Here is a 453,151-nt window from a genome sequence, read left to right as displayed (position 1 = left end):
AAGGTAGTTGGCCGGAACGAAATCAATCCATTCCTGAGGGGTGAGATCAAAGCCGTACTGCCGGGCCCACTCTCCCTCAACCTTCGCCTCAAGCAAATACTCACCCTCCGCGCTGCGGGTCAGTTGGAACGTGTCGAAATCCTGTACGATCTCAACATCAAGCGTGTCCAGCGCCATCGGCGCACGAATACCGTAGCTGCCGAAACCGAGGTCGCAAAGCCACTGTCGGCTATCTACCTCAGCAACGATCGCCATGTGGGTTTTCGGCCGCCGCGCGGGGTAGAACATCGGGCGCGCCGCCACGAAGCGGTAAGGGATCCCTAACGCCTCCAGCGCCATGGCAAAAAGCCCGTTTACCTCATAGCAGTAGCCGCCGCGCCCCTGCGTTAACACCTTATCGGCGATATCGTCTGGCGCCAGCGAGACAACTTTGCCCGCCTGTACGTCCAGATTTTCAAAGGGAACGGAAAAGAGCTGATGGCGCATGAGTGCATGCAGGGTGACCGTATCGGCACCCGCCGGTCCGGTATAGTTTATGCGTTTGAAATAGGTGGAAATGTTGAAGTTATCGCTTTGCATAATGCCTCCTTGTCCTGAACATGCCGGACACTATAGATGGCGCGCATCAATGGCTGTATAGTCAGTTTTATCGAAAATTAGCCTGAACAGTTACCCATGTCTGCCCCGTCCCGGTCCTCTCCTCACTATCGCCGTATTGCGAATATGCTGCGTCTTACCATTACGTCCGGCGCGCTGCGCGCCGGTGACAGGATGATCTCCGCGCGCAAACTGGCCGAACGCGAGCGCGTTAGCCTTCCGACGGCGCTGGAGGCCCTCCGCTGCCTTGAGGCTGAAGGGCTGATCGTTGCACGCCCGCGTTCAGGCTATTACATCCGTCTGACCAGCCAGCCTCCGCGCGCGGAGCCCGCGCGCTTCACGCCTGGCCCGGTCCCCGTCACCCTGTCCGCCGTGGCCCGGTCGCTGTTCAGCTGTGCAGAAGCCCGGCTGATCCCGCTGGGCGCCGCCCTGCCCGATCCCGCGTGGCTGCCGGGAGATGCGCTGCAGCGGGCGTTGCACTCTGCGGGCCGTCGTCTGGACGCGCATGGACAGAGCTACAGCCTGCCTCCGGGAAGGCGGGATTTGCGAAGCAAGATTGCCGCGCGCTCTGCCCAGTGGGGAGCCCGGTTCGGCGCGGACGATCTCATTATTACCGCAGGCGCGACGCAGGCGCTGCGCCTGGCACTTCGGGCCGTGTGCCAGCCGGGTGATGTCGTGGCGATTGAGCAGCCAGCCTACTTTGGTACGCTCCTGCTGCTGGAGGATTTAGGCCTGAAGGCTTTAGCGATCCCCACCGACCCTGTAGAAGGCCTGCTGCTGGAACCGCTGGCGGACGCTATTCGCTGCCACCGCCCCGCGGCCGTTCTGGCCTCGCCCACGGTGCAAAATCCTTTGGGTGCCAGCATGCCCGTCGCGCGCAAGCAGGAACTGGTTGCCCTGCTTGAAGAGGCTGAAATTCCTTTAATTGAGGACGATGTTTACGGTGATCTGGTCGGCGAGGGGCAACGCCCTCCGGCCTGCAAGGCGTTCGACCTGAGCGGGAATGTGATCTACTGCAGTTCCCTGTCTAAAACGCTTGCGCCCGGATGGCGAATCGGCTGGATCGCCGCCGGACGCTACTCCCCGCAGGTCTTACAGGCCCGCATGGCCGGAGAATGGGCTGGCGCCCCGCTGCTGGAAGCGGCGACGAGCGATGTTCTGGCGAGCGGCGACTACGATCGCCATCTGCGGCGGCTGAAGCGCCGGATCTCAGAGGGCGTTCGCGCCGTCGTGGCGCAGGTCAAGGCGAGCTTTCCGCCCGGTACGCGCGTTAACGTACCCGCTGCCGGTTTCCTGCTGTGGGTTGAACTGCCTCAGCGGGTCAACGCGCTGGAGGTGCATCGTCGCGCGCTGGCGCTGGGCATTGGCGTCAGCCCTGGCCCCCTGTTTTCCCCTGCCGCGGAGTTAACGCACTTTCTGCGGCTGAACTGCGCAAACGAACCCACGCTCCGCCTGCTGAACGCCGTGGAACAGATTGGCGCGCTGTGTCACGAGCTGGCCGCTTTCACACCAGACTCTCCAGCCACTCGGTAAAGACCCGTACCTTCCGGGAGAGGTGGCGGTGTGGATAGAGCAGTGACAGCTTGCGGTCCGGCGAGCGATAGTCCGGCAGGACTTCAACCAGAAGACCACGGTCTATGTAAGGCTGAAGAAAGAGATTCATCCCCTGCATTAACCCCAGCCCGGCAAGGCCTGCCGCGATGTAGGCCTCGGAGTTATCCACGACAAGCTTACCGGGCAAGGTAATTTCCGCGATGCCTTCTGGCGTGGTAAACGTCCACGGATGAATTTGTCTGCTGCGGTTATTAATCCAGTTGATGGCCTGATGTTTGCGTAAATCATCCGGCGTTTCTGGCGTACCGTGTTTTGCCAGCCAGTCCGGGCTGGCGCAGGTCGTGATTTTGATGTTCCCGATTTTACGCGCGATGTAGCCCTGGTGGGAGCGAAGCTGCAAAATGTGACATGTTAAAAAAATTGAAGTTTAACCCATCAAAACAATCAGATTGATGCTCAAAAGGATCTCAAGAGGATCCTTTTGATTTTACTGACCGTTATGCCCTACCAGTTGCCATACGGATAGATTTTCCCTTTGATGAAATCGGGTGTCTTTCCGTAATAAATATATCCGTTAGGATGTTTCGTTACCCCTTTGCATATCAGCATATCCTCCCCTGTCAGAGTGAGTTGCCGCGCAGGATGCTGAAGCACAACAGGATCGCCGTTATTCTCCAGCCAGACCCGCACCGTTCCACCCGGTGCCAGTCCGATAATCATATTATCCCGGTAATACGTCTTTCCCGGCTTATAGGTATCAGGATAGGCTGTGAGCATCTGCTGCCATGTCTCCCGACTGAACCAGATCTCCGTTTCGTACGCCTTTTTATCGATAACCGAGTCCCAGCACACCGTCATCCTGACAGGCAGCGCCTTGCCGATATTAAAATTGGCTGAAAAACCACCCACGCGCTGGCTCCATGTCCCCACGCTGCTCTGGCTCGGTTCCGTGGGGTCCAGTCGCCGGAAAATACTTTCCCGGATATCCCCATCCTCCAGATACACCATGGTCACCAGTGCCGGCAGGTTGACGGGATAGAAAAAATTAAACTGCCAGTGATCGTAAGGCAGTTTCTGCCCCCACTGTTCTACACCATCCCCTGACAATGACTTCACACCCTCCCGGCGATCGTGGCAACCGGCGAGCAATACGACACCCAACATGACCGCTACCAGCGGTAATCGTTTCATCCCTGCCTCCTCAGAAAAGTCCGTCCAGCGCGTCCGCATTCGCCCGCGCCCTGTCTTCCCACTGCTGCTGGTCGTCCATCCGCCATACCGTCCGCACCCACCCTTTGCCAGGAGCCATCGGCCACACGAACGAGCGCTCGTCCGTTGGCGCATAGTGGTTTCTCAGAAAAACTTCTCCTGAGGACGGACTCACCCACAGGCTCAGATCCGAATCGATGTTCCAGTTCGCCGAACAGTGCAGGTAACGCCCGATGGTCCGCATCTCATCTGCCGTGAAGCTCTCCTGCTCCGTACCGCGTCGGACTGCGCGCCCCTGCGCTATCGCTTTGTCACACAGGGAAACAAGCTCAGCGGGAAGAGCCATGTCAGTATTTTGCGGATCAATATCACCGAATATCACCCCGGCATCCTGTGCCGCATCGAGCATCACCCGCATACTCACCTTTTCCCAGTCGTTCGGCACCGCCCGGCGAGTCATAAATACCGCCGCGCCGGCTTTCTTCTCCAAAATAAACGCCCGTGCCTTATCCCGGTTAACCAGTGGCCACGAAATCATTTTCGTCTCTACCTTACCGTGCGGCATCAGGTATTTCAGCGCCGGCAGCGAATATAGCGTCTGACGCATCTTCTCCGCCTTACGATATACTGCCGTCTGCATTTCATCCGAGCTTTCCGGTATCACTTCAAAGTCCGGCATCGTCAGCAGGGATATTTCATCCTCTCCCGCGTTGTAGCCTCCGCCGATATCCGAGTGCGCACCCGGCAGCGCCAGCTCCGGCCACATCCCCGCTATGCTGTTCAGGCTGAAGTTATATCTGCACTCGTGCATTGCGCTTATCTGAAACACCTTCTGCGCCACCGAGGGACGCAGTTCGAGGTTGACGCCGGGGTTGCTGCGCCCGTTGATGCCGTAGAAGTTCAGCAGACTCCCGATGGCCGCCACCGTGTCAAACAGCCCCAGAAAGCGTACCTCTCCCGCCGCTTTTCCATGGTGCCCTGTCAGGTCTAATCCTTTGTCTATCGCCACCGCTATCTCCGCGTCCTGGTTCATCACCCGGTTGGCGAAGTGCCGCGCTGCCGCTGCCCCGCGGCTAAAACCGAACACATCAAACTGCACCTTCGCTATCGCCACTTTGTCACGGTTAAGTTTGATAAAGCGGCTCAGCTCTGCGCTGATTTTGTCAAGCGCCTCGTCTGTCTTCGTCACCACCCCTTCAAACTGCCGGATAAGGCTGCTGCCCAGCGCCGCTCCCAGCATAGAATCGCTTTCACCGTCCGCCGTCCCGATGCCGCTGACGTAGATTTTTACCTGCGCCTCTGTCTCACTGTCGTTGAGTTCATCACTAGACTGATAAAGGTCAAACAGTCGCGAAATATTAGTGATGCCGCCCTGCCAGCTGGCGTTCCCTAACTCTGCTCTGGCATGCTTTTCATACTTCTCGCACGCCCTGGCACGATCCTCGCCAACCAGATTAGCGCAGTGCGCATATGCCAGCCGCAGATCGTCTGAATTCGCCCGGTTATTCCCAGTGCCGTCAAAGAACACACCTACGGTCAGCGCGATCCCCCTGACTGGCACCCGCCGGCACTGAACGGTTTTTACAGTCCCGACAGCGCTGGTTCGCAGAGTGCAGTCCCCGATAACTTCATACCGATAATAACCGGTATCTTCCGGTGTGGTCTTTTCGTTTGTGCTCATGGAAAATCCTTTTAGTTTTGAGGGTTAATAAATATCCCATCATACCTTAACCAAAATTACCGCTCTATCTTCAGTAGATGATGCACATGCTCAAATGTATCGAGGGGATTGTATCCGCCTGTTCCTGCATACCCGGTAAAGAGCCATTTTTACTCAGTTCCAGTTCAAAAAAAGCCAGATGTCGCATTTTGCAGCTTCGCTCCCACTAGGCCATATAGTCGCCGTCGCCCAGTTCGCCCACCCACAGCACACAGTCAAGGCAGCACCAGAACATATCCCGGCGGTGTTCAGAGCTGCTCGGAATGATATCGATTTCAGGATGCTGACGATAAAAATCAGGCATGCCGGGCATCACCCGCAATGCCGCAAAAGAGATAGGAATATCCGCAGCGTGAAAAGCGTGGCCGAGGTTGTGAATGCGTTAACGGTTGAGTAAGCACCCGGCGTCCTGGCCTGCACCAGGACGCCCAGGCTCATCAGGGAATAATCCGCGCGGCTCTCATCTGCGCGAACAGGCTGAAAAACATCTCATCGGTCGCCTGCATTTGCGTGAAGCCCGATCGCCGGAGTTTGCTCCCGTCACCAAACATGTCGTAGTCCCAGCTAAAGACAAAATCGGCAAACCGCCCGTCGCTCAGCTGCAGAATATCCGCTTCCACCAGCCGCTCTTCGGCAAGCTCGCGCCATACGCCGTGATAGTCGTTAAACAGCTGATGAAATGACAGCCTCACCGGCGGCGCAGAGTCCAGTTCAAACCAGCGTGCGATGCGCGGCCACAGCTCGCTCCAGCGCCAGATATCGCCATTGTTTACGTTGAACGCCTGATTCTGTGCCGCAGGTGACGCGGCGGCCCACACCGTGGCCTCGGCCAGCAGCCCGGCGTCGGTATGGTCAACGATGCTGTGCCAGGCCTGTTCCGAACCGGGAAAACGCAGCGGTAACCCCAGCGCCTTGCACAGGGAGGCGTACAGGGCGATGCTCAGCGCAAGGTTCATGGCATTACCCGGTACCGCGCTCCCCACCACGCCCGGCCTGATAGCATTCCAGTGCCAGCGTTTTCCCCGCTGAAACTGGCTGAGCCACGCTAGCTGCGCGGCGTTAAATTCGGCACCCGGCACGCCGGGATCGCTTTCCCGCGCCGGGGTTTTAAACGGTCCCAGATGCGCACCATAGACTTTGTACCCCTGCATCAGGCTTACCGTCTGCAAAGGCGCCGTTTTTTCGAGGGTGCTGACCAGATTACGCAGCATGGTGACGTTCGGCTCAACCATGTCCGTCCAATTCGCCGCATTCGCCCAGGCGCTGTAAAAGATGTGGGTGACACCGTTCAGGGCGTGCAGCGCCCGTGCGGTATCCTTCGCATCCAGTAAATCGACGTTCACCACGGGAATGCCGTCCGGATGGGTTACCTCGCGGCGACTGAGGCCAATCACCTCCCACTGATGGTGCAGGAGCGTATTGACCAGCTGTCTGCCGACAATGCCGCTGGCCCCCGCGACCAGGGCGACGTTGTGTTGCTGCATCTTATTCATGGTGTTTCTCCGGAAAGGGTGACAGACGCAGTGTGATCTATTATTTTTTCTGGAGATATCCCCTGACACCGATGGCACTTATAAGCAGAATCATTAAATGAATAATAAGCTCACCGCCATTTCTACCTTTCTACGCGTCGCTGAAGCGGGCTCGTTTTCAGCGGCCGCCCGTCAGACCGGTATTAAGCAGTCCGCCGTCAGTCAACAGATCGCGGCGCTTGAGGATGAGCTTGGCGTGGTGCTGCTGCACCGTACGACGCGTACGATGAAGCTGACCGAACAGGGTGAACGTTACCGGCGAGATATGCAGCTTGTGCTGGACGCTATGGGGGAAGCGGAAAGGCGTTTACATCCTGCCGATCATCGCGTTCAGGGACGCGTCCATGTCCAGTTGCCGAGCGGCCTGGGGCAGATCATTTTGCCGCATCTGCTGGCGCTACAGCGCCTGCATCCCGAACTGCAGCTGATGATTTCCCTGGATGACCGCCTTGCCGATCTGGTGACGGAGGGCGTGGATGTCGCGATACGGCTGAGCAGCGAGCCTCCGCAGGCGCACGCGGCTCGCGTGCTGGCGCGTATTGAAGCCGCGCTGTTTGCCGCTCCCGGTTCTCAGGCGGTACACACCGTCAGCGAACTGACCACGCTGCCACACGTACGGTTCAGCGGTATTCCGCTGGATGCCCCCCTGCGCCTGATTTCTGACGAGGAAACGGTCGAGATCAACGTGAATACCGTTTTCCGTGCCAACACCAGCGACGCACTGCTGCAGGCGCTGGAGTCAGGCATCGGTATCGGCGGCATGCAGCGACCGCTCGTGGCCAGGGCGCTGCAGGCGGGCACGCTGGTACCGGTGCTGCCCGACTGGCGGTTACCCGATCGCTTCCTCTATGCCGTCTATCCTGACGCCCGCTTTATTCCGCAGCGCGTCAGAAAGGTCGTCAGCGTGATTGAGCAGTTGCTGCCTGAAATACTGAAGAAAAACTGATTGTTTCCGCCGTAAATGACGTGCATTTTTCAACCGCCAGGAATAGAGTATTTTTACCGTATCCTCCTCTTTCTGGAGCACTTATGCCGGATTATCGTTTTTTCCAAAAAGGCCCGAACCTGATTGCGATCGAGAGCGCAAACACCGATGCGGCCGCTCAGCTCATCGCTCAGGGGTTTGAAAAACAGTTTGAGGAGATTGGCGCAGCGGATGAAAAAGAGGCGCTTACCCGCCTTGCCGATATCCGTAAAAATAATGAGATCGATCGCTATAACTTCCTGGCCGGAGCGGGCGAAATGCCGCTGATCGGCGCGCTGGCGGCTGCGGCAACCTGGTTGGTGCAAAAGAAATAACGCAACCATCTTCTACTTCGCCACCGGCAAATCGGCGTACCGCGTCGTATAGGCCGGTGACAGCATCTCACGCTTCATCGCCCAGGATTTCTCAATACCCTGTCCGGCGAACCATATCTTCCCTTTACCGGAATGATTTACGCTGTCCATCATCTCCATCAGCGCCGCGCTGTTGGCGCGCAGACGATTATCGTCAAACAAATTAAGCTGGGCGACGCCGCTGCTGAAAAAGTCCGCCAGCATGACCCCGGCTTTCATATAGCGATAGCCGTCGAGCCATATGCGCCCCAGCGCCTCCGTGGCGGCGCGGATGATATCGCGCGAGTCATTGGTGGGCGTCATCAGGGTGACAGAAGCCTGATTGCCGTAATAAATTTCGTTGTCCGCATGCGGGCTGGTGCGAACAAATACGCTGATAAAACGACAGTATTGATGCTCGCCGCGCAGTTTTTCCGCAGCGCGTTCCGCGTAGGCGCAAATAGCCTGGTGCATCTCCTCGTACTGCGTAATACGGTGTCCAAACGAACGGCTACAGATGATTTGCTGCTTCGTGGGGGTGAACTCCTCCAGATCAAGACAGGGCTCACCGCGCAGCTCGCGGGCCGTACGTTCCAGTACCACGTTGAAATGTTTGCGGATGACCCAGGACGACGCTTCCGCCAGCTCCAGCGCCGTGGTGATCCCCATAGCGTTGAGCTTTTTCGTGATGCGCCGCCCTACCCCCCACACCTCCTCTACCGGAACCTTTTCCAGCAGCTTACGCTGCCGCTCGCGGCCTGAGAGATCGACCACGCCGCCAGTGCCGGACCACCGTTTCGCCGCATAGTTGGCCAGCTTTGCAAGGGTTTTGGTCGGGGCAATACCGACGCCAACGGTTAGGCCCGTATTTTTAAAGACCTCTGTGCGCATCTGGTGACCGAACGCTTCCAGCGACAGGCAGTGGCTGACCCCTGAAACGTTCACGAACGCCTCATCGATAGAGTAAATCTCGATTGCCGGGGCGAGATCGGTCAGCGTCTGCATTACCCGACTGCTGAGATCGGCATACAGCGCATAGTTCGAGCTAAAGACGTAAACTTTTGACGGGTATAGCTTTTCTTTGAATTTAAAATACGGCTCACCCATTTTTATGCCGAACTGCTTTGCCTCCCGCGACAGCGAAATAATGCAGCCGTCGTTATTGGACACCACCACGATGGGTTTCCCCTCCAGATCGGGGCGGAATACCTTCTCGCAGGAGGCGTAAAAGCTATTCACATCAACCAGCGCGAACATGTTTATGCGTTTTGAGAGTGTGGGTGACGACGCCGAAGATCTGCAGCTCCTCTTCGGACTGAAAGGTAATCGGCTGATAGCGGGCATTATGCGGCAGAAGTCTCAGAACCGGGCGGGTCTGTAGCTCTTTCACCGTAAACTCACCGGCGACCGACGCCACGACGATATCCCCGTGTTCGGCATTTAACGAACGATCGACCACCAGCAGATCGCCGTCGCCGATCCCCGCCCCAATCATGGAGTCTCCACTCACCTTGATAAAATAGGTCGCACTGGGGTGTCTGACTGCCAGCCGGTTAAGATCGAGACGATCCTCCACATAATCCTGCGCCGGGCTGGGAAAACCACAGGCCACGCGCTCTAAAAACAAAGGTAATTCAATGTCTTGTTTTGGGTGATAAGAAAAGAGAGTGTCCATAATGCCTTTCTCGCCAGATACTGTATATAAATACAGTATTACGAATTATGGACAAGGATCAAGGTCATTTCCAAAGGCGAACCCAAACGCGTTGAAGTTTGAGCGGTTTTAATTTAGCAACGTTGCCCGCCGATAACCCTCCCCATGGTTCTCCCCGGAATGCATTAAGAGACGCGCTAATATAAGTCATTAAAAAGTCATATAGCAAATACTTCATAATGACTTATTTGGAAATTTAATCACTATCAAATCACTGCATGTTGACTTTTTAAGTCAGATAAAAGCATATTTTACCGAACGAATTAACAAGACTTACTGGAGAATATTTTCAATGCCAGCCCGTGACTATCCAGACAAGCGTGTTGCACGCGGTCTGGCAAAGGAGGCCGATCTCAGGATGTTGAGCGCCCGCATCGATCCCGATCTGATGGAGTACATCAGAACCACCGCCTTTGAGACGCGTAAGAGCAAGCAGGAGATTGTGGCGGAAGCATTAGCGCTGCACAGGCAGAAAAGTCAGACAGGAGCCTAAGCGCGCAAAGCCGGAAGCATCCTTCAGGCTTTGCGCGTGTCACCTTTAATCCATCAGCGAATTCAGCGTTTCCAGTGCTTCAGGCGGCAACCGCAGCTCCCCCGCCGCGAGGTTTTGCCGTAAATGCGCTACGGAAGAGGTGCCAGGGATCAGCAGAATATTCGGGGAACGCTGAAGCAGCCATGCCAGCGCAACCTGCATTGGCGTGGCGCCCAGTGAATCCGCGACGGTCTTCAGCCCGGAAGATTGCAGTGGCGTAAAGCCGCCCAGCGGGAAGAACGGCACATACGCGATCCCCTGCTGCGCCAGCAGATCCACCAGCGCGTCGTCACCCCGGTTCACAATGTTGTACATGTTCTGTACGCACACCACCGGCACCATCTTCTGGGCTTCCGCAACCTGGGTTGCCGTGACGTTGCTCAGGCCAATATGACGCACCAGACCCTGCTGCTGTAATTCGGCCAGGGTGGAGAGCGGTTCCGTAATCGACCCTTCCGCCGGCCCGTGTGCGCTAAACATGATCCGCAGATTCACCACGTCCAGCACGTCCAGCTGCAGATTACGCAGGTTGTCATGCACCGCCTGCGTCAGTTCCTGCGCGGAAAAGGCCGGCAGCCAGGCACCTTTGTCGTTGCGGCGGGCACCAATCTTGGTGACGAGCGTCAGATCGTCCCGGTACGGGTGAAGCGCCTCGCGGATCAGCTGGTTAGTGACATGAGGACCATAAAAATCACTGGTATCAATGTGGTTCACCCCCGCCGCCACCGCTTCGCGCAGCACGTCCAGCGCGGCCTGCTTATCCTTCGGTGGGCCAAAGACGCCCGGCCCGGCGAGCTGCATCGCACCGTAGCCCAGTCGTTTTACCGTCCGCGTCCCGAGCGCGTACGTCCCGCTTTTATCAATGCTGCTCATGTTAACCTTCCTCATAAAAATGATCCGGATTTACAACAGGTTCCTTACCGGAGCCCTTAGTTAAGCGCGAGTTAAATTAAAGTTTAAATTCTATACGACGATAGTATTGGTGTACCTCTGCATCCTTTCTAACGGACGACCGCTATGCTGAAAAATTTGCACGTGATTACCGGTATTATCTTTGCCCTCACCATATTCTGTCTGCTGCAAGTTGTCACGGGAGGGTTGTTCTACTCTGCCGTCAGCAACGATCGCCATAATTTCCAGAATTCCGGCGTGCTCAATGCCCAGCAGGAGAGCCTGAGCGACAGCGTAAACACGCTGGTGAAAACGCGCGTCACCGTCACCCGCGTGGCGATCCGCTACCTGAAAAACCAGCGCGACCCGGCTTCCCTTGCAGCGATCAATAAACTGCTTGGCACCGCAGCCGACTCGCTGGCAAAAGCCGAAGCCTATAACAAAGAGTGGCAGAAGCTGCCGCAGGTTAACGGCCAGGAGGCGGCATTAACCGACGAGATGCAGAAGTCCTGGAACCAGATGCACGAAGTGATGCGCTTATCGATTGAGTATCTGCGTGCCGACAACTACCAGGCCTATGGCGATCTGGACGCGCAGCAGGCGCAGGACGAGATGGAAGCGGTCTATAACCGCTGGCGCGCCGAAAACAACACCCTGCTGAAGGCCGCAACCGAAGAGAACCAGAGCAGCTTCACGCAGATGCAGTGGACGCTGGCGGCTATTCTGCTGGCCGTTATCGCGGTTCTGGTGGTCATCTGGCAGGGTTTACAACATCTGCTGTTAAAACCCCTCCACTCCATTATGAACCATATTCGCGCCATTGCAGGGGGCGACCTGACGCAGGAGATCGCTATCTCCGGTCGCAATGAGATGGGCCAGCTGGCCGCCGGCCTGCATGAGATGCAGCAGTCGCTGGTGACCACCGTCAGCGCCGTACGGGGAAGTACGGATTCCATCTACACCGGCGCAGGCGAAATTGCCGCAGGGAGCAACGATCTTTCCGCCCGCACCGAGCAGCAGGCCGCCTCGCTCGAAGAGACCGCCGCCAGCATGGAAGAGCTGACCGCGACGGTTAAGCAGAACTCCGATAACGCCCGTCAGGCCACGCTGCTGGCGAAAAACGCCTCTGAAACGGCCGCGCGCGGCGGTCACGTCGTGGATAACGTGGTTCGCACCATGAACGAAATCGCCGACAGTTCGCAGCAAATTGCGCATATTACCGGCGTGATCGACAGCATCGCGTTCCAGACCAACATTCTGGCGCTTAACGCCGCGGTGGAAGCGGCACGCGCCGGGGAACAGGGCCGTGGTTTTGCGGTTGTTGCAGGTGAAGTCCGTACGCTGGCGAGCCGCAGCGCGCAGGCGGCGAAAGAGATCAAAGGGCTTATCGAGAACTCCGTCAGCCGGGTGAATACCGGTTCTGAGCAGGTCAGCGAGGCTGGTACCACCATGAAGGAAATTGTCGCCGCCGTGACCCGCGTGACCGATATTATGGGTGAGATTTCATCTGCCTCTGACGAGCAGAGCCGCGGTATTGAGCAGGTGAGCCTGGCCGTTTCGCAGATGGACAGCGTGACGCAGCAAAACGCCGCGCTGGTGCAGGAGTCCGCCACGGCGGCTGCGGCACTGGAAGATCAGTCCGAGCAGCTGCGCCAGGCGGTAGCGGCGTTTCGTCTGAACGGCAAAGAAAAAGCGGTCGCCCCGCGCCCGGTCAATCTGAAAACGCCACAGCTGCTGCGCCCGGCAACAACAACCGCCTCTACCGACAGCAACTGGGAAACGTTCTGAGTCACCGGCGGGCGAGGAGATCGCCCGCTAGCGGCTGCGCTTGGCGTGCCGCTCCCAGTTTTCCTGTTTTGCCTCATCCGATTTTCGCAGTGAAACATAACATGCCCCGCTGCCGCCGTGATGCGGCAGCGCCACGCAGAAGGCCTGCACTTCCTCGAACTCGGTTAACCAGCGCGCAAGATAGCTACGCACCACATTGGGATGCGAGTTCTGCTCGCGCCCTTTCCCGTGAATGATAATCAGATTGCGTAACCCGTCGCGTCCGGCCTGGCGAATAAAAGAATAGAGCATCTGACGGCAGCGTTCGGCGGGCTGACGCAGGAGGTTTAAGCTGGCCTGGCGGGCGTATTTACCCGTGCGCAGCTTATCAATAACGCCCTGCTGTACCCCTTCGCGCTGGAACGCCAGCGGTTCTTCCAGGGGAAGCACGTCAAGAAAATCCAGCGTCAGGAAGTTATCCAGCTGTTCGCTATCCACCTCCTCGCGCGTCCGCGTATTGCGGCTGGGCTGCCAGTGAATATCCGCGCAGCGCTTCAGGGGCTGGACATCTTCCATGGCGTCAAGAAAAAATGATTTGTCGTCAGGGTTCATGGACATCCTCCGGCTACATCTGAGGACTGTACTATACCTGCGCCAGAGACCGGCCTCAATCACCGTTACAGGGCGATGCGTGGCAATAATATTAACCTGATGAATATATATAGTAATTATTAAATAAACTTAAATCAGACTTAACTAAAATTTCAGCAAAGGTAAAATACGTGATTTATGTTAAAATTTCGTGAAATCAATCACTCGCCCGCCTTTCATTTTTCGGGAAAGGTGTTATACCTAAATATACCTGCCTCATGGAAATAATACTCAGGATTGGCGAAAGGACGTACTGCTGTGTGTACTATAGGGTCTGTCTGATGTCGGGCAGATCCTGTTTTTTTAATCTGTATTTCACGCGACGACTATTTTCCTCACCTCCCTTCTGAACTGCGTAATTAATGACTCAGCAAGGGGAGTCTGACGTGAATCACGACGCTGAATTAAATAATAGGTTGCTTTAGGAAGCGATTCGACAACCGGCAGCATGACCAGACGGTGTGCCAGCAGCGGGTCACAGCCTAGCTCCTGCGGCAATATGCTTAAAAAATCACTTTGCGCGACCAGGCTAATACAGGAAGAAAATGTTTCGCAAACCACACCAATTCGCGGTATTTGCGAACGATCGCTAAATACCTCCTCTAATTGCTTATAATAACTTCCCCGCGGCGTCGGCATTGTCCAGTTATAATGCAGAAGTTCATTAATTGACGTTGCCCCCATTGCCGGGTGACCTTCCCGACAAAATACCGCAAACGGTTTTTCGAAGAGCTTTTCAAACGTAAATTCCTGGTCGTAAGGCCCCTGATAATAGGTATTGATGGTGAAGTCCAGCTCGCCCTGGCGTAATTCATTGATCATCGACACCAGCTGCCCTTCCATAATCCGCACCTTGACCTGCGGATGCTGCGCATGAAAGCGGGTGATAACGGCGGGCATCAGCGTGCGTGAAACGCTGGCCCCCATCCCGATGTTGATCTGCCCGGCCAGCTCCCCCTGCCGCTGACGGATATCATCCTGCGCCGCGCGCAGCTCTTCCAGAATCAACCTGGCGCGCTGGTAAAAGCCCTCACCGCATTCGGTCAACGCGACGCCTTTACTCCTGCGCACGAAAAGCTGCGCCGCCATGCCCTCCTCCAGCTCTTTGATGGATTTGGTCAGCGCCGGCTGGGAAAGATTCAGCGTCCTGCTGGCGCCGCGAATGCTGCCCTGACGCGCAACCTCAACAAACGCCCGGATTTGATGAAATTTAATCTGGAATGTCATAGCCCGACCGATAACCGTTGTTTATCAGAGTAAAGAAACTGTCATCTACTTTAATGGAAAGGGATGTGCGAGGGTAATTCCTGAACGGTTAAAACTGTGAAAAATCGGTTAGTGATAAGTAAAAACTATCACAGCTTGAAGCAGTTCACATATTTTAATGATGACAGGAACAGATATGGACACACTGGCGCAGTACATCCAGACATTATCCCCGCAGCTGAGCGCATGGCGTCGCGATTTTCACCATTTCGCGGAATCCGGCTGGGTAGAGTTTCGAACGGCCGCGAAAGTCGCGGAAATCCTCGATTCGCTGGGTTACGAACTGGCGATGGGCCGCGACGTCGTCGATGCCGAAAGCCGGATGGGGCTGCCCGATGCCGCCACCCTGGCGCAAGAGTTTGCCCGCGCGCGGGCGCAGGGCGCGCCAGAGAAATGGCTGGCGCCGTTTGAGGGCGGGTTTACCGGCATTGTGGCGACCCTCAATACCGGACGTCCTGGACCGACCCTGGCGTTTCGCGTCGACATGGATGCCCTTGATTTAAGCGAAGCGCTGGATGAAAGCCATCGCCCGTTCCGCGACGGGTTTGCCTCCTGCAACGCGGGCATGATGCACGCCTGCGCGCACGATGGACACACCGCTATTGGTCTGGGGCTGGCGCAGGTGCTTAAGCAGAATGACGCGCAGCTCAACGGCACCATCAAGCTGATCTTCCAGCCTGCTGAAGAAGGCACCCGCGGCGCGCGCGCCATGGTTGCCGCCGGGGCGCTGGACGACGTGGACTATTTCACGGCCATCCATATTGGTACCGGCGTCCCTGCCGGAACGGTGATTTGCGGCAGCGATAACTTTATGGCCACCACCAAGTTTGACGTGAACTTTACCGGCGTTGCCGCACACGCGGGCGGTAAACCGGAGGACGGACGTAACGCCCTGCTCGCCGCCGCGCAGGCCGCCCTCGCCCTGCACAGCATCGCCCCGCACAGCGACGGCGCCTCCCGGGTGAACGTCGGAGTGATGCAGGCGGGCAGCGGACGCAACGTGGTGCCCGCGAATGCCCTGATAAAGGTTGAAACGCGCGGCGAAAGCGAAGCGATTAATCAGTATGTCTTTGAACGCGCGCAGGCGGTTATTACCGGCGCAGCGGCGCTCTACGGCGTGAGCGCCGAGATGCGCCTGATGGGCGCCGCAACCTCCAGCGCGCCGACACCGGCGTGGGTTGATTATCTGCGCGAACAGGCGAGCCGGGTTTCCAGGATTATTCACGCCATCGATAAGGTGAAGGCGCCAGCGGGTTCCGAAGACGCCACGCTGATGATGGCCCGCGTGCAGGAGAACGGCGGCATGGCGTCCTATATGGTGTTCGGCACGGATTTGAGCGCCGGACATCACAACGAAAAATTCGACTTCGATGAGCAGGTCATGGCGATTGCCATTGAAACGCTGGCGCGAACTGCGCTCAATTTCCCGTGGACGCGAGGTGTGTAATGCAGGAGAACTACGCTTTTATTGCCGATGCGATCGACACGCGATGTCGGACGTTAACCGATATTGCCGACGCGATCTGGGATCGTCCTGAAACCCGCTTCGAAGAGTTCTGGTCCGCCGAACGGCTGGCCAGCGAGCTGGAGGCCGAGGGCTTCACGCTGACGCGCGAGGCCGGCGGTATTCCAAATGCCTTTATCGCCAGCTTCGGCAGCGGGAAACCGGTCATTGCCCTGCTGGGCGAATACGACGCGCTGGCCGGGCTAAGCCAGCAGGCGCACTACGCGACGGCGCAATCCGCCACGCCGGGGGCCAACGGCCACGGCTGCGGGCATAACCTCTTAGGCACCGCGGCGCTTGCGGGCGCAGTGGCGGTGAAAAGCTGGCTGGAGCAGCACGGCGGCAGCGGAACGGTGCGTTTTTATGGCTGTCCCGGCGAGGAAGGTGGCTCCGGGAAAACCTTTATGGTGCGCGAAGGTCTGTTTGATGACGTCGATGCCGCCGTCACCTGGCACCCGGAAGCCTTCGCCGGGATGTTTAACGTCAGCACGCTGGCGAATATTCAGGCCGCCTGGCGTTTTCACGGCGTAGCGGCACACGCGGCCAACTCCCCTCATCTGGGACGCAGCGCGCTGGACGCCGTGACGCTGATGACTACCGGCACCAACTTCCTCAACGAACACATCATTGAGAAAGCGCGCGTCCATTACGCCATTACCGATACCGGCGGGATTTCACCCAACGTGGTGCAGGCGCAGGCCGAGGTGCTGTACCTGATCCGCGCCCCGGAGATGGCCGATGCGCAGCAGATCTACGAACGCATCGAGAAAATCGCCCAGGGCGCGGCGATGATGACCGAAACCACCGTCGAGTGTCGCTTTGATAAAGCCTGCTCCAGCTACCTGCCAAACCGCACGCTCGAAGCGGCGATGTATCGCGCCCTGCAGCACTACGGCACGCCGCTCTGGACGGAGGAAGAACGCGCCTTCGCCCGCGAGATCCGCGCCACCCTGACGCCCAACGATCTGCAAAACAGTCTGAAAAATATTGCCGCGACGGGCGGTGATGCGGGTAAAGCCTTTGCCCGGCGTCATCAGGAGACGCTGCTGGTCGATGAAGTCGCTCCCTATGCCATCACCGACAACGTGCTGGCGGGTTCAACCGACGTGGGCGACGTCAGCTGGAAAATGCCGGTCGCCCAGTGCTTCAGCCCCTGCTTTACCGTCGGCACGCCGCTGCACACCTGGCAGCTGGTGGCGCAGGGACGTACCTCCATTGCCCACAAAGGCATGCTGCTGGCCGGAAAAGTGATGGGCGCAACCGCGCTTAACCTGCTGCAGGACGCGGCGCTGCTGAAAAAATGCCGTGAAGAGTTCGAACAACAAATACAAGAAAAACCGTACGTGTGTCCGATCCCACAGGGCGTGACACCGTCACCTTTAAAATAAAAAAACACAACACAACAACACTCCCGAGGAACGTCCATGAGTATGTCTTCCATACCTTCGCATTCCCCATCCGGTAAGCTCTATGGCTGGGTTGAAAGGATCGGCAATAAAGTGCCGCACCCTTTCCTGCTGTTTATCTATCTGATTGTGATTTTAATGGTCGCCACCGCCGTGCTCTCCGCCTTTGACGTGAGCGTGCGCAGCCCGGCTGACGGCAGCCTGATGGCGGTAAAAAACCTGCTCAGCGTTGACGGGCTGCACTGGTTTTTACCCAACGTGATTAAAAACTTCAGCGGCTTCGCCCCGCTCGGCGCCATTCTGGCGCTGGTGCTGGGCGCCGGGCTGGCTGAACGGGTGGGCTTGCTGCCTGCATTAATGGTGAAGATGGCTTCTCACGTCAGCGCGCGTTACGCCAGCTATATGGTGCTGTTTATCGCCTTCTTCAGCCATATCTCCTCCGACGCCGCGCTGGTGATCATGCCGCCGATGGGGGCGCTGATTTTCCTCGCCGTCGGGCGTCACCCCGTGGCGGGCCTGCTGTCGGCGATTGCGGGCGTGGGCTGCGGATTTACCGCTAACCTGCTGATCGTCACCACCGACGTGCTGCTCTCTGGCATCAGCACGGAGGCGGCAAAGACCATTGATGCGGCAATGCACGTCAGCGTGATCGACAACTGGTACTTTATGGCCAGCTCGGTGATTGTCCTGACGATTGTCGGCGGGCTGATTACCGATAAAATCATCGAGCCGCGGCTGGGTAAATGGGAAGGCCGTAGCGATGAAAAGCTGGAGACCCTGAGCAAAGAGCAGCGCTTCGGCCTGCGCGTGGCGGGCGTGGTCTCGCTGGCCTTTATCGCGCTGGTGGCGCTGATGGTGGTGCCGGAAAACGGCATATTGCGCGATCCGGTTAAACATACCGTCCTGCCCTCGCCGTTTATTCAGGGCATCGTGCCGCTGATTATTCTGTTTTTCTTTGTCGTCTCGCTCGCCTACGGTATCGCTACCGGCAAAATCCGCCGTCAGGGCGATCTGCCGCAGCTGATGATCGAGCCGATGAAAGAGATGGCGGGCTTTATCGTGATGGTGTTCCCGCTGGCGCAGTTTGTGGCGATGTTTAACTGGAGCAACATGGGCAAGTTTATGGCAGTGGGTCTGACCGACGCGCTGGAGGCGGCCGGGCTAAGCGGCGTACCGGCGTTTGTCGGCCTCGCGCTGCTGTCATCCCTGTTGTGCATGTTTATCGCCAGCGGCTCCGCCATCTGGTCGATTCTGGCCCCGATCTTCGTACCGATGTTTATGATGCTGGGCTTCCACCCGGCTTTCGCGCAGATCCTGTTCCGCATCGCGGACTCCTCGGTGATTCCGCTGGCGCCGGTTTCGCCGTTTGTTCCGCTGTTTTTAGGCTTCCTGCAGCGCTATAAACCCGAGGCCAAACTGGGTACCTACTATTCGCTGGTTTTACCCTACCCGCTTATCTTTTTAGGGGTATGGCTGGTGATGCTGGTGGCATGGTATCTTGTCGGCCTGCCGATTGGGCCGGGGATTTACCCGAGGCTGAACTAAAGGAATGAGGATGCTGAGATTACTCGAAGATAAGATTGCGACGCCGCTCGGGCCGCTGTGGGTGATCGCGGACGAGCAGTTCTGCCTGCGCGCCGTCGAATGGGAAGAGCACAGCGACCGCATGGAAGAACTGCTCCATGTTCACTACCGCTCACAGGGGTATGAACGTATCCGCGCCACCAACCCGGGCGGGCTGAGCGACAAGCTTACGGCCTACTTCGAAGGCGATCTCAGCATCATCGATACTCTGCCGACCGCCACGGCAGGCACGCCTTTTCAGCGCGAAGTGTGGCAGGCGCTGCGGTCCATTCCCTGCGGGCAGGTCATGCATTACGGCCAGCTCGCGGAACAGCTAGGCCGCGCGGGCGCCGCACGCGCGGTGGGTGCCGCTAACGGCTCTAACCCGGTCAGCATCGTGGTGCCCTGCCATCGCGTCATTGGCCGCAACGGCACCATGACAGGCTATGCCGGCGGCGTGCAGCGCAAAGAGTGGTTGCTGCGTCACGAAGGGTATCTCCTGCTCTAGCTTCCAGGCTTTTTGTGCTTAATTTTCTTCCGGTTAGGCTAAAAATCCATAATCAAGCTGTGGAATTTCAAGAAGATGGCGACACAATGTCGCCACTTGCCCTTATTGAGGGTTTGTCAGGCTTACGTACTTACCAAAAAGATGTTAAAATTGACCAATATCAATTAAGGCTTGAGCAAACCTATGATCCCGGAAAAGCGAATTATACGACGCATTCAGTCTGGCGGTTGTGCTATCCATTGCCAGGATTGCAGCATCAGCCAGCTCTGTATCCCGTTTACCCTGAATGAGCATGAACTCGATCAGCTTGATAATATCATCGAGCGCAAAAAGCCTATTCAGAAAGGGCAGACGCTGTTTAAAGCGGGAGACGAACTGAAATCGCTCTATGCTATCCGTTCTGGCACCATCAAGAGCTACACCATCACCGAACAGGGTGATGAGCAGATCACCGGCTTCCATCTGGCGGGCGACCTGGTGGGCTTTGATGCCATCGGCACGGGCCATCACCCGAGCTTTGCTCAGGCACTCGAAACCTCTATGGTTTGCGAAATCCCGTTTGAAACCCTGGACGATCTGTCCGGCAAGATGCCTAACCTGCGTCAGCAGATGATGCGTCTGATGAGCGGTGAGATCAAAGGCGATCAGGACATGATTCTGCTGCTTTCTAAAAAGAACGCAGAAGAGCGCCTGGCCGCATTTATCTACAACCTCTCCCGCCGCTTCGCCGAGCGTGGCTTCTCGCCGCGTGAGTTCCGTCTGACGATGACGCGTGGCGATATCGGTAACTACCTGGGCCTGACCGTGGAAACCATCAGCCGTCTGCTGGGCCGTTTCCAGAAAAGCGGGATGCTGGCCGTTAAAGGTAAATACATCACTATCGAAAACGGTGAGGCGCTGGCCGTTCTTGCCGGGCACGCCCGCAACGTGGCGTAACTCTCCGCATATCGATCACCAGACCGATAAATCTTGTGATTTATTGGTCTGGTATAATCACTTCCGTTTCAAGATATTTTCACCGTAGCACGTCCCCACACAGCACCCAAAAGGTTCTCGTTGAGGTTATGAATTGAGAGAAAGTTTGTTTTTCGTTTCAGTCGTGATTGCCTCTGTGACCTTTCTCTTCATCTGGATCATGCTTGTCGGCCCGATGAAGGGGGAGGAAAAAACCTACATTCAGGACTCCACGACCTTTGCGATAGCGGTGATGGTGCTGTTGTTTATTGCGTTTATCGCGGTGACGACGACGGTGCTTTTCCTCTGATAAATTTTCATGAATTATTGATCTGGCAAAACCTCCCCTCTGTTTCATTCAGGATATATAGGTTACTCTTTTAATTACAGACTGTGGTGACAGTAGTAAGGAGACCTGTATGGCCAAGTATCAAAACATGCTGGTAGCTATCGATCCGAATCAGGACGATCAGCCGGCATTACGACGTGCTGTGTATTTACATCAACGGATTGGTGGCAAAATCAAAGCGTTTTTGCCGATCTATGACTTCTCGTATGAGATGACCACCCTTCTGTCGCCTGACGAGCGCACCGCTATGCGTCAGGGCGTCATCAGCCAGCGTACCGCGTGGATCCGTGAACAGGCGAAGTATTATCTGGAAGCGGGCGTGCCCATTGATATTAAAGTGGTCTGGCATAACCGACCTTTCGAAGCCATCATCCAGGAAATTGTCGCCGGCGGGCACGACCTGCTGCTGAAGATGGCGCACCAGCACGACAAGCTGGAATCCGTGATCTTCACCCCGACCGACTGGCACCTGCTGCGCAAATGTCCTTGCCCGGTCTGGATGGTGAAAGACCAGCCGTGGCCTGAAGGCGGGAAAGCCGTTGTGGCGGTAAACCTCGCGAGCGAAGAGGATTACCACAACTCGCTGAACGAGAAGCTGGTGAAGGAGACCATCCAGCTTGCCGAACAGGTGAATCATACCGAAGTGCATCTGGTTGGCGCCTATCCGGTCACGCCGATCAATATCGCCATTGAGCTGCCTGAATTTGACCCGAGCGTGTACAACGACGCGATCCGGGGTCAGCATCTGCTGGCCATGAAAACGCTGCGTCAGAAATTCAGCATCGATGAGAAAATGACCCACGTGGAAAAAGGGCTGCCTGAAGAGGTGATCCCGGACCTGGCGGAACACCTGCAGGCGGGGATTGTGGTGCTGGGCACCATTGGCCGAACCGGTATTTCTGCCGCGTTCCTCGGCAATACCGCCGAACAGGTGATCGACCATCTGCGCTGCGACCTGCTGGTCATTAAGCCGGATGATTACCAGACGCCGGTTGAGCTGGACGATCCGGAAGACGATTAACGCCTGACGCCCGGCGGCACAGGCTTGCCGGGCCTACAAAACCGTAGGCCGGGTACGCGTCAGCGCCACCCGGCAATAAAAAAACCGCCGAATTCGGCGGTTTTTTCGTTTCAGCGCAACTTACAGCGCTTTCAGAATCGCATCCACGCTGGCTTTAGCATCGCCGAACAGCATATGGGTGTTCTCTTTGAAGAACAGCGGGTTCTGAACCCCGGCATAGCCGGTATTCATGGAGCGTTTGAACACAATCACGTTCTGCGCCTTCCACACTTCCAGAACAGGCATACCGGCGATTGGGCTACCCGGGTCGTCCTGTGCAGCAGGGTTAACGGTATCGTTGGCGCCAATGACCAGCACGGTGTCGGTGTCGGCGAAATCATCGTTGATCTCATCCATTTCCAGCACGATGTCGTAAGGCACTTTCGCTTCCGCCAGCAGCACGTTCATGTGGCCCGGCAGACGCCCTGCCACCGGGTGAATACCAAAGCGAACCTTGATGCCGCGCGCGCGCAGCTTCTCGGTGATTTCCGCAACCGGATATTGCGCCTGCGCCACCGCCATGCCGTAGCCCGGAGTGATGATCACGGAGTGCGAATTTTTCAGCATGTCTGCGGTATCTTCCGCAGAAATTTCACGGTGCTCACCCACTTCTTCATCCGCACTGGAAGAAGACCCATCGGTCCCGAAACCACCGGCGATAACGCTGATGAACGAGCGGTTCATCGCCTTACACATGATGTAAGACAGGATCGCACCGGAAGAGCCCACCAGCGCACCGGTGACGATCAGCAGGTCGTTGCTCAGCATAAAGCCTGCCGCCGCTGCCGCCCAACCGGAGTAGGAGTTCAGCATCGAGACAACCACCGGCATATCCGCACCGCCGATGGACGCCACCAGGTGCCAGCCAAACGCCAGCGCGATGATGGTCATCACCAGCAACGCCAGTACCTGCAGGCCCACGCTTTCGGTACGCACGAAGACCACCAGCAGAACAAACGACACCACCAGCGCCGCGAGGTTCAGCTTATGACGGTTTGGCAGCATCAGCGGTTTAGAGGAGATCTTCCCGCGCAGCTTGCCGAACGCGACAATGGAGCCGGTGAAGGTCACCGCACCGATGAAGATACCGAGGAACACTTCCGTCAGGTGGATATTCACCAGAATCGGTTCCAGGCCCGGTTCGTGATACAGGTAGCTGTTGAAGCCCACCAGCACCGCCGCCAGACCCACGAAGCTGTGCAGAATGGCAACCAGCTCCGGCATCTCGGTCATTTCAACGCGTTTTGCCAGGCGAATACCAATCGCGCCGCCGATGATCATCGCCACCAGGATCCACGCCACGTTGCCGGTATCCGGCCCGAAGATGGTGGCAATCAGCGCAATCGCCATCCCGGCGATACCAAAGTTATTTCCCTGCTGAGACGTTTCGTGTTTGGAAAGCCCCGCCAGACTGAAAATAAACAGGATTGCAGCAACAATGTATGCGGCTGTCACTAATCCTCCAGACATATGCTACCCCTTAGCCTTTACGAAACATTTTCAGCATGCGCTGAGTCACGGTGAAACCACCGAAAATATTGATACTGGCGATCAGCACCGCGATAAAGCTCAGGAAGCTGATCCAGCCGCCGTGACCAATCTGCAGTAACGCCCCCACCACGATGATCCCCGAGATGGCGTTGGTTACCGACATCAGCGGCGTATGCAGCGCATGGGAGACGTTCCACACCACGTAGTAGCCCACGACGCAGGAGAGCGCGAAGACGGTAAAGTGGCCGAGGAACTCTTTTGGTGCGACGTCAGCCAGCCAGCCGAACAGAATAATCACCAGCGCCATGATCGCGTATTTGCGCCACGGAGAAGCCGGTTTGGCGGGTTCTTTTGGCTCAGGTGCCGCTTTCGTTGCCGCCTGAGGCTGAGCAGAAACCTGAATAGGCGGCGCAGGCCAGGTAATTTCACCTTCACGAACCACCGTGACGCCGCGCACAACAACATCGTCGAAATCAACGGTGACGTTGCCGTCTTTCTCTTTGCAAAGCAGCTTCAGCAGGTTGACGAGGTTGGTGCCATAGAGCTGAGAAGACTGCGTAGGCAGGCGGCCCGGCAGATCGGTATAGCCGATCACTTTTACGCCGTTAGCGGTCGTGGTTACCTGATTTGGAACGGTATATTCACAGTTACCGCCGTTTTGGGCGGCCAGGTCGACAATCACGCTGCCCGGCTTCATGGAGTCAACCATCTCACGGGTAATCAGCTTCGGCGCCGGTTTACCCGGGATAAGCGCGGTGGTGACAATAATGTCGACATCTTTCGCCTGGGCGGCGAAGAGTTCCATTTCGGCTTTGATAAAGGCTTCGGACATCACCTTCGCGTAACCGTCGCCGCTGCCTGCTTCTTCCTTGAAATCCAGCTCAAGGAATTCGGCGCCCATACTCTGGACCTGTTCCTTTACTTCAGGACGGGTGTCAAAGGCGCGTACGATAGCGCCCAGGCTGTTTGCCGCACCGATTGCGGCAAGGCCCGCCACGCCTGCGCCAATCACCATCACTTTCGCCGGAGGGACTTTACCCGCGGCGGTGATTTGACCGGTAAAGAAGCGACCAAACTCGTGGGCCGCTTCAACAATAGCGCGGTAGCCGGCAATGTTTGCCATGGAGCTTAAGGCATCCAGCGACTGCGCGCGCGAAATGCGCGGCACGGAGTCCATCGCCATCACGGTCACGCCGCGGGCCGCCAGCTTCTCCATCAGCTCCGGGTTTTGCGCAGGCCAGATGAAGCTCACCAGGGTCGTTCCCGGATTGAGCAGCGCAATCTCACTCTCTTCCGGTGCGTTGACCTTCAGAATCACCGGCGACTGCCAGACGTCAGCACCGTCCACCACTTCCGCGCCGGCCTGGATAAAGGCCTCGTCATCGAAACTCGCCAGTTTGCCCGCGCCGCTTTCAACCGCGACCGTAAAACCCAGTTTAAGCAGTTGCTCCACCGTTTTCGGTGTTGCCGCTACGCGGGTTTCATTGGCTAACCGTTCTTTTGGTACCCCAATACGCATAGTTTTCCCTTCCATCGGTTTTTGATGATGGTTTATCGATAAATGCCCGCGGTTTGTATCAATTTTCGCCATCGCGCAAGCGACGAGAGATGATTAACCCCGGAAAATAAAACAGTAACAAACTGTCTATAACCTACTGAAAATAGCGCCCGTGATCTACCGCCAGAAAACACTATTTCTTACTTTATCTGTGAAAAATAAGCGATCGGCGTCACTGACAGTGATATTTACCTTAAATTCACTGCCAGAACCGATAAAACGCGCAAGCGAAGCGGTAAAAACATGATATAGCGCCATAAGAGAACAACTTGTTAACATTAAATTAACTTGTAAAAGTCATATGCTTTATCAGTTTTACTTGTCAAACGCGTGTTTTTTCAACATATCACTAAATGTTATCGAATTCGGTGATTCAGTAAGCACAGGCAGTGAAAAATGGCGCAGACAGCGACGGGTTTTAAATGCAATAATCGGGACCGTCTCAAATTAACAACAATACCAGTACATGGTTTGCGCAAGGCGAAGGATCATTTTTATGAAGCTTAAGAACACACTCCTGGCGTCCGCACTTCTTTCCGCGACCGCCCTGTCTGCGAATGCCGCAACAGAGTTAACGCCGGAGCAAGCGGCAGCGTTAAAACCTTTTGACCATACGGTCATTGTGGGTCGTTATAATTCTATTGGCGACGCCGTCGCCGCTGCATCAAAAGCCGCAGATAAAAACGGAGCGGCCTCGTTTTATGTGGTTGACCAGTCCGATTACGGCAACAGCGGTAACCAGCGCGTGACCATTGCGCTGTTCAAAGACAATGCGCCGAAAGCTGACGCACCAAAAAACCGCGTGATCAACGGTGTTGTTGAACTGCCGAAAGATCAGGCGATTGAGCTGGAACCTTACGACACCGTCACCGTTCAGGGCTTCTATCGCAGCCAGCCTGAAGTGAACGATGCCATTACCAAAGCCGCGAAAGAGAAAGGGGCCTACTCTTTCTTCATCGTGCGTCAGGTCGATGCTAACCAGGGTGGCAACCAGCGTATTACCGCGTTCATCTATAAAAAAGATGCGAAAAAACGTGTTCTGCAGAGCCCGGATGCCATCCCGGCGAATTCAGAAGCAGGTCGCGCGGCGCTAGCTAAAGGCGGCGAAGAAGCGAAGAAAGTTGAAATTCCAGGCGTAGCAACGACGGCTGCTCCAAGCGCTGAAGTGGGCCGTTTCTTCGAAACTCAGTCCACGAAAGGTGGCCGTTATTCCGTTACGCTGCCGGACGGTACCAAAATTGAAGAGTTGAACAACGCCACTGCAGCGCAGATGGTGCCGTTCGACAGCATCAAGTTTACCGGCAACTACGGCAACATGACGGAAGTCTCTTACCAGGTCGCGAAGCGTGCGGCGAAGAAAGGGGCGAAGTACTACCACATCACCCGTCAGTGGCAGGAACGTGGTAACAACGTGACCATCAGCGCCGATCTGTACAAGTAACAACATCGTTTACGAAAGGCGGCGCAATGCCGCCTTTTTTTGTTACTTTTTTTGAATTTCTGCCTCACGTCATTGCATGCATTCGTTACACTCCGTAAAATCCCGCGCCTTAGTGTGATCCACCATTTTTATGCGCCTGAGCGAAATAATTATTCTGGATTTTGACCTTTCATAACAGGAAGCCAATGGAAAAGAAACTTGGCCTGAGTGCTCTGACTGCACTCGTTTTAAGCTCAATGCTGGGTGCAGGCGTATTCAGTTTGCCGCAAAATATGGCCGCCGTCGCCAGCCCTTCCGCGCTCATCATTGGCTGGGGCATTACGGGTGTCGGCATACTGCTGCTGGCCTTCGCGATGCTGCTGCTCACCCGCATTCGCCCGGATCTTGACGGCGGCATTTTCACCTATGCGCGTGAAGGTTTCGGCGAGCTGATTGGCTTCTGTTCCGCATGGGGATACTGGCTGTGTGCCGTTATCGCCAACGTCTCTTATCTTGTAATCGTCTTCTCGGCGCTCAGTTTCTTTACCGATACGCCTGAGCTGCGCCTCTTTGGCGACGGGAATACCTGGCAGTCTATTGTGGGCGCCTCGGTGTTGCTGTGGTTCGTCCACTGGCTGGTGTTGCGTGGCGTACAAACGGCCGCCAGCATCAACCTTGTGGCGACGCTGGCGAAACTGGTTCCGCTCGGCCTGTTTATCGTTCTGGCCTTTATTGCGTTCCGTCTGGACGTTTTCAAGCTTGATTTCAGCGGCGTTGCGCTGGGCGTTCCCGTCTGGGAGCAGGTGAAAAACACGATGCTGATTACCCTGTGGGTGTTCATCGGCGTAGAAGGCGCGGTCGTGGTTTCTGCCCGGGCCAGGAATAAACGCGATGTGGGCCGCGCCACGCTGCTGGCCGTACTGGCCGCGCTGGGGGTCTATTTGCTGGTGACGCTGCTGTCGCTGGGCGTGGTGGCGCGTCCTGAACTGGCTGAAATGCGTAACCCGTCAATGGCAGGCCTGATGGTGAAAATGCTCGGTCCCTGGGGCGACGTGGTGATTGCCGCAGGGCTGATCGTCTCCGTCTGCGGCGCTTACCTGAGCTGGACCATCATGGCGGCTGAAGTGCCGTTCCTGGCCGCGACGCACAAGGCGTTTCCACGCCTGTTCGCCCGTCAAAACCAAAACAGCGCGCCGTCGGCATCGCTCTGGCTGACCAACATCAGCGTTCAGGTCTGTCTGGTGCTGATCTGGCTCACAGGTTCTGACTATAACACCCTGCTGACCATCGCCTCGGAGATGATTCTGGTACCCTATTTCTTAGTGGGTGCGTATCTGTTAAAAATTGCCACACGCCCGGCGCATTATGTCGTGGGTGTCGGAGCCTGTATTTACGGCCTGTGGTTGTTGTATGCTTCCGGGCCTATGCATCTGCTGCTGTCGGTGGTGCTGTACGCACCGGGTCTGCTGGTGTTTATCTACGCCCGCCGTACGCATCAGCTGGAGAACGCGCTGAAACGCCGTGAAATGGCATTAATTGGACTGTTACTGGTTGCTGCCCTGCCGGCAACCTGGATGTTAATGGGTTAGCATCGCCTTTCCCATTGTTGAACTGTAAAGGAGAATACGATGGGAAATGCACCGCTTCGCCCAATACTGATTACCGGTGGAGGCCGCCGTATCGGCCTCGCCCTCGCCCATCACTTTCTCAACCTTCGCCATCCGGTCATTGTCAGCTACCGTACGGAATACCCGTCGATTGAAGGGTTACGCAAAGCCGGGGCGGTCTGCATTCAGGCTGATTTTTCGACCGATGAAGGCATTCTGTCTTTCGCGGAAAAGGTAAAAGCCGCCACGACGGGACTGCGCGCCGTGATCCATAACGCCAGCGCATGGCGAGCCGAAAAACCCGGTACGTCACTCAGCGAAACGCTCTCCGCCATGCTGCAGATCCACGTCAATGCCCCTTATCTGCTTAACCACGCTCTGCAGGATCTGCTCCGCGGTCATGGGCACGCGGCGGGCGACATTATTCACTTTACCGATTATGTGGTTGAGCGAGGCAGCGACAAGCACATCGCCTACGCGGCCAGCAAAGCCGCGCTGGATAATATGACACGCTCGTTTGCCCGCAAGCTCGCGCCCGAGGTGAAGGTGAACGCCATCGCCCCGGCGATGATTTTGTTTAACGAAAACGATGATGCAGAGTATCGTCAGCAGGCGCTGAATAAGTCGCTCATGAAAATCGCCCCGGGCGAGAAAGAGGTCATCGATCTTGTGGATTATCTGCTCACCAGCTGCTACGTCACCGGCAGAACCTTTGCCGTGGACGGCGGCCGACCGCTGCGCTAGTGAAAGCGGCTCCAGAAGAAAATTAACACCCAGGCGCTGAGTCCCCAGCAGACCACCGCCCCGCTCAGCGCCAGGGGAAGACGCAGAAAACCGGTGAAATACCACAGCGAAAGCAGGTAGAGAAAATACGGAATGATAGACCACATGCCAAACACGATGGTTGTGCGTAACGCTTCCGTGCCCCGCTCAGAAGCCACGATATAGTGGGCAATCAGCGCAAAGGTCGGGAACAGCGGGATTAGCCCGGCAATGTAGTAGTTTTTCGTTTTTGCCAGAATGCCAATCATTAACACCACCAGCGCGCCCAGCGCGGCTTTGATCGCCAGCCCCATACTTTTTCCTATAACAATCAAATAACATTAAGAGCCAGAATAACGGAACCGGCGTTAATTTTGAAAGATTAATGGAAGGTTAAGGTTCCGCGGTGTATGTTGGCTTTTTTCACGAAAACAGACGCTGTATGAATAAGATTGTTTATGTTGAAGACGAACCCGAGGTCGGGCAACTGATCGCCGCCTATCTGGGTAAACATGATATGGACGTCATTGTTGAACCTCGCGGCGATCGTGCCGAAGAGGTGGTCGTCCGTGAAAACCCGGATCTGGTGCTGCTGGATATCATGCTGCCAGGCAAAGACGGCATGACGCTCTGCCGTGACCTGCGCGCCCGGTGGGAGGGCCCTATCGTCCTGCTCACCTCACTGGACAGCGATATGAACCACATTTTGTCGCTGGAGATGGGCGCAAATGACTACATTCTGAAAACCACACCGCCTGCCGTCCTGCTTGCCCGCCTGCGCCTGCATTTGCGCCAGCACGCCAGCATCGAACGCGAAGCGCCCGCGCCGTCTCTGACGCCGCACAAAGCGATGCGCTTCGGTACGCTGTCTATCGACCCTATTAACCGCCAGGTGCTGCTCTCCGGCGAGCTTATCGCCCTCTCCACCGCAGACTTTGACCTGCTGTGGGAGCTGGCAACGCACGCCGGGCAAATCATGGACCGCGACGCGCTGCTGAAAAACCTGCGTGGCGTGAGCTATGACGGAATGGACCGCAGCGTTGACGTGGCGATTTCGCGTCTGCGCAAAAAGCTGCAGGATAACGCTACCGAGCCCTACCGCATTAAAACCGTGCGTAACAAGGGTTATCTGTTTGCCCCGCACGCCTGGGAAACCTGACTCCGTTATCCGGTTAGCATAACCTGCGCGAAATGAAGGGATTAAACACCGATGCCCTCTCTTTCGCGCGTTTATTTATCCGTTTGCGCAACAATTGACTTGCTAAGCACGCGAACTATTCCATAATTAAGTCTCCCACTCTCCTTTCTTCAGCTCGCCCCGACTGCATGTAGACTCGCTTTCACCGCGAAGCGTTACGATATCTCTCCCATACAATCTTGAAATGAGGATTTAAGCCTATGGCATATGTATAGCTACAATCAGGTAGAAGCCATCAAAACCAATCTCGAGTGGATTGTTAATCAGGCAGCCCTAAGGCGCGCCTCTCTCTCGCGCTCCGATCAAAAAGCGCTTTTTGACCTGTTGGAACTTATCCAGTCTTTCGAAATACTCCTGGATTTAATTAACGAATTCGGTACCGATGTGATTGATACGCACATTGCAGAAGGCCTGGCCGTGACGGAAAAACTCATCGCCAAGGTAAAAAACAGCGCGAAAGCCATGTAACACGCGCGACAGACGTGAAAAACGCGAAGGGTTTTCATGTATATTCTGCACATAGCGTTTTTTCGGTGAGACCCAATGAAAAAGCTGTTTGTGCAGTTTTATCTTTTACTGTTTGTCTGCTTCCTGGTCATGACCATGCTGGTCGGGCTGGTCTATAAATTCACCGCCGAACGTGCGGGCAGGCAGTCGCTGGACGATCTGATGAAAAGCTCGCTCTACCTGATGCGCAGCGAGCTCAGAGAGATCCCGCCGCACGACTGGGCGAAAACCCTCAAAGAGCTGGACCTGAATCTGTCGTTCGATTTACGCATCGAGCCGTTGAAAGATTTCGATCTGGATCCGCCCGCCATGCAGCGTCTGCGCGACGGGGACATCGTCGCGCTGGATGAGAAATATACCTTTATCCAGCGCATACCGCGCAGCCATTACGTGCTGGCCGTCGGGCCGGTGCCCTATCTCTACTATCTCCACCAGATGCGTCTGCTGGACATGGCGCTGATGGCCTTTATCGCCATTTCGCTCGCGTTTCCGGTCTTTATCTGGATGCGCCCGCACTGGCAGGACATGCTGAAGCTGGAATCCGCCGCGCAGCGTTTTGGCGAGGGGCACTTTACCGAGCGTATTCACTTCGACAGCGGTTCCAGCTTTGAACGCCTGGGCGTGGCCTTTAATCAGATGGCCGATAATATCAATGCCCTTATCGCCAGCAAGAAACAGCTGATCGACGGCATTGCGCACGAGCTGCGCACGCCGCTGGTTCGCCTGCGCTATCGTCTGGAGATGAGCGAGAATCTGACTGACGCGGAGTCTCAGGCGCTTAACCGCGACATCGGCCAGCTTGAGGCGCTGATTGAGGAGCTGCTGACCTACGCGCGCCTCGATCGCCCGCAAAACGAACTGAACCTCAGCACGCCGGACCTGCCCGCATGGCTGCAAACCCACATCGATGACGTTCAGAGCGTGAACCCGCAGCGCACGCTGTTAACGCGCGTCACGCCGGGTGATTACGGCGCGCTCGATATGCGCCTGATGGAGCGCGTGCTGGACAATCTGATGAACAACGCCATGCGCTACAGCGAAAGTACGCTACAGATCGGACTGGATTTGCAGGGCAATCAGGCCAGCCTGACGGTGGAGGATGACGGTCCGGGGATTGCCCCGGAAGCGCGAGAAACCGTGTTTGAACCGTTTGTCCGCCTCGACCCCAGCCGCGATCGCGCCACTGGCGGATGCGGCCTGGGGCTGGCGATTGTTTACTCTATCGCGCAGGCGATGGGCGGCACGGTGCATTGCGAAGAGAGCGAGCTCGGCGGCGCGCGCTTCTGCTTTAGCTGGCCGGTGTATCATAACATCGCCCTTCCCGTCCCTGCCTGACCTTAACCGCACGCTGGCCTGACCCGGCGTGCTGTGCTATATGATAAGTATGTTGTAACTAACGAGAGTGCTTATGGCGACCTACGATCTCCTCGAACGGCTGAACAGCACGTTTCGGGAAATAGAACACGAGCTCCTGACCCTGACCGAACGTTTGCAGAGCTGCCGCCTGCTGGCCGCGCGCGTCTTTACCCTGCCCGAGGTGGCTAAAGGGGCCGAGCACGACCCGCTGGACACCATCGCGGTTGAACAGCACATCGGCAGCGCCGCCCTTGAGCTGGCGCTGAAGCACTATCGCCGCCTGTTTATCCAGCAGCAGTCAGAAAACCGCAGCAGTAAGGCCGCCGTGCGTCTGCCTGGCGTGATCTGCCTGCAAACCGATGCGACAACGCGCGACGCGCTGGAAAGCCAGATTACCCATATCAACACCCTGAAAGCGGCCTTTGAAAAGATCGTTACCGAAGAGTCCGGCCTCGCCCCTGCCGCCCGGTTTGAATGGGTGCACCGTCAGCTTCCGGGGCTAATTACCCTGAACGCCTATCGCACGCTGACGGTACTGCGTCACCCCGCCACGCTGCGCTTCGGCTGGGCGAATAAGCACATCATTAAAAACTTCACCCGGGATGAAATTCTGGCGCAGCTGGAAAAAAGCCTGAAGACGCCGCGCACCGTCGCGCCGTGGTCGCGCGAGCAGTGGGTTGAGCGCCTGGAGCAGGAGTACCACAGCATCGCCTCGCTTCCGGCGGACGCGCGCCTCAAGATAAAGCGCCCGGTGAAGGTGCAGCCTATCGCCCGCGTCTGGTATTCCGGCCAGCAAAAACAGGTTCAGCATGCCTGCCCTACGCCGCTGATTGCGCTCTATGATGCCGAGCGGGGAGCTATCGTGCCGGATATTGGTGAGTTGCTGAATTACGATGCTGAAAATGTCCAGCACCGTTACCGACCTCAGGCGCAGCCGCTGCAGCTGATTATTCCGCGGCTGCACCTGTACGTGGCGGGATGACTATTTCAGGCTGCCGACCATCGCCTCAGGGCGCACCCAGGTATCGAAATCCTCCTCCGTGAGATAGCCCAGCGCCAGGGCGGAGGCTTTCAGCGTCAGCCCCTCTTTGTGCGCTTTTTTAGCGATCTCGGCGGCCTTGTCGTAGCCGATATGGGTATTCAGCGCCGTCACCAGCATCAGGGATTCATTGAGCAACTGGCTGATACGCTCGCGATTCGGCTCAATCCCTACCGCACAGTGCTCGTTAAAGCTCTCCATCCCGTCCGCCAGCAGACGAATTGATTGCAGAACGTTATGGATCACCATCGGACGATAGACGTTCAGCTCGAAGTTGCCGGACGCACCGCCCAGGTTGACGGCCACGTCGTTGCCCAACACCTGACAGCAGAGCATGGTCATGGCTTCGCACTGGGTCGGGTTCACTTTACCCGGCATGATGGAGCTGCCCGGCTCGTTTTCCGGAATACTGATTTCACCGATGCCGCAGCGCGGACCCGAGGCCAGCCAGCGCACGTCGTTGGCGATTTTCATCAGCGAGGCCGCCAGCCCTTTCAGCGCGCCGTGGGTGTGGACCAGCGCATCGCAGGTCGCCAGCGCTTCGAACTTATTGGGCGACGTGACGAACGGCTGCCCGGTGATGTTTGCCAGCTCCTCCGCCACGCGCACCGCGTATTCTGGATGGGTGTTTAACCCGGTCCCGACCGCCGTTCCGCCGAGCGCCAGCTCCGCCAGGTGCGGCAGGCTGTAATCAATATGCTTCAGGTTATGTTCCAGCATCGCCACCCAGCCGGAAATCTCCTGGCCGAGCGTCAGCGGCGTGGCGTCCTGCAGGTGCGTACGGCCAATTTTGACGATGTCGCGGAAGGCCTGCGCTTTCTCGTTGAGCGTGGCTTTCAGGACGTTGAGCTGCGGGATAAGCTGCTCGCGTATAGCGATGACCGCCGCCACGTGCATCGCCGTCGGAAAGACGTCGTTAGAACTCTGGCTTTTGTTGACGTCATCGTTCGGATGGACCTTACGCTCCATGCCGCGCACGCCGCCCAGCAGTTCGCTGGCCCGGTTCGCCAGCACTTCGTTCATGTTCATGTTGCTCTGGGTGCCGGAACCGGTCTGCCAGATGGCGAGGGGGAATTCGTCGGGATGCTTACCCGCCAGCACTTCGTCGGCGGCGTTGATGATGGCGGTCGCTTTGTCTGCCGTCAGCAGGCCTAAATCCTGGTTCACTTTAGCGGCGGCGCGTTTGGTGAGCGCCAGCGCCTGAATCAGCGAGACGGGCATTTTTTCGGTCGAAATACGGAAGTGCTCCAGCGAACGCTGGGTTTGCGCGCCCCATAGCTTATCGGCCGGGACGTCGATGGCGCCCATCGAATCTTTCTCATGGCGTACCGTGGTCATTACTTTCTCCTTGATAACAAAAGAGGGATTGCTCACATGCTTAAGGGATAAGTATTGATGACTTCTGAGAAACGATATGGCGCTTTGTGCGCTCTTTTTGATGTCGGGTGGCGCTGACGCTTACCCGACCTACCAGACTCGTAGGCCGGGTAAGGCGCAGCCGCCACCCGACAATTTACAGAATTACTTCACGCACGCCGAACACTGGGACGACTGGATCTGCTTGAAGAAGTCGTTGCCTTTGTCATCCACCAGGATAAACGCCGGGAAGTCTTCCACTTCAATTTTCCAGATCGCTTCCATACCCAGTTCCGGGTACTCCACGCACTCCAGGCTCTTAATGCTGCCCTGCGCCAGAACCGCAGCCGGGCCGCCGATGCTGCCGAGGTAGAAGCCGCCGTGCTTGTGGCAGGCGTCCGTCACCTGCTGGCTGCGGTTGCCTTTCGCGAGCATGATCATGCTGCCGCCGTTGGCCTGCAGCTGGTCAACGTACGAGTCCATGCGCCCTGCGGTGGTTGGGCCTAACGAGCCGGACGCGTAGCCTTCAGGCGTTTTCGCCGGGCCGGCGTAGTAGATCGGGTGATCTTTAATGTACTGCGGCAGCCCTTCGCCGTTGTCCAGACGCTCTTTCAGCTTCGCGTGCGCGATGTCGCGGCCCACGATGATCGTTCCGTTCAGGGAGAGACGGGTCGAGACCGGATACTGCGAAAGCTGCGCCAGAATCTCTTTCATCGGACGGTTCAGGTCAACGCGAACCGCTTCACCCTCACCCGCTTTGCGCAGCTCTTCCGGAATGTATTTGCCCGGGTTGTTTTCCAGTTTTTCGATCCACACGCCTTCGCGGTTAATCTTCGCCTTGATGTTGCGATCCGCAGAGCAGGACACGCCCATCCCGACCGGACAGGAGGCGCCGTGACGCGGCAGACGGATCACGCGCACGTCGTGGGCAAAGTATTTGCCGCCAAACTGCGCGCCGAGGCCCAGATTGCGCGCCTCTTCCAGCAGTTCCTGCTCAAGCTGCACGTCGCGGAACGCCTGGCCGTGCTCGTTACCTTCGGTAGGCAGGCCGTCGTAGTATTTGGTTGAGGCCAGCTTGACGGTTTTCAGCGTGCTTTCCGCCGACGTACCGCCAATCACAAACGCGATATGGTACGGCGGGCACGCCGCGGTGCCGAGGGTGCGCATCTTTTCAACCAGGTAGTTCTTCAGCTTGCCCGGGGTGAGCAGCGCCTTGGTTTCCTGGTAGAGATAGGTTTTGTTGGCTGAACCGCCGCCTTTGGCGATGCAGAGGAATTTGTACTCGTCACCGTCGACGCTGTAGAGATCGATCTGTGCTGGCAGGTTGGTGCCGGTGTTGACCTCTTTATACATATCCAGCGCCGCGTTTTGCGAATAGCGCAGGTTATCTTCGGTGTACGTGTTGTAGACGCCGTGCGCCAGGGCCGCTTCGTCACCGCCGCCGGTCCAGACGCGCTGGCCTTTTTTACCGACGATGATCGCCGTGCCGGTGTCCTGACAGGTAGGCAGAATACCTTTCGCGGCGATGTCTGAGTTACGCAGGAACTGCAGGGCAACGTATTTATCGTTTTCGCTGGCCTGCGGGTCGCTCAGGATATCGGCAACCTGCTGCTGGTGCGCAGGACGCAGCATAAACGAGGCGTCGTGGAAAGCGTGCTGCGCCAGCAGCGTCAGCGCCTGCGGATCCACCTTAAGGATCTCTTGTCCTTCAAACTCAGAGACGGAGACGTGATCGCGGGTTAACAGGTAATACTCGGTCCGATCCTTACTGAGGGGGAAAGGATCCTGATAATGGAAGGGTTTATTCGACATTGGTCTCTCACTTACTGCTTCGGTCTGTTTATTCAGGGCAGATGTTCCGCTGCCCGGCTTAAAAGCGAGTCAGCTTATCCTACACAATTTTTTAACAAAAACTGAGACTAGTACGACTTTTTACATCCACAGGTTACTTCCATGAGGTTTATTGCTTTAATACCCGGAGTTAATTCCACAATTGAATCAGGGCTTGATAATGCAAAAACTCATTAACTCAGTGCAAAACTACGCCTGGGGAAGTAAAACTGCGTTAACGGATCTCTACGGTATCGCGAACCCGAACAACCTGCCGATGGCAGAACTGTGGATGGGGGCACACCCGAAGAGCAGCTCAAAAATTGAAGACGCCAGCGGCCAGGTACGCAGCCTGCGTGACGTGATTGATGCCGATAAAGCCGCGCTGCTGGGCGACAAGGTGGCTCATCGCTTCGGCGAACTGCCGTTCCTGTTCAAGGTGCTGTGCGCCGACCAGCCGCTCTCCATCCAGGTTCACCCAAACAAGAAAGCCTCTGAAATCGGTTTTGCGAAAGAGAACGCGGCGGGTATTCCGTTGGACGCCGCCGAGCGTAACTACAAAGATCCTAACCACAAGCCGGAGCTGGTGTTCGCGCTGACGCCGTTCCTGGCGATGAACGCGTTCCGCGAGTTTTCAGAGATCGTTTCCCTGCTGCAACCGGTCGCGGGTGCCCACAAGGCTATCGCCCACTTCCTTGAAAACCCGAACGCGGACGCGCTGAGCCAGCTGTTTGCCAGCCTGCTGAATATGCAGGGTGAAGAGAAATCCCACGCGCTGGCGGTACTGAAAGCGGCTCTGGGCAGCCAGCAGGGTGAACCGTGGGAGACTATCCGTCTGATCTCCGAATTCTACCCGGACGACAGCGGCCTGTTCTCCCCTCTGCTGCTGAACGTGGTGAAGCTGAACCCGGGCGAAGCGATGTTCCTGTTTGCCGAAACCCCGCACGCCTACCTACAGGGCGTGGCGCTGGAGGTAATGGCCAACTCCGATAATGTGCTGCGCGCGGGCCTGACGCCGAAATACATCGATATTCCTGAGCTGGTTGCCAACGTGAAGTTTGTGGCGAAACCTGCCGCGGAGCTGCTGACTCAGCCGGTGAAAAACGGCGCAGAGCTGGACTTCCCGATTCCGGTTGAAGATTTTGCTTTCTCCCTGCACGACCTGAGCCAGGCCGAAACCGCCATCGCGCAGGAAAGCGCGGCGATTCTGTTCTGCGCCGAGGGCGAAGCAACGCTGCGCAAAGGCGAACAGCGTCTGGTGCTTAAGCCCGGTGAGTCAGCATTTGTTCCAGCCAATGAGTCTCCGGTCAGCGTAAGCGGCACCGGTCGTCTGGCGCGCGTTTTCAATAAGCTTTAAGCACTTACTGAATTTTTTAACAACTCTTGCTAAGCTAGTTGCAGGCTTAATATCTCCAGGCGGTTTTTACCGCCTGGTTTCATTTTAGGGATAGTCGCAATGAAAAAATCGGTCGTAGCGGTTGGAGTGATTGTAGCGTTAGGCGTGGTCTGGACGGGTGCCTCCTGGTTTACCGGGAAACAGCTGGAAGGCCGTCTGGCTGAGATGGTGGCGCAAGCTAACGGAGAGATTAAGCGCAGCGCGCCGGAGGCGGGCCTTGAGCTGAGCTACCAGAATTATCATCGCGGCGTGTTTACCAGCCGTATGCAGCTGGTGGTGAAGCCGGTTGCCGGTGCTGAAAACGGCTGGCTGAAACCGGGCCAGAGCGTGGTGCTGGATGAGGTGGTGAGCCACGGTCCGCTGCCGCTGGCGCAGCTGAAGTCCTTTAACCTGATCCCGTCGATGGCGTCCGTTCATACCGTGCTGGTGAATAACGACGTCACCAAACCGCTGTTTGACCTGGCGAAGAATGAATCGCCTTTCGACATTAATACCCGAATTAGCTATGCCGGTGACACGAGTTCCAATATTGCCCTGAAAGCGCTGAACTACGAGAAAGAGAATGAGAAAGTCGCCTTTAGCGGCGGCCACTTCAAACTCGATGCCGACCGCGACGGAAATGTGTTCTCCCTGACGGGTGAAGCGGAAAGCGGCCTGGTCAATGCCGTGAACGAATATAACCAAAAGGTTCAGCTCACCTTCAACAACCTGAAAGCCGACGGCAACAGCCGAATGACCGATTTCCAGGAGCGTATCGGCGATCAGAAACTCTCTCTCGACAAGGTAGCCATTGCGGTTGAAGGAAAAGAGATGGCCGTGCTGGAAGGCATGGACGTCAACGGCAAATCCGACGTTTCCAAAGACGGTAAAAGCATCAACACGCAGCTGGATTACACGCTGAAGAGCCTGAAGGTGCAGAATCAGGATCTGGGCACCGGCAAGCTGTCGCTGAAGATCGGCAATATCGACGGTCAGGCGTGGCACGAGTTTAGCCAGAAATACAGCAAAGAGAGCCAGGCGCTGCTGACCGATGCCGCACTCCAGCAGAACCCTGAGGTGTATCAGCAGCAGGCGATGGCGGTACTGTTCAACAACCTGCCTGTCCTGCTGAAAGGCGAGCCGGTGATCACCGTTGCGCCGCTGAGCTGGAAAAACAGCAAAGGCGAAACCAGCTTTAACCTGTCGCTGTTCCTGAAAGATCCGGCAACCGCAACGGGTGCACCGCAGACGCTGGCGCAGGAAGTGGATCGCAGCGTGAAGTCGCTCGACAGCAAGCTGACCATCCCGATGGATATGGCGACCGAGTTTATGACCCAGATTGCGAAGCTGGAAGGCTACGGCGATGAAGACGCCGGCAAGCTGGCGAACCAGCAGGTGAAAGGTCTGGCGGCCATGGGCCAGATGTTCCGCATCACCAAAGTGGAAAACAACACGATCTCCACCAGCCTGCAGTACGCCAACGGCCAGGTAACGCTCAACGGCGACAAGATGCCGCTGGAAGAGTTCGTCGGCATGTTTGGTATGCCGACGCTGGGGATGCCGGAACCGGCTGAACCGGCAGCGCCGCAGCAGTAAACAGCAAAACCCCTCGCATGAGGGGTTTTTTATTGCCCGCTAACTTTTCCATCCCGCCAGGAAATCCAGCAGAAGCGCGTTCACTTTCTCTGGCTGCTCCTCCTGCGGCAGATGGCCGCACTCATCAATCCCCTGCGCCCGCAGGTTATCCGCCATTTCGGCCCAGACGCTTTCCATATCGAAAAGCTTGCCGACCGCATGAAAATCATTACCCCACAGCGACATTACCGGGCAGGTGATTTTCACCTCAGCGTCAGCCATATCCTGCGCCACATCCTCTGCGTTGGCACGATAGTCAGCCATTGCGCCACGCACCGCACCCGGCGCCTGATACGCCCTAACATAGGTATCAAACGCCTCGCCGCTGATGGTCGACGGATTGTAGGTCCAGTCCGAGAAAAAGTGGCGCAGCCAGATATGCTCCCGACCCGCAATCAGCGCTTCCGGCAGGTCTGGCACAAGATGAAACAGGAAGAACCAGTACGCACGCGCAATCGACGCATTCAGATCGCGCGCCACAATACGCGTTGGCACGTTATCCATCACCACCAGTCGATCCACCAGCTCAGGGTAATCTTTTGCAAACCGCGTCGCGACGCGCGCCCCGCGATCGTGCCCCACCAGCACCACTTTCTGTAAACCCAGGACACGCATCAGCTCCCGGATGTCCCGCGCCATGTTGCGCTTATCATAGCCAGAAGCAGGTTTATCCGTTTCGCCATACCCGCGTAAATCCGGTGCAATCACGCGGTAGTGCCGGGACAGTACGGGTATCTGGTAGCGCCAGGCATAGTTTGTTTCAGGAAAACCATGCAGGAGAATAACCGGTGCACCTTCACCCTCTTCGACCACAAACTGACGAATACCGTTTGCCGTTACGGTGTAACTTTTCATGCTCGTCACCTCACTTTATTTCAGCAGAGGCACGTTGGCCGCACGTTGATAAGGACCGTAATTGACAGGATTCCAGCTATAGCCCTGCTGCCAGGCGGTGATATGCCCAATACCGGGGAAAGGCAGATGCGCTGCGGCCATCCACTCACCGTCTTTTGCCAGCGCGTTAAACTCCTGCGCCCTGGATGAGATGGCTTTTTTCGGATCGACATCAAAGCGAATAGACACTTCAGGGTGCGGGAACTGGACGGCAGGAGCATGAATCAAATCCCCAATGAAGTTGATAGCCGTCCCCTGCGACGCGAAGCGATAAACGGTACTGCCTGGCGTATGCCCTATGGCATATGCCGTCTGGACTTCCGGGACAGGCGAAGCTGGCGGGACGAAGGTTTTAAGGTGCCCGGCGGCTTTATACGCGGACAGCGCATTCCTGGCGATAGCGAAATACTCCCTCGCATTAGCCGGCGCGCTCGCTTCTTTTGCGGGATCAAGCCAGTAGTCGGCCTCCCCCTGCGGTACGTAGACGGTGGCATTGGGGAACAACGCCTTACCCTCTGCATCGCTCAGGCCGCACACGTGGTCAAGATGCAGGTGGGTCAGGAAAATGGTATCAACCTGCTCGGGACGGTACCCTGATGCATTCATATTGCTGACCAGCTGGCCGGCCGTTTCCGCCATGCAGTGGCCACCCCCGCTGTCAATCATGACCAGGTGTTTACCGGTATTCACCAGAAAGGCGTTAAAGGCGGTAGGCATGCGTTCGGCATCAATTTTGTGTTGAGCCAGCAGTTCGCGAACCTTTTCGCCTGAGAGCCCGTGTAGTAAGGCAGGCGAAAGATCGTTATAGCCGTCGAACAGCGCCGTCACCTCATATTCCCCGACCGCCAGACGATAATAGCCCGGAACCTGCTGTTTCACCTGCGCCGGGGCATCTGCCCACGATGTGCCTGCCAGGAGCAGGCCGCTGAGCGCCAGAACCGTTTTCAACTTTTTCATCTTCACTCCAGATTGATATTTTTCAGGTTGTGAAGAGACTATGGCAGCGTAACGATAAATAATGTAGATATGTAATTTGATAAGTCAGCATAACGAAAATCGATACAATGAAACTGGAAGACGTTGAAGTGTTTGTCGAAGCCGTCAAGGCGGGTAGCCTGGCGGGCGCCGCGCGTCGGCTCTCTGTGAGCGCCATGGCGGCATCACGGTCTCTTAATAATCTTGAGGCTGAACTTGGGGTCAGGCTGGTGCACCGCACCACGCGTTCCCTCTCACCCACCAGCGATGGGGCCGTTTTTTTGCCCCATGCGCAGGCGTTGCTGGAAGATAAAAATAACGCGCTGGCCGATCTGTTTCCCGAGGGGACGCACCTTTCCGGACGACTGCGCATTACCGCCTCAGCGGGGTTTGGTCGTAAGATCGTTGCTCCCATGCTGACCCGGTTCATGCAGCAACATCCCGCCCTGCAGGTCGATTTACTCGCCACCGACGAACAGGTTGATATTGTCGGAAAAGGCATAGACGTGGCGTTACGCATTGCGCCGCTGCGCGATAACCGGCTGGTTGCCCATCGCCTGTGTCACAACCCTCGCGATCTCTGCGCCAGCGCTGCGTATCTTGCCGCGAATGGCTATCCAAAATCGTTTAACGATCTGGCGGCACACAGCTGTCTGACCACGTCAGATACCGTCCACTGGTCATTCGAACAGGGTGAACAGCGCTACAAACAAAAGGTGTCGGGCCGATTCTCCGCGAACTCTATTGAGGCCATTTTCGAAGCCTGCCTGGGAGGGTTAGGGATCGCCAATTTATCCCGCTGGTACGTAGAGCCGGCGTTCAGAGAGGGTAAACTCGTGCGGATCGTCCTGGAGGATGCCCACCCGGAATCGCTGGCCGTTTGGGCGGTTTACCCGACCTCCCGGCTGATCCCGGCTAAAGTACGAAAGTTTGTGGAAGCGCTGGAAGCCGAACTGTTGCTCAATCCGCTAACGCAACCCGCCTGATATTATTTCACCGTCACCAGCCGCGCCGCCACAATCTGGTGTCCGGCCTGAACGTCCGTGTTGTCGATGCGCTGCATGATCCTGTCCGCCAGCGTGTAGCCCATCTCCCGCGCAGGGGTGGTAGCCCAGACGATCGGCAGATCGTCTAGCGCGTTTTCACCGACGTCGGCGAACGCCCCCAGCGCCACCTGATGGCCGAAGAAGGTTTCCACCCCGCCCTCGCCGCTCTGACGCCCGGCGCGGATCAGGCCAAACCAGGCGCCCATGGCAATCACATCGTTGTAGCAAATCACGGCGCTGATCGTCGGACTGCTGCGCAGCAGCGCGCCTATCGCCTCCGCCGCTTTCTTCTGGCTGGATTCACACTCCACGACCCATTCGCTGTGGAACGGCAGGCCGTATTTAATCAGCGTCGCGCAGTAGCCGCCGACCCGCTCGGCGCGGGTCAGGGACGAGCTTTTCCCGCCGAGCCACGCAATGCGCTGGTGTCCGCGACGAATAAGATGCTCGGTCAGCATTTGCGCGGCCTGCATGTTATCCGGGCGCAGCGTATCGGCCTCGTCGAGGTAGCTGGCGCGCGAAGCAAACACCAGCGGCACGCCTTTTTCGGCGGCGCGCTCGCACAGCTCGCTGCCCACGCCCGACGCTCCGGCGACGATTACCCCGTCAACACCCTGATTCAGCAGCATATCGAGCCGGGAAAGAAGCTGATCGGCCTCGCGACCGCCGTGCAGAAGAAAGACCATCCGCCCCTGCGCTTCAAGCGCTTCGGTTAACCCGGCGGTCAGCTCCGCATAGAAAGGTGACGTCAGGTCGCGAACAATCAGGCCAATCACCCCGCTTTGACCGCCGCGCAGCGCCGACGCCTGACGGTTACGCACAAAACCCAGCTGCTCAACCGCCTCGTTAACCCGCTGACCGGTCGCAGGAGAGATGCGCCCTTTTCCGCTTAGCACCAGAGAAACGGTGCTGACGGAAACGCCCGCCGCCAGCGCGACATCGTTGATGGTGATTTTTTTCGCTACAGCCATGTGTTGGCGTGACTCCCTGAAATGAGATCGGTAAAACGTTTTATCAATACGTTATCTTTATACTACCAGTCAAAGCCTGAGAATGTGATTTAGCGCGCACTAAACTTTGATAAAACGTTTTATCTTCTCGCAGCATTGAAGCAGGCAAACTGATTTTAACAATAAAGGAGTCGTTTTATGACGGCGAAAGCAGCACAAAAAATATCGCTGTGGGAATTTTTCCAGCAACTGGGTAAAACCTTTATGCTGCCCGTGGCACTCCTCTCGTTCTGCGGGATCATGCTCGGGATCGGCAGCTCGCTGAGCAGTAAAGACGTCATCACGCTGATCCCGTTCCTCGGTACCCCGGTGCTGCAGGCGATCTTCATCTGGATGAGTAAAGTCGGCTCCTTTGCGTTTAGCTTCCTGCCCGTGATGTTCTGTATTGCTATCCCGCTGGGCCTGGCGCGCGAAAATAAAGGCGTCGCGGCGTTTGCCGGGTTTGTGGGTTACGCCGTGATGAACCTGGCGGTTAACTTCTGGCTGACCGCGAAAGGCATTCTGCCGACCACCGACGCCGCCGTGCTGAAAGCCAACAACATTCAGAGCGTGATCGGCATCCAGTCTATTGATACCGGGATCCTCGGGGCAGTGATCGCGGGTGTGATTATCTGGATGCTGCACGAGCGCTTCCACAATATCCGTCTGCCGGATGCCCTGGCCTTCTTCGGCGGTACCCGCTTCGTGCCGATTGTTACCCTGGTGGTGATGGGCCTGTTTGGTCTGATCATTCCGCTGATCTGGCCGGTCTTTGCGATGGGCATCAACGGCATTGGCCGCATCATCAACGGCGCGGGAGATTTCGGTCCGATGATCTTCGGCACCGGCGAGCGTCTGCTCCTGCCGTTTGGCCTGCAGCATATCCTGGTGGCCCTGATTCGCTTCACCGAAGCGGGCGGTACGATGGAGGTATGCGGTCACGACGTGAGCGGCGCGCTGACCATCTTCCAGGCGCAGCTGAGCTGTCCGACCACCCACGGCTTCTCGGAAAGCGCCACCCGCTTCCTGTCTCAGGGTAAAATGCCTGCCTTCCTCGGCGGCCTGCCGGGTGCCGCGCTGGCGATGTACCACTGCGCGCGCCCGGAAAACCGTCATAAAATTAAAGGCCTGCTCATTTCCGGCGTGATCGCCTGCGTCGTGGGCGGAACCACCGAGCCAATCGAATTCCTGTTCCTGTTCGTCGCACCGGTGCTGTACCTCATCCACGCGGTGCTGACCGGTCTGGGCTTTACCGTGATGGCGGTGCTGGGCGTTACCATCGGCAACACCGACGGCAACGTGATCGACTTCGTGGTGTTCGGGATCCTGCACGGCCTGTCCACCAAGTGGTACCTGGTGCCGGTCGTGGCGGCTATCTGGTTTGCGGTTTACTACGGCATCTTCCGCTTCGCCATCACCCGCTTTAACCTGAAAACGCCTGGCCGCGATACCGATACGGCGAGCAGCGTTGAACAGGCGGTTGCCGGGACCGTGGGCAAATCCGGCTACAATACACCGGCCATTCTGGCGGCGCTGGGCGGTGCGGATAACATCACCTCGCTCGATAACTGCATCACCCGCCTGCGTCTGTCGGTGGCGGATATGTCAAAAGTGGATACCAACGCCCTGAAAGCCAACCGGGCCATCGGCGTGGTACAGTTAAATCAGCACAATTTGCAGGTGGTTATCGGCCCGCAGGTCCAGTCGGTGAAGGATGAGCTGGCAACCCTGATGCGAACAGTTGAAGCCTGATGCCTCAGCCCCCTCTCATGAGGGGGTTTTACTTTAAGGACTCACGTCATGTTTGATTTTTCTACCGTCGTGGATCGACACGGCACCTGGTGTACGCAGTGGGACTACGTCGCCGACCGCTTTGGCGCGGCCGATCTGCTGCCCTTCACCATCTCGGATATGGATTTCGCCACCGCGCCCTGCATTACCGACGCGCTGCATCAGCGCATTAATCACGGCGTGCTGGGCTACAGCCGCTGGAAGAACGATGAGTTTCTCGCTGCCGTCGCGCACTGGTTCCAGCAGCGCTTTAACAGCACGATTGATACGGAAACCGTCGTTTATGGTCCTTCCGTTATCTACATGGTGTCAGAGCTGATTCGTCTCTGGTCACACCCCGGCGACGGCGTAGTGGTTCACACCCCGGCATACGACGCGTTTTACAAAGCTATTGAAGGGAATGCGCGTCATGTAGTGCCCGTGGAGATGGAAAAGCATGCCGCAGGCTGGCAGGGAAATATGGCGGCGCTGGAAGCGGCCCTGGCAAAACCTGAAAACAAAATTTTGCTGCTGTGCAGCCCGCAAAACCCGACCGGCAAGGTCTGGACGAGGGACGAGCTGACGCAGATGGCTGAACTGTGCGCACGCAATGACGTGGCGGTTATCAGCGATGAAATTCATATGGACATGGTGTGGGGAGAACATCGTCACACGCCGTGGAGCGCGGTGGCGCGCGGCAAATGGGCGCTTCTCACCTCCGGCTCGAAAAGCTTTAATATTCCGGCGCTGACGGGCGCTTACGGCCTTATTGGTGATGAGGAGAGCCGTAACGGTTATCTCAGCGCACTAAAAGGCCGGGACGGGCTCTCTTCTCCTTCCGTGCTGGCGCTAACGGCGCATATCGCCGCCTATCAGCAGGGAGGGCCGTGGCTGGATGCCCTGCGGGGATATCTGGAAGAGAATCTGTTGTATATCGCGCAGGAAGTAAACCGCGCCTTTCCGAAACTGAACTGGCAGTCGCCCGAAGCGACCTACCTGGCCTGGATTGACCTGCGCCCGCTGAACATTGACGATCGGGCGCTGCAAAAAGTGCTGATCGAGCAGCAAAAAGTCGCCATCATGCCGGGATATACCTACGGCAAAGAGGGAAACGGCTTTGTTCGCCTGAACGCCGGCTGTCCACGCAGCAAGCTGGAACAAGGGGTGCAACGCCTCATTGCCGGGATTAACACGCTCCTGTAATCAATTTGCGCAACGGAATATTCCCTTGCGCAAATAGCTTTTTACCCCGTTTTGTTTTTATAATATGGCGCACTTTAACCAGAAAAGAGTGCGACCATGATTGATACACGCCTGCCTTTAACTGATATTCATCGTCACCTTGACGGTAACATTCGTGCCCAAACCATCCTCGATCTTGGCCGCCAGTTCAATTTAACGCTTCCTGCGCAGACGCTTGAGTCGCTGATCCCTCACGTACAGGTGACCTCCAATGAACCGGACCTGGTCAGCTTCCTGAGCAAACTCGACTGGGGCGTGAAGATGCTGGCCTCGCTGGATGCCTGCCGCCGCGTGGCGTTTGAGAACATTGAAGATGCGGCCCGTAACGGCCTGCATTACGTCGAGCTGCGCTTCTCGCCGGGCTATATGGCGATGACCCACAACCTGCCCGTTGCAGGCGTGGTGGAAGCCGTGATTGAAGGCGTCCGCGAAGGATGTAAAACCTTCGACGTTCAGGCCCGTCTGATTGGCATTATGAGCCGTACGTTCGGCGAAGCCGCCTGCCTGCAGGAGCTGGAAGCGCTGCTGGCCCATCGCGATGCCATCACCGCCGTCGATCTCGCCGGTGACGAGCTGGGCTTCCCGGGCAGTCTGTTCCTCTCCCACTTCAACCGCGCGCGCGATGCCGGCTGGCACATTACCGTGCATGCGGGTGAAGCGGCTGGCCCGGAAAGCATCTGGCAGGCCATCCGCGAGCTGGGCGCCGAGCGTATCGGTCACGGCGTGAAGGCGGTAGAAGATCGCGCCCTGATGGATTTCCTGGCGGAGCAGCGCATCGGGATTGAGTCGTGCCTGACGTCTAACATTCAGACCAGCACCGTCGCAACGCTGGCGCATCATCCGCTGAAAACGTTCCTTGAACACGGCGTGCTGGCCTCGCTGAACACGGACGATCCGGCAGTACAGGGCGTGGATATCATCCACGAGTACAACATCGCCGCACCGCAGGCGGGGCTGAGCCGCGAGCAGATCCGTCAGGCGCAGATCAACGGGCTGGAGATCGCTTTCCTGACGCCTGAAGAGAAGCAGGCGCTTAAAGATAAAGTGGCTCGCGGTTGAGCATTTGCCGGGTGACGGCTACGCCTTACCCGGCCTACAAAAATATTTAAAATTATGCCAGACAGAGCGTGGCGCGATGTTTGGCAGATTCAATACCCAGCTCAATCAGTTCCATAATCTGAATCGCCTGGCTGGCCGGAACCGGATTTTCGCCCGTGCCGCTCAGCGCATCGCGGATGCCCGCGTAATAGGCCGGATAGTTGCCCGGGATCGTCAGCAAGGTCTCCTCTACCAGTTCCTCACCTTCCACCCGCGTTACCACGCCGTCGCGCATATCATAGCCCCAGTCTTCCTGCGGCAAACGTTCACCGCTTTTCAGCCGGTCCTCCTGCGGATCGAGGCCAAACTTCACGTAGCTCCCGCGCGTGCCGTGAATAATGTAGCGGGCCGATTCCGCGGCCGCGACCATCGTGCCGTGCAGCACAATCCGCCGCTGCGGGTAGCTGAGCACCGCGTGGAAGTAATCGGTCGTCTGCGCTCCGGGCCGGAGCTGGGCCAGATCGACCGTCATGCTCACCGGCAGACCAAAAAGATTGACCGCCTGATCCAGCAGATGCGGGGCTAAATCGTACCAGATGCCGCTGCCTGGACCAGCCTGCTCGCGCCAGCGGTTTCGTACCTGCGGACGGAAGCGGTCAAAGTGCGATTCAAAGAAGAGGATCTCCCCTAGCGTGCCTTCACTGAGAAGCCTTTTTACCGTCAGAAAGTCGCTGTCCCAGCGGCGGTTATGAAACACCGACAGCAGCCTGCCGAGACTCTTTGCCAGCGCATCCAGCTCGCGAGCCTGAGACAGCGTGACGGTAAAGGGCTTATCGACCACCACGTGTTTACCGGCCTCCAGCGCGGCCTTTGCCAGCGGAAAGTGGGTGTCGTTCGGGGTGGGGATAACGATTAAATCGATATTCGGATCGTTGAAAAGGTGTTTTGGCTCAGAGACAACCGGCACGGAAGGCCAGTCGGCATGGACTTTAGCGGCATCGCTGCTGGATACCGCAGCCAGGGTCATCCCCGGCGTTCCGGCTATCAGAGGCGCATGAAACGTTTTGCTTGCATACCCGTAGCCGATAAGCCCAACGCGTATATTATCACTCATAGTGCCGTCCTCTTTTATGACGTTCTTATTTCACACTGGCTAGCCTGGCATTACCACAGATTAATAATGTGCCATATGACTTAAAATAGCAGGTTGTACGGGTTGTTTTTGTTACATAGTATTAACCCACTGATTTTGTTTAAGGGAACCGTTCCCAAAGCGCTTGCCGTCGGGGAAACGTCGCTGTAACATTTGCGACCTGTATTTATGGATAAAGTACAACTACGAATCATGACGTCAATTATTAATCGAATCATTGAATTAGCGGGATGGATTGTTCTTGGGGTTTCGGTCATTTTGCTGGGTGTTGCCAGCCATATCGATAACTACCAGCCGCCGGAGCCTGTCACAGTCGCCCAACCTAAGTAACCGGTTACTGCAATAAAGAGTGACATAATATGTCAGTTACTTATTGCCAGCCCTGGTGAACACGGTTAACCTTCTCTTCCAGGCATCGTCTGATGCCTGAATTTCAGCAAAGAAAACTCCTAATTTCGTCGCGTTACCTGAGTGGGCTGTTTACGTCTTTATTAATCCGTTTATTATTCGAACGAATTACCTTAACTGGTATTACTCACTTTTATATGGAAACTTATTAATATGACAGTTCAGGACTATTTATTAAAATTTCGCAAGATCAATTCGCTTGAGAGCCTGGAAAAACTGTTTGACCATCTGAACTACACCCTGTCGGATAATCAGGACATCATTAATATGTATCGCGCCGCTGACCATCGCCGTGCGGAGCTGGTTTCCGGAGGTCGTTTGTTCAACGTGGGTGAAGTGCCTAAGTCCGTATGGCGTTACGTTTTATAAGAAAGTAGCCATCCGCGCGAAATGTTATATACTCTCCGCCCTGCAAACTGGCTGTACAACATTTCGCGCAGATTATGGGAGAGTTCATGACCGCAACGCCTGGAGAACGCATTGGAGGCTGGTTAATCGCCCCACTGGCATGGCTGCTGGTTGCCTTATTAAGCGCATCGCTTGCGCTGCTGCTGTATACCACCGCACTGATTACCCCTCACGCCATCCAGACACTGATGTCGCAAAGCGTGCTGAATATTGCGATGTGGTTTGTGTCGTTCGTTTTCGCAATTGGAATGTGGTACTACACCCTGTGGTTGACCATCGCTTTCTTTAAGCGCCGCAAAAGTGTACCTAAACACTACATTATCTGGCTGCTGATTTCGGTTCTGCTGGCGGTGAAAGCCTTTGCTTTTTCGCCCGTATCAGACGCTCTGGCCGTTCGTCAGCTGCTTTTCCCGTTACTGGCCGCCGCGCTGCTGGTCCCCTATTTCAAGCGTTCGACGCGGGTAAAAAACACCTTCGTGAACCCGTAATAACCTTACAGATAACCTGTTGTCGCCTGCGTGAGTTTGTCCGATAATAGGCGGCTTTTTTATTTCAGGCTAAATAATGACCGATTACTTACTGCTCTTTGTCGGCACCGTGCTGGTTAACAACTTCGTTCTGGTGAAGTTCCTTGGCCTGTGTCCGTTTATGGGCGTGTCCAAAAAGCTGGAAACGGCGATGGGCATGGGGCTGGCGACAACCTTCGTCATGACGATGGCGTCCATCTGCGCGTGGTTGATTGATACCTGGATCCTCATCCCGCTGGGGTTAATCTATCTTCGTACGCTGGCTTTTATTCTGGTCATTGCGGTTGTTGTGCAATTTACTGAAATGGTGGTGCGTAAAACCAGCCCGGCCCTCTATCGCCTGCTGGGTATCTTCCTGCCGCTGATCACCACCAACTGTGCCGTTCTCGGCGTTGCGCTGCTGAACATCAACCTTGGCCATAACTTCATGCAGTCGGCGCTGTACGGTTTTTCCGCCGCCGTCGGTTTCTCATTTGTTATGGTCCTCTTCGCGTCGATTCGCGAGCGTCTGGCGGCAGCGGATATCCCTGCTCCCTTCCGCGGTAACGCGATTGCGCTGGTGACCGCTGGTTTAATGTCTCTGGCCTTTATGGGCTTTAGTGGTCTGGTGAAGTTGTAATGAATGCTATCTGGATTGCCATCGCCTCTATCAGCGTCCTGGGGTTGGTGTTTGGCCTTATCCTGGGTTACGCCTCCCGCCGTTTCGCGGTAGAGGACGATCCTGTTGTTGAAAAAATTGATGAGTTGCTGCCGCAAAGCCAGTGCGGGCAGTGCGGCTACCCGGGCTGCCGTCCCTACGCTGAAGCGGTAGGCATTCAGGGTGAAAAAATTAACCGCTGCGCCCCCGGCGGCGAAGCGGTGATGCTGAAAATCGCGGCCCTGCTTAACGTCGATCCGCAGCCCGTTGATGGCGATGCGGAGGTACAGGAGCCGGTTCGCGCCCTCGCCGTGATCGACGAGGCAAACTGCATCGGCTGTACCAAATGTATTCAGGCCTGCCCGGTTGACGCCATTGTTGGCGCCACCCGCGCCATGCACACCGTCGTGGCGGATCTGTGCACCGGCTGTAACCTCTGCGTGGCCCCCTGCCCGACGCAATGTATTGAGCTGCGCCCGGTTGAAACGACTACCGAAAGCTGGAAGTGGGATCTTCAAACCATTCCGGTTCGCATCATTCCTGTGGAACAACATGCTTAAGTTATTTTCTGCTTTCAGAAAAGAGAAGATTTGGGACTTTGACGGCGGTATCCATCCGCCGGAGATGAAAACCCAGTCCAACGGCACGCCGCTGCGTCAAATTCCGCTGGCGACGCGTTACGTCATGCCGCTCAAACAGCATATTGGCGCTGAGGGCGAGCTGTGCGTGAAAGAAGGCGATACGGTTCTTCGCGGTCAGCCGCTGACCTTTGGCCGTGGACGCATGCTGCCGATACACGCCCCTACCTCCGGTAAAGTGGTGGCGATTGCCCCTCATACGGTGCCCCATCCGTCCGCTCTATCGGAGCTGAGCGTGATCATTGAAGCCGACGGCGAAGACCGCTGGATTGAACGTGACGGCTGGAGCGATTACCGCAGCCAGAGCCGCGAAGCGCTTATCGAGCGTATTCATCAGTTCGGCGTCGCCGGGCTGGGCGGTGCGGGCTTCCCGACCGGCGTCAAGCTGCGCGGCGGTGGCGATAATATCCAGACGTTGATTATCAACGCCGCCGAGTGCGAGCCCTATATCACCGCCGACGATCGTCTGATGCAGGATTGCGCCGCTCAGGTGGTGGAAGGCATCCGCATCCTGGCGCATATTCTTAAGCCGCGGGAAGTGTTGATTGGTATCGAAGACAATAAACCGCAGGCCATCTCGATGCTGCGCGCCGTGCTGGCGGGCAGTCACGATATTAGCCTGCGCGTTATCCCGACCAAGTACCCTTCTGGCGGCGCAAAACAGCTGACGCAAATTCTCACCGGTAAGCAGGTGCCGCACGGCGGACGCTCTTCGGATATCGGCGTGCTGATGCAAAACGTCGGCACCGCCTATGCGGTGAAACGCGCGGTGATTGACGGCGAGCCGTTGACCGAGCGCGTGGTGACGCTGACCGGCGAGTCGGTTTCCCGTCCGGGCAACGTCTGGGCGCGTCTGGGTACGCCGGTGCGCCATCTGCTGGAACAGGCTGAATTTTGCCCGACCAGCGACCAGATGGTGATCATGGGCGGCCCCCTGATGGGCTTTACCCTGCCGTGGCTCGATGTACCGGTGGTCAAAATCACCAACTGTCTGCTCGCCCCTTCCCCAACCGAAATGGGTGAAGAACAGGAAGAGAAAGGTTGCATCCGCTGCAGCGCCTGTGCCGATGCCTGCCCGGCGGATCTGCTCCCGCAGCAGCTGTACTGGTACAGCAAAGGCCAGCTGCACGACAAGGCAAAATCCCATAACTTGGCCGACTGCATTGAATGCGGCGCCTGCGCCTGGGTCTGCCCAAGCAACATTCCGCTGGTGCAATACTTCCGTCAGGAGAAGGCCGAGATTTATGCCATTTCCATGGAAGAAAAACGCGCCGCGGAAGCCAGGGCACGTTTCGAAGCGCGTCAGGCGCGACTGGAGCGCGAAAAAATCGCCCGTCAGGAACGCCATAAGCAGGCCGCCGTTCAGCCTGCCGGGAAAGATCAGGATGCGATCAACGCCGCACTGGCGCGCGTTCGTGAGAAAAAAGCCGATGCCGCCCAGACGGTAGTGATCCAGGCCGGGGAAAAACCGGATAACAGCGAAGCGATTGCCGCTCGCGAAGCGCGAAAGGCTGCGGCTCGCGCGCGTCAGGCGGAAAAAGCGCAAACGGTTCAGGCAGATACTGAGATCGACCCGCGTAAAGCGGCCGTTGAAGCGGCGATTGCGCGCGCCAAAGCCCGCAAATCGGGTGAGCAAAGCGTGGTCATCGAGCAGGATGCGGTCGATCCGCGCAAAGCCGCCGTTGAAGCGGCGATAGCCCGGGCCAAAGCCCGTAAGGCTGCGCAGCAGGCGCCAGAGGCAGTATCAGAAGCAGAAGCACCACCGGTCGACCCGCGTAAAGCCGCCGTTGAAGCGGCGATTGCACGGGCTAAAGCCCGTAAGGCAGCGCAGCAGGCACCAACGGTAGTATCAGAAGCAGAAGCACCACCGGTCGACCCGCGTAAAGCCGCCGTTGAAGCAGCGATTGCCCGCGCCAAAGCCCGTAAGGCAGCGCAGCAGGAAGAGCAGCCGCAGGCCGCCAACGATGACCCGCGCAAGGCCGCCGTCGCCGCCGCCATTGCGCGCGTTCAGGCGAAGAAAGCCGCACAGCAAGCCGTAAACGAGGATTAAATGGTTTTCAGAATCGCAAGTTCCCCCTACACCCACAACCAGCGTCAGACATCACGCATTATGATGCTGGTCTGCCTGGCCGCGCTGCCGGGCATTGCCGTTCAGTGCTGGTTTTTCGGCTGGGGAACCCTGTTCCAGATAGCCCTGGGCTGCGCCAGCGCCGTCGCGGCGGAAGCACTCGTCCTGAAGCTGCGTAAGATGGCGGTGTCACGCATTCTGGCTGACAACTCCGCGCTGCTGACCGGCCTGCTGCTCGCCATCAGTATTCCGCCGTTTGCCCCGTGGTGGATGGTCGTGCTCGGTACCGTGTTTGCCGTGATCATTGCCAAACAGCTGTACGGCGGGCTCGGCCATAACCCGTTTAACCCGGCGATGATTGGCTACGTGGTGCTGCTGATCTCCTTCCCGGTGCAGATGACCAGCTGGCTGCCGCCGCACGAGATTGCGGCCACGGTTCCGGGCTTTATGGATGCCCTGCACGTTATCTTTACTGGCCATACGGCGCTGGGCGCTGACATGAGCGCGCTGCGTATGGGCGTGGACGGCATCAGCCAGGCCACGCCTCTCGATACCTTTAAAACGTCCCTGCATGCCGGGCACAGCGTTGAGCAGATTATGAAATCCGCGATTTACAGCGGCATGCTGGCGGGTGCAGGCTGGCAGTGGGTCAACCTGGCGTATCTGCTGGGCGGCCTGTTCCTGCTGCAGCAGAAAGCCATTCGCTGGCATATTCCGGTCAGCTTCCTCGTGACGCTGGCGGTCTGCGCGACGCTGGGATGGGTATTCTCTCCTGAATCACTCGCCAGCCCGCAGATGCACCTGCTCTCCGGGGCGACCATGCTGGGTGCCTTCTTTATCCTGACGGACCCGGTTACAGCGTCAACGACTAACCGCGGCCGCCTGATCTTCGGCGCGCTGGCAGGCCTGCTCGTATGGCTGATCCGCAGCTTTGGCGGTTACCCGGACGGCGTCGCGTTTGCCGTCCTGCTCGCCAACATTACCGTTCCGCTCATCGACTATTACACGCGCCCGCGCGTGTACGGCCATCGCTAAGGGTTTCGCCATGTTAAAAACGATGCAAAAACACGGCGTCACGCTTGCTGTATTCGCCGCGGTCCTGACCGGGCTGACGGCCCTGGTTAACTCGTTAACCAAAACGACCATCGAAGAGCAGGCTTCAAAGCAGCAAAAGGCGCTGTTCGATCAGGTGATCCCATCAGATTTCTACGATAATGACCTGCAAAAGAGCTGCTTTGTGGTAGACGCACCGCAGCTTGGGAAAGGCTCTCACCGCCTCTTTATTGCCCGCAAAGGGGATAAACCGGTAGGCGCGGTGATGGAAGCGACGGCGCCCGACGGCTATTCCGGCGCCATTCAACTGCTCGTCGGCAGCGATTTCTCCGGCACAATACTGGGTACCCGCGTGACGCAGCATCATGAAACGCCGGGCCTGGGCGATAAAATTGAAACCCGTCTGAGCGACTGGATTTTGCACTTCGCCGGTAAAGTTATCCATGGCGAAGGGGATACCGCGTTTGCGGTGAAGAAAGATGGCGGCGAGTTCGACCAGTTCACCGGCGCGACCATCACGCCGCGCGCCGTGGTGAACGCCGTAAAACGAGCCGGGCTGTATGCCGAAACGCTGCCCGCGCAAATCAACAATCTTCCGGCCTGTGGGGAGTAATCATGAGCCAGGTTAAAGAGGTTATTGTCCAGGGGTTGTGGAAGAACAACTCCGCGCTGGTCCAGCTTCTGGGGATGTGCCCACTGCTGGCGGTAACGTCCACCGCCACCAACGCGCTCGGTCTGGGTCTGGCAACCACGCTGGTGCTGACCCTGACCAACCTCTCCATCTCCGCCCTGCGCCGCTGGACGCCGTCGGAAATTCGTATTCCGATTTACGTCATGATCATTGCGTCTGTTGTTAGCGTCGTACAAATGCTCATCAACGCTTACGCATTCGGCCTGTACCAGTCGCTCGGGATCTTTATTCCCCTTATCGTCACCAACTGTATCGTCGTTGGCCGTGCGGAAGCGTTCGCGGTGAAAAACAGCCCCGCCATGTCGGCGCTGGATGGTTTTTCCATTGGAATGGGCGCCACCTGCGCCATGTTCGTGCTGGGCTCGCTGCGCGAGATCCTCGGTAACGGTACGCTGTTTGACGGCGCCGATGCGCTGCTGGGCGGCTGGGCCAAAGCGCTGCGCGTTGAAGTGTTCCACACCGATACGCCATTCCTGCTGGCAATGCTGCCCCCTGGCGCGTTTATTGGCCTTGGCATGATGCTGGCGATAAAATATCTGATTGATGAGAAACGTAAGCGCCGCGCGGCTGAGCGTAGCGTTCTGGAAGGGACACCCGAGAAGGCTTCATGAATAAAGAAAAGCGCATTGCGATCCTGACCCGTCTGCGGGACGAGAACCCGCACCCGACGACGGAGCTGAATTTTACCTCCCCGTTTGAGCTGCTGATCGCGGTGTTGCTCTCTGCGCAGGCGACCGATGTGAGCGTCAATAAAGCCACTGCCCTGCTCTATCCGGTCGCCAATACGCCGAAAGCCATGCTGGAGCTGGGCGTGGAAGGCGTGAAGTCCTATATCAAAACCATCGGCCTGTTTAACAGCAAAGCCGAGAACGTCATTAAGACCTGCCGGATCCTGCTGGAACAGCACGGAGGTGAAGTACCGGAAGATCGCGCCGCGCTGGAAGCCTTACCGGGCGTTGGGCGTAAGACCGCAAACGTGGTGCTCAACACCGCGTTTGGCTGGCCGACCATCGCCGTGGATACGCATATTTTCCGCGTGTCTAACCGGACTAACTTCGCGCCGGGGAAAAATGTTGAGCAGGTCGAAGAGAAGCTGTTAAAGGTGGTTCCGGCCGAATTTAAGGTTGATTGCCATCACTGGCTGATTCTGCACGGTCGCTATACCTGTATTGCCCGTAAGCCTCGCTGCGGCTCCTGCATTATTGAAGATCTCTGCGAATACAAAGAAAAAGTGTATCCCTGATCGTCACAATCCCTTACCAAAAGAAGGGCTACCAGGCACCCTTCTTTTGGCCGTTATTTGTCCGTCTTTCGTTCCCTCTGACCTGTCACTTGTTCGGTTGTTTAACGCTCAAACAGGTTAATACTTTTTTCATAGCCAAAAATTTCTATACATCTGTGATCGCGATCACCCTGATAACTTCATGTTGAATTTTTGTTGTCAAAACCCGCCTAAACCCTTTGTCTGACAAGATACTCTCCTTCCATTGCCGAAGATAAGACCAGCTATTTTTCAGAATATGGGCTATATCACTGCGATAAGCGGCAAATAGCAGAACATATCGCCAAAGGCCGGTTGAAGTGGGTTATTGCCAGTCGAAAAAACTACCTTTAATCATCGTATGAAATTTAACGCTGAATAACATTTATATAAACCGACGATTATACCACTTCAGATATATGTAACAGATTATTACAAACGTATTGCCAGATGGGGCAGGATAGTGAACATTACCCGCCGTTTCTCCTCCCAATATAACTATAAGGCGTATGGACTACGGCCATCACGCTATGAACACCCCCGTTAATATGGGATGTAAAAAAAGAGGTATATGTGTCTACTGCAAACAATAAACCAACAGATGAAAGCGTAAGTCTTAACGCTTTTAAACAGCCTAAAGCGTTCTATCTCATCTTCTCTATCGAGTTATGGGAGCGTTTTGGTTATTACGGCCTGCAAGGGATCATGGCGGTTTACCTGGTAAAACAGCTGGGTATGTCCGAAGCCGATTCCATCACGCTGTTCTCTTCCTTCAGTGCTCTGGTGTACGGTCTGGTCGCAATTGGCGGCTGGCTGGGTGATAAAGTCCTCGGGACTAAACGTGTCATCATGCTGGGCGCCATTGTCCTGGCGATTGGCTATGGTCTGGTTGCATGGTCAGGGCACGATGCCGCTGTCGTGTATATGGGTATGGCGACGATTGCCGTCGGTAACGGTCTGTTCAAAGCAAACCCGTCTTCCCTGCTCTCTACCTGCTACAGCAAAGACGATCCGCGTCTGGACGGTGCATTTACCATGTACTACATGTCCATCAACATCGGTTCGTTCTTCTCGATGCTGGCAACCCCATGGCTCGCAGCTAAGTTCGGCTGGAGCGTGGCGTTCGCGCTGAGCTTCGTCGGTATGCTGATCACCGTGGTGAACTTCCTGTTCTGCCGCAGCTGGGTGAAAGACTACGGTTCAAAACCTGACTTCGAGCCTGTACACATGGGCAAACTGCTGGCGACTATCGTGGGCGTTGTTGTCCTCGCGGCAATCGCCACCTGGCTGCTGCACAACCAGGGTATTGCTCGCGCCGTTCTGGGCGTGGTTGCACTGGGTATCGTGGTTATCTTTGCGAAAGAAGCGTTCGCCATGCAGGGTGCTGCCCGCCGCAAGATGATTGTGGCGTTCATTCTGATGCTGGAAGCGATTATCTTCTTCGTGCTGTACAGCCAGATGCCAACCTCTCTGAACTTCTTCGCCATTCGTAACGTTGAGCACTCTATTCTGGGCATCGCGTTCGAGCCGGAGCAGTATCAGGCGCTGAACCCGTTCTGGATCATGATTGGTAGCCCGATTCTGGCCGCTATCTATAACAAGATGGGTGACCGTCTGCCAATGCCGCACAAGTTCGCAATCGGTATGGTGCTGTGCTCCGGCGCGTTCCTGGTGCTGCCGCTGGGTACCAAATTTGCCACCGACGCGGGTATCGTGTCCGTTAACTGGCTGATCCTGAGCTACGCGCTGCAGTCTATCGGTGAGCTGATGATCTCCGGTCTGGGTCTGGCGATGGTTGCACAGCTGGTGCCGCAGCGTCTGATGGGCTTCATTATGGGTAGCTGGTTCCTGACCACTGCCGGTGCGGCAATCATTGCGGGTAAAATTGCGAACCTGATGGCTGTGCCTGAAAACGTCACTGACCCACTCGTCTCCCTGAACGTCTACGGTACCGTATTCATGCAGATTGGTATTGCGACAGCGGTGATTGCGGCGCTGATGCTGCTGACCGCGCCGAAACTGAATCGTATGACTCAGGACGACGACAAGACGGCTGAAGCGACCAAAACCGCTACTGCGTAAGATTATTGAGAAACGACTGAACAGAAGCCGCTAATGCATTAGCGGCTTTTTTTTTGCCCGTTCGCGCACTAACATAGCTGAAACCTCAGCAAAAAGGAGTTACCGATGAAACTGTTCTACAAACCGGGCGCGTGCTCTCTTGCTTCCCATATCACCCTGCGCGAGAGCGGCAAAGATTTCACGCTGGATGGCGTTGATCTGATGAAAAAGCGTCTGGAAAATAGCGATGATTTTCTTGCCATTAACCCCAAGGGACAAGTTCCGGCTCTCCTGCTGGATGACGGTACTCTGCTGACCGAAGGCGTGGCGATTATGCAGTTCCTGGCCGATAGCGTGCCCGATCGCCAGCTGCTGGCACCGGTCAGTACCATTTCTCGCTATAAAACGCTGGAGTGGCTGAACTACATTGCCACCGAGCTGCACAAAGGCTTTACCCCCCTGTTCCGCCCGGATACGCCGGAAGAGTTTAAGCCTACCCTGCGCGCCCTGCTGGAGAAAAAGCTGCAGTACGTTAACGAATCGCTGAAAGACGAACAGTGGATTGGCGGGTCGCGCTTCACGATTGCCGATGCGTATCTGTTCACCGTGCTGCGCTGGGCTCGTGCGGTTAAGCTGAATCTGGAAGGGTTAGACCACATTGCATCGTATATGAAACGCGTGTCAGAGCGTCCTGCGGTGGTTGCGGCGCTGAAAGCGGAAGGGTTGAACTAACCGAGCGGCTTGTGTTGCCGGGTGGCGCTGACGCTCACCCGGCCTACAATTTTTGGCCGGTTATAACCGGGTTGCGCTGAAATAGTGCTCCGGCTTCGCGATACGATCCTGTGCCGCAACCACCTGCAGTTCATATTCCTGCATCTCTTTCGTCGCAATCATGATTTCGTACACCGCCGCGGTAACGTGCTCCAGCGCGTCGCGCATCGTCGCCCCCTGCAGCAATTTCACCAGCAGCAGACCGCTGGTGACATCCCCGACCCCAACCGGCTGGCGCAGGCCGAAATCCACCAGCGGACGGCTGATATGCCAGGCGTCATCTTTCGTCACCAGAAGCATCTCAAAACGGTCCTGGCTCAGCCCTGCGCGCGCAAGGTGTTTTACCAGCACAACTTCCGGCCCCTGAGCGATCAGCTCACGAGACGCGCTTACCGCCTCTTCAACGCTGTTAACCGGATGCTCGCAGAGAATTTCGAGTTCGACCAGGTTTGGCGCAATGATATCGCTGGCGGGCAGCGCGTGGCGGACGTGGAATTCTGCTACGCCTGGCGCCACGATACAGCCTTTCTCCGGATGGCCCATAACGGGGTCGCAGAAGTATTTTGCCGACGGGTTGGCGGCCTTTACCTGACGCACGATGCCGAGGATATGTTCCCCCTGCTCCGCTGAACCAAGATAACCGCTCAATACGGCGTCACAGCGCTTGAGCTGGTCGATATCGGCAATGCCCTGCACAACCTCGGTGAGGTGCGAAGGCGGCATTACGCAGCCGGTCCATTTGCCGTATTGCGTGTGGTTAGAGAACTGTACGGTATTAAGGGGCCAGACGTTGACGCCGAGGCGGCGCATCGGGAATTCCGCAGCGCTGTTGCCAGCATGTCCAAAAACAACGTGGGACTGAATGGCGAGGATGTTCTTCATTTTATGCTTACCAAACCCTGAAAAAACAAAAGGGGCGTGGTTTCCCACGCCCCTCGAAACTGTTAATTATTTCCAGCAAACAAGGCAGTAGTTTTTCTTACCGCGACGCAGCAGGGTGTAGCGGCCATACAGACGGTCGCCATCAACAAAGGTGTATTCCGGGTCGGCCTGTTTCTCACCGTTGATGGTGATCGCGTTTGAGGCGATGGTTTTACGCGCCTGACCGCGGGAAGGCTGCAGCTCAGAATCCACCAGCGCCTGCATCAGGTCAGCCCCTTTTTCCATCTCAACCATCGGCACGCCGTCCTGCGCCAGCTGTTCGAAGTCCGCTTCGCTCAGATCGCTCAGGGTACCGTTGAACAGGCTAGCGGTAATGCGTTTTGCCGCGGCCAGACCTTCTTCACCGTGAACCAGTTTGGTCACTTCGTCCGCCAGCACGTACTGCGCGCGCGGCGCTTTACCGCTGTTCTTGTCTTCTTCTTCCAGAGCATTGATCTCTGCGATATCCATGAAGGTGAAGAACTTCAGGAAGCGATAAACATCGGCATCCGCCGTGTTGATCCAGAACTGGTAGAACTTGTACGGGCTGGTTTTCTTCGGATCGAGCCATACTGCGCCGCCCTCAGTCTTACCGAATTTGGTGCCGTCGGCTTTGGTGATCAGCGGAACGGTCAGACCGAAGACCTGGTTCTGGTGCAGACGACGGGTCAGGTCGATACCGGAGGTGATGTTACCCCACTGATCGGAACCGCCAATCTGCAGGGAAACGCCGTGCAGCTTGTTCAGGCAGGCAAAGTCATAACCCTGCAGCAGGTTGTAGGAGAACTCGGTAAAGGAGATACCCTGGTCGTCACGGTTCAGACGCTGCTTAACGGCCTCTTTGTTAATCATCTGGTTAACAGAGAAGTGCTTGCCGATGTCGCGCAGGAAGGTCAGCACGTTCATGCTGCCAAACCAGTCGTAGTTGTTCGCGGCAATGGCAGAGTTATCACCACAGTTGAAGTCGAGGAACGGTGCAACCTGTTTGCGGATCTTATCCACCCACTCCTGCACGGTATCTTCGGTGTTCAGTTTACGCTCAGCGGCTTTAAAGCTTGGGTCACCAATCAGGCCGGTCGCGCCGCCCACCAGCGCAACAGGCTTATGGCCCGCCATCTGGAAGCGTTTCAGGCATAACAATGGAACAAGATGCCCCAAATGCAAGCTGTCAGCGGTGGGATCGAAGCCGCAATAGAGCGCGATCGGGCCTTGCGCCAGTCGCTCTGCTAACGCTTCCTCGTCCGTCACCTGGGCCACGAGGCCCCGCTCTTGCAATTGTTTAATCAAGTTACTGCTTGCCATCAAATTCTCCATGTATAAACGACTGCACCTTTGCCGGTACACGACTTTTCGCCTGATGCGAAAGGAACATAGAATAAAGCGCAAGCGCGGTGTGCGCTAGCGCTTAAATCAACAAATTTCGGGGATTATGGTGCCAGTCTGTCGATTTTCCAGCCGCCATTCTCGCGCTGGTATAAAAAGCGGTCGTGCAGGCGATGTTCGCCCCCCTGCCAGAACTCTATTTGCTCAATCGGGATGCGGAACCCGCCCCAGAAACTTGGCAGAGGAATTTCACCCTGCTGGAACTTCTGTTTCAGCTCCAGGAATTTACTTTCCAGCACGCCGCGGGCGGAAATTCGGCTGGACTGTTTTGATACCCAGGCGCCAATCTGGCTGTCGCGCGGGCGGCTGTGGAAATACTTCACAACTTCCAGCGTCGAGAGACGTTCCGCTTTGCCGGTGACCATTACCTGACGTTCCAGCATATGCCAGGGGAACAGCAGGCTAATACGCGGATTGTTTTCTAAATGGTGCGCCTTGCGGCTGCCGAGGTTGGTATAGAACACCAGCCCTTTCTCGTCATAATGCTTGAGCAATACGATGCGCTGATACGGTTGACCGTTTTCATCCACCGTTGCGACGACCATGGCCGTGGGGTCGGCGAGTTTCGCTTCGCAGGCCTGTTTCAGCCAGCGTTCAAAAAGCACGAGGGGTTCAGCGGGAAGATCCTGGCGACGCAGGCCGCCTTTAGTGTATTCACGGCGCAGATGCGCAATTTGCTGCAGTTCGTCGTTATCTGACATGGCGTTAGCTGACATTGAGAGTGGGTGGCGCTATTGTGCGCCGCCCCTGTAAAAATCTCAACGCTTCGGATTTTCGAGCTGGCAATTGTTCAGCACAATGCGGTCGCGTTTGTAGACCGTGGCGCTGTCGCCTTTCGACCAGAAGACGTAGATACCGTCGGAATAACGCGCGCCGGAGGCTGACATCCCCTGCTTCAACGTTAGCAATTTATTGTCATAAACAAAACTGGCTTCCTGGCGTGGATTGTTCAGCTTTACGGTCAGCGGTTTTTCGTCACAGCGATACTCCAGCGTATCGGTCTGCATGCGCTCAAGGAGCTGGTTGTAGACGCTGCATCCTGACAGCAACAAAGGAGCGGCAATAAGAAGAAGTTTTTTCATGGGCGTATTCCGAAGACTTTCCTGGTCCTGGAGGGCTTGGCTGCCCTCCTGTTTCGTTCCATTCTAACGACGACGCGCCGCGCTGAATTTCAGTTAACTCTGATTATGACGAGGATTTGCCGGGAAAATCGCCCCGAGGACGCTCGCCTCAAGCGCGCCGGTTACCGACGGCAAGTTGCCCGGCAGTCCCGCAATGGTGCGCCAGGCAAGCCAGGCGAAGGCCAGCGCCTCCATATCATCCCCGCTGATGCCGGCCTCATCGGTCGTGGTCACTTCGGTACCCGGCAGTAGCCCCGCAAGACGCGCCATCACCAGCGGGTTGCGGCTTCCTCCGCCGCACACCAGCAGGCGTTCACATCCGCCGCTGAGCAGAACCTGTTCGGAGATCGACACGGCCGTCAGCTCGGCAAGCGTCGCCTGGACATCCTGCGGCGCGAGCGCCGGGAATGGCGCCAACTGGCGCTCAAGCCAGCCCAGGTTGAAGTATTCACGCCCCGTGCTCTTAGGTGCCGGCAGGGCAAAATATGGATCGCTCAGCATCGACTGCAGCAGCGGAATAATCACTTTCCCCCCGCTCGCCCACTCGGCGTTTTTATCATACGGTTGTCCGCACTGCCGCCAGATCCAGGCATCCATTAACATATTGCCCGGGCCGGTATCATAGCCGCGGACGGGCTGCCCCGGGATGAGCATCGACAGGTTGGCAATCCCACCAATGTTGAGCACCATACGCCGTTCTGAAGGGTGCGCCAGTAACGCCTGATGGAACGCGGGTACCAGCGGCGCGCCCTGCCCGCCAAGGGCGATATCGCGACGACGGAAATCGCCAACCACCGTCACGCCCGTCTTCGCCACAATCTGGTTGTTATCGCCGATTTGCAGTGTATGCGGGGCATCGCCGCCGGGCTCATGCCAGACCGTTTGTCCGTGACACCCGATGGCCACCACGTCCTGCGGGCGAAGATGTTCTTTTTGCATCAAAGCCTGCACCGCATCCGCAAACAGCGCCCCCAGGCGAACATCAAGCTGTCCAAGCTGGGAGAGGGTAAGCTGCTGCCCCTGACAGATACTCAGAATATCCTCTTTCAGCGAAATGGGGATTGGCCAGGTCAGGCTCGCCTGCTGTGCCACCATGTTTTCGTCAATGGCGGCCAGAACGACATCTACCCCATCCAGACTGGTGCCTGACATCACACCAATGTAGCGACCCGATTTCATGCGCTTTCCTTACGTTGCGTGGGCTAAGGATATCCACTCAACCATAAACGGCGCAGCTTTGCCATCCGGCGATAATATTTTTTAACAATGTCAGACGGGTAACGCGGGCGGATCCTGTTTATGTCTCGTTAAGTCAAATTCAAGTACAATTCTCTTATTGTTAGTGCAAAGATATGAACTATGGCCCCTTATGCCATATAATTTAGCCATAACGGATGCCCCCAATCGGGCGTTTTTGGTGAACAGGAGATTCAAATGATTTTACGTGTACTGGGCGTTTCGCTGATTGGTTTAACTCTGGCTGGCTGTGTGAATGACAGTTCACTTTCTGGCGACGTTTACAGCGCTTCTGAAGCGAAACAGGTTCAGAACGTGACTTACGGTACCGTTGTTAACGCACGTCCTGTACAGATCCAGGGTGGTGATGAAAACAACGTGATGGGCGCCATCGGCGGTGCCGTCCTGGGTGGTTTCCTGGGTAATACCGTCGGCGGCGGTACGGGCCGTTCTCTGGCAACAGCCGCAGGCGCCGTTGCGGGTGGCGTAGCCGGCCAGGGCGTTCAGGGTGCGATGAACAAAACCCAGGGCGTAGAGCTGGAAATTCGTAAAGACGACGGCAGCACGATCATGGTTGTACAGAAACAAGGCAGCACTCGCTTCTCTGCAGGCCAGCGCGTTGTGCTGGCAAGCAACGGTAGTCAGGTGACCGTTTCTCCACGTTAATTAAAAATGGATGTGGCCATCGTGCCACATCCATTTACAATACATATCATTCCCACAAATATATTTACAAAATATATTCACCACGCCTATTATTTACCACGGCATATATTGTTTCTGCGCAAAGTATTTAGCGCGCTAATTGATTAAACTCTTCGCATCTCTTTATTCATTATAAATTTGTAAAAATCTATGCTTGCGAATTGTCTCTCCCAAAAGAGCCGTTATATCGCGTTCTGTCTCGGTTGCCTTTTTGTAATCGGGATATTACACGCGCTGTTTTTAAAACTCGTTGAATGGGTTCCGTCCTTTTCACCGCTTTTATTCCCTACGCTCACTATTTTTCTTCTGGTGTTTCACCTGTTTATTGCCTGTTTTATGGCAATGAAATACTGGTGTGACAAAAGACGGTTGTATCTGCTTGCAATCGCCTTTGCCTTTGCCGGGTCGGCATCGCTGATGGTCGGAACGCTGTCCAGCTTTCCCGCCTGGCTGGATCTCTATCAGTTCAATGTGGTGAACTACAACGATGCGATGATCTTCTATATGTTCCGCCATCTCCTAATCGCGGTGCTTTTTATCGTTTCGGCAATACTCTTTACCACGCGCAATTGTCCCCTTTCACGGCTGGCGCATATCGCTATTGTCAGCGCCGAGTTTCTCTTTACCGCCTTTGTCGTCGGGGTGGCCTGGATGTATTCCAGTCATTCTTCCTTTTTATCCATCGATCTTGTGGATAATGAAACTCGTGAGTTTATGGTTCTCTGGAGCCACTTTATTAATATTGCATTGATTGCACTCTGGGTGGTCACATTAGCCACGCTGATGTTTATTACGCGTATACGCAATTTATTCTGGGTGGGCGGTAATTTTCTGTGCGTCTGCTATATCGTCACGCTCTCAATGCTGGTAGCGGGTGGACATGTCGAAGGGATATCCTGGTACCGCGCGCGATTATTTGAAACTGTCGCCACGCTGCTGATCATTTTTGTTCTGCTCTACGATGTTTTCAGGCTGTATCGCGACTCGCACATAAAGTATGAGCAGTCCTATCAGAACTCAATTCGCGACCCGCTCACGCGCCTGTATAACCGCAGTTATTTTTATGACACATTAAAGCAGGCGCTGGATATCGCCAGACCCAGCCGTCCGGTTTCCGTCATCGTCAGCGATCTCGATCGCTTCAAGCGTATCAACGACACGTACGGACATCTTCAGGGCGACAAGGTCCTGCAGTTTGTTGCTAATCTGCTGATGGATTCCGTGCGCCCCCAGGACATCGCGGCCCGTATCGGTGGTGAGGAGTTTGTTCTGATGCTGGCCAACACCTCATCAGACGCGGCGTACCAGGTGGCGGAACGCATTCGGTTAAATCTGAGCAGCTTCGATAACGCCAGCAGCGGCGGTCAACTACCGGAGCCAATCACCATCAGCATGGGGGTGTTTACGGCGACGTCAGCCGCAGTAGCCGCAGAAACGTGCGTGGAAAATGCCGACAAAGCGATGTATGAAGCGAAGGAGACCGGCCGTAACCGCGTTGTGGTCTTTAAATAAAAAAAGGCCTTGCTGCTGCAAGGCCTTGTTGTTTGTCAGTCGCGCGACTGCAGCTCATGGATGTTTTGCTCGAGGCGCCCAATGAGGCTGATGAGCATTTCCAGCTCCGCCGGTGAAACGCCTGACAGGATCTCACCGCGCGTCTTCGTAATCACGGCTTCCATTTCCGTGATGATAGGCGCCGCTTTCTCGGTGAGTTTAATCCGCTTGGCGCGACGATCGCTGGCGCAGGTTTGCCGCGAGATCAACCCCTTCTCTTCCAGCTGGTCAAGCGTGCGCACCAGCGACGGCTGCTCAATGCCTATCGCTTTTGCCAGTTGAATTTGCGACTGATCGGGCGGCAGCTGGTGAATGTTGTGCAGCGTGACCCAATGCGTCTGTGTGAGTTCCAGAGGTTTCAGGCGATGGTCAATCAGAGCACGCCAGACGCGTACCAACCTTGCCAGATCAGAACCTAATGGCGATTCCAATTTCATCTCCTTATAATTAGCTTGCTAAGTTATTATACTGATTTTAGAATAGTGTGCAGCATTTGTATTGCCAAAACAAATGCAATACTGCATTCATCCAACTTAAAAGTATGACTTACACTGAATTGTGATGCTTCATCATACTAAGACAAGCCGACGCGGCATTCTGTTCACTGCAAAGGATTTCTGCCCGTGACGTTTTTTCATCGCTCAGAGGGTTTACCCCTTCAGGACCTGATCTTCGGTGCGTCAGTCTATTTTCCTCCCCTGTTTAAGGCCGTTCTGGTCGGCTTTATGCTCTGGCTCATCGCGCATCGCCTGCTCCGCGACTGGATGTACTCCGGCGAAATCTGGCATCCCATGCTGATGGATCTTTCCCTGTTTGCCCTTTCCGTATGCCTGGGCCTTGCCGTTTTGACTGTGTGGTGAATATGTCCCTTAAAACGCTAAAGTACTTTTCCACCCTGCTTGTCCTTGCCCTTGCGCTGGTGGCGGGCTGGTGGATGTGGAATTTTTATATGCAATCGCCCTGGACGCGTGACGGCAAAGTTCGCGCTGAGCAGGTCAGCATTACCCCTCAGGTGTCGGGAAGTATTACGGCGCTGTTGGTTAAGGATAACCAGTTCGTCAAAAAGGGAGACATTTTATTCCGCATCGACGACACCCCGTACCACATTGCGATCCTGAACGCCCAGGCGCAGCTGGCGAAAGCCCAGTCGGATCTGGCAAAGGCTAACAACGTGGCCAACCGCCGCCGCCACCTGTCGCAAAACTACATCTCAGCGGAAGATTTAGACACCGCCAACATCACCGTAAAGGCCATGCAGGCGAGCGTCAACGTAGCCGAAGCCACGCTGAAGCAGGCCCAGTGGGAGTTGACCCAAACGGTGATTACCGCGCCGGTTGACGGGTGGGTAACCAACCTTTCCGCTCGCGTGGGGAATTATGCCACCACGGGACAACCCGTTTTTGCCCTCGTCGACAGCCACTCCTTCTACGTGGTGGGCTATTTTGAAGAGACCAAGCTTCGCCATATTCGCGAGGGATCGCCTGCCGCCATTACGCTTTACAGCGGCTCGCAGAAGTTACAGGGTCACGTATCCAGCATTGGCCGCGCCATTTACGATCAAAGCGTCGAAACGGATTCCGGTCTGGTGCCGGACATAAAGCCGAACGTCCCCTGGGTGCGTCTGGCCCAGCGCGTTCCGGTTCGCGTGGAGTTTGACCGTTTACCGCAGGACATTACCCTTGTGTCCGGCACCACCTGCACTGTCTCCATCGGCAACCGGTGATGAAGCTGCAGAGCCTCTCCTGGCAAAACACACCGTGGATGAAAGCGACGCGTCCCCAGTGGCGCTACGCGCTGCGTAACGGCATTGCCATGTGTCTTGCGCTAACTGTGGCTTATTACCTGAACCTGGATGAGCCCTACTGGGCGATGACGTCTGCGGCGGTGGTCAGTTTTCCGACGGTCGGCGGAGTGATCAGTAAAAGTCTTGGCCGCATCGCAGGCAGCCTGCTGGGCGCCACCGCGGCGCTAATTATCGCCGGCCATACGCTGAACGATCCGTGGCTGTTCCTGCTGAGCATGGCCGCATGGCTGGGGTGCTGTACCTGGGCCTGCGCCCATTTTACCAATAACGTCGCCTACGCATTCCAGCTGGCGGGCTATACCGCCGCCATCATCGCCTTTCCGGTGGTTAACGTGCTCGACACCACCGAGCTGTGGGATATTGCCCAGGCGCGCGTTTGTGAAGTGATTGTCGGGATCCTCAGCGGCGGCTTCATGATGATGATCCTCCCCAGCACATCCGACGGCACCGCGCTTATCACCGCGCTCAAAACCATGCATACCCGGTTACTGGAACACGCGAGTCTGCTGTGGCAACCGGATACCAGCGATGACATCCGCCTCGCGCATGAAAAGGTTATCGGACAGATCCTGACCATGAATCTGTTGCGCATTCAGGCGTTCTGGAGCCACTACCGCTTTCGCCGCCAGAACACACTTCTTAACTATCTGCTGCACCAGCAGCTGCGCATGACCAGCGCCATCTCCAGCCTTCGCCGGATGCTGCTCAACTGGCCGACGCCGCCTGAAAACACCCGTGCCGTGATTGAAACGCTGCTCGCGGCCCTTGCGCGCCCGGATGCGGACATTTACACCGTAGCGCGGATTATCGCCCCGCTTGCTCCGGTTGATGAGTACGACTACCGCCATCGCGCCTTCTGGCAGCGCCTGAACTACTTTTGTCGGCTGTACCTGCGCAGCAGCCGCTGGATTACGGCCGTCGAAAACGCGACCCCATTGACGGAGTTTAACGTCCCCGGCAGCCCGGCACTCGCGCGCCATACCGACTATCTGGAAGCGCTGTGGAGCGGTTTTCGCACCTTCTGCGCGCTGATGCTGGTGGGGGCATGGAGCATTACCACGCAGTGGGAGTCCGGTACGGCAGCCCTGACGCTTGCCGCCATCAGCTGCGTGCTTTATTCCGTAGCGGCCTCGCCGTTCAACTCGCTTACGCTCCTGCTGCGCACGCTGTTGCTGCTGTCGCTGTTCAGCTTCGTGGTGAAGTTTGGCCTGATGGTGCAGATAAGCGATCTGTGGCAGTTCCTGCTGTTCCTGTTTCCCCTGTTAACCACCATGCAGCTTCTGAAGCTGCAAATGCCTAAGCTGGCGGGCCTCTGGGGACAGCTGATTGTCTTTATGGGCTCGTTTATCTCCGTGACGAATCCGCCGGTTTATGATTACGCCGATTTTCTCAATGATAACCTGGCGAAGATCCTCGGCGTGGGGCTGGCGTGGCTGGCTTTCGCGGTGTTACGTCCCGGCTCCGATGCACGCAAGAGCCGCAGGCATATTCGGGAGTTACGCAGAGGGTTTGTCGACCAGCTCAGCCGTAAACCGCATCTGGGTGAAAACGAGTATGAATCGCTGGTCTATCATCACGTCAGTCAGCTGAATAACAGCCAGGACGCGCTGTCCCGGCGCTGGCTGCTGCGCTGGGGCGTGGTGCTGTTGAACTGCTCGCACGTGGTCTGGCAGCTTCGCGCGTGGGAAACGCGTTCCGATCCGCTGTCGCAGGTTCGGGATGTTTGCATCTCACTGCTGCGCGATGTAATGAGCGAGCGCGGTGTCCAGCAGCGGCCGCTCGAAGCCACGCTGAATGAACTGCAGCGAATCTGCGATACGCTGGCACAGCATCATCTGCCCGCAGCCCGTGATTTGGCTTCGATAATCTGGCGGCTGCACTGCTCGCTCTCGCAGCTTGAACAGGCACCGCCGCCGGGAACGATTGGGGATCAGATCACGCCGCACGCATAGCGTGCCCCGCCGCCGCCGAGCGGTTTAGGGCTATCGGACATATTGTCGCCGCCGACGTGGATCATCAGCGCTTTGCCTTTCACCTCATCCAGCTTTTTCAGTCGCGGCGCGACGACAGGATCGGTGGCTTTACCGTCGTTATTCACCACCAGCACTGGCAGATCGCCTAAATGCCCCATTCCATCCGGGCCTTCATGTTTGCCGGAATGCTGCGGATCGAGGTGGCCTCCTGCCGCTTCTGCAGCAGACGGTTTACCTTCTTTTAAAGCTGGCTGACAGCTGCCTTTGGCATGAACATGGAAACCATGTTCACCGGGAGGGAGAGCTTTGAGGTTGGGGGCAAACTCCAGTCCTTTATCGGTTTCACTGATTTTCACCGTTCCGATGGACTGACCCACACCCTGTGGGGTGACGAGATTCATTTCCACTTCGTCACTGGCTGCCTGCGCCCCTGCGCAAACAACCAGCGTGACCAGTGCAAGAGCAAAACGCTTCATATGACCTCCGCGGGTTATTTTTTGCCCCTTAAGTGTATACCAGGGGCAAAGATTTCACCGGAAAGTCACCTTCAGGCGGTTTATGGTACGTCGTAACCCAGCGCGGCCTTACGGATGCGGAACCACTGCTGACGGGTCATCTCCAGCTCTTCAGCGGCCAGCGCAGAACGCACGCGTTCTATTTTGCCGGAGCCGATAATAGGCAGAGGTTTTGACGGCAGGCGCAGGATCCATGCGTAAACAACCTGTTCGATGCTCTCCGCGTTCAGTTCGCGGACGATGGTTTCAAGCTCGTTGCGCAGCGGCTGGAATTCATCATCATTAAACAAGCGTCCGCCCCCCAGGCAGGACCACGCCATCGGGCGAATGCGCAGCTGCTGCAGCTGATCGAGCGTGCCATCCAGCAGCAGCGGCTGGTGTACCGGGGAGATCTCAACCTGGTTGGTGGCCAGAGTAAACGGCAGACGAGACTGAAGCAGCGCAAACTGTGCCGGGGTAAAGTTAGAGACGCCGAAGTGACGCACTTTCCCACTCTGATGCAGGTTCAGGAAGGCTTCCGCCACCTCATCGGCATCCATCAGCGGGTCGGGGCGGTGGATTAACAGCAGGTCGATACGATCGGTCGCCAGATTGACCAGCGACTGCTCGGCGCTCTTGATGATATGCGCGCTGTCGGTGATGTAATGACCGAGGGCGTGTTCAGATTTTGCCGTGGTGGCAATCCCACACTTCGTGACGATCTCCATGCGATCGCGCAGCGCAGGAACCAGCTTAAGCGCCTCGCCGAACGCGGCCTCGCACTGATATCCACCGTAAATATCCGCATGATCGACCGTGGTGATACCTAAATCAAGGTGCTCTTCAATAAAGCTCGCCAGCTGGAGGGGGGACATATTCCAGTCCATCAGGCGCCAGTAGCCCATGACAAAACGGGAGAATTCTGGCCCCTGGGGGGCAAGGGTAATTCGCTGAACCATAACATTTTCCTCAAGGACGTAATGCCATGAGTATACGCAATTACCGTGTTAAAAAAGTGAAGGTTGCTGGGGTTCTTCGGTTTCACCCGCTTTGTTTGCGCGTATTTTGCGCAGAAGACGCTGTCGGCAGAGGCGTAACACCTCCTGTTTTTGCGTGTCGCTAAAGTTTTGCCAGTTAAAACGCTCATCGCGGGTACGCATGCACCCGCGGCAATATCCGCGTTCATCGACCTGACAAATACCCCGGCACGGGCTCTGGATGGGGAAAAACTCCAGCTGCTCTGCCACACTCACCTCCCGAAAGCTCCTCTCACCTACAGTGAAGACGTTAATCGCATCACGTGCAAGGCCTATATCACAGATTTGTGGCATTAAGGTTTCACTAATCTTCCCTCTCTATACTCGGCCCATCATGACAATAACGGGTTTACCGATCGATGTGGTTAATCAAAAAGTTACAATGTAACGACATTAAATTTACTCTGGGCTGTGCACTCTTTTTTACTCTGCTGAACGGACTGTTTATCCAGCGCAGCTGGGCCATTATCGGCCCAGTTCATCTGCACGACTTCCTCTTTGCCGCCTCCGTACCGCTGGTGCTGTTTTGCGGCTGGGTGATTGTCTTTAGCCTGCTTAACATCCCGTATCTCCGCAAGCCGCTGCTGATTGTACTGACGATCGGATGCGCCGCGGCAACCTACTTTATGTACACCTATGGCGCGGTGATCGATCAGAACATGATTGTGAACGTGTTCGAAACCAACTCTCAGGAAGCGACCGCCCTGTTGACCCCGCAGATGATTCTGTGGATTGTTATAGCCGGCATCGTTCCCTCCGTGGTGCTGGTGTTCACCCGGATTCGTACCGGAAAATGGTGGTACGCACTGCTGACGCGCGTTGCCGCGATGCTCGGCGCTCTGCTGGTGATTATCCTGATTGCCGCGCTGTTTTATAAAGATTACGCGTCACTGTTCCGCAATAACAAAAGCATCGTCAAAATGGTCACCCCGGCGAACTATGTCAGCGCCGTTGTGAAGTACAGTAAAATGCGCTGGTTTGCCGGCGATCAAACGCTGGTGCGCATTGGTGAAGATGCCCATAAAGGGTCACTGATTACCGGTCAACAGAAGAAAACCGTTCTGGTGCTTGTCGTCGGCGAAGCCTCTCGCGCGGCAAACTACTCCCTGAACGGTTACGAACGCGAAACCAACCCGGAGCTGAAAAAGCAGGACGTGATTAACTTCCCGCAGGCCTCCTCGTGTGGTACCGAAACCGCGGTTTCCGTTCCCTGCATGTTCTCCGGCATGACGCGCAGCAAATACGATGCCGACCTGGCTCACCATCGCGAGGGACTGCTCGACGTGCTTAAGCATGCGGGTATCAACCTGCTGTGGCGCGACAACGACGGCGGCTGTAAAGGCGCCTGCGATCGCGTGCCCCATACCGATATGACGCAGTGGAATCTGGATCAGTTCTGCAAAGACAAATCCTGTATTGATGATGTGAATTTCTACCGTCTGGACAACGTTCTGGATGGCGTGAAGCAAGATACGGTGCTGGTTATCCACCTGATGGGGAGTCATGGACCGGCGTACTATCATCGTTACCCGGACAATTTCCGTAAATTCACCCCAACCTGCGACACCAATGAAATTCAGGATTGCGATCATCAGGTGCTGATCAATACCTATGACAACACCATCCTCTATACCGACAGCATGGTCAGCAAAACCATTGATGCGCTGAAGGCGCGCCAGTCGAGCATGAACACCGCGCTGATTTATCTCTCAGATCACGGTGAATCGCTGGGCGAAAGCGGTATTTATCTGCACGGTACGCCTTATATGCTGGCGCCGGAGCAGCAAACGCATATTCCGTTTATGTTCTGGCTGTCACCGGATTACGCGAAAAACTTTGGCATCAACGAACAGTGTTTGCGTGACCATGCAGCAAAAAATGCGGTTTCCCAGGACAATTTATTCTCAACCGTATTGGGTATGATGGACGTGAAATCAACGGTTTATCAACCGCAGCTGGATATACTGAGCGCATGTCGCCAGTAAACTCGCTTGCATTAGACCGAACGGTCTATTAGAGTGCGGCCATGAGCAGAAATACTGAACACGATACCCGCGAACATTTACTGGCAACCGGCGAGCGACTTTGCATGCATCGCGGGTTTACCGGTATGGGGTTGAGCGAGCTGTTAAAAACCGCTGAGGTACCGAAGGGGTCGTTTTATCACTACTTCCGGTCCAAGGAGGCTTTTGGCGTAGCGATGCTGGAGCGTCATTATGCTGGCTACCACCAGCGTCTGGCGACCCACTTTGCGTCGGGTGAAGGTAACTACCGGGATCGTGTTCTGAACTACTATCAGGAAACGCTGAACCAGTTCTGTCAGCAGGGCATTATTAGCGGATGCCTGACCGTTAAACTGTCTGCAGAAGTGTGCGATCTTTCTGAAGATATGCGCACGGCGATGGATAAAGGTGCCCGCGGCGTTATCGCCCTGCTGGCCCAGGCGCTGGAGAAAGGCCGCGATGAAAAAACGCTGGCCTTTTCCGGCGAACCGTTAACCCAGGCGCAGGTGTTATATGCGCTCTGGCTAGGCGCTAACCTGCAGGCAAAAATTTCGCGCAGTGCCGTGCCGCTGGAAAGCGCGCTGGCACATGTGAAAAACAGCATTACTGCGCCTGGCATTTAACAGGCGTTTTTATTTACCCAACTACTAGTCGACTGGTCTACTCAGGAGTCTTTATGTCAGCTGAAAAATTATTTACCCCCTTAAAAGTGGGTGCCGTCACTGCGCCAAACCGCGTGTTTATGGCTCCGCTTACCCGTCTGCGCAGTATTGAGCCGGGCGACATCCCAACTCCACTGATGGGTGAATACTATCGTCAGCGCGCAAGCTCTGGCCTGATCATCACGGAAGCCACGCAGATTTCCGCTCAGGCTAAAGGTTATGCGGGTGCGCCGGGTCTTCACAGCCCGGAACAGATCGCCGCATGGCAGAAAATCACCGCGGGCGTTCACGCTGAAGAGGGCCGCATTGCGGTCCAGCTGTGGCATACCGGTCGTATCTCCCATAGCAGCATTCAGCCTGGCGGCCAGGCTCCGGTCTCCGCTTCGGCCCTGAGCGCAAATACCCGTACGTCCCTGCGTGATGAAAACGGCAATGCGATCCGCGTGGATACCTCTATGCCGCGCGCGCTTGAGCTGGATGAAATTCCGGGTATCGTGAACGACTTCCGCCAGGCCGTGGCCAACGCCCGTGAAGCCGGTTTTGACCTGATTGAGCTGCACTCCGCGCATGGCTACCTGCTGCACCAGTTCCTGTCACCGTCGTCTAACCATCGCACCGACCAGTACGGCGGCAGCGTTGAAAACCGCGCTCGACTGGTGCTGGAAGTGGTTGACGCCGTATGCCAGGAGTGGAGCCCGGATCGTATCGGGATCCGCGTCTCTCCAATCGGTTCTTTCCAGAACGTCGACAACGGTCCGAACGAAGAAGCCGATGCCCTGTACCTGATCGAAGAACTGGCTAAACGCGGCATCGCCTATCTGCACATGTCCGAGCCGGACTGGGCTGGCGGTAAGCCTTACACGGACGCTTTCCGTCAGAAAGTGCGCGAGCGTTTCCACGGGGTGATCATCGGTGCGGGGGCTTATACCCCGGAGAAAGCCGAAGATCTGATCGGCAAAGGGCTGATCGATGCCGTCGCGTTTGGCCGCGACTATATCGCCAACCCGGATCTGGTTGCCCGTCTGCAGAAAAAAGCGGCCCTGAACCCGCAGCGCCCGGAAAGCTTCTACGGCGGCGGCGCGGAAGGCTACACCGACTACCCTTCTCTGTAATCTCGCCGTTGTTCATTGATAGCGGCGATACTTCGCCGCTATACTAAAACATCGTTTCTGTTCAAAAAGACAGTCTATTCCATTGGTTAATGAGGAAATTATGCGCCTACTTCACACCATGCTGCGCGTTGGCGACCTGCAACGTTCCATTGATTTCTACACTAACGTCCTGGGCATGAAGCTGCTGCGCACCAGCGAAAACCCGGAATACAAATACTCGCTGGCGTTTGTGGGTTACGGCCCGGAAACGGATGAAGCGGTGATCGAGCTGACCTACAACTGGGGCGTAGACAGCTATGAGCTGGGCACCGCCTACGGCCACATCGCGCTGGAAGTGGACAACGCGGCCGAAGCGTGTGAGCGCATTCGCAGCAACGGCGGTAACGTTACGCGCGAAGCGGGCCCGGTAAAAGGTGGCACCACCGTAATTGCGTTCGTGGAAGACCCGGACGGTTACAAAATCGAGCTGATTGAAGCCAAAGACGCGGGTCGCGGTCTGGGCAACTGATCCCTCAGGGCGCAACATGCGCCCGTAGTTTTACTGCATCACCCTGCAAAATTTGCCATAATGCGCTCTGCTTTTTTCCCCTGGTAAGAGACCCTGATGTCCGATAACGCTCAATTTAGCGGTCTGTGCGACCGTTTTCGTGGTTTTTATCCCGTTGTCATTGATGTAGAAACAGCCGGATTTAACGCTAAAACCGATGCGCTGCTCGAAATTGCCGCCATCACGCTGAAGATGGATGAACAGGGCTGGCTTACACCGGACACCACGCTGCATTTCCACGTTGAACCTTTCGAAGGGGCAAACTTACAGCCGGAAGCGCTGGCGTTTAACGGTATCGACCCGCATAACCCGCTTCGTGGTGCAGTCAGTGAATATGATGCGCTGCACGCCATTTTCAAAATGGTGCGTAAAGGCATGAAAGAGAGTAACTGCAGCCGCGCCATTATGGTGGCCCATAACGCCACCTTCGATCACAGCTTTACTATGGCCGCCGCCGAGCGCGCCGCGCTTAAACGTAACCCCTTCCATCCTTTTGTGACCTTCGACACCGCCGCGCTGAGCGGCCTGGCCCTGGGACAAACGGTGTTATCAAAAGCCTGCATCACAGCGGGTATACCTTTTGACGGTACGCAGGCGCATTCCGCTTTATACGACACGGAGCGCACCGCAGAGCTGTTCTGTGAGATCGTCAACCGCTGGAAGCGTCTGGGCGGCTGGCCGCTGCCGATGGGCGACAGCGAAGAATAAAAAAAAGCGACCTTATCAGGTCGCTTTTTTATTTGCGCAGAAAATTACTCTGCGTCCGGCTCTTCGGTTTTGTACTTCGCCGCCGTCTCTTTGATCAGCTGCTGCAGTTCGCCGCGCTGATACATTTCAATCAGGATATCGCAGCCGCCAACCAGCTCACCGTCAACCCACAGCTGTGGGAAAGTCGGCCAGTTAGCGTACTTAGGCAGCTCAGCGCGGATGTCCGGATTCTGCAGGATATCAACGTAAGCAAAACGCTCACCACAGGCTGACAGCGCCTGAACCGCTTGTGCGGAGAAGCCGCAGCTTGGCAGCTTCGGAGAACCTTTCATATACAGCAGAATCGGGTTTTCAGCGATCTGGCGCTGGATTTTTTCAATAGTGGTGCTCATGTCTTGCTTCCTTTAACTTCTGTTACGGCATTCGTCTGACATTGTAGCGGTTCAGACTGGCATCGGAAAATAACATTTTTGTCACGTTTATACATTCTACCCCGAGTCACGAAAAGTTGCATTGCAAATGGTGTTTACCCCTGCGGCGGTCAGGGTTTTGCTTAGGGAGTGGGTAAATGTGCGACAGAACGATGAATTTTTTTGCACTTGCTAACGAAACACGATTGTAGATTGAAAAATGCTATTAACTTTCTGGGTTTTTATAGATTAGAATCGACGGGCTTTGTAAATCACACGCGGGTATTATTGATGACCTGCATTTATCAGGGGACTGCCCAGTGGCGCGGATAAATAAAATCTCGATCACGCTCTGTGCTTTACTGTTTACTTCACTCACTTTCACGCCAGTGGCAAACGCCTCTCAGCAGGCGCGGCATTCTGCTGTACAAAAAAACCATCTGGTGAAAGCCACAGAACGTAAGAAAAAAACCACCGCTAAGAACGACAAGAAAAAAACACCGGCTCAGACGAAACAGACCGCTTCCAGCAAGACGAAAACAAAACCTTCCCGCACTGCCCACTCCGCTAAAAGTAAAGCTTCGCAAACCGCCGCTAACCTCGTTACTGAAAAATGCATCACGCGTAAAGGCCACAAGGCGAAATGCACGAAGGTCACGAAAATAGCGGAAGTGCATAAAGTGCGTGTACAGAAAGCGCAAAAAACCGCGATGAACAAACTGATGGGGCAGATTGGCAAACCTTATCACTGGGGTGGCAGTTCGCCGCGTACCGGGTTTGACTGCAGCGGCCTCGTCTATTACGCCTATAAAGATCTTGTCAAATTCCGCATTCCTCGTACCGCCAATGAGATGTACCACCTGCGCGATGCCTCACCGGTTGACCGCGGTGAGCTGGAAAACGGCGATCTGGTGTTCTTCCGCACTCAGGGTCGCGGCACGGCTGACCACGTTGGCGTGTATGTCGGCAACGGGAAGTTCATCCAGTCTCCACGTAGCGGCCAGGATATTCAGATCACCTCTCTCAGTGAAGACTACTGGGTACGCCACTACGTCGGCGCGCGTCGCGTGATGACGCCGAAAACCATTCGCTAACCCCTGCCCTGCCACATCCGTGGCAGGGTAAGTTCCTCTTTTGCATACCCTTTCAATTTGCTATCCTGTCCCTGTTGTCTGTGTGGTTATTGGCAACGCAAAATACAATAAGGAGAGAAGCAATGTCGTTCGAATTACCTGCACTACCGTATGCAAAAGACGCCCTGGCACCGCACATTTCTGCGGAAACCCTGGAATATCATTACGGCAAGCATCACCAGACGTACGTCACCAACCTGAACAATCTGATCAAGGGCACCGATTTTGAAGGCAAAACGCTGGAAGAGATCGTCCGCAGCTCAGAGGGTGGCGTCTTTAACAACGCGGCTCAGGTGTGGAACCACACCTTCTACTGGCACTGCCTGGCGCCGAATGCCGGCGGTGAACCTGCCGGTGAACTGGCTACCGCTATCAACGCCGCATTTGGCAGCTTCGCGGATTTCAAAGCGAAATTTACCGATGCAGCCATCAAGAACTTCGGTTCTGGCTGGACGTGGCTGGTTAAAGAGGCGGATGGCAAACTGGCTATCGTGTCCACCTCTAACGCGGGTACCCCGCTGACTACCAGCGCTAAGCCGCTGATGACAGTGGACGTATGGGAACACGCTTACTACATTGACTACCGCAACGCGCGTCCGAACTACCTGGAGCACTTCTGGGCACTGGTTAACTGGGACTTTGTCGCGAAGAACTTCGCCGCGTAAGAGACACGCAGAAGGGTTCGCCCTTCTGCGTTTTTGGTTTATTCCGCAGCGCAGGCTGCTTCAGGCTGTTTACGACCCGACATCATCACCAGCAGCAGGCCGAGCGCGGCAATAATCGCCCCCATCACCGGCACAAAGCTGTATCCCAGACCACCTGAAATCACGGCCCCACCGGCCGCGGCGCCCAGGGCATTACCCAGGTTAAACGCACCGATATTCACGGAAGATGAAAGTCCCGGCGCCTCGTGCGCGACACGCATCACGCGCATCTGCAGCGGCGGCACCACGGCGAAAGTGGCGGCTCCCCAGACGACCATCGCAATCGCGGCCCCAAACTCATTGCGCGCCAGCCACGGAATGGCAACCATGATGACTATCAGCAGGGTTAAGAAGCCCTTAAGCGTCCCGCTCACGGAACGGTCGGCAAATTTCCCGCCGAGAAAGTTGCCGATCGAGAAGCCCACGCCAATCAGCACCAGCATCGCGGTCACAAAGAGAGGGGTTGCGTGGGTGATGTCATGCAATACAGGTGAAATATAGGTGTAGAGGGTAAACATCGCCCCTGCCCCCAGCACGGTGGTCAGCAGCGCGGAGAGCACCTGCGGGCGCATCAGCACAGCCAGCTCTTTACGCACTTCCGGACGTTCTCCGGCGCTGCCTTTCGGCAGGGAGAAGAACAGCGCCACCATCGCAATCACGCCCAGTCCGGCCGTCGCCAGGAAGGACATTCGCCAGCCAATAACCTCGCCCAGCCAGGTTGCCGCAGGCACCCCGCCGATGTTGGCAATCGTTAGCCCCATAAACATGGTCGCCACGGCGCTCGCCTGCTTGTGTTTTGGCACCACGCTGGCTGCCACGACCGATCCCAACCCAAAGAACGCGCCGTGGTTAAGGCTGGTCAGAATACGCGATAGCATCAGAGTGGTGTAGTCCGGCGAAATGGCCGAAAGCACGTTGCCCAGGGTGAAAATCGCCATCAGGAAAATCAGCGCATTGCGGCGCGCGCGGTGCGAAAGCAGAAGCGTCATCAGCGGCGCACCGACCATCACGCCGATAGCGTAGGCGCTAATTAACATCCCTGCCGCAGGGATAGAGACATCTACGCCCCGGGCAATAACAGGCAGTAACCCCATCGGGGAGAATTCAGTGGTGCCAATCCCAAAAGCGCCAATCGCCAGGGCCAGCAGGGGAAAATTGATTTTCATGCGTCAACTCCGGATGCCGTGTCATTTGGTGACACAGAACAAAGAAGCGGAAAGCATGACATCAATCACAAAAAATGAGAAGTTAACAAAATGGCAAAAGATTTTTGCCAGAGAAGTAACAATCCGGGGAGTCGGGAGGGAGAAGGCTCTCCCTCCGCGTAAATCAGTGCAGCGCAGCCGTCAGACCGGCCGCAACAATCAGAGCCAGCACAACAACGGTGGTGAACAGCGAAAACTTAAGATCGGAACTCATCAATTTTTCTCCTTTTAATCCCCACACGAAAAGTGAGCTTGCTCATTTTTGCACAGATTACGTCAAAAATCTTCCTGGATTTATACTGATAACCACTTTACCTCTTCCCCTTTTCATCAAGATAGGACAAAATTCCACGCTAAATTTATTAGCGTACCGGCCATTGACCCCCTCCTGACGTCCCGTGTCGTTTTCCCGGCGTGCCGCAATTCAACATTGCGAGATAAGGGTGAGAGAAGGCAAACGTTTACCTTCAAGTTTTTCAGGAGCTTAGGATATGGTCTGGAGTGACATTTAATGGCAACAATTAAAGACGTAGCAAAACGCGCAAACGTTTCCACTACAACCGTATCACATGTAATTAACAAAACCCGCTTTGTGGCGGAAGAGACGCGCAACGCCGTCTGGGCAGCGATCAAAGAGCTGCACTATTCGCCAAGTGCGGTTGCGCGCAGCCTCAAGGTTAATCACACCAAGTCCATTGGATTGCTGGCGACCAGCAGTGAAGCGGCCTATTTTGCCGAGATCATTGAAGCGGTCGAAAAGAACTGCTTCCAGAAAGGCTATACCCTGATTCTGGGCAACGCGTGGAACAGCATTGAAAAACAGCGTGCCTACCTGTCGATGATGGCGCAAAAGCGCGTTGATGGCCTGCTGGTAATGTGCTCCGAGTATCCGGAGTCAGTGCTGTCGATGCTGGAAGAGTATCGCCATATTCCAATGGTGGTGATGGACTGGGGCGAAGCGCGCGCAGACTTCACCGATTCTGTTATCGATAACGCCTTTGAAGGCGGCTATATGGCCGGTCGTTATTTGATCGAACGCGGTCACCGCGAGATTGGCGTGATCCCCGGTCCGCTGGAGCGCAACACCGGCGCGGGCCGTCTGGCCGGTTTTATGAAAGCGATGGAAGAAGCGTTGATCAACGTGCCGGAAAACTGGATTGTGCAGGGCGACTTTGAGCCGGAATCGGGCTACCGCGCGATGCAGCAGATCGTCTCCCAGCCGCACCGTCCGACCGCCGTGTTCTGCGGAGGCGACATCATGGCCATGGGCGCGCTCTGCGCTGCCGACGAGCTGGGCCTGCGCGTACCGCAGGATATTTCCGTGATCGGGTATGACAACGTGCGTAACGCGCGCTTCTTCACCCCGGCGCTGACCACCATTCACCAGCCAAAAGACTCGCTGGGCGAAACGGCCTTTAACATGCTGATGGACAGAATCGTCAACAAGCGTGAAGAGTCGCAGTCCATTGAAGTTCACCCGCGTCTTATCGAACGCCGTTCCGTTGCGGATGGTCCGTTCCGCGACTACCGTCGTTAATCGCTTTACGGGGGCCAGCTACGCTGGCTCCCGTAACCATTCCCGGTTCAGCGTTTCGCTGTCTCCCAGATAATCCAGCAGCCAGGCCATCGCAGGCGAGACATCATTTTGCTGCCATGTCAGGCAGCAGGCCGCATCCGGGAACGGATTCTCCAGCGTCAGCTCAACCCACTCTCCGGTATCGATGCGCGGACGCGCGAAATGAACGGGCACCATCGCGACGCACAGCCCGGCGCTGAGGCACGTCGCCGACGATTCCCAGTCAGGGGCCACCACCCGCCGCTGGTTGTCGAGAAGCCAGGTGATACGCTTGGGCAATGAACGGGACGTATCTTCCAGCACCAGCGACGGCCAGTTGCGCAGCGTGTCATCGCTCAGCGGCCCTTCCATCGCCGCCAGCGGATGGTCGCTTGCCACCACGCATTTCCAGCTCAGCATTCCCATATCGCGAAAGGCGTAACGTCCCCCGACCGGGATCGCCTGCGTGGCCCCAATCGCCATCTCTGCCCTGCCGTCCGCCAGCGCATCCCAGACGCCGTTAAACACCTCCTGCGAGACCCGCAGCTCGACGTCAGAAAAATGACGATAGAAATCGACGATCATCTGCCGGGTGCGCTCGGGTTTAACGATGTTGTCCACCGCGATGGAAAGATGTCCCCGCCAGCCGTTAGCGATCTGCTGACACTGTTCGCGGGTGATCTGCATTTTTTTGATAACAGAACGCCCTTCTTTCAAAAACCACGCGCCTGCGGGCGTTAATTCCACATCACGATGCCGCCGTTCAAACAGCGGAACCGCCAGCCACTCCTCAAGCTGACGCACCGTGTAGCTGATTGCCGAAGGGACGCGGTGCAGCTCCTGCGCCGCACCGCTAAAGCTGCCGTTACGCGCAACAGCATCGACCACTTCAAGAGAATAATCTGACCACATTTTCTGCCTGCAAAATTTTTGAATGCACCCGCCAAATATTAGCGTTTCACAAGCGGCTTTGCACTCCCTACACTCAGCGCCAATGTATACCTGCCTCCTCAGGAGAATAAAATAATGCAACCCAGGAACAGTTTTTTAGTCTGGCTCGGCGGCTTGAGCGTGCTGGGCTTTTTGGCCACCGATATGTACCTGCCGGCGTTTGCCGCCATGCAGGAAGATTTACAAACGCCTGCTGCCGCCATCAGCGCCAGCCTGAGTTTATTCCTCGCCGGTTTTGCCTTCGCTCAGCTGCTCTGGGGACCGCTCTCGGATCGCTTTGGTCGTAAACCGGTACTGTTGCTGGGCCTGGCCATTTTTGCGGTGGGCTGCCTGGGAATGTTATGGGTACGCGATGCCACCTGGCTGCTGGTGCTGCGGTTTATTCAGGCCGTGGGCGTCTGTGCCGCGGCCGTGACCTGGCAGGCGCTGGTCACCGACTATTACCCGGCTAACCGCACAAACCGTATTTTCGCCACCATTATGCCGCTGGTGGGTCTCTCACCTGCCCTCGCTCCCCTGCTGGGCAGCTGGATCCTCGCGCATTTCGACTGGCAGGCCATTTTCGCCACGCTGTTTGCCATTACTCTGGTACTGATGCTGCCGGCGTTCGCCCTCAAGCCCGCGCATAAAAAAGAAGCGCATACTGACGCGAAGCCGATTACCTTTACTTCCCTGCTCAGCGCCAAAGCGTATCGCGGGAATGTCCTGATCTATGCCGCCTGCTCGGCAAGCTTCTTCGCGTGGCTCACCGGCTCGCCGTTCATTCTGCACGATATGGGTTACAGCCCGGCAGCCATCGGCCTGAGCTATGTTCCGCAGACCATCGCGTTCCTGGTAGGCGGGTACGGCTGTCGCGCGGCGCTGCAGAAGTGGGAAGGTCAGCAGATGCTGCCGTGGCTGCTGGTGCTGTATGCGCTGAGCGTTATCGGGACCTGGGCCGTTGGCTTTATTCCCGGTGCCGGTCTGGCTGAAATTTTGATCCCATTCTGCGTGATGGCCGTCGCGAACGGGGCGATTTACCCTATCGTTGTAGCCCAGGCGCTGCGTCCCTTCCCGCAGGCGACAGGCCGCGCCGCCGCGCTGCAGAACACCCTGCAGCTGGGGCTGTGCTTCCTGGCAAGCCTGGTGGTCTCGGCGCTGATTGCCACGCCGCTCCTGACCACCACCAGCGTGATGCTGGTGACCGTTGCGCTGGCGGTGTTGGGCTATCGCATGCAGGCAGCCGCGCAGCGTGAGCAGGCTAACCGCGCACAGGTTGAAACGTCGCATGCATAATCGCGCCGGAAATCATGTTAATTTTCAGTGATTAGGTTGCTAACAATTTTCTATTGAATCACCAAATTTTGAGGCCTATACTAAATTTGGTTCGATTAAATACGATAAATATTAAGTGTTAACGGGAGCCGGAGTGCTCCCGTTTTACCATGGAAGGCATTTCGGCAAGGGTTATCTCCCTTCCTCTGTTCTACGTCGGATATTAGCCTCGCGGTATTTACCGTGAGATTTCTCACAAACCAAAAAAAGCGTCTACGCTGTTTTAAGGTTCTGATCACAGTAGGGTGATGGAGAAGCTATGAGTTCATCGTGTATAGAAGAAGTCAGCGTTCCGGACGACAACTGGTCCCGGATCGTCAGTGAACTGTTAGGTCGAGCAGGCATCACTATCAATGGATCATCGCCATCCGATCCTCAGGTTAAACATCCCGACTTTTTTAAACGCGTGTTGCGGGAGGGATCGTTAGGCCTGGGAGAAAGCTATATGGACGGCTGGTGGGAGTGCGAACGTCTGGATACCTTTTTCGCCAGCGTGCTGCGTGCCGGTCTTGAAAATCAACTCCCTCGCAATCTGAAAGACACCCTGCGCGTCGCCTCTGCCCGACTGTTTAATCTGCAAAGTAAAAAACGCGCGTGGATCGTCGGCAAAGAACACTACGATCTGGGCAACGACCTGTTCAGCCGTATGCTGGACCCTTTCATGCAATACTCCTGCGCCTACTGGAAAGACGCGTCGACGCTTGAAGAGGCCCAGCAGGCCAAGCTGCGTCTGATCAGCGAAAAGCTCCAGCTCCAGCCCGGCATGCGCGTGCTGGATATCGGCTGCGGCTGGGGCGGGCTGGCGTATTTTATGGCGAAACACTATGGCGTCAGCGTGGTCGGTGTGACGATCTCAGCGGAACAGCAAAAAATGGCGCGGGAGCGCTGTGAGGGTCTTGACGTGGATATCCGGCTGCAGGATTACCGTGACCTGAACGAGCAGTTTGACCGGATCGTCTCCGTCGGCATGTTCGAGCACGTGGGGCCGAAAAACTACGCTACCTATTTTGAGGTGGTGGATCGGAATCTGAAACCGGACGGCATCTTCCTGCTGCACACCATCGGCTCTAAGCGAACCGACAATAACGTCGACCCGTGGATCAACAAATACATCTTTCCGAATGGCTGTTTGCCTTCCGTCCGCCAGATTGCCAACGCCAGTGAACCCCATTTCGTGATGGAAGACTGGCATAACTTTGGCGCGGATTACGACACCACGTTGATGGCATGGCATGCGCGTTTTCAGGAGACCTGGCCTGAGATTGCGGACAACTATTCTGAACGATTCAGGCGGATGTTTAGCTATTATCTGAATGCCTGCGCGGGGGCGTTTCGCGCACGGGATATTCAGCTCTGGCAGGTGGTATTCAGCCGTGGGATTGAACACGGACTACGTGTCGCACGCTAAAAAAATAACCCCGGATGCCCGGGGTTATTTTTTATTCTTCTTCTGCGGCGGTCTTTATTATTGCCGCTTCTTTTGCTGCCAGCACGCGCTCAACCGTATCCACCACCGCCTGGGTTTGCGGATCGATTTCAATATTCACGCGGTGCCCCAGTTTTTTGGCACCCAGCGTGGTGCGCTGCAGCGTTTCAGGAATTAAATGCACGCAAAAACGCGTTGGCGTTACTTCACCTACCGTCAGGCTAATCCCATCGATGCCAATAAATCCTTTATAGAGGATGTATTTCATTAATGAAGGATCCTGCATTTTAAACCAGATTTGACGGTTATTTTCCGAGGTCACGATTTTTGCCACTTCAGCGGTGGTCATGATGTGCCCGGACATCAGGTGGCCGCCAATCTCATCGCTAAACTTCGCCGCACGCTCAACGTTGACGGTATCTCCTACCGCCAGCTCGCCCAGGTTGGTGATGCGCAGCGTCTCTTTCATTAAATCAAAGCTAATCTGGTTGCCGTTAATTTCGGTAACGGTCAGGCAGCAGCCGTTGTGAGCAATCGACGCGCCGGTTTCAATACCCTCAAGCATATATTCCGGCAGCTCAACAACATGAGTACGGAAATTAGGTTTTTCATCAATGGACACCACTTTGGCGGTGCCCTGCACAATACCAGTAAACATGCTTACAACTCCTGTTTTTTCCGGACGGTGGTGACACCGTTTAATCCCACCACAATAACAGTTGGAAAAAGAGGTTGCCAGCGGAGCGCATTTTCTGGCGATTTTTTCACTAGATAAATAGCTAAAGCCCGCTACAATAGCTGGCACCCCCCTGCATTTTCTTCTTGCTGCCCGTTTCGGCGGCTTTTTTAGTCTCTCAAATAACTACAAAATAAAGGTGTTCACGTGCAGAAGTACATGAATGAAGCGCGCCAGCTATTGGCACTGGCTATACCAGTGATCGTCGCGCAAGTGGCCCAGACCGCAATGGGATTTGTGGATACGGTAATGGCAGGTGGCTACAGCGCCACCGATATGGCGGCCGTGGCTATCGGCACGTCAATCTGGCTTCCGGCCATCCTGTTCGGCCACGGTCTGCTGCTCGCGCTCACGCCGGTTATCGCTCAGCTCAATGGCTCGGGTCGTCGCGAGCGCATTGCCCATCAGGTCCGTCAGGGCTTCTGGCTGGCAGGGTTTGTCTCGGTGCTGATCATGGTCGTGCTCTGGAACGCGGGCCACATCATTCGCGCTATGCATAACATTGACCCGGCACTGGCTGATAAAGCCGTGGGCTATCTGCGCGCCTTGCTCTGGGGTGCGCCCGGTTACCTCTTTTTCCAGGTGGCGCGTAACCAGTGTGAGGGCCTGGCGAAAACCAAGCCCGGGATGGTGATGGGCTTTATCGGCCTGCTGGTCAACATTCCGGTGAACTATGTCTTTATTTACGGTCATTTCGGGATGCCGGAGCTCGGCGGCGTCGGGTGCGGCGTGGCGACGGCAGCCGTTTACTGGGTGATGTTCTTCTCCATGATCGCCTTTGTAAAACGCGCCCGCTCCATGCGCGACATTCGTAACGAGAAAAGATTTAGCACGCCGGACTGGAACATCATGATGCGTCTGGTGCAGTTAGGGTTACCGATCGCCCTCGCCCTGTTCTTTGAGGTGACCCTGTTTGCCGTGGTTGCCCTGCTGGTCTCCCCGCTGGGCATTGTGAACGTGGCCGGGCACCAGATTGCGCTGAACTTCAGCTCCCTGATGTTCGTCCTGCCGATGTCGCTGGCGGCGGCGGTGACGATTCGCGTCGGCTTCCGCCTGGGCCAGGGCTCAACGCTGGATGCGCAAACGGCCGCCCGGACCGGGCTGGGCGTCGGCGTCTGCATGGCTGTCTGTACGGCGCTCTTTACCGTTGCATTACGCGAGCAGATTGCCCTGCTCTATAACGACAACCCGGAAGTGGTCACGCTGGCATCGCACCTGATGCTGCTGGCCGCGATTTACCAGATCTCTGACTCCATCCAGGTGATTGGCAGCGGCGTGCTGCGTGGATATAAAGACACGCGCTCCATCTTCTTTATCACCTTCATCGCCTACTGGGTGCTGGGTCTGCCGTGTGGCTATATTCTGGCCCTGACGGACTTAGTGGTTGAGCGCATGGGGCCGGCAGGGTTCTGGATGGGCTTTATCATCGGCCTGACGTCGGCGGCGATTATGATGATGATGCGAATGCGCTTCCTGCAGCGCCAGCCATCAACTGTCATTTTGCAGCGCGCGGCACGTTAACGACGCGGTAGCCGCCGCCCGGCGGCTACTTTCTCTTCACTTTGCGCGGTAATGAAGCAATCGCGTGAAATCAGAGAGAAAAATGCATTTTCCCTCTTGCCACCTCGGTGCTGTGCCGCTAATATTCGTCCCCGTTGTCAGCGACAACACGTTGCGTTCATAGCTCAGTTGGTTAGAGCACCACCTTGACATGGTGGGGGTCGTTGGTTCGAGTCCAATTGAACGCACCATTCTGCGTCCGTAGCTCAGTTGGTTAGAGCACCACCTTGACATGGTGGGGGTCGGTGGTTCGAGTCCACTCGGACGCACCATTTCATTCCTGAAATGGTGCAAATCCTCTTCTGATATCCTGAATTTTCCTAATCCCTTATTTTCATCATTATTCTCCTGCTACGCTTTTCTTATGGAAAAACACAGGAAACGTGTTGATGAAGAAGATCGCGATTATCGGCTCCGGCCCCACAGGGATTTACACCTTTTATCACCTCCTCAAGAACAGCACGCCGCTCTCCGTTTCCGTTTTCGAACAATCCGAAGACGCTGGCGTGGGTATGCCCTATAACGACGACGATAATTCCCGGCTGATGCTGGCGAACATTGCGAGCATTGAAATCCCGCCCATTTTTATCACCTATCTCGACTGGCTCAAGGAACAGAGTGACGCCCATCTTGCGCGCTTTAAGGTTGATAAAACCCGCCTGCATGACCGGCAGTTCCTGCCCCGGCTTCTGCTGGGTCAATATTTCCGCGACAGCTTTCTTTCCATCGTAACAGAGGCAAAAAGGTTGGGATTCAACGTTGATGTCCATGAATCTGCGAAGATCACAGACATCATTCCCGCGACAACCGGCGTTACGCTTTCCGTCAACGGCAGCGTCTTGCCTGAACAATTCGACCTTGCGGTTATCGCCACCGGCCACGTCTGGCCAGACGAGGACGAATCCACGCGCACGTTCTTCCCAAGCCCCTGGTCCGGTCTGATGGACGCCAGTATCCCTCCCTGCCGCGTCGGTATCATGGGGACATCGTTAAGCGGTCTCGACGCGGCCATGGCGGTGGTGATGCAGCACGGTGAATTTCGTGATGATAAATTCGTGCTGGATAAAGGCAGCGACGCGTTGAAGATTGTCCTGATGTCCCGAACGGGTATTCTGCCGGAAGCCGATTTTTACTGCCCTATTCCTTACGAACCGCTGTCGGTATTGACCGAAGGCGCGGCTGAAAGCGAGATTGCCCAAGGATCGGATGGCCTGCTCGACCGTATATTTACCCTGATGGTCAAAGAGCTTCAGCTGGCTGACCCGACGTGGTGCGAGAAAATATCGCTGCATAAGCAGAATGCGGACAGCATTCGTGAGGCCTGGTTTGAGGATCGTAAACGGCACGGCCCCTTTACCTGGGCGGAAGAAAATCTCAACGAGGTTGAGCGGAACAAACGCGAGCGGCGCACTGTAGCCTGGCGCTATACCGTGCTTCGGCTGCATGAGGTGGTTCAGGAGATTGTTCCCCACCTCAACGAACGGGACAGAAAGCGCTTTAAGCAAGGCCTCGCCCGCGTATTCATCGACAACTATGCGGCCATCCCTCCGCAGTCTATCCGCAGGCTGCTCGCGCTTCGCGAAGCCGGCATCATCAGCGTGGCGACGCTCGGCGACGATTACGCGCTGGATATTGGCAGCGATCGAACGGTAATCACTACACAAGAGACCGTTTACCGTTTCGACGTGTTCATTGATGCGCGCGGGCAGAAGCCGCTCAAAACGAAGGATCTGCCCTTTCCGACGCTGCGCAAACAGCTGGAAGCCACGGGCGAAGAGATACCGGACGTCGGTGAGGATTACACCTTAAATGCGCCTGACGCCGTTCGCGGGCGCATTGCCTTCGGCGCGATACCGTGGCTGATGCACGATCGTCCCTTCGTTCAGGGGCTGGCGGAGTGTGCAGAGATTGCGGAAGCAATGGCGAAGGCGGCGGAAAAACCCGCGTCTCGATCGCGGCGCAGATTACCGTATATCGAGAACTGACAGGGCTTCCATGCCCTGCTGTCGAGGATTACTCGAAGAAGACTTCCGGATTTTCTGACAGCGAAACGAAGGTTTTCGTCGCTTTATCCAGGGCAAGAATTTTGCCGCTTTCAATGTCGTATACCCAGCCGTGCAGTCGGATGGAGTTATTACGCAGGCCCACCGCGACGGACGGGTGGGTCTTAATGTTGCTCAGCTGCGCAAACACGTTCTCCTGCACCATCGCATTGACCTTATCGATCGGCTTATCCCAGGTTTTCTTCTCAACCACGGCTTTCGCCGCGTCTGAATAGCGCAGCCAGTGTGACACAGCAGGCATTGGCTCCAGGTTCGCGTTATCGGCAATCGCCTTCATCGCGCCACAGTTGGAGTGACCGCAAATCACGATATCCGTGACGCCCAGCGCCACCACGGCGTATTCGATAGTGGCGGACACGCCGCCAGGCTCCGGCCCGAAAGGCGGTACGATGTTGCCAGCATTACGAATGACAAAGAGTTGTCCTGGCTCTTGCTGGGTGACCAGTTCCGGGACCAGACGGCTGTCGGAGCATGAGATGAACAGCGCTTTGGGATTCTGGCTGGACGCTAAACTGCGGAAGAGTTCTTTACGTTGCGGGAAAATCTCTTTTTGAAAGCTGAGAAAACCTTCAATGATATGTTGCATAGCAATGTCTCTTTTATCTGTTTTAGTTTAGGCATGATCGAGATCACACTCGTAAAGTTTACCCATCGTGGTTTACTTCAGACAAGCAATATATTTCTGGCCCGACCGCTGCACAATCTCGTCCGCACTGGCCTGGATGTTCTGCCCTTCAAACGCGCCGTAAAGACGTTCAAAGGTTTTGCCTTCGAGATGACTCACCACCGACGCCACGGTGCGGGCCGGCAGCGGAAGATAATTCGGATAGCTCCACATAAACGAGACGGCGTCTTTACCCGGCGTGACCTGCAGAATATCGCCCACCAGCAATACCCCACCCCCCTCCTGCCAGTGCAGCACCGTTCCACCGGCAAAATGCCCGCCCAGACGCAGCAGGGTGACCGACGGGAAAATATCCAGCGCATCCCCCTCCCAGAAATGAATGGCCGGGCTGTCGCGCATGACCCACTCTTTGTCGCTGGCGTGCAGATACACCGGCGCATCAAACGCCGCAGCCCACTCCTGCATGGTGGTGTAATAGTGCGGATGTGAAATAGCAATCGCGCTGATGCCGCCGAGGGCGGTAACGAGCGCTTTGGTTGCGGGGTCGAGGTTGGCGATGAAGTCCCAGAGGATATTCCCGTGGGGCGTTTGCAGGAACAGCGCCCGCTGGTTTATCGCAAACGCGGGCACCGTTTTGATCCCAAACAGCCGCGGCTCCAGCTGCTGCCATTTATTGCTATGCGTGGCGGTGACGGTGTCGAGATCGGTCCATGCCTGGCCCGTGGCGGGCACGTACTGGCGTTCATCCTCACAAATTGGGCATCTGTCCGGGCGGGCATCGTAGGCGGTTCCGCAGGTTTTACAGAGTGTAATCATGTGCTCTCCTCAGCGATAAAGCACTGAGTATGGCAGGGATTATCCTTATGTGCTGCGAGGTACATTGCTGGCTTTTTTTGCCCTATACTGTGCCAGTATCAAAAACTGAACAGAGCAGGTGCCACATGGAAATTGATCTCGATAACTTAGTCTTTAACGGTCTGGATGAAGCCGAAGAGCGTAATGCGGAACGTCTGGACGATGCAGACAAAAAAGCGCAGGCGATTGTCGCCGACGACGACTGCGGCGACGCCTGCAAAATCTAATAAAAAAGCACCGGGAAGCCGGTGCTTTTTTATTTCACTCGTTACACGTCACGCACAGCTCGTTCCAGTACGTTTCGCGCGTGCGGCGCAGTTCAGCGTGACGTTTTATCATGGAACCACTCCGGGTCAATGTTGGCGACGTCGACGCCATACAGGCTGGCGACAGGCAGGATTGACTCAAGAACACGTTGCGCGCTGTTCTCCGCATTCACTGGTCGGGTCGCAAAAAACCGCCGTAACGTGCTGATCCATTTTTTCATCGTCTTACCCTCTCTCGCCGTGTCTGATCTCAGTTAAGCACTCAAATGCCGCGCGGGGGAAATACCAAAATCCACTGTCGATGTGCAGGAACTGCAAATAGCCTCCCGTTCTTTTCACCCTTCATTAACACCTTGTTTACTAATGCTTTTTTGCCCATAGCAAAGAACGATTTCTTATTTGGCGATAGCTTTCGCTTATGGGAGCGTAGCGGGGTAAAACAAAAACAACGGGATGGCGAATGACTATGGCAGCAAACATGAAAGGGTTTACAAAACGGACACTGGTTCTGGGATTACTGGCGGCGGGCAGCCTGCTTTCAGCGCAGGCACAGGCCGATCAGCTGGCGGATATTAAGGCCGCAGGGGTGGTGAAAGTGGCCACGTTTGACGCCAACCCGCCGTTTGGCTCTATTGATGCCAAAACGCACGAGATCGTCGGATATGACGTGGACTTCGCCAAAGCGCTGGCAAAATCGCTCGGCGTGAAGCTTGAACTGGTTGCCACCAATCCGGCTAACCGTATTCCGCTGCTGCAGTCCGGAAAAGCCGATCTGATCGTGGCGGATATCACTATCACCCCGGAACGCGCGCAGGTGATTGATTTCTCGACGCCTTACTTTGTCACCGGCCAGCAGTTCCTCGTGCCGGCTAAATCACCGGACAAGCTTGATGACTATAGCCGGGCGCGTATTGGCGCGGTCAAAGGAACGACGGGCGAGCAGGCGCTTCACCAGCGTTTCCCGCAGTCACGCGTGCTCTCTTATGACGATATTCCGCTGGCGCTGACGGCACTGCGCAACGGTAACGTACAGGCCATCACCCAGGACAGCACCATTCTGGCCGGTCTGCTGGCGCAGGCGCCGGATAAAGCGAACTTTAAAATCCTGCCCGACCTGCTCAGCAAAGAAGAGATTGGCGTTGGGGTGAAAAAAGGCGAAACGGCGCTGCAGAAGGCCGTTATCGACGAGCTGGTTAACCTCGAGAAGAACGGTCAGGCAGCAAAAATCTACGATGTCTGGTTTGGCCCAAACACGCCTTCCCCACAGCCTCGCGCCTTTAAAATAGAAGCCAGATAATTATGCTCTCAGGTTTATTTTCACACTCCGCGGCCGGTGCCGCGGATTTTTCACATCTGGAACAGGCCAGCGTCGAGTTTCGTCACGTGGACAAACGCTACGGTGACCATCAGGTTTTAAACGACATTAACCTCACCATCACGCCCGGTGAAGTGGTCGCCATCCTCGGCCCTTCAGGTTCCGGTAAATCCACCCTGATCCGTCTCATCAACCAGCTTGAAACCCTGAGCGGCGGAGAGATTCTGGTCGACAACAAGCCTACCGCAAAGCTCTCCGGTACCGGGCTGCGCCAGCTGCGCAGCCGCGTGGGGTTTGTGTTCCAGCAGTTCAATCTTTACGCCCACCTCACCGCCAGCCAGAACATCACCCTGGCGCTGGAGCAGGTTCACGGCTGGAAGCCGCAGCCTGCCCAGGAGCGCGCGCTGGCCCTGCTGGAGAAGGTCGGGATGCTGGAAAAAGCCCACCATTTCCCGGCAGAACTTTCCGGTGGACAGCAGCAGCGCGTCGCGATTGCCCGCGCCCTGGCCTCCTCACCGCAAATCATTCTGTTCGATGAACCCACCTCCGCGCTGGATCCGGAGATGATTGGTGAAGTGCTGTACGTGATGAAAGCCCTCGCCCACAGCGGGATCACGATGATCGTGGTGACCCACGAGATGCAGTTTGCCCGGGAAATTGCCGACCGGATTGTCTTTATCGACGGCGGGCAAATTCTGGAAACCGCGCCGCCGGCGCAGTTTTTCAGCCAGCCGTCGCATCCGCGCGCGCAGCGGTTCCTGCAAAAGGTGCTCAACCCGCTGCATCAGGAGCATCTGTAATGCCCGCGCTCGACTGGCAGGGGGTACTGACCGGACAGCCTCTGCAGTGGATACTCTCCGGATTCCTCACCACCCTGTGGATCACGCTTGCCGGGATGCTGCTGGCCAGCCTGCTCGCACTGTTTTTTATGCTCCTGCGCCTTTCCGGCGGACGCCCCGGGAACGCGGTCGTCAGCAGCTGGGTGTCGCTGTTTCGCAATACGCCGCTGCTGGTGCAGCTGCTGTTCTGGTATTTTGCCGCCTGGAACGGGCTACCGCAGGCGTTCCGCGACGCGGTGAACGCGGATCACAGCTGGTCAATTCTACCCGGTAACGTCTGGTGGTTTACGCCCGAATTTTTATGTTCTGCCTGGGGGTTGGGCGTCTTTACCTCGGCGTTTTTAATCGAAGAGGTGGAATCGGGCTTACGTTCCGTGCCTGCCGGACAGCGGGAGGCGGCGCTCGCGCAGGGATTCTCCGCGTGGCGTCTGTTTCGTTACATCCTTCTGCCGCAGGGGCTGGCCAACGCCTGGCAGCCCGTTGTGGGGCAGTATCTTAATCTGATGAAGCTCTCCTCGCTCGCCAGCGGGATTGGCTTCGCCGAGCTGACCTATCAGGTCAGGCAGATCGAGAGCTATAACGCGCACGCGCTGGAGGCGTTTACCCTCGGAACCGCACTCTATCTGCTGACCGGCCTGGTCATGGGGATAGTGCTGGTTCGCATCGGGCCTGACGCGAAACGTAAACGCCCAGGCGCCGCCGCCACTCGGAGTGAAAAACATGATTGCCGGACTTAACGTCATCACCGATAACCTCGACTATCTGCTGTGGGGACGCGCGGCAACGGGTGAACCGGGAGGCGTATTGCTGTCGTTGATGATGGCTGCCGGGGCCGCCGTTATCGCTCTGCCCGGAGGGATAGTGCTCGCATGTCTGGCCTGGCGCTTTACCGGGCTCGTGCGAAAGGTCCTCTTTTTATGGGCAGAGCTGATTCGCGGTATCCCGCTCATCTTCGTAATTTTCTGGATGTGGTATCTTCTGCCGCTTATGACCGGGGGCGATCTGCCGGGAGCGTTGACCGTCACGCTGGCCCTGGCCTGGTTTACCGCGGCAACCGTAATGCACTCGGTACTGGCCGGGCTTAACGCGCTACCGTCCGGGCAGTACGAGGCCGCACTGTCACAGGGATTCAGCACGCAGCAAACACTCCTGCGCGTGCTGCTGCCGCAGGCGCTGAGGAATATTCTGCCGTCGCTGGTGGGAATTTTTATCAGCCTGCTGAAGGATACGTCGCTGGCGTTTATCGTGAACGTACCGGAGCTGACCACGGTGGCGGGACAGGTCAACAACCGGGTGCAAATCTACCCGGCGGCCATTTTTATCTTTACGGGCGTGGTCTACTACCTGCTCTGCTGCTCGCTCGAACAGCTTGCGAAACGCTGGCGCATTACCCGGCCAGCGCTTTAACCACCGTTTCCATCGCTTCGGTTGTCAGTTCACTGCGTTTCACGCGCTGGTTCGCCAGCGCGGTACGCAGGACTCCGGCAATGACAATATGCTTTGGCTCCTGCCCTAAATCACGCATCTCAAGCACCACCTTTCCGACCACCCGGCACATCTCCTGGTAGAGCGCATCATCTTTGGTCACGTTACCCATCGTCATCACTCCATTGCCTTTTAAACGTTGAGCTTAAATGATTCTCCTGCCGGATACAAAAAAGAAGCCCGGCGAGAGACTCGCCGGGCTTCATCTGTAAAATCAGTAAATTAGTTGTTTACTGGGATGACCGCGCCTTTGTACCTGGTGCGGATCCAGTCCTGAATCTCTTTCGAGTGCAGCACGTTCACCAGCGCAACGATATCTTTCTTCTTCTCGTCACCGCGATGCACGGTAATGATGTTGGCGTACGGGTTGTTTTCACCGCTCTCTACCGCAATCGGGTCGTGAACCGGATCCAGACCCGCGTCAATCGCGTAGTTGGCGTTAATCACCACCGCATCGCCTTCGTTGTTGTTGTACATCTGCGGCAGCAGAGAGGCTTCCACGTTCGGCGTGAACTTCAGCTTTTTAGGGTTCTCAACGATGTCGCTGATGCGCGCGGTCACTTTATCGATGCCCGGCTTCAGCTTGATCACGCCCTCTTTCTCGAAAATGGAGAGAATACGCCCCTCTTCAGAAACCGCGTCACGCATGATGATCTTGCCGCCTTCAGGCAGGTCTTTCAGAGACTTGTATTTTTTTGAGTAGATGCCGATTGGCTCAATGTGGATCGCGCCCGCACTGACGAAATCGTAGTCTTTATCGCCCGCATGATCCTTCAGCACGCTGTTCAGGTAAGGAATGTGCTGGAAATAGTTCGCGTCGATGTCATGACCCGCCAGCGCGGTGTTCGGCAGAATGTAGTCCTGGAACGGTTTGATCTCCAGGTCGATACCCTGCTTCGCCAGAATTGGCTTTGCCTGCTCCAGAATTTCGGCGTGCGGCGTGTTGGATGCGCCCACGGTCAGGGTGTCGGCCCAGGAAGCGAAGCTCAGGGCGCTCAGGGTTGCGGCGGCGATCAGTGTCAGTGTTTTTTTCATGATGTGGTTCCTGTGTGTATTTATTAGCGTTTATCTAACAGTGAAGTAATGACATCGCCGCAGAACTGGATAATGAAAACGATGATCAGAATGGTCACCGTTGCCACCAGCGTGACGTCACCATGGTTGCGCTGGAATCCTTCCAGATAAGCCAGATTTCCCAAACCGCCGGCGCCAATCACCCCCGCCATTGCGCTGTAGCTCACCAGCGCAATGAGCGTCACCGTAATACCCGATACCAGTGCGGGTGATGATTCCGGCAGTAAAACCCGAAACACTAACGTGCTCAGTCGTGCGCCCATCGAGCGCGTTGCTTCGATGACGCCTTTATCCACTTCACGCAGGGCGATCTCCACCAGGCGTGCGTAGAACGGTGCCGCGCCCACAATCAGCGCCGGCAGCGCCGCGTTGGCGCCAAGAATGGTGCCGACGACGGTCTTGGTGAACGGGATCAGCAGGACAATCAAAATGATGAACGGAATAGAGCGGAACACGTTCACCACAATCGAAATCACGCTGTAAACCGTGCGGTTGTGGAACAGCCCGCCGCGTGCGGTTAAAAACAGCGCCAGCCCCAGCACGATGCCCAGCACAAAGGTCGCCACGCCGGACAGCGCGGTCATGTACAGCGTCTCCAGCGTCGCCGCCCAGAGCTGATCCCACTTGAGATGCGGAAAGAGATTCTCAGCCATGTTTAATCACCTCGCCTTCAATATCGCTGTGCTGCAGGTCGGCGAGGATATTGTTCAGTTGTTCATCGGATGCCACGACATGTACCCAGAGCTGACCAAACACACCGTGGGCGGTTTGCGTCATTTTCCCGTGCAGGATGTTAAACGGCAGGCCGTAGCGCAGGGTCAGTTCACCCACAATCGGCTTATGGGTGCTGTGCCCGGTAAAGGTCAGCCTGATGACCGTGCCTTCCAGATCCTTTGCCAGTTCGGTATTGAAAGTTTCCTCTTCGGCGTACTGGCTCACCTGGCGGACAAACTGCTGCGTAATCGGCTGCTGCGGATGGGTAAAGACGCTCAGCACGTCGCCTTCTTCAACCACTTTACCGTTCTCCATCACCGCCACGCGGTCGCAGATTTTGCGCACTACGTGCATCTCGTGGGTGATCAGCACGATGGTCAGCCTGAAGCGGCGGTTAATATCCAGCAGCAGATCGAGGATCTGATCGGTGGTCTGCGGGTCGAGCGCGGACGTGGCTTCATCGCAGAGCAGCACGTCAGGGCTGTTCGCCAAAGCGCGCGCAATACCCACGCGCTGCTTTTGCCCGCCGCTCAGCTGGGACGGGTACGCATTCTCGCGCCCCTTCAGGCCGACCAGCTCCACCAGCTCGGCGACGCGCGCCTTGATGCTGGCTTTTGGCACACCGGCGATTTGCATCGAGAAAGCGATGTTCTCGCTCACCGTGCGCGACCACAGCAGGTTGAAGTGCTGGAACACCATGCTGATTTTCAGGCGCGCCTGGCGCAGCGCTTCACCCTTTGCCGCAGAGATATCCTGCCCGTTAATGGTGACGCTTCCGGCGCTGGGTTTTTCCAGACCGTTCAGCAGACGAATCAGCGTGCTTTTCCCGGCCCCGCTGTAGCCAATAATTCCGTAAATCTGTCCTTGCTCTATCGTCAAGTTGACGTTATCAACGGCAGTCAGCGCGACCTTTCCGTTGTCAAAAACCTTCGAAATATTCCTGAGTACGATCATTCTTATTCTTTATCCGTTTCGCGCATGGCTGTTTAGCAGTATGGATGTCCAAACGATAGTAAACAGGCGTTATCAGCTTTCAAATGAACAAAAAAGAATGTGTTATAACTTTCGGAAATAAACAGCGGATTTACAGGGTGGGAAGCATTTAGACCAATTTCAGCAATGATTATCTGCCGGATGCATATCTGCTGGCAGACCCCCGCTAAAAACGGTCATTTTTGCAGCATTTCATCCCGATATAGCCATCCCCACATCCAGACAACTTTACGTCTTGCTGTCCTGACATCCAAAAATGGCATTTATATTCCGTTCTGTTCTAAAAGGCAGTGAATGGTTCTTTATTGCGAAAATTTCGCCGCTCTATCATCCCGTCATGACATCCAGAAAGGAAAACATCATGACGATTTACCACTCCGTCACTGAACTGATTGGCCGTACCCCGCTTATCCAGCTGCACAAGCTTGATACCGGCCCCTGCTCGCTGTTCCTGAAGCTGGAAAACCAGAATCCGGGCGGCTCTATTAAGGATCGCGTTGCGCTGTCGATGATTAACGAAGCGGAGCGTACCGGCCAGCTGCAGCCGGGCGGCACGATTATTGAGGCGACGGCGGGGAATACCGGTCTCGGCCTGGCCCTGATTGCCGCCCAGAAAGGCTACTCGCTGATCCTGGTGGTGCCGGACAAAATGAGCCGCGAGAAGATTTTCCACCTGCGCGCGCTGGGTGCCCAGGTGGTGCTGACCCGCTCCGACGTCAACAAGGGCCATCCCGCCTATTACCAGGATTACGCCCAGCGCCTGGCCAACGAGCTGCCCGGCGCGTTTTACATCGACCAGTTCAATAACGAGGCCAACCCGCTGGCGCACCGCACCACCACGGCACCGGAACTGTACGAGCAGCTTGACGGCCAGATCGACGCCATCGTGGTGGGCGTCGGCTCAGGCGGTACCCTGGGCGGCCTGCAGGCGTGGTTCGCCGAGCACTCTCCGCACACGGAGTTCGTCCTGGCAGACCCGGCCGGATCGGTTCTGGCCGACCAGGTGGAAACCGGACGCTATCACGACGCGGGCTCCTGGCTGGTTGAAGGTATTGGCGAAGACTTTATTCCGCCGCTGGCCCACATCGAAGGGGTGAATCGCGCCTGGCGCATCACCGACCGAGAGGCCTTCACCACCGCGCGCGACCTGCTGAAAACGGAAGGCATTCTGGCGGGCTCTTCCAGCGGCACGCTGCTGGCGGCCGCGCTGAAATATTGCCAGGCGCAGACCACACCGAAACGCGTGGTGACCTTCGCCTGCGACAGCGGCAATAAGTATCTCTCGAAGATGTTCAACGACGACTGGATGCGACAGCAGGGGCTCATCACGCGTCCTCAGGCCGGCGATCTCTCCGACTATATCGCCCTGCGCCACGATGAAGGCGCCACCGTTACCGCCGCCCCGGATGACACGCTTTCCACCGTTCTGGCACGCATGCGTCTGTATGACATCTCCCAGCTGCCGGTGCTTGAGAACGGCAAGGTGGTGGGCATTATTGACGAGTGGGACCTCCTGCGGCATATCGGCGGCGACGGCGACCGCTTCGCGCTTCCGGTGACGGCAGCCATGACGCGTCAGGTGGAGTTCCTTGATAAACACGCCCCGGAAAGCGCCCTGAACGCCATCTTCGACCGCGGTCTGGTGGCCGTGATTAATGACAACGACCGTTTTCTCGGTCTGATTACGCGCAGCGACGTTCTGACCGCCTGGCGCAACCGTCTTCAGCAATAAAGGAATCGATGATGAAAAACCTGGCTACCCTGAGCGTACACAGCGGCGAGTTCAACGACCAGCACGGCGCCGTCATGCCGCCGATTTACGCCACCTCGACGTTTGCGCAACCGTCACCCGGCGAGCATACCGGCTATGAATATTCCCGCAGCGGCAACCCTACACGCCATGCGCTGGAAACCGCCATCGCCGAACTGGAAGGCGGCACGCGCGGCTACGCCTTCGCCTCCGGTCTGGCGGCCATCTCCACGGTGCTCGAACTGCTGGATAAAGACAGCCATATTGTCGCCATTGATGACGTTTACGGCGGGACGTACCGCCTGATTGAAAACGTGCGCAAGCGCAGCACCGGCCTGCAGGTCAGCTGGGTTAAACCGGACGACTTAGCCGCTCTTGAGGACGTCATCCGCCCGCATACCCGCATGGTGTGGGTCGAAACGCCAACCAATCCGCTGCTGAAGCTGGCGGATCTGGCGGCCATTGCGGCGATCGCCCGCCGTCATAACGTCATCAGCGTGGCGGATAACACCTTCGCGTCGCCGGTGATCCACCGTCCGCTGGAGTCGGGTTTCGATATCGTGGTGCACTCCGCCACCAAATACCTGAACGGCCACTCTGACGTGGTGGCCGGGCTGGCGATTGTCGGGGACAACAGGGAACTGGCGGATAAGCTGGGCTATCTGCAAAACGCGGTAGGCGGCGTACTGGATCCGTTCAGCAGCTTCCTGACGCTGCGCGGTATTCGCACGCTGGCGTTGAGGGTAGAAAAGCACAGCACCAACGCGCTGGCGATTGCGCAATGGCTGGATCAGCACCCTCTGGTCGAAAAAGTGTTCTATCCCGGCCTGGAATCGCATCCGCAATATCAGCTTGCCCGCACGCAGATGGCCCTGCCCGGTGGGATGATTTCCGTCGTGGTAAAAGGCGATGCGCAACGCGCCACCGAGGTGATTCGCAACCTGAAGTTGTTCACCCTCGCGGAAAGCCTCGGCGGTGTGGAAAGTCTGGTGAGCCAGCCTTACAGCATGACGCACGCCTCGATTCCGCTGGAGCAACGCCTGGCAAACGGCATTGTGCCGCAGCTTATCCGTCTGTCAGTCGGGATTGAAGATCCGAAAGACCTGATTGCCGATCTCAGCCAGGCGCTGCAAAAATAAGCAAAACGCGGCAGGTCAATCGCCTGCCGTCATAAGTTGTCATCATGGCTTAACGCCTTGATAACAATATTATGTGAAACTGCACAGATTATTTCTGAAACACCGTTTCCATTTTCCTTTTATCTTAAAATCAGCGTATAATGCGCGCCTAATCCCTGGTGAATGGTTTCAGCGCTTGGAATACAAAAAACAACGTACAACTTCTCCCCTCCTTCGTTGGGCTGTCACTCAGGCACACTTTCTTCTGCACGCTCATTTGATGTCTCCTATCCTTAGTGCGTGTCATATACTCTTTTGCAACACAGGTTTGAATCCGCGGCGGTGCGCCCCCGGAGCGAGATTTCCATATCCTTCCCAACTTAAAGACTAAGACTGTCATGAAAAAGACGAAAATTGTTTGTACTATCGGCCCGAAAACCGAATCTGAAGAGATGCTGACCAAAATGCTGGACGCCGGCATGAACGTGATGCGTCTGAACTTCTCCCACGGTGATTACGCAGAACACGGCCAGCGTATCCAGAACTTGCGCAACGTGATGAGCAAGACCGGTAAAAAAGCTGCCATCCTGCTGGACACCAAAGGTCCAGAAATCCGTACCATCAAACTGGAAGGCGGTAACGACGTCTCTCTGAAAGCGGGCCAGACCTTCACCTTCACCACCGACAAATCCGTTGTCGGCAACAGCGAAATCGTTGCAGTGACCTACGAAGGCTTCACCAACGACCTGTCCGTCGGTAACACCGTGCTGGTAGACGATGGTCTGATCGGTATGGAAGTCACCGCTATCGAAGGCAACAAGGTTATCTGTAAAGTGCTGAACAACGGCGACCTGGGCGAAAACAAAGGCGTTAACCTGCCGGGCGTTTCTATCGCGCTGCCTGCGCTGGCTGAAAAAGACAAACAGGACCTGATCTTCGGTTGCGAACAAGGCGTTGACTTTGTTGCGGCCTCCTTCATCCGTAAGCGCTCAGACGTGGTTGAAATCCGCGAGCACCTGAAAGCGCACGGCGGCGAGAAGATCCAGATCATCTCCAAAATTGAAAACCAGGAAGGCCTGAACAACTTCGACGAAATCCTCGAAGCGTCTGACGGCATTATGGTTGCTCGCGGCGACCTGGGCGTTGAAATCCCGGTTGAAGAAGTGATCTTCGCGCAGAAGATGATGATCGAGAAATGTGTACGCGCGCGTAAAGTGGTTATCACCGCAACGCAGATGCTGGACTCCATGATCAAAAACCCGCGCCCAACCCGCGCTGAAGCAGGCGACGTGGCAAACGCCATCCTCGACGGTACTGATGCGGTTATGCTGTCCGGCGAATCCGCGAAGGGTAAATACCCGCTGGAAGCGGTGACCATCATGGCTACCATCTGCGAACGTACCGACCGCGTAATGAAAAGCCGTCTGGACTACAACAACGACAGCCGCAAGCTGCGCATCACCGAAGCGGTATGCCGCGGTGCGGTAGAAACGGCTGAGAAACTGGAAGCACCACTGATCGTGGTTGCCACCCAGGGCGGTAAATCAGCTCGCGCGGTGCGTAAATACTTCCCGGATGCAACTATCCTGGCGCTGACTACCAACGAAACCACAGCTCGTCAGCTGGTGCTGAGCAAAGGCGTGATCCCTCACCTGGTGAAAGAGATCGCGTCTACGGATGATTTCTACCGTCTGGGTAAAGAAGTAGCTCTGGAGCTGGTGGATCGCGGTCTGGCACAGAAAGGTGACGTTGTGGTCATGGTTTCTGGCGCACTGGTACCAAGCGGCACAACCAATACCGCATCTGTTCACGTGCTGTAATAATTCCCGAACCAATTAATTTGGATAAAAAGCGCCCTCCGGGCGCTTTTTTTATTCCTCGTATTAGCCAAAGTCATTCAAAATGCAAATCGGGTTTTTCTATTTAATTGCGATTTATCTAAGATGAATCCGATGATAAATGCCTTTTTTTCCTTAGATTTTTGCCCGAAAAGGGCTGATTCGATGCTTCTTTGAGCGAACGATCAAAAATAGGTGTATTCCCATCAAAAAAATATTCTCAACCCAAAAAACTTTGTGTAATACTTGTAACGCTACATGGAGATTAACTCAATCTAGAGGGTATTAATAATGAATCGTACTAAACTGGTACTGGGCGCGGTAATCCTGGGTTCTACTCTGCTGGCTGGTTGCTCCAGCAACGCTAAAATCGATCAGCTGTCTTCTGACGTTCAGACTCTGAACGCTAAAGTTGACCAGCTGAGCAACGACGTGAACGCAATGCGTTCCGACGTTCAGGCTGCTAAAGACGACGCAGCTCGCGCTAACCAGCGTCTGGACAACCAGGCTACTAAATACCGTAAGTAATAGTACCTGTTAATAAAATGGCGCACATTGTGCGCCATTTTTTTTGCCTGAGTCAAACGGCTACTGCGTCACCTTCTCCCCTTCATCTTCCGCTACCGCAGCAGACACCCGGCTGTTCTGCACCGACAATACGCTATTGCTGGCTGACGGACCGCTTCCCGACGACACGATAACCGGGATGCCCGCACGACGTGCCAGGGCTTTCTCAATCAGCGCCTTATCGCTTCCCGCCTGAGAAACAAAAGTCGCAAAGTCCGCGGAATGGGCAATTGGCGAGACCTGCGGATTTTCCCCCTCAACCTGCGCCAGCGGACGGTGGACCTCAATATAGCGTTTACCATCCGGCTCCACGGAGAATTTCACGGGTTCATTGATAATCTGTACCCGCGTGCCAACCCGCACCTGTTCGAACAGCGCTTTGATATCCGGGGCGTTCATCCGCATACAGCCGGAGCTGACCCGCAGGCCAACGCTGTCCGGCGCGCTGGTACCGTGGATAAGATATTCCCCATTGCCCACGCCCAGACGCAGTGCGAAGCGTCCCAGCGGGTTATTTGGCCCGGCAGGCACCACCGGAGGCAATTTAATGCCCTGCTCCAGAGAGCGTGCTCTGATGCCCGGCGTGGGTGTCCAGGTGGGATTCGGGATCTTCTGGCTCACCCGCGTGGTCGTCACCGGCGTTTCCAGCCCCAGCTGTCCGATGCCGAGCGGAAAAACCTGAACGATGTTCTCTCCCGGCGGGAAGTAGTACAGCCGAAGCTCTGCGAGATTCACCACAATCCCCTCGCGCGGCGTGTCCGGCAGCAGCATCTGCGACGGAATGGTAATGACGGTTCCCGGCGCAGGGTTTACCGGCGCAATGGTATTGTTCGTTTCCAGGATCACCTGCGCCGCGGTATTAAACCGGCGGGCGATGGTCTGCAGCTTATTATCCCCTTCCTGTATCGTGTAGGTTTGATTTTGCCCAATCAGGCGGCTGCCTGCGGGCGGCAACGGATAGTCCATCGCGCGGGCCGAATTAAGTGCGCCGAGCGAACTGAGGAGTAATAGAGTTATTAGAGACGCGCGCTTCATGCTGAGATTCCTTATTCACTGGCAGGACGCCAGAAAGCTGAAAAACCAGCGAGGCGGGAACCACCTCGCGAAACAGAATGAATGCTGTTCTGTAAGTCTAGCTAAGGATTGCAGCTTTGGCGCGGATCGCGCGAATCATCGCTTCCAGTCCCTGGGAACGAGACGGGGTGAGGTGTTGGGTCAGGGCCATTTTTTCAAACCACGGGCGGACATCAAACGCGACAATATCCTGCGCCGACATCCGGTGGTAAAGAATAAAGACGACCGCAATAAGCCCTTTTACAATGGCCGCATCGCTGTCGCCGTGCAGTGCTATCGTGCCGTCGTCAGACTGTTCCATCACAATCCACACCTGGCTCTGACAGCCCTGAATACTGTTTTCCGGGTTATGCGCCTCTTCACCGAGCGGCGGCAGACGCTGCCCCAGCTCGATGATATAAAGGTACTTCTCTTCCCAGTTTGCGCAACGCCCAAAGTTGCGCAGCAATTTGTCTCTGTCCGGCAGTTCTGCCATCTTTTGCCTCTCCGTTAGCCCAGCAGCTGATGAATGCGCTTAAGCCCCGCCACCAGCCTGTCGACCTCTTCCGTTGTGTTGTACATCACCAGCGACGCGCGGCACATTGCCGGCACCTGGTAAAACGCCATCAGCGGCATGGCGCAGTGGTGCCCGGTACGGACCGCCAAGCCGTAGTTATCGAGGAAACTGCCCACATCATAGGCGTGATGTTTCCCGAGATTGAACGCGATCACCCCTTGCCGGTCGGCAGGCCCGTAGAGGGTCAGATCCGGCACGCTGGCAAGCTCGGCAAGCGCATAGTGCATCAGCAGCTGTTCGTACTCCTGAATGCTATCAAGGCCGATTGCGGAGACGTAGGAAACCGCCGCCCCCAGCCCGATAATCCCGCCGGTGTTGGGCGTACCCGCCTCAAAACGCCACGGCGCGCGCGCGTAGGTGGTGCCTTCCGTCAGGCTGACTGTGGCGATCATCGAGCCGCCCCCTTCCCATGGCGGCATCGCCTGCAGAATGTCTTCCTTCACGTAGAGCACGCCGATCCCGGTCGGCCCATAGAGCTTGTGGCCTGAGAAGACGTAGAAATCGCAGTCCAGCGCCTGAACGTCAACCGCGTGGTGCATTACCGCCTGGGCGCCGTCAATCAGCACCTTCGCGCCGGCCTGATGGGCTTTTTCGACAATCTCTGCCACCGGGTTTTCAGTCCCGAGCACGTTAGAGACCTGGGTGACCGCCACCAGCCGCGTGCGGTCATCCAGCAATGCGTCGAGCTGCTCTAGCTGCAGCGTCCCGTCAACGTTGAGCGGAATGACCCGCAATTGCGCGCCAACGCGCTCGCAGAGCATCTGCCACGGCACGATATTGGCGTGGTGCTCCATCTGGGTGATGATGATGTTATCCCCCGCGTGGACCTGCGCGTTGCCCCAGCTGTTAGCGACAAGGTTGATTCCTTCGGTGGTTCCGCGCACGAAGACCAGCTCCTCAGGTGATTTTGCATTGAGGAAGGCGGCAATTTGCGTGCGCACGTTTTCCATACGCTGGGTCGCCTCGGCGCTCAGGGTATGAATACCGCGATGCACGGCGGCGTAGCCGTGGCGATAAAACTCGGCTTCCGCATCCACGACCGGGTTCGGCTTCTGCGCGCTGGCCGCGCTGTCCAGATAGGCCAGAGGAAGACCGTTCACTTCACGGGTCAGAACCGGAAAATCTGCCCGTACTTTCTCGACGGGAAAACTCATGCTTCGCCTCCAGGCAGGCGCTTACCGATACGCGCCAGCACCTGCTGTTTTAACTGACCATCTTGCAGCGCTTCCGTCAGTTCGGCGGCAAACGCGTAGATAATCATTTTCTGCGCCGCCTGCTGGTCGATGCCGCGGGAACGCAGGTAGAACATCTGCTCGTCGTCGATCCGCCCGACCGTTGCACCGTGGCTGCACTTCACGTCGTCGGCGTAGATCTCCAGCTGCGGTTTGGTGTCCACCTCCGCCAGGCGCCCTAACAGCAGATTGTTGTTGGTCATCTGCCCGTCGGTTTTAATGGCGTGCTGCGCCACGTTAATCAGGCCGTTAAACACCGCGCGACCTCTGTCACTCACGATAGTTTTGTGCAGCTGGCGGCTGTTGCAGTAGCCCTTGTTGTGCTCCAGCCAGGTGCGCGTGTCGCACACCTCTGATTTAACCGGCATCGCCAGACTGTTGATGCGCAGCGTGGTATTTTCACCGTTAAGCTGCGTGCTGGTATTGTGACGCAGCACAGACCCGCCGAGCAGGAAGCTGTGGCTGTAGGCTGCGGCATCTTGCCCAAGTAAAATGTCGTTATGGGCAAAGTGGTGGCTCTGCGGGTTCTCGAACGCCAGCTTGACGTGGTGAAGCTGGGCATTGGCCGCCACATTCATCGTCAAACGCGAGCCGGTAAAATGGCGCGTCTCGTTGAGGCTGACGTAATGTTCAATCACCGTGGCCTCAGCCCCCTCCGCCAGCTCAAGATGGTGGCGATAGTGCGCGGTGTTGATTTCGTCGCCGTCCAGACCCTGGGTGATGTGCATCAGCAGCAGCGGCTTTGCCGGACGCTGGTTACGCTTCACGCCGATATGCGTCACGCTGCGGGCCAGGCTCTCGGTCAGGTGCAGGAACACCTCAGGCTGAACCGGGGCGCTCAGGCTCTGGCGATCGTCGTTTATCTCAATATCAAATCCGCTCCCCTGAAGGGCGTCGCTCAGTTCCGGACGGAACTCACCGTCGACAAACACCAGGCGCACGGCATCAACATGCAATGCCAGCGCGTCGCGCTGCGCCGGAGTGAGATCCGCCAGGCGGGTCACGAACTCGGCGTTCAGCAGGCCATCAAGCGGGGTGTATTTCCAGTTCTCGTGCTTACGCGTCGGCAGGCCGAGACGCAGCATCTGCTGAAGATGCTGCTGCGCCTGCTCGGAGCGCGTGCCGCCCTGGGCTTCAAACAGCCGGTGCCACTGCTGGAGCGCATTACTGCTGTTCGGTAAGCCAGCCATAACCCTGCTCCTCCAGTTGTTTAACCAGCGTGAAATCTCCGGATTTCACAATACGCCCCTGGTAAAGCACATGGACGTAATCCGGCTTGATGTAGTCCAGAATGCGCTGGTAGTGGGTGACGATAATGAATGAACGCTTGCCGTCGCGCAGGGAGTTCACCCCGTCAGCGACAATCTTCAGGGCGTCGATATCCAGACCGGAGTCGGTCTCATCCAGAATGCACAGCTCGGGCTCCAGAACGGCCATCTGCAGAATGTCATTACGCTTTTTCTCGCCGCCGGAAAAACCGACGTTCACCGAGCGGGTGAGCAAATCTTCCGGCATTTTCAGCAGCTTGATTTTCTCTTCCATTAAATCCTGGAAGTCGAAGCGGTCGAGCGCCTCCAGCCCCCGGTATTTTCGCACCGCGTTGAGCGCGGTTTGCAGGAAGAACTGGTTGCTGACGCCCGGAATTTCAACCGGGTACTGGAAGGCCATAAAGATGCCCTCTCCCGCGCGATCTTCCGGTGACATTTCCAGCAGATCTTTGCCGTTGAACTCGACCGAGCCGTGGGTCACCTCATAATCTTCGCGCCCCGCCAGCGTCGCGGAAAGCGTACTTTTCCCGGAACCGTTCGGCCCCATGATAGCGTGGACTTCCCCCGGCTTGACGTCAAAATTGAGGCCACGCAGGATGGCTTTGTCTTCTACGCTGACCTGTAAATCTTTAATGCTTAACATGTGCTTTCCTTAACCGACGCTGTGTTCAAGACTAATGGCGAGGAGTTTCTGGGCTTCAACGGCAAATTCCAGCGGCAGTTCAGAGAACACATCCTTACAGAAGCCGTTAACGATCATCGAGATGGCGTCTTCTTCGCTGATCCCCCGCTGCAGGCAATAGAAGAGCTGATCTTCCCCAATCCGCGACGTCGTCGCCTCGTGCTCAAGCTGGGCCGTATTATTACGGCACTCAACGTACGGGAAGGTGTGCGCCCCGCAGTCTGCGCCAATCAGCATCGAATCACACTGGGTAAAGTTTCGCGCATTGGTGGCCGTCGGCATGATTTTCACCAGCCCGCGATAGCTGTTCTGGCTGTGCCCGGCGGAGATGCCTTTCGAGATAATGGTCGACCTGGTGTTTTTACCTATGTGGATCATCTTGGTGCCGGTATCGGCCTGCTGGTGGCCGCTGGTCAGCGCCACGGAGTAAAACTCACCGATGGAGTTATCCCCGCGCAGGATGCAGCTCGGGTATTTCCAGGTGATGGCCGAGCCGGTTTCAGACTGGGTCCACGACATCTTGCTGTTTTCGCCTTCGCACAGCGCGCGCTTGGTGACGAAGTTCAGGATACCGCCGGTATTGCCGTCGCCCGGGAACCAGTTTTGCACCGTGGAGTATTTCACCTCGGCGTCTTTATGGATGATGACCTCCACCACCGCCGCGTGCAGCTGATAGCTGTCGCGGACCGGGGCGGAGCACCCTTCGATGTAGCTGACGTAGCTGCCTTCATCCGCGACCAGAATCGTGCGTTCGAACTGGCCGGTTTTTTCGGCATTAATACGGAAATAGGTGGATAGCTCCATCGGACAGCGCACGCCTTTCGGTACGTAAATAAAGGTACCGTCCGAGGCCACCGCCGCGTTAAGAGCCGCAAAGAAGTTATCGTTTGAAGGCACCACGGTCCCAATGTACTTTTTCACCAGTTCCGGATGATCGTGAATCGCTTCGCCGAAGGAGCAGAAAATGATCCCCTGCTCTGCCAGCTTCTCGCGGTAGGTGGTGGCCACCGAGACGGAGTCGAAAATGGCGTCTACCGCCACCTCTTTCCCTTCGCGAACGGGCACGCCAAGCTGGTTAAAGGCCTCTTCCACCTCTTTGCTGAGGAAGCTGTTTTCAGCGCCAGTTTGCTGCACCGCGCCGGGCTGCGAGGCGCAGGTATCGTCACAGCTGCCGCAGGAGGGCGCAGAATAGTAGCTGTAATCCTGATAGTTTAGCTTGTCGTAGTGCGCTTTCAGCCAGTGCGGCTCTTCCATCTCCAGCCAGGCACGGAAGGCGCTCAGACGGAACTCCAGCATCCACTCGGGCTCGTTGCGTTTCGCCGAGATCGCCCGCACGACATCTTCGTTAATGCCTTTCGCCAGCTCATCTGTCTGGAGCTGGGTGAAGAACCCCTCTTTATAGTTGAGGTGCCCACCGCTCCAGGTATTTACATCACTCGTTGCTTCAGTATTACGAGACATAGTACCGCCTATACCCCAAAGCTTTCGCCACAGCCGCATTCGTTCTGGGCTTTCGGGTTATGAAATTTGAATAACTGGTTTAAGCCTTCGCGGACGTAGTCCACTTCGGTGCCGTCGATAAAGGGCATAGCCTGCAGCGCAACGTACAGCTTCGCGCCGTCTGTCTCGAACACCAGGTCATCTTTCTCAGGTTCGGTGACGGTGTCGAGCACGTAGCCGAAACCTGCGCAGCCGGTCTGTTTGACACCCAGGCGCACGCCGAGGATCTCGGGCTTTTTCGCCACCAGCTCGTGAATATGTGCCGCCGCCGCTGGCGTGAGCGTTAAGCCGCGCCAGGCGAAATCGGCAGGATTAAAGGTTTCTGAATGCAGTTCCATAGGTCCACCTCATCTGATAAGCCATCAGGGCATAACACCATGTTAGTGATAACGATTATCACTTCAACCCTCTGTCAGCAGGGGCATTCGGCTAAAGCGCCCTTTTTGCCTGGTTTTATTAAGCATAGACCCTGTGAGAGGATGCAGTCAGGATGGATGTATTTGTTCAATGCATTGATTAATAATGCATTTCGTCGCGGCATTCATAACGAAGAGAAGAAAAGTAAAATATGCATCGGAAATGCCTATTTTTGAGATAGATTTTGCACAGAAAATGACAAAAACAAAAAAGGCCCTTAAGGCCTCTTAATACTCAATGATGAAATGCGACAGCAAATCCCTGTTCACGCCAGTGGTCAAGCTGTTCCTGCTGGCGAGGCGTTGGGGATTTCCCCGTCCAGACGAAGATTTTTTGCCCGGGGAACAGTTCAGGACGCGGCGAATCGATGGGTTCCGCCAGGACGTCAATGTGCCAGCCCTTCTGCGCCAGGCGCGCGGCTTCCAGCCACAGGTGGGTGCGGTCATCGCATTCCCAGCCAATCAACAGTGCGTCTTTACCGGCTTTCTTGCGGGACTCCGCCAGGCTTGCAATCGCGAATTCAATCAGAACTCCGTCTAACAGGCTTGCCATGTGACGCACGGTATTTTGGTCCTGGTTCATGCGCTGACGGACGGGAGAAATAATATTGTCAATCAGCGCGTCTATCGCGTGATCGCGGCGGAACTCGCCAATTTTGGCACGCAGCTTTGCCGGGCTGGCGTAACGCAGAACGGTCATCATCTCTTCCTGGAATGAAGCCCAGTTGCCCTGCGTCAAAACTTCTTTGTTTTCCAGCAAGGCTTTGACTTTTCCGACCGAGACGCCGCTTTTCATCAGGCGTTTGATCTCTTCGATACGCAGGATATCTTCATCGTCAAACTGACGATGGCCCCCTTCGCTGCGCTGCGGCTTCAACAATCCATAACGGCGCTGCCAGGCACGCAGCGTAACGGGGTTGATACCGCATCGTTCGGCCACTTCGCCGATACTGTAATAGGCCATTAACTCCCTCACGCTCAGAACTTCCATACCTAACTGCACCAACTTTATCAGATTGTACACACTATTTGTATAACTAAGACCGCATTTTGAACCGGTGAACGGGGTTCTTTTCCATCCACCTGTTAATACATTGTTGTATAAAATTTGCCGTTCGTACAGTTAACTCTGCCGGATTGTGTACAGCTTTATCAGAATTCGAATTTTTTCTCCGGCCAAGCAATCGCGGGAATACCGCCGTGTCGCGGGCTGGCAAAAAGATGCCCCTGGAACTGGGATATTCCCGCTGACTCCAGCCACATCCACTCTTCAGCCTTCTCTACCCCCACCGCGCAGAACTGGATCTCAAGCGAGGCACAGCATTTGATAATCGCCTGGATAATGGCCTGTCGGGGACCACTTTTGTGCACGTTTGCGACCAGATCGCGATTAATCTTAATTCTGTCCGGCTGGAACTGAGCCAGCAGCTGTAACCCGGCAAATCCGGCACCAAAGTGATCGATCGTCACGCTGATGCCCGCGCTTTTTAACTGCCTGACCGAATCCGTGAATTCATCGAATCGGGAAATGGCTTCGCTCTCGGTAAACTCCACCACAATTTGCTCGGGTACAAACCCATTTTCTTCAATGGCGGTGAGCAGGAAATCCACGGCGTTGGGAATGTTGACCAGCGTCATCGGCAGCAGGTTAAGGGATAACGTCTGGTCCTGTAGCCCCAGCGCGCTGGCCATTGAGAGCGCAACCTGCTTGCTTTGTAAATCCGAGGCATACACGTCGTCACGCGGCAGACTGGCGAAGTAAACTCCCGGCGCGCCGCCGTCAGGCGTGCGGAGAAGCGCCTCCCAGGAGACGACCTGCTGCATAAACGGATCGACTATCGGCTGGAACGCGAAGCTGCAATCCGCCCCTTTCGCGACCACCTCGGGCTGCGCGGACAAGCGCGTCTCTTCGCGCACAAATTCCCAGGAATCCGCAGGGGGCAGTTCAAAATAGTTCGCTTTTTCCGTGGCCTCGACAAAGGTGCGGAAAAACTGCAGCGGGCGGTCGTTGTACGTCAGCTGATAGCGCGTCGTCCCCCTGTTGAGCACCTCTTGCAGCACCTCGTCCCTGTCGAAGTGTCGCAAATCAAAAAGCTCCATGCCCACGTTGCCAAAACGACGGACAGGTCCGTGATCGCGCATCAGCTCCACTACGTTGTGGTGGCGAGGGTCGTTGCAAATCTGCTCATAGATGGCAGAAACGTGTTCCACTGGCCCTTCAAGCAGCTGAAAAAAATGTGTGCCATTAAACAGCAGGATCCCCGTGATATTGGATTGCTGGTTTTTACTATTTGCAGCAGCAACCATGACTTCCAGCGCTTTCACTGGTACGTCCTCGCAGATATGACTGCGGTAAATGATGGTGGTGAGCATGCGATTCCTGGGGTTAGGGGTTTGGCCACAAAAGAGGTGGATAAGGTTCATTTATAGCACATTAATTGCCTGACAAATAATTTACATCTCAACCGTTTACGGCAATTTAAGAAACGTTTTTCCTGGCTGTACAACTTAACAGCCCTCGACCATTTTGTACAATATATCCTGTAATATCACCTCTCCACCACACAAACACAACTAACTGAATATAAAGAACTTTATAAAATATATCGAAGAAACATTAAAAATCTGTACATTTTTAATGTACAGATTTGGAAATTATGTATACCTTAAATGTAACGTTACTGATTACAAAATTTTACAGGAGCGAAACATGCAGCAGAAAGGTTACGTCGCAGATTCCGCAGCAGCAATCGCACAGTACTTCGAAAAAGCCGTGCTTCCTACCCAGCAGGAGACGCTGGGCCAGGTGGTTGTTGAAATTCTCAGCGACGGGCGAAATCTGAATCGCAAATCGCTTTGTACAAAATTGCTCAGCCGCCTCGAAAAGGCCGATGGCCCGGAAGAGGAAGAGCATTACCACAAGCTGCTTGGTCTGCTCTTCGAACGGTAAGGATATGAAGAGCAGTAACGCAGACAAACTGATCGACACGCTTATCGGTGAAGCCGTTCTCTCTCTTTTGAAAGAGCGGGGACCGGTAACAACCGAAGGATTGCTTCAGCGTCTGCGGATCATGAAAGAACATGAAAAGGATCCCCGGCGGCGGGAGACACTTGCGGTGGTGATTGCCGAGATCGGCTCAAACAGCACCGCCTTTACACGTCGCAGAACCGCGCAAGGACGAACGAAAAGAGAGGGACCTCTCAACGATAACCGGGACAATGTTGTGCCGTTGTTTGGAAGTGGAAAACCGTCCGATCCAAAGAAAATACATTGACTGCAATTAACAGCTACGGTGAGAACAAATGAGACAAAATATTCAGCTTCAACCCGAATATCATTCTGCTTTTTTAGACAGTGCGCTGTCGGAATACTTCCGTCACGCAGGCGATCGTTTTGCTGAAGAGTCCGCTGTTTTTTCTACTGCAGTACGCTGTGTTCTGGCCTCCGAAGGTCATCTGTCCAATAAAGCGATTATCCTCTGGCTCATTCAGACGCTGGAAGCCACTCACGACGTGGTTCAGGCGGATGTGATTCGCAAGACGCTGGAAATTGTCGTGGGCTACACCATGGACGACCTGTAAATTCACGGCCATTAATCCTGCTTTCGTGTCATCGTCAAAACTGACGAATGTTTTGACGATGACACGCGCCTTCCCCGCTTAACACCCTGTTAAACCAGCAAAGCCAACCTGGCACGGTTCCTGCTTACCTCTGCTTACGGGACTGGGTTTTCCAGTCAACTTTGCTTCATTTCTTAACAGGTCTGTTATTGATGAAAAAGATCGCCAGCGTCTGCCCCTACTGCGGTGCAGGCTGTAAATTAAACCTTGTCGTTGAAAATAACCGTATCATCCGTGCCGAAGCCGCAGAAGGCGTCACAAACCAGGGCACCCTGTGTCTGAAAGGCTTTTACGGCTGGGACTTCCTCAACGATACCCGTCTGCTCACCCCGCGACTGACCCAGCCGATGATCCGCTACCATAAAGGCGAGGCATTCACCCCCGTTACCTGGCAAGAGGCTATCCGCTACACCGCGCACAAACTCAGCAGCATTAAAGCTCAGCACGGGCCGCGGTCGATCATGACCACCGGATCCTCTCGCGGAACCGGCAATGAAACAAACTATGTGATGCAAAAATTTGCCCGCGCGGTGCTAAACACCAACAACGTGGACTGCTGTGCGCGCGTCTGTCACGGCCCTTCCGTGGCCGGTTTACAGGAGACGCTCGGCAACGGCGCGATGAGCAACTCAATCAACGATATTGAAAACTCAAAATGCCTGCTGGTGTTTGGCTATAACTGCGCGGACTCCCACCCCATCGTCGCCCGGCGCGTGCTGAAAGCGCGTGAAAACGGCGCAAAAATTATCGTCTGCGATCCGCGGCGCATTGAAACGGCGCGCATTGCCGACCAGCATCTGCAGCTGAAAAACGGCAGCAACATGGCGCTGGTAAACGCCTTTGGCTACGTGCTGCTGGAAGAGGAGCTCTACGACAAAAGCTACGTGGCGCGCTTTACCGAGGGGCTTGAGGCCTATCGCCAGACGGTGAAAGACTATGCGCCAGAGACAGTTGAGCATCTTACCGGCATTCCCGCCCGCGACGTTCGCCAGGCGATGCGCACCTTCGCGGCGGCACCTTCCGCCACCGTGATGTGGGGGATGGGCGTGACCCAGTTTGGTCAGGCCGTGGATGTGGTCAAAGGGCTTTCCAGCCTGGCGCTGCTGACCGGCAACCTCGGCCGCCCTGCCGTCGGCGTCGGGCCGGTACGCGGACAAAACAACGTTCAGGGCGCCTGCGATATGGGCGTTCTGCCGAATATGTTCCCGGGCTATCAGGATGTGACCGATCCGGCGGTCAGGCAGAAGTTTGCCGATGCCTGGGGAATTGACGTCAATAAAACGGACGATCGGGTCGGAACGCGCATTACCGAGGTGCCCCATCTGGCGCTGGAAGGCAAGGTCAAGGCCTACTACATCATGGGGGAAGATCCGCTTCAGACCGAAGCCGATCTCGGTCTCGTTCGCAGCGGTTTTGAGGCGCTCGACTTTGTGGTGGTTCAGGACATCTTTATGACCAAAACGGCAGAAGTGGCGGACGTCCTGCTTCCTGCCACCTCCTGGGGTGAACACGGCGGCGTCTTTACCTGTGCCGATCGCGGGTTCCAGCGTTTTGGCAAAGCCATTGAGGCCAGCGGCAACGTGAAGCGCGACTGGGAAATCATCAGCCTGCTCGCCACTGAGATGGGCTACCCGATGCATTATGACGATAACCAGCAGATCTGGGATGAGATGCGCGAGCTGTGCCCGCTCTTCTACGGCGTGACGTATGAAAAAATGGGCGAGATGGGCCACGTGCAGTGGCCGTGCCCGACGCTGGATCATCCGGGAACGCCTTACCTGTATAAAGACAATCAGTTCGACACCCCAACCGGTAAAGGGCAGCTCTTTGCCGCCCCGTGGCGCGCGCCGGCGGAAACTCCGGACGCGGATTTCCCGCTGGTGCTGTGTACGGTTCGTGAAGTGGGACACTACTCCTGCCGCTCGATGACCGGGAACTGCGCCGCGCTGCAAAGCCTGGCCGATGAGCCGGGCCGGGTGCAAATGAACCCAGCCGATGCGGAAAAGCTGGGCATCGCGGAGGGCCAGCTGGTCTGGGTGCGTTCGCGTCGCGGCAAAGTGATTACCCGCGCCAGCATTAGCGAGCGTATCAACGCCGGGGCGGTCTACATGACCTATCAATGGTGGATTGGCGCCTGCAACGAGCTAACCCAGGATAATCTCGATCCCATCTCCAAAACGCCGGAAACGAAGTACTGCGCGGTGCAGCTTGAGGCGATTGAGGACCAGCGCTGGGCGGAGGATTTTGCGGCGTCTGCGTATCAGTCCATGAAGTCGCGGCTGATCAACGCCGTCAATGTCTGAGGAAAATATCGGGTGGCGTCACCGCCGCCCGATACTGAATTTCAGACACAAAAAAGGCCGCACTCGCGGCCCTTTTACTCTCATGTACTCAATGGACGTGAACGCCCAACCGCCAGGCAAAGTAGATCTCTTCTTTCAGTTCATTCGAAGAGAGCGCCAGCAAATCTGTAAATTCCAGCTCAAGCTGTTTCAGCTTTTTCAGGTACTGCGCCGGAGACAGGTTGCTCTTATCGCGACGTAAATATTCAATTGCCAGCTGTGTTGGGGTTATTTCAGTATCCATGATGTCCTCGCTTATGTACAAAACCTGACCAGTATATCACAACGGACTGGCTAGTTTTTGACCAAAGGCAAAACATCTAAAAACTTTACACAACCGCCGTGGTCAGCCGCGACGAGCAGCACAGGCGATCCTGCTCATCGAGAATATCTATCTGCCACACCTGATGGCGGCTTCCGGCGTGCAGTGCGCGGCAAACACCGCGCACGCGCCCGCTGCGCACCGAGCGAATGTGGTTAGCATTCACCTCGAGTCCGACAACCTTCTGCTCCCCTTCGGTACAGAGATACCCCGCCACCGAGCCCAGCGTTTCGGCCAGCACGACGGAGGCCCCGCCGTGCAATAAACCAAACGGCTGGTGGGTGCGACTATCGACCGGCATGGTGGCCTCAATTTCATCGTCGCCAATGCGGATGAACTGGATATCCAGCAGCCCCACCATATTCCCCTCGCCCATGGCGTTCAGCGCCTGCAGCGTGACGGCACGTTTCCAGATCATCCAATTATCTCCAGTAAAGCCTGCAATGGGTGACGCACACCGTTACCTTCTACCCGTTTTACCTGGCTGCGGCAGGAGTAGCCTGTCGCCAGACAGCGGTTTCGCGGCAAACGCTGCATCGCCTGATGCCAGGACAGCTCATAGATGCCGAGCGAGTTGGCGTGGTTTTTCACTTCGTGTCCGTAGGTTCCGGCCATCCCGCAGCAGCCTACGTTGACGCTCTCCAGCTTCGCACCGAAGCGGGCAAAAACGGACGCCCACTGCGCGGGGGCACCCGGCAGCGCGGTCACTTCCGTGCAGTGGCCGAACAGATACCACGGTTCACCGCTGACGTCCTGAACGGCCTTATCTGCCAGCGCCACCGGAAGCCACTCGTGCACCAGCATGACGTTAAAATCGCCGCGCTTATCGCCCAGCGTCTGCTTATATTCATCGCGATAGCAAAGCACCAGCGCCGGATCGACGCCGACCATCGGTATCCCGAGTTGCGCCACGCGGTTTAAGAAGTCAGACGTTTTCTGCGCGGTCTTCGCAAATCGCTTCAGGAAACCCTTAATGTGCTGCGCCTTGCCGTTGGGAGAGAACGGCAGAACCACCGGCTGGTAACCCACCTTCTCCGCCAGACGGACGAAATCGGCCACAACCTGCGCATCGTAGTAGCTGGTGAACGGATCCTGCACCACCAGCACCACATTCGCTTTTTGCTCCGGAGCGAGCGCCTCCAGCTGTTCGAGGGTCATGTTCGCCGAACGGTGGCCGACAAGCTGGCGCTGCAGAGACGGGACCGACAGCAGCGGGAGATCGACCATGCCGATGTGTTTTTCGGAGAGCTTGCGCACCAGCGGCTGGTTGATAAAGAAGTTGAAGGTCTTTGGCGCCCGCGCCATCAGCGGCGCGTAGCTTTCCACCGTCGCCACCAGATGGTCGCGCACCGGGCGGAGGTATCGGGTGTGGTAAAGCTGGAGGAAACGCGAGCGGAATTCCGGCACGTCGATTTTAATCGGGCACTGGGTGGAGCAGGCTTTACAGGCCAGACAGCCGGACATCGCCTCTTTCACCTCATGGGAAAAATCATACTCGCCCTTGTTGGCATGCCAGCTGTTGCGGGTGCGCTCAATCAGCGAGCGCAGGCTGGCCCGTTTTTCCGGGAGCTGCTGCTCCAGCCTGAGCGGATCAACCCCGCGATCGGCCAGCAGACGCAGCCACTCGCGCACCAGCGTCGCCCGCCCTTTCGGCGAGTGGATACGGTTGCTGGTAATTTTCATCGACGGGCACATCGGGCTTTTCACATCAAAGTTAAAGCACAGGCCGTTGCCGTTGCACTCCATCGCGCCGCGCCAGGACGAGCGCACCGCAATCGGGATCTGCCTGTCGTAGGTGCCGCGCTTGACGGCATCCACCTGCAGCATTGGCGCGTCTACGCCTTCAGGCGGGCAGATTTTACCCGGGTTGAGGCGGTTGTGCGGGTCGAACGCCGCTTTCACCTTACGCAACTCCGCGTAGAGCTGTTCGCCAAAGAATGCCGGGCTGTACTCCGCGCGGAACCCTTTCCCGTGCTCCCCCCACAGCAGACCGCCATATTTAGCGGTTAAAGCCACCACGTCGTCGGAGATCTGCTTCATCAGGATCTCCTGCTGCGGGTCGCACATGTCCAGCGCCGGACGCACGTGCAGTACCCCGGCGTCGACGTGGCCGAACATGCCATAGCTCAGGCCGTGGCTGTCCAGCAGGGCGCGAAACTCCACGATGTAATCCGCCAGATGCTCGGGCGGCACGCAGGTATCTTCGGCAAAGGGAATGGGCTTCGCCGCCCCTTTCGCATTGCCGAGCAGGCCCACGGCTTTTTTACGCATCGCATAGATACGCTCAATCCCGGCCAGATCGTTACAGAGCTGCCAGCCGATCACGCCGCCTTCCCCCTGCGCAATCAGCTCATCCAGCCGCTGGCAGAGCGTGGTGACCTGCCGCTCAATCAGCTCCGCATCATCGCCGGCAAATTCCACGATGTTGAGACCGAGCATCTCTTTGTCCGGCACGTCGGTAATGAGGTCACTCACGGAGTGCCAGACAATATCTTCCCGGGCAAGATTGAGTACCTTAGAGTCGACGGTTTCCACCGACAGCGCCTGCGCTTGCACCATAAACGGCGCATTGCGCAGCGCGGAGTCGAAGGAGTCATATTTGACGTTCACCAGACGGCGCACTTTCGGCAACCGGGTGATATCCAGCCGCGCTTCGGTAATAAACGCCAGCGTTCCCTCGGAGCCGGTCAGCACGCGGGTTAAATCAAACTGGGTCAGGTCATCGTTGAAGACGTGACGCAGATCGTACCCGGTCAGGAAGCGGTTCAGCTTGGGGAATTTATCGAGAATAAGCTGGCGGTTGTCGCGACAGCGTTCCAGCACGGTGCGATAGATACGACCGCTGGCGGTGTTGTCTTTGCCCAGCGTTTCCGCCAGTTCAACCGGCATCGGCTGGGTATCGAGAATATCGCCGCCCAGCAGCACCGCACGCACGCCCAGCACGTGATCGGAGGTTTTACCGTAGACCAGCGAGCCCTGCCCGGAGGCATCCGTGTTAATCATCCCGCCAAGGGTCGCGCGGTTGCTGGTGGAAAGCTCAGGGGCAAAAAAGTAGCCGTACGGCTTGAGATACTGATTAAGCTGATCTTTGATGACGCCCGCTTCGACCCGCACCCACCCCTCCTCCGGGTTGATCTCAATGATGCGGTTCATATAGCGCGACATATCAACAATGATGCCCTGGTTTAGCGCCTGACCGTTGGTCCCGGTGCCGCCGCCGCGCGGCGTAAAGACCAGCGAGGCAAACCGCTCCTGCGTGGCGAGCCGGGCGATAAGCGCGACGTCGGCCGTTGAACGAGGGAAAACCACGGCATCGGGAAGAAGCTGGTAGATACTGTTATCGGTCGCCATCGTCAGCCTGTCGGCATAGTTCGTGGCGGTATCACCTGTAAAACCCTGTTGCTCCAGTGCTTGCAAAAAATTAAGCACCAGCTGAACGACGCCAGGTGCCTGAGAAATCTGTGGGATCATGACTGTCGACCCTAATTAGAGTTGTATGAAATCGTTTGCGTGTATCTTAAAAGTTTTATCACATTTTTTTCTTATAATCTCTGCTGAATTACAGGCAGAATTCGCCTGTTAAAAACCGCTGAGATCATTAATGATTAAAGAGACGCGGTTTTCCGTTCCCGCCAGTCGTACTGGCGTTCTTTTAAGGAAAGTTTCATTTATGGTCAATCTTCGCCAGCCCAGGGATGTTGCGCAAATATTGCTGTCGGTGCTGTTTCTGGCCCTCATGATTATTGCGTGTCTGTGGATTGTTCAACCCTTTATTCTCGGCTTTGCGTGGGCTGCGACCGTAGTCGTTGCCACGTGGCCTTTGCTGCTGCGCTTGCAGAAGCTGCTGTTTGGCCGCCGCGGGCTCGCCGTACTGGTCATGACGCTCCTGCTGTTCTTGCTGTTTATTATTCCGATCGCCCTGCTGGTGAATAGCCTGGTGGATTCCAGTGGCCCGGTTATTCGCGCCATTAGCAGCGGTGACCTGACGCTGCCGGATCTCGCCTGGCTGAACAGCATTCCGGTGGTGGGCTCAAAACTCTACAGCGGCTGGCATAGCCTGCTGGAGATGGGCGGCAGCGCGCTGATGGCAAAAGTCCGCCCGTATATTGGCACCACTACCACCTGGTTTGTCGGTCAGGCGGCGCATATCGGCCGCTTTATGATGCACTGTACCCTGATGCTGCTCTTCAGCGCCCTGCTCTACTGGCGCGGCGAGCAGGTGGCTTTAGGCGTTCGTCACTTTGCCACCCGCCTGGCGGGCAAACGCGGTGACGCCGCGGTACTGCTGGCCGCACAGGCCGTGCGCGCGGTTGCGCTGGGGGTGGTGGTCACCGCGCTGGTGCAGGCGGTGCTGGGCGGGATCGGTCTGGCAATTTCCGGCGTACCGTACGCCACCGTGTTCACCGTTGTCATGCTGATGACCTGTCTTGCGCAACTGGGACCGTTGCTGGTGCTGGTCCCCAGCATTATCTGGCTCTACTGGACGGGCGATACCACGTGGGGAACGGTGCTGCTGGTCTGGAGCTGCGTGGTCGGCACCATGGATAACGTGATTCGTCCGATCCTCATCCGCATGGGCGCAGACCTGCCGCTGATCCTGATCCTCTCCGGGGTCATTGGCGGATTGATTGCCTTTGGCATGATTGGCCTGTTTATTGGCCCGGTGCTGCTCGCCGTCACCTGGCGTCTGTTCTCTGCCTGGGTGCATGAAATTCCGCCGCCGGGAACTGACCCGGACGTGATTTTGAGCGAACTGGAAGAGCTGGAAGAGAAGAACATGCATTAAGGTATGCTGCCGGGTGGCGTTAACGCTCACCCGGCCTACACTCTCCCGCATGATACTTAAACGTTGCTAAAGTATTTATTCATTGCTCACTGGTCAGACCCGTCTTTTCAGCAGTAAGTCTACTAATAACCTCAAGAATTCTTTACGTCTCTTTAACTATTGAGACGAATCCGATCGACGCTAAATAACACAATGCCTACTATTAGCACACGGTTATAAATCAACACCTTGATTTATAAGCATGGAAATCCCCTGAGTGAAACAACGAATTGCTGTGTGTAGTCTTTGCCCATCTCCCACGATGGGCTTTTTTTTATCCTGACTACGCGCGTCTGACCTCACAGGTACTGAGCATTCGCCACTCAGCAGGCAGCACCCGCGTTTCTCCTGTCGCATTGACCGTCACCGCCTCGCGGATATCCGCCGACGATGCGCCAACCTGCAGCTCAAACTCGCCCGGCTCAACGATGCGTTTTCCGTCGCGACGGGTGAAGTTGAACATCTCAACCGGCAGCGTAAAGGTGAGCGTGGCGGTTTCGCCCGGTGAGAGCGTGACGCGCTGGAAGGCCTTCAGCTCCTGAAGCGGCCGCACTTGGGTGGCGACCTTATCCCTGACGTAAACCTGCACCACCTCGCTGCCGCTGCGCTCCCCGGTATTGGTGATATCTACGCTCAGCGTCACCTCTCCCTCGACCGGCACGCTGCTTTCGGCGACGCGGGCTGCACCCCAGCTAAACTGCGTCCAGCCGAGGCCGAAGCCAAACGGGTAACGCGAACCGAAATGGAACGCAAACGGCGTACCGCCGCTTTTGAGCTTGTGATTGTAGTAATACGGCATCGCGCCGGCGCTTTTCGGCACGCTCACTACCAGACGCCCCTGCGGCTCCGCGCGTCCGGTTAACACGTCCGCAATCGCCCAGCCCCCTTCCTGCCCCGGCGCCCAGGCCATCATCAGCGCCGCGACCTTGTCTTCCAGACCCTGCAGGTTGTATGGACGCCCCCCGGTCATCACCACAATCACCGGTTTACCGGTGGCGACCAGCGCTTCCAGCAGCTGTTGCTGCACGCCCGGCAGGTTCAGGGAGTCGGTATCGGAACCTTCCCCCACGGTACCGCTCTGGAACAGCCCGGCGAGATCGCCCACGCAGGCCACCACCACGTCACTCTCCTGCGCGGCGTTCACGGCCTCGGGGATTAGAGTGGTACTTTGCGATACCGGCGACTGCTGCATCGGTTTGCCGCCGCTGTCGCCCGGGAAGACCGGCGCGCCCGCCATCCGTTTTTCGATGATGTGGCACCCTTTGGCATAGCGGACGTTCGAAGCACCGAGATACTGCTCCAGCGCCGCGCGCGGGGTCGTGACCTGCGAGGTCTCTTCCACCATATCGCTGATGATCAAATGCACCGGGAAGCTGTAGCCGCTGAGTAACGCCAGCGGATCGTCTGCCGTCGGCCCCACTACCGCGACCCGAGGTTTGCCGCCTAGCGGTAAAATGCCGTTATTTTCCAGCAGCGTGAGCGATTTCGTCGCCACCTCCCGCGCGGCCCGGCGGGTCATATCGTTTTGCAGGTCGATACCGTTTTCATCCGCGTACGGGTTTTCAAACAGGCCAAGGCGGAATTTTTCCGTCAGCGTACGCGCCACGATCTCATCGACCTTCGCCATAGAGATCAGCCCGCGCTCTACCGCTTCCGCCAGATGCCGCGCGCAGTCGTCTTTCGGCAGCTCAACGTCCAGCCCGGCGTTGAACGCCAGCGCGGCAGATTCGGCCGCGTCGTGGGAAATCCCGTGGTGCTGGTGCAGCAGGCTGACGCCGCCGTAGTCCGCCACAATAATACCGTCGAATCCCCACTGCTCGCGCAGGACGGTGGTCAGCAGGAAGCTGTCGCTGTGCCCCGGCTGGTTATCAATATCGTGGTACGCGGGCATAACCGAACCGGCGTTTGCCAGCTTGACCGCCATTTCAAACGGCAGCAGGAAGGTGTCGTTCAGCTCGCTGAACCCCAGATGGACCGGCGCATGGTTGCGCGCTCCTTCGCTGAACGAGTGACCCACGTAATGTTTCAGGGTTGCCAGCAGGTCGCGCTTATCGCCCTGTAAACCCTTCACGTAGGCGGTCGCCATCACGCCCACCAGCCAGGGATCTTCTCCGAAGGTCTCTTCGGTTCGCCCCCAGCGCACGTCTCGGGACACGTCCAGCACCGGCGCAAGCCCCTGTTGGCAGCCGACGGAGCGCGCCTCTTTGCCGATCTGCTCTGCCGCCCTCTGCACCAGCTCCGAATCCCAGGTCGAACCGTAGTTCAATGACGACGGGAACAGGGTGGCGTCTTTGCACAGCAGCCCCACCAGACACTCTTCATGGAACAGCGCCGGAATGCCGAGCCGCGTCTCTTCCATCATCATGCGCTGCAGGCGATTCGCCGCGCGCACGCCGGTTTTCGCGTCAACGATGTGGGTGCCCAGCGGACGCGTGATCTGCCCGACGCCCAGCTTAAGCCGTTCGCTGAGCGCAGCCTGCTCGCTCACGCCGGCGAATTCGTCACTCAGATCGCTGCGCTCGCGGTGGTTACCGTTTTCATCGAGGATCAGCCAGTACGCGTGCATCTGGGCGAACTTCTCTTCCGGGGTCATGCGCGCCAGTAAGTCAGCGACGCGCTCGTGCACGGGACGTCCCGCGTCCTTATAGATAGTCGTCATGTTTTACTCCTGTAGTGCGGAAGGGGTTGCCGGGCTGAGCTGCCCCGCTTCGGGTCTGACTTCACGCTTGCTGGCCAGCTCCCGGGCGATGGAATCCACCAGCCGGCTGTTTAGCTTGTAGATGGCAAGCAGCGCGACCATGCAGAGGAACAGCGCGCACGGGATAAGGGTGAAAAGCGCGTTGATGGTCGAGAGAACGCCTGGCGCCTGGGTTGCCTGGCCCGGGGCGTAATCCACCATGCCAAGCACCCAGCCGACGACCGCCCCGCCCAGCGCCAGGCCAAACTTGATGGCAAACAGCGCGGTGGAGAAAACCAGCCCGTCCAGACGACGGCCGCTGCGGTGCTCTTCGTAGTCGACCACATCGGAGAACATGGTCCACTGCAGCGGCGTGGTAAGGTTTTGAATAAAGCTAAAGACGATGTTAAGGCCAAAGATTAGCCACACCTGTGAAGGAGGCAGGAAGAAAATCAGCGCGCCGAAGATAACGAAGGAGATAATCGTCCACTGGTAGGCGCGCACGCGGTCAAATTTCCCCAGCAGTCGTTCAGATAATAATGCGCCGCTTAAGGAGGCCACCATGCCGGAAACAATAAAGGCAAAAACCAGATCCGGACGCAGCAGCACATAGTTCACGTAATACATGGTGGCGGAACCGCGCGTCACCACCGCCGTTAACAGCAAAATATTAAACAGGAACACAATACGCCACTGGCTGTTCCCGGCCAGCAGTTTTAAATCGGTGAGCATGGAGCCGGAGGTATCATTGCGCGGAGAATAACGCTCGCGGGTCATCAGGAAACAGCAGAAAAACAGAACGATTCCCAGCAGCCCCATCAGGCTCATGGCATAGAAATAGCCTTTCTGCACATTGCCCTGGCCTAACAGTGAGACCAGCGGCAGGGCAATCACCGTCACGATCAATCCGCCGATAAACGACAGGCCAAAGCGCCACGACTGCAGAGAGTGGCGCTCGCGCGGATCCAGCGTCAGCGCGCCGGGCATGGCACAGTAAGGCACGTTAATCGCGGAGTAAATCAGGCTTAAGATGGCGTAGGTTATGCAGGCGTAAATGATTTTTGCCGTCGGCCCAACGTCCGGCACATAGAAGGTAATGAGGCAGCTCACGCCAAACGGGATAGCAAACCACAGCAGCCAGGGACGGAAACGTCCGTGACGCGTCCGGGTGCGGTCAACCAGGGCGCCAATGCACGGATCGACAAACGCATCGACCACGCGCACCACTAAAAACATGGTGCCCATAATCGCGGCGGGTAGCCCAAATACGTCTGTATAAAAATAAGCGAGAAATAAGGTTGCCGTTTGCCAGACCAGCGCGCTGGCCATATCGCCTAAGCCATAACCTATTTTATCTTTGGTACGCAATACAGAGGAGAGTGTCATTGTTATTTGCCTTTTTATCAGGTTAAAACGTATTTCAACCAGTTGCGCATCTTCTTAAGGGAAATGCGCAGTAAGGCTCAAGTATTAGCAACGGTTTGCGCGCTAACAATTGTCTAAATTGACAGACAAATTATGATATTTGGTTTTTTACTTTATTTGTGATGGGGAGCAAATAAGAAATGAAATAAAAAAGGCGAGGAATAATATCCTCGCCTTTTCGGGTCAGCGTGGCGTTACTTGTTCAGTTCCGCCAGGCTCAGCCAGGTTTGCACCACGGTGTCCGGGTTCAGGGACAGGCTATCGATCCCCTCTTCCATCAGCCATGCGGCAAAGTCTTCATGGTCAGATGGACCCTGACCGCAGATCCCGACGTATTTACCCTGCTTCTTCGCCGCGCGGATGGACATGGAGAGCAGCGCTTTCACCGCCTCGTTGCGCTCGTCGAACAGCTCGGAGACCACGCCGGAGTCGCGGTCCAGACCCAGCGTCAGCTGCGTCATGTCGTTCGAGCCGATAGAGAAGCCGTCGAAGTGCTCGAGGAACTGCTCGGCAAGCAGGGCGTTGGACGGGATTTCGCACATCATGATGATCTTCAGCCCGTTCTCGCCGCGCTTCAGACCCTGACGCGCCAGCTCGTCCACAACGGCTTTCGCCTGATCCACGGTACGCACGAACGGGATCATGATTTCGACGTTGGTCAGTCCCATGTCGTTGCGCACGCGTTTCACCGCTTCACACTCCAGCGCGAAGCAGTCGCGGAAGCTGTCGGACACGTAGCGTCCGGCCCCGCGGAAGCCCAGCATCGGGTTCTCTTCTTCCGGCTCGTAGCGCTCGCCGCCGACCAGGTTGGCGTACTCGTTAGACTTAAAGTCAGACAGACGCACGATCACGCGTTTTGGATAGAAGGCAGCGCCCAGCGTCGCGATCCCTTCGGTCAGACGGCCGACGTAGAACTCTTTCGGCGAGTCGTAGCCTTTCATCATCTCGCGGATTTCGTTCTGCAGCTTCGGCTCCTGGTCGTCAAACTCCAGCAGCGCGCGCGGGTGAACGCCGATCATACGGTTGATGATAAATTCCAGACGCGCCAGGCCAACGCCTTCGTTCGGCAGGCAGGCGAAGTCAAACGCGCGGTCCGGGTTGCCGACGTTCATCATGATCTTCAGCGGCAGGTCCGGCATGGTATCCACGCTTGAGCTCTTCACGCTGAAGTCGAGGATATCGGCGTAGACGTAGCCGGTATCGCCTTCGGCACAGGAGACGGTCACGTTCTGTCCGTCCTTCATGCGCTCGGTGGCGTCACCGCAGCCGACAACCGCAGGAATACCCAGCTCGCGGGCAATGATCGCCGCGTGGCAGGTACGACCGCCGCGGTTGGTGACGATAGCCGCCGCTTTCTTCATGATCGGTTCCCAGTCCGGGTCGGTCATGTCGGTTACCAGCACGTCGCCTGGCTCAATACGGTTCATCTCGCTGATGTCGTGGATCACTTTGACCGGACCGGCACCGATGCGGTGACCGATGGCGCGGCCTTCCGCCACGATTTTACCCTGCGCGTGCAGCGTATAACGCTCCATCACCTGACCGCGCGAGCGGACGGTTTCCGGACGCGCCTGCACGATAAACAGCTTGCCGGTGTTACCGTCTTTTGCCCATTCGATGTCCATCGGACGGCCGTAGTGTTTTTCGATCTGCACCGCCTGCTTCGCCAGTTCCTGCACTTCGGCGTCGGTCAGGGAGAAGCGGTCGCGCTGCTCCTGCGGTACATCTTCAATTTTAACCTGCTTGCCATGCTCCTGGGTCGGGGCATAGATCATGCGGATTTTTTTCGAGCCCATGGTGCGGCGCACCACCGCCGGACGGCCAGCGGCCAGCGTTGGCTTGTGGACATAGAATTCGTCAGGGTTTACCGCACCCTGCACCACCATCTCACCCAGACCCCACGCGGAGGTGATAAACACCACCTGGTCGAAGCCGGATTCGGTATCAATGGAGAACATCACGCCGGATGAGCCCACGTCCGAGCGCACCATGCGCTGCACGCCAGCGGAGAGCGCCACGCCGCGATGGTCGTAGCCCTGGTGCACGCGATAGGAGATGGCGCGGTCGTTGAACAGGGAAGCAAACACGTGCTTCACCGCCACCAGCACCGCATCGTAACCCTGGACGTTCAGGAAGGTTTCCTGCTGTCCGGCAAACGAGGCGTCCGGCATATCTTCTGCGGTCGCAGAGGAACGTACGGCAAAGGAGGCCTGCGCGTCGTCAGCAGAGAGCTGGTTGTACGCGTCGTGAATGGCTTTTTCCAGTTCCGGCTGGAAAGGTGTGTCGATGATCCACTGGCGGATCTGCGCCCCGGCTTTGGCAAGCTCGGTGACGTCATCAATATCCGTTTTATCCAGCAGGTCGTAAATGCGCTGGTTAACACCGCTCTGGTCTAAAAACAGGTTAAAGGCATCGGCGGTGGTGGCAAACCCGTTCGGTACGGAGACACCCATACCTGACAGATTTGTAATCATTTCACCCAGGGAGGCATTTTTGCCCCCAACTCTGTCTACATCATTCATGCCGAGTTGGTTATACCAAAGCACCAGCGGTGACGAGCCATTGTTGGACATCGAAACAATCCTTTTGTGATATTTGATCGGAGTAAGTAACACCTGACTACGTATTTATACTGGCATATTTATTTCCGCTAAAAAAACGGTGAATCGTGTAAGCAATTTAAAATTTCAACTTTTCGGATACTTTCCCATCAACGATTAACCCGATGATTCCTCTATATTCAGCCAGAAACCCCAAAAATAAAGTCGCTATTTGAAAAATGAAATCCACTTTTCAGGAAAATCAAAAACAGCGTTTCATTCATAATTAGGATAAGTTCTTTGCTGTGTAATTTACTTTTTTAATTTATGCTTTCAGACAATTAGGTCTGATATTCAGGGTGAGTAAAATGGATAGTGCTGTCGATCGCCACGTTTTTTATATTTCTGATGGTACGGCGATCACCGCCGAGGTGCTGGGCCACGCGGTGATGTCGCAGTTTCCCGTCTCGATTAACAGCATCACGCTGCCGTTTGTTGAAAACGAGAGCCGCGCCAAAGCGGTGAAGGACCAGATTGACGCCATCTACCAGCAGACCGGCGTCCGCCCGCTGGTGTTCTACTCTATCGTGATCCCGGAGATTCGCTCCATCATTCTGCAAAGTGAAGGCTTCTGCCAGGATATCGTACAGGCGCTGGTGGCTCCGCTGCAAAGCGAGCTGAAGCTCGACCCGACCCCGATTGCCCACCGTACCCACGGGCTGAACCCCGGCAACCTGACCAAGTACGACGCGCGTATCGCCGCTATCGACTACACCCTCGCCCACGACGACGGTATTTCGCTGCGAAATCTCGACCAGGCGCAGGTGATCCTGCTTGGCGTGTCGCGCTGCGGCAAAACCCCGACCAGCCTTTATCTGGCGATGCAGTTTGGCATTCGCGCCGCAAACTACCCGTTTATCGCCGACGACATGGATAACCTGGTGCTGCCCGCCGCCCTTAAGCCGCTGCAGCACAAGCTGTTCGGCCTGACGATCAACCCGGAACGCCTTGCTGCCATCCGCGAGGAGCGCCGCGAGAACAGCCGCTACGCCTCCATGCGCCAGTGCCGGATGGAGGTCTCGGAAGTGGAAGCGCTGTACCGCAAAAACCAGATCCCGTGGCTGAACAGCACCAACTATTCGGTTGAAGAAATTGCCACCAAAATTCTGGACATCATGGGGCTTAATCGCCGCATGTACTAATATGCTAGTACATTAGCTCAGATTCAGGTATTATCATCTGCAACCACGGGGCGGTGTCGCCCCGAACTTGAAATCAGCAGGGATTGGTTTAAGGTGATGCCCATCACTTCCCGGTAGTCTGCCGATGAAGCAAAAATTTTCTGAGACATTCCATGAATAAAACCGATGAACTCCGCACTGCGCGCATTGACAGCCTGGTCACGCCGGCTGAACTGGCACAGCGGCATCCCGTTTCCGCCGCCGTCGCGGAACATGTGACGGCCTCCCGCCGCCGCATTGAAAAAATCCTGAACGGTGAAGACAAACGTCTTCTGGTAGTGATTGGGCCTTGCTCTATCCACGATCTGGATGCCGCGATGGATTATGCAAAACGACTTCAGGGACTGCGGGATAAGTACCAGCATCGCCTTGAGATCGTGATGCGCACCTACTTTGAAAAACCGCGTACCGTAGTCGGCTGGAAGGGGCTGATTTCGGATCCTGACCTGAACGGCAGCTATCGCGTTAACCACGGCATCGAGCTGGCGCGGAAGCTGCTTTTACAGGTCAACGAGCTGGGCGTTCCGACGGCGACCGAGTTTCTCGATATGGTGACCGGGCAGTTTATCGCCGATCTGATCAGCTGGGGCGCGATTGGCGCGCGCACCACCGAAAGCCAGATCCACCGTGAGATGGCCTCCGCCCTCTCATGCCCGGTCGGCTTCAAAAACGGGACCGATGGCAACACCCGTATCGCGGTTGATGCCATCCGCGCTGCCCGTGCCAGCCACATGTTCCTGTCGCCGGATAAGAGCGGTCATATGACCATCTACCAGACCAGCGGTAACCCTTACGGGCATATCATTATGCGCGGCGGAAAGAAGCCCAATTACCATGCCCAAGATATTGCGGCGGCCTGCGAAACGCTGGCCGAGTTCGACCTGCCGGAACATCTGGTGGTGGATTTCAGCCACGGCAACTGCCAGAAGCAGCATCGCCGCCAGCTGGACGTCTGCGATGAGATCTGCCAGCAGATCCGCAGCGGCTCGACCGCCGTTGCAGGGATTATGGCTGAGAGCTTTATCAAAGAAGGCACGCAGAAAATCGTTGCCGGACAGCAGATGGTTTACGGCCAGTCGATCACCGACCCGTGCCTGAGCTGGGAAGACAGCGAACTGCTGCTGGAGAAGCTGGCAGCTGCGGTAGATTCTCGCTTCTGATGTTATTGTCGGGTGGCGCTGCGCTTACCCGACCTACGATTGTGCCCTTCTCCCTCTCCCAGTGGGAGAGGGTCGGAGTGAGGGCATCAGACCGCACCTCACCCCCAAATTTGATCCCCTCACCCTTTTTTCACAAAAACGCTTGCCGTCAATTTGCAGTTTATTGATAATGATTATCATTGTTACATTGATTGTTATTTATATACATTATGTCACGTACGGATAACAGCGCGGCAACGCCAGCAAAAACAGACACAGCACCAGCCCTTACCGAGCGTCGCATTGACAGCAAAACCCTCCTCGGCGATGAGGGACGGGTCATTATCGAGCATGACGGACAGCGCTATCTTCTGCGCCAGACCCATGCCGGAAAACTGATCCTCACAAAATAAACAACACCTAAAAATACGCCAGCCACCCAGGTGATACCCAGGCAGCCAGCGCTTTTCACTTCTTATGGAGAGTTGCTATGCCACACCTGCCTTCCGCATCTTTACGTCCGTCATTTCTGGCGCTGGCGATTGTTAGCGCCCTGCCGGGCATCGCGTTCGCCGCCACAGACGACATTACCGTCACCGCCACGGGCAACGCCCGCAGCGCCTTTGAAGCGCCCATGATGGTAAGCGTGATTGACGCCAGCGCGCCGGAGAAACAAACCGCCAGCTCGGCGGCCGATCTGCTGCGTAACGTGCCTGGTCTGACGCTGGACGGCACTGGGCGCACCAACGGGCAGGACGTCAACCTGCGCGGCTATGACCGCCGCGGCGTGCTGGTGCTGGTTGACGGCGTGCGCCAGGGAACCGATACCGGCCACCTGAACAGCACCTTCCTCGATCCCGCGCTAATCAAACGTATCGAGGTGGTCCGCGGCCCGTCGGCCCTGCTGTACGGCAGCGGCGCGCTGGGCGGCGTGATCTCTTATGACACCGCCGATGCCAACGATCTGCTCGAACCGGGTAAAAACAGCGGCTACCGCGTGTTTGGAACGGGCGCGACGGGCGATCATAGCCTCGGGATGGGTGCCAGCGCCTATGGCCGCACCGATACGCTGGACGGTCTGGTCTCCTGGTCCAGCCGGGATCGCGGTGACATCCGCCAGAGCGACGGTGCTACCGCGCCTAACGACGAATCCATCAACAACATGCTGGCGAAAGGCAGCTGGAAAATCGACCCGGCCCAGACCCTGAGCGGCTCCCTGCGCTACTACAACAACGCCGCCCAGGAGCCAAAAAATCCGCAAACCACCGGGGCGGACAGCAGTAACCCGATGACCGACCGCTCCACCATCCAGCGCGATGCGCAGGTTGGCTACCACATTGCACCGGAAGGGTACGACTGGCTGGACGCCGACGCGAAGGTCTACTGGTCCGAAGCGCGCATTAATGCCCAGAACGTCGACGGCAGCGGTGAGTTTCGCAAGCAAACGACCAAAGGCGGCAAGGTGGAAAACCGCACCCGTCTGTTCAGCGACACCTTTGCAGCACACCTTCTGACCTACGGCGGGGAATACTATCGTCAGGAGCAGCATCCGGGCGGGGCAACCACCGGCTTCCCGGACGCGAAAATCGACTTCAGCTCCGGCTGGCTGCAGGATGAGATCACCCTGCGCGATCTGCCTGTTACCCTGCTGGGCGGCACGCGCTATGACAACTACCGCGGCAGCAGCGACGGCTACAAGGATGTGGATGCCGATAAGTGGTCATCCCGCGCCGGGTTAACCGTCAGCCCAACCGACTGGCTGATGCTGTTTGGCTCTTACGCGCAGGCCTTCCGCGCGCCGACCATGGGCGAGATGTATAACGACGCCAAACACTTCTCCATTGGCCGCTTCTATACCAACTACTGGGTGCCAAACCCGAACCTGCGCCCGGAAACCAACGAAACGCAGGAGTTTGGTTTTGGCCTGCGCTTTGACGATCTGATGCTTGCCAACGATGCGCTGGAGTTTAAAGCCAGCTATTTCGATACCAAAGCCAAAGACTATATCTCCACCACCGTCGATTTTGCCGCCGCGACCACCATGTCGTACAACGTCCCGAACGCCAAAATCTGGGGTTGGGATATGATGGCAAAATATTCGGCCGATCTCTTCAGCCTCGATCTGGCCTATAACCGCACGCGCGGGAAAGACACCGATACGGGCGAGTACATCTCCAGCATTAATCCGGACACCGTCACCAGCAGGCTGGATATCCCGGTGGCGCAAAGCGGGTTCTCCGTCGGCTGGATCGGCACCTTTGCCGATCGCTCAACCCACGTCAGCAGCAGCTACAGCAAGCAGCCGGGCTATGCGGTCAACGATTTCTACGTCAGCTATAAAGGCCAGGAGCAGCTCAAGGGCGTGACCACCACGCTGGTGCTGGGCAACGCCTTTGACAAAGCGTACTGGTCACCTCAGGGCATTCCGCAGGACGGTCGTAACGGCAAGATTTTCGTAAGCTATCAGTGGTAATTCCCTTCGGGGCAACTATTCAGAAGGAAGAGACAATGAATCACTACACGCGCTGGCTTGAGCTAAAAGAAGCCAATCCGGGTAAGTACGCGCGCGACGTCGCGGGGTTAATGAACATCAGTGAAGCAGAGCTGACCTTTGCCCGCGTAGGTCACGACGCCTGGCGACTGCGCGGTGAAATCCGCGAGATCCTGGGTGCGCTGGAGGCGGTGGGCGAAACCAAATGTATCTGCCGCAACGAATACGCCGTTCACGAGCAGGTCGGGAGATTTACCAACCAGCACCTGAACGGCCACGCCGGGCTGGTGCTGAACCCGCGCGCGCTGGATCTGCGCCTGTTCCTCAACCAGTGGGCGAGCGCGTTTCACATCAGTGAAGCCACCGCCCGCGGCGAGCGGCAGAGCATTCAGTTCTTCGACCATCAGGGCGATGCCCTGCTGAAGGTCTACGCCACGGATAATACCGACGTTTCAGCCTGGGGCGGCGTGCTGACCCGCTTTATCTTTGCCGAGAATCCTCCGCTGGCGTTGAAGATGGCCGATGCCCCGGCTCATGCAGAAAACGCAAATGCTGCTCTCGTGGATAGCGAGTGGCGCGCCATGACCGACGTTCATCAGTTCTTCAGCCTGCTCAAGCGCCATAACCTCAGCCGCCAGCAGGCGTTTCGCCTGGTGGGTGACGATCTGGCCTGCCGGGTAGAAAACACCGCGCTGGCGCAGCTCCTGGAGACGGCGCGTCGGGACGGTAACGAAATCATGGTCTTCGTCGGCAACCGCGGCTGCGTGCAGATCTTCACCGGCGCGGTGGAAAAGCTGGTGCCAATGAAAGGCTGGCTGAACGTCTTTAACCCAACCTTTACCCTGCATCTGCTTGAAGGATCCATTGCGGAAACGTGGGTCACGCGCAAGCCGACGGCTGACGGGCATGTCACCAGCCTGGAGCTGTTTGCCGCCGATGGAACGCAAATCGCCCAGCTGTACGGCCAGCGTACGGAAGGCGAACCGGAGCAGAGCCAGTGGCGCAGCCAGATTGACGCCTTAACGGCGAAAGGGCTGGCCGCATGAAACGGTGGCTTGCCCTGCTCAGCGCCCTGCCCCTGCTGGCGTTTGCTGCGCCGCAGGAGAAAATCGTTACCCTCGGCGGCGACGTCACCGAGATTGTCTACGCCCTCGGCGCGGCGTCTTCCCTGGTGGCTCGCGACAGCACCAGCCAGTGGCCGCAGGCGGCGAATTCACTGCCTGACGTGGGCTATCTGCGCCAGCTCAATGCGGAAGGGATCTTGTCCATGCGCCCCACGCTGGTGCTGGCCAGCGCTCAGGCGCAGCCGTCTCTGGCGCTAAAGCAGGTTGAGCAAAGCCACGTCAGGGTGATCGCTGTTCCTGCCAGTAACGACCTGAACGTCATTGACGAAAAGGTGCGGATCGTCGCTGAAGCGACGCACCGCGAGGCCGAGGGGGAGGTCCTGCGCAGCACCCTGCGCCAGGCGCTGTCGGCGCTTCCCGCGTCGCCGCTCAATAAGCGGGTGCTGTTTATTCTCAACCACGGCGGGATGACCGCCATGGCCGCCGGACAACAGACCGGCGCGGATGCGGCCATTCGTGCGGCGGGACTGCAGAACGCGATGCAGGGGTTTACCCGCTATCAGCCGCTGTCTCAGGAAGGCACGATCGCCAGCCGACCCGATCTGGTGGTGATTTCTCAGGACGGTCTCAACGCCCTGGGCGGTGAAGCAAATCTGTGGACGCTGCCCGGCCTGGCGCAAACCCCGGCGGGACGGAACAAGCAGGTGCTGGCGATTGACGATATGGCGCTGCTGGGCTTCAGCGTGCGAACGCCGGAAGCCATCCAGCAGCTGCGGGCCAAAGCGGAGCAACTGCCCTGATGTCCCGGCGAGTCGCCCTGTCATTATGGATGCTGGCCGCTCTGCTGGTCGTCACGACGCTGACGGCCAGCGGTATTGGCGCGCTGCGCCTGCCGATCGGCCTGCTGTGGAACGGCACCGACGAGGCGCTGCGTCAAATCTGGCTGACGATCCGCCTGCCTCGCGTGCTGCTGGCGCTGGCTATCGGCGGTTCACTGGCGCTGGCGGGCTGCGTGATGCAGGGGCTGTTTCGAAATCCGCTGGCGGACCCGGGACTGCTCGGCATCAGCAGCGGCGCGGCGCTCGCCGTTGCGCTGTGGGTGGTTCTTCCGCTCTCGCTGCCTGCACTGGTGATGCTGTATGCCCCGATGCTGGCGGCGTTTCTCGGCGCGCTGGCCGCCACCTTCGTGATTTTCCTGCTCAGCCGACAGCGTGACGCTTCCCTGTCGCGCCTGCTGCTGGTGGGAATTGCCATCAACGCCCTGTGCGGCGCGGCCGTCGGGGTGCTGTCATGGCTCAGCAATGATGCCCAGCTTCGCCAGCTTTCGCTCTGGGGAATGGGCAGCCTCGGCCAGGCGCAGTGGTCAACGCTGCTGGCCGTCGCGTCGCTGATGGTTCCCACCGCGCTCGCGATCTGGCGTCTGGCAGGCGCCCTCAACCTGCTGCAGCTGGGCGACGAAGAGGCACATTACCTCGGCGTGGAGGTTGCCGCCGTGCAGCGGATCCTGCTGTTGTGCAGCGCCCTGCTGGTGGCCGCTGCCGTTGCGGTCAGCGGCGTAATCGGCTTTGTCGGCCTGGTGGTGCCGCACCTGGTGCGCATGTGGCTGGGAGCCGACCACCGGGCCGTGCTCCCCGGCTCGGTGCTGGCCGGCGCGTTGCTTCTGCTGGTTGCCGATACGCTGGCGCGCAGCCTGGTCGCCCCGGCGGAAATGCCGGTCGGCTTACTGACCAGTCTTCTCGGCGCGCCGTGGTTTCTGTGGCTTATCTTTCGTCGCGGAGGTGCGCATGGCTGAACGCTATTGTGCTGAAAACCTTGTTTTTCGCGCCGGGCAACGCACGCTGATTAGCGACGTGTCGCTGACCTTATCTCAGGGCGAGCTGGTGGCGCTGATTGGCCCCAACGGCGCCGGAAAATCGACGCTGTTGCGGCTGCTGACCGGCTACCTTAAACCTGCGGGCGGACGATGCAGCCTGGCGGGCACACCGCTTGCGGCCTGGCAGCCTGAAACGCTCTCCCGCTACCGGGCGGTGATGCGCCAGAGCACACAGCTCGCATTTGACTGGCCGGTTGAGGCGGTCGTCGGTATGGGGCGAGCGCCCTGGACCCACACGCCCGAGGCGTCGGTTATTGAGGAGGTCATGGACGTCACCGGCTGTTTACCGCTGGCGGGCAGGCGGTTTGCCGCGCTCTCCGGCGGCGAGCAGCAGCGCGTTCAGCTCGCCCGCGCGCTGGCTCAGCTCTGGTGCGACGGCGCGCCGCGCGGCTGGCTGTTTCTTGATGAACCGACGTCTGCGCTCGATCTCTATCACCAGCAGCATCTGCTGCGCCTGCTGAAATCCCTGACCAGCCGGGGACATCTGCACGTGTGCGCGGTGCTGCACGACCTCAATTTAGCGGCGCTGTGGGCGGATCGCATCCTGCTGCTGCACGGCGGTAAAATCGTCTCCCAGGGGGAACCGGAAACCGTTTTGCAGGCCGATACGCTGGCGCGCTGGTACGGCGCGCAGGTTATCGTCGGCAGGCATCCGGCTCACGCCGCGCCGCAGGTGTTTCTCGCCCCCTGATTGGGCTGGTAAAAATCCTTCAGCGTTTCCAGCAGGGCATGCGCCGCCTTAGAGAGCTGCGTATGCCCCGGATGGATCGCCCCGATGCACTTTTCAATCGGCGGGTTATCAAGCGGGATACAGACCGCGCCCAGCGCCGTCATCTGCGCCTCGCAGAGCGCCGGGACGGCGCTGCCGCCCAGTCCGCTCGCAACCATTCGCCCGACCGTCACCAGTTGATGACTCTCCAGCGCCACGTCCAGCTTTCTGCCGCTTCGCGCCAGCTCCTCCTCCATCATCAGACGTACCGCCGACGGGCGCTGCAGGGTGATGAAATCCAGCGTCAGCAGATCTTCCCATGACAGGCGCTTCTTGCCTGCCAGCGGGGAATCTTTCGGCACAATAGCAACAAACCTGTCGAGGCCCAGCGGGGTAAACAGCAGGTTGTGCGTTGGCGCGGGCTCAAAGGCGATGCCCATCTCGACCCGCCCTTCCCGCACCATCTCTATCACCTGCTCGTTAATGACATCATGCACGGTGACGTTGATCCCGGCGTGGCGATCGCGAAACGCTTTTAGCACCTCGGGCAGGACATTCGCGGCAAACGACGGCATGGCCGCGACCGAGATTTTACCGCGCTGCAGGGTAAAGCACTGGTGCATCGCCTCTTCGACGTTATCCCAGTCGGCAAGCAGCTGACGCGCCATCGGCAAAAACGTCTCGCCCTCCTGCGTCAGCGCGACCTTACGCGTGCTCCGCTGCAGCAGCGGCCCGCCGAGCGCATCCTCCAGCGCTTTAATCGTCAGGCTCAGGGCCGGCTGGGAAAGATTCAGCCGTTCGCTGGCGTGCGCGAAATTGAGAGTGTGAGCTACCGCTAAAAACGCGCGTAACTGTTTGACACTCATTCTCATTTTTCATCCTGTTAACTAATTGAAAAAATTTAGTTAACAGGAAATTAATAAAAAAACCAAATGAGTGGGTCACAAATTCAAAATTAACAAATGAGTCGCCGCCCCTAATGATACCGCCACGGTTAAGAGGAGGAATGACGATGGCGGGACTGGATAAGCGCGTCGGCAGCTATGCGCAGGCGCTGGATGGGCTGACGGACGGAATGACCTTGCTGGCGGGCGGCTTCGGCCTGTGCGGGATTCCGGAGAACCTGATTGCAGAGGTCAGACGCCGTCGGGTGAAAGATCTGACGGTGGTATCAAACAACTGCGGCGTGGACGGTTTCGGTCTCGGGATACTGCTCGAAACGCGGCAGGTTCGCAAAGTGGTGGCCTCTTACGTCGGCGAGAACGCCCTGTTCGAGCGGCAGGTGCTGAGCGGCGAACTGGAGATTGAACTCACGCCTCAGGGCACGCTGGCGGAAAAGGTGCGCGCGGGCGGCGCGGGCATTCCGGCATTTTACACGGCCACCGGCTACGGCACGCCCGTGGCTGTCGGCAAAGACGTGCGCCAGTTTGCGGGAAAGCACTACATCCTCGAGGAGGCGATTACCGGTGATTTCGCGCTCATTAAGGGCTGGAAAGCGGACTGGTACGGCAACGTTGTCTATCGCCATACCGCGCAAAATTTCAATCCGCTGATGGCAACGGCGGGCCGGATAACGGTCGTCGAGGTGGAAGAGATAGTTCCCCCGGGCGAGCTGCCCCCGTCAGCCATTCATACCCCGGGAATTTACGTCGACAGGCTGATTGTCGGCCAGTTTGAAAAACGCATTGAACAGCGCACCCTGCGCGCGGAAGGAGTCTGACGATGTTAACCCGTGAACAGATGGCCATGCGCGTCGCCCGCGAGCTGCGCGACGGGTATTACGTCAACCTGGGGATCGGCATCCCTACCCTGGTGGCGAACTACATTCCGGACGGGATGGACGTGATGCTTCAGTCCGAAAACGGGCTGCTGGGGATGGGGGCTTTTCCTGACGAGCGGAGCCTTGACGCCGACATGATCAACGCCGGTAAACAAACCGTGACCGCGCGCACCGGCGCGGCCATTTTCGACTCGGCCCAGTCGTTTGCCATGATCCGCGGGGGTCATGTGGATCTGACCGTGCTGGGCGCGTTTGAAGTGGACGTCGAAGGCAATATTGCCTCGTGGATGATCCCCGGAAAGATGGTGAAGGGCATGGGCGGCGCGATGGATCTCGTGGCCGGGGCGCGGAACATCATTGTGGTGATGACCCACGCGTCGAAAAGCGGTGAATCAAAGCTGCTGCCGCGCTGCACGCTGCCGCTCACGGGCGCGGGCTGTATCCGTCGGGTCTTAACCGACCTCGCACTGCTGGAGATCGAGGACGGCGCGTTCATCCTGCGGGAATACGCCCCCGGCGTCAGTATCGACGAAATTGCGGCTAAGACGGCCGGGAAAATGATTGTGGCGGACGACGTTCGCGAGATGCGCTTCAACTGAGGACTCACGATGAAAGAAGTCATGATTGTCGGGGCAACGCGAACCCCCATTGGCAGTTTTCGCGGATCGCTATCGTCCCTTTCAGCGGTTGAGCTGGGGGCCGTAGCGGTGCGGCACCTGCTGGAGAACAGCGATCTTCGCGAAGAACAGGTAGATGAACTGATTTTCGGACAGGTGCTGACGGCGGGATGCGGACAAAACCCGGCGCGTCAGACGGCCATCGCCGCCGGATTACCCGTCAGCACGCCGGCGACAACGGTCAACCTGGTGTGCGGCGCGGGCCTAAAAGCGGTGCAGCTCGCCGCGCAGGCGATCCGCTGCGGCGACGCGGACGTGGCTATCGCTGGCGGTCAGGAGAGCATGAGCAACGCCCCCTATCTGCTGGACGGCGCGCGTTCAGGGCTGCGTTTTGGCCATACGGGCCTGCAGGACAGCATGATTACCGACGGCCTGTGGGACGCGTTCAACGATTACCACATGGGGATCACCGCTGAAAACGTCGCCCGGGAGAATGCCATTTCCCGCGAGCAGCAGGACGCCTTCGCCGCCCGGTCGCAGCACAAAGCGGCCTTTGCCATCGAAGCGGGTCGCTTTGACGCCGAGATAGCGCCGGTGACGGTAAAACAGGGCAAAAAACCGCCGCTTATCGTCAGCCGTGACGAACAGCCCCGGCCTGGCAGCACCGCTGAGCAGCTGGCGCAGCTGCGCCCCGCCTTTCTGCAGGCGGAAGGCACGGTTACGGCCGGAAATGCGTCAACGCTCAACGACGGTGCCGCCGCGGTGCTGCTGATGAGCGGCGAAAAGGCGCGGGAGAGCGGTTTGCCGATCCTCGGTCGCATCGTGAGCTACGCCGTGACGGGCGTTGACCCGTCGGTGATGGGCATCGGACCGGTCAGCGCCTGCCGGACGGCGCTGGCGCGGGCGGGCTGGACGCTCGATGACGTGGACCTCATTGAAGCCAATGAAGCCTTTGCCGCCCAGGCGCTGGCGGTGGGCAAGCAGCTCGGCTGGGATGAGCGTAGGGTGAACGTTAACGGCGGCGCTATCGCCCTGGGTCATCCGATTGGCGCCTCCGGCTGCCGCATCCTCGTGACGCTGCTGTACGAAATGCAGCGCCGTGACGTCAAAAAAGGGCTCGTCACCCTGTGCGTGGGCGGCGGGCAAGGCATTGCTCTGACCGTCGAGCGTTAAGCATCTCGTTGATACCCGAATAATAATTAAAGTGAGGAGTCGTAATGAGTGTGTTAATTGCCCTGGCGGCGCTGGCGCTGCTGATGCTGGCGGCCTATCGCGGATATAGCGTTATTTTATTTGCGCCGATTGCGGCGCTCGGCGCCGTGCTGCTGACCGATCCGGGTGCCGTCGGCCCGACGTTTACCGGTCTGTTTATGGAAAAGATGGTCGGCTTTGTTAAGCTCTACTTCCCGGTGTTCCTGCTGGGAGCCGTTTTCGGCAAGCTGATTGAGCTTTCCGGTTTCTCACGCTCCATCGTCGCCGCCGCGATTCAGATCCTCGGTCGTCGCCACGCTATTCCGGTGATCGTCCTGGTGTGTGCGCTGTTAACCTACGGCGGCGTGTCGCTGTTCGTGGTGGCGTTTGCGGTTTACCCTTTTGCCGCGGAGCTGTACCGCCAGAGCGGCATCCCTAAGCGGCTGATCCCGGCCACCGTGGCGCTGGGGGCGTTTTCGTTTACCATGGACGCCCTGCCCGGCACGCCGCAGATCCAGAATATCATCCCCACCAGCTTCTTTGGCACGAACGCCTGGGCAGCGCCGTGGCTGGGGCTTATCGGCTCTCTGTTTATTATCATCTTTGGCCTGCTCTGGCTGGAACGCCAGCGTCGTAAGGCGTTCAATAACAACGAGGGCTACGGCACGGATCTGAAAAATGAACCCGAGACGCCGGATAACATTAACCTTCCGCACCCGCTGATTGCTATCTCCCCGCTGCTTGTGGTGGGCATACTGAACCTGCTGTTTACCCGCTGGATCCCCGGCTGGTACGGCACGACCCACGAGCTGACTCTGCCAGGCCTGGCGAAACCTGTTGTGACCGAGGTGGGCAAGATCACCGCCATCTGGGCCGTCGAGGCGGCGCTGATCTCCGGTATCGTGCTGGTGCTGATTTTTGGCTTTCGCAATATCCGGGGGCGTCTGGCTGAAGGCAGCCGGACCGCGGTGAGCGGTGCCATTCTGGCGGCGATGAATACCGCCTCGGAATACGGTTTCGGCGCGGTGATCGCCGCCCTGCCCGGGTTCCTGGTGTTATCCAAAGCGCTGGCGGCTATCCCGAATCCGCTGCTGAATGAGGCCATCAGCGTGACGGTGCTTGCGGGGATCACCGGCTCTGCGTCGGGCGGGATGAGTATTGCCCTCGCCGCCATGTCCGACTCGTTTGTCGCCGCCGCCCACGCCGCCAATATCCCTCTTGAGGTGCTGCACCGCGTGGCCTCGATGGCGAGCGGCGGGATGGATACGCTGCCCCATAACGGCGCGGTGATTACCCTGCTGGCGATTACCGGCCTGAGCCATCGTCAGGCCTACGGCGGCATTTTCGCTATCACCCTCATTAAAAGTCTGGCAGTGCTTTTTGTCATTGCCGTGTTCTATCTGACCGGCATTGTGTAAGGAGAGAAAGATGAATCTGAACGGTAAGACCGCGCTGGTGACGGGCTCGACCAGCGGCATTGGACTTGGGATCGCCCGCGTGCTGGCGAAGGCCGGGGCGCAGCTGATCCTCAACGGTTTCGGCGACAGCGAATCAGCAAGAGAAGAGATTGCGCAGCTGGGCAAAAAGCCGGGCTATCACGATGCGGACCTGCGTGACGTGCTGCAAATTGAAGCCATGATGCGCTACGCCGAATCGCAGTTTGGCGGCGTGGACATTCTTGTCAACAACGCCGGGATACAGCATGTCGCCCCGGTTGATGCGTTTCCGGTGGAGAAATGGAACGACATTATCGCCATTAATCTCTCGTCGGTGTTTCACACCAGCCGGCTGGCGCTGCCTTCCATGCGCGAGAAAAACTGGGGGCGCATCATCAATATCGCCTCCGTTCACGGGCTGGTCGCGTCAAAAGAGAAGTCAGCCTACGTGGCCGCCAAGCATGGCGTAGTGGGCTTTACGAAATCGCTGGCACTGGAAACCGCGCGCACCGGCATTACCGCCAATACGATTTGTCCCGGCTGGGTGCTGACCCCGCTGGTGCAGCAGCAAATCGACAAACGTATCGCTGAGGGCATCCCGCCGGAGCAGGCTCGCGATAGGCTTCTGGCAGAGAAACAGCCTTCGGGCGAGTTTGTCACCCCGGAGCAGCTGGGTGAACTGGCGCTGTTTTTGTGCAGCGAGGGCGCCGTGAACGTTCGTGGCGCCGCGTGGAATATGGATGGCGGCTGGGTTGCGCAGTAATTTTTGCCGGGTAAGGCGACGCCGCCACCCGGCAAAATCTCTAACTTGAGCAGCTGACCTCCAGCCGCTTGCCCCAGTCAGGCGGGCGGCTGACGTAGTCATCATCCCGGTCGGCAAACGGCGTGCGCAGCGCCACATGCAGGCGGTGTAGCTCGTCGTATTCACCCTGCTCAGCCTGTTCAATCGCCCGCTGCGCCAGCCAGTTGCGCAACACCATTGCGGGGTTCGTCGCGTTCATCTGCGTCTGGCGAGTCGCGTCATCCACCTGTTCCTGCCGCAGCCGCGCGCGGTACGATGCAAACCAGTCGTCAAACGCCTGTCTGTCAATAAACTCATCGCGCAGCGGCGAGGCGGCGCTGTGCTGCTCCGTCTGTCCTAGCATCCGGAAGGTGCGGGTATAATCGCTGCCCTCGCGCGCCATGAGGGCAAACAGGCTATTGAGGATGTCGTTATCGCCCCTCTCCTGGGTCACCAGCCCCAGCTTGTTGCGCATCAGCGTGCCATATTCCCGCAGAAAAATGTCCTGATAGCTGTCGAGCGCATCATTGAGGGCATCTACGTCGATGAACGGCGACAGGGTTTGCGCAAGCCGCTGCAGGTTCCACAGGCCGACCGCTGGCTGATTATCAAAGCTGTAACGTCCCTGATAGTCGGAGTGGTTGCAGATATAGCCAGGCTGATAATCGTCCAGGAAACCAAACGGACCGTAATCAAAGGTCAGCCCGAGGATCGACATGTTGTCCGTATTCATGACGCCATGCGCAAAGCCCACCGTTTGCCAGCGGGCAATCAGGCTTGCGGTACGGGCAACCACATCCCTGAACCAGAGAACGTATTTGTCCGCTTCGTCCTGCAAATGCGTCCAGTGGTGACGAATGGCAAAGTCAGCCAGCTGGCGAACCTTGTCCGGCTCGCGGCGATAGTAAAAGTGCTCAAAATGGCCGAAGCGCAAATGACTTTGCGCGATACGCATCAGCATTGCCCCTTTTTCCACCGTTTCGCGCGCTACCGGCGTATCGCTGGTGATAATCGACAGCGCGCGCGTAGTGGGAATCCCCAGGGCATGCATCGCTTCGGACGCCAGGCACTCGCGAATCGTTGAACGCAGCACCGCGCGCCCGTCGCCCATTCGCGAATAGGGAGTAAGGCCTGCGCCTTTCAGGTGCCAGTCAACCGTTCCCCCGTTAGGAAGCCGTTGTTCGCCGAGCAGGATCCCCCTGCCGTCGCCCAGCTGTCCCGCCCAGACGCCAAACTGGTGGCCGCTATAGACCTGAGCCAGAGGTTGCATCCCGGCGAGAAGCGTTTCCCCGCCCCAGACGCCTGCGACTTCTGAACGCTGAAACAGCTCAGGCGGAATGGCCAGCTCTTCTGCCAGCAAATCGTTATGCCAGATAAGGCGTGAATTTTGTAACGGTGTTGGTTTGAGTGCGGTGTAAAAGCCAGGCAACTCGTCATGCCAGTGAGCAGTAAAAGACAGGGTCATAAGTCCTCCTGCTTTTAGTGTAGAGGGTTTATCCGGACTTAAACACGGGCGAAAGAAAGGGTTATCGCTGCTGAACCAGCGATGTAACGTGCTCCGCAGAGACGGCTGGCCAGAGTGCGCCCTGCATGGCGCCAACATTAAAGGACAAAACGCGTTGCAACAGGCCGTGGTCGTCAATGCCTGAGACAATCACTGACTGGCAGTGCGGTGTGATTTGCCAGAGGATGGCGCGCATAAAAGGCTCAAAAGAGAGCTCCGGGGCACGCTGCTGAATGAAGCCTTTGTCGAGAATAACCCGTTTAAATAATCCATCATAGACCGCTTTGAGCGATGCGGCGCCTGCGCCAAAGTTTGCCAGGACCAACGGGAAATGGATTGCCATTCTCGCCAGCTGCAGATCGTCCTTTCCGTTATTTAAACCTGGATAATTCTCATTAACAGTAAACTCAAGAAACGGGTAACGCTCAAGGATTGAAACAGCGTTTCCATTACTTAATAAAAACTCAACTATTGCAGGTGTAATATTGATCCATGCAATTAACTGATGCTGAATAAAAAACAGTTTACAGGTATCAAGCAATTGCAATTTTTCGTTAAACAGCACTAACTCTTCAGCTGCTGAAAGCCGAGGGATAACAAGCTCAGTGGGGATCCGCACATCGCTGCCGACGCCAGTAAAGTTAACCAGAACCTCTAAACCTTTAAGCTCCCCTGCGCTATTACGAGCAGGCAGAAGCAGCAGTTCAGACTGGTAAGCATTATCTAGCGTAATAATCATTGCACTCGCTCCACATTAAAGATGAGAGAGGACATCCTGGAGCAATTGCCGACACAATTCCACTGTCTTGATTTTAATAAGATTAATTTCATTAGTTCCGTATTTATTTTCAGATTTATCCCTGAATCTAAATTAATTTTATCCTGGTTGTCGAATAATAGCCAGTTTTAGATAAAACAGACACATGCAGGATTCGCTAATTTTAGATAAATTTAACTTTAAGCATCTTATTTGAGAAAAAACGGCATGATTTATTAGATACCATGCCGTCATAAGAGAAGTGTCTGACAAAGACTATATACGTCGAGCCTGCCAGAAATTTTTACGCCAGTAAACATTATCAAGAGAAGAGCGCATCACGCCGCGGCTTGTCGAGGCGTGAATGAACTGATTGTCTGTATCATATATCCCCACATGAAGACCGCTTTCACCCGATCCGGTTTTGAAGAAAACCAGGTCCCCGGGCAGAAGATCGTCTTTATCAATTTCAGTGCCTATTTCTGCCTGTTTGCGCGTTTCGCGCGGGAGCTGTAAATCAAACTTATCGCGAAACGTCATCAGCACGAAGCCGGAGCAATCCACGCCGCCGCGGCTCATGCCGCCGTAGCGATAAGGCGTGCCGCGCCAGTTGCTCAGCTGATCGTTGAGGCTGGCAATGACGGTGATCGAATCTGAAAGCCGTGGGTTAGGCGGCGGCGCACGATGGCTACTGCATCCCGCAAGAAAAAGTGCGGCCATCAGGAGAAACCAGAATCGCATTTTCAGACGAATCCTCTGCTTTTTTTGTTCTTTTCGTAATTTAGCGTGCAATTGTGCGAAGAGGCAAGAAACGGTTACGTCTGCCCGGTAGAAATCAGCATCTTATGTCCCTCAATATCCAGCCTGCGGAACGACATGTTGTACGCGCGGGCAAGATGGGGCGGCGTAAGAACCCGATCCCGCGCGCCGCTGGCGATCATCTTTCCCTGCGACAGCAGCCACACCCGGTGGGCATGACGCAGGGTGTGGTTGAGGTCATGACTGCTCATCACCACGGCGATACCTTTTCGGCTCAGGGTGCTTAACAGCGTATCCAGTGCCGCCTGCTGCGCCACGTCCAGACCGCTCATGGGTTCATCGAGAAGCAGCATTCGCCCGTAAGGATTACCTGCCGGGTGGATCTGAAGAATGACCGCCGCCAGACGTACCCGCTGCCACTCTCCGCCGGAAAGCTGGCTGGCATGCCGGGACAGTTTATCTTCCAGCCCCAGGGCCGCGGCAACGTCCGTCAGCAGTGCCGTCTGTTGTTTGTCGTGCAAATGCAGCATCAGATAGTGCCAGACCGGCATCGCAAAGGGCGGCACCTGCTGCTGCACGAGGTAACTGCGCCGATGCGCCAGCGAGACCGGTGACCAGTCGGCGAGCGTATGCTCCAGCAGCGTTATCTGCCCTTCTCCGTCGGTCATGCCTGCCATCCGTGCCAGCAGCGTGCTCTTCCCTGCTCCGTTTGGCCCGACAAGATGCAGAATTTCTCCCGCATTGATGGTACCGGTTATCGGCTCCAGACGTCCCCTCTCGGCAACGTCCGTGAGCTGCATCAGCAACGACATTATTTCGCCAGCGCCAGCTTGATCGATTCCATAACGATCGGATCCTCAGGGGTCATATCCGGCGAAAAACGCTGAACGACCTGGCCGTCGCGGCCAATCAGGAATTTTTCAAAATTCCACAGGATATCGTCCGGGTAAAGCGGCGCGCGGCCTTTGCTGGCCATGCGTTCATAAAAACCGCTTCCTTCCGGCGCAACGGCCTTCGGCGCGGCAGCGATCAGCTTCGCATACAGCGGATGGCGGTCTTCGCCGTTGACATCGATTTTGCTGAACATCGGGAACGTCACGCCATAGGTGGTGCTGCAGAAGGTTTTAATCTCCTCTTCGCTGCCCGGCTCCTGCCCCAGGAACTGATTGCACGGGAAGCCCAGCACGGTGAAACCGTCTTTCTCCCAGGCCTTCTGAATGTTCTCCAGCTGCTCGTACTGCGGCGTCAGGCCACATTTCGATGCCACGTTGACGATAAGCAGCACGTTGCCTTTGTAGCCTTCCAGCGTGGTGTTATCGCCATCAATGGTGGTCACTTCAGTATTCAGGATATCTGACTGCATAGCATTCCCTCAGGTTGTCTTACGGCTTGTTGATTTAACGTCCAGCTTTTAATAGTAGCCAGATAAACACCGGCGCGCCCAGCGTAGCGGTCACCACGCCAATCGGCAGCTCTGCGGCCGTCAGGGCAAGCCGGGCGATGATATCGGCCACCAGCAGCGTGACGGCACCGGCAATCGCCGCGCCCGGAAGCAGGGTCCGATGGTCCGTGAGGCCACACAGGCGCAGCATATGCGGAATAACCAGCCCGATGAAGCCGATCGCGCCCGCCAGAGCCACGCTGACGCCGACCAGCCAGCCAATGGCTATTACCAGCACATTACGCCAGAACCCAATCGGCATGCCGAGCTGGCGGGCAGAGGTTTCACCCAGCGCGAGCATATTCAGCGGCTGCGCCTGCAGGGTAGCCCACACGATAACCGGTACCAGCAGCACCATCAGCCAGCCCTGGTGCCAGTCAACGCCTCCAAAGCCGCCCATCATCCAGTACATCAGCTGACGCAGGTCAAAGGATGTTGAGAAGTAGACCGCCCAGGTCATCAGCGCGCTGCAGATAATCCCCAGCGCCACGCCGGCAAGCAGCAGACGGCTGGTCGATAAGTGCCGTCTGGCGAAACGAAGAAGGATCGCGGTGATTAGCAGCGCGCCGAGGATAGCGCTCAGGCTAATACTCCATCCGGAGAGTTCTCCTCCGCCGAGCATTACCGCCGCAATCAGGCCTACGCCTGCGCCGTTTGACACGCCGAGCAGCCCGGGCTCCGCCAGAGGGTTATCAAACAACGCCTGCATTATGGTACCGCACAGCGCCAGCGCGGCGCCGACCAGAACCACCGCGACGGTGCGCGGCAGGCGAATTTGCCAGACGAAGAGCTGCCCGTCCGGCCCCCACCAGCTTTCAGGCCCGATCCATCTGTCGCCCGCGCAGAGGCTCACGCCTGCGGCGACAATGAGCAACAGCACCAGCAAAAACAGGCGACGCTTATCGGAACGGTGCTGGCGATGGGCATAATCAAGCATGTGTACGGTTTTAGTAGCGTGAGATGTAATTGATTTTACGGCGGGTTTGCCGGAGAGCGCAAAGAAAAAAGGCCGCGTGGGCGGCCTTTTTAGTTAGTTCATATTACTCTGCTTTGGGCGTTGCGTTTTCGACACGGCTTTTTAACTTCTGGCCGGGTCTGAAGGTCACCACGCGGCGGGCTGTAATGGGAATATCTTCCCCCGTCTTCGGGTTGCGGCCCGGACGTTGGTTTTTGTCTCGCAAATCAAAATTGCCAAAACCGGAGAGTTTTACCTGCTCACCATTTTCCAGAGCACGACGGATCTCTTCGAAAAACAGCTCTACCAGCTCTTTGGCATCCCGTTTGCTAAGCCCAAGCTTATCAAACAGATATTCTGACATTTCAGCTTTTGTAAGCGCCATAGGTTCAATCCCTCAATGATGCCTGGAATCGCTCTTTTAATGCCTCTACACATTTGGCGACGGTAGCGGCAATCTCCTCTTCTTCGAGTGTACGGCTGGTATCCTGAAGGATAAGGCTAATAGCGAGGCTCTTGAAACCTTCTGCTACGCCCTTGCCGCGGTACACGTCAAATAAGTTTACGCCAACTACCTGATTTACGCCAACTTTCTTACATTCGGCCAAAATATCTGCTGCAGGCACATTTTCCGCGACCACAACCGCGATATCACGGCGGTTTGCCGGGAAGCGGGAGACGTCCTGAGCCTGAGGAATAACGCGGTCAGCCACCGGGTTCCATTCCAGCTCGAACACGATGGTACGGCCGTTCAGGTCCAGCTTACGCTCCAGCTCAGGGTGAACAACCCCAATAAAACCAACGCGTTTGCCGTCTAAATAGATAGCTGCGCTCTGGCCAGGATGCAGGGCCGGGATAGCTTCTGCGCGGAATTCAATTTCAGATAATTTACCGGTCAGATCCAGAATCGCTTCCAGTTCGCCCTTCATATCGTAGAAATCAACCGTGCCTTTTGCCAGGTCCCAGTGCTCTTCATAGCGGTTGCCGCTGATGGCGCCAGCCAGCATGAGATCCTGACGGATGCCTAAATTTGCCTGATTATCCGGTACAAAGCGCAAACCGCTTTCGAAAATTCGCACGCGGTTTTGCTGGCGATTCTGGTTATAAACGACAGTGCCCAGCAGGCCCGTCCACAGAGACAGACGCATCGCGGACATTTCGCTGGAGATTGGGCTTGGCAGGATCAGCGCCTCCTGACCTGGGTGGATCAGCTGCTGCAGCTTTGGATCAACGAAGCTGTAGGTGATCACTTCCTGGTAGCCTTTGTCGTTCAGCATGGTTTTCACCCGCTTCAGGGACAGGTCGGCTTCACGGTGGGTGCCCATTACCAGACCCGCCTGGACAGGCTCGTCAGGGATGTTGTTGTAGCCGTAAACGCGGGCCACTTCTTCCACCAGATCTTCTTCAATTTCCATGTCGAAACGCCATGATGGCGCAACGGCTTTCCACTCGTCCTGGCCTTCGGTCACTTCACAGCCCAGACGTTTCAGGATGTCGGTTACCTGCGCATCGGCAACGTGATGGCCAATCAGGCGATCCAGCTTGCTGCGGCGCAGGGTGATGCTCGCACGCTTCGGCAGGGTCGCTTCGTTGGTGACGTCAATAACCGGGCCCGCTTCACCGCCGCAGATGTCGATCAGCAGGCGGGTCGCACGTTCCATCGCTTTATACTGCAGAGCAGGGTCAACGCCGCGCTCGTAGCGGTGAGAGGCATCGGTATGCAGGCCGTGACGGCGTGCGCGACCGGTGATGGAGAGCGGGCTGAAGAACGCGCATTCCAGCAGGACGTTTTGCGTCTCGTCGTTGACGCCTGAGTGCTCGCCACCGAAGATACCGCCCATTGCCAGCGCTTTGCTGTGGTCCGCAATCACCAGGGTGTCGGCGTTCAGTTTGGCTTCGCTGCCGTCCAGCAGAACCAGGGTTTCGCCCTCTTTCGCCATGCGCACAACGATGCCGCCGTCGATACGGTCTTTATCGAACGCGTGCATTGGCTGGCCCAGCTCCAGCAGAACGTAGTTGGTCACGTCGACCACTGCGTCGATAGAGCGAATACCGCAGCGGCGCAGCTTCTCTTTCATCCACAGCGGGGTTGGCGCTTTCACGTTAATGCCTTTCACGACGCGACCGAGGTAGCGCGGGCAAGCATCCGCAGCGTCAACCTGAATAGGCAGCACGTCACTGATGGTCGCTTCAACCGGCGCGATTTCCGGCGCGTTCAGTTCGGTCTGGTTCAGCACGGCCACGTCGCGCGCCACGCCGATGATACCTAAGCAGTCGGCACGGTTTGGCGTGACGCTGATTTCAATGGTGTTGTCATCAAGCTTCAGGTATTCACGGATATCGGTGCCGACTGGCGCATCCAGCGGCAGCTCAATGATGCCGTTATGATCGTCGGAAATACCCAGCTCGGAGAAGGAGCACAGCATGCCTTCAGACGGCTCGCCGCGCAGCTTAGCCGCTTTAATTTTGAAATCGCCCGGCAGCACTGCGCCGACGGTCGCCACGGCCACCTTCAGGCCCTGACGGCAGTTTGGCGCACCGCAGACGATATCCAGCAGACGGTCACCGCCCACGTTTACTTTTGTTACGCGCAGTTTGTCAGCGTTAGGGTGCTGACCGCACTCGACTACTTCGCCGACGACCACGCCGTTGAAGGTTCCGGAAACCGGCTCAACACCGTCCACTTCCAGACCCGCCATGGTGATCTGGTTAGAAAGCGCGTCGCTGTCCAGCGTGGTGTTCACCCACTCGCGTAACCACAGTTCACTGAATTTCATTGTTCTGTCCTGCCCTTATTTAAACTGTTTGAGGAAACGCAGATCGTTTTCGAAGAATGCACGTAAGTCGGTCACGCCGTAGCGCAGCATAGTCAGGCGCTCCATGCCCATGCCGAAGGCAAAGCCGGAGTAAACTTCCGGATCGATACCCACGTTGCGCAGCACGTTTGGATGCACCATGCCGCAGCCCAGCACTTCCAGCCATTTGCCGTTTTTACCCATCACGTCAACTTCCGCAGACGGTTCGGTAAACGGGAAGTAGGACGGGCGGAAACGAACCTGCAGATCTTCCTCAAAGAAGTTGTTCAGGAAATCGTGCAGCGTGCCCTTCAGGTTGGTGAAGCTGATGTTTTTATCAACAATCAGACCTTCCATCTGGTGGAACATTGGAGTGTGGGTCTGATCGTAATCGTTACGATAGACGCGGCCCGGCGCGATAATGCGGATTGGCGGCTCCTGATCCTTCATGGTACGGATCTGAACGCCGGAGGTCTGAGTACGCAGCAGACGCGTAGCGTCGAACCAGAAAGTGTCGTGGTCAGCGCGTGCCGGATGATGGCCAGGAATGTTCAGGGCGTCGAAGTTATGGTAATCATCTTCGATTTCCGGGCCAGTCGCCACGGTAAAGCCGAGCTCACCGAAGAAACTTTCAATGCGATCGATGGTGCGGGTAACCGGATGCAGACCACCGTTTTCGATACGACGACCCGGCAGAGAAACGTCGATCGTCTCTGCGGCCAGACGCGCATTCAGCACCGCGCTTTCCAGCTCGGCTTTGCGCGCGTTCAGCGCCTGCTGTACCTGCTCTTTGGCTTCGTTAATCACCGCACCCGCTGCCGGGCGTTCTTCTGCCGGCAGCTCACGCAGGGTTGTCATCTGAAGGGTCAGGTACCCTTTCTTCCCAAGATATTCGACGCGGACATTGTCTAACGCGGCAACATCTGAGGCCTGATTAATGGCGACTGTTGCACTGGCAACCAGCTCTGCGAGATGTGACATGATTTTCCTCATTATGTCGGTGCAGACACCGATTTGGTGGAGTTATTCTCTCAAATTCAGGCACAAAAAAAGCCTCCATCGGGAGGCTTATCTGGCGCTGTTTTTCGTTTCATCTTTCACGCGCTAGCCTCCTGAAATCAGGTGCTAAAGTAAAAGAAGAAGCGGAAAATAGCAGCATTCATGCTTGCGTTACCTTGTCTGGTAAAAACCGTTAAGACCTTATTGAAAAGCCTGGACGGATAAATGTCAATCTTCTGATGGTGTTAAATGAAAAGAGGGAGCAAAGCCCCCTCTTTCAACTGGCTTATGCCAGTGCTGCTTTCGCTTTTTCGACCAGAGCGGTGAACGCTACTTTGTCGAATACTGCGATGTCAGCCAGGATCTTACGGTCGATTTCAACAGAAGCTTTTTTCAGGCCGTTGATGAATTTGCTGTAAGAAATACCGTTCTGACGTGCTGCTGCGTTGATACGCGCAATCCACAGTTGACGGAACTGACGCTTACGCTGACGACGGTCACGGTAAGCGTACTGACCTGCTTTGATAACAGCCTGGAAGGCAACGCGGTAAACGCGTGAACGCGCACCGTAGTAGCCTTTAGCTTGTTTCAAAATTTTCTTGTGACGTGCACGTGCAATTACACCACGTTTTACGCGAGCCATATGTGCTCTCCTGTATCTATATTCTTAGTAAAAAAATTAAACGTTAACGGCTTATGCGTACGGCAGGCACGCGATAACCAGACCCAGATCGCCTTTAGAAACGAGGCCTTTTGGACGCAGGTGACGTTTACGCTTAGTAGATTTTTTGGTCAGAATATGACGCAGGTTTGCGTGCTTACGCTTAAATCCACCACCACCGGTTTTTTTGAAGCGCTTAGCAGCACCGCGTACGGTCTTAATTTTTGGCATCTTAATAACTTCCACTTCGCATTGTTAAATAAACGAAACATAGGCGAACAAAACCTATGAAACCCGAAGGCTCCACAGGTTTTGCTGCTTGAAGGCCTTACTGTTTCTTCTTAGGAGCGAGCACCATGATCATCTGGCGGCCTTCGATCTTCGTAGGGAAGGATTCGACTACTGCCAGTTCACTCAGATCGTCACGGACGCGGTTAAGCACTTCCATACCAATCTGTTGGTGGGCCATCTCACGACCACGGAAACGCAGTGTGATCTTGGCCTTATCGCCATCTTCCAGAAAGCGAATCAGGCTGCGGAGTTTTACCTGATAATCGCCATCGTCGGTACCAGGACGGAATTTGATTTCCTTAACCTGGATAACTTTTTGCTTCTTCTTCTGTTCCTTAGAAGACTTACTCTTTTCATAAAGGAACTTGCCGTAGTCCATGATACGACAAACTGGCGGTTCGGCGTTAGGGCTGATTTCAACTAAATCTACTCCAGCTTCTTCAGCTTTTTCGATCGCTTCTCTCAGACTCACAATCCCCAGTGGTTCACCTTCAAGATCTGTTAAGCGAACTTCCTGGGCGCGAATCTCGCCATTGATACGATTCGGACGTGCCGTTTGAACTCGTTTTCCGCCTTTAATACCTTATTCCTCCAGTTGTTGAAGACTGCGGCTGCGAATCTCTTGTTGCAGCTTCTCAATCACTTCACTTACGTCCAGGCTGCCCAGGTCTTTACCACGGCGGGTGCGAACGGCGACTTTGCCTGCTTCCACCTCTTTATCACCACAGACCAACATATACGGGACACGACGTAAAGTGTGCTCGCGGATTTTAAAGCCAATCTTCTCATTTCTCAAGTCTGCTTTTACGCGAATGCCCGCATTTTGTAGTTTCTGCGTCAATTCTTTAACGTAATCCGCCTGAGAATCGGTAATGTTCATCACCACGACCTGCACTGGCGCAAGCCAGGTTGGGAAGAAGCCAGCGAACTCTTCGGTCAGGATGCCGATGAAGCGTTCCAGAGAACCGAGAATTGCACGGTGAATCATTACCGGTACCTGACGCTCGTTGTCTTCGCCAACATAAGAGGCGCTTAAACGCTGCGGCAGGGAGAAGTCCAGCTGTACAGTACCGCACTGCCATGCGCGATCGAGGCAGTCATACAGGGTAAATTCAATTTTCGGACCGTAGAATGCGCCCTCGCCCAGCTGGTATTCGAACGGAATGCCGTTCTCTTCCAGCGCCACGGCGAGATCCGCTTCTGCGCGATCCCATGTCTCATCGCTACCGATACGTTTTTCCGGACGCGTTGAGAGTTTGACGACGATCTTCTCGAAGCCAAAGGTGCTGTACATATCGTAGACCATACGAATACAGGCGTTAACTTCGTCACGAACCTGATCTTCAGTACAGAAGATATGCGCATCATCCTGAGTAAAGCCACGAACACGCATCAGACCGTGCAGCGCACCTGATGGCTCGTTACGGTGGCAGCTACCGAACTCCGCCATACGCAGCGGCAGGTCGCGGTAGGATTTCAGACCCTGGTTGAAGATCTGAACGTGGCCCGGGCAGTTCATTGGCTTGATGCAGTATTCACGGTTCTCAGACGAGGTGGTGAACATCGCATCTTTGTAGTTGTCCCAGTGGCCGGTTTTTTCCCACAGCACACGGTCCATCATGAACGGGCCTTTCACTTCCTGATACTGGTACTCTTTCAGCTTGGAGCGTACGAAAGTTTCCAGTTCACGGAAGATAGTCCAGCCGTCGTTATGCCAGAACACCATACCCGGCGCTTCTTCCTGCATGTGGTACAGGTCAAGCTGCTTACCGATTTTACGGTGGTCACGCTTCGCCGCCTCTTCCAGGCGCAGCAGGTATGCGTTCAGGGCTTTTTTATCAGCCCACGCGGTACCATAAATACGCTGCAACATCTTGTTGTTGCTGTCGCCACGCCAGTAGGCGCCCGCGATCTTCATCAGCTTAAAGTGATGACAGAAGCGCATGTTCGGCACGTGCGGTCCACGGCACATGTCGACGTATTCTTCGTGATGGTACAAGCCAGGCTTGTCATCATGCGAAATGTTCTCGTCAAGAATAGAGACTTTATAGCTCTCGCCGCGCTTCACGAAGGTTTCACGCGCTTCGTGCCAGCTGACTTTCTTCTTGATGACGTCATAGTTCGTTTCGGCGAGCTCGTGCATGCGTTTTTCGAGCGCGTCGATATCTTCCTGAGTCAGGGTGTGGTCAAGGTCAACGTCATAGTAGAAACCGTTGTCGATAACCGGACCGATCGCCATTTTGGTGTTTGGCCACAGCTGTTTGATGGCATGGCCTAACAGGTGCGCGCAGGAGTGACGAATGATCTCCAGACCTTCTTCGTCTTTCGCAGTGATGATTGCAAGCGTCGCATCGTTTTCGATCAGATCGGAAGCATCCACCAGCTCACCGTTAACGCGGCCAGCGATAGTCGCTTTCGCGAGACCAGGACCAATGTCCAGGGCTACATCCATTGGGCTAACAGCACGGTCGAAATGGCGTTGGCTGCCATCAGGAAGAGTAATTACAGGCATTTTATATCCTTATTTGCAGTGATGCCCCACACATAAGAGCATATACAAAGAAAATAATCGTGATTTGACAATAGATTACGACACCATCTGACCAACAATCGTCAAATTGGTTCGTCATCATTCACCAGCCGAATTCAGATTAATGTGGATTTACGGCAAGCGACGTAATGTTAACACTAACGGAAAGGAGATTGCACCCTCTGCGACCAGATTGATGGGCTGGCGCTTTCGCACGAATTTGCAGGTTGCTTCTCCCCTGCGCTCGCATTTCGAAGATGCTGGGCTACTCTTGAACAGGTCTTTAAACCCAAAGGTGCATACCATGAACGTATCCAGTAGAACGGTTGTGATATTGAACATCCTTTCCGCCACAGGTTTATTGTTAATTCTCGCCGAACGATTCCACTGGTTCTGAGCCGAACCCTGCGCTGGCATAACCCAATCGAACCTGAGAAGGGGCATATTTCGGCCCTGTTTGGTAGACTGTGGGTATCAACCAATAAGGATTAGGTTATGCCAACTAAACGATTTGCCGTAAAACACTGGAAAATGGTGCTGGTGCTGATTGCCATCTGCGGCGCAATGCTGCTACTCCGTTGGGCGGCAATGATTTGGGGCTAGGGGCGAAGACAGGTCATCAGAAGGGACGTCAAAAAACCGCAGACAATAAACGGGCCGACATTATCATCGGCCCGCTTTTATTACATTCTATAACCCAGTGAAACCGTGGTTCTGCGGTCGGTATGATCCGGCGCAGATTCTGGTGGTGAAGAGTTCCAGGTCACGTTGTAGGCGACTTTCAGGCCAAAGTGTTCGTTGATAGCCACGTTCAGCGCCGTCTCAGAGTTCAGCGTCGTGTCGTCGGCACCAAATACAGAAACACCCTGGGTAAATTTGGTGTTGTCAGTCATCTGCCAGGCATAGGTACCGGAAGCGTAACCGAGCGGTTGGGTTTTGGTATCGCCATTGGTGTACTCGTCATAACGCACACCAGGACCGAATTCAAAACGGAGGCTGTGTACCGGACCGTTCAGGAACTGGCGACCATAACCGGCGGTGAACACATCGCGCTGGCGATAACCGTTGTAACGGTCAGTTAACCAGCTTGCCTGTCCAAACAGGTAGTCATAGTCGGTCATGTTGTAACGGCTACGTCCGCCTACCGCATATTTCTCGGAAGAACGTTCGTCATTAGCGGAAGTGTTGCTGGCATTACCCCACAGAGACCAGGCGGTGGTGTTGCCGTACCAGGTAAGCGTACTATCCGCCGTCAGAGAAGAGCTTTTCGTGTTACCGGATTGTGCCAGGTACCCGGCGTTCAGGTTACCTTCAAACGGTTTTTTCGCGGTGGAAGGATCGTCCATGACAGTAAAAACGGTATCATCAGCGGTCGCGTTCATAGCCGCAAACACGCCACCCGCCAGCATCAGTGCAGCGGGCACTGTCGTTAAAAGCTTCATTTTATTAAGGAGTCCGTACAACAAAAAAAGAGACCACACGGTCCCGGAATCTTTCTTGAGGATCAATGACAAGGCGTCCAGAGAAAGGTAACAAATTATAAAAAGCCGCAAATAACATAGCAATGTTTTCTTATTTCAATTTTTGAATAAGAACGATCTCAAAAAGCGTTTTAGTTTATATATCCCCCGCCTCACTTTTGTCAGTATTCATATTTAAAATCATACTGTTATTTACATTGCCTTCCTGACAAAAGGTGCCAGGCTAATAAGAGCCCATGCTAAAAGGAGGTAATGATGGTTTCTATTTATACTCTGACGCTCTCCCCTTCCCTGGATTCCGCCACCCTGACGCCGCAGATTTACCCGGAAGGTAAATTGCGCTGTAGCGCCCCGGTCTTTGAGCCCGGCGGCGGCGGGATCAACGTGGCGCGCGCCATTACACATCTCGGCGGCAAAGCCACGGCAATTTTTCCCGCAGGCGGTGCCACCGGTGAACACCTGGTCTCTCTGCTGGCTGATGAACAGGTGGCCGTTGAAACCGTTGAGGCCAAAGACTGGACGCGGCAAAACCTGCATGTCCACGTAGGATCCAGCGGCGAACAGTACCGTTTTGTCATGCCGGGCGCGAAACTCAGCGATGACGAGTTTCGTCAGCTTGAAGAAAAAGTGCTGACGATAGAGAGCGGCGCGCTGCTGGTGATAAGCGGCAGCCTGCCGCCCGGCGTAAGCACGGAAAAATTAACGGCGCTGATTCAGGCCGCGCAGCATCGCGGCATCCGCTGCATTGTCGATAGCAGCGGCGAGGCCCTGCAGGCGGCGCTGGTGCCGGGCAATCTGGAGCTGGTCAAACCCAACCAGAAAGAGTTAAGCGCGCTGGTCAACCGTGAACTGACGCAGCCTGACGATGTGCGCACCGCCGCGCAGGAGCTGGTGCGCAGCGGCAAAGCGCGGCGCGTAGTCGTCTCCCTTGGCCCTCAGGGGGCGCTGGCAGTCGATGAATCGTCGTCCGTTCAGGTTGTCCCACCGCCGATGAAGAGCCAGAGCACGGTTGGCGCGGGCGATAGCATGGTGGGCGCGATGACGCTAAAACTGGCGCAGGGTGCGTCTCTGCTCGAAATGACACGCTACGGCGTGGCGGCGGGTAGCGCCGCCACCATCAACCAGGGCACGCGTCTCTGTTCGCTTGCCGATACGCAAAAAATCGTCGATTACCTGTCCCGAAATTAACCCCTGTTCCCCTTCGTCTTTACGGAGGGGAATGTCCTCGCTGAGTCGCCAAACGCAAACTATCGACTATGCTAAGAAAACTTCCATGATAACAATGAGGTGAATTATGAGCAGTGGTGACATCACACGCTACGTCGTGACCATCAACCTTCATGAAGCATCGCTGACCGAGCTGAATGAGCTCAACAATGCTTTCACCCGGGCTAATTTTCTCCTCACCCTGACGGATGACGAGGGCAATATTCATGATTTAGGCACCCTGACATTTGGTCTGATCGCCGCCCTGAGCCAGGAAGAGGTTCATGCGCTGGCCGCCAGTCTGGTGGAGAGCGTGACCGATAAGCCTGCCGAGATTGACGTGGATACCTGGGAAAGCTGGCGGAAAAAAGAACAATAAGTGCGCTGTATGAATTTAAACCGCTCAGGTGTGCGTTAGTTCGTATTTTTTTACCGCCATTATGCGCTAACTTTATGATCTGGCAGACAACATGGGAGAGACAACATGTGGCAGGCTATCAGTCATCTTTTACGTGAGCAGCTGGGTGAAGGTGAAATTGAACTGCGTAACGAACTGCCAGGCGGTGAAATCCACGCCGCGTGGCATTTACGCTACGCAGGGCGCGATCTTTTCGTTAAGTGCGATGAGCGAGAGCTGCTTCCGATATTTACCGCCGAAGCCGACCAGCTGGAGCTGTTGTCGCGCAGTAAAACGGTGACGGTCCCGCAGGTTCTGGCCGTGGGGAGCGACCGCGACTACAGCTTCCTGGTGATGGAGTATCTCCCCGCCCGGCCGCTGGATGCCCATAATGCGTTCATCCTCGGCCAACAGCTAGCGCGCCTGCATCAATGGAGCGACCAGCCGCAGTTTGGTCTCGATTTTGACAACGATCTCTCCACCACGCCACAGCCCAATGCCTGGCAGCGTCGCTGGTCGACATTTTTTGCCGAGCAGCGCATTGGCTGGCAGCTTGAGCTGGCCGCCGAGAAAGGGCTGGAATTTGGCAATATCGACGCCATCGTCGAGCACGTTCAACAGCGTCTGGCATCCCACCAGCCTCAGGCGTCGCTGCTTCACGGCGATTTGTGGTCCAATAACTGCGCGCTGGGTCCCAACGGCCCGTACATCTTTGACCCGGCCTGCTACTGGGGTGACAGAGAGTGCGATCTTGCCATGCTGCCGCTTCATCCTGAGCAGCCGCCGCAGATATACGACGGATACCAGTCTGTTTCTCCCCTGCCGCCCGGTTTCCTCGACCGCCAGCCGGTGTATCAGCTTTATACGCTGATGAACCGTGCCATTCTTTTTGGCGGAGAACACCTTGTTAACGCGCAGCGGGCACTCGAGCGTATGCTTGCTGCATGAGTAGAGAACGGGTGGCCTTGCCGCCACCCTTATCGCTTACAGAAAACCGAGCAGTGAGAAGAAGAAGTATCCCGCCACAATGATGATGACGGGAAGGATATAGAGCGGGAAGATTTGCAGGAAAATGGTGTGACGCGGCACAACGATGCGGGATTCAATCTGCTCACGACTCATTCCTTCCGGGCCCTTGGCCTGCTCCAGAATCAACTGATCCTCAACGCCTTCGCGTAAAAAGCGCGTCTGGCGACTCATTCTCGCACCAGAGGCCTGCAGTGCCAGCGCGACAAAGATCAGGGCATATATCACCCAAAAGCCGATATTCAGCTGTTGATGAAAATCCGGAGTGGGTGAGTTAAACCAGAAGACATTCAAAAATGGCGTATTAAAACGCATCATCTCAATCATGACATGAGCGAAATCAAGCATTACCGCATTGATACCCGGCTGTTTTTCGCTGTGATCGTACATAAATTTGAGTACAGAAATCAGCGTAGAAATGACGGCAGGAATAAAAATTACCCAGCCAGCAATACGTTTTAAGACCGCAATGCGTCCAGCTTGTTGATACGTCATCAGTTCCTCTTCATAAAGACGCGTTATTTGTGCCTAAGTCTACCTGCTGGTCATCAATTTCGCCCGCTCTTTAAAAGCAATATGCTAAATTGCAGATTGTGCTTAGCACGTATCGTCTGTCGAACACCCTGGATAAGGAGACGTTGTGATGTCGACACCGCGCCAAATTCTTGCCGCAATTTTTGACATGGATGGATTACTGATCGATTCCGAACCGCTGTGGGATCGCGCCGAACTGGAAGTTATGGCCAGCCTCGGCGTGGATATCAGCCGCCGTAATGAACTTCCCGATACCCTGGGCCTGCGCATCGATATGGTGGTTGACCTGTGGTTTGCCCAACAGCCTTGGGTAGGTCCCAATCGCGATGAGGTGACCGCACGCATTATCAGCCGCGCCATTTCTCTGGTGGAAGAGAACCGGCCGCTGCTGCCCGGCGTACGTGAGGCCGTCGCGCTGTGTAAAGCCCAGGGGCTGAAGGTCGGACTGGCCTCGGCTTCACCGCTGCACATGCTGGAAAAAGTGCTGACGATGTTTGAACTGCGCGACAGTTTCGACGCGCTGGCGTCCGCTGAAAAATTGCCTTACAGCAAGCCGCACCCGCAGGTCTATCTGGACTGCGCCGCTAAGCTCGGCCTGGATCCCCTCAACTGCGTTGCGCTGGAAGATTCCGTTAACGGTATGGTGGCGTCGAAGGCTGCACGGATGCGCGCCATTGTGGTGCCCGCAGAAGAAGGCCGTCACGACCCCCGGTTTGCCCTTGCCGACGTGAAGCTTAACTCACTGGCAGAACTCAGGGCGCATCACCTGCAGGGCGGTTAACGCCCTTCTCTGGTTTGTGACAAACAGTTACACCGTCACCTCTTCCGCCTACTGTATAAAAACCCTATACTGTATGAATTGACAGTTTTGTGGGTTTTATCATGACGGCGGAAGGCCACCTGCTTTTTTCTATTGCGTGCGCGGTATTTGCCAAAAACGCTGAACTCACCCCCGTGCTGGCACAGGGGGACTGGTGGCATATTGTCCCTTCTGCCGTATTGACCTGCCTGCTGCCCGACATTGACCATCCCAAATCTTTCCTCGGACAACGCCTGAAGTGGGTATCGAAACCCATCGCCCGCGCGTTCGGCCACCGGGGGTTTACGCACAGCCTGCTGGCCGTGTTTGGCCTGCTGACGCTTTTCTATTTGAAGGTGCCCGAAAGCTGGATAGTCCCCGCCGATGCCATCCAGGGCATGGTGCTGGGCTATTTAAGCCATATTCTCGCCGATATGCTGACGCCTGCGGGCGTACCGCTTCTTTGGCCCTGCCGCTGGCGTTTCCGTTTTCCGATCCTCGCACCGCAGAAAGGCAACCAGCTTGAGCGCGTATTGTGCATGGCGCTGTTTGCTTACGCCGTCTGGATGCCGCAAACCTTGCCCGAAAACAGTGCAGTTCGCTGGTCATCCCAGATGATTAATTCGCTGCAATTTCAGTTCAATCGCTTTATTCATCACCAGATTGAACAGTAAACCGACAAAATTATCCCATTTGTCATAACCCATTCCATTTGGATATAAGCGCTACATCACACTTCTGCTAACCTTCCGCCAACAGGATCGGTAAAAACCGACCCAATAATAAATCAGGAGAACGGGGATGAATTTTCCACTCATCGCGAACGTCGTTGTGTTCGTTGTATTGCTATTGCTTCTTGCGCAGGCGCGCCACAAACAGTGGAGCCTGGCGAAAAAAGTGCTGGTTGGTCTGGCCATGGGTGTCGTATTTGGTCTGGCATTACAGGCAATTTATGGCTCCGATAATCCAGTTCTGAAAGATTCCATTCAGTGGTTCAACATCGTCGGTAACGGCTATGTTCAGCTGCTGCAGATGATCGTTATGCCGCTGGTGTTCGCCTCTATTCTGAGCGCCGTTGCTCGCCTGCATAACGCGACTCAGCTGGGAAAAATCAGCTTCCTGACCATTGGTACGCTGCTGTTCACCACGCTGATTGCCGCGCTGGTGGGTGTGCTGGTCACCAACCTGTTTGGCCTGACCGCAGAAGGCCTGGTTCAGGGTACCGCTGAAACGGCGCGTCTTACCGCGATTCAAACCAACTATGTTGGTAAAGTGGCTGACCTGACCGTGCCGCAGATGGTGCTCTCCTTCATTCCGAAGAACCCGTTTGCTGACCTGACCGGTGCGAGCCCAACCTCGATCATCAGCGTGGTTATTTTCGCCGCGTTCCTGGGCGTAGCGGCGCTGAAGCTGCTGAAAGACGACGCGCCTAAAGGCGAACGCGTGCTGACCGCGATCGACACCCTGCAAAGCTGGGTGATGAAGCTGGTGCGTCTGGTGATGCAGCTGACGCCTTACGGCGTGCTGGCGCTGATGACCAAAGTGGTTGCCGGCTCTAACCTGCAGGACATCATCAAGCTGGGCAGCTTCGTTGTCGCCTCTTATCTGGGCCTGGGCATTATGTTCGTGGTGCACGGCATCCTGCTGGGCGTAAACGGCGTCAGCCCGCTGAAATACTTCCGTAAAGTCTGGCCGGTACTGACCTTTGCCTTCACCAGCCGTTCCAGCGCCGCGTCTATTCCGCTGAACGTTGAAGCGCAAACCCGTCGTCTGGGCGTGCCTGAATCCATCGCCAGCTTCTCTGCCTCCTTTGGTGCCACCATTGGTCAGAACGGCTGTGCGGGTCTGTACCCGGCGATGCTGGCGGTGATGGTTGCCCCTACCGTTGGGATTAACCCGCTGGATCCGGTCTGGATCGCCACGCTGGTCGGGATTGTTACCGTAAGCTCCGCAGGCGTTGCGGGCGTTGGCGGTGGCGCAACCTTCGCCGCGCTGATTGTGCTGCCCGCGCTGGGTCTGCCCGTGACGCTGGTCGCGCTGCTGATCTCCGTTGAGCCGCTGATCGACATGGGCCGTACCGCGCTGAACGTAAGCGGCTCCATGACCGCCGGTACGCTGACCAGCCAGTGGCTGAAGCAGACCGACAAAGCGATTCTGGAAAGTGAAGACGACGCCGAGCTGGCGCATCGTTAATCTCGGTAGAAATAAAAAAACCGCCTGATGGCGGTTTTTTTATGGCTGTTATTCTTCGACCTCTTCATCCTGGCGGATCTGCATCGCCCACCGCTGCGCTGACTCCGGCACCGTAAACGTGGGCGAGCGGCGGAAATGTTCGCCGATCAGCACGAAGGCCACGTATTTCCCCCGAAGCTGCCAGACATCGCGAAAACCCTCCACTTTCAGGGCATGGTCTGGCGGCGCGGGCTCAACACGGGGCACATAGCTAATAACCTGGCGGTTTTGTTGACGAAGAGGTTTCATAAGCGGCTGGTTCACTAAAGCAAATTCTTGAAGCAGGAAAATTCTATGATAGCCGATCCTGCTGCCTTCCGTCGCGCCCCAAGTGGGCCTGAAGGCTCCTTTCGTCAATGACGGCATGTGAAAACTCTTAGTTCACGAGCCATCTCGCGACATTGTTCTATCCTTAATAGGGTTTTTAGCAATGGATAAAGGAGAAGCGTGCAATGTCGAACAAAGATAAAACACATCAATCACCGATTCATGGCACTGAAGAATCTCAACCGGGTATGGACTCTCTCGCCCCTGCTGACGGCTCTCATCGCCCCTCCCCTGGCCCCTCCGCACCGGGCGAACAGCCTACCGCACCGGGAAGCATGAAATTGCCGGACACGGGAAACGAGAAGCTGAAATCGCTTGAGCCGCACCGTAAAGGCGGCGAAGGCTTTGCGCTCACCACCAATCAGGGCGTGCGGATTGCTGACGATCAGAACTCCCTTCGCGCAGGCGCGCGCGGGCCAACCCTGCTGGAAGACTTTATCCTGCGGGAAAAAATCACCCATTTCGACCATGAGCGAATTCCGGAACGCATCGTCCACGCGCGAGGTTCCGCTGCGCACGGCTACTTCCAGCCCTACAAGAGTCTGAAAGACATCACCAAAGCGGACTTCCTCTCTGACCCGGATAAAATTACCCCAGTGTTTGTGCGCTTCTCCACCGTGCAGGGCGGCGCAGGTTCGGCAGATACGGTTCGGGATATCCGCGGCTTTGCCACCAAGTTTTATACCGAAGAGGGTATTTTCGATCTGGTGGGCAATAACACCCCGGTGTTCTTCATTCAGGACGCGCATAAATTTCCTGACTTTGTCCATGCGGTAAAACCGGAGCCCCACTGGGCCATACCGCAGGGACAAAGTGCGCACGACACCTTCTGGGACTACGTCTCACTGCAGCCTGAAACCTTACACAACGTGATGTGGGCGATGTCAGACCGCGGCATTCCGCGCAGCTATCGCACGATGGAAGGGTTTGGTATCCATACCTTCCGTCTGATCAATGCCGAGGGCAAAGCCACGTTTGTGCGCTTCCACTGGAAGCCGGTGGCGGGCAAAGCCTCGCTGGTGTGGGACGAGGCGCAGAAGCTGACCGGGCGCGACCCGGACTTCCATCGCCGCGAGCTGTGGGAGTCCATTGAAGCGGGCGACTTCCCGGAGTACGAGCTGGGCCTGCAGCTCATACCGGAAGAGGACGAATTTAAGTTCGATTTCGACCTGCTTGACCCGACGAAGCTAATCCCGGAGGAACTGGTGCCGGTTCAGCTGGTGGGTAAAATGGTGCTCAACCGCAACCCGGATAACTTCTTCGCCGAAAACGAGCAGGCCGCGTTTCACCCGGGCCATATCGTGCCGGGTCTGGACTTCACCAACGATCCGCTCCTGCAGGGACGGTTGTTCTCGTACACCGATACGCAGATCAGCCGTCTTGGCGGGCCGAACTTCCACGAAATCCCGATTAACCGCCCAACCTGCCCGTACCACAACTTCCAGCGCGACGGGATGCACCGTCAGGATATTGATACCAACCCGGCGAACTATGAGCCGAACTCTATCAACGATAACTGGCCGCGCGAAACGCCGCCGGGGCCGAAACGCGGTGGATTCGAATCGTATCAGGAGCGTATCGATGGCAATAAAATTCGCGAGCGCAGCCCGTCGTTCGGCGAGTATTACGCCCACCCTCGCCTGTTCTGGAACAGCCAGACGCCGATTGAGCAGCAGCACATTATCGGCGGCTTCAGCTTTGAGCTGAGCAAAGTGGTGCGTACCTACATCCGCGAGCGTGTGGTCGATCAGCTGGCGCGCATTGATATTCAGCTCGCCCAGAGCGTTGCGGATAACCTGGGCATTACGCTGACCGATGAGCAGCGCAACATTGCACCGCCGAAAGAGGTTAACGGCGTGAAGAAAGATCCGTCGCTGAGCCTGTATGCCGTGCCGGGTGGGTCGATTAAAGGCCGCGTGGTCGCCATCCTGCTGAACGACAAAACCCGCGCCAGAGACGTGCTGGGGATTATGCAGGCGCTGAAGACCCAGGGCGTGCATGCGAAACTGCTTTATTCCCGCATGGGGGAAGTGACCGCCGATGACGGCTCCGTGCTGCCGGTGGCGGCAACCTTTGCCGGGGCGCCATCGCTGACCGTTGATGCGGTGATTGTGCCGTGCGGGGATATAGACAGCCTGCTGACCAACGGTGACGCCGTGTATTATCTGCTCGAAGCCTACAAGCACCTGAAACCGATCGCGCTGTCCGGCGACGCGCGACGGTTTAAGGCGCAGCTGAAGGTGGCCGATCAGGGTGAGGACGGCATTGTCGAGGGAGACAACGTTGACGATGCCTTTATGACGAAGCTGTTTGATTTGCTCGCCGCGCACCGCGTCTGGTCGCGCAGCAGTAAGATCGATCAGATTCCGGCGTAAAAATCATTCCCGGTCGTGCGGCCTGATGCCCTCACTCCGCCCCTCTCCAACGGGAGAGGGAGAAAACAATAAAAACGGTAACCCTGGTTACCGTTTTGCTTTTACCTCGCCACCGGGCTTTGTCTTAAAGATCCCCGAACGTCCCCAACCGATACCCACGCTCGGCAATAGCATACTTCAGCGACGCCGACGTCAGCACGTCCAGCTCCGCCAGGCGCGGCCAGCAGTAGGCGCTCTTACGTACGGTGTTATCGACAAAAGCAGGATGCGCCATGACCTCCAGCGATCGTTCCCCCCGCGCGGCGGAATCATCCAGCACCTTCAGGAACAGCGCTTCGTCGATCTCGTCGCCGTAAAATGCGCTGCTGAACCCCTCAGTGGTGGTCACGGCGCAGTCGGGCACGCCGTGCGCCTCCCTGTCCACGCGCAACGCCACGCCTTTACGCTGCGCAAACTCCGCGACAATCGGGAAAATCGCCGGGATCATATGCACGTGGTGATGGCTGTCGATGTGCGTCGGCGCCTTACCAAACGCGTCAATAAAGCGGTTGAACTGACGCTCCAGCTCGCGGGCAATCTCTTCGAGCGGCAGAGCGCCCTGCTCCGCCTGTTCCCAAATCCATTTGCCCAGCTGGCCGTCGCGCGTCAGGCCCGGCATTGGCGAAAGCGGCATCCCGAGCGTCAGCACAAAATGCATGCCGACGCCCAGCTCCGGCACCTCGCGGCTCAGCTGCGCCGCGTGTTCAACCGCCTCACCATTCACCAGTGCCGTGGTCGAGGTCACAACACCCCGGCGACAGGCTTCAATAATGCCGTAGTTCTGACCTTTCGAGAGGCCAAAATCATCAGCATTAACGATCAGCAGGTTTTCCATTGTGCGTCCTCTCAGTGGTGTTTGAACTTCAGCTTCTCGATAGTGGCGGCAAAGTTCGGCAACCATTTTTCATGCGCCAGGATCATCTCGCCGGCCAGCTGCTCCGCATCGCGGTCGGAATGTACCAGCGGGCTGAGGTTCAGCGCCAGCAGCACATCATTGAGCTCGCCGCTCAGCGCCGCGTTGCTTGCCGCCACTTCAAAGCCTTTGATGGTGTGGATCAGGCCCATGACCTTATCATCGAAGTGGGTGATACGTGGATGCGGTTTAGCGCCATCGCGTCCCAGGATGCAGGTCATCTCAACCGCCCAGTCCGCCGGGATATTGTCGATATGGCCGTGGTGCGGCACGTTGACATAGTGCTCCGCCAGCTTGTCGTTGTAGATGGCGTTAATCACCTCGCACGCCGCATCGGAGTAGTAGGCCCCGCCGCGCTGCTCCAGCTCTTTCGGTTTGACGTTCAGGTTCGGATCTTTATACAAATCGAACAGCTGCTTCTCGACTTTCTGAACGATCTGCGCGCGCGCGCCGCCCTTATAGTACTCTCCCATTTCGATGGCCAGCATCTCTTTCTGCTTGAAGTAGTAAAGCAGGTACGAGCACGGCAGCAGGTTCAGCGAGCGGATCAACCCTTCGCTGAACGGCAGGTCAAAGATGTTTTTCACCGATGCCGCCGTCAGGCGACCGGAAGCCACGCCGTCGAGCAGTTCGGCGTACCGTGATTTACCGTTCACGATCACGTCTTTAATGAATACCATGTGGTTCAGGCCGAACAGGTCGATGGAGAGATCGTCGCTGTCGGTCAGCGCCAGCACGTCGCGGATAAACATCTTCATGCCGATCGGAATGTTACAGACGCCGATAAAGCGTTTGAAACCGGTATGACGATAGACCGCCTCGGTCACCATCCCGGCCGGGTTGGTGAAGTTAATCACCCACGCGTTCGGGCAGATCTCCTGCACGTCTTTGACGATGTCGAAAATCACCGGGATGGTACGCAGGCCTTTGAACAGACCGCCCGCGCCGTTGGTCTCCTGCCCGAGATAGCCGTGGCTCAGCGGTATACGTTCGTCCAGCTCGCGCGCCTTCAGCTGGCCCACGCGCAGCTGGGTGGTGACGAAATCCGCATCTTTCAGCGCCAGACGGCGATCGAGGGTTTTATGCACGGTCAGAGGCACGCCCGCTTTCTCCACCATGCGCTGGCACAGGTCGAAAATAATATTCAGCTTTTCCTGACCTTCCTCAACGTCAACCAGCCATAATTCGCTGACCGGTAATTCATGATAACGTTTCAGGAAACCTTCAAGTAATTCCGGGGTATAGCTGCTGCCGCCACCAATGGTTACGACTTTTAATTTCTTCTGCATAATATCTCCCTTAGCGTATCAGGTTAATCGCCTGCAAGGTATAGCGTACTCTTCCCGCTATTTGGGCAAGCCATTAAAGCAATATTTGTGGCGGGTAATCCGCCGAAAGTTAATTAATTACCGTTAAATTCTTCCGGTAACTGTTCGGTGTGAATGAAGTCAATTTTTTAAAAGTCTTAATAAACAGGCTTGGACTACTGTATCCTGACTCGTAAGCAATATCGGTGACAGAGTAGTTGGTAATTTCCAGCTGTTTCTTTGCAAAATTAATGCGGATTTCATTAATAATTTGCACGGGTGTTTTACGATAATAGCGCTGCGTCGCGCGGGTCAGATATTCCTGGGATTTCCCCGACAGTGACACCATATTTTCCAGCGCATTTTCGCTGAACTGGCCTTTATCATGCATCAGCTCAACGGTGCTGCGCAGCCACTGTGGAATATCATCCGTCACCTGCTGCTCCTCACGATGATGGCGCAGCCGGTTCATCACGTAGAAGGTCACCGTTTCAATAAACTCATCAAATTCATTGTCGCGGAAGTTAAGCGAGGCGATAACCGTTTCAATCCAGGTCATAAACTCGTTTTTGACCCGATAGACCTGGGAGGCCACAAAGCAGAACGGCACCAGCGGCAGATAGTGCTTCTCAAAGAAGCGTCTGCTGACGCCCACGTTCAGAATACGGGTGGCACCAAATTCGTAAAAGCTCTGGTGATAAGACCCCATCGGCAGGAAGACAAAATCCCCTCGCTCAAGCAGGACGCGCTTACCGTTGATCTCCTGGTAGTAGCGGCCGGTCAGAACAATCGTGAACTCGTAGTAGTCATGCTGGTGCAGGCCGCTGGCGCTCTCCGTCTTGTTGTAGATAACCACGTGAAAATTTTTGCCATTAAACAGCTGCTGTTCAAGTGCGGTTTTAATTTCCATCGTGCTGACCTCCTGCTGCGAAATCCGACTCAGTGCATTTTCTCGTGAAGCTCGATGAGCTCCGCCACCAGCTCACGCGCCAGCATCGAGGTCATCAGGTGATCCTGCGCGTGGACCAGCACCAGGCTGACCTTCATCTTCCCTTCGCCCTGATCGCCTTCAATCAGCTTTGTCTGCACCAGGTGCGCTTCGTTCAGCGCCGTGCGGGACTGGTCCATCATGGTTTTCGCCGCGGCGAAATCCCCCTGCTTGGCCTGCTTCAGTGCGGCATAGGCCAGGCTGCGGGCCTGTCCGGAGTTGATGATAAGCCCCATCACCACTTCTTCGAGATCGTTCTCGACGGCTTCGTCTGCGACAATACTATCCAAATCTAACATGTTTAAGCTCCTTGTGGCTGGCGCGGGCTTCCCCGCGCCGGTCAATCTTAGAATTTCAGTGAGAGGGCAATATCCTCTTCGCTCTCTTCTTCATCAATAATGGTGGCGGCTTTGTTGGCAATCGCCACGAACGGCATGTACAGCAGGGTGGCAATCCCGAGGTTGAATATCGCCAGCAGGAAGGCCGCGACGCTGCCGTTGGTGTTGAAGAAGGCGCCCAGGCCCGCCGGCATGGTCCACGGTGCAATGTTGGTGACCGGTGGAATGATGCCCATGTAATACGCCGTCAGGGTGATCGCGGCCAGCAGCGGCTGAATCAGGATGAACGGAATGAACATTACCGGGTTCATGATGATTGGCAGACCGAACAGAATCGGTTCGTTAATCTGGAAAATGCCTGATGGCAGCGCCAGCTTCGCGACCTGACGGTAGTCAGCACGACGAGAGACAATAAAGACCGCGATGATCAGACCCAAGGTCGCCCCGGTACCGCCCAGGAAGATATAGGAGTCAAGCATCGGCTTCGCCCACACATGGAAGGTTTTACCCGCTGCCAGCGCCGCGTCAACGGAGCCGTACTGCTGGTAAAGCGCAACGTTTTCCAGTGCCCAGGGGGTCATAATCCCGCTGTCCAGCGCGGCCAGTGCCAGTGAACCATGCACGCCAAAGAACCACAGCAGAGAAGTGAAAATCACATACGCCCAACCGACCACGCCACCCATCGACGCCAGCGGCGTAGAGATAGAGTCCATGATGATCTGGTGGAAGTTAGTGCCCCAGTGGGAGAGCGCCCAGGCGATAATCCCCATGATGGAGAGAATAATGAAGCCTGGAATCAACGCGGAAAATGAACGAGAAACGGAAGCCGGTACGCTATCCGGCAGGCGGATAACCCAGTTGCGACGGATAATAAAGGTGAACATTTCTGCCACCACCAGGCCGATAACAATACCGGAGATGATGTTGGCCCCGCCCAGCCAGTTGGCGCCAACGGCATAGGCTTCACCTACGCTGTAAGGCGTTACGGTCATAAAGGCGGCGACGGATAATAACCCGGCAGCCAGCGGATCCACTTTACGCTCTTCTGCCAGTGCCATCCCAATAAAGAAAGGCGCCATCAGCGACATAATCCCTAACGTACCGTTATAGACGTTGCCGCCAATGGCTTTAAAACCATTAAGGGTTTCAATAGTGGATGCGTCTAACCGAATTCCTAATGAATAAAAGAAGGAACCTTCACCAAAGCTCAGAAAAACGTTGTTAATTAAAACGAACATGGCCCCAGCCAGCGTTAACGGCATTAATTTAATAAAGCCGTTTTTGATGGCATTAACGTGAGGCTGCTTTCCTATTTTAACAGCAAAAGGAAGGAGTACCTTTTCAAGTGAAGCGATGACTTTACTCATAGGAAAATACCCTTAAATGCCGTAACGCATGTTACGGCGTATTGTGTGTGAAATAACTCTTTGACGGGAAAAATAAAAATTAATTAGCAGCTTTTTTAATGGCTGCCACAGCAGCTTTAAGAACACCTAAACCATCAATTTTGCCGTAAAGCCCCGAATCGATCACTTCGACCGGTTTATTGGGTAACAGTCGTTGAATTTCGGGCAACATATAGGCAATTTGCGGCCCCAGTAAAACCACATCGGCTGTCTGGCCTTTTTCGCCCGCCAGCGTCTCTGGAAACGCTTCAATCACCACAGGGACTTCATACTTTTCAGCCTGCGCACGCATCTTTGACACCAGAAGCGACGTTGACATGCCCGCTGAGCAGAACAGGTAGATATGTTTCTTTTCCATCGTGATTTCCCTCTTATATAACTACCTGCCATCGCGCTATCACTCGACTCGCTGTCCCGGCAGACAGGTAGCTTGCGTACTGTTGTTTATCGTTGGAGTGAGTATACGCAATGGTACAGACAGGGGATAATTCTGGATAGACTCAAATTGTCTCTCATTGACCTGGCTTGTTGACTCCCTTCACATTTCGGGCAAATAATTCGCGCAAAGAAATAAGATTTTATGATGCATAAAAAAACCGGCCCATGGGCCGGTTTGTTAACATCCTCAGGCAAGCAGGGTTACTGCGCCTTAGGTGCCTGCGGATCGGTGTCGTATTCAGCACAGGTCTGATAGCCGGAGTTGATCACATGACCGGTATCATCCAGGGCGACGAAGTAGGTTTCTGCCTTACCATCACGTTGACCCAGGATATAGGTCTGGCAGGTCCCTTTCGCATGAATCATGGTCACTTCAGAAGAAGGTTTACCGGCAATCGCAGCTACCTGCGAACGGGTCATGCCTTTTTTAACGTCTTTTACTACGGGCTGCGTAAACTGATCCTTGGTGCGATCGTAAGCCGTACACCCTGCCAGCATAGTCAGTACCGCCGCTGCGCTAAGAATTCCTGCTACGTTCTTGTTCATATTCCGTCCTCTTGTTTATCAGCGTGTTATCTAAGCATGGGATAAAAAGTACTATTGTTCAACTTTGTGGATTACGCCAGACGAATTTCGGAAAATTCTAATAAAACAACGATAACCTGCTAAATCGGCGCAAATTAGCGCACTCGAAACTGTGATCCTTGTCGTTTCTCGCCCAAAGGGTTAGTTTTAACAGCTAACACATTCTGTTTATGTACTGCATATGGAGGGCGTGATGGCTCTGCAACAAGAGATTATTCAGGCACTGGGCGCGAAGCCTACGGTAGATGCACATGAAGAGATCCGCCGCAGCGTGGATTTTTTAAAATCGTACTTAAAAAAGAACGCGTTCCTGAAATCCCTGGTGCTGGGCATCAGCGGCGGCCAGGACTCTACCCTGACCGGTAAACTCTGCCAGATGGCGATTTCAGAGCTTCGCGAAGAGACGGGCGATGAGAAACTGCAGTTTATCGCGGTGCGTCTTCCTTATGGCGTACAGGCGGACGAGCAGGATTGCCAGGATGCCATTGCCTTCATTCAGCCTGACCGCGTGCTGACCGTTAATATTAAGGGCTCGGTGCTGGCAAGCGAGCAGGCGCTTCGCGAAGCGGGCATTGAGCTGAGCGATTTTGTTCGCGGCAACGAGAAAGCCCGCGAGCGCATGAAAGCGCAGTACAGCATCGCCGGGATGACCAAAGGCGTTGTCGTCGGCACCGACCACGCGGCAGAAGCGATCACCGGTTTCTTCACCAAATATGGCGACGGCGGCACCGACATTAACCCTATCTTCCGTCTTAACAAGCGTCAGGGTAAGCAGCTGCTGGCCGCGCTGGGCTGTCCTGAGCATCTGTATAAGAAAGCGCCGACAGCGGACCTTGAAGACGATCGCCCTTCCCTGCCGGATGAAGCGGCCCTTGGCGTCACCTATGACAACATTGATGATTATCTGGAAGGCAAAAAGCTGGATGAAGGTACCGCGAAAATCATCGAAGGCTGGTATCTGAAAACCGAGCACAAGCGCCATACGCCAATTACGGTGTTTGACGACTTCTGGAAAAAATAAAGCAAAGCGGTAACCAGGTTACCGCTTTTAATGTTTGCGCCCTCTCCCGTGGGAGAGGGTTGGGGTGAGGGCATCAGGCCGCACGTCCTGGTCGGGTAAGGCGTAGCCGCCACCCGGCTCTTTTTTAACCACCACACTCCTGCTACACTGTATACCTGAACAGTATATGGAGCAGTATGTGAGCAGGCGTCAATCCGCCCCGCGTCTTGAGTTTGAAGCGGCGGCTATCTACGAATATCCCGAACACCTTCGCCCCTGGCTTGAGGCGCTGCCTAAACAGCCGGGCGTGTACATCTTTCACGGTGAAAGCGACACCCTGCCGCTCTATATCGGCAAGAGCGTTAACATTCGCAGCCGGGTGTTATCCCATCTGCGTACGCCGGACGAGGCCGCCATGCTGCGCCAGTCGCGACGCATTACCTGGTTCCAGACGGCGGGAGAAATGGGCGCGCTGCTGCTGGAGGCGCGGTTGATCAAAGAACAACAGCCGTTGTTCAATAAGCGCCTACGCCGCAACCGTCAGCTCTGCTCGCTGCAGATAAACGATGGCAAGCCGCAGGTCGTCTACGCGCGCGACGTCGATTTTTCTCATGCCCCGAATCTCTATGGGCTTTTTGCCAATAAACGCGCCGCGCTCCAGGCGCTGCAGACGCTGGCGGACGATTTACAGCTTTGCTACAGCCTTTTAGGTCTGGAGGCAACTACCCGCGGACGCGCCTGTTTTCGATCCGCGCTGAAGCGCTGCGCCGGTGCCTGCTGCGGGAAAGAGAGCGTTGAGGCGCATCATGCCCGGCTTCTCACCGGTCTGGCGGCCATCAGCGTAAACTGCTGGCCCTGGGAAAGCGCCGTTGCGCTAAAAGAAGTGGGCGAGGCCATGACCCAGTATCACATCGTCAATAACTGGCTCTGGCTGGGCGCTGTCGACGACCTCAACGACGCGGCAACCCTGCTGCGCACGCCCGCCGGATTTGACCACGATGGCTACAAAATTCTCTGTAAACCGGTCCTGGCAGGAAAGTTTGAGATCATTGTGCTCAATGACCCGGCAGCCACGTGATTTCGCTGAACAATAAGGTACCCTGAGCCTCCAGCAGACGCAGCGTATGGGTACCCTCCTCCCAGCTGGCACCCTGATCGGCCGTCAGCAATTTATCGCCCAGCTGCCACGCCCCGCTTAGCACGAACACCACGCCCCCGCGTGAGCCAAAGGTGGTAAAGGTTCGGTCAGCAACGCGCACCTTCGCCCGGCAGCAGTCGCGCCGGGTCATGATATTAAAGTCCATCGCCATCCGCCCATCTGAAAGCAGCGCTTTCACCGGCAAATCGCCGGCAAAACTGTAGGGCTGATGATGCTTGAGGGTATGGGAGAACGCCTGACCCGCGTCCAGCGTCACCTCTCCCCCTTCCAGCAAGGTAATCACCCGGTCAACACCGGGAAACGAGGAGAATTCGCCGTTGCTGGCAATCGTCGCGATACTGGCGCGCCAGTGAAAATCGCGCGTCGCGGGAGGGAAGCAGCAAATCTCACGCGTTTCGCCAGCACCATTGCGCCAGAGGCTGACCGGCATCTTACGGATATCAAAGAACTCCATCACCACTCCTGAATGGCACAACCCGTGCCAGGGCAAGGATATCGCTATCGTTGCTGTCTTGTTTGTTATCGTTGGGTATTCACAGAAACAGTATCGGCAGCAGAGCGGGCAGGCCTTAGCGGAACGTTAATAAAAATTCTAACGCCATGACTCTGCAAACATTCTCTGAAGCGACTACAGGAGGATACCGCGCTGGCGGCGGCAGGCAAGAGGGCAGGAAAGAAAAACCGCCGGTCCTGTCCACAGCGGTTGCGCTTTTGTGGACAGGATCCCGGCGGTCTTAAGAGTGTGAACCGATTATTCGGTTGGTGCTGGCATTTTACCTTCCATCGCCGGACGTTCTGTCAGACGCTTCTCAAAATTCGCATTAAATTGTTTTTTCTGTTCCGGGGTCAGAATGTTGTAGATCTTGTTCTGGGTTTCCATGTGAGCCAGCATGCGGGCTTTGTGCTGCTCGGCCATTTTGTCGATCTGCGCTTCGGCTTTCGCCTTATCGAAGCTGTCGCTGGCGATGATGTCATGCATCGCACGGCGCTCTTCAAGCGGAGGACGTTTCATCTGGTCGCGTTCACCTTTTCTGATGTCGCGGATCTGCTGCTTCTGCGCATCCGTCAGGTTGAGATCCTTAAACATCATCATCTCGTTGTGCATACCCGGACCTTTATGATGCATCATCATTTTGCCTTCAGCAGGCGCGGCAGTCGTAGTGGTCGCAGTATCTGCGGCAAACGCCATGCTGGTAGCGCCCAGAGCCAGGGTAGAAGCAACAAACAGTGCAGTAAACTTACGCATAATTTATTTCCTTTCTTTCAGTTATTCTTCGGCGCTATGCCGTGTTGACGAGATTAACTTTACGGGGTTTATCGTCAATTAGTCAGAGCAACGGTAAAACAATGAAAGTGTAAAAAACAAATTTTCGCCAAATGTGGAGGAAATAAGGATAAAGCGTGGAGAGTTGCAACAAAAAATATTCAATTCGATGATTTTAAAGAGATTTAGCAAAAGTATAGCGAAGTGCAGATCAATAATAAAGCAATTCACCAGGAATATTCTGCAAAATAATCGCAAGCGCTTTAATCGTTAAGAAAAGTTTTTTACCCCCCTCCCGGATGATGAGAGGGGAAAGGTTCAGGATATTTTTTCCAGCATCAGCCCGGCCCGCAGGCCAAACGCGACGGTGGGGTTAGGGAACAAGACATACTCGGTGGTGTTCTGCACCTCGTAACGTTCCTCGCCATCCTCAGCCAGCAGCGCCCCTTTGCGGAACGGGGTGAAGTTCAGGGTGTGCGCGGCCATGTGGAGCTGGAAAGCATCGCTGCGGCGCGTGATCTGCTGCACGACCCGATACCGCTCAACGGGCCGATGCGCGTGCTCGGGAGCCGTTCCACCCAGCAGCGCCCGAAGGGCGAGATGCGTAGGCGCAAAGCGGGTCAGATCGTTCTGGCCGAACGGTAGCGCTTTTCCCAGCTCCAGCGTGCAGGCCAGCGCAGCGAAACGTTCACAGGTGAAATGGGTAAAGGTTCCGCCCGGCGACTGATGAAATACCAGCGCCTCCAGCCCGGCGTCACCTAGCCAGCTCAGGAACGCTTCATCCCACGGCTGACTGCGCTGCGGCAGAACGCCGAAGCGAACGTGGTAAGACGCGCGGATTGCCGTATGCAGATCCAGATGCCAGCGCCCCGGCCCCGCGACGGCAAAAAACGCGGTCACGACGTTCTCCAGCCACTCTGCCCGCGCCGTTTCATCGCTCTGCGGAAACTGCGACCAGCGGCCGCCGAACATGCGGTTAATGTCGCTCACCAGATACCGTTTGTTTTGCGCCAGCGCAGGGGGATTGCCGAGCACCACCAGCACGCGGCACTTTAGTTCGATCTCATTGCGATACAGCGCACGCAGCAGCAGATCAACAATCTCAACGGGCGCGGTTTCATTCCCGTGGATACCCGTTGAAAGCAGCAGCGAGAGATCGCTTTTTACGGTCGGCGTCAGCTCAAGCACCCCGCGCCCCAGCCACCGCCAGCAAAATGAGGGGCCGTCCCCCTCTTTCTGTTCCGGCGTCTCATCGGCCAGGGTCAGCGCCAGTAAATTTTCCATATCCACTCCTTTAGCGCTGGAACGGGTAAACCGATCCCAGCTGCAGGATTGTCGATAACGCGTCCAGCGCCTCGCGTCCTTCACGCAGAAGCTGCGGGTCAACCAGATCCGCCTGCGTCAGACGATCGCGATAGTAGCGATCGACCCAGTCATTCAGCCGCGTAAAGAGCGTATCGTTCATCATGACCGCGGGGTTCACCGCCTGCATTTCGTCCTGAGTCAAGACCACGCGCAGACGTAAACAGGCTGGCCCGCCGCCGTTGGCCATGCTTTCGCGCAGGTCAAACACGCGCAGTTCGTCGATCGGGTTATCGGCCTTGACCAGCTCCGTCAGGTAGCGCCACACGCCTTTGTGATCCCGTGATTCCTGCGGCAGGACCAGCATCATGCTGCCATCGTCACGGCTCAGCAGCTGGCTGTTGAACAGATAGGTTTCTACCGCGTCCTGCACGCTCACCGCCTCCGTTGGCACCTGGATTGGCGTGAAGCCGCGCACGCGCTCATGCAGCGTGGCGAGCAGCTTCTCCTGATGGGCAAACGCCTGCTCGTGGCAGAACAGCACCTGGCGGTTAGAAACGGCAATCACGTCGTTATGGAACACGCCCTGGTCAATCACATGCGGGTTTTGCTGGGCAAAAACCACCTGGGAAGGATTGACCTGGTTCAGGCGAGCAACCGCCTGGCTGGCTGCCAGCGTCTGACGAGCAGGATAACGGGTTGGCGAGGCGTGGCCCCCCTCTTCTCGCCCGTAGATAAACAGCTGCAGGCCCGGGTCGCCATAGTCGCCTCCCAGGCGGTTATGGTTGGCCGCGCCTTCGTCGCCAAACATCGCCACCTGCGGCAGAGCCTGATGCACCTCAAAATGGGCGTCATGGTTGAAAATGGCGCGCAGCACGCGCTCGGTGGTTTCCGCTTCTGTGGCGCGGTGGAATTTATTGTTCAGGTTCGCCACCGTCAGATGAACTTTGCCATCCAGCGTGTCGGTTGACGGCGCGACGGTCGCGGCGTTTGCCACCCACATAGAGGAGGCGGAGCTTGCCGCGGAGAGCAGGTGCGGCGTCTGCGTACCCGCTTTTTCGACGACCTGCTCATCGGTACCGCTAAAGCCGAGCTGACGAAGGACAGCCACGTTCGGGCGTTCCTGCGGCGGGATCACCGCCTGCGGGAAACCGGCATCCGCCAGCGCCTTCATCTTCAGCAGCCCCTGCTTCGCCGCCAGCTTCGGGTTCGACACCTGAAAGCGGTGCTTCGTCGAGGCTTCATTACCAAAAGAGAGACCGGCATAGTGGTGCGTCAGCCCCACCAGCCCGTCAAAGTTGACCTCACGCGCTTTCATGACGATCCCCTCCGGTAAAATCCAGCCCCGGATTAAGCGTCTCCGGCAGCGTCAGCGCCGGGGTTTCCAGGCTCGCCATCGGCCACGCGCAGTAATCGGCGGCATACCACGCGCTGGCGCGATGGTTGCCCGACGCGCCTACACCACCGAACGGCGCGGTGCTCGCGGCCCCGGTCAGCGGTTTATTCCAGTTCACAATCCCGGCGCGCGCTTCCAGCAGCAGTTGTTCAAACTTCTCGCGATGCGGTGAAATCAGACCGCTCGACAGGCCGTAGCGGGTGTTGTTCGCCATCGCAATGGCCGCATCGAAATCGTCGTAACGCCAGACGCACAGCAGCGGGCCAAAGACCTCTTCATCCGGCACGTTGCTTGCGCCGCTCATTTCTACAATGCCCGGCGTCAGCAGCGAGCTACCCGGCTGAACCTGCTTCGGCTCCAGCAGGGTTTTCGCGCCGCGCGCGACGTGGTCCTGCCAGGCCTTAAGCACGTTCAGCGCGGCCTGTTCGGAAATAAGCCCGCCGATAAACGGCTGCGGGTCGGCATCCCACGCGGCAGGCACCAGACGCGCGCTCACTTCAACCAGACGTTTCAGGAAGGCATCCCCCTGTGCGCCCCGCTTCACCAGCAGGCGGCGGGAGCAGGTACAGCGCTGTCCGGCGGTAATAAAGGCGGACTGAATCGTCAGGTGCACCGCGGCGTCGATATCATCAGGATCTTCCACAATCAGCGGGTTGTTGCCGCCCATCTCCAGCGCCAGGATTTTCTCCGGCTGCCCTGCCAGCTGGCGGTGCAGCTGATAGCCCGTACCGGCGCTGCCGGTAAACAGCAGACCGTCGATATCGCTCAGCGCGCTCAGCGCCTGACCGGTTTCCCGCCCGCCCTGCACCAGGTTCAGCACGCCCGGCGGCAGGCCGGCCTGTTCCCAGAGTTTGACTACCGCCTCGCCGGTGAGTGGCGTGAGCTCGCTCGGTTTGAAGATAACGGTATTGCCCGCCAGCAGCGCAGGCACAATATTGCCATTCGGCAGGTGTCCCGGGAAGTTATACGGGCCAAACACCGCCAGCACGCCGTGCGGGCGGTGGCGCAGCGTGGCCGCGCCGTCCGGCATCTCGGTATGCTGTTCGCCGGTGCGGGTGTGGTACGCCTTGACCGAAATGGCGATTTTGTTGATCATCGCCGTCACTTCGGTTGTCGCTTCCCAGCGAGGTTTACTGGTTTCAGACGCGATGATGCGCGTCAGTTCGGCCTTGTTTGCCTCCAGCAGCCCGGCAAACTTTTCAACAATTTCCTGGCGCACGGCGAAAGGCTGTTTTGCCCACGCCGGAAAGGCGCGGCGCGCGGCCTGGCAGGCTTGTTCTACCTGCGCGGCGCTGGCGTCATGCCCCTTCCAGAGCACCTCTTTTCCAACCGGATTGGTCTTTACGCGCTCTTCGCCTTCGCCCGTGACCCAGTCACCGTTAATCCATAATGTCATGCTGTTTTCTCCTCAGGGCAGAGACGCACCAGGCGAACCGTATCGCCGGCGTTACATTTCAGGGCATCCAGTTCTGCAGCCGTCAGCACCAGACGTTCACATTTCGGGTTGGTACGCACCAGCATGGCGCGGAAGTTGGCGTAATTTTCGTTCGATACCAGACAGGCGGGCCAGTCACCCGGCGCGGGCTGACCTTCAGAGACCTCAACCAGACGGCTTTTACGGATCGCGCGCACGCGGTCGATATCGCACTCAAGCGTTGGGCCGCCGTCAAAGATGTCGACATAGTTCCGGTAGCGGAACCCCTCTTTCTCCAGCACCGCGCGGGCAGGCGCGGTCTGCGGATGGACTTCGCCAATCACCGCCTGCGCTTCCGGGCTGAGGAAATGGGTATAGATAGGATGCTTCGGCATCAGTTCGGCGATAAAGGCTTTCTGGCCGGTACCGCAGAGATAGTCCGCCCGGCTGAACTCCATCGAGAAGAAGCGCTCGCCCAGGCTCTCCCAGAACGGCGAGTAGCCGGTGTCGTCGATCACGCCGCGCATCTCCGCGACCACTTTTTCGTTAAAGCGATCGCGGAAGGCGGCCATAAACATAAAGCGCGATTTGGAGAGCAGATAGCCGTTGCCCTCTTTGCGCCACGCCGGGTCGAGGAACAGCGTGCATAGCTCGCTGGCGCCCGTGTGGTCATTGCAGAGAAACAGCGTGGGCAGCGCGTTATAGACGTTCAGCTCTTTCGAGGCGTGAACCATGGTGCCGACGCGGTAGTTGTACCACGGGTCGTTAAGCCCGACGGCCACTTCAATGGCGCAGATCCCGGCCACGGTCCCCGTGTCGGTGTCTTCCAGCACGAACACATACCCCTGTTCGCTTTTTGGCAACGTCCCCTGCCAGGTTTGCAGGGCGCGCTCAATGCGCGCCGACAGCGTTTTTTCATCGGCAGGAAGCGAGGTCAGCCCGCCTCCCGTCTTACCGGCAAGCTGCATGAGCCCGGCGAGATCGCCGCGCTCAACGGGACGGATGACCATCATGATGACACCCCGGATTTCACTTTTTCACACGCCAGCGCAAAACGGTCCAGACCGGTTTGCACCTCTTCCTCGCTGACGATCAGCGCCGGCGCAAAACGCACCACGTTAGCACCGGCAATCAGCACCATCACGCCCACTTTTGCCGCTTCCTGTGAAATAAGTTTAGCTTTTCCGGCAAACTCGGCGGTGAGCTCGCAGCCGATTAACAGCCCCAGACCGCGAATTTCTTTAAACAGCCCCGTTTTGCCGTTGATGGCATTCAGGCGCTCGACAAACCAGTCGTGACGCTGCTTAACGCCTTTCAGCACCTCAGGCGTGTTAATGATGTCGAGAACCTGCCCGGCGACGGCGGTGGCCAGCGGGTTGCCGCCGTAGGTGGTGCCATGGGTACCCACGGTCATTACGCTGGCGAATTTATCGGTGGTCAGCGTCGCGCCAATCGGGAAGCCGCCGCCCAGCGCTTTGGCGGTCGAAAGCACGTCCGGCGTCACGCCGTAGTGCATATAGGCATACAGTTCGCCGGTGCGGCCCACGCCGGTCTGCACTTCGTCGAAAATCAGGACCGCGTTGTGGCGATCGCACAGCTCGCGCAGCCCCTGCAGGAAGGCTTTTTGCGCCGGAAGCACACCGCCCTCACCCTGCATCGGCTCGACGATCACCGCGCAGGTGGTGTCGTTAATCAGCTCGCTGGCGGACTGCAGATCGTTATAGATACCGTGGCGAATATCCGGCGGCAGCGGGGCAAAATCCTGCGAGTAGGAAGGCTGGCCGCCCGCGCTGACGGTAAACAGCGTGCGCCCGTGGAAGGCATTTTTAAACGCCACGATGCCGCTCTTGTGGGTACCAAATTTATCGTGCGCATATTTGCGCGCCAGCTTCAGCGCCGCTTCGTTGGCTTCCGCCCCCGAGTTACAGAAAAAGACCTTTTCGGCAAACGTCGCGTCGATCAGTTTTTTGGCCAGGCGCAGCGCGGGCTCGTTGGTAAAGCCGTTGCCGGTATGCCAGAACTTCGCCGCCTGGTCATTCAGCGCCTGACGCAGCGCAGGGTGCGCATGCCCCAGCGCGTTGACCGCAATCCCACCTGCAAAGTCGATATACTCTTTACCCTGCTGATCCCACAGGCGCGAGCCTTCCCCACGAACCGGAATAAAAGCCGCCGGAGCGTAAACCGGCATCATCCATTCATCGAAATTTTCACGCGTAATTGACAGAGACATAGCGACCTCATCCGGTAAATAAAAAGTTATTTGAATGTTAAATAATTGAGTGTTTGCACTGTGAATGTAGATTGCAGCCTTCGTGCCAGCCAGCGATAAAATTGCATAAACGGGTTGAGGTAACACAATATCAATAAGTTACAACATGGAGTTATTCACTATTAGCGCATAAAAAGTGAATATTTTTACGACAAGCGGCGCTTTGCCGCATGAAAATCAGAAAGAGTATGCACAGGCCAAATATAATTCTGGAATTGTGATCGCTCGCGAAATTTATCGGTCATTTACGCCCTGTTTGAGGGCGATGCGCGTCAGAATGGTGCAAATATTGCACCACCGGCATTATCTGTCGCAGTTATTGGCCGAACCCGGTAACAGTTGACGCAAATTCTGCTACCATCCATGCACTATTCACCTTGCACTGGCAGCGACTATGAAATTTGTCTCTTTTAATATCAACGGCCTGCGCGCCCGCCCTCATCAGCTTGAAGCTATCGTTGAACAACATCAGCCAGATGTGATCGGTCTGCAGGAGACCAAGGTTCACGACGACATGTTCCCCCTCGAAGAGGTGGCTAAGCTCGGCTACAACGTCTTCTATCATGGGCAGAAAGGCCATTACGGCGTTGCGCTGTTGACCAAAGAGACGCCAGTTTCAGTCCGCCGCGGGTTTCCCGGCGATGACGAAGAAGCACAGCGCCGCATCATCATGGCGGAACTGCCTTCCCCGCTGGGGAACATCACCGTGATTAATGGTTACTTTCCCCAGGGCGAGAGCCGCGACCATCCGACCAAATTCCCGGCTAAAGCCAAGTTTTATCAGGATCTGCAGGACTATCTGACCACCGAACTGAACAAAGACAATCCGGTGCTGATCATGGGTGATGTGAATATCAGCCCGACCGATCTGGATATTGGCATCGGTGAAGACAGCCGCAAACGCTGGCTGCGTACCGGCAAATGCTCCTTCCTGCCGGAAGAGCGCGAGTGGATGCAGCGCCTGCTGGACTGGGGCCTGGTGGATACCTTCCGTACCGCCAACCCGGACACGCAGGATCGCTTCTCGTGGTTTGACTACCGCTCAAAAGGCTTTGACGACAACCGCGGCCTGCGTATCGACCTGCTTCTCGCCAGTTCGCCGCTGGCAGAGCGCTGCATCGAAACCGGGATCGACTACGAGATCCGCAGCATGGAAAAACCGTCTGACCACGCGCCGGTGTGGGCTAAATTCAAGCTGTAATGACGCGTGAACATTCGAAAACTCGCTTTCCTGTGCGCCCTTCTGGGCGCATTTATTCTGACGTTTGTCATGCTTCCCCCAGGCACACTCTCCCTGGAAGGGATTAAAACCCACCAGCAGGCACTCCTCTCCCATGTTGACCACGCGCCGCTGCGAAGCGCGCTGATCTTTTTTGCCCTCTACGTGGCGGTCTCCGCCCTGTCGATCCCCGGTGCGGCTATCCTCACCCTGCTGGGCGGAGCGTTATTTCCCCTGTGGGAAGGCACCCTTCTGGTCTCGTTTGCCTCCACGCTCGGGGCGACGCTTGCGATGCTCGCCAGCCGTTATCTGCTGCGCGAATGGGTCCAGCGGCGGTTTGCTCAGCAGATGAAAACGGTGAACGCCGGTATGGCGCATGACGGCGCGGGCTATCTTTTTGCCCTGCGCCTGATGCCGCTGTTCCCGTTTTTCCTGGTGAATTTGCTGATGGGGCTGACCCGCATTGGCGTATATCGCTACTGGTGGGTCAGCCAGGTCGCCATGCTGCCCGCGACGGTGGTCTTTCTGAACGCCGGACGCGAGTTGGGGAAAGTGGCGTCGCTGCGCGATATTTTGTCGCCGGGCATGCTAATCGCCTTTACACTACTGGGGTTATTGCCGCTGGCGACACGCCGGCTGTTTTCCCGTTATCTCCCGTCTGTTAAAAAGTGAGGCATTATGCGCCGTGTGCGTTTTTGCGCGTTCCTGACCGGTCTGCTGCTGGCAGCCCCCCTCTGTGCCGCCGAAAGCTGGCACGCTATCCAACAGCAGGCCAAAGGCCAGACCGTCTGGTTTAACGCCTGGGGAGGCGATCCGGCGGTCAACCGCTACCTTGAGTGGGTCAGCGGTGAGATGCAAACGCACTACGCCATTACCCTAAAAATTGTCCCGCTGGCGGACGCCGCCGATGCGGTAAAACGGATCCAGACGGAAGCCGCCGCGGGGCGTAAGGCCAACGGCTCGGTTGACCTGCTGTGGGTCAACGGCGAAAACTTCCGCACGTTAAAAGAAGCGAACCTGCTGCAAACCGGATGGGCGCAGACGTTGCCAAACTGGCGCTATGTCGATACCCGTAAACCCGTCACGGAAGATTTTGCGATTCCAACCGACGGGGCGGAATCCCCGTGGGGCGGCGCGCAGCTAACCTTTATCGCCCGCAAAGCCAGCATGCCGACGCCGCCGGTGGATCCACAGGCGCTGCTGGCCTACGCGCAGCAGCACCCGGGTAAGATCAGCTATCCCCGCCCACCCGATTTTACCGGCACGGCATTTCTTGAGCAGCTGCTGCTGACGCTCACCGATCGCCCTGAGGCTTTACAAAAAGCGCCCGATGCAACGTTTGCTGAGGTTACGGCGCCGCTCTGGGCCTACCTCGATAAGCTGCACCCGCTGCTGTGGCGCGAAGGAAAAGATTTCCCTCCCTCGCCTGCCCGAATGGATGCCCTGCTTGCCAGCGGCAGTCTGAACCTGTCGCTGACCTTTAACCCGGCGCATGCGCAGCAGAAAGTGGCGAGCGGCGAACTGCCCTCCGACAGCTACAGCTTTGGTTTCCAGAGCGGGATGCTCGGCAACGTCCATTTTGTGGCTATCCCGGCCAATGCCGGCGCGAGCGCGGGCGCAAAGGTAGTCGCTAATTTCCTGCTGTCACCGCAGGCGCAAATCCGCAAGGCCGACCCGGCCATCTGGGGAGACCCGAGCGTCCTGGATGCGAAAACGCTGCCCGAAGAGGAAGCGAAACAGCTGCTGGCCCATACGCCTCAGGGGCTGCCGCAGGTGCTTGCAGAGCCGCAGTCCGCCTGGGTGAACGCGCTGGAGCAGGAATGGCTGCGTCGTTACGGCACCCGCTGAGCGGGCTCGTCTGGCTGGCGATGGCGGTGATTTATCTGCCGATCCTGCCCGCCGGCGTGATGCTTTTCGCACCGGCGCTTTCTGCGACAAACTGGCAGCGGCTGCTGAACGATCCGCAGCTACCGCAGGCGACCGTCGCCACGCTGGTCTCAACGCTCATCGCCACGCTGGGGGCGTTGCTGATTGCCCTTTTCTTCGTCTGCCTTTTGTGGCCAGGTCAACGCTGGCGGCGCCTCACGACCCGGCTGCCCTGGCTGCTGGCGATCCCCCATGTGGCGTTCGCCACCAGCGCGTTACTGCTGTTTGCCGAGGGCGGTCTGTTTTATCAGCTCTGTACCTTCTGTACGGCTCCGTTTGACCGCTACGGCGTCGGGCTGGGCCTGACGCTCGCGGTCAAAGAGAGCGCGTTCGTGCTGTGGGCCATTTACGCCGTACTGCCGGAACAACGGCTCGCGCAGCAGAAGATCGTCCTGCAGACCTTTGGCTACGGGCGTTATCAGACGCTCAGCTGGCTGATCCTCCCGGCGATCGCGCCTGTCCTCGGCGCGGTGATGCTGGCGGTGCTGGCATGGTCGCTCTCGGTCGTGGACGTAGCGATCGTTCTCGGGCCCGGCAACCCGCCCACCCTGGCCGTGCTGGCCTGGCAGTGGCTAAGCCTGGGCGACGCGCAGCAGCAGGCAAAAGGAATGCTGTTGTGCCTGCTTCTCCTCATGCTGCTGGCCGCGCTTGCCGCCCTCGGATACGGCCTCTGGAGGGTATGGCGTCGCACAATTCCGGACCTCGCGGGGACGCGTCGAAGGTCTCAGCGCGTCCTGCCTGAGCGGGCACTCAGCGGGTTACTGCCCGCGTGCGGCATCCTGTGCGCTGCGGTACTGCTGATGCTGGCGCAAGGGGGCGACGTGGGTTCCGTGGGGACCAGCCTCTCCTTCGGCCTGCTGTCGAGCCTGATCGCCCTCATCGTCATTTTTCTCTGGCTGGAATGGGGACCGCAGCGCGGCGCAGCGTGGGTGTGGTCACCGCTCGCCCTTCCGGCGCTGCCGCTCGTCACCGGGCAATATTTTATTGCTTTGCGTCTGGGGCTCGACGGGCACTTTGCCGCCGTGCTCTGGAGCCATCTGCTGTGGGTGTTGCCGTGGATGCTGCTGGTTCTGCAGCCCGCCTGGCGGCGGATCGACCCCCGGCTTATCCTTACCGCCAGAACGCTCGGCTGGCGACGAGAAAAAATATTTCTACTGCTGAAATGCCCCCTGCTGGTGCGCCCGGCGCTGCTGGCCTTTGCTATTGGTTTTTCCGTCAGCATGGCGCAATACATGCCGACGCTCTGGCTGGGCGCGGGGCGCTTCGCCACGCTGACCACCGAAACCGTCGCGCTCAGCAGCGGGGGCAGCATCCCTGTTCTCGCCAGCAGGGCGCTGGGATTACTGCTGGTCACGGGCACGGTGTTCGGTCTTGCCGCACTGTTATCCCGGCTCGCGGGCCGCTACCGTCAAGGATTACGTTAATGCTGAAGGTTAAAGATCTCACCATCGAACCGCTTTTCCGCGAGGTCAATTTTTGCGTTCCTCGCGGGGAGATCGTTACCCTGATGGGGCCGTCCGGCAGCGGCAAATCGACCCTTTTTGCGTGGATGGTCGGCGCGCTGTCAGACGATTTCCAGGCGCGGGGCGAACTGTGGCTCGACGCGCGTCGCTGCGATAGCCTCCCTGTTGAAGCCCGCGGGCTGGGCATTCTCTTTCAGGATGCGCTGCTGTTTGAACAGTTCAGCGTCGGGCAAAATTTGCTGCTGGCCTTGCCTGAGCGGATCGTCGGGAGAGCGCGTCGGGAAGCGGTCGAGCAGGCGCTGGATTCCGCCGGGCTGAGCGGTCATTACGCCAGCGATCCGGCCACCCTCTCCGGCGGGGAGCGTGCCCGGGTCAGCCTGCTGCGGGCCCTGCTCGCAGAGCCGCAGGCGCTGCTGCTGGACGAACCGTTCAGCCGCCTCGATAAAACGCTGCGCACGACGTTTCGGACATGGGTTTTTGGCGCCGTCCGCGCGCGCAATATCCCGGTGGTGCTGGTCACGCACGATGAGGACGATATTCCGCCCGGCGGCGAGCTGATTGAGATTTCTCGCTGGCAATAATGTGCTAACGCAATGTTTTCCGTTTCGGGAGAGACGACAATGCCCCCCTCTTTTACTGACGTCAGGTTATTCGATGAAACGTGTTTCTCAACTGACCGCGCTGGCCCTGCTCTGCGGCCTCGCATCCTTTTCCTATCTGGCGGCTGATTTGGCCAACGCGATGACGCTCTCCCAGCTTCAGGCACAGCACGGCACGCCTGTCGACACCCGCCCCAGCGCGTTCTATAACGGCTGGCCGCAGACCCTCAGCGGCCCCTCCGGGCATGAACCCGCCGCACTCAACCTTGCTGCCGCCTGGCTGGGCGCAATGAGCGACGAACAGATTGCGAGCTGGGCAAAACAGCATCAGCTTACGCCCGCGACGGCCATCGCCCTGTACGGCGACGAGAACGATAACCTGGCGGTGAAATCCCGCCTGGAGAAAGCCGGATACCGCAACGTCTCGCTGCTCAGCGACGCTCTGAAGACGCCCGACCGCCTTCAGCGCCTGCCTCACTTTGAACAGCTGGTTTACCCGCAGTGGATCCACCGCCTCCAGCAGGGTAAACCCGTGACCGCCGCGCCGGCGGGTGACTGGAAAGTGATTGAAGCCGCCTGGGGCGCACCGAAGTTTTACCTGCTGAACCACATTCCCGGCGCGGGCTACATCGACACCAACGAGGTGGAAAGCGAGCCGCTGTGGAATAAAGTCTCCGACGACAAGCTGAAAGCGATGCTGGCGAAGCACGGGATCCGTCACGACACCACCGTCATTCTGTATGGCCGTGACGTTTACGCCGCCGCGCGCGTGGCGCAGATCATGCTGTATGCGGGCGTGAAGGATGTGCGTATTCTCGACGGCGGCTGGAAGGCGTGGTCCGATGCAGGCCTGCCGGTTGAACGCGGCACGCCCGCGAAAGTGACGCCAGCCCTCGATTTTGGCGCGCCGATCCCCGGCCAGCCGCAGCTGATGGTTGATATGGAACAGGCGCGCGGGATGCTGCACCGTCAGGATGCCTCCCTGGTCAGCATTCGTTCGTGGCCGGAGTTCATCGGCGAAACCAGCGGCTACAGCTACATCAAGCCAAAAGGTGAAATTGCCGGTGCCCGCTGGGGTCATGCGGGCAGCGACGCGACCCATATGGAAGATTTCCATAACCCGGATGGCACCATGCGCAGCGCGGACGATATCGCCGCCCAGTGGAAGCGCTGGAATATTCTGCCGGAACAGCACGTCGCGTTTTACTGCGGCACCGGGTGGAGGGCGTCAGAAACCTTTATGTACGCCCGGGCGATGGGCTGGAAGAATGTCGCCGTCTATGACGGCGGCTGGTACGAATGGAGCAGTCACCCGCAGAACCCGGTCACCACCGGAGAGCGCGGGCCAGAGAGCGCTCTCTAAGGGCTGAGTGACTTCAGCGTCACATAGCCGCTCCAGACGCGCGTTGTGGTGGTCAGCCAGCACAGCGCGCCGAATACCCACGCGAACAGCGTAAAGTGCGCCGGGAACAGGCAGCACAGCACGAACAGGGCGATGGTCTCCGTCCCTTCCGTTAACCCACAGATGTAATAAAACGACTTGTGCGCATAGCCGGGGTTGTCGATGTCGTGCTTCGCCGCCAGCGCCGCAAACGCCAGAAAGCTGCTGCCGGTCCCGATAAACGCAAACAGCAGCCAGGCGGCCGCCAGCGCATTCTCAGCGGGTGCCGCGAGCGCAAAGCCAAACGGCACCAGGGCGTAGAACAGAAAATCGAGCGCGATGTCGAGAAATCCCCCCGCATCGGTCAGCCCTCTCCGGCGCGCCAGCGCGCCGTCCAGACCATCCAGCAGGCGGTTAAGCACGATGGCAGCCAGCGCAGCCGGATACCAGCCGAGGGCCAGAAACGGCAGCGCCAGCACGCCGATGGCGAACCCGGTCAGGGTTAATCCGTCGGGCGTGATGCCCGGCTTATCCAGCACGGAAACCAGACGATTCAGAGCGGGCTTAACCCGCGGGTGCAGGTGACGGTCAAGCATGGGGAGTCTCGCTAAACGTGGCGCATAGCCCCTGCGCCGGAATATCCAGCGCGGCATTAAAGCGGGCGGAGAGATTCTGAAACGCAATCAGCGCCGTCATCTCGGTAATGGCATCGTCCGTGAAGTGGCGTTTCAGCGCCGTTCTGACTGCCTCATCCGCCCAGGGCGGCGTGGCGGTCATCGCCTCGGCGTAGGCCAGCGCCGCGCGCTCCTGCTCGGTGAACAAGGCGGAATCCTGCCAGTCGCTCACGGCCTGAACCTTATCCAGCGCGCCGCAGCGCTCGGCCAGACGCAGGCTGTTGGCATCAATGCAGAAAGCGCAGTGACAGAGCTGGGATACCCGCGTCATGAGCAGCGAGCGCAGCGCGGGCGTCAGGCGCGCACGACGGCGTTCCAGAAAGCCGACAAACAGCGCCACCAGCCAGAACAGACGCGGCATTCGCCCCCACCAGCGGGTGGGATTCAGCACCGCGCCAAAATGCTTTTTCTGCATGGCGGCTATCGGTTTTAGGCTGGCGGGAAGGGATTCGAGGGAGGCAACCCAGGCGGGGGACTCTTTCACCTGATTCTCCTGTTTACTGGACTATGAGAAAGGGCACGATAATATGTCTTTTTTCGCTATTAATTATTGACGACCATGCTGAAAACACTCGATGTCGTTGCCGCCATCATCGAAAAAGACGGCAACATTTTACTGGCGCAGCGCCCTGCCCACGCCGACCAGCCGGGAATGTGGGAATTTGCAGGCGGTAAAGTCGAGGCCGGAGAAACCCAGCCAGAAGCGCTTATCCGCGAGCTGCGTGAAGAGTTGGGCATTGACGCCCTGCCGGGACAATACGTGGCAAGCCACCAGCGGGAAGTCTCTCAGCGGTTGATTAACCTGCATGCCTGGCACGTTCCTGCTTTTCGCGGCGATATCACGGCGCACTACCACAGCGCGCTCGCGTGGTGTACGCCGGAAGAGGCGCTTGGCTACGCCTTAGCCCCCGCGGATATTCCGCTGCTGGAAGCGTTTATTGTTTTACGCGACGCCAGACCAGCGGGTTCGTGCTGATGGAGCGCTCGTCGCGCTGGCACTGCAGCAGAATGCCGTCCGCTTTCACAACGGCCCCTTCCGAGTAGTTCTGATTCTGATAGATACAGCACTGATTGCAGGGCTGCACCGTTTGATTCTGGCCGCTGGAGCTAAACACTTCCGGCGGCACATTCACTTCCACATCCGGACGAATGCGGTCAGCCTGAGCGCCAGCGGTAAACATCAAACATAACGCGGTCATCACATAACGGTTCATCGACTTGTCTTCCTGTTGTGTCCTGATATTGACTATAACGGTAAACCAGAGCGGAACCTTTAATTTATCTCTTCATCGCTTTTCGTTATGACGTTCGTCCTCTCATTAATTTCCCTTTCGTCATAAATTTCTGCTTGCCTCACAAAGCGGTACGGGTGGTATAGTCAAAAAAACAACACAAATCGCATAAGTAATAAACATAAAATACGATAAGAGGTTCTTATATCTATGGATCAGACACGCTCTCTGGAAAGTTTCCTTGCCCATGTTCAGCAGCGCGACCCGCACCAAAGCGAGTTCGCTCAGGCCGTGCGTGAAGTTATGACCACCCTGTGGCCCTTCCTTGAACAAAACCCGCGTTATCGCCAGATGTCGCTGCTTGAACGCCTTGTCGAGCCAGAGCGCGTGATCCAGTTCCGCGTGACGTGGGTTGACGATCGCAACCAGGTACAGGTTAACCGCGCGTGGCGCGTTCAGTTTAACTCGGCCATTGGCCCGTTTAAGGGCGGCATGCGTTTTCATCCGTCCGTGAACCTGTCGATTCTGAAATTCCTCGGCTTCGAGCAGACCTTTAAAAACGCCCTCACCACGCTACCGATGGGCGGCGGGAAAGGCGGCAGCGATTTCGACCCGAAAGGCAAAAGCGAAGGGGAAGTGATGCGCTTCTGCCAGGCGCTGATGACCGAACTCTACCGCCACCTCGGCCCCGATACCGACGTTCCTGCCGGTGATATCGGCGTGGGCGGAGGTGAAGTGGGCTTTATGGCCGGGATGATGAAAAAGCTTTCCAACAACAGCGCCTGCGTCTTTACCGGCAAGGGGCTGTCGTTTGGCGGGAGCCTGATCCGCCCGGAAGCGACCGGGTACGGCCTGGTTTACTTCACCGAGGCGATGCTCAAGCGTCACGGTTTAGGCTTTGAAGGCATGCGCGTGGCGGTCTCCGGCTCCGGTAACGTGGCGCAGTACGCTATTGAGAAAGCAATGCAGCTTGGCGCTCGCGTGGTGACCGCCTCTGACTCCAGCGGCACGGTGGTGGATGAAGCAGGCTTCACGGCAGAGAAGCTGGCGCGCCTGTGTGAAATCAAAGCCAGCCGCGACGGCCGCGTGGCGGACTATGCCCGGGAGCTTGGCCTGACCTACCTGGAAGGGAAACAGCCGTGGGGCGTGCCGGTGGATATCGCCCTGCCGTGCGCCACGCAGAACGAGCTGGATGCAGACGCCGCGCGTACCCTGATTAGCAACGGCGTAAAAGCGGTGGCCGAAGGGGCGAATATGCCTACCACCATCGATGCGACTGATCTGTTCCTTGAGGCGGGCGTGCTGTTTGCGCCGGGCAAGGCCGCTAACGCGGGCGGCGTGGCGACCTCCGGCCTCGAGATGGCGCAAAACGCCGCGCGTCTCGGCTGGAAGGCGGAGAAAGTGGATGCGCGCCTGCACCACATCATGCTGGATATTCACCACGCCTGCGTGGAGTACGGCGGCGAGGCGTCGCAAACCAACTACGTGCGCGGGGCGAATATCGCCGGGTTCGTGAAGGTGGCGGATGCGATGATTGGTCAGGGCGTGATTTAAGGTTTATCGCGTGCGGCCGGGTGCCCTCACCCCGGCCCTCTCCCACGGGGAGAGGGAGAAAACCGTGTGTCAGGCCGCGCTCTTTTTCTTTTTAAACGGTTTCTTCGCGCCACTACCGGGCGCAACCATCCCTCTGAACGTTTTCACTGGCGTGCTGCGCGCCTGATCGATCAGCTGATAAAGCGTCCCGACCAGCGGTTGCATAAAGTCCTGATAGCGGCACTGCTTCTCGCTGATCTGCGTCAGCACAGATTCCCAGTGTGCGGTCATGTCCGGCCTGGCGGCCAGCTCCGGCAGAGAGTGGATTAGCGCCCGGCCCGGCTCCGTTGAGTGGATATAGCGTCCCTTTTTCTCCAGGAAGCCGCGCTTAAAGAGCAGCTCGATGATCCCCGCGCGGGTCGCCTCCGTGCCCAGACCGTCGGTGGCGCGCAGGATCTTCTTCAGATCTTTATCCTGCACGAACCGGGCGATCCCGGTCATCGCGGAAAGCAGCGTCGCATCGGTAAAATGGCGCGGCGGCTGGGTCTGGCGTTCCACCACTTCCCCTTTCTCGCACAGCAGCTCGTCGTCTTTGGCGACCACGGGCAGCGGCGTGCCGTCATTCTCCTCGTCACGCTCTTTGTTGCCGAGCAGCGTGCGCCAGCCTGCTTCCGCGAGGAAACGGGCTTTGGCGACAAACTTACCTTTGGCAATCTCAAGCTCAATCACGCACTTGCGGAATACCGCGTCCGGGCAGAACTGCATCAGGTACTGACGGGCAATCAGGTGATAGACCTTCGCTTCGTTCTCGGTCAGGTTGACGCTGCTGGCGCGGGCCGTCGGGATAATCGCGTGGTGGGCATCGACTTTTTTATCATCCCAGCAGCGGTTATGGGTGTCCGGGTTCACCACCGGCTGCGGGAGCAGATCCGGCGCGTGCACGCCGATGGCGTTCATCACCGAGTGGCGACCGGCAAAGTGCTCTTCCGGCAGATAGCGGCTGTCCGAACGCGGGTAGGTGATGAGCTTATGGGTTTCATAGAGCTTCTGGCAGATATCCAGCACGTTCTGCGCGCTGAGGCCAAAGCGCTTCGCGGCCTCAATCTGCAGGGCCGACAGCGAGAACGGCAGCGGCGCGGGTTCTGATTCCCGTTTATCGTTATAGCTGGTAACAATAGCCGGCTGGCCGGTAATGCGGTTAACCACATGATCCGCCAGCGGACGGTGCAGCAAGCGCCCCTCTTCATCCTGGTAAGATTCGCAGGCGTCGCTCGGCTGCCAGACGGCGGTAAAGCGCTCGTCTTCAGGCGTGACAATATTCGCTTTCACTTCAAAAAAATCTTTGGCGACGAAGTTCTCAATCTCTTCGTCGCGACGCACCACCAGCCCCAGCACCGGCGTCTGCACGCGCCCCACTGAAAGTACGCCCTGATAGCCCGCGTTGCGCCCAAGAATGGTGTAGGCGCGGGTCATATTGATGCCGTACAGCCAGTCGGCGCGGGCGCGGGCTAATGCCGAGACGCACAGCGGAATAAATTCGCTGTTGGCACGCAGGCGCGAAATCGCCCGCTCGACGGCCTGCGGGTTGAGATCGTTGATCAGACAGCGCTGCACCTGCTGGCGCTTTTCCGGCGCCAGTTCAAGATAGTCCAGCACCTCATCCACCAGCAGCTGTCCTTCCCTGTCCGGGTCACCCGCGTGCACGATTTCATCGGCTTCATGCAGGAAGCGCTTGATCACGTTGAGCTGTTTGGTGACCGAAGGTCGGGGCTGCAGGCGCCATTTTTCCGGCACGATGGGCAGATCGTTTAAATTCCAGCGGGCGTAGCGGCTGTCATAGACGTCCGGCTGCGCCTGCTCAAGCAGGTGACCAATACACCAGGTGACCACCTGCCCGTTACCGCATTCGATAAAGCCGTCACCTTTGCGATGCGGTTTAGGCAGCACGTCGGCGATGGCGCGGGCCAGGCTCGGCTTTTCGGCAATAAACAACCGCATCGAATTAACGGATCTCAATCATCGGACGACCGCCGCGCGCGGTCACCAGCTCGCCGATCGCCGTCAGGGTGATGCCGAACTCGGCGGCAGTGGCCTGAACCTCGGCTTCGGATTCCGGCGTGACCGCCAGAAGCAGGCCGCCGGAAGTTTGCGGATCGCACAGCAGGTTGCGCCACTCCTCAGGCATTTCGCCCATCAGGTGACCGTAGCTGGCGAAGTTGCGCTGGGTACCGCCCGGGACCGCGCCCTGAGCAATATACTCCTCCACTCCCGGCAGCTTCGGCACGTCCTGATACCAGACCTGCGCCTGCACGCCCGCGCCCTGACACACTTCGGAGAGGTGTCCCAGCAGGCCAAAACCGGTGACGTCGGTCATCGCCTTCACGCCGTCGATATTGGCAAACGCCGCACCGGCGAGGTTCATCTGGCACATGACTTCCGTTGCCAGGCCTTTGTGCTCCGGTTTCAGCAGGGATTTTTTCTCGGCGGTGGTCAGCACGCCAATGCCCAGCGGCTTGGTGAGGAACAGTTTGCAGCCCGCCTGCGCGGTGCTGTTGCGCTTCACGCGTTCGGTCGGCACTACGCCAGTAACGGCCAGGCCAAAGATTGGCTCCGGCGCATCAATAGAGTGACCGCCGGCCAGGGCAATCCCCGCCTGCTGGCAGGCAAAACGACCGCCATCAATCACTTCACGGGCCACTTCCGGCGGGATGGTGTTGATCGGCCAGCCCAGAATGGCAATCGCCATGATCGGCTTACCGCCCATCGCGAAGATATCGCTGATGGCGTTGGTGGCCGCAATGCGCCCGAAGTCGAACGGGTTGTCGACAATCGGCATAAAGAAGTCGGTAGTACTGATAATGCTGGTACCGTTACCTAAGTCATAAACTGCAGCATCGTCACGCGTTTCGTTGCCGACAAGCAGGTTCGGGTCGACAAACTTCGCCTGTTCACTGTGCAGGATGGTCTCCAGCACTTTCGGCGAAATTTTACAACCGCAACCGGCTCCGTGGCTGTACTGCGTTAAACGAATGGTTTGCTCGCTCATGGACGTCTCCTGTCATCTCAATCACGCTATGGTAGCGCTCATTCCATAAAGAGGTAAGTATGACTGTCTGAATTCTGCGGCAGATGCTCAGAATCCAGACAGTTTAGGTGCGTTATCAGAAATGGCTGACGAAAGGCGTGGTGTCCGGAATGCTGATGGTGCTGGAGGCTTTAAGCTGCGGGGTGCCGAGATAGAGGAAACCGACAATTTTGTCATGCTCACCGCAGCCAAAACCGTCACGGACCGCCGGGCTTTCGGTCAGCGCACCGGTACGCCAGATGCCGTTGAAGCCCTGCGCGACGGCGGCCATCTGCATCGCCATCACCGCACAGCCTGCGGACATTTCCTGTTCCCAGATCGGCACCTTATGGTCAGCCTGGCATTTCGCCACGACGGCGATAATCATCGGGGCGCGGAACGGGGCATTGCGCGCCTTGTCGATACCTTTCTCATCCTGCCCGGCGGCAATAGCGCCCTGCTCCAGCAGCTGGCTGAAACGATCGCGGCCTTCGCCTTCAATCACAAAGAAGTGCCACGGCTGCAGCGTGCCGTGATCGGGGGCACGCATGCCGGCACGCAGAATATTCTCCAGCTGCTCGCCTGTCGGGGCAGGTTCGGCCAGACGGGAAGCGCTACGGCGGTTAACAAGCAGTTCGAGTGCGTCCATTGGTTAACTCCTTTCTTGAAATTTACTCACAAAATTAACACGACGGCAGATTTTGTTACAGCCTGGCAGGCGATTCCTGCTGACAAGTGGCGGTTGGGTCATTACGATAACCCAACATTACCGTCCAGTGGCGACGGAAACAGTCATTTTCTGGTTAGGGAGAATACATGCGAACCCTTTGGCGAATCATTGCCGGTTTCTTTAAATGGACGTGGCGACTGCTCAACTTCGTCCGCAACCTGGTGATGAACATCTTCTTCATCTTCCTGGTTCTGGTTTGCGCGGGCATCTGGATGCATATCAGCAACGCGAATCAGGCGCAGCATTCGACTCGCGGGGCCCTGTTACTCGATATCACCGGCGTTATCGTTGATAAACCGTCCGCCAGCAACCGTCTGGGGGCAATCAGCCGCCAGCTGTTTGGCGCGACATCAGACCGTCTGCAGGAAAACTCCCTGTTCGATATCGTCGATACCATCCGCCAGGCGAAAGATGACCGGAACATCACTGGGATCGTGCTGGATCTGAAAGATTTTGCCGGGGGCGATCAGCCTTCAATGCAGTACATCGGTAAAGCGCTGCGCGAATTCCGCGACAGCGGCAAGCCGGTGATTGCCGTGGGCGACAGCTACAGCCAGGGGCAATATTATCTGGCGAGCTTCGCCAATAAAATCTGGCTCTCCCCGCAGGGTACGGTCGATCTGCACGGCTTTGCCACCAACGGCCTGTACTACAAGTCGCTGCTCGACAAGCTGAAGGTCACCACCCACGTCTTCCGCGTCGGCACGTATAAATCCGCCGTCGAGCCGTTTATCCGCGACGACATGTCTCCTGCCGCCCGTGAAGCTGACAGCCGCTGGATTGGCGAGCTGTGGCAGAACTATCTCGGCACCGTTGCCGCCAACCGCCAGATTACGCCTGAGCAGGCGTTCCCTGGCGCGAAGGGCGTGCTGGATGGCCTGCGTAAGCTTGACGGTGATACCGCGAAATATGCGCTCGACAACAAACTGGTTGATGCCCTGGGCACCAGCGCCGAGATTGAAAAATCCCTTAGCAAACAGTTTGGCTGGAGCAAAGAGGACAAAAATTACAGCGCCATCAGCATGTATGATTACTCGACGAAAAAGCCTGATGACAGCGGTAACAGCGTCGCGGTGGTGTTTGCCAACGGTGCCATCATGGACGGCCAGGAGACTCCGGGGAACGTGGGCGGCGATACTACCGCGTCACAAATCCGCGATGCTCGTCTGGATCCAAAAGTGAAAGCGATCGTCCTGCGGGTGAACAGCCCTGGCGGCAGCGTCAGCGCCTCCGAGGTGATCCGCGCTGAACTTGCCGCGGCGCGTGCCGCCGGCAAGCCGGTCGTCGTATCCATGGGCGGAATGGCCGCCTCCGGGGGTTACTGGATCTCAACGCCAGCCAACTACATCGTGGCCAACCCAAGCACGCTGACCGGTTCGATTGGCATCTTCGGGGTGATCAACACCGTGGAGAACAGCCTGGATTCTCTGGGCGTGCATACCGATGGCGTGGCCACCTCTCCGCTGGCTGATGTGTCGGTGACCAAATCCCTGCCGCCAGAAGTCTCTGAGATGATGCAGCTCAGCATTGAGAACGGCTATAAGCGCTTTATCACCCTGGTGGCGGACTCGCGTAAAAAGACGCCTGAGCAGATCGACCAGATCGCACAGGGACACGTCTGGACCGGCCAGGATGCGAAGAGCAACGGTCTGGTGGACAGCCTGGGCGACTTCGATGACGCGGTGAAAAAAGCCGCCGAGCTGGCGAAGCTCAAGCAATGGCATATCGAGTATTACCAGGACGAGCCTTCGTTCTTCGATATGGTCATGGACAGCATGTCCGGCTCGGTACGCGCCATGCTGCCGGAGGCGATGCAGGCTTACCTGCCTGCGCCAGTCGCCACAGCGGCGAAAGCGATGAAGGCGGAAAGCGATAAGCTCGCGGCCTTTAACGATCCACAGAGTCGTTACGCGTTTTGCCTGACCTGCGCTAACGTCCGTTAAAAACCGTCCCCTCTTCCCGCGAAGAGGGGATTTTTTTCTTTTGAAGAACAAGAACTCACTACCATGCAGAAGAAATCGATTTATGTAGCCTACACTGGCGGTACCATCGGTATGCAGCGCTCTGAAAACGGCTATATCCCTGTCTCCGGCCACCTTCAGCGTCAGCTTGCGCTGATGCCGGAATTCCACCGTCCGGAAATGCCTGACTTCACCATCCACGAATACGAGCCGCTGATGGACTCCTCCGACATGACGCCGGAAGACTGGCAGCACATCGCGGATGACATTAAAGCCCATTACGACCAGTACGACGGCTTCGTGATCCTGCACGGCACCGACACCATGGCGTTTACCGCCTCGGCGCTCTCCTTCATGCTGGAGAACCTGAGCAAGCCGGTTATCGTCACCGGGTCGCAAATCCCGCTGGCGGAGCTGCGCTCGGACGGGCAGATCAACCTGCTGAACTCCCTGTACGTGGCGGCGAATTATCCGATCAACGAAGTGTCGCTATTCTTTAATAACCGTCTGTATCGCGGCAACCGCACCACCAAAGCCCATGCTGACGGTTTTGACGCCTTCGCCTCCCCTAACCTGCAGCCGCTGCTGGAGGCCGGAATTCATATCCGTCGTCTGGGCACGCCGCCTGCGCCGAACACCGCCGGCGAGCTGATCGTGCATCCGATCACTCCGCAACCGATTGGCGTGGTCACTATCTACCCGGGTATCTCTGCCGACGTAGTGCGTAACTTCCTCCGCCAGCCGGTGAAAGCGCTGATTCTGCGCTCCTATGGCGTAGGTAATGCCCCGCAGAACGGCGAATTCCTGAAAGAGCTCCAGGAAGCCAGCGAGCGCGGAATTGTGGTCGTGAACCTGACCCAGTGCATGTCCGGAAAGGTCAACATGGGCGGCTATGCCACCGGCAACGCGCTGGCTCATGCGGGAGTCATCAGCGGCTTCGATATGACCGTTGAGGCAACGCTGACTAAACTTCACTATTTACTGAGTCAGGATCTGGACATTCAGTCCATTCGCAGCGCGATGATGCAAAACCTGCGCGGCGAGCTGACCCCGGACGAATAAGGAGTGCTCATGAAGCAACGCGCCCTGCTACTGGTCGATTTGCAAAATGATTTCTGCGCGGGCGGTGCGCTGGCCGTCGCCGAAGGTGACAGCACCGTTGACGTGGCAAACACGCTAATTGACTGGTGCAAAGCCCGCGGCGAAGCGGTTGTCGCAAGCCAGGACTGGCACCCGGCGAACCACGGCAGCTTTGCCAGCCAGCACAACGTCGAGCCTTTCACTCAGGGTGAACTCGACGGGCTGGCGCAAACCTTCTGGCCGGATCACTGCGTACAGCAGACGGAAGGCGCGGAGCTGCATCCGCTCCTGAATCAGAAAGCCGTCGACGCGGTGTTCCATAAAGGTGAAAACCCGGCTATCGACAGCTATAGCGCGTTTTTTGATAACGGGCATCGCCAGAAAACGGCGCTGGACGCGTGGTTACGTCATCACGAAATCACGGAGCTGATCGTGCTGGGCCTGGCGACGGATTACTGCGTGAAGTTTACCGTGCTGGACGCGCTCCAGTTAGGTTATACCGTCAGCGTCATCACCGACGGCTGCCGCGGGGTAAACATTCACCCGCAGGACAGCGCTCAGGCGTTTATGGATATGGCTGCGGAAGGCGCAACGCTGTATACGCTCGAAGACTGGCTGGAAACGCAGGCGTAGTCTTTTACGCCCTCTCCCTGTGGGAGAGGGTATCAACCCGCACCGTTATTGCATTTTCATCGTCGCAATCGGCTTCGGCGTGATGCCGAAGTCTTCTTTCAGCTCGCGCTTGCTCTTCATCACCATCTGGCCTTTGGTGTCGATCGTCATGTGCTGCGCGTCGGTGTTATTGCGCGCCTGCCACAGCATCACCAGCTGTAAACTGTTCTCTTTTTGCTCCGGCGTCAGCGCGACGCCGTCGGGCCATTTTCCCAGTTCTACGGCGGTCACCAGACGCTGATAAATTTCCGGCGTCATGCCGCTAATCATGTCATCAATATTCACACTCGCGCCCTTTCAAAGGAATAATTTGCTGAATCGTTTTTTCAACCCTTAATCTGGTCACCGTTCTTATCATCGGTGAAGCTCATTGAGGCAGAGTTTACGCAGAAACGCTCGCCCGTAGGCTGTGGGCCATCCGGGAAGACGTGCCCAAGGTGCGCATCGCAGTTGCCGCAGCGAATTTCCGTGCGCACCATGCCGTGCGACGAGTCGGTCAGATAGCGGATGGCCTCATCGCTCACCGGCTCGTAAAAACTCGGCCAGCCGCAGCCAGAATCAAATTTCGTTTGTGAATTGAACAACGGGGCATCACAGACGAGACAGTGGTAGACGCCGTCTCGCTTGTTGTGCAGTAAACGCCCGGTGAACGGCGGTTCCGTTCCGTGATTCTGCGTCACGTAAAACTGCATTTCTGTGAGGTTTTTTTTCAAATCGTCAGGGTTACGTTGGTTCGACATATGCTTACATCTCGCTGTAGAAACAGACATCTTTCAACCCGGATTCTAACAAAACATTAACACCCTTGCGTGCACTTTTGATCTAAACTTATGTGTCGCGAATAAGCGGTCAGGCAATTGTGATCATGTTCACATTTTTATCCTGCGAGGACTTTAAAATCCCGGCTCAGCCCCCATATGGGTGCAAGCTCAAAGGGAAAGTGAGGCGAGTCAGTCGCACAAACGTTAGTCACAGGATTGATTTGTCGCAATGATTGACACGATTCCGCTTGACGCTGCGTAAGGTTTTTGTAATTTTACAGGCAACCTTTTATTCACTAACAAATAGCTGGTGGAATATATGACTATCAAAGTAGGTATCAACGGTTTTGGCCGTATCGGCCGTATTGTTTTCCGTGCTGCTCAGAAACGTTCTGACATCGAAATCGTTGGTATCAACGATCTCCTGGACGCTGAATACATGGCGTACATGCTGAAGTACGACTCAACTCACGGTCGTTTCGACGGCACCGTTGAAGTGAAAGACGGCCACCTGGTTGTTAATGGCAAAACCATCCGCGTTACTGCTGAAAAAGACCCAGCTAACCTGAAATGGAACGAAATCGGTGTTGACGTTGTTGCTGAAGCAACCGGTATCTTCCTGACCGACGAAACTGCACGTAAACACATCACTGCGGGTGCGAAGAAAGTTGTTCTGACTGGTCCTTCCAAAGACAACACCCCAATGTTCGTTCGTGGTGCAAACTTCGAAACTTACGCTGGCCAGGATATCGTGTCTAACGCATCCTGCACCACCAACTGCCTGGCACCGCTGGCTAAAGTTATCAACGACAACTTCGGCATCATCGAAGGTCTGATGACTACCGTTCACGCAACCACCGCTACTCAGAAAACCGTTGATGGCCCGTCTCACAAAGACTGGCGCGGCGGCCGTGGCGCGGCTCAGAACATCATCCCATCCTCTACCGGTGCTGCTAAAGCTGTAGGTAAAGTACTGCCAGAACTGAATGGCAAACTGACTGGTATGGCGTTCCGCGTTCCAACTCCTAACGTATCCGTTGTTGACCTGACCGTTCGTCTGGAAAAAGCTGCTTCTTATGAAGAAATTAAGAAAGCAATCAAAGCTGCTTCCGAAGGCGCAATGAAAGGCGTTCTGGGCTACACCGAAGACGACGTTGTTTCTACCGACTTCAACGGCGAAATCTGCACTTCCGTGTTCGATGCTAAAGCAGGTATTGCACTGAACGACAACTTCGTTAAACTGGTTTCCTGGTACGACAACGAAACTGGCTACTCTAACAAAGTACTGGACCTGATCGCTCACATCTCTAAATAAGTTGAGATGAGTGCTTGATCCAAAAAGGCGACTTCGGTCGCCTTTTTTTATTTATAAGACAGAGGATTGCTTAATGATTAATAAAATTTTTGCACTTCCGGTAGTCGAACAACTTACCCCTGTGCTCTCCCGCCGTCAGATTGACGGTGCCGACGTTATCGTCGTTGACCACCCACGAGTTAAAGCTTCCGTGGCGCTGAACGGCGCGCACCTGCTCTCCTGGAAACCGGAAGGTGAAGCCGAAGGTTTGTGGCTGAGCGATGCGACCTCCTTCAAAAAAGGGGCGGCTATTCGCGGCGGCGTGCCGATCTGCTGGCCGTGGTTCGGCCCGTCCGCACAGCCGGGTTTGCCGTCTCACGGTTTTGCCCGCAACCAGCAGTGGACGCTGAAAGCGCATAACGAAGATGACAACGGCGCAGCGCTGACCTTTGAGCTGCAGGCAAACGATGAAACCCGCGCCCTCTGGCCGCACGATTTCACCCTGTATGCCCGCTTCAAACTGGGTAAAACCTGTGAAATCGAACTGGAAGCTCACGGCGAGTTCGAAACCACCTCTGCCCTGCACACCTATTTCAACGTGGGTGATATCAGCGCCGTGAAGGTGAGCGGCCTGGGCGATACCTATATTGATAAAGTCGATAACGCGAAAGAAGGCAAACTGAGCGACGGCGTTCAGGCATTCCCTGACCGTACCGACCGCGTTTACCTGCACCCGGAAGCGTGCAGCGTGATCCACGACGGCGCCCTGAACCGCGGCATTGAAGTGGTCCATCATCATCACAGCGACGTGGTGGGCTGGAACCCGGGTCCGGCGCTGTCCGTCAGCATGGCCGACATGACGGATGATGGGTATAAAACGTTTGTCTGCGTGGAAACGGCTCGCGTGACCAACCCGCAAAAAGCGAGTGAAGAAAAACCGTCTCGTTTAGGGCAGACGATTCGCATTGTTAAGCGATAAATTCTCTGCACCACGCTAAAGCAAACGGGGCGCAAGCGCCCCGTTTTAATGCATCAATTGCACGATATTAGTGCGCAATCAGAACTTGTAGCTCACACCCACAGAGAAGATGCCTGCCCAGGACTTATCGACCATCGGGCTATCCTTCACTTCGTCGCTCAGACGCTCATAGCGGCCGGTACCGTACACGCTCCAGTCGCCAAGGAAGTTGTAGCTCGCGGTCAGCTCCAGGTAAGGATCCCAGCCGTCATCTGCACTGTAGCTTTTCAGACCACTGCGGCGGGACTCGTTTTTAGAGACGCCGTAATAGTAGTCGTTGTAGTTCTCGCTGTTGTACTGCACACCGATACCCGGCGTCAGGGTGAGCCCGCCGTTGGTGTAGCGGTACAACCACGCCAGATCCCAGATAAAGCCGTTGCTGTTATCCAGCGTATCACCCGCCAGGGCCGTACGCAGGAAGCCATACTCGGTGTTATGTACATAAGAGAGCCCGGCCATCATGGTGCTTTTACGCTTGTCGAGCTGGCGAAGCGCATGGCTGTCGCTGTCACCCGGCTTGAAGTGCGTTGGGTCGTAGTAGGCCATGATGGAGAGCTTATCGGCCTTATCGTTCCAGAGATAGTAGCCGCCGCCGAGCCCGCGGAACCAGACGTTGTCGCCTTCATAGGTGATAACGGGAACAGGATAAACATCACGGTCATACTGTTTATACGGGCTGTTAATGACGCCAACACCCGCGCCAACCGTCCACTGACTTTCCGCCTGTGCGGTGTTCACTGCGGTCGCGGCAAAGATGCCTAATGCCAGAAGTTTGAGTTTGGTCACAATCCATTCTTTCCTGTAGTCAAATAATCAGCGGATGAAGTGTAACCGCCATTCCCGTACATCCCAAAATTTTTTGCCTGCTAATCAGTCTGATTAACCCGTTATTTTTAACTTTTCAGATGACAACCCGCTTTCATTTATATGACCACTGAATGAAAAACGTGCATTTGTCTTATAACGACAGTGGAAATTTTTGGATGAGTTATTGATATGTCATTGAAAGTAGATTTTCTGGGCATGCAAGTTTTGCAAATGCCATCTACGCTTTAATTTAAGAAGAGTTTTCCTGAACACCCTGCGGTTCTTAGCGTCTGACCTGGCACACAGGTTGCTGCTCTGGCAGTGAGGTGCGAGAGATTCTCTTCCGGGAGCCTCCACTACTCATACGAACGGCTCTTATCCTGTGCTAAAAAACGAAAGGACGGCATGCCATGAATATATTCGATCACTATCGCCAGCGCTATGAAGCTGCCAAGGACGAAGAGTTCACACTGCAGGAGTTTCTTACCATCTGTCGGCAAGATCGCAGTGCCTATGCCAATGCGGCAGAACGGCTATTGATGGCTATTGGTGAGCCAAACATGGTTGACACTGCCCTGGAGCCTCGGCTTTCCCGTCTCTTTTCGAATCGGGTGGTCGCCCGATACCCGGCGTTTGAAGAGTTCTATGGTATGGAAGATGCCATCGAACAGATTGTCTCCTATCTGAAGCATGCCGCTCAGGGTCTGGAAGAGAAGAAACAGATCCTCTATTTACTCGGCCCGGTGGGTGGCGGTAAATCCTCGCTGGCTGAACGCCTGAAGTCGCTGATGCAGCGCGTCCCTATCTATGTGCTGAGCGCCAACGGTGAACGCAGCCCGGTGAACGACCATCCGCTGTGCCTGTTCAATCCGCAGGAAGACGCGCAGATTCTGGATAAAGAGTATGGCATCCCGCGTCGCTATCTCGGGACCATCATGTCGCCGTGGGCGGCAAAACGCCTGCACGAGTTTGGTGGCGACATCACCAAATTCCGCGTGGTGAAGGTCTGGCCGTCTATCCTTGAGCAGATCGCCATCGCCAAAACAGAACCGGGTGATGAGAACAACCAGGATATCTCGGCTCTGGTAGGTAAAGTCGATATCCGTAAGCTGGAAAACTTCGCGCAAAACGATCCGGACGCCTACGGTTACTCAGGCGCGCTGTGCCGTGCGAACCAGGGGATTATGGAATTCGTCGAGATGTTTAAAGCACCGATTAAAGTGCTGCATCCCCTGCTGACGGCTACGCAGGAAGGCAACTACAACGGGACGGAAGGTATCTCCGCCCTGCCGTTTAACGGGATTATTCTCGCCCACTCGAACGAATCTGAATGGGTGACCTTCCGTAATAACAAAAACAATGAGGCCTTCCTTGACCGCGTGTACATCGTCAAGGTGCCTTATTGCCTGCGGATCTCCGAAGAGATCAAAATTTACGAGAAACTGCTTAACCACAGCGAGCTGGTGCACGCTCCTTGCGCACCGGGAACGCTGGAAACGCTGTCGCGCTTCTCCATCCTTTCGCGTCTGAAAGAGCCGGAAAACTCGAGCATCTATTCGAAAATGCGCGTCTATGACGGTGAAAGCCTGAAAGATACCGACCCGAAAGCGAAGTCGTATCAGGAGTACCGCGATTACGCTGGCGTCGACGAGGGGATGAACGGTCTGTCCACGCGTTTCGCGTTTAAGATCCTCTCCCGCGTCTTTAACTTCGACCATGCGGAAGTGGCGGCCAACCCGGTTCATCTGTTCTACGTGCTGGAGCAGCAAATCGAACGCGAGCAGTTCCCGCAGGAGCAGGCTGAACGCTACCTTGAGTTCCTCAAAGGTTACCTGATCCCGAAATACGCCGAGTTCATTGGCAAAGAGATCCAGACGGCCTACCTGGAATCCTATTCAGAATACGGGCAGAACATTTTCGACCGTTACGTCACCTATGCTGACTTCTGGATCCAGGATCAGGAGTACCGCGACCCGGATACCGGCCAGCTGTTTGACCGTGAATCCCTGAACGCGGAGCTGGAAAAAATCGAGAAGCCTGCCGGGATCAGCAACCCGAAAGACTTCCGTAACGAGATTGTGAACTTCGTCCTGCGCGCCAGAGCGCATAACAACGGGCGAAATCCGAACTGGACCAGCTACGAGAAGCTGCGCACGGTCATTGAGAAGAAAATGTTCTCCAATACCGAAGAGCTGCTGCCGGTGATCTCGTTTAACGCCAAAACCTCAACCGATGAGCAGAAAAAGCACGACGACTTTGTCGACCGTATGATGGAAAAAGGCTACACCCGCAAGCAGGTCCGCCTGCTCTGCGAATGGTATCTGCGCGTGCGTAAATCGTCTTAAAAACAAGTGCCCGGTGGCGGTTAGCGCTGACCGGGCCTACAAAATGCAAGTTGGCAAATGCAGTACGGGGGGTATATGACCTGGTTTATTGACCGGCGTCTTAACGGCAAAAACAAGAGCACGGTGAACCGCCAGCGCTTCTTGCGTCGTTATAAAGCGCAAATTAAACAGTCTATCTCCGAGGCCATCAACAAACGCTCGGTGACCGACGTCGACAGCGGCGAGTCTGTCTCCATCCCCACCGATGACATCAGCGAACCGATGTTTCATCAGGGGCGAGGCGGCCTGCGCCATCGCGTACACCCAGGTAATGACCACTTCGTTCAGAACGACAGAATTGAGCGTCCTCAGGGCGGCGGCGGTGGTTCAGGAAGCGGTCAGGGACAGGCCAGCCAGGACGGTGAAGGTCAGGACGAATTTGTCTTCCAGATTTCGAAAGACGAATATCTCGACCTGCTGTTTGAAGACCTGGCGCTGCCGAATCTAAAAAAGAATCAGCATCGTCAGCTTAATGAATATAAAACCCATCGCGCGGGCTATACCGCCAACGGCGTGCCCGCCAATATCAGCGTCGTGCGTTCGTTGCAGAATTCACTGGCGCGACGAACGGCCATGACGGCGGGCAAACGGCGCGAGCTGCGCGAGCTGGAGAGCAGCCTGAAGGTCGTGGAAAACACGGAACCGGCGCAACTGCTGGAAGAGGAGCGCCTGCGTAAAGAGATTGCGGAACTAAGAGCGAAGATCGAACGGGTACCGTTTATCGACACCTTCGACCTGCGCTACAAGAATTACGAAAAACGCCCCGAGCCCTCCAGCCAGGCGGTGATGTTCTGTCTGATGGACGTGTCCGGCTCGATGGACCAGGCCACGAAGGATATGGCGAAGCGTTTTTATATTCTGCTCTATCTGTTCCTGAGCAGAACCTATAAGAACGTGGAGGTGGTTTATATTCGTCACCATACTCAGGCGAAAGAAGTAGATGAACATGAGTTCTTCTACTCGCAGGAGACCGGCGGGACCATCGTATCAAGCGCTCTGAAGCTGATGGATGAAGTGGTCAAAGAGCGTTACGACCCGGCGCAGTGGAACATTTATGCCGCGCAGGCGTCCGATGGCGACAACTGGGCCGATGACTCACCGCTGTGTCACGAGATTCTGGCGAAGAAAATTCTGCCGGTGGTGCGTTACTACAGCTATATCGAAATTACCCGTCGCGCGCACCAGACCCTGTGGCGGGAGTATGAACATCTGCAAGCAATGTTCGATAATTTTGCCATGCAGCATATCCGTGACCAGGATGATATTTATCCGGTGTTCAGGGAGCTGTTCCACAAGCAATCTGCTACCAGCAACGCATAATCCAACAGCCAGCGAACGCGCTGGCTGTTTTCTTTCGACCCCGTTCATCCCGTGCTAATGTAGAACGCTGCATACTGGATTATCACCGGGAAAATCGTTATGACTGACGACGTTATTGGAACAGGCACCCACCAGCAACTGATTACCTTACTCACCGAGCAGGGCGCGCGGTTTCGCGTCATGGAGCACGAGGCGGTCGGAAAATGTGAAGCGGTAAGTGAAATTCGCGGGACCGATCTGCGACAAGGCGCAAAGGCCCTCGTCTGCAAGGTGAAGGGAAACGGCGTAAAAAAACACGTTCTGGCTATCCTCGCCGCCGATCTGCAGGCCGACCTGAGCCAGCTTGCCCGCCATTTTGGCGGGCTGAAGGCCTCCCTCGCCAGCCCGGCTGAGGTCGATACCCTGACCGCCTGCGTTTTCGGCGCGATCCCACCCTTTAGCTTCCATCCTGATTTGGCGCTGGTTGCCGACCCGCTGCTGTTCGAGCGTTTTGACGAAATCGCCTTTAACGCCGGCCTGCTGGAGAAATCCGTGATTATGGATACCCAGGATTACCTGCGCATCGCCCGTCCTGAGCTGGTGACCTTCCACAAAGCGTAACCGTGATGGCTGACGACCTGTCAGCCTTTTCTTTCCAGAAACAGCACGGAGGCGATGAGAATAACGGCAATAGCGAAAAACGATGAGGAGATAATCAGCGTTTCCACAAACATGTGATCGTTCATGATGGCGACCCCTTTTGCGATATCTGCCTTCGTTTTAATCCGCGTAAATGACAAGGTTATGACAGCACTATAATCTTTTTAAAACTGTCCTCCGCCGCGTTTGCGCGTACAGTAAGCAGGTTAATTATTTTGGCAAGGATTCCCTATGCTTGACCCTACTCTTCTCATTCTTCTGGCACTCGCCGCGCTCGGCTTTGTCAGCCATAACACCACCGTCGCCATCTCGATTCTGGTGCTGATTATTGTTCGCGTGACCCCGTTAAATAGCTTTTTCCCGTGGATAGAAAAACAGGGCCTCACCATCGGGATCATCATCTTAACCATCGGGGTAATGGCGCCCATCGCCAGCGGCACGCTTCCCGCCTCAACGCTGCTGCATTCGTTTGTAAACTGGAAATCGCTGGTGGCGATCGCGGTGGGGATTTTTGTGTCATGGCTGGGCGGACGCGGCGTTACGCTGATGAGCAGCCAGCCCTCGCTGGTGGCGGGTCTGCTGGTGGGCACCGTGCTGGGCGTGGCGCTCTTTCGCGGCGTTCCGGTGGGGCCGCTGATTGCGGCAGGCCTTGTCTCTCTGTTTATTGGGAAGTCGTAGTCAGGCTGGCCATATAACGCGCCGGCGTCTGGCCGAGTCCCTTCCTGAACATGGTGATAAACGCGGTGGTAGAGTCATAGCCGAGTGACTGTGCCACCTGCTGTACCGATTTCCCACCAATCAAATGCTGTAAGGCCACAATCAGCTGCAGCTGGTGGCGCCAGCGGCGAAAGCTTAAACCGGTCTCTTTCACCACCAGCCGCGCCAGGCTGCGTTCGCTCATGGCAAAGTGGCTCGCCCACTGCGTCAGCGTCTGCCAGGCGGCGGGCTCTTCCGCCATTTTCTCGCTCATCAGCCGAATTTTAGCATGGGGCGAGACGGGCAGCTGAAGATGCTCCTGACGCTGGAGCGGCAGCTCGTCAAACAGAACGTCCACCAGGCGCGACGTGGCCGCAAGAGAGAGCTGTTCACGCGATTTTTCCGCCAGGGATAAAATCAGTTCCCGCACCAGAGGGGAGATTTTCAGGGTGCAGCAGCGGTCGGGCAAGCTTGCCGCCCCCGGTTCAATGAACAAAAAGCAGAGCTGCGCCCCCGGGGTAGCCCTGTTGCTGTGCGGCATTTGGCCGGGGATCCAGACGGCGTACTGGGGCGGAACCATCAGCATGGCATTTTCCACTTCGCAGGTGATCGCGCCGCCGAGGGCCAGAATGAGCTGCCCCTTACGGTGATGATGTCGGGGAATATACTGTTCCTCCGCCACCACGCGGATGCGAAATGCGACGGCCGCATCGTGCTGGCTATCGGGATCATAGCCGTCCAGTCCCAGACCAATCATCAGTTTGTCCGATTTTAGCGATAAACTGTCATTTTAGCCTGATTTCAACCGCCTGGAAAATCGGTATTGTGTGCGCTCGCTTGAACGTATGAGAACATAATGACTACTGCTATTCGCACCTCAGGAAAACACGGCGCGCTGTTAATTGCAGGCATCCTGATGATTGCCACTACGCTTCGCGTCACCTTTACCGGCGCAGCCCCGCTGCTCGACACTATTCGTCTTGATTATGGCTTAAGCACGGCGCAAACCGGTCTGCTGACCACCCTGCCCCTGCTGGCTTTCGCCCTTGTCTCACCGCTTGCCGCAGGCGTTGCCCGACGTATCGGCATGGAGCGCAGCCTGTTTGTCGCCCTGCTGCTGATTTGCGCCGGAATTGCACTTCGCTCGCTGCCTTCCGCCGCGCTGCTTTTCATCGGAACGGCGGTCATCGGCTGCGGGATTGCGCTCGGTAACGTGCTGTTACCCGGATTAATTAAGCGTGACTTCCCGGGCCAGGTAGCCCGACTCACCGGAGCCTATTCCCTGACGATGGGCGTCTCGGCGGCCTTTGGCTCAGCGATGATTGTTCCCCTGGCGCAGGGTAGCGCGGGCTGGCATGGCGCGCTGCTGATGCTGATGGCGTTTCCGCTGGTCGCGCTGCTGCTCTGGCTGCCGCAGTGGCGTCAGAAACACGTTGCGACGGTAACGGGCGCTGGCGCGCTGCATAATCGCGCCATCTGGCGCTCGGCCCTTGCCTGGCAGGTAACGCTCTTTTTGGGGATTAACTCGCTGATTTACTACGTCATCATCGGCTGGCTGCCGGCGATATTGCTCAGCCACGGCTACAGCGAAGCGCAGGCCGGCTCGGTGCACGGGCTGTTGCAGCTGGCCACGGCCGTGCCGGGGCTTGCCGTTCCTCTGGTACTCCACCGTCTGAAAGATCAGCGGGGGATCGCAGGTGCGGTGGCGCTGATGTGCGCGGTAAGCGCGGCGGGGCTATGGTTTATGCCTGACATGGCGGTGATGTGGACGCTGGTGTTTGGCTTCGGCTCTGGAGCAACGATGATCCTCGGCCTGACGTTCATCGGCCTGCGCGCCAGCTCTGCGCACCAGGCTGCGGCGCTGTCCGGCATGGCGCAGTCGATTGGCTATCTGCTCGCCGCCTGCGGCCCTCCGCTGATGGGGAAAATTCACGATAGCGCGGGAGACTGGCGGATCCCGCTTCTGGGCTGCGCCCTGGCCGCCGTGATAATGGCGCTCTGCGGCGTGCTTGCCGGGCGAGACCGCGAGATCGCGCCCCGTTAAACAGTGTGGCAGACCATCTGGTCTGCCTTTTCCTACCCGCGCGCCGCGCGCAGCATCGCCTGCACCAGCACGACCGGGCGGCCTTCGAGCGCGGCACGCTCGTGCTGGAATAAGGTAATCACGAAGAACGGATGCGTAACCAGCTCTGCGGCGCGAATTTCCCCCTGTTCGTCCCAGCCCGTAACGTGCATATCACCGCTTTCCAGCGCCTGGGAAAACGCCGGCGACACGCCATAGTTACAGTGATAGCCCTCTTCAATTTCCGGCTTGCCGTACGCTTTCGCGATCAGCGTATTTTTGCGCAGCTCAATGGCATCGGTTTTTTCCACCAGCGAACAGGCCAGCGGCGCAATCACCATGGTGCCTTCGGTATCCGTCTCGGCATGTGCCGCATCGGCCCAGCCCAACACATTGCGGGCATACTCAATCAGCGCGTGCTGGAATCCGCCGCAGGTGCCAAGGAATGGAATGCCGTTTTCACGCGCATAGCGCGCGGCGATAAAAGCCGCCTCGGTGTTTTTATAGGGGCTGGCAGGCACCAGCCAGATGGCATCGTAGCCCACCAGATCTTCAGGGCTTGTCAGCTCCGTGGTGGCAAGCCAGTCGTAATCGGCGGTGAGGTCAAGGACTGCGGCGGCGTCGTCAATGGCTAGCGGGATCGCCTGATGCGCAATAACACTGGGATTGTAATCGCCAACCAGCGCAATGCGCAGCGTCGTTTTAACCGGGAGGTGTTCCATGAAAGGTTCCTTATGTCAGAGTATTATCAGATAACATAAGGAACCTCAGACTACCGATCTTCTGCAATTATCACAATACCTTAAATTGGGAGGGTGGAATTATGATTCAATGCAAACGCGTATACGAGCAGGCTGGCCCGGACGACGGCTATCGGGTACTGGTGGACAAACTGTGGCCGCGCGGGGTTAAAAAGACGGACCTTGCGTATGATGAATGGTGTAAAGCGCTCACGCCCTCGAATGAATTACGCAAGGCCTTTCATAGCGAAACCATTGATTTCGCCGCCTTCAGTAAGGCCTATAAGGAAGAGCTGGCGCAGCATGCTGACGAGGGAATGCGTCTTGCGACGCTGGCGAACAGGCAAACCGTCACCCTGCTCTACGCGGCCAAAGACACGAAGCAAAATCACGCCCTGGTATTAGCCGACTGGCTGCGCCATCTCTGATCAGCCGATCGCCAGCTCGTCAAGCATTTGCGGCGCTTCATCGGGGGTGAGCGGCATCAGATGTTCGGCGCGGACAAAGGCAAAGCCGTGCTGATTGTCAAAGGCATAAACATCGCCAGTCACCAGCCAAAGCGCGCGATCGGCGGTAGCGGGTAATTGCGTCATCACGCCGTTGACCGGGTTAACGAAACGCAGGCCGGGCTGACACAGGCCAAACAGCTCAACAGATTTACCAATATTGCGACGGCCTGACGCCGTGCGGGCACCGATGATCATCGCCATGCTGCCCGGTTTAAGCTGAAACATACTTCTCTCACGGTAACGGTAGCCAGGGGCTGGCTAAGAATAATCCTAAAGAGAAGTGTATCGCAGGCAATATACGTCTGTCACCTGGTGGGTTGCGGACGATCGCGACGGTAGAGCGTCCATTCATCAATCACTTCGCCGCCCGGTAGTTTGCACTCCGTGCGTACGCCCTGCGGGCTTTGAACCGGGATCTGTTCCCCGCCTTTCTCCAGGCAGTACACGGAGGCCGGGTTCGCCATACCGATAGCGTGAGGCGGTTTCGGCGCATCGGGTGGGGTTGTTTTCGCGGTGCAGGCAGCCAGGGGAAGCGCCAGCGCCAGAAGCAGAAATCTCATCTCATTGATCCTTGTGACATCATGACAGTCTAAGGGTAACGGGTCATCGCCGCTTTCTCCATGATTTCTCCATTTTAACTGCACTTTTCAACACTATAGTGTTGCATGTTCTCGATATGACCAGAGAACATCATTCCGTAATCAAGATGTCTTTGCCCCGGTCTCAACAACGGGGCCTTTTTTCTATCCTGCGGCCCACTCCCTGCATATATTAAATTTTTTATATTCATGTTTTACTATGCCTGAAGTCTAAAAACTCAGCATAACATGCAGATGCAGACGTCTTCTGCCTGGGAGTCATTCTACGTCATGTCGGATATTATCCTTGCCCGTGTTTCAGAAACCCTCGCCACTGAACAATCCCTTGAAGGTCTCGTTCGTCAGCTGCTGGAGATGCTGGAGATCGTGACTGACATGGAGTCGACTTACCTCACCAAGGTAGATATCGAAGCCCGACTGCAGCATATCCTCTACGCCCGCAACAGCAAGCAGATGACAATCCCTGAGGGGCTGAGCGTCCCTTGGGATGAAACGCTGTGTAAGCGCGCGCTGGATAGCGACACCGTATTCAGCAACGACGTTCCCGAACGCTGGCCGGAGTGCGAGGCGGCGAAAGCGCTCGGCATTACGACCTACATGAGTATTCCTGTCCATCTTGCGGATGGTTCACTCTACGGAACGCTTTGTGCCACCAGCACGGCCAGAAAGCCGCTTAGCGAGCGTGGTGAACAGGTTCTGAAGTTATTCGCCGGGCTGATTGCCCAGTCCATTCAGAAAGAGTCGCTGGTAACCCAGCTTCGCGAAGCCAATGCGGCCCTCATCGCGCACTCTTACACGGATGCCCTTACCGGTTTACCCAACCGTCGCGCCATTTTTGAAGATCTGACCACGCTGTTTTCCCTGGCGCGGCACCTTAAGCGTAACACCGTCATCGCGTTCATCGATCTGGATGATTTCAAGCTGATTAACGATCGCTACGGCCACGAGGCCGGCGACCAGTTCCTGATTGAAGTGGGCAAGCGTCTGACGGAAGAAAAACAGCAGGACGATATCATTGGCCGGCTGGGCGGCGATGAGTTTCTGGTGGCGTCGTTGAGCACATCCCACTGTGAAGGAGATAACGCGCAGGTCACGCTGCTCAAAACGCGCCTCAGCGCCTGTATTGCCGGTGAATACTGGCTGGGTAGCGTCAACCTCATTTACCCCGGAGCCAGCGTCGGCGTTATCGAAGTAGACCCTGGGGTAACCGATCCGGACAGCGCATTACGCGACGCGGATGTCGCGATGTATCAGGATAAGAAAGGAAAAAGCAAAACACGCTTTCTCACTATGGATTAACCCCGTACACTCTACGGCGTTATAGAAACCGAAACAGGTGATGGTATGAGAATAGGGATCCTCTTCCCGGTCGTTATTTTTATAACGGCGGTGATTTTTTTAGCATGGTTTTTTGTCGGTGGTTACGCGGCGCCTGGGGCATAAATGAGAAAAACGACCCTCATTATGCTGATCGTAGCCATCGCGGCGTTTGCCGGCGCGCAGCTTGGCTGGTGGTAAACCCGCCACGTAAAAAAGGCCGCCATCTGGCAGCCTTTTTTAACGCTTTTAAGCCTTAGCTTTTGATTTTTCTGTAGATAAACAGAACAACCAGCGCACCGATGACCGCGACGGCAAAGCTGCCGAAATTAAAGCCATCGACTTTGCCAAAACCGAACAGCGTACTGATCCAGCCGCCGACTACCGCGCCGATAATACCCAGTATTACGGTGACGATAAAACCACCGCCATCTTTGCCCGGCATAATCCACTTCGCCAGAATACCCGCAATAAGCCCAAAGATAATCCAGGATAAAATTCCCATAACTTTCCTCTCTGTATGGTTTTTGTCATTAAATCAACGACACAAAAAAGAATAGCACAGGATTTCAAAAAGGAAATTTGTGACAGGCATCACAATGAGAGAGTGCGCAATTATTCACCAACAAAAAGAACCTGCCGCATAAACTGTGGGGTTGCATCTTTTGTTGAGAAAGATTATCTTTCTCAACACTGAATAGTTGAGCGTAACACTCAGGTATTCAGTACGACATTGCTCACATTGCTTCCAGTATTTTTTGCCCACTCCTGAGTGGGCTTTTTTTTCTGTTCATACCCCAACAAACGCGTACCGGTTACGTCCTGCGCGTTTTGCCTGGTAGAGCGCCTGGTCAGCGGCAATAATGATATTCTGCTGGCTGCCCGCGATGTCGACGGCACGGGCGGTAGAAATACCGACGCTTACCGTCACCCGGCCGAAGGGGCTAAAGGCATGGGCGATTTGCAGGGAAAACACGTTGCGAATGATCGTCTGCGCCAGTCGAAGCGCCTCCTGGATATCCGTATCAGGTAATATCAGGGCAAACTCCTCTCCGCCGTAGCGCGCCACAAGCTGATTATCACGGGTAAGGCTCTCCCTGAGGCTGTTTCCGAGCATAGCCAGACACCGATCCCCTTCCGGATGGCCGTAGTTATCGTTGTATTTTTTGAAGTAGTCAACGTCCACGATCAGTATCGAAATCGGCGCGTCATGCGCGGCACACATAGCGATGTCCGAGAGGATTTTTTCATCAAATACGCGGCGATTGTACAGCCCGGTCAACGCATCTTCTGAGGCAATAATCTTCAGCGCTTTGTTATCACGTGTTTTTCGGGACAGGTCGGAATACAGGAAGTATGACGCTACGATGAGTATCGCCGTGAACACGAAAATGAGTAGCGCCAGCTGAATAGCCTGCTTGCGCCAGGGGGCAAGAGCTTCATCAATGCTAACCGCCACGGTGGTGACCAGTCCGTAGCGTCTGTTTTTCTCATAGGCATAGATGCGCTCGATTTTATCAAACCGCGAGATGGAGCTGGCTATCCCCGTATTTTGTACCTTTAGGTATTTCCTGAAGAGGGGTGAATCAGAAACAATCGTGCCAATATAGGTATTTTTAAAGGGATACCGGACCAGCAGCACGCCGGATTGTGTCGTTAAGCCAATGACGCCCAGGTGACCAATATTAATCTGCCCGTAAAGCGCGAGAAAATTCTCGATACCCAACGTCACCACCACCACACCGTTAAATGCTCCGGTCTGGGTTTCAAGGCGACGACTAATGGTAATGACCCATTTGCCATTGGTTCTGCTTACCACCGGCTCACCAATAAAAATCTGCTGATTTTTATTTTCCTTGTGATAGATAAAAAATGACCTGTCCGATCCTTTGCGTGGGCCTGTAAAAGTTTCGTGCAACGCGGTAAAGATATCGCCCTGAGCGTCGTAAACAACCACATTATTAATCTGGGTAAGAAGATTATCCTGATTATTTATCATCCGCTGAATATTGGTCGCCTGTTGCGGCGTCATGCCATAAATTTCTATTATGTCGGAAACGGTAGTAATTAACATTTCGCTTTGGCGCATGATCCCCTCGGTGTAGACATCAAGGGTATGGCTCAGGTTAGCAACGCTGGTATTAATTTGCTGAATTGACTGCTGTCTGGACGTGGCAATTTGGACGGCAAGCGACAGCGAGATGATCAATGAGACAATGATGACGGTAATGGTTGTTGTGTAAAAAGTATTTTTCACATGCACGAGCTTTTCCACCTTATCACGCCTGACATCCCTGGCTGACAACTCTTGTCACTGTAACAAAGCTCGGGATAAGAGGAAAATGAATTGCACTTAAGCATGCAACTGAAGCTCGTCTTTATTTCGTTTTACAAACTAACGGTCTCCCTGGGTTTAGATAAAATGACTTTAATAAAATCGATATAGGAGACGGGCTTACCAAAATAATATCCCTGTAACAGGGTTATCTCATTACGGTTGAGATACTCCAGTTGCTCTTTTGTTTCTACGCCTTCAGCAACAATGCGTAAAGAGAGTTTTTTCGCCAGGTCAATGACGCAGTCCAGCAGGATCGTTGAGTCCTTTTCCTCTGAAACCCGGTTCACAAAGCTTTTATCAATTTTAATATAATCAATGGCCAGCGCATTAAGGCATGACAGCCCGGAATAACCCGTACCAAAATCATCCAGGGCAATAACAAAGCCGGCGTTATGCAGCATGTTGAGGTTTTCCACGAGGTGGGGATTATCGATCAGCGGTTCACGCTCGGTCACCTCGAGAACCAGTTTGACCTCTTTACCCTGAAACCCCTTCCCGAAGACGCGGCAGTCACCGATAAATGAAGGCGCATTAATATGTCTGGCGCTGATGTTTACCCCGATATGAAACCCGTCCGGTAGCTTAGGCAAAAGCGGCTTAAGCTGGGTCACCACTTTTGCCATTAACCCTTTGGTCAGCGGTATAATCAACCCGCTACGTTCGGCAATCGGAATAAAGACATCCGGCGGGATAAAGCCTGACTTTGGATGCTTCCATCTTGCCAGGACCTCAACGCCGTATAACCCGCCGGTTTCGCCGTTCACGATCGGCTGGTAATAAGGCACGATCTCCCCCTGCAAAATGGCCTTACGTAAGTCGTCTTCAAATGAGGTACTTTTCCCCTTGCATCGGCGGATCAAAATACCCACCGCCACCGATAGCGCAAGAATAAGCAGTATCAGGCTCCATCCCTGTTGCAAAAGCCGCGTCAGGCTGAAAAAGGCAGGAGGTTGCCAGGCGAGGCTGAAGGGAAATTGCGTTGATGCCGTAAGCGCCCCCGCCCAGGAGGCCGCTTTCCAGCCCCTCACTGCACCGTTGCGAACAAGCATGCTTTCGCCGACAACCAGCCCCAGATCCATGCTGTTCGATGCGCTTGCAATGACGTCCTGTAAATGCGCGTCACTGATGCTGACGATGACGCGCCCTCCCACGATGGGCATCTGAAAGACAAGCACCGGAATGCCGTTCACCAGTCGACTGCCCGGTAACAGCACCAATTTTTCGGCAGGTAACGTCTCAGGATGAATAATCAACACGCCATTCCCGGGAAGGGAAGTACAGATGATCTTACCCTGCTGCTCGATCATGATGGCGCGCAGATGCGGTTTTAGCGCTGCCTCTGTCCCCAGCGCCAGCTGTCCGCTACTGGTACACCCTTCGGCCGCAACGCGCTTCGCCGTGCTGGCCGCACTGACTGCTTCAGCCAGAATGTTTTCTATTTTTTGGGTGCTGGCCGTGGCGGTATGACTATTACTCAGCTTCGCCATCTGCCATAGCTGCCAGTTAATAATCAAAATGCCGCTCAGAAAAAGAAACAGAGCGCTAAGAATAGGGATCATCACGTTGCGCACGATGTTTTCCTTAATAGAAAAATCAAGCATGGATGTTCTGGTTGAAGAGCCTGTGCTAACCCGGTATTGCTTATAACAATGAAAATAGCTTAGATGAGAATTGTCTTAAAAAACTGATACTTTCGTATGAGTTCACCTGCCGGCATTTACTCACATGACGTGACTATCAGGCTTGTTCCTTGCCCTGGCTGTGTTAAGATTTGTGAAATCAGGGAGCGGACTGGATAACTGGAAAATGAAAAAGCTCATTGCCGTTGCTATTGCTTCAACGCTTCTGGTCTTCCTGTCTCTTTATGCGGTCAATGTTGTAATCATCGGTCAGCAGAAGAGCAAACAGCGTGAAATATCCCGTACCCTTTTACATTATTCAGAAGACGTGTCCCAAAGCGTGGCGCTGGGTCTCAAAAGCATCACGACGCAGGGATGTGATAAAACCAGCCTCGATCGCTACAGACAAATTAAGCTTAATAATCTTTATTTTGCCGATATCGGCTTTATTGAGAAGGGAAAAATTGTCTGTACCGCTTTTTGGGGGAAACTCGCGACGCCCGTTGCACTTCCTGCAGAACTGCATAAAACGCCGAGGGGCTTTCTCCTGGCCCAGTTTTCGAGAAAAGACTTTTTCACGGGCAATGCGGCAATTTATAATAATATTATTATCTTCACCTCCCGCTATGCTTACGATAAATTCACCCCGGTTACCGCAAGCTATTCGCTCAGTGCTACCACCAAAGACTTCGGCAGAGTCTTTTTTTCGGCCGCCACGGAGCTAAATCAGCAGAGCTGGCTGCATTCGACGTTGTTTACCCTGACTCTGACACAGTGCAGCACCTTCTGGGACCTGTGCGTCATCGTGAAGCATCACGACGCCGGGCTGGCCTCGTTGCCGCCGTTTATCTTTGCGCTTCTCGCAGTAATTCTCTGTTTTATCTGGATTGCGATAACGTTATTTATCTTCCGTATCTATGAAGACCGTTTTTCTCTGGAACGTACGCTGATAAAAGCCGTCATCACGAATACTATCAGCGTTAACTATCAGCCCATTATTCGCATTCACGATCAAAAAATCGTGGGTGTCGAAGTTCTGTCGAGATGGCGCGATCAAAAGCACGGGGACGTCTCTCCGGAGCTGTTTATCCCATTAATTAAGAAGATCGGCCTGTATAAAAAATATTACAGTAATATTATCGAAAAATCCCTTTCCGAAATTGCCCCTCTGGCGATAAAACACCAGCTGATAGTCTCAATAAACGTTGGGCACAAGGAAATTGAAGATGGACAGTTCATTACTATTTTGCGCCGTGCGTGTTTTGCCAACCACCTTCCCCTTTCCCTGATGAAGGTCGAACTCTCTGAGAAAGCCGTTTCCACGGCAGATATCCTCGGGGAATTCTGTCAGGAGCTGAAATCGCTCGGCGTTAAAATATCAATAGATGATTTTGGCGTGCAGAACTCGAACCTCGCCCGCCTTTCGCTGCTTGAATATGATGAAATCAAAATCGATAAGTCGCTGGTGGACGGCATCAGCGAGCATTATAAGCAAAACATCTTTGTAATCTTCAGCGATGCCCTTGCAAGATTGAATAAAACGCTTGTTTTCGAGGGCGTGGAAAATGAAATTCAATATCGCTTTATTGCAAGCAGATATCCCGATGCGCTGATTCAGGGATGGTATTTTTCAAAAGCACTCACCCGAAGCGAGCTGGCGAAGCGACTCACCGGGGTCGCACCGTAATCCGAAGCCTTGCGCGTCCGTTTTTTTCCAGTCGGGCATTTCTATTTTTTACGCAAAAACATATAGTCGTCACATTCAGACGGTAGATTACCCTGAAGCACACTCATATTTTGGTTAAAAACGTGAAATTATCCTTACTATTACCAGTGGTACTCTTTTGTCTGACCGTTATTTTCGCGCTGTTTATAGACGCCCCCGCGTCGCATATTCTGCGGAAAAAATGCATGTGGTCCGATAGCGTGATGCTAAGCTGCATCGCAAAGCATCAGCATAACGGCTTTTGAAGCAGACTATTCATTTCCCCACTGATTGAGGAAGTTCGCAATATCATCGATGCGACCCGCACGGATCCCGGCCTCAGTGGCCATCTCCTGCTGGGCTTCCTCGCTAATCTCCTCATTATTCGATAAACGGGTGAGCAGCAGCTGGAAATAATGTGCCAGCGCGTCGCGCTCTGAGTCAGCGACGGGCTCTGCGGCTTCCGTCGCGTACTCATCGGCAATGTCATAATATTTCAGTGGGATATCGTTGTTCATAACAGTCTCGTCGCTAACCTGTAAGGGTAAAGCCATCAGTATATCGGACGCCTTATCTCAACCAAAGCATTGCTTCAGATGAGTAACGCAAGCAGCGCTGCGAGAGCGGGCGCGGCCTGTACATACAAAATTTTTCGGCTGGCGGTGGCTGCGCCAAAGAGCCCGGCGATCAATACGCAGGTCAGGAAGAAGATGGCCACCTGAATACCCTTTTCGCCGAGCCAGAGGCTCCAGAGCAGACCGGCCGCCAGAAAACCGTTATACAACCCTTGGTTTGCGGCCAGCACGCGGGTCTCACGCGCAAAATCAGGACGCAGATTAAAGGCCTTGTGCCCTGTTTTGGTATTCCACAGGAACATTTCCAGCACAAGAATGTAGAGATGAATGAAAGCAACGACAGCGATAAGGACGGTGGCTAACATCGTGTTGTCTCCCGCAGGCAGAGGCAAAAAAAACGGGAACCCTCAGGCCCCCGCTCTTGTTTAACCCAGAATCAGGATTACATGTTCGCGATAATCGCGTCGCCAAACTCTGAGCATTTCAGCAGCTTAGCGCCTTCCATCAGACGTTCGAAGTCATAGGTTACGGTTTTCGCGTTGATCGCGCCTTCCATACCTTTAACGATCAGGTCTGCGGCTTCGAACCATTCCATATGACGCAGCATCATCTCTGCGGACAGGATGATAGAGCCTGGGTTCACTTTGTCCTGACCCGCGTATTTTGGCGCAGTGCCGTGGGTCGCTTCGAACAGAGCGCACTCGTCACCGATGTTCGCGCCAGGGGCGATACCGATACCGCCAACCTGAGCAGCCAGGGCGTCAGAGATGTAGTCACCGTTCAGGTTCATACAGGCAATTACGTCGTATTCTGCAGGACGCAGCAGGATCTGCTGCAGGAACGCATCGGCGATCACATCTTTAATGATGATCTCTTTGCCGGTGTTCGGGTTCTTAATTTTCTGCCATGGGCCACCGTCGATCAGCTCACCGCCGAACTCTTCTTTCGCCAACTGGTAGCCCCAGTCTTTGAACGCGCCTTCGGTGAACTTCATGATGTTGCCTTTGTGAACCAGGGTCACAGAGTCACGGTCATTGGTGATCGCGTATTCGATAGCCGCACGCACCAGACGTTTAGTACCCTCTTCAGAGCATGGCTTGATGCCGATACCGCAATGCTCAGGGAAGCGAATTTTCTTCACGCCCATCTCTTCGCGCAGGAATTTAATCACTTTTTCTGCGTCAGCAGAGTCCGCTTTCCATTCGATACCCGCGTAGATGTCTTCTGAGTTTTCGCGGAAGATAACCATATCGGTCAGTTCAGGGTGCTTAACCGGGCTTGGGGTGCCCTGATAGTAACGAACCGGACGCAGACACACGTACAGGTCCAGCTCCTGACGCAGTGCCACGTTCAGGGAACGGATACCGCCGCCAACTGGCGTCGTCAGTGGGCCTTTAATAGCAACGCGGTAGTCGCGGATCAGATCCAGCGTTTCTGCTGGCAGCCAGACGTCCTGGCCATAAACTTGAGTAGATTTCTCACCGGTGTAAATTTCCATCCAGGAAATTTTACGCTCGCCTTTGTAGGCTTTCTCAACAGCGGCATCAACCACTTTCAGCATCGCCGGGGTAACGTCTACACCGATACCGTCACCTTCGATGAACGGGATAATCGGATTGTGAGGAACGTTAATCTTGCCGTTTTGCAGGGTGATCTTTTTACCTTCCGCCGGAACAACTACTTTGCTTTCCATTAACCTCTCCTTCGAGCGCTTCTGGTTGTTACTGATCTTATGTTAATAAATTGTAATGAGCCCTTCGATAGTACCTGATTGTCCTGCGCCATGAAAGGTCTTCGTTATTAGGCTATAATGCGGCAATTGATAACGCCTGAAAATACCATGAAGAAAACTTCTTTTACAAAACACCGGGTTGAGCGATTCAGCTCGCGACAAGCCGCCAGAAGACCGCAGGAAACCCAGCCGAAGCGGGTTATTTTGTTCAATAAACCCTACGATGTTTTGCCTCAGTTTACCGATGAAGCCGGACGCAGCACGCTGAAGGATTATATCCCTGTTCAGGGCGTCTACGCGGCCGGGCGCCTGGACCGCGACAGCGAAGGCCTTCTGGTCTTAACCAACGACGGCGCATTGCAGGCGAAGCTCACGCAGCCGGGCAAACGCACCGGCAAAATTTACTTCGTCCAGGTGGAAGGCGAGCCGGATGACGCGACGCTGGCAGCGCTACGCAGCGGCGTGACGTTGAACGACGGCCCAACCCTGCCGGCGGGTATTGAACGCGTGAATGAACCGGAGTGGCTGTGGCCGCGCAACCCGCCGATTCGCGAACGCAAATCCATTCCAACAAGCTGGCTCAAAATAACCCTTTATGAAGGCCGCAACCGCCAGGTTCGGCGCATGACCGCACACGTCGGCTTCCCTACCCTGCGTCTGATTCGCTACGCCATGGGCAGCTACACCCTGGAAACGCTGGCAAACGGCGAATGGCGCGACGTTACCCCTTAAGGAGTCACTATGTTTAAACCTCATGTCACGGTTGCCTGCGTGGTCCACGCCCGGGGTAAATTCCTTGTTGTCGAAGAGAGCATTAACGGCAAAGCGCTGTGGAACCAGCCTGCCGGACACCTTGAAGCCAATGAGACCCTGCTGCAGGCAGCGAAACGCGAGCTGTGGGAAGAGACCGGTATTCACGCTGAGCCTCAGCACCTCATCCGCATGCATCAGTGGATCGCACCTGACCACACGCCCTTCCTGCGCTTTTTATTCGCCGTTGAGCTTAGCGAAACGTGCGCCACAGAGCCGCAGGATGACGATATCGACCGCTGTCTGTGGGTCACTGCCGACGAGATCCTGAACGCGCCAAACCTGCGCTCGCCGCTGGTTGCGGAAAGCATTCGCTGCTGGCAGTCAGGCGCACGCCTGCCGCTGGATGTTATCGGCGCATTTAACTGGCCGTTTACAGAGGGTGCCAATGGTGGGGGGGCGTGATAGAATACGCCGCCTTGAAGTTCAATGTCGTGAGTATTCCATGTCAGATAACAGCCAGAAAAAAGTGATCGTCGGCATGTCCGGCGGTGTCGATTCCTCCGTTTCCGCCTACCTGTTACAGCAACAGGGCTATAAGGTGGAGGGCCTGTTCATGAAGAACTGGGAGGAAGATGATGGCGAGGAATACTGCACCGCCGCAGCGGATCTCGCCGACGCGCAGGCCGTATGCGATAAGCTCGGCATTGAGCTGCACACCGTTAACTTTGCCGCAGAATACTGGGATAACGTTTTTGAACTCTTCCTCGAAGAGTACAAAGCGGGCCGCACGCCGAACCCGGATATTCTGTGCAACAAAGAGATCAAATTTAAGGCCTTCCTGGAATTCGCCGCAGAAGATTTGGGCGCAGACTATATTGCGACCGGTCACTACGTGCGCCGTGCAGACGTGAATGGCAAAAGCCAGCTGCTGCGCGGTCTGGACGGCAACAAAGATCAAAGCTACTTCCTCTATACGCTGAGCCACGAGCAAATCGCCCAGAGCCTGTTCCCGGTCGGCGAGCTGGAAAAGCCGCAGGTGCGTAAAATCGCCGAAGAGCTGGACCTGATCACCGCGAAGAAAAAAGACTCTACCGGCATCTGCTTCATCGGTGAGCGCAAATTCCGCGATTTCCTGGGACGTTACCTGCCTGCACAGCCGGGTAAAATTGTCACCGTCGACGGGGAAGAGATTGGCCAGCATCAGGGGCTGATGTACCACACGCTCGGCCAGCGTAAAGGCCTGGGTATTGGCGGGACCAAAGAAGGTAGCGAAGATCCATGGTATGTTGTCGACAAAGACGTCGAAAACAATATTCTGGTTGTTGCCCAGGGACACGATCATCCGCGTCTGATGTCCGTTGGACTTATCGCGCAGCAGCTACACTGGGTCGATCGTGAGCCGCTGAAAGGCACGCTGCGCTGCACGGTGAAAACCCGCTACCGTCAGACCGATATTCCTTGCACCATTACCGCGCTCGATGACGATCGCATTGACGTGCGTTTCGACGAGCCGGTCGCCGCCGTCACCCCGGGTCAGTCTGCTGTCTTCTACAGCGGCGAAATCTGTCTGGGCGGCGGGATCATTGAACAGCGCCTGCCGCTGCCTGCTGTTTAATACGATTCACACATAAAGGAGACCGTGTGGCGAAGAACTACTATGACATCACCCTGGCGCTGGCGGGAATTTGCCAGTCAGCCCGTCTGGTGCAACAGCTGGCGCATCAGGGTCATTGCGACGCTGACGCCCTACACGTTTCGCTGAACAGCGTTATCGATCTCAACCCCGGCTCGACCCTGGGCGTGTTCGGCGGCAGTGAAACCAATCTTCGTCTCGGTCTTGAAACTCTGCTGGGCGTGCTTAACGCCAGCAGCCGTCAGGGATTAAACGCGGAGCTGACCCGCTACACGTTAAGCCTGATGGTACTGGAACGTAAGCTGAACGCCGCAAAAGGCGCAATGAATACGCTGGGCGATCGCATTGCCGGGCTGCAGCGTCAGCTCGATCATTTTGACCTGCAGTCGGAAACGCTGCTGAGCGCTATGGCCGGCATTTATGTTGACGTCATCAGCCCGCTGGGCCCGCGTATTCAGGTCACCGGATCCCCTGCCGTGCTGCAAAGTCCGCAGGTACAGGCGAAAGTGCGCGCGTCCCTGCTGGCAGGTATCCGCGCCGCCGTGCTGTGGCACCAGGTGGGCGGTGGCCGCCTGCAGTTAATGTTTTCTCGTAATCGCCTGACCACTCAGGCAAAACAAATTCTTGCTCATTGTTAACCTCCCGGAGTTGCGAATTATGGAATTATCCTCACTGACCGCCGTATCCCCTGTCGATGGACGCTACGGCGATAAAGTCAGCGCGCTGCGCGGGATCTTCAGCGAATATGGTTTGCTGAAGTTCCGTGTTCAGGTTGAAGTACGCTGGCTGCAGAAGCTGGCCGCCCAGGCAGCAATCAAGGAAGTTCCTGCTTTTGACGAAAAGGCAAACGATTACCTTGATAAAATCGTTGCCGAGTTTAGCGAACAAGACGCCGCGCGCATTAAAACCATCGAACGCACCACCAACCACGACGTGAAAGCGGTTGAGTACTTCCTGAAAGAGAAAGTGGAAAGCGTCCCTGCGCTGCACGCCGTGTCTGAGTTCATTCACTTCGCCTGTACCTCTGAAGACATCAACAACCTCTCTCACGCGCTGATGCTCTCCACCGCGCGTAAAGAGGTGGTGCTGCCTTACTGGCGTAAAATCATCGACGCGGTAAAAGCGCTGTCCGTGGAATACCGCGACATTCCGCTGCTCTCCCGTACCCACGGCCAGCCAGCCACCCCATCCACGATGGGTAAAGAGATGGCGAACGTCGCGTACCGCATGGAGCGCCAGTACCGTCAGCTGGAGCAGGTTGAGATCCTCGGCAAAATCAACGGCGCGGTCGGTAACTATAACGCCCACATCGCCGCTTATCCGGAAGTGGACTGGCACCAGTTCAGCGAAGAGTTCGTGACCTCTCTGGGCATTCAGTGGAACCCGTACACCACGCAGATTGAGCCGCACGACTATATCGCCGAACTGTTTGACTGCATCGCCCGCTTCAACACCATCCTGATCGACTTCGATCGTGACGTGTGGGGCTACATCGCCCTGAACCACTTCAAGCAGAAAACCATCGCCGGTGAAATCGGCTCTTCCACCATGCCGCACAAAGTAAACCCAATCGACTTCGAAAACTCCGAAGGCAACCTGGGACTGGCGAACGCCGTGCTGCAGCATATGGCGAGCAAACTGCCGGTATCCCGCTGGCAGCGCGACCTGACCGACTCCACCGTACTGCGTAACCTGGGCGTGGGCATTGGCTACGCGCTGATCGCGTACAAGTCCACCCTGAAAGGCGTGAGCAAACTGGAAGTGAACCGTGACCGTCTGCTGGACGAGCTGGACCACAACTGGGAAGTGCTGGCGGAGCCAATCCAGACCGTGATGCGCCGTTACGGTATCGAAAAACCGTACGAGAAGCTGAAAGAGCTAACCCGCGGAAAACGCGTTGACGCCGAAGGCATGAAGCAGTTTATCGACGGTCTGGCGCTGCCGGAAGAAGAGAAAACGCGCCTGAAGGCGATGACCCCGGCGAACTACATTGGCCGCGCCATCACCATGGTCGACGAGCTGAAGTAACGCCCTTCTCCCCCTTTTCGCCCGAAAAGGGGGATGCTTTTTCCCGGTTTACTCAATGTTTATCCCCACAACAACATAATCAGCGTTAAACTATTCATACCAATTTTTTAGGGAGAAGAGATGATGCGCGTACTGGTTGTTGAGGATAACGCATTACTACGCCATCACCTGAAGGTTCAGCTTCAGGAGATGGGACATCAGGTGGACGATGCTGAAGATGCAAAAGAAGCCGATTATTATCTCAATGAACACCTGCCGGATATCGCCATTGTCGATTTAGGGTTGCCTGACGAAGACGGTCTGTCGCTAATTCGCCGCTGGCGCAGCCACGATGTCTCCCTGCCGGTTCTGGTTCTGACCGCCCGTGAAGGCTGGCAGGATAAGGTTGAAGTGCTCAGCGCGGGTGCAGACGATTACGTCACCAAGCCGTTTCATATTGAAGAGGTGGCGGCGCGCATGCAGGCGCTGTTACGCCGCAACAGCGGGCTGGCTTCACAGGTTATTTCCATCCCGCCATTCCAGGTCGATCTCTCCCGCCGGGAATTAGCGATCAATGATGAAGTGATTAAGCTCACCGCCTTCGAATACACCATCATGGAAACGCTGATCCGTAACAATGGCAAAGTGGTGAGCAAAGATTCCTTAATGCTCCAGCTTTACCCTGATGCTGAACTGCGCGAGAGCCATACCATTGACGTGCTGATGGGGCGTTTGCGTAAGAAAATTCAGGCGCAGTATCCGCAGGATGTGATTACCACCGTCCGTGGCCAGGGCTACCTGTTCGAATTACGCTAAATGAGAGGGATTTTACGCCACATACTGCCCCTCTCGCTGCGGGTTCGTTTCTTACTGGCCACGGCTGCCGTCGTGCTGGTGCTGTCGCTCTCCTACGGCATGGTCGCCCTGGTGGGCTACAGCGTCAGCTTTGATAAAACCACCTTTCGGCTGCTGCGTGGCGAAAGCAATCTGTTTTATACCCTGGCGAAGTGGGAAAACAACCGAATCACCGTCGAAATGCCGGAAAACCTCAACCAGCAGAGTCCAACGCTGGCCCTGATTTATAACGAAAAGGGGAAATTACTGTGGGCGCAGCGTGATATTCCCTGGCTGGTCAAAAGCATTCGCCCGGAATGGCTCAAAACCAACGGATTTCACGAAATTGAAGCCGATCTCAACACCACCAGCTCGCTGATCCATGAAGATCGCTCCCTGCAGCAAAAGCTGAACGAGATCCGCGCCGACAACGCCGAGACGGAGATGACGCACTCCGTCGCGATCAACCTCTATCCAGCGACGCTGAACATGCCGCAGCTGACCATCGTGGTGATCGACACCATTCCGGTCGAGCTGAAGCGTTCTTATATGGTCTGGAGCTGGTTCATCTACGTTCTGGCTGCGAATCTCCTGCTGGTGATCCCGCTGCTGTGGGTGGCGGCGTGGTGGAGCTTGCGCCCCATTGAATCACTGGCGAAAGAGGTTCGTGAGCTGGAAGAACATCATCGCGAGAAGCTGAACCCGGAAACCACCCGTGAGCTCACCAGCCTGGTGCGTAACCTCAACCGCCTGCTTAAAAGTGAACGCGAACGCTACGATAAATACCGTACCACCCTTACCGACCTGACCCACAGCCTGAAAACTCCGCTGGCCGTCATGCAAAGTACCCTGCGTTCAATGCGCAGTTCGAAGCTGAGCGTCGATGATGCCGAGCCGGTGATGCTGGAGCAGATCAGCCGTATTTCCCAGCAAATTGGCTATTACCTGCACCGCGCCAGCATGCGTTCCGGCAGCGCGCTTCTGAGCCGCGAGCTGCACCCGGTAGCCCCGCTTCTGGATAACCTCACGTCCGCCCTCAATAAGGTGTATCAGCGTAAAGGGGTGAACATCAGCCTCGATATCTCGCCAGAGATAAGCTTTGTGGGTGAAAAAAATGACTTCATGGAAGTGATGGGTAACCTGCTGGATAACGCCTGCAAATACTGTCTGGAGTTCGTGGAAGTGTCAGCGCGTCAGACGGAAACCGAGCTGCATATTATCGTTGAGGATGATGGTCCGGGCATCCCGCGCAATAAGCGTGACGTGGTGTTCGTTCGCGGTCAGCGCGCCGATACGCTACGTCCTGGCCAGGGCGTAGGATTGGCCGTCGCCCGTGAGATTGTCGACCAGTACGACGGGAAAATAGAAACCAGTGAAAGCCTGCTGGGCGGCGCCAGAATGGAGGTTATTTTTGGTCGCCAGCAGCCCACATTGAACGATAGTTAACCCGTTATGTGAAAAATGCGAGGATCTCGCAGCCGGGGGACTGAGCTTCCGTTATAATCCGAGTCAGTAAGAGCCTGCGGAATAAAAAAATTATGGATTATCACTTAACGCTTAACTGGCCCGAGTTTATTGAACGTTACTGGCAAAAACGACCGGTGGTTCTGAAACGCGGATTCAGCAATTTTGTCGACCCTATCTCGCCTGACGAGCTGGCAGGTCTGGCCATGGAAAACGAAGTCGACAGCCGTCTGGTCAGCCACCAGGACGGGAAATGGCAGGTTAGCCACGGTCCTTTCGAAAGCTACGATCACCTCGGTGAAAACAACTGGTCGCTGCTGGTGCAGGCGGTCAACCACTGGCACGAGCCGACTGCCGCGCTAATGCGTCCGTTCCGCGCCCTGCCCGACTGGCGCATGGACGATCTGATGATCTCTTTCTCCGTGCCGGGCGGCGGCGTAGGTCCACATCTTGACCAGTACGACGTGTTCATCATTCAGGGTACGGGCCGCCGCCGCTGGCGCGTGGGCGAAAAAGTGCCGATGAAGCAGCACTGCCCGCATCCTGACCTGCTTCAGGTTGACCCGTTTGAAGGGATTATCGACGAAGAGCTGGAGCCGGGTGATATTCTCTACATCCCGCCGGGATTCCCTCACGAAGGCTACTCCCTGGAAAACTCACTCAACTACTCCGTGGGGTTCCGCGCGCCGAGCGGCCGCGAGATGATCAGCGGATTTGCCGACTATGTTCTGCAGCGCGAGCTGGGCAGCTATCGTTACAGCGACCCTGATGTGCCTGCACGCGAGCATCCGGCGGATATTCTGCCAGAAGAACTCGATAAGCTGCGCGGCATGATGCTGGATTTGATCAACGAGCCGGAGCACTTCAAACAGTGGTTTGGTGAGTTTATCAGCCAGTCTCGTCATGAGCTGGACGTTGCGCCGCCAGAGCCGCCGTATCAGGCTGACGAGATTTATGATGCGCTTCAGCAGGGCGATAAGCTGACGCGTCTGGGCGGGTTGCGCGTGCTGCGCATTGGTGAAGAGGTGTTCGTCAACGGCGAGAAGCTGGACTCTCCGCACCGCCCGGCGCTGGAAGCCATTGCCAGCCATCTGGTGCTCACTGCCGACACCTTTGGCGATGCGCTGGAAGATCCTTCCTTCCTCGCGATGCTGGCCGCGCTGGTCAACAGCGGTTACTGGTTCTTTGAGGACTGAGTCGTGATATTTGCCGGGTGGCGGCTTCGCCTTACCCGGCCTACATTCCGATCGCGGGCTCGGTAAGCGTAGCGCCACCGGGCTTTTTCTTACCGCTTCGCGGTTAACTCCGCTATTCGCACTATCACCTTAACCGCTTTTTCCATCCCTTCCAGCGTCACAAACTCATGCTTGCCATGGTAGTTGTAGCCACCGGTAAACAGGTTCGGGCACGGCAGCCCCATAAACGACAGCTGAGAACCGTCGGTGCCGCCGCGAATCGGCTTCAGCTGCGGTTCGATATCGCAGTCCCGCATCGCCTGCTGGGCGATATCGAGAATATGCGGATGCGCCATCACCTTCTCGCGCATGTTGTAATAGCTGTCTTCAATGATCAGCTCAATATAGCAATCAGGGTGTAATCCTTTGCCCACCTTCCTGGCGATCTCCATCATCTTACGCTTGCGCGCCTCAAAGGCTTTGCGGTCGAAATCGCGGATGATGTAGTGCATCTGCGCGCTGTCCACGCTGCCTTTGATGCTGGTCAGGTGATAGAAACCTTCATACCCTTCGGTCTGTTCAGGGCTCTCTTCCGCCGGGACTTCCGCATGAATTCGCGACGCCAGCGACAGCGCGTTCACCATGACGCCTTTCGCCGAGCCGGGATGAACGTTGTTGCCGACAATTTTAATCGTGACGGACGCGGCATTGAAGTTTTCATACTCCAGTTCACCGACGCCGCCGCCGTCGACGGTATAGGCCCACTGCGCGTTAAAGGCCTCCACGTCGAAGTGCTTCGCGCCCTTGCCGACCTCTTCGTCCGGCGTAAAGGCCACGCGGATATCCCCGTGCGGGATATTTTTGCCCTTCAGCACCGCCAGCGCGGTCATGATCTCCGCGATCCCCGCCTTGTCATCCGCCCCCAGCAGCGTTTTACCGTCGGTGGTGATCAGCGTCTGGCCCAGCAGCTGATGCAGTACCGGGAACATCACCGGCGAGAGCACTTCGTCACCAATGCCCAGCGCTATATCGCCGCCGCGGTAGTTTTCCACAATCTGCGGGTTCACATGTTTGCCGCTAAAATCCGGAGAGGTGTCGACATGGGAGATAAAGCCAATCGCCGGAATGTCACCCTGGACATTCGCCGGCAGCGTTCCCATCACAGTGCCTTTTTCGCTTAACGTGACGTTGACCAGCCCCATGGCGTCAAGCTGCTCTTTCAGCAGGTTTAATAACTTCCACTGGCCTTCAGTGCTCGGCACCTGGCGAACACCCGGCTTAGATTGGGTATCCAGCGAAACGTACTGTAAAAAACGCTCAAGTAATTTATCCATGCAGTCACCCTCACTTTTTGTGACAACATTATCAATAAGCATCAAAACGCAAATATTGCGTCAGGTCACTTTTATCCCGCAAACGAGAATATTTTCTGTTTGTATCGTTATGCGTTAATAAATGTAGCTTATGAATCAGTGACAAGGATTGGCGATCGCAGGGGATTGCCGTAGAATGTCCGCCCTCATTACGAGTCACCAAGGTGGTTACACACAAACCCCGCTTCAGTCTGCTGCCTGAGGCGTCTATATGGGACAGCGCAAAAATTGAATACACAATCCCGTTCACGTTCACCGCTGGTGCAACTGGAACGAATTCGTAAAAGTTTTGATGGTAAAGACGTTATCTCCGACCTCACTCTGACCATCAATGACGGTGAGTTTCTGACGCTGCTTGGCCCCTCTGGCTGCGGCAAAACAACCGTACTGCGCCTTATCGCCGGGCTGGAAAGCGTCGATAACGGCCATATCCATCTTGAGAACCAGGACATCACCCGGGTTCCCGCCGAAGATCGCCACGTCAATACCGTCTTTCAGAGCTACGCCCTGTTCCCGCACATGACCGTGTTTGAAAACGTGGCGTTTGGTCTGCGGATGCAAAAAACCCCGGCGAACGAGATCGAACCGCGCGTCACCGACGCCCTGCGCATGGTGCAGCTTGAGACGTTTGCCCAGCGTAAACCCCATCAGCTTTCCGGCGGCCAGCAGCAGCGCGTAGCCATCGCCCGCGCCGTGGTCAACAAGCCGCGTCTGCTCCTGCTGGATGAATCCCTCTCGGCGCTGGATTACAAGCTGCGCAAGCAGATGCAGAGCGAGCTCAAAGCCCTGCAGCGCAAGCTCGGCATTACCTTTGTCTTCGTCACCCACGATCAGGAAGAAGCCCTGACCATGTCCGACCGCATCGTGGTGATGCGCGACGGCAAAATCGAGCAGGACGGCACGCCGCGCGAAATCTACGAAGAGCCGAAGAATCTGTTTGTCGCCAGCTTCATTGGCGAGATCAATATCTTCGACGCTACAGTGATTGAGCGTCTGGACGACCAGCGCGTGCGCGCCAGCGTCGAAGGACGCGAGTGCAATATCACGGTGACTTTCCCCGTCGAAAAGGGACAAAAGCTCAACGTCCTGCTGCGCCCGGAAGATCTGCGCGTCGATGAAATTCACGGCAATACCGAGGCCGAAGGGTTGATTGGCTATATCCGCGAGCGCAACTACAAAGGGATGACGCTGGAGTCCGTTGTCGAGCTGGAGAACGGCAAAATGGTGATGGTCAGCGAGTTCTTTAACGAAGACGACCCTGACTTCGACCACTCTCTCGACCAGAAAATGGTTATTAACTGGGTAGAAAGCTGGGAGGTTGTGCTAGCTGATGAAGAACACAAGTAAATTCCAGAATGTGGTGATCGCCACGATCGTCGGTTGGCTTGTGCTGTTTGTCTTTTTGCCCAACCTGATGATCGTTGCCACCAGCTTTCTGACCCGCGACGACGCTAGCTTCGTTTCGCTGGTCTTTACGCTGGACAACTACGCGCGCCTGCTCGATCCGCTCTATTTTGACGTGCTGCTGCACTCGCTCAACATGGCGCTGATTGCCACCCTTGCCTGTCTGGTGCTGGGGTATCCTTTCGCATGGTTCCTCGCGGGCCTGCCGCAAAAGGTGCGGCCCCTGCTGCTGTTTTTACTGATTGTTCCCTTCTGGACCAACTCGTTAATCCGCATCTACGGGCTGAAGATCTTCCTTAGCACTAAAGGCTATCTCAACGAGTTTCTGCTGTGGCTGGGAGTGATTGATACGCCGATCCGCATCATGTTTACCCCGAGCGCGGTGATTGTCGGCCTGGTCTATATCCTGCTGCCGTTTATGGTGATGCCGCTCTACTCCAGCATCGAGAAGCTGGATAAACCGCTGCTGGAGGCGGCAAAAGATCTGGGCGCTAATAAGCTGCAGACCTTCATCCGCATTATTATCCCGCTGACCATGCCCGGCATTATCGCGGGCTGTCTGCTGGTAATGCTCCCGGCGATGGGTTTGTTCTACGTGTCGGATCTGATGGGCGGCGCGAAAAACCTGCTGATCGGTAACGTAATCAAGAGCCAGTTCCTGAACATCCGCGACTGGCCGTTCGGGTCCGCGACGAGCATTACGCTGACGGTGGTCATGGGCCTGATGCTGCTGGTCTACTGGCGCGCTTCACGGCTGCTGAACAAGAAGGTGGAACTCGAATGATCGGTCGACTGCTTCGCGGCGGTTTTATGACCGCCATTTACGCTTACCTGTATATCCCGATCGTTATTTTGATCGTGAACTCGTTTAACAGCTCACGCTTCGGGATTAACTGGCAGGGCTTTACCACCAACTGGTACAGCCTGCTGATGAACAACGATAGCCTGCTGCAGGCCGCGCAGCACTCGCTGACGATGGCGATCTTCTCCGCCACCTTCGCGACGCTGATTGGCTCGCTCACCGCCGTGGCGCTGTACCGCTATCGCTTTCGCGGCAAACCGTTCGTCAGCGGCATGCTGTTTGTGGTGATGATGTCGCCGGACATCGTGATGGCCATTTCGCTGCTGGTGCTGTTTATGCTGCTGGGCGTACAGCTTGGCTTCTGGTCGCTGCTGTTCTCGCACATCACCTTCTGCCTGCCGTTTGTGGTGGTGACCGTTTTCGCGCGCCTGAAAGGGTTCGACGTGCGCATGCTGGAGGCGGCGAAAGATCTGGGTGCCAGCGAGATGATCATCCTGCGCAAAATCATCCTGCCTCTGGCGATGCCCGCCGTGGCGGCCGGATGGCTACTTAGCTTCACCCTGTCGATGGATGACGTGGTCGTGTCCTCCTTCGTCACCGGTCCGAGCTATGAAATTCTGCCGTTGAAGATCTATTCAATGGTGAAAGTCGGCGTCTCACCGGAGGTGAACGCGCTGGCGACCATTCTGCTGGTGTTTTCGCTGGTTCTGGTGATTGCCAGCCAGGTTATTGCTCGTGATAAAACAAAATCTCAGGGGACAATGAAATGAAAAAAATGCTCGCCGCTGCGGCGCTGGTGCTTGGCATGGGTGCCGCGCACGCTGATGACAGCAAAACACTCTACTTCTACAACTGGACCGAGTACGTGCCGCCGGGCCTGCTGGAACAGTTCACAAAGGAAACGGGCATCAAGGTTATCTACTCGACCTACGAGTCGAATGAAACCATGTACGCCAAGCTGAAAACCTACAAAGACGGTGCGTACGATCTGGTCGTGCCTTCCACCTACTTTGTCGACAAAATGCGCAAAGAGGGCATGATCCAGAAGATCGACAAAACGAAGCTAACCAATTTTGCAAACCTCGATCCTGAGATGCTCAACAAGCCGTTCGACCCGAATAACGACTACTCCATTCCGTATATCTGGGGAGCAACCGCGATCGGCGTGAACAGCGAGGCCGTCGATCCAAAAACGGTGACAAGCTGGGCCGATCTCTGGAAACCAGAGTACAAGGGTAGCCTGCTGTTAACCGACGACGCGCGTGAAGTGTTCCAGGTCGCGCTGCGCAAGCTGGGCTACTCGGGCAACACGACGGATCCGAAAGAGATTGAAGCGGCGTATAACGAGCTGAAAAAGCTGATGCCTAACGTGGCGGCGTTCAACTCTGATAACCCGGCAAATCCGTATATGGAAGGCGAAGTGAACCTGGGGATGGTGTGGAACGGCTCCGCGTATGTCGCCCGCCAGGCCGGTACGCCGCTTGAGGTGGTCTGGCCGAAAGAAGGCGGGATCTTCTGGATGGACAGCCTTGCGATCCCCGCCAACGCGAAAAACGCTGAAGGGGCGCACAAGCTGATTAACTTCCTGCTGCGCCCGGACGTAGCGAAACAGGTTGCCGAGACGATTGGCTACCCGACGCCAAACCTCGCCGCACGCAAGCTGCTGAAGCCTGAGGTAGCTAACGATAAATCGCTCTATCCGGATGCCGAAACCATCAGCAAAGGTGAATGGCAGAACGATGTCGGTGACGCCAGCCGCCTCTACGAAGAGTATTACCAGAAATTAAAAGCGGGCCGGTAACGGTATCGCGTTCTTCCTCACGCCGCCCGTACGGCGTGAGGAGGATTAACTGACCGCATTCTCCCCTGCCCAGATTGTCGCCTTTCTCATCGCCTCAACCACATCCTCATCCGACAGACCCAGCGCCTGACGAACCCGGGTCGCCTCGTCCCACTGCTGCTGTTCATAGTAACGGCAAAGGCTCACCATATCGGCTAACCGTCCCTCCTGGTGGCACAGGGCATTGCTCACGCTCTGCGGGACCGCAATTTGCTTCATCAACTCGGCCATCGGCAGCTCAAGGAGGGTATCGAGCAGAGAAAACAGGCCGCACATGAAGGCATTTTCAGCCAGCGTCGGTTCGTTCATCGTCTCGGCTATTAGCTCGCAGAACTTGCCGCGCATCATGCTCAGCGGATAAAGCTCGCTGACGGTGTCATTGCCCGCACTGGCGAGGACCACGACCGCAACAAACCGTCTCAGCTGGTTTTCCCCGAGGTATCTGAGGACTTCGCTCAGGGTTAACTTGCTGAAATTACAGGCACCGATATGTTTAAATGCGGTGTGCTTCATGTAGCGCATAATCTTATAGGACAGCGTGAGATCGGTTTTAATCAACGACTCGACGATCCGAAAATCGGGTTTATTGCGTCCGACCTCCATTTGCAGCCGAAAAATCGCCAGCTGATTTTGCGATAGCCGTTTATATTTAATGACCTCCGGACGGCAGAAAAAATAGCCCTGAAACAGCGAGAATCCCTCTTCCCTGTATTCGCTGAATTCCTCTTTAGTCTCAATTTTTTCAGCGAGATATTTAATATGCCCGGTTAAATGTTTACGCTCTTTCAGATACTGTTTAATTTGCGCTAAGGTATAATTCCTGACGTCAAACTTCAGTATTGAAATATAGGGTAAAAAAACATCCCATTCTGGCGCAAGCGTGAAATCATCAAGCGCAAACTGATAACCATCCGCACTCATCTCCCTGACGGCCTGCAACAGCTCCTCTCCCGGCACAGCATCTTCCAGGATCTCAATGACCACGCGCTCTTTATCCAGCGCTTCTCCACTGCGGTCTATGACCATTCGCGACGGGAAATTAATAAACGACGTATGTGCCCCGGCGATGCGCTGGGACGGCACGCATAAAAACTGATCTGAGATCATCCTGGAGGTGGCATATTCCGCCGACACATCCGGAAAACGGTTTGTCATCCCATCTCTGAACAGCAGCTCGTAGGCCACCGTCTTCATCTCAGGGTTAAAAATGGGTTGTCGCGCAATAAATCCGTACATATCCCATCCTCCTCTACAACTTTATATTTATTAGCATCCTCTTTCTACACGACGATAACGAGCTTTATCGAGCACTATTTTGATTGAATGCACAAAATAAAAGCATCCACACTAATTAACTGGATTTACGAAACAAAATTTAAATTAAATATTTCTGACGCTCTACAGAAAGAGGAGAAAATATCCGATAAGGAATATGTGCCTGCCCGACATGCACGATATTACGGGAGATGAGAATGAAAGACGCCATGGTCCGAAGAAAAAAAATAAGCGTCAAGACGTTGATGCTGTTGTCCATTTTCCTCACCGTAACGGTGGGCTTTACGGCAACGATCGGGTTTATGATGTGGCAGTGGATGGCACAGCAGGAGGTTCTGGCCAAAAAACATATCCGCCAGATTGCCGAGGTGCAAGCGTTGCAGGTCAGCAAACAGCTGGATTCTGCCCTGACTGCCGCCCGGGACATGGGCAACAGCGCCCTGGCGCTGCGCGAGGCGGGCGTGACCGAACGCCAGAGCCTGAACCAGCTGCTCATCCACTACCTTTCGGCTCACCCACAGTTTCTCTCCATGTCGATGGCCTTTGAGCCTAACGCGTTCGACGATAAAGATGCCGTCTGGGCCGGTCAGAGCGGTGAAGATCCTGCCGGGCGCTACGCCCGCTACGTCGACCGGGACGCCACCGGCAAACCGGCATTACACCTGCTGACGGACATCGAAACGCCCGGCAGCGGCGATTATTATCTGCTGCCGAAACAACGCCATAAAGATGTGATCATCGAGCCCTATATCTATCCCTACAACGGCGTGGACGTGATGCTCACCTCGATTGCCGCCCCCATCATGCGCGACGGTCAGTTTCTGGGTTCGGTCACCTCTGACTTCTCCCTCGCCACGCTGCAGTCGACCATCGGCGCGATTAAACCGTGGAACGGCACAGGCTATGCCCTGCTCCTGTCTGCGGGGAATAACGTGGTGTCCAGCCCGGACAAGCGCGCGGCAGGCAAGCCTTACGCCGGTCAGATTGCCGGTCATGACGTCACCCGGGTAAACGATCCGCTGCTGAAGGAGGACGTGTTCATCACCTGGCAGGACATCGCCGTCGGTAACAGCCAGACGCCGTGGAAACTCGCCATTATCACGCCGGTCAGCGAAGTGATGGCCGAAGCGCGCGCATTTTTACTGAAAGCCATCATCATGATGGTGTTAAGCATCGTGGCGGTTAGCCTGGTCATGGCACAGATCTTCACCCGTAAAGTTGACCGTCCGGTTGGGGGCGAACCTTCGGAGGCCGCCGGGATCGCCCTGGCCGTTGCCCGGGGAGATCTGAACAACACCATCCCGGTTCGTTCCGGAGATACCCACAGCATTTTTTATGCCCTGCACACCATGCAGATGCAGCTCAAGCGCATCGTCGACAATATCAGCGAAGCCAGCCACTCCGTGCACGGCGGCACCAGTGAAATTTCGGCGGGCAACCTTGACCTCGCCTCGCGAACCGAGGAACAGGCGGCTGCGATTGTTGAAACGGCAGCCAGCATGGAAGAGATTTCGGTCACGGTGAAGAATAACGCCGACAACGCCCACAAGGCGACCACGCTGACCGATCGCGCCGCGAGCCTCGCCGGGCACGGTGAAACGCTGGTGAACGACGTGGTCGTGGTGATCGGGGAGATTGACGAGAGCGCGCGTAAGATCGGCGAGATTAACAGCATTGTCGATGGCATCGCCTTCCAGACCAATATCCTGGCGCTGAATGCTGCTGTTGAAGCGGCACGGGCTGGCGAACAGGGGCGCGGCTTCGCGGTCGTCGCAGGGGAAGTGCGCAACCTGGCCCAGCGAAGCGCTAACGCGGCAAAAGAGATCTCTCAGCTGATTGCCGAGTCCTCAGGGCGCGTGAGCAAAGGCGTTGAGCTGGTCAATGAAACGGGGGTGATGATGAAACAGGTGATTGAAGCGGTATCGCATGTGCATCTGGTCATCAACGATATCGTTCAGGCGCTGGATGAGCAAAATCGCGGGATTAGCCAGGTCAGCACCGCCGTTAACCAGATGGACAGCACGACCCAGCAGAATGCCTCTCTGGTTCAGCAGATCTCTGCGGCGGCGCTCTCGCTGGATGAGCAGGCTAAATCGCTCGAGAAGACGCTGGCGTTCTTCCATTCATAAATAAAAAGGCACCCGCTGGACGGGTGCCTTTTCACGCGATTGCCGTTACAGCCCTTTCAGCAGCTTGTCGACAAACTCCGGGACGACCGTGCTTGCCAGACCGTAGTGTTTCTCTTCAAACTCGCTGCCCACCTGGCTTGGCTCAAGATTGAGTTCTACCGTATGCGCGCCGTGCAGTCGCGCTTCGTGGACAAACCCCGCCGCCGGGTAAACATGGCCGGATGTGCCGATGGCGATAAATACGTCGGCCATCGCCAGCGCGCTGTAGATATCATCCATTCCCAGCGGCATTTCACCGAACCAGACCACGTGCGGACGCAGGCGCGACGGGAACTGGCAGCAGTGGCACTTATCCTCAGGCAGCACGTCCTCTTGCCAGTCCAGCACCTGACCGCTCCAGGCGCAGCGAACCTTGAGCAGCTCGCCGTGCATGTGAATGATGTTCTTGTTACCGGCCCGCTCGTGCAGGTTGTCGATATTCTGCGTTACCAGCAGAAAACGATCGCCCAGCGCCTCTTCCAGCTTCGCCAGCGCCAGATGCGCCGCATTCGGCGCGACTTCAGGCTGCTGAAGCTGACGGCGGCGGGCGTTGTAAAACGCCTGGACGAGATCCGGATCGCGGGCAAAGCCTTCCGGCGTGGCCACATCCTCCACGCGGTGCTCTTCCCACAGCCCGTCCGCCGCGCGGAAGGTTCGAATTCCTGACTCGGCGGAGATCCCCGCCCCGGTCAGCACCACCACTCTGGGTTTATCCATCGCTTCTGGCATCATTCTGTCTCTGAAAAAGATCCGCTGGCGCAAGCGCTCACGCAAGCGGCGTTTGTTTTTGCGAAAACGGCTGAGTCGACCCTGGCGACGCGACAGCATAGAAACCTCGTAAACTAATCGGTGAGATGAAGGAATGCGGCTCCGCGCATGCCTCCTGCGTCCCCGTGTCGCGCGCGTTCAATACGCGGCACGCGGGCAACCGGCAATAAATGTCGGGGCAAACGCCCGGACAACCGTTCCGTAATCGCGGTAAAGTTTGACAGCCCTCCCCCGATCACCAGCAGATCCGGGTCGACGATGGTGAGAATATTTCCCAGACACACCGCCAGCAGATCCAGATAGCGCTCGACGTGCTCGCGCGCCTGCGCATCCCCTTGCTCCCACAGGGTAATGATTTGAGGGGCCTCAAGTTTCTGATGATAGAAGTGTTCGTAAAGCCATGCAAACCCGCGCCCTGAGAGGTAGTTCTCAATACAGCCGTGCTGGCCGCAGCCGCAGCGGGTCAGCGGGAAATCGCGTCCCACCACCTCGAGAGCATCCACCGGCAGGCGGATATGGCCAAACTCGCCGGTGATGTAGCTGCGCCCGGTGATGGGCTTACCGTTGATCACAATCCCCCCGCCGACGCCGGTACCGAGGATCAGCCCCATCACCAGCGGATACTGACGGAACTCATCGTCCCAGGCTTCAGAGAGCGCAAAGCAGTTAGCATCATTGTCTAAACGCACGTCGCGTTCAAGGAGAGCAGAGAGATCGGCGCGGAGCGGTTTACCGCTGGCGGCAGGCACGTTGGCGGCATACAGCGTGCCGTCGTCGGTTTCGGGCATACCCGGAATGCCGATGCCGACGCTGCCTTTCACGCCAAAGCGTTCATCGGCCTGCGCCACCAGCGCGGCAATCGCGGTTAAAAATTCGTCGTAGCTTTCGCGCGGCGTGGGAACGCGGGTTTCCCACTGCAGTTTGAGGTCTTTATCAAACGCGCCGAGCGCAATCTTGGTGCCGCCAATATCAAATCCGTAATACATAACGCATTCCTCCTTTTACCTGGCGGCCCGAAAGCCGCTAGATCATGACGTAATTACTGGCCACTTAATACCCTCGCCGGATCAATTCGGCTTGCGCGACGCGCCGGATACCAGCTTGCCAGCAGACTCAGTAAAAGTGCTGTAACCAGCACATAAAAAACGTCCAGCCAGTGCAGTTCAGACGGCAGGAAGTCAATAAAGTAGATATCACCCGACAGGAACTGGTGGCCAATAAGCTTTTCGATCCCGTTGATAATCGGGGTCAGCTGCAGGGAAACCACCACGCCAATCACCACGCCGCACAGGCTGCCGAACAGCCCCGCCAGCAAACCGTACCAGACGAAGATGGCGCGAATAAGACCGTCTTTCGCCCCCAGCGTACGCAGCACGGCGATGTCACCGCTCTTGTCCTTGACCGCCATCACCAGCGTGGAGACGATATTAAAGCACGCCACACCAATCACCAGCACCATCGCCAGATACATAATTGCGCGGATCATCTGGATATCACGGTACATATATCCGTAAGTGCCGATCCAGCTCTTGATGTAGACATAGTTATTGGTCACGCTGCCCGCGTCGCGAACCAGCTTGTTGGCGTTAAAGACGTCGTTCACCTTAATGGCAATGCCCGTCACGCTGTCAGCCATGTCGAGATACTGGCGCGCATCCTCCATCGGCACCATCGCAAAACTATGGTCAAGCTGACCGCTCAGCTGAAGAATACCGGTGACGTGCAGGCGCACGCGCTTAGGCTGCTGCAGCTTGTGGTCGGCGCTGGCGTTCGGGATCATGATTGACACCCAGTCGCCCTGCTTCACCTTCAGGGCATCGGCCACGCCTTTACCCATGATGATCTGCTGCTCGCCGGCCTTAAAGTTGGCCCACGCGCCGTTCTGCACATAGTTTGGCAGCGCGCTGAGGCGCGCTTCCTGGACGGGGTTGACCCCTTTCACCTGTATGGCGCGCAGGTTGACCCCGCTCTCCACCAGCCCGGTAAAGTTAATATAGGGCGCGGCCGCGGCAATGCCCGGCACTTTTTCGACTTTGGCGAGCGCATCGCTCCAGTTCGTCCACGGCTGGTTAACCGGCTCGATCTCCCCGTGCGGCACCACCGCCAGAATGCGGTTATTCAGCTCGCGCTCAAAGCCGTTCATGGCGCTCAGGCCGACAATCAGCACCGCCACACCCAGCGCAATGCCGATGGTCGAGATGACGGAGATCAGCGACACCATGCCGCCGCGACGGCGGCCGCGGCTAAAACGTAAACCGATGAGTAAGGATAACGGTGACGCCATTACTCTGCTCCCATCAGGGTCAGTTCCGCGTTCAGATGGCCGTCGCGCATCTCAAGCTGACGCCCCATGCGTTTTGCCAGCTGCAGATCGTGGGTTACGACCAGAAACGCGGTGCCCTGCGAGGCGTTCAGCTCGCCCAGAAGCTGGAAAATACTGTCCGCATTGCGGGCATCCAGGTTACCGGTAGGCTCATCCGCCAGCACCAGGCGCGGGTTGTTGACCAGCGCGCGGGCAATCGCCACGCGCTGGCGCTCGCCGCCGGAAAGCTCAGAGGGACGATGGTTACCGCGATGGCCCAGGCCTACCGCTTTCAGCATGTCGCTGGCGCGGGCGTTAATTTCTGCCGGTTTCTTTTTACCAATCAGCAGCGGCATCGCCACGTTTTCCAGCGCCGTGAAATCCGGCAGCAGGTGGTGGAACTGGTAGATAAAGCCCAGCTCGCGGTTGCGCAGCTCGGCCTTCGCCGCGGAGGACATTTTGCTCATCGGCTGGCCGGAGAAAATCACGTCGCCCTCGGTTGGCGTATCCAGCCCGCCTAGCAGATGCAGCAGCGTACTTTTGCCCGAGCCGGAGCTGCCAACAATCGCCATCATCTCGCCTTCGCCCACGCTGAAGCTCACATTGTGCAGCACGTCGGTTTGCACAGTGCCTTCCTGATAGCGTTTGGACAGGTTGTCGCATTGCAACAGGATCTTATTCATAACGTAAAGCCTCAGCGGGTTGAGTGGCGGCAGCGCGCCAGGAAGGATAAAGCGTAGAAAGCAGCGCAATGGCCATCGCGGCCAGCGCAATACCGACCACCTGCAGCGGCTCGATAGCCACCGGCAGCGCCGCGCCGTCGAGCAGGGCGCCGATGATCGGCATTAAGTTATTAAGCTGGCTGGCAAGCAAGGCCCCCAGCACGGCGCCGAGCAGCGCGCCGATGATGCCTGCGCTGGCCCCCTGCACCATAAACACCGCCATGATCTGGCGCGGCGTGAGCCCCTGGGTTTGCAGAATGGCGACTTCGCCCTGCTTCTCCATCACCATCAGGCCCAGCGAGGTAATGATGTTAAATGCGGCCACGGCCACGATCAGGCTCAGCAGCAGCCCCATCATGTTTTTTTCCATCCGCACGGCCTGGAACAGTTCGCCTTTGCGCTCGCGCCAGTCCTGCCATTTGGTGCCGTCCGGCAGTTTTTGCTGGCTGAGGGTATCGACCTTCAGCGGCGCATCGAGCCACAGGCGCCAGCCGGTAATATTCCCTGCCGGGTAGCGCATCAGGCGTGAAGCGTCCTGAATGTTCACCAGCATCTGGTAGCCATCGACTTCGCTGTTGGCGGCAAAGGTACCAATCACGTTGAACAGGCGCTGGCTTGGCAGGCGCCCCATCGGCGTAAACTGGCTGGCAGAAGGGACCATCACGCGCAGCTGATCGCCACGGTTGACGCCAAGCTGGCCGGCAAGCTGTTCGCCCAGAATCACGTTGTATTTTCCGGCTTCCAGATCGGACTGCTTCACGTTAACCAGATACGGCGTCAGCGGATCGTTTTGCGCCGGGTCAATACCCAGCATCACGCCGACCGCCACGCTGCGGGCGCTTTGCAGCACCACGTCACCGGTCGTCAACGGCGCTACGCGCGTGACGCCCTGTAACTTCGCCGCGCTTTCCGGCAGCTGGTGCGGGTTAACCGAACCGTTGGATGATGAAAGAACGGCCTGCGGCATCAGCCCCAGGATATTGTTTTGCAGCTCGCGCTCAAAGCCATTCATGACGGAAAGCACCGTCACCAGTGCCATCACGCCAAGCGTAATGCCAATAGTCGAAAGCCAGGAGACAAAGCGACCGAAGCGGTCCGCGGCGCGCCCACGCATGTAGCGTAAGCCTATGAAGAATGCGACAGGTTGATACATGAAATCCGTCTGTTTGCTGATAGCAGACCCACGAGTATATAAGCGAATCCGTTAAGCGTAAATGACTGAAACAGTAAGCTTTGGTAATCATTTTCCCGAAAAATTCAGATAAATCAGGGTGCTATTGTCTGAATTCTCACCTCGCAACCTCCACCTTTTCCGAAAAACCTCCTGATACAGACTGTTACCCATTACATCCTGGTGTCGTTTTACAACAATTGCTCGTTCGTTTATGGCAATAAGGTAGTGGCGAACAATGAAGCAAAAAGCATTATGGATTAACCAGATAAAAGGGCTGTGTATCTGCCTGGTGGTTATCTATCATTCGGTTATCACGTTTTATCCGCATCTGATCGGGCTGCAACACCCGCTCTCCGGCCTTCTCGCCAAATGCTGGGTCTATTTTAACCTCTATCTCGCACCGTTTCGTATGCCGGTCTTCTTCTTTATCTCCGGCTACCTGATCCGTCGTTATATTGACGAAGTGGACTGGCGAACCAGTCTCGATAAACGGATCTGGAGCATTGTCTGGGTCCTGGCGCTGTGGGGCGTCCTGCAATGGCAGGCGTTGACCCACCTGAACGCCTGGCTGGCGCCCGAGCGTGAGCTTGCCACCTCGTCGAACGCGGCCTACGCCGACTCGTTCTCAGGCTTTGTGCTGGGGATGATCACCGCCAGCACCAGTTTGTGGTATCTGTATGCTCTGGTGGTCTACTTCACGCTGTGTAAACTGCTGAGCCGCTGGAAGCTGCCGGCACTGGGACTGCTGGCGCTGGCAAGCATCGCGATTAACTTCCTGCCGCTGCCGTGATGGGGAATGAACAGCGTGGTACGCAACATGATCTACTACAGCCTCGGGGCGTGGTATGGCGCAGAGCTGATGGCGTGGATGAAAAGCGTCAACCTGCGCCGCATCTGGCTGGCAACCGGGGCTTTCGCCGCCGTCTCCGTGGTGCTGTGGTTTGCTAACGTTCCGCTGCTGCTCTCATTGCTGTCGATTGTGCTGATCATGAAGCTGTTCTACAGCCTTGAGCAGCGCTATGCCGTTCACCCGAACAATCTGCTGAACGTGATTGGCTCAAATACCATTGCGATTTATACCACCCACCGCATCCTGATTGAGGCCTTTAGCCTGTTCCTGATTGGCGAAATGAATGCCGCCTCGTGGCCGGTCTGGGCAGAGCTCACCCTGGTGCTGGTCTACCCGTTTGCCAGCCTGTTTATCTGTACCCTTGCCGGGCTCGGGGTGCGTAAGATCTCCACCGCGCTGTTTGGGGACGTTTTCTTCTCTCCTCCGTCTACGCTGACCCTGTCACCTTCAACGCGTTAATGCCCTCTCCGCCCCCGTTTTGGGGGCGTTTAGCCCTGCCGTGCGGTTACGATTTGCTTATGTAAAACGATCGAGGATAATAAAGACATTGCGTATCAGTGATATGCCCCAATACTGTTGGTATATCCATAAGAGACTCTGACATAGCCATGCCTGAACACTATCGTTATTCCTTGCCTGTCAAAGCGGGCGACCAGCGCCAGCTGGGTGAACTCACGGGCGCGGCGTGCGCCACGCTGGTGGCGGAAATCGCCGAGCGTCATTCAGGCCCGGTGATTCTGGTTGCCCCGGATATGCAAAACGCCCTGCGCCTGCAAGATGAAATTCGCCAGTTCACCGATAGCCTGGTGTTCAGCCTGGCCGACTGGGAGACGCTGCCGTATGACAGCTTCTCTCCGCATCAGGAGATCATCTCCTCGCGCCTGTCGACGCTCTATCAGCTGCCGACCATGCAGCGCGGCGTGCTGATTGTGCCGGTGAACACCCTGATGCAGCGCGTCTGTCCGCACAGCTATCTGCACGGTCACGCGCTGGTGATGAAAAAAGGCCAGCGCCTGTCCCGTGACGCCCTGCGCGCGCAGCTTGACGGTGCCGGCTATCGCCACGTCGACCAGGTGATGGAGCACGGGGAATACGCGACCCGCGGCGCGCTGCTTGACCTTTACCCGATGGGCAGCGACCAGCCGTATCGTCTGGATTTCTTTGATGATGAAATCGACAGCCTGCGCGTATTCGACGCCGACACGCAGCGCACGCTGGAAGAGGTGGAGTCCATCAATTTACTGCCCGCGCATGAGTTCCCCACGGACAAAACCGCTATTGAACTGTTCCGCAGCCAGTGGCGCGATAGGTTCGAGGTGAAGCGCGACGCGGAACATATTTATCAGCAGGTCAGTAAAGGCACGCTTCCTGCCGGGATCGAATACTGGCAGCCGCTGTTCTTCAACGAGCCGCTGCCTGCCCTGTTCAGCTACTTCCCGGCGAATACGCTGATTGTCAACACCGGGGATATCGACGCCAGCGCCAGCCGCTTTGAGAGCGAAACCCGCGCCCGCTTTGAAAACCGTGGCGTTGACCCAATGCGTCCACTGCTGCCGCCGGAAGCGCTGTGGCTGCGCACCGACGAGCTCAACGCCGAGCTGAAGCGCTGGCCGCGCATGCAGCTGAAAACCGATTCGCTTGCCGACAAGGCCGCCAATACCAACCTCGCCTTCCGGACGCTGCCGGACCTGGCCGTTCAGGCGCAGCAGAAATCCCCGCTGGATAATCTGCGCAAGTTCCTGGAGTCCTTCACCGGCCCGGTGGTGTTCTCCGTTGAGAGTGAAGGCCGCCGTGAAGCGTTAGGTGAACTGCTGGGACGCATTAAGGTGGCGCCGAAGCGCATCCTGCGCCTGAGCGAAGCGACCGGAAACGGTCGTTATCTGATGATTGGCGCCGCCGAGCACGGGTTCATCGACACGCTCAACAACCTGGCACTGATTTGCGAAAGCGATCTGCTGGGCGAGCGCGTCGCGCGCCGCCGTCAGGACAGCCGTCGGACCATCAACCCGGACACGCTGATCCGTAACCTGGCCGAGCTACACCCGGGCCAGCCGATTGTTCACCTGGAACACGGCGTTGGGCGCTATCAGGGGATGACCACGCTGGAAGCGGGCGGCATCAAAGGTGAATACCTGATGCTCACCTATGCTAACGACGCCAAACTGTATGTCCCGGTCTCCTCCCTGCATCTGATCAGCCGCTACGCGGGCGGCGCCGAAGAGAATGCGCCGCTGCACAAGCTGGGCGGCGACGCCTGGGCGCGCGCGCGCCAGAAGGCGGCGGAAAAAGTGCGCGACGTGGCGGCCGAGCTGCTGGATATCTACGCCCAGCGCGCGGCTAAACAGGGCTTCGCCTTTAAGCATGATAAAGAACAGTACCAGCTGTTCTGCGACAGCTTCCCGTTTGAAACCACGCCGGATCAGGCCCAGGCCATCAACGCCGTGCTGAGCGACATGTGCCAGCCGCTGGCTATGGACCGCTTAGTCTGCGGCGACGTCGGCTTCGGTAAAACCGAAGTGGCGATGCGCGCCGCCTTCCTTGCGGTGGAAAACAACAAGCAGGTGGCGGTGCTGGTGCCGACCACCCTGCTCGCTCAGCAGCACTTCGACAACTTCCGCGACCGTTTCGCCAACTGGCCGGTACGTATCGAGATGCTCTCGCGTTTTCGCAGTACCAAAGAACAGACGCAGATTCTCGAACAGGCAAGCGAAGGCAAAATCGATATTCTGATCGGCACCCACAAGCTGCTGCAAAGCGATGTGAAGTGGAAAGATCTGGGGCTGCTGATCGTCGACGAAGAGCACCGCTTCGGGGTACGTCACAAAGAGCGCATCAAAGCGATGCGCGCCGACGTCGATATCCTGACCCTGACCGCAACGCCAATCCCGCGAACACTCAACATGGCGATGAGCGGCATGCGCGATCTGTCGATTATTGCTACGCCGCCGGCGCGCCGTCTGGCGGTGAAAACCTTTGTCCGCGAGTACGATAATCTGGTGGTGCGGGAGGCTATTCTGCGTGAGGTGCTGCGTGGGGGTCAGGTCTATTACCTATACAACGACGTGGAAAACATCCAGAAAGCCGCCGACAGGCTGGCGGAGCTGGTGCCGGAAGCGCGTATTGCTATCGGTCACGGGCAGATGCGCGAGCGCGAGCTGGAACGGGTAATGAACGACTTCCACCACCAGCGCTTTAACGTGCTGGTGTGTACCACCATCATTGAAACCGGGATCGACATTCCGACGGCAAACACCATCATCATTGAGCGTGCGGATCACTTTGGCCTGGCGCAGCTTCACCAGCTGCGCGGCCGCGTCGGGCGTTCGCACCATCAGGCCTACGCCTGGCTACTGACGCCGCATCCGAAAGCGATGACCACCGACGCGCAAAAGCGTCTGGAAGCCATCGCCTCGCTGGAAGACCTCGGCGCAGGCTTTGCGCTGGCCACGCACGATCTCGAGATCCGCGGTGCCGGCGAGCTGCTGGGTGAAGACCAGAGCGGCTCCATGGAAACCATCGGCTTCTCGCTCTATATGGAGCTGCTGGAAAACGCGGTTGATGCCCTGAAGGCCGGACGCGAGCCGTCGCTGGAAGATCTCACCAGCCAGCAGACCGAGGTCGAGCTGCGTATGCCTTCCCTGCTGCCGGACGATTTTATTCCGGACGTGAATACCCGACTGTCGTTCTACAAGCGCATCGCCAGCGCGAAGAAGGAGAACGAGCTGGAAGAGATTAAGGTGGAGCTGATTGACCGCTTTGGCCTGCTGCCCGATCCGGCGAGAAATTTGCTGGATATCGCGAGGCTGCGCCAGCAGGCGCAAAAGCTGGGGATCCGCAAGCTCGAAGGCAATGAAAAAGGCGGCGTGATTGAATTCGCCGAGAAGAATCACGTCAACCCGATGTGGCTGATCGGCCTGCTGCAAAAACAGCCGCAGCATTTCCGTCTGGATGGTCCAACCCGTCTGAAATTTACCCAGGAGCTGACGGAGCGCAAAACCCGTATGGACTGGGTGCGTAACTTTATGCGCCAGCTGGAAGAGAACGCGATCGCCTGACCTCCATTCCCCTCTTAACTGAGGAATTTCATGTAGTTTATTAACCGGAAGCGATAAAAGTTGCTTCCGGAAAATGAATAGCTTACAGCGACACCCTGGTCCGGCTGTAAATCGCTGAGGCGTTTCCTGCAGGCCGGGGCGAGGCGCAGGGATGCGCCGAGAGGGCGGGCTTTACAGGGATGTTACCTCCGCCCGTCCCCGAAAAGCCGGAAGGAATAAGCCGAAGGTACCGCGTAGCGGCGATTTACCGCCGGGAGCCCGGGTCGCCAGGGTGGTGGCGACTGAGCCACCCTGGCACGTTCACAGGTCATGTCGTTACAGAGTACTAAGGAACATAAAGTGAACGGAATGACCACCAGAGTCGTATGTTCCCCCACACACCAGCCCTCTCCCTCAAGGGAGAGGGGGTCGTCCGTGCAGGCATTATTTTATGGGGATCCCTTCCCCTGTTAGCCCAGCGCTACGGGGGACAATTTACAAACTCTTTGCACTTCACCCGATCTTCCCGACACACCCATTCGCCATAATTATCATTAACGCTTTATAAAACAATAACCTTATCATTTGTATGGACTATGGTAATGATGACCTCTTCGCGTTTTACTCGCTGGATGACCCTGTTTGCGCTGGCAGCCACCGTCGCGGTTGCGCTTCCCGCTCGGGCAAACACCTGGCCCCTTCCACCTCCCGGCAGCAATGTCGTGGGCGAAAACCGCTTTCATGTGGTTGAAAATAATGGTGGTTCACTGGAAGCGATTGCCAAAAAATATAACGTCGGTTTTCTGGCCCTGCTGCAGGCAAACCCCGGCGTCGACCCGTATGTCCCGCGCGCGGGCAGCGTACTGACCATCCCGTTACAGACTATCCTGCCGGACGCCCCGCGCGAGGGGATCGTGATAAACCTGGCCGAACTGCGTCTGTACTATTATCCGCCGGGTAAAAATGAAGTCACCGTCTACCCTATCGGTATTGGTCAGTTGGGCGGCGACACCCTGACGCCGACGATGGTTACCACCGTCTCGGATAAACGCGCGAATCCAACCTGGACCCCGACGGCCAACATTCGTGCCCGCTATAAGGCCCAGGGGATCGATCTTCCTGCCGTGGTGCCGGCTGGTCCGGATAACCCGATGGGGCATCACGCGATACGCCTCGCGGCATACGGCGGCGTCTACCTGCTGCACGGAACGAATGCAGACTTTGGCATCGGCATGCGCGTCAGCTCCGGCTGTATTCGTCTGCGCGATGACGATATCAAAACGCTGTTTAACGTCGTTACGCCTGGAACCAAAGTGAATATTATCAATACGCCGATTAAGGTTTCAGAGGAGCCCGGCGGCGTGCGGCTGGTTGAGATTCATCAGCCGTTATCGAAAAACATTGGCGACGATCCGCAGACGCTGCCCATTATCCTGAATGCCGCGATGGTAAGCTTCAAAACGAATGCGAATACCAACAGCGTGGTGATGGAGCGCGCGATGGAAGCCCGGTCAGGCATGCCGACCGATGTCACCCGGCATCACGACGTCGTCCAGCAGTCGATGTAAATCAGAAATAAAAAAACGCCCTGCTGAGCAGGGCGTTTTTTATTGCAGTGGCATAAATGAGGGTTTATGCCCGGCTTATTTGTAGATGACCGCAGTGCCGTGCAGGGTGTTAGGACCGGTCACAGAGGTGATGCGGTAAGATTTAGCACCCATCTCTTGCGCTTTTTGTGCCAGCTGATCTTCCAGTGAACCCAGGTTAGTACCGGCAGACGCGGAGATTGTCCCGACTTTATGCTGGTCAGCAGGGGTGGATTGCACTTGTACAGCAGCAAAGCTTGCGAAAGAGAGTGAACTCAGAACAGCAGCAGCGATGAGGGTTTTTACGTTTTTCATGATGTTTACCTTTAGCAGATGAATTTGGAGGTCGTTAATCATTTAGTTAACGATCGATAGGTAAATCATAAACGTGATCCAGGTCACGCGTCAACATAATTTTATAACGACCATTAACTTAATTTTAAAATTGTTATTTTTCATACATATATGATTAATTTATTTTTAAGCATTCTGCACTGGTGGTGGGTTGCGTTTATTTTTATAATGGTCATTCACCAAACCAACAGAGGACCAACGGCAAATGACAACCGATGTCACGAGTTGTGCGAAGAAAAGCCGTGGCCGACCAAAAGTGTTTGACAGGGATGCAGCGCTTGATAAGGCCATGACTCTCTTCTGGCAACATGGGTATGAAGCAACCTCGCTTTCCGATCTGGTAGAAGCCACCGGAGCCAAAGCGCCGACGCTGTATGCCGAATTTACCAATAAAGAGGGACTGTTCAGGGCGGTGCTGGACAGATACATTTCGCGTTTTGCGGCGAAACACGAAGCCCAGCTGTTCTGCGAAGAGAAAAGCGTTGAACAGGCGCTTCGCGACTATTTCACCGCCGTCGCGACCTGCTTTACCAGTAAAGAGACGCCTGCGGGCTGCTTTATGATTAACACTTCTGCCACCCTTGCGGCGTCCTCCAAAGAGATTGCCAATACGGTGAAATCGCGGCATGCGATGCAGGAGGAGACCCTCAGCGCCTTTCTGGCTCAGCGCCAGCAGCGCGGTGAACTCCCCGCGCAATGCAACCCTCAGCTGCTGGCACAATACCTGAGCTGTATTTTGCAGGGGATGTCGATCAGCGCCCGTGAAGGGGCCACGCTGGAAAAACTGCAGCATATTAGCGAAACCACGCTGCGGCTGTGGCCTGAGCTACTCAAAATCTAAAGCAAAAAAAAAGCTCCTCAGCCTGAGCGCATGAGGAGCTAAATTCAGAGAACATCTTTTTTACACTTTGTTATTCAGAACCAGCTGGCCGTTTCCATCCAGTGGAATTTGCGTGCCCGGGTCTTTATCCATGCGGATTTTGCCCTGCTGATCGCCAATTTTGTACGTCACGTCATAGCCCAGCATTTTTTCCGACTTATCATAGACGGTTTTGCAGCGTTGCTGAGTCGTGGTGTAGGTATCATTATCCTGCATCGCGCCCTGCACCTGGTTACCGGCATAGCCGCCACCCAGCGCGCCGACCACGGTCGCTACGTCTTTACCCCGGCCGCCGCCAAACTGGTGACCAATTACGCCACCCGCTACTGCACCCAGAACAGAACCGGCAATGCGGTTTTCATCCTGCACCGGACGACGGTGCGTCACGGAAACGTTACGGCACTCCTGACGAGGGGTTTTCACGGTTTCTTTAATCGGTGTAGCAGAAACCACCTGTGCATACTGCGGGCCGCGATCTAATACGTTGAGACTGGCAACGGCAGCCACACCTAACGCAGCCGCGACGCCAATCCCTATACCCGCCAACATTGATTTATTCACGGGACTTCCTCCTTTGTTGCTATTGGTAACAATTTTGCAATGGAGGCACGGCTTCGCCAATAAGATAAAGGATCAAAAAAGGAGCGTTGAGAAGAGATATATTGTATTTAGGAGAACTCTTAAGCAGTCAAACTGTGATCTACAGCATGAAATGCTAAAAACTCCCTCCGGAGGGCCCGGAGGGAGTGAAAGATTAGTGCAGCTTCAGACGCGGACGGATCACTCGGTTGATTCTGCCCACCAGCATCATCAGCCCGGTTTTGAAGTAGCCGTGCAGCGCAATCTGGTGCATGCGGTACAGGGAGATATACACGAAGCGGGCAATGCGCCCTTCTACCATCATTGAGCCGCGCATCAGGTTGCCCATCAGGCTGCCGACGGTAGAGAAGTTTGACAGCGACACCAGTGAACCGTGGTCTTTGTAGACATAGGCTTTCATTGGCTTGCCTTTGTACTGCGCCAGAATGTTGTGCAGCACCAGGCTTGCCATCTGGTGAGCGGCCTGCGCGCGCGGCGGCACGAATCCACCTTCAGGACGCGCACAGGAGGCACAGTCACCGATGGCAAAGATTTCAGGGTCACGCGTGGTTTGCAGCGTTGGCTCGGTTACCAGCTGGTTAATGCGGTTGGTTTCCAGACCGCCGATCTCTTTCATAAAGTCAGGCGCTTTGATACCTGCCGCCCAGACCATCAGATCCGCTTTGATATACTCGCCGTCTTTGGTATGCAGGCCGCCTTCGTCGGCGCTGGTCACCATGGTCTGCGTCAGCACCCGCACGCCCAATTTGGTGAGCTCATTGTGCGCCGCACCGGAAATACGCGGAGGCAGCGCAGGCAGGATGCGTTCACCGGCTTCAACCAGCGTGACGTTCAGCGCTTCGTTAGTTAACCCTTTATAACCGTAGCTGTGCAGCTGTTTCACCGCATTGTGCAGCTCCGCTGACAGCTCAACGCCCGTCGCGCCGCCGCCGACAATAGCGATATTCACCTTACCGTTCGCACCCATATTGCTGGTGTACTTCAGGAACAGGTTCAGCATTTCCTGATGGAAACGACGCGCCTGGTGCGGGTTATCGAGGAAGATACAGTGCTCTTTCACCCCCGGCGTGTTGAAGTCGTTGGAGGTACTGCCCAGCGCCATGACCAGCGTGTCGTACGCCAGTTTACGCTCGGGAACCAGCAGATCCCCTTTATCATCGCGCAGCTCTACCAGGGTGATGGTTTTGCTTTCACGGTTGATGTCCACCACCGAGCCCAGCTGGAACTGGAAATGATGGTTGCGCGCGTGCGCCAGATAGCTGAGCGCGTCCACGCCCTCATCCAGAGAACCGGTCGCCACTTCGTGCAGCAGCGGTTTCCACAGGTGGCTGTGGTTACGATCGACCAGCGTAATTTTGGCTTTTTTACCGCGACCCAGCTTCTTGCCCAGCTGTGTAGCCAGCTCCAGCCCGCCAGCACCACCGCCTACAATCACTATCTTTTTCAATGGCGTAGTCAACGTGACCCCCTCAAATTATTAACCAATTGTTAATTAAAAGTTATAAAAATAACCCTTAATTAACAACAGGTTACAGCACTGAAACCATTCAGGTGCATTGAGAATACCACGTCAGGCGCATTGGTCATACCAAAATTGATATGCATCAAGTTTTGATGGCTTAAAAGTAGACAATTCTGGTCAAAAAGAAAGCCCGGCACGCTTTCACGGCCGGGCTTTGATGCATGCGGGTAATTGATTAACCCAGCGTTTTAAACGCTTTGATACGCTGCAGATGCGGAGAGATGTTTTTGAACTTGTGGGTCTGTTCTTCGTCCCAGACGATCTCATAGTAATGATGCAGGAGCTCTGCTGCACGATGGCTGTTGAGCGCTTCATCATTACGCGAAAGGATCACCAGGCAGCGGTCGCGGTTTTTCTCACGGAAGTTGCTCACGCACTTGGTCGCAATATCGACATACTCTTCCGGGCGGTCAATTTTGCCTTCCATGTTCTCGTTCGGGAACAGATTAGGATTGAACACCACCTGGCGAATGTCGCACAGGAAGCCAATCCGCTCCGCCCAGTAGCCGCCCAGCCCCACGCCGCAAATCAACGGGCGATCGTCGACGTTGAGCTGCAACATCTTGTCCACCTCTTTGAGCAGATGCTGCATATCATGCTTCGGATGGCGCGTGCTGTAGCTGATCAACCGTACATCCGGATCGATAAACTGCAGCTGCAGCACCTTCTCATGATTACCAGGACTGTTTGAGTCAAAACCGTGTAAATAGATGATCATCGTCTTCTCACCACGCTACGCCTTCCGGGAGGGTTTACAGGCTGGCTTTATGTGCCTGCCAGCGCTCATTCAGGTCTTCAAGCCGGGCGTTGACCGTCTTCCAGCGCGCCGAATCCATCAGCTCCTGACGGCTAAATGAACCTTTATGATACAATTGTGTAACACGCTCTGCATTGATCGGCGACAGGTTATCCAGCACGCTAACGGCACCTTTACGATTATTGCAGACCAGGATCATATCGCAACCTGCATCCAGAGATGCCTGACCGCGTTCAGCGTAGCTGCCCATGATCGCGGCCCCTTCCATCGACAAATCGTCAGAGAAAATCACGCCGTTGAAGCCCAGTTCCTGGCGCAGAACGGTTTTCAGCCAGTGCGGAGAACCGCTGGCAGGACGCGGGTCGACGTCGCTGTAAATCACGTGCGCGGGCATAATGGCATCCAGCTTGTTATCGGTAATAAGAGACTGGAAAACCGACATATCTTTGGCGCGAATCTCCGCTTCCGGGCGAGGATCGCGCGGGGTCTCTTTGTGAGAATCCGCCGTCACCGCCCCGTGACCCGGGAAGTGTTTCCCGGTGGTTTTCATCCCGGCATCGTGCATGCCGTCGATGAACCGGGTCGCCATTGCCAGCGCAATACGCGGGTCTTCATGGTATGAGCGCTCGCCAATGGCAGCGCTGATATGCCCTACATCCAGCACCGGGGCAAAGCTGATGTCGATATCCATGGCAATCATTTCGCTGGCCATCAGCCAGCCGGCCTCCTGCGCCAGTTTTCCCCCCTCTTCTGTGCCGAGCAGCGCGGCAAATGACTGGGCTGCCGGGAGACGGGTAAAACCGTCGCGAAAACGCTGCACGCGCCCGCCTTCCTGATCGACGGCCACCACCAGATGATTGCGCGATGCGGCGCGGATCTGACGCACCAGCTCACGCAGCTGCGCCGGATCGTGATAATTGCGGGTAAACAGGATCAGTCCCCCCACCAGCGGATGCGCCAGAATTTCACGCTCCTCCGCATCCAGCTCAAACCCTTCTACATCCAACATGACTGGACCCACATCCACCTCTCTTATCCTTTAGTTTGTAACTGACGCCAGGCATCGTCTGCCAGCGCAATAAATTGTTTCTCTCTGGACTGCCGATAGCGCATTTCAAACCAGCCAGCCATTAACATGACGACCCAGGGCCGCCAGCGTTTGACCTGACGCCTCAGCGCGTCGGGGTCAATATGTGCCATCCGGGCGTAGCCCCTGATGAGCATCTGCCGCGCGGCTTCACTCTCTGTCCAGACTGCCGCCAGCTCCAGCGCCACATCGCCATCTCCCGCATATTCCCAGTCGATAAGCCTGATGCCTGCTGGCGTATGAACAATATTCCCGGCATGAACATCCATATGCAACGGCGCGAGCCGAATCGGCTGCGGCTCGCCCGTTTTACGCAGCCGCTTAAGACGTGCCAGCCACACTGGAGTACGTCTGTCTGGCAGGGCTTGCTGCCAGTAATGTTCCAGTAGAGGGAATAACGTCGTTCGCCACCCCAGTCGTGGCTGCCGGTGCAGATGATACAGCATCGCCGCAAGCTCAGGCGTGTCCGGCAGCTCGCTTTTAACTTCACCTTCCAGATAGTCCACGGCCATCCAGCCCTGTCTGAAAAAACGAGGGGTAGGTACGAGATCCGCCGGAAGACGTCTCAGGGCACGAAACTGACGACGAAAATGAGAGGCAGGAGCAGAGGGGTCGTGATTTTGCCGCAAGACCAGACGTCGTTCGCCCTGCTCTATAATGCAACTCGCGCCGCCAAGCCCGGAATGGGCCTGCGGCGCGATAAGGCGGTACTGAGGAAAATAGCGCGTCAGAATCTCTTCACGCGTGCTGTCATTGTTGCGTAACCGCACCTTTACCTGACCAGATAATTTCGCCTGTCTGAACCAGCATCAGCTGCATCTGCAGGGCTGGGGTGTTCACGTTACCGGTGGCGTTAGAGTACAGCACATACTGTGCGCCAACGTTACGGGCAATGCCGATCGCCTTGCTGCGGGTGCCGAGGCTATCCTGCGGCGACAGGCCCAGCTGCTGTTTGGCGACGGCGAGCTGCTGAGCCGAGACCAGCGTAAACTTGCCGTTGTTAGCCAGAGCATTGCGCAGGGTTTCCGTGGCTTCACCCGCGTTCAGCGAACCGTTGGTACGGTTGTTGACGCTGTCGACCAGCAACACGCTGCCCGCCGTCACGCCCTGCGCCTGCAGCATTTTGCCTACCATCGGCTGCATTGCCCCGTTCCAGTCGTAATGGCGCACGCGCGGCGTGGGCTGTGACGTCTGGTCCGGATGCTCAATCGGGCCTGGCTGCGCCGGAATAGACGGTACAGACGGCACGGTTGGCTGCTGCTGCGTTGGCGGCGTCGGCTGTTCAGTACCCGGTTTAGCCTCTTCCACAGGCGCAGGCTGTTCAGTTCGGGTCACACACCCTGCGAGAAACAGAGCGAAAGCTGTCACGAGCGCATAGCGGCTCAAATTTTTAATCAAGGTTCACCCCTCAGAGATAAAGATAAAGTCTCACCTTATGCGCACCCAGATAGTTGGCGCTGCCATAGAGCGTTACCGACGACCTGGCCGGAATGGTGACGCTGCGCGGCGCCTCCAGCGGATGCATTTCAAGACCTCTTACGTCATACCAGAAAAAACGGTAGTGGACCGTCACTGGTTCATGTCTTTCATTAAAGAGCGTAGAGGAGGCAGATGAGTTGATTTCACTGATAGTCAACGCGGGCTGTTGCGCCGTGATGCCCGCGGCAAGCACGGAAGATTCCATGACCAGCGTCTGTTCATCATTCACGGGGATCGCCGGACGCGAGCTGCACCCCACAATCATCATCGCCATTACCAGCGCTGCAATACGCCCTTTCAGCATGTCAAAGACCTTTATGTGCCAGCATCGGCCCCAGAGGACGTCCACCCAGCAGATGCATGTGAATATGATAAACTTCCTGGCCACCATGGTGGTTGCAGTTCATGATCAGACGGTAACCGTCTTCTGCAATCCCTTCCTGTTCAGCGATTTTGGCAGCCACCGTCAGCATACGACCTAACGCCACTTCATGCTCGGTTTTTACGTCGTTTACAGTCGGAATCAGAATATTGGGAATGATAAGGATGTGCGTCGGAGCCTGAGGGGAAATGTCCCGGAAAGCCGTCACCAGTTCATCCTGATAGACGATATCTGACGGAATTTCGCGGCGGATAATTTTACTGAAAATCGTTTCTTCAGCCATGACCTTTTCCTTTTTTGTTTAATCTGGCGCAATGCGTCCGCTGTAAACACACTCCCGGAATCGGTGTGTGACACAATCCAAGAGTATGAGCGAGTTTCTCCTGTCCTTTCAACCTCCTCCCTCGATTTCTTTCCTGAATGTTCATCAGCTGACTGAAGAGTGACCGCTCTCGCCTCTCAGTGGCGTTTTTTAAGACACAAATAAAAAAGGCAGCCATTCGGCTGCCTTAGTCTCCCCAGGTCACAACTTAGTTGCTGCGGATGTACTCATCCATTTCGGTTTTCAGGTTATCGGATTTGGTACCGAAGATTGCCTGTACACCAGAACCTGCAACAACTACGCCCGCTGCGCCCAGTTTTTTCAGACCCGGCTGGTCTACTTTCGCGACGTCGGCAACGCTCACACGCAGACGAGTGATGCACGCGTCCAGGTTAGTGATGTTCTCTTTACCGCCGAACGCTGCGACCAGTGCCGGAGCCATTTCGCTGGTAGCGCCAGCTTTGCTGTCTTCTGTCGCATCTTCACGACCCGGAGTTTTCAGGTCCAGTGCTTTAATCAGCACGCGGAAGATGGTGTAGTAAACAACGGCATAGCACGCACCCACGATTGGGAACAGCCACAGTTTGCTGCTGTTACCGGACAGAACGATGAAGTCGATCAGACCGTGAGAGAAGGACGTACCGTCACGCATACCCAGCAGGATACAGATTGGGAACGCCAGGCCCGCCAGAATCGCGTGGATAACGTACAGGATCGGCGCAACGAACATGAAGGAGAACTCGATAGGCTCGGTGATACCGGTCAGGAACGAGGTCAGCGCTGCGGAGATCATGATACCGCCCACTTTTGCACGGTTCTCTGGCTTAGCAGAGTGCCAGATAGCAATCGCCGCGGCTGGCAGACCGTACATTTTGAACAGGAAGCCACCAGACAGTTTACCTGCAGTTGGGTCGCCCGCCATATAACGTGGGATATCGCCGTGGAATACCTGGCCTGCTGCGTTGGTGAATTCACCAATCTGCATCTGGAATGGAACGTTCCAGATGTGGTGCAGACCGAATGGCACCAGGCAACGCTCGATGAAGCCGTAGATACCAAACGCCACAACCGGGTTCTGGTAAGCAGCCCACTGAGAGAAGGTCTGGATAGCAGAGCCGATTGGTGGCCAGATGAAGGACAGGATCACGCCAGTGAAAATCGCTGCCAGACCAGAGATGATCGGAACGAAACGCTTGCCCGCGAAGAAGCCCAGATACTCAGGCAGCTTGATGCGATAGAAGCGGTTAAACATATACGCTGCAATCGCACCGGAGATGATACCGCCCAGAACACCGGTGTCCGCCAGGTGTTTCGCGGCGATCTCTTCTGCCGGTAAATGCAGAACCAGCGGCGCAACCACAGCCATGGTTTTCACCATGATGCCGTAGGCAACCACTGCAGCCAGCGCAGAAACGCCGTCGTTATTGGTGAAGCCCAGAGCCACACCGATCGCGAAGATCAGTGGCATGTTAGCAAAGACAGAACCGCCTGCTTCGGCCATCACGTGGGACACTACGGCTGGCAGCCAGCTGAAGTTAGCAGAACCGACACCCAGCAGGATACCTGCGATAGGCAGTACGGATACTGGCAGCATCAGCGATTTACCGACCTTTTGCAGGTTAGCAAATGCATTCTTAAACATAATTGAGAGTGCTCCTGAGTATTTGTGCTTTTTTTACGCTTTCACGCATTGGCCCGGGGGGAGTACCGTGCCGTGGACAGGACATCTAAGCGCCCTTTATTTATTACACAGAGTAAAATAATTCCCTCTGAGTTTGTTTGACGGCTATCACGTTTCAGCTTAAGGCGGTCGAAAAACTTTCAGTTATTTACAAAAAGCATGTCCGGATGTGTCTAAATACACACTCACCGCCCCAAATGAGGCGGTGAACTTTACTCGCTTTACTTATTAATTACGAGCCTAAAAAAAACAGGTGTATCAGACAGATTGCAGGCGGGCGGGGTCGATATGGAACAGCGTGGAGAAGTTTTCCGTCGTCACGCGGGCCAGCTCATCGATGCTGACGCCCTTCAGTACGGCCATGTACTCAGCCACATCTCTCGTCATAGCGGGCTGGTTCTCTTTACCGCGATGCGGTACCGGTGCCAGGTACGGAGAATCCGTCTCCACCAGAATACGATCGAGCGGAACATAACGTGCAGCATCACGTAGCTGCTCAGCGTTACGGAACGTCACGATCCCCGAAAACGAGATATAAAACCCCAAATCAAGCAGCTTCCCCGCCGTTTCTCTGTCTTCTGTGAAACAGTGTAGTACGCCACCGCAATCCGTCACCTTTTCTTCCCGGAGGATAGCCAGGGTATCCGCGCGCGCATCGCGGGTGTGGACGATAACCGGCTTGTTCAGTTCCCGGCCAATGCGAATATGGTTGCGGAAGGACTCCTGCTGGCGCGGTTTGGTTTCCGGCGTGTAAAAATAGTCCAGCCCGGTCTCGCCCATCGCCACCACGCCCTCTTCGGCTGCCAGTCGGCGCAGATCCTCAACGTCGTACGCCTCGTCCTGATTCAACGGATGCACGCCGCAGGAGAACACCACGTTATCGCGAACGCCCACCAGCTCACGCATGGAGCGGTAGCCCGGCAGCGTCGTCGCCACCGCAAGACAGAATTTCACATCGCGGGCAGCGGCTTTTGCCAGCACGTCATCCACGTTTTTATGCAGGGACTGATAATCCAGGCCATCAAGATGGCAGTGTGAGTCGACTAAAAACATAATGTCTCTCTCAGAGATGGGAAACAGGCGGTGTGACGCCGGGTTGCAGGTAATGTTCGATACGCAGTAACTGGTCTGTCAGTAAAAGCTCGCGATTAAGACCCGTCACGGTTAAAAGCTGTTCACGGCTCTGGCAGATGTCATGGAGCATCGCGTGAAGAATCTTCACTGAGAGGCGGTTCGCCAGTGTATTCACCAGCGGCAACGCGTCCGGGTTGGTCAGAAGCGTAGCCCCCTGCTGGATTTTGAGCGCATCCAACAGCAAGGAGGCCAGCCAGTGCATACGCTCAACGGCCCGATCGCTGTTAAGCGCAGGCAGTAAACTTAGCCAGTCCTGACTGTTCAGTGAGGCATCCAGGGCCCGGCAGAGCGTTTCTCGCTCTGACCAGACGTCAGGCTGCAGTAGTGCCAGCGCCGCCGCGGGCGCGCCGCTGCTCAGGCGCAAGGCGGACAGCGCGCCCTCTGGTGACGTTGTCACCTCTCGTTCAAGCCAGCTCAGCGCCCACGATTCCTGAGGTACCGCCAGGTGATGAAGACGACAGCGGCTGCGCAACGTCGCCAGTAATCGTCCCGGGTCACGGCATGAGAGGAAAAACCACGTTTTAACCGGCGGCTCTTCCAGAGTTTTAAGCAGGGCGTTAGCCGCCGCCTCGGTAAGCAAGGTGGCGTCTTTAAGCCAGACCACTTTAGCGCCGCCCAGTCGCGCGTGCTCATACAATTTTTCACTGACTTCACGCACGGCATCAATACCGAGCGCGCTTTTGCTCTTCTCAGGCTCAAGGGTGTAGTAGTCTGGATGCGTCCCCGCCTGCATGAGCTGGCAGCCACGGCATTTACCACAGCTCTTGTGCCCTTCCGGCTGCTGACACATCAGAAAACGGGTGATGGCATAAATCAGCGCATCATCACCCATCCCTGGCAATGCCTGAATCAGTAACGCATGATGCCCCCGACCCGCCTGATAGCTGCCGATCAGCTGTTCAAAGTGTGGGCGCAACCATGGATACCATTTCATGCCTGCTGCTCCTGCACCCACTGCGTAATGGTGTGTTGAATGTCGCGCGTGACGTCGTCCAGGGACTGCGTCGCATCAATGGTACAAATTGAGCTGTCCTGTGCGGCCAGCTCAAGATAGCGCGCGCGGGTGCGGTTAAAGAAATCAAACGACTCTTGTTCAATGCGGTCCAGCTCGCCGCGCGCGCGGGCACGCTTGAGGCCCACTTCCGGGGTCACATCCAGATAGAGCGTCAGGTCGGGGCGAAAATCACCCAATACGGCATTACGCAGCGTTGCGAGCATTGTCTGGTCGATGCCGCGTCCTCCGCCCTGATACGCCTGAGTCGACAGATCGTGACGGTCGCCGATCACCCACTTGCCCTCGGCCAGGGCGGGTTTGATCACCGTCTCAACCAGCTGAACGCGGGCCGCGTAGAACATCAGCACTTCGGCCTTGTCAGTGATAACTTCGTCACCGACGGATTTGATATCCAGTACCAGGCTGCGCAGCTTTTCAGCCAGCTGCGTGCCGCCCGGCTCGCGGGTAAATACCATGTCCGCCACGCCAAGCGCTTTGAGCGTATCCACCACCACGTTGCGGGCAGTGGTTTTACCCGCCCCTTCGAGTCCCTCAATGACAATGTATTTACTGCGCATTTTTTTCCTTAAGTGCCTTCAGATAGTCCTGAACAGAGCGATTGTGGCTGGCAAGGTTGGTGTTAAAGGTATGCCCCCCTTTTCCATCAGCCACAAAATAGAGATACGGTGTTTTAGCCGGATGCGCGGCGGCTTTCAGCGACGCCTCGCTCGGCGTGGCAATCGGGCCTGGCGGTAAACCGCTTATCACGTAGGTATTATACGCCGTTGGCGTCTCCAGATCTTTTCTGGAAATCTTGCCCATATAGCTCTCGCCCATGCCGTAGATAACGGTAGGATCGGTTTGCAGGCGCATGCCGATGCGCAGACGGTTGATAAATACCGACGCCACCCGATCGCGCTCAGCAGCGACGGCAGTCTCTTTCTCGACGATCGAGGCCATGGTCACGAACTGGTTCGGATCGCTGTAAGGCAATCCTTCCATCCGCCCTTCCCAGGCGGCATCTACGGCGGCAACCATTTTTTTGTGCGCCCGCTTCAGGATAGCCACATCGGTCGTGCCTGCCGTGTACATCCAGGTGTCTGGCCAGAACCAGCCTTCCACCCATTCCGGATGTTCAAGCTCCAGCGCTTCTGCCACCGTCTGATAGCTATCGTCTTTTAACGTATGTTTGATATACGGCGCGTCACGCAGCTGTTTGAGGTAATCGCTCAGGCGCATCCCTTCCACAAACCGCAGGGGGAACTGGGCTTCTTTACCGCTTTCCAGCAGCTGCAGCATCTCTCTGACGGTCATTCCCGGCGTAAAGCGATAGGTACCAGCTTTGAAATGTGACAGCTCAGGCTCCACGCGCAATAGCCACTGGAAAACCCGTGGACGATTGATAATCTTGTCGCCATAGAGCTGTTCCCCAAGCGCCTGACGGCCGGTTCCCGCTTTCAGGGTAAAGATCGTTTCGTCTTTAACCAGGATCTTGCTGTTCGCCAGCTGGCGAACTTTCCATACGCCCGCTCCGCCGGCGACGCCCAGCGCAACGATGAGGATAAGGACAAAGCGCAACATTTTTTTCATGACTATCTGGTTTGCTCACATATCGGGGCTAAAAACTGAAACAGCTCGCGCGAAGACCAGCGTTGTTGGCCATACGCACGGACGGGTACAACAGGCATCAGCGCATTGCAGATGATGACTTCATCTGCGGTCCGTAGCGCCGCTTCTCCTGCGCTAACTTCGACAACGCGAAAGCCAGAGCGTGCCAGCTGTTGCAGACAAAACTGACGCATTAACCCATTTACGCCAGCGTATTCCAGCGACGGAGTGAACACCTCTTCCCCCTGCCGCCAGAGTAAATTAGCCGCACAGCATTCCGTAATGAACCCTTCGCTGTCAAGAACCAGCGCCTCATCGGCGTCCGTCTGTTCAAGATGAGTACGAATGAGCACCTGCTCGAGGCGGTTGAGATGCTTAAGCCCGGCCAGCATCGGGTTTCGTCCCAGTCGTACAGGGCTCAGCGTCAGCGTGACGCCGTCTTCTCGCCAGCGAGAATAATGCGCGGGATAAGCAGAAACGGAGAGGATACGCGTTGGGTTGAGGCACGATGCAGCGCTGTAACCCCGGCCACCACTGCCGCGGCTGATGATGACTTTGAGTACGCCGCTGTCCTTCCCGGTTCCCAGCTCGCACATTTCCTGACGCAGCGTGTCCCAGTGCGTAAAGGGGATCATGAGCTTTTCACAGCCATGCTGCAGGCGTCGAATGTGCGCCTCCAGCAAGCAGACATCGCCGTCCAGAATGCGCGCCGTCGTAAAGCAACCATCACCGAACTGTATCGCCCTGTCGCTGGCAGGCAGCGTGTCCTGCTCAAGGCCATTGATTAAAAACATGGTGGCTCCTTATGCGTGGACGTTTAGTCTGGCAGGATGTCATGCAGCCGACAAGAAGATTAGGCTTAATAAAAAAGGCCCGGCAAGCGGACCTTTTTAAATGCGACAGGGACGTCAGGATCAGATCTTTTTGAAGATCAGAGAACCGTTGGTGCCGCCGAAGCCGAAGGAGTTACACAGGGTGTACTCCATACCGCTAACCTGACGCGCTTCGTGAGGAACGAAGTCCAGATCGCAACCTTCATCCGGGTTATCCAGGTTGATGGTTGGCGGAACAGCCTGATCCCGCAGCGCAAGGATGGAGTAGATTGACTCTACCGCACCCGCCGCACCCAGCAGGTGACCGGTCATGGACTTGGTGGAGCTCACCATTACGCGGCTGGCAGATTCGCCGAAGATAGACTTAACCGCCTGAGCTTCAGCTTTATCGCCTGCAGGTGTAGAAGTACCGTGCGCGTTCACGTAGCCAATTTGTGCTGGGGTAATACCCGCATCACGAATCGCGTTTTCCATCGCCAGCGCAGCACCCGCGCCGTTCTCAGGAGGAGACGTCATGTGGTAAGCATCGCTGCTCATGCCGAAACCAACGATTTCAGCATAAATTTTCGCGCCGCGTTTTTTCGCGTGTTCGTATTCTTCCAGTACGATCATGCCCGCCCCGTCGCCCAGCACGAAGCCGTCACGATCTTTATCCCACGGACGGCTCGCCGCCTGCGGATTATCATTACGGGTAGACAGCGCACGCGCCGCACCGAAACCGCCGACACCCAGTGGGGTACTGGCTTTTTCAGCACCGCCCGCAACCATAGCATCTGCATCGCCGTACGCAATAATGCGCGCGGCCTGGCCGATGTTATGTACGCCAGACGTACAGGCAGTCGCGATTGAAATGCTTGGCCCACGCAGGCCGAACATGATGGTCAGGTGACCTGCCACCATGTTAACAATCGTGGACGGAACGAAGAACGGGCTGATCTTACGCGGGCCGCCATTCATCAGAGATGTATGGTTTTCCTCGATCAGGCCAAGACCGCCAATCCCGGAGCCGATAGCGGCGCCGATACGGGTTGCGTTCTCTTCCGTAATTTCAAGACCAGAATCCTGCATGGCCTGAACGCCAGCGACAATTCCATATTGAATGAAGGCATCCATCTTGCGCTGTTCTTTGCGCGAGATGATATCTTCACAGTTAAAATCCTTTACTAAGCCAGCAAATTTTGTTGCATAGGCGCTAGTATCGAAATGGTCGATTAGGCTGATGCCGCTCTGACCGGCAAGGAGAGCTTTCCAGGTGGACTCTACGGTATTGCCGACAGGAGACAACATGCCAAGTCCGGTCACAACTACACGACGCTTAGACACGTTTGTCCTCCAGGGAGGGATAAAAAAAAGAGATTCGTGGGACTAAATAAAGATAAAACTCAGGCGGTCGAATGACCGCCTGGAGATGTTCACTTACGCCTGGTGACCGTTGATGTAATCAATGGCAGCCTGAACGGTGGTGATCTTCTCAGCTTCTTCGTCCGGAATCTCAGTATCAAACTCTTCTTCCAGAGCCATTACCAGCTCAACGGTGTCAAGAGAATCTGCGCCCAGGTCTTCAACGAAGGAAGCGGAGTTCACAACTTCTTCCTGCTTAACGCCCAGCTGTTCGCCGATAATTTTCTTAACGCGTTCTTCGATAGTGCTCATACTCTTAAATTTCCTATCAAAACTCGCTTTCGCGATGGTTTTCGTAGTGTATAAAATGTTGAAAAATTTGCAACTAAATCCCGGCAGTTCGTACCACGATTTTACGTTATTTTGAGGCCATTCGCCCTAATAACGCAAATATTTTTCATCGTGGTTAAACCATATACATCCCGCCGTTGACGTGGAGGGTCTCACCAGTGATGTAACCCGCTTCGTCAGAGGCTAAAAATGCAACCGCACTGGCGATTTCTTTAGGGTCGCCAAGACGACCCGCCGGAACTGCCGCCAGCGTACCCGCACGCTGCTCATCAGTCAGCGCACGCGTCATGTCCGTTTCAATAAAGCCCGGAGCAACAACGTTTACCGTAATACCGCGGGACGCAACTTCACGCGCCAGCGACTTACTGAAACCAATCAGACCTGCTTTCGCCGCAGCGTAGTTAGCCTGACCAGCATTTCCCATGGTACCAACCACAGAACCGACAGTGATAATACGACCATGACGCTTTTTCATCATAGCGCGCATTACCGCTTTTGACAGACGGAATACAGATGACAGGTTGGTTTCGATGATATCGTTCCACTCGTCGTCTTTCATTCGCATTAACAGGTTATCGCGAGTGATCCCGGCATTGTTTACCAGAATATCCACTTCACCAAACTCTGCGCGAATATTTTCCAGAACAGATTCAATAGATGCAGGTTCAGTCACATTCAGTACCAGACCTTTACCGTTTGCACCCAGATACTCGCTGATGGCCTGAGCGCCATTCTCGCTGGTTGCTGTACCAATCACCTTCGCGCCGCGCGCAACCAGTGTTTCAGCAATTGCACGCCCGATACCGCGGCTTGCGCCAGTGACCAGGGCGATTTTTCCTTCAAAACTCATGGTATTCCTCTTTTATTGCGAGAGTGCCGCTGACATCGCTTCCGGCTCGTTAATCGCCGAGGCTGTCAGGGTGTCAACAATACGTTTTGTCAGACCGGTGAGGACTTTACCTGGGCCGACTTCATACAGATGCTCGACGCCCTCCGCTGCCATAAACTCAACGGTTTTGGTCCACTGTACCGGGCTGTAGAGCTGGCGAACCAGCGCGTCGCGGATAGCTTCCGGTGCGGTTTCGCATTTCACATCGACGTTATTCACAACGGAAATCGTCGGTGCGTTAAACGTAATTTTTTCCAGCTCAACCGCCAGTTTCTCGGCAGCAGGCTTCATCAGCGCACAGTGAGACGGCACACTGACCGGCAGCGGCAGCGCACGCTTAGCACCCGCTGCTTTACAGGCCGCACCCGCGCGTTCAACCGCTTCTTTATGACCGGCAATAACTACCTGGCCCGGCGAGTTGAAGTTTACCGGAGAGACAACCTGGCCTTCAGCAGATTCTTCACACGCTTTTGCAATTGCAGCGTCATCCAGACCGATGATGGCAGACATGCCGCCCGTGCCTTCAGGCACCGCTTCCTGCATGAATTTACCGCGCAGTTCAACCAGACGTACCGCGTCAGCAAACGCGATCACGCCAGCACACACCAGCGCAGAGTATTCACCCAGGCTATGACCCGCGAGCAGCGCTGGCGCTTTACCGCCCTGCTGCTGCCAGACGCGCCACAGCGCAACGGACGCGGTCAGCAGCGCTGGCTGAGTCTGCCAGGTTTTGTTCAGTTCTTCGGCCGGACCCTGCTGGGTCAGCGCCCATAAATCATAACCCAGTGCATCAGAAGCTTCACGGAAAGTCTCTTCAATTACCGGGTAGTTTGCTGCCATTTCAGACAACATCCCAACGGTTTGAGAGCCCTGGCCCGGGAACACAAAAGCAAATTGCGTCATTTTTTATTCCTTATACTAGAAACGAACCAGCGCGGAACCCCAGGTGAACCCGCCACCGAAGGCTTCAAGCAAGACCAGCTGGCCCCGTTTGATTCGTCCATCGCGTACCGCTTCATCAAATGCGCACGGTACCGACGCCGCAGAGGTGTTGCCGTGACGATCCAGCGTCACTACAACGTTATCCATCGACATGCCCAGCTTTTTCGCGGTCGCGCTGATGATACGCAGGTTCGCCTGATGCGGCACCAGCCAGTCGAGCGCGGTACGCTCAAGGTTATTCGCTTCCAGCGTTTCATCAACGATATGTGCAAGCTCGGTTACCGCCACCTTGAACACCTCGTTCCCTGCCATAGTCAGGTAAATCGAGTTGTCCGGATTAACGCGATCGGCGTTAGGCAGGGTCAACAGTTCGCCATAGCTGCCATCAGCATGCAGATGCGTGGAGATGATACCCGGCTCTTCGGACTGCCCCAGCAGCACCGCGCCCGCACCATCACCAAAAATAATGATTGTTCCGCGATCGGTTGGATCGCAGGTGCGCGCCAGCACGTCAGCACCGATCACCAGCGCATATTTAACGGCACCGGATTTCACGTACTGATCGGCGACGCTCAGCGCATAGGTGAAGCCTGCGCACGCGGCAGCGACGTCAAACGCCGGACAGCCTTTAATGCCGAGCATGTTCTGCACCTGGCACGCCGCGCTTGGGAAAGCATGCGTGGCAGACGTCGTGGCGACCACGATCAAACCAATCTGTTCTTTATCAATGCCCGCCATTTCGATAGCACGCTGTGCGGCTTCGTAACCCATGGTCGACACGGTTTCGTCTGGCGCGGCAATACGACGTTCACGGATACCTGTGCGCGTGACAATCCACTCGTCAGACGTATCTACCATTTTTTCCAGATCGGCGTTGGTACGCACTTGTTTTGGCAGGTAGCTGCCGGTACCTAAAATCTTCGTATACATGTACGCTCAGTCACTTTTAGCTAATACAGATTCCAGGCGAGCGGCAATCCGCTGAGGGACTTGTCGCTGCACCGCCTGCACTGCCTGTTCAATCGCGACAGCAAATGCTCGCTGATTGGCGGCGCCATGACTCTTAATCACGATGCCGCGCAATCCTAACAGACAGGCGCCATTATACTGGTCGGGGTTGAGGTGACTGAATCGCCGCGTCAGGCTCTTTTGTAACCAACGCTTCAATAAAATCAGCCACCAGGCGCTTTTTTTACCTTCTCCCTGAGATTTCAACAGAGAAAGAAACATGCGTACGACCCCTTCCATGGTCTTCAACGTGACGTTTCCGGTGAAGCCATCGCACACCAGAACATCCGTTTTACCCGTCAACAACTCATTGGCTTCGAGATAACCAATATAGTTGATGGAGGGAACCTGTTTGAGCAATTCAGCCGCTTCGCGAATGCTGTCCAGGCCTTTGGTCTCTTCTTCACCAATGTTCAGTAACGCAACACGGGGAGTGTTGATTCCGACAACTTCTTCTGCCAGCACCGATCCCATCACGGCAAACTGAGCCAGCATAGTACTATCACAGTCGACGTTAGCGCCCAAATCGAGCACTACCGTCTTGCCCTTCTGCTGATGCGGTAACACCGTTACCAGCGCCGGACGCTCAATACCTTCAATAGGTTTGAGCAGCAATTTCGAGAGGCCCATCAGCGCGCCGGTATTCCCCGCGCTGACGCAAGCCTGAGCTCGCCCTTCTTTCACCAGCTCCAGCGCTATCCGCATAGAGCTGCCACGACTATTGCGAATGGCCTGCGAGGGTCGGGCATCACTGGCAATAACTGACTGCGCAGGGATAATCTGCAGACGCGAACGTTGTTCAAAGTCAGCTTTTGCGAGTAATGGCGTGATTGTGTCGGGATTGCCGACTAAAAGAAGTGTGAGTTGCGAATTAGAATTCAGTGCCTGCAATGCTGCAGGCACTGTCACGGAAGGGCCAAAATCTCCCCCCATGACATCTAACGCCAGGGTTAGACGTGTCAAGGTATCGTCGCAGCCTGGTTCGGTAAATTCCCCGTTTGCACGGGGAAATCCTCACTAAGCCTAATCACGCTTGCGCGTGATTACTTAGTGATAACCTTGCGGCCGCGGTAGAAACCGTCAGCGGTGATGTGGTGACGCAGGTGTTTCTCACCAGAAGTCTTGTCTACAGACAGGCTGGTAACTGCAGTCAGCGCGTCATGGGAACGACGCATGCCACGTTTGGAACGGGTTGGTTTATTCTGTTGTACGGCCATGGACCTTACTCCTCAATTACTTACGCTTTAAGCTGGCTAATACGGCAAATGGGTTTGGTTTTTGCGCTTCATCAGGCAGTTCCCCAAAGACCATGTCCGCCTCGGACACTTCACAGTGTTCAGAATCATGCACCGGAACCACTGGCAAGGTGAGGATGATTTCATCTTCAACCAGAGCCAGAAGATCGATTTCACCGAATTCGTTAACCTCAATCGGCTCATACGCTTCCGGGAGTGCTTCAGCCTGTTCGTCAGAACGAACCGGACTGAAACAATACGTTGTGTGAACATGCTGTACAAACGGTTTCCCGCAACGCTGACACTCGAGCGTTACCGTCACCTTTGCATCACCGGTTAAAACGGCGAGACGCTGGTTGTCGATAGCGAACGACATGGAGCATTCTACATCACTGTCCACACTGACTACGGATTCGGCAATACGCTCAGCCTGATCGGAGGTATAGATACCTTCGTAATCGAGGCGTTTTTGAGCCGTACGAACCGGATCAAGAGTCAGGGGTAATTTTACCTTTTGCATAGGGCGCGCATATTAACTTTGTAACGTCATAGAGTCAAAGAAAAAGGCAACCAGAGCTGCCTTTTGCCAATTATTCGCACACATTGCGGCCTGTAGTTTAAAATGGCTGGCATCGATACGCTATATCTGGTGATAAAAATATGCCAAATCTCGTCCTTGCTTCCACATCTCCCTACCGCCGAACGCTGCTGGAAAAGCTCGGGATCCCGTTTGAATGCGCCGCGCCAGAGGTGGATGAGACGCCACAGCCGGGCGAATCACCGCGTCATCTGGTGATGCGTCTTGCTAAAGAGAAAGCGCAGTCGCTGGCCGCACGTTACCCCGCACATTTGATTATAGGCTCAGACCAGGTTTGCGTGCTGGACGGCGAAATCACCGGCAAGCCCCATACGGAGGAGAACGCCTGTCAGCAGCTTCTGCGTGCGCGAGGCACTATCGTGACCTTTTATACCGGCCTGGCGCTCTATAACTCCGCCACCGGTCATCTGCAAACCGAATGCGAGCCGTTCGACGTACACTTCCGCCATCTCAGCGAGCAAGAGATCGTGGATTATGTGCGCCGGGAACGTCCGCTGAACTGTGCGGGAAGCTTTAAAAGTGAAGGATTGGGGATTGCGCTGTTCGACAAGCTGGACGGACGCGATCCCAACACGCTGGTGGGGTTACCGCTGATTGCCCTGTGTCAGATGTTAAGACGAGAAGAGTGTAATCCGCTGACCATGTGACTGGAAGGTTGCGGCCTGATGCCCTCACCCCGCCCCTCTCCCACAGGGAGAGGGAGGAACGCAAACTCAGCCGCGCAGAACCTTAAGACAGCGTTTCAACTGCTCGTCCAGCGGCGCTTCAATACGGATGACTTCCCCCGTATTAGGATGGGTAAACTTCAGCGCTGCCGCATGCAGGAACAGACGCGACAGCCCCGTCCCCGCCAGCTGCTTATCAAACTCGCGGTCGCCATAGCGGTCATCAAAGGCAATTGGGTGCCCTGCAAACTGCGTATGCACGCGGATCTGATGGGTACGACCTGTCACCGGACTGCAGCGCACCAGCGTGGCAAACTCATAGCGCTCTTCAACCTTAAAGCGCGTTTCAGACGGTTTCCCTTCCTGGCTTACGCGGACAATACGTTCGCCGCTTTGCAGAATATTCTTCAGCAGCGGCGCCTGCACTACTTTTACATGGGACTGCCACTGACCGCGCACCAGCGCCAGGTAGTCTTTCTGCATCCCTTTTTCACGAAGCTGTTCATGCAGCGAACGCAGCGCAGAACGCTTTTTCGCCACCAGCAGTACGCCAGAGGTATCACGGTCAAGACGATGCACCAGTTCAAGGAAGCGTGCTTCCGGGCGCAGGGCTCGCAGCCCTTCAATCACGCCGAAGCTCAGGCCGCTACCGCCATGAACAGCTGTTCCTGACGGTTTATTGAGCACCAGAATGTGGTCATCTTCGTACAGGATCACATCGCTCAGGGCCGCCACTTTCTGTAGCTTCGGTGAAACGGTCTCTTCTTCACGTTCCGCAACGCGCACAGGCGGAATACGCACTTCATCGCCCGCCTCGAGTTTGTACTCGGGCTTCACGCGTTTTTTGTTCACCCGCACTTCGCCCTTACGCAGGATGCGGTAAATCATGCTCTTTGGTACACCTTTCAACTGGGTGCGCAAAAAGTTATCGATACGTTGCCCCGCGTCATCTTCGGCGATGGCAACCATTTTTACGGCTGGAGTCTCTGTTTTCATGGTTGGCGATTCTAAATATCGTCAGCCATTAGCGCCACTCATTTTTCTATGCTTATATTTACTTTTATCCGGCCAGCTCCCCGTTTCGCGCAATCGATTTGGTGGTTATTAAACCAATCGCCATTCTGAAGTGAAGAAACTGTGAGTAACCGGGTAATAATTGGTAAAAGTCATCTTGCTATAACCCGGCGAGCAGTGGAATAATGAGGCTGTTTTCCGTGTTAAATCCTGGTTAAGTAAGGATGTTGACGGAATGACCAATTTTGTCTGACCGATCATCCACGCAGCAATGGCGTAAGACGTATTGATCTTTCAGGCAGTTAGCGGGCTGCGGGTTGCAGTACTTCCCGGTATAAGGATTGTTCTCTGGAGAGTTCTACCCAGGCAATTCCCCTGATAATTGCGCTGTGTTTCCGTATGAAATACAGGCAACCGACACTCTGCGCCTCTTAAGCGAGCGACAACCGTGAGGTTGGCGACGTGAACAGACACGAGGCCATCGGTTCATACCCCGGAAAGCGTCACCTTGCCCGCAGCTTTGTCGTCAATGTAAGAATAACGAGTAAGTTACGATGAAAAGAATGTTAATCAACGCAACTCAGCAAGAAGAGTTGCGTGTCGCCCTTGTGGATGGGCAGCGCCTGTACGATCTGGATATCGAAAGTCCTGGACACGAACAGAAAAAAGCGAACATTTACAAAGGTAAAATCACCCGCATTGAACCAAGCCTTGAAGCTGCATTTGTCGATTACGGTGCTGAGCGTCATGGTTTCCTCCCTCTGAAAGAAATCGCCCGCGAATATTTCCCCGCAAACTACAACGCCCATGGCCGCCCAAACATCAAAGATGTTCTGCGTGAAGGTCAGGAAGTTATCGTTCAGATTGATAAAGAAGAGCGTGGCAACAAAGGTGCCGCGCTGACCACCTTTATCAGCCTCGCAGGGAGCTATCTGGTTCTGATGCCTAACAACCCGCGTGCGGGTGGCATCTCTCGCCGTATCGAAGGTGATGACCGTACCGAGCTGAAAGAAGCGCTGGCAAGCCTCGAACTGCCTGACGGCATGGGGCTTATCGTGCGTACCGCAGGCGTTGGCAAATCAGCCGAAGCGCTGCAGTGGGACCTGAGCTTCCGTCTGAAGCACTGGGAAGCCATTCAGAAAGCAGCTGAAAGCCGCCCTGCTCCGTTCCTGATCCACCAGGAAAGCAACGTTATTGTGCGTGCCTTCCGTGATTACCTGCGTCAGGACATCGGTGAGATTCTGATCGATAACCCAAAAGTGCTTGAGCTGGCGCGCCAGCACATCGCCGCGCTGGGTCGTCCGGATTTCACCAGCAAAATTAAACTGTACACCGGCGAAATCCCGCTGTTCAGCCACTATCAGATCGAATCCCAGATTGAGTCCGCCTTCCAGCGTGAAGTGCGTCTGCCATCCGGCGGTTCTATCGTTATCGATACCACTGAAGCGCTGACCGCTATCGACATCAACTCCGCGCGTGCAACGCGCGGTGGCGATATCGAAGAGACCGCCTACAACACTAACCTCGAAGCCGCTGATGAAATCGCCCGCCAGCTCCGCCTGCGCGACCTGGGTGGTCTGATTGTTATCGACTTCATCGACATGACCCCTGTTCGCCACCAGCGTGCGGTTGAAAACCGTCTGCGCGAAGCGGTGCGTCAGGACAGGGCGCGTATCCAGATTAGCCATATCTCACGCTTTGGCCTGCTGGAGATGTCCCGTCAGCGTCTGAGCCCGTCTCTCGGCGAGTCCAGCCATCACGTTTGTCCGCGCTGCTCCGGCACCGGTACCGTGCGTGATAACGAATCGCTGTCCCTCTCCATTCTGCGTCTGATTGAAGAAGAAGCGCTAAAAGAGAACACCAAAGAGGTTCACGCCATTGTGCCGGTGCCCGTTGCCTCTTACCTGCTTAACGAAAAACGTGCAGCGGTAAGTGCGATTGAAGCGCGTCAGGGTGGCGTTCGCTGCATCATCGTGCCAAACGACCAGATGCAGACCCCACACTATCACGTGCTGCGCGTGCGTAAGGGCGAAGAGACGACCACTCTCAGCTACCTGCTGCCGAAGCTGCATGAAGAAGAGATGTCCCTGCCTTCCGATGAAGAGCCAGCCGAGCGCAAACTGCCAGAGCAGCCTGCGTTAGCGACCTTCATCATGCCTGAAGCACCACCGGAAGCAGCTCTGGAAAAACCTGCTGCCAAACCTGCAGCGCAGAAACCAGAAGCAGCGGTAGCGAAAGCCCAGCCGGCACAGCCGGGTCTGCTGAGCCGCTTCTTCGGCGCGCTGAAGAAGATGTTTGCTGAAGAAGAAGTTCAGCCAGAGCAGCCGAAAGAAGAGCCAAAAGCAGCCAAGCCAGAGCGTCAGCAGGACCGTCGCAAGCGTCAGAACAACCGCCGCGATCGTAACGACCGCAGCGATCGCAATGACCGCAGCGAGCGTCGTGACAACCGTGACAACCGCTCTGAGAATAACGAAGGCCGTGAGCAACGCGAAGATAACCGTCGCAACCGTCGCGAGAAACAGCAGCAGAATGTTGAAGATCGTGAAATTCGCCAGCAGGCGGGCGATGAGTCTGAGAAGAGCAAACAGCGTGACGACCAGCAGCCGCGCCGTGAACGCAACCGTCGCCGTAACGACGAGAAGCGTCAGGCACAGCAGGAAGTCAAAAACCTGAACCGCGAAGAGCCTGTTGAACAGCAGGACGGCGAGCAGGAAGAACGCACTCAGGTAATGCCGCGTCGTAAGCAGCGCCAGCTTTCTCAGAAAGTTCGCTTCGCCTCTGAAGCAACCGAAGAGTCTGGCGCTATCGCGGTTGAAACCAGCGAGAGCACAACCGGCACGCAGCTGGCGAAAGTTGACCTGCCAGCGGTCGTTGAAAACAACGTTGAGCAGGATGATAACGGTGAAAACCGTGATAACGCCGGTATGCCGCGCCGTTCACGCCGTTCTCCACGTCATCTGCGCGTCAGCGGCCAGCGCCGTCGTCGCTATCGTGACGAGCGTTACCCGACTCAGTCGCCAATGCCGCTGACTATTGCCTGTGCTTCGCCAGAAATGGCGTCCGGCAAAGTCTGGATCCGTTACCCGGTTGCTCGCCCGGAGCAGGTTGTTGAAGAACAGCCTGTAACCGAAGAGGTGATTGTACCAGCAGCCGCGGTAGAAGCTGTCGTGACTGAAGCGGCAACCGTGGTTGAACCTGAGGTTGTTGAACCTGAGGTTGTTGAAGCTGAAGCCCCTCACGCAGTGGAAGTAGAGACCACCCATCCAGAAGTGATTGCCGCGCCGGTTGATGCAGCACCGCAGCTTATCGCCGAAGAAGATGCCGTGGTGGCTGAGGAAGTCGCTGAAGAGTCTGAACCTGTAGCCGCAGTGGAAAACACCCCCGAAACCCTGATTGAAACCACCACTGAAGAAGTTGTTCAGGACGTTGAGATTCAGGTTGAACCGGTTGTCGAAGAAGCGAAAGCGCCTGAGGTGAAACCTGAGCCGGTTGTTTCTGCACCAGCCGCAGCCCACGTGGCGACAGCACCAATGACGCGCGCCCCGGCACCGGATTACGTGCCTGAAGCCCCGCGTCACAGTGACTGGGTACGCCCGGCGTTCAGCTTCGACGGTAAAGGCGCTGCAGGCGGCCACAGTGCAACGCATCAGGCGACTGCACCGGCGACGCGTCCGCAGTCTGTCGAATAACGACGCTGAAAGTAAAAAGCCGACCTTCGGGTCGGCTTTTTTTATGGCTGCTGTACGGGCTTTCTCATTCCGGTCACCTCAGGCATGACCTGCCGCATCAACTCCAGAAAACGCCGCAAGCGTGCCGGATAATAGCGGGACCAGGGGTAAACAAGATGCACCGGTAACGCCGCTGGCTGCCAGTCTGGCAGCAAATGCACCAGCCGCCCTTCCCGAATATCATCCTGTACCGTCCAGCTGGATACCACCGCCACGCCAAGCCCGGTGAGCGCCGTATTGCGTGCGACATACAGACTATCGGTGCTGAGGCGCGGGGTAATCGCCACTCGCGCGGTGGCGGGTGATGCATCGTGGAACAGCTCCACATGGCGCTGGTAGAAAGAGCTGATCGCTATCCAGGGAAACTGCTGCAAATCCTCCGGCGTGATGACCGTCGGAAAACGGGCCAGCAGCGCCGGTGAAGCCACTACCGAGCGCGGCACTTCGGCCAGCAGCACGGACACGGTCGCCGGATCGACTTCCACGCCCACCCGAATCGCACAGTCAAGGTTGTCGCCGAGAAAGTCCGCCGACCGATCGTTGAGCATCCACTCAATCGAAAGCTGCGGATAGCGTTGCAAAAACTCGGTTACGGGTTTCAGAAGCTGGTCCTGGCCAAACGCGTGCGGAGCGCGCACCCGCAGCACGCCTACCGGCTCATCTTCCGTCTGCCCCACCTCATCTTCCAGCGCCAGCCAGCTGTCAATCACCCGACGGGCGTGCTGATAGCAGCGCTCGCCGTCATCCGTCAGCCGCGTCGTGTGGGTGGTGCGCAAAATCAGGCGCACGCCCAGCATGGTCTCAAGCGACTGTAACCGTCTGCTTACCGTGGCCTGGGTAGTGGCCAGCTGCCGCGCCGCCGCTGAGAGGGAGCCCGCCTCAACGATACGAACAAACGTCCGCATTAACTCCACCCTGTCTATACGCTCAGCTCTTTTCATCGCATTTTCACTTATACGTTCAACGTATAAGCGTTTTACCACCGGGCCCGCTACCGTCGCAAGGCGTACTGATAAAAAATAGCCTCACACGACGAATGAGGAACATCTTATGAACACAACAACCGCCGCCCATGCCGTGAGCCGCTGGGTAATCTTAATGCTGGCGATCGGTGCAGGTTTCAGCGTGGCATCTATCTATTATGCCCAGCCTCTGCTGCCGCTGATGGGTGCAGACCTTCATCTGAGTATCGAAGGAATGGGCCTGGTTCCGACGCTCACCCAGGCGGGATATGCCCTGGGGATCCTGTTCCTGCTGCCGCTCGGCGATCGCCACGACCGCAGGACGTTAATCCTGATAAAGAGTGCGGCGCTGGCGCTGTTTCTTCTCGGCTGTAGCCTGACCGGGCAGATCCACTCTCTGCTGCTGGCAAGCCTGCTCATCGGCATGGCCGCCACCATGGCACAGGATATCGTCCCTGCCGCAGCCATCCTTGCGCCGGAAGGTAAACAGGGGAAAACCGTGGGCACGGTAATGACCGGGCTGCTGATGGGTATCTTATTATCCAGAACCGTGAGCGGCGTGGTGAGCGAAGCGTTTGGCTGGCGCGTCATGTACCAGCTGGCGGCGGCGAGCATTGCGTTCATCGGGGTGATGATGTGGTTTGTGCTTCCCCGTTTTGCCATTCACTCTACGCTTAGCTACCCCGCTCTGATGCGCTCAATGGAACATCTCTGGCGTCGCTATCCGGCGCTGCGCCGTGCGGCGCTGGCTCAGGGTTTTCTGTCGATTGCCTTTAGCGCCTTCTGGTCTACGCTTGCGGTCATGCTGCTGGAACGCTATCACCTGGGGAGTGCCGTAGCGGGTGGTTTTGGTATTGCAGGTGCCGCCGGTGCGTTAGCTGCCCCGCTGGCAGGGGGTCTGGCAGACAAACTGGGCGCAGGAAAAGTCACGCAGCTTGGTGCCGTTCTTGTGACCGTATCATTCGCCCTGATGTTCCTGATGCCCGCGCTGGGCGTTCATGGACAGCTGATTCTGATCGCCATCTCCGCCGTTGGGTTCGACCTGGGTCTGCAGTCCAGCCTGGTCGCTCACCAGAACCTGGTATATAGCCTTGAACCGCAGGCGCGGGGCCGTCTCAACGCCCTGCTCTTTACGGTGGTCTTTATCGGGATGGCGCTGGGTTCCGCGTTAGGCAGCAATATTTACTCGCTGGCCGGCTGGACGGGCGTGGTCGCGCTGGCGACGGTCTGTGGCGTCATTGCGCTGGCAATCCGTCTGATAGAAAGCGCACGAGTCACCTCCGCATCAGCAGAAGTTGCATAAAAAAAATGCCCAATCCAGACGGATTGGGCAGTAAAACATGCCCAGTTTCAAGACATGTTCCAAGAGGTCAAGATGTTATTTGTTCAGCTGGAACAGAGACATGCCCTGCATATCGCTAAACGCTTTATAAGACGCCTGCAGGGCCGCCTGCTGCATGGTGTAAGAGGAAATCGCTTCGTTCCAGTCAACATCAACCAGGTCACTCATCTGCTTGGTCTGACCCAGCGCGCGGTCATCGCCCAGCGTATCGAGTTTTTCCAGCTCGTTCATCTTGGTTCCCACATCCGCAACGACCGTCAGGATATTGTTCTGGGAGTTTTTGATGCCGATTTGCGCATTGGCAATCACCTGGCTTTGCGCCGTTGCGGCAGCCGGATCGTTCTCAATCGGTATCTTCAGCGAGGCAATAGCAGAGTCCAGAATTTTGAACATGTTGGTCTGGCCATATCCACCGCCCGGCAGCTGTTCCGCATTACTGGTAATGCTTTCGAAAATTTGCTGGCCGGTATGGCTGATGGTCATATTTCGCGCCGTATCAACCTGCTGCGTGATAGCCTCAGCGCCGCCGTTGTAATCTCCGGTCGCGGCATCAAACGGTGCGCTCTCGGTTTTGTATCCCGCAAAGATAAAGCGGCCATTACCATCCGTCGTGTTGGCAAGGTTCATCAGCTGATCGCGGATCCCCTGAATATCGGTCGCCAGAGAAAGACGGTCGTCATCGCTTAATGTGCCGTTTGAGGCGTAAACCAGCTTCTCGCGCACGCTTGAGATCGCAGTGTTGACCTGGGTTAACACGTTATCTTCCAGCGAGACCTTCTGCGTTGCAAAGGTACGCGCGAGCGCGAACTGGCTGTTTTGCGACTGAGACTGTGACAGCACGATGGCCTGCGACGCGGCGATAGGATCGTCCGAAGGACGATTGACGCGCTTGCCGGTGGACATCTGCTCACCGTAGCTCAGCCATCTGCTCTGGGAATCGGTGATCCCACGCATGTTCTGCTCGTACATCATCTGGGTGCTAATACGCATTGTTCACCTCAACCTTAACGAATGTTGATAATTGCATCGAAGAGCGTACTGGCAGTTTGTAGAACCTGGGCATTGGCCAGGTAATACTGCTGATAACGCTGCAAATTGCCATACTCTTCGTCGAGGTTTACCCCAGAGATGGTCTGCTGCTGCTTGATTAACTGCGTTTCCACGTTGGCTTTCGTCTGGCTGCTCACCTTCAGTGACGCCGTTGAGCTACCGACGGTACTGACGAGAGAGGCATACGCATCGTTGAAGGTTTTATTTCCACCCACCACTTTGCCGTTTTGCAGATCGAGCAGTTTCTGGCCGTTACGGTTGTCACTTTCGCCGCCGTTCTGCACAGATGCCATCGCCAGTTTAGACTCGTCGCCGATCGCGAGATCCATGTTCATGATGACGTTGGAAACAGGCTTCACGGTAAAGCTGTCTTTGGTATTTGCCGTGCCGCTCACGTTGACGTTAAGGCCATCAAAAGACAGATTGCCGCTGGCATCCGGGCTCATCGTAAAGCTGGTTTTGTCTGACGAGCGGGTGACCGTCCAGTCAGTGCCGTTAAACTGCAGCTTATAGTCTGTCGCCTGGACCTGTTTGCTGTCCGCCACAGACGCCGTAACAACGGCCGAACCGCCGTTCTTGCTGTTGGACAGGACCGCCGGAGAACCAAAGTTGAACAGCTTACCGCCCGCATCACCGTTCGCATCAAAACCGGCTTCATGCTGCGTGTTCATCGCGTCGGCAAAGGCCAGCGCCATCTGGTTCAGGCTGTTACGGGCTTTATCCAGATCTTCCGTGCGGAAGGTCAGTAAACCGCCTAAAGAACCGGTGGTGATAAATTTCTCCGGGATCTCAATATTGCCCGCCACGTCATCGACGTAGGCGATAGTGGTACGAGCCGGATCGGCGCTGGACTTCACGGCCGCCAGCTGGCTGGCTTTGCTGCCCTGTACCAGGCTGTAACCGTTACCGAGAGAGATATTAAACGTGCCGCTATCCTGCACGGAGACTTCCACGCCCACGATTTTGTTCAGTTCAGTCACGAGCTGATCGCGCTGGTCCAGAAGATCGTTAGGTGACGCGCCCGCGCCAACGCCGGTCAGACGGGAGATCTGATCGTTCAGATTCGCAATCTGTGCCGCGTAGTTGTTGATCTGAGACACGCTGCTTGAGATGGCGGTATTAACCTGCGCGTCCTGGTCACGGAGATACTGATCGTTGGTTTTAAACTGATTGACCAGACCACTCGCTTTACCCAGCACCGTCTGACGTGCAGCCGGGTCTTCCGCGTTGCTCACCAGGGTTTGCAGGCTTTTGAAGAAATCCTGCAGGGTGGTGGAGAGCGAGTTGGTGGTATCGGAGAGCACATCGTCAATTTTTGACATCTGCTGATAGCGCGTCGTCAGACCGCTGCTCTGCGTCTGCGCGGCGCGCAGCTGGTTGGTGATGAAGGCGTCATACTCACGCTGGACACCGGAGACATAAACCCCGTTACCCACCCAGCCACCGCCGGTCAGCGTGCTGTTAGATGCGCCCAGCACCGTGGTCTGGCGGGTGTAACCTGCCACGTTATAGCTTGAAATATTATTACTGACGGTATTGAGTGCCGACTGCGCGGCACTGAGGCCACTCATGGCGCTGTTAATCAAACTGGACATGGGGGTTCCTTTTATACGTTCAGACACGAGTCCTGATGAAGGTTATCGGCAACCTCCACCGGGACTTGAGAACTTTCAGAACAGATTTTCAATATCTGTGCTATAGGCTTTGCTGACCTTCTCGCCCATGGATTTCAGCTGCTGGATCATGCTGGTGAGCTTGCGTGCATAGTTCGGGTCAGTCGCGTAGCCCGCGTTTTGTAAGGCCTGAGCGCCCTGCTCCGCCGTCGCCGCCTGCGTAACGGCGGTATAACGCGGATTTCGGCTCAGCAGGCCAACGTAGTCGGACAATGCTTCCAGATAGGAGCTGTAGACGCGGAATTTTGCTTTGACCTTCACCGTCGCACCGTTCTCGTATTCGGTGGTCGTGATCTCCGTTGTTGGCCCCTTCCAGCTGGAGGTGGCCTTTACGCCGAAGATGTTGAAGCTCGGATCGCCGTTTTCCTTGCGGATCTGACGCTGACCCCAGCCCGACTCCAGCGCGGCCTGCGCCAGAATCAGGTGATGCGGCACGCCGCTCTGTTCGCTGGCGAGACGCGCGGGCAGAGAAAGCTGCGCCAGGAAGTCTTTGCTGTCACCGGAGAGCGGCTCATCGCCGCTGCCAGTGGCTTTTGGCATCGCTTTACGCACCATTTGCGTCAGAGCCTGGTTCTGATAACTGGTCACCGTTTCCAGGTCGAACTTCATCGGCACCTGCTGCGTCTGTTCCTGAGGCTGAATGCCCTGCGCGGCTTCGGTCTGTTTCACAATCATGTCAGCCAGACCGAGGCCTTTACCAGCGGTCATCTGCTGCGCAATCTGCTGGTCATACATGCTGGTGTAGAGACGCGTTGAATCACTGCTGAACATCCCGTCTTTCGGCAGGGTTTCGCGCATGCTTTTCAGCATCATCTGTACAAACATCCCTTCCACCTGGCGGGCGACCGGGCGGATGTTCGCCGCCGGGTCTTTGCCTGCTTTGGTTTTCAGTTCGTTGAGCGACTGGGCGTCCCAGGCTGCACTGGTCAACAGTTTGCTATCGGTCAGCATTAGATGATTTCCAGTTTGGCGCGCAGGCAGCCCGCGCTTTGCATGGATTGCAGGATGGACATCAGATCCATCGGCGTTGCGCCCAGGGCGTTCAGGGCACGCACCACGCTGTTCAGGTTGGCGCTGGAGCGAACGCTCTGCAGCGACCCACCGCTCTGGCGCATATCAATCTGCGTTTGCGGTGTTACCACCGTCTGACCGCCGCCAAATGGCGTGTTCGGCTGGCTCACGTTCGCGGAGCGGTTAACCGTCACGGAGAGGTTACCCTGCGCCACGGCACAGCTGTCCAGCGACACTTCCCGGTTCATCACCACCGAGCCGGTACGGGAGTTGATGATCACTTTCGCATCCTGGACCGGAACGTTAACTTCCATATTCTGAATATCAGCCAGCATGCGCACCTGGTTGCTGCTGCCGGTAGAGGTGCGGATCTGCACGGTGCGCGCGTCGAGTGCCGTTGCGTTACCGTAGCCGCGGCTGCGGTTGATGGTATCGGCAATTTGCTGCGCCATCGTGAAGTCTTCATTATTAAGCTGCAGGTTGATGGTATTGCCCGCGCCAAACTGGGTCGGCAGTTCACGCTCAATGATTGCACCGTTGGTGATACGTCCACCGTTCAGCTGGTTCACCTGCACGCTGCTTCCGCCTGCGGATGCCCCCGCACCGCCAACCAGAATGTTCCCCTGCGCCAGCGCATACACCTGGCTATCAACGCCTTTCAGCGGGGTCATCAGCAGCGTACCGCCGCGCAGGCTTTTGGCGTTACCCATTGAGGAGACCACCACATCAATGGTCTGCCCCTGACGCGCAAACGCCGGGTAGGACGCGGTGACCATTACCGCGGCCACGTTTTTCAGCTGCATGTTGGTTCCCGCCGGCACGGTAATGCCGAGTTGGGAAAGCATGTTGTTCAGGCTTTGGGTGGTGAACGGCGTCTGGGTCGTCTGGTCACCGGTACCATCCAGACCAACCACCAGGCCGTAGCCAATCAGAGAGTTTTCACGCACACCCTGAACGCTGGTGAGATCGCGAATACGGTCAGCCTGGGCAAATGTTGTCACCAGCGCGAGCGCCACGGCGAAGATCGATTTAAACATGGGTCACCTCGCTTACATCGGCGATAAATTAAGGAAGAAGCGCTGCAGCCAACCCATATTTTGGGCTTCATTGATATAGCCGTTACCGACGTACTCAATGCGCGCATCCGCCACCTGGGTAGACGGAACGGTGTTGGTGCCGCTGATGGTGCGAGGGTTAACCACGCCCGAGAAGCGAATGAATTCAGTGCCCTGGTTGATGGCGATCTGTTTTTCACCCACAACGTGCAAGTTGCCGTTAACCAGAACCTGGTCAACCGTGACCGTCAGCGTACCGCTGAAGGTGTTGCTGGCGTTCGCGCCACCTTTACCGTTAAAGGTATTGCCGCCAGAGGCCTCGACATCTGCTCGCGCGTTGCCGAACAGTCCCTGCAGGTAGCGCGGGACGGTATCGAAGCCAAAATTCGTTTTGCCATCGCGGCTGGCGTTCGCCGACGAGCTCTTGCTCGCGCTGACGTTTTCCTGCAGCACAATGGTCAATGTATCGCCGACGTTACGCGGGCGGCGATCTTCAAACAGCGGCTGATAGCCGTAATTAATCGGCTGCGCGGTCTGGAAAATGGAGCCGTTGACCACTGGCGCAGGGCCGGGAACGGGTTGGGCAGTCGTCGCACCCTGGACCAATGGTTTAGACGGGATCAAAGCACACCCGCTGAGGGTGACAGCCAGAACAGTCAGTATCGGATAACGAAACGCCGCGTTTTTTTGCATTGCCTTCATCTTCGAAAACAGGGAGCCGGTGCGGCGTTTACCGCACCGGGCTACACCTTAGAGTTGCGTCAGTTTCTGCAGCATCTGGTCGGTCGTCGACACTGCTTTACTGTTAATTTCATACGCGCGCTGGACCTGGATCATATTCACCAGCTCTTCCGCCACGTTCACGTTGGACGTTTCAACATAACCCTGGTACAGCAGACCCGCGCCGTTCAGGCCCGGGGTGCTCTCATTCGGCGTACCGGAGGATTGCGTTTCGGTGTAGAGGTTCTCACCAATGCTTTCCAGACCGGTATCGTTCATGAAGGTGGTCAGGTTAAGCTGCCCAACCTGAACCGGCGCGGCCTGTCCCTGCTGGGTCACGCTGACCACACCGTCGCGTCCGATGGTGATGCTCAGGGCGTTCGCCGGGATGGTAATCGCAGGCTGAACCTGGAAACCGCCCGCCGTCACCAGCTGGCCGTTCTGATCGACCTGGAACGAACCGTCGCGGGTATAGGCAGAGGTCCCGTCAGGCAGCTGCACCTGGAAGAAGCCCTGGCCTTTGATTGCCACGTCTTTACTGTTGTTGGTCTGAGACAGGTTGCCCTGGCTGTGCAGACGCTCGGTAGCCACCGGGCGAACGCCGGTACCAATCTGCAGGCCCGACGGCAGCGTCGTCTGTTCAGAAGACTGCGCGCCCGGCTGACGGATGGTTTGATAAAGCAAATCTTCGAAAACGGCACGCTGACGCTTGAAACCATTGGTGCTCACGTTTGCCAGGTTGTTGGCAATCACGTCCATATTGGTTTGCTGGGCGTCCAGGCCAGTTTTCGCGATCCATAAAGAACTGATCATAAGGAGTCCTGTTAACTCATAGCCAGAAGTTGGTTAGCTTTGCCCGCGTTTTCATCCACGCTGCTGATGATCTTCATCTGCATTTCAAAACGACGGGCGCTGGCAATCATGTCGCTCATGGCGGCTACCGGCTTGACGTTGCTGCCTTCCAGAACGCCGGACATCACGCGGATGCTCGGATCGGCCTGTAATGTGGCACCACGCGTCGCCTGCGCCGTCTGGGTCAGACGAAACATGCCGTCGTCGCCGCGCTGCACCTCTTTGCCTTCCGCTTTAACCAGCTTCAGACGTCCGACGGGTGCAACGGTGTTGGCCGGATCGCCCGGGTTCAGCGCCGAAATGGTGCCGTCCGCGGCGATAGTCAGCTCAGAGCCTTCCGGAACGGTCAGCGGACCCGCTTCCCCCATCACCGGATGACCCTGAATCGTCAGCTGGCCCGTCGCGCTCACCTGGATATTGCCGTTACGGGTATAGCCTTCGCTGCCGTCGGCAGTTTGCACCGCCAGCCAGCCGTCCTGCTGCAGGGCAACGTCCAGCGGGCGCGAGGTGTAGTCCATCTGCCCTGGCGTCATATCTGCGCCAGGGGTTGATGCCGTCACCAGCGTACGGGTCGGCAGGGACAGCCCTTCAACCGGCACCGCGCGCAGCGCGTTAAGCTGCGCGCGAAAGCCCGGCGTAGAGGCGTTTGCCAGGTTGCTGGCGGTAACGGCCTGCTGATTGAGCGTCTGACTTGCCGCGCCCATCGCGGTATATATTGCGTGATCCATTGCGCTTTCCTGTTAGCCGCTTAACGCAGGTTAACCAGCGTGTTGAGGATCTGGTCCTGGGTTTTGATGGTCTGCGCGTTCGACTGATAGTTACGCTGTGCGACGATCATGTTCACCAGTTCTTTACTCATATCCACGTTGGAGGCTTCCAGCGCGCCGTTGGTCAGCTTGCCGAAGTTACCGGTGCCTGCGGTACCCAGCAGCGCCACGCCGGAGGACTGTGTGGCAGACCAGACGTTGTCGCCTTCCGATTTCAGGCCTTCGTTGTTCGCGAAGTTTGCCAGCACGATCTGCCCCAGAACCTGAGACTGTTCGTTAGAGTAGCTTCCCACCACGGTGCCATCGTCGTTGATCTGGTAGCTCACCAGGTCGCCAGGCTTGTAGCCGTTCTGATTGGTTGCCACAACGCTGTTTGCACCGGTGTTCTGCTGCATGGAGTTCTGGAAGCTCAGGGAGAAGGTCGCCCCCGTCGCACCGCTGACAGAACCCGTGGTGATGTTAATGGCCGGCGTGGCGTTTGGCGTTGCGCTCAGTACACCCGCAGCGTCGTAGTTGTAGACACCCGCCAGGTTACCGTTCGCATCAAAGTTCATCTGCGCCGCTTTTGCCGCTGTTGAACCCGCAACGCTGCCGTCCTGAGTGTAAAGATCCCATTTATTGTTGGCCGTCTTCACGTAGTAGACGTACATGTTGTGGGCGTTACCCTGGCTGTCGAATACGGTCACGGTCCCTTTTTTGTTGTAGGTGTCCGGGTTGGTCGCATCGAACGGGGCAGTTTGAACAGGATCGGTTGAGTTCAGGTTGATCTGCTGCGTCGCGGTGGTGGTTGATTTCGCCGCCATCAGGGTGTTCGGGATAGTAATCGCCTGAGGGTTCGCACCGGTCTGAACGGTTGGAGGCGTTCCGGCTGCCGGGTAGCCCGTCAGCTGCATGCCCTGCATGTTAACCAGCGTACGGTTTTCGTCCAGCTTGAACTGGCCGTTACGGCTGTAGAACACTGAACCGTTGGAATCGACCATACGGAAGAAGCCGTTCTGGCTGATCGCAACGTCCAGACCACGACCGGTGTTGGTGGTGGTGCCGTCGGTAAAGTCCTGAGTGATGCCCGCAACTTTCACGCCCAGGCCGACTTTGGAACCGGCAAACATGTCCGCAAATGAAGCAGAACCGGATTTAAAACCATAGGTCGCGGAGTTGGCGATGTTGTTGCCAATGACGTCCAGGTTGGTGGCCGCAGCATTCAGGCCGCTGACCGCTTGAGAAAAGGCCATGACTTACTCCTGATAAGTGTTAAGGCTTAGATAATCTGCCGAACTTCGTCGAGTGTGGTGGAACCAGAGGTTCCCAAATCCAGTTTGTTGCCGTCGCTTCCTTTAATCACGCCCTGGACCAGCGCGAACTGCAGCGGCTGCGCCACCAGCTGGGTTGTCCCGTTGCTGGCGCTGATCGCTACTTTGTAAGAACCGTTTGGTGCTTTAGTGCCGTCGGTCAGGCTGCCATCCCACGTAAAGGTGTGAACGCCCGCCTTCAGCTCGCCGATATCAATAGTGCGCACGACCGTGCCGTTGCTGTCGGTAATGGTGGCGGTAACTTTCTCCGCCGCCTGCTGCAACTCAACGCCAAACGGCGTGGTGGTCGTTGTGGTGTTGCCTTCGGTGGTGCTGGTGCCCGCCAGAATCGTGGTTCCAGGGATCATCACCCCGTGGCCAATCAGGCTTGCCGCCTGCAGAGACTGGGCGCTGTTAATCTGCCCGGAGACGGAGCCGAGGGTGGTGTTGAGTTTCTCAATGCCGCTAACGGTGCTGATCTGCGCAAGCTGCGTGGTCAGTTCGTTGTTCTGCATTGGGTTGGTGGGATCCTGGTTCTTAAGCTGCGCCACCAGCAGCGTCAGAAAGCTGCCCTGAAGATCGGAGGCATTGCTCCCGGTGAGGGAGTTAGAACCCGTCGTACTCTTCGTGTTATTAACACCCGAGTTCGTAGGATCATTCACATTTACGGCGATGGACATGCATGTCTCCTTTACTGGCCGAGAGTGAGCGTTTTGAGCATCATGCTCTTCACGGTATTAAGCACTTCGACGTTGGCCTGGTAGCTACGGGAAGCCGACATGGAGTTCACCATCTCACCTACCACATCCACGTTTGGCATTTTCACGTATCCGCTGGCATCCGCGAGCGGGTTACCCGGCTCATACACCAGCCTGTCCGGCGCCTGGCTCTCTACCACATCAGACACCTTCACGCCGCCCGTCGCCGCGCCCGGCGCAGCATCGACCTGAAAGACAACCTGTTTGGCACGATAAGGCTGGCCGTCTGGTCCGGTTACGCTGTCGGCGTTCGCCAGGTTACTGGCAGCCACGTTCAGGCGTTTGGACTGCGCGGTTAACGCCGAACCGGCAATATCAAAAATATTCAACAAGGCCATCTATCAGTTCCCCCCCTGCAGGACGTTCATCATGCCTTTGATTTGTCCGCCGAGTACGGTCAGGCCCGCCTGGTATTTCAGGCTGTTATCGGCAAACTGCGTACGCTCCCGGTCCATATCCACGGTGTTACCGTCGAGTGAGGGCTGATCGGGAATGCGATAAAGTAAATCGGTCGCTGGCGCGGTCATCGCCTGAGCAGGAATATGGCGAGAGGATGTCATGGCAAGTGCAACACCCGTTCCTTCGGCACGTCCACGCTCCATCACCTTTTTGAGTTCACTGGAAAAATCAATATCGCGCGCCTGAAACCCTGGGGTATCGGCGTTAGCGATGTTGGCGGCTAAAATCTCCTGCCGCTGGGCGCGTAAATTGAGCGCTTCCTGCTGAAAACGTAACGCGGCGTCGAGTTTATCGAGCATGTCTCCTCCGCTGATGGCAAAATTTCAGTTCACAGCTTAAATCTCACCCGGTCTCCCCTATCGACGGAATAAGCGCAAAATGCGTCGCTATTTATTGCGTTGATGCAAAACCACTGCAGGTAGAATTCATTCAACTCTGGAAACGGTGGAACTTGCGATGCAAACGTTAAAACGTGGCCTGGTGGCAACTTTCTTGCTGTTTAGCCCTCTGGTGCAGGCTGAAGGCTTACAGGATCGGCTGACGGCTTTTTTTGCTGAAAAGCTGGCGGGCTTTAGCGATGAGGTTAACGTTACCGTGCGCACCCCACCGAATCTGTACCCGACCTGTGACCAACCGTCATTCAGCGTGACGGGAACCACCCGGCTGTGGGGAAATGTGAACGTGCTGGCACGCTGCGCGAACGAAAAACGCTATTTACAGGTTGCAGTTCAGGCGACGGGCAATTATGTTGTCGCCGCCGTACCCATTGCGCGCGGCAGCGTGCTGCAGACGAACAGCGTGACGTTAAAGCGCGGCCGTCTGGATCAGCTGCCTCCACGCACCATGCTGGATATGAACCAGGCACAGGACGCCGTCAGCCTGCGCGATGTCGCCCCCGGCCAGCCGATACAGCTCTCAATGCTGCGTCAGTCATGGCGGGTAAAAGCGGGTCAACAGGTGATGGTGGTGGCCAACGGAGATGGCTTTAGCATCAACAGTGAAGGGAAAGCGTTAAACAATGCCGCGGTGGCGCAAAACGCCCGCGTCAGAATGTCCTCAGGCCAGGTGGTGAGCGGAACCGTCGATTCTGATGGGAATATTCTGATTAACCTATAATCTTTTTAAAGATTTCGCGGCGCGTGCCGATAAATATTCCACTAATGATGATGTCAGGCGCAAACGCCGCGAACCCTCGATGAGGACAACACTATGAGCATTGATCGTACATCAGCCCTGAAGCCGGTAAGCGCTGTACAACCTCGCGAAACGAATGACGCTCCTGCGCAGAAAACGCGTCTGGAAAAACCGTCAACGTCCAACAGCACCAGCGTTACCCTGAGCGACGCGCAGGCTAAACTGATGCAGCCAGGCAGCAACGATATCAATATGGAACGTGTTGAAGCGCTGAAAACGGCTATTCGTAACGGTGAGCTGAAAATGGACACCAGCAAGATTGCTGATGCCCTGATTCAGGAAGCACAGAGTTTCTTACAGAGTAACTAACCGTATGAGTCGACTGTCAGAAATACTGGATCAAATGACGGTTGTTCTTAACGACCTGAAAACGGTAATGGACGCTGAACAGCAGCATCTCTCTTCCGGTCACATCAACGGCAGCGCGCTGCAGCGTATTACTGAAGATAAGAGTTCGCTACTGGCGACGCTGGATTATCTGGAGCAACAGCGCCGCGCTGAGCAGGATCCTAAGCGTAGCGCCAATGACGATATTATTGAGCGCTGGCAAACCATTACCGAAAAAACCCAGCACCTGCGCGACCTTAACCAGCACAACGGCTGGCTACTGGAAGGTCAGATTGAGCGTAATCAGCAGGCGCTTGAGGTATTGAAACCGCATAAAGAAACCGGACTGTACGGTGCGGATGGTCAAACAGCGACTGCGCGTATTGCGGGAGTTAAAAAGATTTCGATTTGACGCCTGGGCGACAAATCATGCAGCGGGGAGCACCATAAGGTGAACTCCCCTTTTGGCGTTTATGCCGTACGGCGGGCAAACTCTTTCACTTTGAACCCCAGCACCGCGAGCGTGGCAAAGTAAGCCACGACCCCGACGCCTACCACGGCCATCAGCCGCATCAGACGATAAGGCATAGTGCCGAGGGACCACTCCGGCATCACGTACATCATGCCGAGAAGCGCCGCCGACATCACCAGTACCGCAACGATCAGACGTACCAGGAAACTTCCCCACCCCGGCTGCGGCGTAAAGATATCCTGCTTGCGCAGCTGCCAGTACAACAGCCCGGCATTCAGACAGGCCGCCAGACCAATAGACAGCGACAGGCCAGCATGCTTCAGCGGACCAATAAACGCCAGGTTCATCAGCTGGGTCATAATCAGCGTCACGATGGCAATTTTCACCGGCGTTTTGATGTCCTGACGCGAGTAGAACCCGGGCGCCAGCACCTTGACGACGATCAGCCCCATCAAGCCGACCGAGTAGGCAATTAGCGCGCGCTGGGTCATGGCGGCATCAAAGGCGGTGAATTTCCCGTACTGGAAGAGCGACACCGTCAGCGGTTTGGCCAGAATGCCCAGCGCCACCGCGCTCGGCAGGGCCAGCAGGAAGCAGAGACGTAAACCCCAGTCCATCAGGCGGCAATATTCATCATGGTTGCCGCTGGCAAAACTTTTCGACAGCGACGGCAGCAGGATGGTCCCCAGCGCCACGCCCAGCACCCCGGACGGGAATTCCATCAGACGGTCGGCGTAGTACATCCAGGAAACCGAGCCGGACACGAGGAAAGAGGCAAAAATGGTGTTAATGATAAGCGAGATCTGGCTGACGGAGACGCCGAGAATGGCGGGCCCCATCTGCCTGATCACGCGCATCGCCCCGGCATCTTTGAGATTGATGCGCGGCAGCACCAGCATGCCGATTTTTTTCAGATGCGGCAGCTGGTACGCCAGCTGCAGCACGCCGCCGACGGTAACCGCCCAGGCCAGCGCCAACACCGGCGGGTTGAAGTGCGGCGCGGCGAACAGGGCAAAACCGATCATGCTGACGTTGAGAAACGTCGGCGCAAACGCCGGGACAGAGAAGCGGTTCCAGGTGTTCAGGATCGCCCCCACCAGCGAGGCCAGCGAGATGAGCAGAATATAGGGGAAAGTAATGCGCAGCAGCTGCGAGGTCAGCGCAAATTTGTCAGCCGTATCGGCAAAACCGGGCGCGGTCACCATAATCACCCACGGCGCGGCCAGCATCCCGAGTACGGTCACCACCGCCAAAGCCAGCGTCAGCAGCCCGGAGACATAAGAGACAAAGACGCGCGTCGCGTCTTCGCCCTGCTTGCTTTTATATTCCGCCAGAATAGGCACGAATGCCTGGGAAAACGCTCCTTCAGCAAAAATACGACGCAGCAGGTTTGGCAATTTGAACGCGACGAAAAAGGCGTCCGTGGCCATCCCTGCACCAAATACCCTTGCCACAATGGCGTCGCGCGCAAAACCCAGCACGCGGGAAAACATGGTCATCGAGCTGACGGCCGCCAGCGATTTTAATAAGTTCATTAACGTGAATTTCCAGAACCATACGGATTTGTAGGCCGGATTAGCGTAAGCGCCACCCGGCAAAGCCAACAAGCGGCGCTTAGTCTAACCGGATTTCAACGAATTACTATCCGCAGATGTTACAGCGAGTTATTCGCTCATGGCATCGCGCCAGAGCCTTTCCACAATGCGCTGCGCCAGAATGGCCTGCTCGCCGGACGTTTCAGGAACCGTCTGATTTTGCACGCAGGTGATAAAGTGGCGGGCGCATCCTGCGAAACCGCGCTGCTCGAGGGTGCTCTGCCAGCCTGGCGCCGGGAGCGTCACCACGCCGTTGCCCTTCTCTTCCCGCCACTCGCGCATGTCCGTAATGTCGTACAGCGCGCCCTCGGTCACCGCCTGCACGGATTCTCGCTGGCTTCCTGCACGACGGTGCATGCTGGTGGTAATCTGAAGATGCTCAACGGCGAAGTGGTGTTCCGCGTAGACCATCTGCCCCTGATCGTTTGTCACCAGGGTGCCGCTTTTCAGCAGCGCTTCGCCGTTGCTCAGCCACAGCGCCGTATCCACAACGTGCAGGTAATCATCCAGAAGGGTGAAGCGCAGATCGTTTGGCCCAATGCTGTCGGTGCGGTGTTTATCCATCCGCAGCGAGGCGAGCGTGTCCGACTGCGCCTTCAGCTGCTGGTAAAGCGGCGCGAAGCGGCGGTTGAAGCCCACCATCAGCGTCAGTTTTTTGCGCGCGGCCAGCTCAATCAGCCGTTCGGCATCCTGAACATTTTCCGCCAACGGCTTATCCACGCAGACGTGAACCCCCAAATTGAGCAGCTCGCTCACCACCTGATAGTGGGTTGCCGTTGACGTATGCACAAAGACCGCATCACACTCGCGGGCCAGATCCTGCAGGGAGGCGGCATACGGAATGCGCCAGGTTTCGCAGATACGTTCTGCCTTTTCTCGGGTGGGTGACCATGCCCCTTGCAGGGTCCAGTCCGTCGCCGCACCTAATACAGGCAGCCAGGCTTTTTGCGCGATGCCGCCGAGCCCCACCACGCCAACGCGTAATTTTTTCACCGTCAGTCTCCCAGATGTGCCAGCAATGCATCCAGGCGCTGTTTCAGCCCGGCGACCTCGTCTTCCAGCGCCTCTACGCGCGCGGCAAGAGTGTCATTGCTTACTGAGGATCCCGCGTCGCTCTCCGCGGTAACGGTAGCGACATCGACGTCGCCGCTGAACAGGTGCATATAGCGGCTTTCACGTTTACCCGGCTCGCGCGCCAGACGCACCACGTATGGGCCGTCTTCGCGAGAAGCCAGCCCTTCCAGGGTCTGCTCAACTTCCTGCATATCGCTGAACTCATGCATGCGGGAAGCGCGCGTGCGCAGTTCCCCCGGCGTCTGCGCCCCGCGCAGCAACAGCGTGGTGATGACCGCCACTTCCGCACTGCTCAGCTTCAGGTCGCCAAATTCGGAGTTACAGAAGCGCTGTTCGTATTTGGTCACGCGGTTGCCGAAGCCGCTGACGGTGCGCAGATAGTGGCGTTTAACCAACGCATCCAGCACGTCCTGAACCTCATGCTCGCTGAGGTTCATCACCGGCTCGCGGTTGGTCTTCTGGTTGCAGGCCATGGTCACGGCGTTGACGGAGAGCGGATACTGCTCCGGCGTGGTGACCTGTTTTTCGAGTAAGCACCCAATCACGCGCGCTTCTGTACCGTTTAGCTGATACTTCATCTTTTCTCCTTAACGACCTGCGGTCCAGTCCCGGGTGGTTAACGCCGTCAGAACGTGGTCGCGCCACTCTCCGTCTATCAGCAGATAGTCTTTGGCGTAACCCTCTTTCTCGAACCCTAAGCGCGCCAGCAAATTGCCGCTGCGCTGATTATGCGGCATATAGTTCGCCATGATGCGATGGATATGCTGCGTGCGTTGCATATAGCGGATCGCCACCGTTAACGCCTCGTACATCAGCCCCTGCCCCTGCCATTTCTGGCCGATGGAGTAGCCAAGGTAGCAGGCGTGAAACGACCCGCGCACCACGTTTGAAAAATTGGCGATCCCGATAATCTCTTTCTCTTCAGGATCCAGCAGCGCGAAATAGAACGCGCTGCCCTGCTTGTGAAATTCCGTAATCATGCTGAGGCGCGCCTGCCAGCCGGAAGGGTAACAATGGCTCTCATCCCGAACGGGTTCCCAGGGTTTTAAAAACTGGCGATTCTCGGCGTAATAATCCGCCAGACGCCAGGCATCACGCTCATGCACCAGACGAACGACCAGCCTGTCCGTTGTCAGACGCACTTTTGGCACATTACTGCGATAGCCAAACATCGATACCACTCCTTCCCGTCACTTCTGCTGACCCATTAGCTTTACTATACCTGCGCCTGCGCCGTCTGTGAAAACAGTGACATACCATTTTGCCCTCTTTTCATTATTTTCGATGAGAACTCTCTATCAAAGCACCCTTTTGATAAAAAAATATTGTCACGCCCAGGGGTGGGAAAAAACGCGGCGACACCGCAGAATGTTAGCGTGCTCACCTTCTTATTTTCCCTGGAGGGAAAATGTCCCGCGTATCACAGGCCAGGAGCCTGGGTAAATATTTCCTGCTCGTCGATAACATGCTGGTCGTGCTTGGCTTTTTTGTCGTTTTTCCATTGATATCGATCCGCTTTGTCGATCAGATGGGCTGGGCGGCATTAATGGTTGGCATTGCCCTGGGGTTACGCCAGTTTGTCCAGCAGGGCCTGGGCGTCTTTGGCGGGGCCATTGCCGACCGCTTTGGCGCTAAACCGATGATCGTTACCGGTATGCTGCTGCGCGCGGCAGGTTTTGCCACGATGGCGGTCGCCCAGGAGCCCTGGCTGCTCTGGTTCTCCTGTTTCCTCTCCGGTATCGGCGGCACGCTGTTCGATCCGCCGCGCACCGCGCTGGTGGTAAAGCTTATTCGCCCCCAGCACCGCGGCCGTTTCTTCTCGATTCTGATGATGCAGGACAGTGCCGGGGCGGTTATCGGCGCCCTGCTGGGAAGCTGGCTGCTGCAGTATGATTTCCGACTGGTCTGCGCGGCTGGGGCGGTGCTCTTTATTCTGTGCGCGCTGTTCAATGGCCTGTTCCTGCCCGCCTGGAAACTGTCGACGGTCAAAGCGCCGGTCCGGGAAGGGCTTGGCCGCGTCCTGCGCGACAGGCGTTTTGTCACCTATGTGTTGACCCTGACGGGCTATTACATGCTGGCTGTGCAGGTCATGCTGATGCTGCCGATCATGGTTAACGACATTGCGGGCACGCCTGCAGCCGTTAAATGGATGTACGCCATCGAAGCCTGCCTGTCGTTAACGCTGCTTTATCCGATTGCCCGCTGGAGCGAACGGCATTTTCGTCTGGAGCATCGCCTGATGGCCGGGCTGCTCCTGATGACGCTGAGCATGATGCCGATCGGTCTGGTGAACTCTCTCCAGCAGCTGTTTACGCTGATTTGCACGTTCTATATTGGCTCAATCATCGCCGAGCCTGCCCGCGAAACGCTGAGCGCCTCGCTTGCGGATGCGCGTGCGCGCGGCAGCTATATGGGTTTCAGCCGGCTGGGGCTGGCGCTTGGCGGCGCATTAGGTTACGCCGGTGGCGGCTGGCTGTTTGATGCCGGAAAAGCGTTAAGCCAGCCCGAACTCCCGTGGATGATGCTCGGCGCGGTGGGCTTTATGACGCTCCTTGCCCTGTGGTGGCAGTTCAGCCAGAAACGCAGCGCGAGCGGAATGCTCGAGCCTGGCGCGTAGCCTTTCCCTCGGGCGGGAGCTCCTCCCGCCCCACTTCTCAGTTTTTTCTGCTGGTTTCTGCCAATTCACACTGACATACTGGCGCAACAGGACAGAAGCGCCGATTTTTCGTTGAGGAACACTATGAAGAAAATTGTCTTTGCCGCGGCATTAGTTGTCAGCGGCCTGCTGGTTGGCTGTAACCAGCTCACGCAATATACCGTCAGTGAACAGGAAATTAATCAGGCGCTGGAAAAACATAACAATTTCTCTAAAGATATTGGCGTGCCGGGGCTGGCGGACGCGCATATCGTCCTTACGAACCTGACCAGCCAGATCGGACGTGAAGAGCCAAACAAAGTCACCCTTGCCGGTGATGCGGATCTCGATATGTCCTCCCTCTTTGGCAATCAGAAAGCCAACATCAAGCTCAAGCTGAAGGCACTCCCTGTTTTCAATAAAGAGAAAGGGGCAATTTTCCTGCAGGAGATGGAGGTCATCGATGCGCAGGTGTCTCCGGATAAAATGGCGCCGGTTCTGCAAACCCTGATGCCCTATCTGAACCAGTCGCTGCGAAATTACTTTAACCAGCAGCCCGCGTACGTCTTAAGCGAAGACAAAAGCAAGGGTGAAGCTCTGGCGAAAAAATATGCAAAAGGTATAGAGGTGAAACCGGGAGAAATTATCATTCCTTTCACCGATTAACCTGAAGGGCGCTGCGGCGCCCTTTTTTTTACGGAAAAGTGTGCAAACGAAAACGTTTCCGCTTATGATTTGTGTCCGGCAAAAACAGCCATCTTATGACTGATTCCTGACAAGCCGGAGCTTCCATGACTGCACAACCCCAGGTTCTTAAAATCCGCCGCCCTGACGACTGGCATATCCATCTGCGTGATGGCGATATGCTGAAAATCGTCGTGCCTTATACCAGCGAAATTTATGGCCGCGCGATTGTCATGCCTAACCTGGTTCCACCAGTCACCACCGTCGATGCCGCGATTGCCTATCGCCAGCGCATCCTGGATGCCGTTCCTGCGGGACACGATTTCACCCCGCTGATGACCTGCTATCTTACCGACTCGCTGGATCCGAACGAAGTGGAGCTCGGGTTTAACGAAGGCGTATTTACGGCGGCGAAACTCTACCCGGCAAATGCCACCACCAACTCCAGCCACGGCGTCACCAGCATTGATGCCATCATGCCGGTTCTGGAACGTATGCAGAAACTGGGCATGCCGCTGCTGGTCCATGGTGAAGTCACGCATGCCGAGATTGACATCTTCGATCGTGAAGCCCGCTTTATCGAGACCGTGATGGAGCCTCTGCGCCAGCGCCTGCCCGCGCTTAAAGTGGTCTTTGAGCATATCACCACCAAAGACGCGGCAGAGTATGTGCGCGACGGCAACGATCTTATCGCCGCCACCATTACGCCACAGCACCTGATGTTTAACCGTAACCACATGCTGGTGGGCGGGGTACGTCCTCACCTGTACTGTCTGCCTATTCTCAAGCGCAACATCCACCAGCAGGCGCTGCGCGAGTTGGTCGCCAGCGGGTTCTCCCGCGCGTTCCTCGGCACCGATTCCGCACCTCACGCCCGCCACCGCAAAGAGGCGAGCTGCGGCTGTGCAGGCTGCTTCAACGCGCCAACGGCACTGGCCAGCTACGCGACCGTCTTTGAAGAGATGAACGCGCTCGAACATTTTGAAGCGTTCTGCTCCCTTAACGGCCCGCGCTTCTACGGCCTGCCGGTCAACGACACCTTCATCGAACTGGAGCGTAAAGCGAGCCACGTTGAGGAGTCCATTGCGCTGACGGATGACACTCTGATCCCATTCCTGGCGGGCGAAACCGTTAACTGGACGGTAAAACGTTAAAAAATCAATGCCCCTTGTTGTCAAACCGACAATATACCTGTATAAATAAACAGTATATTACACAGGGGGCATTTATGCGTATTGAAGTCACCATAGCCAAAACAACTGTTCTACCTGCCGGCGCGCTTGATGCACTGGCAGGCGAATTATCCCGCCGTATTAACAACACCTTTCCCGACAACGCGGGTGCCGTAACGGTGCGTTACGCCGCGGCGAACAACCTCTCCGTCATTGGTGCTGCGAAAGAAGATAAAGATCGCATCAGCGAAATCCTGCAGGAGACGTGGGAAAGCGCAGACGACTGGTTTATCACAGATTAACACTGCTCCCTCATTGTGTTTTTTTGCCGGGTCGCCCCGGCTTTTTTTTGTCTAAAAATCCTGCAAGTTCAAATTAATTCGGCATCTTCTTTAAAAATCGTGAACGAGATGGTGTTTTATTGTTCGAACAATCCTAAAAAGCAGAAAAATGTGTTGCCACCTGTTTATTTTTCCCGTTGGAACCCTTATTACTTGGTATACTGAAGATGCTTTCAGAAAAACATGCATTGAACCTCAAAGCCGTTGTCTTCTAACACGCATTAAGGGGGTTATAATGGAAAAGAATAGTGAAGTGATCCAGACCCATCCACTGGTTGGCTGGGATATCAGTACCGTAGATAGCTACGATGCGCTGATGCTGCGTTTGCACTACCAGACCCCGAATCAACTCAACCGTGAAGAAGCGGAAGTTGGACAGACGCTGTGGCTAACAACAGACGTCGCCCGTCAGTTTATTTCTATTTTAGAGGCAGGTATTGCAAAAATAGAATCTGGCGACTATCAGGAAAATGAGTATAAACGGCACTAAGCTTATGCCCACTTTTCTCTCTACAGGCACCCTCGCGGTGCCTTATTTATTTCTCCCTTGTCTAACCCCGCGTTGTTAATTACTCTGCTAACAAAACATCAGGTTACGAGATGCATATGAGATACGACTTAATCATTATTGGTAGCGGCTCCGTGGGTTCCGCTGCCGGTTATTACGCAACACAGGCAGGTCTGAAGGTCCTGATGATCGATGCCCACCTCCCTCCTCATTCGGAGGGTAGCCATCATGGCGATACCCGCCTCATCCGCCATGCGTATGGAGAAGGCGAGCGCTATGTCCCGCTGGTGCTTCGCGCCCAGACGCTGTGGGACGAACTGGCGAAACAGACCGAAGATCGCATTTTCGAACGTACCGGCGTTATCAACCTGGGCCCGGCCCAGTCTGAATTTCTCGCAGGCGTCGAGCGCAGCGCGAAAGCCTTTAATCTGGACGTTGAGAAGCTGGACGCGACCGGCATTACCGCGCGCTGGCCTGAAATTACCGTCCCGGAGGATTACATTGGCCTCTATGAAGCCCACTCCGGCGTGCTGCATTGTGAAACGGCGATCAAAACCTGGATCGATCTTGCCGCGAAAGCCGGCTGTGCGCAGCTGTTTAACTGTCCGGTGGAGGCCATCACCCATGACGAGAATGGCGTCACGGTAACGACTCTTGACGGCGACTATTCAGCGTCCCGCCTGCTCGTCAGCGCAGGAACCTGGGTCACGCGCCTGCTGCCGGAACTGCCAATCCAGCCGGTGCGCAAGGTCTTCTCCTGGTTCCAGTCGGATGGCCGCTACAGCGCGCAGAATAAATTCCCGGCATTTACCGGCGAATTGCCGAATGGCGATCAGTTCTACGGTTTCCCTTCCGAGAAAGACGCGCTGAAAATCGGTAAACACAACGGTGGCCAGGCTATCTCCACCCCTGAAGAGCGTAAGCCTTTCGGCGCCTTTCCGCAGGATGGTTCAGAAGCCTTCACGTTCCTGCGTACTATTCTTCCGGGCGTCGGCGGCTTGCTGTATGGCGCGGCCTGTACCTACGACAACACCCCGGATGAAGACTTTATCATTGATACGCTGCCCGGGCATGACAACGTCCTGCTGATTACCGGGCTGAGCGGCCACGGCTTTAAGTTTGCTTCCGTGCTGGGCGAGATCGCCGCGCAGTTCGCCCAGGGTATTGCATCGCAGTTTGATCTGACGCCCTTCTCCCTCTCGCGTTTTAACGGATAATCCGCCACGGGCTCCGGAGGTTTCGGGGCCCGTTTCATTCACACTGCATTACGGGGCGTTATGCGCAGGATCGTTAACTTTCTGATGAATAATATTCGCGAGCATTTCATGCTCTACATCTTATTGTGGGCGCTGCTGGCCATTATTGATTTTGTTTACATTGTATTTTACTGAAAAGCCTTACTGACAATAATTGACGTTAATTTATCTTTATTGAAGCTCACCATTTCGCTTGCACGAAGAGATTGAATTAGCTTTAGCGATCCTTTTCAAAATTGCTGAAATAAATAAAATAAAAATTAATAGACAATTATTTCAGTTGCAATATCCCGCCTTCCCGTTCATTTTTACTTTCCGGTTAATTTGAAAATGGACATTCTGATGCAATTGCGTAACTCCTCCCGGCGCTACGGAATAATATCCATAGGTTTGCACTGGATATTTGCTCTTGCCGTCTACGGTATGTTTGGACTTGGACTCTGGATGGTCACGCTCAGCTATTATGACGGCTGGTATCACCAGGCACCGGAGTTGCATAAAAGCATTGGCGTTCTCCTGATGCTGGGGCTGGTCTTCCGCGTGATCTGGCGACATATTTCCCCGCCGCCCGCCGCGCCAAAAACTCACAGCAAATTTACCCGCGTCAGTGCCGTTGCCGCGCATATCGCGCTCTATGCGCTGCTCTTCGCCATTCTGATTAGCGGCTACCTTATCTCGACGGCGGACGGTAAGCCGATTAGCGTTTTTGGCCTGTTCGAGGTTCCGGCAACGCTTAGCGATGCCGGGGCGCAGGCCGACACGGCGGGGGTTGTTCACCTCTGGCTTGCCTGGAGCGTGGTGATCCTCTCCGTGCTGCACGGGCTTGCCGCCCTCAAACACCATTTTATTGATAAAGACGATACGCTAAAGCGCATGCTTGGCCGCTCGTCAGTTGACTCTGGAGCATAAAATGAAAAAACACCTGCTGGGTATCGCCCTGGGTTCTCTGTTATTCACCGCCGGTTCCGCCGTGGCGGCGGATTATAAAATTGATAAAGAGGGCCAGCACGCTTTCGTCAATTTCCGTATTCAGCACCTGGGCTACAGCTGGCTGTACGGCACCTTTAAGGATTTTGACGGCACGTTCACTTTTGACGAGAAAAATCCCGCGGCCGATAAAGTCAATGTGACGATTAATACGAACAGCATCGACACGAACCACGCAGAGCGCGATAAACACCTGCGCAGTGGGGAGTTCCTCAACGTCGCGAAATTCCCGCAGGCGACCTTCACTTCTACTGAGGTGAAGAAAGACGGTGATAAACTGAATATTACCGGCAACCTGACGCTTAACGGCGTAACAAAACCGGTCACGCTTGATGCTAAATTACTGGGTCAGGGTGACGATCCGTGGGGCGGTAAACGCGCAGGTTTTGAAGCGGCGGGTAAAATTCACCTGAAAGATTTTAATATCACAACGGATTTAGGTCCGGCGTCTCAGGACGTTGAGCTGATTATTTCCGTTGAAGGTGTACAGCAGAAATCATAATAGATTCGCCCGGCAGGCTTTCGCCGTGCCGGGCGTTATTATCATTCCGGGTCAGGGATACCCAGTTTGGTATTCAGACGGCCGCGTGATTTATTGAAAATCTTGTTGCCGTTTTCACGTCCTGCGCGACGGCGACGCTGCTCTTCTTCCGGCAGGATGCTCTCTTCGCTGCACAGTTCGCTACAGCAGCCGTTAAACTTCTCGGCACAGGCCGGGCACTGAATGAACAGCAGATGACACCCGTCGTTTTTGCAGTTGGTGTGGGTATCGCACGGTGCGCCGCACTGGTGGCACTGAGCAATAACGTCTTCCGAGATACGCTCACCCATACGCTCGTCAAAGACAAAGTTTTTCCCGATAAAGCGCACCGGTAAACCCTGCTCGCGGGCGCGGCGGGCGTACTCGATAATGCCGCCTTCAATATGCCAGACCTTATTAAAGCCGTTGTGCTTCATCCACGCGCTGGCTTTCTCACAGCGGATACCGCCGGTGCAGTACATAACGATCTTTTTATCTTTATGTTCCTGCATCATCTCAACCGCTTTGGGCAGCTGCTCGCGGAAGGTGTCGGCCGGGATTTCCATCGCGTTCTCGAAATGCCCCACTTCGTACTCATAGTGGTTACGCATATCAATGAACACGGCATCCGGATCGTCCAGCATCGCATTCACTTCCGCGGCCTTCAGATATTCACCGACATCCGCCGGGTTAAACTCGGGATCGTCGATACCGTCCGCCACGATGCGCTCACGCACCTTCATGCGCAGCACCCAGAAGGATTTCCCGTCATCGTCCAGAGCAATGTTCAGGCGCAAGCCGTCGAGGGCCGGATCGAACTGATAAAGCACGTCGCGGAAGGCGCTGACTTTGCTTTCCGGTACGCTAATTTGCGCGTTAATGCCTTCACGGGCAAGGTAGACGCGGCCAAAGACGTTCAGGGCCGTGAACGCCTGATAAAGCGCATCGCGGGTCGCCTGCGGATCGTCGATCGTGAAGTATTTATAGAAAGAGATGGTTGTGCGCGGTTCGGTTTCAGCCAACATACGCGCTTTCAACATCTCATTCGACACGCGGTTGTGTAACACTGGCATGGTGTACAGTCCTGGAATCGTTAGAGAGAATTAAAAATCGGTCGGCATCATATAGCAAACAAAACCAATTTACATCCACACAATTTACGCTACATTTCACACACCCTGATTAATCAGGCTTAACAATTGCTGTATTCGTGCACGCTTCGAAAGCAGATATTTTGGCTATGTCTCAAAAAATGAGACACTAGCAAAACAGGACGTTTGAACACAGGAAAGACATGACCCAGTTACCAAAATTTACTGCCGCCCTTTTGCATCCCCGCTATTGGTTGACCTGGCTTGGCATCGGCTTTTTATGGCTTCTGGTACAGCTTCCCTACCCTGTTATTTTTCGGTTGGGTAAATTTCTGGGCCGTTTCGCACAGCTGTTTATGAAGCGTCGCGCCAGAATTGCGTACCGCAATCTTGAGCTCTGTTTTCCGCAGATGAGCGAGCCAGAGCGTCACGATATGGTCGCGAAGAATTTCGAATCCGTCGGGATGGGGCTTATGGAGACCGGCATGGCGTGGTTCTGGCCGGACAAACGCATGGCCCGCTGGAGCGAGGTGACGGGAACCGGCATGGAGCCTGTGCATACGCTTCAGGCCAACCAGACGGGCGTTTTGCTGATCGGCGTCCATTTCCTGACGCTGGAAATCGGGGCGCGCATGTTCGGCATGCAGGCGCCGGGCATTGGCGTTTATCGTCCTAACGATAACCCGGTCATCGATTTAATCCAGACCAACGGCCGCATGCGCTCCAACAAAAGCATGATCGACCGTAAGGATCTGAAGGGGATGATCCGCGCGCTGAAATCCGGTGAAGTGGTCTGGTATGCCCCCGACCACGACTATGGCCCACAGGCCAGCGTATTTGTTCCCTTCTTCGCCGTTGAAGAGGCCGCCACAACGACCGGTACCTGGATGCTGGCGCGGATGTCCAAAGCCGCCATCGTGCCTTTCGTCCCTCGCCGTAAGCCGGATGGTTCAGGCTACGAGCTGATGATGCTGGAGCCGGAGCTTGCGCCGCCGCTCGACGATGCGGAAACCACCGCACGCTGGATGAACAGCGTTGTGGAGAAGTGCATCATGCTGGCGCCCGAACAGTACATGTGGCTGCACCGCCGCTTTAAAACGCGGCCACAAGGCACGCCGTCCCGCTATTAATCCTCATGCGGTCCTCAGGGCCGCATGCCGTTTTAGCTTTAAAAGCTCCTCGTCATTGCGGCAATCATAACCCCGGCGCATAATTAGCAGGCTTATTACTTTATGCTTCAGGTGCTCTGCACCTCATTATGCGGATAGTTATGTCACCCTCAGATGCCCCCATAAACTGGAAGCGTAACCTCGCGGTTGCGTGGCTTGGCTGTTTTCTTACCGGCGCGGCCTTTAGCCTGGTTATGCCCTTCCTGCCGCTCTACGTCGAACAGCTAGGCGTGACGGGCCACAGCGCGCTCAATATGTGGTCCGGTCTGGTATTCAGCATCACGTTTCTCTTTTCCGCGATGGCCTCGCCCTTCTGGGGCGGCCTTGCCGATCGCAAGGGGCGTAAAATTATGCTGCTGCGTTCGGCGCTGGGGATGGCCATTATCATGGCGCTGATGGGCGTGGCGCAGAACGTCTGGCAGTTTCTGATCCTGCGTGCGCTGCTGGGCCTGTTGGGTGGATTTATTCCCAACGCGAATGCCCTGATTGCCACGCAAATTCCCCGCCATAAAAGCGGCTGGGCGCTGGGCACGCTCTCAACCGGTGGCGTGAGCGGTGCCCTGCTGGGACCGCTGGCCGGGGGATTACTGGCGGATAACTACGGCCTGCGCCCGGTCTTCTTTATCACCGCCAGCGTGTTGTTCCTGTGCTTTATCGTCACCCTGCTCTGTATCCGGGAAAACTTCACGCCTGTCGCCAAAAAAGAGATGCTTCACGCCAGAGAGGTGCTGACCTCGCTCAAAAATCCCAGACTGGTGCTGAGCCTGTTCGTGACGACAATGATTATCCAGGTGGCTACCGGGTCGATTGCCCCTATTCTGACGCTGTACGTTCGCGACCTGGCGGGTAACGTCAGCAATATTGCGTTCATCAGCGGGCTGATTGCCTCCGTACCCGGCGTGGCGGCGCTGCTGAGCGCCCCGAGACTGGGTAAACTGGGAGACCGGGTGGGTCCGGAGAAAATCCTGATCTCCGCGCTGGTGATCTCCGTCCTGCTGCTTATCCCGATGTCGATGGTGCAGGCTCCGTGGCAGCTGGGCTTACTTCGCTTTTTGCTGGGAGCCGCCGACGGCGCGTTGCTTCCCGCCGTACAGACCCTGCTGGTTTACAACTCCACGAACCAGATTGCCGGGCGTATTTTCAGCTATAACCAGTCATTCCGCGATATCGGTAACGTCACCGGACCGCTGCTCGGAGCCGGGATCTCCGCCAGCTTCGGTTTTCGCGCCGTCTTTATCGTGACGGCGGGCGTCGTGTTGTTCAATGCCATTTATTCATGGTTCAGTTTATCCCGCGCGCTGCGGCCCGTAACGGAATAAGACGAACGCCTGACAGCTTATTTTCGCATTCATACTTGCAGAATCTTATATTCAGCTATTCTTTCCCTGAAACCTTCTGGAAAACAGGGAGACACCAATGACCATGTACGCCACGCTGGAAGAAGCTATTGATGCCGCTCGTGAAGAGTTCCTCGCCGACAACCCCGGCGTTGAAGAAGAAGATGCTGACGTGCAACAGCTTAATATCCAAAAATACGTTCTGCAGGATGGAGATATTATGTGGCAGGCCGAATTCTTTGCCGATGAAGGTGAAGAAGGGGAATGTTTGCCGATATTAAGTGGTGAAGGTGCGCAGGCCGTCTTTGATGGCGACTATGACGAAATCGAACTTCGGCAGGAATGGCTGGAAGAGAACACCCTGCACGAGTGGGATGAGGGTGAGTTTCAGCTCGAGCCGCCGCTGGATACGGAAGAAGGTCAAACCGCAGCCGATGAGTGGGACGAGCGTTAATTTACGCTATTCGTAAGGGCCGTGGCTGGCGTCGATCGGCAGCAACAGCGTGTCGAAAATCAGCGAGAACGGCAGATCGAGCACGGTCAGGTAGCGCCATGCGGAATCACGAAGATCCCATTTCACGCCCGGGTAATACTGATTTCCGTGGCCTTGCCCTGGAATGGTGCGACTGATGATACTGCCGCAGCCGCTGAGCAGGCATGCCACCATAACGACGATGATTATTCTCATCTTTAACCTCTAAAAAAATACCGGCGATTAAGCCGGTATTTTATCTGGCGGGTGGCGATTCGCTTACCCGCCCCTTCTTAACAACTTACTTCGCCTTCAGCGCGAGCGGGTTCAGCTTCACGTCCTTATAGTAGTTCACCCACGAAGAGTATTTCTCCGGAGCGGACCACACGCGGTAGTGAAGACGCGCCATTGTCACCGGGTCGCTCAACAGTACCAGACGACGGTCGCGGTTGAGTTTTTCCGGGGTCTCGTTAAGCGCCTGCTCAACGTGACGATCGCGGGCAATCTCAAGCACCTGGCTGGCGCGGTGACGCGCCGTCGCCATTGCCGTTGCCAGGGCGTTGAATGACGGGTTAAACACGGCGTGCATGAAGCCGTCATCCAGCGAGCGACTGCGGTTCTGTTCCAGGTAACGATCGGTATCCACCAGCACCTGCGGCGGGGAATACTCTTCCGGGATCAGGAACAGTTTCCAGCGTTTGGTTCGCAGCCCCACCGTTGAACGGCTGGAAATCACGGAAACAAACGGCGACAGGATCAGCGAGAAGACAATCGGCGCCAGCCAGAACAGGAAGCGCAGATCCAGCCAGGCCATCCCGGCCGCCCACACCAGACCCAGCAGCAGCTGAGAACCGTGGCGCATAAAGGCTTCACCCCACGGAGTGGAGTCATCATCACGCTGCGGTGAGTTCCAGACCACTTCCCAGCCCAGGAACGCACTGACCACAAAAACGGTGTGGAACAGCATACGTACCGGCGCCAGCAGGACGGAGAACAGCACTTCCAGCAGCAGTGAAAGGGTTACGCGGAAGAAACCGCCGTACTCTTTCGAGCCTTTGCACCAGATCAGAATGATACTGAGCAGCTTAGGCAGGAACAGCAGCACCATGGTGGAGGCAAACAGCGCAATCGCCAGCTCCGGACGCCACTGCGGCCACACCGGGAACAGCTGCCGCGGTTGCAGGAAGTATTGCGGCTCCGTCAGGGCATGAACCACCTGTAAGGCAGTCGACAGCGCCAGGAACATAAACCACAGCGGTGCAGAGAGATAGGACATCACGCCGGTCAGGAATACCGCTCGGTGAACCGGGTGCATCCCTTTTACCAGGAACAGACGGAAGTTCATCAGGTTACCATGACACCAGCGGCGGTCACGCTTGAGCTCGTCCAGAAGGTTCGGCGGCAGCTCTTCGTACGATCCCGGCAGGTCGTAGGCAATCCAGACGCCCCAGCCAGCACGACGCATCAGCGCCGCTTCTACGAAGTCGTGCGACAGAATAGAACCGGCAAACGAACCCTCACCCGGCAGCGGCGCCAGCGCACAGTGCTCAATGAACGGCTTCACGCGGATAATGGCGTTGTGGCCCCAGTAGTGCGATTCACCCAACTGCCAGAAGTGCAGACCCGCCGTAAACAGCGGCCCGTAAACACGGGTGGCGAACTGCTGGCAGCGCGCATACAGCGTGTCCATACCGGACGCTTTTGGCGAAGACTGAATGATACCCGCGTTAGGGTTGGCTTCCATCAGGCGCACCAGACCGCTCAGGCAGTCTCCGCTCATGACGGAATCAGCATCCAGCACCACCATGTAGCTGTACTGGTTACCCCAGCGACGGCAGAAGTCATCGATGTTACCGCTTTTACGCTTCACACGACGACGGCGGCGGCGGTAGAAGATCTGGCCTTCGCCCTGCACTTCTGCAATCAGCTCCATCCACGCTTTTTGTTCCGCAACGCAGATATCCGGGTTGTAGCTGTCGCTCAGGATGTAAACGTCGAAATGCTCCGCGTTGCCGGTCGCCTTCACGGACTCCCAGGTCGCACGCAGGCCCGCAAATACGCGGTCAACGTCTTCGTTACAGATAGGCATAATCAGCGCGGTACGGTGCTCGGGATTGAGGGGTTCATCCCCGACCGTTGACGCTGAAATGCTGTATTTGTCACGCCCCATGAGCAGCTGCAGGAAGCCCATCAGCGCGGTCCAGAAACCGGCCGAGACCCAGCAGAAGAGGACCGCGAACAGCAGGAGAATGCCGCTCTGCAGGATATACGGCAGCAGCTGCATGAAGGAGACCCAGAGATCCTGGCCCATCATGTCCGTCGGATTGATAAACGCCCAGCCCTGGTAAGGCAGGATAGTTTTCATGTACCAGGTCGCGACGACCGTCTGCGCAAGCGTCAGAAGCAGCAGGATATAGCGACGGATTGTCCCGACGGTACGCCATTTCTGTTCGGACGCCTGCTCTTCTTTCGTCAGGCGCGACAGATAGCGCGGCGTCACATCACGCCCGCGCAGGCGATCCCAGAAGCGACCCACCGGGTTGGTGCGCCATGGATCGGGGAACATAGAGGAACGCGTAGCCTTCGGCATCGCCTGAAGCTGATCGCGTCCTTCATCGTCTTTAATCAACTGCCCTTCCGCCAGCGAGTCCGGCCAGGCCTGCTCCAGACGCGCCTTGACTGACCCAAGCGGCGTATCATCATCACGGGAAAACGTATGATGTTCACCATCCAGCGCGGTGTGAACCGCGCGGATGTCGCTCTTTGGCAGTGCCGCTTTTTCGATATCCGTCAGCGGCATGGCATCAATATATTCAGATGTATTATTCATTGGCAGGTAGCTGATAGCTCCAGGTTTCACTCAGCGGCTGATCGTTACTGACCAGCGCAGCACGCATTTCTGTGGTCTGTTTCGGATCTTTCACTTTCACGCGCAGGGTCAGACGCCAGCCTTTGGTTACCGGGTTGTAACGCACGGTATTCTCAACGATTTCACCGTTATCACCGATGCTGGCCTGAGCGGCAACGGCGGTGTCCGGTGACAGTTTCTTCATATCCTGGCCTGTGAAGTCCACGACAAACGCCACGGTACCGTCAGGCTGACGGATAAGATTAGACTGCTTCACATCACCCGTTGAGCGGCGAGTCTGCATTACATACGCGTTATCCGGCGCATGCAGCTTATCTTCGTCGCGGCTGAAGGTAATGGTGTACTTGAAGTTCATCTCTTTACCGGCTTCCGGCAGCTGATCCGGCGTCCAGTAAGCGACGATGTTATCGTTGGTTTCGTCGTTGGTTGGAATTTCTACCAGCTCGACCTTGCCTTTACCCCAGTCACCGTTTGGCGTGACCCAGGCGCTTGGACGCTGGTCATAGCGATCGTCCAAATCTTCAAAGCGGGAGAACTGACGACCACGCTGCAGCAGGCCAAAACCTTGCGGGTTTTCCATTGCGAAGCTGCTAACCGCCAGATGTTTCGGGTTATTCAGCGGACGCCAGATCCACTCACCGTTGCCGGCATGAATAGACAGACCGTTGGAGTCATGCAGTTCCGGGCGGAAGTTGGTTGCCGGTGACGGCTGGTTCGGCCCGAACAGGAACATACTGGTCAACGGCGCAACGCCCAGCTTGCCCACTTTATCACGCAGGTAAACCTTGGACTGCACGTCAACTACCGTGTCACGACCCGGCATAATCACAAAGCGATAGGCACCGGTTGCACGCGGGGAATCCAGGAGTGCATAAATGGTCAGACGCTTATCCGTTGGTTTTGGACGTTCAATCCAGAACTCACGGAAACGAGGGAACTCTTCACCTGATGGCAGCGCGGTATCAATAGCCAGACCGCGCGCAGAAAGCCCGTACACCTGCCCCGCGCCAATGACGCGGAAATAGCTGGCTCCAAGCATGCTGACGATTTCGTCGTTTTTATCTTTGCTGTTGATTGGGTAAAGCACCTTAAAGCCTGCGAAGCCCAGGTCTTTCACCGTATCTTTGTCGTGTTGCACATTGCCAAAATTGAAGTAATCCGGGCTGTACTTGATCTTACGTACCGCGGTTGCCGTCACTTCATTGATGGCAACAGGCGTGTCGAAGTACATACCCTGATGATAAAATTCAAGCTTGAACGGGGTTTTAATATTGCTCCAGTACGCTTTGTCGTGATTGAACTGGATCTGCTGATAGTCCGCATACTTCATGTCGCGGAAAACGGAGGGCAAGTTACTTTTCGGCGCTTCGTAGCTCTTGCCTGCCATCGATTTTGCCTGTTTTGCGACATCGTCGATGTTAAAGGCCAGTGCCGATGAGGTATACAGTGATAACACCACTGCAGCACCCAACCAACGCATTTTCATCATCTGTGGTTTATGTTTCATAATAAGTAAGCACTTCCCCCTTTGTGTGCTTATATCGATCCGATCCATTTTAATGGAAACTCAGGCAATCCGACAACATTATCACTGCTTTGTTCAGCTGCTGGCTCATGGATTAAGCAAATGAAAGAACCCGCTATTCACTTTGCGTGCTTATCCTGGAGACAGGGTGTCGGTCTTGGTGTAGGGTTGGCTTCGAATGTAACCATTATGAGTCTTAGGGATAAGACGAAAAGTCTGAGAATGCACAACGTTATATGAGCACAACACCAACAGAACGTGAATATTTCCTCGACTCGATCAGGGCCTGGCTGATGCTATTGGGGATCCCCTTTCACATTTCACTGATTTACTCCAGCCACACCTGGCATGTGAATAGCCAGATGCCCTCCTGGTGGCTGACGCTGTTTAATGACTTTATTCACGCCTTCCGTATGCAGGTGTTCTTCGTCATATCCGGCTATTTTTCTTACATGCTGTTTCTGCGATACCCCCTCAAGCGCTGGTGGAAAGTGCGCGTAGAGCGCGTGGGGATCCCCATGCTCACCGCAATTCCACTGCTGACGCTGCCTCAGTTCATTATGTTGCAATACGTCAAAGGCAAAGCGGAGAACTGGCCAAATCTGTCGCTGTATGAAAAGTACAATACGCTGGTCTGGGAGCTGGTGTCTCACCTGTGGTTCCTGCTGGTCCTTGTGGTGCTCACAACGGTGAGCCTGTTGATTTTCAGCCGCCTGCGCCACCGTCTGAGTACAAAAGCCGACACCTTCTTCGCCAACGTTACGATGGGCAAATTGTCAGTGCTCTTCTTGCTGTTGGGGATTGCCTATGCCGCCGTGCGCCGAACGCTGCTTATCGTCTACCCGCCGATTTTGAGCGACGGGTTATTTAATTTTGTGGTGATGCAGTCCCTGTTCTACATTCCATTCTTTTTAATCGGCGCGCTGGCCTTTATTCATCCGAAACTTAAGTCGCTGTTTGTCACCCCGTCACCGTGGTGCGCGCTGGGGGCAAGCCTCGCGTTCGCGGCCTATCTGCTGAATCAGCGCTACGGCAGCGGCGATGCCTGGATGTATGAAACGGAAAGCGTGATCACTATGCTGCTTGGGCTGTGGATGGTGAACGTGGTATTCGCGCTGGGCCACCGCTTGCTGAACTTTAAGTCCAGTCGCGTGACCTACTTCGTTAATGCGTCACTGTTTATCTATCTGGTGCATCATCCGTTGACGCTTTTCTTCGGGGCTTACATCACACCGCACATCGCTTCCAACACGCTGGGTTTTTTTACCGGGCTGGTGTTTGTTGTAGGGGTAGCAATCGTACTCTACGAAATCCATCTGCGGATCCCGCTCCTGCGCTTCCTCTTTTCAGGAAAACCACAGGCAAAAGCCTCATAAATCACGCGGCGCATCCGATGCGCCGCGTTTGCATCAGCTCTCCAGTTCTTGTCTGCGCTGAGTCAGAAGCCGCTGATAAAGATGCGTGGTGTCGTCGTCGAAACAGACAAAAATTACCTTCTCTGGCAGCGGTTTTAACGACAAATAGCGGTAAACCGTTTCTATGGCAATCGTTGCGGCAGCGGCCTTAGGATAACCATACACGCCGGTGCTGATGGCCGGAAACGCCATCGTTTTATAACCATTGTCGGCAGCCAGTCGCAGACAGTTCCGGTAAGCCTCTTCCAGAATACTCGCTTCGTGCTGATCCCCACCATGCCAGACAGGCCCTACGGCGTGAATTACCGCTCTCGCAGGCAGATTGCCCGCCAGCGTAATCACCGCGTGACCGGGAGGACATTCGCCCTGCTGTTGGCGCACGGTTTTACAGGCTTCCAGCAGCTGCGGTCCGGCAGCCCGGTGGATAGCCCCGTCCACGCCGCCCCCTCCCATCAGGGATGGATTGGCCGCATTGACGATGACGTCGACGTGCACTGTCGTAATATCGCCATGAATAATTTCAATTTGCGGTTTCATAAAGCCCCTCTGCAACCCGCCATTTTCTTAAGTGTATCGCAGAGGAGACCGGGAGAAAAAACTATCAGAAAAAATCCTCTTTCACCGCAGGGCGCGAGAACGCGCACTAGCGATACTGGATTTCGACAACCGCGAGCGTTTTTTCAGGATTAAGGTATTTCATATTGAGCGTTGCCAGGTTTGAGTCGCTCACTTTCCCGTTAAGCGCCTCTGTATAGCTGACCATACGCGTTTGCATTACGGTTATTATTTGGACATGACATTGCAATCTGTTGCTTCTGGGGGGCGACTTCACAGGGGTCTGCAACAATAGCACCGCGGAAATGAATGACGCCACCGTCAACAACCGTGGCCGAATAAGCCGGGATACTCAAAGCAGAAACGACCAGACCCAGACCTGCCACGAGTCGAGCAAAATAGTTGTTCATTATAGGTACTCCTCAAAGAAAATCGTCCATGAGGGGTAAACGCGCTTCATTTATTAGGGCAAACGAAGTTTCACGTTACGGAACATAACGACCAGGTCCGTGATATCAGCATAGCTCAACGGTACAGACCCGCCATATTCTCAACATATTGATTTCATGAATGTTTAGAGCGAGCGTTCCGTTGGCGACCACTGTTGTGATAAATGTAGCGATTTACCGTCTGAAACGGTGACAACGATTTTCACCGTGTCTCCCGCGCTAATATTTAAACTCAGGCGCATTAAATCAATCGTCTGATTAGCGGGTATAAAAAGTGTGTTTTGCTGCCGGGAAGAACTTTGTCCCCCCTGCCCTTCTCGTAAAGACACAATCTGAACCTGACAATCACACGACTGCGCCAGAGTGACCTGAGGAATAATGGTGGTCATATTTTCCTGCTGTGACGTTTTGAAGGTGATCTGGCTGGAAAGCGCGGCAAGGAGAATTAAGGTATTCATGATGAACTCCCGAAAAAAAACAGGGCATCAGCCCTGTTTTTTTGTAGCACAGATTTCAGTATCAGTACTGATGAGCTGTCGCGTGGTTACCAAAACCGATCTGGGTCACGTTGACAGTCGAGTTGGAAGCAGTCTGGTCTACGAGTGCACCGTTAAAGCCGCCGGACTGGCTAACGTTCATAACGGATTTTTTACTGTTCCACTGATCAAGTGTCGCACTGTTGCCAAAACCTTTCTGGGACAGGTTGATTTTACTATCATCAGAACCCTGACCAACGTCAGCGCCGTTACCGCCACCTTTCTGGCTAATATTCAGGACAGAATTTCTGGCGTCTGTCTGCAGAGCTACCGCTGAGTTACCGCCACCGTCCTGATAAATATTCAGGGTGGAATTTGGGCCACTGTATCCGCCATGACCATGTCCATGACCCCAGCCGCCCTGATTAATAGAACCCGCCATAGCACTACCAGAAACTACGATTGCTGCAAGCGCTGCCACTTTGAGAAATTTCATGGTAAACCCCCATCGGATTGATTAAAGTCGTCGCCAACGCGCTAATGTTGAATAACGTTAATCGCCATTTGCGACTGTTTCTGCACTACAACTGCGGTTTTCTGCGTACCGTACTGCGTAATATTTGCTCTATTACCCGACCCTTTCTGGATAATTTTCGCGCTATTACCGTATCCATCTTGCGTAATACCTGCATCATTCGCGTTACCGCTCTGATCGATCCAGGCAATATTGTAACCCCCTGATTGATCAACTCTCGCTCTGTTACCTACCCCATCCTGGGATACAATGGATAAGAGTCTTGAACCTTCCTGGCTAACCTCAGCGTTATTGAAAACGCCCCGTTGACCAATAATGGCTGCCTGATTTAGTGATGAAAGACTTAATTCGTTAACCGCAAAGTTATATTCAGAATTTGCCAAATCTGAATTCGCTGCGGTTACAAATCCAGGCGCACCCAGTAATGTAAACATCATAATTAACGATGCGTTTTTCATGTTGTCACCCTGGACCTGGCTATTTAATCGTGCCATAACCCTTTAACAATGTTACTTGTTAAAACGACTCGTATTGTGTTAACGCGTCGTTACGGTGAAGAGTATGTCCGCTGAAACATTTTAAATATCTCACCCACGCGGCTTATTTTTATTTATCGGCTCACCACAAAGTCGTAATTTACCTCAAAAATCACTTTAATCAGGCCAGCTTATATTTTTTATTAAAGGTGTATTGCGGAAGACTTGTACAACGACACGAAGGCTGTCCACGCTTCCTCCCGGGTTGTTTAAACGTAACGGCAGGAGAACATTTTTCTCAACGCGTGACACGAAGCCTCTTTTCTTAAGCCAGACAGTCACTCATTCGTGGGCTTAGAAATTATCTGAAACTCATACTTAATTATCGCTTGACAAAAATAAAAAATAATTTTAAAAATCAAGCTATTAAAAATATTTGTATGATTTTTAAAATCTGTGCATCTCTATTTATGTGTACAACTTTCTCATCAATTATTGCCATTCCAAACAACCTAATTTCACAAATTAATATTGATTTTTACATCCTGTTACATGTTTAACACTTGCTTTAAACTTCGTAAAAGCTAGATTGAAATTAGATGTACGAAATTGGTTTTATATTTACCTCCCTGTGGAGGTTATGGTCTGATTCTACACACAGCAGTGCAACATCTGTCAGTACTTCTGGTGTCCTCTTTTAAACAGGAGGACAGCTGCCAGGTGCCAAAAAAAAAGTGGGGTTTCATCATGTATAATGAAGTCCATAGTTTACATGGTCATACATTACTGTTGATCACAAAACCTTCTTTGCAAGCGACAGCTTTATTACAACATTTAAAGCAATCATTATCACTGAACGGGAAATTGCATAATATTCAACGTTCTTTTGATGATATTGCACCTGGCAGCATCATTCTTTTCGATATGATGGAAGCTGATAAAAAGCTTATCCATTACTGGCAAGATATTTTAAGCAGGAAAAACAATAATATCCGCGTGCTATTGTTGAATACGCCTGATGAATATCCTTTCAGAGATATTGAAAGCTGGCCGCATATCAATGGCGTGTTCTACGTCACGGAAGAAGAAGACCGGGTAGTAGAGGGGCTGCAAGGTATATTGCGCGGAGAGTGTTATTTTTCGCAAAAGCTTGCCAGCTATCTCATCACGCACTCCGGAAATTATCGCTATAACAGCTCAGAGTCAGCCCTGCTCACGCACCGTGAGAAAGAGATCCTGAACAAGTTACGCATTGGTGCTTCAAATATTGAAATCGCCCGTTCGTTATTTATCAGCGAAAATACGGTAAAGACGCACCTTTATAATCTTTTCAAGAAGATAGCTGTGAAAAACCGAACTCAGGCTGTTTCGTGGGCAAACGATAACCTCAGGCGTTAATCACATGAAGCGCACGTTGAGTTGGATCGCCGCAGCGAGTTTCCTGCTCGCTGCCGGGAATCTGAGGGCCGTCGAGGTCGAAGTTCCCGGATTGTTAACAGACCACACTGTCTCATCGGTCGGGCACACTTTTTACCGTGCCTTCAGTGACAAATGGGACAGTACCTACACGGGTAATATAACAATCAACGAGCGGCCCAGTGCACGATGGGGAAGTTGGATAACAATAACGGCTAATCAGAACGTTATTTATCAAACGTTTTTATTCCCGACCAAAATAGACTTCGATAAAAACGTCGTCTTAGCACTGGAACAATCAGAAGACGCTATTAATCGCCTGCAAATAGATAAAGCCCTATTAAGCACCAGCGATTTAGCAAAAGACGAGTTCTAGCGAACCGATATGCGGAGGCTGTCATGCGTATTGCATATGCAGTTGTTTCGATAATGCTGATAACACCCATCAGCTGGGCCGGAAACATGACGTTTCAGTTCCGTAACCCTAACTTTGGCGGTAACCCTAATAACGGCGCATTCCTGCTGAACGAAGCCCAGGCGCAAAACTCCTATAAGGATCCGAGCTTAAAGGATTTTAGCATTGATACCCCGTCTGCACTGGACAACTTCACGCAGGCCATCCAGTCGCAGATTTTAGGTGGGTTACTGACCAACATTAATACCGGTAAACCCGGCCGGATGGTGACCAACGACTTTATCGTTGATATCGCCAACACGGACGGACAGCTTCAGTTGAACGTAACCGATCGTAAAACCGGAAGAATCTCCACCATTCAGGTTTCCGGTCTACAAAGTAATTCAACTGACTTTTAAACAATAGCTAAATAAGGACAACGATCATGCAGCGCTTCCTGATATTTGTTGCAGTGTGCTTATTGAGCGGTTGTTTAACTGCTCCACCTAAAGAAGCTGCAAAACCTACATTAATGCCTCGGGCCCAGAGTTATCGTGATTTAACGCATTTACCTGCTCCAACGGGGAAAATATTTGTCTCCGTATACAACATTCAGGATGAAACCGGGCAATTTAAACCTTACCCGGCAAGTAACTTCTCCACGGCCGTGCCGCAAAGCGCCACCGCGATGCTGGTTACCGCGCTCAAGGATTCGCACTGGTTTATTCCGCTGGAACGTCAGGGTCTCCAGAACCTGTTGAATGAACGGAAAATCATTCGCGCCGCACAGGAAAATGGTACCGTCGCGGCCAATAACCGAACGCCTCTGGAATCTCTGGCAGCAGCGAACGTGATGATTGAAGGATCGATTATTGGCTACGAAAGTAACGTTAAATCAGGTGGTGCGGGAGCACGTTACTTCGGTATCGGTGCGGATACCCAGTATCAGCTCGACCAAATCGCCGTTAACCTGCGTGTGGTTAACGTCAGTACAGGCGAAGTGCTCTCTTCAGTGAACACCAGCAAAACCATTCTGTCTTATGAAGTTCAGGCTGGGGTATTCCGCTTCATCGATTACCAGCGTTTGCTGGAAGGTGAAATCGGCTACACCTCTAACGAGCCGGTCATGATGTGCCTGATGTCAGCCATTGAAACCGGCGTGATCTACTTAATTAACGACGGTATAGACCGCGGGCTGTGGGATCTGCAAAACAAAGCAGACGTGCAGAACCCGATTCTGGTGAAATACCGCGATATGTCAGTCCCTCCGGAATCCTGACAGGAAGCGCATAAAAAAGGCGAGATGATTATCTCGCCTTTTTTTTATTCGCTCACCGCCGTGATGCTTTGCGCTTTTTCCCGCCGCGACGCCAGCCATAGACCGCTGTTTTTCATGGCATAGCCAAACAGCAATCCCAGCGCCAGGGAGGGAACCACCAGCTTCCAGTCCCCCTGCCCTGCAAAGGTCGCACATGCCCCCATAAAGGTTCCCGGCACAAATGAAAGCAGCAGATGCCTGGCCTGGATGCACATTAAAAAGGCGACGACACCCGTCATGACATATCCCAGGATTTCCAGATGCGGTGCCAGCGCGCTGCCCTTCACGATCACCAGCGCCCAGATAACACCGCTCATCAGCGTGCAGCCAGAGATAAAGAGCCCTTTGACGCCCCCCTGCGGACAGGCGAAATAGGCGGTACAGCCGAGGAACCCGGCCCAGCTGAGCAATCCGAGAGACACGGCAACCCATCCCCAGAGTCCAGAGAGAATACCTGTCGTTATTGCGATACAAAGTAATATGTTCATGGCGCGCATCTTAGCAGAAGCGCACCATAGAAATGAGATCAGCAGCACATTACGTGCAAGTAGGAATGTTGAGTTGCAGAATTTATGTGATCTGAATCACTCTTCGTTTTCTTCTTCCAGCTCATCCCACATTGCCGCGATAGCGTCGCGGGTCAGCGGGGCCAGCGTTCTCCAGAATGGCGAGGTGGCATGCGCTTCGACTTTACCCAGGAATGTCCCGACCCACGGCAGCAGGTACGTTTCGAACAGGGTTTCAATGGCGTCGTTCTCATCATCACCAGCGTTGTCTTCGATCCAGGACGCCGCCAGCAGCAGCGTACCGATATGATCGGCCGGCGTATCGCTCAGCGGCATACCGCGCGTGGAGAGGAACGCGCGGACTTCCGCTTCCGTTGCCCCTTCCTGCCAGGCTGAACGGTATGGCGAAACGCGGCACTCATCGCCGACGAACAGCGCATTGTAGTCCGTCGCGATCTGCTGCATGTCGCAGCTTTTTTGCAGACGTTCCAGTAAATCATCCTGTTCCAGCGGCCAGTTCTGCGCCAGTTTGCCTTCACGAATTAACGTAAAGAGCGGAACCAACAGCGGGTCTTGCGGCTGGCGATAATAGAGCGTACCCAGCACGCGGCAGAGGATGGAAAACTCGTTCATTTTTATGATTCCATTACACAATTAAAGATCGGCAAATTCGGCAATCGGCTCCATTCCGCGCGACTCGAGGAAATCGAGCATGCGGCGTGGGGTCACGTTCAGGATTTGCGCTTCCGGGAAGTTAACATCATTCAGCACTTTCAGGCACTCGCTGAAATCACCCAGCGTAAACGCGGTATGAGAGTCTGATCCCAGCGCCACCATGCCACCCGCGTCACGCACGGCGGCCGCCACGTCGCGACAGTTGGCTTCGCTGCCCTTACGCGAGTGAACAAAGGAGGAGTTATTAATCTCCAGCGCCACGCGGTGCTTCGCTGCCGCCTGCGCGACAGCCTGAATATCAATCGGATACTTCGGGTTACCGGGATGGCTGATAATGTGCACATTGCCGCTGGCAATGGTGGCAATCATCGCCGCGGTGTTGGTGTCTTTATCCTGAGGAGGGAAAACCGGCTCATGGAAACCGGCGAGGATAAGGTCAAGAGACGTCAGCATCGGGCCGGTGCAGTCGATCTCACCGTCGGTATTTTTGATGTTCGCCTCAATGCCGCGCAGTATCCCAATACCGTCCACCAGGCGTGGCCAGATCCGCATATTCACAAAATGCCAGTAGTGCGGCGCATCCGCCATGTCCGGGCCATGATCGGTGATCGCGAACAGCTTGATGCCTTTAAGCTTCGCCTGGGCGATATAATCATGGAGGTTGCTATACGCGTGGGTGCTGGCGACGGTGTGCATATGCAGGTCAACGGGATACATCTCTCTCTCCTCTGCGGTTTTTCCAAAGGATAGCAGTTATCAGCGGCGAATATTAGCAAAAACCCGGCGAACGCCGGGTTTCTCTCAGTAGCCGCGCTGTCTGTCGACCTGTCCGGTGACCGCGTTACCCTTTTCCATTTCGCTGATGGTATGGGATATATACGCCACCGCTTCTGCCGGACGCGTCACGGCAGCCACGTGCGGGGTCATCGCGACGCGTGGATGCGACCACAGCGGGCTTTCCGCGGGCAGCGGCTCACGGCTATAGACATCCAGCATGGCGCCTTTGAGCTTTCCGCTTTCCAGCGCCTTCAGCAGATCGCCTTCCACGACATGGACCCCGCGCGCAAGGTTCATTAAATAGCTCTGCTCGGCTAACTGGTTCAGGAGAGTACTATTGATAATGCCCACCGTTTCGGCGGTATTAGGCAGCAGGTTAATAAGCACACGCGTGCCTTTCAGAAAGGACGGAAGCTCATCCGTTCCGGCAAAGCTCTCTACGCCCGGATAATTCTTGCGGCTGCGGCTCCAGCAGCGTAGCGGGAAGCCCCACGGAGCGAGTGCTTCTGCCACTTTTGAGCCGAGCACACCCGCGCCGAGGATCCCAACGGTAAAATCTTCATGTCGATAATCCGGCAGCGGCTCCCAGTGGGATTGCTGTTTAAAGGCCTGATAATCGTCGAAGCGGCGGAACCAGTGCAGCACCTGGCTCACGGCATACTCCTGCATCTGCTGGCCCATTCCCGTATCTTCGAGACGGAACAACGGAATATTTTCAGGCAGCATTTCTGGGTGCGCTTTCAGTTTACTGAGGATCGAATCAACGCCCGCCCCCAGCGCGAAAACCGCCTTCAGTTTGCGCCCCTGTAGCATCTCAACCGGCGGGTGCCAGACCAGCGCATAATCAGCATGTTCATTATCGCCACGCTTCCACTCGCGTACGCGTGCTCCGGGCAGCGCCGCCGAAAGTGCGTCAATCCAGTAAGCGGTATCAAATGTAGGGTGATAGAAGAGAATATCCATGGTCATTCCTGCCTCTTATTGCACTGTTTTGTTTTCGTTTTCAAGTGGATTGCCAGCATAACAAATTTATCAGGAAACCGCGTTGCTGATAAAAGAGGCGCTTTGTGCACATTTAGGAGTCAGGTTGCTTGAAGTTTGTCTAAACGCGCTAAATTACTGAAAAAGTGAGTTGACGGCAGTTCGGCTTTTCCTTACATTAGCGCCCGTCCCGGCAACAACGGGATGACAATATGGTGAGGTGTCCGAGTGGCTGAAGGAGCACGCCTGGAAAGTGTGTATACGGCAACGTATCGGGGGTTCGAATCCCCCCCTCACCGCCATATTTAAGATGAGAGCTCGTACGAAAGTACGGGCTTTTTTCTTTTATATTCTCCGAAAAGGGGGGATGAGAACCCCCGACCGGGGTTCGACAACTGGCGACAGCCAGTTGGACAGACTGAGAGCGCAGCGAACAGGCTGCCCGTAGGGCGAGCGAAGCGAGTCAATCCCCCCCCTCACCGCCATATTTAAAGAAGAGCTCGCATGAAAATGCGGGCTTTTTTTTTTCGCATGTTGCACGCCTCTGGGGGGATGAGAATCCCCTGGTGCTATATGCAGCTCGGTGCGGCCTGAGCCCCTCACCCTTCCCCTCTCCCCAGGGGAGAGGGAAGTATTACTCTTCCACCATCCGCGCATACTCTTCGGTCAGAAAATCCACCAGCGTCCTGACCGACGGCAGCAGGCCGCGCCGCGAAGGATAAACCGCGTGAATCACTTCCCGCCGGGGTTCCCACGCGTTGAGCACCCGTACCAGTTCCCCTGACGCCAGCTGGTCCTTGACCATCAAAATCGGCAGTTGCACCACGCCGATGCCGGCCATGGCAGCTTCACGTAGCGCCAGCATATCGGTGGTAATCAATCGGGGGTGGTAATGGATCTCCGCTTTGGCACCTCCGGGACCTGACAGCGCCCATTTATGAATATGTTTCCCCTCGTTCATGCTTAACCCGGGCCAGGCACTGAGTTCAGATGGCACAACGGGTTCGCCCAGGCGTTGAATTAAGGCCGGACCGGCGACCAGACAATGACCCCTGTCAGCCAGCACCCTTAAAACCAGGTCGCTGTCATCAAACGGACGCGGGCGTACGCGGATAGCGATATCAACCCCCTCACCCACCAGGTCTACCCGCCGGTTGGTCGCCTCAAGCTGAAGATTGATCCCGGGGTAGCGCGCCATAAATCTGGCCAGCATCGGACCCACGTGGACATGCAACAGAGTTATTGGGCACGTAATTCTGACAACACCGCGCGGTTCAGCCTGCAGTGCCGCAACGGCTTCCTCCGCGGCCTCGGCCTCTACCATCATCGCTTTACAGTGCTGGTAGAAGGTCTGCCCGACCTCGGTCACCGTAAACTGTCGGGTTGTTCGGTGGATAAGCCGCACGCCAAGGCGTTCTTCCAGCTGCGCTATCCGGCGGCTTAGCCTGGACTTTGGCAGATCAAGCGCCCTTCCCGCCGCGGCAAAGCCACCGTAGTCCACCACCTTCACAAACCAGACGAAGTCATTGAGATCCTGCATAAATCCTCATCGTTCCATTTTCAGAACAGTGAATGCCATTTTCACTATCTACCGGGATATTAACTCTGAATATAAGCTAATTACATCAACAGAACATCAGGAGTTAATCATGAAAAACGTAACAGGCGTTTATACCGCTCCCCGCCAGCACTGGGTTGGCGATGGTTTCCCGGTCCGTTCAATGTTCTCTTATCAGACGCACGGCGAGCCGCTGAGCCCGTTCCTGCTGCTGGACTACGCGGGCCCGTACACCTTTCCGGCCGATGGGGCGAAACGCGGCGTAGGCCAACACCCTCACCGGGGTTTTGAAACGGTCACCATCGTCTATTCCGGTGAAGTGGAGCATCGCGATTCTACGGGCAAAGGCGGCGTCATTGGCCCCGGCGACGTGCAGTGGATGACGGCAGGTGCAGGCATTTTGCACGAGGAGTTCCACTCCAGCGCGTTCTCGCAGAAAGGCGGAGAACTGAAAATGATGCAGCTTTGGGTCAACCTGCCGGCCAAAGACAAGATGGCGGCTCCGGGCTACCAGAGCATTACGAAGGATGCGATCCCGACCGTGACGCTACCGGACAACAGCGGTTCGCTGCGGGTCATTGCCGGTCGCTACGAGGCTGTAACCGGCCCGGCGCACACCTTCTCCCCGCTCAACGTCTGGGACATTGCGCTGAACCAGGGAAGCCACCTGACGCTCAATCTGCCCGAAGGCTGGAGCACCGCGCTGGTCGTGCTTGAAGGCAACATCACGGTGAACGGCACAACGCAGGCGGGTGAAGCTCAGCTGGTCGTATTGAGCCAGGAAGGCGACAAACTGCACCTGGAGACGAACAGCGATGCCAAAGTGCTGCTGATGGCCGGCGAGCCGCTGAATGAACCCATCGTGGGCTATGGCCCGTTTGTGATGAACAGTAAAAGCGAAATCAACGAAGCCATTCGTGATTTTAACTCCGGCCGCTTCGGCCAGATCTGAACATAATAAAGGAAAAGATAATGTCTACACCTGCGAATTTTAATGGCACACGTCCGGTTATTGATGTGAACGATGCGGTGATGTTGCTTATCGATCACCAGAGCGGTCTGTTCCAGACCGTTGGGGATATGCCAATGCCGGAACTGCGCGCCCGTGCGGCTGCGCTGGCAAAAATCGCTACCCTGGCGAAGATCCCGGTGATCACCACCGCGTCCGTCCCACAGGGACCGAACGGACCGCTTATCCCGGAGATCCACGCCAACGCGCCGCATGCGCAGTATGTTGCCCGTAAAGGCGAGATCAACGCCTGGGATAACCCGGAGTTTGTGGCGGCGGTGAAAGCGACAGGGCGTAAGACGTTAATTATCGCGGGCACAATCACCAGCGTCTGCATGGCTTTCCCGTCAATCAGCGCGGTGGCGGACGGCTATAAAGTGTTTGCGGTGATTGATGCCTCCGGTACCTACAGCAAAATGGCGCAGGAGATCACCCTGGCGCGCGTGGTGCAGGCCGGCGTGGTCCCGATGGATACGGCGGCGGTAGCCTCCGAGATCCAGCGAACCTGGAACCGTGAGGACGCGGCTGAGTGGGCTGAGGTGTATACCCACATCTTCCCGGCTTACCGGCTGTTGATCGAAAGCTACGGCAAAGCACAGGAAGTGGTTAAAAACAGCGAAGTGCTCGATTCACAGCGTTAATCCTCTGCTCCACGACGTAAAAACCGTGGAGCTGATTAATGCTTAACCGAACAGGCACTAAAGCTGAAAATCTGCTTGACCGTGTTAGCGCAACTCCCTATAGTAGCGCCCCGTTGCCCCCCAAGCGGTCAGGCAGCAAAACAATATGGTGAGGTGTCCGAGTGGCTGAAGGAGCACGCCTGGAAAGTGTGTATACGGCAACGTATCGGGGGTTCGAATCCCCCCCTCACCGCCATATTTAAAGAAGAGCTCGCATGAAAATGCGGGCTTTTTTTTCGCATATTGCATGCCTGCGGGGGGATGAGAACCCCCGACCGGGGTTCGACAACTGGCGACAGCCAGTTGGACAGACTGAGAGCGCAGCGAACAGGCTGCCCGTAGGGCGAGCGAAGCGAGTCAATCCCCCCCGGTACGGACTGAGCCGCCTCACAAAAAAAAGCCCGAACTAATGCCCGGGCTTTTTTATTCGATTACTCAGCTATTCAACTTTGCTGCAGGCTGCTTTCTTTCAAGCGATGAAACCTGTTCAGGCTGAACACCATCCTCATCCTTACGCCCATCAAGCCAGTAATCCGCATTTTTAATTCCCAGCCGAACCGGGTCAAACTGTGGATCCAGCCCCTGCGCATTCTGGATTTCATAATCCTTAAGGCTGGCAAACGCTTTTTTATGCAACAGAACAATGGCAATAATGTTGAGCCACGCCATCAGCCCTACCCCGATATCCCCCAGTCCCCATGCCAGATCCGCGGTGCGAACCGTGCCATATACCGTGGAGGCCATCAGACATAGCTTGAGCAGGAATGTCAGCCATGGACGGTGAATTTTACGGTTAATGAAGGCGATATTAGTTTCGGCAATATAGTAGTAGGCAATAATCGTCGTGAAGGCAAAGAAGAACAGCGCAATGGCAACAAAGTAATTACCAAAGCCTGGCATCATACTTTCCATCGCCGTCTGCACATAGCCAGGACCCGCGGCCACGCCAGCAATCCCGGTATAAAGCGCTGCACCGTCGACGCCCTGGACGTTATACAGCCCGGTGATCAGCAGCATAAACCCGGTCGCGGAGCAGACAAACAGCGTGTCGATGTAGACCGAGAACGCCTGAACCAGCCCCTGCTTCACCGGATGGCTTACTGCCGCCGCAGAGGATGCATGCGGCCCGGTCCCCTGCGCGGCCTCGTTGGAATAGACGCCGCGCTTAACGCCCCACATGATGGCCTGCCCCAGGATGGCACCGAAACCTGCTTCAAGGCCGAACGCACTTTTCCAGATCAGCAGAATAACCGAAGGGAGCTGGTTAATATTAATAGCGATAATCACGCAGGCGACAATAATATACCCCAGCGCCATAAATGGAACGACCATGCTGCTAAAGCTGGCGATCCTTTTCACACCGCCGAATATAATAAAACTTAACAGCACCGCAAGTAATGCCGCCGTAACGTTCGGACTCAGACCAAAAGCAATATCCAGGCTCGCCCCAATCGAGTTTGCCTGCACGCCCGGAAGTAATAATCCGCAGGAGAAAATAGTCACAATAGCAAATAACCATGCGTACCACTTAACGCCTAAACCTTTTTCAATATAAAAGGCAGGACCGCCGCGATATTCGCCGTTAATTTTTTCTTTATAAACTTGTCCCAGGGTGGATTCGACAAATGCGGAGCTGGCACCTAAAAAAGCGACTATCCACATCCAGAAAAGCGCGCCCGGACCGCCAAAGGTAATTGCCGTGGCCACACCGGCGATATTCCCTGTCCCCACGCGGCCTGCCAGCGTCATCGTCAGCGCCTGAAACGACGATACGCCTGCATCGGTAGGACGCCCCTGGAACATCAGGGTAATCATATGTTTGATATGCCGTAATTGCAGGAAGCGACTACGCAGCGAGAAATAGAGGCCGACACCCAGACATAAAAATATTAACGCAGGGCTCCAGATTACACCATTAATAGCACCAACCAGTTCGTTCATGTATGACCCTCAGCGTGATGTTTCAGGGAAAAGGCTCCCCTGTTGTGTTTCTTCTTAGAATTTTGTTCGAACAAGTACGAAACATAGATAACTCACCTGAAGACACCAACTTAATTTTTACTTCGTAGTAATGTTCTGTGACCACATTCACGTTTAATTTTTAACTAACAATTAGCGCGCTCATTATATTCACAGGTATTTTGTGGGTATTATCACTTCATATCACACTTCTGTAAAAAAGAATAAAAACACCCACCCACTTAATAATCGAAATTATTAATTCAGCAATTCGGTGTTTAAATAAGGGGAGTTTCTGTGGAGTATAAACGACGCTTCCCGGCATTACGCCGGGAAGACATTACAGGAAAGAGGTAAAGCGATAATGCTTTACCTTTAGTCGGAATAGACCTGCAGCGTGCGCTGACAGAGCGCTGAACGCACGCAGTCCTCTTTGGTGAAGCGTACCACCCCAATCATCTCATCTTCCTCAAAACGTGACATGGCGTCGCTCAGCCCGGATTTCACGCCGGATGGCAGGTCACACTGGGTAATATCGCCGTTAACGATAACCGTCACGTTCTCCCCGAGGCGCGTTAAAAACATCTTCATTTGCGCAGCGGTCACGTTCTGAGCCTCGTCAAGAATGACGACCGCATTTTCAAATGTACGTCCGCGCATATAGGCGAACGGCGCGATTTCCACCTTGCCAATCTCTGGTCGCAGGCAGTACTGCATAAAGGATGCACCCAGTCGCTTCACCAGCACGTCATAGACGGGCCTGAAGTACGGAGCAAACTTCTCCGAAATATCTCCGGGCAGGAAGCCGAGATCTTCATCAGCCTGCAGTACAGGACGGGTAACAATAATGCGCTCCACGTCCTTATGAATCAGCGCCTCCGCCGCTTTGGCTGCACTAATCCAGGTTTTCCCGCATCCGGCTTCACCGGTTGCAAAGATGAGCTGTTTACTCTCGATAGCATTCAGGTAGTGCGCCTGAGCCTCATTGCGCGCCACAATTGGAGAATTATCACGGCTGTCTCGGGCCATGCCAATTGCTTCTACGCCACTCATCTGCACAAGCGAGGTGACCGATTCTTCTTCACGCTGTTTATGGCTACGTGAATCCCGTCTCAGCACACGTTTTGCTTCGCGACGAGCTTTGATCACTGCTTTTTGTCTTCCCATGGATAGCACCTTGAGTTGTTGGTATTCATCACACGCGCCAGCTTCGGCACGATTATGCGCACGAACATCAGAGGGTTGGCTTCCTTGTAAGCCATTGCTTGCTTTATCGGATAACGATACGGAACAGCTACGCGCACCGTTCTGCACGTCGGTCGAATCAGATTCTTGAGGAAGGGGGGAGAATTTAGTGGTGAGGAAATCGCTGCCGGAGTCTGAGCCTCCGCGCCGGGTGCTGCGGTTGTTATGTTTACCTTGTCCAGTACAGGACGCAACCATTCGCGATCTCCATAGTGATTCAGCATCACTGCCGGGAACTACCGCTGTCTTATCTTAAGTACATCAGGAGTTATCATAAATGCAACATTTATTTTACCTGAATGCAACTTTTAGGACTGTCCCTACAGGTGAAATCAGTCTCATATAGAAATATTACAGAAATATAACAGGAGGATAGTCATATGAAAAAATAATGTCCCCGCGAACGGTTGCGGGGACAATTATCAGGCTTCAATAAGACCTTGAGCGAGGTACGCGTTCCGATCGCGCACGCCCGGCAGGGCAAAGAAATAGCCGCCGCCGATAGGCTTAATGTACTCTTCCAGCGCTTCGCCGTTGAGCCGCTTCTGCACGGTCAGGAAGCCTTTTTCCAGATCGTGCTGATAGCAGACGAACAGCAGGCCCATATCAAGCTGGCCGGCGTTGGTCACGCCGAGCGAATAGCTGTAGCCACGACGCATCATCAGGCTGGACTGCGTCTCTTTGGTGCGCGGATTAGCCAGACGAATGTGGCTGTCCAGCGCGATGGTATCGCCATTGGGATCGCTGGCGTAGTCGGGCACGTCATGCTCGTTCTTCATGCCGAGCGGCGCGCCGCTTTGCTTATCGCGACCAAAGATCGTCTGCTGTTCTTTCAGCGGCGTGCGGTCCCAGAACTCCACGTGGAACTGGATAATCCGTACCGCCTGATAGCTGCCGCCCACCGCCCACGCCGGTTCGCCCCGATCCGCCGTCACCCATACCACGTCTTTCATCAACGCCGCATCGCTGCTGTCCGGGTTGGCCGTACCATCCTTAAAGCCCAGCAGGTTCACCGGCGTCTCTTTCCCTTTACTGCGGGCGGCGTGGTCCGAGATAAACCCTTCCCGCTTCCAGCGCACGCTCAGCAGATCCGGCGTGTGCTTGATGATATCGCGCAGGGCGTGGATCACCGTGTCCTGGGTATTGGCACAAATTTGCAGGAGCAGGTCGCCATGACACAGCGCCGCGTCCAGGGAGTCGTTCGGGAAACGCGTCATTTTCTGCAGCGCTTTCGGCTTCTGTTTTGCCAGCCCATAGCGGGCATCAAACAGCGACTCGCCGAGCGAAACGGTAATGGTCAGGTTATCCGGGGCGATAAACGGCCCCAGAATGCCGGAGTCCATTGGCGGCAGACGCGGGTTCGGCGTATCGGGTGCCGGTCCGCCCGCGGTGAGAAACGCGATGCGCGTCGTCAGCAGGCGGAACAGGCGCTCCAGATCGGCTTTATCGCTGGCCAGCGAATCAAAGGCCACCAGCATCATGGACGCCTGCTGCGGCGTCAGGATGCCCGACTGATGCTCGCCATAAAACGGCTGCGTCTCCATGCGGGCATTGGGTGACAGCGTGCCGGGCGCGCTTTGCGGTTTCGCCGCATGCGCTACCGGACAGCCGCCGGCCAGAGCAAGAGCGCCCCCCAGCGCCCCTACTCCTTTCAATAATCGACGACGTGAAGGCTCAACCACATCGTTCTCGCTATGCTTATTCATCGTGCTTAGTCCAGACCCAGTACGCCGCGCAGCAGAGAGAGATCTTCCGCCAGGGCGGTAATCGGGCCTTTCAGCGCGTTACGGTCGGCATCGGTCAGCTTGTCGTAGGTTTCAAACCCGTCTTTCGTCCGGTACTTCGCCAGAATGGTGTCGACTTTTTTGAAGTTGGCATCCACTTTGGCCAGCAGTTCGCCGTTCTCTTTCTGCAGCTGAGGACGCAGCAGGTTAACAATTTTCTGCGCGCCGTCGACGTTGGCCTGGAAGTCCCACAGATCGGTATGGCTGTAGCGATCTTCTTCGCCGCTGATTTTGCTCGCGGCCACTTCTTCAATCAGGCCGGCCGCGCCGCCCACCACTTTTGACGGCGGGAAGGCCAGCTCGCTGATGCGCTTTTGCAGCTCCAGCACGTCGCCGTTCAGCTGCTCGGCGTATTTTTCCATCCCTTTGGTAGAGTTGTCGCCAAACAGGGCTTTTTCCAGACGGTGGAAACCGGTGAATTTCGGATCGGCGGCTTTCTGCTCGTAATCATCTTCGCGGGCATCAATGCTGCCATCAAGGTCAGAGAACAGTTCGGCAATCGGCTCGATGCGCTCGTAGTGCTGACGGGTTGGCGCATAGAGGGATTTCGCTTTTTCGATGTCACCGGCCTTCACCGCATCGGTAAAGGCTTTGGTTGCCGCCGCCAGGTCCGCCGTCTCTTTCGTGACATAGGCTTTATACGCCGTAATCGCGTCGCCCAGGCTCAGCACCGCAGCGCCTTTCGCCGCATCGGCCGTCGCTTCACCTTTGACGATCAGCTTCCCTTTAGGGTTGGTCAGCAGACCGCAGGTCATCTCATACTCGCCCGGCTGCAGGTTGGCGGTCATCTTCTGGCTGAAGCCAGGGGCGATGTTTTCGCGCTCCTCCACCACCAGAACCCCTTTCAGGATCTCCCACTCCAGCGCCTTCTGGCTGTGGTTCTGAATAATGAACTGGGTTTTGCCGCTGTTCACCGTGAGGGTCATCGGCTCACACTGCTTATCATTGACGGTGACTTTAACCTGAGGAACATCCGCGCCCCAGGCGGAGAATGCAGAAGCGAACAGCGCGGCAATGCCTGCGCATAACGCACTACGACGGAACTGAATTGCCATGACTCTTCCCTTTATAAGTATGTTGTAACTAAATCAAAGATTACGGCGCAACGCGCGACGCCTGCGTGCCGGTACGCGGCGGCATTGCGAACAGCACCAGCGCCGGAACCAGATAGATAAAGTACATCGCCACTTCGCTGACGCTCGGCGTTTCCTGATAGCCGAAGATACCTTCGAGCAGGGTGCCGGTCAGAGAATGGGTGGAGAGAACGTTGCTGAGATCGAACGCCACGTCCTGGAAGTGGTTCCACAGGCCCGCTTCATGGAAGGCGCGAATCGCCCCTGCCGCCAGCCCTGCCGCCACCAGCAGAATAAACAGGCTGGTCCACTTGAAGAAGGCGCCCAGGTTCAGGCGGATACCGCCCCAGTAGAGCAGGAAACCGAGCACCACGGCCGTGGCGAGGCCCATCACGGCACCCAGCGGCGGCCAGATCCCCACATCCTGCTGAAACGCCGCCAGCAGGAAGAAAACAGACTCCAGGCCTTCACGCGCGACGGCGAAAAAGACCATCATAATGAGCGCCCAGCCGTGGTTATTGCCCTTTTGCAGCGCGTTATCCACCGCCTGCTCCAGCTGCACCTTCACGTTGCGCGAGACTTTACGCATCCAGAACACCATCCAGGTAAGGATCACCACCGCAATTACGGCGACGATCCCCTCAAACAGCTCCTGCTCTTTCTGCGGGAACTCCCCGGTGGTTTCGTTGATGAGGATACCGAGGCCCAGACAGAGCGCCGCGGCAAGGAATACCCCGACCCACATGACGCCAATCCAGCGTCCGCGCTGGGTTCGCTTCAGATAACTGGCGATGAGGCTCACGATGAGGGCAGCTTCGAGCCCTTCACGTAACATAATGAGAAATGGAACAAACATGCCGACACCTTAAATGTTTATCGCGGTCAACTGATGCAAAGAAAGGTAAATTCTTGTGATAGTGATTATCATTACGGCGAAAAGAAACACAAGCGAAATGTGTGGTGTTTTGATGACGAGTTGTAAACGCAAAGCCTGTTAATAGTTGCCGACGTTACCGTTAAGTTTATAAGTTATAATAAAATTGCCCATTTACGGTTAACCAGCGCTGTGGCTAAATATCCTTCTCAAAAACCAACTGAAAATAAACCATGTTTAAGATTGTCCATTTCCTGCTGGCGCTGGTGATTATTCTTGCGCTCGCCTGGCTGGTGAGTTTCGACCGCCGAAAAATTCGCATTCGTTATGTTTTACAGCTTATTGTCATTGAGATTGCCCTGGCGTTCTTTTTCCTGTACGCCGAAAGCGGGTTATTCCTGATTAAATACGTCTCGGGATTTTTTGAGTCACTGCTTAAATTTGCCGGTGAAGGGACCAATTTCGTCTTTGGCGGAATGGGGGAAAAAGGGCTGGCGTTCATTTTCCTCGGCGTGCTTTGCCCAATTATTTTTATTTCCGCGCTGATTGGTATTCTTCAGCACTGGCGGATCCTGCCGATTTTTATTCGGGTAATCGGCACGCTGCTGTCAAAACTGAACGGTATGGGCAAGCTGGAATCCTTTAACGCGGTGAGCTCGCTGATCCTCGGCCAGTCGGAAAACTTCATTGCCTACAAAGGCGTGCTGGGCGATCTCTCCTCTCGCCGTCTCTTCACCATGGCGGCCACAGCCATGTCGACGGTCTCCCTGTCGATTGTCGGCGCCTATATGACCATGCTCGACGCCAAATTTGTCGTCGCGGCGCTGATTCTGAACATGTTCAGCACCTTTATTATTCTCTCCGTTATAAACCCGGCGCGCCCGGAAGCGGAGCCGGATATCAAGCTGGAAAAACTGCATGAATCGCAGAGCTTCTTCGAAATGCTCGGCGAGTATATTCTGGCCGGTTTTAAGGTGGCGATGATTATTCTGGCCATGCTGATTGGCTTTATCGCGCTTATTAGCGCCGTTAACGCCCTCTTCTCCAGCGTATTTGGCATGAGCTTCCAGCAGATTTTGGGCTATGTGTTTTATCCGCTGGCATGGCTTATTGGTATTCCGCTGAGCGATGCCTTAAACGCGGGCAGTATTATGGCGACCAAGCTGGTGGCGAATGAATTTGTGGCGATGATTGAGCTGCAAAAAATCTCGCATCAGATGTCCCCTCGCGGGCTGGGCATCTTATCCGTCTTCCTGGTGTCCTTCGCGAACTTCGCGTCCATCGGCATTGTGGCGGGGGCGATTAAGGGCCTGAACGAGCAGCAGGGGAACGTGGTGTCGCGGTTTGGTCTGCGTCTGGTGTACGGCGCGACGCTGGTGAGCCTGCTGTCGGCGAGCTTTGCGGGGTTGGTGTTGTAAGTGTTTTTGCCCGGCGGCGCTTCGCTTGCACGGGCCTACGATACAGCAACGGCGGGATTTCCCGCCGTTTTTATTAGAACTGCACGCACACCGGCTGGTCGACGCGCATCACCGACTCCTGCGCGAAGCGTGATTTATAAATCCCGCGCAACGCTTCGATGTTCTTCTCGCTCAGCGCATCTTTACCGTGGATCAGCATTAATGCTTTGCTGGGTTCGCGCGCCACTTTCCCGTCGTTCCCCAGCCACTGCCCGCGCGCGTCAAACACCGTTAAGCCATCGCGGAAACGCGGCGTCACGTCCTGGTCAACAAACTGCTGCCACTCGTTGCTGGTGATCTGCGCCCCGGCAGGACGATTTAAGCCGAAATAGAGCGTGGTTTGCTGCATCTGGTTATCCGCTTTGCAGGTCTCTACCGCCGCCTGCTGCGATGGCGTCGTGCAGCCAGCAAGCATCAATAATGCTGCTGCCATTACCCCTGTTTTGATTGTCATGCTTCGCTATCCTCATTGTTATAAGCACATGGATATCACAGGAAATGACGGATTTTGGCAAGAAAAAAGCCGGGTGCGCTTGCGCTCACCCGGCCTGCATTGTGCAGCGAGAATAATTATTCTGCCTGGAGCTTAGACGGCGGCGCAGTGTGGTAATGCGCGTCGGCTTCAGCAAAGCGTTTCTGCATGGAGGCAGACGGGGCTTTACCCAGCAGGCTGAACACCACGATGCCGATGCTGCCGAAGATGAAGCCCGGAATGATTTCGTACAGGCCCAGCCATGCGAACTGTTTCCAGACGATAACGGTCACCGCACCAATGATCATCCCCGCCAGCGCGCCGTTACGGGTCATACGTGACCACATGACGGAGAACAGCACTACCGGACCAAACGCCGCACCGAAGCCCGCCCACGCGTAGCTCACGAGGCCCAGCACGCGGTTTTCCGGGTTGGCCGCCAGCGCGATGGCAATCAGCGCCACCAGCAGCACCATAAAGCGTCCTACCCACACCAGCTCTTTCTGGCTCGCGTTTTTACGCAGAAAGGCTTTGTAAAGGTCTTCGGTGATCGCACTGGAGCAGACCAGCAGCTGGCAGCTCAGGGTAGACATCACCGCCGCCAGGATTGCGGAGAGCAGAATACCGGCAATCCACGGGTTAAACAGAATTTGCGCCAGCTCGATGAACACGCGCTCGGCGTTCTGGTTGACCGCGCCCGCCTGCGCCGGGTTGTTGTTGAAGTACGCGATGCCGAAGAAGCCGACCGCACACGCGCCTGCCAGACATAGGATCATCCACGTCATACTGATGCGACGGGCATGAACGATGGTGTGGTGAGAATCCGCCGCCATAAAGCGCGCCAGAATGTGCGGCTGACCGAAGTAGCCCAGACCCCAGCCCATCAGGGAGACGATGGCCACGAAGTTCAGCCCTTTCAGCATGTCGACGTTTTCGATGCTCTTCTGCTTGATCACTTCCAGCGATTCGCCAAAGCCGCCAACGGTGAAAATCACAATCACCGGGGTCAGGATCAGGGCGAAGATCATCAGGCTCGCCTGCACGGTGTCGGTCCAGCTTACCGCCAGGAACCCGCCCACGAAGGTATAGAGGATGGTCGCCGCCGCACCGGCCCACAGGGCGGTTTCGTAGCTCATGCCGAAGGTACTTTCGAACAGACGCGCGCCGGCCACGATGCCGGAGGCGCAGTAGATGGTGAAGAACAGCAGGATAACCACCGCGGAGATAATGCGCAGGATGCGGCTGTTATCTTCGAAGCGTCCGGTGAAGTAATCCGGCAGCGTCAGGGCGTTGTTGTTGGCCTCGGTATGCACGCGCAGACGGCCTGCTACCAGCTTCCAGTTGATCCACGCGCCGAGGGTCAGGCCGATGGCGATCCAGCTTTCAGAGATACCGGAGATGAAAATCGCGCCGGGCAGCCCCATCAGCAGCCAGCCGCTCATGTCGGATGCGCCCGCAGAGAGTGCGGTCACCATCGGGCCTAAACTGCGTCCGCCCAGAATGTAGTCGTCAAAGTTCTTTGTAGAACGCCACGCCAAAAACCCTATCAGGATCATGCCAAAAATATAAACGAGAAATGTCACCAGCATCGGTGTGCTAATAGCCATTCAAATTCTCCAAAATGTCGAGCGACAACCATCCGGGCTGCCTTGTTATATGATCACCGGAACGAGGTGAATGTATCTTGTGTTTCGGTTGGGCGCGCTATCCTGCCGTATGCGCCTTCCGCTGACAAACGATTTAACACTGCATTTACATCAATTTCATCCCCGGTTTGATACGAGTTTCCTATAGGTTGCACTCGCTCACGCTTTTACGGGTTGCACCTTTGAAAAGTGTTAACTACCGCATAAAACCAGGCCTCGCGCACAAAAGCCAGCGCGTTTTCCCAGCTAACCATTCGTTAACAATCCATTCATTTTCCGGGTTGCAAACCAGGTCACATTTAACACGGTTGCACAAAGTTGCAACATAGGGGATATTTCACGCTATCTACAGAACGCTATTACAGAACAACAGGAGCTTTGGCATGGGTATGACCACCATGGGGGTTAAGCTGGATGACGCAACCCGCGAACGGATTAAGACCGCAGCAACCCGCATTGACCGCACGCCGCACTGGTTAATTAAGCAGGCGATTTTTAACTATCTCGAAAGACTCGAGAGCGATGAGGGCCTGCCGGAGCTGCCTGCCCTGCTGGCCGGCGCGGCGAATGAAAGCGAAGAAGCCCCGGCCGCTGGCGACGAGAACCATCAGCCGTTCCTTGAATTTGCCGAGCAGATCCTGCCGCAGTCCGTCAGCCGTGCCGCCATTACCGGCGCCTGGCGCCGTGCCGAAACCGACGCCGTGCCGATGCTGCTGGAGCAGGCCCGCCTGCCGGAAGCCATTGCCGCACAGGCGCACAGCCTGGCGTATCAGTTAGCCGACAAGCTGCGCAACCAGAAAACCGCCACCGGCCGCGCCGGGATGGTTCAGGGTCTGCTGCAGGAGTTTTCCCTCTCCTCTCAGGAAGGCGTGGCGCTGATGTGCCTCGCGGAAGCGCTGCTGCGTATTCCGGATAAAGCCACCCGCGACGCACTGATCCGCGACAAGATCAGCAACGGCAACTGGCATTCCCATATTGGCCGTAGCCCGTCGCTGTTCGTCAACGCCGCGACCTGGGGCCTGCTGTTTACCGGCAAACTGGTCTCCACCCATAACGAAGCCAACCTCTCCCGCTCCCTGAACCGCATCATCGGCAAGAGCGGCGAGCCGCTGATCCGCAAAGGCGTGGACATGGCGATGCGTCTGATGGGCGAGCAGTTCGTGACCGGGGAAACCATTGCCGAAGCGCTGGCGAACGCCCGCAAGCTGGAAGATAAAGGTTTCCGCTACTCGTACGACATGCTGGGCGAGGCGGCCCTGACCGCCGCCGACGCGCAGGCCTACATGGTCTCTTACCAGCAGGCGATCCACGCCATCGGTAAAGCGTCCAACGGTCGCGGTATTTATGAAGGCCCGGGCATCTCTATCAAGCTCTCTGCCCTGCACCCGCGCTACAGCCGCGCGCAGTACGACCGGGTGATGGAAGAACTCTACCCGCGCCTGAAATCCCTGACCCTGCTGGCGCGCCAGTATGACATCGGCATTAACATCGACGCCGAAGAGGCCGACCGTCTGGAGATCTCCCTCGATCTGCTGGAAAAACTGTGCTTCGAGCCGGAGCTGGCAGGCTGGAACGGCATCGGCTTCGTTATCCAGGCCTACCAGAAGCGCTGCCCGTTCGTCATTGATTACCTGATTGACCTGGCCAGCCGCAGCCGCCGTCGCCTGATGATCCGTCTGGTGAAAGGCGCCTACTGGGACAGCGAAATCAAACGCGCCCAGATGGAAGGGCTGGAAGGCTATCCGGTCTATACCCGCAAGGTATACACCGACGTCTCTTACCTCGCCTGTGCGAAAAAGCTGCTCGGCGTGCCGAACCTGATCTATCCGCAGTTCGCTACCCACAACGCCCACACCCTGGCGGCGATCTACAGCCTGGCAGGGCAAAACTACTATCCGGGCCAGTACGAGTTCCAGTGCCTGCACGGCATGGGTGAACCGCTGTACGAGCAGGTCACCGGTAAAGTGGCGGACGGCAAGCTGAACCGCCCATGCCGAATCTATGCTCCGGTGGGAACGCACGAAACCCTGCTGGCGTACCTGGTGCGTCGTCTGCTGGAAAACGGCGCGAACACCTCCTTCGTTAACCGCATCGCCGACACCACCCTGCCGCTCGACGAGCTGGTGGCCGACCCGGTGCAGGCCGTTGAGAAGATGGCGGCGCAGGAAGGCCAGGTTGGCCTGCCGCATCCGAAGATTGCCCTGCCGCGCGAGCTGTACGGCAAAGGCCGCGTCAACTCGGCGGGTCTGGATCTCGCCAACGAACACCGTCTGGCGTCCCTCTCCTCTGCCCTGCTCAACAGCGCGCTGCAGAAGTGGCAGGCCAAACCGATGCTGGAGCAGCCCGTTGCAGACGGCGAAATGCACCCGGTGATCAACCCGGCCGAGCCGAAGGATATCGTCGGCTACGCGCGTGAAGCGACCGAAGCGGAAGTGGATCAGGCGCTGGACAGCGCGGTGAACAACGCCCCTATCTGGTTTGCCACGCCGCCGCAGGAGCGCGCCGCGATTCTGGAGCGTGCAGCGGTGCTGATGGAAGATCAGATGCAGTCGCTCATCGGCATTCTGGTGCGCGAGGCGGGTAAAACCTTCAGCAACGCGATTGCCGAAGTGCGCGAGGCCGTCGACTTCCTGCACTACTACGCCGGTCAGGTGCGCGATGATTTCGATAACGAAACCCACCGTCCGCTCGGCCCGGTAGTCTGTATCAGCCCGTGGAACTTCCCGCTGGCGATCTTCACCGGCCAGATTGCCGCCGCGCTGGCCGCAGGCAACAGCGTGCTGGCAAAACCGGCAGAGCAGACCCCGCTGATTGCCGCGCAGGGCATCAACATTCTTCTGGAAGCCGGCGTGCCGGCGGGCGTGGTTCAGCTGCTGCCGGGCCGTGGTGAAACGGTCGGTGCCAAACTGACCTCCGACAACCGCGTGCGCGGCGTGATGTTTACCGGTTCGACCGAAGTGGCGTCGCTGCTGCAGCGCAACATTGCCACCCGTCTGGATGCGCAGGGCCGTCCTACGCCGCTCATCGCGGAAACCGGCGGGATGAACGCCATGATCGTTGACTCCTCCGCGCTCACCGAGCAGGTGGTGGTCGACGTGCTGGCCTCCGCGTTCGACAGCGCCGGTCAGCGCTGCTCCGCCCTGCGCGTGCTGTGCCTGCAGGACGACGTGGCGGACCACACGCTGAAGATGCTGCGCGGCGCGATGGCGGAATGCCGCATGGGCAACCCGGGCCGTCTCACCACCGACATCGGGCCGGTGATCGACGCTGAAGCCAAAGCCAACATCGAAAACCACATTCAGACCATGCGCGCGAAAGGGCGTCCGGTGTTCCAGGCGGTGCGCGAGAACAGCGAAGATGCCCGCGAATGGCGGACCGGCACCTTTGTGCCGCCAACGCTGATTGAGCTGGCAAGCTTCGACGAGCTGAAAAAAGAGGTCTTCGGCCCGGTGCTGCACGTGGTGCGCTACAACCGTAACAACCTGAACGAGCTGGTTGAGCAGATCAACGCCTCCGGCTATGGCCTGACGCTCGGCGTGCATACCCGTATCGACGAGACTATCGCGCAGGTGACCGGCAGCGCCAAAGTGGGCAACCTGTACGTCAACCGCAACATGGTCGGAGCGGTCGTGGGCGTGCAGCCGTTCGGCGGCGAAGGCCTTTCCGGCACCGGTCCGAAAGCGGGCGGTCCGCTCTACCTGTACCGTCTGCTGGCGAACCGTCCGGAGAACGCCCTGGGCGTCACCCTGGCACGCCAGGATGCGGACTATCCGGTGGATGCGCAGCTGAAAACCGTGCTGACCCAGCCGCTGGAGGCGCTGATCGCCTGGGCGGAAAAACGCCCTGAACTGCGTGCCGTCGCGAAGCAGTACGGCGAGCTGGCGCAGGCGGGCACGCAGCGTCTGCTGCCGGGTCCAACCGGCGAGCGCAACACCTGGACGCTGATGCCGCGCGAGCGCGTGCTGTGCGTGGCCGATAACGAGCAGGACGCGCTGGTGCAGCTGGCCGCCGCCATGGCAACCGGCTGTGAAGTGCTGTGGCCGGAAGATGCCCTGCATCGCGATCTCGCCAAACAGCTGCCGAAGGCGGTCTCGGCCCGCATTCGCTTCGCGAAAGCCGATAACCTGCTAACCCAGCCGTTTGATGCGGTGATCTACCACGGTGATTCCGATCAGCTGCGTGAACTCTGCGAACAGGTTGCGGCCCGCAGCGGTGCCATCGTTTCCGTGCAGGGCTTTGCGCGCGGGGAAACCAACCTGCTGCTGGAGCGTCTGTACGTGGAGCGCTCGCTCAGCGTCAACACGGCGGCGGCAGGCGGTAACGCCAGCCTGATGACAATAGGCTAACGCTGTGCTAATAAGGCTCCGGAGACGGAGCCTTATTTTATTGGGGAGTATATGAAACGATATCTTATCGCCAGTGCAGCACTGCTAATGAGCGCCAGCGCGCTGGCCGACGAGTGCGACAAAGCGACCACCCAGCTTGAGCTGAATACCTGTAGCGCGCAGCAGTACCAGGCTGCCGATAAAAAGCTCAACCAGACCTATCAGGCCGCCGTTAAGCGTGCGGCAGCGCCCCAGCGAGACCTGCTGAAAAAAGCGCAGCAGGCGTGGATTACCCTGCGCGATGCGGACTGCGCGTTTATCGGTTCGGGGACGGAAGGCGGGAGCGTCCAGCCAATGATTGTTAACCAGTGCCTGGCGGAAAAAACCGTGGAGCGCGAAGCGTTTCTGGCCTCGCTGATGCAGTGTGAAGAGGGCGACTTAAGCTGCCCTCTCCCGCCGGGAAACTAGCGCAGGCGGATCCCTTCAATAATCATCCGCTGCACGTTTTCCAGGGTGCTGTGGAAAAACGCCTCGTCCTGGAGCGTTTTGCCGGTCACCGCCTCAACCTGGGCCGCAAAGTCAGCGTAATGCTGGGTGGAGGCCCAAATCATAAAGATCAGATGATGCGGGTCGACCGGGGCCAGCTTTCCGCTGGCGACCCATCCGGCAATAATGGCCGACTTATCGTCCACCAGCTGTTTTAAATCTCCGGTTAATTCCGCCTGCAGCAGCGGCGCGCCCTGCAGCATCTCAAGACAAAACAGTCGCGACGCCTGCGGGTAATCGCGCGACACCTCCAGCTTCAGGCGAATATACTCTTTGATCGCCACCAGCGGGGCCAGCTCTGCGCGGAACGCTTTGAGGGGCGCCAGCCAGATATCGAGGATCTGCTGCATCACCGCCACATAGAGCGCCTCTTTCGACGGGTAGTAGTAAAGCAGATTGGTTTTGGATACGCCGGACTGCTCCGCCACCTGCTCCAGGCGCGTGCCGTGAATACCAAACTGCGAAAAAGTCTCCAGCGCCGCGCTGAGGATCGCCTGCTTCTTGGCGCTCACCGCCTGCGAACGTTTACCTGGTGTTTTCACTGCGCCTTGTGTCATTCCCGCTCTCCTTATTCTGCGTTGCCCTCAGCATAGCAAAACCCCCGTCTCGCCACGACATCCTGCACTCCGATCGCGCATGAATGCCTGTTTTCTGTGCAATGTTTTTGACCAGTTAGTCCACATTTGGCCGCATCAATCCACCAACTTCTAATTAACACATTAATAACACAGTCATTTTCAAAACTGGCACTGCCTTTGCAAAAACACCGTTACACCTGCGACGTAATGAAGAGAGGTTCGTGATGAAAATTGGCGTATTTGTACCCATCGGCAACAACGGCTGGCTTATCTCGACCACTGCACCGCAATACATGCCGACCTTTGAGCTCAATAAAGCTATCGTGCAGAAAGCGGAACACTACCATTTCGACTTTGCGCTTTCGATGATCAAGCTGCGCGGCTTTGGCGGCAAAACCGAATTCTGGGACCACAACCTGGAGTCCTTTACCCTGATGGCCGGGCTGGCCGCGGTCACCTCGCGGATCCAAATCTACGCCACCGCCGCCACCCTCACCCTGCCCCCGGCAATCGTCGCGCGCATGGCCTCCACCATCGACTCGATCTCCGGCGGGCGCTTTGGCGTCAACCTGGTCACCGGCTGGCAAAAACCGGAGTACGAGCAGATGGGGCTCTGGCCGGGTGACGACTACTTCTCGCGTCGCTACGACTACCTGACCGAATACGTGCAGGTGCTGCGCGACCTGTGGGGGACCGGCAAAAGCGATTTCAAGGGCGATTTCTTCACCATGAACGACTGCCGCGTCAGCCCGCAGCCGTCGGTGCCGATGAAGGTGATTTGCGCCGGACAAAGCGACGCGGGGATGGAATTTTCCGCCAAATACGCCGACTTCAACTTCTGCTTCGGTAAAGGGGTGAATACGCCTGCCGCCTTCGCCCCGACCGCCGCGCGGATGAAAGAGGCCGCCGATAAAACCGGGCGCGACGTGGGCTCCTACGTGCTGTTTATGGTCATTGCCGACGAAACCGACGACGCCGCGCGCGCCAAATGGGAGCGCTATAAGGATGGTGCCGACGAGGAGGCCCTGAGCTGGCTGACCGAGCAGAGCCAGAAGGATACCCGCTCCGGGGCAGATACCAACGTTCGCCAGATGGCCGATCCGACCTCCGCCGTCAATATCAACATGGGCACCCTGGTCGGCTCGTACGCCAGCGTCGCCAGAATGCTGGACGAAGTGGCGGCCGTGCCCGGTGCGGAAGGCGTTCTGCTGACCTTCGACGATTTCCTCACCGGCGTGGAGACCTTCGGCGAGCGCATCCAGCCGCTGATGCAGTGCCGCGCCCACATCCCCGCCGTCACGAAGGAGGTGGCGTAATGACGACCCTTAACGCACGCCCGGAAGCTATTACCTTCGCGCCCCAGCAGAGCGCGCTGATCGTGGTGGACATGCAAAACGCCTACGCCAGCCAGGGCGGCTATCTGGATCTGGCGGGGTTCGACGTCTCCGCCACCCGACCGGTGATTGAGAACATTAAAACCGCCGTCGCCGCCGCGCGCGCCGCGGGCATGCTCATCATCTGGTTCCAGAACGGCTGGGATGACCAGTACGTCGAGGCCGGCGGCCCCGGCTCGCCCAACTTCCACAAGTCGAACGCCCTGAAAACCATGCGTAAACGGCCAGAACTGCAGGGCAAGCTGCTGGCGAAAGGCGGCTGGGACTATCAGCTGGTGGATGAACTGGTACCGCAGGCGGGCGATATTGTCCTGCCCAAACCGCGCTACAGCGGCTTTTTCAACACGCCGCTCGACAGCCTGCTGCGCAGCCGGGGCATTCGCCATCTGATATTCACCGGGATCGCCACCAACGTCTGCGTGGAGTCGACCCTGCGCGACGGCTTTTTCCTCGAGTATTTTGGCGTGGTGCTGGAAGACGCGACCCACCAGGCCGGGCCGGAATTCGCCCAGAAGGCGGCCCTGTTCAATATCGAAACCTTTTTTGGCTGGGTCAGTAACGTTGCAGATTTCTGCGACGCCCTGAATCCCCCGCTTGCCCGTATCGCCTGAGGAGACACCTGATGCCAAAATCCGTGATTATTCCGCCGGGCACCAGCACGCCGATTGCCCCTTTTGTCCCCGGCACACTCGCCGACGGCGTGGTGTATGTCTCCGGCACGCTGCCGTTTGATAAAGACAACAACGTGGTGTTTATCAACGACCCAAAGGCGCAAACCCGCCACGTGCTGGAGACGATCAAAACCGTGATCGAAACGGCGGGTGGCACGATGGAGGATGTGACCTTCAACAGCATCTTTATCACCGACTGGAAAAACTACGCCGCGATTAACGAGATTTACGCCGAGTTCTTCCCCGGCGATAAACCGGCGCGGTTCTGCATTCAGTGCGGGCTGGTGAAGCCAGAGGCGCTGGTTGAAATCGCCACCGTTGCGCACATCGCGAAGTGAGGCAGGTATGAAACTTTCCGTCTCGCCGCCCCCGTATGAAGGCGCGCCCGTGGTGGTCTTTATTTCCGGTCTCGGCGGCAGCGGCAGCTACTGGCTGCCCCAGCTGGCCGCGCTGGAGCCGGAGTATCAGGTGGTGTGCTATGACCAGCTCGGAACGGGCAATAACCCCGCCACCCTGCCGGAAGACTACAGCCTTGGGCAGATGGCGGACGAGCTGGCCCGGGCGCTGGCGGATGCCGGGATTGAACGCTACAGCGTCGTGGGTCACGCGCTGGGGGCGCTGGTCGGCCTGCAGCTGGCCCTCGACAGACCCGACGCTCTCGCCGCGCTGGTGTGCGTCAACGGCTGGTTAACCCTCAACGCCCACACCCGCCGCTGCTTTCAGATCCGCGAGCGGCTGCTGCATTACGGCGGCGCCCAGGCGTGGGTCGAGGCGCAGCCGCTGTTTCTTTACCCGGCGGACTGGATGGCCGCCCGCGCCCCCCGTCTTGAGGCCGAAGAAGCGCTGGCGCTGGCCCATTTCCAGGGCAAAACTAACCTGCTGCACAGGCTTAGCGCCCTGAAAAAGGCCGACTTCAGCCGCCATGCGGCGCGCATTCGCTGCCCGGTACAGATCATCTGCTCCGCCGACGACATGCTGGTGCCCGCGGTTTGCTCGTCTGAACTGCAGGCGGCGATCCCGCACAGCCACAGCGCGGTGATGCGCCAGGGCGGGCATGCCTGCAACGTCACCGAGCCGGATACCTTCAACACCCTGCTGCTGAACGGGCTTGCCAGCCTGCTGCACAGCCCGGAACCCGCTTTATAAGGAGCTTTAATGAGCGAAGCCATTACCCCCGCCGCGCTGGAAACGCTGTTCACCGGCGCCCGCACCCATAACGGCTGGCAGAATATGCCCGTCAGCGACGAAACGCTGCGCGAAATCTACAACCTGATGAAATGGGGGCCAACGTCCGCCAACTGCTCCCCGGCGCGCATTGTGTTTGTGCGAAGCGCGGAGGGAAAAGAGAAGCTGCGCCCGGCGCTCTCCAGCGGCAACCTTGAGAAAACGCTCACGGCTCCGGTCACGGCGATTGTGGCCTGGGACAGCGAGTTTTATGAGCGCCTGCCTGAACTGTTCCCGCATGGCGATGCCAGAAGCTGGTTTACCGCAAGCCCCGCGCTGGCGGAAGAGACCGCCTTTCGCAACAGCTCGCTGCAGGCTGCATACCTGATCTTCGCCTGTCGCGCGCTGGGGCTGGACACCGGCCCGATGTCGGGCTTTGACCGTCAAAAGGTCGACGGGGCCTTTTTCACCGGCACGACGCTTAAAAGCAATCTGCTAATCAACATTGGCTACGGCGACCCGGGCAAACTTTACGGGCGCCTGCCGCGCCTGGACTTCGACGATGCCTGCGGGCTGGCGTAAGGAGCGATGATGACAACACCGGATAAACAAACCTTTCGCGACGCCATGGCCTGCGTTGGCGCGGCGGTCAACATCATCACCACCGACGGCCCGGCGGGGATGGCAGGCTTCACCGCCAGCGCGGTGTGCAGCGTAACGGATTCACCGCCCACCCTGCTGGTGTGCCTGAACCGCGGCGCGTCCGTCTGGCCAACGTTTAGCGAAAACCGCACCCTGTGCGTGAATACCCTGAGCGCCGGACAGGAGCCGCTTTCCAATCTGTTTGGCGGAAAAACGCCGATGGAGGAACGCTTTGCCGCCGCCCGCTGGCAGACGGGCGACACGGGCTGCCCGCGTCTGGAAGACGCGCTGGCCTCGTTTGACTGCCGCATCAGCCAGGTGGTGAGCGTCGGTACGCATGACATCCTCTTTTGCGACATTGTTTCAATCGTTCGCCACCCCGCGCCGCAAGGGCTGGTGTGGTTTGACCGCGGCTACCACGCGCTTATGCGACCCGCCTGCTAACCCGCCTTAAGGAGACAGACCATGTTCGGATTTCCCCACTGGCAGTTGAAATCGACCTCCACAGAAGCAGGCGTGGTCGCGCCGGATGAACGTCTCCCGCTCGGGCAGACGATGGTGATGGGCGTCCAGCACGCGGTCGCCATGTTTGGCGCCACGGTGCTGATGCCGATGCTGATGGGACTCGATCCCAACCTGTCTATTCTGATGTCGGGTATCGGTACCCTGCTGTTCTTTTTCGTCACCGGCGGGCGCGTGCCCAGCTATCTCGGCTCCAGCGCCGCCTTTGTGGGCGTCGTCATCGCCACCACCGGGTTTAACGGCCAGGGGATCAACCCTAACCTGAGCGTGGCCCTCGGCGGCATCATCGCCTGCGGTCTGGTCTACACCCTGATTGGTCTGGTGGTGATGAAAATCGGCACGCGCTGGATCGAGCGAATGATGCCTCCCGTCGTGACGGGCGCCGTGGTGATGGCGATAGGCCTCAACCTCGCGCCAATTGCGGTCAGGAGCGTCTCCGCCTCGCCGTTTGAAAGCTGGATGGCGGTGATCACGGTTCTGTGCATCGGCCTGGTGGCGGTGTTCACGCGCGGCATGATTCAGCGGCTGCTGATTCTGGTTGGGCTGATTGTTGCCTGTCTGGTGTATGCCCTGCTGTCCAACGTTTTCGGCCTGGGCAAGCCGGTTGACTTTACGCTGCTCCACCAGGCCGCCTGGTTCGGCCTGCCGAAGGTGACCTCGCCCACCTTTAACACCCAGGCGATGATGCTTATCGCACCGGTAGCGGTGATCCTGGTGGCGGAGAACTTAGGTCACCTGAAGGCGGTTGCGGGGATGACCGGGCGCAGCATGGATCCGTACATGGGCCGCGCGTTCGTCGGTGACGGGCTGGCAACTATGCTTTCGGGCTCTGTCGGCGGCAGCGGCGTCACCACCTATGCCGAGAATATCGGCGTAATGGCGGTGACCAAAGTCTACTCAACGCTGGTCTTTGTTGCGGCGGCGGTGATGGCGATGCTGCTCGGCTTTTCGCCGAAGTTCGGCGCGCTGATCCACACCATTCCGTCCCCGGTCATCGGCGGGGCATCGATTGTGGTGTTTGGGCTGATCGCCGTAGCCGGCGCGCGCATCTGGGTGCAGCATCGGGTCGATCTCAGCCAGAACGGCAACCTGATTATGGTGGCGGTCACGCTGGTGCTGGGCGCGGGCGATTTTGCCCTGACGCTGGGCGGCTTTACGATTGGCGGGATTGGCACGGCGACCTTCGGCGCGATCCTGCTTAACGCCCTGCTGAGCCGCCGGATGGCCGCCGCGCCGCAGGGTGCCGTCGTGCATCAGGATTCGTGAAATCACCATGTCGGGTGACGGCCAGGCCTTACCCGACATGTACATTCCTTCAGAACAACAGGTAGTAAAGCAATCACTCTTGCTCAAACAGCCGTTCGATAGATTTTGTAGGGAAGAACAAAGAATGGCTGTTTTCACCTGTCAGCGGGATAAAGCCCTGCTTCAGATAAAATCGTTTTGCCCGCTCGTTAAAGGCATCAACAAATATTCCGTGTACCCCCACAGCCTGTGAAGCCAGGTAGACAACGCGCATAGCATGCGCAACGAGCGTTGTTCCCCACTCGTTTCCCTGTAGTGTTTTATCTACAGCCAGACGTCCCAGCGTCACGCTGGGTACGTTGATATAAGGGATCCGGCGCTGCTGAGTCTTAGAAGGAAGCATCGCTCTTTCAAAACAGCTTCCCGATAACGTGTAATAACCCAGGACACGCGGACGATCGCGCTCTTTAAGCAGGTAGGCTCGTAAAATACGCCCATTGTGCTGACGCACCAGATGTTCAGCAAGGAAGGCATTTAGCGAGGGTTCGCCACAATCAAAATCCTCGAAGTCATAATCGGTTCCCTCTGATAACATTTCGATCGTGAGATTCTCCACGGCGCTTCACTCCATGTTTCGAAGCCGTTTTGCTGCTCGTTTCAGGCGTTCATTTGGCTCAGGCGGATTGTCGATGGCATCCATCACCGCAGTCCATGATGCTTCGTTTAATACGAGACGACGGTGCTGCTCAATGACCTCTGCAGCACGCTCTGACGCACTGTTCACCATAAACTGGGTGATCGTTTGGTTCGTCATCGCCGCCGCTTCTTCAATCATTGTTTTGTCTTCGTCCGTTAAGCGAAGATCGATACGCTGTTTTTTAAGTGCTGGCATGGTTTACATCACCGTGTACGGTATTTATCCGTACACATCGTAAATAAGTCTGTCCATTTTTTCAATCTAAACCTTCTTTTGCAGTCAAATCCCTGACCTCACCCCGACGCTTTCTGAGCTTTAACTCACTTACCAGCACCCCGGCGACAATAAATGCCGCGCCCACCAGCGCCAGTAGCGGCAAGCGCTCGCCAGCAATGCGTCCGAAAATCCCCGCCCAGACCGGTTCGCCGGTATAAATCACCGTCGCGCGGGTTGGCGATACGCTGCGCTGCGCCCAGTTCATGGTGACCTGAATAATGGCGCTGAAGATACCCAGCCCCAGTGCGACCACCACCAGGCCGGTGGACATCGGCGGCACGGATTCCCCTGCCGGAACCATCGTCGCAAACGCCACCAGCGACGCCGTGGCGAGCTGCACCACCGTCACCCGTTTGACGTCGACCTTGCCCGCCCAGGCGCTAATCAGAATAATTTCCGCCGCAATGGCAATCGCCCCAATCAGGGTGATGATTTCGCCCGGCCCCAGCGCAAGCAGGTTGTTTTCCGGCCCGGCCAGCAAAATCAGGCCGATAAACGCCAGCACGATGCCAATACAGGACATCAGCCCCGGCAGCCGCCCCAGGCACAGCCACTGCAGTAGCGGCACCAACGGCACATACATGGCGGTGATAAACGCGGATTTACTGCTGGAGATGGTCTGCAATCCCCACGTCTGCAGGCTGTAGCCCATCGCTATCGCCACCCCAATCGCCACGCCGGCCTTAAGTTCTTTCAGCGTCAGTCCCCGCAGCGTTTTAAGCGAAATTAGCCAGACGGCAAGCGCCGCCGTCGCAAAGCGCAGGCCAACAAAAAAGAACGGATCGCTGAGGGTCACCGCGTACTGAACGGCCAGAAACGTCCCGCCCCAGAACATGGTGATGAGAATGAGGATGGCTTCCTGCGGTTTAACGGAGAATTTGAAGCGTGAGACAGACATGCGGCACTCGCGGTTAAGATCAATTCTCTAGTGTGCGTTGCCTTTGGTTACAGTTCAATGTTGCAGAAATAAAAAAACCGCCGGGAGATCCCGGCGGCAGGGGTTCAACCCGGCGTGTTACTTACTGCTGCCGTGGCTGTTTTTACCCCCTTTCTTGCCAGCTTCAGATGCGCGTTGCGGGTCATTCTTGAAGTTGCCCCCGCTATGCTGGCCACCTTTACGGCCTGCTTCTGATGCTCTTTCACGGTCTTCTGCGAAATTACCTGAACCACCACGATGGTTTGCCATCTCTAACCTCCAGAATGTGAAACATTAGACATCATATTGCATTCAGTAAAAGAGGATTCTTTCACCTCGCAACACAAGGACAGTGCCTTTATCTGTGCCGCGTGAAACTAAGCTTAGTGGAATGCCGCTATCCGGCAAGCCGCAGGTAATATTCTGCAACATGAACTCAGCCTTTCGGGTGAGATGACGCGGCGGCGATTCATAAGCCTTTCTTATCATTTCAAAAATCCGCCGCCAAAAAGTTGTTTCATTTTGCTACAAAGCCTTTTTGTAACCATATTGTTATAAATCAAAGAAATGGCGTTCATTTTTGCAGTCTGGCCGTGATGACATATCTTTAAATGAGCGCAGCGATCCGCTGTCAGAAAAAACAAACGAGGAGTGATGCAAAATGGCAAAAGTTCTGGTGCTCTATTATTCCATGTATGGACACATTGAAACCATGGCTCACGCGGTAGCAGAAGGTGCGAACAGGGTTGATGGCGTTGAGGTTGTGGTGAAACGCGTACCGGAAACCATGCAGGCGGAAGCCTTCCTGAAAGCCGGGGGGAAAACGCAAAACGCCCCGGTCGCCACCCCGCAGGAGCTGGCGGACTATGATGCCATTATCTTCGGCACACCGACCCGCTTCGGCAATATGTCAGGCCAGATGCGCACCTTCCTCGATCAAACCGGCGGACTTTGGGCATCCGGCGCGCTCTACGGGAAACTCGCCAGCGTATTCAGCTCAACCGGCACCGGCGGCGGTCAGGAGCAGACGATTACCTCAACCTGGACTACCCTTGCTCATCACGGGATGGTGATTGTGCCGATTGGCTACGGCGCCCAGGAGCTGTTTGACATTTCCCAGGTGCGTGGCGGTACGCCGTACGGCGCAACCACCATTGCCGGTGGGGATGGCTCACGTCAGCCAAGCAATGAAGAACTGTCTATCGCCCGCTATCAGGGTGAATACGTCGCGGGTCTGGCCAAAAAACTGAACGGCTAACACCCAACAGGAGGACAAGCATGCCAACTCAAGAATCCAAAGCTCACCACGTGGGCGAATGGGCAAGTTTACGCAACACCTCTCCGGAGATTGCCGAAGCTATCTTTGAAGTCGCGAAGTACGATGAAAAGCTGGCCGAGCAGATTTGGGAGGAAGGTAACGATGAGGTGCTGGTGCGCGCCTTCGAAAAAACGGATAAAGACTCGCTCTTCTGGGGCGAGCAAACCATCGAACGTAAAAACGTCTAAGCGTTCCCCCCCCGCCGCAGCGGGGGGTTCTCCTTTACTTCGCCGCGTTATTCATCACCGCATTGAATTTATCGACAGGACAGAAGCCGTTCGCATCCACCGGGCAGCCTTTCAGCTCCAGCGTCACGCGCTGCGCGGGGTACTTCAGCGACAGCACGCTGGCGTTACGCAGCTGCTCTGAACTCTGGTAGACATACTCAATTTTAATCAGCTCCTGATTGGCGTTTTTGTCATGCCAGCGCTGGAAGACAATCTTGCCGCCAATCGGGGTGCGCTCCTGCTGGTCGTGCAGCTGATAGGGTTTGAAATCCAGGGCGGTGAGCAGGGAAGCAATGTTCGAATCATGCCCCACCAGCAGGGTGATCTTAGGCGCTTTCGCCTGCTCGGTGACCAGGGTTTTATCAATGTACTTCACCAGCGGCTTCGCCACGTTTTGCGCCACCTCGGTGGAGGTAAACAGCGAGTCCTGATAGCCGTTCTTCAGCTTAGACAGCACGCGCCATTGCTGGTCGGTCTTGATTTCGCCCCAGGCCACCTGGTCGGCCGGGAAGCCTTCGTAATACTGCAGCGTGAACGCATCCACCAGCGAGTTGCCCACCTTCAGCGGCCCGGATACGCCAGGCTCTTTTTCATAGTCGGCGCTGAAGGTATCTTTCGCGTCCGCCAGCGAGCAGACCTTTTTCTCTTTGCAGGACGGAGAATCGGCGTAGTTCGTCATTTGCTCCAGCAGCTTATAGCTTTCGGTAAGCTGCATTTTCTGCCGCTCGGACTCCATCGCCTTGAGCGCTTTTTCGCGGAATTCCGGCGAGTTATCGGTAATCACCGGATTAAAGGTGGGATCCATGGTGCCCATTTTTTCCTGATGGTGCACGGGAACGTCGCAGCCCGGGAACGCGCCGGTGATGAAGAACTGCGCGGTGGCGACGGTACGCTGCAGGCTGTTGGCGTAAGCATAAACGCTATCCGCCGCCGGGCATTCTCCCGTCTTCACCATCCCCTGCTGCGCCAGCCACTCGCGCATGTAATGGCCCATATAGACTTCCAGCACGCCGCCCTTGGTGGTGAGCTGACCGCCCGGCACCTCCCACTCCGGCCACTGCTTCGGCGTGGACTGCTCCAGCACGCTGCCGTTATTGGCGAGCGGCGCGCGCAGGTTGTGACGACTCATGATTAAAACTTGCTCCAGCTGATACCCTTCCGGCGTCTCTTGCGCCTGCACGCCAAACGTTGCTGAAATGGAACCGGCGACTGCCAGCGCGAGTAGTGCTTTTCTCATCCCTAATTCCTCACTCGTTTTAAAATGTCGCCTTCAGTGTGACAGATTGGTGACAATTTTCCGGGAAGCATTTCTCAAACTGATGATTAACGTGCTTACTGTGTGCACCAATAAGTTTTATAATAAAACCACCCCCCACCGGAGAATTGACCGTGAAACGTACCCGCCTCGAAGAAAGCACCTGCCCCGTCGCCCGTTCGCTGGATATCATCGGCGACTGGTGGTCGCTGCTGATCGTGCGCGACGCGCTGCGCGGGATTAAACGCTTCGGCGAGTTCCAGAAAAGCCTTGGTATCGCCAAAAACATGCTGACCACGCGGCTAAAACTGCTGGTCGACGAAGGCATCCTCCGGCTTCAGCCCGCGTCCGACGGCAGCGCCTGGCAGGAGTATGTCCTGACCGAGAAGGGGCGCGCCCTGCAAACGGTGCTGGTTGCCCTCTCCCAATGGGGGAATGAATTTTTGTTTGCTGAAAACGAATGCGGCACCGTGCTGGTCGACACCGAACAGCGCAAACCCCTGCGTAAACTGGCGCTTATCGCCGACGATGGCCGCGAACTGACGCCTGAAGAGATCGTGGCGAAACTCCCCTCCTGATAGTTCCCGACGGCAAAAGCACAAAATGCTCGCAAATATGGTTGCATTATAAAACCAAATAGCAGAGAGTTTATTCAGTTTCATCTTGAAACCAAATAACCCACTTTGCCCTGAGGTAACACACGATGACTACGCAAATCACCACCGCCCTGATTACGGGCGCCTCTTCCGGAATTGGTGCCGTTTATGCCGATCGCCTTGCCGCGCGCGGCGCTAACCTGGTGCTGGTCGCCCGTCGCGAAGATCGCCTTAAAACCCTTGCCGCCGACCTTCGCGCGCGCTACGGCGTGGCCGTCGATATTCTGGTGGCCGATCTTACCGATGAACAGGGGATCCGCGCCGTGGAAGAGGAGCTGCGCAGCAATACCGCCATTGATACGCTCATTAACAACGCGGGCACCGCCCAGATGGCGCCGTTCCTCGCAGGCGATGTGGCGCAGCATCAGGCCATTAACACCCTGAACACCACGGCGCTGATGCGTCTGACCTACGCCATCCTGCCGCGCCTGGCGCAGAACAATCGCGGCACGCTGATCAATATCGCCTCGGTGTTAGCGCTGCACGTCCGTGCCGGTAGCGCGCTCTACAGCGCCACCAAGGCGTGGGTTCTGAGCTTTACCCGTGGGTTACAGGAAGAATTTGCCGACAGCAGCGTGCGCATTCAGGCCGTGCTGCCCGCCGCCACGGCGACGGAAATCTGGAGCCATTCGGGCGTCACGGTGAACGATCTGCCGGAAGGATCGGTGATGACCACCGACGATATGGTGGATGCATCGCTGGCGGGTCTGGATCAGGGTGAACCGATCACCATCCCGCCGATGCATGACGCTGGCCTGTGGGATCGCTACGAAGCGGCGCGTCTTGAGCTGTTCAACAGCGCGCGCACCGGCATTCCGGCACCGCGCTACGCAAAACAGTAGCCTAACGCTCAAGCTGGTCGCCGTACTCGCTCATCCAGGCGGCCAGCGGGGAGAGTGCGTCCTGCAGGGTTAACCCCAGCGCGGTGATTTGGTACTCCACACGCGGGGGGATCTCCGGGTAGACCGTCCGCGTCACCAGCCCGCGCTGCTCAAACAGGCGCAGCTGCTTCGTCAGCTCTTTCTGCGTGATGGGGGCAGCGGCACGCAGCAGATCGCCAAAGCGTACGGGCGTGTTGAACACAATCAGGCGGTAGAGAATGGGGATCGCCCATTTACCGGAAATCAGGTTAACAAACTGCGTCATCGGGCAGGTATACGCCTCAGATTTTTTTTCGCAGCACACCTGCAGCATTTCTGCCATAGCACACCTCTTGCCTCTTTAGTATCCATTTGGTACCTGGTTTCCTTTCGATACTAACGTTTCTATAGTGCTTTCTCCAGTGACATTTCAGGAGAAGAACATGGGTCGTTTAACAGATAAATATACGCTGATTACCGGCGGCACCAGCGGCATCGGTCTTGCCACCGCGCAGGCGTTTATCGCCGAAGGCGCGCGCGTCGCCGTGACCGGACGCAACCCGGACACCCTCGCCGAAGCAGAACGTATTCTTGGCGATAAGGCCTGGGTGATCCCGACCGATGCGGGAGATATCGCCTCACAAAAAGCGCTGGCGGAAACCCTCGCCGCCCGCTGGCCACGCCTGGACGCGGTGTTTCTTAACGCCGGTGACGTAACGCACGCGCCGCTGGAAGCCTGGCAGGAGGAGGCGTGGGACCGCCTGATGGGCATCAACCTGAAGGGGCCGTTCTTTTTAATTCAGGCGCTGCTGCCGCTGCTGAATAACCCGTCGTCGGTGATCCTCTGCGGCTCGGTGAGCGCGCGCATCGGCCTGCCCACCAGCAGCGTGTATGCCGCGAGCAAGGCTGCCCTGCTATCGCTGGCGCGCACGCTGTCGGCGGAGCTGCTGCCGCGCGGGATCCGCGTCAACGGTCTGAGCCCCGGTCCGGTGGAAACTCCGGCGTTTACCAAAACGGGCTTAAGCGAGGAGGCGCTTAACGCGATGATGGCGGAGATCATCAAGCTGGTTCCGCTCGGCAGAATGGGCTCGACGACGGAGCTGGCAAAAGCCGCGCTCTATCTGGCGTCCGACGAGTCGAGCTACACGGTGGGAACGGAGCTGCTGGTGGACGGCGGAATGGGGAATTTGTAACTCAAAAGGCGCTGATGCCGGTGATAATGCCGACATACAGCGCCGCCCATCCGCAGGCGGAAAGCAGGCTGACGGCGTAGACCTTGACTGCATTCAGCCTGAGCATGCCCGCCGCCAGCGGCACGATGTAGCGCAACACCGCCAGAAAACGCGACGTAAACAGCACGATGACACCGTTCTTTTGCAACTGATGCTGTACCCGCAAGAACTTATCGGCATGCTTTGAGGTGAAACGCGTGACCAGCCGGGTGTGCCCCATCAGCAGGCCGATATGGTAGTTCAGCACCGAACCCGCCGTTGCCCCTAGCACCACGGCCAGCCACGCCAGCGCAGGATGCATGCTCGTCTGGCTAACGGTAATGCCCGCCAGCAGCATCACCGAGGCGGGCGGCAGCACGGAGGAGAGCAGCACCGTCGATTTACTCAGCGCCATCACAAATAACAGCGCGAAAAGATGTGCCGGATACAGCGCAAAATGATTCAGCAGATTATCAAACCACGCCATTACCCTCTCCTCCGTTGATTATTTAATCCTCCATTAGAAATGAATTAACCTAAATAAATCCTCAACATTTTATTAATAAAAATCGTCTAAACCGTTCTTAAACATTATTTAATTTTCTGAGCGGTAAATTTTAATAAGCGTATTATTCCTCTCGTTTTACAACGATCTCGTTATGGCGAGGCTCCTGTACAAATACACGTTATCGCTCTGGTAGGTTCGAGAGAACCGACACAGGGTAAAACAGGCACTGTCGAATCAAGGCTTTGTCAGTATAACTTCCCTCGCGGGATACGGTGTACAGTGCTGAACCCAGGACGTGGGGATCTCCTCTTCGACATGCCCTGTCTTGCTCGCCCCTGAGAGATGTTATTATTCAAAGGGAATTCACTATGTCTTACGCTATTCACAACCAGAATCTGGCATTCAATGACAGCGCCATTGCGCAATATATGAATACCGATTTTATTGTCCTCGATATTTCATTATGCGTGGCGCTGGCGCGCGAGCAATTCTTCGAAAAATTAAAAGACGACGATATTCCGTCTCATATTTTTATTGAAGACAATGGCCGCCTGGCGGGCATGATTGCCGTGCGTAAATTGCTGCAAACCGCCGATACGGTACAGCCGGTGAAATCGCTGATGATTTCGCAGTTTTTGCAGGTCAAACCGGAGGATGAACGTGCCGACGTTGCCGGACTGCTGGCACACGGCGGCGCGGATGTGGTGCCCGTGGTCACCCACGGCAAGCTCGTCGGCTGCCTGACCGAGCGCGAAATCGCCCATCTGCTGGAAGATGACGTCACCGAAGACGCCCAGCTTCAGGGGGCGACGCTGCCGCTGGAGAAGCCCTATCTGGACACCAGCCCGTATAGCCTGTGGAAGAAACGTTCCGTCTGGCTGCTGCTGCTGTTTGTCGCGGAGGCCTACACCAGCTCGGTGATCCAGCATTTTGAAGAGGCGCTGGAGTCCGCCATCTCGCTGGCGTTCTTTATTCCGCTGCTGATCGGCACGGGCGGCAACAGCGGGACGCAGATCACCTCCACCCTGGTGCGCGCCATGGCGCTGGGGGAAGTCCGCCTGCGCGACGTTGGCCGCGTGCTGCGTAAAGAGATGACCACCTCGCTGATGATTGCCGCCACGCTCGGTGTCGCCGGGTGCATTCGCGCCTGGATGATGGGGATTGGGCTGGAAATCACCCTTATCGTCAGCCTGACGCTGGTGTGCATAACGCTCTGGAGTGCGATCGTGTCGTCCGTGATCCCGATGGTGCTCAAGCGCTGCGGCATTGACCCGGCGGTCGTCTCCGCGCCGTTTATCGCGACGCTTATCGACGGCACCGGGCTGATTATCTACTTCAAGATCGCGCAATATACGCTGGGGCTGGAGTAACGCGGTCCGCCAGCTGGATCACCGCTCGCGAAAACACCTCAATCGCCAGGGCGACATCTTCAGCCATCACCGATTCCGCCGGATGGTGGCTGACGCCCCCTTTGCAGCGCACAAACAGCATGCCGACCGGCCAGCGTTCCGCGATGGCAATCGCATCGTGGCCCGCACCGCTGGGCAGCGATAGCGAGCGCCCCTGTACCGCTGTGACGGCCTCCCCCAGCACGTTTTGCAGGTGGATATCGCACGGCGTGGCGGCAATGCGGTAAAACTCCTCGGCGCTGAAGTCCAGACCGCGGCGCGAGGCGATCGCCTGGGCATGTTCCAGCAGGTCGTTAAGCAACCGATCAAGCGGCGCATCCTGCGGCCCGCGAATATCCAGCGAGAGCTGAACCTCGCCGGGGATTACGTTCACCGCCCCCGGCAGACAGCGCAGCTCGCCAACCGTCGCTACCAGGTTGCCGCCCTGCTGTCGGGTAGCGTTTTCAATGATAACCATCCACTCGGCGGCGGCGGCCAGCGCGTCCCTGCGGTGGAGCATCGGTACGGTTCCCGCGTGCCCGGCCTCGCCGGTAAAGCGGCAGTTCAGACGGCGCGCGCCGTTAATGGCTTCCACCACGCCAAGGGCGAGCGCCTCCTGCTCAAGGCATGGCCCCTGCTCAATATGCAGCTCCAGATAGGCGCTGAAATCCTCCTGACAGCGCGCGGCATGCAGCACGCGGGCAGGATCGAGCCCCACCAGGGTCATCGCCTGCGCCACGCTGATTCCGCTGGCGTCAGCTTTCTCCAGCCAGCCCTGCGGCCAGGTGCCGGTAATGCCCCGGCTGCCTAACAGCGTAATGCCGAAGCGGGTTCCCTCTTCGTCGCAAAAGCCGACAATCTCGATGGCCTGCGCCAGATGCACACCCTGCTGGTGCAGGCTGTCCACCACCTCAATGGCGGTGAGCACCCCAAGCATGCCGTCGTAGCGCCCGGCATTGCGCACGGTATCGAGATGCGAGCCGAGCAGCACCGCCTGCGCCCCTTCCTGCGCGCCCTCATAGCGTCCACAGATGTTGCCCACGCTGTCCTGCCAGACGGTCATTCCCACCTGGCTCATCCACTGCCCCACCAGCTGGTTGGCCTGCAGATGCTGGGTGGAGAGATAGACCCTCGTCAGCGCATCCGGGGTTTCGCTGAGGGCGGCCAGCGCGTCGGCGCGGGCCATCACCCGTTCTGCCGCCGGGCTCATTGCGGCGTCTCGCGGCGATAGTGGTCCCACGCGGCCTGCATGGCGGCCCCCTGCGTGGTGGAGAATTTCAGGTAGTTCAGCACCGACTCCAGCGCGCTCAGGGTGGTCATCACGCAGTCTTTGCGCGCGTTGTAGCCCATGGTGCCGATGCGCCACACTTTGCCGTGCAGCGGGCCAAACGAGGTGCCGATTTCAATCCCGAAATCCTCCAGCATCAGCTTACGCACCTGGTCGCCGTTGACGCCCTGCGGGATAACCACGCCCAGCACGTTGTTCATCTTGTGCTTCAGGTCGCCAAAGGTCTCCAGCCCCATCGCCTGAATGCCCTTCAGCAGCGCATCGCCGTGCAGCTTATGGCGCGCGATGCCGTTATCGAGCCCTTCCTGCAGGATCAGACGCGCGCACTCGCGGGCACCAAACAGCGCGGTCGTGGCTTCGGTATGGTGGTTAAGACGCTCCGGCCCCCAGTAGTCCATCACCATGCCGAGATCGAAGTAGTTGGAGTAGATCATCTCCTCGTCGCCGTCGCGGTGGGCGTCGGTGCGGATGCCTTCCTCAACGCATTTGCGGCGGCGGATCGCCTCCTCCATGCGCGCGCTCAGGGTGATCGGCGAGGTGCCCGACGGGCCGCCGAGGCACTTCTGCATCCCGGCCGAGACGGCGTCCAGCCCCCAGGCGTCGGTCTCCAGCGCGTTGCCGCCGAGCGACGCGGTGGCGTCGGTGTAGAACAGCACGTCGTAGCGGCGGCAGATCGCGCCCAGCTCGGCGAGCGGCTGCAGCATGGTGGTGGAGGTGTCGCCCTGCACGGTCAGCAGCAGGCGCGGACGAATACGCTTAATCGCATCCTCTACCTGGTCCGGGGTAAACACCTCGCCCCACGGCACCTCGATGGTATGCACCTCCGCGCGGCAGCGGCGGGCAATTTCGCACAGCAGATGACCAAAGCGGCCAAAGACCGGCACCAGCACCTTATCTCCCGGGCGGATGGCGGAGACCAGAATGGCTTCAATTCCCGCGCGGGAGGTGCCGTCCACCAGCATCGTCCAGTGGTTCTCGGTGCGGAACACCCCGCGATAGAGCGCCATCACCTCGTTCATGTAGTGGGTCATGGCCGGATCGTACTGGCCGATCAGCTGGCTCGACATGGCGCGCAGCACGCGCGGGTCGGCGTTGATCGGGCCCGGCCCCATCAGCAGGCGCTGGGGCGGGTTGATTTGCGGAAAGCGTGCTATATCCATTTGTCAGTCCTTATCAGTTGAGGCCGCGCACGGAGGAGATGAACTGCTTCAGTTCCGTGGTCTACGGGTTGGCGAACAGCGTTTTGCTGTCGCCCTGCTCCCAGACTTTCCCCTGGTGCATAAACACCACGCGGTCGCCCACTTCGCGGGCAAAATTCATTTCATGGGTAACCAGTATGAGCGTCATCCCCTCGGCCGCCAGCTGCTCCAGCACCTTGAGCACTTCGCCCACCAGCTCCGGGTCGAGCGCGGAGGTGATCTCGTCGCAGAGTAAAACTTTAGGCGACATCGCCAGCGCGCGGGCAATCGCCACGCGCTGCTGCTGGCCGCCGGAGAGGCTCGACGGGTAGTAATCCAGACGATCGCCTAAGCCCACTTTCTCCAGCATCTGCTTCGCCAGCTCGCGGCATTCGGCGGCGCTTTTCTTCAGCACCCGACGCGGGGCGAGCATCACGTTTTCCAGCGCCGTCATGTGTGGGAACAGGTTGAAGCTCTGAAACACCATCCCGACCGAGCGGCTGATTTCGCGCGCCTGGGAATCCCGATCGGTAATGGTCATGCCGCCCAGCTTGATGCTGCCGTCCTGATAGCCTTCCAGGCCGTTGATGCAGCGCAGCAGCGTGCTTTTGCCCGACCCGCTGCGCCCGATAATGGAGATCACCTGGCCCATGTCGATATCCAGATCGACGCCCTTGAGCACGTGGTTATCGCCGTAGTGCTTCTGCACCTGATTAATGGTGATGAGAGGCATTGAATTTCGTCTCCAGATAGCGGCTGTAGCGCGACAGCGGATAACACAGAATAAAGTAGCCGAGCGCCACCAGCGCAAAGACCTTAAACGGCTGATACGTCACGTTGGTCAGCATGGTCCCGGCCTTGGTCAGCTCAATAAAGCCGATGATCGACGCCAGCGCGGTGCCCTTGATCACCTGAACGGCAAAGCCGACCGTCGGGGCGATGCCGATGCGCAGCGCCTGCGGGGCGACGACGCGAAACAGGGTCTGGCCGAAGGTCAGCCCCAGACAGCGCGACGCTTCCCACTGCCCTTTCGGCAGGGCGCGAATGCTGCCAAACCAGATATCGAGCAGAAACGCGCTGGTGTAGAAGGTGAGCGCCAGCGAGGCGGCGGTCCACGGCGAAACGTCGATGCCGAACAGCGCCACGCCGAAGAAGGCCAGGAACAGCTGCATCAGCAGCGGCGTGCCCTGAAACAGCTCAATATAGCCGCGGATGATGCGCCTGACCGTGCGCCCGCCCGTCAGGCGCAGCAGCAGGAGCGGCAGCGTCACCGCCGCCCCGCCGACAAACGCCACCAGCGACAGCAGCACCGTCCAGCGTCCGGCCAGCAGCAGGTTGCGAATAATGTCCCAGTCGGTAAAGGTGGTCATCATGCCTGCACCCCCAGCCATTTGCGTCCTGCCGCCATCATCAGCTGGCGCAGGGTAATCGACAGCGCTAAGTAAATCCCGGTTGTCACCAGATAAACCTCAAAGCTCAGAAACGTTCTGGACTGGATCAGGTTGGCGGCGAAGGTCAGCTCTTCATACGAGACCTGCGACACCACCGACGAGCCGAGCATCACGATGATGCACTGGCTCACCAGCGCCGGGTAAATGCGCTGCAGCGCGGGCGGCAGCACCACGCGAATAAAGGTCTGCAGGCGGGTCAGCCCCAGCACGCGTCCGGCCTCCCACTGCCCTTTCGGCGTGACCTGAATGCCCGCGCGGATAATCTCTGTGCTGTAGGCGCCCAGGTTCACCACCATGGCCAGCAGCGCCGCTTCCCCGGCCGTCATCTTCAGCCCGAGATTCGGCAGGCCGAAGACGATGAAAAACAGCTGCACCACAAACGGCGTGTTGCGGATAATTTCCACGTAGCCGCCCCAGATCCGGCTGAACCAGGTTTTGCGTCCGCTGCGGATCGCCGCCCCGAAAATCCCTATCGCCAGCCCGCCGACGGTGGCCATCACCGTCAGCTGAACGGTGACCCATAGCCCCGCCAGCAGCTCCGGCCAGTGCGGCCAGAGCGCGGAGAAATGAAGTTGCTCAGTCATCGGCTCAGGCGCCAAGGTTTGCCGGCAGCGGGGCCTTCAGCCATTGCTCGGACAGGCCGTTCAGCGTGCCGTCCTTGATGCCCTGCTCAATCAGCGCATCCACCTTTGCCTTCAGGGCCGGTTCGTTTTTCTTCAGGCCAATAAAGCACGGCGAATCTTTCAGCATAAAGCTCGGCACCGGGGCTTTATCCGCGTTCTGGCGCGAAATGGCCGCCACCACGAGGTTGCCGGTTGCCACGTACTGCACCTGTCCGGAGAGGTAGGCGGAGAGCGTGGTGTTGTTATCCTCGTAGCGCTTCACGTCCGCGTCTTTCGGCGCCAGGCCGGTCAGCACCATGTCCTCCACCGCCCCGCGCGTCACGCCGATGGTTTTTCCGCTCAGCGCGGCGGCATCTTTCAGCTCGGCGCCTTTCGGACCAAACACGCCGAGGAAGAACGGCGCGTAAGCGCGGCTAAAGTCGATCACCTTCTCGCGCTCCGGGTTTTTACCGAGGCTTGAAATGACCAGATCCACCTTATCGGTTTGCAGATACGGCACGCGGTTGGCGCTGGTCACCGGCACCAGCTGCAGCTTGAGCTTCATCTGTTTGGCCAGATAGCGCGCCATGTCGATGTCATAGCCCTGCGGCTGCAGATCGGTCCCCACCGAGCCAAACGGCGGGAAGTCCTGCGGAACGGCAATGCGGATGGTGCCGCGCTTCTCGATATCCTGAAGCTGGTCAGCCTTTGCCGGCAGCTGTGTGAAGAGACATGCGGCCCCGGCCAGTGCAATCAACAATTTTTTCATGGTGCTTCCCCGTAACGTTAACATGAAACAAAAGATTCTTTGAATGTGATTTTGCAACTAATGTGCCAACCAGGGCGAAGCGGGAAATATTCTTGTAAAGCCTGATAAAACGGGGAAGGGTCGAAAAAACGAGCGTTTTCCCGACCCGCCACATGCACCATTTCAATGCAAAGCACCACCCTGATGCCCCATTATCGTTGTTCGAGTTCGTCCAGCTGCTGGTAGAGGGAGGCAATTTCGTGAATGCGCGGACGGCCTTTATCGAGAATTTCATGCAGGAAGGCGTTTGCCAGCAGGTTGATCAGGCTGTTGACCGAGGAGTAGCTGTCATAGGCCGAGACGCTGTCCAGCGGGGCGCAGAGCTGCCAGCTCGCCAGCGGAAACAGGCTGTGCGCCTGCGGCTCGCACATCAGCAGCACCGGAATACCGCTGCTCTGAAGCTGCTGCATCAGCGGGCGGATGATGCGCGGGCGGCGGCGAAAGGCCATCATGACCACCAGATCGTCCGGCGTTAAATCCACCAGCTCCTCGCCCAGGCTCTGCCCCGGCTGCGGCAGAACCAGCACCTGACCGCGCGCCTGCAGCAGCTGCTGGCGCAGGTGCAGCGCCGCCGGATAGGCGTTACGCATGCCGATAATGACGATGCGCCGCGCCTTCACCATGCAGGCCATGGCGTCGGCAAACTGCTGCGCGTCGAGGGCATTGACCCACTGGGTCAGGTTCGCCATCTCCTGCTTATAGTGGCGCGCCAGCAGCGTATTGCCCTGCACCGCGTCGCGGTTATCGGTGAGCGGCATCCCGCTCTGGCGCAGGGTGCGCAGCTCGTCGCGCATGTCCTTGTATTTCTCATAGCCCAGACGCTTAAACAGACGGCTGACCGTGGCTTTCGACACCCCGCTCAGCTGCGCCAGCTCGGCGCTGTTGTAGCTAATCAGGTCGTCAAAATGGTCGAAAATAAAGTCCGCCACCCGCTGCTCCTGCGGCGACAGCGACGGGTACTGTGCTTTCAGACGTTCATCCAGTTGTTCCATAGCGCCTCTGTAACTTTTGTTTCATCACATTGTACCTTTTATTATGCGTATTCATTATACGTGCCAGTTTACTGAAACTTTTCTTTCAGATCTGGAACAGCTTTTGCAGCACCTTGTGACTTTCAGGGTTACGAGGACGCTTTATGCAAAGTAATGTCTCCACGCACGGCATGGCCGTTGCGCCCCACCATCTTGCCAGCCAGAGCGCGCTGGCGGTACTGCGCGAAGGCGGCAGCGCGATAGAGGCGATGGTCGCCGCGGCGGCCACCGTTGCCGTGGTTTATCCGCACATGAACGGGCTGGGCGGCGATGGCTTCTGGCTTATCGTGCCGCCGGAAGGCGAACCTGTCGCCATTGATGCCAGCGGCGCGGCGGGATCGCGCGCAACGCTCGCCGCCTACGACGGGCTGGCGCATATTCCCCACCGCGGCCCCCGCGCGGCGCTGACCGTCGCCGGCACGGTGAGCGGCTGGGACGAGGCGCTGAAGGTCTCGCGCGAGATGACCGGCAAGGCGCTGCCGCTGGCCCGCCTGCTGGCCGACGCCATTGACTATGCGAAGAACGGCACGCCGGTCACGGCCTCGCAGGCCCATGCCACAGCCAGCAAATTCGACGAGCTGAAGCACATCCCCGGCTTCGCGGAAACCTGGCTGGTGGACGGCAAGCCGCCAGAGGTCGGGAGCCGCTTTTACCAGCCCGCCATGGCCACGACGTTGACGCGCCTGGCGGAGGACGGTCTGGACAGCTTTTACCGCGGCCCGCTGGCGGAAGTCCTGGCGCACGGCATGGAGACGCTGGGCCTGCCCGTGACGCTGGCCGATTTGCGCACGCACGTCGCCCGGCGCACCGCGCCGCTGAGGCTGCAGCATCAGCAGGGGGAGATCTTTAACCACGCCCCGCCGACGCAGGGACTGGTCTCGCTGGCGATACTCGGCATCACCGACCGCCTGAATATGGCGGAGGCCGACGACGCCGACACCATTCACCGCATCGTTGAAGCCACCAAGCTGGCCTTTGGCCTGCGCGATGCCCACATCACCGACCCGCGCGAGCTGAAAACCGATATTCAGGGTCTGCTGGATCCCGCCGCCCTGCAGGCGCTTGCCGACAGGGTTGACGACGGCCGCGCCGCGCCGTGGGGCAGCGGAAAAGGCCCCGGCGATACGGTGTGGATGGGAGTGATGGACAGCAGCGGGCTCGCCGTGTCGTTTATCCAGAGTATCTATCACGAGTTTGGCAGCGGCGTGGTGCTGCCCGACACCGGCATCGTCTGGCAGAATCGGGGGGCATCGTTCAGCCTCGATCCCGATAGTCTTCTGGCCCTCGCGCCGGGCAAGCAGCCCTTCCATACCCTGAACCCGGCGGCGGCGCGTCTTAAGGACGGGCGCGTGATGGTCTACGGATCGATGGGCGGCGACGGCCAGCCGCAAACCCAGGCCGCGCTCTTTACCCGCTACGCGATTCAGGGCGTGCCACTGCAGGAGAGCATTTCCCGCCCGCGCTGGCTGCTGGGGCGCACCTGGGGACAAACCTCGGACACGTTAAAGCTGGAAGGACGCTTTACCGCTGAGACGGTCTCACGGCTTCAGGCGCTTGGACACGAGGTGGAAATCTTCCCTGACTTCAGCGAAGCGATGGGCCACGCGGGCGCGATTGTCCGCCACCCCAACGGGCTGTTCGAAGGAGCATTTGACCCGCGCAGCAACGGCGCGGCCGCCGGATTCTGAGGAGAAAACAATGACGACACAACAACCCGACTGGCAGGCGTATCTGGCGCAAATGGAGTCCGTGCTCGACGTGACGCTGGACGATGCCCGCCGCGCCGAGCTGCAGGTGCAGTTCAGCCGCATTGCAAGCATGGCCGCCCCGCTGATGGCGCTGCCGCTCGATGACCGTCTGGAGATCGCAGGAGTGTACAAAGCATGAGGCTACACGAGATGAGTATCAGCGCGATCCAGCATGCGCTGGGCGCGGGCGAGCTGAGCGCTCGCGAGATTGCCCGCCAGACGCTGGAGGCGATTGCGCGCGTTAACCCGCAGATCGGCGCCTGGACCGCCGTGACGGAAGCACGCATGCTCGCCGAGGCCGAGAGCATCGATACCCTGCGTCGCGAAAAGCGCTCCCTGCCGCCGCTGGCGGGCGTACCCTACGCGGTAAAAAACCTGTTCGACGTTGCCGGCCACACCACCCTTGCCGGGGCAGAGCTGTTCAGCCAGCGCCCCGCCGCGGCCGCTGACAGCTTCGCGGTGCGCCAGCTGCGCAGCGCGGGCGGGCTGCTGACCGGGATGGTGAACATGGACGCCTACGCCTACGGCTTCACGACCGAAAACAGCCACTACGGCACGACGCGTAACCCGCACGATCTGGCACGCATTGCGGGCGGCTCGTCCGGCGGCTCGGCCGCCGCCGTGGCCGCCGGGCTGGTGCATTTTTCGCTCGGCACCGACACCAACGGCTCGATTCGCGTTCCGGCCTCCCTGTGCGGCATCTACGGCCTGAAGCCCACGTTTGGCCGCCTGTCACGATCCGGCAGCCATCCGTTTGTCGCGAGCCTCGATCATATCGGCCCCTTTGCCCGCCGCGTCTGCGATCTGGCGTCCGTATACGATGCGCTGCAGGGCCGTGACAGCAGCGACGCTTTTCAGGCAGAGAGCTCGCGCGAGCAGACGCGTCCCCTGATCGACCGCGGGCTTGACGGCCTGCGCTGCGCGGTGCTCGGCGGCTACTTCACCACCTGGTGCGACGCGGATGCCAGAGACGCCGTGGCGCGGGTGGCGAAGGCGCTCGACGTGCAGGATGAGCTGCAGTTCCCTGATGCCGAACTGGCGCGCTCCGCGGCGTTTATCATCAGCGCCTCCGAAGGGGGAAATCAGTACCTGCCCGCGCTTCGCCGCGAGCCCGAGCGGTTTGAGCCGCACTCCCGGGAACGCCTGCTGGCAGGCGCAATGATCCCCTCCGCCTGGTACATTCAGGCCCAGCGGTTTCGCGCGCACGCCCGGCAGGCGTTTAAAACCCTGTTCGCGCAGGCCGACGTGCTGATCGCTCCGGCGACGCCGCGCAGCGCCACGCTCGCGGGTGAGCAGACCATGGAGATTAACGGTCAGCCGCTCCCCATTCGCGCCAGCATGGGGATGCTGACCCAGCCGATTTCGTTTCTGGGCCTGCCCGTGACCACCGTTCCGCTGCGCACCGCCCAGGGTGCGCCGATTGGCCTGCAGCTAATTGCCGCGCCGTTTAACGAGCAGGCCTGCCTGCGCGTAGCGCGCGTGCTGGAAGAGAGTGGGATCGCCGACGCGCGTCCGGCGGAGGTGGCCGCATGATGAATCACGATGACATTAACCTGCCGTGGGTAGTTGCCGAGGTGACCGCCGCGTTTTACCGCTATGAAGACGCGCTGGTGAGCAACAACGTTGCGGTGCTGGACGAGCTGTTCTGGCACGACAAAAACACGGTGCGTCTGGGAGCGGGTGAAAACCTGTATGGGATTGATGAAATCCGCGCCTTTCGCGCGGCGCGCCCCGCCGCCGGGCTGCAGCGGACGCTGCGTCACACCGTGATTACCACCTTCGGGGAGGATTATGCCGTGTGCAGCACCGAGTTTACCCGCGAGGGCACGGATCGCATTGGCCGCCAGCAGCAGACGTGGGTGCGGTTTGCCTACGGGTGGCGGATTGTGGCGGCGCAGGTGAGTTTGATGGTGTAATGCTGAAAAACCCGCCCGGTGGCGCTGCGCTTACCGGGCCTGCGATGTCCCGTATGCCCTGTGGGTCCTGTAGGCCGGGTAAGGCGCAGCCGCCACCCGGCTAAACAAGGCACACTTATTTCTGAAACGGATGCACCTCCCGCCAGTGGTCGGCAATCTGCTGGCGGGTACAGACCCACACCCGCTCGTGCTGCTGCACGTAATCCAGGAAACGCTGCAGCGCGCGAAAACGCCCCGGCCGCCCCAGCAGGCGGCAGTGCATGCCGATGGACATCATCTTCGGCGCGCTTTCCCCTTCTTCGTACAGCACGTCAAAGCTGTCCTTCAGGTAGGTATAGAACTGCTCGGCGGTGTTAAACCCCTGCGCGGTGGCGAAGCGCATGTCGTTGGCATCCAGCGTATACGGCACGATCAGGTGCGGCTTGCGGGAGCCGTCGCTGCAGGCCACTTCCGTCCAGAAGGGCAAGTCATCGCCGTAGTAGTCGCTGTCATAGTCGAAGCCGCCGTGCTCCACCACCAGCTGGCGGGTGTTGGGGCTGTCGCGCCCGGTGTACCAGCCCGTCGGCGGCTTGCCGAAAAGGTCGGTCAATACGTGCACCGCCTTGTGCAGGTGTTCGCGCTCCTGGCTGATATCCATGCTCTGGTAGTGGATCCAGCGCCAGCCGTGGCTCACCACGTCGTAATCCGCTGCCTTGATTGCCTCGACGATCTCCGGATGACGCGCCAGCGCCATCGCCACGCCGAAGACCGTCAGCGGCAGGCCGCGCTTTTGAAATTCACTGTGGATCCGCCAGAATCCGGCGCGGCTGCCGTATTCGTAGAGGGAGTCCATCGACATGTGTTTATCCGGATAGCTGGCCGCGCCGATAATGTCCGACAGGAACTGCTCGGATCCGGCATCGCCGTGCAGAACGTGGTTCTCCGCCCCTTCCTCATAATTGAGCACAAACTGCACGGCGATGCGCGCCTGATTCGGCCACCGCGCGTGCGGGGGGTTGCCCGCGTAGCCGCGCAGATCCCGCGGGTAATTCTGTTCAAAAAGCCCCATTGCCACCCCCAAAAATTAAAATGGATTCAATGCCTGAAACTGTCCGCTTAACGCTTTTTTCTCCGGGTAGGCCAGATCCCCGTGCTTGCTGGTCGACAGCCCCAGCGCCACAAGCGACTCCACCATCTTCACCGCCGCGCTGACGCCGTCGATGACCGGCACGCGCAGCTCGCGCGTCAGCTCCTGCGCCAGCGTCGCCATGCCGCCGCAGCCCAGCACGATGGCCCCGCAGCCGTCCTCTTTCAGCGCCTGTATACAGCGCGCACGCACTTTTTCCTGCGCCAGACCGCTGCCGTCTTCCAGCGCCAGCACCGGGAGATCGATAGCGTGCAGCGCCGCGCAGCGATCGTGAAAGCCATACTGGTGCAGCAGATGGCGGGCAATAATCAACGTGCGCGGCAGCGTGGTGACCACCGAAAAGCGCGTCGCCACCAGCGTCGCCATATGCATGGCGGCTTCCGCAATGCCTATAACCGGCCCCTGCGCCAGCTCGCGCGCCGCCAGCAGGCCCGGATCGCCAAAGCAGGCGATGACGTGACCGTCCACGCCCTGCTCTCTGCCGAGCTTAACCTGTTCGAGAACCCCCACGGCGGCGATGGCCTCATCAAAGTGGCCTTCTATAGACGGCACGCCCGCGCTCGGGCAGACCGCGAGGATCTCCGTTCCCGGCGCCGCCACCGCGCGGGCCGCCGCGCCGATGGTTTCCGTCATCGCGAGGCTGGTGTTGGGGTTGATCACTTGTATACAGACAGAGGACATTACGACTCCTTGTGGCCGGCAAACAGCCGGGCAAAATCAGGCAGACACTCGCCCGCCCGCTCGAAGCAGAGGCTGGCGACGATATGTTCAAAATGGTGCATTAAGGCATCGCTGAGCGGCTGGAGCGCCTTCTGGCGCAGCAGATCCACAAGCTGTTCGTGATCGTTGCAGCGGCACCCCTGACGCCACGGCGCGCCCCAGGTGGCAATCACCAGCGACGAGCGCTGGCTCAGGCCGGTGACCATCTCCGTCAGCACCTGGTTGCCGGAGATGGCCTGCAGCTGAATGTGGAAATTGGCGGAGTGGCGAATTGCCGCCGGGCCGTCGTACGCCTCGTGCGCCTGCTGCTCCTGGCGAATGATGGCCTCCAGCGCGGCAAGGTGCGGCGACTGGCAGCGGGCCAGCACGTCCGGCAGGTTGGCGACCTCCAGCAGGGCGCGGGTGCGGAAGATGTGCTGCGCCTCTTCCACCGTCGGGCTGGCAACGTGTGCACCACGCTTGGGCGTTAAGGTGACCATTTGCACAGCGGCGAGTCGTTGAAGCACCTTGCGGATGCCCGTGCGGCTTACGCCAAACACCTCGGCCAGCGCCTCTTCCGGCAGTTTGCTCCCCGGCAGAAGCTGATGTTCGACTATCGCGGTCATCAGCGCCTGAAAGATCGATTCGTCTTTGTCATGCAGGTCTGGCGCGGTCTGCAGGGCGTTTATGTTGTTCATTCACCACTCCGTCTTTTACTCTTCGTTATCGAATCGTATACATAAAAATAAAATATTGCATACAAGATTTATTATCTTGGCCTGGATCCTGCAACACCGTCTGCACTCCCGCTTAACGGGTTTTCATTCACAGGAGCAGGTTTCATGCCAAACAGTCAAAACGCACAGCAAGGTACGGCCGCTGATTCCGGTGCGGTTTACAGCCCACGTCTTTGCAATGAGGATCTGGCACCGACGCGTGACCAGAACTGGAGCTGGTACAACATCTTTTCGTTCTGGATGTCGGATGTTCACAGCATGGGGGGTTATGTTGTCGCCGCGAGCTTCTTTACGCTCGGGCTGGCAAGCTGGCAGGTGCTGCTTTGCCTGCTGGTGGGGATTTGCATCGTGCAGCTGTGCGCCAACCTGGTGGCCAAACCGAGCCAGATGGCGGGCGTGCCCTATGCGGTGATCAGCCGTCAGGCGTTTGGCGTCTTCGGGGCCAATATTCCGGCGGTGATCCGCGGGCTGATTGCCTTCGCGTGGTACGGCATTCAGACCTATCTGGCCGCCAACGCTCTGATGCTGGTGGCGCTGAAGTTCTGGCCGTCGCTCTCTTCGCTCACCACCGGCGCGTTCCTTGGCCTGTCGCATCTGGGCTGGATCTGCTTTGCTATCATGTGGGTCCTGCAGGCGATGGTCTTCTGGCACGGCATGAACGCCATCAAGCGCTTTATTGATATCGCCGGCCCGGCGGTCTACGTGGTGATGCTGGCCCTCGCCGGATGGATTGTATACAAGACCGGTTTTGACGGGATCTCCTTCACCCTCGCCAGCAAATCCCTGAGCGCGGGCGAGCAGACCTGGCAGATGATCACCGCGACCGCGCTGGTGGTGTCTTACTTCTCCGGCCCGCTGCTCAACTTCGGCGACTTCTCCCGCTACGGCAAAAGCATGGGCGAGATCCGCCGCGGCAACCGCTGGGGGCTACCGTTTAACTTCCTGCTGTTCTCCATCGTCACCGTAGTCATTGTCTCCGGCACCCAGTCGCTGTTTGGCCGCATGATCACCGACCCGATCGAAACCGTCAGCCGCGTGGGCAACGATCTGGCCGTGGCGATTGGCCTGCTGACGATGATCACCGCTACCATCGGGATCAACATCGTCGCGAACTTCGTCTCCCCGGCGTTTGATTTCTCTAACTGCTCGCCGCAGAAGATCAGCTTCCGCACCGGGGGCATGATTGCCGCCGTCGGCTCGATCCTGCTTACCCCGTGGAACCTGTTCAACTCGCCGGAGCTTATCCACTACACCCTGGACGTGCTCGGGGCGTTTATCGGCCCGCTGTTCGGCATTCTGATTGCCGACTTCTACCTGATTAAGCGCGGCAAGGTGTCGGTTGACGATCTGTTCGACGACACGCCAAAGGGCAAATACTGGTACCGCAACGGTTTCAACCCGAAAGCGATTGGCGCGCTGATCCCGTCCGTTGCCGTGGGCCTGGTGATTAGCTTCATCCCGGCCCTGCATGAGGTGGCAAACTTGAGCTGGTTTATCGGCGTCTTCCTCGGCGGCGTCACCTACCGCTGGCTGGCGCGGGAAGAGCGCGAGACGGCGGGCGCGACGTCGTTCAGCTCCCGCGTGGCAACGCAAAAAGAGTAACCCCCTCCTCCGGCCGCAGCGTATCTGCGGCCCGTTCATTCTGGCACCGTTCTTGCTGCGCCTTCTCACCCCCGCTACGCAAACACTAAGGCAGGAACCATGATGGATTACCAGACAGCGATCCGCGGCGCATTTTTTGATATTGCCCAGGTCTGCGACAGCGCAGACGCGATTGCCCAACACGCGCGCTACCTTGAGGACGGGCTGCTGTTTATACAGAGCGGGAAAATTCTGGCGCACATGCCGTGGCAGGAGGGTGAGCAGTATCTTGACCCCCACAAGGGCTACACCGACCTGCGCGGCAGGCTGCTGCTGCCCGGTTTTGTCGACACCCACGTCCATTATCCGCAAACGGAGATGATCGGCGCCTTTGGCGAACAGCTGCTGGAGTGGCTGACCACCTACACCTTCCCGGTGGAGAGCCAGTTTTCCGATGAAGCCTACGCGAAAGAGATCGCCGAATTTTTCATTCAGCAGCTGGTGAGCAACGGCACCACCACCGCGCTGGTGTTTTGCACGCTGCATCCGGAATCGGTCGAGGCGCTGTTTACCGAAGCCCTGCGCCTGAACATGCGCCTTATCGCCGGAAAGGTGATGATGGACAGACACACGCCGGACTACCTGAGCGAAGACGCGAAGCAGAGCTACCGGCAGACGCGGGCGCTGATCCAGCGCTGGCACCACCGGGGACGGCTGGGCTACGCCATTACCCCGCGCTTTGCGCCGACCTCATCCCCCGAGCTGCTCGCCGCGGTCAGCCTGCTCAGAGAGGAGTTTCCGGATACCTGGCTGCAGACCCATCTCAGCGAAAACCCCAACGAAGTGGCCTGGGTGAACGATCTCTGGCCGGAGCACGAGCGCTATCTGGACGTGTATCACCACTACGGCCTGACCGGCGAGCGCAGCGTGTTTGCCCACGCGATCCATCTGCACCACAGCGAGTGGCAGTGCCTGCACGACACCGGCTCGGCGGTGGCGTTTTGCCCCACCTCTAACCTGTTTCTCGGCAGCGGGCTGTTTCGCCTGCCCGCCTGCTGGCAGCACAGGGTGCGGATGGGCATCGGCACCGACGTCGGCGCGGGCACCACCTTCAGCATGCTGCGCACCCTGGGTGAGGCCTACAAGGTGGGCCAGCTCCAGAGCTACCGCCTTCGCGCCAGCGAGGCGTTTTACCACGCCACGCTGGGCGGCGCGCACGCTCTCAGGCTCGAAGATAAGATTGGCAACTTCGCGCCCGGGAAAGAGGCGGATTTCGTGGTGATCGACCCCGACGTGACGCCGCTGCAGCGCCTGCGCAATCGCCGCTGCCAGGATATCTACGAGCAGCTTTTTGTGCTGATGACCCTCGGCGACGAGCGCAACATCAGCGAGACCTGGGTCAACGGCGAGCGGGTGTGGTCAACTGCCCCGGTAGGTTGACCACCCGCCGGGCGCAATCACAAACGGCAGGTGGAAATGTTCGTCTGCCGTTTCTCCCGTCACAAAATCAATTTGCGCGCAGGGCCAGATCGTGCCGCGACCGGTTTCGCTAAACCACGCGCCGATCTCCGCCACCAGCCGATAGCGGCCCGCGGGCAGGAAAGGGACAAATTCGGTGATGCGACCATTAGCGTTGGTCACGCCCGTCGCCATGATTTCGCCCTCCCGTTCGAGATGGACCGTCACGCCCTCTGCGGGTTTGCCCGTTGAGATATCCAGAATATGGGTGCTAAGTGTGCTCATTCGCTAATGACTCCTTCCAGCCGTAGCAGCGTAATTTCCCGCAGCTGTTCCAGCGCGGCACGGACTTCCTGCGCGTCGCTGTTCTCCAGCCGCGCGTGCAGCGCCTGTAAAATCTCCTCGCCGCTGCGGCCCTTCGCGCGGATCAGAAAGACGCGTCCGAAGCGGGCCTCGTAGCGGGCATTTCCCTCACGCAGCGCCCGGGCAAGGTCAGCATCGCGATCGTTCACCTCGCCCTGCTCCTGGCGCGACAGCGCCGCCTCCGCCTGTGAACCAGCGGGCTTTTCCCCGATGCGCGGATGGGCGCTCAGGGCCTGCGCCAGCGCCGCTTCATCCCAGTTTTGCGTCAGCGCGTTTGCCGTACTGAACAATTCGTCCCGGCTGGCGTAGGGCCGCCCCAGAGCCAGCGCATCGGCCCAGCCGGGGAGCGCCACGCAGGGATGGATCAGCGCTAACGCCTTTTCGTGGGGAAGATGATTGAAGTCGTGCAGTGCGATCATAGTGTCTCCTTTATTGTCTTCCTCCTGGTTATTGCACAAACCACGCCACTCTGAACGCGGGTGTGAAACAGTCGATTCCGTATAGCTCAACTGGAAATTTTTGATTCAAAAAAAGGCACGTTCACCGCGTTTGCGCACCTTAGCAGTGCAAACGTCCCCCTCACAACGCCGTTTTCGCCACTCTGCAGCCTGGTACGCAAATTGCTGAATGTCTTTACACCCTGCAAAAGGAGAGAAGCATGAGAGCAATCGTCATTGGTGCGGGTATTGGCGGCCTGAGCGCCGCCGTCGCGCTGAAGAAAGCGGGCATCGACTGTACCGTGTTTGAAGCCGTCAAAGAGATCAGGCCCGTCGGGGCGGCCATCTCCATCTGGCCGAACGGCGTGAAATGCATGCAGCACCTCGGCATGGGCGACATCATCGAGACGTACGGCGGTCCGATGCGTTTTATGGCCTACAAGGATTACCGGCGCGGCGACACCCTGACCCGCTTCAGCCTTGCCCCGCTGGTTGAGCGTACCGGCGGGCGTCCCTGCCCCGTCTCGCGCGCCGAGCTTCAGCGCGAAATGCTGGACTTCTGGGGGCGCGATAAGGTGCAGTTCGGCAAGCGCGTCGAACGCGTCCATGAAGACGACGCGGGCGTGAACGTGACCTTCACCGACGGCACCACGGCAGCCGGCGATTTTCTGATTGCCGCCGACGGCAGCCACTCCGCCGTGCGCCCGTACGTGCTGGGGTATACCCCGGAGCGCCGCTACGCCGGGTACGTGAACTGGAACGGGCTGGTGAAGATTGACGAAGAAATCGCCCCGGCGCACCAGTGGACCACCTTCGTTGGCGAAGGCAAACGCGTGTCGCTGATGCCCGTCTCCGGCGGACGCTTCTACTTCTTTTTTGACGTGCCGCTGCCCGCGGGCCTGGCAGAGGATCGCACCACCCTGCGCGCCGACCTTACGGGCTACTTCCGCGGATGGGCGCCGCCGGTGCAGAAGCTTATCGCGGCGCTGGATCCTGAAACGACCAACCGCATTGAAATCCACGACATTGAGCCGTTCGACAGCCTGGTGCGCGGCAACGTCGCGCTGCTCGGCGATGCCGGACACAGCACCACGCCGGATATCGGCCAGGGCGGCTGTGCGGCGATGGAAGACGCCGTGGTGCTGGGAGAATGCCTGCGAGAAAACCACAACATCACGCTGGCGCTGCGGCAGTACGAGGCGCTGCGCTGCGACCGGGTGCGCGACCTGGTCCTGAAGGCGCGTAAACGCTGCGACGTCACCCACGGGAAAGACATGGCGTTGACGCAGGCCTGGTATCAGGAGCTCAAAGAGGAGACCGGCGAGCGCATCATCAACGGTCTGTGCGAGACCATTCAGGGCGGCCCGTTGGGCTGAACGCAAGAGGGACAACGATGAAAAGAGAACCGACTCCACCCGCCCACTGCACGTTTGAGCCAGAGGACTGGCTGCGCCTCGCGAAATGCTGGCATCCGGTCGCGCGCGCCTGCGACGTTGGCCCGGCACCGGTTAAGGCGACCCTGCTGGATGAACAGCTGGTGATTTACCGGATTAACGACCAGGTCGTGGTCGCCCGTGACGTCTGCCCGCACCGCGGCGTGCCGCTGACGCTCGGCTTTCACGATGAGCATGGGATTATCTGCCCCTACCACGGCCTCCGCTTTGGGGAGGACGGGCGCTGCAACCGTATTCCGTCCAGCCCCGACCAGCCCGTTCCGGCGAAGCTGAACCTGATAAACTACGCCGTGGAAGAGCGCTTCGGCCTGATCTGGACCTGCCTGGCGTTTGACCCGGACAATCCTGTACCGCTGCCCACCATGCCGCACTGGGATGACGACGGATTTCAGCAGATCAACTGCCCGGCGTTTGAGGTGAACGGCTTTGCCGGACGTCAGGTGGAGGGGTTTCTGGACGTGGCACACTTTGCCTGGATCCACACCGATACCTTTGCCGATCCCAGTAATCAGCTGGTTCCCACCTATCAGCCGCAGGAGACGCCGTTCGGTTTTGTTGCCGATTACTGGAGCTCCGTGAGCAACTATCCCGCCAGTTCACCCGTGCAGGCGCCAGAAGGATTCCAGTGGCTGCGCCATTTTGAAATGCATCTGCCGTTTACCGCCACCCTGACGATTCATTTTCCGGGAGAATCGAGACTGGTCATTATGAACGCCGCATCGCCCGTCTCGTCACGTGTAACCCGCATGTTCGCGCCGATCGCGCGTAACTTTGACCTGCATATCCCGGTGGAAGATGTACATGCCTTTAACCTGCGGATTTTTGAAGAGGATCGCCTGATGGTCGAAACCCAGCGCCCGGAAAGCCTGCCGCTGGATCTGACGCTGGAAGCCCATATTCCCGCCGATAAAAGCTCAATTGCCTACCGTCGGGGGCTGAAGAAGATGGGCTTTGGCGAATTTTTCCTCGTATGACGGAGGCCGATATGCTGAGCGTAATTGTTGACGGGCTTTGGCGCGAGGGCGATAAAAGCCTCGCCGTCAGGCTGGTAGCTGAAGACGGTAACGCGCTGCCGCCGTGGCAGCCCGGCGCGCACATTGATGTGCACCTGCCCTGCGGCGCGGTGCGCCAGTATTCCCTGACCGGGGCATGTGAGGACGAGAGCTATCTTATCTGCGTGGGGCGGGAAACTGCCTCGCGAGGCGGATCGCGCTACGTTCACGAGACGCTGCGACCCGGGCAGAAATTAGCGATTTCTGCTCCGCGCAATCTGTTTTCGCTGCATCAGGCTGATCGGGTGTTGCTGCTGGCGGCAGGCATTGGCATTACGCCGCTGTATGCAATGGCCCTGCAGCTGAAGGCCGCCGGAACGCCGTTTACGCTGCACTATTACGTCAAACGCCGCGAAAGCGCGGCGTTTGCGCGCGAACTCTCCCGGTTCGGTGAGTGCCAGATTCATACCGCCAGCCCGCGCACGGCGCTGGCAGAACATCTTCCGGTGGCTGAGTCGGGGCTTCACGCCTGGATCTGCGGTCCGGCAGGGTTTATGGAAAAAGTGCGAGACGTGGCGACGGCCAGGGGATGGGATGATGGCCATCTTCACAGCGAGGCGTTTCAGCCCGCGGCCCCTGCCGCACGCGGTGACGCAGGCGAGATCTTTACGGTCAAAATCGCCTCGACCGGGGAGCGCTGGCCGGTGCCCGCGAATAAGACCATCGCTCAGGTGCTGCAGGAAAATGGCGTGGCGGTGCCGCTTTCCTGTGAAATGGGGATCTGCGGAGCCTGCCTGACGCCGGTGATTGACGGCGTGGCGGATCACCGGGATAGCGTGCAGTCGGAGGCGGAAAAAAGCGCAACGGACCAGCAGGTGGCTCTGTGCTGTTCTCGAAGCCATTCCGGGGAACTGGTGATTGGGCTGTAAAACGAAAAAACCCTGCGATATCGCTATCGCAGGGTTTCGAATTTGGCGGAAGCGTAGAGATTCGAACTCTAGAACCCTTTCGGGTCGCCGGTTTTCAAGACCGGTGCCTTCAACCGCTCGGCCACGCTTCCAAAGTGAGGCGCACTATAAACATCTATTAGCGCCTTGTAAAGCAGGAATTTTTCTATTTTTACCCGCCGGCGTTTGACTGCGCAAAAATCACCCATACGCTGCTCTCACGTCACTCACCTCGACCTTGTACATACCGTAACATAGCAACGTTCATCCTTTTAAATCGCTCTGGTATAGAATGCCTCAAAAATAGAAGGTCATTTGTTGTGTAATTGTTATAAATCTGAATTCCCGCAGATTTTAGACATTACTGCCATGCAGTGTTACGGGTTGATGATGAAAATCAAAAATACGCTTTGCTTACATATCCTGATGGCGACCCTGGCCATTTTGTTCCTTTGTGTTCACCCGCTGGTGACGAGCTTCAATCCGCCCCTCACCTTCCAGCCGCTGATTAAATCAATGGCGGGCACGCCTAAAGAACAAGCGGAAAAAATTGCGACTATTTCCCATGCCTTAGAAGGGAATGCTATTTTCTTCATTGGCGCCTCTGAGGTTGCCACCTCAGAAGATGAACATTACGCCGTATATAATTACTTTAATAAGCAATTGCACAAACCCGTCGTGGCGTATGGCGATGCGTTCGTCGATGATGAAACGCAATTTTTACTGTTCTCACGTTTTAAAAATAGCCTTAACGCAAACAGTAAAGTTGTTTTGCTTCTGGCTCCTGACAGCTTTTACTCAAAAGGGCTGCCACCGGCTATTTATGCCGATAATTTCCCCGGCTCTATTTTTAATCCACTGATGAAGGATCCGCAGGCGCGCCCGCTGCTGGTTAATTATTTAAAGCATATTGATAGTAAAGAAATAAGCCATTTAACCTTTGGCCAAATGCGCGTCTTTGGCTGGCACCCCGATCTGATATGGGACGAACTGAGCTTCCAGTTTGCCAACGTCTGTACCCTGATAAAAAACGACTGGCTGGCGCTGCTCAACGTCACGCCCCAGGCGGTACAGCCGTGGCCTCCGCAGACAGCCGCCCACATTGCTCCCGACTGGGATAAAGAGCTGGCGAATGCGCGCGAGTTAAATAAAAAACGCCAGCAGAGCGCGGCCACGCTGTGGATGGATAAAACGATTTACGAGGAGGACGGTACGCGGCAACAGTGGGATGACACGCCCGTCGTGCCTGCGCAAATCGCCGCGTTCAGTAAAACCGTCCAGCTGTTGAAAGAACGTCACGTGCAGGTGATTGCTATCGTCGACCCGGTTAACCCCTGGGCGCTTTACAATACCGATACCTTCCGTCCGGTTGATAAGCAAATTAAAACCATTCTGGAAAAGAACCAGATCCCGTATTTAGATATGTACGCCATGCCTTATCAAAATGGCTGGAACTGGGATCGTTTGCACCCTTCCGAACTGGCCTGGGTTCCTATGATTCGCTTTATTGCACAGAGTTTTAAATAATGAAAATCGCGATCCGTCTTTTTTTCCTTTATCTCCTGCTGGCGATTACCATCGTCGCGTGGACCTCTGTCGATGACAGCATGAGTATGCAGCTGCATTTTGAATATCAAAAGTTCTGAGGCCGAATGATGTACAGCTCAGGAATGTTTTTTGTTTATTTATTTTCATCCGCGCTGGCGTTTGCGCTGGTCAATCGCGTATTACGCCATCGTCTGACCTGGTTATCTGCGCTATCGGTGCTGACGGCGCTGGGATGGGGATATATATTTCAGGGTGATTATATTGTCCCCGCCGCCGTTTTTTTCAGCTTTTATGTTTTTGCCACGCTAAAAGAGAAGGGATGGTTAAAAACGTGGCAGGCAATCGTTCTGACATTATTGCCGTTGCTGCTGGTGAAATTACACTTAAATAACCACTGGGGCATGATCGGTCTCTCTTTTATGACGTTCCGCGCGGTGGACGTGCTGCTCTATCGCAGTAAAAAAGAAGGGCAGAATTTCCTGCACTATTTCTGCTATCTGTTTATGCCCTTTATTATCCTGGCCGGTCCAATGTACCGCTGGCGCACATGGATGAGTGACGTCAGCAAGCCCGTATTTGCCCTTAACCGCGAACAGTTTTTAGTCGCGTTAGAGCAAATCATTACCGGCATTGTCCAGAAGTTCCTGTTTGCCATGCTGATTGATTCGCTTGTCGTGCAGCCATGGAGCCATAAGCCGTTTACGCTGACCGTGGGCGTGGTGATGTCGATTGCCTACAGCACCTACCTGTACTTTGATTTTGCGGGCTACAGCAATATGGCCATCGGCGCAGGCCGCCTGTTTGGGCTCAACATCCCGGCAAACTTCAATATGCCGATTCTGGCAAAGAACCCGCAGGATTTCTGGCGCCGCTTCCACATCAGCCTGTCTGAATGGCTGCGCGATGTGGTCTTTATGCCCGTTTATATGAACCTGATGAAGTTCAACTTTTTCCGTCAGAACAAAACGCTGGCGCAAAATATCGGTATTTTTTGCACCCTGTTCTGCATGGGGGCATGGAATGGACTGGAACGCCATTACGTCATCAGCGGCGCGCTGTTTGGCGCGATTTCCGTCGCTCACAACATGCTGCTGTGGTCATCCAAACGCAGCCCGGCATTGCACCGCGGCTTGCAGAATCCGGCCGTTGCGTTTTTAGGGCGAATTCTGACGCTGGGAAGCGCCGCGGGATCCCTTTACATCTTTAGTGGAATGTCACCTCTATGAAAAATCACTCCGACCTTCAGGAACTGCAGGATTTCTTACGTGCGGCATTATGCGATCCCGCTTCCCCGCAGCAGCTGGCCATCAGCGGCAGCGACGAAGCCTTAAGCTGGCTACAGCTTTCCGCTGCCGTGACGGACTGGGCGCAGCGCTATCAGCGCTGCCAGCCCACCGCGGGCACACCGGTAGTGTTATATGGTCATCAGCAGGCCGAATTCGCGGTGGCGATTTATAGCTGCCTGCTGCACAACATTCCGTACATCCCGGTGGACTGCATCTATCCGCAGGAGCGCCTTCGGGAGATCTGCCATCTGGCCAGCGCCCCTTACTATTACGACGTGGCGACCCGGCAGTTCATCGCCACCGGGGAATCGGGCAAGGTACTGGAGGAGCAGGATCTGGCCTACATCATGTTTACTTCAGGCAGCACAGGTAAACCTAAAGGCGTGCAGATTGGGCGTGAAAGCGTATGGCACTTCATGAAATGGGTCAGCCAGGACTTTTCGCTGCCGGAAAAACCGGTCCTGATGAACCACGCGGTATTCAGCTTTGACCTCTCCCTGATCCCTTTGCTGGCCAATCTGGCGATGGGCGGGCACATCGTGCTGAACGCCAAAGAGGACATTCAGAAAGAGAACTGGCTGGAACGACTGAAAAGCAGCGCGGTCTCCGCCTGGGTTTCGACCCCCTCTTTTGCATACCAGCAGCTGCTTTCCCCGCAGTTCAACAGCGAGTATTTGCCAGCGCTGAGCGTCTTTATCTTCATTGGTGAAGTGTTAAATAAGGCGCTGGTTAAACAGCTCCGCCGCCGTTTCCCGCAGGCCAAAATCATTAACTCCTATGGCCCTACGGAAGCGACCATCGCGACGACCGTGGTTGAAATCACGGATGCGATCCTGAACAGCGACAGCGCCGTGCTGCCGGTGGGCGTCATGATGCCTGAGAGCAAAATGGAAATTTCCGCCGACGGCGAGCTGATTATCTGGGGTAAAAACGTCATGCGCGGCTATCTCGGCCTGCCGCAGGAGAACGCGGCGAAATTACTCCGTCGGGAAGATGAAGCGTTTCGCGGCTACCGGACCGGCGATCTGGGCTATGAAGCGGGGCTTATTTACTGCCAGGGCCGCAACGACAGCCAGGTCAAACTGAACGGTTACCGTATCGAAATCAACGAGATCGAGAACCGCCTGCTGGCCATGTCCGGCATCAACGAAGCGGTGGTCCTGCCGCTGATGAAATCCTGCGGCAGCGTGCTGCGCATTGCCGCGTTCTGCGTGACGGATATGGCGCCGGACACTATCAAAACATCGCTGTCGAAGGTGGTACCGCACTATATGGTGCCTTCACAAATTATCGTACAAGACGCTTTGCCGCTGAATCCTAACGGCAAAATTGACCGCAAGCTGCTGGACGCTTACGCCCGCACAAATTAATGACTCCAGGAAAAATTATGGAACAAGAAATTCTCGCCCTGTTCGAAAAAGTGTTATCCCGTAAGGTGGGCTTTCACGATGAACTGATTGAATCCGACATTCTCGACTCCATCCTGGCGGTCGATATGGTGCTGGAAGTGCAGGACGTTTACGGCTGCACGATCCCGCCAACTGACGTGGCGACGGTGCTAAAAACCCCGGCGGACCTGGCCCGCTATATTGAAGAAAACCGCTAAACGCCCCTGCTGTTAATGCAGCCCTGAAGGCTCAGGAGGATCTCTCCAGAGCCTTCATTCTTTCCCTCTCCCCCTGAACGCTGTCCTGCTCCCTTTCACAGGAATGAAACCGACTGCTTTTATTATTTCTCCTACACTTTAGGAGTACTGTCGGTACGGGAAACAGAAAAAAGCCAACTTAATTAAGGCATTAATGATTCGCTGTGCGCTCAGCCGGGGAACGTTTTGCCTTTAACAGAGGAGTCTGCGGTATGGCATTCGTAACAACGAAAGATGGCGTCAATATTTACTACAAAGACTGGGGCCCAAAAGAGGCTCAGCCTATTGTTTTCCACCACGGCTGGCCGCTAAGTGCCGATGACTGGGATAACCAGATGCTCTTCTTCCTCGCGGAAGGCTATCGCGTTATCGCTATCGATCGTCGCGGTCACGGGCGTTCGGACCAGGTGAGTGAAGGCCACGATATGGATCATTATGCGGCCGACGCGTCAGCCGTGGTTGAAAGCCTGGATCTGCGCAATGCCGTGCACGTCGGTCACTCCACCGGCGGCGGACAGGTCGCCCGCTATGTTGCGCAGTATGGGCAACCGCAGGGGCGCGTCGCCAAAGCGGTGCTCGTCAGCGCCGTGCCGCCGCTGATGGTCAAAACGGACGGTAACCCCGGCGGGACGCCCATCGAGGTTTTCGACGGCTTCCGCAAAGCGCTGGCGGCTAACCGCGCCCAGTTTTACCTCGACGTCGCCAGCGGTCCGTTCTACGGCTTTAATCGGGATGGCGCGGACGTTTCACAGGGGACGATCCAGAACTGGTGGCGTCAGGGAATGATCGGCAGCGCCAAGGCCCACTACGAGGGAATTAAGGCGTTTTCAGAGACCGACCAGACGGAAGATTTAAAGACCATCACGGTTCCCGTTCTGGTGATGCAGGGCGACGACGATCAGGTCGTGCCGTATAAGAATGCTGCCCTGCTGCAGGACAAGCTGCTGGCGAACAGCGTACTGAAAATTTACCCGGGCTTCCCGCACGGGATGCATACCACCCATGCGGATACCATTAACGCAGATATTTTGGCCTTTATCCGCTCATAAAGGCCACGTTTAACGCCACCCTTGGGTGGCGTTGTTTATTCCCCCTGGCGTTTCTGCGCCACCAGCTGGATCATGTTGAAATACGCCCCGGCCCCCGCGTCCATAATGGGCACCATCATCTCCTGAGCGATCTCGCATTGCATAAACTCATCCCACGCCTGCTGGCAGGTATCCATCTCCCGTACGGTGGTCAGCGCCGCACCGGGCTCTTTTTCCCACAGTGCTTTCCACCAGGAGAGCGGATAGAAATACCACTCTGGGGTCCAGAAAGGTTTAACCACATCCGGGAGATGCGTTTCGCTGTACTCTCCGATAAACCCGGGAACGGCAACGGCAATATGACCGCCGGGTTTCAGGAAAGGTAGCAGAGTACCCAGCATGACGTCATTGTTGCCGAAGTATTGATATGCGTCCACGCTGACGATCAGATCAAAGTAGTCATGCGCGAACGGGATTGCTTTCGTGGCATCAACCCGCAGCGGAAAGATTTTTCCGTCCAGACCCCGTTCGCTGAAACGTGCTGCATTTTCGTCCGGCGTAATCCACAGATCGGCGGCAAAAACCGTGGCGTCATATTTTTCGGCGAGCAGGATAGAAGAGATCCCTTTCCCACAGCCGAGATCGAGAATGCGCATTCCTGGATCGATCGGCAGTTGAGCGACCAGCTCGTCGGTTAGCCGCATGGCGTTTGGGCCCATCATGGTGTCGAGCAAAAAAGCGCGGTCATAGCTATCTGTGTAAGGTGTATTCATCACTGCTCCTTAGCGATTATCCAGCTGGGCGCGAACGTTGTTCAGCCCGGTGGTGTTGATGCGGTATGGCTGCCCGTTCACGGATCGGATCAGCTTTTTGGTGCGGAGTTTTTTAAAGACGCTAAGCGTGCAGTCGCTCAGCACCAGCCCTTCACGGGTGTAGCACTCAACGGAAGTGACGCGGCCAGAGCTGTCGCGGACGTGGACAATTCGTCCACCTTTGGCGAGAACGTGTAAGGTACGTTGTTCCTGACGGGATAAATTCATACTGGAAAACCTGTGTAATCATCATGCGTAAAAACGAGCCCACACCCGCAGGTGCGCGCGTAAGGTTTAAGCGCAGCGATAACCAGTCCGTCCTGAAAAGGGCGGGAAACTGATTATCTGATGAAAACATTCTCCAGCATCAAAGCCTCGGTAAGAGATAGCAATATATTTACAGGGTGAATGATAACGCCTGTTTTTTACAGGGAAATGGCAGGGACTTAAAAGTGTGAGGCGGATCGGCAAATCCAAAAGAAAAACCCCAGGTTAACGAGTAACCTGGGGTTTATATCTGGCGGAAGCGCAGAGATTCGAACTCTGGAACCCTTTCGGGTCGCCGGTTTTCAAGACCGGTGCCTTCAACCGCTCGGCCACACTTCCTAAGTGAGGCGAACTATAAACACCTCACCGCGAGCTGTAAAGAGTGGCTGCACTCGTTCGCTGTAAAAATAGTCAAAACGTGTTTAATCGGTTGAACTGACGACACATCGACGATTTTATCAGCACAGACCTAGTGTTTTTTGATGTACATGTCTTTCGTGAAATAGTACCCCAGCTTATCCGGCGTAAATCCGCCTACCCACGGTTTTACCAGGTGCGTACGAACGTAGTGATAAACCGGAATGGCGGGTACATCACGCCCCAGCAGATCTTCCGCCTGCTGGTAGTACTTACCCCGCTCTTCCGCTGATTTGGCTTTCGCAGCATCGATCAGCGCCCGATCGTAGTCCGGATTGCTGTACTGGCTGGTGTTTTCACTGTCGCCGGTGCGGAAGTTGTTCAGGAAGGTCGCCGCATCGTCATAATCGGCAATCCACGCGTACCGCACCGCGTCAAAGTTGTGAGTGTGCATGGTGTCCAGCATGGTTTTCCACTCCTGGTTTTGCAGCTTTGCCTCCACGCCAAGGTTTTTCTTCCACATGGAGCTGGCGGCAATCGCGATACGCTGGTGCGATTCAGAGGTGTTATAGAGCAGGTTGAAGCTCAGAGGATGGCTGGCGTTATATCCGGCCTCGTTCAGCAGCTTTTTCGCCTCGGCGATGCGCTTGTCCAGCGGCCAGCTGGCGTAATCCGGGTTCTGCAGCTTAACGCCGCCGATATCCGGCTGGCTGATGAGCCACGCCGGACGCTGCCCCTGCCCTAATACTTTCCCGGCAATGATGTCTTTATCCAGCGCCATGTTGAGCGCCTTGCGCACGCGCGCGTCGTTGAACGGCGGCCGGGTGGTATTGAATTCGTAGTAATAGGTCGCCAGTTGCGGAGAGACGTCCAGCTCGCTGCCCAGGGTTTTCTTGAGCTGGGCAAACTGGTTAATCGGCACCGTATACACGATATCAATTTCGCCCGCCTTATAGCGGTTCACGTCCGAGGCCTCGGAGGTAATGGGCAGGTAGGTGACCTTGTTAATCACGGTATGCGCGTTATCCCAGTAGCGCGGGTTGCGCTCCGCCACGATGCGTTCGTTGACCACCCACTGCGACAGCTTATACGCCCCGCTGCTGACGAAATGCTCCGGTTTGGTCCACTTATCGCCGAATCGGCCAATCAGCACTTTATCCACCGGCACCAGCGACGGGTGCGCCAGCATCGCGAGGAAGGCCGCGTTTGGCTGCGTGAGCGTCACTTCCAGCGTGGTGTCGTTAATCGCTTTTACGCCCAGCGTATCGGGCGCTTTTTTTCCTTGAGCAATATCGGCCGCGTTGACGATATGCATGTTGCCCGGATAGCTGGCATACGGCGAAGCCGTTTTCGGATCGATCAGGCGCTGCCAGCTCCAGACCACATCCTCAGCGGTAATCGCCGTGCCGTCGCTCCAGGTGATGCCCGGACGCAAATGGAACGTCCAGACGGTGTTGTCCTTGTTCTCCCATTTTTCCGCCAGTCGGGGTTGGACTTCGCCTGTGGGGGAGACGCTGACCAGTCCTTCGAATAAATCACTGATAATATTGAATTCGACATCGCTTTCGACTTTATGCGGGTCGAGCGAAGCCGGTTCACTGCCATTATTCCTGACCAGTTCCTGTTTGTCGGCCAGCGCGGTTCCTGCCGGCACGTTAGCCGCCCAGGCTGCCGTGCTGGCGCACAGGATCCCTGCGGTTAACAAAGAGAGCGTAAAGTGAGTGCGTGTTTGTGGTTTCATTTCCTTCGCCTTATAGTCTGTTTTATGACGATCCGGAAATAACTCTTAGCGTTCGAACGGTAATAACGCAATATTTTTCAGTAACCTATAAGAGCTTGATCTGATAAATTGCCGCAAACCGCTGTTCATACTGGCGAAACGGATTTCTGCAGAAGAAATAACCACCTCCAGCGCTAACGTGCTGAGTAAAGATGGGTAAAACCACTTTGAGACTGGCGTGCCGTTTCCTATTCTTTCCACTAATTACATCTGTCATAAGAGAGTGACTCATGGATCGTATAATTACTTCTTCACGCGACCGCACATCGCTACTCAGCACCCACAAGGTGCTGCGCAATACCTATTTCATGCTCAGCCTGACGCTGGCATTCTCAGCGATCACCGCCACCGCCAGCACCGTGCTGATGCTGCCGTCTCCGGGGCTGATCCTGACGCTGGTGGGTATGTATGGTCTGATGTTCCTGACCTACAAAACCGCTGACAAGCCCGTCGGTATTCTGTCCGCGTTTGCCTTCACCGGCTTCCTGGGCTACATCCTGGGGCCGATGCTGAACGCGTATCTGTCTGCCGGTATGGGTGACCTTATCGGCCTGGCGCTGGGCGGTACCGCGCTGGTGTTCTTCTGCTGCTCGGCCTACGTGCTGACCACCCGTAAGGACATGTCCTTCCTCGGCGGTATGCTGATGGCGGGCGTCGTGGTGGTGCTGGTGGGTATGGTGGCAAACATCTTCCTGCAGCTGCCTGCCCTGCATCTGGCGATCAGCGCCGTGTTTATCCTGATCTCTTCAGGCGCGATCCTGTTCGAAACCAGCAACATCATTCGCGGCGGTGAGACGAACTATATCCGCGCCACCGTGAGCCTGTACGTGTCGCTGTACAACATCTTCGTCAGCCTGTTGAGCATCCTGGGCTTCGCCAGCCGCGATTAAGTTACGGCGCTGTGAACCTGGCCCCGCTTATGCGGGGCTTTGTTTTTTGTTACACTGCTGCGGTTTTTGACTGACGCGTGAATGACTATGTTGAGTTTTGAAGGCAAAGAGATCGAGACCGATAACGAAGGTTATCTGAAAGAAAGTGCCCAGTGGAGCGAAGCGCTGGCGGAAGTGATTGCTGAAAAAGAGGCGATTACCCTCTCCCCCGAACACTGGGAAGTGGTGCGTTTTGTCCGCGAATTTTATCTGGAATTCAACACCTCTCCGGCGATCCGCATGCTGGTTAAAGCGATGGCCAGTAAGTTCGGCGAAGAGAAAGGCAACAGCCGCTATCTGTATCGTCTGTTCCCGAAAGGCCCGGCAAAACAGGCCACCAAAATTGCCGGCCTGCCAAAACCGGTGAAGTGTATTTAATACCGAATCCCGAAGTTTACGTATTCCCGCCCGGGTTGATGCGGTTCCGTTAACACCTTATCAACCCGCGCGCTGCGCGGCCCGCCCGCTTTCAGCCACGCCACCAGCTTGTCGACCTGCTCCGCTTCGCCGCAGGCGACCACCTCAACGCTGCCGTCGTCCATATTTCGCGCGTATCCCGTTAGCCCAAGCTCAACCGCTTCGCGCTGGGTGCTGTAGCGGAACCCCACGCCCTGAACAACGCCGTGAATCCAGGCAATGGTGCAGACTTTTGACATTTTTCTTCTCCTTAACGTAGCGTTTTCGGCAAACAGCCATAGTGCTGCCGGAAACGGGCGGTGAAACGAGAGCTGGAAAGATACCCACATTGTAATGCGATTTCGCCAATTGGTAATCGGGTTGACTGGAGCTGTGACAAAGCAACGGCCATCCTCACCTCCTCCACGATCTGGCGAAAACTCTGCGACTCTTCACGCAAGCGTCTGCGCAGCGTCGGCACGCTTAAGGCCAGACGGCTGGCAACGTCCTGCGCGGTCCAGTCTCTGGCGGGCGACAGCATAATGAACTGCCGCACCTGCTCGGTCAGGTTACTGTTTCGCTCAACAAGCAGCGGACCCGCCACGCCATCGTGCAGCAGGGCCAGCAAAAGACCGAAAGCCTGATGCTTTTGTAGCGCCTCCGGTAAATCCTGACGCACGGCGTGCAGCAGGTTGTCCCACATAAACGCCAGCCCCTCGCTCAGCGGGGCGCAGAGCGAATGCAGCGTCGTGCGCGGCCAGGACTTCAGGTAATGCGCTTTAAACTCGGCGACAATCTCCGGGGACAACATCAGCAAATCCGAGTGAAACAGCCCGTTTACAGGCAGATTGATTATCTCCATCGCCGTATTGGCCGGGATAATGATGAGCTCATCCCGTGTCGCTTCCAGACGGTTATCATCCTGAACTATCACCTTAGTGCCGTGAGTGATATGACAAATAGCCGGAAAAAACAGTTTAACCTGGTGCAGGCGATGCATTCTGCTGGCAGTCACTTCACCCGCGGTAAGATGGTTATGTCGAAAATGAAACTCCTGCACCCTGCCATCCTTATCTGCTGTAGGTTGCTGTTAACTGAGCCTTTGCCAGAACGTGACTATTAAGCATAAAACCGACCAGCGCACCGCTGGCATTGTTGTCGACGGGCAGTTTATCCACGTTCAGGGCCCAGACGGTAATCTGATAGCGATGAGGCTTGTCCCCTTCGGGTGGACATGCGCCGCCGAATCCAGAATAGCCGAAATCATTACGCCCCTGCACAACGCCGGCAGGTAATTTCTCGCCGTTCGGGTTACCGGCATCCGCGGGCAGCGTCATTGTCTTCGCCGGGATATTGGCTACGGTCCAGTGCCACCAGCCGCTGCCGGTGGGCGCATCCGGGTCATATACCGTAACGGCAAAACTTTTCGTACCGGCGGGCGGATTTTTCCACGCCAGCTGTGGAGAAATATTCCCACCGTGGCAGCCAAACCCCTCAAAAACCTGCTGTTGCGCCAGCCGCTTTTCGCCGGAAATATCCCGGCTGGTGACGCCGAAAGGCGTTGTTGCTGAAACCTGAAAACTCATCGCCGCCAGAGCGGTTATTGCTATCACACTGCGCTTTTTCATGGGTGCTCCCTCTGCTGTACCGGAAGCCCCACTCTAAAGCCAGCGGCAATATCGTAATGTGCCTAAGCGATTTGATTTTGTGCCGAAACGCTCAACGGCATCCGCAGATGATTGCGCCTTGCTGAATGTGGTAATCTACGCGCCATTTCCTGAAATCGACAGAACAGCAAATTATGAGTGTACGTTTAGTGTTAGCCAAAGGGCGCGAGAAATCATTACTGCGCCGTCATCCCTGGGTCTTTTCCGGCGCGGTTGCCCGTATGGAAGGCAAAGCCAGCCTCGGTGAAACCATTGATATCGTTGACCATCAGGGGAAATGGTTAGCGCGCGGCGCCTACTCGCCAGCGTCCCAGATCCGTGCTCGCGTCTGGACGTTTGATAAAGATGAAACCATCGACATCGACTTCTTCGTTCGCCGTCTGCAGCAGGCGCAGCAGTGGCGCGACTGGCTGGCAAAACGCGACGGGTTGGACAGCTACCGCCTGATCGCCGGTGAGTCCGACGGCCTGCCGGGCGTGACCATCGATCGCTTCGGTAACTTCCTGGTGCTGCAGCTCCTGAGCGCCGGAGCGGAATACCAGCGTGCCGCGCTGATCGGCGCGCTGCAAACGCTGTTCCCGCAGTGTGCCATTTACGACCGCAGCGATGTGGCGGTGCGCAAAAAAGAAGGCATGGAGCTGACTCAAGGGCCCGTAACGGGCGAACTGCCACCGGCCCTGCTGCCGATTGAAGAGCACGGCATGAAGCTGCTGGTGGATATTCAGGGCGGGCACAAAACGGGTTACTACCTCGACCAGCGCGACAGCCGTCTGGCTACGCGTCAGTACGTTGCCGACAAACGCGTGCTTAACTGCTTCTCCTATACCGGCGGTTTTGCCGTTTCGGCGCTGATGGGCGGCTGTGCTCAGGTGGTCAGCGTGGACACCTCGCAGGAAGCGCTGGACGTGGCAAAACAGAACGTCGAGCTCAACAAGCTGGATTTGAGCAAAGCGGAGTTTGTACGCGATGACGTATTCAAGCTGCTGCGTAAATATCGCGATCAGGGCGAGAAGTTCGACGTCATCGTGATGGATCCGCCAAAGTTTGTGGAAAACAAAAGCCAGCTGATGGGCGCGTGCCGTGGGTATAAAGATATCAACATGCTGGCTATCCAGCTGCTGAACCCGGGCGGGGTTCTGCTCACCTTCTCCTGCTCCGGCCTGATGACCACAGATTTATTTCAGAAAATCATCGCCGATGCCGCAATAGATGCTGGCCGTGATGTACAATTTATAGAGCAGTTCCGTCAGGCAGCCGATCACCCCGTGATTGCTACCTACCCGGAAGGACTGTATCTGAAAGGGTTTGCCTGTCGCGTCATGTAACTTGAAAAGAGAAATATTGCCCGCACATAACGTGTAAGTCGTATTTCCCGGGAGGTGACTATGATTGCCAGCAAATTCGGTATCGGCCAGCAGGTCCGCCACACTTTGCTAGGGTATTTGGGTGTGGTCGTGGATATCGACCCGGAGTATTCCCTTGATGAACCGTCAGCAGACGAGCTGGCGGTGAACGCAGAGCTTCGCGCCGCGCCCTGGTACCACGTGGTAATGGAAGGTGATGATGGACAACCCGTTCACACCTATCTGGCCGAAGCGCAGCTGAGTAGCGAGCTGCAGGAAGAGCATCCGGAGCAACCCACAATGGATGAACTTGCTCAGACTATCCGCAAACAGTTACAGGCCCCGCGCCTGCGGAACTAAGCGTGTAAAAAAAGCCCGATACGGGCTTTTTTTTATTACTTCGCCAGCCCCAGACGGGGGATGTCAATCGCGGGACAGCGGTCCATGACAACCTTCAACCCCGCATCCTGCGCCAGCACGGCGGCCTGCTCGTTAATCACGCCCAGCTGCATCCACAGCGTTTTTGCCCCTACGGCGATAGCGTCCTGCGCCACTTCCCACGCCGCCTCGGAATTGCGGAAGACATCGACCATATCAATTTTTTCCGGCACCTCAGCGAGCGTGGCATAACCCTGCTGGCCCAGCAATGTTTTCCCCGCCACTTTTGGCGAGACCGGGATAACGTGATAGCCCTGATCGAGAAGGTATTTCATCACCCGATAGCTTGGGCGATCGGGTTTATCGCTCGCGCCCACCAGCGCAATGGTACGCGTGGATGTCAGAATCTCGGCAATATCGTTCTCTTTCATGGTTTTTCTCCTGGCTTTTTTGAAAGTGTACGCCAAACCGCACATCTCAACCATCCATCCCATACAGATGCATGAGGGCAAAACGGCGAAATATGTCTATATGTTAGTAAACGTGATTATCGAAAAATTTAGATACATTAATGCGGCGACAGGATTTCTGACGGGAGCCTTCTATGAAAACCGGTATTGCCACTGCTCTGATTGCGTTAGTGATGCCGGTCTGCGTTTTTGCTACCACGCTCCGGCTCTCTACCGACATTGATCTCCTTGTACTGGACGGAAAAAAGGTCTCCAGCTCGTTATTGCGCGGTGCAGACAGCATCGAGTTAGATAACGGGCCGCATCAGCTGGTCTTCCGGGTAGAAAAGCCGATCGGTCTGGCTAATCACGAGCAAAGGATGTATATCTCTCCGCCGCTGATCGTCAGCTTTAATACCCGGCAAATCAGTCAGGTGAATATCACCCTGCCTCGCCTTGAAACGGAGAAGGAATCTGCGGCCTTCAACGCGTCACCCCGCGTTGAACTGCTGGACGGGGATGCGATGCCGATTCCGGTGAAACTGGATATTCTGGCGTTAACCACCTCACCGAAAGGCCCGGATTACGAGGCCGCGACCCAGACCTATAATAAAGCGGGGAAACGCGCCTCGCTTCCGGAGTTTGCCACCATGATGGCGGACGACAGTACGCTTTTATCCGGCGTCTCTGAACTGGACGTTATTCCTCCCCAGTCCCAAACCCTGACGGAACAGCGCCTTAAATTCTGGTTCCAGCAGGCCGATCCCGACACGCGGGCCCGATTTTTACAGTGGGCAAAACAACAACCTTCATCATAAGCCACATTTTTTACGCCTTTCTCTTGCAGCGTCAGACGGTTCCCGTCATCGTGTAGTCAGTTAACCTGATGGATATGATTATGGAATTGACAACACGCACGCTGCCTGAGCGCAAACACATTGCTCTTGTGGCGCACGATCACTGTAAACAAATGCTGCTTAACTGGGTTCGCCGCCATCAGTCTTCGCTGGAAAAGCACGCCCTGTCGGCGACCGGCACCACCGGTAACCTGATCCAGCGCGAAACGGGTCTGCAGGTGAATGCCATGCTGAGCGGTCCGATGGGCGGCGATCAGCAGGTCGGCGCGCAGATTTCCGAAGGGAAAATTGATGTGCTGATCTTCTTCTGGGACCCGCTGAACGCGGTTCCGCACGATCCGGATGTGAAAGCGCTGCTGCGCCTGGCGACGGTGTGGAATATTCCGGTGGCGACGAACCTGTCGACGGCGGATTTCATCATCGAATCACCGCAGTTTAACTCGCCGGTTGATATCCTTATTCCGGACTATCAGCGTTATCTTTCCGATAGACTGAAGTAGCTTTTTTGCCGGGTAGCGGCTACGCCTTACCCGGCCTGGAAAATCTTGCCTGACATCGTTATGGCTTACGCGCTACCGGCACATCAATACTCTTCAGGATATCGACAAACACGGATGGCTCCTCTTTATTGAACAGCAGCCACACGCGATGCCGCGCGCGGGTGATGGCCACATACAGCAAACGCCGCTCTTCGGCATCCGGGAAATCTTTCGGCACCGGCAGCAGGGCCTCTTCCATCACCGACTCGCGGGCCGGAGCCGGGAAACCGTCGCTCCCCTCTTTCAGCCCCACCACAATCACATAGTCAGCCTGCTGCCCTTTGCTGGCGTGAATGGTCATAAATTCAAGCTGCAGTTTCGGCCAGCGGGTGGCGGCTTTTTCCAGCGCCGCGGGCTTAAGGTGATGGTAGCGCGCCAGTACCAGAATACGTTCATCGGGCTTCGCGTAGCCGCTGAGCTTGTCCAGCAGCGGCTCCAGCTGGTCATCCGCCAGCAGGGTGACCGCTTTTTTATCCCCTGGGCGCAGGCTATTGAGCGGCTTGGCCAGCTGATGCGGGTTTTGCTGGATAAAGCGGTTGGCGATCTCACCAATGCGTGAATTGAAACGGTAGGTGGTGTCCAGATCGCTACGATCCCCTTCGCCAAAATAGTGGTGGAACGCGGTCGTCAGGGAGAGCTGCGCCCCGCTGAAGCGATAGATGGCCTGCCAGTCGTCACCCACCGCAAACAGCGACGTATGTTTATTTTGCGCCCGAAGCGCCGAGAGCAGTGCAGCACGCTGCGGAGAGATGTCCTGGAACTCATCCACCAGAATATGTTTCCACGGGCTGACAAAACGTCCCTTTTCAAGAATGATGATGGCCTGATGGATTAAACCTGAGAAATCGACGGCATTTTCCTCTTTCAGCGCGGTTTTCCAGGCTTTCAGCAGCGGAGCCATCAGCTTGACCCGTTTCGAAAACAGATCGCGGATCGCCTCCGGCGCGCTTTCAATCATCTCTGCCTGCGTTCCACCGTGCATTCGCATCAGGCTGACCCAGCGGTCAAGTCGCGAACCCAGACGACGCGCCAGTTTGTCATCCTGCCAGAAGCTGCCCTCTGACACCTCCCAGCCGAGCTCCTCCTCCAGCCACTGACGCCACCCTTTCGCCTGCGCTTTTTTCTCACTGCACTGCTGGCGCCACGTTTTGATGAACAGCGCCTGACGCGCCTGCGCGTCGTTTTCCAGCTTACTGATGGAAGGCACTTTTTTACTGCCCTGCTGAATAATATGCAGCGCAAGGGCATGGAAGGTTCTGGCCGTGATATCCCGGGTGTGCAGGCGCTCCTGGATACGTTCGTCCATCTCCTGGGCAGCCTTGCGGCCAAAGGCCAGAAGCAGTATTTGATCGGCTACCGCTTCTCCGGTCGTCAGCAGCCAGCCGGCACGCGCCACCAGCACCGACGTTTTACCGCTACCGGCCCCCGCCAGCACCAGCAGCGACTTCTCGCCGTTGACCACCGCGCGCGCCTGGGCCGGATTGAGCGGTGAAGATTCCACCGTACTGAAAAAGTCGGCGTATTGGGTGAGCATGGCGTCCGTCCATGCCTGATTATGAGCGAGACGGCTTTTATCCTTATCGTTCAGCCAGGCCTGACACTGGCGCCAGGCGTCGCGACAGTTGTCAAACTCGTCGAGACGCGTCACGGAGAGCGGCAGCGCCGAGAGTGCGTGTCGGATCTTTTGCTGCAGCCCGGCGGTCTGCTGACGGGTCAGCCACGCGTGTTGCGCGTTGCTCTGCGCGATATCGTCCAGCACCTGCTGCAGCACCTGGGCGGCAATTACGCTCATATCATGGCTCCACTGCTGCCACAGCGCGTTCAGGTGATGATGGAAACGCTGGGTTTCCGCCCACTCGGTGCCGTGAAGACGCACGACTTTATCGTCAGGCAGAACGAACTCCAGCTCGCCCCACACCAGCCCGCGTTTACAGTGGATAGCCAGAAGCTGGTTAAACGGAATAAGGTATTCGTGGCGTTCCCCGGAGACTTTCACCCCGGCATTAAGGAGAACCACCCTGTCGTAAGGGTGTTGCGCCAGGCGTTTGCCTAACGACGTTGCTTTCAGTTCCATGTTCCGCCAAATCCACGAAGAGATAATTTACCTGACAGTTTAACTGCCAGTTTTAAGGTGCTCCAGCCTAAAAAAACGTTACAATCATTGGGCGTTAATTTTATCGAAAGGAAGTGAGGGTTTATGCGTACCGTTCTGAATGTGTTGAATTTTGTGCTGGGCGGTTTTGCCACCACCCTTTCCTGGCTTTTTGCCACGCTGGTGAGCATCGTCCTGATTTTCACGCTTCCCCTGACCCGTTCCTGCTGGGAAATCACAAAACTCTCCTTAATCCCCTACGGGAATGAAGCCATCCACGTTGACGAGCTGAATCCGGAGAGCAAAAACGCCCTGATGAATACGGGCGGAACCTTGCTGAACATTCTGTGGCTGATTTTCTTCGGCTGGTGGCTGTGCATCATGCATATTTTTGCCGGTATTGCACAGTGCATCACGATTATTGGCATTCCGGTGGGGATCGCGAACTTTAAGATCGCCGCCATCGCCCTTTGGCCCGTCGGTCGCAGGGTTGTTCCGGTAGAAGTGGCCCAGGCGGCGCGTGAAGCAAACGCGCGTCGTCGTTTTCAGTAAATAAGGACCGGCCGCGTTTATGCTAAGCCCACTGCTTCGCCGTTATACCTGGAACAGCACCTGGCTATACAACGTCAGGATATTTATCGCGCTTTGCGGCACGGCTGCCCTGCCCTGGTGGCTGAATGATGTCAAACTCACCATTCCGCTCACGCTGGGGGTGGTGGCCGGGGCGCTGGCGGACCTGGACGATCGTCTGGCCGGGCGTTTACGTAACCTGGTCATTACGCTCGTCTGCTTTTTCATTGCTTCAGCGTCCGTTGAGCTGCTTTTCCCGTGGCCCTGGCTGTTTGCCCTGGGCCTTACGCTCTCAACCAGCGGGTTTATTTTGCTGGGCGGCCTCGGGCAACGCTATGCCACCATCGCGTTTGGTGCATTGCTGATCGCCATCTACACCATGCTGGGCGTTTCCCTGTATGACCAGTGGTACCAGCAGCCGGTTCTCCTGATGCTGGGCGCCATCTGGTATAATCTGCTGACGCTAACCGGTCATCTGATCTTCCCGGTTCGCCCGCTGCAGGATAACCTTGCCCGCAGCTTTGAGCAGTTAGCCCACTATCTGGAACTGAAATCCCGGCTGTTCGACCCGGATATCGAGGAAGAAAGCCAGGCTCCGCTCTACGATCTGGCGCTGGCAAACGGCCAGCTGGTCGCCACCCTTAACCAGACAAAAGTCTCTCTGCTTACCCGTCTGCGCGGCGATCGCGGCCAGCGCGGAACCCGAAGGACCTTACACTACTATTTTGCCGCCCAGGATATTCATGAACGCGCCAGCTCCTCGCACGTTCAGTATGCTGCCCTGCGCGAGAAGTTCCGCTACAGCGACGTGATGTTCCGCTTCCAGCGCCTGCTGTCCATGCAGTCCCAGGCGTGTCAGCAGCTCTCGCGGTCTATTCTGCTGCGCACGCCCTATCAGCATGACCCCCGCTTTGAACGCGTATTCAGCCATCTTGATGCGGCGCTCGACCGCGTTCAGGCCAGCGGAACGTCACAGGAGCACATCAAAGCGCTGGGCTTTCTGCTTAACAACCTGCGGGCGATTGATGCTCAGCTGGCAACCATTGAGTCCGAACAGGCGATGGCGCTGCCGGGCAGTGAGGTGGAAAATCAGCTTGCTGATGACAGCGTGCACAGCGTTAGCGATATGTGGCTGCGGCTGAGCCGCAACTTTACGCCTGAGTCGGCACTCTTTCGCCACGCGGTAAGAATGTCGCTGGTGCTGTGCGTGGGGTATGCCTTTATCCAGATAACCGGGCTGCACCACGGCTACTGGATCCTGCTGACCAGCCTGTTCGTCTGCCAGCCGAACTATAACGCCACCCGACACCGTCTTGCGCTGCGTATTATCGGCACGCTGGTCGGCGTCGCGATTGGCCTTCCGGTGCTCTATTTCGTGCCCTCCGTTGAAGGTCAACTGATCCTGATTGTGATCACCGGCGTGCTGTTCTTCGCGTTTCGCAACGTGCAGTACGCCCACGCCACCATGTTCATTACGCTGCTGGTGCTGCTCTGCTTTAACCTGCTGGGTGAAGGGTTTGAAGTTGCCCTGCCCCGCGTGATCGATACCCTGATTGGCTGTGCGATTGCCTGGGCCGCGGTCAGCTTTATCTGGCCGGACTGGCGTTTCCGCAATTTGCCGCGCGTAGTGGACAGGGCGATGAACGCCAACTGTCGATACCTTGACGCAATCCTGGAGCAGTACCACCAGGGGCGTGATAACCGCCTGGCTTATCGGATAGCCCGTCGCGACGCGCATAACAGTGACGCAGAACTGGCCTCCGTTGTCTCTAACATGTCAACGGAGCCTCGGGCCACGGCGGAGATCCGTGAGACTGCGTTCCGCCTGCTCTGCCTGAACCATACGTTCACCAGCTATATTTCGACGCTCGGTGCCCACCGTGAGAAACTCACCAACCCGGGCATTCTCAACCTGCTCGATGATGCCGTCTGTTATGTCGATGACGCACTTCATCACCGACCGGCCGATGAGCCGCGCGTTCAACAGGCGCTGGATGAACTGGCTCAACGCATTGCGCATCTTGACCCTGGAAACGACAGCAAAGCGCCGCTGGTACTTCAGCAGATAGGCCTGCTTATCGCTCTGCTGCCTGAAATTTGCCGGCTGCAACAGCAAATCGCTACCTGGAGGAGTGATTCTCCTGTGGCTCAGGCAGCGCATTAAACCACTCCGTTAGCTCCCGGCGAATGCCTGCCGGGAGTGCCGCCTCATGCAGCCCCTCGATAGCCCCTTCCAGCGCGAAGAGAACTTTAATACTGAGCGCTTTGTTTTTTGCCCGCATCTTTAGCCAGCTCGCTCTTGCACCCAGCGCCCGCAGCGTTTCCTCATTGGTAATGCCAGCTTCAAAGAGCAAGACTTCAAGTTGAAAGGTCAGGTTTGGCAGATCCTTAAGTCGGTTTCGTTGATGGCGCTGATAGCGTTCTTTTCTTGCCGCACTGAGCGCAAACGAGGAGAGCTGAAGCAACCGCTCCCTGTCCTGCCATAATCCATCATCCACACGATAATAGTTGAGCAGCACCGGGCGGCCTCGCTTCATCAACGTTAAAAAAGAGGAGGCATTTTTTACACAGTATTTCGCACTCTCCTCACAGGCGCGAAGATAAAGCTCTCCGTCTGACACCATGGCAAAAACCGCATCATCCACCGCCAGGGTATAGCCTCCAAACAGCGCGCGATGATGAATCTCGCCCAACGGGGAGAGGTATTCCTGGGATTTATAAATCCGTTCATAAGATATCTTTTTCATGATATTTCCCTTCAAAATCATAAAGTAACAACGAAATTTCTTACTAGCGGATCCGTTAGCAGGAAAATAGGCAACTTATCGCCGATGAGCAAGATGATTTTTCGAGGGACATCAACATTGAATGAATTTTGCGAGTCGCTTTCCGAAAATGAGGTTGATCTTTATGCATACAGGGGTTACTGTATATCCATACAGTAACTACAGGGCTGGAATGAATATGCACACTTCAGGCTATGCAAATCGCTCAACCTCTCTCTCTTCTACCGCAGGCAATGTCGCGCAGAATTCCGTCGAGCGTGTTTCCACGGGGCTTATCAGTGAAGTGGTTTATCGTGAAGACCAGCCCCTGTTGACGCAACTTCTGTTGTTGCCGTTATTACAACAGCTTGGTCAGCAATCGCGCTGGCAGCTTTGGCTCACACCTCAGCAAAAACTGAGCCGTGAGTGGGTTCAGTCCGCAGGCCTTCCGCTTACCAAGGTCATGCAAATTAATCAGCTCCCGCCGTGCGATACCGTAGAATCGATGATCCGCGCCTTACGCACCGGAAATTACAGCGTGGTGATTGGATGGTTACCGGAAGAACTGACGGAAGAGGAGCATTACCGTCTGACTGAAGCAGCCGAAGAAGGGAATGCGATCGGGTTCATTATGCGTCCGGTTCGATCGGATTCTTACCGCAGAGGACAACTTTCTGGGCTAAAAATTCACTCAAATTTGTATCATTGAGTGAAATTAAGATTTTTCCTGGAATTTTTTTTGACCTCAAGATGGCATTAAAGTTCCCGGTCACAAAATTGCGGCAAGGCTTGTCTGGTGCGGTTCTCCTTAATTTTATTGCACAAAATTCGTTCGAAAAATGTTAAATAATCGGTATACGGAACTTTTTTTTTCATATGCCTGACGGACTTCACACTTGTAAGTTTTCAGCTACGTTGTAGACTTTACATCGCCAGGGGTGCTCGGCCTAAGCCGAAGATATCGGTAGATTTATATTTGACCACGCCCCCCGGTGAAGGATTTAACCGTGATTCTCTCCTGAGACTTTCATGGCGAATTTTGGATGATAACGAGGCGCAAAAAATGAAAAAGACAGCTATCGCGATTGCAGTGGCACTGGCTGGCTTCGCTACCGTAGCGCAGGCCGCTCCGAAAGATAATACCTGGTATGCAGGTGGTAAACTGGGCTGGTCTCAGTTCCATGACACCGGCTGGTACAACAGCAGCCTGAACAATGATGGCCCAACTCACGAGAGCCAGCTTGGTGCAGGTGCGTTCGGTGGCTATCAGGTTAACCCGTATGTTGGTTTTGAAATGGGTTACGACTGGTTAGGTCGTATGCCATACAAAGGCGACACCATCAACGGCGCTTTCAAAGCACAGGGCGTTCAGCTGACCGCTAAACTGGGCTACCCAATCACTGACGATCTGGACGTGTACACCCGTCTGGGCGGCATGGTATGGCGCGCAGATTCCAGCAACAACATCTCTGGTGACAACCATGACACCGGTGTTTCCCCAGTATTCGCTGGTGGCGTTGAGTGGGCTATGACCCGTGACATCGCTACCCGTCTGGAATACCAGTGGGTTAACAACATCGGCGACGGCAACACCGTTGGTGTTCGTCCAGACAACGGCATGCTGAGCGTAGGTGTTTCCTACCGTTTCGGCCAGCAGGAAGAAGCAGCACCAGTTGTTGCTCCAGCTCCGGCTCCAGCTCCAGAAGTACAGACCAAGCACTTCACTCTGAAGTCTGACGTTCTGTTCAACTTCAACAAAGCGACTCTGAAACCAGAAGGCCAGCAGGCACTGGATCAGCTGTACACCCAGCTGAGCAACCTGGATCCTAAAGACGGTTCCGTAGTGGTTCTGGGCTTCACCGACCGTATCGGTTCTGACGCTTACAACCAGAAACTGTCTGAGAAACGTGCTCAGTCTGTTGTTGATTACCTGATCTCTAAAGGTATCCCAGCTAACAAGATCTCCCCACGTGGTATGGGCGAATCTAACCCAGTTACTGGCAACACCTGTGACAACGTGAAAGCTCGCGCTGCACTGATCGACTGCCTGGCTCCAGATCGTCGCGTAGAGATCGAAGTTAAAGGCATCAAAGACGTTGTAACTCAGCCAGCGGCATAAGTTATCGTCTTATAAAAAAACCCCGCCATGCGGGGTTTTTTATTGTCTGAAGAAAAGAAAAATCTATTTTTTACCCAACAGAGCCTGAAGGTCGTTCTTCAGCGTCGACATCTGGTTGGCGTACTTCTCTTTATGTTCGGCATCCTCAATCAGCTGCACGATGGTTTCCGAAAGCGTTTTGCCCCGTCGTTGTGCCAGCCCAGCCAGGCGTTGCCAGACAACGAACTCCAGATCGATTGATTTTTTGCGAGTGTGCTGATGCTCAGCATTAAAATGCCGTTTGCGTCGGGCACGGATAGTTTGCTTCATCCGGTTCAACAGCGCAGGATTGATGTGTTTCTCAATCCAGCCGTTAACCTGTACCGGTTCATTTTCGAGGGTCAGCAAAATATCCACGGCTTCTTGCGCAGCGCTGGCTTCGATGTAGCAGGTTATCAGCTCCCCTTCACGGTGCTTTTTGACCAGGTACTTCCATTTCCAGCCGCTTTCGAGATTTTCCAGTTGTTGATATTTCATTGCGATCTCAGTGTTACCACGTAACTCTGTTCAGAATATCAGTTTTTTAGCAATCTGCTGAAAAGAAATCATATCCTGTGAGTGAATGCAGCCAATCGCCCTGTCGAAATCCCCGATCCTGCTTGGGTACAGCCCCCCGCTTACGGTATACTCCACGCTTTTACATCTGACTAAAATACATCAACTTTGACCATTACGAAACTTGCATGGCGTGACCTTGTTCCGGATACCGAAAGTTACCAGGAACTGTTTGCACAGCCCGAACTCGCAAAAGAACACGAATTCATCCTTAGCGATACGCAGCCTCGTTTGCATTATGCGCTGGAGCAGGTGTTAAGCCCATGGGCAACAGCGCCCTTCATGCTGCTCAAGGCCCCGGAAGAAGCGGAATACCTGACGCTGCTCGGAGATGCCGTGCGCCAGCTGAAGCCGGAAGCGAACGCAGTTTTTGGCGGCCAGTATCGTATTGCGGGACATGATGTCACTTTCGAACCGGCGGCGCAGGCCGATGGCCTTTTTGCCGCTAAGGGCGAAGTGATTACCGCTAACTGGGTCGAGGCGGAACAACTCTTTGGTTGTCTGCGCCAGTTTAATGGCGAACTTTCGCTGCAGCCGGGGCTGGTACATCGCGCAAATGGCGGTGTTCTCATCATCTCACTGCGTACCCTGCTCTCGCAGCCGCTGCTGTGGATGCGTCTGAAAACTATCGTGCACCAGCAGCGTTTCGACTGGGTCGGCTACGATGAGTCTCGTCCTTTGCCTGTCTCTGTTCCGTCTATGCCGCTGTCGCTGACCGTCGTGCTGACGGGCGACCGTGAATCGCTGGCGGACTTCCAGGAAATGGAGCCAGAACTCGCTGAGCAGGCGGTGTATAGCGAATACGAAGACAATACCCAGATTGCTGACGCCGACGATATAGCGCAGTGGTGCCAGTGGGTGATGGCCGTTGCTGAACGTTTTGCGCTGCCAACCCCTGCGGCTGACGCGTGGCCGGCCTTAATCCGTGAAGCGGTACGCTACACCGGTGACCAGGAAACGCTGCCGCTTTGCCCGCTCTGGATCGGCAAACAGCTGCGTGAAGTGGGTGTGATCAGCGGTAACGGGGCGTTCACCGGCGAACAGCTCACTCAGATGCTGGCTCAGCGTGAGTGGCGAGAAGGCTATCTTGCCGACCGTATGCAGGATGAAATTCTGCTGGAACAAATTCTGGTGGAAACCGAAGGCGAACGCGTCGGGCAGATCAACGCCCTGTCGGTGATTGAATTTCCCGGTCATCCGCGCGCATTCGGGGAACCGTCCCGTATCAGCTGCGTTGTGCACATTGGCGATGGCGAGTTCACCGATATCGAACGGAAAGCCGAGCTGGGCGGCAACATTCACGCGAAAGGCATGATGATCATGCAGGCGTTTTTGATGTCAGAGCTGCAGCTTGAGCAACAGATCCCCTTCTCCGCCTCGCTGACGTTTGAGCAGTCCTACAGCGAAGTGGATGGCGATAGCGCCTCTATGGCCGAGCTGTGCGCCTTAATCAGCGCCCTGGCGGAAGTGCCCATCAATCAGAACATCGCGATCACCGGTTCGGTGGATCAGTTCGGTCGTGCACAGCCAGTGGGAGGCCTCAACGAAAAAATTGAAGGCTTCTTCTCTATCTGTCAGCAGCGCGGTTTAAACGGCAAACAGGGTGTGATTATTCCTGCTCCCAACGCACGCCATTTGAGCCTCAGTCAGGATATTCTGGATGCGGTTGAGCAAGAGCAATTCGCCATCTGGGCCATCGAAGGGATTGAGGATGCTCTACCCTTACTGACAAATCTGGTTTGGGATGGCGAAGGGCAAACCACCCTGATGCAGACTATCCAGGAGCGCATAGCTCAGGCGACACAGCAGGATGCTCGTCATCGTTATCCATGGCCGTTACGCTGGCTGGGCTGGTTTAGTTCGAACTGATCGGACTTGTTCAGCGTACACGTGTTAGCTATCCTGCGTCCTTCACTAAAATAAGGCTTACTGAGAACATGGTAGATAAACGCGAATCCTATACAAAAGAAGATCTTCTTGCCTCTGGTCGCGGTGAACTGTTTGGCGCTAAAGGCCCACAGTTACCGGCCCCGAACATGCTGATGATGGACCGTGTCGTGAAAATGACCGAAACCGGCGGCAACTTCGATAAGGGTTACGTAGAAGCAGAACTCGATATCAACCCGGACCTGTGGTTCTTCGGTTGCCACTTTATTGGCGATCCGGTAATGCCTGGCTGTCTGGGCCTGGATGCCATGTGGCAGCTGGTTGGCTTCTATCTGGGCTGGCTGGGCGGCGAAGGTAAAGGCCGCGCGCTGGGCGTGGGCGAAGTAAAATTCACTGGCCAGGTTCTGCCTACGGCGAAGAAAGTGACCTATCGCATTCACTTCAAGCGCATCGTTAACCGCCGCCTGATTATGGGCCTGGCAGATGGCGAAGTGCTGGTCGACGGTCGTCTGATCTATAGCGCAAGCGACCTGAAAGTTGGCCTGTTCCAGGATACTTCAGCTTTCTGATCGTGCTTTTGGCACCCCCAGAAAGGCGAAACCTCCGCATTGCGGAGGTTTCTTTTTTGAAAGAGACGTTATCAGGCTATGAGTGCCCTGTCGCCGATGGCTTCTCGCCAGCCTCCAAGCCATTGTGACCTTTGATTTATCGTCTGATAAGGACACATTTCTTTAGAACGTCCAGCGATGCCGGCCTGATAACCACGTTGATGAGCCCGTTCCAGGCGATCTCGTTTCTGTCTCTTCATGCCTCGTTTCCCTCATTCTTTTGTCTGGTGGAAAGAAAACAGTGTCTGCACTAAATGCACAGGCACAGATAACGAATACCCCGAATTAGTCGCATCGTCAATGTTCAAAATTCATACGGGTGTCATATTTGTGAGCTAGCTGGAAGTTCATTTGTACAAAAATTGTGACGTAGCACAAGTAACAAACTGAACTGAAAACGAAAAAAAACCGCAATCAGTGACAGGCCAACTGCGGTTTTTAATGATGAATTTTACTTATGGCAGCCGGGAAATTTCTCTCGCGATGCTGGCCGACTCCTGTGCCCAACCCTGAGCCAGAACTTTCACCATTTCGTCATAGCCATCTTTCTGCTGCTTCAGCTCCAGATGGAAAGGACGCTTAATCAGCTGCCCCTGATGGTTCAGCAACCACTCCCCGCTAATCACCACCGCACCGTCATAACGGCCGTGGAAGCCCGTTACCGTGACGTTAAGCGTATCCTGGTCGTTACCCAGCGGCTGCGACGCGACAACCCAGCCCGGAAGCTGACTGCCCAGATTGGCCACCAGCGTGTTGCGCAGCTGCTGATCCAGCGGGCTGGCCCACAGGTTGTTCGTCGCAATCACGTATTTAACGTCGCTGGTCTGATAGACCACCCCGTTTCCTGCCAGATAATCCGGCACGGCAACCTGCTCAACCCACAGCTGGCGGCTTCCCTGGCTGGTCGTGCTTTGCCCACCGCTGTGGGTAGCCACAGGCAGCTGATAGTAGCTTTTATTATCTACCCCTGAACTGCACGCCGTTAACAGCAGAGCACCAACCATCAATAGCCACTTTTTCATTCTTTTGCCCTCTTCGGCTCAGGATCCTTTTTATCTTTCGCTTCGAACACCAGCGCGTTGCTCTTCTCGTTGAGCGTTTTCAGCACCGGCTGCAGTTCACGTAAGACCTGATCAAGACGCTGCATATCTGCCACCATCTTGTTGTAGGCCGCTGAACCCGGCTGGAAGCCCTGCATACTGCGGTTCAGCTCACGCAGCGTTTTCTGCATATCCTGCGGCAGCTGCTGCATGCTCTGGCTCGCCGTGATCTTGTTGATGTTATCCAGCGTGGTTTGCAGACGACGCATCGTTGCCTGGCTTTCGCTCAGTGAGTTCGTCGCCGCTTCAATCATCGGATTCAGCGGCAGATTGTTGATCTTATCCAGCGTCTCCATCAGGCGCTGTTGGATCTGAGCCAGACCGCTGCTCACCGTTGGGATGATCTTGTAGCCACCGAATTCACGAATACCGGTAATCGGCGGTGCTTTCGGGTAGAAGTCCATATCCACATACAGCGCGCCCGTCACCAGGTTACCCGTTTTCAGCGACCCGCGCAGACCACGGTTCATCAATTCGTTAATATGCGCCGCGATATCCTGGTTCTCGCCAATCTGGTTCAGCAGACGCTCCGGCTCGATACGGATCAGCACCGGAATACGATAATCATCGTCCAGCATCTGGCTCAGGCCCGGGACAAAGAACGGAACTTGTCCAACCGTACCAAGACGAATACCGCGGAACTCAACGGGCGCGCCCGGCTGCAGACCGCGGACGGAGTCTTTAAAGAACATCAGGAAGTCGATGTGATCGGTATAAAGCGCGTCCTGAATGCTTCGCTGATCGTCAAAGAGTCTGAACGCCGTTTTCTCGGCAACCGGCTGCCCGAGGTCCTGCCCTTCCGGAACATCAAAGCTCACCCCGCCGCCAAACAGCGTGGTTAATGATCCCATTTCTACGCGCATCCCCGCCGACGTAAGATCGACCGCGATCCCGCTGTCCTTCCAGAAACGAACGTTGCTGGTCACCAGACGATCGTTTGGCGCATTGATGAAAAGCTGATAGCTAATGGTACGCTTTTGCGCATCGAAGGTGCTGGTTTCAACGGAACCGACGCGGTAGCCGCGGAACAGTACCGGGTCACCCGCCGTGAGCTGACCCGCTTTTTTGCTGTCGAGGATCACGCGGATACCCTTAGCATCAGGCGGCGCAAGCGGCGGTGAATCCAGAAGCTGGTATTTTCCCGGCTGGCTACCCTTCGTGCCGGGCTGCAGTTCAATATAGGCTCCGGAGAGCAGCGTCCCTAAACCGCTGATCCCTTCACGTCCCACCTGCGGTTTAACGACCCAGAAAACGGAATCGCCATGCAGCAGTTTTTCCATGCCGGCATTAAGGCGCGCCTTAATTTCCACATGGGTTAAATCGTCGGTCAGGGTTGCGCTTTCGACTACGCCCACGTCCACACTACGGCTTTTGATGGTCGTTTTACCGCCCTCAATCCCCTCGGCATTGGTGGTTATCAGCGTGACTTCCGGTCCCTGATGGCTGTAATGATAAAACAGGATCCATGCACCGATCAGCGCGGTCACGATGGGAAAAATCCACACCGGCGACCAGTTTTTGACCTTCTGCACTTTCGCCTCTCCACTTTTATTTTCCATGCTCTTACTCTTCCTCATGGCTTGATTCAGGCTCACGATCCCACGATAAACGAGGGTCGAAGGTCATGGCCGCAAACATGGTCATAATCACGACCAGTGCAAACATTAAAGCCCCCATCGCGGGATAAATACTCATCAAACCGCCCATCCGCACCAGTGCAGAGAGAACGGCGATGACAAACACGTCAATCATTGACCAGCGTCCGACAAACTCGACCACTTCATAAATCAGGTGCATGCGTTCGCTGTCGCGTTTTCCATGCCCCTTCGCATCCCAGCAGAGCCAGGCGATGGCGATCATTTTTAAGGTTGGCACCATAATACTGGCGATAAAGATCACGCCGGCGACAGGATAGGAACCTTCTCCCCACAGCAGGATCACCCCGGCCAGGATCGTCGAGGGCATTTTGTCGCCGAGCAAATCGGTGATCATGATCGGTAGAATATTGGCAGGCAGATACAGCATGACGGAGGTGACCAGCAGCGCCATCGTCCACTGCAGGCTATTTTTACGGCGTACGTGACCTTTTGTTTCGCAGCGCGGACAAACGTCGACATCGGCGGGCAGCACGGCGGTGCAGCATGGGCAGGAACGCAACCCCTGGCGAATGCCGGGCACGCCGACTTTTACCGTCTGCGCAAGCGTCGGTGCCGGGGCGATATCATCCCACGCCCAGCGCCTGTCCACGCACTGGAAGGCGCGCAGCTGCAGGACACAGTACAGGCACCACGGAATAAAGCTGCTGCCGATCCCCACATCACCATACGCCATGAGCTTCACGAAACTGACCAGAATGCCCGCCAGAAAGATTTCGGCCATACCCCAGCTTTTGAGCTGAAAAAGGATACGCGCGAGCCGGATTTTCAGTGATGAGGGCATCCTGACGCGGTTGACCAGCAAAAGGATAACGACCAGGCAAAAAGCCGGGACTATCTGGACAAACAGGAGAAAAAAGGTGCCGAGGCTGGCGTAATCTTCCGAGAACATCACGCCTGGGATTTCAAGCAGATCCACCTGGCTTGTTATCCCTCCCACCTTCATATAGATGAAGGGGAAGAGATTAGAGAGCAGCAGCATGAACAATGCTGCCAGAGCGTAAGCAGTGGGACGCTGCCGCGGCGCGTCCCACTCGGTTGTCAACGTTGCGCCGCAACGTGGACACAGGGCTTTATGTCCGTGACCAAGCTCTGGCAACGCCACGAGCATATCGCATTGCGAGCATAAAATATGCCTGTCGGCATGGTGCTGGTCACACATATGTTATCCCTGTTTATGCGCCGTTTTTCAGAGACTCAAGGTACTCCCAGCGCTCAAATGCTTCTTCCAGGGCTTTTTCAGCCGCGGACAGTTCAGCCAGTACTTTCTGAGTATAGTCGTGCGGCTGCGTAAAGAATGACGCATCAGCGACCTGCATCTGCAACGTTTCCAGAGCGGCTTCCAGCTCTTCAAGACGCTGAGGCAGCCCCTCGAGTTCGCGCTGCAGGTTATAACTCATTTTAGCAGGAGATTTTTTAACAGTTTCTGCTTTTGTTACAGCAGGTTCCGGTACATTTCTGGATTTAGCCTGTTTCTGCGCCAGAGACTGCGATTGCTGCCCTTTTGCATCGTGATAACCGCCTACGTATTGTCCAATTCGCCCTTCACCTTCGAAGATCCAGCACTCGGTTACGGTGTTATCCACGAACTGACGATCGTGGCTGACCAGCATTACGGTCCCCTGATAACCGTCAATCAGTTCTTCGAGTAATTCCAGCGTTTCGACATCAAGGTCGTTCGTTGGTTCATCGAGAATCAACAGGTTACTTGGTTTCAGGAACAGACGTGCCAGCAGCAGACGATTACGCTCTCCGCCAGATAACGCACGGACTGGGGTCATCGCACGTTTCGGATGGAACAGGAAGTCCTGCAGATAGCCCAGCACGTGGCGCGGCTTGCCGTTTACCATTACCTCTTGCTTGCCTTCGGCGAGGTTATCCATCACCGTGCGGTCCGGATCCAGCTCCGCGCGGTGCTGGTCGAAGTAGGCCACTTCCAGCTTAGTCCCACAGTGAATGCGGCCGCTGTCGGCCTGCAGCTGGCCCAGCATCAGCTTCAGCAGCGTGGTTTTACCGCAGCCGTTCGGGCCGATAAGCGCAATTTTGTCACCGCGCTGAACCTGGGCGGAGAAATCTTTCACCAGCACTTTGCCATCAACCTGATAGTTGACATTTTCCATTTCGAAGACAATCTTGCCGGAACGGGATGCTTCTTCCACCTGCATTTTGGCGCTGCCCATCACTTCACGGCGTTCGCTGCGCTCACGGCGCATTGCCTTCAGAGCGCGCACGCGGCCTTCGTTACGGGTACGGCGGGCCTTGATGCCCTGGCGGATCCACACTTCTTCCTGCGCCAGCTTGCGGTCGAACTCCGCATTCTGCAGCTCTTCCACGCGCAGGTTTTCTTCTTTCTCAAGCAGATAGGTGTCGTAATCGCCAGGATAGGTGACCAGCTTGCCGCGGTCGAGATCGACAATACGCGTTGCCATGTTGCGAATAAACGAACGGTCGTGCGAGATAAAGATGATGGTGCCGCTGAAGGTTTTCAGGAAGCCCTCCAGCCAGTCAATCGCTTCGATATCCAGGTGGTTCGTCGGTTCGTCCAGCAGCAGCACCTTCGGCCCGCTGACCAGCGCGCGGCCCAGGGCCGCTTTACGCAGCCAGCCGCCGGAGAGCGCCGACAGCTCCATGTCCGCTTCCAGACCAAGCTGGGCCAGAACCTCGTTAATGCGGTTTTCAAGCTGCCACAGACCGTGATGATCGAGCATCTCCTGCACTTTCGCCAGTTCGTTGAGGTTCTTGTCGCTTGGATCGGTCATCACCAGATGCGAAATCTCGTGATAACGCTTCAGGTATTCGGCCTGCTCAGAGATCCCTTCCGCCACGAAATCGTAAACGCTGCCGGTCACGTGACGCGGCGGGTCCTGCTGGAGGCGGGAGACGATCAGATCCTGCTCGTAAACGATGCGCCCGTCATCCAGCCCCTGTTCGCGGTTGAGGATTTTCATCAGCGTGGATTTACCCGCGCCGTTACGGCCCACCAGGCAGACGCGCTCGTTATCTTCGATATGCAGCTCTGCATTATCGAGAAGCGGCGAGTCGCTGAAAGAGAGCCACGCGCCGTGCATACTAATTAAAGACATTTATTTTTCCTTTCAGACCGCGGTAATCAACCAGCAGTTATGAATTTGACGGTTACGGGCAAAGTCCTGAGACAGCGTTTTTTGGCTGATTTCTTGTGCTTTCAGTCCCAGGGCTGCTAAGCCGTCATGATCCATACGGAAGCCGCGTTTGTTGTTCGAGAACATAATAGTGCCGCCCTTACGCAGCAGGCGCTTCAGGTCGGTCATCAGGCGCAGGTGATCGCGTTGAACGTCAAAGCTATCCTCCATGCGCTTGGAGTTGGAGAAGGTCGGCGGATCGATAAAGATCAGGTCGAACTGCTCGTCGGTATCACGCAGCCAGCCCAGCACGTCGGCCTGCATCAGTCGGTGCTGACGTCCGGTCAGCCCGTTAAGACGCAGGTTGCGCTCCGCCCACTCCAGATAGGTACGGGACATATCCACCGTGGTGGTGCTCCGCGCGCCGCCCAGACCCGCATGCACGCTCGCGCTGCCGGTATAGGAGAACAGGTTGAGGAAATCTTTGCCCTTGCTCATCTGACCCAGCATGCGACGGGCGATACGGTGGTCGAGGAACAGTCCGGTATCCAGATAGTCGGTCAGGTTCACCCACAGGCGAGCGTTGTATTCGCCCACTTCGATGAAGTCGCCCTTCTCGCCCATCTTCTGATACTGATTTTTTCCTTTCTGACGCTCGCGGGTTTTCAGCACCAGCTTGTTTGGCGCAATGCCGAGCACGGCGATGGTGGCCGCAATCACATCCAGCATGCGCTGACGCGCTTTTTGCGCATCAATGGTTTTCGGTGGAGCATATTCCTGAATCACCACCCAGTCCGCGTAGCGGTCAACCGCCACGTTGTACTCCGGCAGATCGGCGTCGTACAGGCGGTAGCATTCAATGCCCTCCTGCTTCGCCCACTTCTCAAATTTCTTCAGGTTCTTGCGCAGGCGGTTGGCGTAATCTTCCGCCACGCCGGATGGCTTACTGTCCGCCGCCTTCTCCGCCAGATGGTAGTTTTTCTGCACGCAGTCCAGCGGGCCGTTTTTCGCTTTAAACTGGCGATCGGCACGCAGCTGCAGGCAGCTCAGCAGCTCCGGCGAGGCGCTAAACAGCGACAGGTTCCAGCCGCCGAAGTAGTCCTTCATATTGCGCCCCAGCAGGCTGTGCAGGGCAATCAGCGCCGGTTCGCTGTCCAGACGCTCGCCGTATGGCGGGTTGCTGATCACGGTACCGTACGGACCTTTTGGCAGCGGGTTGGTCAGGTTCGCCACGTCTTTCACCTCAAAGGTGAGCAGCTCGCCGATACCGGCGCGACGGGCGTTGCTGCGCGCGCGTTCGATTACGCGCGGGTCGCTGTCCGAACCGTAGAAGTGGGAGGTGTACTCCGCCAGACCTTTACGCGCGCGGGTCTGCGCGTCGTCTTTGACCTCTTTCCAGAGCGCTTCGTCGTGCTGCGCCCAGCCTTTAAAGCCCCAGTGACCGCGATGCAGGCCCGGCGCGCGGTCGGTTGCCAGCATGGCCGCTTCAATCAGCAACGTACCGGAACCACACATCGGATCGAGCAGCGGCGTGCCCGGCTGCCAGCCGGAGCGCATTACAATGGCGGCGGCCAGCGTTTCTTTAATTGGCGCCATACCGGTACGATCGCGGTAGCCGCGCAGGTGCAGGCCTGCGCCGCTCAGATCGAGAGAAATACTCGCCGTGTCACCGTTGAGCCAGACGTTAATACGCAGATCCGGATTTTCGCGATCGACGTTTGGACGTTCCTTATTTTTACGCGTGAAGCAGTCCACAATGGCGTCTTTTACGCGCAGGGCACCGTACTGGCTGTTGCGGATCTCGTCGTTCACGCCGTTGAAATGCACCGCAAAGGTGGCATTGGGCGTGAAGATCTCTGTCCAGTCGATCATCTGTACGCCGGTATAGAGGTCCAGGTCGCTATAGACCTTGCACTCCTTCATCGGCAGCATGATGCGCGACGCCAGACGGCTCCACATCAGGCTCTGGTAAATAAGCCGCGTGTCGCCCTCAAAATGGACACCACCCTGAACCACCTGGCACTCTTGCGCGCCCAGGCTTTCCAGTTCAGTTTTTAACAGCTCTTCCAGCCCACGGGCCGTACTGGCAAACAGAGAATTCATATCGTCACTTTTACTCTTAGAAAATTGTCGCGCATTATAGCTAATATGGCGTGTATGTCATAAAGTTGAAGGCTTATTTTCATTTGTGGGAGTGTGCAGTGGCGACGTTATCCAGGCTTTTTATTCATCCGGTGAAATCCATGCGCGGCATCGGCGTCTCTCACGCGCTGGCCGACATGAGCGGATTCGCCTTCGATCGTATTTTTATGGTCACCGAGCCTGACGGCACGTTCATTACCGCACGCCAGTTCCCGCAGATGGTTCGCTTTACCCCTTCCCCGCTTCATGACGGTTTACACCTTACCGCGCCGGACGGTTCCAGCGCGGTAATTCGCTTTGCTGATTTTGCGCCTGTCGATGCGCCAACGGAAGTGTGGGGCAATCATTTTACCGCGCGCATCGCCCCGGATGAGATTAACCGCTGGCTGAGCGGTTTCTTCTCTCGTGACGTGCAGCTGCGCTGGGTAGGTCCTGAACTGACGCGTCGCGTGAAGCGCCATGACGCAGTTCCCCTCTCCTTCGCCGATGGTTTCCCGTTCCTGCTGACTAACGAAGCCTCGCTGCGTGATTTACAAGGCCGCTGCAAGGCCAGCGTTCAGATGGAACAGTTCCGTCCGAACCTGGTGGTTACGGGCGCCGACGCCTGGGAAGAAGACACCTGGAAAGTGATCCGCATCGGTAGCGTCATCTTTGATGTCGTAAAACCCTGCAGTCGCTGCATTTTCACCACGGTGAGCCCTGAGAAAGGCCAGAAGCATCCTTCCGGCGAACCGCTGAAGACGCTGCAGTCGTTCCGCACTGCGCAGGACAACGGCGATGTGGATTTCGGCCAGAACCTGATCCCGCGCTCCAGCGGCGCAATCCGCGTCGGTGATGAGGTAGAAATTCTTGCCCGAGGGCCTGCAAAAGCATACGGCTCAGGTCAGGAAGAAGAAATGGTCGACGTTGCGACGAATGTCGCCTCTGCGGTAGATATTCACTGGCAGGGCAACGTCATCCGTGGCAACAACCAGCAGGTATTACTGGAGCAACTGGAGCAGGCAGGTATTCGCGTACCCTATTCCTGTCGCGCAGGCATTTGCGGATGCTGCCGCATCAGGCTGGTGGATGGAGAGGTCAGTGCGCTGAAAAAATCGGCAATTGGAAATGACGGCACAATTCTGTGCTGTAGCTGCATACCGAAAACGTCCGTACAGCTGGAAGCTTAAACCGCCTGTTCAAGGCTGAAGGAATCTACCCGCAGCTGCGGCTTCAGCCTGTCGTTCATCACTTTAATGGCATCGCCAAGCTGCATCGTCCGCCCGGCAATGGTTACGCCGGGCTGTGCCAGCAGGCAGAGCGCAGCATTTTCGCCTGGCTCAACCACCAGCAGGCTCACCTCTTCTGCGGTATCGCTTAGATTGACGCTGGCCGCGTCACCCGTTGCCGGGGTCCAGCTCATACCATGCGCAAGAAAATGCCAGCTTTTTGGCATTTGCGGTTTCAGGAAGCGGATAGCCACCAGCGCATTTAATACTAACTCGGCACGCTGCTCTTTAGAGAGCACCAGATCCCGGCATTTTTCTTCAAAGGAGAAATAAAGCGCCGCATCGTCAACGCAAAAGCCCGACGGGGAAAATGCATCCGGGGTTAACATTCGGCGGGCAAAACGAGAACGAAACAACATGCCATTGGCTAAATCGAGCATCATTCGGTCATGCTCGTCGCAAAAATACCAGCGCCAGTTATCGTCAGGTTTAATTCGCATGTGTCTCTCCCGTCCCCAAACGTCCTGTACTAAAAATGTCCTGTTTGCCGCCTCGTTTATAACACCATTAATAAAAGACTATAATGACTAAATAAGCAACAGTGACGGAATATAAAACAACCAGGGCTGGAAATAAAGCCCTGGTTGTCTGATTAAGAGAAAAGATTAGATATGAGTAACGATTTCTTTAATCAGCGGCGGTCCTTTAAAAATAAAGCCGGAATAGATTTGCACCAGTGACGCACCTGCCGCCATCTTCTCGCGCGCAGCAATCACTGAGTCAATGCCGCCGACGCCAATAATCGGCAGACGTCCTTTTAATTCCGCAGACAGGGCGCGAATAATTTCGGTGCTTTTTAATTGCACCGGACGTCCACTTAACCCACCCGCTTCGTCACAGTTTTTCATTCCCTGCACGAGGGAACGATCGAGAGTGGTATTGGTCGCAATAACACCATCAATATTATGGCGAACCAAACTGTCGGCAACCTGGATCAATTCTTCAGGAGAAAGATCCGGGGCGATCTTAACCGCGACCGGAACATATTTATGGTGGATCGTCTGGAGTTCATTTTGTTTATTTTTAATGGCACTCAGAAGATCGTCCAGCGCTTCGCCATATTGTAAGGAACGCAGACCCGGAGTATTGGGTGAAGAAATATTCACCGCGATATAACCGGCATAGGCGTAGACTTTTTCCATACAAATCAGATAGTCATATTTACCCTGCTCAACCGGCGTGTCTTTATTTTTGCCGATATTGATGCCTAATATCCCGTCAAAATGGGCTTTTTTTACGTTCTCAACCAGGTGATCAACACCGAGGTTATTAAAGCCCATGCGGTTGATCAGCCCTTCGGCTTCAACCAGGCGGAACAGGCGCGGCTTGTCATTTCCCGGCTGCGGGCGCGGCGTGACGGTGCCGATTTCAATGGAGCCAAAGCCCATCGCGCCCAGGGCATCAATGCACTCGCCATTTTTGTCCAGACCGGCCGCCAGACCCAGCGGATTTTTAAAGGTCAGACCCATGCACTGCACAGGTTTTTCCGGCACATTCTGACGCACCAGAGCGGCCAGCGGCGTTCCGGTAATACGACGTAATTGCTGGAATGTAAATTCATGAGCGCGCTCAGGGTCGAGCTGGAAAAGGGCTTTACGAACGAAGGGGTAGTACATGAACTCTCCTGGATTCCCGGTGTGCAAACCGGGAGGGGATTATGGGCGATCCACGCGCGAAAGGGAATTGACCTGCGGCAAAAAATCAGCGCAAAACGCAATCGTTTACCTTCCCGTCTATTTCTTATGCACTTTTTCGCATTTTAATTGCAGATAAATCATTTAGTGGAATAACCGCGCGGTGTCACACTCCTGAAAATTGTTATGAATGTTAGATAAAAGCAAACAATTGGTTATAAGGAGGAAGTATGCGCGTCATTACCCTGGCCGGAAGTCCACGATTCCCTTCGCGCTCCAGCGCCCTGCTGGAATATGCCCGCGAAAAACTCAATGCCCTGGATGTGGAAGTGTGCCACTGGAACCTGCATAACTTCGAACCTGAAGATCTGCTCTATGCCCGTTTCGACAGCCCTGCGCTTAAAACGCTGATCGAGCAGCTTAACGGCGCTGACGGCTTAATTGTGGCAACGCCTATTTATAAAGCCTCCTTTTCCGGGGCGCTGAAAACCCTGCTCGATCTGCTTCCGGAGCGCGCCCTGGACGGCAAAGTCGTGCTGCCGCTGGCAACGGGCGGTACGGTTGCCCATTTATTGGCCGTGGATTATGCCCTGAAGCCGGTGCTGAACGCGCTGAAAGCGCAGGAGATCCTCCACGGCGTTTTCGCAGATGACTCCCAGGTTATCGATTATCAACATAAACCTCATTTTACGCCCAACCTGCAAACCCGCCTCGATAACGCACTGGAAACCTTCTGGCACGCTCTGCACCGCAGGGATATCCAGGCCCCGGCGTTTGGTCAGCCTCAAGGAGTCGCACATGTTTAAAACGTTAACCCGCATCGGCCTGGCAGGTCTGATGGCGCTTACCTCGCTGGCCCATGCCGCAGAAACGGCTCCGGAAAGTTTGCGCATTGGCTATCAGAAAGGCAGCGTCAGCATGGTGCTGGCAAAAAGCCACCAGCTGCTGGAAAAACGCTTCCCGAACACCAAATTCTCCTGGGTGGAGTTCCCTGCTGGCCCGCAGATGCTGGAGGCCCTGAACGTCGGCAGTATCGATCTCGGCAGCACGGGCGATATTCCGCCGATATTTGCCCAGGCGGCGGGAGCGGACCTCGTCTATGTTGGCGTTGAGCCGCCCAAACCGAAGGCCGAAGTGATTCTGGTGCCTGAAAACAGCGACATTAAAAGCGTCGCCGACCTTAGAGGACATAAAGTTGCTTTCCAGAAAGGTTCCAGCTCACACAACCTTTTGCTGCGAGCTCTGCAAGAGGCCGGACTCAAGTTCACCGACATTCAGCCCGTCTACCTGACTCCCGCTGACGCCCGCGCCGCGTTCCAGCAGAAGAACGTTGATGCCTGGGCCATCTGGGATCCGTACTACTCCGCCGCATTGCTGCAGGGCGGCGTTCGCGTGCTGAAAGACGGTACCACGCTGAAGCAGACCGGCTCGTTCTATCTGGCCTCGCGTCCTTATGCGGAAAAGAACGGCGCATTTATTCAGGGCGTACTGGATACCTTTACCCAGGCCGATGCGCTGACCCAGACCCAGCGTCAGGAGAGCATTGCCCTGCTGGCGAAAACCATGGGCTTACCTGAGCCGGTGATCGCGAGCTATCTCAACCACCGTCCGCCGACCACCATTACGCCCGTGGACGCGCACGTCGCCGCGCTTCAGCAACAAACGGCTGACCTTTTCTATCAAAACCACCTGGTGCCAAAACAGGTCACTATCCGCGAACGCATCTGGCAGCCCGCAGGCAAAGAAGGAGCTAAATCATGAGTCTGAATCTTTTCTGGTTTTTACCCACCCACGGTGATGGACACTATCTTGGTACAGAAGAGGGCTCGCGCCCGGTTGACCACGGCTACCTGCAGCAGATTGCGCAGGCGGCGGACCGAATCGGTTTCACCGGGGTGCTGATCCCGACCGGACGTTCATGTGAAGATGCCTGGCTGGTGGCCGCATCGATGATCCCGGTCACCCAGCGTCTGAAGTTCCTGGTTGCCTTACGCCCGAGCGTAGTCTCCCCTACCGTGGCGGCGCGTCAGGCGGCAACGCTGGACAGGCTATCCAACGGTCGCGCCCTGTTTAACCTGGTGACGGGCAGCGACCCGCAGGAGCTGGCGGGCGATGGGGTGTTCCTCGACCATACCGAGCGCTATGAAGCCTCCGCCGAGTTCACCCGCGTCTGGCGACGTCTGCTGGAAGGGGAAACCGTCACCTTTGAAGGCAAGCATATTCACGTTCGCGACGCGAAACTCTACTTCCCACCGGTTCAGCAGCCGCGCCCGCCGCTCTATTTTGGCGGATCGTCGGATGTGGCCCAGGATCTGGCGGCAGAGCAGGTCGATCTCTATCTTACCTGGGGCGAACCGCCTGAGCTGGTGAAAGAAAAAATTGCCCAGGTACGCGCGAAGGCGGCCGCCCATGGCCGCAAGGTGCGCTTCGGTATTCGCCTGCACGTAATCGTGCGCGAAACCAATGAAGAAGCCTGGCAGGCCGCCGACCGTCTGATTTCCCATCTGGACGATGAGACCATCGCCAGGGCGCAGGCCGCGTTTGCCAAAACCGACTCCGTCGGACAGCACCGAATGGCGTCCCTGCACAACGGCAAGCGCGAGAATCTGGAGATCAGCCCGAACCTGTGGGCGGGCGTCGGCCTGGTGCGCGGCGGTGCGGGCACGGCGCTGGTCGGCGACGGTCCGACCGTAGCCGCCCGCATTAATGAATACGCAGACCTGGGTATCGACAGCTTTATTCTCTCCGGTTATCCGCATCTGGAAGAGGCGTACAAGGTGGGCGAGCTGTTATTCCCGCATCTGGATGTCGCCATCCCGGAGATTCCGCAGCCGCAGCGGCTTCAGCTTCAGGGCGAAGCCGTGGCGAACGAGTTTATTCCACGCAAAGCCGCACAGAGCTAAGGAGTGACCATGTCTGCCACCTCACAAAAATGGCTGCTGCGCGCCGCGCCGTGGTTTTTACCCGTCGGCATTGTGGCTCTCTGGCAGCTCGCGTCATCCACCGGCTGGCTGTCGAGCCGCATTCTGCCCTCTCCGGAGGGCGTCGTAGAAGCGTTCTGGTCGCTGAGCGTGAGCGGCGAGCTGTGGCAGCATCTGGCGATCAGCTCCTGGCGCGCCGTGATTGGGTTTTCCATCGGCGGCAGCATCGGTCTGGTTCTGGGCTTGATCAGCGGCCTTTCCCGCTGGGGCGAGCGGCTGCTGGATACCTCCATTCAGATGCTGCGCAACGTGCCGCATCTGGCGCTGATCCCGCTGGTTATCCTGTGGTTTGGGATTGATGAGAGCGCCAAGATCTTCCTCGTGGCGCTGGGCACATTGTTCCCGATTTACATCAACACCTGGCACGGCATCCGCAACATCGATCGCGGTCTGGTGGAGATGGCGCGCAGCTACGGCTTATCGGGTTTTTCCCTCTTTATTCACGTGATTCTGCCGGGCGCCCTGCCCTCTATTATGGTCGGGGTGCGTTTTGCGCTCGGCCTGATGTGGCTGACGCTGATTGTGGCAGAGACCATCTCGGCCAACTCAGGCATTGGCTACCTGGCGATGAACGCCCGCGAATTCCTGCAAACGGACGTGGTGGTGGTTGCCATCATTCTGTATGCCCTGCTCGGCAAGCTCGCCGACGTCAGCGCCCAGTGGCTGGAGCGCAGCTGGCTGCGCTGGAACCCGGCCTATACCCTTCAGGAGGCGAAAGCATGAACACTGCACGACTGAATCAGGGAACGCCGTTACTGCTGAACGGCGTGACCAAACGCTACGGCGAAAACACCATTCTTAACGGGCTGGATCTGCACATTCCCGCCGGACAATTTGTGGCCGTTGTTGGTCGCAGCGGCGGCGGCAAGAGTACCCTGCTACGGCTTCTGGCCGGGCTGGAAGCCCCCAACGGCGGTGACATTCTGGCAGGAACGACGCCGCTTTCGAATATTCAGGACGATACCCGCATGATGTTTCAGGATGCACGCCTGCTGCCGTGGAAAACGGTTATCGACAATGTCGGGCTCGGTCTTAAGGGCAGCTGGCGGGATGAAGCCCGCCAGGCGCTGGCCGCCGTTGGGCTGGAAAATCGTGCGGGCGAATGGCCGGCAGCCCTCTCGGGTGGGCAGAAGCAGCGCGTGGCGCTGGCGCGTGCGCTAATTCACCGTCCGGGCCTGCTGTTGCTTGATGAACCGCTCGGCGCGCTCGACGCCCTGACGCGGATCGAAATGCAGGATTTGATTGGATCCCTCTGGCAGGCGCACGGCTTTACGGTACTGCTGGTGACGCATGACGTGAGCGAAGCCGTCGCGATGGCTGACCGGGTGCTGTTAATAGAGGACGGGAAAATAGGCCTGGATCTGACGGTGGATCTTCCGCGCCCTCGCCGCGTGGGCTCTGCAAGGCTGGCGGAGCTGGAAGCTGAGGTATTGGATCGGGTGATGAAGCGCGGGGGGACGGAGTTACAGCGAGCCAAGGCTAATGCCTGATGCCCTCACCCCGGCCCTCTCCCGCGGGGAGAAAACACAAAAAACGGCAACCGAGGTTGCCGTTTTGCGTTTACCTGCCCACCGGCATTTTTTACATCAGGCGAGCGCCTTAGCAATCTTCTCGTACAGATCGCCAGACAGGTTCTCCAACCCTTTCAGCTGCTCAAGCGCGGCACGCATTTTCGCCTGACGCTTCGCATCGTAGCGTTTCAGACGGATCAGCGGCTCAATCAGGCGCGACGCCACCTGCGGGTTACGGCTGTTCAGCTCGGTCAGCATTTCCACCATGAACTGATAACCGCTGCCGTCTTCGGCGTGGAACGCGGCCGGGTTGCTGCTTGCAAACGCGCCAATCAGCGAACGCACGCGGTTTGGGTTGCTCAGTGTAAAGGAACGATGCTTCAGCAGGCTGCGCACGTTGCTGAGCGCATCGGCCGCCGGGCTGGTCGCCTGCAGGATGAACCACTTGTCCATCACCAGGCCATCCTGATGCCACTTGTCGTCGTACTCCTGCATCAGCGCGTCGCGGCACGGCAGCTCAGCGGCAACGCTTGCACCCAGCGCGGCCAGCGCGTCGGTCATGTTATCCGCTTCATGATACTGCTTGCTCACAAGGGTGTTCGCGAGCTCGGTTTCACCAAACGCCAGGTAGCGCAGGCAGGTATTACGCAGAGAACGTTTACCAATGTCCGCGTGCTCAACGCGATAAGCATCAAGCTTGTTGGCGTTATAAATGGCGAGGAACTCGTCCGCCAGCTCAGCAGCCAGCGTACGGGTCAGCGCTTCACGCACCGCCACGATGGCAATCGGGTCGATGATGTCAAACAGCTCGGCGATTTCAGTCGCTGACGGCAGGGTCAGAATTTCAGCGGCCAGAGCCGGGTCAATCTTCTCATCCAGCAGGATCGCGCGGAACGCGTCAGCCACATGGACAGGCAGCGACAGCGGCTGGCCCTGCTGATGGCGGTTTACGTTGAGCTTGATGTAGGTTGCCAGCAGGCTTTGCGCCGCATCCCAGCGGGAGAAATCGTTACGCGCGTGACGCATCAGGAACGTTAGCTGCTGATCGCTCCACTTGTATTCCAGCTTCACCGGCGCGGAGAATTCACACAGCAGCGCAGGCACCGGCTGGAAGTAGACGTTATCGAAGATAAAGGTCTGCTCGGCCTGAGTCACGTTCAGCACGTGGTGTACCGGGTGGCCTCCCTTCTGGAGCGGGATGACTTTGCCTTCGTTATCGTACAGCTCAATGCTGAACGGAATATGCAGCGGATATTTCTCTTCCTGCTCCGCCGTCGGCGGCGTGCGCTGGCTGATGGTTAGGGTGTACTGCTCGGTTTCCGGATTGTAATCGTCTTTGACGGTGACAACCGGCGTCCCGGCCTGGCTGTACCAGCGGCGGAAGTGAGAGAGATCGACATTAGAGGCATCTTCCATCGCCTGCACAAAATCGTCGCAGGTGGCCGCGCTGCCGTCGTGCCGCTCAAAGTACAGCTGCATCCCTTTCTGGAAGTTCTCCTCGCCCAGCAGGGTGTGGATCATGCGGATAATTTCAGCGCCCTTCTCGTACACCGTCAGAGTGTAGAAGTTGTTCATTTCGATAACTTTATCCGGGCGGATCGGGTGTGCCATTGGGCTGGCATCTTCCGCAAACTGCAGGCCGCGCATGGTACGCACGTTGTTGATGCGGTTCACCGCACGTGAACCCAGATCGGAGCTGAACTCCTGATCGCGGAAGACGGTCAGGCCCTCTTTCAGGCTCAGCTGGAACCAGTCGCGGCAGGTTACGCGGTTACCGGTCCAGTTGTGGAAATATTCATGGCCGATAACGCGTTCAATATCGAGGTAGTCTTTATCCGTTGCGGTATCGGTACGCGCCAGCACGTATTTAGAGTTGAAGACGTTAAGGCCTTTGTTCTCCATTGCCCCCATGTTGAAGAAATCGACGGCGACGATCATATAGATGTCGAGATCATATTCCAGGCCGAAGCGCTCCTCGTCCCACTTCATGGAGTTGATGAGGGAGGTCATCGCCCACGGCGCGCGGTCAAGGTTGCCGCGGTCAACAAACAGCTCCAGCGCCACCTCGCGACCAGAGCGCGTTTTGAATGTATCGCGCAGCACGTCGAAGTCCCCCGCCACCAGCGCAAACAGGTAGCACGGTTTCGGGAAGGGATCCTGCCACTGCACCCAGTGACGGCCATTCTCCAGCTCGCCTTCGCCTACGCGATTACCGTTGGAGAGCAGGAAGGGATACAGGGTTTTATCGGCGATGATTTTGGTGGTGAAGCGCGCCAGGACGTCCGGGCGGTCGAGATACCAGGTTATATGGCGGAACCCTTCCGCTTCACACTGGGTACACAGCGCCACGCCCGACTGGTAAAGCCCTTCCAGCGCGGTGTTGGCGGCCGGGCTGATTTCATTCACGATGCGCAGCGTAAACTGTTCCGGCAGGTTGTCGATGACCAGCTGGTTGTTTTCTTCTTTATAGTCCGACCAGGCTTCATCATTAATATGCAGGGAGACCAGCGTCAGGTCTTCACCATCCAGACGCAGCGGCACCGCAGTTGCGCTATGGCGCGTCACCTGGCTCACCGCCGTGACAACGGTTTTTGTGGCATCCAGGTCAAAAGTCAGATCGATTTCGCTAATCAGGTAATCCGGCGCACGGTAGTCGTGGCGGTATTTGGCTTGTGGCTGTTGTGTCATAGAAAACCTTATGCATCGTTTGTCGAGTAACGTTTCAATATATTCCTGTTGCGCAAATCGCGCTATGCAGAATGTTCATCTTTTCAGGGTCAAAACCCTTTTTTGCTACATTTGTATAATATGAACTCATAGTTTTTAAAATCGATAAAGATCGTCCAGGAGCGCTTTAAACAAGGGATGAGCGAGATCGATATAAAGCTTGATTAACGAACTTTAACGAACTTCACATACCACTTTTGCCCCATCCATGCCCCACACATAATTTTAGTCAGCGCCAGACCACATCAGCCCTGTAGGGCAAATCGATAACAAACACTCCAGCAGTATGTTCCCCAAAATTTAAAAACAAGTGGTTCATGCCTTGACAGACAAAACCGCCAAAGCAAAAATACTGTATATTCAAACAGTGATTAGCGGAGCACTTATGTTCGTAGAACTGGTTTATGACACGCGTAATGTTGAGGGGCTCGAAGGGGCCAGAGAGATAATTCTGGCCGAGCTGACGAAGCGGGTGCACCAGATTTTCCCTGATGCCGAAGTGAAGGTGAAGCCTATGCAGGCAAACGGCCTGAATAGCGATGCCAGCAAAAGCGATCGGGAAAAACTGAACCGCATGCTGGAGGAAATGTTTGAAGAATCCGATATGTGGCTGGTTTCAGAGTTCCCGACTGTTCGCCAGGTTGGCCTGTAGAGATTGTTCGGGCAATCTGTCGCCGCCCATCATTGCTTACGATGAGCGGCGGTTTCATCAACTTCCTGGCTGCAATGCCTCTACCTGTTTCTTTAAATCTTCAATCTGTTCCATTAAAGCCAGAATAGCTTCATGGTGAAGTGCTGCTGAAGCGCCGGTAACATCGACTGATAAGGTTTTCTCAACTACCGTTCCGTCTTTAAGTTCAGTACGTCCGCCCTCAAAAACTGCCGTCGGCATGACTTCCATAAGCTCCTGCGCTATAAAACCCTGCCCGGGAGGTGCATCATCCAGACGCTCCCAGGTATATCCATGCATCATTCGCATTTTCTTAAGCGGGTTTTCTATGACCTTTATATTAGTCTTGATGTCTTTATCGGAATTGCTCAGCCATGAACCGGCATTCGCAACGGCATTACCTGATAACTGGAAATCCCATGAAACGTTACGTGACGCAGTATCGATACCCATGATTACGTTACTGACCTCATAATCGCCTGAGGTGTTGTACTGCATAATGACATAACCATCTGATGCGGGACGCCTGAACATCAATCCGGAGCCATTCTTCACACCAGCGCCAGGGTTAAACACATTAAGTTCAACCGTGCTTCCTAGTTGCGGGTCAACTTTGAAGAGTTGCTTTCTGATACCGCTACTGTTTTCAGTTGCCAGATCTCCCAAACCGAGGTTTGTGCGAGCGCCTGATGCGGTTGTCGAACCGGTACCGCCCTGGTTAACAGGTACGGCCCCACCGCTCTTGGTTGCCATATTGTCAGACAGATATTTCCATGACGGTCCGGTGAAGGTAGTGCCGTCTGGCAGCTTCACTGTGATGTTTCCGGCTGCGCTGTAAACCTGCTGCCAGTTCTGTTTGTCGTAATTCAGTCCACGCAGCGCTTCAGCACTTTGCGCCACCAGCGCGGCAGTGACCATGTTCAGCGCCACACGGGGAACCGCTGACCAGGCCGCACCGGATTGCGTTGGCCCGGTAAAGTTGCTGACTAGCGTCAGTTGGGTATTACTGTCGACTGTTTTCACCGGCAGCGTGTAGGGCACACCGCCCACAGTCGAAACAATGAAATCACCTGCGGCGAGTTCGGTTGCGAATGAGGTTCCTGAACCGCCAACAATAGCGGACCCGTTTGTCAGGGTAATGGTTCCTGCCGACATAATGGACTCCTGAATTCAGATAATAAAAAACCCGCCGGTGCGGGTTGTCAGTAAATTGCATCAATAACGGGGATGGATAGACTTGTCAGCCTTCGTCCTACGACGCTGTATTTCGATGTCCACGAAGCGACATTTCTTCCCCTCCCGGCGCGTACCAGATTGCCGCTGCGGATCAGGCCCGCCCATTTCAAATAGTCCCAGCCAGTGTAAACCTCGCTGTTATAGCCATAGCGGCCAAGCAAAATCATGCCCTCGCCAATATCGGTATTTGACCATGATGGTGTATAGGTCTGGTTCCGGTACACAAATGGCCTGCGCGTGGTGGAGAACACACAGACACCTCCCTTAATGATATTTAGCCCCCTCCCTGGCGTCGGGCTTACGCCACTGGCAAAAATTGCGATTTGCATGGTGACCGTAGCATCCTGATCGAGACCAGAATGGTCTATTGTCGCAATAATATTCGAGCCGTCGAATTCAATGGTGACGTTATCAGCACTCCATTTTGCGAACACCATATAGCGGTCGCGTGAGATATTTGTCGTCGGTGTAGCCCAGCTCCCGGTGAAAGTGACAGTGCCGCGCCAGACGCAGTAGCCAGACATCGTGGCATCAGTGATTGAGAGGAAATCCGTGCTGTCCCTAATCAGCAATCCCCTACCTGAAGAGGTCGGTAGAATTTGCCAGATTGATGAGGCAAAAGTACGAGAGCTCCCCAGCCCATCACTACGCCAGTTATTCATGGTGATGGTATTGCCGTTTACGGTAAAACCATCCAGCATGACAATGGTTGGAATCAGATTGGTACCCACCCAAAACCTGTCGACAGTATTGCGCGGAATAAGGACGATCTGACTTCCATCAACTCGCTGGTTAATTGTGAACTGGTTCCCCGAACCAGCATCGCTAACATTCTGGCAAAACGAAGGGCAGCGGAGCCCGGCTGTTATTTCCATTGCCGGGCCGCCGTCGTCGTACGTAATACGTAAACCTTTTGGCATTGTCACCACTCTCCAAGAACAATCAGGTTCCCACCACCGAGATCAATTCTTACGCCCCTTCCGTCAATGGTGACGCCATTGCCATTCCCGGTGAACGCAAAATTACCGCTGGCGGCATACAGCGCGCCGTGCAGCTCACAATTCCCGCCCTTATCAATATTCCACCCGGCACCACCAGGACCTGCCACATAGTTTGATGAGCGGATGTAATTACCGATTTTTGCATTCGTAATGCTGCCGTCCTGGATCATGGCGTCACGGATGAACACCTGGCCGTTATAGACAAAAAATGCAGCCTGGTAATTTCCCGGGTCACTTCCTGAGTAAATACCAAACTGATCTGCAGCAAAGACCACTGTAGATTTATAGGTGCCGCCGGATGGCTCTATCGACATCCCAAAACCAGTGTTGTACTTCACCCCGCTTCTGACTATCCCGAGGTTGAGCGTATAGGACGCCTTTCCTGTTCCATCACTGTTTACTTCTGCCGTCAATTTCTGGTTAACAGCTGCGGTCAAATCCCCTACCTGGGCCTGCACGTAGGTAGACAGGTCTGCAAGGCCTTTATCCACTTCTGCGACCGTTGTTTTAACAACCAGGATATCAGCACGCACCTCCCCATACTGCTGATACTGGTGTTCAACCGTTCCGTGATTTGCCAGGGCATTCTGCATGGCTGCTTCGAGGTTGATGTCCACACCTTCAGAAACATTTTTGAAAGCGTCAGAGTCACGCACAGCATCATCAATAATATCGATCAGCTCTCCGGTTTCAGTCTGGCAGAGCGCGGCCACCTGGATGAAAGCAGATGTACCGAATGCATTGATGGTTCTGATGTACCAGTAATAGGTATGTCCGTTTTTCAGGTTGTGGCTTGTCCACGTCGTGCCAATACCCGCACGCGTGGCCCCGGCCTCCACGGTCGCCGTATCTGTATTGGCAAGCGGCTGTTCCCCAGACGTCCAGAAATCAAACTGGGTGGAGACGTTCGTTACGGCTGCGAGGCGGGGAATAAGCATCACGGCAAAAAATGCCTGCTCTACAGTGACGCCTGACGGCGGAGGCGGTGCCTCAATGCTGAATTCGAGATAAGCCTCAGGTGATGATGCCCCCATCTGATTAACGGCGGTGACATGGGCTGTATAAGTATCCTGCAGCAGACCGGTTAATCGCGTGAAGGAACCAGGGACCTGGGCTGTGAGCACCGGCTGGCCATTCCTGCGAATGACAACCTGGTTATAGACAAACTGCCCGATGTTCTGCCAGGAGAGAACGCCCTGCACCACCTGACCAATTTCCTCCACGGTGTACCTCAGATTCTGAGGCTGCGCCACCCCACCAGGTGGAAGCTGGGTAAACGGTGGCCGTTCGATGGGCTTACCGATGGCGTCACCCCACACGTCAGCAGTCTCCTGCTTCAGCGTAATCTGCACGCCGTTCTGCACGCCAAATTTCCAGTCTGTAACGCGCATCTCAACGTTAACGATCCCAAGGGAGGGAAAATTAACTTTTACGTACATGCCGGGGCGGTACCGGTATCCACTCAGGTTCAGAGTGAGATTCATTGTACGGGAAATGCGGGTGCGCTTAAGCTTGATGTCCGCCAGGCGCTGGGCCTGAAATTCTGAAGTAACGAAACGCAGCTTAAGATCCTGCGATATTTCCACTCCGTCTTCGGTTACCCACTCACTGACAGATACTGAAGGGAAATCGGCTTCAGAGTAGGTCTGTTTAGGATCGACAAACGTCCCGCTGATGGTGTTAACGCGCTCAGACTGCGACACCTCAGGCATGATCTCGATATCACCAGCCAGTTGACTCTCGGTAATGATTTCGGTTGCAGGACCGTAATACGCGCCAACGAGGATGCCATGTTTACCGGCGATGTAGGTTGGCTCTGCTGCCCCAGCTGTCAGCATCGCCTCAAGAATGCTCGCTTTATTTTCGCTGAGGTCAAATTCTCCGTTCAGCGTGTAGCGTTTTTCCGTCGTGCCGTCGCCGTTTGTCACCAGCTCGTCGCAGATGTTGGCCGCCTCCTGAAACTGATCCCAGTTAATATCAGCATCAGCGACTTTCAGGTAACTCCGGTAATAGTCCAGCACACACAGCGCCAGATTGTTGCTGTACTCCGTGCGGCCGGTGCGCGGGTCGTATACTTTCCGGCCCGTCTTCTCAACCTTCACGTTAGGGATGCCGGACGGGAATTTCTCAGCATTGTATTTCAGAGACAGACGCAGCCAGGAAATCCCCTTTCCGCTCATGTCATCTTTCCACGACGGGCAATTTGCCAGCATAAACGGATCTGCTGTCTGGCGGTCGATATGCACTTCATACGTGGCGCTCTCGCCATAGGAGCCGATATCATCATCGCCCAGGTAAATGGTGCCCGTGCCTGAAATTGGGTGCCCCGCGAGGGTGATGGCAAGGTGAACCCATTCACCATCAGTCTGCTCGCCGGGCTGTTCTTCAGCGAAAAACAGAGTGCCTGCAGATACGGTCCTGCCATAAACAACCGTTTTAGGGCTGGCAGCCGCGCGCAGCACCTGCTTACGCTCCGCAGTGTCCCGGTAAGACCCCAGTGATGGCTTCTTCGTCATCATCTGTGTGGCGACCTGAGCGGCAATGGTGATTGCCATTGCGATAGCGTAGGCGCCATTGGCTGCCGCGGCGCCAGCGGCTACCGTCGCGATGATAGGAATTGCAGCAGGCATCAGCGAACCCTCCACGTACTCAGGGGCTTAATTCGAAGGCAAACCAGCCCCGTTTCTCCCGGAGCCCACACTGCACCACCGTAAATTACCCCGGCGCATCGGGTACCCGCGTTTTCCACTACAGCGATATCGCCGCGCTGAGCCATCTTCACCGGCACTTCATTGAGGTATTTAGCCAGCACCTTTTCGAGTGAACCGCCGCCGCGCAGCAGTGCCTTTTTTGCGCCTGTTTCGCTGTCGTAGGTCCCGCGCCAGCCGTCGGCGAAATTATCCCCGGTCATCGCTTCCGCACAATCTGCCGCAAACAGGCAGCAGTCATGTTCGCCCCATAAAAAAGGCCGCTTTTCAGCGGCCCTTATCACGGCGATTAATCTGTTATGCCAGTCTGGATGCTTCATGCTTCCTCACGAATAGGTAAACCCTGGTGCATCTTTTTTGCTGCCCCAGTAAATTGAACGCTCTGCCATCTGCGCGACGTAACGAAATATGCGGTCGCCTGGCTGGGTGGCCTGGTGTGACTCGTCGGTATAACGGTCCGGGAACGGTCGCTGCCAGTCCTCAAAAATATTACTGACGGTGTACTGCAGGGCATTCGTTTCACCCGCCGTTGCCCCAGTGCCGGAAACCTTCCCCTTAAAAATCAGGTCTGCAACCTGAACGACGCCGTTATCATCCATCGCCACTAGATACAGCTCCGCTGGCCTGCCCACACAGCGCTCATTGAGCGTTTTAGCAAACAGCGACATATCCAGCCCTGATAGCGTCATCCTGAGCTGCGTCGGGCTTGTTGTGTTGGTTTCGCCTACATCGTCGATGGCGCCCATCGTACCCATGCCGTAATAGACATAACCACCCAGCACCAGCGTTCCGGTACCGGAATGAACGTAGGCGGTACCTGACTCAAACTGGACATTGGCCGCCAGCACGGCGGTAACCCTGTCGCGGGATAACCAGTCCACCATCGAATCAGAAAACGGTGAATACAGCATCAGAAAGCCTCCTCAAACTCCAGCGTGTAGCTGGTAAAAATGCCCGGTACGCGGTTACCTGCCCCCTGCTGGTTATCCTTCAGCTTGAAAATGCCGTATGGCTTAGCGACTTCGATTTTTCCGTTGGCAGGGGGAGAAGCGCGCAGCATAGGCGCAAAGGGAATAACGGCAGTTCCTGCAGCAGTGCTGGTCACATCGGCGGTGACCATCTTCAGCTCGTCATTGACGGTAAAGTAATCACCGGTGCGCAGTACCAGTGTGCCGGGTGTCCAGCCCTTACTGCCGAGCTGAGTACCTGTCTGGTTCGCGTCAGAAACCACCGGGTTTCCGGCTGGCGTCCTGCCTACCCTCCCCCAGTCACTGATCTTCACCCTGCCATATTCACCATCCAGATCGGCCACCAGCGCATCGATGCGCCGGGATTTATCGTCTGTAAGGTTGCTAAACGTCAGGGAGCAGATCCAGCGGGTGCCGGGGAAACGGACAGTCTGTGATGCACCATTAAACGGGGAACGAAAGGTTTTGGTGTTACTTTCCGGCCGCCACGTCAGCGACGCCGGACATACATCTTCAGGCCATTCAAGCGCAGCCATAGTTTCTCCCGATGTTGAAAACACTGATCTTTTATCAGGATGTTATTGATTTACATACCTGGCTATGGTTGAGGCTCAGCCCGTCAGCGGTGGGACGCTGGCGCACTCAATGAAGAGGGATGGCTGATTACCTCTGTCTAAGGGACCTAAATGTCAAACGAACAACGAATTGAAAATTTTGAATCCAGAATTCAACAACTGGAAGGTATCGCAAAACATCTACAGGTACGTTCCGAATTAACGATGTATATTGTCTCGGCAATTATTGGCGCAGGAGGGCTGAAGAAAGAAGGTGTTTTAGAACTTATAAGGGATGCCAATTTCAATGCGCCGGACATAAGCCCTGCAATTATCGCCAAAGAAAAAGAAATCGTTTCCACACTGGTAAACAAAGTGAAGATTTCTTAACCTGCACACTGAGCAACATTGGGGCATCAAAGGCTGCTCTTTGGGTGGCCTTTTTTTCTTTCATATCTATCTCCTGCCTTTCAGCTCATTAATAACACAATAAGTACCATTAAACGCCAAGCATCCTCCTGGCCTGACCATTGGTCTGGAAATCACTCAGCATGTCCTGACGCGCTTTTTTAGCGCCATCGGCAGCACCCTGACGCGCGGCCTCCTGCATGGCACGATTAAGCGCGGCGTCACCGTTACCAGAAATATTGATATGCTGCGTGATATGGATTTCACCACCTCCACCACCGGAAGCTGTAGTGCCGACCATCCTGACGCCAAGAGTGCCATTCGGTGTCCTGGTTAGTGGCATCACAGCCTCGGGGCCAGCTTCCCCCATCAATCCATCGCCTTTGGCAAATTTGAACATCGTCGGGCTGGAAATGATCGAATTACTGAAATGGCTAAGATTTTGGGAATCAAAGACGCCGCCTTTGGCAAACTTCAGTCCGCTGGCCGCGCCGGAATATACGCCTGATGGTGTACTTCCTGCAGAGGTTGCATCCCCCCCACCAAAAAGACCGCCAAGAGAGCCGAACAGTCCCCCACCTCCTGCAGACTTCAACGAATTGACCAACATTGCGTTGAGGATAATTTTTTGCATAGAAGCCAGTACCGATTTCGACCAATCCTCCCAGTCAACTTTATTGCCTGATAAAGCATCGGAAATATTTCCGATAAGACCTGTCATTGAGTTGTTCACAAGGTCTGCTGTCTGCGAGGAATAATCAGAAGCGGTATCAAACCAGTTTTTAAATCCCTTCTCGGCGCCTGCAGTCCAGTCAGCCTCAGAAGCAGCGATTGCTTTATATTTTTTGTCCAGCGCATCGAGAGCCGCCGCACGCTGTGCGATTGCTTCGGTACCGCCGTCAGTTTTGGCAAAAACACGGTCAATCTGCTGAGTTTCATCGAACCGGCTGCGCTGGCGATCACTCATTCCTCTGGTTTCAGTTGTCAGAGTAGCCTCGTCCCTGAACTTCCTGGCCGCTTCAGTTAAATCCTTCAGGGCATCAGCCTGTTCGCGCTGCTTGCGCACGTTCTCATCAGCCTTTTGGGTCCACTTCGCCAGTTCTGTAGACGATGCCTGAATTGCCCTGCGCTGCTCATCCGTCCATTTAGTGCCGGCTTGGTGGGAAGCCGCATAAAGATCGGAGGCTTTTTCTCCCTCCGTTGCCCGCACGCGTTGCACGTCGATAGCCACGCTTAGATCGGCCATCTTACGGGAATACTGCTCAGCGGTGCTGGCCGCTTCACGCTCGGCTTTACTCTGCGCATTCGAAGCAGCCGTAGAGGTCTTTTTGGCCTCAGCTGCTGCCGCATCCTTTTTGGCTGCCTGATCCTTGTTGTAGATGTACTGGGTGTAAAGAGCCCCCGTCAGCTTCAGATCTTCTGCTTCATAGACGTGCTGCTGATGGAGTTTTTCTAAGCCGTTGAGGCTGGCCATCTCGTTATCACGGCGTGCTCGGTCAAGGGCCGTTTGCTGTTGTGGCGTAGCATTAGAAACAGGCACGATGGGGCTGACAAACTTAGGCTCAACCGTTGGGATCACTGCCATTGTTTGATTCAGGAGTCTGTATGCACCATTTAAAATGGAAATTGCACCAGCCTGCTGTATAGCCCTCTGAGTAGCGAGATCGCTCGCCTCATTTACGAGCTTTTGAGTGGCCGCTATTCTTGCGGCGACCTTCTCTCTTTCAAATTCAAGTTGAGACAACCGATCAGTTAAAGAAATATTTTTTTCGGTTATATCAGCCTGATCCATGAAGGTATTCAGGTAGGTTAAACGTGGGGATTTATTATATTTTTCCTGAATTAATGCCAGTCCTGCCTGGCTTTCCTTAACCTTCGCAATTTGTGAGTCAAGATCGGCCAGGTCCTGCTTTTGTGCCTGTAATGATGTACGGGCATCGGCTGCCGTAGAGCGTAGCCCCAGCACCGACATCTGCTGCAGCTTACCGTTTATTTCATCCAGATTATTGGCAAAGCCAACCGCCTCCTTGTGTACCTGCTGGGTGTGCTGATACAAACCATACATCGCCGCACCGGCACCGATAATTACTCCAGGCCATCCACCGAGAATACCCAGCACCCCACTACCCAGCCGTGACATGACCGAGGCTGTATTGGTGAGGTTGTTAACTGCAGAGGCCCTGCCAGCAAGCGCCGTATTCAGTGATGCCTGAGCTGCGGCAAGATTACGCTCAGCGACAATCTGAGCCTCAATACTCGTCGCCGCTGCGCGTGCCTGTTGAGCGCGGTAAACAGCCTGGCGACCAGCAGCAACGCTAACCTGTGCACCGCGAACCTGCGCCTGCGCCAGTGCGACTTCGGCAGCTGTATTAGCGAGGACAGCCCGTGTGGACTCTCCAACACTGCCGACCATATTCCCAAAATAACGGGCCAGCCCAACACCAACCAGAATGCCTGCGGTGTTAGCCACATCATCGATGTTATTGGCCAGCCCATCCAGCACACCAGAAAGCGCGGAGGATGCACCAACAGCATCGTTCGCACCGCCGACCCAGGCGAGAAAGGCGTTTTGTACTTTCTGTGCAGATCCGCTGATTGATGCCGGGAGAGTGTCGAACTCTTTGCGCAGAATCTCGACGTTGGTCAGCAACGGAACGATCTTATCTGTAGTCAGCTCGCCATTGTTGGCCATATTACGCAAACCGCCAACAGTGGTGCCAAGCCCATCAGCCAGCAGTTTCGCCAGGCGGCCGCCGTTCTCCATAATGGAGTTGAATTCTTCTCCTCGCAGAACGCCGGAGCCCAGCGCCTGACTCAACTGTGTGATAACAGAACTCGCCTCCTCCGTACTGGCGCCAGACAGCTTCAGCGAGGTTGCAACGGTTTCCGTCACTTTTGCGACGTCAGCAGAAGCGTAACCAGCATCACGCAGGGACTGTGCAATTCGGCTGTAAAGGTTGCTGTTCGCTTCGAGGGATGTTCCAGTGCGTTGGCTGATCTCCATGAGCACGCGCTGTGATTCCACGTAATCATCGCTGGAAGAAGAAGCTAGGCGAAGGCGTCCATTCAGTTGGTTCCATGTGTCGGAAAACGCGATCAGCTGATGCGTGGCAAATGCACCAGCCCACGCACCGGCAAGCCCGGCAGCAGAAGATCGCACGGTTGCAAGTTGAGAATTCAGGTCAGCCAAAGAACGCTGAGTTTCACGCGTGGCCGCTGCAGCTTTTTTCCCGCCCTGCTCCATAGTGCGGTAGTAATCCGTTCCCATGCGAGATGCGCGGGAAATCTCTGTCTGGAAGGAGGAGGAATTGGCAGAAATTTTTATGATCAATTCACGGAGTGTTGCCATATTTCACCCATAAAAAAACCCCGCAGTTGCGAGGTTTGTTTTAATTTAACTTATCTATGACAGCCCAGCCTTTTTTCTGGCCTCTTCAAGATATTCTTCTTCGCTTTTCACAGGATGACTGCTTTCAGAAGAAGATGTGAGATCACTACCACAGTGCTTACATTTCACTGCCTCACTCTTGATTAGCTCTGCGCAAAAAGGGCATTTCTTCATGCCATCATCCAACATATTTTTTTCTTCGAAGTGTGGATCTTTCTTTATAAGAATTGAATGCACTAGCGCAATAATAAATAGCAACGCTCCGTAAACCCACCAAGCAAAAAATGACCTCCCTTTACTTTGCGCTATTAACGCAGGGATGAGACCAATTACTATAGCTACCAGTAAAAATTCCATGACTGCCCCCAAGTTTAAAGTTACGATGGCAATCCTAATAATTGGAACGAATAATGTCACTAATTAATGAAGATTTATAAAGCAGACATCCATTCCTCCAGCTCGCTGATCTCCCTGTCTTCTTCCTGCTCACCCCATTTCAGCATCACGTCAGGGATAGTGAATTTCCCGCCCTGAGAGTTCAGCATTGCAACGGAGATCTGTGCCGCCTGTGCATCGGCGCGCCAGTCACCAATCGGGCTGATGCGGTCGAACTCGATCCACATTTTGAGCTCGCTGGCGGTCATGGTCTGGCGCAGTTCGTGGAGAGTACGTCCCAACCGGAGCGCCAGCGACATCATGAAGAAGGTCAGCGGCTGCTTTACGGCTTTCCCGCTTCTTCCTGACTCATCCCAAGGTTGAGGGCCTGAGCCAACAGGCGCGCATGCACAGGACCATAAATTTTAGATACCTGCTCCTGATCTTCATAGCTGAATACGCGCTCGCCGTTTTCATCCAGCAGAACGTCAATAAACAGAACCACATCGGCCTCTTTATTGCGCAGAAATTTTTCCGCCTCTGTCAACGTCGGCGCCTCTTCGCCCTCGGTGAGCTGGGGATTAACGATCTCCCGGAATTTCACCCAGGCATCTCCAGAGGGTTCACGCAGCGTTACCTTTGCGCCATCCCATTCAGGGACCGTAATACCTTCTTTGGTGCGATAGGCTTTCGATGCTGTAAGCGCCACGTTGCGTAATGAATTCTGTGATGTTTTTTGCGGCATTTCATTTTTCTCTTGTTACATGATCGGAGGGATAAAAAAAGCGGCCGAAGCCGCTCAGGAACCAGACGCGTAGATGCGTTTAGGTTTGCCGCGTACACGCAGAGAATATGTAGCACCAACAACGGAAGAGGTTGCAGCAGACCATGAGCTCTGGCGCACCTCAACCAGCACGTAGAAACCGTTGCCAGACGGGAATACCACGCGCAGCGCGCGCAGTTCGTCATTTTCGTAAGCGGTCTGCAGTGCCTCCTGTGCTGCTTCATCGCCAACCCAGTTACGGGTAATGCTCATTTCAGCAGGCGCGGCGAGGCCGTTGGTTTGCTCCTGTTCAGTTGAGCACAGCGTGGTTACGTCGATATCCCCTTTCTGCCCGCCGGTGAAGGTGATCTCCTTTGTTGCACAGGCTGCTTCCAGCCAGGTAACACCAGCACCCGGGAAACCTGAGGCGTTAAAATCCTCGGCGGTTACCGGTGCGTCGGAGACGGCAAAGGTCATCCCCTTTGTAACTTCATACTTACTGGTCATGGTTTCTCCAGATAAAAAAAAGACCGCCGGGGCGGTATGTTATGGTGGGTAAGGTTAAACGGTTACCTGAAATTCCAGCGTTGCCCGGTGATAGCGCTGATCAGGCTCATAGCCCGGCGTTTTCACAATGCTTTCCGGCTTCAGCACCTGCAGAGCATCAAGCGCCATATTCCTGATCGTGCGCGCTTCGGCGATGGTGCTGGAATAGACATCAACCTGCACAGAAACGGCAGATTCAGCCTGACCGCAAAGAACGTCTGCGGCCACGTCGGTAATAATCGAGAAAATTACCCAGGGCGGAGAGACTGAAGGCTTCCCGTCACTGCCGAGTGGGGCAACGTAGGGATAAACCTGCCCTCCGGCCAGCGGCGCCAGCAGAGGATAGAGATCGTCTTCCGTCATTTGCTTAATGCCTCGTCAATGGCCTGGTTCATGCGCCTGATTGCGACCTCCGTCGCCTGCTCCTGGCGTACATCGAACGCGGGACGAATGAAAGGGTGCGGCGGCATGTTAACGGTACCCATTTCGACGAATCGCCAGTAAAAGGCGTTTCTCGGGTTATTTGCCTTCATCGTGTTATCGCTGTTCCCGGTGCGCGGGTTAACACCACGAATGTGGACACCGGAAGAAATTTCCCCGCGGCGGCGGCTTTTTTGGGTCACTACCACCACGTTTTTTTTCAGTTTCCCGGTACGCACCGGCGCGCGGGCGATCACTTCTTCCTTAAGCACTTCGGCGCCAGCGCGCGTGGCATCACGCAGAACCTTGTTGTTTTCAGCGCGGCTAAGCGCCTCCAGATCCTTTGCGATGTCATTCAGCCCGGAAAAATCGAGGCTCGTCTCAATCATTTTTCGGTACCCTGTTTGCAAAGAATTTCGAGCTGAACACCGCGAGAGTCAGGGATTGGCGGACCAATGATATTCAAAATGGCCCCCTTGAACGCGCCAGTCATAACCATGAGTCTGGACGCAGCAGTTATATCGCTACGAAATCGTGTCCATACCCTGATAGTGGCGACTGCGGTTTCAGCACCAGCGGCTACCAGCTCGCGCCCACTAATACCCTTTACTTCTGCCCAGGTTTCTGCGCCGTCATGCCATGTTTCAACAGGCTGGCCAGAAGGATCTCTGGATGTTGTGATGTTCTGAACCACCACCCTGTCTCTCAGTCTTCCGGCCTGCATAAAGTCCTCCTATACCCCGTAAATTCGGTATGGCTGCAGCAGGGCTTCAACTGCAAACGGGACCTCTGCAACGGTCTGACCGACGGCAACTGATTCTCTGTTGGCATACCAGTGACCTATCAGCAGTAACATGGCCGCTTTAACATCATCATTCAGTAGAATCGGGTCCGGATCGTCTGCGTAGCCAGGGGAGCTTTGATTTTCATAGAGCGTTCGCCTTGTCCATGTCTGGACGTACCGCGCCGCCGCTCCGGTGTATAAAGTCAGCAGGGCATCATCACCGGTAAAGTCGGTATCAATTCGGCAGTGCTGTTTCACCACATCTTGATCAATCATTTGTTTGCCCCGAAAAAAAACGGCCCGAAGGCCGCAATATTTATCAGCTACCCGCGCCGGTGCTGAATGAACCGTACACGAACGCCTCAGGGCGTTTCACAGCCAGCGCCAGACGTTCTTCGCAACGGATGGTGATCATGTTTTTCTCGAAGTCGTCGGCGTTCTCCGTGGAGATCACCACGTTCGCATCTTCGCGGTCGAAGATTTGCGCGCCAGCGTTGAATGCACCGGTCAGGAATTTCCCCTGGAAGGCTGCCGCTTCCGTTGCAACAACCGGTAGACCCCACAGTGTCGGGCCAGTCAGTGCCGCCGGGTTTGCCAGGATGTAACGGCCCAGGCTGTCTTTTGTCAGCTCGATCCGCGCCCAGTCAATGAAGTGAAGAACGTGACCGGATGCAGGGAAGCGCGCCAGCTGCGCCTGCAACATTGCCAGACGCAGATCATCAATCCCGCTCTGCTGTTCGACAGTGAACGCCGGATTAAAAGCGGATGCCTGAGGAACGATGCCATGCAGATGAACGCCGGTACCATCACCGAAGAGAATTTCCTGCTCTTCTGCATACTTCAGCCCGTAGCGCATTTCGGCATCAACGGTGGACTGCAACTGTGCGAAGTCATCCAGGATCTGCTTTGAAGCTTTGAACAGGTGGGCGATAGTGCTGACGCCAGTGATTTTAGGCGTGAACTCAATTTCGCTGTATGGTTTCTGCGTATTTTCAGGAACCACTTTCGCGTTATTGGTGAAGCCCGTCTGCTGCACCCAGAAAATAGCCGGGGAGGAAGTGCGACCAGGCGCAATCAGATCGCGGATGAACAGGCGCTGCTTCGGTGCCGTATCGATGCCCGGAATTCGCTGGGGTTCGACGACGCCATCAGGCACATCAGCAGAAGTCAGTGCCGCCTTAACCGGGATACTGATACGTTTGCCACCTTCCACGCCGGAGGCAAAGGTTTTCAACGCTTCAGCAGAGATCACCTGCTGGCCGATTGATTCCACAACGTGCTTCGCGTTTGCCAGCGGCATCTGGGCAACATGTTGCTCCAGTTCGCCCATAGCTGCCTTCAGCGTTTTTTCTGCCTCACGCAGGGCGTTGAACTCAGAAGCCATTTTATCGACGGCTGCCTTTGTTTCTTCTGACAGCTTGCCGGACTTCTGCGCCTCCTTCACCGCTTCTTCTGCTTTCGCGTTGAACTTGCCGGTTGCCTCTTCAATGCTGGCCGTGACTTTTTTCAGAATATCGTTTACTTCAGACATAAAGGGTCCTTATTTGACTAACGCCGCCAGGGCGCTTTCAAGTGAATTGATGGTTTCAGGTTTGATGTCTTCGGCAGCGCCCGGCGTACCGTCGTTGGTGGTGACAGCGCCAGGCATGCCACCGGATAAGGCTTTAATGAGTTTTCTGCGCTCAGATCGTGGGGTGTTGGTCTTGGCCAGCAATGCATCAAGTTTGCGAAGCGCGGCAGCAGGCGATTCGTCGCCGTCGCTGACCGCATCAGCAGAAAGCAGGCTGTCTGCCAGTCCCTTCGCCACAGCATCACTGCCACCGATATAGCTTTCCGCGTCCATCAGCTTCTGTACAGCGGCCATATCAAGGCCGGAGCGCGCCGCGTAGATGTCAGCCATAGCGGTATCGAAGGGTTCCAGTGACTGTGCCAGTTCTGCAAAATCATGGCGGTTTCCCATCGCGTATACCCAGCAGTTGTGGATCATCATGAAGGCACCGCGGCCAATCTGAATATCATCCCCGGCCATCGCAATTATCGAGGCGGCGCTGGCGGCAATGCCCAGCACCTTCACCGTTACACGGCCTTCGTATTCGCGGAGCAGGTTATAAATAGCCAGACCCTCGAACATGTCGCCGCCCGGTGAGTTGATATTCACCGTGACATCGGCGCCGTTCATAGCCCGAAGCGCACCGGCAATACGTTTAGCTGTTACCCCTTCGCCCCAGTAGTCCTGCCCGATAACATCAAAAACAGAAATGCTGTTATCGTCGGTGGCCGCCGCTTTGATCCCGCCGTCCCAGCGGTCCAGTGCGGACGGTAATGTTTCACAGGTAACGCGCGCGCAGGGGCGACCCGCCGGTGCTACCGGAAGTTGTTTTTTGCTCATCAGGAAAGTACTCCTAAGCGGCCTGTTTCAGCGGAGATTGTTCAAAGGAAATATCGGGGAATACGTGGTTATGCAGCTCTCGCAGGGCTAATGCCTGAACAGCAGGGTTGCTGCTTTCGAGATTTTTCAGTTGCGTCAGGTTGAGCTGAACGGTGTAAATATCGCCCCCTTCAATTGGCGGCATGTTCTCCAGACGGCGAACATCATTACGGGACATCCAGCCATTCTGAAGCGCGCTGGTATAGTAAGCAGCACGACCCGCGCTGTCGGCGCGCAGCAGTCCTTCAACGGAGAATTCTGCAAACACTTCGTCATCGCTGTCGAGTAAGCACCGGCCAATTTCCTGCTCAATATTCACCAGCAGCGGTCGAAGTGTATGAGTCAGAAACTGCAGGTTCATACCTTCCAGGCTGGATGCCCAACTGCTTTGTTTCGTGGTGTGACCAACCATGAAAGGCGGCACGCGAAACCAGCGGCAGATCTCCTCAATGCTAAATGCGCGGCTTTCGAGCATCTGAGCATCTTCCGGGTTCATGGTAACGCCCTGGTACGTCAAACCACCCTCAAGAACCATGATTTTCCCGGCGTTTTTCGAACCGGTAAACGCCGCCATGTAACCGCGAAGTTTTTCACGTTGAGTATCATCCAGAGCTTTATCAGAAGAGAGGAATCCTGAACTCTGCAGGCCCTGTTCGAATATCTTCGCCGCGGACTCTTCAACGGCCATTGCTGAACCGATCACATCCCGGCCAGTCTTCATTGGCATCATGCCGCAAACACCGTCCAGACCGAACCCGCGAATGTGCATGATGTTTTTGACCGGAATGACGCGCTCGTTTCCGTTTTCAGTGTATTTGTATTCCAGCACCCCGGTAGTGAGACGTTTAACCACCATGTTCTGCGGCAGTAAAGGCACCAGCGAAACCAGGCGGTTTGCGATGAATTTCTTCTCAATGAAGGCGTTCCCGCGCAGGCAAATACTGGCGACCACCATCAACATAAAGCGTGATGGTGTCATTTCTGAATTGGGGCGGCGGCACAGTATCGAATAGGCCGGATGATCGGTTGCCGCTTTGCGCGAACCGTCAGGCTGTCGAACGTATATTTTCAGCGGAAGGGTTGAAATAGACTCGCTTAACAGCCTTACGCATGCCCACACAGCCGATAGCTGGATGGCTTTATCGGCCGTGACCACCTTTCCGCTGCTGCTGGTGCCAAACCATTCCTCCCAGAACGTGCCGGTAGTCAGGCTGATAGGCACACCAAGCCAGTTAAGCAGAGCGCTTTTCACCCTGCCTGGCCGTTTGTTTTTTTTCATCAGAAACCTACCATGATGGGATTATTGAAGAATCCGGAGAGATCCTGCTGGTCGTTGCCACCGTTAACCAGAACGCGGCTCATTGCTGTGAACAATGCCGCCGGGCCATCAATCTTGGCCTCTGGTGTGGACTTGTTCGGGAAAATGTTCTCGTTCCGGTCAGGTTTGACGGTTACGTTGGACATCATCCAGTTCATTACCGGGTGATCGCTGTGATGGAAGCGGCCGCCGTATACCAGTGCTTCGACCTCTTTCATCGCCTCAGAGAAATTGCGAACCGTCTGCGGCACTTCCACCAGCGGCAGCCCTTCTTCTGCCAGCGCAAGGCTGAACTGCGTCGCACTCCACGGGTCGAAGCCAATTTCTTTCAGACTCTCGCCAGCAACCCACACCTGCAGCTCTTCCTTAATCTGAGCATGGTCGATTACATCCCCGTCGGTAAGGATCAGCTTGTCCATCTCGGCCCACTTACGATAGAGCTCTGCCATCTGGCGTGAACATTTCTCAAGGCGTCCTTCCGGCAGCCAGAATTTAAAATCAGCATGAACGTGGCCACCTGGCGCGCGCCAGACTTTAGCGGCTGCACAGATATCAATTTTGTTTGAAAGGTCAACGCCCACCCAGGATGGATAGGTTTTAAGTTCGTGCTGCGGGGCGATAAACTCGCATTTTTCCCATTTCATCATGTCCATCCAGGCAGACTCAGCGGTAACCCAGATATTCATGTGTTTGGTGAAAAAGTTAATCCTGGCCGAAACCTGCTCTTTCGCCTTTTTAGCCAGGCGGCGCAGATCATCCCAGCGCTTACAGATACCAAGCCCCGGATTCGCCTTCTGCCAGACTTTTTCATCAAAGGGATCGTCACCTTCATCTAAGGTGTAGATGATGGCAAAAAACGTATCGTCTTTAACCAGCCCACGCAGGACCTTGATTGCGTAATCGCGTAGTTCGTAACAGATACCTTCTTTGTTGAAGCCGGCGGTGGTGATACCGAAAAGCAGCGATTGCAGGCGCGCGCCGGTGGCCGTCTCCAGAACGTCCCAGACGTCACGGGTTTTATGAGCATGCAGCTCGTCGACGATGGCGCAGTGGATGTTCAGGCCGTCGAGGTTGTTCGCATCTGATGATAAAGGCTCGAATTTGGAGGCCGTTTGCTCCTGGTAGATAGCGAGCTTGTTGAATTCGAAGATCCGCCCAAGAGTGGCTTTCGCCTTCTTGACCATATTTTTCGCGTCTTCAAAAACAATTCGCGCCTGGTCACGGGTGGTTGCAGCGGAATAAACCTCCGCCCCGCCCTCGCCGTCTGCGCCAGCCATATAAAGCCCTACGCCGGAGCAAAGCGTTGATTTGGCATTTTTACGGGCCACCTCAACATCTGCTGTACGGAAACGCCGAACCATCACCGGCCGACCGCTGCCGTCGTTACGCAGAACGGTTTCCCCCGTCTCTTCGTTAACCAGCGGGATAACAAAACCAAAAATATTAATCAGGATGAAAACATGCCAGTCCATCAGCTCAATAGGCTGGCCTGCCAGAGCGCCTTTTACGTGAGGCACAAAATTATAGAAATTCAGAATGTGCTGCGCGCGCGGCTCACTGAAGAAAATACCGCGCTCTTCGCCGTGTGCCAGATCGTCAAGAAAACGCTGACAGGCAAGGCGCACATACTCACAGGCAATAATTTCCCCAGCTACCACCCTCTCGGCGTAGCGGATGCCTTCAGCAACCTTAGCCATTAATCCCTCGCTTTCATAAACTCGGCCAACGGATCAACCGCATCAGGACCTTTTGCATTCACTTTAGAGCGGCTGGCTGGCGTCATGCCGAACTCGCCGAGCATGGCGCGCAGACGTTTCCAGGCATCAGCTTTCATAATGGCGGCCGGGTGAGCCTTGATCATGCGAATCTCACGCTCTTTGCCTTCGTCTGGCTCTTCGTCGCTATAAACGGCGTAGGTGTAGCCTTCTCTCTCCAGCGTATCGCAGTGATGCCGGTACTCGGTGTAAACCTCAACCAGAAGCTCAAGCGCTCTCGCGTCCAGCTGCGACATGACGCCAAGCGCATCGAGCTCTTCAGCCATACGCCTGAACCAGTATTTCCCCTGCTTGTCGAAATGCTTCGGCGTTGGGGGTACCCCTGCAGCTGGCTTAGGTTCGTTTTCATTAATCGGGCGTTTTGATGGGTTACCCCTCACCAAACGTAGATGGGTCGGGGTTTTCGGTGGTCCAGACATAATCGAAAACTCCTATTAATCATCGAATGGGGGACCCCTAAAAAAAGTTTTCTAACCTGCGGCGATGTGAAAAGAGGTTAGGCGGCGGTCCTTTGGCGCGTCGTTCCTGAACTTTCAACCCGCCCTCCCCCTCGGTCGATTCAAATGATAATTGATGTCATTTGAGCCTTTCGACCGCTGTCTTCGCCCTGTGGCAAGGCTTGCAGAGGCTTTCGAGGTTGGACAGGTCATCGGTCCCCCCATTTGCTTTGGCGGTGATGTGGTCCACCGTCTCAGCGGGTGTATACCTTCCATTTCGCAGGCATTCCTGACAAAGGTGTTTGTCTCTGTCGAGAACGATTGGGCGCAGCTTGTCCCACTTGCTGCCATAACCTCGCTGATGCCTGCTCTGCCCTCGCTGATGCTGCTGCCAGCCTTCGTTAAGGTGCTTGGGACAATAGCCTGAGCGGTCTGTGGTTGTGCCAGGGCAGCCACGCTTGCGGCAAGCTCTCGGTATTAACGCAGGCATCAGGCTAACCTCCACGCCCGGCGGCGCTCTGTTCGTGGCTCTGAGTCAGGGTGACGCTCGACTGATTCAAAGTCTGCATGGTCCACCAGCGAGTAACACGGATAGACCACTGAGCCACCCCATGCATCACCCACAGCGTAATCGGCGGGCTTGCTGTTATCCCAGCGGGATAGCACGCGCTGCACATGCTCAGGCGGGACGCTGTAGCAAACGCCGTGAATGAGTCTCGACAGCGTGATGTAATCAGCGCGAGTCTTATCAGCCACTATTAGCCGCTCAGCAATCTGCATCTGATACTGTGGCGGCCGCCCGGTACCGAGGTAAAAACTCAGCATGTGACACGGGAACCTCGCCAGCCAGACAGCAACCTGATCCATAAACCCACGGACTGGCAGGGCATCGTCCTCCAGCACTACTACCCGACAGGATTGTTCAGCAGCCCATTGCAGCGCGCGGTGATGATTCCAGTTCGCACCGTGATTCCCTTCATCGATAAGCAGGTGTGCGCCAAGTTCGCCAGCCAGCAATGCAGCTGAGGCATAGCGGGAATGGTGACCAACCACAACATACTTCACTTGTGTTTCCACCACGCGGCCTCCTTACCGATACCATCAGTTTTGAAAACGGTATGTACCATAGGGCCGGTGACCAGCCTGTCAGCGAATGGCTGCGCGACAATACCGAACGCCAGCATGTCACCCACCGCGGCGCCAGCCTGTTCTTTCTTCCAGAAACGATAACTCTCGATCCGGTAGTAAAGACGGATGATGCCGTGAGCAAACGCCATGACATCAGCGCGTGTACCGCCCAGCAGTCCAGCGTTAAGCATCACATCGTTGCGGTGCGCTTCAATGAATTCCTGATAGATACGCTCAGGATGATTCTGTTTTGCCCAGGTATCGGCGTAGGTCTTCGGTTCAGAACCGACGTAAACAGTACCGGGCTGCATTTCTTCCCACGGTGCGCGGAGCATTTCGACATCGGTACCATCGGTACACCAGACGAACCGGTATTCAGGGTGATCGCGCAGGTGCTGCCAGATATGCAGCCAGCGCCGAAAGTAGACATTCATCTTTACATCAGGAACGCGATACAACTCGACGTCTGCCGGTGCCTTCTGCAGTTCATCCACCAGCGCGATACGGCCACAATTCCGAAGCGAGGCAGCCCACCTAGTCAGCATGTCAGGTGCGGCCGCCATTTTCGTACCGCGCTGCGGGTCTGGCTGCCTGGTAAGCAACGTTGTGATTACCACGTCTCGCTGAGATCGATATTCGGCATAGCCTGTATAACCTGAATCCCGGCGCTGCCCGTAAATCACAGCGTTCTTTTTATCGAGCGCTTCACGTTCAGGCCTCGGTATGCTGCGCGCGCCTTCTTCGTACTCGTCCATTGAGTGAATCAGCTTTTCAGAGCCAATTACATCAGCGAACGCCCACGACGTTAAACCAGCGTTGTGAATCCGAAGCGCCAGATCGGGATGCTCGTACATGCCGCGACCGTATACCGGATCGAACCCACCCACTTTCTCGATGGCGCTGCGGTGGTAGTACAACATCACGCCGCGCTGCCCGGTGTAAGCAATATGCTTATCATCCCGGTACAAAACGGTCATATCGTTAATCTTTCGCGGACCTGCCAGATCGAGAAACTGATAAGCCAGGTGCGGCTCTGGAGATTCGATATATGGCAGGTGCCAGTTATCGGCGATGGGCCAGGCATCATCATCCCACAGAAAAAGATGCTCGCACCCGGCATCCATCAGGGCTGACAGGCTGGCGTTCTTCGAAGCAACAATGCCGAGTGATGTTTCATGGCGAAGCAGCTGCACGCCGTCGGGTGCTATCGCTGCAGGTTTTGAACCATCATCGACAACCACCACCAGCGCACCGGCTGGCAGATGCTTCTGGTGCTGCTCAATAGCACGCTTTAAAACGTCCGCCCGGTTGTGGGTGGTAATCGCAATGCCGATCCGTGATGAAACGACGCTGGCGGGAGCGTATGGGACACCATCAATAGTGACCTGCATAAAACCTCCCGTCAGATTCCACGCCGTAAGGAAGTCCAGATCGCACCGCCTGGCTGCATAGCTTGTTGAATAGTTTCGTCCACAACATTTTTGATGGACTGCTGTAAGGCGGTCTCTAACGCGTTTTGGTGATTGGCGGCAACCGCCAACTTTTCAGCCAAAATCTTCACGCGGCTTTTACCATCGTCAACATCGAGTGCCATGCCAGCTGCGTACCGTTTGCCACCATAATCCACGTTCATCTTCACGCTGTAGTTCGTAGACAATGTGCCATTGCCGATCAGCGCCTCGTGGATGTAAGCCTTGCCGGTTTTATCAACAAACCAGCCACCTTTAAGGCCATGAAGTGCGCAGCTGTTACGGATCTCTTCGTCCAGCGCCTCAATAATCTCTTCGGTATCGACAGAAGAAACCCCTTCGATCCAGTCACCGGCTCGCCAATCTCGTGCTGAGCCATCTTCTGCAATTGGACGCAGGCGCACCTGCAATCTCTCACCAGCTTTGAGGCCGGAAATAAGGCATACGGTAGCTGGCCAGAAGATGCGTTCTTTCATAAGTCGGCCATCTTCATGAAGGCATTGCAGTTCTAGCACCGCGCAGCCACCCGGCCATTTCCATTCGACGTCCACACCAAAAGGTTTGGGAGTGGTTTTTACGTAAGGGACGATTGAAGGTTCTGACATTTTAATTTTCCTTTTAGACGTGAGCCTGTCGCACGGCAAAGCCGCCGAAAGTTAACGGTTTGCCCAGGCTCACAGCTGAAAGACTTTCTTTGATGTGCGCGTGCGATGCGCATAAAAAAGCCCCGCGATTGCAGGGCAATATCTCATAAATTGAAAGTAAATGGATGAAACTATTTTTTTATGTTTTCGAAAGTGGCTTCTACCATTTTCTTTCCAAACTCACCCATATCTTTATACATAACCTTTAAAAAATTAATTGTGTTTGACGCTGCACCTTCAAATTTCCATTTGCATGCAATAAAATTACAATTAATTAAATTAAAAGGCTGTAACCCCTTATATACAATTTCGCAATTTTCAAAAACGCACCTTTCGTAATGGTTGCCATCCAGTTCGACGATAGTATTATTAAAAGTGCTTGAGATGAATTTATTCATGTTAATTCAAAGCCTTGTGTTGCATCAGTATCCTGAACATCATTACCGATCATTTTACCATTGGCCTGCATGAATCCTCTATCGTTGCTATAATCGCTTGGAGCATAAAGTGCAACATGATTAAAATTCAGCGTCAAAAAAAACACTATTACAAGCCCTGCCGGGAAAAACATTAAAAACCAAAGATATGTACTTTGCTGGGAATCATTAAGAAAAGGTAATACGAGGTTTGCAGAGACCTCTACTATCCCCGCAAAAATACCGATAATCGTTAACGGGTTTTTTATGTGGTTTATCGCGGACAACGCAGATCCCTCCTGAAATCATTTAGGGGGGATTATATCAGCAACTAAATAAAAGAGCATCATCATAGCCGATAATTGAATGCCTGCTGTCATGCTTATCCTTTTGGAATGGTGACTGCTATTGGTTTCTGGCAGTTCGCCTGCCACGCTTTGTTATGCGCCAGGATGTCTTTCTTCGTCTGGCGGTCCATAACGTCGATATCGTGTTCAGTCAGGTAGATCGGCTTTACCCAGTCACAGGCGGTATCAACCACCACCGGGACGCTTCCACGTGTCACGCAGCTCGCGATCAACATCGTCATCAGGCATATGGTTAACTGTCTGCTGAACATTGCTGGCCTCTTTCGTTGTCTCTACCCGGCGTTCTGCTGCTGCGACCGTTGCAGCTGCGTTATCTTCGGTGCGCTGCTGATCTGCTTTTGCTTCTGCTTTGCTTGAGCCGCGAATATGGCCCAGGCCGAAAGCGCCAGCGATGGCGGCAATGACTGCTGCAGCAATACCAATTAAAGTTTCAAACCCCATAGTGACCTCACACCAGCACAGATTTCGCCAGGTTAAACAGCGCGCGGCGTTTATCCAGCCCGTTACGTCCGCCATTGATAAGCAGCGTGACGCGCTCCACGTCGCCGGAATGGAGCAGGCATCCGTGCGAGACGTAGAACCATGCAGCGGAGCGCGCAGCATATTCATCCTGTTCCAGCAATTCAGGCTGGGTTACAAGGTCCAACTTCAGCGCGTTGCCACAGTTGCGGTAATTGCTGAGCCCGGTGATTTGCTTCAGGCCGCGACCGCGATATTTCCAGCCATCACCAGCAACCTGGTTGCCCAAGTTCTTTTTGCCCCACTCACCGCCATAAACCAGATTGGCTATCGCTTTCTGATTTGCCGGTTGCGTTGCCGTTCTGCCGAGTGCGGCGGCCTGCTGGGGAGTAATGCGGTGTCTGCCGAATGTAGGCACTAAGTTTTCAGCCGCGTAATTCAGGTTTTCCACCAGCCGGGTAAATCCCGTGGACTCATGCCCCATCTGTGCGATGAACATGGCCTGATCGAGCGGTGCCGTGATGCCGAATTCCTTCATTGCAGCATCGATATGCTGAAACCAGCGCAAAGCGAGCCCGGCGCTAATGCCAGCCGCCTTTTGAAATAGTATTTGGTTCATTAGTGCCTCAGAAGATCAACCAGACGCGCCAGATTTCCCCGGACCTTCATAACAGCTGCGCATATCAGGAGGTTTGCCACTACCACCAGCCAACTGGAGTCACGATAGAGGCCGAAGATGAATTGCCACGGGATTACTGCGTAAACCAGGATGATTATATACGCCAGGATTGAGATGAAAGGACGGTGCCGGGCACCATGGCGCTGGTAGAACATCAGAACGACGACGATCACCGAGCAGATAAACGCGTTTAAGACAGCTGACGGGTCAATTACCATTTCCCCCTCCTCCGCGTAACCGTGAGAAAAAACCGAACAGGGTGTTCAGGTCCTGGTTATTAAGAAAAGTTAGGATTTTTATACACAGCGCAGACAGAATCACTGCACCAAGTGCATCCAGTGGTTTTTCATAACTCGATGCAGCATTTAGCCATGATCCAACAAACCCGGCACCAAGCACTCCAACAATGAATGAGGTCAGGAAGTATGCAGCCAGGCGCGCACGCGTAAGGTTTGCAGCTGTCGCAACGTAAAACACCGCGCCACCAAACGCTCCAAACACCACTCCGAAATCAGTATGAGTAAAGACACCGTACAGGACTGAAACCAGCAGACCACCAGCCGCTACCGTAGTGCCAGAAACAGGATCGGACATTTAGCCCCCTCTTATTGCTGTGAATCCTCTCAGAAAATTTGAGGGGAGATAAAAAAAGCCCGCTTTTGAAGGCGGGCTAATGAGTGACTATTGTAAGTAAGGTAGGTAGTCGTGAGTATTGCTAACTGACCAGAGTGATGCAGTATCGGGCTGATTCACTATGGTTCAGGAGAACCATCAGTCAGTTATCTTAGACCCACAACTCAAAGCGTAGCAGCAGTTAACAAAAACATAAAAAAAACCTGCTTTTTAGGGCAGGCTCTCAAGGAATTTGGTGCTTTTATTGTTGTTATCATGGTGCCGGGTGCCTCCCGGTGACTCTACCCCAGTCAGCAAAGCCGCGCGCATACCTGCAGATAGCAGTTGACTGGAACGCCCTTTCGCTTAGAAAGGATTCACCACAATAATAAGTTACGACTAATCCATTCTAGCGGTCAATACATCATCGCCATGAGTCCTCTCAGAACGAGGGGAAACAAAAAAGGCCACCCGGAGGCAGCCCTTAAAATAAAAAACCCGCACTGAGGCGGGTTTGGTGTCGTGTAGGCGTAATATCCCACGATGGAAAGCATACAGGACAGTTTTATGCAAAGTCAACACTAACGTGCAAAAAAGTGTCACCATTTGCTCCGATCATATTAATAAGTTGTCGCCTTCTCAAATTCCACTGCTGCATGACGCTCCCCCTGACGCAAAGTGTCCACCAGCATTTCATAGAAGGGTTTCCAGTTACGTGACCATGAGGACTGATGGAGGTCCGGGAGACGCTTCAGAATGGCTCGGTGTACCGTCGCCGAGGAGATAGCAGAGAAGCCATTACCAGAGCAACGTTCACACGTTTTGAAAACCGGTGCGCCGCGGTCTTTAGTCGCTTTGCGGTCCAACACTTCGCCTTTACCTCCACACCTGCACCGGGCAAGGATCACTTTCTTTCCTCCGCATGTTCCGCAAACCCTATTCACCAGCTCATTTTTAATCTTCGGGGCCACCACTTCGGCACCGTCGGCGTCGAAAATACCAGGATGTTTAACCACATCCTCATTCCCGGAGATAAACCCGGTACCGCTGCAACTGTGACATGTCACGCTGGTAGCCGCCGAACGGGAGTAATCAGCAAAGGCAAATTGTGCCAGCATCTGCATACACCATCCGAACTGCCCACCAGCTGCTTTGCGAACATTCTTCGGTGCGACATCCATCGCATATCGCGCCAGCGCCTGAACTGCGAGCTGTTCATCCGTTTTGCTGATTCCCGCTTTACCGAAGAACGCCGCCAGTCCGAAGCGTGCACGGCTGCTGGTGGTACCAATCGCTGCCATAACATCAGTACCAGTGAGACGATCCGGAGAGGTTCCTTTCACGTCGTCGCTGATGTGCATTCCCTGAGGACTAAAATGTTTGAGCGATGCTTCCAGTTTCATAAGGTTGCCCTCGTTGCTTTGATGTTTTTAATAGTCTGCATTGCTGGAATGCTTTTCTTTTGAGTAACGTCTGGTCTGAGCTTTCTGCTGTGGCGCCGAACGCTGCTTTGCTAACTCCTGGTCAATTGGCAGGAAGTGCCCGTTATAGAATCGACGGTAGATCGTACCCAATTCACCGTTGCGCTGTTTGGTCACGTTAATTTCCGCGATCCCCTTCGCTGGCGACTCAGGGTTATAAACTTCATCTCGGTATAGCATCATGATCAGATCAGCATCAGCCTCAATCTCACCCGAGTTTTTGAGGTCTGAGTTCATCGGTCGTTTGTTGGGTCTCGACTCAACGCCACGAGAAAGCTGGCTCAGGGCAAGGACCGGAGTTTTATTGGATTTAGCCAGACGCTTGAGTCCTTTTGACACCTCACCGACGGCAAGGTCATATCGTGCAGTGCTTTCAATTTTGATGAGTGCCAGGTAATCCACGACCACCAGCGCTATTTCCGGATGCGCCAGCTGTAGGCGGGTAGCTATCTGTTGAATCTGATCTACTGTCAGATCGGTGGAATCAACCATCCAGATGCTACGACCAGTCAGCCGTTCTACACCGTTTGTCAGCCTGGCCCAGTCCTCATCATCAAAATCAGCAGCCTTTTTCAGGCGTGAAACCGACATGCCGCCGGCAGCAGATACCATTCGCTCTCCGATCTGGATATTAGGCATTTCCATGCTGAAGAACAGCACACCACGGCCCTGCTCAGAAACCTTGTCGATGATATCCAGCGCCAATTCAGTTTTACCCATCGACGGCCGCGCAGCGATAAACACCAAGTCTGTTGGTTCAATGCCGCCAGTCTTTGCGTCCAGCTCTTCGATACCTGTCATGAGGCTTCTGGCTTCTTCAAGCCCACGGTTGCGCGCATCTACCCGATCCACCACAGCAGGAAGAATGTCGTCGATATGAACTGGCTGAACGGTCTTTTCTTCGAGAGTAATTGCTGCAATGCTGTTCTGTGCGGCCCTGAATGCCGATAAAGCCGCATCACTATTGTGAGCATTCCGGAGATCGGCCAGCGCCCTTTCAATGACAGCTTCGGCATCGCGAACAGCTGCATTACGCTCCAGCGTGGAAACGTAGGACACAAGCGCCGACTTCGCCCATGCGATACGGCTCGAGTCCATAATGATTGCGCTGTGCTTTGGCATGTTTTCGCAGAGCAGTACAGGGTCAATAACGCCAGCTCCACGCGCCTGACGGCAGATCCCAGTATATATTTCCCGATACTGCGGTACCGAGAAAGCGGTGGCTGGCACCCTGGAAAGAATATCCAGTACCTCAGGGTCGGCACCACGCAGAAAAATTGCGCCGATCACCGCACCTTCCAGATCTTCATTTTTCCAGACAGGAGTCATGCTACAACTCCTGACGCGATGGCACGGAAACTTCCCCAGCCAAATGCCAGACGGTTGCGGCCACCATCGGTAACCCGATCCACAATTCTCTCGCCAATCGTTTCTTTCAACTGGTCGAATGTAAGATTGCTGATCAGGATTGTTGGCAAAATGCTTTCGTACCTAGCATTGATAATTTCCTGAAGGATGGTCATTTCAGTCGGACTGCCGAACTGAACGCCCACCTCGTCGATAATTAGCAGATCCAATGAAGCGAAACGTTCAATTACATCTTCCTCGGTCATTTCAGCATTGTGGCGCCACGTGCTTTTCACTGCTCGGGTGAGGCGCATAACGTCGGTGATTTCCACTTTAGCGAGATGTCCACGGATAATGCTCTTCGCCATGGCCACTGCCAGATGGTTTTTACCGGTCCCGCAGTTTCCGGTCATGACGAGCCCAGTTCCAGCTTTCAGGCGATCAGGCCAACTGGCGGTGTAGCGCTGACAGACTGCCAGATTTTTGGCGGCATCCGGGTTGACAGCCTGGTAATTATCGAATTCACATGCTTCGAATCGTCTTGCGATCCCGGCATTGTCCATCAGGTCGACTACTCGTAATGCACGCAGACTGGATTCAATGTCAGCAAGTTCCGCTTTCACACACTCCGGGCACTGGGAGTATTTAACGTTTTCAACTCCACGATATGCTTTTCCAGTGAGGGAAATGCGCTGATAGTTGCCATGTTTTTCACAGTCGGCGGCGTGGACCTCGCCGGACTCCCAGCTCCCCCACTGCCACGGTTTTTTATGTTCAACAGCAAACGCCAGTTCTTCACGAAGCCCTTCGCGCTTTGCCACCAGAGCTTCCCTTTCTTCGCGTTGTTTAATACTCAGCATTGTGATTTCTCCTGCTTACCAGTTGCAGTCTGATTGGCCATAGTCTTGTTCACTAAACCCAGAAACCGGCAGCCCACCAGGTCTACCGCTTACCGCACCAGATGGCGCCTGCCATGGCTCTTCGAAATGCCGATCGGGTCCAAAGAACGTCGCCGCCTGTTTCACGTACTGCGTTCCGGCGCTACCTGTAGCACGGACATAACCTGCATAACGGTTTACACCAGCCAGCATTGCCTCAGTGTTAACACCGTCTTTGATTCGAGCTTTCCAGGCTTTCCAGGCGGCAGCTTTAGAATTACCGCCAGCACGTTTAGGGTATGCCTGCCATGCCTTCTCGAACTCGTTGGAATAGTTCTCTTTGGAAGAGCGATTTTCAGAATGGTTATCAGATGAACCGTTATATTTATGTTCTATGACTGATTCATTGACTGGTTCAAAAGAGTGACTGATTATGGGTGCAGCTCCTGCACTACCACCTAGTGAATCTCCTGCACTACGGGGTGAATCTGCTGCACCAGGTAGTGAACGATTTGCACTACCCCCTAGTGAATCTCCTGCACTACTGAAATCAAGCCGATATACATTACTTGAGTTACCTTTTGGACCTCGGCGAAGTTCTTTTTTTACCAGGCCGCATTCGCATAAAGCATCAATGTGAATCATCACAGATCGCTTACTGATTTCGCACTGATCGGCGATATGTTGATAGCTTGGCCAGCACTCGCCATGGTCACTAGCGTTATCTGCAAGCTTCAGTAGCACGAGCTTACGCAGTGGATTTCCCACCTTGACCTTCATTGCTTTAACCATCAGTTCCATGCTCATGCGACACCCGCCAACTCATTTTCGTTACTGAATTCAGCCACCAGTAAAGGTTCGCTGACGCAATAATGCCGTGACATGTCACACCTCATTGCCCGGGTGCGGGAAAAGAGTCGGCAAATCAGGACGCAGTTCATGAGGCTTAACAACTCCATTAACTGCGTTTGAGACTGCCACTGCATGGACAGGAGAAACTTTCTTGATCCCCCTGACCCACTTCCAGACCGCTCCTTGCGTAACGCCAACCTTTTTAGCAAGCGAACTTTGCCCACCAGCAACGTACACGGCTTTCGCCATTGGGGATTCAAAAACCTCATCAGTCATAACAAAGCCCTTAGTATTAATATTAAAGATATAAAATAATACCAAAGGAATAATTAATCAAGTATTATCCGCTTGCCATGGTTAATCCTGTGGTATTAAATATGCACAGAAATCGGAGATACTTAGATGAACACACTTGCAGAAAGACTAAGGCTGGCGATGGCTCATGCCGGGGCTACTCAAAGTCAATTAGCGCATAGGGTTGGGGTAAGCCAGGGGGCCATACAAAAACTAACCTCAGGAAAAGCTCAGTCCAGCGGAAAAATCGTGGATATAGCCAAAGCGTTGGATGTAGATCCAATATGGTTAAGCACTGGTGAAGGCACCATGGGGCCCGCAAAAACTCCAGAACAAAGGATGTTTGGTATAGATCCATGGGATAAGCAAACGCCGCTTGAGGATGATGAGGTAGAGGTGCCTTACTTAAAGGATATCGAGTTCGCATGTGGAGATGGCAGCGCTCTTAATGATGATTACAATGGCAAAAAACTTAGGTTTTCCAAAGCAACATTGCGAAAGGTGGGAGCTAATAGTGATGGTGATGGCGTTCTATGCTTTGCTGCACACGGGAATAGCATGGAGCCAGTGATCGCTGATGGCTCAACTGTTGCCATAAACTGCCATGACAAGCGTATCGTGGATGGTAAAATTTACGGCATCAACCAAGGTGGATGGAAAAGGTTAAAAATCCTCTACAGATCTGGGCCAGATAAGGTAACAATCAGAAGCTACAACTCTGATGAATACCCTGACGAAGAAGTAGACATGGATAGTCTTGAGGTTTTAGGAAGGCTGTTTTGGGTATCAACAATCTTCTGATCTGCTACCAAAAAAGCACCAAGCCGACCATAGTGTCGGCTTTTTTATTACTAAAATAATCTTCAATAACAAATACATAAGAAATCTATTATTCTTTTTGTATTAATACCATTGACCTCCAATTAATACTTAAGTATTCTCATTTCATCGGCAAACAACGGAGCCAATGAGATGAATACAAACTCCCAACCAAACCCAGCGAGCCAGGCATTTGATATCCACGCCAAGCTCAAAGCATCCAATTCGCACTGGTCTTATTGTTATGCGGTACAGCCTTGCGAGAAAGGATTTAATTACCAATTTAATACAACATTTGTTGGAGAGATGGAGTTCGCCGTTTACGAACGCATCGATAATTATTTTGTATTAGTTGATTTCTTCAAGTCATATGATGAGGCATGTGATGATGCTAAAAAAATCATTGATGACCATCCTGACATTAAGAAAATGTTCTCTGCTATTTAACTAACTAATTAAGTCAATTATTAATAATTAACACCTTTTTGGGTGGGGAAAAACTCACCCTGAGGAAATGAAAATGCAAAACGCTATCGCGATTAATCAGCCAATAAAAACTCCTCAAATGCTGTTCGGTTCAGACAATATTAATGACTTTGGTAACCGCGTTCAGAGCTGCAGGATGGAAGGTGACTCAATGCAGCCAACCATCGAACCTTGTGAGGTAGTCGCTTTCGTTGATTGCGGTGGCCGTGCGCTTACCCCTGGCATTTATGTTTATACGATGGACGTATTTGGTCGTCCTTGCCTTTTTATTAAGAGAGTAGAGCCATTGGTTTGTGGTTCATTGAAAATTATTTCTGACAACCATCATTACGAAACCTTCACCCTGAACACCGATGAACAGAAAGAAATCAAAATTCACGGTCGGGTGGTCGCTTCTTTGACTGTGAGGCGCTTCGTATGACTTTCATCATTGATAAATCGGCATATAGAACAGCATGCCTTTATGCGGCCTGCGGTTACGAGATAATCGCTCGTCTTTATCTTAAAAAAGCATATGGACGTTAATTATGGGCGTATTTAAAAGACAGGATATTCAGGAAGTGAATATCAAAGCGGAGAAGTTGTCTGGCTTGTCGCAAACATTATTTGAATATCACGACAAGCTAGACAGATTTCAACTCAAAACGATATGCGCTCTGGTTTATGACCTCGCCGCTGAGATTCATGGATGGACCGAAAAAGAAGAAGAAATAGTAATGAGTTTGGAGGAGGAACAGCGCAATGGATAAATTAATCGAGACATATCGCCGCCGAATTTTAAAAGCTGCGTTATTACGCCACCAGCGTAAAACAGGCAGTAACTGCCTTGTTATAAAGCTCAATAAAGGCGGCATTAACACAGTCGAGTTAACAGAGATTTTACTTGATGGATTATTACGAAAATTCGAAAGGCTCGCGTTCAGTGAGTACGGAAATGTCGAAGGCGTAAAAGCTATTAAGGGAATTTACAGCAGCGCTGTTGATGTTAATGGCAGAGGTGAATTCCTTACGGATAGCGGAAAGGAGTTAATCGACGAGCTCATTTCTGAGCTGGTTGAGTTCGTCAAAAAACAAAAAGTGGAAGCTCCGAAAACGGAGGGTCATGAAATGGAGGGATCTGATGGCTCTTACAGCGATACGAATTCCTGAGTGGGTTCACCTCAAAGCAGCACACGTTTTAAGCCAGTTCAGGGCAAGGCGCATACATCCCTGCCGTATGCACGGCTCCGGGAATCTGAGTCTCAAGGTTAATCACCGCTGGCGGCTACTCTCCCGCGATGGCGGAAAGAACTGGGAAGTAATGAGTCACGAAAGATACAGCAAAGTTAAGGACCGGAAATGAACGATAAACGCATCAGCACCACCTCAATTGACAGCGCCTTTGCCAAAGAGCTGCAGCCCGTTTACGTCGTATCACGACACGGCTATTCGCGCCGTTTTCTCAGCAGGAGCGCAGCGATCAGTAACCTTGCTCACTACATGGTAACCAAAACTTTTCATCGTGCCGGTTTGAACACCAACGAACCAGACGAACCTGTTTTCAGCAATGGTGTGCTCGTCAACCGCATGGGCCAGCACACACAGCAATATCTCTTTGCACATAACCGATGCATGCGGCGCATTCGCCGAATTCTGGAGCGTAAGCGCGAAGCACGTAAGTGGCTCGGAAAGTGGGACGCCATGCATGACCGATTCGTGAAAGAGCAGGCAGAACTTCAGGCCAGTAAACCAGAGGGGCTGCGCTGATGATTGCTTACTTACGCGTTGCTCTCTCGCTGGTAATTGTCGCCAGCGTTTATGGCCTTTTCGTTCCGATCCTCATTTCGATGAAGGACACCACAGCAGTGTTATCCGGTTTTGCCCTGGCGATCCTGACCCCGCCGTGCATCTACGCCATTTGTAAGGGTCTTGTTGTAACCGTAAATAAGGAAAAGAAATGAAAAAAGCAATTATGGCTTCAATTATCGCGCTCTCTGCCATCGGTCTTGTCGGTTGCGATCGTGTCGAGCCCGGTAACGTGGGTATCAAGGTGAATAAGCTGGGAGACGACAAAGGCGTTGGTGAAGTGGTTGGCGTAGGTCGCTATTGGACAGGCTGGAACACAGAGGTCTACATCTTCCCAACCTTCAAACAGATGAAAACCTACGACGACGCATTCAATTTCCAGATGAGTGACGGCACTACGATCGGCTATCACATTGGTGTCGCCTATAAAGTTGATCCAACCAAAGTGACGACGGTCTTCCAGACCTATCGCAAAGGCGTAGACGACATCACCGATACCGATCTGCGCCAGAAGATTGCCGATGCCCTTAATCGTCTCGCAAGCCGCATGAGTACCGATAAGTTCATTGACGGCGGGAAAGCTGAGCTGCTTGAAAACGCTCTGAAAGAGATCCAGTCCGACATGGGGCCGGTAGGAATCCAGGTTATCAGCCTTTCTTACGTCGGTCGTCCGGAGTACCCGCCGACAGTTATCGACAGCATCAACGCCAAAGTCACCGCCAACCAGAAGACCCTGCAGCGCGAGCAGGAGGTAAAACAGCGTGAAGCCGAAGCAAACATGCTGCGCGCTGAAGCAGATGGCCAGGCAGACGCAAAGTTGAAGTTGGCGGAAGCGGAAGCGAAGTCTATCCAGATTCGTGGGCAGGCCATGCGCGAAAACCCTGAAGTGCTTCAACTGGAGGCCATCAACAAATGGAACGGCACTCTGCCCCAGTACATGACCAGCGGCGCCAATACTCCATTTATCCAGGTTAAGTGATTCACCAGCCCGGCGCAAAGCCGGGCACTCAGAAGGATATCGAGCATGAACACAGTAACGATCAATAACAAACAGCTTCCAGCAGTTGAATATCGCGGTCAGCGCGTTGTGACGCTGGCGATGATTGATGAAGTCCACCAGCGACCGGAAGGAACCGCTCGTGCAGCATTCAACCGAAACCGTGAGCATTTCATCAACGGTGTGGATTATGCCGAATTAGGTGCGGACGTAATACGTACGGACCTCCCGGAAGGGACATTCTCTAAATTTGCACCGTCAGGGATTGTGCTTTTCGAATCAGGCTACCTGATGTTGACGAAGCCATTTAACGATGATCTTGCCTGGCAGGTTCAGCGCGAACTGGTTAACAGCTATTTCCGCACTCGCGCGCCGCTGACGGAAATCGAGATGATCGCCGCAATGGCCGCCGATGCCGTTCGCCAGCAGAAGCGCCTGAATCATGTTGAAGAGCAGATCGAAACGGTCACAGAAGCTGTGGAGAACATCAAACGCGGGACCATGCGCGCCGGATATGTCGGTTACCGCCAGGTGGTAGCCAAAAGCGGTATGAGTGACGCCAAGTGCCGGAATTTGGTCAATGCCTACCGCATCCCGACAGACACGCACGAATTTATGACTCCAGACGGGCTTTTGTCACGTAGGGCTATCGTCGAACTGGAGCCGTTTATGGCCGCGTTTCGCCAGATGATGTCAGAAGCTGAACCGCGCGGCACCCGCTGGTATCACCCTAAAATGGGCCTGTTCCAGGCGATTGGGTGGGAGGGTTAAGAATGCACAAATTCTTCGTGGAGACTGACAACCTGAACACAATCAGCGATTGCCTGCAGCAGCTTGTTAACGCAGAAGAAGCGCAGCTCAGTATTGAAGAGCAACTGGCGAAATCGAACAGCAGCAGTGAATGGAGTACATGGCGCAAAAAGGCAGAGAACGCTCTGCGGCTGATCAAAGGGAAGCGTCGCATCATCACAGCCCGTCTGGCAGTCCTGCGTCATGAGGAAAAAGAACGCAACATAGATCTGCACCAGCAGCACAACGACTTCCTGGTTCAGGCTCTGCGCGAAATTGTAACGCCCTCCTCTTTTGCGCGTTGCGTGCGTCTGGCTAAAGAGAAAATGGAGGAGATCCATGCAAACCAGTGCTGAAATCGTTCTTCTGGTGCCGAATGACTGGGTTAGCGAAAAGGTTCTGATTGCGGTTACCGGGCTCAAGCCCGGAACCATCACCCGCGCCAGAAAAGAATCCTGGATGCTGGGCCGCGAGTACCTGCACATTTCACCAGATGGTAATCCCAAGCCTTCGAGCGAATGCATGTACAACAGGAAAGCCGTTGATCAATGGATCGAGGCGCAGAAAAAAAATCAACCAGGTGCGAAGACAGCATGAAAAGCAGTACACTCGTCCACGCTCCTGGACGTCAGGAGGGATCAATGGCTAATGCATCATACCCGACAGGCGTCGAAAATCACGGCGGTTCGCTCCGCATCTGGTTTCTGTATAAAGGTAAACGTGTCAGGGAAAACCTCGGTGTTCCTGACACTGCAAAAAATCGCAAGATAGCTGGTGAGCTGCGTTCTTCGGTTTGTTTTGCGATAAGGATGGGGAATTTTAACTATGCAGAAAAATTCCCAAACTCACCGAACCTTGCCCGGTTCGGTCAGGATAGAAAGGAAATTACTGTGCTGGAGCTTACCGAAAGATGGTCAGAGCTGAAGAGAATGGAGATCAGCTCTAATACCATGAGTAGGTACGAATCCATCATAAAAAACATGCTTCCGCGCATCGGCGAAAATAAAATGGTTTCTGCGGTTACCACTGAAGATTTGCTGTATGTAAGGAAGGAGTTGCTGACGGGCTTCCATGTAATGAAGAAGGATCACCGTACACAGGTAAAAGGCCGGAAGTCTTCCACGGTGAATAATTACATGATGCTGATGGCCGAGATCTTCCAGTTTGGAGCTGATAACGGCTACGCAAAGGAAAACCCGTTTAGCGGAATTAACCGTCTCAGGAAGGCAAAAGACGAACCAGATCCACTCACTACAGACGAGTTCATCAGGTTCATTCAGGCATGCGGCCACCAGCAGATGCGAAATCTCTGGACCGTCGCCGTTTATACCGGAATGAGGCATGGGGAATTATGTGGTCTTGCATGGGAAGACATCGATCTCACCGCGGGAACCATTACGGTTAAGCGTAACCTTACCCAAACGTATGAGTTCACCCTGCCAAAAACCGAGGCAGGCACTGACAGGGTGATTTATCTCATACAACCAGCTATTGATGCCCTCAGGAATCAGGCCCAACTGACGCGCCTTGGCCGGCAGCATGAGGTTGAAGTGAATTTGCGTGAATATGGCCAGTCAGTCATACATCCATGCACTTTCGTTTTCAGCCCTCAATGCGTCAAGCGTGGGTCCCGAAGAGGATATCATTATGCGGTTAATTCGATTAATAAAATTTGGGCCCCGATAATCAAGCGCGCCGGCATTCGTTACCGCAACGCTTACCAGTCACGGCATACCTATGCGTGCTGGTCATTATCAGCTGGTGCAAACCCAAACTTTATAGCAACTCAAATGGGGCATACCGATGCACAGATGGTTTACAAGGTGTATGGAAAGTGGATGTCAGAGAAGAGCGGCGAACAGGTTACTCTGCTCAACAAGGCGCTTTCACACATTGCCCCATCGCTGCCCCAAAGCATGATAGTAGCGCAGTAGAAAACCTTAAATTCAAGTGGTTAGCAGCCCTGTTGCTACATTTGTATAACACGGGGCACAAAATGCCCTCGACCATAAAACGCGCTTATGTTGTGATCGGGGTTCAATAAATCACTAAACAAGGTATACTCCGGAGTTGTTTATTGTACTAAACGCTCCTGTGAGAGGATGCTACTGCGCACCTATGACTCAATTCGCTTCTCCAGTTCTGCATACGTTGCTGGATACCGACGCGTATAAACTGCATATGCAGCAAGCCGTTTTCCACCACTACTATGACGTTCACGTCGCGGCGGAATTCCGCTGTCGCGGCGACGACTTGCTCGGTATCTACGCAGACGCCATTCGTGAACAGGTCGATGCTATGCAGCATCTGACGCTGCAGGACGAGGAATATCAGTGGCTTTCTGGCCTGCCTTTCTTCAAAGCCGATTACCTGAACTGGCTGCGCGATTTCCGCTATAAGCCGGAGCAGGTCACCGTGCTTAACGATAACGGCAAACTGGATATTCGCCTTGAAGGCCCGTGGCGGGAAGTGATCATGTGGGAAGTGCCGCTTCTGGCGGTGATCAGTGAACTGGCTCACCGCTACCGTTCGCCGGAAAAAGGCGTCGAGCAGGCGGTCGCCGCGCTGGAAAATAAACTCGCAGCCTTCTCTACGCTGACCGAAGGGCTGGACATGTCCCGCTTCCGCCTGATGGACTTTGGCACGCGTCGCCGTTTCTCACGTGACGTTCAGGAGGCCATCGTTAAACGTCTGCAGCGGGAGCCGTGGTTCGTTGGCACCAGCAACTACGATCTGGCACGCCGCCTCAGCCTGACGCCAATGGGCACCCAGGCACACGAGTGGTTCCAGGCGCATCAGCAGATCAGCCCCGATCTGGCTAACAGCCAGCGCGCGGCACTGGCCGCATGGCTTGAGGAGTACCCGAATCAGCTCGGGATTGCCCTCACCGACTGTATTACGATGGATGCCTTCCTGCGCGACTTTGGTCCCGAGTTCGCTGAACGTTACCAGGGATTACGCCACGACTCCGGGGATCCGGTTGAATGGGGCGAGAAAGCCATTGCCCATTACGAAAAACTCGGCATTGATCCGATGAGCAAGGTGCTGGTCTTCTCGGATAATCTCGACCTGGCGAAAGCGGTCGACCTCTATCGCCATTTCAATAGCCGTGTGAACCTGAGCTTCGGGATTGGTACCCGTCTGACCTGCGATATTCCTCAGGTAAAACCTCTGAATATCGTCATCAAACTGGTGGAATGTAACGG

At 56.0% G+C, this 453,151-nt stretch carries 468 protein-coding genes, 6 tRNA genes, 2 other RNA genes, 4 pseudogenes, 1 riboswitch and 1 other annotated feature (2 of these 482 running past the window's edge); of the genes and pseudogenes, 227 read left to right on the top strand and 253 right to left on the bottom strand.

Annotation, left to right across the window (positions count from 1 at the left end; translation table 11 throughout):
- Positions 1–579, bottom strand: partial view of an arylamine N-acetyltransferase family protein gene (locus tag WM95_RS11115; protein WP_063409430.1) — the 5' portion only. The gene continues 189 nt to the left of window position 1, outside the view; the window shows 579 of its 768 coding nt (coding positions 1–579); the start codon lies at positions 577–579; its stop codon lies beyond the left edge, outside the window.
- 96 nt (positions 580–675) lie between these two features.
- On the opposite strand from WM95_RS11115, the gene WM95_RS11110 reads away from it, so the two are divergent.
- Positions 676–2,130: an aminotransferase-like domain-containing protein gene (locus WM95_RS11110; protein ID WP_088544771.1), complete on the top strand. Its 1,455-nt coding sequence runs from the start codon at positions 676–678 to the stop codon at positions 2,128–2,130.
- Here WM95_RS11110 and WM95_RS11105 read toward each other — a convergent pair.
- The 5 genes and pseudogenes from WM95_RS11105 to WM95_RS11090 all read right to left on the bottom strand — a co-directional run.
- Positions 2,102–2,527: pseudogene (locus WM95_RS11105) on the bottom strand (LysR substrate-binding domain-containing protein); the annotation flags it as partial. The gene WM95_RS11110 and the pseudogene WM95_RS11105 sit on opposite strands and share 29 nt — an antisense overlap.
- Before the next feature lie 128 nt (positions 2,528–2,655).
- On the bottom strand, positions 2,656–3,342 hold the full coding sequence (locus WM95_RS11100; protein WP_059446687.1) for a DUF2931 family protein: 687 nt from the start codon (positions 3,340–3,342) through the stop codon (positions 2,656–2,658).
- Positions 3,343–3,352: 10 nt separating this feature from the next.
- Positions 3,353–5,041, bottom strand: coding sequence for a T6SS phospholipase effector Tle1-like catalytic domain-containing protein (locus WM95_RS11095; RefSeq protein WP_063409431.1), 1,689 nt, complete (start codon positions 5,039–5,041; stop codon positions 3,353–3,355).
- Positions 5,042–5,246: 205 nt separating this feature from the next.
- A complete protein-coding gene (locus WM95_RS27175; RefSeq protein WP_369880841.1) occupies positions 5,247–5,384 on the bottom strand; it encodes a hypothetical protein in 138 nt (45 codons plus the stop codon).
- Between the two features lie 133 nt (positions 5,385–5,517).
- On the bottom strand, positions 5,518–6,573 hold the full coding sequence (locus WM95_RS11090) for an SDR family oxidoreductase (RefSeq protein ID WP_063409432.1): 1,056 nt from the start codon (positions 6,571–6,573) through the stop codon (positions 5,518–5,520).
- A 97-nt stretch (positions 6,574–6,670) separates the two neighbouring features.
- Between WM95_RS11090 and WM95_RS11085 the strand changes: the two genes are divergently transcribed.
- Positions 6,671–7,558, top strand: coding sequence for a LysR family transcriptional regulator (locus WM95_RS11085; protein WP_063409433.1), 888 nt, complete (start codon positions 6,671–6,673; stop codon positions 7,556–7,558).
- A gap of 83 nt (positions 7,559–7,641) precedes the next feature.
- The gene (locus WM95_RS11080) at positions 7,642–7,911 is read left to right on the top strand and encodes a hypothetical protein (protein WP_045356947.1); all 270 of its coding nucleotides are present in this window, start codon (positions 7,642–7,644) and stop codon (positions 7,909–7,911) included.
- Between the two features lie 12 nt (positions 7,912–7,923).
- On the opposite strand, the gene umuC is transcribed toward WM95_RS11080, so the two are convergent.
- Positions 7,924–9,186: a translesion error-prone DNA polymerase V subunit UmuC gene (gene umuC / locus WM95_RS11075; protein WP_047742070.1), complete on the bottom strand. Its 1,263-nt coding sequence runs from the start codon at positions 9,184–9,186 to the stop codon at positions 7,924–7,926.
- On the bottom strand, positions 9,170–9,604 hold the full coding sequence (umuD, locus tag WM95_RS11070; protein ID WP_029740280.1) for a translesion error-prone DNA polymerase V autoproteolytic subunit: 435 nt from the start codon (positions 9,602–9,604) through the stop codon (positions 9,170–9,172). The genes umuC and umuD overlap by 17 nt, the downstream gene beginning before the upstream one ends.
- A gap of 331 nt (positions 9,605–9,935) precedes the next feature.
- On the opposite strand from umuD, the gene WM95_RS11065 reads away from it, so the two are divergent.
- A complete protein-coding gene (locus WM95_RS11065; RefSeq protein ID WP_023311485.1) occupies positions 9,936–10,136 on the top strand; it encodes a hypothetical protein in 201 nt (66 codons plus the stop codon).
- Between the two features lie 45 nt (positions 10,137–10,181).
- Here the strand turns inward: WM95_RS11065 and WM95_RS11060 are convergent, their stop codons facing one another.
- Complete coding sequence (locus tag WM95_RS11060; protein ID WP_023311484.1) at positions 10,182–11,048, bottom strand: aldo/keto reductase family oxidoreductase; 867 nt, start codon at positions 11,046–11,048, stop codon at positions 10,182–10,184.
- Positions 11,049–11,192: 144 nt separating this feature from the next.
- Here WM95_RS11060 and tcp point away from each other — a divergent pair, with 144 nt between their 5' ends.
- Complete coding sequence (gene tcp, locus WM95_RS11055; RefSeq protein WP_063409060.1) at positions 11,193–12,854, top strand: methyl-accepting chemotaxis citrate transducer; 1,662 nt, start codon at positions 11,193–11,195, stop codon at positions 12,852–12,854.
- 27 nt (positions 12,855–12,881) lie between these two features.
- On the opposite strand, the gene smrA is transcribed toward tcp, so the two are convergent.
- Complete coding sequence (gene smrA / locus WM95_RS11050; protein WP_023311482.1) at positions 12,882–13,445, bottom strand: DNA endonuclease SmrA; 564 nt, start codon at positions 13,443–13,445, stop codon at positions 12,882–12,884.
- A gap of 354 nt (positions 13,446–13,799) precedes the next feature.
- Positions 13,800–14,711, bottom strand: a complete 912-nt coding sequence (locus WM95_RS11045) for a LysR family transcriptional regulator (RefSeq protein WP_023311481.1) — start codon at positions 14,709–14,711, stop codon at positions 13,800–13,802.
- A 175-nt stretch (positions 14,712–14,886) separates the two neighbouring features.
- Between WM95_RS11045 and WM95_RS11040 the strand changes: the two genes are divergently transcribed.
- The 7 genes from WM95_RS11040 (at position 14,887) to uspE (ending at position 22,055) form a co-directional block, all read left to right on the top strand.
- Complete coding sequence (locus WM95_RS11040; protein WP_063409059.1) at positions 14,887–16,197, top strand: M20 family metallo-hydrolase; 1,311 nt, start codon at positions 14,887–14,889, stop codon at positions 16,195–16,197.
- Positions 16,197–17,642, top strand: a complete 1,446-nt coding sequence (locus WM95_RS11035) for a M20 family metallopeptidase (RefSeq protein ID WP_063409058.1) — start codon at positions 16,197–16,199, stop codon at positions 17,640–17,642. The genes WM95_RS11040 and WM95_RS11035 overlap by 1 nt, the downstream gene beginning before the upstream one ends.
- Before the next feature lie 36 nt (positions 17,643–17,678).
- Positions 17,679–19,205 carry a p-aminobenzoyl-glutamate transporter gene (abgT, locus tag WM95_RS11030; RefSeq protein ID WP_063409057.1) on the top strand — a complete coding sequence of 509 codons (1,527 nt, stop codon included), beginning with the start codon at positions 17,679–17,681 and terminating at the stop codon, positions 19,203–19,205.
- A gap of 10 nt (positions 19,206–19,215) precedes the next feature.
- Positions 19,216–19,731 (top strand): methylated-DNA--[protein]-cysteine S-methyltransferase, encoded by a 516-nt coding sequence (ogt, locus tag WM95_RS11025; protein ID WP_063409056.1) that lies wholly within the window; start codon positions 19,216–19,218, stop codon positions 19,729–19,731.
- A 183-nt stretch (positions 19,732–19,914) separates the two neighbouring features.
- Positions 19,915–20,667 (top strand): fumarate/nitrate reduction transcriptional regulator Fnr, encoded by a 753-nt coding sequence (fnr, locus tag WM95_RS11020; protein WP_006174991.1) that lies wholly within the window; start codon positions 19,915–19,917, stop codon positions 20,665–20,667.
- A gap of 133 nt (positions 20,668–20,800) precedes the next feature.
- Complete coding sequence (locus WM95_RS11015; RefSeq protein WP_063409055.1) at positions 20,801–20,995, top strand: hypothetical protein; 195 nt, start codon at positions 20,801–20,803, stop codon at positions 20,993–20,995.
- Between the two features lie 109 nt (positions 20,996–21,104).
- The gene (gene uspE / locus WM95_RS11010; RefSeq protein WP_063409054.1) at positions 21,105–22,055 is read left to right on the top strand and encodes a universal stress protein UspE; all 951 of its coding nucleotides are present in this window, start codon (positions 21,105–21,107) and stop codon (positions 22,053–22,055) included.
- Between the two features lie 120 nt (positions 22,056–22,175).
- On the opposite strand, the gene pntB is transcribed toward uspE, so the two are convergent.
- Both pntB and pntA read right to left on the bottom strand, forming a co-directional pair.
- Positions 22,176–23,564 carry a Re/Si-specific NAD(P)(+) transhydrogenase subunit beta gene (pntB, locus tag WM95_RS11005; protein WP_032668239.1) on the bottom strand — a complete coding sequence of 463 codons (1,389 nt, stop codon included), beginning with the start codon at positions 23,562–23,564 and terminating at the stop codon, positions 22,176–22,178.
- A gap of 10 nt (positions 23,565–23,574) precedes the next feature.
- Positions 23,575–25,104, bottom strand: a complete 1,530-nt coding sequence (pntA, locus tag WM95_RS11000) for a Re/Si-specific NAD(P)(+) transhydrogenase subunit alpha (protein ID WP_023311474.1) — start codon at positions 25,102–25,104, stop codon at positions 23,575–23,577.
- 535 nt (positions 25,105–25,639) lie between these two features.
- Between pntA and ydgH the strand changes: the two genes are divergently transcribed.
- From ydgH to folM, 3 genes are all read left to right on the top strand, one after another.
- A complete protein-coding gene (gene ydgH / locus WM95_RS10995) occupies positions 25,640–26,584 on the top strand; it encodes a DUF1471 family protein YdgH (protein WP_045356963.1) in 945 nt (314 codons plus the stop codon).
- Between the two features lie 185 nt (positions 26,585–26,769).
- On the top strand, positions 26,770–28,152 hold the full coding sequence (locus WM95_RS10990; protein WP_023311472.1) for an amino acid permease: 1,383 nt from the start codon (positions 26,770–26,772) through the stop codon (positions 28,150–28,152).
- 39 nt (positions 28,153–28,191) lie between these two features.
- Positions 28,192–28,914, top strand: a complete 723-nt coding sequence (gene folM / locus WM95_RS10985) for a dihydromonapterin reductase (RefSeq protein WP_059446680.1) — start codon at positions 28,192–28,194, stop codon at positions 28,912–28,914.
- On the opposite strand, the gene WM95_RS10980 is transcribed toward folM, so the two are convergent.
- Complete coding sequence (locus tag WM95_RS10980; protein ID WP_059446679.1) at positions 28,911–29,246, bottom strand: GlpM family protein; 336 nt, start codon at positions 29,244–29,246, stop codon at positions 28,911–28,913. The genes folM and WM95_RS10980 overlap by 4 nt on opposite strands.
- A gap of 128 nt (positions 29,247–29,374) precedes the next feature.
- On the opposite strand from WM95_RS10980, the gene rstA reads away from it, so the two are divergent.
- The 4 genes from rstA (at position 29,375) to tus (ending at position 32,975) form a co-directional block, all read left to right on the top strand.
- The gene (rstA, locus tag WM95_RS10975) at positions 29,375–30,091 is read left to right on the top strand and encodes a two-component system response regulator RstA (protein WP_021241154.1); all 717 of its coding nucleotides are present in this window, start codon (positions 29,375–29,377) and stop codon (positions 30,089–30,091) included.
- Between the two features lie 246 nt (positions 30,092–30,337).
- Positions 30,338–30,598: a hypothetical protein gene (locus WM95_RS10970; protein ID WP_059446678.1), complete on the top strand. Its 261-nt coding sequence runs from the start codon at positions 30,338–30,340 to the stop codon at positions 30,596–30,598.
- 75 nt (positions 30,599–30,673) lie between these two features.
- Positions 30,674–31,972, top strand: a complete 1,299-nt coding sequence (gene rstB / locus WM95_RS10965) for a two-component system sensor histidine kinase RstB (protein WP_045401324.1) — start codon at positions 30,674–30,676, stop codon at positions 31,970–31,972.
- A 73-nt stretch (positions 31,973–32,045) separates the two neighbouring features.
- The gene (gene tus / locus WM95_RS10960; RefSeq protein ID WP_063409053.1) at positions 32,046–32,975 is read left to right on the top strand and encodes a DNA replication terminus site-binding protein; all 930 of its coding nucleotides are present in this window, start codon (positions 32,046–32,048) and stop codon (positions 32,973–32,975) included.
- Here tus and fumC read toward each other — a convergent pair whose 3' ends face one another.
- Positions 32,976–34,370, bottom strand: coding sequence for a class II fumarate hydratase (fumC, locus tag WM95_RS10955; protein WP_063409052.1), 1,395 nt, complete (start codon positions 34,368–34,370; stop codon positions 32,976–32,978). It abuts the gene before it with no gap.
- Positions 34,371–34,553: 183 nt separating this feature from the next.
- Positions 34,554–36,200 carry a class I fumarate hydratase FumA gene (fumA, locus tag WM95_RS10950; protein ID WP_023311463.1) on the bottom strand — a complete coding sequence of 549 codons (1,647 nt, stop codon included), beginning with the start codon at positions 36,198–36,200 and terminating at the stop codon, positions 34,554–34,556.
- 199 nt (positions 36,201–36,399) lie between these two features.
- Here fumA and manA point away from each other — a divergent pair, with 199 nt between their 5' ends.
- Complete coding sequence (gene manA, locus WM95_RS10945; RefSeq protein ID WP_088544770.1) at positions 36,400–37,575, top strand: mannose-6-phosphate isomerase; 1,176 nt, start codon at positions 36,400–36,402, stop codon at positions 37,573–37,575.
- 99 nt (positions 37,576–37,674) lie between these two features.
- Complete coding sequence (locus tag WM95_RS10940) at positions 37,675–39,189, top strand: YdgA family protein (protein WP_088544769.1); 1,515 nt, start codon at positions 37,675–37,677, stop codon at positions 39,187–39,189.
- 39 nt (positions 39,190–39,228) lie between these two features.
- On the opposite strand, the gene WM95_RS10935 is transcribed toward WM95_RS10940, so the two are convergent.
- The gene (locus WM95_RS10935) at positions 39,229–40,083 is read right to left on the bottom strand and encodes an alpha/beta fold hydrolase (RefSeq protein ID WP_045356979.1); all 855 of its coding nucleotides are present in this window, start codon (positions 40,081–40,083) and stop codon (positions 39,229–39,231) included.
- A 15-nt stretch (positions 40,084–40,098) separates the two neighbouring features.
- The gene (locus tag WM95_RS10930; RefSeq protein ID WP_063409050.1) at positions 40,099–41,079 is read right to left on the bottom strand and encodes an MBL fold metallo-hydrolase; all 981 of its coding nucleotides are present in this window, start codon (positions 41,077–41,079) and stop codon (positions 40,099–40,101) included.
- A 107-nt stretch (positions 41,080–41,186) separates the two neighbouring features.
- Between WM95_RS10930 and WM95_RS10925 the strand changes: the two genes are divergently transcribed.
- Positions 41,187–42,083 (top strand): LysR family transcriptional regulator, encoded by an 897-nt coding sequence (locus WM95_RS10925; protein WP_045356981.1) that lies wholly within the window; start codon positions 41,187–41,189, stop codon positions 42,081–42,083.
- A gap of 2 nt (positions 42,084–42,085) precedes the next feature.
- On the opposite strand, the gene WM95_RS10920 is transcribed toward WM95_RS10925, so the two are convergent.
- Positions 42,086–43,114, bottom strand: a complete 1,029-nt coding sequence (locus WM95_RS10920; protein WP_023311457.1) for a Mal regulon transcriptional regulator MalI — start codon at positions 43,112–43,114, stop codon at positions 42,086–42,088.
- A gap of 177 nt (positions 43,115–43,291) precedes the next feature.
- Here WM95_RS10920 and malX point away from each other — a divergent pair, with 177 nt between their 5' ends.
- The 3 genes from malX (at position 43,292) to add (ending at position 47,203) form a co-directional block, all read left to right on the top strand.
- Positions 43,292–44,884 (top strand): maltose/glucose-specific PTS transporter subunit IIBC, encoded by a 1,593-nt coding sequence (gene malX / locus WM95_RS10915; protein ID WP_029740306.1) that lies wholly within the window; start codon positions 43,292–43,294, stop codon positions 44,882–44,884.
- Positions 44,885–44,932: 48 nt separating this feature from the next.
- Positions 44,933–46,105, top strand: a complete 1,173-nt coding sequence (locus tag WM95_RS10910; protein WP_063409049.1) for a MalY/PatB family protein — start codon at positions 44,933–44,935, stop codon at positions 46,103–46,105.
- Between the two features lie 96 nt (positions 46,106–46,201).
- Positions 46,202–47,203: an adenosine deaminase gene (gene add / locus WM95_RS10905; RefSeq protein WP_045353860.1), complete on the top strand. Its 1,002-nt coding sequence runs from the start codon at positions 46,202–46,204 to the stop codon at positions 47,201–47,203.
- Positions 47,204–47,255: 52 nt separating this feature from the next.
- Here add and WM95_RS10900 read toward each other — a convergent pair whose 3' ends face one another.
- A complete protein-coding gene (locus tag WM95_RS10900) occupies positions 47,256–48,296 on the bottom strand; it encodes an oxidoreductase (protein WP_063409048.1) in 1,041 nt (346 codons plus the stop codon).
- A gap of 243 nt (positions 48,297–48,539) precedes the next feature.
- On the opposite strand from WM95_RS10900, the gene blr reads away from it, so the two are divergent.
- The 12 genes from blr (at position 48,540) to gstA (ending at position 58,819) form a co-directional block, all read left to right on the top strand.
- The gene (gene blr / locus WM95_RS10895) at positions 48,540–48,665 is read left to right on the top strand and encodes a division septum protein Blr (RefSeq protein WP_168112406.1); all 126 of its coding nucleotides are present in this window, start codon (positions 48,540–48,542) and stop codon (positions 48,663–48,665) included.
- Positions 48,666–48,896: 231 nt separating this feature from the next.
- Positions 48,897–49,112 carry a transcription modulator YdgT gene (ydgT, locus tag WM95_RS10890; RefSeq protein ID WP_013096896.1) on the top strand — a complete coding sequence of 72 codons (216 nt, stop codon included), beginning with the start codon at positions 48,897–48,899 and terminating at the stop codon, positions 49,110–49,112.
- An 86-nt stretch (positions 49,113–49,198) separates the two neighbouring features.
- Positions 49,199–49,639: a DUF2569 domain-containing protein gene (locus WM95_RS10885; RefSeq protein ID WP_023311379.1), complete on the top strand. Its 441-nt coding sequence runs from the start codon at positions 49,199–49,201 to the stop codon at positions 49,637–49,639.
- A 76-nt stretch (positions 49,640–49,715) separates the two neighbouring features.
- Positions 49,716–50,297, top strand: coding sequence for an electron transport complex subunit RsxA (rsxA, locus tag WM95_RS10880; RefSeq protein WP_014883581.1), 582 nt, complete (start codon positions 49,716–49,718; stop codon positions 50,295–50,297).
- Positions 50,297–50,875 (top strand): electron transport complex subunit RsxB, encoded by a 579-nt coding sequence (gene rsxB / locus WM95_RS10875; protein WP_023311378.1) that lies wholly within the window; start codon positions 50,297–50,299, stop codon positions 50,873–50,875. The genes rsxA and rsxB overlap by 1 nt, the downstream gene beginning before the upstream one ends.
- Positions 50,868–53,003 carry an electron transport complex subunit RsxC gene (gene rsxC, locus WM95_RS10870; protein WP_063409047.1) on the top strand — a complete coding sequence of 712 codons (2,136 nt, stop codon included), beginning with the start codon at positions 50,868–50,870 and terminating at the stop codon, positions 53,001–53,003. Before rsxB ends, rsxC begins: the two co-directional genes overlap by 8 nt.
- Positions 53,004–54,056 carry an electron transport complex subunit RsxD gene (gene rsxD, locus WM95_RS10865; protein WP_023311376.1) on the top strand — a complete coding sequence of 351 codons (1,053 nt, stop codon included), beginning with the start codon at positions 53,004–53,006 and terminating at the stop codon, positions 54,054–54,056.
- A 10-nt stretch (positions 54,057–54,066) separates the two neighbouring features.
- Positions 54,067–54,687, top strand: coding sequence for an electron transport complex subunit RsxG (gene rsxG, locus WM95_RS10860; RefSeq protein ID WP_023311375.1), 621 nt, complete (start codon positions 54,067–54,069; stop codon positions 54,685–54,687).
- A 2-nt stretch (positions 54,688–54,689) separates the two neighbouring features.
- Positions 54,690–55,376, top strand: coding sequence for an electron transport complex subunit E (locus WM95_RS10855; RefSeq protein ID WP_023311374.1), 687 nt, complete (start codon positions 54,690–54,692; stop codon positions 55,374–55,376).
- Entirely contained in the window at positions 55,373–56,008 is a 636-nt protein-coding gene (gene nth / locus WM95_RS10850) for an endonuclease III (RefSeq protein WP_008500570.1), read from the top strand. Before WM95_RS10855 ends, nth begins: the two co-directional genes overlap by 4 nt.
- Positions 56,009–56,599: 591 nt before the next feature.
- Positions 56,600–58,108 (top strand): dipeptide/tripeptide permease DtpA, encoded by a 1,509-nt coding sequence (gene dtpA / locus WM95_RS10845; protein ID WP_063409046.1) that lies wholly within the window; start codon positions 56,600–56,602, stop codon positions 58,106–58,108.
- Between the two features lie 105 nt (positions 58,109–58,213).
- Entirely contained in the window at positions 58,214–58,819 is a 606-nt protein-coding gene (gene gstA / locus WM95_RS10840; protein WP_088544768.1) for a glutathione transferase GstA, read from the top strand.
- 60 nt (positions 58,820–58,879) lie between these two features.
- Here gstA and pdxY read toward each other — a convergent pair whose 3' ends face one another.
- The 5 genes from pdxY to anmK all read right to left on the bottom strand — a co-directional run bounded on the left by pdxY (position 58,880) and on the right by anmK (position 63,462).
- Positions 58,880–59,740 carry a pyridoxal kinase PdxY gene (gene pdxY, locus WM95_RS10835; protein ID WP_063408120.1) on the bottom strand — a complete coding sequence of 287 codons (861 nt, stop codon included), beginning with the start codon at positions 59,738–59,740 and terminating at the stop codon, positions 58,880–58,882.
- Between the two features lie 66 nt (positions 59,741–59,806).
- Positions 59,807–61,081 (bottom strand): tyrosine--tRNA ligase, encoded by a 1,275-nt coding sequence (gene tyrS / locus WM95_RS10830; RefSeq protein WP_023311370.1) that lies wholly within the window; start codon positions 61,079–61,081, stop codon positions 59,807–59,809.
- Between the two features lie 125 nt (positions 61,082–61,206).
- Positions 61,207–61,863 (bottom strand): pyridoxamine 5'-phosphate oxidase, encoded by a 657-nt coding sequence (gene pdxH, locus WM95_RS10825; protein WP_008500575.1) that lies wholly within the window; start codon positions 61,861–61,863, stop codon positions 61,207–61,209.
- Between the two features lie 57 nt (positions 61,864–61,920).
- Positions 61,921–62,244 (bottom strand): C-type lysozyme inhibitor, encoded by a 324-nt coding sequence (mliC, locus tag WM95_RS10820; RefSeq protein WP_023311369.1) that lies wholly within the window; start codon positions 62,242–62,244, stop codon positions 61,921–61,923.
- Positions 62,245–62,337: 93 nt separating this feature from the next.
- The gene (gene anmK, locus WM95_RS10815; RefSeq protein ID WP_063408121.1) at positions 62,338–63,462 is read right to left on the bottom strand and encodes an anhydro-N-acetylmuramic acid kinase; all 1,125 of its coding nucleotides are present in this window, start codon (positions 63,460–63,462) and stop codon (positions 62,338–62,340) included.
- A gap of 255 nt (positions 63,463–63,717) precedes the next feature.
- Here anmK and slyB point away from each other — a divergent pair, with 255 nt between their 5' ends.
- Together slyB and WM95_RS10805 are read left to right on the top strand one after the other, a co-directional pair.
- The gene (slyB, locus tag WM95_RS10810; RefSeq protein WP_008500578.1) at positions 63,718–64,185 is read left to right on the top strand and encodes an outer membrane lipoprotein SlyB; all 468 of its coding nucleotides are present in this window, start codon (positions 63,718–63,720) and stop codon (positions 64,183–64,185) included.
- A gap of 189 nt (positions 64,186–64,374) precedes the next feature.
- Positions 64,375–65,736, top strand: a complete 1,362-nt coding sequence (locus WM95_RS10805; RefSeq protein WP_063408122.1) for a sensor domain-containing diguanylate cyclase — start codon at positions 64,375–64,377, stop codon at positions 65,734–65,736.
- Positions 65,737–65,771: 35 nt separating this feature from the next.
- On the opposite strand, the gene slyA is transcribed toward WM95_RS10805, so the two are convergent.
- Positions 65,772–66,212, bottom strand: coding sequence for a transcriptional regulator SlyA (gene slyA, locus WM95_RS10800; RefSeq protein WP_024909359.1), 441 nt, complete (start codon positions 66,210–66,212; stop codon positions 65,772–65,774).
- 186 nt (positions 66,213–66,398) lie between these two features.
- Between slyA and WM95_RS10795 the strand changes: the two genes are divergently transcribed.
- The 3 genes from WM95_RS10795 to WM95_RS10785 are packed head-to-tail and all read left to right on the top strand — an operon-like array spanning position 66,399 to position 69,531.
- On the top strand, positions 66,399–66,635 hold the full coding sequence (locus WM95_RS10795) for a DUF1656 domain-containing protein (RefSeq protein WP_023311364.1): 237 nt from the start codon (positions 66,399–66,401) through the stop codon (positions 66,633–66,635).
- A 2-nt stretch (positions 66,636–66,637) separates the two neighbouring features.
- Positions 66,638–67,498, top strand: coding sequence for an efflux RND transporter periplasmic adaptor subunit (locus WM95_RS10790; protein ID WP_063408123.1), 861 nt, complete (start codon positions 66,638–66,640; stop codon positions 67,496–67,498).
- Entirely contained in the window at positions 67,498–69,531 is a 2,034-nt protein-coding gene (locus WM95_RS10785; protein ID WP_063409818.1) for an FUSC family protein, read from the top strand. Before WM95_RS10790 ends, WM95_RS10785 begins: the two co-directional genes overlap by 1 nt.
- Here the strand turns inward: WM95_RS10785 and sodC are convergent.
- The 3 genes from sodC to WM95_RS10770 all read right to left on the bottom strand — a co-directional run bounded on the left by sodC (position 69,510) and on the right by WM95_RS10770 (position 71,293).
- Complete coding sequence (sodC, locus tag WM95_RS10780; protein ID WP_063409819.1) at positions 69,510–70,028, bottom strand: superoxide dismutase [Cu-Zn] SodC; 519 nt, start codon at positions 70,026–70,028, stop codon at positions 69,510–69,512. The two genes, WM95_RS10785 and sodC, sit on opposite strands and share 22 nt — an antisense overlap.
- Before the next feature lie 80 nt (positions 70,029–70,108).
- Positions 70,109–71,005: an aldo/keto reductase gene (locus tag WM95_RS10775; protein WP_063409820.1), complete on the bottom strand. Its 897-nt coding sequence runs from the start codon at positions 71,003–71,005 to the stop codon at positions 70,109–70,111.
- A gap of 48 nt (positions 71,006–71,053) precedes the next feature.
- Positions 71,054–71,293, bottom strand: a complete 240-nt coding sequence (locus WM95_RS10770) for a DUF1289 domain-containing protein (RefSeq protein ID WP_008500587.1) — start codon at positions 71,291–71,293, stop codon at positions 71,054–71,056.
- 149 nt (positions 71,294–71,442) lie between these two features.
- Here WM95_RS10770 and eptA point away from each other — a divergent pair, with 149 nt between their 5' ends.
- The 5 genes from eptA to rnt all read left to right on the top strand — a co-directional run bounded on the left by eptA (position 71,443) and on the right by rnt (position 76,115).
- Positions 71,443–73,068 carry a phosphoethanolamine transferase EptA gene (eptA, locus tag WM95_RS10765; RefSeq protein WP_063409821.1) on the top strand — a complete coding sequence of 542 codons (1,626 nt, stop codon included), beginning with the start codon at positions 71,443–71,445 and terminating at the stop codon, positions 73,066–73,068.
- 41 nt (positions 73,069–73,109) lie between these two features.
- Positions 73,110–73,709 (top strand): TetR/AcrR family transcriptional regulator, encoded by a 600-nt coding sequence (locus WM95_RS10760; protein WP_029739798.1) that lies wholly within the window; start codon positions 73,110–73,112, stop codon positions 73,707–73,709.
- A 53-nt stretch (positions 73,710–73,762) separates the two neighbouring features.
- On the top strand, positions 73,763–74,860 hold the full coding sequence (locus tag WM95_RS10755) for an alkene reductase (protein ID WP_023311356.1): 1,098 nt from the start codon (positions 73,763–73,765) through the stop codon (positions 74,858–74,860).
- Between the two features lie 100 nt (positions 74,861–74,960).
- The gene (gene gloA / locus WM95_RS10750) at positions 74,961–75,368 is read left to right on the top strand and encodes a lactoylglutathione lyase (RefSeq protein ID WP_013096923.1); all 408 of its coding nucleotides are present in this window, start codon (positions 74,961–74,963) and stop codon (positions 75,366–75,368) included.
- A 96-nt stretch (positions 75,369–75,464) separates the two neighbouring features.
- Positions 75,465–76,115, top strand: coding sequence for a ribonuclease T (gene rnt / locus WM95_RS10745; RefSeq protein ID WP_023311355.1), 651 nt, complete (start codon positions 75,465–75,467; stop codon positions 76,113–76,115).
- Positions 76,116–76,159: 44 nt separating this feature from the next.
- On the opposite strand, the gene grxD is transcribed toward rnt, so the two are convergent.
- Entirely contained in the window at positions 76,160–76,507 is a 348-nt protein-coding gene (grxD, locus tag WM95_RS10740; protein ID WP_003832760.1) for a monothiol glutaredoxin 4, read from the bottom strand.
- A gap of 338 nt (positions 76,508–76,845) precedes the next feature.
- Here grxD and WM95_RS10735 point away from each other — a divergent pair, with 338 nt between their 5' ends.
- Entirely contained in the window at positions 76,846–77,619 is a 774-nt protein-coding gene (locus tag WM95_RS10735; protein WP_023311354.1) for a C40 family peptidase, read from the top strand.
- 122 nt (positions 77,620–77,741) lie between these two features.
- Positions 77,742–78,323 carry a superoxide dismutase [Fe] gene (gene sodB / locus WM95_RS10730; protein WP_023311353.1) on the top strand — a complete coding sequence of 194 codons (582 nt, stop codon included), beginning with the start codon at positions 77,742–77,744 and terminating at the stop codon, positions 78,321–78,323.
- A 38-nt stretch (positions 78,324–78,361) separates the two neighbouring features.
- Here the strand turns inward: sodB and WM95_RS10725 are convergent, their stop codons facing one another.
- Positions 78,362–79,528 (bottom strand): MFS transporter, encoded by a 1,167-nt coding sequence (locus WM95_RS10725; RefSeq protein WP_088544767.1) that lies wholly within the window; start codon positions 79,526–79,528, stop codon positions 78,362–78,364.
- A gap of 163 nt (positions 79,529–79,691) precedes the next feature.
- On the bottom strand, positions 79,692–79,781 hold the full coding sequence (gene cydH / locus WM95_RS10720) for a cytochrome bd-I oxidase subunit CydH (RefSeq protein WP_008500596.1): 90 nt from the start codon (positions 79,779–79,781) through the stop codon (positions 79,692–79,694).
- 297 nt (positions 79,782–80,078) lie between these two features.
- Between cydH and purR the strand changes: the two genes are divergently transcribed.
- Entirely contained in the window at positions 80,079–81,104 is a 1,026-nt protein-coding gene (gene purR, locus WM95_RS10710) for an HTH-type transcriptional repressor PurR (protein WP_023335431.1), read from the top strand.
- Between the two features lie 18 nt (positions 81,105–81,122).
- Here the strand turns inward: purR and punR are convergent, their stop codons facing one another.
- A complete protein-coding gene (gene punR, locus WM95_RS10705) occupies positions 81,123–82,034 on the bottom strand; it encodes a DNA-binding transcriptional activator PunR (RefSeq protein WP_023311350.1) in 912 nt (303 codons plus the stop codon).
- A gap of 114 nt (positions 82,035–82,148) precedes the next feature.
- On the opposite strand from punR, the gene punC reads away from it, so the two are divergent.
- Positions 82,149–83,348 carry a purine nucleoside transporter PunC gene (gene punC, locus WM95_RS10700; protein ID WP_063409556.1) on the top strand — a complete coding sequence of 400 codons (1,200 nt, stop codon included), beginning with the start codon at positions 82,149–82,151 and terminating at the stop codon, positions 83,346–83,348.
- A gap of 298 nt (positions 83,349–83,646) precedes the next feature.
- A complete protein-coding gene (cfa, locus tag WM95_RS10695) occupies positions 83,647–84,795 on the top strand; it encodes a cyclopropane fatty acyl phospholipid synthase (RefSeq protein WP_045353815.1) in 1,149 nt (382 codons plus the stop codon).
- Between the two features lie 31 nt (positions 84,796–84,826).
- Here cfa and WM95_RS10690 read toward each other — a convergent pair whose 3' ends face one another.
- Entirely contained in the window at positions 84,827–85,471 is a 645-nt protein-coding gene (locus tag WM95_RS10690; protein WP_023311347.1) for a riboflavin synthase, read from the bottom strand.
- Between the two features lie 225 nt (positions 85,472–85,696).
- Between WM95_RS10690 and mdtK the strand changes: the two genes are divergently transcribed.
- The 4 genes from mdtK (at position 85,697) to WM95_RS10670 (ending at position 89,094) form a co-directional block, all read left to right on the top strand.
- Positions 85,697–87,070 (top strand): MdtK family multidrug efflux MATE transporter, encoded by a 1,374-nt coding sequence (gene mdtK, locus WM95_RS10685; protein ID WP_063409555.1) that lies wholly within the window; start codon positions 85,697–85,699, stop codon positions 87,068–87,070.
- A gap of 153 nt (positions 87,071–87,223) precedes the next feature.
- Positions 87,224–87,300: transfer RNA gene (locus tag WM95_RS10680), tRNA-Val, on the top strand.
- 4 nt (positions 87,301–87,304) lie between these two features.
- Positions 87,305–87,381, top strand: a tRNA-Val gene (locus WM95_RS10675).
- Positions 87,382–87,498: 117 nt separating this feature from the next.
- The gene (locus WM95_RS10670; protein WP_063409554.1) at positions 87,499–89,094 is read left to right on the top strand and encodes an FAD-NAD(P)-binding protein; all 1,596 of its coding nucleotides are present in this window, start codon (positions 87,499–87,501) and stop codon (positions 89,092–89,094) included.
- A gap of 28 nt (positions 89,095–89,122) precedes the next feature.
- On the opposite strand, the gene WM95_RS10665 is transcribed toward WM95_RS10670, so the two are convergent.
- Entirely contained in the window at positions 89,123–89,758 is a 636-nt protein-coding gene (locus WM95_RS10665) for a carbonic anhydrase (protein WP_023311344.1), read from the bottom strand.
- A 72-nt stretch (positions 89,759–89,830) separates the two neighbouring features.
- Positions 89,831–90,613 (bottom strand): hypothetical protein, encoded by a 783-nt coding sequence (locus tag WM95_RS10660; RefSeq protein ID WP_063409553.1) that lies wholly within the window; start codon positions 90,611–90,613, stop codon positions 89,831–89,833.
- A 125-nt stretch (positions 90,614–90,738) separates the two neighbouring features.
- Between WM95_RS10660 and WM95_RS10655 the strand changes: the two genes are divergently transcribed.
- Positions 90,739–90,879 carry a hypothetical protein gene (locus tag WM95_RS10655; protein WP_003857665.1) on the top strand — a complete coding sequence of 47 codons (141 nt, stop codon included), beginning with the start codon at positions 90,739–90,741 and terminating at the stop codon, positions 90,877–90,879.
- Between the two features lie 92 nt (positions 90,880–90,971).
- Here WM95_RS10655 and WM95_RS27405 read toward each other — a convergent pair whose 3' ends face one another.
- Positions 90,972–91,139: a hypothetical protein gene (locus WM95_RS27405; protein WP_014831607.1), complete on the bottom strand. Its 168-nt coding sequence runs from the start codon at positions 91,137–91,139 to the stop codon at positions 90,972–90,974.
- Between the two features lie 245 nt (positions 91,140–91,384).
- On the opposite strand from WM95_RS27405, the gene WM95_RS10650 reads away from it, so the two are divergent.
- Genes WM95_RS10650 through WM95_RS10635 form a run of 4 tightly spaced genes read left to right on the top strand, consistent with a single transcriptional unit; the run spans position 91,385 to position 94,479 of the window.
- Complete coding sequence (locus WM95_RS10650) at positions 91,385–92,215, top strand: ABC transporter substrate-binding protein (protein ID WP_161496000.1); 831 nt, start codon at positions 91,385–91,387, stop codon at positions 92,213–92,215.
- Between the two features lie 2 nt (positions 92,216–92,217).
- Positions 92,218–93,033, top strand: coding sequence for an amino acid ABC transporter ATP-binding protein (locus WM95_RS10645; RefSeq protein ID WP_023311341.1), 816 nt, complete (start codon positions 92,218–92,220; stop codon positions 93,031–93,033).
- Positions 93,033–93,809 (top strand): amino acid ABC transporter permease, encoded by a 777-nt coding sequence (locus tag WM95_RS10640; RefSeq protein ID WP_063409552.1) that lies wholly within the window; start codon positions 93,033–93,035, stop codon positions 93,807–93,809. The genes WM95_RS10645 and WM95_RS10640 overlap by 1 nt, the downstream gene beginning before the upstream one ends.
- On the top strand, positions 93,793–94,479 hold the full coding sequence (locus WM95_RS10635; protein ID WP_045401407.1) for an amino acid ABC transporter permease: 687 nt from the start codon (positions 93,793–93,795) through the stop codon (positions 94,477–94,479). The genes WM95_RS10640 and WM95_RS10635 overlap by 17 nt, the downstream gene beginning before the upstream one ends.
- Here WM95_RS10635 and fumD read toward each other — a convergent pair.
- The 4 genes from fumD to WM95_RS10615 form a co-directional block, all read right to left on the bottom strand.
- A complete protein-coding gene (fumD, locus tag WM95_RS10630) occupies positions 94,460–94,669 on the bottom strand; it encodes a fumarate hydratase FumD (protein WP_045401410.1) in 210 nt (69 codons plus the stop codon). The two genes, WM95_RS10635 and fumD, sit on opposite strands and share 20 nt — an antisense overlap.
- 110 nt (positions 94,670–94,779) lie before the next feature.
- The gene (locus WM95_RS10625; protein WP_045401416.1) at positions 94,780–95,592 is read right to left on the bottom strand and encodes a MetQ/NlpA family ABC transporter substrate-binding protein; all 813 of its coding nucleotides are present in this window, start codon (positions 95,590–95,592) and stop codon (positions 94,780–94,782) included.
- A 23-nt stretch (positions 95,593–95,615) separates the two neighbouring features.
- Entirely contained in the window at positions 95,616–96,284 is a 669-nt protein-coding gene (locus WM95_RS10620) for a methionine ABC transporter permease (RefSeq protein ID WP_008500617.1), read from the bottom strand.
- Positions 96,277–97,299, bottom strand: a complete 1,023-nt coding sequence (locus tag WM95_RS10615; protein ID WP_045353797.1) for a methionine ABC transporter ATP-binding protein — start codon at positions 97,297–97,299, stop codon at positions 96,277–96,279. Before WM95_RS10615 ends, WM95_RS10620 begins: the two co-directional genes overlap by 8 nt.
- Positions 97,300–97,699: 400 nt before the next feature.
- On the opposite strand from WM95_RS10615, the gene WM95_RS10610 reads away from it, so the two are divergent.
- The 5 genes from WM95_RS10610 (at position 97,700) to lpp (ending at position 102,572) form a co-directional block, all read left to right on the top strand.
- The gene (locus WM95_RS10610) at positions 97,700–99,070 is read left to right on the top strand and encodes a pyridoxal-phosphate dependent enzyme (protein ID WP_063409551.1); all 1,371 of its coding nucleotides are present in this window, start codon (positions 97,700–97,702) and stop codon (positions 99,068–99,070) included.
- An 11-nt stretch (positions 99,071–99,081) separates the two neighbouring features.
- Positions 99,082–100,227 (top strand): trans-sulfuration enzyme family protein, encoded by a 1,146-nt coding sequence (locus WM95_RS10605; protein ID WP_063409550.1) that lies wholly within the window; start codon positions 99,082–99,084, stop codon positions 100,225–100,227.
- 73 nt (positions 100,228–100,300) lie between these two features.
- Positions 100,301–100,597, top strand: coding sequence for a protein YnhH (gene ynhH, locus WM95_RS27845; protein ID WP_431621788.1), 297 nt, complete (start codon positions 100,301–100,303; stop codon positions 100,595–100,597).
- 7 nt (positions 100,598–100,604) lie between these two features.
- Positions 100,605–102,026, top strand: coding sequence for a pyruvate kinase PykF (gene pykF / locus WM95_RS10600; protein WP_023311333.1), 1,422 nt, complete (start codon positions 100,605–100,607; stop codon positions 102,024–102,026).
- A 309-nt stretch (positions 102,027–102,335) separates the two neighbouring features.
- Positions 102,336–102,572 (top strand): murein lipoprotein Lpp, encoded by a 237-nt coding sequence (gene lpp / locus WM95_RS10595; protein ID WP_001082307.1) that lies wholly within the window; start codon positions 102,336–102,338, stop codon positions 102,570–102,572.
- Positions 102,573–102,632: 60 nt separating this feature from the next.
- On the opposite strand, the gene ldtE is transcribed toward lpp, so the two are convergent.
- From ldtE to WM95_RS10545, 9 genes are all read right to left on the bottom strand, one after another.
- Positions 102,633–103,646, bottom strand: a complete 1,014-nt coding sequence (gene ldtE, locus WM95_RS10590) for a L,D-transpeptidase LdtE (RefSeq protein ID WP_063409549.1) — start codon at positions 103,644–103,646, stop codon at positions 102,633–102,635.
- Between the two features lie 97 nt (positions 103,647–103,743).
- The gene (gene sufE / locus WM95_RS10585) at positions 103,744–104,160 is read right to left on the bottom strand and encodes a cysteine desulfuration protein SufE (protein ID WP_023311331.1); all 417 of its coding nucleotides are present in this window, start codon (positions 104,158–104,160) and stop codon (positions 103,744–103,746) included.
- A 14-nt stretch (positions 104,161–104,174) separates the two neighbouring features.
- Positions 104,175–105,395 carry a cysteine desulfurase SufS gene (sufS, locus tag WM95_RS10580; RefSeq protein ID WP_063409548.1) on the bottom strand — a complete coding sequence of 407 codons (1,221 nt, stop codon included), beginning with the start codon at positions 105,393–105,395 and terminating at the stop codon, positions 104,175–104,177.
- The gene (gene sufD / locus WM95_RS10575) at positions 105,392–106,663 is read right to left on the bottom strand and encodes a Fe-S cluster assembly protein SufD (RefSeq protein ID WP_063409547.1); all 1,272 of its coding nucleotides are present in this window, start codon (positions 106,661–106,663) and stop codon (positions 105,392–105,394) included. Before sufD ends, sufS begins: the two co-directional genes overlap by 4 nt.
- Complete coding sequence (gene sufC / locus WM95_RS10570; RefSeq protein ID WP_014831592.1) at positions 106,638–107,384, bottom strand: Fe-S cluster assembly ATPase SufC; 747 nt, start codon at positions 107,382–107,384, stop codon at positions 106,638–106,640. Before sufC ends, sufD begins: the two co-directional genes overlap by 26 nt.
- Before the next feature lie 9 nt (positions 107,385–107,393).
- A complete protein-coding gene (gene sufB, locus WM95_RS10565; RefSeq protein WP_023311328.1) occupies positions 107,394–108,884 on the bottom strand; it encodes a Fe-S cluster assembly protein SufB in 1,491 nt (496 codons plus the stop codon).
- An 8-nt stretch (positions 108,885–108,892) separates the two neighbouring features.
- Positions 108,893–109,261 (bottom strand): Fe-S cluster assembly scaffold SufA, encoded by a 369-nt coding sequence (gene sufA, locus WM95_RS10560; protein WP_008500631.1) that lies wholly within the window; start codon positions 109,259–109,261, stop codon positions 108,893–108,895.
- A gap of 313 nt (positions 109,262–109,574) precedes the next feature.
- The gene (locus WM95_RS10550) at positions 109,575–110,303 is read right to left on the bottom strand and encodes a MerR family transcriptional regulator (RefSeq protein ID WP_088544766.1); all 729 of its coding nucleotides are present in this window, start codon (positions 110,301–110,303) and stop codon (positions 109,575–109,577) included.
- A gap of 188 nt (positions 110,304–110,491) precedes the next feature.
- On the bottom strand, positions 110,492–111,712 hold the full coding sequence (locus WM95_RS10545) for a diguanylate phosphodiesterase (RefSeq protein WP_059446643.1): 1,221 nt from the start codon (positions 111,710–111,712) through the stop codon (positions 110,492–110,494).
- 337 nt (positions 111,713–112,049) lie between these two features.
- Between WM95_RS10545 and ycgZ the strand changes: the two genes are divergently transcribed.
- The 4 genes from ycgZ (at position 112,050) to fdhF (ending at position 115,263) form a co-directional block, all read left to right on the top strand.
- The gene (ycgZ, locus tag WM95_RS10540) at positions 112,050–112,289 is read left to right on the top strand and encodes a regulatory protein YcgZ (protein WP_023311324.1); all 240 of its coding nucleotides are present in this window, start codon (positions 112,050–112,052) and stop codon (positions 112,287–112,289) included.
- A 4-nt stretch (positions 112,290–112,293) separates the two neighbouring features.
- Positions 112,294–112,614: a hypothetical protein gene (locus tag WM95_RS10535; protein WP_059446642.1), complete on the top strand. Its 321-nt coding sequence runs from the start codon at positions 112,294–112,296 to the stop codon at positions 112,612–112,614.
- A 28-nt stretch (positions 112,615–112,642) separates the two neighbouring features.
- Complete coding sequence (locus WM95_RS10530) at positions 112,643–112,921, top strand: biofilm/acid-resistance regulator YmgB/AriR (protein WP_023311323.1); 279 nt, start codon at positions 112,643–112,645, stop codon at positions 112,919–112,921.
- A 191-nt stretch (positions 112,922–113,112) separates the two neighbouring features.
- Complete coding sequence (fdhF, locus tag WM95_RS10525) at positions 113,113–115,263, top strand: formate dehydrogenase subunit alpha (protein WP_063409545.1); 2,151 nt, start codon at positions 113,113–113,115, stop codon at positions 115,261–115,263.
- Between the two features lie 88 nt (positions 115,264–115,351).
- Here the strand turns inward: fdhF and WM95_RS10520 are convergent, their stop codons facing one another.
- From WM95_RS10520 to ydiJ, 3 genes are all read right to left on the bottom strand, one after another.
- A complete protein-coding gene (locus WM95_RS10520; RefSeq protein WP_003857766.1) occupies positions 115,352–115,546 on the bottom strand; it encodes a YdiH family protein in 195 nt (64 codons plus the stop codon).
- Between the two features lie 85 nt (positions 115,547–115,631).
- Positions 115,632–116,042, bottom strand: coding sequence for a 1,4-dihydroxy-2-naphthoyl-CoA hydrolase (gene menI / locus WM95_RS10515; RefSeq protein ID WP_023311321.1), 411 nt, complete (start codon positions 116,040–116,042; stop codon positions 115,632–115,634).
- Positions 116,039–119,095, bottom strand: a complete 3,057-nt coding sequence (ydiJ, locus tag WM95_RS10510; protein ID WP_047742114.1) for a D-2-hydroxyglutarate dehydrogenase YdiJ — start codon at positions 119,093–119,095, stop codon at positions 116,039–116,041. Before ydiJ ends, menI begins: the two co-directional genes overlap by 4 nt.
- Before the next feature lie 199 nt (positions 119,096–119,294).
- On the opposite strand from ydiJ, the gene ydiK reads away from it, so the two are divergent.
- Positions 119,295–120,410 (top strand): AI-2E family transporter YdiK, encoded by a 1,116-nt coding sequence (gene ydiK / locus WM95_RS10505; RefSeq protein WP_063409544.1) that lies wholly within the window; start codon positions 119,295–119,297, stop codon positions 120,408–120,410.
- A gap of 209 nt (positions 120,411–120,619) precedes the next feature.
- Positions 120,620–120,727: antisense sRNA RprA (rprA, locus tag WM95_RS10500), an RNA gene on the top strand.
- A gap of 5 nt (positions 120,728–120,732) precedes the next feature.
- Here the strand turns inward: rprA and WM95_RS10495 are convergent.
- The 3 genes from WM95_RS10495 to ppsA form a co-directional block, all read right to left on the bottom strand.
- A complete protein-coding gene (locus WM95_RS10495) occupies positions 120,733–123,108 on the bottom strand; it encodes a glycoside hydrolase family 3 N-terminal domain-containing protein (protein WP_088544765.1) in 2,376 nt (791 codons plus the stop codon).
- Positions 123,109–123,111: 3 nt separating this feature from the next.
- Positions 123,112–124,512, bottom strand: a complete 1,401-nt coding sequence (locus tag WM95_RS10490) for an MFS transporter (protein ID WP_023311317.1) — start codon at positions 124,510–124,512, stop codon at positions 123,112–123,114.
- A 233-nt stretch (positions 124,513–124,745) separates the two neighbouring features.
- Entirely contained in the window at positions 124,746–127,124 is a 2,379-nt protein-coding gene (gene ppsA, locus WM95_RS10485) for a phosphoenolpyruvate synthase (protein WP_063409542.1), read from the bottom strand.
- A gap of 335 nt (positions 127,125–127,459) precedes the next feature.
- On the opposite strand from ppsA, the gene ppsR reads away from it, so the two are divergent.
- The 8 genes from ppsR to WM95_RS10445 all read left to right on the top strand — a co-directional run bounded on the left by ppsR (position 127,460) and on the right by WM95_RS10445 (position 135,590).
- The gene (gene ppsR / locus WM95_RS10480) at positions 127,460–128,293 is read left to right on the top strand and encodes a posphoenolpyruvate synthetase regulatory kinase/phosphorylase PpsR (protein ID WP_023311315.1); all 834 of its coding nucleotides are present in this window, start codon (positions 127,460–127,462) and stop codon (positions 128,291–128,293) included.
- A gap of 152 nt (positions 128,294–128,445) precedes the next feature.
- Positions 128,446–129,492, top strand: a complete 1,047-nt coding sequence (gene aroH, locus WM95_RS10475; RefSeq protein WP_033145292.1) for a 3-deoxy-7-phosphoheptulonate synthase AroH — start codon at positions 128,446–128,448, stop codon at positions 129,490–129,492.
- A 209-nt stretch (positions 129,493–129,701) separates the two neighbouring features.
- Positions 129,702–129,884 carry a hemin uptake protein HemP gene (hemP, locus tag WM95_RS10470; protein WP_032668210.1) on the top strand — a complete coding sequence of 61 codons (183 nt, stop codon included), beginning with the start codon at positions 129,702–129,704 and terminating at the stop codon, positions 129,882–129,884.
- 77 nt (positions 129,885–129,961) lie between these two features.
- Positions 129,962–131,944 (top strand): TonB-dependent hemoglobin/transferrin/lactoferrin family receptor, encoded by a 1,983-nt coding sequence (locus WM95_RS10465; protein ID WP_088544764.1) that lies wholly within the window; start codon positions 129,962–129,964, stop codon positions 131,942–131,944.
- Between the two features lie 35 nt (positions 131,945–131,979).
- Complete coding sequence (chuS, locus tag WM95_RS10460) at positions 131,980–133,008, top strand: hematinate-forming heme oxygenase ChuS (protein ID WP_063409540.1); 1,029 nt, start codon at positions 131,980–131,982, stop codon at positions 133,006–133,008.
- Positions 133,005–133,826, top strand: a complete 822-nt coding sequence (locus WM95_RS10455; RefSeq protein ID WP_045401468.1) for a heme/hemin ABC transporter substrate-binding protein — start codon at positions 133,005–133,007, stop codon at positions 133,824–133,826. The genes chuS and WM95_RS10455 overlap by 4 nt, the downstream gene beginning before the upstream one ends.
- The gene (locus WM95_RS10450; protein WP_063409539.1) at positions 133,826–134,818 is read left to right on the top strand and encodes a FecCD family ABC transporter permease; all 993 of its coding nucleotides are present in this window, start codon (positions 133,826–133,828) and stop codon (positions 134,816–134,818) included. Before WM95_RS10455 ends, WM95_RS10450 begins: the two co-directional genes overlap by 1 nt.
- Complete coding sequence (locus tag WM95_RS10445) at positions 134,811–135,590, top strand: heme ABC transporter ATP-binding protein (protein ID WP_063409538.1); 780 nt, start codon at positions 134,811–134,813, stop codon at positions 135,588–135,590. Before WM95_RS10450 ends, WM95_RS10445 begins: the two co-directional genes overlap by 8 nt.
- On the opposite strand, the gene WM95_RS10440 is transcribed toward WM95_RS10445, so the two are convergent.
- Positions 135,557–136,480 carry a LysR family transcriptional regulator gene (locus WM95_RS10440; RefSeq protein WP_063409537.1) on the bottom strand — a complete coding sequence of 308 codons (924 nt, stop codon included), beginning with the start codon at positions 136,478–136,480 and terminating at the stop codon, positions 135,557–135,559. The genes WM95_RS10445 and WM95_RS10440 overlap by 34 nt on opposite strands.
- Before the next feature lie 140 nt (positions 136,481–136,620).
- Here WM95_RS10440 and WM95_RS10435 point away from each other — a divergent pair, with 140 nt between their 5' ends.
- Genes WM95_RS10435 through WM95_RS10415 form a run of 5 tightly spaced genes read left to right on the top strand, consistent with a single transcriptional unit; the run spans position 136,621 to position 141,395 of the window.
- The gene (locus tag WM95_RS10435; RefSeq protein ID WP_059445202.1) at positions 136,621–137,328 is read left to right on the top strand and encodes a CoA transferase subunit A; all 708 of its coding nucleotides are present in this window, start codon (positions 136,621–136,623) and stop codon (positions 137,326–137,328) included.
- A gap of 2 nt (positions 137,329–137,330) precedes the next feature.
- Positions 137,331–137,987, top strand: a complete 657-nt coding sequence (locus tag WM95_RS10430; RefSeq protein ID WP_045353744.1) for a CoA transferase subunit B — start codon at positions 137,331–137,333, stop codon at positions 137,985–137,987.
- 9 nt (positions 137,988–137,996) lie between these two features.
- Entirely contained in the window at positions 137,997–139,178 is a 1,182-nt protein-coding gene (locus WM95_RS10425; protein WP_063409536.1) for an acetyl-CoA C-acetyltransferase, read from the top strand.
- A gap of 44 nt (positions 139,179–139,222) precedes the next feature.
- Positions 139,223–140,614, top strand: coding sequence for a GntP family permease (locus WM95_RS10420; protein WP_063409535.1), 1,392 nt, complete (start codon positions 139,223–139,225; stop codon positions 140,612–140,614).
- A gap of 10 nt (positions 140,615–140,624) precedes the next feature.
- The gene (locus WM95_RS10415; RefSeq protein WP_063409534.1) at positions 140,625–141,395 is read left to right on the top strand and encodes a 3-hydroxybutyrate dehydrogenase; all 771 of its coding nucleotides are present in this window, start codon (positions 140,625–140,627) and stop codon (positions 141,393–141,395) included.
- Between the two features lie 40 nt (positions 141,396–141,435).
- Here WM95_RS10415 and selO read toward each other — a convergent pair whose 3' ends face one another.
- From selO to thrS, 14 genes are all read right to left on the bottom strand, one after another.
- Complete coding sequence (gene selO, locus WM95_RS10410; protein WP_063409533.1) at positions 141,436–142,878, bottom strand: protein adenylyltransferase SelO; 1,443 nt, start codon at positions 142,876–142,878, stop codon at positions 141,436–141,438.
- A 61-nt stretch (positions 142,879–142,939) separates the two neighbouring features.
- A complete protein-coding gene (locus WM95_RS10405) occupies positions 142,940–143,656 on the bottom strand; it encodes an EAL domain-containing protein (RefSeq protein WP_045353736.1) in 717 nt (238 codons plus the stop codon).
- Positions 143,657–143,950: 294 nt separating this feature from the next.
- Complete coding sequence (locus WM95_RS10400) at positions 143,951–144,415, bottom strand: NlpC/P60 family protein (RefSeq protein WP_008500650.1); 465 nt, start codon at positions 144,413–144,415, stop codon at positions 143,951–143,953.
- Positions 144,416–144,489: 74 nt separating this feature from the next.
- A complete protein-coding gene (gene btuD, locus WM95_RS10395) occupies positions 144,490–145,245 on the bottom strand; it encodes a vitamin B12 ABC transporter ATP-binding protein BtuD (protein ID WP_063409532.1) in 756 nt (251 codons plus the stop codon).
- The gene (locus tag WM95_RS10390; protein ID WP_023311298.1) at positions 145,245–145,796 is read right to left on the bottom strand and encodes a glutathione peroxidase; all 552 of its coding nucleotides are present in this window, start codon (positions 145,794–145,796) and stop codon (positions 145,245–145,247) included. The genes btuD and WM95_RS10390 overlap by 1 nt, the downstream gene beginning before the upstream one ends.
- A gap of 34 nt (positions 145,797–145,830) precedes the next feature.
- Complete coding sequence (btuC, locus tag WM95_RS10385) at positions 145,831–146,811, bottom strand: vitamin B12 ABC transporter permease BtuC (RefSeq protein ID WP_063409531.1); 981 nt, start codon at positions 146,809–146,811, stop codon at positions 145,831–145,833.
- A gap of 103 nt (positions 146,812–146,914) precedes the next feature.
- Positions 146,915–147,214, bottom strand: a complete 300-nt coding sequence (ihfA, locus tag WM95_RS10380; RefSeq protein ID WP_003857805.1) for an integration host factor subunit alpha — start codon at positions 147,212–147,214, stop codon at positions 146,915–146,917.
- Positions 147,215–147,218: 4 nt separating this feature from the next.
- Positions 147,219–149,606 carry a phenylalanine--tRNA ligase subunit beta gene (gene pheT / locus WM95_RS10375; protein WP_063409530.1) on the bottom strand — a complete coding sequence of 796 codons (2,388 nt, stop codon included), beginning with the start codon at positions 149,604–149,606 and terminating at the stop codon, positions 147,219–147,221.
- Between the two features lie 15 nt (positions 149,607–149,621).
- Positions 149,622–150,605 (bottom strand): phenylalanine--tRNA ligase subunit alpha, encoded by a 984-nt coding sequence (gene pheS / locus WM95_RS10370; protein WP_088544762.1) that lies wholly within the window; start codon positions 150,603–150,605, stop codon positions 149,622–149,624.
- A 62-nt stretch (positions 150,606–150,667) separates the two neighbouring features.
- Positions 150,668–150,792, bottom strand: a sequence feature (Phe leader region).
- Positions 150,743–150,787 carry a pheST operon leader peptide PheM gene (gene pheM / locus WM95_RS27400; protein WP_001386830.1) on the bottom strand — a complete coding sequence of 15 codons (45 nt, stop codon included), beginning with the start codon at positions 150,785–150,787 and terminating at the stop codon, positions 150,743–150,745. (Overlaps the previous feature by 45 nt.)
- A gap of 117 nt (positions 150,793–150,909) precedes the next feature.
- On the bottom strand, positions 150,910–151,266 hold the full coding sequence (gene rplT, locus WM95_RS10365) for a 50S ribosomal protein L20 (RefSeq protein ID WP_000124850.1): 357 nt from the start codon (positions 151,264–151,266) through the stop codon (positions 150,910–150,912).
- A gap of 51 nt (positions 151,267–151,317) precedes the next feature.
- Positions 151,318–151,515 (bottom strand): 50S ribosomal protein L35, encoded by a 198-nt coding sequence (rpmI, locus tag WM95_RS10360; protein WP_003030583.1) that lies wholly within the window; start codon positions 151,513–151,515, stop codon positions 151,318–151,320.
- Positions 151,516–151,612: 97 nt separating this feature from the next.
- Positions 151,613–152,155, bottom strand: coding sequence for a translation initiation factor IF-3 (infC, locus tag WM95_RS10355; RefSeq protein ID WP_014069901.1), 543 nt, complete (start codon positions 152,153–152,155; stop codon positions 151,613–151,615).
- Positions 152,156–152,158: 3 nt separating this feature from the next.
- Positions 152,159–154,087, bottom strand: a complete 1,929-nt coding sequence (thrS, locus tag WM95_RS10350) for a threonine--tRNA ligase (protein WP_008500657.1) — start codon at positions 154,085–154,087, stop codon at positions 152,159–152,161.
- Between the two features lie 142 nt (positions 154,088–154,229).
- Between thrS and yncL the strand changes: the two genes are divergently transcribed.
- Both yncL and yniD read left to right on the top strand, forming a co-directional pair.
- The gene (gene yncL, locus WM95_RS27775; protein WP_081247957.1) at positions 154,230–154,502 is read left to right on the top strand and encodes a stress response membrane protein YncL; all 273 of its coding nucleotides are present in this window, start codon (positions 154,230–154,232) and stop codon (positions 154,500–154,502) included.
- 98 nt (positions 154,503–154,600) lie between these two features.
- On the top strand, positions 154,601–154,708 hold the full coding sequence (gene yniD / locus WM95_RS10340) for a small membrane protein YniD (protein WP_008500658.1): 108 nt from the start codon (positions 154,601–154,603) through the stop codon (positions 154,706–154,708).
- Positions 154,709–154,788: 80 nt separating this feature from the next.
- On the opposite strand, the gene WM95_RS10335 is transcribed toward yniD, so the two are convergent.
- A complete protein-coding gene (locus WM95_RS10335; RefSeq protein ID WP_063409527.1) occupies positions 154,789–155,547 on the bottom strand; it encodes a DUF481 domain-containing protein in 759 nt (252 codons plus the stop codon).
- A gap of 294 nt (positions 155,548–155,841) precedes the next feature.
- Between WM95_RS10335 and pfkB the strand changes: the two genes are divergently transcribed.
- From pfkB to WM95_RS10320, 3 genes are all read left to right on the top strand, one after another.
- The gene (gene pfkB, locus WM95_RS10330) at positions 155,842–156,774 is read left to right on the top strand and encodes a 6-phosphofructokinase II (RefSeq protein WP_023311294.1); all 933 of its coding nucleotides are present in this window, start codon (positions 155,842–155,844) and stop codon (positions 156,772–156,774) included.
- A gap of 106 nt (positions 156,775–156,880) precedes the next feature.
- Positions 156,881–157,171 (top strand): type V toxin-antitoxin system endoribonuclease antitoxin GhoS, encoded by a 291-nt coding sequence (ghoS, locus tag WM95_RS10325; RefSeq protein WP_023311293.1) that lies wholly within the window; start codon positions 156,881–156,883, stop codon positions 157,169–157,171.
- A gap of 105 nt (positions 157,172–157,276) precedes the next feature.
- The gene (locus WM95_RS10320; RefSeq protein ID WP_029740438.1) at positions 157,277–158,137 is read left to right on the top strand and encodes a fructosamine kinase family protein; all 861 of its coding nucleotides are present in this window, start codon (positions 157,277–157,279) and stop codon (positions 158,135–158,137) included.
- A 36-nt stretch (positions 158,138–158,173) separates the two neighbouring features.
- Here WM95_RS10320 and WM95_RS10315 read toward each other — a convergent pair whose 3' ends face one another.
- Complete coding sequence (locus tag WM95_RS10315) at positions 158,174–158,710, bottom strand: YniB family protein (protein WP_023311291.1); 537 nt, start codon at positions 158,708–158,710, stop codon at positions 158,174–158,176.
- Positions 158,711–158,858: 148 nt separating this feature from the next.
- On the opposite strand from WM95_RS10315, the gene hxpB reads away from it, so the two are divergent.
- The 3 genes from hxpB (at position 158,859) to tcyP (ending at position 161,741) form a co-directional block, all read left to right on the top strand.
- Positions 158,859–159,530 (top strand): hexitol phosphatase HxpB, encoded by a 672-nt coding sequence (hxpB, locus tag WM95_RS10310; RefSeq protein ID WP_063409526.1) that lies wholly within the window; start codon positions 158,859–158,861, stop codon positions 159,528–159,530.
- A 101-nt stretch (positions 159,531–159,631) separates the two neighbouring features.
- Positions 159,632–160,222, top strand: coding sequence for a metal-dependent hydrolase (locus WM95_RS10305; protein WP_014883483.1), 591 nt, complete (start codon positions 159,632–159,634; stop codon positions 160,220–160,222).
- A gap of 127 nt (positions 160,223–160,349) precedes the next feature.
- A complete protein-coding gene (gene tcyP, locus WM95_RS10300) occupies positions 160,350–161,741 on the top strand; it encodes a cystine/sulfocysteine:cation symporter (RefSeq protein ID WP_008500667.1) in 1,392 nt (463 codons plus the stop codon).
- Positions 161,742–161,789: 48 nt separating this feature from the next.
- Here the strand turns inward: tcyP and cedA are convergent, their stop codons facing one another.
- On the bottom strand, positions 161,790–162,044 hold the full coding sequence (gene cedA, locus WM95_RS10295) for a cell division activator CedA (protein WP_071845469.1): 255 nt from the start codon (positions 162,042–162,044) through the stop codon (positions 161,790–161,792).
- 188 nt (positions 162,045–162,232) lie between these two features.
- Here cedA and katE point away from each other — a divergent pair, with 188 nt between their 5' ends.
- On the top strand, positions 162,233–164,482 hold the full coding sequence (gene katE / locus WM95_RS10290) for a catalase HPII (RefSeq protein WP_063409525.1): 2,250 nt from the start codon (positions 162,233–162,235) through the stop codon (positions 164,480–164,482).
- A 124-nt stretch (positions 164,483–164,606) separates the two neighbouring features.
- On the opposite strand, the gene chbG is transcribed toward katE, so the two are convergent.
- The 7 genes from chbG to osmE form a co-directional block, all read right to left on the bottom strand.
- On the bottom strand, positions 164,607–165,356 hold the full coding sequence (gene chbG, locus WM95_RS10285) for a chitin disaccharide deacetylase (RefSeq protein WP_059445213.1): 750 nt from the start codon (positions 165,354–165,356) through the stop codon (positions 164,607–164,609).
- Positions 165,357–165,367: 11 nt separating this feature from the next.
- Complete coding sequence (locus tag WM95_RS10280) at positions 165,368–166,723, bottom strand: 6-phospho-beta-glucosidase (RefSeq protein WP_088544761.1); 1,356 nt, start codon at positions 166,721–166,723, stop codon at positions 165,368–165,370.
- 109 nt (positions 166,724–166,832) lie between these two features.
- Positions 166,833–167,675 (bottom strand): transcriptional regulator ChbR, encoded by an 843-nt coding sequence (gene chbR / locus WM95_RS10275; protein ID WP_071789366.1) that lies wholly within the window; start codon positions 167,673–167,675, stop codon positions 166,833–166,835.
- A gap of 5 nt (positions 167,676–167,680) precedes the next feature.
- Positions 167,681–168,028 carry a PTS N,N'-diacetylchitobiose transporter subunit IIA gene (chbA, locus tag WM95_RS10270; RefSeq protein ID WP_023311284.1) on the bottom strand — a complete coding sequence of 116 codons (348 nt, stop codon included), beginning with the start codon at positions 168,026–168,028 and terminating at the stop codon, positions 167,681–167,683.
- A 47-nt stretch (positions 168,029–168,075) separates the two neighbouring features.
- Complete coding sequence (chbC, locus tag WM95_RS10265) at positions 168,076–169,434, bottom strand: PTS N,N'-diacetylchitobiose transporter subunit IIC (RefSeq protein ID WP_023311283.1); 1,359 nt, start codon at positions 169,432–169,434, stop codon at positions 168,076–168,078.
- A 79-nt stretch (positions 169,435–169,513) separates the two neighbouring features.
- On the bottom strand, positions 169,514–169,831 hold the full coding sequence (gene chbB / locus WM95_RS10260; protein WP_008500676.1) for a PTS N,N'-diacetylchitobiose transporter subunit IIB: 318 nt from the start codon (positions 169,829–169,831) through the stop codon (positions 169,514–169,516).
- Positions 169,832–170,112: 281 nt separating this feature from the next.
- A complete protein-coding gene (gene osmE, locus WM95_RS10255) occupies positions 170,113–170,457 on the bottom strand; it encodes an osmotically-inducible lipoprotein OsmE (RefSeq protein ID WP_010430142.1) in 345 nt (114 codons plus the stop codon).
- Positions 170,458–170,689: 232 nt separating this feature from the next.
- Between osmE and nadE the strand changes: the two genes are divergently transcribed.
- Both nadE and cho read left to right on the top strand, forming a co-directional pair.
- A complete protein-coding gene (nadE, locus tag WM95_RS10250; RefSeq protein ID WP_023311282.1) occupies positions 170,690–171,517 on the top strand; it encodes an ammonia-dependent NAD(+) synthetase in 828 nt (275 codons plus the stop codon).
- A 178-nt stretch (positions 171,518–171,695) separates the two neighbouring features.
- The gene (gene cho / locus WM95_RS10245; RefSeq protein WP_023311281.1) at positions 171,696–172,574 is read left to right on the top strand and encodes an excinuclease Cho; all 879 of its coding nucleotides are present in this window, start codon (positions 171,696–171,698) and stop codon (positions 172,572–172,574) included.
- On the opposite strand, the gene ves is transcribed toward cho, so the two are convergent.
- From ves to astC, 7 genes are all read right to left on the bottom strand, one after another.
- Positions 172,552–173,109: an environmental stress-induced protein Ves gene (gene ves, locus WM95_RS10240; RefSeq protein ID WP_023311280.1), complete on the bottom strand. Its 558-nt coding sequence runs from the start codon at positions 173,107–173,109 to the stop codon at positions 172,552–172,554. The two genes, cho and ves, sit on opposite strands and share 23 nt — an antisense overlap.
- 297 nt (positions 173,110–173,406) lie before the next feature.
- A complete protein-coding gene (spy, locus tag WM95_RS10235) occupies positions 173,407–173,901 on the bottom strand; it encodes an ATP-independent periplasmic protein-refolding chaperone Spy (protein WP_023311279.1) in 495 nt (164 codons plus the stop codon).
- A gap of 336 nt (positions 173,902–174,237) precedes the next feature.
- Positions 174,238–175,203 (bottom strand): succinylglutamate desuccinylase, encoded by a 966-nt coding sequence (gene astE, locus WM95_RS10230; RefSeq protein WP_059445215.1) that lies wholly within the window; start codon positions 175,201–175,203, stop codon positions 174,238–174,240.
- A 10-nt stretch (positions 175,204–175,213) separates the two neighbouring features.
- Positions 175,214–176,539 (bottom strand): N-succinylarginine dihydrolase, encoded by a 1,326-nt coding sequence (gene astB, locus WM95_RS10225; RefSeq protein WP_063409524.1) that lies wholly within the window; start codon positions 176,537–176,539, stop codon positions 175,214–175,216.
- Positions 176,526–178,013 (bottom strand): succinylglutamate-semialdehyde dehydrogenase, encoded by a 1,488-nt coding sequence (gene astD / locus WM95_RS10220; RefSeq protein ID WP_088544760.1) that lies wholly within the window; start codon positions 178,011–178,013, stop codon positions 176,526–176,528. The genes astB and astD overlap by 14 nt, the downstream gene beginning before the upstream one ends.
- On the bottom strand, positions 178,010–179,044 hold the full coding sequence (astA, locus tag WM95_RS10215) for an arginine N-succinyltransferase (RefSeq protein WP_023311275.1): 1,035 nt from the start codon (positions 179,042–179,044) through the stop codon (positions 178,010–178,012). The genes astD and astA overlap by 4 nt, the downstream gene beginning before the upstream one ends.
- Positions 179,041–180,261 carry a succinylornithine/acetylornithine transaminase gene (gene astC, locus WM95_RS10210; RefSeq protein ID WP_029742016.1) on the bottom strand — a complete coding sequence of 407 codons (1,221 nt, stop codon included), beginning with the start codon at positions 180,259–180,261 and terminating at the stop codon, positions 179,041–179,043. The genes astA and astC overlap by 4 nt, the downstream gene beginning before the upstream one ends.
- Positions 180,262–180,694: 433 nt before the next feature.
- Here astC and xthA point away from each other — a divergent pair, with 433 nt between their 5' ends.
- From xthA to WM95_RS10180, 6 genes are all read left to right on the top strand, one after another.
- Positions 180,695–181,501, top strand: a complete 807-nt coding sequence (gene xthA / locus WM95_RS10205) for an exodeoxyribonuclease III (RefSeq protein WP_045401521.1) — start codon at positions 180,695–180,697, stop codon at positions 181,499–181,501.
- A gap of 6 nt (positions 181,502–181,507) precedes the next feature.
- A complete protein-coding gene (locus tag WM95_RS10200; RefSeq protein ID WP_063409522.1) occupies positions 181,508–182,191 on the top strand; it encodes a TVP38/TMEM64 family protein in 684 nt (227 codons plus the stop codon).
- A gap of 15 nt (positions 182,192–182,206) precedes the next feature.
- Positions 182,207–183,367 carry an ABC transporter substrate-binding protein gene (locus tag WM95_RS10195; RefSeq protein WP_063409557.1) on the top strand — a complete coding sequence of 387 codons (1,161 nt, stop codon included), beginning with the start codon at positions 182,207–182,209 and terminating at the stop codon, positions 183,365–183,367.
- Complete coding sequence (locus WM95_RS10190) at positions 183,340–184,869, top strand: hypothetical protein (RefSeq protein WP_063409521.1); 1,530 nt, start codon at positions 183,340–183,342, stop codon at positions 184,867–184,869. Before WM95_RS10195 ends, WM95_RS10190 begins: the two co-directional genes overlap by 28 nt.
- Positions 184,869–185,489: an ATP-binding cassette domain-containing protein gene (locus WM95_RS10185; protein ID WP_023311269.1), complete on the top strand. Its 621-nt coding sequence runs from the start codon at positions 184,869–184,871 to the stop codon at positions 185,487–185,489. Before WM95_RS10190 ends, WM95_RS10185 begins: the two co-directional genes overlap by 1 nt.
- 73 nt (positions 185,490–185,562) lie before the next feature.
- Positions 185,563–186,870, top strand: a complete 1,308-nt coding sequence (locus WM95_RS10180) for a sulfurtransferase (RefSeq protein WP_088544759.1) — start codon at positions 185,563–185,565, stop codon at positions 186,868–186,870.
- On the opposite strand, the gene WM95_RS10175 is transcribed toward WM95_RS10180, so the two are convergent.
- Positions 186,867–187,484, bottom strand: coding sequence for a CDP-alcohol phosphatidyltransferase family protein (locus WM95_RS10175; RefSeq protein ID WP_088544758.1), 618 nt, complete (start codon positions 187,482–187,484; stop codon positions 186,867–186,869). The two genes, WM95_RS10180 and WM95_RS10175, sit on opposite strands and share 4 nt — an antisense overlap.
- Complete coding sequence (locus WM95_RS10170) at positions 187,477–188,046, bottom strand: carboxymuconolactone decarboxylase family protein (protein WP_063409335.1); 570 nt, start codon at positions 188,044–188,046, stop codon at positions 187,477–187,479. The genes WM95_RS10175 and WM95_RS10170 overlap by 8 nt, the downstream gene beginning before the upstream one ends.
- A 75-nt stretch (positions 188,047–188,121) precedes the next feature.
- Between WM95_RS10170 and WM95_RS10165 the strand changes: the two genes are divergently transcribed.
- Entirely contained in the window at positions 188,122–188,538 is a 417-nt protein-coding gene (locus WM95_RS10165) for a pyrimidine (deoxy)nucleoside triphosphate diphosphatase (RefSeq protein ID WP_059445226.1), read from the top strand.
- On the opposite strand, the gene WM95_RS10160 is transcribed toward WM95_RS10165, so the two are convergent.
- Positions 188,498–188,776 (bottom strand): DUF1496 domain-containing protein, encoded by a 279-nt coding sequence (locus WM95_RS10160; protein WP_059445227.1) that lies wholly within the window; start codon positions 188,774–188,776, stop codon positions 188,498–188,500. The genes WM95_RS10165 and WM95_RS10160 overlap by 41 nt on opposite strands.
- Before the next feature lie 228 nt (positions 188,777–189,004).
- Here WM95_RS10160 and gdhA point away from each other — a divergent pair, with 228 nt between their 5' ends.
- Positions 189,005–190,348 carry an NADP-specific glutamate dehydrogenase gene (gdhA, locus tag WM95_RS10155; protein ID WP_063409334.1) on the top strand — a complete coding sequence of 448 codons (1,344 nt, stop codon included), beginning with the start codon at positions 189,005–189,007 and terminating at the stop codon, positions 190,346–190,348.
- A 69-nt stretch (positions 190,349–190,417) separates the two neighbouring features.
- Here gdhA and WM95_RS10150 read toward each other — a convergent pair whose 3' ends face one another.
- The 3 genes from WM95_RS10150 to WM95_RS10135 all read right to left on the bottom strand — a co-directional run bounded on the left by WM95_RS10150 (position 190,418) and on the right by WM95_RS10135 (position 194,040).
- Complete coding sequence (locus WM95_RS10150) at positions 190,418–192,325, bottom strand: DNA topoisomerase III (RefSeq protein ID WP_063409333.1); 1,908 nt, start codon at positions 192,323–192,325, stop codon at positions 190,418–190,420.
- Between the two features lie 4 nt (positions 192,326–192,329).
- Positions 192,330–193,373 carry a selenide, water dikinase SelD gene (gene selD, locus WM95_RS10145; protein ID WP_008500702.1) on the bottom strand — a complete coding sequence of 348 codons (1,044 nt, stop codon included), beginning with the start codon at positions 193,371–193,373 and terminating at the stop codon, positions 192,330–192,332.
- Positions 193,374–193,488: 115 nt separating this feature from the next.
- A complete protein-coding gene (locus tag WM95_RS10135; RefSeq protein ID WP_063409332.1) occupies positions 193,489–194,040 on the bottom strand; it encodes an NAD(P)H nitroreductase in 552 nt (183 codons plus the stop codon).
- Between the two features lie 167 nt (positions 194,041–194,207).
- Between WM95_RS10135 and sppA the strand changes: the two genes are divergently transcribed.
- From sppA to pncA, 3 genes are all read left to right on the top strand, one after another.
- A complete protein-coding gene (gene sppA / locus WM95_RS10130) occupies positions 194,208–196,064 on the top strand; it encodes a signal peptide peptidase SppA (RefSeq protein WP_063409331.1) in 1,857 nt (618 codons plus the stop codon).
- A gap of 63 nt (positions 196,065–196,127) precedes the next feature.
- Complete coding sequence (gene ansA / locus WM95_RS10125) at positions 196,128–197,144, top strand: asparaginase (RefSeq protein ID WP_008500705.1); 1,017 nt, start codon at positions 196,128–196,130, stop codon at positions 197,142–197,144.
- Positions 197,145–197,153: 9 nt separating this feature from the next.
- On the top strand, positions 197,154–197,795 hold the full coding sequence (pncA, locus tag WM95_RS10120) for a bifunctional nicotinamidase/pyrazinamidase (protein ID WP_023311259.1): 642 nt from the start codon (positions 197,154–197,156) through the stop codon (positions 197,793–197,795).
- A 45-nt stretch (positions 197,796–197,840) separates the two neighbouring features.
- On the opposite strand, the gene WM95_RS10115 is transcribed toward pncA, so the two are convergent.
- Together WM95_RS10115 and msrB are read right to left on the bottom strand one after the other, a co-directional pair.
- A complete protein-coding gene (locus tag WM95_RS10115; RefSeq protein WP_196238666.1) occupies positions 197,841–198,104 on the bottom strand; it encodes a YeaC family protein in 264 nt (87 codons plus the stop codon).
- 56 nt (positions 198,105–198,160) lie between these two features.
- Entirely contained in the window at positions 198,161–198,574 is a 414-nt protein-coding gene (gene msrB / locus WM95_RS10110) for a peptide-methionine (R)-S-oxide reductase MsrB (protein ID WP_063409330.1), read from the bottom strand.
- A gap of 340 nt (positions 198,575–198,914) precedes the next feature.
- Between msrB and gapA the strand changes: the two genes are divergently transcribed.
- Both gapA and WM95_RS10100 read left to right on the top strand, forming a co-directional pair.
- Positions 198,915–199,910, top strand: a complete 996-nt coding sequence (gene gapA, locus WM95_RS10105; protein ID WP_023311257.1) for a glyceraldehyde-3-phosphate dehydrogenase — start codon at positions 198,915–198,917, stop codon at positions 199,908–199,910.
- Positions 199,911–199,983: 73 nt separating this feature from the next.
- Positions 199,984–200,868, top strand: coding sequence for a D-hexose-6-phosphate mutarotase (locus WM95_RS10100; protein ID WP_023311256.1), 885 nt, complete (start codon positions 199,984–199,986; stop codon positions 200,866–200,868).
- A gap of 78 nt (positions 200,869–200,946) precedes the next feature.
- Here the strand turns inward: WM95_RS10100 and WM95_RS10095 are convergent, their stop codons facing one another.
- Positions 200,947–201,693 (bottom strand): MipA/OmpV family protein, encoded by a 747-nt coding sequence (locus WM95_RS10095; protein ID WP_023311255.1) that lies wholly within the window; start codon positions 201,691–201,693, stop codon positions 200,947–200,949.
- A 431-nt stretch (positions 201,694–202,124) separates the two neighbouring features.
- Between WM95_RS10095 and yeaG the strand changes: the two genes are divergently transcribed.
- The 3 genes from yeaG to WM95_RS10080 all read left to right on the top strand — a co-directional run bounded on the left by yeaG (position 202,125) and on the right by WM95_RS10080 (position 206,018).
- Entirely contained in the window at positions 202,125–204,059 is a 1,935-nt protein-coding gene (gene yeaG, locus WM95_RS10090) for a protein kinase YeaG (RefSeq protein WP_008500713.1), read from the top strand.
- Positions 204,060–204,134: 75 nt separating this feature from the next.
- The gene (locus WM95_RS10085; protein WP_032651499.1) at positions 204,135–205,418 is read left to right on the top strand and encodes a YeaH/YhbH family protein; all 1,284 of its coding nucleotides are present in this window, start codon (positions 204,135–204,137) and stop codon (positions 205,416–205,418) included.
- A gap of 99 nt (positions 205,419–205,517) precedes the next feature.
- Positions 205,518–206,018, top strand: coding sequence for a YbaK/prolyl-tRNA synthetase associated domain-containing protein (locus tag WM95_RS10080; protein WP_023311253.1), 501 nt, complete (start codon positions 205,518–205,520; stop codon positions 206,016–206,018).
- Between the two features lie 20 nt (positions 206,019–206,038).
- Here the strand turns inward: WM95_RS10080 and yoaI are convergent, their stop codons facing one another.
- Positions 206,039–206,143 (bottom strand): small membrane protein YoaI, encoded by a 105-nt coding sequence (yoaI, locus tag WM95_RS10075; RefSeq protein ID WP_088544756.1) that lies wholly within the window; start codon positions 206,141–206,143, stop codon positions 206,039–206,041.
- A gap of 145 nt (positions 206,144–206,288) precedes the next feature.
- Between yoaI and WM95_RS10070 the strand changes: the two genes are divergently transcribed.
- Positions 206,289–206,735: a DUF441 domain-containing protein gene (locus tag WM95_RS10070; RefSeq protein WP_063409329.1), complete on the top strand. Its 447-nt coding sequence runs from the start codon at positions 206,289–206,291 to the stop codon at positions 206,733–206,735.
- Here WM95_RS10070 and WM95_RS10065 read toward each other — a convergent pair.
- A complete protein-coding gene (locus WM95_RS10065; protein WP_063409328.1) occupies positions 206,719–207,510 on the bottom strand; it encodes an AraC family transcriptional regulator in 792 nt (263 codons plus the stop codon). The two genes, WM95_RS10070 and WM95_RS10065, sit on opposite strands and share 17 nt — an antisense overlap.
- 99 nt (positions 207,511–207,609) lie before the next feature.
- On the opposite strand from WM95_RS10065, the gene WM95_RS10060 reads away from it, so the two are divergent.
- Positions 207,610–208,797 (top strand): CynX/NimT family MFS transporter, encoded by a 1,188-nt coding sequence (locus WM95_RS10060; RefSeq protein ID WP_059445274.1) that lies wholly within the window; start codon positions 207,610–207,612, stop codon positions 208,795–208,797.
- 32 nt (positions 208,798–208,829) lie between these two features.
- On the opposite strand, the gene WM95_RS10055 is transcribed toward WM95_RS10060, so the two are convergent.
- A complete protein-coding gene (locus WM95_RS10055; RefSeq protein WP_059445275.1) occupies positions 208,830–209,537 on the bottom strand; it encodes a CTP synthase C-terminal region-related (seleno)protein in 708 nt (235 codons plus the stop codon).
- Positions 209,538–209,638: 101 nt separating this feature from the next.
- Here WM95_RS10055 and WM95_RS10050 point away from each other — a divergent pair, with 101 nt between their 5' ends.
- Positions 209,639–209,983: a DUF488 domain-containing protein gene (locus WM95_RS10050; RefSeq protein WP_059445276.1), complete on the top strand. Its 345-nt coding sequence runs from the start codon at positions 209,639–209,641 to the stop codon at positions 209,981–209,983.
- Here WM95_RS10050 and WM95_RS10045 read toward each other — a convergent pair whose 3' ends face one another.
- Both WM95_RS10045 and WM95_RS10040 read right to left on the bottom strand, forming a co-directional pair.
- Positions 209,984–210,289 (bottom strand): hypothetical protein, encoded by a 306-nt coding sequence (locus tag WM95_RS10045; protein WP_023311247.1) that lies wholly within the window; start codon positions 210,287–210,289, stop codon positions 209,984–209,986. It abuts the gene before it with no gap.
- A gap of 80 nt (positions 210,290–210,369) precedes the next feature.
- Positions 210,370–210,624 (bottom strand): putative hemolysin, encoded by a 255-nt coding sequence (locus WM95_RS10040; protein WP_023311246.1) that lies wholly within the window; start codon positions 210,622–210,624, stop codon positions 210,370–210,372.
- A 309-nt stretch (positions 210,625–210,933) separates the two neighbouring features.
- Here WM95_RS10040 and WM95_RS10035 point away from each other — a divergent pair, with 309 nt between their 5' ends.
- Positions 210,934–211,962: a sensor domain-containing diguanylate cyclase gene (locus WM95_RS10035; RefSeq protein ID WP_063409338.1), complete on the top strand. Its 1,029-nt coding sequence runs from the start codon at positions 210,934–210,936 to the stop codon at positions 211,960–211,962.
- Positions 211,963–212,007: 45 nt separating this feature from the next.
- A complete protein-coding gene (locus WM95_RS10030) occupies positions 212,008–212,106 on the top strand; it encodes a YoaK family small membrane protein (protein WP_029739841.1) in 99 nt (32 codons plus the stop codon).
- 130 nt (positions 212,107–212,236) lie between these two features.
- Here WM95_RS10030 and WM95_RS10025 read toward each other — a convergent pair whose 3' ends face one another.
- The 3 genes from WM95_RS10025 to WM95_RS10015 all read right to left on the bottom strand — a co-directional run bounded on the left by WM95_RS10025 (position 212,237) and on the right by WM95_RS10015 (position 215,919).
- Positions 212,237–212,485, bottom strand: coding sequence for a GlsB/YeaQ/YmgE family stress response membrane protein (locus tag WM95_RS10025; protein ID WP_006174788.1), 249 nt, complete (start codon positions 212,483–212,485; stop codon positions 212,237–212,239).
- A 285-nt stretch (positions 212,486–212,770) separates the two neighbouring features.
- Entirely contained in the window at positions 212,771–214,255 is a 1,485-nt protein-coding gene (locus tag WM95_RS10020) for a sensor domain-containing diguanylate cyclase (RefSeq protein ID WP_369880843.1), read from the bottom strand.
- A 113-nt stretch (positions 214,256–214,368) separates the two neighbouring features.
- A complete protein-coding gene (locus tag WM95_RS10015; protein ID WP_231106840.1) occupies positions 214,369–215,919 on the bottom strand; it encodes an EAL domain-containing protein in 1,551 nt (516 codons plus the stop codon).
- Between the two features lie 205 nt (positions 215,920–216,124).
- On the opposite strand from WM95_RS10015, the gene WM95_RS10010 reads away from it, so the two are divergent.
- Positions 216,125–217,624 (top strand): EAL domain-containing protein, encoded by a 1,500-nt coding sequence (locus WM95_RS10010; RefSeq protein WP_063409327.1) that lies wholly within the window; start codon positions 216,125–216,127, stop codon positions 217,622–217,624.
- Between the two features lie 290 nt (positions 217,625–217,914).
- On the opposite strand, the gene WM95_RS10005 is transcribed toward WM95_RS10010, so the two are convergent.
- From WM95_RS10005 to icd, 3 genes are all read right to left on the bottom strand, one after another.
- Positions 217,915–218,160, bottom strand: coding sequence for a YmjA family protein (locus WM95_RS10005; RefSeq protein WP_023311241.1), 246 nt, complete (start codon positions 218,158–218,160; stop codon positions 217,915–217,917).
- A 74-nt stretch (positions 218,161–218,234) separates the two neighbouring features.
- Positions 218,235–218,582 (bottom strand): DUF1304 domain-containing protein, encoded by a 348-nt coding sequence (locus WM95_RS10000; RefSeq protein WP_023311240.1) that lies wholly within the window; start codon positions 218,580–218,582, stop codon positions 218,235–218,237.
- A 77-nt stretch (positions 218,583–218,659) separates the two neighbouring features.
- Positions 218,660–219,910: an NADP-dependent isocitrate dehydrogenase gene (gene icd / locus WM95_RS09995; RefSeq protein ID WP_008500752.1), complete on the bottom strand. Its 1,251-nt coding sequence runs from the start codon at positions 219,908–219,910 to the stop codon at positions 218,660–218,662.
- Between the two features lie 117 nt (positions 219,911–220,027).
- Here icd and rluE point away from each other — a divergent pair, with 117 nt between their 5' ends.
- The 8 genes from rluE to WM95_RS09955 all read left to right on the top strand — a co-directional run bounded on the left by rluE (position 220,028) and on the right by WM95_RS09955 (position 227,836).
- Complete coding sequence (gene rluE / locus WM95_RS09990; protein ID WP_023311239.1) at positions 220,028–220,681, top strand: 23S rRNA pseudouridine(2457) synthase RluE; 654 nt, start codon at positions 220,028–220,030, stop codon at positions 220,679–220,681.
- A 9-nt stretch (positions 220,682–220,690) separates the two neighbouring features.
- Positions 220,691–221,164: an NUDIX hydrolase gene (locus WM95_RS09985; RefSeq protein WP_045358066.1), complete on the top strand. Its 474-nt coding sequence runs from the start codon at positions 220,691–220,693 to the stop codon at positions 221,162–221,164.
- A gap of 40 nt (positions 221,165–221,204) precedes the next feature.
- The gene (gene mnmA / locus WM95_RS09980; RefSeq protein ID WP_032657963.1) at positions 221,205–222,317 is read left to right on the top strand and encodes a tRNA 2-thiouridine(34) synthase MnmA; all 1,113 of its coding nucleotides are present in this window, start codon (positions 221,205–221,207) and stop codon (positions 222,315–222,317) included.
- A gap of 26 nt (positions 222,318–222,343) precedes the next feature.
- Positions 222,344–222,973: a high frequency lysogenization protein HflD gene (hflD, locus tag WM95_RS09975; protein ID WP_023311236.1), complete on the top strand. Its 630-nt coding sequence runs from the start codon at positions 222,344–222,346 to the stop codon at positions 222,971–222,973.
- A 19-nt stretch (positions 222,974–222,992) separates the two neighbouring features.
- Positions 222,993–224,363 (top strand): adenylosuccinate lyase, encoded by a 1,371-nt coding sequence (gene purB, locus WM95_RS09970; RefSeq protein ID WP_063409605.1) that lies wholly within the window; start codon positions 222,993–222,995, stop codon positions 224,361–224,363.
- A 123-nt stretch (positions 224,364–224,486) separates the two neighbouring features.
- Positions 224,487–225,158: a two-component system response regulator PhoP gene (gene phoP / locus WM95_RS09965; RefSeq protein ID WP_028019015.1), complete on the top strand. Its 672-nt coding sequence runs from the start codon at positions 224,487–224,489 to the stop codon at positions 225,156–225,158.
- A complete protein-coding gene (gene phoQ / locus WM95_RS09960) occupies positions 225,159–226,622 on the top strand; it encodes a two-component system sensor histidine kinase PhoQ (RefSeq protein ID WP_063409606.1) in 1,464 nt (487 codons plus the stop codon).
- A gap of 92 nt (positions 226,623–226,714) precedes the next feature.
- On the top strand, positions 226,715–227,836 hold the full coding sequence (locus WM95_RS09955; RefSeq protein ID WP_023311180.1) for a ribosomal protein uL16 3-hydroxylase: 1,122 nt from the start codon (positions 226,715–226,717) through the stop codon (positions 227,834–227,836).
- 89 nt (positions 227,837–227,925) lie between these two features.
- Here the strand turns inward: WM95_RS09955 and pepT are convergent, their stop codons facing one another.
- Entirely contained in the window at positions 227,926–229,149 is a 1,224-nt protein-coding gene (gene pepT, locus WM95_RS09950; protein ID WP_063409607.1) for a peptidase T, read from the bottom strand.
- Positions 229,150–229,386: 237 nt separating this feature from the next.
- Between pepT and potA the strand changes: the two genes are divergently transcribed.
- Genes potA through potD form a run of 4 tightly spaced genes read left to right on the top strand, consistent with a single transcriptional unit; the run spans position 229,387 to position 233,195 of the window.
- Complete coding sequence (potA, locus tag WM95_RS09945) at positions 229,387–230,535, top strand: spermidine/putrescine ABC transporter ATP-binding protein PotA (RefSeq protein ID WP_181008668.1); 1,149 nt, start codon at positions 229,387–229,389, stop codon at positions 230,533–230,535.
- The gene (gene potB, locus WM95_RS09940) at positions 230,519–231,376 is read left to right on the top strand and encodes a spermidine/putrescine ABC transporter permease PotB (RefSeq protein WP_023311177.1); all 858 of its coding nucleotides are present in this window, start codon (positions 230,519–230,521) and stop codon (positions 231,374–231,376) included. The genes potA and potB overlap by 17 nt, the downstream gene beginning before the upstream one ends.
- Positions 231,373–232,164 carry a spermidine/putrescine ABC transporter permease PotC gene (gene potC / locus WM95_RS09935; protein WP_023311176.1) on the top strand — a complete coding sequence of 264 codons (792 nt, stop codon included), beginning with the start codon at positions 231,373–231,375 and terminating at the stop codon, positions 232,162–232,164. The genes potB and potC overlap by 4 nt, the downstream gene beginning before the upstream one ends.
- Complete coding sequence (gene potD, locus WM95_RS09930; protein ID WP_023311175.1) at positions 232,161–233,195, top strand: spermidine/putrescine ABC transporter substrate-binding protein PotD; 1,035 nt, start codon at positions 232,161–232,163, stop codon at positions 233,193–233,195. Before potC ends, potD begins: the two co-directional genes overlap by 4 nt.
- Positions 233,196–233,240: 45 nt before the next feature.
- Here potD and WM95_RS09925 read toward each other — a convergent pair whose 3' ends face one another.
- Positions 233,241–234,470 (bottom strand): EAL and HDOD domain-containing protein, encoded by a 1,230-nt coding sequence (locus tag WM95_RS09925; RefSeq protein WP_063409609.1) that lies wholly within the window; start codon positions 234,468–234,470, stop codon positions 233,241–233,243.
- A 236-nt stretch (positions 234,471–234,706) separates the two neighbouring features.
- Here WM95_RS09925 and WM95_RS09920 point away from each other — a divergent pair, with 236 nt between their 5' ends.
- Positions 234,707–236,638 carry a methyl-accepting chemotaxis protein gene (locus tag WM95_RS09920; RefSeq protein ID WP_063409610.1) on the top strand — a complete coding sequence of 644 codons (1,932 nt, stop codon included), beginning with the start codon at positions 234,707–234,709 and terminating at the stop codon, positions 236,636–236,638.
- Between the two features lie 45 nt (positions 236,639–236,683).
- Here WM95_RS09920 and cobB read toward each other — a convergent pair whose 3' ends face one another.
- Genes cobB through lolC form a run of 5 tightly spaced genes read right to left on the bottom strand, consistent with a single transcriptional unit; the run spans position 236,684 to position 241,622 of the window.
- Positions 236,684–237,505, bottom strand: coding sequence for a Sir2 family NAD+-dependent deacetylase (gene cobB, locus WM95_RS09915; RefSeq protein WP_054829824.1), 822 nt, complete (start codon positions 237,503–237,505; stop codon positions 236,684–236,686).
- Positions 237,506–237,519: 14 nt separating this feature from the next.
- Entirely contained in the window at positions 237,520–238,431 is a 912-nt protein-coding gene (gene nagK / locus WM95_RS09910; RefSeq protein ID WP_063409611.1) for an N-acetylglucosamine kinase, read from the bottom strand.
- Between the two features lie 53 nt (positions 238,432–238,484).
- Positions 238,485–239,729 carry a lipoprotein-releasing ABC transporter permease subunit LolE gene (lolE, locus tag WM95_RS09905; protein ID WP_045401911.1) on the bottom strand — a complete coding sequence of 415 codons (1,245 nt, stop codon included), beginning with the start codon at positions 239,727–239,729 and terminating at the stop codon, positions 238,485–238,487.
- A complete protein-coding gene (gene lolD / locus WM95_RS09900) occupies positions 239,729–240,430 on the bottom strand; it encodes a lipoprotein-releasing ABC transporter ATP-binding protein LolD (protein WP_010429765.1) in 702 nt (233 codons plus the stop codon). The genes lolE and lolD overlap by 1 nt, the downstream gene beginning before the upstream one ends.
- A complete protein-coding gene (gene lolC / locus WM95_RS09895; protein WP_063409612.1) occupies positions 240,423–241,622 on the bottom strand; it encodes a lipoprotein-releasing ABC transporter permease subunit LolC in 1,200 nt (399 codons plus the stop codon). Before lolC ends, lolD begins: the two co-directional genes overlap by 8 nt.
- 256 nt (positions 241,623–241,878) lie before the next feature.
- Between lolC and WM95_RS09890 the strand changes: the two are divergent.
- From WM95_RS09890 to ldtC, 3 genes and pseudogenes are all read left to right on the top strand, one after another.
- Positions 241,879–242,952, top strand: a pseudogene (locus WM95_RS09890) (acyltransferase family protein).
- A 149-nt stretch (positions 242,953–243,101) separates the two neighbouring features.
- Positions 243,102–246,548 (top strand): transcription-repair coupling factor, encoded by a 3,447-nt coding sequence (gene mfd, locus WM95_RS09885; protein ID WP_088544753.1) that lies wholly within the window; start codon positions 243,102–243,104, stop codon positions 246,546–246,548.
- 581 nt (positions 246,549–247,129) lie between these two features.
- The gene (gene ldtC / locus WM95_RS09880) at positions 247,130–248,095 is read left to right on the top strand and encodes a L,D-transpeptidase LdtC (protein WP_063408608.1); all 966 of its coding nucleotides are present in this window, start codon (positions 247,130–247,132) and stop codon (positions 248,093–248,095) included.
- Positions 248,096–248,170: 75 nt separating this feature from the next.
- Here the strand turns inward: ldtC and bhsA are convergent, their stop codons facing one another.
- Positions 248,171–248,428, bottom strand: coding sequence for a multiple stress resistance protein BhsA (gene bhsA, locus WM95_RS09875; RefSeq protein WP_023616599.1), 258 nt, complete (start codon positions 248,426–248,428; stop codon positions 248,171–248,173).
- Between the two features lie 244 nt (positions 248,429–248,672).
- On the opposite strand from bhsA, the gene WM95_RS09870 reads away from it, so the two are divergent.
- Positions 248,673–249,308 carry a TetR/AcrR family transcriptional regulator gene (locus WM95_RS09870; RefSeq protein WP_063408609.1) on the top strand — a complete coding sequence of 212 codons (636 nt, stop codon included), beginning with the start codon at positions 248,673–248,675 and terminating at the stop codon, positions 249,306–249,308.
- Positions 249,309–249,368: 60 nt separating this feature from the next.
- Here WM95_RS09870 and WM95_RS09865 read toward each other — a convergent pair whose 3' ends face one another.
- From WM95_RS09865 to yceD, 22 genes are all read right to left on the bottom strand, one after another.
- Positions 249,369–249,908 (bottom strand): glycine zipper 2TM domain-containing protein, encoded by a 540-nt coding sequence (locus WM95_RS09865; RefSeq protein WP_008500779.1) that lies wholly within the window; start codon positions 249,906–249,908, stop codon positions 249,369–249,371.
- 193 nt (positions 249,909–250,101) lie between these two features.
- Positions 250,102–251,406: an NAD(P)/FAD-dependent oxidoreductase gene (locus tag WM95_RS09860; protein WP_063408610.1), complete on the bottom strand. Its 1,305-nt coding sequence runs from the start codon at positions 251,404–251,406 to the stop codon at positions 250,102–250,104.
- 238 nt (positions 251,407–251,644) lie between these two features.
- Positions 251,645–252,187, bottom strand: a complete 543-nt coding sequence (gene ycfP / locus WM95_RS09855) for an alpha/beta hydrolase YcfP (protein WP_008500781.1) — start codon at positions 252,185–252,187, stop codon at positions 251,645–251,647.
- Positions 252,188–252,221: 34 nt separating this feature from the next.
- Positions 252,222–253,247, bottom strand: a complete 1,026-nt coding sequence (gene nagZ, locus WM95_RS09850; protein WP_023311162.1) for a beta-N-acetylhexosaminidase — start codon at positions 253,245–253,247, stop codon at positions 252,222–252,224.
- 11 nt (positions 253,248–253,258) lie between these two features.
- On the bottom strand, positions 253,259–254,083 hold the full coding sequence (gene thiK, locus WM95_RS09845; RefSeq protein ID WP_063408611.1) for a thiamine kinase: 825 nt from the start codon (positions 254,081–254,083) through the stop codon (positions 253,259–253,261).
- On the bottom strand, positions 254,064–254,708 hold the full coding sequence (gene lpoB / locus WM95_RS09840; protein ID WP_103791505.1) for a penicillin-binding protein activator LpoB: 645 nt from the start codon (positions 254,706–254,708) through the stop codon (positions 254,064–254,066). The genes thiK and lpoB overlap by 20 nt, the downstream gene beginning before the upstream one ends.
- A gap of 13 nt (positions 254,709–254,721) precedes the next feature.
- Positions 254,722–255,096, bottom strand: a complete 375-nt coding sequence (locus WM95_RS09835) for a YcfL family protein (RefSeq protein WP_023311159.1) — start codon at positions 255,094–255,096, stop codon at positions 254,722–254,724.
- A 1-nt stretch (position 255,097) separates the two neighbouring features.
- Positions 255,098–255,457, bottom strand: a complete 360-nt coding sequence (gene hinT, locus WM95_RS09830; protein WP_063408612.1) for a purine nucleoside phosphoramidase — start codon at positions 255,455–255,457, stop codon at positions 255,098–255,100.
- Between the two features lie 247 nt (positions 255,458–255,704).
- Positions 255,705–257,138 carry a PTS glucose transporter subunit IIBC gene (ptsG, locus tag WM95_RS09825; RefSeq protein ID WP_023311158.1) on the bottom strand — a complete coding sequence of 478 codons (1,434 nt, stop codon included), beginning with the start codon at positions 257,136–257,138 and terminating at the stop codon, positions 255,705–255,707.
- Positions 257,139–257,435: 297 nt separating this feature from the next.
- On the bottom strand, positions 257,436–258,230 hold the full coding sequence (locus WM95_RS09820; protein ID WP_023311157.1) for a metal-dependent hydrolase: 795 nt from the start codon (positions 258,228–258,230) through the stop codon (positions 257,436–257,438).
- Positions 258,231–258,240: 10 nt separating this feature from the next.
- Positions 258,241–259,245, bottom strand: coding sequence for a DNA polymerase III subunit delta' (gene holB, locus WM95_RS09815; protein WP_063408613.1), 1,005 nt, complete (start codon positions 259,243–259,245; stop codon positions 258,241–258,243).
- Positions 259,242–259,883, bottom strand: a complete 642-nt coding sequence (gene tmk, locus WM95_RS09810) for a dTMP kinase (protein WP_023311155.1) — start codon at positions 259,881–259,883, stop codon at positions 259,242–259,244. Before tmk ends, holB begins: the two co-directional genes overlap by 4 nt.
- On the bottom strand, positions 259,873–260,895 hold the full coding sequence (yceG, locus tag WM95_RS09805) for a cell division protein YceG (RefSeq protein ID WP_063408614.1): 1,023 nt from the start codon (positions 260,893–260,895) through the stop codon (positions 259,873–259,875). Before yceG ends, tmk begins: the two co-directional genes overlap by 11 nt.
- A gap of 2 nt (positions 260,896–260,897) precedes the next feature.
- The gene (gene pabC / locus WM95_RS09800) at positions 260,898–261,707 is read right to left on the bottom strand and encodes an aminodeoxychorismate lyase (protein ID WP_063408615.1); all 810 of its coding nucleotides are present in this window, start codon (positions 261,705–261,707) and stop codon (positions 260,898–260,900) included.
- 120 nt (positions 261,708–261,827) lie between these two features.
- Positions 261,828–263,069 (bottom strand): beta-ketoacyl-ACP synthase II, encoded by a 1,242-nt coding sequence (fabF, locus tag WM95_RS09795; protein ID WP_023311152.1) that lies wholly within the window; start codon positions 263,067–263,069, stop codon positions 261,828–261,830.
- Positions 263,070–263,162: 93 nt separating this feature from the next.
- Positions 263,163–263,399, bottom strand: coding sequence for an acyl carrier protein (gene acpP / locus WM95_RS09790; RefSeq protein WP_003857954.1), 237 nt, complete (start codon positions 263,397–263,399; stop codon positions 263,163–263,165).
- A gap of 154 nt (positions 263,400–263,553) precedes the next feature.
- Positions 263,554–264,288: a 3-oxoacyl-ACP reductase FabG gene (gene fabG, locus WM95_RS09785; RefSeq protein WP_008500795.1), complete on the bottom strand. Its 735-nt coding sequence runs from the start codon at positions 264,286–264,288 to the stop codon at positions 263,554–263,556.
- A gap of 12 nt (positions 264,289–264,300) precedes the next feature.
- Positions 264,301–265,230, bottom strand: a complete 930-nt coding sequence (gene fabD, locus WM95_RS09780; protein ID WP_063408616.1) for an ACP S-malonyltransferase — start codon at positions 265,228–265,230, stop codon at positions 264,301–264,303.
- Between the two features lie 15 nt (positions 265,231–265,245).
- Positions 265,246–266,199 carry a beta-ketoacyl-ACP synthase III gene (locus tag WM95_RS09775; RefSeq protein ID WP_023311150.1) on the bottom strand — a complete coding sequence of 318 codons (954 nt, stop codon included), beginning with the start codon at positions 266,197–266,199 and terminating at the stop codon, positions 265,246–265,248.
- A 6-nt stretch (positions 266,200–266,205) separates the two neighbouring features.
- Positions 266,206–267,240, bottom strand: a complete 1,035-nt coding sequence (plsX, locus tag WM95_RS09770) for a phosphate acyltransferase PlsX (protein WP_059290957.1) — start codon at positions 267,238–267,240, stop codon at positions 266,206–266,208.
- A gap of 80 nt (positions 267,241–267,320) precedes the next feature.
- Positions 267,321–267,494, bottom strand: coding sequence for a 50S ribosomal protein L32 (rpmF, locus tag WM95_RS09765; protein ID WP_003857964.1), 174 nt, complete (start codon positions 267,492–267,494; stop codon positions 267,321–267,323).
- A 16-nt stretch (positions 267,495–267,510) separates the two neighbouring features.
- Positions 267,511–268,032, bottom strand: a complete 522-nt coding sequence (yceD, locus tag WM95_RS09760) for a 23S rRNA accumulation protein YceD (RefSeq protein WP_014883375.1) — start codon at positions 268,030–268,032, stop codon at positions 267,511–267,513.
- A 140-nt stretch (positions 268,033–268,172) separates the two neighbouring features.
- On the opposite strand from yceD, the gene WM95_RS09755 reads away from it, so the two are divergent.
- Positions 268,173–268,757, top strand: a complete 585-nt coding sequence (locus WM95_RS09755) for a Maf family protein (RefSeq protein ID WP_032658016.1) — start codon at positions 268,173–268,175, stop codon at positions 268,755–268,757.
- Between the two features lie 66 nt (positions 268,758–268,823).
- Here the strand turns inward: WM95_RS09755 and rluC are convergent, their stop codons facing one another.
- Entirely contained in the window at positions 268,824–269,771 is a 948-nt protein-coding gene (gene rluC, locus WM95_RS09750; RefSeq protein WP_024909023.1) for a 23S rRNA pseudouridine(955/2504/2580) synthase RluC, read from the bottom strand.
- A 572-nt stretch (positions 269,772–270,343) separates the two neighbouring features.
- Here rluC and rne point away from each other — a divergent pair.
- Positions 270,344–273,478, top strand: a complete 3,135-nt coding sequence (rne, locus tag WM95_RS09735; RefSeq protein WP_063408617.1) for a ribonuclease E — start codon at positions 270,344–270,346, stop codon at positions 273,476–273,478.
- Positions 273,479–273,519: 41 nt separating this feature from the next.
- On the opposite strand, the gene WM95_RS09730 is transcribed toward rne, so the two are convergent.
- The gene (locus tag WM95_RS09730) at positions 273,520–274,422 is read right to left on the bottom strand and encodes a LysR substrate-binding domain-containing protein (protein WP_074166102.1); all 903 of its coding nucleotides are present in this window, start codon (positions 274,420–274,422) and stop codon (positions 273,520–273,522) included.
- Between the two features lie 145 nt (positions 274,423–274,567).
- On the opposite strand from WM95_RS09730, the gene WM95_RS09725 reads away from it, so the two are divergent.
- Positions 274,568–275,782 (top strand): MFS transporter, encoded by a 1,215-nt coding sequence (locus WM95_RS09725; protein WP_063408619.1) that lies wholly within the window; start codon positions 274,568–274,570, stop codon positions 275,780–275,782.
- Between the two features lie 75 nt (positions 275,783–275,857).
- Here the strand turns inward: WM95_RS09725 and flgL are convergent, their stop codons facing one another.
- From flgL to flgB, 11 genes are all read right to left on the bottom strand, one after another.
- Entirely contained in the window at positions 275,858–276,811 is a 954-nt protein-coding gene (flgL, locus tag WM95_RS09720; RefSeq protein WP_045357072.1) for a flagellar hook-associated protein FlgL, read from the bottom strand.
- 14 nt (positions 276,812–276,825) lie between these two features.
- Positions 276,826–278,466: a flagellar hook-associated protein FlgK gene (gene flgK / locus WM95_RS09715; RefSeq protein WP_045357075.1), complete on the bottom strand. Its 1,641-nt coding sequence runs from the start codon at positions 278,464–278,466 to the stop codon at positions 276,826–276,828.
- A gap of 75 nt (positions 278,467–278,541) precedes the next feature.
- Positions 278,542–279,495, bottom strand: coding sequence for a flagellar assembly peptidoglycan hydrolase FlgJ (flgJ, locus tag WM95_RS09710; protein WP_088544752.1), 954 nt, complete (start codon positions 279,493–279,495; stop codon positions 278,542–278,544).
- The gene (locus WM95_RS09705) at positions 279,495–280,592 is read right to left on the bottom strand and encodes a flagellar basal body P-ring protein FlgI (RefSeq protein WP_023311140.1); all 1,098 of its coding nucleotides are present in this window, start codon (positions 280,590–280,592) and stop codon (positions 279,495–279,497) included. The genes flgJ and WM95_RS09705 overlap by 1 nt, the downstream gene beginning before the upstream one ends.
- Before the next feature lie 12 nt (positions 280,593–280,604).
- Positions 280,605–281,303: a flagellar basal body L-ring protein FlgH gene (gene flgH, locus WM95_RS09700; protein WP_023311139.1), complete on the bottom strand. Its 699-nt coding sequence runs from the start codon at positions 281,301–281,303 to the stop codon at positions 280,605–280,607.
- A 57-nt stretch (positions 281,304–281,360) separates the two neighbouring features.
- The gene (flgG, locus tag WM95_RS09695; protein WP_008500810.1) at positions 281,361–282,143 is read right to left on the bottom strand and encodes a flagellar basal-body rod protein FlgG; all 783 of its coding nucleotides are present in this window, start codon (positions 282,141–282,143) and stop codon (positions 281,361–281,363) included.
- An 11-nt stretch (positions 282,144–282,154) separates the two neighbouring features.
- Positions 282,155–282,910 (bottom strand): flagellar basal body rod protein FlgF, encoded by a 756-nt coding sequence (locus WM95_RS09690; RefSeq protein WP_045357078.1) that lies wholly within the window; start codon positions 282,908–282,910, stop codon positions 282,155–282,157.
- A 20-nt stretch (positions 282,911–282,930) separates the two neighbouring features.
- Positions 282,931–284,181 carry a flagellar hook protein FlgE gene (gene flgE / locus WM95_RS09685; RefSeq protein WP_063408621.1) on the bottom strand — a complete coding sequence of 417 codons (1,251 nt, stop codon included), beginning with the start codon at positions 284,179–284,181 and terminating at the stop codon, positions 282,931–282,933.
- 26 nt (positions 284,182–284,207) lie between these two features.
- Complete coding sequence (flgD, locus tag WM95_RS09680; RefSeq protein WP_045401867.1) at positions 284,208–284,918, bottom strand: flagellar hook assembly protein FlgD; 711 nt, start codon at positions 284,916–284,918, stop codon at positions 284,208–284,210.
- 11 nt (positions 284,919–284,929) lie between these two features.
- The gene (gene flgC / locus WM95_RS09675; protein WP_008500814.1) at positions 284,930–285,334 is read right to left on the bottom strand and encodes a flagellar basal body rod protein FlgC; all 405 of its coding nucleotides are present in this window, start codon (positions 285,332–285,334) and stop codon (positions 284,930–284,932) included.
- 3 nt (positions 285,335–285,337) lie between these two features.
- Positions 285,338–285,754 carry a flagellar basal body rod protein FlgB gene (gene flgB / locus WM95_RS09670; RefSeq protein ID WP_063408622.1) on the bottom strand — a complete coding sequence of 139 codons (417 nt, stop codon included), beginning with the start codon at positions 285,752–285,754 and terminating at the stop codon, positions 285,338–285,340.
- A 157-nt stretch (positions 285,755–285,911) separates the two neighbouring features.
- Between flgB and flgA the strand changes: the two genes are divergently transcribed.
- From flgA to flgN, 3 genes are all read left to right on the top strand, one after another.
- Positions 285,912–286,571, top strand: coding sequence for a flagellar basal body P-ring formation chaperone FlgA (flgA, locus tag WM95_RS09665; RefSeq protein ID WP_045357085.1), 660 nt, complete (start codon positions 285,912–285,914; stop codon positions 286,569–286,571).
- Between the two features lie 93 nt (positions 286,572–286,664).
- Positions 286,665–286,958: a flagellar biosynthesis anti-sigma factor FlgM gene (gene flgM / locus WM95_RS09660; RefSeq protein WP_023311133.1), complete on the top strand. Its 294-nt coding sequence runs from the start codon at positions 286,665–286,667 to the stop codon at positions 286,956–286,958.
- 4 nt (positions 286,959–286,962) lie between these two features.
- Complete coding sequence (gene flgN / locus WM95_RS09655) at positions 286,963–287,388, top strand: flagella biosynthesis chaperone FlgN (RefSeq protein WP_008500818.1); 426 nt, start codon at positions 286,963–286,965, stop codon at positions 287,386–287,388.
- Between the two features lie 59 nt (positions 287,389–287,447).
- Here the strand turns inward: flgN and murJ are convergent, their stop codons facing one another.
- From murJ to rimJ, 4 genes are all read right to left on the bottom strand, one after another.
- Complete coding sequence (murJ, locus tag WM95_RS09650; protein ID WP_045357088.1) at positions 287,448–288,983, bottom strand: murein biosynthesis integral membrane protein MurJ; 1,536 nt, start codon at positions 288,981–288,983, stop codon at positions 287,448–287,450.
- Positions 288,984–289,112: 129 nt separating this feature from the next.
- Positions 289,113–290,036: a Gfo/Idh/MocA family protein gene (locus tag WM95_RS09645; protein ID WP_063408623.1), complete on the bottom strand. Its 924-nt coding sequence runs from the start codon at positions 290,034–290,036 to the stop codon at positions 289,113–289,115.
- Between the two features lie 2 nt (positions 290,037–290,038).
- Positions 290,039–290,695 (bottom strand): YceH family protein, encoded by a 657-nt coding sequence (locus tag WM95_RS09640; protein ID WP_063408624.1) that lies wholly within the window; start codon positions 290,693–290,695, stop codon positions 290,039–290,041.
- A gap of 9 nt (positions 290,696–290,704) precedes the next feature.
- Positions 290,705–291,289, bottom strand: coding sequence for a ribosomal protein S5-alanine N-acetyltransferase (rimJ, locus tag WM95_RS09635; protein WP_008500822.1), 585 nt, complete (start codon positions 291,287–291,289; stop codon positions 290,705–290,707).
- 236 nt (positions 291,290–291,525) lie between these two features.
- Between rimJ and mdtH the strand changes: the two genes are divergently transcribed.
- From mdtH to WM95_RS09590, 9 genes are all read left to right on the top strand, one after another.
- Positions 291,526–292,734 carry a multidrug efflux MFS transporter MdtH gene (gene mdtH, locus WM95_RS09630; RefSeq protein WP_045401856.1) on the top strand — a complete coding sequence of 403 codons (1,209 nt, stop codon included), beginning with the start codon at positions 291,526–291,528 and terminating at the stop codon, positions 292,732–292,734.
- Between the two features lie 123 nt (positions 292,735–292,857).
- Complete coding sequence (locus WM95_RS09625; protein ID WP_063408625.1) at positions 292,858–293,418, top strand: lipoprotein; 561 nt, start codon at positions 292,858–292,860, stop codon at positions 293,416–293,418.
- 125 nt (positions 293,419–293,543) lie between these two features.
- Positions 293,544–294,590: a dihydroorotase gene (pyrC, locus tag WM95_RS09620; RefSeq protein WP_063408626.1), complete on the top strand. Its 1,047-nt coding sequence runs from the start codon at positions 293,544–293,546 to the stop codon at positions 294,588–294,590.
- A 74-nt stretch (positions 294,591–294,664) separates the two neighbouring features.
- Positions 294,665–294,910: a DNA damage-inducible protein I gene (gene dinI, locus WM95_RS09615; RefSeq protein ID WP_008500826.1), complete on the top strand. Its 246-nt coding sequence runs from the start codon at positions 294,665–294,667 to the stop codon at positions 294,908–294,910.
- A gap of 274 nt (positions 294,911–295,184) precedes the next feature.
- Positions 295,185–295,439 (top strand): biofilm formation regulator BssS, encoded by a 255-nt coding sequence (gene bssS, locus WM95_RS09610; protein ID WP_008500827.1) that lies wholly within the window; start codon positions 295,185–295,187, stop codon positions 295,437–295,439.
- 116 nt (positions 295,440–295,555) lie between these two features.
- Positions 295,556–296,674 (top strand): N-methyl-L-tryptophan oxidase, encoded by a 1,119-nt coding sequence (solA, locus tag WM95_RS09605; RefSeq protein ID WP_063408630.1) that lies wholly within the window; start codon positions 295,556–295,558, stop codon positions 296,672–296,674.
- A 60-nt stretch (positions 296,675–296,734) separates the two neighbouring features.
- Positions 296,735–296,848, top strand: coding sequence for a YceO family protein (locus WM95_RS09600; protein WP_032639612.1), 114 nt, complete (start codon positions 296,735–296,737; stop codon positions 296,846–296,848).
- A 207-nt stretch (positions 296,849–297,055) separates the two neighbouring features.
- Complete coding sequence (locus tag WM95_RS09595) at positions 297,056–297,622, top strand: cytochrome b (RefSeq protein WP_063408631.1); 567 nt, start codon at positions 297,056–297,058, stop codon at positions 297,620–297,622.
- 1 nt (position 297,623) lies between these two features.
- A complete protein-coding gene (locus WM95_RS09590) occupies positions 297,624–298,202 on the top strand; it encodes a YceI family protein (RefSeq protein ID WP_063408627.1) in 579 nt (192 codons plus the stop codon).
- A gap of 41 nt (positions 298,203–298,243) precedes the next feature.
- Here the strand turns inward: WM95_RS09590 and trhO are convergent, their stop codons facing one another.
- A complete protein-coding gene (gene trhO / locus WM95_RS09585; protein ID WP_039261862.1) occupies positions 298,244–299,293 on the bottom strand; it encodes an oxygen-dependent tRNA uridine(34) hydroxylase TrhO in 1,050 nt (349 codons plus the stop codon).
- A 221-nt stretch (positions 299,294–299,514) separates the two neighbouring features.
- On the opposite strand from trhO, the gene WM95_RS09580 reads away from it, so the two are divergent.
- From WM95_RS09580 to WM95_RS09570, 3 genes are all read left to right on the top strand, one after another.
- Positions 299,515–300,441 (top strand): Kdo(2)-lipid IV(A) acyltransferase, encoded by a 927-nt coding sequence (locus WM95_RS09580; protein WP_023311120.1) that lies wholly within the window; start codon positions 299,515–299,517, stop codon positions 300,439–300,441.
- Between the two features lie 140 nt (positions 300,442–300,581).
- Positions 300,582–301,799 (top strand): multidrug efflux MFS transporter MdtG, encoded by a 1,218-nt coding sequence (gene mdtG / locus WM95_RS09575; RefSeq protein WP_063408628.1) that lies wholly within the window; start codon positions 300,582–300,584, stop codon positions 301,797–301,799.
- Between the two features lie 97 nt (positions 301,800–301,896).
- The gene (locus WM95_RS09570; RefSeq protein WP_023311118.1) at positions 301,897–302,271 is read left to right on the top strand and encodes a MysB family protein; all 375 of its coding nucleotides are present in this window, start codon (positions 301,897–301,899) and stop codon (positions 302,269–302,271) included.
- A 6-nt stretch (positions 302,272–302,277) separates the two neighbouring features.
- Here WM95_RS09570 and WM95_RS09565 read toward each other — a convergent pair whose 3' ends face one another.
- The 3 genes from WM95_RS09565 to mdoG all read right to left on the bottom strand — a co-directional run bounded on the left by WM95_RS09565 (position 302,278) and on the right by mdoG (position 306,665).
- Complete coding sequence (locus tag WM95_RS09565) at positions 302,278–302,505, bottom strand: YceK/YidQ family lipoprotein (RefSeq protein ID WP_033145189.1); 228 nt, start codon at positions 302,503–302,505, stop codon at positions 302,278–302,280.
- Positions 302,506–302,590: 85 nt separating this feature from the next.
- The gene (mdoH, locus tag WM95_RS09560; RefSeq protein ID WP_023311116.1) at positions 302,591–305,119 is read right to left on the bottom strand and encodes a glucans biosynthesis glucosyltransferase MdoH; all 2,529 of its coding nucleotides are present in this window, start codon (positions 305,117–305,119) and stop codon (positions 302,591–302,593) included.
- Positions 305,112–306,665: a glucans biosynthesis protein MdoG gene (mdoG, locus tag WM95_RS09555; protein ID WP_021240787.1), complete on the bottom strand. Its 1,554-nt coding sequence runs from the start codon at positions 306,663–306,665 to the stop codon at positions 305,112–305,114. Before mdoG ends, mdoH begins: the two co-directional genes overlap by 8 nt.
- A gap of 254 nt (positions 306,666–306,919) precedes the next feature.
- On the opposite strand from mdoG, the gene mdoC reads away from it, so the two are divergent.
- On the top strand, positions 306,920–308,059 hold the full coding sequence (mdoC, locus tag WM95_RS09545; RefSeq protein WP_023311114.1) for a glucans biosynthesis protein MdoC: 1,140 nt from the start codon (positions 306,920–306,922) through the stop codon (positions 308,057–308,059).
- A gap of 33 nt (positions 308,060–308,092) precedes the next feature.
- Here the strand turns inward: mdoC and ymdB are convergent, their stop codons facing one another.
- From ymdB to csgB, 5 genes and pseudogenes are all read right to left on the bottom strand, one after another.
- The gene (gene ymdB, locus WM95_RS09540; RefSeq protein ID WP_063408629.1) at positions 308,093–308,635 is read right to left on the bottom strand and encodes an O-acetyl-ADP-ribose deacetylase; all 543 of its coding nucleotides are present in this window, start codon (positions 308,633–308,635) and stop codon (positions 308,093–308,095) included.
- Positions 308,636–308,741: 106 nt separating this feature from the next.
- Positions 308,742–309,063 (bottom strand): annotated as a pseudogene (locus WM95_RS09535) (type 1 fimbrial protein).
- 164 nt (positions 309,064–309,227) lie between these two features.
- Positions 309,228–309,560: a curli assembly chaperone CsgC gene (gene csgC, locus WM95_RS09530; RefSeq protein ID WP_023311111.1), complete on the bottom strand. Its 333-nt coding sequence runs from the start codon at positions 309,558–309,560 to the stop codon at positions 309,228–309,230.
- A gap of 61 nt (positions 309,561–309,621) precedes the next feature.
- Positions 309,622–310,074, bottom strand: coding sequence for a curli major subunit CsgA (gene csgA / locus WM95_RS09525; RefSeq protein WP_023311110.1), 453 nt, complete (start codon positions 310,072–310,074; stop codon positions 309,622–309,624).
- Between the two features lie 41 nt (positions 310,075–310,115).
- Positions 310,116–310,571: a curli minor subunit CsgB gene (gene csgB, locus WM95_RS09520; RefSeq protein WP_023311109.1), complete on the bottom strand. Its 456-nt coding sequence runs from the start codon at positions 310,569–310,571 to the stop codon at positions 310,116–310,118.
- A 765-nt stretch (positions 310,572–311,336) separates the two neighbouring features.
- Here csgB and csgD point away from each other — a divergent pair.
- From csgD to csgG, 4 genes are read left to right on the top strand one after another with little or no spacing between them, the layout of a single operon-like run.
- Positions 311,337–311,987 carry a biofilm master transcriptional regulator CsgD gene (gene csgD, locus WM95_RS09515; protein WP_021240790.1) on the top strand — a complete coding sequence of 217 codons (651 nt, stop codon included), beginning with the start codon at positions 311,337–311,339 and terminating at the stop codon, positions 311,985–311,987.
- A 4-nt stretch (positions 311,988–311,991) separates the two neighbouring features.
- Complete coding sequence (csgE, locus tag WM95_RS09510; protein ID WP_023311107.1) at positions 311,992–312,381, top strand: curli production assembly/transport protein CsgE; 390 nt, start codon at positions 311,992–311,994, stop codon at positions 312,379–312,381.
- Positions 312,382–312,404: 23 nt separating this feature from the next.
- Positions 312,405–312,818, top strand: coding sequence for a curli production assembly/transport protein CsgF (csgF, locus tag WM95_RS09505; RefSeq protein ID WP_023311106.1), 414 nt, complete (start codon positions 312,405–312,407; stop codon positions 312,816–312,818).
- Between the two features lie 26 nt (positions 312,819–312,844).
- Positions 312,845–313,678 (top strand): curli production assembly/transport protein CsgG, encoded by an 834-nt coding sequence (csgG, locus tag WM95_RS09500; protein WP_024908984.1) that lies wholly within the window; start codon positions 312,845–312,847, stop codon positions 313,676–313,678.
- Positions 313,679–313,722: 44 nt separating this feature from the next.
- Here the strand turns inward: csgG and WM95_RS09495 are convergent, their stop codons facing one another.
- From WM95_RS09495 to ghrA, 4 genes are all read right to left on the bottom strand, one after another.
- The gene (locus WM95_RS09495; RefSeq protein WP_074166048.1) at positions 313,723–314,205 is read right to left on the bottom strand and encodes a DUF1097 domain-containing protein; all 483 of its coding nucleotides are present in this window, start codon (positions 314,203–314,205) and stop codon (positions 313,723–313,725) included.
- A gap of 96 nt (positions 314,206–314,301) precedes the next feature.
- Positions 314,302–314,856, bottom strand: a complete 555-nt coding sequence (locus WM95_RS09490; protein ID WP_023311103.1) for a TorD/DmsD family molecular chaperone — start codon at positions 314,854–314,856, stop codon at positions 314,302–314,304.
- Positions 314,857–314,877: 21 nt separating this feature from the next.
- Complete coding sequence (locus WM95_RS09485; protein WP_047174857.1) at positions 314,878–315,615, bottom strand: phosphatase; 738 nt, start codon at positions 315,613–315,615, stop codon at positions 314,878–314,880.
- Positions 315,616–315,699: 84 nt separating this feature from the next.
- Positions 315,700–316,638 (bottom strand): glyoxylate/hydroxypyruvate reductase GhrA, encoded by a 939-nt coding sequence (gene ghrA, locus WM95_RS09480; RefSeq protein ID WP_063407978.1) that lies wholly within the window; start codon positions 316,636–316,638, stop codon positions 315,700–315,702.
- A gap of 232 nt (positions 316,639–316,870) precedes the next feature.
- Here ghrA and WM95_RS09475 point away from each other — a divergent pair.
- Positions 316,871–316,958 (top strand) — tRNA-Ser (locus WM95_RS09475).
- Positions 316,959–317,003: 45 nt separating this feature from the next.
- Positions 317,004–317,141: non-coding RNA, RtT sRNA (locus tag WM95_RS27840), on the top strand.
- A 149-nt stretch (positions 317,142–317,290) separates the two neighbouring features.
- Here the strand turns inward: WM95_RS27840 and WM95_RS09470 are convergent.
- Positions 317,291–318,196, bottom strand: coding sequence for a LysR family transcriptional regulator (locus WM95_RS09470; RefSeq protein ID WP_063407979.1), 906 nt, complete (start codon positions 318,194–318,196; stop codon positions 317,291–317,293).
- Between the two features lie 109 nt (positions 318,197–318,305).
- Here WM95_RS09470 and WM95_RS09465 point away from each other — a divergent pair, with 109 nt between their 5' ends.
- From WM95_RS09465 to WM95_RS09455, 3 genes are all read left to right on the top strand, one after another.
- A complete protein-coding gene (locus tag WM95_RS09465) occupies positions 318,306–319,166 on the top strand; it encodes a pirin family protein (protein ID WP_063407980.1) in 861 nt (286 codons plus the stop codon).
- 20 nt (positions 319,167–319,186) lie between these two features.
- Positions 319,187–319,864, top strand: a complete 678-nt coding sequence (locus WM95_RS09460; protein WP_045326921.1) for an isochorismatase family protein — start codon at positions 319,187–319,189, stop codon at positions 319,862–319,864.
- Between the two features lie 147 nt (positions 319,865–320,011).
- Positions 320,012–320,099, top strand: a tRNA-Ser gene (locus WM95_RS09455).
- A 239-nt stretch (positions 320,100–320,338) separates the two neighbouring features.
- Here WM95_RS09455 and WM95_RS09450 read toward each other — a convergent pair.
- The 5 genes from WM95_RS09450 to efeU form a co-directional block, all read right to left on the bottom strand.
- The gene (locus tag WM95_RS09450) at positions 320,339–321,844 is read right to left on the bottom strand and encodes an alanine/glycine:cation symporter family protein (protein ID WP_045354582.1); all 1,506 of its coding nucleotides are present in this window, start codon (positions 321,842–321,844) and stop codon (positions 320,339–320,341) included.
- A 393-nt stretch (positions 321,845–322,237) separates the two neighbouring features.
- Positions 322,238–323,029 (bottom strand): phosphate starvation-inducible protein PhoH, encoded by a 792-nt coding sequence (gene phoH / locus WM95_RS09445; protein WP_029740192.1) that lies wholly within the window; start codon positions 323,027–323,029, stop codon positions 322,238–322,240.
- 500 nt (positions 323,030–323,529) lie between these two features.
- Positions 323,530–324,813: an iron uptake transporter deferrochelatase/peroxidase subunit gene (gene efeB / locus WM95_RS09440; protein ID WP_063407981.1), complete on the bottom strand. Its 1,284-nt coding sequence runs from the start codon at positions 324,811–324,813 to the stop codon at positions 323,530–323,532.
- A 5-nt stretch (positions 324,814–324,818) separates the two neighbouring features.
- Positions 324,819–325,946, bottom strand: a complete 1,128-nt coding sequence (efeO, locus tag WM95_RS09435; protein ID WP_045354579.1) for an iron uptake system protein EfeO — start codon at positions 325,944–325,946, stop codon at positions 324,819–324,821.
- 40 nt (positions 325,947–325,986) lie between these two features.
- Positions 325,987–326,820 carry an iron uptake transporter permease EfeU gene (gene efeU / locus WM95_RS09430; protein WP_045401808.1) on the bottom strand — a complete coding sequence of 278 codons (834 nt, stop codon included), beginning with the start codon at positions 326,818–326,820 and terminating at the stop codon, positions 325,987–325,989.
- A gap of 251 nt (positions 326,821–327,071) precedes the next feature.
- On the opposite strand from efeU, the gene WM95_RS09420 reads away from it, so the two are divergent.
- A complete protein-coding gene (locus WM95_RS09420) occupies positions 327,072–328,256 on the top strand; it encodes a NupC/NupG family nucleoside CNT transporter (RefSeq protein WP_063407982.1) in 1,185 nt (394 codons plus the stop codon).
- Between the two features lie 73 nt (positions 328,257–328,329).
- Here WM95_RS09420 and WM95_RS09415 read toward each other — a convergent pair whose 3' ends face one another.
- Positions 328,330–328,749, bottom strand: coding sequence for a DUF3574 domain-containing protein (locus tag WM95_RS09415; RefSeq protein ID WP_047742239.1), 420 nt, complete (start codon positions 328,747–328,749; stop codon positions 328,330–328,332).
- Between the two features lie 116 nt (positions 328,750–328,865).
- Entirely contained in the window at positions 328,866–330,374 is a 1,509-nt protein-coding gene (putP, locus tag WM95_RS09410; protein WP_045888457.1) for a sodium/proline symporter PutP, read from the bottom strand.
- A 422-nt stretch (positions 330,375–330,796) separates the two neighbouring features.
- Here putP and putA point away from each other — a divergent pair, with 422 nt between their 5' ends.
- Together putA and WM95_RS09400 are read left to right on the top strand one after the other, a co-directional pair.
- On the top strand, positions 330,797–334,759 hold the full coding sequence (gene putA, locus WM95_RS09405) for a trifunctional transcriptional regulator/proline dehydrogenase/L-glutamate gamma-semialdehyde dehydrogenase (protein ID WP_063407983.1): 3,963 nt from the start codon (positions 330,797–330,799) through the stop codon (positions 334,757–334,759).
- 51 nt (positions 334,760–334,810) lie between these two features.
- Positions 334,811–335,206, top strand: a complete 396-nt coding sequence (locus WM95_RS09400; protein WP_029742088.1) for a lysozyme inhibitor LprI family protein — start codon at positions 334,811–334,813, stop codon at positions 335,204–335,206.
- Here WM95_RS09400 and rutR read toward each other — a convergent pair.
- Positions 335,203–335,841, bottom strand: coding sequence for an HTH-type transcriptional regulator RutR (gene rutR / locus WM95_RS09395; RefSeq protein WP_023311087.1), 639 nt, complete (start codon positions 335,839–335,841; stop codon positions 335,203–335,205). The two genes, WM95_RS09400 and rutR, sit on opposite strands and share 4 nt — an antisense overlap.
- A 245-nt stretch (positions 335,842–336,086) precedes the next feature.
- Between rutR and rutA the strand changes: the two genes are divergently transcribed.
- The 7 genes from rutA to rutG are packed head-to-tail and all read left to right on the top strand — an operon-like array spanning position 336,087 to position 341,521.
- Positions 336,087–337,178 (top strand): pyrimidine utilization protein A, encoded by a 1,092-nt coding sequence (rutA, locus tag WM95_RS09390; protein ID WP_023617762.1) that lies wholly within the window; start codon positions 336,087–336,089, stop codon positions 337,176–337,178.
- Positions 337,178–337,867, top strand: a complete 690-nt coding sequence (rutB, locus tag WM95_RS09385; RefSeq protein WP_023311085.1) for a pyrimidine utilization protein B — start codon at positions 337,178–337,180, stop codon at positions 337,865–337,867. The genes rutA and rutB overlap by 1 nt, the downstream gene beginning before the upstream one ends.
- 11 nt (positions 337,868–337,878) lie before the next feature.
- Positions 337,879–338,265, top strand: a complete 387-nt coding sequence (rutC, locus tag WM95_RS09380; RefSeq protein WP_010429508.1) for a pyrimidine utilization protein C — start codon at positions 337,879–337,881, stop codon at positions 338,263–338,265.
- Between the two features lie 7 nt (positions 338,266–338,272).
- On the top strand, positions 338,273–339,073 hold the full coding sequence (rutD, locus tag WM95_RS09375) for a pyrimidine utilization protein D (protein WP_063407984.1): 801 nt from the start codon (positions 338,273–338,275) through the stop codon (positions 339,071–339,073).
- Between the two features lie 9 nt (positions 339,074–339,082).
- On the top strand, positions 339,083–339,673 hold the full coding sequence (locus tag WM95_RS09370; RefSeq protein WP_063407985.1) for a malonic semialdehyde reductase: 591 nt from the start codon (positions 339,083–339,085) through the stop codon (positions 339,671–339,673).
- A 9-nt stretch (positions 339,674–339,682) separates the two neighbouring features.
- Positions 339,683–340,177, top strand: coding sequence for an NADH-dependent FMN reductase RutF (gene rutF, locus WM95_RS09365; protein WP_063407986.1), 495 nt, complete (start codon positions 339,683–339,685; stop codon positions 340,175–340,177).
- A 21-nt stretch (positions 340,178–340,198) separates the two neighbouring features.
- Positions 340,199–341,521, top strand: coding sequence for a pyrimidine utilization transport protein G (gene rutG / locus WM95_RS09360; protein ID WP_063407987.1), 1,323 nt, complete (start codon positions 340,199–340,201; stop codon positions 341,519–341,521).
- 73 nt (positions 341,522–341,594) lie between these two features.
- Here rutG and WM95_RS09355 read toward each other — a convergent pair whose 3' ends face one another.
- The 4 genes from WM95_RS09355 to WM95_RS09340 all read right to left on the bottom strand — a co-directional run bounded on the left by WM95_RS09355 (position 341,595) and on the right by WM95_RS09340 (position 343,659).
- On the bottom strand, positions 341,595–342,095 hold the full coding sequence (locus tag WM95_RS09355; protein ID WP_176600596.1) for a GNAT family N-acetyltransferase: 501 nt from the start codon (positions 342,093–342,095) through the stop codon (positions 341,595–341,597).
- 27 nt (positions 342,096–342,122) lie between these two features.
- Positions 342,123–342,392 (bottom strand): type II toxin-antitoxin system TacA family antitoxin, encoded by a 270-nt coding sequence (locus WM95_RS09350; RefSeq protein ID WP_023311079.1) that lies wholly within the window; start codon positions 342,390–342,392, stop codon positions 342,123–342,125.
- Positions 342,393–342,453: 61 nt separating this feature from the next.
- Complete coding sequence (locus WM95_RS09345) at positions 342,454–343,371, bottom strand: DMT family transporter (RefSeq protein ID WP_063407989.1); 918 nt, start codon at positions 343,369–343,371, stop codon at positions 342,454–342,456.
- Positions 343,372–343,488: 117 nt separating this feature from the next.
- Positions 343,489–343,659, bottom strand: coding sequence for a general stress protein (locus WM95_RS09340; protein WP_023311077.1), 171 nt, complete (start codon positions 343,657–343,659; stop codon positions 343,489–343,491).
- Between the two features lie 391 nt (positions 343,660–344,050).
- Here WM95_RS09340 and wrbA point away from each other — a divergent pair, with 391 nt between their 5' ends.
- Positions 344,051–344,647 carry an NAD(P)H:quinone oxidoreductase gene (wrbA, locus tag WM95_RS09335; RefSeq protein ID WP_023311076.1) on the top strand — a complete coding sequence of 199 codons (597 nt, stop codon included), beginning with the start codon at positions 344,051–344,053 and terminating at the stop codon, positions 344,645–344,647.
- Between the two features lie 20 nt (positions 344,648–344,667).
- Positions 344,668–344,895, top strand: coding sequence for a YccJ family protein (locus WM95_RS09330; protein ID WP_008499832.1), 228 nt, complete (start codon positions 344,668–344,670; stop codon positions 344,893–344,895).
- A 34-nt stretch (positions 344,896–344,929) separates the two neighbouring features.
- On the opposite strand, the gene agp is transcribed toward WM95_RS09330, so the two are convergent.
- A complete protein-coding gene (gene agp / locus WM95_RS09325) occupies positions 344,930–346,171 on the bottom strand; it encodes a bifunctional glucose-1-phosphatase/inositol phosphatase (RefSeq protein ID WP_063407990.1) in 1,242 nt (413 codons plus the stop codon).
- Positions 346,172–346,323: 152 nt separating this feature from the next.
- Between agp and WM95_RS09320 the strand changes: the two genes are divergently transcribed.
- Positions 346,324–346,767: a winged helix-turn-helix transcriptional regulator gene (locus tag WM95_RS09320; RefSeq protein ID WP_047173168.1), complete on the top strand. Its 444-nt coding sequence runs from the start codon at positions 346,324–346,326 to the stop codon at positions 346,765–346,767.
- Positions 346,768–346,892: 125 nt separating this feature from the next.
- Positions 346,893–347,687: an SDR family NAD(P)-dependent oxidoreductase gene (locus WM95_RS09315; RefSeq protein WP_023311073.1), complete on the top strand. Its 795-nt coding sequence runs from the start codon at positions 346,893–346,895 to the stop codon at positions 347,685–347,687.
- A 1-nt stretch (position 347,688) separates the two neighbouring features.
- On the opposite strand, the gene WM95_RS09310 is transcribed toward WM95_RS09315, so the two are convergent.
- On the bottom strand, positions 347,689–348,048 hold the full coding sequence (locus tag WM95_RS09310; RefSeq protein WP_063407991.1) for a winged helix-turn-helix transcriptional regulator: 360 nt from the start codon (positions 348,046–348,048) through the stop codon (positions 347,689–347,691).
- Positions 348,049–348,148: 100 nt separating this feature from the next.
- Between WM95_RS09310 and WM95_RS09305 the strand changes: the two genes are divergently transcribed.
- Entirely contained in the window at positions 348,149–348,898 is a 750-nt protein-coding gene (locus tag WM95_RS09305; protein ID WP_063407992.1) for an SDR family oxidoreductase, read from the top strand.
- Between the two features lies 1 nt (position 348,899).
- Here WM95_RS09305 and WM95_RS09300 read toward each other — a convergent pair whose 3' ends face one another.
- A complete protein-coding gene (locus tag WM95_RS09300) occupies positions 348,900–349,403 on the bottom strand; it encodes a DedA family protein (protein ID WP_063407993.1) in 504 nt (167 codons plus the stop codon).
- Positions 349,404–349,562: 159 nt separating this feature from the next.
- A riboswitch (M-box (ykoK) riboswitch) is annotated at positions 349,563–349,732 on the top strand.
- 60 nt (positions 349,733–349,792) lie between these two features.
- Here WM95_RS09300 and WM95_RS09295 point away from each other — a divergent pair.
- A complete protein-coding gene (locus WM95_RS09295; RefSeq protein WP_063407994.1) occupies positions 349,793–350,794 on the top strand; it encodes a magnesium transporter in 1,002 nt (333 codons plus the stop codon).
- Here WM95_RS09295 and hpxK read toward each other — a convergent pair.
- The 7 genes from hpxK to hpxU all read right to left on the bottom strand — a co-directional run bounded on the left by hpxK (position 350,760) and on the right by hpxU (position 357,131).
- Positions 350,760–352,022, bottom strand: a complete 1,263-nt coding sequence (gene hpxK / locus WM95_RS09290) for an allantoate amidohydrolase (RefSeq protein ID WP_063407995.1) — start codon at positions 352,020–352,022, stop codon at positions 350,760–350,762. The genes WM95_RS09295 and hpxK overlap by 35 nt on opposite strands.
- Positions 352,019–353,260, bottom strand: coding sequence for a pyridoxal-phosphate-dependent aminotransferase family protein (locus WM95_RS09285; RefSeq protein ID WP_063407996.1), 1,242 nt, complete (start codon positions 353,258–353,260; stop codon positions 352,019–352,021). Before WM95_RS09285 ends, hpxK begins: the two co-directional genes overlap by 4 nt.
- A gap of 61 nt (positions 353,261–353,321) precedes the next feature.
- Complete coding sequence (locus tag WM95_RS09280; RefSeq protein ID WP_088544751.1) at positions 353,322–354,011, bottom strand: amino acid ABC transporter ATP-binding protein; 690 nt, start codon at positions 354,009–354,011, stop codon at positions 353,322–353,324.
- Positions 353,992–354,648, bottom strand: coding sequence for an amino acid ABC transporter permease (locus WM95_RS09275; protein ID WP_071884868.1), 657 nt, complete (start codon positions 354,646–354,648; stop codon positions 353,992–353,994). Before WM95_RS09275 ends, WM95_RS09280 begins: the two co-directional genes overlap by 20 nt.
- Positions 354,648–355,313: an amino acid ABC transporter permease gene (locus WM95_RS09270; RefSeq protein WP_023311065.1), complete on the bottom strand. Its 666-nt coding sequence runs from the start codon at positions 355,311–355,313 to the stop codon at positions 354,648–354,650. The genes WM95_RS09275 and WM95_RS09270 overlap by 1 nt, the downstream gene beginning before the upstream one ends.
- Positions 355,314–355,317: 4 nt before the next feature.
- The gene (locus WM95_RS09265; protein WP_023311064.1) at positions 355,318–356,100 is read right to left on the bottom strand and encodes a transporter substrate-binding domain-containing protein; all 783 of its coding nucleotides are present in this window, start codon (positions 356,098–356,100) and stop codon (positions 355,318–355,320) included.
- A gap of 191 nt (positions 356,101–356,291) precedes the next feature.
- Positions 356,292–357,131, bottom strand: coding sequence for a MurR/RpiR family transcriptional regulator HpxU (gene hpxU / locus WM95_RS09260; RefSeq protein WP_023311063.1), 840 nt, complete (start codon positions 357,129–357,131; stop codon positions 356,292–356,294).
- Between the two features lie 143 nt (positions 357,132–357,274).
- Between hpxU and hpxW the strand changes: the two genes are divergently transcribed.
- From hpxW to hpxZ, 4 genes are read left to right on the top strand one after another with little or no spacing between them, the layout of a single operon-like run.
- Positions 357,275–358,858 (top strand): oxamate amidohydrolase, encoded by a 1,584-nt coding sequence (gene hpxW / locus WM95_RS09255; protein WP_063407998.1) that lies wholly within the window; start codon positions 357,275–357,277, stop codon positions 358,856–358,858.
- 10 nt (positions 358,859–358,868) lie between these two features.
- The gene (hpxX, locus tag WM95_RS09250) at positions 358,869–359,057 is read left to right on the top strand and encodes an oxalurate catabolism protein HpxX (protein WP_023311061.1); all 189 of its coding nucleotides are present in this window, start codon (positions 358,869–358,871) and stop codon (positions 359,055–359,057) included.
- On the top strand, positions 359,054–360,451 hold the full coding sequence (locus tag WM95_RS09245) for an AtzE family amidohydrolase (RefSeq protein ID WP_063407999.1): 1,398 nt from the start codon (positions 359,054–359,056) through the stop codon (positions 360,449–360,451). Before hpxX ends, WM95_RS09245 begins: the two co-directional genes overlap by 4 nt.
- Complete coding sequence (hpxZ, locus tag WM95_RS09240; protein WP_045401744.1) at positions 360,448–360,834, top strand: oxalurate catabolism protein HpxZ; 387 nt, start codon at positions 360,448–360,450, stop codon at positions 360,832–360,834. The genes WM95_RS09245 and hpxZ overlap by 4 nt, the downstream gene beginning before the upstream one ends.
- A gap of 115 nt (positions 360,835–360,949) precedes the next feature.
- Here the strand turns inward: hpxZ and puuE are convergent, their stop codons facing one another.
- The 3 genes and pseudogenes from puuE to WM95_RS09225 form a co-directional block, all read right to left on the bottom strand.
- Positions 360,950–361,849: an allantoinase PuuE gene (gene puuE / locus WM95_RS09235; protein ID WP_231106808.1), complete on the bottom strand. Its 900-nt coding sequence runs from the start codon at positions 361,847–361,849 to the stop codon at positions 360,950–360,952.
- Positions 361,767–362,641: pseudogene (gene hpxA, locus WM95_RS09230) on the bottom strand (allantoin racemase). Before hpxA ends, puuE begins: the two are co-directional and overlap by 83 nt.
- Positions 362,641–363,357: a GntR family transcriptional regulator gene (locus WM95_RS09225; protein ID WP_063408002.1), complete on the bottom strand. Its 717-nt coding sequence runs from the start codon at positions 363,355–363,357 to the stop codon at positions 362,641–362,643. The pseudogene hpxA and the gene WM95_RS09225 overlap by 1 nt, the downstream one beginning before the upstream one ends.
- Before the next feature lie 144 nt (positions 363,358–363,501).
- On the opposite strand from WM95_RS09225, the gene WM95_RS09220 reads away from it, so the two are divergent.
- Together WM95_RS09220 and guaD are read left to right on the top strand one after the other, a co-directional pair.
- Positions 363,502–364,998, top strand: coding sequence for an NCS1 family nucleobase:cation symporter-1 (locus tag WM95_RS09220; RefSeq protein WP_088544750.1), 1,497 nt, complete (start codon positions 363,502–363,504; stop codon positions 364,996–364,998).
- 99 nt (positions 364,999–365,097) lie between these two features.
- Positions 365,098–366,417, top strand: a complete 1,320-nt coding sequence (guaD, locus tag WM95_RS09215) for a guanine deaminase (protein WP_063408003.1) — start codon at positions 365,098–365,100, stop codon at positions 366,415–366,417.
- Here guaD and uraH read toward each other — a convergent pair.
- Positions 366,397–366,720 (bottom strand): hydroxyisourate hydrolase, encoded by a 324-nt coding sequence (uraH, locus tag WM95_RS09210; RefSeq protein ID WP_059445850.1) that lies wholly within the window; start codon positions 366,718–366,720, stop codon positions 366,397–366,399. The two genes, guaD and uraH, sit on opposite strands and share 21 nt — an antisense overlap.
- Positions 366,717–367,217, bottom strand: a complete 501-nt coding sequence (gene uraD, locus WM95_RS09205; protein ID WP_063408004.1) for a 2-oxo-4-hydroxy-4-carboxy-5-ureidoimidazoline decarboxylase — start codon at positions 367,215–367,217, stop codon at positions 366,717–366,719. Before uraD ends, uraH begins: the two co-directional genes overlap by 4 nt.
- A 239-nt stretch (positions 367,218–367,456) precedes the next feature.
- Here uraD and hpxO point away from each other — a divergent pair, with 239 nt between their 5' ends.
- Genes hpxO through WM95_RS09190 form a run of 3 tightly spaced genes read left to right on the top strand, consistent with a single transcriptional unit; the run spans position 367,457 to position 370,610 of the window.
- Positions 367,457–368,611, top strand: a complete 1,155-nt coding sequence (gene hpxO / locus WM95_RS09200) for an FAD-dependent urate hydroxylase HpxO (RefSeq protein WP_023311051.1) — start codon at positions 367,457–367,459, stop codon at positions 368,609–368,611.
- A 17-nt stretch (positions 368,612–368,628) separates the two neighbouring features.
- On the top strand, positions 368,629–369,663 hold the full coding sequence (gene hpxD, locus WM95_RS09195) for a molybdenum cofactor-independent xanthine hydroxylase subunit HpxD (RefSeq protein WP_045401711.1): 1,035 nt from the start codon (positions 368,629–368,631) through the stop codon (positions 369,661–369,663).
- 11 nt (positions 369,664–369,674) lie between these two features.
- Positions 369,675–370,610 (top strand): PDR/VanB family oxidoreductase, encoded by a 936-nt coding sequence (locus tag WM95_RS09190; protein ID WP_063408005.1) that lies wholly within the window; start codon positions 369,675–369,677, stop codon positions 370,608–370,610.
- A 43-nt stretch (positions 370,611–370,653) separates the two neighbouring features.
- On the opposite strand, the gene WM95_RS09185 is transcribed toward WM95_RS09190, so the two are convergent.
- Positions 370,654–370,741: transfer RNA gene (locus tag WM95_RS09185), tRNA-Ser, on the bottom strand.
- A 277-nt stretch (positions 370,742–371,018) separates the two neighbouring features.
- Here WM95_RS09185 and WM95_RS09180 point away from each other — a divergent pair.
- From WM95_RS09180 to WM95_RS09160, 5 genes are all read left to right on the top strand, one after another.
- Positions 371,019–372,155, top strand: coding sequence for a D-alanyl-lipoteichoic acid biosynthesis protein DltD (locus tag WM95_RS09180; RefSeq protein WP_032668156.1), 1,137 nt, complete (start codon positions 371,019–371,021; stop codon positions 372,153–372,155).
- Between the two features lie 128 nt (positions 372,156–372,283).
- Positions 372,284–373,402, top strand: coding sequence for an MBOAT family O-acyltransferase (locus WM95_RS09175; RefSeq protein WP_059445847.1), 1,119 nt, complete (start codon positions 372,284–372,286; stop codon positions 373,400–373,402).
- Positions 373,399–374,832: an AMP-binding protein gene (locus tag WM95_RS09170; protein WP_063408006.1), complete on the top strand. Its 1,434-nt coding sequence runs from the start codon at positions 373,399–373,401 to the stop codon at positions 374,830–374,832. The genes WM95_RS09175 and WM95_RS09170 overlap by 4 nt, the downstream gene beginning before the upstream one ends.
- 17 nt (positions 374,833–374,849) lie before the next feature.
- Positions 374,850–375,068 (top strand): acyl carrier protein, encoded by a 219-nt coding sequence (locus tag WM95_RS09165; protein WP_021240839.1) that lies wholly within the window; start codon positions 374,850–374,852, stop codon positions 375,066–375,068.
- A gap of 251 nt (positions 375,069–375,319) precedes the next feature.
- Positions 375,320–376,156, top strand: a complete 837-nt coding sequence (locus WM95_RS09160) for an alpha/beta fold hydrolase (protein WP_023311045.1) — start codon at positions 375,320–375,322, stop codon at positions 376,154–376,156.
- Between the two features lie 35 nt (positions 376,157–376,191).
- On the opposite strand, the gene WM95_RS09155 is transcribed toward WM95_RS09160, so the two are convergent.
- The 4 genes from WM95_RS09155 to WM95_RS09140 form a co-directional block, all read right to left on the bottom strand.
- Entirely contained in the window at positions 376,192–376,908 is a 717-nt protein-coding gene (locus WM95_RS09155; protein WP_063408007.1) for an SAM-dependent methyltransferase, read from the bottom strand.
- A gap of 9 nt (positions 376,909–376,917) precedes the next feature.
- Positions 376,918–377,175, bottom strand: a complete 258-nt coding sequence (locus WM95_RS09150; RefSeq protein WP_021240841.1) for a YjhX family toxin — start codon at positions 377,173–377,175, stop codon at positions 376,918–376,920.
- Positions 377,176–377,465: 290 nt separating this feature from the next.
- Positions 377,466–377,553 (bottom strand) — tRNA-Ser (locus WM95_RS09145).
- Positions 377,554–377,683: 130 nt separating this feature from the next.
- Complete coding sequence (locus tag WM95_RS09140) at positions 377,684–379,312, bottom strand: ABC transporter substrate-binding protein (protein ID WP_047742286.1); 1,629 nt, start codon at positions 379,310–379,312, stop codon at positions 377,684–377,686.
- A gap of 269 nt (positions 379,313–379,581) precedes the next feature.
- Here WM95_RS09140 and yccA point away from each other — a divergent pair, with 269 nt between their 5' ends.
- Positions 379,582–380,241, top strand: a complete 660-nt coding sequence (yccA, locus tag WM95_RS09130) for an FtsH protease modulator YccA (RefSeq protein WP_023311042.1) — start codon at positions 379,582–379,584, stop codon at positions 380,239–380,241.
- A gap of 87 nt (positions 380,242–380,328) precedes the next feature.
- Complete coding sequence (tusE, locus tag WM95_RS09125) at positions 380,329–380,658, top strand: sulfurtransferase TusE (RefSeq protein WP_047742287.1); 330 nt, start codon at positions 380,329–380,331, stop codon at positions 380,656–380,658.
- Here the strand turns inward: tusE and yccX are convergent.
- The 3 genes from yccX to WM95_RS09110 are packed head-to-tail and all read right to left on the bottom strand — an operon-like array spanning position 380,655 to position 382,304.
- Positions 380,655–380,936 (bottom strand): acylphosphatase, encoded by a 282-nt coding sequence (yccX, locus tag WM95_RS09120; protein WP_063408008.1) that lies wholly within the window; start codon positions 380,934–380,936, stop codon positions 380,655–380,657. The two genes, tusE and yccX, sit on opposite strands and share 4 nt — an antisense overlap.
- An 11-nt stretch (positions 380,937–380,947) precedes the next feature.
- On the bottom strand, positions 380,948–381,736 hold the full coding sequence (locus WM95_RS09115) for an AraC family transcriptional regulator (RefSeq protein ID WP_063408009.1): 789 nt from the start codon (positions 381,734–381,736) through the stop codon (positions 380,948–380,950).
- Between the two features lie 10 nt (positions 381,737–381,746).
- A complete protein-coding gene (locus WM95_RS09110) occupies positions 381,747–382,304 on the bottom strand; it encodes a kinase inhibitor (protein WP_047742290.1) in 558 nt (185 codons plus the stop codon).
- 173 nt (positions 382,305–382,477) lie between these two features.
- Between WM95_RS09110 and rlmI the strand changes: the two genes are divergently transcribed.
- Complete coding sequence (rlmI, locus tag WM95_RS09105) at positions 382,478–383,668, top strand: 23S rRNA (cytosine(1962)-C(5))-methyltransferase RlmI (protein WP_045354514.1); 1,191 nt, start codon at positions 382,478–382,480, stop codon at positions 383,666–383,668.
- A 60-nt stretch (positions 383,669–383,728) separates the two neighbouring features.
- Positions 383,729–384,046 (top strand): heat shock protein HspQ, encoded by a 318-nt coding sequence (gene hspQ / locus WM95_RS09100; RefSeq protein WP_008499919.1) that lies wholly within the window; start codon positions 383,729–383,731, stop codon positions 384,044–384,046.
- A 35-nt stretch (positions 384,047–384,081) separates the two neighbouring features.
- Here hspQ and WM95_RS09095 read toward each other — a convergent pair whose 3' ends face one another.
- Positions 384,082–384,495 carry a CoA-binding protein gene (locus tag WM95_RS09095; protein WP_063408010.1) on the bottom strand — a complete coding sequence of 138 codons (414 nt, stop codon included), beginning with the start codon at positions 384,493–384,495 and terminating at the stop codon, positions 384,082–384,084.
- A 173-nt stretch (positions 384,496–384,668) separates the two neighbouring features.
- On the opposite strand from WM95_RS09095, the gene csgI reads away from it, so the two are divergent.
- Both csgI and mgsA read left to right on the top strand, forming a co-directional pair.
- Positions 384,669–385,331: a curli synthesis inhibitor gene (gene csgI, locus WM95_RS09085; protein ID WP_063408011.1), complete on the top strand. Its 663-nt coding sequence runs from the start codon at positions 384,669–384,671 to the stop codon at positions 385,329–385,331.
- Between the two features lie 80 nt (positions 385,332–385,411).
- On the top strand, positions 385,412–385,870 hold the full coding sequence (gene mgsA / locus WM95_RS09080) for a methylglyoxal synthase (RefSeq protein ID WP_023311034.1): 459 nt from the start codon (positions 385,412–385,414) through the stop codon (positions 385,868–385,870).
- 58 nt (positions 385,871–385,928) lie between these two features.
- Here mgsA and helD read toward each other — a convergent pair whose 3' ends face one another.
- Positions 385,929–387,983 (bottom strand): DNA helicase IV, encoded by a 2,055-nt coding sequence (gene helD, locus WM95_RS09075; RefSeq protein ID WP_088544749.1) that lies wholly within the window; start codon positions 387,981–387,983, stop codon positions 385,929–385,931.
- Positions 387,984–388,106: 123 nt separating this feature from the next.
- On the opposite strand from helD, the gene WM95_RS09070 reads away from it, so the two are divergent.
- Complete coding sequence (locus tag WM95_RS09070; RefSeq protein WP_023311032.1) at positions 388,107–388,553, top strand: YccF domain-containing protein; 447 nt, start codon at positions 388,107–388,109, stop codon at positions 388,551–388,553.
- A 19-nt stretch (positions 388,554–388,572) separates the two neighbouring features.
- Positions 388,573–390,735, top strand: coding sequence for a YccS family putative transporter (gene yccS / locus WM95_RS09065; protein WP_063408013.1), 2,163 nt, complete (start codon positions 388,573–388,575; stop codon positions 390,733–390,735).
- On the opposite strand, the gene WM95_RS09060 is transcribed toward yccS, so the two are convergent.
- Complete coding sequence (locus tag WM95_RS09060) at positions 390,692–391,318, bottom strand: TfoX/Sxy family DNA transformation protein (protein WP_023311030.1); 627 nt, start codon at positions 391,316–391,318, stop codon at positions 390,692–390,694. The two genes, yccS and WM95_RS09060, sit on opposite strands and share 44 nt — an antisense overlap.
- 217 nt (positions 391,319–391,535) lie before the next feature.
- On the opposite strand from WM95_RS09060, the gene sulA reads away from it, so the two are divergent.
- Positions 391,536–392,045 (top strand): SOS-induced cell division inhibitor SulA, encoded by a 510-nt coding sequence (gene sulA, locus WM95_RS09055; RefSeq protein ID WP_032668147.1) that lies wholly within the window; start codon positions 391,536–391,538, stop codon positions 392,043–392,045.
- Positions 392,046–392,399: 354 nt separating this feature from the next.
- A complete protein-coding gene (gene ompA, locus WM95_RS09050) occupies positions 392,400–393,455 on the top strand; it encodes a porin OmpA (protein WP_023311028.1) in 1,056 nt (351 codons plus the stop codon).
- 63 nt (positions 393,456–393,518) lie between these two features.
- On the opposite strand, the gene matP is transcribed toward ompA, so the two are convergent.
- Complete coding sequence (gene matP, locus WM95_RS09045) at positions 393,519–393,971, bottom strand: macrodomain Ter protein MatP (protein ID WP_008499929.1); 453 nt, start codon at positions 393,969–393,971, stop codon at positions 393,519–393,521.
- Positions 393,972–394,157: 186 nt separating this feature from the next.
- Between matP and WM95_RS09040 the strand changes: the two genes are divergently transcribed.
- Positions 394,158–395,918: an AAA family ATPase gene (locus tag WM95_RS09040; RefSeq protein WP_063408014.1), complete on the top strand. Its 1,761-nt coding sequence runs from the start codon at positions 394,158–394,160 to the stop codon at positions 395,916–395,918.
- Between the two features lie 68 nt (positions 395,919–395,986).
- Complete coding sequence (fabA, locus tag WM95_RS09035; protein ID WP_008499931.1) at positions 395,987–396,505, top strand: 3-hydroxyacyl-[acyl-carrier-protein] dehydratase FabA; 519 nt, start codon at positions 395,987–395,989, stop codon at positions 396,503–396,505.
- A gap of 71 nt (positions 396,506–396,576) precedes the next feature.
- Here the strand turns inward: fabA and rmf are convergent, their stop codons facing one another.
- From rmf to rlmKL, 6 genes are all read right to left on the bottom strand, one after another.
- A complete protein-coding gene (gene rmf / locus WM95_RS09030) occupies positions 396,577–396,744 on the bottom strand; it encodes a ribosome modulation factor (protein ID WP_013097261.1) in 168 nt (55 codons plus the stop codon).
- Positions 396,745–396,999: 255 nt separating this feature from the next.
- Positions 397,000–397,566, bottom strand: coding sequence for a membrane integrity-associated transporter subunit PqiC (gene pqiC, locus WM95_RS09025; protein ID WP_045354504.1), 567 nt, complete (start codon positions 397,564–397,566; stop codon positions 397,000–397,002).
- Positions 397,563–399,203: an intermembrane transport protein PqiB gene (pqiB, locus tag WM95_RS09020; RefSeq protein WP_023311025.1), complete on the bottom strand. Its 1,641-nt coding sequence runs from the start codon at positions 399,201–399,203 to the stop codon at positions 397,563–397,565. The genes pqiC and pqiB overlap by 4 nt, the downstream gene beginning before the upstream one ends.
- A gap of 4 nt (positions 399,204–399,207) precedes the next feature.
- Entirely contained in the window at positions 399,208–400,461 is a 1,254-nt protein-coding gene (gene pqiA, locus WM95_RS09015; protein ID WP_063408015.1) for a membrane integrity-associated transporter subunit PqiA, read from the bottom strand.
- 13 nt (positions 400,462–400,474) lie between these two features.
- The gene (locus WM95_RS09010; protein ID WP_063408016.1) at positions 400,475–402,382 is read right to left on the bottom strand and encodes an ABC transporter ATP-binding protein; all 1,908 of its coding nucleotides are present in this window, start codon (positions 402,380–402,382) and stop codon (positions 400,475–400,477) included.
- A gap of 12 nt (positions 402,383–402,394) precedes the next feature.
- Positions 402,395–404,503, bottom strand: a complete 2,109-nt coding sequence (gene rlmKL, locus WM95_RS09005; RefSeq protein ID WP_045619460.1) for a bifunctional 23S rRNA (guanine(2069)-N(7))-methyltransferase RlmK/23S rRNA (guanine(2445)-N(2))-methyltransferase RlmL — start codon at positions 404,501–404,503, stop codon at positions 402,395–402,397.
- A gap of 98 nt (positions 404,504–404,601) precedes the next feature.
- Here rlmKL and WM95_RS09000 point away from each other — a divergent pair, with 98 nt between their 5' ends.
- Positions 404,602–405,711 (top strand): YcbX family protein, encoded by a 1,110-nt coding sequence (locus WM95_RS09000; RefSeq protein WP_063408017.1) that lies wholly within the window; start codon positions 404,602–404,604, stop codon positions 405,709–405,711.
- Here WM95_RS09000 and zapC read toward each other — a convergent pair.
- Together zapC and pyrD are read right to left on the bottom strand one after the other, a co-directional pair.
- Positions 405,708–406,250, bottom strand: coding sequence for a cell division protein ZapC (zapC, locus tag WM95_RS08995; protein ID WP_023311020.1), 543 nt, complete (start codon positions 406,248–406,250; stop codon positions 405,708–405,710). The two genes, WM95_RS09000 and zapC, sit on opposite strands and share 4 nt — an antisense overlap.
- Positions 406,251–406,415: 165 nt before the next feature.
- Positions 406,416–407,426, bottom strand: a complete 1,011-nt coding sequence (gene pyrD, locus WM95_RS08990) for a quinone-dependent dihydroorotate dehydrogenase (RefSeq protein WP_088544748.1) — start codon at positions 407,424–407,426, stop codon at positions 406,416–406,418.
- A 248-nt stretch (positions 407,427–407,674) separates the two neighbouring features.
- Between pyrD and ssuE the strand changes: the two genes are divergently transcribed.
- The 5 genes from ssuE to ssuB are packed head-to-tail and all read left to right on the top strand — an operon-like array spanning position 407,675 to position 411,915.
- On the top strand, positions 407,675–408,250 hold the full coding sequence (ssuE, locus tag WM95_RS08980) for an NADPH-dependent FMN reductase (RefSeq protein WP_008499940.1): 576 nt from the start codon (positions 407,675–407,677) through the stop codon (positions 408,248–408,250).
- Complete coding sequence (locus WM95_RS08975) at positions 408,243–409,205, top strand: sulfonate ABC transporter substrate-binding protein (protein ID WP_063408018.1); 963 nt, start codon at positions 408,243–408,245, stop codon at positions 409,203–409,205. Before ssuE ends, WM95_RS08975 begins: the two co-directional genes overlap by 8 nt.
- The gene (ssuD, locus tag WM95_RS08970; RefSeq protein ID WP_039261601.1) at positions 409,202–410,347 is read left to right on the top strand and encodes an FMNH2-dependent alkanesulfonate monooxygenase; all 1,146 of its coding nucleotides are present in this window, start codon (positions 409,202–409,204) and stop codon (positions 410,345–410,347) included. Before WM95_RS08975 ends, ssuD begins: the two co-directional genes overlap by 4 nt.
- 9 nt (positions 410,348–410,356) lie before the next feature.
- Positions 410,357–411,148 carry an aliphatic sulfonate ABC transporter permease SsuC gene (ssuC, locus tag WM95_RS08965; protein ID WP_023311016.1) on the top strand — a complete coding sequence of 264 codons (792 nt, stop codon included), beginning with the start codon at positions 410,357–410,359 and terminating at the stop codon, positions 411,146–411,148.
- Positions 411,145–411,915 (top strand): aliphatic sulfonates ABC transporter ATP-binding protein, encoded by a 771-nt coding sequence (gene ssuB, locus WM95_RS08960; RefSeq protein ID WP_032658179.1) that lies wholly within the window; start codon positions 411,145–411,147, stop codon positions 411,913–411,915. The genes ssuC and ssuB overlap by 4 nt, the downstream gene beginning before the upstream one ends.
- Positions 411,916–412,011: 96 nt before the next feature.
- On the opposite strand, the gene pepN is transcribed toward ssuB, so the two are convergent.
- On the bottom strand, positions 412,012–414,624 hold the full coding sequence (pepN, locus tag WM95_RS08955; protein WP_023311014.1) for an aminopeptidase N: 2,613 nt from the start codon (positions 414,622–414,624) through the stop codon (positions 412,012–412,014).
- A gap of 424 nt (positions 414,625–415,048) precedes the next feature.
- On the opposite strand from pepN, the gene WM95_RS08950 reads away from it, so the two are divergent.
- The gene (locus WM95_RS08950) at positions 415,049–415,315 is read left to right on the top strand and encodes a DinI family protein (RefSeq protein ID WP_088544747.1); all 267 of its coding nucleotides are present in this window, start codon (positions 415,049–415,051) and stop codon (positions 415,313–415,315) included.
- Positions 415,316–415,372: 57 nt separating this feature from the next.
- Here the strand turns inward: WM95_RS08950 and WM95_RS08945 are convergent, their stop codons facing one another.
- Genes WM95_RS08945 through WM95_RS08920 form a run of 6 tightly spaced genes read right to left on the bottom strand, consistent with a single transcriptional unit; the run spans position 415,373 to position 421,782 of the window.
- On the bottom strand, positions 415,373–416,488 hold the full coding sequence (locus WM95_RS08945) for a tail fiber domain-containing protein (protein ID WP_088544746.1): 1,116 nt from the start codon (positions 416,486–416,488) through the stop codon (positions 415,373–415,375).
- A 47-nt stretch (positions 416,489–416,535) separates the two neighbouring features.
- Positions 416,536–417,489, bottom strand: a complete 954-nt coding sequence (locus WM95_RS08940) for a DUF6453 family protein (protein WP_088544745.1) — start codon at positions 417,487–417,489, stop codon at positions 416,536–416,538.
- Between the two features lie 2 nt (positions 417,490–417,491).
- A complete protein-coding gene (locus tag WM95_RS08935; protein ID WP_088544744.1) occupies positions 417,492–420,200 on the bottom strand; it encodes a phage tail tip fiber protein in 2,709 nt (902 codons plus the stop codon).
- The gene (locus WM95_RS08930) at positions 420,200–420,598 is read right to left on the bottom strand and encodes a DUF6950 family protein (protein WP_088544743.1); all 399 of its coding nucleotides are present in this window, start codon (positions 420,596–420,598) and stop codon (positions 420,200–420,202) included. The genes WM95_RS08935 and WM95_RS08930 overlap by 1 nt, the downstream gene beginning before the upstream one ends.
- A 6-nt stretch (positions 420,599–420,604) precedes the next feature.
- Complete coding sequence (locus tag WM95_RS08925; RefSeq protein ID WP_063144001.1) at positions 420,605–421,189, bottom strand: hypothetical protein; 585 nt, start codon at positions 421,187–421,189, stop codon at positions 420,605–420,607.
- Complete coding sequence (locus WM95_RS08920; protein WP_088544742.1) at positions 421,189–421,782, bottom strand: hypothetical protein; 594 nt, start codon at positions 421,780–421,782, stop codon at positions 421,189–421,191. The genes WM95_RS08925 and WM95_RS08920 overlap by 1 nt, the downstream gene beginning before the upstream one ends.
- A gap of 150 nt (positions 421,783–421,932) precedes the next feature.
- On the opposite strand from WM95_RS08920, the gene WM95_RS08915 reads away from it, so the two are divergent.
- Positions 421,933–422,190, top strand: a complete 258-nt coding sequence (locus WM95_RS08915; protein WP_050482969.1) for a hypothetical protein — start codon at positions 421,933–421,935, stop codon at positions 422,188–422,190.
- A 109-nt stretch (positions 422,191–422,299) separates the two neighbouring features.
- Here the strand turns inward: WM95_RS08915 and WM95_RS08910 are convergent, their stop codons facing one another.
- The 30 genes from WM95_RS08910 to WM95_RS08765 form a co-directional block, all read right to left on the bottom strand.
- Complete coding sequence (locus WM95_RS08910; RefSeq protein ID WP_088544741.1) at positions 422,300–425,557, bottom strand: phage tail tape measure protein; 3,258 nt, start codon at positions 425,555–425,557, stop codon at positions 422,300–422,302.
- Positions 425,558–425,611: 54 nt separating this feature from the next.
- A complete protein-coding gene (locus tag WM95_RS08905; RefSeq protein ID WP_088545036.1) occupies positions 425,612–425,953 on the bottom strand; it encodes a zinc ribbon domain-containing protein in 342 nt (113 codons plus the stop codon).
- 74 nt (positions 425,954–426,027) lie between these two features.
- The gene (locus WM95_RS08900; protein ID WP_088545035.1) at positions 426,028–426,291 is read right to left on the bottom strand and encodes a phage tail assembly protein T; all 264 of its coding nucleotides are present in this window, start codon (positions 426,289–426,291) and stop codon (positions 426,028–426,030) included.
- 23 nt (positions 426,292–426,314) lie between these two features.
- Complete coding sequence (locus WM95_RS08895) at positions 426,315–426,716, bottom strand: phage tail assembly chaperone (RefSeq protein WP_088544740.1); 402 nt, start codon at positions 426,714–426,716, stop codon at positions 426,315–426,317.
- 54 nt (positions 426,717–426,770) lie between these two features.
- Positions 426,771–427,241, bottom strand: coding sequence for a phage tail tube protein (locus WM95_RS08890; protein ID WP_000202242.1), 471 nt, complete (start codon positions 427,239–427,241; stop codon positions 426,771–426,773).
- 54 nt (positions 427,242–427,295) lie between these two features.
- Positions 427,296–427,643: a tail completion protein gp17 gene (gp17, locus tag WM95_RS08885; protein ID WP_088544739.1), complete on the bottom strand. Its 348-nt coding sequence runs from the start codon at positions 427,641–427,643 to the stop codon at positions 427,296–427,298.
- Positions 427,640–428,089 (bottom strand): HK97-gp10 family putative phage morphogenesis protein, encoded by a 450-nt coding sequence (locus WM95_RS08880; protein ID WP_016063565.1) that lies wholly within the window; start codon positions 428,087–428,089, stop codon positions 427,640–427,642. The genes gp17 and WM95_RS08880 overlap by 4 nt, the downstream gene beginning before the upstream one ends.
- On the bottom strand, positions 428,086–428,424 hold the full coding sequence (locus tag WM95_RS08875; RefSeq protein WP_088544738.1) for a phage head closure protein: 339 nt from the start codon (positions 428,422–428,424) through the stop codon (positions 428,086–428,088). Before WM95_RS08875 ends, WM95_RS08880 begins: the two co-directional genes overlap by 4 nt.
- Positions 428,425–428,433: 9 nt before the next feature.
- The gene (locus WM95_RS08870) at positions 428,434–428,760 is read right to left on the bottom strand and encodes a head-tail connector protein (protein WP_088544737.1); all 327 of its coding nucleotides are present in this window, start codon (positions 428,758–428,760) and stop codon (positions 428,434–428,436) included.
- 43 nt (positions 428,761–428,803) lie between these two features.
- Positions 428,804–430,015 carry a phage major capsid protein gene (locus WM95_RS08865; protein ID WP_088544736.1) on the bottom strand — a complete coding sequence of 404 codons (1,212 nt, stop codon included), beginning with the start codon at positions 430,013–430,015 and terminating at the stop codon, positions 428,804–428,806.
- A 9-nt stretch (positions 430,016–430,024) separates the two neighbouring features.
- On the bottom strand, positions 430,025–430,873 hold the full coding sequence (locus WM95_RS08860) for a head maturation protease, ClpP-related (protein WP_088544735.1): 849 nt from the start codon (positions 430,871–430,873) through the stop codon (positions 430,025–430,027).
- Between the two features lie 13 nt (positions 430,874–430,886).
- On the bottom strand, positions 430,887–432,191 hold the full coding sequence (locus WM95_RS08855; protein WP_088544734.1) for a phage portal protein: 1,305 nt from the start codon (positions 432,189–432,191) through the stop codon (positions 430,887–430,889).
- A complete protein-coding gene (locus tag WM95_RS08850) occupies positions 432,191–433,927 on the bottom strand; it encodes a terminase large subunit (RefSeq protein WP_042889604.1) in 1,737 nt (578 codons plus the stop codon). Before WM95_RS08850 ends, WM95_RS08855 begins: the two co-directional genes overlap by 1 nt.
- Positions 433,927–434,424, bottom strand: a complete 498-nt coding sequence (locus WM95_RS08845) for a phage terminase small subunit P27 family (RefSeq protein WP_045326830.1) — start codon at positions 434,422–434,424, stop codon at positions 433,927–433,929. Before WM95_RS08845 ends, WM95_RS08850 begins: the two co-directional genes overlap by 1 nt.
- A gap of 157 nt (positions 434,425–434,581) precedes the next feature.
- Positions 434,582–434,932, bottom strand: coding sequence for an HNH endonuclease (locus tag WM95_RS08840; RefSeq protein ID WP_088544733.1), 351 nt, complete (start codon positions 434,930–434,932; stop codon positions 434,582–434,584).
- Positions 434,932–435,522, bottom strand: coding sequence for a hypothetical protein (locus WM95_RS08835; protein WP_088544732.1), 591 nt, complete (start codon positions 435,520–435,522; stop codon positions 434,932–434,934). Before WM95_RS08835 ends, WM95_RS08840 begins: the two co-directional genes overlap by 1 nt.
- The gene (locus tag WM95_RS08830; protein ID WP_088544731.1) at positions 435,504–436,961 is read right to left on the bottom strand and encodes a glycosyltransferase family 2 protein; all 1,458 of its coding nucleotides are present in this window, start codon (positions 436,959–436,961) and stop codon (positions 435,504–435,506) included. Before WM95_RS08830 ends, WM95_RS08835 begins: the two co-directional genes overlap by 19 nt.
- An 11-nt stretch (positions 436,962–436,972) precedes the next feature.
- Complete coding sequence (locus WM95_RS08825) at positions 436,973–437,644, bottom strand: phage tail tip fiber protein (protein WP_088544730.1); 672 nt, start codon at positions 437,642–437,644, stop codon at positions 436,973–436,975.
- Between the two features lie 170 nt (positions 437,645–437,814).
- On the bottom strand, positions 437,815–438,081 hold the full coding sequence (locus tag WM95_RS08820) for a hypothetical protein (protein WP_058651205.1): 267 nt from the start codon (positions 438,079–438,081) through the stop codon (positions 437,815–437,817).
- Positions 438,078–438,386, bottom strand: coding sequence for a hypothetical protein (locus WM95_RS08815; RefSeq protein ID WP_001274212.1), 309 nt, complete (start codon positions 438,384–438,386; stop codon positions 438,078–438,080). Before WM95_RS08815 ends, WM95_RS08820 begins: the two co-directional genes overlap by 4 nt.
- Before the next feature lie 95 nt (positions 438,387–438,481).
- Positions 438,482–438,643 carry a hypothetical protein gene (locus WM95_RS27395; RefSeq protein ID WP_072204810.1) on the bottom strand — a complete coding sequence of 54 codons (162 nt, stop codon included), beginning with the start codon at positions 438,641–438,643 and terminating at the stop codon, positions 438,482–438,484.
- Complete coding sequence (locus WM95_RS08805; RefSeq protein ID WP_058651203.1) at positions 438,633–438,908, bottom strand: hypothetical protein; 276 nt, start codon at positions 438,906–438,908, stop codon at positions 438,633–438,635. The genes WM95_RS27395 and WM95_RS08805 overlap by 11 nt, the downstream gene beginning before the upstream one ends.
- A gap of 7 nt (positions 438,909–438,915) precedes the next feature.
- Entirely contained in the window at positions 438,916–439,545 is a 630-nt protein-coding gene (locus WM95_RS08800; RefSeq protein ID WP_058651202.1) for a glycoside hydrolase family 19 protein, read from the bottom strand.
- On the bottom strand, positions 439,545–439,823 hold the full coding sequence (locus tag WM95_RS08795; protein WP_058651201.1) for a phage holin family protein: 279 nt from the start codon (positions 439,821–439,823) through the stop codon (positions 439,545–439,547). Before WM95_RS08795 ends, WM95_RS08800 begins: the two co-directional genes overlap by 1 nt.
- The gene (locus WM95_RS08790; protein WP_048703153.1) at positions 439,813–440,199 is read right to left on the bottom strand and encodes a phage holin family protein; all 387 of its coding nucleotides are present in this window, start codon (positions 440,197–440,199) and stop codon (positions 439,813–439,815) included. The genes WM95_RS08795 and WM95_RS08790 overlap by 11 nt, the downstream gene beginning before the upstream one ends.
- A gap of 638 nt (positions 440,200–440,837) precedes the next feature.
- Positions 440,838–441,620 (bottom strand): antitermination protein, encoded by a 783-nt coding sequence (locus WM95_RS08785; protein WP_023332570.1) that lies wholly within the window; start codon positions 441,618–441,620, stop codon positions 440,838–440,840.
- Positions 441,621–441,647: 27 nt separating this feature from the next.
- A complete protein-coding gene (locus tag WM95_RS08780) occupies positions 441,648–443,027 on the bottom strand; it encodes a replicative DNA helicase (RefSeq protein WP_058651200.1) in 1,380 nt (459 codons plus the stop codon).
- Positions 443,024–443,905 (bottom strand): ATP-binding protein, encoded by an 882-nt coding sequence (locus WM95_RS08775; RefSeq protein ID WP_058651199.1) that lies wholly within the window; start codon positions 443,903–443,905, stop codon positions 443,024–443,026. The genes WM95_RS08780 and WM95_RS08775 overlap by 4 nt, the downstream gene beginning before the upstream one ends.
- Positions 443,906–443,920: 15 nt before the next feature.
- A complete protein-coding gene (locus WM95_RS08770) occupies positions 443,921–444,730 on the bottom strand; it encodes a helix-turn-helix domain-containing protein (RefSeq protein WP_088544729.1) in 810 nt (269 codons plus the stop codon).
- 78 nt (positions 444,731–444,808) lie between these two features.
- The gene (locus WM95_RS08765; protein ID WP_023296238.1) at positions 444,809–445,051 is read right to left on the bottom strand and encodes a transcriptional regulator; all 243 of its coding nucleotides are present in this window, start codon (positions 445,049–445,051) and stop codon (positions 444,809–444,811) included.
- 126 nt (positions 445,052–445,177) lie between these two features.
- Here WM95_RS08765 and WM95_RS08760 point away from each other — a divergent pair, with 126 nt between their 5' ends.
- The 14 genes from WM95_RS08760 to pncB all read left to right on the top strand — a co-directional run.
- A complete protein-coding gene (locus tag WM95_RS08760; protein WP_023296237.1) occupies positions 445,178–445,870 on the top strand; it encodes an XRE family transcriptional regulator in 693 nt (230 codons plus the stop codon).
- A 171-nt stretch (positions 445,871–446,041) separates the two neighbouring features.
- Positions 446,042–446,335: a hypothetical protein gene (locus tag WM95_RS08755; RefSeq protein WP_088544728.1), complete on the top strand. Its 294-nt coding sequence runs from the start codon at positions 446,042–446,044 to the stop codon at positions 446,333–446,335.
- Positions 446,336–446,408: 73 nt separating this feature from the next.
- Positions 446,409–446,795: a S24 family peptidase gene (locus WM95_RS08750; protein WP_044596880.1), complete on the top strand. Its 387-nt coding sequence runs from the start codon at positions 446,409–446,411 to the stop codon at positions 446,793–446,795.
- 106 nt (positions 446,796–446,901) lie between these two features.
- A complete protein-coding gene (locus tag WM95_RS08745; protein WP_044596881.1) occupies positions 446,902–447,123 on the top strand; it encodes a hypothetical protein in 222 nt (73 codons plus the stop codon).
- Complete coding sequence (locus WM95_RS08740; protein ID WP_044596882.1) at positions 447,116–447,523, top strand: hypothetical protein; 408 nt, start codon at positions 447,116–447,118, stop codon at positions 447,521–447,523. The genes WM95_RS08745 and WM95_RS08740 overlap by 8 nt, the downstream gene beginning before the upstream one ends.
- A complete protein-coding gene (locus tag WM95_RS27835) occupies positions 447,477–447,716 on the top strand; it encodes a ParE family toxin-like protein (protein ID WP_419095947.1) in 240 nt (79 codons plus the stop codon). Before WM95_RS08740 ends, WM95_RS27835 begins: the two co-directional genes overlap by 47 nt.
- Positions 447,713–448,120: a hypothetical protein gene (locus WM95_RS08730; protein ID WP_059509754.1), complete on the top strand. Its 408-nt coding sequence runs from the start codon at positions 447,713–447,715 to the stop codon at positions 448,118–448,120. The genes WM95_RS27835 and WM95_RS08730 overlap by 4 nt, the downstream gene beginning before the upstream one ends.
- Positions 448,120–448,314 carry a hypothetical protein gene (locus WM95_RS08725; RefSeq protein ID WP_058660285.1) on the top strand — a complete coding sequence of 65 codons (195 nt, stop codon included), beginning with the start codon at positions 448,120–448,122 and terminating at the stop codon, positions 448,312–448,314. Before WM95_RS08730 ends, WM95_RS08725 begins: the two co-directional genes overlap by 1 nt.
- Positions 448,311–449,138 (top strand): SPFH domain-containing protein, encoded by an 828-nt coding sequence (locus tag WM95_RS08720; protein ID WP_042889584.1) that lies wholly within the window; start codon positions 448,311–448,313, stop codon positions 449,136–449,138. Before WM95_RS08725 ends, WM95_RS08720 begins: the two co-directional genes overlap by 4 nt.
- 45 nt (positions 449,139–449,183) lie before the next feature.
- Positions 449,184–449,927 (top strand): ORF6N domain-containing protein, encoded by a 744-nt coding sequence (locus tag WM95_RS08715; protein WP_063922403.1) that lies wholly within the window; start codon positions 449,184–449,186, stop codon positions 449,925–449,927.
- A gap of 2 nt (positions 449,928–449,929) precedes the next feature.
- A complete protein-coding gene (locus WM95_RS08710; protein WP_062939324.1) occupies positions 449,930–450,301 on the top strand; it encodes a hypothetical protein in 372 nt (123 codons plus the stop codon).
- Positions 450,285–450,542 carry an excisionase family protein gene (locus tag WM95_RS08705; protein WP_013097283.1) on the top strand — a complete coding sequence of 86 codons (258 nt, stop codon included), beginning with the start codon at positions 450,285–450,287 and terminating at the stop codon, positions 450,540–450,542. The genes WM95_RS08710 and WM95_RS08705 overlap by 17 nt, the downstream gene beginning before the upstream one ends.
- Before the next feature lie 44 nt (positions 450,543–450,586).
- The gene (locus tag WM95_RS08700; protein WP_044596886.1) at positions 450,587–451,879 is read left to right on the top strand and encodes a tyrosine-type recombinase/integrase; all 1,293 of its coding nucleotides are present in this window, start codon (positions 450,587–450,589) and stop codon (positions 451,877–451,879) included.
- A gap of 184 nt (positions 451,880–452,063) precedes the next feature.
- Positions 452,064–453,151, top strand: partial view of a nicotinate phosphoribosyltransferase gene (gene pncB, locus WM95_RS08695; RefSeq protein ID WP_063408034.1) — the 5' portion only. Its footprint extends 115 nt past the window's final position; 1,088 of the gene's 1,203 nt are visible here — the first part of the coding sequence; the start codon lies at positions 452,064–452,066; its stop codon lies off the right edge, out of view.

It is taken from the genome of Enterobacter cloacae complex sp. ECNIH7 (genome assembly GCF_002208095.1).
In the GTDB taxonomy this organism is placed as follows: domain Bacteria; phylum Pseudomonadota; class Gammaproteobacteria; order Enterobacterales; family Enterobacteriaceae; genus Enterobacter; species Enterobacter cloacae_M.
Note: the sequence above shows the minus strand (reverse complement) of the source record. Positions and strands in the feature narration are given on the sequence as shown.

Coding starts and splice junctions, on each gene's coding strand:
- WM95_RS11110 (WP_088544771.1), top strand. CDS start 676: ATGTCTGCCCCGTCCCGGTCCTCTCCTCACTATCGCCGTATTGCGAAT.
- WM95_RS11100 (WP_059446687.1), bottom strand. CDS start 3,342: ATGAAACGATTACCGCTGGTAGCGGTCATGTTGGGTGTCGTATTGCTC.
- WM95_RS11095 (WP_063409431.1), bottom strand. CDS start 5,041: ATGAGCACAAACGAAAAGACCACACCGGAAGATACCGGTTATTATCGG.
- WM95_RS27175 (WP_369880841.1), bottom strand. CDS start 5,384: ATGCCTGATTTTTATCGTCAGCATCCTGAAATCGATATCATTCCGAGC.
- WM95_RS11090 (WP_063409432.1), bottom strand. CDS start 6,573: ATGAATAAGATGCAGCAACACAACGTCGCCCTGGTCGCGGGGGCCAGC.
- WM95_RS11085 (WP_063409433.1), top strand. CDS start 6,671: ATGAATAATAAGCTCACCGCCATTTCTACCTTTCTACGCGTCGCTGAA.
- WM95_RS11080 (WP_045356947.1), top strand. CDS start 7,642: ATGCCGGATTATCGTTTTTTCCAAAAAGGCCCGAACCTGATTGCGATC.
- umuC (WP_047742070.1), bottom strand. CDS start 9,186: ATGTTCGCGCTGGTTGATGTGAATAGCTTTTACGCCTCCTGCGAGAAG.
- umuD (WP_029740280.1), bottom strand. CDS start 9,604: ATGGACACTCTCTTTTCTTATCACCCAAAACAAGACATTGAATTACCT.
- WM95_RS11065 (WP_023311485.1), top strand. CDS start 9,936: ATGCCAGCCCGTGACTATCCAGACAAGCGTGTTGCACGCGGTCTGGCA.
- WM95_RS11060 (WP_023311484.1), bottom strand. CDS start 11,048: ATGAGCAGCATTGATAAAAGCGGGACGTACGCGCTCGGGACGCGGACG.
- tcp (WP_063409060.1), top strand. CDS start 11,193: ATGCTGAAAAATTTGCACGTGATTACCGGTATTATCTTTGCCCTCACC.
- smrA (WP_023311482.1), bottom strand. CDS start 13,445: ATGAACCCTGACGACAAATCATTTTTTCTTGACGCCATGGAAGATGTC.
- WM95_RS11045 (WP_023311481.1), bottom strand. CDS start 14,711: ATGACATTCCAGATTAAATTTCATCAAATCCGGGCGTTTGTTGAGGTT.
- WM95_RS11040 (WP_063409059.1), top strand. CDS start 14,887: ATGGACACACTGGCGCAGTACATCCAGACATTATCCCCGCAGCTGAGC.
- WM95_RS11035 (WP_063409058.1), top strand. CDS start 16,197: ATGCAGGAGAACTACGCTTTTATTGCCGATGCGATCGACACGCGATGT.
- abgT (WP_063409057.1), top strand. CDS start 17,679: ATGAGTATGTCTTCCATACCTTCGCATTCCCCATCCGGTAAGCTCTAT.
- ogt (WP_063409056.1), top strand. CDS start 19,216: ATGCTGAGATTACTCGAAGATAAGATTGCGACGCCGCTCGGGCCGCTG.
- fnr (WP_006174991.1), top strand. CDS start 19,915: ATGATCCCGGAAAAGCGAATTATACGACGCATTCAGTCTGGCGGTTGT.
- uspE (WP_063409054.1), top strand. CDS start 21,105: ATGGCCAAGTATCAAAACATGCTGGTAGCTATCGATCCGAATCAGGAC.
- pntB (WP_032668239.1), bottom strand. CDS start 23,564: ATGTCTGGAGGATTAGTGACAGCCGCATACATTGTTGCTGCAATCCTG.
- pntA (WP_023311474.1), bottom strand. CDS start 25,104: ATGCGTATTGGGGTACCAAAAGAACGGTTAGCCAATGAAACCCGCGTA.
- ydgH (WP_045356963.1), top strand. CDS start 25,640: ATGAAGCTTAAGAACACACTCCTGGCGTCCGCACTTCTTTCCGCGACC.
- WM95_RS10990 (WP_023311472.1), top strand. CDS start 26,770: ATGGAAAAGAAACTTGGCCTGAGTGCTCTGACTGCACTCGTTTTAAGC.
- folM (WP_059446680.1), top strand. CDS start 28,192: ATGGGAAATGCACCGCTTCGCCCAATACTGATTACCGGTGGAGGCCGC.
- WM95_RS10980 (WP_059446679.1), bottom strand. CDS start 29,246: ATGGGGCTGGCGATCAAAGCCGCGCTGGGCGCGCTGGTGGTGTTAATG.
- rstA (WP_021241154.1), top strand. CDS start 29,375: ATGAATAAGATTGTTTATGTTGAAGACGAACCCGAGGTCGGGCAACTG.
- WM95_RS10970 (WP_059446678.1), top strand. CDS start 30,338: ATGTATAGCTACAATCAGGTAGAAGCCATCAAAACCAATCTCGAGTGG.
- rstB (WP_045401324.1), top strand. CDS start 30,674: ATGAAAAAGCTGTTTGTGCAGTTTTATCTTTTACTGTTTGTCTGCTTC.
- tus (WP_063409053.1), top strand. CDS start 32,046: ATGGCGACCTACGATCTCCTCGAACGGCTGAACAGCACGTTTCGGGAA.
- fumC (WP_063409052.1), bottom strand. CDS start 34,370: ATGACCACGGTACGCCATGAGAAAGATTCGATGGGCGCCATCGACGTC.
- fumA (WP_023311463.1), bottom strand. CDS start 36,200: ATGTCGAATAAACCCTTCCATTATCAGGATCCTTTCCCCCTCAGTAAG.
- manA (WP_088544770.1), top strand. CDS start 36,400: ATGCAAAAACTCATTAACTCAGTGCAAAACTACGCCTGGGGAAGTAAA.
- WM95_RS10940 (WP_088544769.1), top strand. CDS start 37,675: ATGAAAAAATCGGTCGTAGCGGTTGGAGTGATTGTAGCGTTAGGCGTG.
- WM95_RS10935 (WP_045356979.1), bottom strand. CDS start 40,083: ATGAAAAGTTACACCGTAACGGCAAACGGTATTCGTCAGTTTGTGGTC.
- WM95_RS10930 (WP_063409050.1), bottom strand. CDS start 41,079: ATGAAAAAGTTGAAAACGGTTCTGGCGCTCAGCGGCCTGCTCCTGGCA.
- WM95_RS10925 (WP_045356981.1), top strand. CDS start 41,187: ATGAAACTGGAAGACGTTGAAGTGTTTGTCGAAGCCGTCAAGGCGGGT.
- WM95_RS10920 (WP_023311457.1), bottom strand. CDS start 43,114: ATGGCTGTAGCGAAAAAAATCACCATCAACGATGTCGCGCTGGCGGCG.
- malX (WP_029740306.1), top strand. CDS start 43,292: ATGACGGCGAAAGCAGCACAAAAAATATCGCTGTGGGAATTTTTCCAG.
- WM95_RS10910 (WP_063409049.1), top strand. CDS start 44,933: ATGTTTGATTTTTCTACCGTCGTGGATCGACACGGCACCTGGTGTACG.
- add (WP_045353860.1), top strand. CDS start 46,202: ATGATTGATACACGCCTGCCTTTAACTGATATTCATCGTCACCTTGAC.
- WM95_RS10900 (WP_063409048.1), bottom strand. CDS start 48,296: ATGAGTGATAATATACGCGTTGGGCTTATCGGCTACGGGTATGCAAGC.
- ydgT (WP_013096896.1), top strand. CDS start 48,897: ATGACAGTTCAGGACTATTTATTAAAATTTCGCAAGATCAATTCGCTT.
- WM95_RS10885 (WP_023311379.1), top strand. CDS start 49,199: ATGACCGCAACGCCTGGAGAACGCATTGGAGGCTGGTTAATCGCCCCA.
- rsxA (WP_014883581.1), top strand. CDS start 49,716: ATGACCGATTACTTACTGCTCTTTGTCGGCACCGTGCTGGTTAACAAC.
- rsxB (WP_023311378.1), top strand. CDS start 50,297: ATGAATGCTATCTGGATTGCCATCGCCTCTATCAGCGTCCTGGGGTTG.
- rsxC (WP_063409047.1), top strand. CDS start 50,868: ATGCTTAAGTTATTTTCTGCTTTCAGAAAAGAGAAGATTTGGGACTTT.
- rsxD (WP_023311376.1), top strand. CDS start 53,004: ATGGTTTTCAGAATCGCAAGTTCCCCCTACACCCACAACCAGCGTCAG.
- rsxG (WP_023311375.1), top strand. CDS start 54,067: ATGTTAAAAACGATGCAAAAACACGGCGTCACGCTTGCTGTATTCGCC.
- WM95_RS10855 (WP_023311374.1), top strand. CDS start 54,690: ATGAGCCAGGTTAAAGAGGTTATTGTCCAGGGGTTGTGGAAGAACAAC.
- nth (WP_008500570.1), top strand. CDS start 55,373: ATGAATAAAGAAAAGCGCATTGCGATCCTGACCCGTCTGCGGGACGAG.
- gstA (WP_088544768.1), top strand. CDS start 58,214: ATGAAACTGTTCTACAAACCGGGCGCGTGCTCTCTTGCTTCCCATATC.
- pdxY (WP_063408120.1), bottom strand. CDS start 59,740: ATGAAGAACATCCTCGCCATTCAGTCCCACGTTGTTTTTGGACATGCT.
- tyrS (WP_023311370.1), bottom strand. CDS start 61,081: ATGGCAAGCAGTAACTTGATTAAACAATTGCAAGAGCGGGGCCTCGTG.
- pdxH (WP_008500575.1), bottom strand. CDS start 61,863: ATGTCAGATAACGACGAACTGCAGCAAATTGCGCATCTGCGCCGTGAA.
- mliC (WP_023311369.1), bottom strand. CDS start 62,244: ATGAAAAAACTTCTTCTTATTGCCGCTCCTTTGTTGCTGTCAGGATGC.
- anmK (WP_063408121.1), bottom strand. CDS start 63,462: ATGAAATCGGGTCGCTACATTGGTGTGATGTCAGGCACCAGTCTGGAT.
- slyB (WP_008500578.1), top strand. CDS start 63,718: ATGATTTTACGTGTACTGGGCGTTTCGCTGATTGGTTTAACTCTGGCT.
- WM95_RS10805 (WP_063408122.1), top strand. CDS start 64,375: ATGCTTGCGAATTGTCTCTCCCAAAAGAGCCGTTATATCGCGTTCTGT.
- slyA (WP_024909359.1), bottom strand. CDS start 66,212: ATGAAATTGGAATCGCCATTAGGTTCTGATCTGGCAAGGTTGGTACGC.
- WM95_RS10790 (WP_063408123.1), top strand. CDS start 66,638: ATGTCCCTTAAAACGCTAAAGTACTTTTCCACCCTGCTTGTCCTTGCC.
- WM95_RS10785 (WP_063409818.1), top strand. CDS start 67,498: ATGAAGCTGCAGAGCCTCTCCTGGCAAAACACACCGTGGATGAAAGCG.
- sodC (WP_063409819.1), bottom strand. CDS start 70,028: ATGAAGCGTTTTGCTCTTGCACTGGTCACGCTGGTTGTTTGCGCAGGG.
- WM95_RS10775 (WP_063409820.1), bottom strand. CDS start 71,005: ATGGTTCAGCGAATTACCCTTGCCCCCCAGGGGCCAGAATTCTCCCGT.
- eptA (WP_063409821.1), top strand. CDS start 71,443: ATGTGGTTAATCAAAAAGTTACAATGTAACGACATTAAATTTACTCTG.
- WM95_RS10760 (WP_029739798.1), top strand. CDS start 73,110: ATGAGCAGAAATACTGAACACGATACCCGCGAACATTTACTGGCAACC.
- WM95_RS10755 (WP_023311356.1), top strand. CDS start 73,763: ATGTCAGCTGAAAAATTATTTACCCCCTTAAAAGTGGGTGCCGTCACT.
- gloA (WP_013096923.1), top strand. CDS start 74,961: ATGCGCCTACTTCACACCATGCTGCGCGTTGGCGACCTGCAACGTTCC.
- rnt (WP_023311355.1), top strand. CDS start 75,465: ATGTCCGATAACGCTCAATTTAGCGGTCTGTGCGACCGTTTTCGTGGT.
- grxD (WP_003832760.1), bottom strand. CDS start 76,507: ATGAGCACCACTATTGAAAAAATCCAGCGCCAGATCGCTGAAAACCCG.
- sodB (WP_023311353.1), top strand. CDS start 77,742: ATGTCGTTCGAATTACCTGCACTACCGTATGCAAAAGACGCCCTGGCA.
- WM95_RS10725 (WP_088544767.1), bottom strand. CDS start 79,528: ATGAAAATCAATTTTCCCCTGCTGGCCCTGGCGATTGGCGCTTTTGGG.
- cydH (WP_008500596.1), bottom strand. CDS start 79,781: ATGAGTTCCGATCTTAAGTTTTCGCTGTTCACCACCGTTGTTGTGCTG.
- purR (WP_023335431.1), top strand. CDS start 80,079: ATGGCAACAATTAAAGACGTAGCAAAACGCGCAAACGTTTCCACTACA.
- punR (WP_023311350.1), bottom strand. CDS start 82,034: ATGTGGTCAGATTATTCTCTTGAAGTGGTCGATGCTGTTGCGCGTAAC.
- punC (WP_063409556.1), top strand. CDS start 82,149: ATGCAACCCAGGAACAGTTTTTTAGTCTGGCTCGGCGGCTTGAGCGTG.
- cfa (WP_045353815.1), top strand. CDS start 83,647: ATGAGTTCATCGTGTATAGAAGAAGTCAGCGTTCCGGACGACAACTGG.
- WM95_RS10690 (WP_023311347.1), bottom strand. CDS start 85,471: ATGTTTACTGGTATTGTGCAGGGCACCGCCAAAGTGGTGTCCATTGAT.
- WM95_RS10670 (WP_063409554.1), top strand. CDS start 87,499: ATGAAGAAGATCGCGATTATCGGCTCCGGCCCCACAGGGATTTACACC.
- WM95_RS10665 (WP_023311344.1), bottom strand. CDS start 89,758: ATGCAACATATCATTGAAGGTTTTCTCAGCTTTCAAAAAGAGATTTTC.
- WM95_RS10660 (WP_063409553.1), bottom strand. CDS start 90,613: ATGATTACACTCTGTAAAACCTGCGGAACCGCCTACGATGCCCGCCCG.
- WM95_RS10655 (WP_003857665.1), top strand. CDS start 90,739: ATGGAAATTGATCTCGATAACTTAGTCTTTAACGGTCTGGATGAAGCC.
- WM95_RS27405 (WP_014831607.1), bottom strand. CDS start 91,139: ATGAAAAAATGGATCAGCACGTTACGGCGGTTTTTTGCGACCCGACCA.
- WM95_RS10650 (WP_161496000.1), top strand. CDS start 91,385: ATGGCAGCAAACATGAAAGGGTTTACAAAACGGACACTGGTTCTGGGA.
- WM95_RS10645 (WP_023311341.1), top strand. CDS start 92,218: ATGCTCTCAGGTTTATTTTCACACTCCGCGGCCGGTGCCGCGGATTTT.
- WM95_RS10640 (WP_063409552.1), top strand. CDS start 93,033: ATGCCCGCGCTCGACTGGCAGGGGGTACTGACCGGACAGCCTCTGCAG.
- WM95_RS10635 (WP_045401407.1), top strand. CDS start 93,793: ATGATTGCCGGACTTAACGTCATCACCGATAACCTCGACTATCTGCTG.
- fumD (WP_045401410.1), bottom strand. CDS start 94,669: ATGGGTAACGTGACCAAAGATGATGCGCTCTACCAGGAGATGTGCCGG.
- WM95_RS10625 (WP_045401416.1), bottom strand. CDS start 95,592: ATGAAAAAAACACTGACACTGATCGCCGCCGCAACCCTGAGCGCCCTG.
- WM95_RS10620 (WP_008500617.1), bottom strand. CDS start 96,284: ATGGCTGAGAATCTCTTTCCGCATCTCAAGTGGGATCAGCTCTGGGCG.
- WM95_RS10615 (WP_045353797.1), bottom strand. CDS start 97,299: ATGATCGTACTCAGGAATATTTCGAAGGTTTTTGACAACGGAAAGGTC.
- WM95_RS10610 (WP_063409551.1), top strand. CDS start 97,700: ATGACGATTTACCACTCCGTCACTGAACTGATTGGCCGTACCCCGCTT.
- WM95_RS10605 (WP_063409550.1), top strand. CDS start 99,082: ATGAAAAACCTGGCTACCCTGAGCGTACACAGCGGCGAGTTCAACGAC.
- pykF (WP_023311333.1), top strand. CDS start 100,605: ATGAAAAAGACGAAAATTGTTTGTACTATCGGCCCGAAAACCGAATCT.
- lpp (WP_001082307.1), top strand. CDS start 102,336: ATGAATCGTACTAAACTGGTACTGGGCGCGGTAATCCTGGGTTCTACT.
- ldtE (WP_063409549.1), bottom strand. CDS start 103,646: ATGAAGCGCGCGTCTCTAATAACTCTATTACTCCTCAGTTCGCTCGGC.
- sufE (WP_023311331.1), bottom strand. CDS start 104,160: ATGGCAGAACTGCCGGACAGAGACAAATTGCTGCGCAACTTTGGGCGT.
- sufS (WP_063409548.1), bottom strand. CDS start 105,395: ATGAGTTTTCCCGTCGAGAAAGTACGGGCAGATTTTCCGGTTCTGACC.
- sufD (WP_063409547.1), bottom strand. CDS start 106,663: ATGGCTGGCTTACCGAACAGCAGTAATGCGCTCCAGCAGTGGCACCGG.
- sufC (WP_014831592.1), bottom strand. CDS start 107,384: ATGTTAAGCATTAAAGATTTACAGGTCAGCGTAGAAGACAAAGCCATC.
- sufB (WP_023311328.1), bottom strand. CDS start 108,884: ATGTCTCGTAATACTGAAGCAACGAGTGATGTAAATACCTGGAGCGGT.
- sufA (WP_008500631.1), bottom strand. CDS start 109,261: ATGGAACTGCATTCAGAAACCTTTAATCCTGCCGATTTCGCCTGGCGC.
- WM95_RS10550 (WP_088544766.1), bottom strand. CDS start 110,303: ATGGCCTATTACAGTATCGGCGAAGTGGCCGAACGATGCGGTATCAAC.
- WM95_RS10545 (WP_059446643.1), bottom strand. CDS start 111,712: ATGCTCACCACCATCATTTACCGCAGTCATATCTGCGAGGACGTACCA.
- ycgZ (WP_023311324.1), top strand. CDS start 112,050: ATGCAGCAGAAAGGTTACGTCGCAGATTCCGCAGCAGCAATCGCACAG.
- WM95_RS10535 (WP_059446642.1), top strand. CDS start 112,294: ATGAAGAGCAGTAACGCAGACAAACTGATCGACACGCTTATCGGTGAA.
- WM95_RS10530 (WP_023311323.1), top strand. CDS start 112,643: ATGAGACAAAATATTCAGCTTCAACCCGAATATCATTCTGCTTTTTTA.
- fdhF (WP_063409545.1), top strand. CDS start 113,113: ATGAAAAAGATCGCCAGCGTCTGCCCCTACTGCGGTGCAGGCTGTAAA.
- WM95_RS10520 (WP_003857766.1), bottom strand. CDS start 115,546: ATGGATACTGAAATAACCCCAACACAGCTGGCAATTGAATATTTACGT.
- menI (WP_023311321.1), bottom strand. CDS start 116,042: ATGATCTGGAAACGTGCCGTCACGCTGCAGGCGCTGAACGCCATGGGC.
- ydiJ (WP_047742114.1), bottom strand. CDS start 119,095: ATGATCCCACAGATTTCTCAGGCACCTGGCGTCGTTCAGCTGGTGCTT.
- ydiK (WP_063409544.1), top strand. CDS start 119,295: ATGGTCAATCTTCGCCAGCCCAGGGATGTTGCGCAAATATTGCTGTCG.
- WM95_RS10495 (WP_088544765.1), bottom strand. CDS start 123,108: ATGACGACTATCTATAAGGACGCGGGACGTCCCGTGCACGAGCGCGTC.
- WM95_RS10490 (WP_023311317.1), bottom strand. CDS start 124,512: ATGACACTCTCCTCTGTATTGCGTACCAAAGATAAAATAGGTTATGGC.
- ppsA (WP_063409542.1), bottom strand. CDS start 127,124: ATGTCCAACAATGGCTCGTCACCGCTGGTGCTTTGGTATAACCAACTC.
- ppsR (WP_023311315.1), top strand. CDS start 127,460: ATGGATAGTGCTGTCGATCGCCACGTTTTTTATATTTCTGATGGTACG.
- aroH (WP_033145292.1), top strand. CDS start 128,446: ATGAATAAAACCGATGAACTCCGCACTGCGCGCATTGACAGCCTGGTC.
- hemP (WP_032668210.1), top strand. CDS start 129,702: ATGTCACGTACGGATAACAGCGCGGCAACGCCAGCAAAAACAGACACA.
- WM95_RS10465 (WP_088544764.1), top strand. CDS start 129,962: ATGCCACACCTGCCTTCCGCATCTTTACGTCCGTCATTTCTGGCGCTG.
- chuS (WP_063409540.1), top strand. CDS start 131,980: ATGAATCACTACACGCGCTGGCTTGAGCTAAAAGAAGCCAATCCGGGT.
- WM95_RS10455 (WP_045401468.1), top strand. CDS start 133,005: ATGAAACGGTGGCTTGCCCTGCTCAGCGCCCTGCCCCTGCTGGCGTTT.
- WM95_RS10450 (WP_063409539.1), top strand. CDS start 133,826: ATGTCCCGGCGAGTCGCCCTGTCATTATGGATGCTGGCCGCTCTGCTG.
- WM95_RS10445 (WP_063409538.1), top strand. CDS start 134,811: ATGGCTGAACGCTATTGTGCTGAAAACCTTGTTTTTCGCGCCGGGCAA.
- WM95_RS10440 (WP_063409537.1), bottom strand. CDS start 136,480: ATGAGAATGAGTGTCAAACAGTTACGCGCGTTTTTAGCGGTAGCTCAC.
- WM95_RS10435 (WP_059445202.1), top strand. CDS start 136,621: ATGGCGGGACTGGATAAGCGCGTCGGCAGCTATGCGCAGGCGCTGGAT.
- WM95_RS10430 (WP_045353744.1), top strand. CDS start 137,331: ATGTTAACCCGTGAACAGATGGCCATGCGCGTCGCCCGCGAGCTGCGC.
- WM95_RS10425 (WP_063409536.1), top strand. CDS start 137,997: ATGAAAGAAGTCATGATTGTCGGGGCAACGCGAACCCCCATTGGCAGT.
- WM95_RS10420 (WP_063409535.1), top strand. CDS start 139,223: ATGAGTGTGTTAATTGCCCTGGCGGCGCTGGCGCTGCTGATGCTGGCG.
- WM95_RS10415 (WP_063409534.1), top strand. CDS start 140,625: ATGAATCTGAACGGTAAGACCGCGCTGGTGACGGGCTCGACCAGCGGC.
- selO (WP_063409533.1), bottom strand. CDS start 142,878: ATGACCCTGTCTTTTACTGCTCACTGGCATGACGAGTTGCCTGGCTTT.
- WM95_RS10405 (WP_045353736.1), bottom strand. CDS start 143,656: ATGATTATTACGCTAGATAATGCTTACCAGTCTGAACTGCTGCTTCTG.
- WM95_RS10400 (WP_008500650.1), bottom strand. CDS start 144,415: ATGCGATTCTGGTTTCTCCTGATGGCCGCACTTTTTCTTGCGGGATGC.
- btuD (WP_063409532.1), bottom strand. CDS start 145,245: ATGTCGTTGCTGATGCAGCTCACGGACGTTGCCGAGAGGGGACGTCTG.
- WM95_RS10390 (WP_023311298.1), bottom strand. CDS start 145,796: ATGCAGTCAGATATCCTGAATACTGAAGTGACCACCATTGATGGCGAT.
- btuC (WP_063409531.1), bottom strand. CDS start 146,811: ATGCTTGATTATGCCCATCGCCAGCACCGTTCCGATAAGCGTCGCCTG.
- ihfA (WP_003857805.1), bottom strand. CDS start 147,214: ATGGCGCTTACAAAAGCTGAAATGTCAGAATATCTGTTTGATAAGCTT.
- pheT (WP_063409530.1), bottom strand. CDS start 149,606: ATGAAATTCAGTGAACTGTGGTTACGCGAGTGGGTGAACACCACGCTG.
- pheS (WP_088544762.1), bottom strand. CDS start 150,605: ATGTCACATCTCGCAGAGCTGGTTGCCAGTGCAACAGTCGCCATTAAT.
- rplT (WP_000124850.1), bottom strand. CDS start 151,266: ATGGCTCGCGTAAAACGTGGTGTAATTGCACGTGCACGTCACAAGAAA.
- rpmI (WP_003030583.1), bottom strand. CDS start 151,515: ATGCCAAAAATTAAGACCGTACGCGGTGCTGCTAAGCGCTTCAAAAAA.
- thrS (WP_008500657.1), bottom strand. CDS start 154,087: ATGCCTGTAATTACTCTTCCTGATGGCAGCCAACGCCATTTCGACCGT.
- yncL (WP_081247957.1), top strand. CDS start 154,230: ATGTGGATTTACGGCAAGCGACGTAATGTTAACACTAACGGAAAGGAG.
- yniD (WP_008500658.1), top strand. CDS start 154,601: ATGCCAACTAAACGATTTGCCGTAAAACACTGGAAAATGGTGCTGGTG.
- WM95_RS10335 (WP_063409527.1), bottom strand. CDS start 155,547: ATGAAGCTTTTAACGACAGTGCCCGCTGCACTGATGCTGGCGGGTGGC.
- pfkB (WP_023311294.1), top strand. CDS start 155,842: ATGGTTTCTATTTATACTCTGACGCTCTCCCCTTCCCTGGATTCCGCC.
- ghoS (WP_023311293.1), top strand. CDS start 156,881: ATGAGCAGTGGTGACATCACACGCTACGTCGTGACCATCAACCTTCAT.
- WM95_RS10320 (WP_029740438.1), top strand. CDS start 157,277: ATGTGGCAGGCTATCAGTCATCTTTTACGTGAGCAGCTGGGTGAAGGT.
- WM95_RS10315 (WP_023311291.1), bottom strand. CDS start 158,710: ATGACGTATCAACAAGCTGGACGCATTGCGGTCTTAAAACGTATTGCT.
- hxpB (WP_063409526.1), top strand. CDS start 158,859: ATGTCGACACCGCGCCAAATTCTTGCCGCAATTTTTGACATGGATGGA.
- WM95_RS10305 (WP_014883483.1), top strand. CDS start 159,632: ATGACGGCGGAAGGCCACCTGCTTTTTTCTATTGCGTGCGCGGTATTT.
- tcyP (WP_008500667.1), top strand. CDS start 160,350: ATGAATTTTCCACTCATCGCGAACGTCGTTGTGTTCGTTGTATTGCTA.
- katE (WP_063409525.1), top strand. CDS start 162,233: ATGTCGAACAAAGATAAAACACATCAATCACCGATTCATGGCACTGAA.
- chbG (WP_059445213.1), bottom strand. CDS start 165,356: ATGGAAAACCTGCTGATCGTTAATGCTGATGATTTTGGCCTCTCGAAA.
- WM95_RS10280 (WP_088544761.1), bottom strand. CDS start 166,723: ATGCAGAAGAAATTAAAAGTCGTAACCATTGGTGGCGGCAGCAGCTAT.
- chbA (WP_023311284.1), bottom strand. CDS start 168,028: ATGTTAGATTTGGATAGTATTGTCGCAGACGAAGCCGTCGAGAACGAT.
- chbC (WP_023311283.1), bottom strand. CDS start 169,434: ATGAGTAAAGTCATCGCTTCACTTGAAAAGGTACTCCTTCCTTTTGCT.
- chbB (WP_008500676.1), bottom strand. CDS start 169,831: ATGGAAAAGAAACATATCTACCTGTTCTGCTCAGCGGGCATGTCAACG.
- osmE (WP_010430142.1), bottom strand. CDS start 170,457: ATGAACAAGAACGTAGCAGGAATTCTTAGCGCAGCGGCGGTACTGACT.
- nadE (WP_023311282.1), top strand. CDS start 170,690: ATGGCTCTGCAACAAGAGATTATTCAGGCACTGGGCGCGAAGCCTACG.
- ves (WP_023311280.1), bottom strand. CDS start 173,109: ATGGAGTTCTTTGATATCCGTAAGATGCCGGTCAGCCTCTGGCGCAAT.
- spy (WP_023311279.1), bottom strand. CDS start 173,901: ATGCGTAAGTTTACTGCACTGTTTGTTGCTTCTACCCTGGCTCTGGGC.
- astE (WP_059445215.1), bottom strand. CDS start 175,203: ATGGAAAATTTACTGGCGCTGACCCTGGCCGATGAGACGCCGGAACAG.
- astB (WP_063409524.1), bottom strand. CDS start 176,539: ATGAAAGCGCGTGAGGTCAACTTTGACGGGCTGGTGGGGCTGACGCAC.
- astD (WP_088544760.1), bottom strand. CDS start 178,013: ATGACATTATGGATTAACGGTGACTGGGTCACGGGCGAAGGCGAAGAG.
- astA (WP_023311275.1), bottom strand. CDS start 179,044: ATGATGGTCATCCGTCCCGTTGAGCGCGGCGATCTCGCCGGGCTCATG.
- astC (WP_029742016.1), bottom strand. CDS start 180,261: ATGTCTCTGTCAATTACGCGTGAAAATTTCGATGAATGGATGATGCCG.
- xthA (WP_045401521.1), top strand. CDS start 180,695: ATGAAATTTGTCTCTTTTAATATCAACGGCCTGCGCGCCCGCCCTCAT.
- WM95_RS10190 (WP_063409521.1), top strand. CDS start 183,340: ATGGCTGCGTCGTTACGGCACCCGCTGAGCGGGCTCGTCTGGCTGGCG.
- WM95_RS10185 (WP_023311269.1), top strand. CDS start 184,869: ATGCTGAAGGTTAAAGATCTCACCATCGAACCGCTTTTCCGCGAGGTC.
- WM95_RS10180 (WP_088544759.1), top strand. CDS start 185,563: ATGAAACGTGTTTCTCAACTGACCGCGCTGGCCCTGCTCTGCGGCCTC.
- WM95_RS10175 (WP_088544758.1), bottom strand. CDS start 187,484: ATGCTTGACCGTCACCTGCACCCGCGGGTTAAGCCCGCTCTGAATCGT.
- WM95_RS10165 (WP_059445226.1), top strand. CDS start 188,122: ATGCTGAAAACACTCGATGTCGTTGCCGCCATCATCGAAAAAGACGGC.
- WM95_RS10160 (WP_059445227.1), bottom strand. CDS start 188,776: ATGAACCGTTATGTGATGACCGCGTTATGTTTGATGTTTACCGCTGGC.
- gdhA (WP_063409334.1), top strand. CDS start 189,005: ATGGATCAGACACGCTCTCTGGAAAGTTTCCTTGCCCATGTTCAGCAG.
- WM95_RS10150 (WP_063409333.1), bottom strand. CDS start 192,325: ATGCGGTTGTTTATTGCCGAAAAGCCGAGCCTGGCCCGCGCCATCGCC.
- selD (WP_008500702.1), bottom strand. CDS start 193,373: ATGAGCGAGCAAACCATTCGTTTAACGCAGTACAGCCACGGAGCCGGT.
- WM95_RS10135 (WP_063409332.1), bottom strand. CDS start 194,040: ATGGACGCACTCGAACTGCTTGTTAACCGCCGTAGCGCTTCCCGTCTG.
- sppA (WP_063409331.1), top strand. CDS start 194,208: ATGCGAACCCTTTGGCGAATCATTGCCGGTTTCTTTAAATGGACGTGG.
- ansA (WP_008500705.1), top strand. CDS start 196,128: ATGCAGAAGAAATCGATTTATGTAGCCTACACTGGCGGTACCATCGGT.
- pncA (WP_023311259.1), top strand. CDS start 197,154: ATGAAGCAACGCGCCCTGCTACTGGTCGATTTGCAAAATGATTTCTGC.
- WM95_RS10115 (WP_196238666.1), bottom strand. CDS start 198,104: ATGATTAGCGGCATGACGCCGGAAATTTATCAGCGTCTGGTGACCGCC.
- msrB (WP_063409330.1), bottom strand. CDS start 198,574: ATGTCGAACCAACGTAACCCTGACGATTTGAAAAAAAACCTCACAGAA.
- gapA (WP_023311257.1), top strand. CDS start 198,915: ATGACTATCAAAGTAGGTATCAACGGTTTTGGCCGTATCGGCCGTATT.
- WM95_RS10100 (WP_023311256.1), top strand. CDS start 199,984: ATGATTAATAAAATTTTTGCACTTCCGGTAGTCGAACAACTTACCCCT.
- yeaG (WP_008500713.1), top strand. CDS start 202,125: ATGAATATATTCGATCACTATCGCCAGCGCTATGAAGCTGCCAAGGAC.
- WM95_RS10085 (WP_032651499.1), top strand. CDS start 204,135: ATGACCTGGTTTATTGACCGGCGTCTTAACGGCAAAAACAAGAGCACG.
- WM95_RS10080 (WP_023311253.1), top strand. CDS start 205,518: ATGACTGACGACGTTATTGGAACAGGCACCCACCAGCAACTGATTACC.
- yoaI (WP_088544756.1), bottom strand. CDS start 206,143: ATGAACGATCACATGTTTGTGGAAACGCTGATTATCTCCTCATCGTTT.
- WM95_RS10070 (WP_063409329.1), top strand. CDS start 206,289: ATGCTTGACCCTACTCTTCTCATTCTTCTGGCACTCGCCGCGCTCGGC.
- WM95_RS10065 (WP_063409328.1), bottom strand. CDS start 207,510: ATGATTGGTCTGGGACTGGACGGCTATGATCCCGATAGCCAGCACGAT.
- WM95_RS10060 (WP_059445274.1), top strand. CDS start 207,610: ATGACTACTGCTATTCGCACCTCAGGAAAACACGGCGCGCTGTTAATT.
- WM95_RS10055 (WP_059445275.1), bottom strand. CDS start 209,537: ATGGAACACCTCCCGGTTAAAACGACGCTGCGCATTGCGCTGGTTGGC.
- WM95_RS10050 (WP_059445276.1), top strand. CDS start 209,639: ATGATTCAATGCAAACGCGTATACGAGCAGGCTGGCCCGGACGACGGC.
- WM95_RS10045 (WP_023311247.1), bottom strand. CDS start 210,289: ATGTTTCAGCTTAAACCGGGCAGCATGGCGATGATCATCGGTGCCCGC.
- WM95_RS10040 (WP_023311246.1), bottom strand. CDS start 210,624: ATGAGATTTCTGCTTCTGGCGCTGGCGCTTCCCCTGGCTGCCTGCACC.
- WM95_RS10035 (WP_063409338.1), top strand. CDS start 210,934: ATGTCGGATATTATCCTTGCCCGTGTTTCAGAAACCCTCGCCACTGAA.
- WM95_RS10030 (WP_029739841.1), top strand. CDS start 212,008: ATGAGAATAGGGATCCTCTTCCCGGTCGTTATTTTTATAACGGCGGTG.
- WM95_RS10025 (WP_006174788.1), bottom strand. CDS start 212,485: ATGGGAATTTTATCCTGGATTATCTTTGGGCTTATTGCGGGTATTCTG.
- WM95_RS10015 (WP_231106840.1), bottom strand. CDS start 215,919: ATGCTTGATTTTTCTATTAAGGAAAACATCGTGCGCAACGTGATGATC.
- WM95_RS10010 (WP_063409327.1), top strand. CDS start 216,125: ATGAAAAAGCTCATTGCCGTTGCTATTGCTTCAACGCTTCTGGTCTTC.
- WM95_RS10005 (WP_023311241.1), bottom strand. CDS start 218,160: ATGAACAACGATATCCCACTGAAATATTATGACATTGCCGATGAGTAC.
- WM95_RS10000 (WP_023311240.1), bottom strand. CDS start 218,582: ATGTTAGCCACCGTCCTTATCGCTGTCGTTGCTTTCATTCATCTCTAC.
- icd (WP_008500752.1), bottom strand. CDS start 219,910: ATGGAAAGCAAAGTAGTTGTTCCGGCGGAAGGTAAAAAGATCACCCTG.
- rluE (WP_023311239.1), top strand. CDS start 220,028: ATGCGGCAATTGATAACGCCTGAAAATACCATGAAGAAAACTTCTTTT.
- WM95_RS09985 (WP_045358066.1), top strand. CDS start 220,691: ATGTTTAAACCTCATGTCACGGTTGCCTGCGTGGTCCACGCCCGGGGT.
- mnmA (WP_032657963.1), top strand. CDS start 221,205: ATGTCAGATAACAGCCAGAAAAAAGTGATCGTCGGCATGTCCGGCGGT.
- purB (WP_063409605.1), top strand. CDS start 222,993: ATGGAATTATCCTCACTGACCGCCGTATCCCCTGTCGATGGACGCTAC.
- phoP (WP_028019015.1), top strand. CDS start 224,487: ATGCGCGTACTGGTTGTTGAGGATAACGCATTACTACGCCATCACCTG.
- phoQ (WP_063409606.1), top strand. CDS start 225,159: ATGAGAGGGATTTTACGCCACATACTGCCCCTCTCGCTGCGGGTTCGT.
- WM95_RS09955 (WP_023311180.1), top strand. CDS start 226,715: ATGGATTATCACTTAACGCTTAACTGGCCCGAGTTTATTGAACGTTAC.
- pepT (WP_063409607.1), bottom strand. CDS start 229,149: ATGGATAAATTACTTGAGCGTTTTTTACAGTACGTTTCGCTGGATACC.
- potB (WP_023311177.1), top strand. CDS start 230,519: ATGAAGAACACAAGTAAATTCCAGAATGTGGTGATCGCCACGATCGTC.
- potC (WP_023311176.1), top strand. CDS start 231,373: ATGATCGGTCGACTGCTTCGCGGCGGTTTTATGACCGCCATTTACGCT.
- potD (WP_023311175.1), top strand. CDS start 232,161: ATGAAAAAAATGCTCGCCGCTGCGGCGCTGGTGCTTGGCATGGGTGCC.
- WM95_RS09925 (WP_063409609.1), bottom strand. CDS start 234,470: ATGTACGGATTTATTGCGCGACAACCCATTTTTAACCCTGAGATGAAG.
- WM95_RS09920 (WP_063409610.1), top strand. CDS start 234,707: ATGAAAGACGCCATGGTCCGAAGAAAAAAAATAAGCGTCAAGACGTTG.
- cobB (WP_054829824.1), bottom strand. CDS start 237,505: ATGCTGTCGCGTCGCCAGGGTCGACTCAGCCGTTTTCGCAAAAACAAA.
- nagK (WP_063409611.1), bottom strand. CDS start 238,431: ATGTATTACGGATTTGATATTGGCGGCACCAAGATTGCGCTCGGCGCG.
- lolE (WP_045401911.1), bottom strand. CDS start 239,729: ATGGCGTCACCGTTATCCTTACTCATCGGTTTACGTTTTAGCCGCGGC.
- lolD (WP_010429765.1), bottom strand. CDS start 240,430: ATGAATAAGATCCTGTTGCAATGCGACAACCTGTCCAAACGCTATCAG.
- lolC (WP_063409612.1), bottom strand. CDS start 241,622: ATGTATCAACCTGTCGCATTCTTCATAGGCTTACGCTACATGCGTGGG.
- mfd (WP_088544753.1), top strand. CDS start 243,102: ATGCCTGAACACTATCGTTATTCCTTGCCTGTCAAAGCGGGCGACCAG.
- ldtC (WP_063408608.1), top strand. CDS start 247,130: ATGATGACCTCTTCGCGTTTTACTCGCTGGATGACCCTGTTTGCGCTG.
- bhsA (WP_023616599.1), bottom strand. CDS start 248,428: ATGAAAAACGTAAAAACCCTCATCGCTGCTGCTGTTCTGAGTTCACTC.
- WM95_RS09870 (WP_063408609.1), top strand. CDS start 248,673: ATGACAACCGATGTCACGAGTTGTGCGAAGAAAAGCCGTGGCCGACCA.
- ycfP (WP_008500781.1), bottom strand. CDS start 252,187: ATGATCATCTATTTACACGGTTTTGACTCAAACAGTCCTGGTAATCAT.
- WM95_RS09835 (WP_023311159.1), bottom strand. CDS start 255,096: ATGCTGAAAGGGCGTATTGCAGCGCTGGTAATGGCGATGATGATTGTG.
- hinT (WP_063408612.1), bottom strand. CDS start 255,457: ATGGCTGAAGAAACGATTTTCAGTAAAATTATCCGCCGCGAAATTCCG.
- ptsG (WP_023311158.1), bottom strand. CDS start 257,138: ATGTTTAAGAATGCATTTGCTAACCTGCAAAAGGTCGGTAAATCGCTG.
- WM95_RS09820 (WP_023311157.1), bottom strand. CDS start 258,230: ATGTTTTTAGTCGACTCACACTGCCATCTTGATGGCCTGGATTATCAG.
- holB (WP_063408613.1), bottom strand. CDS start 259,245: ATGAAATGGTATCCATGGTTGCGCCCACACTTTGAACAGCTGATCGGC.
- tmk (WP_023311155.1), bottom strand. CDS start 259,883: ATGCGCAGTAAATACATTGTCATTGAGGGACTCGAAGGGGCGGGTAAA.
- yceG (WP_063408614.1), bottom strand. CDS start 260,895: ATGAAAAAAATGTTGCGCTTTGTCCTTATCCTCATCGTTGCGCTGGGC.
- pabC (WP_063408615.1), bottom strand. CDS start 261,707: ATGTTTTTAATCAATGGCCTTGAGCAGGACACGCTGCCTGCCAGCGAC.
- acpP (WP_003857954.1), bottom strand. CDS start 263,399: ATGAGCACTATCGAAGAACGCGTTAAGAAAATTATCGGCGAACAGCTG.
- fabG (WP_008500795.1), bottom strand. CDS start 264,288: ATGAGTTTTGAAGGAAAAATCGCCCTGGTCACTGGCGCAAGCCGCGGT.
- fabD (WP_063408616.1), bottom strand. CDS start 265,230: ATGACGCAATTTGCTTTTGTGTTCCCGGGCCAGGGCTCTCAAACCGTT.
- WM95_RS09775 (WP_023311150.1), bottom strand. CDS start 266,199: ATGTATACGAAGATTTTAGGTACCGGCAGCTACCTGCCAAAACAAGTG.
- rpmF (WP_003857964.1), bottom strand. CDS start 267,494: ATGGCCGTACAACAGAATAAACCAACCCGTTCCAAACGTGGCATGCGT.
- yceD (WP_014883375.1), bottom strand. CDS start 268,032: ATGCAAAAGGTAAAATTACCCCTGACTCTTGATCCGGTTCGTACGGCT.
- WM95_RS09755 (WP_032658016.1), top strand. CDS start 268,173: ATGCCAAATCTCGTCCTTGCTTCCACATCTCCCTACCGCCGAACGCTG.
- rluC (WP_024909023.1), bottom strand. CDS start 269,771: ATGAAAACAGAGACTCCAGCCGTAAAAATGGTTGCCATCGCCGAAGAT.
- rne (WP_063408617.1), top strand. CDS start 270,344: ATGAAAAGAATGTTAATCAACGCAACTCAGCAAGAAGAGTTGCGTGTC.
- WM95_RS09730 (WP_074166102.1), bottom strand. CDS start 274,422: ATGCGGACGTTTGTTCGTATCGTTGAGGCGGGCTCCCTCTCAGCGGCG.
- WM95_RS09725 (WP_063408619.1), top strand. CDS start 274,568: ATGAACACAACAACCGCCGCCCATGCCGTGAGCCGCTGGGTAATCTTA.
- flgL (WP_045357072.1), bottom strand. CDS start 276,811: ATGCGTATTAGCACCCAGATGATGTACGAGCAGAACATGCGTGGGATC.
- flgK (WP_045357075.1), bottom strand. CDS start 278,466: ATGTCCAGTTTGATTAACAGCGCCATGAGTGGCCTCAGTGCCGCGCAG.
- flgJ (WP_088544752.1), bottom strand. CDS start 279,495: ATGCTGACCGATAGCAAACTGTTGACCAGTGCAGCCTGGGACGCCCAG.
- WM95_RS09705 (WP_023311140.1), bottom strand. CDS start 280,592: ATGTTTAAATCGATCTTCGCCGTGGCGCTCGCGCTGGTGACAACATTT.
- flgH (WP_023311139.1), bottom strand. CDS start 281,303: ATGCAAAAAAACGCGGCGTTTCGTTATCCGATACTGACTGTTCTGGCT.
- flgG (WP_008500810.1), bottom strand. CDS start 282,143: ATGATCAGTTCTTTATGGATCGCGAAAACTGGCCTGGACGCCCAGCAA.
- WM95_RS09690 (WP_045357078.1), bottom strand. CDS start 282,910: ATGGATCACGCAATATATACCGCGATGGGCGCGGCAAGTCAGACGCTC.
- flgE (WP_063408621.1), bottom strand. CDS start 284,181: ATGGCCTTTTCTCAAGCGGTCAGCGGCCTGAATGCTGCGGCCACCAAC.
- flgD (WP_045401867.1), bottom strand. CDS start 284,918: ATGTCCATCGCCGTAAATGTGAATGATCCTACGAACTCGGGTGTTAAT.
- flgC (WP_008500814.1), bottom strand. CDS start 285,334: ATGGCCTTGTTGAATATTTTTGATATTGCCGGTTCGGCGTTAACCGCG.
- flgB (WP_063408622.1), bottom strand. CDS start 285,754: ATGCTCGATAAACTCGACGCCGCGTTACGTTTTCAGCAGGAAGCGCTC.
- flgA (WP_045357085.1), top strand. CDS start 285,912: ATGCAAACGTTAAAACGTGGCCTGGTGGCAACTTTCTTGCTGTTTAGC.
- flgM (WP_023311133.1), top strand. CDS start 286,665: ATGAGCATTGATCGTACATCAGCCCTGAAGCCGGTAAGCGCTGTACAA.
- flgN (WP_008500818.1), top strand. CDS start 286,963: ATGAGTCGACTGTCAGAAATACTGGATCAAATGACGGTTGTTCTTAAC.
- murJ (WP_045357088.1), bottom strand. CDS start 288,983: ATGAACTTATTAAAATCGCTGGCGGCCGTCAGCTCGATGACCATGTTT.
- WM95_RS09640 (WP_063408624.1), bottom strand. CDS start 290,695: ATGAAGTATCAGCTAAACGGTACAGAAGCGCGCGTGATTGGGTGCTTA.
- rimJ (WP_008500822.1), bottom strand. CDS start 291,289: ATGTTTGGCTATCGCAGTAATGTGCCAAAAGTGCGTCTGACAACGGAC.
- mdtH (WP_045401856.1), top strand. CDS start 291,526: ATGTCCCGCGTATCACAGGCCAGGAGCCTGGGTAAATATTTCCTGCTC.
- WM95_RS09625 (WP_063408625.1), top strand. CDS start 292,858: ATGAAGAAAATTGTCTTTGCCGCGGCATTAGTTGTCAGCGGCCTGCTG.
- pyrC (WP_063408626.1), top strand. CDS start 293,544: ATGACTGCACAACCCCAGGTTCTTAAAATCCGCCGCCCTGACGACTGG.
- dinI (WP_008500826.1), top strand. CDS start 294,665: ATGCGTATTGAAGTCACCATAGCCAAAACAACTGTTCTACCTGCCGGC.
- bssS (WP_008500827.1), top strand. CDS start 295,185: ATGGAAAAGAATAGTGAAGTGATCCAGACCCATCCACTGGTTGGCTGG.
- solA (WP_063408630.1), top strand. CDS start 295,556: ATGAGATACGACTTAATCATTATTGGTAGCGGCTCCGTGGGTTCCGCT.
- WM95_RS09600 (WP_032639612.1), top strand. CDS start 296,735: ATGCGCAGGATCGTTAACTTTCTGATGAATAATATTCGCGAGCATTTC.
- WM95_RS09595 (WP_063408631.1), top strand. CDS start 297,056: ATGCAATTGCGTAACTCCTCCCGGCGCTACGGAATAATATCCATAGGT.
- WM95_RS09590 (WP_063408627.1), top strand. CDS start 297,624: ATGAAAAAACACCTGCTGGGTATCGCCCTGGGTTCTCTGTTATTCACC.
- trhO (WP_039261862.1), bottom strand. CDS start 299,293: ATGCCAGTGTTACACAACCGCGTGTCGAATGAGATGTTGAAAGCGCGT.
- WM95_RS09580 (WP_023311120.1), top strand. CDS start 299,515: ATGACCCAGTTACCAAAATTTACTGCCGCCCTTTTGCATCCCCGCTAT.
- mdtG (WP_063408628.1), top strand. CDS start 300,582: ATGTCACCCTCAGATGCCCCCATAAACTGGAAGCGTAACCTCGCGGTT.
- WM95_RS09570 (WP_023311118.1), top strand. CDS start 301,897: ATGACCATGTACGCCACGCTGGAAGAAGCTATTGATGCCGCTCGTGAA.
- WM95_RS09565 (WP_033145189.1), bottom strand. CDS start 302,505: ATGAGAATAATCATCGTCGTTATGGTGGCATGCCTGCTCAGCGGCTGC.
- mdoH (WP_023311116.1), bottom strand. CDS start 305,119: ATGAATAATACATCTGAATATATTGATGCCATGCCGCTGACGGATATC.
- mdoG (WP_021240787.1), bottom strand. CDS start 306,665: ATGAAACATAAACCACAGATGATGAAAATGCGTTGGTTGGGTGCTGCA.
- mdoC (WP_023311114.1), top strand. CDS start 306,920: ATGAGCACAACACCAACAGAACGTGAATATTTCCTCGACTCGATCAGG.
- ymdB (WP_063408629.1), bottom strand. CDS start 308,635: ATGAAACCGCAAATTGAAATTATTCATGGCGATATTACGACAGTGCAC.
- csgC (WP_023311111.1), bottom strand. CDS start 309,560: ATGAATACCTTAATTCTCCTTGCCGCGCTTTCCAGCCAGATCACCTTC.
- csgA (WP_023311110.1), bottom strand. CDS start 310,074: ATGAAATTTCTCAAAGTGGCAGCGCTTGCAGCAATCGTAGTTTCTGGT.
- csgB (WP_023311109.1), bottom strand. CDS start 310,571: ATGAAAAACGCATCGTTAATTATGATGTTTACATTACTGGGTGCGCCT.
- csgD (WP_021240790.1), top strand. CDS start 311,337: ATGTATAATGAAGTCCATAGTTTACATGGTCATACATTACTGTTGATC.
- csgE (WP_023311107.1), top strand. CDS start 311,992: ATGAAGCGCACGTTGAGTTGGATCGCCGCAGCGAGTTTCCTGCTCGCT.
- csgF (WP_023311106.1), top strand. CDS start 312,405: ATGCGTATTGCATATGCAGTTGTTTCGATAATGCTGATAACACCCATC.
- csgG (WP_024908984.1), top strand. CDS start 312,845: ATGCAGCGCTTCCTGATATTTGTTGCAGTGTGCTTATTGAGCGGTTGT.
- WM95_RS09495 (WP_074166048.1), bottom strand. CDS start 314,205: ATGAACATATTACTTTGTATCGCAATAACGACAGGTATTCTCTCTGGA.
- WM95_RS09490 (WP_023311103.1), bottom strand. CDS start 314,856: ATGAACGAGTTTTCCATCCTCTGCCGCGTGCTGGGTACGCTCTATTAT.
- WM95_RS09485 (WP_047174857.1), bottom strand. CDS start 315,615: ATGTATCCCGTTGACCTGCATATGCACACCGTCGCCAGCACCCACGCG.
- ghrA (WP_063407978.1), bottom strand. CDS start 316,638: ATGGATATTCTCTTCTATCACCCTACATTTGATACCGCTTACTGGATT.
- WM95_RS09470 (WP_063407979.1), bottom strand. CDS start 318,196: ATGCAGGATCTCAATGACTTCGTCTGGTTTGTGAAGGTGGTGGACTAC.
- WM95_RS09465 (WP_063407980.1), top strand. CDS start 318,306: ATGAAAAACGTAACAGGCGTTTATACCGCTCCCCGCCAGCACTGGGTT.
- WM95_RS09460 (WP_045326921.1), top strand. CDS start 319,187: ATGTCTACACCTGCGAATTTTAATGGCACACGTCCGGTTATTGATGTG.
- WM95_RS09450 (WP_045354582.1), bottom strand. CDS start 321,844: ATGAACGAACTGGTTGGTGCTATTAATGGTGTAATCTGGAGCCCTGCG.
- phoH (WP_029740192.1), bottom strand. CDS start 323,029: ATGGGAAGACAAAAAGCAGTGATCAAAGCTCGTCGCGAAGCAAAACGT.
- efeB (WP_063407981.1), bottom strand. CDS start 324,813: ATGAATAAGCATAGCGAGAACGATGTGGTTGAGCCTTCACGTCGTCGA.
- efeO (WP_045354579.1), bottom strand. CDS start 325,946: ATGGCAATTCAGTTCCGTCGTAGTGCGTTATGCGCAGGCATTGCCGCG.
- efeU (WP_045401808.1), bottom strand. CDS start 326,820: ATGTTTGTTCCATTTCTCATTATGTTACGTGAAGGGCTCGAAGCTGCC.
- WM95_RS09420 (WP_063407982.1), top strand. CDS start 327,072: ATGTTTAAGATTGTCCATTTCCTGCTGGCGCTGGTGATTATTCTTGCG.
- WM95_RS09415 (WP_047742239.1), bottom strand. CDS start 328,749: ATGACAATCAAAACAGGGGTAATGGCAGCAGCATTATTGATGCTTGCT.
- putP (WP_045888457.1), bottom strand. CDS start 330,374: ATGGCTATTAGCACACCGATGCTGGTGACATTTCTCGTTTATATTTTT.
- putA (WP_063407983.1), top strand. CDS start 330,797: ATGGGTATGACCACCATGGGGGTTAAGCTGGATGACGCAACCCGCGAA.
- WM95_RS09400 (WP_029742088.1), top strand. CDS start 334,811: ATGAAACGATATCTTATCGCCAGTGCAGCACTGCTAATGAGCGCCAGC.
- rutR (WP_023311087.1), bottom strand. CDS start 335,841: ATGACACAAGGCGCAGTGAAAACACCAGGTAAACGTTCGCAGGCGGTG.
- rutA (WP_023617762.1), top strand. CDS start 336,087: ATGAAAATTGGCGTATTTGTACCCATCGGCAACAACGGCTGGCTTATC.
- rutB (WP_023311085.1), top strand. CDS start 337,178: ATGACGACCCTTAACGCACGCCCGGAAGCTATTACCTTCGCGCCCCAG.
- rutC (WP_010429508.1), top strand. CDS start 337,879: ATGCCAAAATCCGTGATTATTCCGCCGGGCACCAGCACGCCGATTGCC.
- rutD (WP_063407984.1), top strand. CDS start 338,273: ATGAAACTTTCCGTCTCGCCGCCCCCGTATGAAGGCGCGCCCGTGGTG.
- WM95_RS09370 (WP_063407985.1), top strand. CDS start 339,083: ATGAGCGAAGCCATTACCCCCGCCGCGCTGGAAACGCTGTTCACCGGC.
- rutF (WP_063407986.1), top strand. CDS start 339,683: ATGACAACACCGGATAAACAAACCTTTCGCGACGCCATGGCCTGCGTT.
- rutG (WP_063407987.1), top strand. CDS start 340,199: ATGTTCGGATTTCCCCACTGGCAGTTGAAATCGACCTCCACAGAAGCA.
- WM95_RS09355 (WP_176600596.1), bottom strand. CDS start 342,095: ATGTTATCAGAGGGAACCGATTATGACTTCGAGGATTTTGATTGTGGC.
- WM95_RS09350 (WP_023311079.1), bottom strand. CDS start 342,392: ATGCCAGCACTTAAAAAACAGCGTATCGATCTTCGCTTAACGGACGAA.
- WM95_RS09345 (WP_063407989.1), bottom strand. CDS start 343,371: ATGTCTGTCTCACGCTTCAAATTCTCCGTTAAACCGCAGGAAGCCATC.
- WM95_RS09340 (WP_023311077.1), bottom strand. CDS start 343,659: ATGGCAAACCATCGTGGTGGTTCAGGTAATTTCGCAGAAGACCGTGAA.
- wrbA (WP_023311076.1), top strand. CDS start 344,051: ATGGCAAAAGTTCTGGTGCTCTATTATTCCATGTATGGACACATTGAA.
- WM95_RS09330 (WP_008499832.1), top strand. CDS start 344,668: ATGCCAACTCAAGAATCCAAAGCTCACCACGTGGGCGAATGGGCAAGT.
- agp (WP_063407990.1), bottom strand. CDS start 346,171: ATGAGAAAAGCACTACTCGCGCTGGCAGTCGCCGGTTCCATTTCAGCA.
- WM95_RS09315 (WP_023311073.1), top strand. CDS start 346,893: ATGACTACGCAAATCACCACCGCCCTGATTACGGGCGCCTCTTCCGGA.
- WM95_RS09310 (WP_063407991.1), bottom strand. CDS start 348,048: ATGGCAGAAATGCTGCAGGTGTGCTGCGAAAAAAAATCTGAGGCGTAT.
- WM95_RS09305 (WP_063407992.1), top strand. CDS start 348,149: ATGGGTCGTTTAACAGATAAATATACGCTGATTACCGGCGGCACCAGC.
- WM95_RS09300 (WP_063407993.1), bottom strand. CDS start 349,403: ATGGCGTGGTTTGATAATCTGCTGAATCATTTTGCGCTGTATCCGGCA.
- WM95_RS09295 (WP_063407994.1), top strand. CDS start 349,793: ATGTCTTACGCTATTCACAACCAGAATCTGGCATTCAATGACAGCGCC.
- hpxK (WP_063407995.1), bottom strand. CDS start 352,022: ATGAGCCCGGCGGCAGAACGGGTGATGGCCCGCGCCGACGCGCTGGCC.
- WM95_RS09285 (WP_063407996.1), bottom strand. CDS start 353,260: ATGGATATAGCACGCTTTCCGCAAATCAACCCGCCCCAGCGCCTGCTG.
- WM95_RS09280 (WP_088544751.1), bottom strand. CDS start 354,011: ATGCCTCTCATCACCATTAATCAGGTGCAGAAGCACTACGGCGATAAC.
- WM95_RS09275 (WP_071884868.1), bottom strand. CDS start 354,648: ATGACCACCTTTACCGACTGGGACATTATTCGCAACCTGCTGCTGGCC.
- WM95_RS09270 (WP_023311065.1), bottom strand. CDS start 355,313: ATGACTGAGCAACTTCATTTCTCCGCGCTCTGGCCGCACTGGCCGGAG.
- WM95_RS09265 (WP_023311064.1), bottom strand. CDS start 356,100: ATGAAAAAATTGTTGATTGCACTGGCCGGGGCCGCATGTCTCTTCACA.
- hpxU (WP_023311063.1), bottom strand. CDS start 357,131: ATGGAACAACTGGATGAACGTCTGAAAGCACAGTACCCGTCGCTGTCG.
- hpxW (WP_063407998.1), top strand. CDS start 357,275: ATGCAAAGTAATGTCTCCACGCACGGCATGGCCGTTGCGCCCCACCAT.
- hpxX (WP_023311061.1), top strand. CDS start 358,869: ATGACGACACAACAACCCGACTGGCAGGCGTATCTGGCGCAAATGGAG.
- WM95_RS09245 (WP_063407999.1), top strand. CDS start 359,054: ATGAGGCTACACGAGATGAGTATCAGCGCGATCCAGCATGCGCTGGGC.
- hpxZ (WP_045401744.1), top strand. CDS start 360,448: ATGATGAATCACGATGACATTAACCTGCCGTGGGTAGTTGCCGAGGTG.
- WM95_RS09225 (WP_063408002.1), bottom strand. CDS start 363,357: ATGAACAACATAAACGCCCTGCAGACCGCGCCAGACCTGCATGACAAA.
- WM95_RS09220 (WP_088544750.1), top strand. CDS start 363,502: ATGCCAAACAGTCAAAACGCACAGCAAGGTACGGCCGCTGATTCCGGT.
- guaD (WP_063408003.1), top strand. CDS start 365,098: ATGATGGATTACCAGACAGCGATCCGCGGCGCATTTTTTGATATTGCC.
- uraH (WP_059445850.1), bottom strand. CDS start 366,720: ATGAGCACACTTAGCACCCATATTCTGGATATCTCAACGGGCAAACCC.
- uraD (WP_063408004.1), bottom strand. CDS start 367,217: ATGATCGCACTGCACGACTTCAATCATCTTCCCCACGAAAAGGCGTTA.
- hpxO (WP_023311051.1), top strand. CDS start 367,457: ATGAGAGCAATCGTCATTGGTGCGGGTATTGGCGGCCTGAGCGCCGCC.
- hpxD (WP_045401711.1), top strand. CDS start 368,629: ATGAAAAGAGAACCGACTCCACCCGCCCACTGCACGTTTGAGCCAGAG.
- WM95_RS09190 (WP_063408005.1), top strand. CDS start 369,675: ATGCTGAGCGTAATTGTTGACGGGCTTTGGCGCGAGGGCGATAAAAGC.
- WM95_RS09180 (WP_032668156.1), top strand. CDS start 371,019: ATGAAAATCAAAAATACGCTTTGCTTACATATCCTGATGGCGACCCTG.
- WM95_RS09175 (WP_059445847.1), top strand. CDS start 372,284: ATGTACAGCTCAGGAATGTTTTTTGTTTATTTATTTTCATCCGCGCTG.
- WM95_RS09170 (WP_063408006.1), top strand. CDS start 373,399: ATGAAAAATCACTCCGACCTTCAGGAACTGCAGGATTTCTTACGTGCG.
- WM95_RS09165 (WP_021240839.1), top strand. CDS start 374,850: ATGGAACAAGAAATTCTCGCCCTGTTCGAAAAAGTGTTATCCCGTAAG.
- WM95_RS09160 (WP_023311045.1), top strand. CDS start 375,320: ATGGCATTCGTAACAACGAAAGATGGCGTCAATATTTACTACAAAGAC.
- WM95_RS09155 (WP_063408007.1), bottom strand. CDS start 376,908: ATGAATACACCTTACACAGATAGCTATGACCGCGCTTTTTTGCTCGAC.
- WM95_RS09150 (WP_021240841.1), bottom strand. CDS start 377,175: ATGAATTTATCCCGTCAGGAACAACGTACCTTACACGTTCTCGCCAAA.
- WM95_RS09140 (WP_047742286.1), bottom strand. CDS start 379,312: ATGAAACCACAAACACGCACTCACTTTACGCTCTCTTTGTTAACCGCA.
- yccA (WP_023311042.1), top strand. CDS start 379,582: ATGGATCGTATAATTACTTCTTCACGCGACCGCACATCGCTACTCAGC.
- tusE (WP_047742287.1), top strand. CDS start 380,329: ATGTTGAGTTTTGAAGGCAAAGAGATCGAGACCGATAACGAAGGTTAT.
- yccX (WP_063408008.1), bottom strand. CDS start 380,936: ATGTCAAAAGTCTGCACCATTGCCTGGATTCACGGCGTTGTTCAGGGC.
- WM95_RS09110 (WP_047742290.1), bottom strand. CDS start 382,304: ATGAAAAAGCGCAGTGTGATAGCAATAACCGCTCTGGCGGCGATGAGT.
- rlmI (WP_045354514.1), top strand. CDS start 382,478: ATGAGTGTACGTTTAGTGTTAGCCAAAGGGCGCGAGAAATCATTACTG.
- hspQ (WP_008499919.1), top strand. CDS start 383,729: ATGATTGCCAGCAAATTCGGTATCGGCCAGCAGGTCCGCCACACTTTG.
- WM95_RS09095 (WP_063408010.1), bottom strand. CDS start 384,495: ATGAAAGAGAACGATATTGCCGAGATTCTGACATCCACGCGTACCATT.
- csgI (WP_063408011.1), top strand. CDS start 384,669: ATGAAAACCGGTATTGCCACTGCTCTGATTGCGTTAGTGATGCCGGTC.
- mgsA (WP_023311034.1), top strand. CDS start 385,412: ATGGAATTGACAACACGCACGCTGCCTGAGCGCAAACACATTGCTCTT.
- helD (WP_088544749.1), bottom strand. CDS start 387,983: ATGGAACTGAAAGCAACGTCGTTAGGCAAACGCCTGGCGCAACACCCT.
- WM95_RS09070 (WP_023311032.1), top strand. CDS start 388,107: ATGCGTACCGTTCTGAATGTGTTGAATTTTGTGCTGGGCGGTTTTGCC.
- yccS (WP_063408013.1), top strand. CDS start 388,573: ATGCTAAGCCCACTGCTTCGCCGTTATACCTGGAACAGCACCTGGCTA.
- WM95_RS09060 (WP_023311030.1), bottom strand. CDS start 391,318: ATGAAAAAGATATCTTATGAACGGATTTATAAATCCCAGGAATACCTC.
- sulA (WP_032668147.1), top strand. CDS start 391,536: ATGCACACTTCAGGCTATGCAAATCGCTCAACCTCTCTCTCTTCTACC.
- ompA (WP_023311028.1), top strand. CDS start 392,400: ATGAAAAAGACAGCTATCGCGATTGCAGTGGCACTGGCTGGCTTCGCT.
- matP (WP_008499929.1), bottom strand. CDS start 393,971: ATGAAATATCAACAACTGGAAAATCTCGAAAGCGGCTGGAAATGGAAG.
- fabA (WP_008499931.1), top strand. CDS start 395,987: ATGGTAGATAAACGCGAATCCTATACAAAAGAAGATCTTCTTGCCTCT.
- rmf (WP_013097261.1), bottom strand. CDS start 396,744: ATGAAGAGACAGAAACGAGATCGCCTGGAACGGGCTCATCAACGTGGT.
- pqiC (WP_045354504.1), bottom strand. CDS start 397,566: ATGAAAAAGTGGCTATTGATGGTTGGTGCTCTGCTGTTAACGGCGTGC.
- pqiB (WP_023311025.1), bottom strand. CDS start 399,203: ATGGAAAATAAAAGTGGAGAGGCGAAAGTGCAGAAGGTCAAAAACTGG.
- pqiA (WP_063408015.1), bottom strand. CDS start 400,461: ATGTGTGACCAGCACCATGCCGACAGGCATATTTTATGCTCGCAATGC.
- WM95_RS09010 (WP_063408016.1), bottom strand. CDS start 402,382: ATGTCTTTAATTAGTATGCACGGCGCGTGGCTCTCTTTCAGCGACTCG.
- rlmKL (WP_045619460.1), bottom strand. CDS start 404,503: ATGAATTCTCTGTTTGCCAGTACGGCCCGTGGGCTGGAAGAGCTGTTA.
- zapC (WP_023311020.1), bottom strand. CDS start 406,250: ATGCGAATTAAACCTGACGATAACTGGCGCTGGTATTTTTGCGACGAG.
- pyrD (WP_088544748.1), bottom strand. CDS start 407,426: ATGTACTACCCCTTCGTTCGTAAAGCCCTTTTCCAGCTCGACCCTGAG.
- ssuE (WP_008499940.1), top strand. CDS start 407,675: ATGCGCGTCATTACCCTGGCCGGAAGTCCACGATTCCCTTCGCGCTCC.
- WM95_RS08975 (WP_063408018.1), top strand. CDS start 408,243: ATGTTTAAAACGTTAACCCGCATCGGCCTGGCAGGTCTGATGGCGCTT.
- ssuD (WP_039261601.1), top strand. CDS start 409,202: ATGAGTCTGAATCTTTTCTGGTTTTTACCCACCCACGGTGATGGACAC.
- ssuC (WP_023311016.1), top strand. CDS start 410,357: ATGTCTGCCACCTCACAAAAATGGCTGCTGCGCGCCGCGCCGTGGTTT.
- ssuB (WP_032658179.1), top strand. CDS start 411,145: ATGAACACTGCACGACTGAATCAGGGAACGCCGTTACTGCTGAACGGC.
- pepN (WP_023311014.1), bottom strand. CDS start 414,624: ATGACACAACAGCCACAAGCCAAATACCGCCACGACTACCGTGCGCCG.
- WM95_RS08950 (WP_088544747.1), top strand. CDS start 415,049: ATGTTCGTAGAACTGGTTTATGACACGCGTAATGTTGAGGGGCTCGAA.
- WM95_RS08945 (WP_088544746.1), bottom strand. CDS start 416,488: ATGTCGGCAGGAACCATTACCCTGACAAACGGGTCCGCTATTGTTGGC.
- WM95_RS08940 (WP_088544745.1), bottom strand. CDS start 417,489: ATGCCAAAAGGTTTACGTATTACGTACGACGACGGCGGCCCGGCAATG.
- WM95_RS08935 (WP_088544744.1), bottom strand. CDS start 420,200: ATGCCTGCTGCAATTCCTATCATCGCGACGGTAGCCGCTGGCGCCGCG.
- WM95_RS08930 (WP_088544743.1), bottom strand. CDS start 420,598: ATGAAGCATCCAGACTGGCATAACAGATTAATCGCCGTGATAAGGGCC.
- WM95_RS08925 (WP_063144001.1), bottom strand. CDS start 421,189: ATGCTGTATTCACCGTTTTCTGATTCGATGGTGGACTGGTTATCCCGC.
- WM95_RS08920 (WP_088544742.1), bottom strand. CDS start 421,782: ATGGCTGCGCTTGAATGGCCTGAAGATGTATGTCCGGCGTCGCTGACG.
- WM95_RS08915 (WP_050482969.1), top strand. CDS start 421,933: ATGTCAAACGAACAACGAATTGAAAATTTTGAATCCAGAATTCAACAA.
- WM95_RS08910 (WP_088544741.1), bottom strand. CDS start 425,557: ATGGCAACACTCCGTGAATTGATCATAAAAATTTCTGCCAATTCCTCC.
- WM95_RS08905 (WP_088545036.1), bottom strand. CDS start 425,953: ATGGAATTTTTACTGGTAGCTATAGTAATTGGTCTCATCCCTGCGTTA.
- WM95_RS08900 (WP_088545035.1), bottom strand. CDS start 426,291: ATGTCGCTGGCGCTCCGGTTGGGACGTACTCTCCACGAACTGCGCCAG.
- WM95_RS08895 (WP_088544740.1), bottom strand. CDS start 426,716: ATGCCGCAAAAAACATCACAGAATTCATTACGCAACGTGGCGCTTACA.
- WM95_RS08890 (WP_000202242.1), bottom strand. CDS start 427,241: ATGACCAGTAAGTATGAAGTTACAAAGGGGATGACCTTTGCCGTCTCC.
- gp17 (WP_088544739.1), bottom strand. CDS start 427,643: ATGACGGAAGACGATCTCTATCCTCTGCTGGCGCCGCTGGCCGGAGGG.
- WM95_RS08880 (WP_016063565.1), bottom strand. CDS start 428,089: ATGATTGAGACGAGCCTCGATTTTTCCGGGCTGAATGACATCGCAAAG.
- WM95_RS08875 (WP_088544738.1), bottom strand. CDS start 428,424: ATGCAGGCCGGAAGACTGAGAGACAGGGTGGTGGTTCAGAACATCACA.
- WM95_RS08870 (WP_088544737.1), bottom strand. CDS start 428,760: ATGATTGATCAAGATGTGGTGAAACAGCACTGCCGAATTGATACCGAC.
- WM95_RS08865 (WP_088544736.1), bottom strand. CDS start 430,015: ATGTCTGAAGTAAACGATATTCTGAAAAAAGTCACGGCCAGCATTGAA.
- WM95_RS08860 (WP_088544735.1), bottom strand. CDS start 430,873: ATGAGCAAAAAACAACTTCCGGTAGCACCGGCGGGTCGCCCCTGCGCG.
- WM95_RS08855 (WP_088544734.1), bottom strand. CDS start 432,191: ATGAAAAAAAACAAACGGCCAGGCAGGGTGAAAAGCGCTCTGCTTAAC.
- WM95_RS08850 (WP_042889604.1), bottom strand. CDS start 433,927: ATGGCTAAGGTTGCTGAAGGCATCCGCTACGCCGAGAGGGTGGTAGCT.
- WM95_RS08845 (WP_045326830.1), bottom strand. CDS start 434,424: ATGTCTGGACCACCGAAAACCCCGACCCATCTACGTTTGGTGAGGGGT.
- WM95_RS08840 (WP_088544733.1), bottom strand. CDS start 434,932: ATGCCTGCGTTAATACCGAGAGCTTGCCGCAAGCGTGGCTGCCCTGGC.
- WM95_RS08830 (WP_088544731.1), bottom strand. CDS start 436,961: ATGCAGGTCACTATTGATGGTGTCCCATACGCTCCCGCCAGCGTCGTT.
- WM95_RS08825 (WP_088544730.1), bottom strand. CDS start 437,644: ATGTCAGAACCTTCAATCGTCCCTTACGTAAAAACCACTCCCAAACCT.
- WM95_RS08820 (WP_058651205.1), bottom strand. CDS start 438,081: ATGAATAAATTCATCTCAAGCACTTTTAATAATACTATCGTCGAACTG.
- WM95_RS08805 (WP_058651203.1), bottom strand. CDS start 438,908: ATGGGGTTTGAAACTTTAATTGGTATTGCTGCAGCAGTCATTGCCGCC.
- WM95_RS08800 (WP_058651202.1), bottom strand. CDS start 439,545: ATGAACCAAATACTATTTCAAAAGGCGGCTGGCATTAGCGCCGGGCTC.
- WM95_RS08795 (WP_058651201.1), bottom strand. CDS start 439,823: ATGGTAATTGACCCGTCAGCTGTCTTAAACGCGTTTATCTGCTCGGTG.
- WM95_RS08790 (WP_048703153.1), bottom strand. CDS start 440,199: ATGTCCGATCCTGTTTCTGGCACTACGGTAGCGGCTGGTGGTCTGCTG.
- WM95_RS08785 (WP_023332570.1), bottom strand. CDS start 441,620: ATGAAACTGGAAGCATCGCTCAAACATTTTAGTCCTCAGGGAATGCAC.
- WM95_RS08780 (WP_058651200.1), bottom strand. CDS start 443,027: ATGACTCCTGTCTGGAAAAATGAAGATCTGGAAGGTGCGGTGATCGGC.
- WM95_RS08775 (WP_058651199.1), bottom strand. CDS start 443,905: ATGCTGAGTATTAAACAACGCGAAGAAAGGGAAGCTCTGGTGGCAAAG.
- WM95_RS08770 (WP_088544729.1), bottom strand. CDS start 444,730: ATGAGCATGGAACTGATGGTTAAAGCAATGAAGGTCAAGGTGGGAAAT.
- WM95_RS08765 (WP_023296238.1), bottom strand. CDS start 445,051: ATGACTGATGAGGTTTTTGAATCCCCAATGGCGAAAGCCGTGTACGTT.
- WM95_RS08760 (WP_023296237.1), top strand. CDS start 445,178: ATGAACACACTTGCAGAAAGACTAAGGCTGGCGATGGCTCATGCCGGG.
- WM95_RS08755 (WP_088544728.1), top strand. CDS start 446,042: ATGAATACAAACTCCCAACCAAACCCAGCGAGCCAGGCATTTGATATC.
- WM95_RS08750 (WP_044596880.1), top strand. CDS start 446,409: ATGCAAAACGCTATCGCGATTAATCAGCCAATAAAAACTCCTCAAATG.
- WM95_RS08745 (WP_044596881.1), top strand. CDS start 446,902: ATGGGCGTATTTAAAAGACAGGATATTCAGGAAGTGAATATCAAAGCG.
- WM95_RS08740 (WP_044596882.1), top strand. CDS start 447,116: ATGGATAAATTAATCGAGACATATCGCCGCCGAATTTTAAAAGCTGCG.
- WM95_RS27835 (WP_419095947.1), top strand. CDS start 447,477: ATGAAATGGAGGGATCTGATGGCTCTTACAGCGATACGAATTCCTGAG.
- WM95_RS08730 (WP_059509754.1), top strand. CDS start 447,713: ATGAACGATAAACGCATCAGCACCACCTCAATTGACAGCGCCTTTGCC.
- WM95_RS08725 (WP_058660285.1), top strand. CDS start 448,120: ATGATTGCTTACTTACGCGTTGCTCTCTCGCTGGTAATTGTCGCCAGC.
- WM95_RS08720 (WP_042889584.1), top strand. CDS start 448,311: ATGAAAAAAGCAATTATGGCTTCAATTATCGCGCTCTCTGCCATCGGT.
- WM95_RS08715 (WP_063922403.1), top strand. CDS start 449,184: ATGAACACAGTAACGATCAATAACAAACAGCTTCCAGCAGTTGAATAT.
- WM95_RS08710 (WP_062939324.1), top strand. CDS start 449,930: ATGCACAAATTCTTCGTGGAGACTGACAACCTGAACACAATCAGCGAT.
- WM95_RS08705 (WP_013097283.1), top strand. CDS start 450,285: ATGCAAACCAGTGCTGAAATCGTTCTTCTGGTGCCGAATGACTGGGTT.
- WM95_RS08700 (WP_044596886.1), top strand. CDS start 450,587: ATGGCTAATGCATCATACCCGACAGGCGTCGAAAATCACGGCGGTTCG.